Annotated in this window: 398 protein-coding genes, 17 tRNA genes, 6 rRNA genes, 1 other RNA gene and 2 pseudogenes (2 of these 424 cut by a window edge); 267 read left to right on the top strand and 157 right to left on the bottom strand. The window is 41.5% G+C overall.

Translation table 11 applies throughout. The features are described 5' to 3' along the window. The 10 genes in view from rapZ to OCV27_RS13170 are tightly spaced (at most 51 nt apart) and all read right to left on the bottom strand, a layout consistent with a single transcriptional unit that may run on beyond the window. On the bottom strand, positions 1-54 hold the beginning of the coding sequence (rapZ, locus tag OCV27_RS13215) for an RNase adapter RapZ (RefSeq protein ID WP_125319959.1). The gene continues 810 nt to the left of window position 1, outside the view; the window shows 54 of its 864 coding nt (coding positions 1-54); it begins with the start codon at positions 52-54; its stop codon lies beyond the left edge, outside the window. Next, positions 54-500 carry a PTS IIA-like nitrogen regulatory protein PtsN gene (gene ptsN / locus OCV27_RS13210; RefSeq protein ID WP_125319958.1) on the bottom strand — a complete coding sequence of 149 codons (447 nt, stop codon included), beginning with the start codon at positions 498-500 and terminating at the stop codon, positions 54-56. The genes rapZ and ptsN overlap by 1 nt, the downstream gene beginning before the upstream one ends. 5 nt (positions 501-505) lie before the next feature. After that, positions 506-793, bottom strand: coding sequence for a ribosome hibernation promoting factor (gene hpf, locus OCV27_RS13205; protein ID WP_125319957.1), 288 nt, complete (start codon positions 791-793; stop codon positions 506-508). A 24-nt stretch (positions 794-817) separates the two neighbouring features. After that, positions 818-2,278, bottom strand: a complete 1,461-nt coding sequence (locus OCV27_RS13200) for an RNA polymerase factor sigma-54 (RefSeq protein WP_125319956.1) — start codon at positions 2,276-2,278, stop codon at positions 818-820. 51 nt (positions 2,279-2,329) lie between these two features. Then, positions 2,330-3,055 carry an LPS export ABC transporter ATP-binding protein gene (gene lptB / locus OCV27_RS13195; protein WP_125319955.1) on the bottom strand — a complete coding sequence of 242 codons (726 nt, stop codon included), beginning with the start codon at positions 3,053-3,055 and terminating at the stop codon, positions 2,330-2,332. 2 nt (positions 3,056-3,057) lie between these two features. Next, entirely contained in the window at positions 3,058-3,555 is a 498-nt protein-coding gene (gene lptA / locus OCV27_RS13190) for a lipopolysaccharide transport periplasmic protein LptA (protein ID WP_125319954.1), read from the bottom strand. Further along, entirely contained in the window at positions 3,536-4,099 is a 564-nt protein-coding gene (gene lptC / locus OCV27_RS13185; protein ID WP_125319953.1) for an LPS export ABC transporter periplasmic protein LptC, read from the bottom strand. The genes lptA and lptC overlap by 20 nt, the downstream gene beginning before the upstream one ends. Continuing rightward, positions 4,096-4,653 (bottom strand): 3-deoxy-manno-octulosonate-8-phosphatase KdsC, encoded by a 558-nt coding sequence (gene kdsC / locus OCV27_RS13180; RefSeq protein WP_125319952.1) that lies wholly within the window; start codon positions 4,651-4,653, stop codon positions 4,096-4,098. The genes lptC and kdsC overlap by 4 nt, the downstream gene beginning before the upstream one ends. Further along, on the bottom strand, positions 4,653-5,618 hold the full coding sequence (locus OCV27_RS13175; protein ID WP_125319951.1) for a KpsF/GutQ family sugar-phosphate isomerase: 966 nt from the start codon (positions 5,616-5,618) through the stop codon (positions 4,653-4,655). Before OCV27_RS13175 ends, kdsC begins: the two co-directional genes overlap by 1 nt. A 26-nt stretch (positions 5,619-5,644) precedes the next feature. Beyond that, positions 5,645-6,616, bottom strand: a complete 972-nt coding sequence (locus OCV27_RS13170) for a calcium/sodium antiporter (protein ID WP_125319950.1) — start codon at positions 6,614-6,616, stop codon at positions 5,645-5,647. Positions 6,617-6,851: 235 nt separating this feature from the next. Here OCV27_RS13170 and mlaF point away from each other — a divergent pair, with 235 nt between their 5' ends. The 8 genes from mlaF to OCV27_RS13130 all read left to right on the top strand — a co-directional run bounded on the left by mlaF (position 6,852) and on the right by OCV27_RS13130 (position 12,278). Continuing rightward, positions 6,852-7,655 carry a phospholipid ABC transporter ATP-binding protein MlaF gene (gene mlaF / locus OCV27_RS13165; protein WP_125319949.1) on the top strand — a complete coding sequence of 268 codons (804 nt, stop codon included), beginning with the start codon at positions 6,852-6,854 and terminating at the stop codon, positions 7,653-7,655. Next, entirely contained in the window at positions 7,645-8,436 is a 792-nt protein-coding gene (gene mlaE, locus OCV27_RS13160) for a lipid asymmetry maintenance ABC transporter permease subunit MlaE (RefSeq protein ID WP_125319948.1), read from the top strand. The genes mlaF and mlaE overlap by 11 nt, the downstream gene beginning before the upstream one ends. Positions 8,437-8,438: 2 nt before the next feature. Continuing rightward, entirely contained in the window at positions 8,439-8,933 is a 495-nt protein-coding gene (mlaD, locus tag OCV27_RS13155) for an outer membrane lipid asymmetry maintenance protein MlaD (RefSeq protein ID WP_125319947.1), read from the top strand. Between the two features lie 2 nt (positions 8,934-8,935). Then, entirely contained in the window at positions 8,936-9,577 is a 642-nt protein-coding gene (gene mlaC, locus OCV27_RS13150; RefSeq protein WP_125319946.1) for a phospholipid-binding protein MlaC, read from the top strand. Continuing rightward, positions 9,574-9,882 carry an STAS domain-containing protein gene (locus tag OCV27_RS13145; RefSeq protein ID WP_125319945.1) on the top strand — a complete coding sequence of 103 codons (309 nt, stop codon included), beginning with the start codon at positions 9,574-9,576 and terminating at the stop codon, positions 9,880-9,882. Before mlaC ends, OCV27_RS13145 begins: the two co-directional genes overlap by 4 nt. A gap of 13 nt (positions 9,883-9,895) precedes the next feature. Further along, positions 9,896-10,150 (top strand): BolA family iron metabolism protein IbaG, encoded by a 255-nt coding sequence (gene ibaG, locus OCV27_RS13140; RefSeq protein ID WP_125319944.1) that lies wholly within the window; start codon positions 9,896-9,898, stop codon positions 10,148-10,150. A 9-nt stretch (positions 10,151-10,159) separates the two neighbouring features. Continuing rightward, the gene (murA, locus tag OCV27_RS13135; RefSeq protein WP_125319962.1) at positions 10,160-11,425 is read left to right on the top strand and encodes a UDP-N-acetylglucosamine 1-carboxyvinyltransferase; all 1,266 of its coding nucleotides are present in this window, start codon (positions 10,160-10,162) and stop codon (positions 11,423-11,425) included. Between the two features lie 112 nt (positions 11,426-11,537). Continuing rightward, positions 11,538-12,278, top strand: a complete 741-nt coding sequence (locus OCV27_RS13130; RefSeq protein WP_125319943.1) for a 1-acylglycerol-3-phosphate O-acyltransferase — start codon at positions 11,538-11,540, stop codon at positions 12,276-12,278. A 65-nt stretch (positions 12,279-12,343) separates the two neighbouring features. Here the strand turns inward: OCV27_RS13130 and arcA are convergent, their stop codons facing one another. Further along, complete coding sequence (gene arcA / locus OCV27_RS13125) at positions 12,344-13,564, bottom strand: arginine deiminase (protein WP_125319942.1); 1,221 nt, start codon at positions 13,562-13,564, stop codon at positions 12,344-12,346. 564 nt (positions 13,565-14,128) lie between these two features. On the opposite strand from arcA, the gene rraB reads away from it, so the two are divergent. Continuing rightward, positions 14,129-14,539, top strand: a complete 411-nt coding sequence (gene rraB / locus OCV27_RS13120; protein ID WP_125319941.1) for a ribonuclease E inhibitor RraB — start codon at positions 14,129-14,131, stop codon at positions 14,537-14,539. A 142-nt stretch (positions 14,540-14,681) separates the two neighbouring features. Further along, positions 14,682-15,482, top strand: a complete 801-nt coding sequence (locus OCV27_RS13115) for a glycosyl hydrolase 2 galactose-binding domain-containing protein (protein WP_125319940.1) — start codon at positions 14,682-14,684, stop codon at positions 15,480-15,482. A 2-nt stretch (positions 15,483-15,484) separates the two neighbouring features. Here the strand turns inward: OCV27_RS13115 and OCV27_RS13110 are convergent, their stop codons facing one another. From OCV27_RS13110 to argR, 5 genes are all read right to left on the bottom strand, one after another. Continuing rightward, a complete protein-coding gene (locus tag OCV27_RS13110) occupies positions 15,485-15,877 on the bottom strand; it encodes a DUF2061 domain-containing protein (protein WP_125319939.1) in 393 nt (130 codons plus the stop codon). A 144-nt stretch (positions 15,878-16,021) separates the two neighbouring features. Further along, on the bottom strand, positions 16,022-16,459 hold the full coding sequence (locus OCV27_RS13105) for a universal stress protein (protein ID WP_125319938.1): 438 nt from the start codon (positions 16,457-16,459) through the stop codon (positions 16,022-16,024). An 86-nt stretch (positions 16,460-16,545) separates the two neighbouring features. Further along, entirely contained in the window at positions 16,546-19,134 is a 2,589-nt protein-coding gene (locus OCV27_RS13100; protein WP_125319937.1) for a TRAP transporter permease, read from the bottom strand. 201 nt (positions 19,135-19,335) lie between these two features. Further along, entirely contained in the window at positions 19,336-20,304 is a 969-nt protein-coding gene (locus OCV27_RS13095) for a TAXI family TRAP transporter solute-binding subunit (protein ID WP_125319936.1), read from the bottom strand. Positions 20,305-20,636: 332 nt separating this feature from the next. Beyond that, positions 20,637-21,107 (bottom strand): transcriptional regulator ArgR, encoded by a 471-nt coding sequence (gene argR, locus OCV27_RS13090; protein ID WP_125319934.1) that lies wholly within the window; start codon positions 21,105-21,107, stop codon positions 20,637-20,639. A gap of 329 nt (positions 21,108-21,436) precedes the next feature. Here argR and mdh point away from each other — a divergent pair, with 329 nt between their 5' ends. Next, positions 21,437-22,369 (top strand): malate dehydrogenase, encoded by a 933-nt coding sequence (gene mdh / locus OCV27_RS13085; protein WP_125319933.1) that lies wholly within the window; start codon positions 21,437-21,439, stop codon positions 22,367-22,369. A gap of 58 nt (positions 22,370-22,427) precedes the next feature. Here the strand turns inward: mdh and OCV27_RS13080 are convergent, their stop codons facing one another. The 6 genes from OCV27_RS13080 to OCV27_RS13055 all read right to left on the bottom strand — a co-directional run bounded on the left by OCV27_RS13080 (position 22,428) and on the right by OCV27_RS13055 (position 27,480). Beyond that, positions 22,428-22,817 carry a RidA family protein gene (locus tag OCV27_RS13080; protein WP_125319932.1) on the bottom strand — a complete coding sequence of 130 codons (390 nt, stop codon included), beginning with the start codon at positions 22,815-22,817 and terminating at the stop codon, positions 22,428-22,430. A 129-nt stretch (positions 22,818-22,946) separates the two neighbouring features. Beyond that, complete coding sequence (pyrI, locus tag OCV27_RS13075) at positions 22,947-23,408, bottom strand: aspartate carbamoyltransferase regulatory subunit (RefSeq protein WP_125319931.1); 462 nt, start codon at positions 23,406-23,408, stop codon at positions 22,947-22,949. 14 nt (positions 23,409-23,422) lie between these two features. Beyond that, positions 23,423-24,352, bottom strand: coding sequence for an aspartate carbamoyltransferase (gene pyrB / locus OCV27_RS13070; protein WP_125319930.1), 930 nt, complete (start codon positions 24,350-24,352; stop codon positions 23,423-23,425). A 246-nt stretch (positions 24,353-24,598) separates the two neighbouring features. Further along, on the bottom strand, positions 24,599-25,603 hold the full coding sequence (gene argF / locus OCV27_RS13065; protein ID WP_125319929.1) for an ornithine carbamoyltransferase: 1,005 nt from the start codon (positions 25,601-25,603) through the stop codon (positions 24,599-24,601). Positions 25,604-25,709: 106 nt separating this feature from the next. Next, positions 25,710-27,086: a PhoH family protein gene (locus OCV27_RS13060; RefSeq protein ID WP_125319928.1), complete on the bottom strand. Its 1,377-nt coding sequence runs from the start codon at positions 27,084-27,086 to the stop codon at positions 25,710-25,712. Positions 27,087-27,357: 271 nt separating this feature from the next. Then, positions 27,358-27,480, bottom strand: coding sequence for a hypothetical protein (locus OCV27_RS13055; RefSeq protein ID WP_281272826.1), 123 nt, complete (start codon positions 27,478-27,480; stop codon positions 27,358-27,360). Between the two features lie 77 nt (positions 27,481-27,557). Here OCV27_RS13055 and rapA point away from each other — a divergent pair, with 77 nt between their 5' ends. Further along, positions 27,558-30,467: an RNA polymerase-associated protein RapA gene (rapA, locus tag OCV27_RS13050; RefSeq protein WP_125319927.1), complete on the top strand. Its 2,910-nt coding sequence runs from the start codon at positions 27,558-27,560 to the stop codon at positions 30,465-30,467. Between the two features lie 86 nt (positions 30,468-30,553). Here rapA and OCV27_RS13045 read toward each other — a convergent pair whose 3' ends face one another. Then, positions 30,554-31,825: an NRAMP family divalent metal transporter gene (locus OCV27_RS13045; protein WP_125319926.1), complete on the bottom strand. Its 1,272-nt coding sequence runs from the start codon at positions 31,823-31,825 to the stop codon at positions 30,554-30,556. Positions 31,826-32,003: 178 nt separating this feature from the next. On the opposite strand from OCV27_RS13045, the gene OCV27_RS13040 reads away from it, so the two are divergent. From OCV27_RS13040 to OCV27_RS13025, 4 genes are all read left to right on the top strand, one after another. Then, entirely contained in the window at positions 32,004-32,741 is a 738-nt protein-coding gene (locus OCV27_RS13040; RefSeq protein ID WP_125319925.1) for a pseudouridine synthase, read from the top strand. Between the two features lie 35 nt (positions 32,742-32,776). Continuing rightward, positions 32,777-33,754: a D-2-hydroxyacid dehydrogenase gene (locus OCV27_RS13035; RefSeq protein WP_125319924.1), complete on the top strand. Its 978-nt coding sequence runs from the start codon at positions 32,777-32,779 to the stop codon at positions 33,752-33,754. Positions 33,755-33,927: 173 nt separating this feature from the next. Beyond that, positions 33,928-35,100 (top strand): YjgN family protein, encoded by a 1,173-nt coding sequence (locus tag OCV27_RS13030; RefSeq protein WP_125319923.1) that lies wholly within the window; start codon positions 33,928-33,930, stop codon positions 35,098-35,100. Further along, the gene (locus OCV27_RS13025) at positions 35,100-36,095 is read left to right on the top strand and encodes a M48 family metallopeptidase (RefSeq protein ID WP_125319922.1); all 996 of its coding nucleotides are present in this window, start codon (positions 35,100-35,102) and stop codon (positions 36,093-36,095) included. The genes OCV27_RS13030 and OCV27_RS13025 overlap by 1 nt, the downstream gene beginning before the upstream one ends. Before the next feature lie 57 nt (positions 36,096-36,152). On the opposite strand, the gene OCV27_RS13020 is transcribed toward OCV27_RS13025, so the two are convergent. The 3 genes from OCV27_RS13020 to pepA all read right to left on the bottom strand — a co-directional run bounded on the left by OCV27_RS13020 (position 36,153) and on the right by pepA (position 41,240). Continuing rightward, complete coding sequence (locus OCV27_RS13020; RefSeq protein ID WP_125319921.1) at positions 36,153-39,011, bottom strand: valine--tRNA ligase; 2,859 nt, start codon at positions 39,009-39,011, stop codon at positions 36,153-36,155. Between the two features lie 215 nt (positions 39,012-39,226). Then, positions 39,227-39,679, bottom strand: a complete 453-nt coding sequence (locus tag OCV27_RS13015; protein WP_125319920.1) for a DNA polymerase III subunit chi — start codon at positions 39,677-39,679, stop codon at positions 39,227-39,229. A gap of 52 nt (positions 39,680-39,731) precedes the next feature. Beyond that, positions 39,732-41,240, bottom strand: coding sequence for a leucyl aminopeptidase (pepA, locus tag OCV27_RS13010; protein WP_125319919.1), 1,509 nt, complete (start codon positions 41,238-41,240; stop codon positions 39,732-39,734). A 191-nt stretch (positions 41,241-41,431) separates the two neighbouring features. Between pepA and lptF the strand changes: the two genes are divergently transcribed. Continuing rightward, positions 41,432-42,535, top strand: a complete 1,104-nt coding sequence (lptF, locus tag OCV27_RS13005) for an LPS export ABC transporter permease LptF (RefSeq protein ID WP_125319918.1) — start codon at positions 41,432-41,434, stop codon at positions 42,533-42,535. Positions 42,536-42,538: 3 nt separating this feature from the next. After that, a complete protein-coding gene (gene lptG, locus OCV27_RS13000) occupies positions 42,539-43,609 on the top strand; it encodes an LPS export ABC transporter permease LptG (RefSeq protein ID WP_125319917.1) in 1,071 nt (356 codons plus the stop codon). A gap of 53 nt (positions 43,610-43,662) precedes the next feature. Here lptG and mutS read toward each other — a convergent pair whose 3' ends face one another. Beyond that, positions 43,663-46,224, bottom strand: coding sequence for a DNA mismatch repair protein MutS (gene mutS, locus OCV27_RS12995; RefSeq protein ID WP_125319916.1), 2,562 nt, complete (start codon positions 46,222-46,224; stop codon positions 43,663-43,665). Positions 46,225-46,307: 83 nt separating this feature from the next. On the opposite strand from mutS, the gene OCV27_RS12990 reads away from it, so the two are divergent. From OCV27_RS12990 to luxS, 19 genes are all read left to right on the top strand, one after another. Further along, positions 46,308-46,790, top strand: a complete 483-nt coding sequence (locus OCV27_RS12990; RefSeq protein WP_125319915.1) for a CinA family protein — start codon at positions 46,308-46,310, stop codon at positions 46,788-46,790. Positions 46,791-46,980: 190 nt separating this feature from the next. Next, positions 46,981-48,027, top strand: coding sequence for a recombinase RecA (recA, locus tag OCV27_RS12985; protein WP_125319914.1), 1,047 nt, complete (start codon positions 46,981-46,983; stop codon positions 48,025-48,027). 72 nt (positions 48,028-48,099) lie between these two features. Beyond that, positions 48,100-48,564: a recombination regulator RecX gene (recX, locus tag OCV27_RS12980; protein ID WP_125319913.1), complete on the top strand. Its 465-nt coding sequence runs from the start codon at positions 48,100-48,102 to the stop codon at positions 48,562-48,564. 223 nt (positions 48,565-48,787) lie between these two features. Continuing rightward, a complete protein-coding gene (alaS, locus tag OCV27_RS12975) occupies positions 48,788-51,370 on the top strand; it encodes an alanine--tRNA ligase (RefSeq protein WP_125319912.1) in 2,583 nt (860 codons plus the stop codon). A 179-nt stretch (positions 51,371-51,549) separates the two neighbouring features. After that, the gene (locus OCV27_RS12970; RefSeq protein WP_125319911.1) at positions 51,550-52,713 is read left to right on the top strand and encodes an aspartate kinase; all 1,164 of its coding nucleotides are present in this window, start codon (positions 51,550-51,552) and stop codon (positions 52,711-52,713) included. Between the two features lie 116 nt (positions 52,714-52,829). Continuing rightward, positions 52,830-53,027 (top strand): carbon storage regulator CsrA, encoded by a 198-nt coding sequence (gene csrA / locus OCV27_RS12965; protein ID WP_125319910.1) that lies wholly within the window; start codon positions 52,830-52,832, stop codon positions 53,025-53,027. A 183-nt stretch (positions 53,028-53,210) separates the two neighbouring features. Continuing rightward, positions 53,211-53,303: transfer RNA gene (locus OCV27_RS12960), tRNA-Ser, on the top strand. 40 nt (positions 53,304-53,343) lie between these two features. After that, positions 53,344-53,420, top strand: a tRNA-Arg gene (locus OCV27_RS12955). Positions 53,421-53,442: 22 nt separating this feature from the next. Then, positions 53,443-53,535, top strand: a tRNA-Ser gene (locus tag OCV27_RS12950). 77 nt (positions 53,536-53,612) lie between these two features. Then, positions 53,613-53,689, top strand: a tRNA-Arg gene (locus tag OCV27_RS12945). Positions 53,690-53,728: 39 nt separating this feature from the next. Then, positions 53,729-53,805 (top strand) — tRNA-Arg (locus OCV27_RS12940). Between the two features lie 53 nt (positions 53,806-53,858). Next, positions 53,859-53,935 (top strand) — tRNA-Arg (locus OCV27_RS12935). Between the two features lie 39 nt (positions 53,936-53,974). Next, positions 53,975-54,051, top strand: a tRNA-Arg gene (locus OCV27_RS12930). A gap of 53 nt (positions 54,052-54,104) precedes the next feature. Continuing rightward, positions 54,105-54,181 (top strand) — tRNA-Arg (locus OCV27_RS12925). A 237-nt stretch (positions 54,182-54,418) separates the two neighbouring features. Then, positions 54,419-55,369 (top strand): NADP-dependent oxidoreductase, encoded by a 951-nt coding sequence (locus tag OCV27_RS12920; RefSeq protein ID WP_125319909.1) that lies wholly within the window; start codon positions 54,419-54,421, stop codon positions 55,367-55,369. Then, positions 55,363-55,824, top strand: coding sequence for a YqaA family protein (locus OCV27_RS12915; protein ID WP_125319908.1), 462 nt, complete (start codon positions 55,363-55,365; stop codon positions 55,822-55,824). The genes OCV27_RS12920 and OCV27_RS12915 overlap by 7 nt, the downstream gene beginning before the upstream one ends. Positions 55,825-55,833: 9 nt before the next feature. Beyond that, positions 55,834-58,683, top strand: a complete 2,850-nt coding sequence (locus OCV27_RS12910; RefSeq protein ID WP_125319907.1) for a M16 family metallopeptidase — start codon at positions 55,834-55,836, stop codon at positions 58,681-58,683. 99 nt (positions 58,684-58,782) lie between these two features. Then, the gene (gene gshA, locus OCV27_RS12905) at positions 58,783-60,351 is read left to right on the top strand and encodes a glutamate--cysteine ligase (protein ID WP_125319961.1); all 1,569 of its coding nucleotides are present in this window, start codon (positions 58,783-58,785) and stop codon (positions 60,349-60,351) included. 390 nt (positions 60,352-60,741) lie between these two features. Then, a complete protein-coding gene (gene luxS, locus OCV27_RS12900; RefSeq protein WP_125319906.1) occupies positions 60,742-61,260 on the top strand; it encodes an S-ribosylhomocysteine lyase in 519 nt (172 codons plus the stop codon). 38 nt (positions 61,261-61,298) lie between these two features. Here the strand turns inward: luxS and OCV27_RS12895 are convergent, their stop codons facing one another. Next, positions 61,299-61,739, bottom strand: a complete 441-nt coding sequence (locus tag OCV27_RS12895) for an RDD family protein (RefSeq protein ID WP_420919489.1) — start codon at positions 61,737-61,739, stop codon at positions 61,299-61,301. A 228-nt stretch (positions 61,740-61,967) separates the two neighbouring features. On the opposite strand from OCV27_RS12895, the gene OCV27_RS12890 reads away from it, so the two are divergent. From OCV27_RS12890 to OCV27_RS12835, 12 genes are all read left to right on the top strand, one after another. Beyond that, positions 61,968-62,052 (top strand) — tRNA-Leu (locus OCV27_RS12890). Between the two features lie 790 nt (positions 62,053-62,842). Beyond that, positions 62,843-64,400 (top strand): 16S ribosomal RNA (locus tag OCV27_RS12885). Between the two features lie 65 nt (positions 64,401-64,465). Continuing rightward, a tRNA-Ile gene (locus OCV27_RS12880) sits at positions 64,466-64,542 on the top strand. A 42-nt stretch (positions 64,543-64,584) separates the two neighbouring features. Next, positions 64,585-64,660: transfer RNA gene (locus tag OCV27_RS12875), tRNA-Ala, on the top strand. A 324-nt stretch (positions 64,661-64,984) separates the two neighbouring features. After that, positions 64,985-67,874: ribosomal RNA gene (locus OCV27_RS12870) — 23S ribosomal RNA — on the top strand. A gap of 127 nt (positions 67,875-68,001) precedes the next feature. Then, positions 68,002-68,117 (top strand): 5S ribosomal RNA (gene rrf, locus OCV27_RS12865). 435 nt (positions 68,118-68,552) lie between these two features. After that, a 16S ribosomal RNA gene (locus tag OCV27_RS12860) occupies positions 68,553-70,110 on the top strand. A gap of 65 nt (positions 70,111-70,175) precedes the next feature. After that, a tRNA-Ile gene (locus OCV27_RS12855) sits at positions 70,176-70,252 on the top strand. A gap of 42 nt (positions 70,253-70,294) precedes the next feature. Further along, positions 70,295-70,370 (top strand) — tRNA-Ala (locus OCV27_RS12850). 324 nt (positions 70,371-70,694) lie between these two features. After that, a 23S ribosomal RNA gene (locus tag OCV27_RS12845) occupies positions 70,695-73,584 on the top strand. 127 nt (positions 73,585-73,711) lie between these two features. Further along, positions 73,712-73,827, top strand: a 5S ribosomal RNA gene (gene rrf / locus OCV27_RS12840). The 16S, 23S and 5S rRNA genes sit together here with 5 tRNA genes alongside, the layout of an rRNA operon. Positions 73,828-73,858: 31 nt before the next feature. Next, positions 73,859-73,935 (top strand) — tRNA-Asp (locus OCV27_RS12835). Positions 73,936-74,012: 77 nt separating this feature from the next. On the opposite strand, the gene apaH is transcribed toward OCV27_RS12835, so the two are convergent. The 6 genes from apaH to lptD all read right to left on the bottom strand — a co-directional run bounded on the left by apaH (position 74,013) and on the right by lptD (position 80,826). After that, entirely contained in the window at positions 74,013-74,828 is an 816-nt protein-coding gene (gene apaH / locus OCV27_RS12830; protein ID WP_125319730.1) for a bis(5'-nucleosyl)-tetraphosphatase (symmetrical) ApaH, read from the bottom strand. A gap of 19 nt (positions 74,829-74,847) precedes the next feature. Next, complete coding sequence (gene apaG / locus OCV27_RS12825; protein ID WP_125319729.1) at positions 74,848-75,225, bottom strand: Co2+/Mg2+ efflux protein ApaG; 378 nt, start codon at positions 75,223-75,225, stop codon at positions 74,848-74,850. 71 nt (positions 75,226-75,296) lie between these two features. Beyond that, the gene (rsmA, locus tag OCV27_RS12820) at positions 75,297-76,103 is read right to left on the bottom strand and encodes a 16S rRNA (adenine(1518)-N(6)/adenine(1519)-N(6))-dimethyltransferase RsmA (protein WP_125319728.1); all 807 of its coding nucleotides are present in this window, start codon (positions 76,101-76,103) and stop codon (positions 75,297-75,299) included. A 12-nt stretch (positions 76,104-76,115) separates the two neighbouring features. Next, a complete protein-coding gene (gene pdxA, locus OCV27_RS12815) occupies positions 76,116-77,108 on the bottom strand; it encodes a 4-hydroxythreonine-4-phosphate dehydrogenase PdxA (protein ID WP_125319727.1) in 993 nt (330 codons plus the stop codon). Then, positions 77,098-78,393 carry a peptidylprolyl isomerase SurA gene (gene surA, locus OCV27_RS12810; protein WP_125319726.1) on the bottom strand — a complete coding sequence of 432 codons (1,296 nt, stop codon included), beginning with the start codon at positions 78,391-78,393 and terminating at the stop codon, positions 77,098-77,100. The genes pdxA and surA overlap by 11 nt, the downstream gene beginning before the upstream one ends. Positions 78,394-78,444: 51 nt before the next feature. Beyond that, positions 78,445-80,826: an LPS assembly protein LptD gene (lptD, locus tag OCV27_RS12805; RefSeq protein WP_125319725.1), complete on the bottom strand. Its 2,382-nt coding sequence runs from the start codon at positions 80,824-80,826 to the stop codon at positions 78,445-78,447. Between the two features lie 148 nt (positions 80,827-80,974). Here lptD and djlA point away from each other — a divergent pair, with 148 nt between their 5' ends. After that, positions 80,975-81,832 carry a co-chaperone DjlA gene (djlA, locus tag OCV27_RS12800; RefSeq protein WP_125319724.1) on the top strand — a complete coding sequence of 286 codons (858 nt, stop codon included), beginning with the start codon at positions 80,975-80,977 and terminating at the stop codon, positions 81,830-81,832. Between the two features lie 73 nt (positions 81,833-81,905). Here the strand turns inward: djlA and OCV27_RS12795 are convergent. The 5 genes from OCV27_RS12795 to rpsU all read right to left on the bottom strand — a co-directional run bounded on the left by OCV27_RS12795 (position 81,906) and on the right by rpsU (position 86,608). Further along, a tRNA-Ile gene (locus tag OCV27_RS12795) sits at positions 81,906-81,981 on the bottom strand. Positions 81,982-82,122: 141 nt separating this feature from the next. After that, positions 82,123-83,973 carry an RNA polymerase sigma factor RpoD gene (gene rpoD / locus OCV27_RS12790; protein WP_125319723.1) on the bottom strand — a complete coding sequence of 617 codons (1,851 nt, stop codon included), beginning with the start codon at positions 83,971-83,973 and terminating at the stop codon, positions 82,123-82,125. A 97-nt stretch (positions 83,974-84,070) separates the two neighbouring features. Continuing rightward, the gene (gene dnaG, locus OCV27_RS12785; protein ID WP_125319722.1) at positions 84,071-85,828 is read right to left on the bottom strand and encodes a DNA primase; all 1,758 of its coding nucleotides are present in this window, start codon (positions 85,826-85,828) and stop codon (positions 84,071-84,073) included. Positions 85,829-85,921: 93 nt separating this feature from the next. Continuing rightward, entirely contained in the window at positions 85,922-86,365 is a 444-nt protein-coding gene (locus OCV27_RS12780) for a GatB/YqeY domain-containing protein (RefSeq protein WP_125319721.1), read from the bottom strand. A 27-nt stretch (positions 86,366-86,392) separates the two neighbouring features. After that, positions 86,393-86,608, bottom strand: coding sequence for a 30S ribosomal protein S21 (gene rpsU, locus OCV27_RS12775; RefSeq protein ID WP_001145625.1), 216 nt, complete (start codon positions 86,606-86,608; stop codon positions 86,393-86,395). Between the two features lie 228 nt (positions 86,609-86,836). Here rpsU and tsaD point away from each other — a divergent pair, with 228 nt between their 5' ends. Then, the gene (tsaD, locus tag OCV27_RS12770) at positions 86,837-87,853 is read left to right on the top strand and encodes a tRNA (adenosine(37)-N6)-threonylcarbamoyltransferase complex transferase subunit TsaD (protein WP_125319720.1); all 1,017 of its coding nucleotides are present in this window, start codon (positions 86,837-86,839) and stop codon (positions 87,851-87,853) included. A 25-nt stretch (positions 87,854-87,878) separates the two neighbouring features. Here the strand turns inward: tsaD and plsY are convergent, their stop codons facing one another. Then, entirely contained in the window at positions 87,879-88,475 is a 597-nt protein-coding gene (gene plsY, locus OCV27_RS12765; RefSeq protein ID WP_125319719.1) for a glycerol-3-phosphate 1-O-acyltransferase PlsY, read from the bottom strand. 159 nt (positions 88,476-88,634) lie between these two features. Between plsY and folB the strand changes: the two genes are divergently transcribed. The 11 genes from folB (at position 88,635) to rpoS (ending at position 96,279) form a co-directional block, all read left to right on the top strand. Further along, positions 88,635-88,988 carry a dihydroneopterin aldolase gene (gene folB / locus OCV27_RS12760; RefSeq protein WP_125319718.1) on the top strand — a complete coding sequence of 118 codons (354 nt, stop codon included), beginning with the start codon at positions 88,635-88,637 and terminating at the stop codon, positions 88,986-88,988. Further along, positions 88,985-89,482 carry a 2-amino-4-hydroxy-6-hydroxymethyldihydropteridine diphosphokinase gene (gene folK / locus OCV27_RS12755; RefSeq protein ID WP_125319717.1) on the top strand — a complete coding sequence of 166 codons (498 nt, stop codon included), beginning with the start codon at positions 88,985-88,987 and terminating at the stop codon, positions 89,480-89,482. The genes folB and folK (OCV27_RS12755) overlap by 4 nt, the downstream gene beginning before the upstream one ends. A 7-nt stretch (positions 89,483-89,489) precedes the next feature. Next, positions 89,490-90,293 carry an undecaprenyl-diphosphate phosphatase gene (locus OCV27_RS12750; protein ID WP_125319716.1) on the top strand — a complete coding sequence of 268 codons (804 nt, stop codon included), beginning with the start codon at positions 89,490-89,492 and terminating at the stop codon, positions 90,291-90,293. Between the two features lie 90 nt (positions 90,294-90,383). Continuing rightward, positions 90,384-90,662 (top strand): cell division protein FtsB, encoded by a 279-nt coding sequence (ftsB, locus tag OCV27_RS12745; RefSeq protein WP_125319736.1) that lies wholly within the window; start codon positions 90,384-90,386, stop codon positions 90,660-90,662. A 2-nt stretch (positions 90,663-90,664) separates the two neighbouring features. Beyond that, on the top strand, positions 90,665-91,375 hold the full coding sequence (gene ispD / locus OCV27_RS12740) for a 2-C-methyl-D-erythritol 4-phosphate cytidylyltransferase (protein ID WP_125319715.1): 711 nt from the start codon (positions 90,665-90,667) through the stop codon (positions 91,373-91,375). After that, on the top strand, positions 91,372-91,848 hold the full coding sequence (gene ispF, locus OCV27_RS12735) for a 2-C-methyl-D-erythritol 2,4-cyclodiphosphate synthase (protein WP_125319714.1): 477 nt from the start codon (positions 91,372-91,374) through the stop codon (positions 91,846-91,848). The genes ispD and ispF overlap by 4 nt, the downstream gene beginning before the upstream one ends. Before the next feature lie 30 nt (positions 91,849-91,878). Beyond that, positions 91,879-92,925 (top strand): tRNA pseudouridine(13) synthase TruD, encoded by a 1,047-nt coding sequence (truD, locus tag OCV27_RS12730; protein ID WP_125319735.1) that lies wholly within the window; start codon positions 91,879-91,881, stop codon positions 92,923-92,925. Continuing rightward, positions 92,922-93,686 carry a 5'/3'-nucleotidase SurE gene (gene surE, locus OCV27_RS12725; RefSeq protein ID WP_125319713.1) on the top strand — a complete coding sequence of 255 codons (765 nt, stop codon included), beginning with the start codon at positions 92,922-92,924 and terminating at the stop codon, positions 93,684-93,686. Before truD ends, surE begins: the two co-directional genes overlap by 4 nt. Beyond that, on the top strand, positions 93,683-94,309 hold the full coding sequence (locus tag OCV27_RS12720) for a protein-L-isoaspartate(D-aspartate) O-methyltransferase (protein WP_125319712.1): 627 nt from the start codon (positions 93,683-93,685) through the stop codon (positions 94,307-94,309). Before surE ends, OCV27_RS12720 begins: the two co-directional genes overlap by 4 nt. 2 nt (positions 94,310-94,311) lie before the next feature. Further along, positions 94,312-95,229: a peptidoglycan DD-metalloendopeptidase family protein gene (locus OCV27_RS12715; RefSeq protein WP_125319711.1), complete on the top strand. Its 918-nt coding sequence runs from the start codon at positions 94,312-94,314 to the stop codon at positions 95,227-95,229. Between the two features lie 66 nt (positions 95,230-95,295). Further along, on the top strand, positions 95,296-96,279 hold the full coding sequence (rpoS, locus tag OCV27_RS12710; protein WP_125319710.1) for an RNA polymerase sigma factor RpoS: 984 nt from the start codon (positions 95,296-95,298) through the stop codon (positions 96,277-96,279). A gap of 53 nt (positions 96,280-96,332) precedes the next feature. Here rpoS and OCV27_RS12705 read toward each other — a convergent pair whose 3' ends face one another. Together OCV27_RS12705 and OCV27_RS12700 are read right to left on the bottom strand one after the other, a co-directional pair. Beyond that, the gene (locus tag OCV27_RS12705; RefSeq protein ID WP_125319709.1) at positions 96,333-97,601 is read right to left on the bottom strand and encodes an HlyC/CorC family transporter; all 1,269 of its coding nucleotides are present in this window, start codon (positions 97,599-97,601) and stop codon (positions 96,333-96,335) included. Between the two features lie 122 nt (positions 97,602-97,723). After that, entirely contained in the window at positions 97,724-98,518 is a 795-nt protein-coding gene (locus OCV27_RS12700) for a cytochrome C assembly family protein (RefSeq protein ID WP_125319708.1), read from the bottom strand. 210 nt (positions 98,519-98,728) lie between these two features. On the opposite strand from OCV27_RS12700, the gene ffh reads away from it, so the two are divergent. From ffh to rplS, 5 genes are all read left to right on the top strand, one after another. Next, positions 98,729-100,099 carry a signal recognition particle protein gene (gene ffh / locus OCV27_RS12695; protein WP_125319707.1) on the top strand — a complete coding sequence of 457 codons (1,371 nt, stop codon included), beginning with the start codon at positions 98,729-98,731 and terminating at the stop codon, positions 100,097-100,099. Positions 100,100-100,325: 226 nt separating this feature from the next. Next, positions 100,326-100,574, top strand: coding sequence for a 30S ribosomal protein S16 (rpsP, locus tag OCV27_RS12690; RefSeq protein ID WP_125319706.1), 249 nt, complete (start codon positions 100,326-100,328; stop codon positions 100,572-100,574). Positions 100,575-100,596: 22 nt separating this feature from the next. Then, positions 100,597-101,145 (top strand): ribosome maturation factor RimM, encoded by a 549-nt coding sequence (gene rimM / locus OCV27_RS12685; protein WP_125319705.1) that lies wholly within the window; start codon positions 100,597-100,599, stop codon positions 101,143-101,145. Between the two features lie 45 nt (positions 101,146-101,190). Continuing rightward, positions 101,191-101,931, top strand: coding sequence for a tRNA (guanosine(37)-N1)-methyltransferase TrmD (gene trmD / locus OCV27_RS12680; RefSeq protein ID WP_125319704.1), 741 nt, complete (start codon positions 101,191-101,193; stop codon positions 101,929-101,931). A 43-nt stretch (positions 101,932-101,974) separates the two neighbouring features. Beyond that, on the top strand, positions 101,975-102,328 hold the full coding sequence (gene rplS, locus OCV27_RS12675) for a 50S ribosomal protein L19 (RefSeq protein ID WP_045977783.1): 354 nt from the start codon (positions 101,975-101,977) through the stop codon (positions 102,326-102,328). 87 nt (positions 102,329-102,415) lie between these two features. On the opposite strand, the gene yacG is transcribed toward rplS, so the two are convergent. From yacG to nadC, 8 genes are all read right to left on the bottom strand, one after another. Then, positions 102,416-102,610, bottom strand: coding sequence for a DNA gyrase inhibitor YacG (gene yacG / locus OCV27_RS12670; protein ID WP_125319703.1), 195 nt, complete (start codon positions 102,608-102,610; stop codon positions 102,416-102,418). Between the two features lie 33 nt (positions 102,611-102,643). Beyond that, complete coding sequence (gene zapD, locus OCV27_RS12665; protein ID WP_125319702.1) at positions 102,644-103,384, bottom strand: cell division protein ZapD; 741 nt, start codon at positions 103,382-103,384, stop codon at positions 102,644-102,646. Positions 103,385-103,411: 27 nt separating this feature from the next. Then, positions 103,412-104,026 carry a dephospho-CoA kinase gene (gene coaE, locus OCV27_RS12660; RefSeq protein WP_125319701.1) on the bottom strand — a complete coding sequence of 205 codons (615 nt, stop codon included), beginning with the start codon at positions 104,024-104,026 and terminating at the stop codon, positions 103,412-103,414. A 1-nt stretch (position 104,027) separates the two neighbouring features. After that, positions 104,028-104,897, bottom strand: a complete 870-nt coding sequence (locus OCV27_RS12655; RefSeq protein ID WP_125319700.1) for a prepilin peptidase — start codon at positions 104,895-104,897, stop codon at positions 104,028-104,030. Between the two features lie 49 nt (positions 104,898-104,946). Next, the gene (locus OCV27_RS12650) at positions 104,947-106,164 is read right to left on the bottom strand and encodes a type II secretion system F family protein (protein ID WP_125319699.1); all 1,218 of its coding nucleotides are present in this window, start codon (positions 106,162-106,164) and stop codon (positions 104,947-104,949) included. 13 nt (positions 106,165-106,177) lie between these two features. Beyond that, on the bottom strand, positions 106,178-107,842 hold the full coding sequence (locus OCV27_RS12645; protein WP_125319698.1) for an ATPase, T2SS/T4P/T4SS family: 1,665 nt from the start codon (positions 107,840-107,842) through the stop codon (positions 106,178-106,180). Beyond that, entirely contained in the window at positions 107,839-108,270 is a 432-nt protein-coding gene (locus OCV27_RS12640; RefSeq protein ID WP_125319697.1) for a pilin, read from the bottom strand. The genes OCV27_RS12645 and OCV27_RS12640 overlap by 4 nt, the downstream gene beginning before the upstream one ends. A gap of 213 nt (positions 108,271-108,483) precedes the next feature. Beyond that, complete coding sequence (gene nadC, locus OCV27_RS12635; RefSeq protein ID WP_125319696.1) at positions 108,484-109,371, bottom strand: carboxylating nicotinate-nucleotide diphosphorylase; 888 nt, start codon at positions 109,369-109,371, stop codon at positions 108,484-108,486. A gap of 132 nt (positions 109,372-109,503) precedes the next feature. Here nadC and ampD point away from each other — a divergent pair, with 132 nt between their 5' ends. Then, a complete protein-coding gene (gene ampD, locus OCV27_RS12630) occupies positions 109,504-110,049 on the top strand; it encodes a 1,6-anhydro-N-acetylmuramyl-L-alanine amidase AmpD (RefSeq protein WP_125319695.1) in 546 nt (181 codons plus the stop codon). Between the two features lie 94 nt (positions 110,050-110,143). Here the strand turns inward: ampD and fldB are convergent, their stop codons facing one another. Further along, entirely contained in the window at positions 110,144-110,665 is a 522-nt protein-coding gene (fldB, locus tag OCV27_RS12625) for a flavodoxin FldB (protein WP_125319694.1), read from the bottom strand. 205 nt (positions 110,666-110,870) lie between these two features. Between fldB and xerD the strand changes: the two genes are divergently transcribed. From xerD to lpdA, 7 genes are all read left to right on the top strand, one after another. Further along, on the top strand, positions 110,871-111,725 hold the full coding sequence (xerD, locus tag OCV27_RS12620; protein WP_245986645.1) for a site-specific tyrosine recombinase XerD: 855 nt from the start codon (positions 110,871-110,873) through the stop codon (positions 111,723-111,725). A gap of 37 nt (positions 111,726-111,762) precedes the next feature. Continuing rightward, on the top strand, positions 111,763-112,515 hold the full coding sequence (locus OCV27_RS12615; RefSeq protein WP_125319692.1) for a thioredoxin fold domain-containing protein: 753 nt from the start codon (positions 111,763-111,765) through the stop codon (positions 112,513-112,515). Between the two features lie 137 nt (positions 112,516-112,652). After that, entirely contained in the window at positions 112,653-114,389 is a 1,737-nt protein-coding gene (gene recJ / locus OCV27_RS12610; RefSeq protein WP_125319691.1) for a single-stranded-DNA-specific exonuclease RecJ, read from the top strand. A gap of 392 nt (positions 114,390-114,781) precedes the next feature. Beyond that, positions 114,782-115,549: a pyruvate dehydrogenase complex transcriptional repressor PdhR gene (gene pdhR / locus OCV27_RS12605; RefSeq protein WP_125319690.1), complete on the top strand. Its 768-nt coding sequence runs from the start codon at positions 114,782-114,784 to the stop codon at positions 115,547-115,549. 48 nt (positions 115,550-115,597) lie between these two features. Beyond that, entirely contained in the window at positions 115,598-118,267 is a 2,670-nt protein-coding gene (aceE, locus tag OCV27_RS12600; protein WP_125319689.1) for a pyruvate dehydrogenase (acetyl-transferring), homodimeric type, read from the top strand. Between the two features lie 19 nt (positions 118,268-118,286). Then, entirely contained in the window at positions 118,287-120,164 is a 1,878-nt protein-coding gene (gene aceF / locus OCV27_RS12595; RefSeq protein ID WP_125319688.1) for a pyruvate dehydrogenase complex dihydrolipoyllysine-residue acetyltransferase, read from the top strand. A 250-nt stretch (positions 120,165-120,414) separates the two neighbouring features. Continuing rightward, positions 120,415-121,842, top strand: coding sequence for a dihydrolipoyl dehydrogenase (lpdA, locus tag OCV27_RS12590; protein ID WP_125319687.1), 1,428 nt, complete (start codon positions 120,415-120,417; stop codon positions 121,840-121,842). A gap of 122 nt (positions 121,843-121,964) precedes the next feature. Here the strand turns inward: lpdA and OCV27_RS12585 are convergent, their stop codons facing one another. Beyond that, positions 121,965-122,570, bottom strand: coding sequence for a LuxR/HapR/OpaR family quorum-sensing transcriptional regulator (locus tag OCV27_RS12585; protein ID WP_125319686.1), 606 nt, complete (start codon positions 122,568-122,570; stop codon positions 121,965-121,967). Between the two features lie 304 nt (positions 122,571-122,874). On the opposite strand from OCV27_RS12585, the gene hpt reads away from it, so the two are divergent. Continuing rightward, positions 122,875-123,405, top strand: a complete 531-nt coding sequence (hpt, locus tag OCV27_RS12580; protein WP_125319685.1) for a hypoxanthine phosphoribosyltransferase — start codon at positions 122,875-122,877, stop codon at positions 123,403-123,405. A gap of 100 nt (positions 123,406-123,505) precedes the next feature. On the opposite strand, the gene can is transcribed toward hpt, so the two are convergent. After that, positions 123,506-124,165 carry a carbonate dehydratase gene (can, locus tag OCV27_RS12575; protein ID WP_125319684.1) on the bottom strand — a complete coding sequence of 220 codons (660 nt, stop codon included), beginning with the start codon at positions 124,163-124,165 and terminating at the stop codon, positions 123,506-123,508. 348 nt (positions 124,166-124,513) lie between these two features. On the opposite strand from can, the gene OCV27_RS12570 reads away from it, so the two are divergent. Further along, entirely contained in the window at positions 124,514-125,428 is a 915-nt protein-coding gene (locus OCV27_RS12570) for an ABC transporter ATP-binding protein (protein WP_125319734.1), read from the top strand. A gap of 1 nt (position 125,429) precedes the next feature. Then, entirely contained in the window at positions 125,430-126,200 is a 771-nt protein-coding gene (locus OCV27_RS12565) for an ABC transporter permease (protein WP_125319683.1), read from the top strand. Positions 126,201-126,268: 68 nt separating this feature from the next. Here OCV27_RS12565 and panC read toward each other — a convergent pair whose 3' ends face one another. From panC to sfsA, 7 genes are all read right to left on the bottom strand, one after another. Further along, positions 126,269-127,171 carry a pantoate--beta-alanine ligase gene (gene panC, locus OCV27_RS12560; protein ID WP_125319733.1) on the bottom strand — a complete coding sequence of 301 codons (903 nt, stop codon included), beginning with the start codon at positions 127,169-127,171 and terminating at the stop codon, positions 126,269-126,271. Positions 127,172-127,182: 11 nt separating this feature from the next. Beyond that, positions 127,183-127,977: a 3-methyl-2-oxobutanoate hydroxymethyltransferase gene (panB, locus tag OCV27_RS12555; RefSeq protein WP_125319682.1), complete on the bottom strand. Its 795-nt coding sequence runs from the start codon at positions 127,975-127,977 to the stop codon at positions 127,183-127,185. 22 nt (positions 127,978-127,999) lie between these two features. Further along, on the bottom strand, positions 128,000-128,485 hold the full coding sequence (gene folK / locus OCV27_RS12550) for a 2-amino-4-hydroxy-6-hydroxymethyldihydropteridine diphosphokinase (protein ID WP_125319681.1): 486 nt from the start codon (positions 128,483-128,485) through the stop codon (positions 128,000-128,002). Next, complete coding sequence (gene pcnB, locus OCV27_RS12545; protein ID WP_125319680.1) at positions 128,482-129,852, bottom strand: polynucleotide adenylyltransferase PcnB; 1,371 nt, start codon at positions 129,850-129,852, stop codon at positions 128,482-128,484. Before pcnB ends, folK (OCV27_RS12550) begins: the two co-directional genes overlap by 4 nt. A gap of 113 nt (positions 129,853-129,965) precedes the next feature. Then, positions 129,966-130,856 carry a tRNA glutamyl-Q(34) synthetase GluQRS gene (gene gluQRS, locus OCV27_RS12540; protein ID WP_125319679.1) on the bottom strand — a complete coding sequence of 297 codons (891 nt, stop codon included), beginning with the start codon at positions 130,854-130,856 and terminating at the stop codon, positions 129,966-129,968. A gap of 70 nt (positions 130,857-130,926) precedes the next feature. Beyond that, positions 130,927-131,373, bottom strand: a complete 447-nt coding sequence (dksA, locus tag OCV27_RS12535; protein WP_125319678.1) for an RNA polymerase-binding protein DksA — start codon at positions 131,371-131,373, stop codon at positions 130,927-130,929. A gap of 138 nt (positions 131,374-131,511) precedes the next feature. Next, complete coding sequence (sfsA, locus tag OCV27_RS12530) at positions 131,512-132,225, bottom strand: DNA/RNA nuclease SfsA (RefSeq protein ID WP_125319677.1); 714 nt, start codon at positions 132,223-132,225, stop codon at positions 131,512-131,514. An 81-nt stretch (positions 132,226-132,306) separates the two neighbouring features. Between sfsA and hrpB the strand changes: the two genes are divergently transcribed. From hrpB to OCV27_RS12505, 5 genes are all read left to right on the top strand, one after another. Then, complete coding sequence (hrpB, locus tag OCV27_RS12525; protein WP_245986642.1) at positions 132,307-134,739, top strand: ATP-dependent helicase HrpB; 2,433 nt, start codon at positions 132,307-132,309, stop codon at positions 134,737-134,739. Further along, entirely contained in the window at positions 134,736-137,096 is a 2,361-nt protein-coding gene (mrcB, locus tag OCV27_RS12520; protein WP_125319675.1) for a penicillin-binding protein 1B, read from the top strand. The genes hrpB and mrcB overlap by 4 nt, the downstream gene beginning before the upstream one ends. Positions 137,097-137,201: 105 nt before the next feature. Continuing rightward, entirely contained in the window at positions 137,202-139,439 is a 2,238-nt protein-coding gene (locus tag OCV27_RS12515; protein WP_125319732.1) for a patatin-like phospholipase family protein, read from the top strand. A 296-nt stretch (positions 139,440-139,735) separates the two neighbouring features. Further along, entirely contained in the window at positions 139,736-142,333 is a 2,598-nt protein-coding gene (gene acnB, locus OCV27_RS12510; RefSeq protein ID WP_125319674.1) for a bifunctional aconitate hydratase 2/2-methylisocitrate dehydratase, read from the top strand. A gap of 110 nt (positions 142,334-142,443) precedes the next feature. Beyond that, positions 142,444-142,815, top strand: a complete 372-nt coding sequence (locus OCV27_RS12505; RefSeq protein WP_125319731.1) for a YacL family protein — start codon at positions 142,444-142,446, stop codon at positions 142,813-142,815. Between the two features lie 168 nt (positions 142,816-142,983). Here OCV27_RS12505 and OCV27_RS12500 read toward each other — a convergent pair whose 3' ends face one another. The 3 genes from OCV27_RS12500 to OCV27_RS12490 form a co-directional block, all read right to left on the bottom strand. After that, a complete protein-coding gene (locus OCV27_RS12500) occupies positions 142,984-143,151 on the bottom strand; it encodes a hypothetical protein (protein ID WP_337969078.1) in 168 nt (55 codons plus the stop codon). 125 nt (positions 143,152-143,276) lie between these two features. After that, entirely contained in the window at positions 143,277-143,510 is a 234-nt protein-coding gene (locus OCV27_RS12495) for a hypothetical protein (RefSeq protein WP_337969077.1), read from the bottom strand. Positions 143,511-143,648: 138 nt separating this feature from the next. Continuing rightward, positions 143,649-143,933 carry a hypothetical protein gene (locus OCV27_RS12490; protein WP_125323501.1) on the bottom strand — a complete coding sequence of 95 codons (285 nt, stop codon included), beginning with the start codon at positions 143,931-143,933 and terminating at the stop codon, positions 143,649-143,651. 342 nt (positions 143,934-144,275) lie between these two features. Here OCV27_RS12490 and OCV27_RS12485 point away from each other — a divergent pair, with 342 nt between their 5' ends. From OCV27_RS12485 to OCV27_RS12455, 7 genes are all read left to right on the top strand, one after another. Beyond that, positions 144,276-145,508, top strand: coding sequence for an HlyD family secretion protein (locus tag OCV27_RS12485; RefSeq protein ID WP_337969076.1), 1,233 nt, complete (start codon positions 144,276-144,278; stop codon positions 145,506-145,508). Further along, positions 145,505-147,604, top strand: a complete 2,100-nt coding sequence (locus OCV27_RS12480; protein WP_337969075.1) for a peptidase domain-containing ABC transporter — start codon at positions 145,505-145,507, stop codon at positions 147,602-147,604. Before OCV27_RS12485 ends, OCV27_RS12480 begins: the two co-directional genes overlap by 4 nt. Before the next feature lie 265 nt (positions 147,605-147,869). Further along, positions 147,870-148,208, top strand: a complete 339-nt coding sequence (locus OCV27_RS12475) for a P-II family nitrogen regulator (protein WP_125321394.1) — start codon at positions 147,870-147,872, stop codon at positions 148,206-148,208. Positions 148,209-148,233: 25 nt separating this feature from the next. Beyond that, positions 148,234-149,463 (top strand): ammonium transporter, encoded by a 1,230-nt coding sequence (locus OCV27_RS12470; protein ID WP_125321396.1) that lies wholly within the window; start codon positions 148,234-148,236, stop codon positions 149,461-149,463. A gap of 143 nt (positions 149,464-149,606) precedes the next feature. Continuing rightward, positions 149,607-150,626 carry a Fe(3+) ABC transporter substrate-binding protein gene (locus tag OCV27_RS12465; protein WP_125321397.1) on the top strand — a complete coding sequence of 340 codons (1,020 nt, stop codon included), beginning with the start codon at positions 149,607-149,609 and terminating at the stop codon, positions 150,624-150,626. A 138-nt stretch (positions 150,627-150,764) separates the two neighbouring features. After that, positions 150,765-152,390: an ABC transporter permease gene (locus OCV27_RS12460; protein ID WP_125321399.1), complete on the top strand. Its 1,626-nt coding sequence runs from the start codon at positions 150,765-150,767 to the stop codon at positions 152,388-152,390. Further along, positions 152,390-153,421: an ABC transporter ATP-binding protein gene (locus OCV27_RS12455; RefSeq protein ID WP_125321401.1), complete on the top strand. Its 1,032-nt coding sequence runs from the start codon at positions 152,390-152,392 to the stop codon at positions 153,419-153,421. Before OCV27_RS12460 ends, OCV27_RS12455 begins: the two co-directional genes overlap by 1 nt. Positions 153,422-153,516: 95 nt before the next feature. On the opposite strand, the gene OCV27_RS12450 is transcribed toward OCV27_RS12455, so the two are convergent. The 12 genes from OCV27_RS12450 to hemL all read right to left on the bottom strand — a co-directional run bounded on the left by OCV27_RS12450 (position 153,517) and on the right by hemL (position 171,909). Continuing rightward, positions 153,517-155,448 carry a beta-N-acetylhexosaminidase gene (locus tag OCV27_RS12450; RefSeq protein ID WP_125321403.1) on the bottom strand — a complete coding sequence of 644 codons (1,932 nt, stop codon included), beginning with the start codon at positions 155,446-155,448 and terminating at the stop codon, positions 153,517-153,519. Next, positions 155,432-156,334 carry a glucosamine kinase nucleotide-binding domain-containing protein gene (locus OCV27_RS12445; RefSeq protein WP_125321405.1) on the bottom strand — a complete coding sequence of 301 codons (903 nt, stop codon included), beginning with the start codon at positions 156,332-156,334 and terminating at the stop codon, positions 155,432-155,434. The genes OCV27_RS12450 and OCV27_RS12445 overlap by 17 nt, the downstream gene beginning before the upstream one ends. A gap of 1 nt (position 156,335) precedes the next feature. Then, positions 156,336-158,060 (bottom strand): glycoside hydrolase family 9 protein, encoded by a 1,725-nt coding sequence (locus tag OCV27_RS12440; RefSeq protein ID WP_125321407.1) that lies wholly within the window; start codon positions 158,058-158,060, stop codon positions 156,336-156,338. Positions 158,061-158,105: 45 nt separating this feature from the next. Next, positions 158,106-159,101, bottom strand: a complete 996-nt coding sequence (locus tag OCV27_RS12435) for an ABC transporter ATP-binding protein (protein WP_125321409.1) — start codon at positions 159,099-159,101, stop codon at positions 158,106-158,108. A 33-nt stretch (positions 159,102-159,134) separates the two neighbouring features. Beyond that, positions 159,135-160,118 carry an ABC transporter ATP-binding protein gene (locus OCV27_RS12430; protein WP_125321411.1) on the bottom strand — a complete coding sequence of 328 codons (984 nt, stop codon included), beginning with the start codon at positions 160,116-160,118 and terminating at the stop codon, positions 159,135-159,137. Between the two features lie 2 nt (positions 160,119-160,120). Then, positions 160,121-161,146, bottom strand: a complete 1,026-nt coding sequence (locus OCV27_RS12425; RefSeq protein ID WP_125321438.1) for an ABC transporter permease — start codon at positions 161,144-161,146, stop codon at positions 160,121-160,123. 2 nt (positions 161,147-161,148) lie between these two features. Beyond that, complete coding sequence (locus OCV27_RS12420; protein ID WP_125321412.1) at positions 161,149-162,135, bottom strand: ABC transporter permease; 987 nt, start codon at positions 162,133-162,135, stop codon at positions 161,149-161,151. Positions 162,136-162,296: 161 nt separating this feature from the next. After that, positions 162,297-163,976: an ABC transporter substrate-binding protein gene (locus tag OCV27_RS12415; RefSeq protein ID WP_125321414.1), complete on the bottom strand. Its 1,680-nt coding sequence runs from the start codon at positions 163,974-163,976 to the stop codon at positions 162,297-162,299. A gap of 585 nt (positions 163,977-164,561) precedes the next feature. Next, positions 164,562-167,948 carry a response regulator gene (locus tag OCV27_RS12410; protein ID WP_125321416.1) on the bottom strand — a complete coding sequence of 1,129 codons (3,387 nt, stop codon included), beginning with the start codon at positions 167,946-167,948 and terminating at the stop codon, positions 164,562-164,564. A gap of 194 nt (positions 167,949-168,142) precedes the next feature. Beyond that, on the bottom strand, positions 168,143-169,165 hold the full coding sequence (gene rsmC / locus OCV27_RS12405) for a 16S rRNA (guanine(1207)-N(2))-methyltransferase RsmC (protein ID WP_125321418.1): 1,023 nt from the start codon (positions 169,163-169,165) through the stop codon (positions 168,143-168,145). A 75-nt stretch (positions 169,166-169,240) separates the two neighbouring features. Then, entirely contained in the window at positions 169,241-170,326 is a 1,086-nt protein-coding gene (locus OCV27_RS12400; protein WP_125321420.1) for an AI-2E family transporter, read from the bottom strand. 287 nt (positions 170,327-170,613) lie between these two features. After that, the gene (hemL, locus tag OCV27_RS12395) at positions 170,614-171,909 is read right to left on the bottom strand and encodes a glutamate-1-semialdehyde 2,1-aminomutase (RefSeq protein WP_125321422.1); all 1,296 of its coding nucleotides are present in this window, start codon (positions 171,907-171,909) and stop codon (positions 170,614-170,616) included. Between the two features lie 255 nt (positions 171,910-172,164). Between hemL and erpA the strand changes: the two genes are divergently transcribed. The 3 genes from erpA to OCV27_RS12380 all read left to right on the top strand — a co-directional run bounded on the left by erpA (position 172,165) and on the right by OCV27_RS12380 (position 176,985). After that, entirely contained in the window at positions 172,165-172,506 is a 342-nt protein-coding gene (gene erpA, locus OCV27_RS12390; RefSeq protein WP_125321440.1) for an iron-sulfur cluster insertion protein ErpA, read from the top strand. Positions 172,507-172,776: 270 nt separating this feature from the next. Further along, positions 172,777-173,859 carry an efflux RND transporter periplasmic adaptor subunit gene (locus tag OCV27_RS12385; protein WP_125321424.1) on the top strand — a complete coding sequence of 361 codons (1,083 nt, stop codon included), beginning with the start codon at positions 172,777-172,779 and terminating at the stop codon, positions 173,857-173,859. Between the two features lie 9 nt (positions 173,860-173,868). After that, positions 173,869-176,985, top strand: coding sequence for an efflux RND transporter permease subunit (locus OCV27_RS12380; protein ID WP_125321426.1), 3,117 nt, complete (start codon positions 173,869-173,871; stop codon positions 176,983-176,985). A 28-nt stretch (positions 176,986-177,013) separates the two neighbouring features. Here OCV27_RS12380 and OCV27_RS12375 read toward each other — a convergent pair whose 3' ends face one another. Further along, positions 177,014-178,300 carry a peptidoglycan DD-metalloendopeptidase family protein gene (locus tag OCV27_RS12375; RefSeq protein ID WP_125321428.1) on the bottom strand — a complete coding sequence of 429 codons (1,287 nt, stop codon included), beginning with the start codon at positions 178,298-178,300 and terminating at the stop codon, positions 177,014-177,016. Positions 178,301-178,429: 129 nt separating this feature from the next. On the opposite strand from OCV27_RS12375, the gene tyrS reads away from it, so the two are divergent. Continuing rightward, positions 178,430-179,617, top strand: coding sequence for a tyrosine--tRNA ligase (tyrS, locus tag OCV27_RS12370; protein WP_125321430.1), 1,188 nt, complete (start codon positions 178,430-178,432; stop codon positions 179,615-179,617). Positions 179,618-179,995: 378 nt separating this feature from the next. After that, on the top strand, positions 179,996-180,841 hold the full coding sequence (locus OCV27_RS12365) for a magnesium transporter (RefSeq protein ID WP_125321432.1): 846 nt from the start codon (positions 179,996-179,998) through the stop codon (positions 180,839-180,841). Here the strand turns inward: OCV27_RS12365 and dacB are convergent. Continuing rightward, positions 180,820-182,268, bottom strand: coding sequence for a serine-type D-Ala-D-Ala carboxypeptidase (dacB, locus tag OCV27_RS12360; RefSeq protein ID WP_125321434.1), 1,449 nt, complete (start codon positions 182,266-182,268; stop codon positions 180,820-180,822). The two genes, OCV27_RS12365 and dacB, sit on opposite strands and share 22 nt — an antisense overlap. A 101-nt stretch (positions 182,269-182,369) precedes the next feature. Further along, positions 182,370-183,422 carry a porin gene (locus OCV27_RS12355; protein WP_125321436.1) on the bottom strand — a complete coding sequence of 351 codons (1,053 nt, stop codon included), beginning with the start codon at positions 183,420-183,422 and terminating at the stop codon, positions 182,370-182,372. 525 nt (positions 183,423-183,947) lie between these two features. Here OCV27_RS12355 and greA point away from each other — a divergent pair. Continuing rightward, positions 183,948-184,421: a transcription elongation factor GreA gene (gene greA / locus OCV27_RS12350; protein ID WP_125323083.1), complete on the top strand. Its 474-nt coding sequence runs from the start codon at positions 183,948-183,950 to the stop codon at positions 184,419-184,421. 127 nt (positions 184,422-184,548) lie between these two features. On the opposite strand, the gene yhbY is transcribed toward greA, so the two are convergent. Continuing rightward, on the bottom strand, positions 184,549-184,845 hold the full coding sequence (yhbY, locus tag OCV27_RS12345) for a ribosome assembly RNA-binding protein YhbY (protein ID WP_125323084.1): 297 nt from the start codon (positions 184,843-184,845) through the stop codon (positions 184,549-184,551). Between the two features lie 112 nt (positions 184,846-184,957). On the opposite strand from yhbY, the gene rlmE reads away from it, so the two are divergent. The 6 genes from rlmE (at position 184,958) to rimI (ending at position 190,846) form a co-directional block, all read left to right on the top strand. Beyond that, entirely contained in the window at positions 184,958-185,587 is a 630-nt protein-coding gene (rlmE, locus tag OCV27_RS12340; RefSeq protein WP_125323085.1) for a 23S rRNA (uridine(2552)-2'-O)-methyltransferase RlmE, read from the top strand. Positions 185,588-185,694: 107 nt separating this feature from the next. Further along, positions 185,695-187,647 (top strand): ATP-dependent zinc metalloprotease FtsH, encoded by a 1,953-nt coding sequence (gene ftsH / locus OCV27_RS12335; protein ID WP_171359813.1) that lies wholly within the window; start codon positions 185,695-185,697, stop codon positions 187,645-187,647. A gap of 50 nt (positions 187,648-187,697) precedes the next feature. Continuing rightward, positions 187,698-188,528 (top strand): dihydropteroate synthase, encoded by an 831-nt coding sequence (gene folP, locus OCV27_RS12330; RefSeq protein ID WP_125323087.1) that lies wholly within the window; start codon positions 187,698-187,700, stop codon positions 188,526-188,528. Positions 188,529-188,552: 24 nt separating this feature from the next. Beyond that, on the top strand, positions 188,553-189,893 hold the full coding sequence (gene glmM, locus OCV27_RS12325) for a phosphoglucosamine mutase (RefSeq protein WP_125323088.1): 1,341 nt from the start codon (positions 188,553-188,555) through the stop codon (positions 189,891-189,893). A 56-nt stretch (positions 189,894-189,949) separates the two neighbouring features. Further along, positions 189,950-190,390: a DNA polymerase III subunit psi gene (locus OCV27_RS12320; protein ID WP_245986849.1), complete on the top strand. Its 441-nt coding sequence runs from the start codon at positions 189,950-189,952 to the stop codon at positions 190,388-190,390. A 6-nt stretch (positions 190,391-190,396) separates the two neighbouring features. After that, positions 190,397-190,846 carry a ribosomal protein S18-alanine N-acetyltransferase gene (gene rimI / locus OCV27_RS12315; RefSeq protein WP_125323089.1) on the top strand — a complete coding sequence of 150 codons (450 nt, stop codon included), beginning with the start codon at positions 190,397-190,399 and terminating at the stop codon, positions 190,844-190,846. Between the two features lie 11 nt (positions 190,847-190,857). On the opposite strand, the gene OCV27_RS12310 is transcribed toward rimI, so the two are convergent. After that, on the bottom strand, positions 190,858-192,909 hold the full coding sequence (locus OCV27_RS12310) for a putative bifunctional diguanylate cyclase/phosphodiesterase (RefSeq protein WP_125323090.1): 2,052 nt from the start codon (positions 192,907-192,909) through the stop codon (positions 190,858-190,860). A 210-nt stretch (positions 192,910-193,119) separates the two neighbouring features. Here OCV27_RS12310 and prfC point away from each other — a divergent pair, with 210 nt between their 5' ends. Next, complete coding sequence (gene prfC / locus OCV27_RS12305; protein ID WP_125323091.1) at positions 193,120-194,709, top strand: peptide chain release factor 3; 1,590 nt, start codon at positions 193,120-193,122, stop codon at positions 194,707-194,709. A 76-nt stretch (positions 194,710-194,785) separates the two neighbouring features. Here the strand turns inward: prfC and srmB are convergent, their stop codons facing one another. Both srmB and OCV27_RS12295 read right to left on the bottom strand, forming a co-directional pair. Further along, complete coding sequence (gene srmB, locus OCV27_RS12300) at positions 194,786-196,018, bottom strand: ATP-dependent RNA helicase SrmB (RefSeq protein ID WP_125322548.1); 1,233 nt, start codon at positions 196,016-196,018, stop codon at positions 194,786-194,788. A gap of 90 nt (positions 196,019-196,108) precedes the next feature. Then, the gene (locus tag OCV27_RS12295; RefSeq protein WP_125322547.1) at positions 196,109-196,822 is read right to left on the bottom strand and encodes a tRNA1(Val) (adenine(37)-N6)-methyltransferase; all 714 of its coding nucleotides are present in this window, start codon (positions 196,820-196,822) and stop codon (positions 196,109-196,111) included. Positions 196,823-197,118: 296 nt separating this feature from the next. Here OCV27_RS12295 and brnQ point away from each other — a divergent pair, with 296 nt between their 5' ends. The 12 genes from brnQ to truB all read left to right on the top strand — a co-directional run bounded on the left by brnQ (position 197,119) and on the right by truB (position 209,233). Continuing rightward, complete coding sequence (brnQ, locus tag OCV27_RS12290; RefSeq protein WP_125322546.1) at positions 197,119-198,432, top strand: branched-chain amino acid transport system II carrier protein; 1,314 nt, start codon at positions 197,119-197,121, stop codon at positions 198,430-198,432. A 161-nt stretch (positions 198,433-198,593) separates the two neighbouring features. After that, positions 198,594-199,692 (top strand): peptide chain release factor 2 gene (prfB, locus tag OCV27_RS12285; protein ID WP_125322545.1). Its coding sequence is split into 2 segments (ribosomal slippage): positions 198,594-198,668 and positions 198,670-199,692, totalling 1,098 coding nucleotides; the frame shifts between segments, so codons are not numbered across the junction. Between the two features lie 41 nt (positions 199,693-199,733). After that, a complete protein-coding gene (lysS, locus tag OCV27_RS12280) occupies positions 199,734-201,254 on the top strand; it encodes a lysine--tRNA ligase (RefSeq protein ID WP_125322544.1) in 1,521 nt (506 codons plus the stop codon). A gap of 328 nt (positions 201,255-201,582) precedes the next feature. Then, positions 201,583-202,086, top strand: a complete 504-nt coding sequence (locus OCV27_RS12275; RefSeq protein ID WP_125322543.1) for a GNAT family N-acetyltransferase — start codon at positions 201,583-201,585, stop codon at positions 202,084-202,086. A gap of 213 nt (positions 202,087-202,299) precedes the next feature. Then, positions 202,300-202,635 (top strand): preprotein translocase subunit SecG, encoded by a 336-nt coding sequence (gene secG, locus OCV27_RS12270; protein ID WP_125322542.1) that lies wholly within the window; start codon positions 202,300-202,302, stop codon positions 202,633-202,635. A 31-nt stretch (positions 202,636-202,666) separates the two neighbouring features. Further along, positions 202,667-202,750: transfer RNA gene (locus OCV27_RS12265), tRNA-Leu, on the top strand. A 54-nt stretch (positions 202,751-202,804) separates the two neighbouring features. Then, positions 202,805-202,881: transfer RNA gene (locus OCV27_RS12260), tRNA-Met, on the top strand. Positions 202,882-203,089: 208 nt separating this feature from the next. After that, positions 203,090-203,545 (top strand): ribosome maturation factor RimP, encoded by a 456-nt coding sequence (gene rimP / locus OCV27_RS12255; RefSeq protein ID WP_125322541.1) that lies wholly within the window; start codon positions 203,090-203,092, stop codon positions 203,543-203,545. Positions 203,546-203,569: 24 nt separating this feature from the next. Then, the gene (nusA, locus tag OCV27_RS12250; protein WP_125322540.1) at positions 203,570-205,057 is read left to right on the top strand and encodes a transcription termination factor NusA; all 1,488 of its coding nucleotides are present in this window, start codon (positions 203,570-203,572) and stop codon (positions 205,055-205,057) included. A gap of 21 nt (positions 205,058-205,078) precedes the next feature. Continuing rightward, positions 205,079-207,769: a translation initiation factor IF-2 gene (gene infB, locus OCV27_RS12245; RefSeq protein ID WP_125322539.1), complete on the top strand. Its 2,691-nt coding sequence runs from the start codon at positions 205,079-205,081 to the stop codon at positions 207,767-207,769. Between the two features lie 103 nt (positions 207,770-207,872). Then, positions 207,873-208,286: a 30S ribosome-binding factor RbfA gene (gene rbfA, locus OCV27_RS12240; protein WP_125322538.1), complete on the top strand. Its 414-nt coding sequence runs from the start codon at positions 207,873-207,875 to the stop codon at positions 208,284-208,286. Further along, positions 208,286-209,233, top strand: a complete 948-nt coding sequence (truB, locus tag OCV27_RS12235) for a tRNA pseudouridine(55) synthase TruB (protein ID WP_125322537.1) — start codon at positions 208,286-208,288, stop codon at positions 209,231-209,233. The genes rbfA and truB overlap by 1 nt, the downstream gene beginning before the upstream one ends. Positions 209,234-209,295: 62 nt before the next feature. Here the strand turns inward: truB and OCV27_RS12230 are convergent, their stop codons facing one another. The 3 genes from OCV27_RS12230 to gltB all read right to left on the bottom strand — a co-directional run bounded on the left by OCV27_RS12230 (position 209,296) and on the right by gltB (position 215,729). Further along, the gene (locus tag OCV27_RS12230; RefSeq protein WP_125322536.1) at positions 209,296-209,724 is read right to left on the bottom strand and encodes a DUF1499 domain-containing protein; all 429 of its coding nucleotides are present in this window, start codon (positions 209,722-209,724) and stop codon (positions 209,296-209,298) included. A 108-nt stretch (positions 209,725-209,832) separates the two neighbouring features. Next, complete coding sequence (locus tag OCV27_RS12225; protein WP_125322535.1) at positions 209,833-211,245, bottom strand: FAD-dependent oxidoreductase; 1,413 nt, start codon at positions 211,243-211,245, stop codon at positions 209,833-209,835. Positions 211,246-211,265: 20 nt separating this feature from the next. Further along, positions 211,266-215,729 carry a glutamate synthase large subunit gene (gltB, locus tag OCV27_RS12220; protein ID WP_125322534.1) on the bottom strand — a complete coding sequence of 1,488 codons (4,464 nt, stop codon included), beginning with the start codon at positions 215,727-215,729 and terminating at the stop codon, positions 211,266-211,268. Positions 215,730-216,257: 528 nt separating this feature from the next. On the opposite strand from gltB, the gene OCV27_RS12215 reads away from it, so the two are divergent. Beyond that, positions 216,258-218,006 carry a sensor domain-containing diguanylate cyclase gene (locus OCV27_RS12215; protein ID WP_125323137.1) on the top strand — a complete coding sequence of 583 codons (1,749 nt, stop codon included), beginning with the start codon at positions 216,258-216,260 and terminating at the stop codon, positions 218,004-218,006. A gap of 80 nt (positions 218,007-218,086) precedes the next feature. Next, positions 218,087-220,426 carry an aerobic respiration two-component sensor histidine kinase ArcB gene (arcB, locus tag OCV27_RS12210; RefSeq protein ID WP_125323136.1) on the top strand — a complete coding sequence of 780 codons (2,340 nt, stop codon included), beginning with the start codon at positions 218,087-218,089 and terminating at the stop codon, positions 220,424-220,426. A 263-nt stretch (positions 220,427-220,689) separates the two neighbouring features. On the opposite strand, the gene OCV27_RS12205 is transcribed toward arcB, so the two are convergent. Continuing rightward, entirely contained in the window at positions 220,690-221,205 is a 516-nt protein-coding gene (locus OCV27_RS12205; protein ID WP_125323135.1) for a hypothetical protein, read from the bottom strand. Positions 221,206-221,371: 166 nt separating this feature from the next. After that, a complete protein-coding gene (locus OCV27_RS12200; RefSeq protein ID WP_245986856.1) occupies positions 221,372-222,379 on the bottom strand; it encodes a YdcF family protein in 1,008 nt (335 codons plus the stop codon). 681 nt (positions 222,380-223,060) lie between these two features. Here OCV27_RS12200 and OCV27_RS12195 point away from each other — a divergent pair. The 4 genes and pseudogenes from OCV27_RS12195 to OCV27_RS12180 all read left to right on the top strand — a co-directional run bounded on the left by OCV27_RS12195 (position 223,061) and on the right by OCV27_RS12180 (position 227,725). Next, the gene (locus tag OCV27_RS12195; RefSeq protein ID WP_221740627.1) at positions 223,061-224,950 is read left to right on the top strand and encodes a T3SS effector OspC family protein; all 1,890 of its coding nucleotides are present in this window, start codon (positions 223,061-223,063) and stop codon (positions 224,948-224,950) included. A gap of 303 nt (positions 224,951-225,253) precedes the next feature. Then, positions 225,254-225,541 carry a transposase gene (locus OCV27_RS12190; protein ID WP_125323134.1) on the top strand — a complete coding sequence of 96 codons (288 nt, stop codon included), beginning with the start codon at positions 225,254-225,256 and terminating at the stop codon, positions 225,539-225,541. A 150-nt stretch (positions 225,542-225,691) separates the two neighbouring features. Continuing rightward, positions 225,692-225,769, top strand: a pseudogene (locus OCV27_RS20880) (hypothetical protein); the annotation flags it as partial. 756 nt (positions 225,770-226,525) lie between these two features. Beyond that, the gene (locus OCV27_RS12180) at positions 226,526-227,725 is read left to right on the top strand and encodes a hypothetical protein (RefSeq protein WP_125320112.1); all 1,200 of its coding nucleotides are present in this window, start codon (positions 226,526-226,528) and stop codon (positions 227,723-227,725) included. Between the two features lie 146 nt (positions 227,726-227,871). Here OCV27_RS12180 and tolC read toward each other — a convergent pair whose 3' ends face one another. Next, a complete protein-coding gene (gene tolC, locus OCV27_RS12175; protein ID WP_125320111.1) occupies positions 227,872-229,227 on the bottom strand; it encodes an outer membrane channel protein TolC in 1,356 nt (451 codons plus the stop codon). Positions 229,228-229,460: 233 nt separating this feature from the next. Here tolC and nudF point away from each other — a divergent pair, with 233 nt between their 5' ends. The 6 genes from nudF (at position 229,461) to parC (ending at position 236,321) form a co-directional block, all read left to right on the top strand. After that, the gene (gene nudF, locus OCV27_RS12170; protein WP_125320110.1) at positions 229,461-230,090 is read left to right on the top strand and encodes an ADP-ribose diphosphatase; all 630 of its coding nucleotides are present in this window, start codon (positions 229,461-229,463) and stop codon (positions 230,088-230,090) included. Further along, positions 230,078-230,518 carry a DUF1249 family protein gene (locus OCV27_RS12165; protein WP_125320109.1) on the top strand — a complete coding sequence of 147 codons (441 nt, stop codon included), beginning with the start codon at positions 230,078-230,080 and terminating at the stop codon, positions 230,516-230,518. Before nudF ends, OCV27_RS12165 begins: the two co-directional genes overlap by 13 nt. A 9-nt stretch (positions 230,519-230,527) precedes the next feature. After that, positions 230,528-231,346: a 3',5'-cyclic-AMP phosphodiesterase gene (gene cpdA / locus OCV27_RS12160; RefSeq protein ID WP_125320108.1), complete on the top strand. Its 819-nt coding sequence runs from the start codon at positions 230,528-230,530 to the stop codon at positions 231,344-231,346. A gap of 28 nt (positions 231,347-231,374) precedes the next feature. Further along, positions 231,375-231,956: an esterase YqiA gene (gene yqiA / locus OCV27_RS12155; RefSeq protein ID WP_125320107.1), complete on the top strand. Its 582-nt coding sequence runs from the start codon at positions 231,375-231,377 to the stop codon at positions 231,954-231,956. 213 nt (positions 231,957-232,169) lie between these two features. After that, positions 232,170-234,050, top strand: coding sequence for a DNA topoisomerase IV subunit B (parE, locus tag OCV27_RS12150; RefSeq protein ID WP_125320106.1), 1,881 nt, complete (start codon positions 232,170-232,172; stop codon positions 234,048-234,050). 3 nt (positions 234,051-234,053) lie between these two features. Further along, complete coding sequence (parC, locus tag OCV27_RS12145; RefSeq protein ID WP_125320105.1) at positions 234,054-236,321, top strand: DNA topoisomerase IV subunit A; 2,268 nt, start codon at positions 234,054-234,056, stop codon at positions 236,319-236,321. 38 nt (positions 236,322-236,359) lie between these two features. Here parC and degS read toward each other — a convergent pair whose 3' ends face one another. The 3 genes from degS to zapG all read right to left on the bottom strand — a co-directional run bounded on the left by degS (position 236,360) and on the right by zapG (position 239,481). Next, positions 236,360-237,427, bottom strand: coding sequence for an outer membrane-stress sensor serine endopeptidase DegS (degS, locus tag OCV27_RS12140; RefSeq protein ID WP_125320104.1), 1,068 nt, complete (start codon positions 237,425-237,427; stop codon positions 236,360-236,362). 114 nt (positions 237,428-237,541) lie between these two features. Beyond that, entirely contained in the window at positions 237,542-238,909 is a 1,368-nt protein-coding gene (locus OCV27_RS12135; protein WP_125320103.1) for a DegQ family serine endoprotease, read from the bottom strand. A 116-nt stretch (positions 238,910-239,025) separates the two neighbouring features. Continuing rightward, on the bottom strand, positions 239,026-239,481 hold the full coding sequence (gene zapG / locus OCV27_RS12130) for a Z-ring associated protein ZapG (RefSeq protein WP_125320102.1): 456 nt from the start codon (positions 239,479-239,481) through the stop codon (positions 239,026-239,028). A 151-nt stretch (positions 239,482-239,632) separates the two neighbouring features. On the opposite strand from zapG, the gene zapE reads away from it, so the two are divergent. The 8 genes from zapE (at position 239,633) to sspB (ending at position 245,955) form a co-directional block, all read left to right on the top strand. Then, positions 239,633-240,736, top strand: a complete 1,104-nt coding sequence (gene zapE / locus OCV27_RS12125; RefSeq protein WP_125320101.1) for a cell division protein ZapE — start codon at positions 239,633-239,635, stop codon at positions 240,734-240,736. Between the two features lie 230 nt (positions 240,737-240,966). Beyond that, entirely contained in the window at positions 240,967-241,395 is a 429-nt protein-coding gene (rplM, locus tag OCV27_RS12120) for a 50S ribosomal protein L13 (RefSeq protein ID WP_125320100.1), read from the top strand. A 15-nt stretch (positions 241,396-241,410) separates the two neighbouring features. Beyond that, entirely contained in the window at positions 241,411-241,803 is a 393-nt protein-coding gene (gene rpsI, locus OCV27_RS12115) for a 30S ribosomal protein S9 (protein ID WP_114785086.1), read from the top strand. 320 nt (positions 241,804-242,123) lie between these two features. After that, positions 242,124-242,717, top strand: a complete 594-nt coding sequence (gene petA, locus OCV27_RS12110) for a ubiquinol-cytochrome c reductase iron-sulfur subunit (RefSeq protein ID WP_125320099.1) — start codon at positions 242,124-242,126, stop codon at positions 242,715-242,717. Next, positions 242,717-243,982: a cytochrome b gene (locus OCV27_RS12105; protein WP_125320113.1), complete on the top strand. Its 1,266-nt coding sequence runs from the start codon at positions 242,717-242,719 to the stop codon at positions 243,980-243,982. The genes petA and OCV27_RS12105 overlap by 1 nt, the downstream gene beginning before the upstream one ends. Then, a complete protein-coding gene (locus tag OCV27_RS12100; protein ID WP_125320098.1) occupies positions 243,979-244,716 on the top strand; it encodes a cytochrome c1 in 738 nt (245 codons plus the stop codon). The genes OCV27_RS12105 and OCV27_RS12100 overlap by 4 nt, the downstream gene beginning before the upstream one ends. A 96-nt stretch (positions 244,717-244,812) precedes the next feature. Beyond that, positions 244,813-245,448 (top strand): stringent starvation protein SspA, encoded by a 636-nt coding sequence (gene sspA, locus OCV27_RS12095; protein WP_125320097.1) that lies wholly within the window; start codon positions 244,813-244,815, stop codon positions 245,446-245,448. Positions 245,449-245,460: 12 nt separating this feature from the next. Continuing rightward, positions 245,461-245,955, top strand: coding sequence for a ClpXP protease specificity-enhancing factor (gene sspB / locus OCV27_RS12090; protein ID WP_125320096.1), 495 nt, complete (start codon positions 245,461-245,463; stop codon positions 245,953-245,955). Between the two features lie 54 nt (positions 245,956-246,009). Here sspB and OCV27_RS12085 read toward each other — a convergent pair whose 3' ends face one another. The 4 genes from OCV27_RS12085 to OCV27_RS12070 are packed head-to-tail and all read right to left on the bottom strand — an operon-like array spanning position 246,010 to position 249,343. After that, complete coding sequence (locus OCV27_RS12085) at positions 246,010-246,579, bottom strand: BON domain-containing protein (protein ID WP_125320095.1); 570 nt, start codon at positions 246,577-246,579, stop codon at positions 246,010-246,012. Positions 246,580-246,582: 3 nt separating this feature from the next. Next, complete coding sequence (locus OCV27_RS12080) at positions 246,583-247,173, bottom strand: phosphoheptose isomerase (RefSeq protein WP_125320094.1); 591 nt, start codon at positions 247,171-247,173, stop codon at positions 246,583-246,585. 3 nt (positions 247,174-247,176) lie between these two features. Next, positions 247,177-247,545, bottom strand: coding sequence for a YraN family protein (locus OCV27_RS12075; protein ID WP_125320093.1), 369 nt, complete (start codon positions 247,543-247,545; stop codon positions 247,177-247,179). Continuing rightward, positions 247,529-249,343 (bottom strand): penicillin-binding protein activator, encoded by a 1,815-nt coding sequence (locus tag OCV27_RS12070; RefSeq protein WP_125320092.1) that lies wholly within the window; start codon positions 249,341-249,343, stop codon positions 247,529-247,531. The genes OCV27_RS12075 and OCV27_RS12070 overlap by 17 nt, the downstream gene beginning before the upstream one ends. A gap of 63 nt (positions 249,344-249,406) precedes the next feature. Here OCV27_RS12070 and rsmI point away from each other — a divergent pair, with 63 nt between their 5' ends. The 21 genes from rsmI to carB all read left to right on the top strand — a co-directional run bounded on the left by rsmI (position 249,407) and on the right by carB (position 276,902). Then, on the top strand, positions 249,407-250,270 hold the full coding sequence (gene rsmI, locus OCV27_RS12065; RefSeq protein WP_125320091.1) for a 16S rRNA (cytidine(1402)-2'-O)-methyltransferase: 864 nt from the start codon (positions 249,407-249,409) through the stop codon (positions 250,268-250,270). A 125-nt stretch (positions 250,271-250,395) separates the two neighbouring features. Then, positions 250,396-250,790: RNase P RNA component class A (gene rnpB, locus OCV27_RS12060), an RNA gene on the top strand. Between the two features lie 184 nt (positions 250,791-250,974). Continuing rightward, a complete protein-coding gene (gene rsmH / locus OCV27_RS12055) occupies positions 250,975-251,925 on the top strand; it encodes a 16S rRNA (cytosine(1402)-N(4))-methyltransferase RsmH (protein ID WP_125320090.1) in 951 nt (316 codons plus the stop codon). A gap of 6 nt (positions 251,926-251,931) precedes the next feature. Further along, on the top strand, positions 251,932-252,249 hold the full coding sequence (gene ftsL, locus OCV27_RS12050; RefSeq protein WP_125320089.1) for a cell division protein FtsL: 318 nt from the start codon (positions 251,932-251,934) through the stop codon (positions 252,247-252,249). Beyond that, entirely contained in the window at positions 252,246-253,991 is a 1,746-nt protein-coding gene (locus OCV27_RS12045) for a penicillin-binding transpeptidase domain-containing protein (protein ID WP_125320088.1), read from the top strand. Before ftsL ends, OCV27_RS12045 begins: the two co-directional genes overlap by 4 nt. A gap of 12 nt (positions 253,992-254,003) precedes the next feature. After that, entirely contained in the window at positions 254,004-255,488 is a 1,485-nt protein-coding gene (gene murE / locus OCV27_RS12040) for a UDP-N-acetylmuramoyl-L-alanyl-D-glutamate--2,6-diaminopimelate ligase (RefSeq protein ID WP_125320087.1), read from the top strand. Then, positions 255,485-256,843, top strand: a complete 1,359-nt coding sequence (locus OCV27_RS12035; RefSeq protein WP_125320086.1) for a UDP-N-acetylmuramoyl-tripeptide--D-alanyl-D-alanine ligase — start codon at positions 255,485-255,487, stop codon at positions 256,841-256,843. The genes murE and OCV27_RS12035 overlap by 4 nt, the downstream gene beginning before the upstream one ends. Then, positions 256,840-257,922 (top strand): phospho-N-acetylmuramoyl-pentapeptide-transferase, encoded by a 1,083-nt coding sequence (gene mraY / locus OCV27_RS12030; RefSeq protein WP_125320085.1) that lies wholly within the window; start codon positions 256,840-256,842, stop codon positions 257,920-257,922. Before OCV27_RS12035 ends, mraY begins: the two co-directional genes overlap by 4 nt. Before the next feature lie 11 nt (positions 257,923-257,933). After that, positions 257,934-259,259 (top strand): UDP-N-acetylmuramoyl-L-alanine--D-glutamate ligase, encoded by a 1,326-nt coding sequence (gene murD, locus OCV27_RS12025; protein WP_125320084.1) that lies wholly within the window; start codon positions 257,934-257,936, stop codon positions 259,257-259,259. Positions 259,260-259,273: 14 nt separating this feature from the next. Further along, positions 259,274-260,473: a cell division protein FtsW gene (gene ftsW / locus OCV27_RS12020; protein WP_125320083.1), complete on the top strand. Its 1,200-nt coding sequence runs from the start codon at positions 259,274-259,276 to the stop codon at positions 260,471-260,473. Beyond that, on the top strand, positions 260,460-261,521 hold the full coding sequence (gene murG, locus OCV27_RS12015) for an undecaprenyldiphospho-muramoylpentapeptide beta-N-acetylglucosaminyltransferase (protein ID WP_125320082.1): 1,062 nt from the start codon (positions 260,460-260,462) through the stop codon (positions 261,519-261,521). Before ftsW ends, murG begins: the two co-directional genes overlap by 14 nt. Positions 261,522-261,533: 12 nt before the next feature. Further along, entirely contained in the window at positions 261,534-262,997 is a 1,464-nt protein-coding gene (murC, locus tag OCV27_RS12010) for a UDP-N-acetylmuramate--L-alanine ligase (RefSeq protein WP_125320081.1), read from the top strand. A gap of 158 nt (positions 262,998-263,155) precedes the next feature. Beyond that, the gene (locus tag OCV27_RS12005) at positions 263,156-263,959 is read left to right on the top strand and encodes a cell division protein FtsQ/DivIB (RefSeq protein ID WP_125320080.1); all 804 of its coding nucleotides are present in this window, start codon (positions 263,156-263,158) and stop codon (positions 263,957-263,959) included. Next, positions 263,943-265,205 carry a cell division protein FtsA gene (gene ftsA / locus OCV27_RS12000; protein WP_125320079.1) on the top strand — a complete coding sequence of 421 codons (1,263 nt, stop codon included), beginning with the start codon at positions 263,943-263,945 and terminating at the stop codon, positions 265,203-265,205. Before OCV27_RS12005 ends, ftsA begins: the two co-directional genes overlap by 17 nt. A 30-nt stretch (positions 265,206-265,235) precedes the next feature. Further along, positions 265,236-266,471 (top strand): cell division protein FtsZ, encoded by a 1,236-nt coding sequence (gene ftsZ / locus OCV27_RS11995; protein ID WP_125320078.1) that lies wholly within the window; start codon positions 265,236-265,238, stop codon positions 266,469-266,471. 98 nt (positions 266,472-266,569) lie between these two features. Continuing rightward, positions 266,570-267,487, top strand: coding sequence for a UDP-3-O-acyl-N-acetylglucosamine deacetylase (gene lpxC, locus OCV27_RS11990; protein ID WP_125320077.1), 918 nt, complete (start codon positions 266,570-266,572; stop codon positions 267,485-267,487). Positions 267,488-267,889: 402 nt separating this feature from the next. Next, positions 267,890-270,613, top strand: coding sequence for a preprotein translocase subunit SecA (gene secA, locus OCV27_RS11985; protein WP_125320076.1), 2,724 nt, complete (start codon positions 267,890-267,892; stop codon positions 270,611-270,613). A gap of 63 nt (positions 270,614-270,676) precedes the next feature. After that, complete coding sequence (gene mutT, locus OCV27_RS11980) at positions 270,677-271,075, top strand: 8-oxo-dGTP diphosphatase MutT (protein ID WP_125320075.1); 399 nt, start codon at positions 270,677-270,679, stop codon at positions 271,073-271,075. Between the two features lie 148 nt (positions 271,076-271,223). Beyond that, positions 271,224-272,033, top strand: coding sequence for a 4-hydroxy-tetrahydrodipicolinate reductase (gene dapB, locus OCV27_RS11975; protein ID WP_125320074.1), 810 nt, complete (start codon positions 271,224-271,226; stop codon positions 272,031-272,033). A 482-nt stretch (positions 272,034-272,515) separates the two neighbouring features. Further along, a complete protein-coding gene (carA, locus tag OCV27_RS11970) occupies positions 272,516-273,655 on the top strand; it encodes a glutamine-hydrolyzing carbamoyl-phosphate synthase small subunit (protein WP_125320073.1) in 1,140 nt (379 codons plus the stop codon). A 16-nt stretch (positions 273,656-273,671) separates the two neighbouring features. Next, positions 273,672-276,902, top strand: a complete 3,231-nt coding sequence (gene carB, locus OCV27_RS11965) for a carbamoyl-phosphate synthase large subunit (RefSeq protein WP_125320072.1) — start codon at positions 273,672-273,674, stop codon at positions 276,900-276,902. A gap of 111 nt (positions 276,903-277,013) precedes the next feature. Here the strand turns inward: carB and OCV27_RS11960 are convergent, their stop codons facing one another. Further along, positions 277,014-277,712, bottom strand: coding sequence for a hypothetical protein (locus OCV27_RS11960; RefSeq protein WP_125320071.1), 699 nt, complete (start codon positions 277,710-277,712; stop codon positions 277,014-277,016). 348 nt (positions 277,713-278,060) lie between these two features. Between OCV27_RS11960 and OCV27_RS11955 the strand changes: the two genes are divergently transcribed. From OCV27_RS11955 to OCV27_RS20875, 6 genes and pseudogenes are all read left to right on the top strand, one after another. Then, positions 278,061-279,017: an MBL fold metallo-hydrolase gene (locus OCV27_RS11955; protein ID WP_125320070.1), complete on the top strand. Its 957-nt coding sequence runs from the start codon at positions 278,061-278,063 to the stop codon at positions 279,015-279,017. Beyond that, on the top strand, positions 279,007-279,321 hold the full coding sequence (locus tag OCV27_RS11950; protein WP_125320069.1) for a hypothetical protein: 315 nt from the start codon (positions 279,007-279,009) through the stop codon (positions 279,319-279,321). Before OCV27_RS11955 ends, OCV27_RS11950 begins: the two co-directional genes overlap by 11 nt. Continuing rightward, positions 279,309-280,175 (top strand): MbnB/TglH/ChrH family RiPP precursor modification enzyme, encoded by an 867-nt coding sequence (locus OCV27_RS11945; protein ID WP_125320068.1) that lies wholly within the window; start codon positions 279,309-279,311, stop codon positions 280,173-280,175. The genes OCV27_RS11950 and OCV27_RS11945 overlap by 13 nt, the downstream gene beginning before the upstream one ends. After that, positions 280,168-280,893: an HvfC/BufC family peptide modification chaperone gene (locus tag OCV27_RS11940; protein ID WP_125320067.1), complete on the top strand. Its 726-nt coding sequence runs from the start codon at positions 280,168-280,170 to the stop codon at positions 280,891-280,893. The genes OCV27_RS11945 and OCV27_RS11940 overlap by 8 nt, the downstream gene beginning before the upstream one ends. Positions 280,894-280,895: 2 nt before the next feature. After that, entirely contained in the window at positions 280,896-281,495 is a 600-nt protein-coding gene (locus OCV27_RS11935) for an HvfX family Cu-binding RiPP maturation protein (protein ID WP_125320066.1), read from the top strand. A 60-nt stretch (positions 281,496-281,555) separates the two neighbouring features. Continuing rightward, a pseudogene (locus tag OCV27_RS20875) lies at positions 281,556-281,828 on the top strand (cytochrome ubiquinol oxidase subunit I); the annotation flags it as partial. Here the strand turns inward: OCV27_RS20875 and OCV27_RS11925 are convergent. The 4 genes from OCV27_RS11925 to OCV27_RS11910 all read right to left on the bottom strand — a co-directional run bounded on the left by OCV27_RS11925 (position 281,822) and on the right by OCV27_RS11910 (position 285,420). Beyond that, the gene (locus OCV27_RS11925; protein ID WP_125320065.1) at positions 281,822-282,028 is read right to left on the bottom strand and encodes a hypothetical protein; all 207 of its coding nucleotides are present in this window, start codon (positions 282,026-282,028) and stop codon (positions 281,822-281,824) included. The pseudogene OCV27_RS20875 and the gene OCV27_RS11925 sit on opposite strands and share 7 nt — an antisense overlap. A gap of 237 nt (positions 282,029-282,265) precedes the next feature. Then, positions 282,266-283,042, bottom strand: coding sequence for a DEAD/DEAH box helicase (locus tag OCV27_RS11920; RefSeq protein ID WP_221740606.1), 777 nt, complete (start codon positions 283,040-283,042; stop codon positions 282,266-282,268). 33 nt (positions 283,043-283,075) lie between these two features. Beyond that, positions 283,076-283,714, bottom strand: coding sequence for a UvrD-helicase domain-containing protein (locus OCV27_RS11915; RefSeq protein ID WP_221740605.1), 639 nt, complete (start codon positions 283,712-283,714; stop codon positions 283,076-283,078). Further along, complete coding sequence (locus OCV27_RS11910; RefSeq protein WP_125320064.1) at positions 283,711-285,420, bottom strand: ATP-dependent nuclease; 1,710 nt, start codon at positions 285,418-285,420, stop codon at positions 283,711-283,713. The genes OCV27_RS11915 and OCV27_RS11910 overlap by 4 nt, the downstream gene beginning before the upstream one ends. A gap of 683 nt (positions 285,421-286,103) precedes the next feature. Between OCV27_RS11910 and OCV27_RS11905 the strand changes: the two genes are divergently transcribed. The 3 genes from OCV27_RS11905 (at position 286,104) to OCV27_RS11895 (ending at position 289,267) form a co-directional block, all read left to right on the top strand. Further along, a complete protein-coding gene (locus OCV27_RS11905; RefSeq protein WP_125320063.1) occupies positions 286,104-287,597 on the top strand; it encodes a BspA family leucine-rich repeat surface protein in 1,494 nt (497 codons plus the stop codon). Positions 287,598-288,187: 590 nt separating this feature from the next. Further along, the gene (locus OCV27_RS11900) at positions 288,188-288,346 is read left to right on the top strand and encodes a hypothetical protein (protein WP_185759736.1); all 159 of its coding nucleotides are present in this window, start codon (positions 288,188-288,190) and stop codon (positions 288,344-288,346) included. Between the two features lie 141 nt (positions 288,347-288,487). Then, entirely contained in the window at positions 288,488-289,267 is a 780-nt protein-coding gene (locus OCV27_RS11895) for a TSUP family transporter (protein ID WP_125323440.1), read from the top strand. Here the strand turns inward: OCV27_RS11895 and OCV27_RS11890 are convergent. The 5 genes from OCV27_RS11890 to grcA form a co-directional block, all read right to left on the bottom strand. Then, positions 289,218-290,063, bottom strand: coding sequence for a LysR family transcriptional regulator (locus OCV27_RS11890; protein WP_125323439.1), 846 nt, complete (start codon positions 290,061-290,063; stop codon positions 289,218-289,220). The genes OCV27_RS11895 and OCV27_RS11890 overlap by 50 nt on opposite strands. Positions 290,064-290,186: 123 nt before the next feature. Next, entirely contained in the window at positions 290,187-291,323 is a 1,137-nt protein-coding gene (locus OCV27_RS11885; RefSeq protein ID WP_337969074.1) for an RCC1 domain-containing protein, read from the bottom strand. Positions 291,324-291,697: 374 nt separating this feature from the next. Then, the gene (locus OCV27_RS11880) at positions 291,698-292,096 is read right to left on the bottom strand and encodes a hypothetical protein (RefSeq protein ID WP_125322276.1); all 399 of its coding nucleotides are present in this window, start codon (positions 292,094-292,096) and stop codon (positions 291,698-291,700) included. Positions 292,097-292,380: 284 nt separating this feature from the next. Next, positions 292,381-293,889 carry a diguanylate cyclase gene (locus OCV27_RS11875; protein WP_245986778.1) on the bottom strand — a complete coding sequence of 503 codons (1,509 nt, stop codon included), beginning with the start codon at positions 293,887-293,889 and terminating at the stop codon, positions 292,381-292,383. Between the two features lie 205 nt (positions 293,890-294,094). Continuing rightward, positions 294,095-294,472, bottom strand: coding sequence for an autonomous glycyl radical cofactor GrcA (gene grcA, locus OCV27_RS11870; RefSeq protein WP_125322278.1), 378 nt, complete (start codon positions 294,470-294,472; stop codon positions 294,095-294,097). An 808-nt stretch (positions 294,473-295,280) separates the two neighbouring features. On the opposite strand from grcA, the gene ung reads away from it, so the two are divergent. Together ung and OCV27_RS11860 are read left to right on the top strand one after the other, a co-directional pair. After that, positions 295,281-295,967: a uracil-DNA glycosylase gene (gene ung / locus OCV27_RS11865; RefSeq protein ID WP_125322279.1), complete on the top strand. Its 687-nt coding sequence runs from the start codon at positions 295,281-295,283 to the stop codon at positions 295,965-295,967. 100 nt (positions 295,968-296,067) lie between these two features. Further along, positions 296,068-296,619, top strand: a complete 552-nt coding sequence (locus OCV27_RS11860) for a hemerythrin domain-containing protein (protein ID WP_125322280.1) — start codon at positions 296,068-296,070, stop codon at positions 296,617-296,619. A gap of 40 nt (positions 296,620-296,659) precedes the next feature. Here the strand turns inward: OCV27_RS11860 and OCV27_RS11855 are convergent, their stop codons facing one another. After that, positions 296,660-296,848 carry a DUF3545 family protein gene (locus OCV27_RS11855; RefSeq protein WP_125322281.1) on the bottom strand — a complete coding sequence of 63 codons (189 nt, stop codon included), beginning with the start codon at positions 296,846-296,848 and terminating at the stop codon, positions 296,660-296,662. A gap of 702 nt (positions 296,849-297,550) precedes the next feature. Between OCV27_RS11855 and OCV27_RS11850 the strand changes: the two genes are divergently transcribed. From OCV27_RS11850 to OCV27_RS11830, 5 genes are all read left to right on the top strand, one after another. Beyond that, a complete protein-coding gene (locus tag OCV27_RS11850; RefSeq protein WP_125322282.1) occupies positions 297,551-298,984 on the top strand; it encodes an alanine/glycine:cation symporter family protein in 1,434 nt (477 codons plus the stop codon). Between the two features lie 98 nt (positions 298,985-299,082). After that, the gene (gene yaaA, locus OCV27_RS11845; RefSeq protein ID WP_125322283.1) at positions 299,083-299,856 is read left to right on the top strand and encodes a peroxide stress protein YaaA; all 774 of its coding nucleotides are present in this window, start codon (positions 299,083-299,085) and stop codon (positions 299,854-299,856) included. A gap of 12 nt (positions 299,857-299,868) precedes the next feature. Then, positions 299,869-300,018 carry a hypothetical protein gene (locus OCV27_RS11840; RefSeq protein ID WP_337969073.1) on the top strand — a complete coding sequence of 50 codons (150 nt, stop codon included), beginning with the start codon at positions 299,869-299,871 and terminating at the stop codon, positions 300,016-300,018. Beyond that, a complete protein-coding gene (locus tag OCV27_RS11835; RefSeq protein WP_125322284.1) occupies positions 300,018-300,791 on the top strand; it encodes a TatD family hydrolase in 774 nt (257 codons plus the stop codon). Before OCV27_RS11840 ends, OCV27_RS11835 begins: the two co-directional genes overlap by 1 nt. Before the next feature lie 202 nt (positions 300,792-300,993). Continuing rightward, complete coding sequence (locus OCV27_RS11830) at positions 300,994-302,259, top strand: NupC/NupG family nucleoside CNT transporter (protein WP_125322285.1); 1,266 nt, start codon at positions 300,994-300,996, stop codon at positions 302,257-302,259. 95 nt (positions 302,260-302,354) lie between these two features. Here OCV27_RS11830 and aroQ read toward each other — a convergent pair whose 3' ends face one another. Further along, the gene (aroQ, locus tag OCV27_RS11825; protein WP_125322286.1) at positions 302,355-302,909 is read right to left on the bottom strand and encodes a gamma subclass chorismate mutase AroQ; all 555 of its coding nucleotides are present in this window, start codon (positions 302,907-302,909) and stop codon (positions 302,355-302,357) included. Between the two features lie 257 nt (positions 302,910-303,166). On the opposite strand from aroQ, the gene deoC reads away from it, so the two are divergent. Both deoC and deoA read left to right on the top strand, forming a co-directional pair. Continuing rightward, on the top strand, positions 303,167-303,943 hold the full coding sequence (deoC, locus tag OCV27_RS11820) for a deoxyribose-phosphate aldolase (protein ID WP_125322287.1): 777 nt from the start codon (positions 303,167-303,169) through the stop codon (positions 303,941-303,943). Positions 303,944-304,025: 82 nt separating this feature from the next. Beyond that, on the top strand, positions 304,026-305,354 hold the full coding sequence (gene deoA, locus OCV27_RS11815) for a thymidine phosphorylase (RefSeq protein ID WP_125322299.1): 1,329 nt from the start codon (positions 304,026-304,028) through the stop codon (positions 305,352-305,354). Between the two features lie 93 nt (positions 305,355-305,447). On the opposite strand, the gene OCV27_RS11810 is transcribed toward deoA, so the two are convergent. Further along, positions 305,448-306,053 carry a YtjB family periplasmic protein gene (locus OCV27_RS11810; RefSeq protein ID WP_125322288.1) on the bottom strand — a complete coding sequence of 202 codons (606 nt, stop codon included), beginning with the start codon at positions 306,051-306,053 and terminating at the stop codon, positions 305,448-305,450. 103 nt (positions 306,054-306,156) lie between these two features. Here OCV27_RS11810 and serB point away from each other — a divergent pair, with 103 nt between their 5' ends. Next, positions 306,157-307,137: a phosphoserine phosphatase gene (serB, locus tag OCV27_RS11805; RefSeq protein ID WP_125322289.1), complete on the top strand. Its 981-nt coding sequence runs from the start codon at positions 306,157-306,159 to the stop codon at positions 307,135-307,137. Between the two features lie 84 nt (positions 307,138-307,221). Here the strand turns inward: serB and OCV27_RS11800 are convergent, their stop codons facing one another. Next, a complete protein-coding gene (locus tag OCV27_RS11800) occupies positions 307,222-309,567 on the bottom strand; it encodes a PilZ domain-containing protein (RefSeq protein WP_125322290.1) in 2,346 nt (781 codons plus the stop codon). 134 nt (positions 309,568-309,701) lie between these two features. Between OCV27_RS11800 and radA the strand changes: the two genes are divergently transcribed. Beyond that, complete coding sequence (gene radA, locus OCV27_RS11795; protein ID WP_125322291.1) at positions 309,702-311,081, top strand: DNA repair protein RadA; 1,380 nt, start codon at positions 309,702-309,704, stop codon at positions 311,079-311,081. Between the two features lie 47 nt (positions 311,082-311,128). Here radA and csdA read toward each other — a convergent pair whose 3' ends face one another. The 4 genes from csdA to OCV27_RS11775 form a co-directional block, all read right to left on the bottom strand. Next, positions 311,129-312,340: a cysteine desulfurase CsdA gene (gene csdA / locus OCV27_RS11790; protein WP_125322292.1), complete on the bottom strand. Its 1,212-nt coding sequence runs from the start codon at positions 312,338-312,340 to the stop codon at positions 311,129-311,131. Next, the gene (locus OCV27_RS11785; RefSeq protein WP_125322293.1) at positions 312,337-312,942 is read right to left on the bottom strand and encodes a DJ-1 family glyoxalase III; all 606 of its coding nucleotides are present in this window, start codon (positions 312,940-312,942) and stop codon (positions 312,337-312,339) included. The genes csdA and OCV27_RS11785 overlap by 4 nt, the downstream gene beginning before the upstream one ends. After that, positions 312,935-313,819: a 2-dehydropantoate 2-reductase gene (gene panE, locus OCV27_RS11780; RefSeq protein WP_125322300.1), complete on the bottom strand. Its 885-nt coding sequence runs from the start codon at positions 313,817-313,819 to the stop codon at positions 312,935-312,937. The genes OCV27_RS11785 and panE overlap by 8 nt, the downstream gene beginning before the upstream one ends. Positions 313,820-313,931: 112 nt before the next feature. Then, positions 313,932-314,756 carry a nucleoside-specific channel-forming Tsx family protein gene (locus tag OCV27_RS11775; protein ID WP_125322294.1) on the bottom strand — a complete coding sequence of 275 codons (825 nt, stop codon included), beginning with the start codon at positions 314,754-314,756 and terminating at the stop codon, positions 313,932-313,934. A gap of 334 nt (positions 314,757-315,090) precedes the next feature. On the opposite strand from OCV27_RS11775, the gene OCV27_RS11770 reads away from it, so the two are divergent. From OCV27_RS11770 to OCV27_RS11760, 3 genes are all read left to right on the top strand, one after another. Further along, entirely contained in the window at positions 315,091-315,660 is a 570-nt protein-coding gene (locus OCV27_RS11770) for an LON peptidase substrate-binding domain-containing protein (protein ID WP_125322295.1), read from the top strand. 137 nt (positions 315,661-315,797) lie between these two features. Then, positions 315,798-316,382, top strand: a complete 585-nt coding sequence (locus OCV27_RS11765) for a sigma-70 family RNA polymerase sigma factor (protein ID WP_125322296.1) — start codon at positions 315,798-315,800, stop codon at positions 316,380-316,382. Further along, positions 316,379-317,041 carry a ChrR family anti-sigma-E factor gene (locus OCV27_RS11760; protein ID WP_125322297.1) on the top strand — a complete coding sequence of 221 codons (663 nt, stop codon included), beginning with the start codon at positions 316,379-316,381 and terminating at the stop codon, positions 317,039-317,041. Before OCV27_RS11765 ends, OCV27_RS11760 begins: the two co-directional genes overlap by 4 nt. A 51-nt stretch (positions 317,042-317,092) precedes the next feature. On the opposite strand, the gene OCV27_RS11755 is transcribed toward OCV27_RS11760, so the two are convergent. From OCV27_RS11755 to OCV27_RS11740, 4 genes are all read right to left on the bottom strand, one after another. Then, positions 317,093-318,475 (bottom strand): AmpG family muropeptide MFS transporter, encoded by a 1,383-nt coding sequence (locus OCV27_RS11755; protein WP_125322298.1) that lies wholly within the window; start codon positions 318,473-318,475, stop codon positions 317,093-317,095. A 252-nt stretch (positions 318,476-318,727) separates the two neighbouring features. Further along, entirely contained in the window at positions 318,728-319,285 is a 558-nt protein-coding gene (locus tag OCV27_RS11750; RefSeq protein WP_125321836.1) for a peptidylprolyl isomerase, read from the bottom strand. Beyond that, entirely contained in the window at positions 319,285-319,854 is a 570-nt protein-coding gene (locus OCV27_RS11745; protein ID WP_125321838.1) for a YajG family lipoprotein, read from the bottom strand. The genes OCV27_RS11750 and OCV27_RS11745 overlap by 1 nt, the downstream gene beginning before the upstream one ends. 48 nt (positions 319,855-319,902) lie before the next feature. Continuing rightward, positions 319,903-321,033 (bottom strand): methyltransferase, encoded by a 1,131-nt coding sequence (locus tag OCV27_RS11740; RefSeq protein WP_125321840.1) that lies wholly within the window; start codon positions 321,031-321,033, stop codon positions 319,903-319,905. Positions 321,034-321,167: 134 nt separating this feature from the next. On the opposite strand from OCV27_RS11740, the gene bolA reads away from it, so the two are divergent. The 10 genes from bolA (at position 321,168) to dinB (ending at position 330,414) form a co-directional block, all read left to right on the top strand. Continuing rightward, the gene (bolA, locus tag OCV27_RS11735) at positions 321,168-321,476 is read left to right on the top strand and encodes a transcriptional regulator BolA (RefSeq protein WP_125321842.1); all 309 of its coding nucleotides are present in this window, start codon (positions 321,168-321,170) and stop codon (positions 321,474-321,476) included. A gap of 440 nt (positions 321,477-321,916) precedes the next feature. Beyond that, a complete protein-coding gene (locus OCV27_RS11730) occupies positions 321,917-323,257 on the top strand; it encodes a Na(+)-translocating NADH-quinone reductase subunit A (protein ID WP_125321844.1) in 1,341 nt (446 codons plus the stop codon). A gap of 5 nt (positions 323,258-323,262) precedes the next feature. Further along, the gene (locus OCV27_RS11725; RefSeq protein ID WP_125321845.1) at positions 323,263-324,507 is read left to right on the top strand and encodes an NADH:ubiquinone reductase (Na(+)-transporting) subunit B; all 1,245 of its coding nucleotides are present in this window, start codon (positions 323,263-323,265) and stop codon (positions 324,505-324,507) included. Further along, on the top strand, positions 324,497-325,267 hold the full coding sequence (locus tag OCV27_RS11720) for a Na(+)-translocating NADH-quinone reductase subunit C (RefSeq protein ID WP_125321847.1): 771 nt from the start codon (positions 324,497-324,499) through the stop codon (positions 325,265-325,267). The genes OCV27_RS11725 and OCV27_RS11720 overlap by 11 nt, the downstream gene beginning before the upstream one ends. Then, the gene (locus OCV27_RS11715; protein ID WP_125321849.1) at positions 325,267-325,899 is read left to right on the top strand and encodes an NADH:ubiquinone reductase (Na(+)-transporting) subunit D; all 633 of its coding nucleotides are present in this window, start codon (positions 325,267-325,269) and stop codon (positions 325,897-325,899) included. The genes OCV27_RS11720 and OCV27_RS11715 overlap by 1 nt, the downstream gene beginning before the upstream one ends. A gap of 7 nt (positions 325,900-325,906) precedes the next feature. After that, the gene (gene nqrE, locus OCV27_RS11710; RefSeq protein WP_114785191.1) at positions 325,907-326,503 is read left to right on the top strand and encodes an NADH:ubiquinone reductase (Na(+)-transporting) subunit E; all 597 of its coding nucleotides are present in this window, start codon (positions 325,907-325,909) and stop codon (positions 326,501-326,503) included. A 33-nt stretch (positions 326,504-326,536) separates the two neighbouring features. Continuing rightward, the gene (gene nqrF / locus OCV27_RS11705; RefSeq protein ID WP_125321851.1) at positions 326,537-327,760 is read left to right on the top strand and encodes an NADH:ubiquinone reductase (Na(+)-transporting) subunit F; all 1,224 of its coding nucleotides are present in this window, start codon (positions 326,537-326,539) and stop codon (positions 327,758-327,760) included. A gap of 141 nt (positions 327,761-327,901) precedes the next feature. After that, positions 327,902-328,906, top strand: coding sequence for an FAD:protein FMN transferase (locus OCV27_RS11700; RefSeq protein WP_125321853.1), 1,005 nt, complete (start codon positions 327,902-327,904; stop codon positions 328,904-328,906). Between the two features lie 20 nt (positions 328,907-328,926). After that, entirely contained in the window at positions 328,927-329,160 is a 234-nt protein-coding gene (gene nqrM, locus OCV27_RS11695) for a (Na+)-NQR maturation NqrM (protein ID WP_125321854.1), read from the top strand. Positions 329,161-329,346: 186 nt separating this feature from the next. Further along, positions 329,347-330,414, top strand: coding sequence for a DNA polymerase IV (dinB, locus tag OCV27_RS11690; RefSeq protein WP_125321855.1), 1,068 nt, complete (start codon positions 329,347-329,349; stop codon positions 330,412-330,414). Here the strand turns inward: dinB and OCV27_RS11685 are convergent. Continuing rightward, positions 330,393-332,348: a RecQ family ATP-dependent DNA helicase gene (locus tag OCV27_RS11685; RefSeq protein ID WP_125321857.1), complete on the bottom strand. Its 1,956-nt coding sequence runs from the start codon at positions 332,346-332,348 to the stop codon at positions 330,393-330,395. The two genes, dinB and OCV27_RS11685, sit on opposite strands and share 22 nt — an antisense overlap. Positions 332,349-332,423: 75 nt before the next feature. Here OCV27_RS11685 and OCV27_RS11680 point away from each other — a divergent pair, with 75 nt between their 5' ends. The 3 genes from OCV27_RS11680 (at position 332,424) to OCV27_RS11670 (ending at position 335,323) form a co-directional block, all read left to right on the top strand. Further along, positions 332,424-332,900, top strand: a complete 477-nt coding sequence (locus OCV27_RS11680; protein WP_125321859.1) for a GreA/GreB family elongation factor — start codon at positions 332,424-332,426, stop codon at positions 332,898-332,900. A gap of 57 nt (positions 332,901-332,957) precedes the next feature. Further along, positions 332,958-333,704: a YggN family protein gene (locus OCV27_RS11675; RefSeq protein WP_125321861.1), complete on the top strand. Its 747-nt coding sequence runs from the start codon at positions 332,958-332,960 to the stop codon at positions 333,702-333,704. A gap of 251 nt (positions 333,705-333,955) precedes the next feature. After that, complete coding sequence (locus OCV27_RS11670; RefSeq protein ID WP_125321862.1) at positions 333,956-335,323, top strand: sodium-dependent transporter; 1,368 nt, start codon at positions 333,956-333,958, stop codon at positions 335,321-335,323. A 56-nt stretch (positions 335,324-335,379) separates the two neighbouring features. Here OCV27_RS11670 and OCV27_RS11665 read toward each other — a convergent pair whose 3' ends face one another. Then, positions 335,380-336,852, bottom strand: a complete 1,473-nt coding sequence (locus tag OCV27_RS11665; protein ID WP_125321864.1) for an aminoacyl-histidine dipeptidase — start codon at positions 336,850-336,852, stop codon at positions 335,380-335,382. A 422-nt stretch (positions 336,853-337,274) separates the two neighbouring features. Here OCV27_RS11665 and OCV27_RS11660 point away from each other — a divergent pair, with 422 nt between their 5' ends. The 14 genes from OCV27_RS11660 (at position 337,275) to pgpA (ending at position 349,927) form a co-directional block, all read left to right on the top strand. After that, complete coding sequence (locus OCV27_RS11660) at positions 337,275-338,564, top strand: NCS2 family permease (protein ID WP_125321866.1); 1,290 nt, start codon at positions 337,275-337,277, stop codon at positions 338,562-338,564. A 70-nt stretch (positions 338,565-338,634) separates the two neighbouring features. Continuing rightward, positions 338,635-339,099 carry a xanthine phosphoribosyltransferase gene (gpt, locus tag OCV27_RS11655; protein ID WP_125321868.1) on the top strand — a complete coding sequence of 155 codons (465 nt, stop codon included), beginning with the start codon at positions 338,635-338,637 and terminating at the stop codon, positions 339,097-339,099. Between the two features lie 227 nt (positions 339,100-339,326). Next, entirely contained in the window at positions 339,327-340,574 is a 1,248-nt protein-coding gene (gene frsA / locus OCV27_RS11650; RefSeq protein WP_125321869.1) for an esterase FrsA, read from the top strand. Between the two features lie 107 nt (positions 340,575-340,681). Next, the gene (crl, locus tag OCV27_RS11645) at positions 340,682-341,071 is read left to right on the top strand and encodes a sigma factor-binding protein Crl (protein WP_125321870.1); all 390 of its coding nucleotides are present in this window, start codon (positions 340,682-340,684) and stop codon (positions 341,069-341,071) included. Positions 341,072-341,260: 189 nt separating this feature from the next. Further along, a complete protein-coding gene (gene proB, locus OCV27_RS11640) occupies positions 341,261-342,394 on the top strand; it encodes a glutamate 5-kinase (RefSeq protein ID WP_125321871.1) in 1,134 nt (377 codons plus the stop codon). Between the two features lie 28 nt (positions 342,395-342,422). Beyond that, entirely contained in the window at positions 342,423-343,658 is a 1,236-nt protein-coding gene (locus OCV27_RS11635) for a glutamate-5-semialdehyde dehydrogenase (protein WP_420919488.1), read from the top strand. A 225-nt stretch (positions 343,659-343,883) separates the two neighbouring features. Further along, complete coding sequence (gene nrdR, locus OCV27_RS11630) at positions 343,884-344,333, top strand: transcriptional regulator NrdR (protein WP_125321875.1); 450 nt, start codon at positions 343,884-343,886, stop codon at positions 344,331-344,333. A 14-nt stretch (positions 344,334-344,347) separates the two neighbouring features. Continuing rightward, complete coding sequence (ribD, locus tag OCV27_RS11625; RefSeq protein WP_125321877.1) at positions 344,348-345,448, top strand: bifunctional diaminohydroxyphosphoribosylaminopyrimidine deaminase/5-amino-6-(5-phosphoribosylamino)uracil reductase RibD; 1,101 nt, start codon at positions 344,348-344,350, stop codon at positions 345,446-345,448. A 2-nt stretch (positions 345,449-345,450) separates the two neighbouring features. Continuing rightward, complete coding sequence (locus tag OCV27_RS11620; protein ID WP_125321879.1) at positions 345,451-346,101, top strand: riboflavin synthase; 651 nt, start codon at positions 345,451-345,453, stop codon at positions 346,099-346,101. Between the two features lie 67 nt (positions 346,102-346,168). Further along, positions 346,169-347,278 carry a bifunctional 3,4-dihydroxy-2-butanone-4-phosphate synthase/GTP cyclohydrolase II gene (gene ribBA / locus OCV27_RS11615; protein ID WP_125321881.1) on the top strand — a complete coding sequence of 370 codons (1,110 nt, stop codon included), beginning with the start codon at positions 346,169-346,171 and terminating at the stop codon, positions 347,276-347,278. Between the two features lie 162 nt (positions 347,279-347,440). Continuing rightward, on the top strand, positions 347,441-347,911 hold the full coding sequence (gene ribH / locus OCV27_RS11610) for a 6,7-dimethyl-8-ribityllumazine synthase (RefSeq protein WP_125321883.1): 471 nt from the start codon (positions 347,441-347,443) through the stop codon (positions 347,909-347,911). After that, positions 347,911-348,387: a transcription antitermination factor NusB gene (gene nusB / locus OCV27_RS11605; RefSeq protein WP_125321885.1), complete on the top strand. Its 477-nt coding sequence runs from the start codon at positions 347,911-347,913 to the stop codon at positions 348,385-348,387. Before ribH ends, nusB begins: the two co-directional genes overlap by 1 nt. A gap of 56 nt (positions 348,388-348,443) precedes the next feature. Beyond that, positions 348,444-349,415, top strand: a complete 972-nt coding sequence (thiL, locus tag OCV27_RS11600; protein ID WP_337969427.1) for a thiamine-phosphate kinase — start codon at positions 348,444-348,446, stop codon at positions 349,413-349,415. Between the two features lie 8 nt (positions 349,416-349,423). Continuing rightward, on the top strand, positions 349,424-349,927 hold the full coding sequence (gene pgpA, locus OCV27_RS11595; protein WP_125320519.1) for a phosphatidylglycerophosphatase A: 504 nt from the start codon (positions 349,424-349,426) through the stop codon (positions 349,925-349,927). Between the two features lie 91 nt (positions 349,928-350,018). Here pgpA and OCV27_RS11590 read toward each other — a convergent pair whose 3' ends face one another. From OCV27_RS11590 to map, 3 genes are all read right to left on the bottom strand, one after another. Continuing rightward, a complete protein-coding gene (locus tag OCV27_RS11590; RefSeq protein WP_125320520.1) occupies positions 350,019-350,402 on the bottom strand; it encodes a DUF3461 family protein in 384 nt (127 codons plus the stop codon). A gap of 128 nt (positions 350,403-350,530) precedes the next feature. Next, on the bottom strand, positions 350,531-353,152 hold the full coding sequence (glnD, locus tag OCV27_RS11585; RefSeq protein WP_125320521.1) for a bifunctional uridylyltransferase/uridylyl-removing protein GlnD: 2,622 nt from the start codon (positions 353,150-353,152) through the stop codon (positions 350,531-350,533). Between the two features lie 98 nt (positions 353,153-353,250). Next, positions 353,251-354,129 carry a type I methionyl aminopeptidase gene (map, locus tag OCV27_RS11580; protein ID WP_125320522.1) on the bottom strand — a complete coding sequence of 293 codons (879 nt, stop codon included), beginning with the start codon at positions 354,127-354,129 and terminating at the stop codon, positions 353,251-353,253. Positions 354,130-354,479: 350 nt separating this feature from the next. On the opposite strand from map, the gene rpsB reads away from it, so the two are divergent. The 21 genes from rpsB to OCV27_RS11475 all read left to right on the top strand — a co-directional run bounded on the left by rpsB (position 354,480) and on the right by OCV27_RS11475 (position 377,158). Next, positions 354,480-355,208: a 30S ribosomal protein S2 gene (gene rpsB, locus OCV27_RS11575; protein WP_125320523.1), complete on the top strand. Its 729-nt coding sequence runs from the start codon at positions 354,480-354,482 to the stop codon at positions 355,206-355,208. A 132-nt stretch (positions 355,209-355,340) separates the two neighbouring features. Beyond that, positions 355,341-356,183 carry a translation elongation factor Ts gene (gene tsf, locus OCV27_RS11570; protein ID WP_125320524.1) on the top strand — a complete coding sequence of 281 codons (843 nt, stop codon included), beginning with the start codon at positions 355,341-355,343 and terminating at the stop codon, positions 356,181-356,183. Positions 356,184-356,365: 182 nt separating this feature from the next. Then, positions 356,366-357,097 (top strand): UMP kinase, encoded by a 732-nt coding sequence (gene pyrH / locus OCV27_RS11565; RefSeq protein WP_125320525.1) that lies wholly within the window; start codon positions 356,366-356,368, stop codon positions 357,095-357,097. Between the two features lie 102 nt (positions 357,098-357,199). Then, positions 357,200-357,757 carry a ribosome recycling factor gene (gene frr, locus OCV27_RS11560; RefSeq protein ID WP_125320526.1) on the top strand — a complete coding sequence of 186 codons (558 nt, stop codon included), beginning with the start codon at positions 357,200-357,202 and terminating at the stop codon, positions 357,755-357,757. 96 nt (positions 357,758-357,853) lie between these two features. Continuing rightward, on the top strand, positions 357,854-358,609 hold the full coding sequence (locus tag OCV27_RS11555) for an isoprenyl transferase (RefSeq protein ID WP_125320527.1): 756 nt from the start codon (positions 357,854-357,856) through the stop codon (positions 358,607-358,609). Between the two features lie 10 nt (positions 358,610-358,619). Then, positions 358,620-359,462 (top strand): phosphatidate cytidylyltransferase, encoded by an 843-nt coding sequence (locus tag OCV27_RS11550; RefSeq protein ID WP_125320528.1) that lies wholly within the window; start codon positions 358,620-358,622, stop codon positions 359,460-359,462. A 49-nt stretch (positions 359,463-359,511) separates the two neighbouring features. After that, positions 359,512-360,720: a 1-deoxy-D-xylulose-5-phosphate reductoisomerase gene (gene ispC, locus OCV27_RS11545; protein ID WP_125320529.1), complete on the top strand. Its 1,209-nt coding sequence runs from the start codon at positions 359,512-359,514 to the stop codon at positions 360,718-360,720. Next, positions 360,717-362,075: a sigma E protease regulator RseP gene (rseP, locus tag OCV27_RS11540; protein WP_125320530.1), complete on the top strand. Its 1,359-nt coding sequence runs from the start codon at positions 360,717-360,719 to the stop codon at positions 362,073-362,075. The genes ispC and rseP overlap by 4 nt, the downstream gene beginning before the upstream one ends. A gap of 38 nt (positions 362,076-362,113) precedes the next feature. After that, positions 362,114-364,516, top strand: a complete 2,403-nt coding sequence (bamA, locus tag OCV27_RS11535) for an outer membrane protein assembly factor BamA (RefSeq protein WP_125320531.1) — start codon at positions 362,114-362,116, stop codon at positions 364,514-364,516. Positions 364,517-364,542: 26 nt separating this feature from the next. Beyond that, a complete protein-coding gene (locus OCV27_RS11530; protein ID WP_185759754.1) occupies positions 364,543-365,043 on the top strand; it encodes an OmpH/Skp family outer membrane protein in 501 nt (166 codons plus the stop codon). Between the two features lie 6 nt (positions 365,044-365,049). Then, positions 365,050-366,075 (top strand): UDP-3-O-(3-hydroxymyristoyl)glucosamine N-acyltransferase, encoded by a 1,026-nt coding sequence (gene lpxD / locus OCV27_RS11525; protein ID WP_125320533.1) that lies wholly within the window; start codon positions 365,050-365,052, stop codon positions 366,073-366,075. 150 nt (positions 366,076-366,225) lie between these two features. Beyond that, entirely contained in the window at positions 366,226-366,678 is a 453-nt protein-coding gene (gene fabZ, locus OCV27_RS11520; protein ID WP_125320534.1) for a 3-hydroxyacyl-ACP dehydratase FabZ, read from the top strand. A 1-nt stretch (position 366,679) separates the two neighbouring features. After that, a complete protein-coding gene (gene lpxA / locus OCV27_RS11515) occupies positions 366,680-367,468 on the top strand; it encodes an acyl-ACP--UDP-N-acetylglucosamine O-acyltransferase (protein ID WP_125320535.1) in 789 nt (262 codons plus the stop codon). A gap of 85 nt (positions 367,469-367,553) precedes the next feature. Further along, positions 367,554-368,702 carry a lipid-A-disaccharide synthase gene (gene lpxB / locus OCV27_RS11510; RefSeq protein WP_125320536.1) on the top strand — a complete coding sequence of 383 codons (1,149 nt, stop codon included), beginning with the start codon at positions 367,554-367,556 and terminating at the stop codon, positions 368,700-368,702. Continuing rightward, on the top strand, positions 368,695-369,312 hold the full coding sequence (gene rnhB, locus OCV27_RS11505) for a ribonuclease HII (protein WP_125320537.1): 618 nt from the start codon (positions 368,695-368,697) through the stop codon (positions 369,310-369,312). The genes lpxB and rnhB overlap by 8 nt, the downstream gene beginning before the upstream one ends. 100 nt (positions 369,313-369,412) lie before the next feature. Further along, positions 369,413-372,892 (top strand): DNA polymerase III subunit alpha, encoded by a 3,480-nt coding sequence (gene dnaE / locus OCV27_RS11500; protein ID WP_125320538.1) that lies wholly within the window; start codon positions 369,413-369,415, stop codon positions 372,890-372,892. A gap of 37 nt (positions 372,893-372,929) precedes the next feature. Further along, the gene (gene accA, locus OCV27_RS11495) at positions 372,930-373,889 is read left to right on the top strand and encodes an acetyl-CoA carboxylase carboxyl transferase subunit alpha (protein WP_125320539.1); all 960 of its coding nucleotides are present in this window, start codon (positions 372,930-372,932) and stop codon (positions 373,887-373,889) included. Between the two features lie 154 nt (positions 373,890-374,043). After that, complete coding sequence (gene tilS / locus OCV27_RS11490; RefSeq protein ID WP_125320540.1) at positions 374,044-375,363, top strand: tRNA lysidine(34) synthetase TilS; 1,320 nt, start codon at positions 374,044-374,046, stop codon at positions 375,361-375,363. A 61-nt stretch (positions 375,364-375,424) separates the two neighbouring features. Then, complete coding sequence (locus OCV27_RS11485; RefSeq protein WP_420919487.1) at positions 375,425-375,730, top strand: c-type cytochrome; 306 nt, start codon at positions 375,425-375,427, stop codon at positions 375,728-375,730. A 177-nt stretch (positions 375,731-375,907) separates the two neighbouring features. Continuing rightward, the gene (gene glnB, locus OCV27_RS11480; protein ID WP_171362027.1) at positions 375,908-376,246 is read left to right on the top strand and encodes a nitrogen regulatory protein P-II; all 339 of its coding nucleotides are present in this window, start codon (positions 375,908-375,910) and stop codon (positions 376,244-376,246) included. Positions 376,247-376,285: 39 nt separating this feature from the next. After that, positions 376,286-377,158: an endonuclease/exonuclease/phosphatase family protein gene (locus OCV27_RS11475; RefSeq protein ID WP_125320543.1), complete on the top strand. Its 873-nt coding sequence runs from the start codon at positions 376,286-376,288 to the stop codon at positions 377,156-377,158. Positions 377,159-377,185: 27 nt separating this feature from the next. Here the strand turns inward: OCV27_RS11475 and OCV27_RS11470 are convergent, their stop codons facing one another. Both OCV27_RS11470 and gloB read right to left on the bottom strand, forming a co-directional pair. Next, positions 377,186-378,742, bottom strand: coding sequence for a LysM peptidoglycan-binding domain-containing protein (locus tag OCV27_RS11470; protein WP_125320544.1), 1,557 nt, complete (start codon positions 378,740-378,742; stop codon positions 377,186-377,188). 70 nt (positions 378,743-378,812) lie between these two features. Beyond that, the gene (gloB, locus tag OCV27_RS11465) at positions 378,813-379,574 is read right to left on the bottom strand and encodes a hydroxyacylglutathione hydrolase (RefSeq protein ID WP_125320545.1); all 762 of its coding nucleotides are present in this window, start codon (positions 379,572-379,574) and stop codon (positions 378,813-378,815) included. A gap of 39 nt (positions 379,575-379,613) precedes the next feature. Here gloB and OCV27_RS11460 point away from each other — a divergent pair, with 39 nt between their 5' ends. Continuing rightward, complete coding sequence (locus OCV27_RS11460; RefSeq protein ID WP_125320546.1) at positions 379,614-380,342, top strand: class I SAM-dependent methyltransferase; 729 nt, start codon at positions 379,614-379,616, stop codon at positions 380,340-380,342. 6 nt (positions 380,343-380,348) lie between these two features. Here the strand turns inward: OCV27_RS11460 and rnhA are convergent, their stop codons facing one another. Further along, the gene (rnhA, locus tag OCV27_RS11455; RefSeq protein ID WP_125320547.1) at positions 380,349-380,813 is read right to left on the bottom strand and encodes a ribonuclease HI; all 465 of its coding nucleotides are present in this window, start codon (positions 380,811-380,813) and stop codon (positions 380,349-380,351) included. A 56-nt stretch (positions 380,814-380,869) separates the two neighbouring features. Here rnhA and dnaQ point away from each other — a divergent pair, with 56 nt between their 5' ends. Beyond that, entirely contained in the window at positions 380,870-381,613 is a 744-nt protein-coding gene (gene dnaQ / locus OCV27_RS11450; protein WP_125320548.1) for a DNA polymerase III subunit epsilon, read from the top strand. Between the two features lie 8 nt (positions 381,614-381,621). Beyond that, entirely contained in the window at positions 381,622-382,875 is a 1,254-nt protein-coding gene (locus tag OCV27_RS11445; protein ID WP_125320549.1) for a TIGR03503 family protein, read from the top strand. A gap of 98 nt (positions 382,876-382,973) precedes the next feature. Here the strand turns inward: OCV27_RS11445 and fadE are convergent, their stop codons facing one another. Beyond that, positions 382,974-385,424: an acyl-CoA dehydrogenase FadE gene (gene fadE, locus OCV27_RS11440; RefSeq protein WP_125320550.1), complete on the bottom strand. Its 2,451-nt coding sequence runs from the start codon at positions 385,422-385,424 to the stop codon at positions 382,974-382,976. A gap of 306 nt (positions 385,425-385,730) precedes the next feature. On the opposite strand from fadE, the gene lpcA reads away from it, so the two are divergent. Further along, the gene (gene lpcA, locus OCV27_RS11435) at positions 385,731-386,309 is read left to right on the top strand and encodes a D-sedoheptulose 7-phosphate isomerase (protein ID WP_125320551.1); all 579 of its coding nucleotides are present in this window, start codon (positions 385,731-385,733) and stop codon (positions 386,307-386,309) included. An 88-nt stretch (positions 386,310-386,397) separates the two neighbouring features. After that, positions 386,398-387,243, top strand: a complete 846-nt coding sequence (locus OCV27_RS11430) for a class II glutamine amidotransferase (protein ID WP_125320552.1) — start codon at positions 386,398-386,400, stop codon at positions 387,241-387,243. A 77-nt stretch (positions 387,244-387,320) separates the two neighbouring features. Here OCV27_RS11430 and OCV27_RS11425 read toward each other — a convergent pair whose 3' ends face one another. Then, positions 387,321-389,036 (bottom strand): proline--tRNA ligase, encoded by a 1,716-nt coding sequence (locus OCV27_RS11425; RefSeq protein ID WP_125320553.1) that lies wholly within the window; start codon positions 389,034-389,036, stop codon positions 387,321-387,323. Positions 389,037-389,145: 109 nt separating this feature from the next. Continuing rightward, positions 389,146-389,841, bottom strand: a complete 696-nt coding sequence (tsaA, locus tag OCV27_RS11420) for a tRNA (N6-threonylcarbamoyladenosine(37)-N6)-methyltransferase TrmO (protein WP_125320554.1) — start codon at positions 389,839-389,841, stop codon at positions 389,146-389,148. A 114-nt stretch (positions 389,842-389,955) separates the two neighbouring features. Between tsaA and OCV27_RS11415 the strand changes: the two genes are divergently transcribed. From OCV27_RS11415 to OCV27_RS11400, 4 genes are all read left to right on the top strand, one after another. After that, positions 389,956-390,216, top strand: a complete 261-nt coding sequence (locus OCV27_RS11415) for a type B 50S ribosomal protein L31 (RefSeq protein ID WP_125320555.1) — start codon at positions 389,956-389,958, stop codon at positions 390,214-390,216. After that, complete coding sequence (ykgO, locus tag OCV27_RS11410) at positions 390,217-390,342, top strand: type B 50S ribosomal protein L36 (protein ID WP_125320556.1); 126 nt, start codon at positions 390,217-390,219, stop codon at positions 390,340-390,342. Positions 390,343-390,557: 215 nt separating this feature from the next. Then, on the top strand, positions 390,558-392,144 hold the full coding sequence (locus OCV27_RS11405; protein ID WP_125320557.1) for an AbgT family transporter: 1,587 nt from the start codon (positions 390,558-390,560) through the stop codon (positions 392,142-392,144). A gap of 994 nt (positions 392,145-393,138) precedes the next feature. Then, the gene (locus OCV27_RS11400) at positions 393,139-393,498 is read left to right on the top strand and encodes a helix-turn-helix transcriptional regulator (RefSeq protein ID WP_185759753.1); all 360 of its coding nucleotides are present in this window, start codon (positions 393,139-393,141) and stop codon (positions 393,496-393,498) included. A gap of 7 nt (positions 393,499-393,505) precedes the next feature. Here OCV27_RS11400 and OCV27_RS11395 read toward each other — a convergent pair whose 3' ends face one another. Then, entirely contained in the window at positions 393,506-393,961 is a 456-nt protein-coding gene (locus OCV27_RS11395) for a hypothetical protein (RefSeq protein WP_125320559.1), read from the bottom strand. Positions 393,962-394,480: 519 nt separating this feature from the next. Between OCV27_RS11395 and OCV27_RS11390 the strand changes: the two genes are divergently transcribed. Beyond that, the gene (locus OCV27_RS11390; protein WP_337969072.1) at positions 394,481-395,665 is read left to right on the top strand and encodes a hypothetical protein; all 1,185 of its coding nucleotides are present in this window, start codon (positions 394,481-394,483) and stop codon (positions 395,663-395,665) included. A gap of 525 nt (positions 395,666-396,190) precedes the next feature. Next, a complete protein-coding gene (locus OCV27_RS11385; RefSeq protein WP_125323432.1) occupies positions 396,191-396,436 on the top strand; it encodes a hypothetical protein in 246 nt (81 codons plus the stop codon). 99 nt (positions 396,437-396,535) lie between these two features. Here OCV27_RS11385 and OCV27_RS11380 read toward each other — a convergent pair whose 3' ends face one another. Continuing rightward, a complete protein-coding gene (locus OCV27_RS11380) occupies positions 396,536-397,987 on the bottom strand; it encodes a trypsin-like serine peptidase (RefSeq protein ID WP_337969071.1) in 1,452 nt (483 codons plus the stop codon). A 449-nt stretch (positions 397,988-398,436) separates the two neighbouring features. Continuing rightward, positions 398,437-398,628 (bottom strand): hypothetical protein, encoded by a 192-nt coding sequence (locus tag OCV27_RS11375; protein WP_337969070.1) that lies wholly within the window; start codon positions 398,626-398,628, stop codon positions 398,437-398,439. A gap of 335 nt (positions 398,629-398,963) precedes the next feature. On the opposite strand from OCV27_RS11375, the gene OCV27_RS11370 reads away from it, so the two are divergent. The 3 genes from OCV27_RS11370 to OCV27_RS11360 all read left to right on the top strand — a co-directional run bounded on the left by OCV27_RS11370 (position 398,964) and on the right by OCV27_RS11360 (position 401,677). Further along, positions 398,964-399,701 carry a metallophosphoesterase family protein gene (locus tag OCV27_RS11370; protein WP_125320661.1) on the top strand — a complete coding sequence of 246 codons (738 nt, stop codon included), beginning with the start codon at positions 398,964-398,966 and terminating at the stop codon, positions 399,699-399,701. 146 nt (positions 399,702-399,847) lie between these two features. Next, positions 399,848-400,747, top strand: a complete 900-nt coding sequence (locus OCV27_RS11365; protein WP_125320662.1) for a LysR family transcriptional regulator — start codon at positions 399,848-399,850, stop codon at positions 400,745-400,747. A 210-nt stretch (positions 400,748-400,957) separates the two neighbouring features. Further along, entirely contained in the window at positions 400,958-401,677 is a 720-nt protein-coding gene (locus OCV27_RS11360) for an SDR family oxidoreductase (protein ID WP_125320663.1), read from the top strand. A gap of 61 nt (positions 401,678-401,738) precedes the next feature. Here the strand turns inward: OCV27_RS11360 and OCV27_RS11355 are convergent, their stop codons facing one another. Beyond that, complete coding sequence (locus OCV27_RS11355) at positions 401,739-402,353, bottom strand: GNAT family N-acetyltransferase (RefSeq protein ID WP_125320664.1); 615 nt, start codon at positions 402,351-402,353, stop codon at positions 401,739-401,741. A 138-nt stretch (positions 402,354-402,491) separates the two neighbouring features. Beyond that, the gene (locus tag OCV27_RS11350; RefSeq protein ID WP_125320665.1) at positions 402,492-403,361 is read right to left on the bottom strand and encodes a Vmh family MBL fold metallo-hydrolase; all 870 of its coding nucleotides are present in this window, start codon (positions 403,359-403,361) and stop codon (positions 402,492-402,494) included. Between the two features lie 167 nt (positions 403,362-403,528). On the opposite strand from OCV27_RS11350, the gene OCV27_RS11345 reads away from it, so the two are divergent. Beyond that, complete coding sequence (locus tag OCV27_RS11345) at positions 403,529-404,422, top strand: LysR family transcriptional regulator (RefSeq protein WP_125320666.1); 894 nt, start codon at positions 403,529-403,531, stop codon at positions 404,420-404,422. 164 nt (positions 404,423-404,586) lie between these two features. Here OCV27_RS11345 and OCV27_RS11340 read toward each other — a convergent pair whose 3' ends face one another. From OCV27_RS11340 to OCV27_RS11325, 4 genes are all read right to left on the bottom strand, one after another. Beyond that, the gene (locus OCV27_RS11340) at positions 404,587-407,145 is read right to left on the bottom strand and encodes a dermonecrotic toxin domain-containing protein (RefSeq protein WP_125320667.1); all 2,559 of its coding nucleotides are present in this window, start codon (positions 407,143-407,145) and stop codon (positions 404,587-404,589) included. 405 nt (positions 407,146-407,550) lie between these two features. Beyond that, entirely contained in the window at positions 407,551-408,552 is a 1,002-nt protein-coding gene (rluF, locus tag OCV27_RS11335) for a 23S rRNA pseudouridine(2604) synthase RluF (protein ID WP_125320696.1), read from the bottom strand. 372 nt (positions 408,553-408,924) lie between these two features. After that, a complete protein-coding gene (locus OCV27_RS11330; RefSeq protein WP_125320668.1) occupies positions 408,925-409,065 on the bottom strand; it encodes a DUF3149 domain-containing protein in 141 nt (46 codons plus the stop codon). Positions 409,066-409,229: 164 nt separating this feature from the next. Beyond that, complete coding sequence (locus tag OCV27_RS11325) at positions 409,230-410,099, bottom strand: TraB/GumN family protein (RefSeq protein WP_125320669.1); 870 nt, start codon at positions 410,097-410,099, stop codon at positions 409,230-409,232. Between the two features lie 372 nt (positions 410,100-410,471). Here OCV27_RS11325 and OCV27_RS11320 point away from each other — a divergent pair, with 372 nt between their 5' ends. Beyond that, positions 410,472-413,129, top strand: a complete 2,658-nt coding sequence (locus OCV27_RS11320) for a beta-N-acetylhexosaminidase (protein WP_125320670.1) — start codon at positions 410,472-410,474, stop codon at positions 413,127-413,129. Between the two features lie 41 nt (positions 413,130-413,170). On the opposite strand, the gene OCV27_RS11315 is transcribed toward OCV27_RS11320, so the two are convergent. From OCV27_RS11315 to nagA, 5 genes are all read right to left on the bottom strand, one after another. Then, positions 413,171-414,559 carry a peptide MFS transporter gene (locus tag OCV27_RS11315; RefSeq protein ID WP_125320671.1) on the bottom strand — a complete coding sequence of 463 codons (1,389 nt, stop codon included), beginning with the start codon at positions 414,557-414,559 and terminating at the stop codon, positions 413,171-413,173. A 362-nt stretch (positions 414,560-414,921) separates the two neighbouring features. Next, complete coding sequence (asnB, locus tag OCV27_RS11310; RefSeq protein ID WP_125320672.1) at positions 414,922-416,586, bottom strand: asparagine synthase B; 1,665 nt, start codon at positions 416,584-416,586, stop codon at positions 414,922-414,924. Between the two features lie 231 nt (positions 416,587-416,817). Continuing rightward, positions 416,818-418,404, bottom strand: a complete 1,587-nt coding sequence (locus OCV27_RS11305) for a cation:proton antiporter family protein (protein ID WP_125320673.1) — start codon at positions 418,402-418,404, stop codon at positions 416,818-416,820. A gap of 78 nt (positions 418,405-418,482) precedes the next feature. Next, a complete protein-coding gene (gene nagC, locus OCV27_RS11300) occupies positions 418,483-419,697 on the bottom strand; it encodes a DNA-binding transcriptional regulator NagC (RefSeq protein ID WP_125320674.1) in 1,215 nt (404 codons plus the stop codon). Further along, a complete protein-coding gene (gene nagA, locus OCV27_RS11295) occupies positions 419,694-420,836 on the bottom strand; it encodes an N-acetylglucosamine-6-phosphate deacetylase (RefSeq protein ID WP_125320675.1) in 1,143 nt (380 codons plus the stop codon). The genes nagC and nagA overlap by 4 nt, the downstream gene beginning before the upstream one ends. A gap of 476 nt (positions 420,837-421,312) precedes the next feature. On the opposite strand from nagA, the gene nagE reads away from it, so the two are divergent. Beyond that, positions 421,313-422,800, top strand: coding sequence for an N-acetylglucosamine-specific PTS transporter subunit IIBC (gene nagE, locus OCV27_RS11290; protein WP_125320676.1), 1,488 nt, complete (start codon positions 421,313-421,315; stop codon positions 422,798-422,800). Positions 422,801-423,054: 254 nt separating this feature from the next. Then, positions 423,055-424,725: a glutamine--tRNA ligase gene (glnS, locus tag OCV27_RS11285; protein WP_125320677.1), complete on the top strand. Its 1,671-nt coding sequence runs from the start codon at positions 423,055-423,057 to the stop codon at positions 424,723-424,725. Between the two features lie 141 nt (positions 424,726-424,866). On the opposite strand, the gene fcrX is transcribed toward glnS, so the two are convergent. Further along, positions 424,867-425,313 carry a ferric iron uptake transcriptional regulator FcrX gene (gene fcrX / locus OCV27_RS11280; RefSeq protein WP_125320678.1) on the bottom strand — a complete coding sequence of 149 codons (447 nt, stop codon included), beginning with the start codon at positions 425,311-425,313 and terminating at the stop codon, positions 424,867-424,869. Between the two features lie 193 nt (positions 425,314-425,506). Between fcrX and OCV27_RS11275 the strand changes: the two genes are divergently transcribed. Then, positions 425,507-426,013: a DUF4442 domain-containing protein gene (locus OCV27_RS11275; protein ID WP_125320679.1), complete on the top strand. Its 507-nt coding sequence runs from the start codon at positions 425,507-425,509 to the stop codon at positions 426,011-426,013. Between the two features lie 38 nt (positions 426,014-426,051). Here the strand turns inward: OCV27_RS11275 and fldA are convergent, their stop codons facing one another. The 3 genes from fldA to OCV27_RS11260 all read right to left on the bottom strand — a co-directional run bounded on the left by fldA (position 426,052) and on the right by OCV27_RS11260 (position 427,713). Continuing rightward, complete coding sequence (gene fldA, locus OCV27_RS11270) at positions 426,052-426,585, bottom strand: flavodoxin FldA (protein WP_125320680.1); 534 nt, start codon at positions 426,583-426,585, stop codon at positions 426,052-426,054. A gap of 47 nt (positions 426,586-426,632) precedes the next feature. Further along, a complete protein-coding gene (locus OCV27_RS11265) occupies positions 426,633-426,854 on the bottom strand; it encodes a DUF2788 domain-containing protein (protein WP_114786627.1) in 222 nt (73 codons plus the stop codon). Between the two features lie 94 nt (positions 426,855-426,948). Next, positions 426,949-427,713 (bottom strand): alpha/beta fold hydrolase, encoded by a 765-nt coding sequence (locus OCV27_RS11260; RefSeq protein WP_125320681.1) that lies wholly within the window; start codon positions 427,711-427,713, stop codon positions 426,949-426,951. Positions 427,714-427,855: 142 nt separating this feature from the next. On the opposite strand from OCV27_RS11260, the gene seqA reads away from it, so the two are divergent. Next, positions 427,856-428,398 (top strand): replication initiation negative regulator SeqA, encoded by a 543-nt coding sequence (gene seqA, locus OCV27_RS11255; RefSeq protein ID WP_125320682.1) that lies wholly within the window; start codon positions 427,856-427,858, stop codon positions 428,396-428,398. A gap of 86 nt (positions 428,399-428,484) precedes the next feature. Beyond that, positions 428,485-430,131 carry a phosphoglucomutase (alpha-D-glucose-1,6-bisphosphate-dependent) gene (gene pgm, locus OCV27_RS11250; protein WP_125320683.1) on the top strand — a complete coding sequence of 549 codons (1,647 nt, stop codon included), beginning with the start codon at positions 428,485-428,487 and terminating at the stop codon, positions 430,129-430,131. A 110-nt stretch (positions 430,132-430,241) separates the two neighbouring features. On the opposite strand, the gene OCV27_RS11245 is transcribed toward pgm, so the two are convergent. Next, complete coding sequence (locus OCV27_RS11245; protein WP_125320684.1) at positions 430,242-430,994, bottom strand: DUF1853 family protein; 753 nt, start codon at positions 430,992-430,994, stop codon at positions 430,242-430,244. Positions 430,995-431,114: 120 nt separating this feature from the next. On the opposite strand from OCV27_RS11245, the gene OCV27_RS11240 reads away from it, so the two are divergent. Further along, on the top strand, positions 431,115-431,873 hold the full coding sequence (locus OCV27_RS11240) for a Nif3-like dinuclear metal center hexameric protein (protein WP_125320685.1): 759 nt from the start codon (positions 431,115-431,117) through the stop codon (positions 431,871-431,873). 63 nt (positions 431,874-431,936) lie between these two features. Here the strand turns inward: OCV27_RS11240 and OCV27_RS11235 are convergent, their stop codons facing one another. Further along, positions 431,937-433,226, bottom strand: a complete 1,290-nt coding sequence (locus OCV27_RS11235; protein ID WP_125320686.1) for a citrate synthase — start codon at positions 433,224-433,226, stop codon at positions 431,937-431,939. Positions 433,227-433,621: 395 nt separating this feature from the next. Here OCV27_RS11235 and sdhC point away from each other — a divergent pair, with 395 nt between their 5' ends. From sdhC to sucD, 8 genes are all read left to right on the top strand, one after another. Then, positions 433,622-434,014: a succinate dehydrogenase cytochrome b556 subunit gene (gene sdhC / locus OCV27_RS11230; protein WP_125320687.1), complete on the top strand. Its 393-nt coding sequence runs from the start codon at positions 433,622-433,624 to the stop codon at positions 434,012-434,014. Then, entirely contained in the window at positions 434,008-434,352 is a 345-nt protein-coding gene (gene sdhD / locus OCV27_RS11225; RefSeq protein ID WP_125320688.1) for a succinate dehydrogenase, hydrophobic membrane anchor protein, read from the top strand. The genes sdhC and sdhD overlap by 7 nt, the downstream gene beginning before the upstream one ends. After that, entirely contained in the window at positions 434,353-436,119 is a 1,767-nt protein-coding gene (gene sdhA / locus OCV27_RS11220; protein ID WP_125320689.1) for a succinate dehydrogenase flavoprotein subunit, read from the top strand. Positions 436,120-436,133: 14 nt separating this feature from the next. Next, positions 436,134-436,844, top strand: coding sequence for a succinate dehydrogenase iron-sulfur subunit (locus tag OCV27_RS11215; RefSeq protein ID WP_125320690.1), 711 nt, complete (start codon positions 436,134-436,136; stop codon positions 436,842-436,844). Between the two features lie 94 nt (positions 436,845-436,938). Continuing rightward, positions 436,939-439,764 carry a 2-oxoglutarate dehydrogenase E1 component gene (gene sucA / locus OCV27_RS11210; RefSeq protein WP_125320691.1) on the top strand — a complete coding sequence of 942 codons (2,826 nt, stop codon included), beginning with the start codon at positions 436,939-436,941 and terminating at the stop codon, positions 439,762-439,764. Between the two features lie 28 nt (positions 439,765-439,792). Next, the gene (gene odhB / locus OCV27_RS11205; RefSeq protein ID WP_125320692.1) at positions 439,793-441,001 is read left to right on the top strand and encodes a 2-oxoglutarate dehydrogenase complex dihydrolipoyllysine-residue succinyltransferase; all 1,209 of its coding nucleotides are present in this window, start codon (positions 439,793-439,795) and stop codon (positions 440,999-441,001) included. Positions 441,002-441,190: 189 nt separating this feature from the next. Next, positions 441,191-442,357: an ADP-forming succinate--CoA ligase subunit beta gene (gene sucC, locus OCV27_RS11200; protein WP_125320693.1), complete on the top strand. Its 1,167-nt coding sequence runs from the start codon at positions 441,191-441,193 to the stop codon at positions 442,355-442,357. Beyond that, complete coding sequence (gene sucD / locus OCV27_RS11195; protein WP_125320694.1) at positions 442,357-443,229, top strand: succinate--CoA ligase subunit alpha; 873 nt, start codon at positions 442,357-442,359, stop codon at positions 443,227-443,229. The genes sucC and sucD overlap by 1 nt, the downstream gene beginning before the upstream one ends. Before the next feature lie 97 nt (positions 443,230-443,326). On the opposite strand, the gene OCV27_RS11190 is transcribed toward sucD, so the two are convergent. Further along, the gene (locus OCV27_RS11190; protein WP_125320695.1) at positions 443,327-443,614 is read right to left on the bottom strand and encodes a hypothetical protein; all 288 of its coding nucleotides are present in this window, start codon (positions 443,612-443,614) and stop codon (positions 443,327-443,329) included. Between the two features lie 524 nt (positions 443,615-444,138). Here OCV27_RS11190 and OCV27_RS11185 point away from each other — a divergent pair. Further along, a complete protein-coding gene (locus OCV27_RS11185) occupies positions 444,139-444,636 on the top strand; it encodes a GNAT family N-acetyltransferase (protein ID WP_125322192.1) in 498 nt (165 codons plus the stop codon). On the opposite strand, the gene OCV27_RS11180 is transcribed toward OCV27_RS11185, so the two are convergent. Together OCV27_RS11180 and OCV27_RS11175 are read right to left on the bottom strand one after the other, a co-directional pair. Beyond that, positions 444,605-444,904, bottom strand: coding sequence for a DUF3301 domain-containing protein (locus OCV27_RS11180; protein ID WP_125322191.1), 300 nt, complete (start codon positions 444,902-444,904; stop codon positions 444,605-444,607). The two genes, OCV27_RS11185 and OCV27_RS11180, sit on opposite strands and share 32 nt — an antisense overlap. Before the next feature lie 3 nt (positions 444,905-444,907). Further along, positions 444,908-445,945: a DUF3549 family protein gene (locus OCV27_RS11175; RefSeq protein ID WP_125322190.1), complete on the bottom strand. Its 1,038-nt coding sequence runs from the start codon at positions 445,943-445,945 to the stop codon at positions 444,908-444,910. A gap of 76 nt (positions 445,946-446,021) precedes the next feature. Between OCV27_RS11175 and OCV27_RS11170 the strand changes: the two genes are divergently transcribed. Together OCV27_RS11170 and truC are read left to right on the top strand one after the other, a co-directional pair. After that, on the top strand, positions 446,022-446,336 hold the full coding sequence (locus tag OCV27_RS11170; protein WP_125322189.1) for a YqcC family protein: 315 nt from the start codon (positions 446,022-446,024) through the stop codon (positions 446,334-446,336). Beyond that, on the top strand, positions 446,336-447,064 hold the full coding sequence (truC, locus tag OCV27_RS11165) for a tRNA pseudouridine(65) synthase TruC (RefSeq protein WP_125322188.1): 729 nt from the start codon (positions 446,336-446,338) through the stop codon (positions 447,062-447,064). The genes OCV27_RS11170 and truC overlap by 1 nt, the downstream gene beginning before the upstream one ends. Positions 447,065-447,108: 44 nt before the next feature. On the opposite strand, the gene dxs is transcribed toward truC, so the two are convergent. The 3 genes from dxs to xseB are packed head-to-tail and all read right to left on the bottom strand — an operon-like array spanning position 447,109 to position 450,145. Continuing rightward, entirely contained in the window at positions 447,109-448,974 is a 1,866-nt protein-coding gene (gene dxs, locus OCV27_RS11160; protein WP_125322187.1) for a 1-deoxy-D-xylulose-5-phosphate synthase, read from the bottom strand. 18 nt (positions 448,975-448,992) lie between these two features. Beyond that, entirely contained in the window at positions 448,993-449,877 is an 885-nt protein-coding gene (gene ispA / locus OCV27_RS11155; RefSeq protein ID WP_125322186.1) for a (2E,6E)-farnesyl diphosphate synthase, read from the bottom strand. A 22-nt stretch (positions 449,878-449,899) separates the two neighbouring features. Beyond that, positions 449,900-450,145 carry an exodeoxyribonuclease VII small subunit gene (gene xseB, locus OCV27_RS11150; RefSeq protein ID WP_125322185.1) on the bottom strand — a complete coding sequence of 82 codons (246 nt, stop codon included), beginning with the start codon at positions 450,143-450,145 and terminating at the stop codon, positions 449,900-449,902. 264 nt (positions 450,146-450,409) lie between these two features. Between xseB and pomA the strand changes: the two genes are divergently transcribed. From pomA to rlmM, 7 genes are all read left to right on the top strand, one after another. Beyond that, positions 450,410-451,174 carry a flagellar motor protein PomA gene (gene pomA / locus OCV27_RS11145; protein WP_125322184.1) on the top strand — a complete coding sequence of 255 codons (765 nt, stop codon included), beginning with the start codon at positions 450,410-450,412 and terminating at the stop codon, positions 451,172-451,174. A gap of 11 nt (positions 451,175-451,185) precedes the next feature. Further along, complete coding sequence (locus OCV27_RS11140; protein ID WP_125322183.1) at positions 451,186-452,136, top strand: flagellar motor protein MotB; 951 nt, start codon at positions 451,186-451,188, stop codon at positions 452,134-452,136. Between the two features lie 147 nt (positions 452,137-452,283). Then, positions 452,284-453,732: a tRNA uracil 4-sulfurtransferase ThiI gene (thiI, locus tag OCV27_RS11135; protein WP_125322182.1), complete on the top strand. Its 1,449-nt coding sequence runs from the start codon at positions 452,284-452,286 to the stop codon at positions 453,730-453,732. Positions 453,733-454,129: 397 nt separating this feature from the next. After that, positions 454,130-455,038 (top strand): transcriptional regulator GcvA, encoded by a 909-nt coding sequence (locus tag OCV27_RS11130; protein ID WP_125322181.1) that lies wholly within the window; start codon positions 454,130-454,132, stop codon positions 455,036-455,038. Further along, positions 455,031-455,654 (top strand): alpha/beta fold hydrolase, encoded by a 624-nt coding sequence (locus OCV27_RS11125; protein WP_125322180.1) that lies wholly within the window; start codon positions 455,031-455,033, stop codon positions 455,652-455,654. Before OCV27_RS11130 ends, OCV27_RS11125 begins: the two co-directional genes overlap by 8 nt. Beyond that, positions 455,644-456,042, top strand: coding sequence for a DUF423 domain-containing protein (locus OCV27_RS11120; protein ID WP_125322179.1), 399 nt, complete (start codon positions 455,644-455,646; stop codon positions 456,040-456,042). The genes OCV27_RS11125 and OCV27_RS11120 overlap by 11 nt, the downstream gene beginning before the upstream one ends. Next, the gene (rlmM, locus tag OCV27_RS11115) at positions 456,039-457,130 is read left to right on the top strand and encodes a 23S rRNA (cytidine(2498)-2'-O)-methyltransferase RlmM (protein ID WP_125322178.1); all 1,092 of its coding nucleotides are present in this window, start codon (positions 456,039-456,041) and stop codon (positions 457,128-457,130) included. Before OCV27_RS11120 ends, rlmM begins: the two co-directional genes overlap by 4 nt. A 113-nt stretch (positions 457,131-457,243) precedes the next feature. Here rlmM and xni read toward each other — a convergent pair whose 3' ends face one another. The 3 genes from xni to OCV27_RS11100 all read right to left on the bottom strand — a co-directional run. After that, positions 457,244-458,023, bottom strand: a complete 780-nt coding sequence (gene xni, locus OCV27_RS11110; RefSeq protein ID WP_125322177.1) for a flap endonuclease Xni — start codon at positions 458,021-458,023, stop codon at positions 457,244-457,246. A gap of 133 nt (positions 458,024-458,156) precedes the next feature. Then, entirely contained in the window at positions 458,157-459,521 is a 1,365-nt protein-coding gene (gene ppnN, locus OCV27_RS11105; RefSeq protein WP_125322176.1) for a nucleotide 5'-monophosphate nucleosidase PpnN, read from the bottom strand. Positions 459,522-459,733: 212 nt separating this feature from the next. After that, positions 459,734-461,373, bottom strand: the 3' portion of a protein-coding gene (locus tag OCV27_RS11100) for a tetratricopeptide repeat protein (RefSeq protein WP_125322175.1). The gene runs 631 nt beyond the window's last position; only the last 1,640 of its 2,271 coding nucleotides appear in the window; its start codon lies beyond the right edge, outside the window — the gene reads right to left on this strand; its stop codon occupies positions 459,734-459,736.

Raw genomic sequence — 461,373 nt, 5'->3', positions numbered from 1 at the left:
AAGTGCGACAGTTTTGCCTGCTCCAGAGTGTCCGCTCACAATGATAAGACGCATTACTGATTAACCATAATATTGTAAAGTTCTTGATCTGACTTAGCTTTACGTAATTGTTTGAGAATTTGCTTATCGCTTAATCGTTCTGCCATATTTGAAAGTGTTTTTAAATGCTCTTTGCATTGTGCATCTGGCACCAATAGAGCAAAAAGAAGATCAACAGGTCGATTGTCTATTGAGTCAAACTCAATAGGAGACTTACATTGCAAAAGAACGGCTACCGCTTTGTCTGTCGACTGCATACGAGCATGTGGAATGGCAATTCCATTACCAATACCTGTACTACCGACTTTCTCTCGGCTGAGCATGCACTCAAAAAGGTCAGTAGGATTTTGCCCTGTACGCAACGCGACAATTTCACTGATCATTTCAAGAGCACGTTTCTTACTAGTACATTGGACTGCACTTTTCGTACAGTCCAATGAGAGGATTTCACTTAATTGCATAGTATTTAGTGGTTATTTAACTTTTTTTTGTGTTTGTTTAATTGTCTAATCAATTTATCAACCAAAGAATCTATTGCAGCATATATGCTTTCTTCATCAGCAGATGCATGGATCTCGCCTTGGTTGACATGAAGGGTAGCTTCTGCGATCTGGCGAAGTTTTTCAACTTTTAAAACAACATGTACGTTATTTATATGGTCAAAAAATCGCTCAAGTTTTTGAAACTTTTCATTTACGTAGTCTTGCATTGAATCGGTGAGCTCAATGTGGTGGCCATTTATATTGATTTGCATAGACTTTCCTTCTCGGTTAGAGGCCTAAAGTAGGCGTTTGCGCTGACTCGAAGGGGCAATGCCTAGGGATTCTCTGTACTTCGCTATAGTTCGTCTAGCGACTTGAATTCCTTGGTCAGCAAGTAGAGCTGCAATCTTACTGTCACTGAGTGGTTTGGCACTATTTTCAGCAGCAACCAGCTTTTTAATTAAAGCTCTGATCGCAGTGGATGAACATTCTCCGCCATTATCCGTACTTACATGGCTGGAAAAGAAATATTTTAATTCAAAAATACCTCGTGGAGTATGCATATACTTTTGAGTCGTAACTCTTGAAATAGTAGATTCGTGCATATCGACATCTAGTGCAACATCATTGAGTACCATTGGTTTCATTGCTTCCTCGCCATACTCAAAGAAATCACGTTGATGTTCAACGATACATTTCGCTACCTTCAGCAAAGTTTCATTCCGACTTTCTAGACTTTTTATTAGCCACTTGGCTTCCTGAAGGTTGGATCGAATGTATTGACTGTCTGAACTACTGCCTTTTCCAAGTGCAGCATACTGTTGGTTAACTTTCAATCTTGGCATTGAATCTGGGTTTATAGTGACCCGCCATTTTCCATGTTCCTTGAATACAGATACATCCGGAACCACATATTCTGCATGTTCAGCAGAAATACGACTTCCAGGGCGAGGGTCTAGTTGCTTAATTAACCCCAAAGCTTCTTTTAAATCAGACTCTTTTAATCTTGCTTCTTTTATGATCACCTTATAATCACGATTACCTAGCTGATCTATATAATCAGAAAGTACAATCTTGGCTTCTATTAGCCATGGGGTGTCTTCAGGGAAAGCAGCGAGTTGTAAAAGTAGACAGTCTTGCAAGTTTTTTGATGCGACACCTAATGGATCAAATTGCTGAACACGCTTGCGAACGGCTTCAATTTCTTCTAGTTCAATATCTTCATTATTAAAGCTTTCGAGAATGTCTTGAGTTGAAATCGTTAAATAGCCGTAGTCATCTATAGCATCAATGATCGCTATGGCAATAGTTCGGTCTGTGTCACTAAATGGCGTTAAATCTAGTTGCCAAGTGAGGTAGTCATGCAAGGACTGGGTTGTTTCACCTTGATAAACGGGGATGTCATCGTCTATTGCAAGACCCGTACTCCCTGTGTTGGCGCTGTATACATCTTCCCAAGTGGTATCTATTTCAAGCTCGTTACTTATTTCTGATGTTTCGATAAGATCAGAGCTATCTTTTACCTCAGGTTCTGTGGCTTCGGTATTGGCTTCCTTCTCCTCATTTACAGACTTTTCTTCAATATTTGAGCTTTCTTCACCACTTTCTTCAACTTCTAAAAGTGGGTTCGAATCTAAAGCTTCTTGAATCTCCTGTTGAAGATCTAAGGTTGACAATTGCAGCAAGCGAATAGCTTGTTGCAATTGTGGGGTCATAGCTAATTGTTGTCCTAGCTTGAGTTGTAATGAGGGTTTCATTCAGTATTAATTGCCTTAGATGCTATAGAATCTTACCGTTCTTCATTTTAATCATAGACGGAATTGTTCACCGAGATAAACTTGTTTTACTTGTTCATTGTTGAGTACCTGATCAGGGGTACCTTCAGCAATTAAATGCCCTTGGCTGACTATATACGCTTTTTCACATACATCTAATGTTTCTCGTACGTTATGATCTGTGATTAGAACGCCCAGCCCACGATCACGTAAATGCTCAATGATTTTTTTAATATCAATGACGGATATCGGGTCGACGCCAGCAAAAGGCTCATCCAACAAAATAAACTGAGGGTTAGCTGCTAGCGCTCGAGCGATTTCTACACGGCGACGTTCTCCTCCAGATAATGCCATACCAGCACTGTGTCTAATGTGCTGAATGTGGAATTCTTCCAACAGATCTTCTAGTTTGTCTTGGCGCTGTTCGCGAGTAAGTTCTTCGCGTGTTTCCAAAACCGCCATAATATTATGTTCGACAGAAAGCTTTCTGAAAATAGAGGCTTCTTGTGGTAAGTAACCGATTCCCATACGAGAGCGGCTATGCATAGGGAGAATGCTAATATCTTCATCATCAATAGTGATTGAACCTTCATCACGAGCGACAAGTCCGACTATCATGTAAAAAGATGTGGTTTTACCTGCACCATTGGGACCTAACAGGCCGACAATTTGTCCTGAAGTAACCTCTAAACTAACATCAGTGACAACTTTTCGGTTGCCATAAGTTTTTGCTAAGTGCTCTGCTTTGAGTTTTGCCATAGTTACTCTTGGATCGTTTGTGGCTGAAGGATTGTTTTCACACGTTCGCCAGTTTGGTTGCCATCTGCGATAAGTTTTTGAGAAGAAATCTTGTAGCGAATTTTTTTGCTATGAATTTCACTGTCATCTTGAGAAAGCATTGCTTTTTCTATCATTATTAACTCATCTCTAACGACTTTGTAGTAAAGCTCTTTTGCTTCGCCATAGAGTGTTTTACCATCATCGGTGAGCTGGGAGAAAGTGGCGAGATCGCCGTATCCCTCAATCTCTTGAATTGAGCCATCTTTGGAATTTCTGGTGACGATAACTTTATCAGCGGTGATGTTGATACTGCCTTGCTTAAGTGTGACGTCTCCAATGAAAGTAGCTTTATGACTTTGCATATCAAGCTGCTGAGTCGCAGAGTCGATATATGCTGGCTGATCAAGGTCGGTAGACAGCGCTAGCGCTGGCCCGGAAATCAGTAAAAAAGAAATTAGACTAAGGTGTGACAGTTTCATATCTACTTTTTACATTATTATATAGGGTTGCGTTGTTCTCGGCAAAATTGCCTTTCATAGCTTGACCTACGGTTTCAAATTGTGGGCCAATCAGAGTCACTTGGTTGTCTGCCCAAAAATCACGATTATCTAACTGAATACTGAGCATATCCGTAGACATAGTATCGAAACCAGATTCGGGTAGTAAGTTTTTTGCTAGGACATTCTCATAGAGAGTCAGTACATGGTCTTTATCAAGAACCCCGCGCTCAGCGGTCACCTGCCACTCTTGTGTCGAACCTTCTTTGTACACTTTTAATACAGGGTGATCAAAAATAGTATCACCGCTTTTGGAGAAGTGATCGAGTTTAACAGAAGTAATGACATAACTGCGAATTCCTTGTTCGTTATAAGATGTATTTATTAAATCTTCGCCACTAAACATAGGTAACTCAGTGCTTGGCTCAACTTGAATATCATAACCCTGACTTCTCTCTACTAGGTAGTATGTTGACCAAGAGATAACAAATGCCAGTATCAGGTAACCGATACGGGAGAAACTCATATACTTAAACCTTTGTAGACATCAAGCTCATTACGGGACTGTAAAATAAGGTCACAAACCTCTCGAACTGCGCCGTGACCACCTGGTGTGTGAGTCACATAGTTTGCACGCTGAGCTAGTAGTGGATGTCCGTCTGCAACACATACTTTTAATGCAACCTTTTCCATCACAGGCCAATCAATGAGATCATCACCGATATAACCAGTATGTTCTGGTGCAATATTTAATTTGCCACATATATCATTGTATGCTGTTAATTTGTCTTCCTGACCTTGGTATAATAATGAGATACCAAGAGCATTCATACGGTTTTCTACAATGCGTGATTTTCGTCCGGTGATAATCGCGAATTCAACCCCTGATTTCATTAGGGATTTAACACCATAACCATCTCTTGTATGAAAGGTTTTTAGTTCTTCCCCATTATTACCCATGTAAATGAGCCCGTCAGAAAATACACCATCTACATCGCATATCAATAGTTTAATCTTTTGGGCAACATTAAATGTATTTTGTTCCACTGGTTTATATAGAGTTTTAATCATTGTTGACATTATATCACCCCAGCCTTTAATAAATCATGCATGTTTAATGCGCCCACGACCTTATCCTTGTCACATAAAATAAGGCCATTGATGGATTTATTTTGCATCAAATTTAATCCTTCAGCGGCAAGAATATCGGGATTAGCTGTAGTCGGGTTAGTTGTCATAACATCACCGATTTGGGCACTATGTATATCAATACGCTTATCAAGTATCCGACGGAGATCGCCATCAGTGAAAATACCCACAAGCCTTTGATCTTTATCTACAACGGCGGCCATTCCTAGGCCTTTCTGGCTAATCACTAGTAAAGCATCTCTGATAAGTGTTTGAGGATTCACTAGAGGCAGAGCATCACCAGTATGCATAACGTCAGCAAGCTTAAGCAGCAGTTTGCGACCTAAAGATCCTCCTGGGTGAGATAAAGCAAAATCTTCAGCTGTAAATCCACGCGCTTGAAGTAAAGCGACCGCTAAAGCATCTCCCATAACTAAAGTTGCTGTTGTGCTTGCAGTAGGAGCTAGACCCAAAGGGCAAGCTTCTTTAGGGACTGTTATTTGTAAATGATAATCTGATAGTTTGGCCATGTTTGAGGATGGCTTACCTGTCATGCTGATGATTTTAATGTTAAGCCGTTTGAGTACCGGGAATAAAGCTAGGATTTCCGGAGACTCCCCAGAGTTTGAAATTGCAAGGAGAATGTCACCAGCTTTAATCATGCCGAGATCGCCATGAGCTGCCTCACCAGGGTGAACAAAAAATGCAGAGGTACCTGTACTAGCTAGAGTTGCGGCAATCTTTTTTCCAATATGACCTGATTTACCCATGCCCATGACAGCTATCTTGCCGCCATGATTAGAGATAATCAGTTCACAGGCATGAATAAAATCTTGGTTTACATATTGGTCTAGCTGCTCAAGGGCCTCTATTTCGGTTCTCAAGACTGCAATAGCAGCCGAGCGAAAATCAAACATGTCAAACTCCCAGCGAATAAAGAAAATTAAGCGGTCATGTTAAGGATTAAATATCCTTGGTATGAAATAAAGCAGAAAAACAGTACAGCACCTTCAATGCGGTTTACACTTCGCGACTTACCCAGCGCCATTGCAACCAATAGAAGAGAAACCCCTAACATTATCCAAAAGTCTCTTCCCATTGCATATTGGCTAATAATGGATGGATTCAAAATGCCAGGAATTCCCATTACTGCGAGAATGTTGAAAACATTTGAACCAATGATATTACCAACAGCCATATCGTCTTCACCCTTCATTACTCCAGCCAATGATGCTGCAAGTTCCGGTAAACTTGTTCCTACGGCAATAATGGTTAGCCCGATAACAAGATCGCTCATGCCAAAATATTGTGCAATATAGACTGCATTTTTAACTAAGGTATCTGCAGCGATAGGCAAGATGATTAACCCAATGATTACCCACATAGCTGCTTTGCTATTACTGACACCTTTGGGAACTTCTGATTCTTGTTCTTCAAGTAATGGATCGGGTTGGCCACTTTTTTGCTCTTTTCGGCTAATACGCAACATAGCTATAATAAATGCGGCAAATAGAACAAAAAGTAGTACACCTTCGTAGAACCCTAAATGGCTGTCCCATAACACAACACCAGCAAGTATCGTGACCCCAATCATAAGAGGTAATTCTCTGCGTAAAACTGCGGAGCTAATAGAAAGCGGTTTCACCATTGCCGTAATGCCGAGAATTAATGCTATATTGGCGATATTTGACCCCAATACGTTACCGACTGCTGTATCTGTTTTTCCGCTTAATGCGGCGGTTGCTGAAACCATCATTTCTGGGGCTGAAGACCCCATGGCTAGGATAGTCATACCAATCACTAAAGGTGAAATACCGATATTTCGTGCTAGTGCGGCTGCGCCAAATACGAGTTTATCAGCACTCCAAACTAAAAAGATTAACCCAACAACCAGAAACGCAATCGCTTCAAACATGATGATCCTTAACTTAGTGGACAAAGGGGCAAGTTTAACTCTCAATTTTGACGGTTTAGGCTAAAAAAGGGAAGTAATTAATTGTTCACCAATTAAATTGGCAGCCTTTATCAGCTATGGTAATGAAAATGAACTTATTTAGTAAAATGTTGACCATAATAAATCGAACAGTGCTTCAAATTTTCACACAATGTGCTTATGATTGCCGACTCAAAGCGCTAAGTCAGGGTATACCATGTCTTCTTTAGATCTTGTGACCATTAAAAACTTAACTTTTTCACGTGGCAAAAGGCTGATATTTGACGATGTCAGTTTGCATGTTCCTCGCGGTAAAGTGACCGCAATTATGGGACCGTCAGGAATAGGTAAAACTACCTTATTGCGTCTGATTGGTGGCCAACTATACCCAGAACAGGGAGAAGTATGGTTTGATGGCGAGAATATTCCAGCTCTAAATCGTAAACGATTGTATAAAGAACGTAAGAAAATGAGTATGTTGTTCCAATCTGGAGCATTGTTTACCGATCTAAACGTCTTTGATAACGTTGCTTTCCCACTGCGTGAGCATACTAGCTTAAATGAAGAACTGATACGCACCTTAGTACTATTGAAACTTGAAGCTGTTGGTTTACGAGGTGCTGCGCAATTAATGCCGAGTGAATTATCTGGTGGTATGGCGCGAAGAGCAGCGCTGGCACGTGCAATCGCACTTGATCCAGAACTTATTATGTTTGATGAGCCTTTTGTCGGGCAAGACCCGATTACAATGGGAGTCTTGGTTGAACTAATACGTAATTTAAACCAAGCGTTGGGTGTGACCTCCATCGTTGTCTCTCACGATGTTCCTGAGGTGATGAGTATTGCAGATTGGGTCTATATTTTAGCGAATGGGAAAATTATTGCTAATGGAACTCCTGATGAATTGCGAGCTAACCCTGATCCGCAAGTTCAACAATTTCTTCTAGGGGATGCGGATGGGCCAGTACCGTTTCGCTACCCAGCACAACCTCTCGCTAAGGAGCTTTTTGATGGTATCTGACTTGGCAAATTTTATTGCCTCTACTGGTCGCAACGTATTAAACACATGTGAGTCTATTGGGCGCGCGAGTTTAATGCTCTTCGGAGCCCTTGCATCAAGACCTCGTCCAATTAAAAACCTCCCTTTATTGATGAAACAATTGTACAGCGTTGGTGTTCAGTCCTTAATTATTATTGTCTTGTCTGGCCTATTTATTGGCATGGTATTGAGCCTTCAAGGATACATTATTCTTGTTGATTTTGGTGCAGAAGGAGCCCTTGGCCAAATGGTCGCTTTGTCATTATTGCGTGAGTTGGGCCCAGTCGTAACCGCTTTACTCTTTGCTGGAAGAGCAGGTTCAGCTTTAACAGCTGAAATTGGTTTAATGAAGGCAACAGAGCAGTTATCGAGTATGGAAATGATGGCTGTTGACCCATTAAAACGAGTAATAGCACCACGTTTTTGGGCAGGAGTGGTATCTATGCCTATGCTAGTGATGATTTTTATGGCAGTTGGTATTTGGGGAGGCCAACTGGTAGGTGTTGACTGGAAAGGTATCGATCACGGTAGCTTTTGGTCTGCGATGCAATCATCTGTGGAGCTTGGACAAGATATAGGTAATAGCCTGATTAAAAGTCTGGTATTTGCTATCACTGTGACTTGGATAGCGTTATTTAATGGGTATGATGCAATTCCAACTTCGGAAGGCATAAGTCGAGCCACGACACGTACCGTCGTACACTCTTCATTGGCAGTACTTGGTTTAGACTTTGTACTGACTGCATTGATGTTTGGGAACTAAGTATGCAACAAACTAGAAAGATTGAATTATGGGTTGGCACATTTGTTATTGCTGGAATTTGCGCGATTTTGGTGATGATTTTTCAAGTGGCTGACGTAAAGGGATTGGGTTCGAATAATACTTACGCTTTAAAAGCAGAGTTCGATAATATAGGAAGCCTAAAAGTACGTTCACCGGTTAAAGTCGGAGGTGTGGTAGTAGGGCGCGTTACTGATATTGGCTTGAATAAGGAGAACCTTCTTCCTGTCGTGACCATTGCAATCAACGCAGAGTATGATGAGTTTCCTGATACTTCGAGTGTCAAGATATTAACGTCAGGTTTAATTGGAGAGCAATACATAGGCTTAACTCCTGGGTTTGTTTTTGATGATGAGCAGATGTTAGTTGATGGTAATTACATTGAAGATACCAAGTCAGCATTGGTATTAGAAGACTTAATTGGTCAAGTTTTGTATAGCGTTGGTGGTGGCGATTCGGGTAAAAAAGAAGAGGAATAATAATGTTTAAGAAGTTAGTAATGGCTGTAGCTATTTTTGCTATGGCGCTGACAGCTTCTGCAGCTGAAGTCGATAAAACACAGCCCTATCAGATGATGAAACAGGTGTCTGAGCAGGCCTTTGATCGATTAAAATTAGAGCAGGATAAAATCCAAAAGAATCCCGATTATCTAAAAGTGATCGTTGAAGAAGAACTGATGCCCTATATCAATGAAAAATATGCGGCATTAAAATTATTAGGCCCAAACTTGAAGGGGGCAAAAAGAGAGGATGTAGGTAAGTTTATCGTCTCATTTCGTGCCTACTTAGTTAGCTCTTATGCTCAGGTTCTAACTCAATACACTAATCAGGAAATAAATTTTGGCCCAGAATCTAAAATAGACCCAAGTAAGACGATTACGGGTGTTAAAGTTGACATTATTGATTCTCCAAGGCCAAACATTAAGCTTGAGTTTAAATTGAGAAAAGATAAAAAAACCGGTGAATGGCAGGCATTCGATATTATTGCTGAGGGTATAAGTTTACTCTCTAGTAAACAGTCAGAATGGAGTAGTCAATTGCGTCAAGACGGCATTTTAGTTGTTGCGAAAGATCTTGAAGATTTGGCTGCGCGACCTATTCGCTTTGAGAGTAAAGAAAAATGAACTCAGATCAGTGGCTAAGGATATCTGATGATGAATATCAGGTGTTAGGAGTTTTAGATAGAGAATCAGTACCTGAACTTTGGGGGGCTTTGTCTCAGTGGAATCCCAGTAATTCGGTTATTGAGCTGAGCTTAGAGAAAGTAGAGCGAGTGGACTCCGCAGGCATGGTGATGTTAATTCATTTAATAGAACATGCAAAAATAAAAAACTGTCATATAATGCTTAGTTTCGTGCCTAAACAACTGCTAACTTTATTTCAGTTGAGTAATGTCGAAGAGTGTATAAACGGGCATATAAAGAATTAAATAGGGGTAAGTGGTGGATAGTGCCAAAGTACAGCAAATTTTAGAGCAAGCACTGAGTTTGGAAGAACTTCACGTGAAGGGAGAAGGCAGCCACTATGAAGTGGTTGCTGTTGATGCGTGTTTCGATGGAATGAGTCGTGTGAAAAAACAGCAATTAATTTATGCTCCGCTAATGGAATATATCCAAAGAAATGATATCCACGCCCTTTCTATCAAAGCCTATTCTCCTGAGGAATGGGCTCGTGATAAGAAGTTGATGTCACTATAAGGGTCAATGATGGATAAGTTTCGAGTATTAGGATCCAAGCAACCACTGAGTGGTGAAGTGACAATCTCAGGTGCAAAAAATGCTGCATTGCCGATTTTATTCGCTTCCATTTTGGCACAAGAGCCAGTTGAAGTAGCAAACGTTCCTCACCTACGCGATATTGACACTACAATGGCGCTGCTAAAGCGTTTGGGCGCTAAGGTTGAGCGTAATGGGTCTGTACATGTGGATCCTAGTAATATCAATGAGTTCTGTGCTCCTTATGAGCTGGTCAAAACGATGCGCGCGTCGATTTGGGCCTTGGGACCTTTAGTTGCACGCTTTGGCCAGGGGCAAGTCTCTTTGCCAGGAGGCTGTGCGATTGGTGCGAGACCTGTTGATCTTCATATTCATGGCCTTGAACAGTTGGGTGCCACAATTGTATTGGAAGACGGATATGTTAAGGCAAGTGTAGACGGTCGATTGAAAGGCGCTCATATTGTAATGGATAAAGTCAGTGTTGGCGCAACGATTACAATTATGTGCGCGGCAACGTTAGCAGAAGGTATCACTGTGCTCGACAACGCAGCGCGTGAACCTGAAATTGTCGATACTGCGGATTTTCTCAATAAGCTTGGGGCTAAAATTTCTGGTTCAGGTACAGACACTATTACTATTGAAGGCGTTGAATCTCTTGGTGGTGGTCAACATGCTGTTGTCTCGGATAGGATAGAAACAGGCACATTTCTTGTGGCAGCTGCGGTATCTGGTGGCAAAGTAGTGTGCCGTAATACCAAAGCACATTTGCTCGAAGCTGTACTTGCAAAGCTTGAAGAAGCAGGAGCTCAAGTTGAAACAGGAGACGATTGGGTTTCTGTTGATATGCGTGAGCGTGAGTTAAAGGCTGTTACAGTACGCACAGCGCCACACCCTGGCTTTCCAACTGATATGCAGGCTCAATTTACTCTGCTGAATATGATGGCTCAAGGTGGTGGAGTGATTACAGAAACTATCTTTGAAAACCGTTTCATGCATGTGCCTGAGTTGATGCGAATGGGTGCTAAAGCTGAAATTGAGGGAAATACCGTCATTTGTGGTGATGTTGCAGAGTTAAGTGGTGCTCAAGTAATGGCTACTGACTTACGCGCTTCAGCGAGCTTAGTCATTGCTGGTTGTATTGCTCAGGGTGAAACGATTGTTGATCGTATTTATCATATCGATCGTGGTTACGATAAGATAGAAGATAAGTTATCTCTCCTTGGTGCAAACATAGAACGCTTTAGCGACTCATACTGATTACAGTTCGAATAGCTAAGCCGAAACGGGAGTTTCGGCTTTTTTATGAAGATAAGATCAGTTAAAGTCATGGGCAAATATTACTGACTATTTTGTTGTTGGAGAACAACTAATGATTGCTCTATTACGTGTATTAGCCATCGCGATTTTTGCCATTTTTATGTTTGTATTTGGATGTGGATATTGTTTGCTTAGTCCAAGAAATCCGAAACACGTTTTTACTTTTGGGCGTCTATTTAGCAAGATGTCTCGTGTATTCGGTATTACATTAGAGTTGCGAATACCTAATGATGCGTATCATAGCGGGCAGAATGTCTATATCGCTAACCATCAAAATAATTGGGATTTGTTTACTATTTCTTCAGCGGTGACGCCTAAAGTGGTGACTGTAGGGAAGAAAAGCTTAGCTTGGATGCCTTTGTTTGGGCAGTTGTACTGGTTAACAGGTAACATACTGATTGACAGAGCAAACCGTTCAAAAGCCAAAAGTACTATAGATCAAGTAGTTGATAATATGAATATGAGTGAAGTCTCTGTATGGATGTTTCCTGAAGGTACTCGATCTCGTGGACGGGGTCTATTATCTTTCAAAACAGGCGCGTTTCATGCGGCTGTTGGTGCTAAGGTTCCTGTAATTCCTATTGTGTGTAGCTCAACATACGGCCTTAAACTAAATCGCTGGAACAACGGCCATGTTATTGTTGAAATGTTATCCCCTATAAGTTCAGATGATTTCAATAAAGGGAATATCCGAGAATATGCCAATCTTTGCCATCAGCAGATGAAAGACAAGTTACAAGCGCTAGATGAAGAAGTTGTTATTCTTAATCACAAAGCAGGTGTAAAAGATTGATGGTGTGTATTTAGGTTAAAAAAGGGGGGAAGCATAGCTTCCCCCCTTTTTTAATCAGAGTTCACTTAGATATTATCTCGCTCAATAGGGCAGCTCATGCAACGAGCACCACCCCGTCCACGACCAAGCTCGTTACCGGGAATAGTTAACACTTTAATGCCTGCTTTGTCATACTTTTCATTAGTGTAAACGTTACGCTCATAGCCAATAACTACACCGGGTTTTACAGTCAAGACATTGTTAGCATCATTCCATTGCTCACGTTCTGCTTCGTAGTTATCACCACCGGTTGTAATGATCTTAAGATAATCGACAGCTAACGCTTGCTCAATAGCGTGGGTATAGCTAGGGACCTGCTCCACTGTCATTTCATTATTACCTTTTGGAGTGAGCTTCCAAGTGTCTAGATCTTTGCGCATAATTTCAGGGTACACAGAGAAGGTATCAATATCTATGTGTGTCATAACCGTATCTAAGTGCATACAAGATCGATGTTTAGGCAGATCAATAGCAATGACTTGTTTCGCTTGGCCATTACGGAATAGATTTGCAGCCAAGTTCTCAACCCCTTGAGGTGTTGTGCGTTCAGACATGCCTACCAATACAGCGCCTTTGCCGATGACAAGTACATCACCTCCTTCTATATTGGCATTATCATAGTGCAGATCTTCATCACCAAAATATTTAATGAAATCCTGTCCTGCGAATACAGGGTGCCAGCGATAAATGGCTCTTAAATGATTTGTTTCACGTTGTCTTGCTGGTTTCATCATAGGGTTTAGGGAAACCCCCCCATAAATCCAACATGAGGTATCACGGGTGAATAGATGATTAGGCAGTGGCTCAATTACAAAATCTAGCGGGCGATGCATTTTAGGTAGCATTGACGAGGAATGAATTGGCAATTCTGAATATGCCAAACCACCGAGTAACACAGTTGCTAGATGTTCGTTGTCCATATCAGATAGGTAATGGCGGAGATCTCTGGCAAAAGTAGGGCCGTAACGAAAATCAGAAATCTGAGTATCCAACAACCACTCTTTTGCATCTTTAACTGATAGGGTTTCTACTAACAAGTCGTGAAGAAGTAAAACCTCAACACCCTGATTGGTAAGAGTTTTTGCAAACTGGTCATGCTCTTCTCCCGCAGCTTCTACGGCAAGAACATCGTCAAACAGTAGTTCATGGCAGTTTGAAGGTGTAAGGTGGGTTAATGCCCGTTCTGGACGAGCTAACATCACACGCCTCAACTGGCCCACTTCTGAACCTACGTATAACTTACTCATTTTGCATCCTTACAATAATTTTCATCTTCTATTTATGACAAGCTTGTTATAAAGATGCAAGTGTATTTATCGGAGTCAATAACTGGTTTTGTGTTTTTTTTTGGTTTTTGATGCTTATCATCTTGGTTTTTGCGGATTATTTATCCAATCTAAGTTATGTGAGTATGAGTTGTTATAATGCGTCACTATTCGTTATTCTTTAGTGTGATGGCTGACAAATTAAAAATGATTTAAGCATAGCTATTCAGGGTTTGAGTGACAATTGTCTATAAGGTACATTTATATTCAGTTATGGTGATAATGGACATATGCACTAATAAAAAATAAAAACTCAGTCGAGGTGATTATATCGATTAGTACGTGGTGGCAGATAATTCTGAATATCTCGGATGATAAAAAAATGTTAATTCTGCCTTTTTACGAGCCTTTTCTGTTCATATCTTAGTTTTTATCACCAATCTAGTCGCCAGTACAAGGTTATTGCGGGTAGTAATTTGGCTGGATCCATGCGATATTCCTGTGCATTAAATTAAGATCAATATTGTCACTATCTGGAGCCGACTTATGTCTCATGAAGACGAATATCTATCAGTTGAAGAATTAATTGAGATTCAAAAGGAGGAAACTCGCGATATCATTCAAGCTTTACTTGAGGATGGAAGCGAGCCAGATGCATTGTATGCCATTGAACATCATCTATTCGCCGAAAGTTTTGAGACGTTAGAAAAAGCGGTTGTTGAAGCCTTCAAAATGGGCTTTGAGGTTCTAGAAGCTGAAGAAACTGAAGATGAAGATGGTAATAAGCTGCTTTGTTGTGACGCGACTATGGAGTCAGCACTCAATGCAGAAGCAATTGATAGCCAAGTAGAAAAGTTGATTCACCTAGCTGAAAAATATGACATTATTTATGATGGGTGGGGGACCTACTATGAGGGTGAAGATGCAATATATCCCGAAGAGGATGGTGAGGAGTAATCCTTTTAGGAAGCTATAGTGATAACCAGCGTAAGTGCTGGTTTTCCATATATGATTTTACGAGATCTCAAGTCTTTTCCAATACACAATTTTCTTATAATTTCGGCTGTTTTTTTGTAAATAAGATGAGTTTTAAGAGCGCATGCAATTATCACTTGCCGGCTTATGGCAACTTTCTCCACTGACAGACCTCTCTATACTTCAAGATGATATACGCTTTCCAGCGCCGCTCAGTGACAAGCTGCCCAGTTCTCTTTCTGAAGAGCAAATTGTAGAGCAGGAGTGGCACTTGATGCATGACATTGAGGTGAATGAAGTCATGATGGCGTATCCATCGGTTGATTTGGTGCTCGGAGGTATTGACTATCATGCTGAAGTTCGACTCAATGGCATTGCCCTATTTGATTGCGATGGATCTCAAGCTGAGTATAAAAAAGATATTCGACCTCACATGCAACTTGGTCGTAACCGATTTGAAATATTGTTGATTAAAGAAGATGATGATCTGTTATTCGAAGAGGATAAACTGGATATTTGTTCGCTTGGCGAGAAAGCATACCAAAAATTTGATTCAAGGGTTGGGATCTGGAAAGAGCCATACCTGCAATTTATTCGACATGTGCGCCTTGAACATGTAGTGACAGAACAGATCTGGCACCATGGTGGTGGTTGTGAGTTTATGGTTGTTTTACATTACAAAACCTATTCACCAGGTCTACTATCAGCCTTGGTTAAATTTAATGGAATGACATATCAATTACCGATCGATGTGCGAAATAACCATGTTAGTGCGCTATTTCAGGTCGAAGCCCCGATCTACTTTAACGCCCACCATCCCGATCCAAACGATCTTTACCCTCTGGAAGTAACACTGGATGGTCAGACGAAAAAGCTTTCAATTGGACTTAGTGACGATCTATGTGTGACTCACTTCCCTATCTAGATTTAAGCTTGTACGGTTTGTTTAGAACCTAAAAGGTTTTGTCTTCGTTGCCATACACGCTCATGGAAATAGTAGGCAAGAGTATTAATACTTGGTTCGATAGCAGCCATTAAACCACCAACTAACCAACTACCTGACAGTATATAAACAACACTAAACGCGACACTGAAATGGACAATAGCGAAGCTAGAGGTTTTTAGCCCTGTTGCATTGCCATACCTTTTTAAATAAGGAACAACTTGCCAAACGCGTTCGTGGAAATAGAAAGCCACAGTATTGACCATGGGTTCTATCATCGCAATCAGACTGCCGATAAGTATATCACCAGTTAATATATACGCGACACTAAAGGCGACGGTGAAATGAATTGAGGCAAAAGTTAATGTCTTTTTCATGAGATGATCCAGTCATTGGTTTCGATAGGATCATTATTGATAATTATTCGCATTATTTAAAATTGATTAAAACTATTTAATCAATTGTTATTAACTATTAAAAAGGCGCAAATAGTGCGCCAGATATTAATTTTGACAATATATTTAGCCTTGTGGTTTAACCACGAGAACGTTAATTGGTGAGTTCTCAACAACTTTGCTGGCTACTGAACCTAACATCACTTTATCTAACTTAGATCGCTTATGACTTGGCATTACTATCAATTCGGCGCGAACTTTTTTGGCGCAGTCTAGGATGGAAGTATAAGGTTTACCTTCAATTACATGTGTTTGGTATGCAATGTGTGCTGGTATATGTTTTTGGGCAAATGATTGAAGTTGTTTTTCAACATCTTGTTTCATTTTTGCTGCAGCATCTTTTGGGAAGTAGGTGGCGACCATAGACATATGAATACCTGGCAATACATTAAGCAGATGAAGCTCTGCTTTAGAATGTTCCGCATGCCAAAGCGCAATTTCGAGCGCCTTATCTGAAAAACCACCATCGTTTAAATCGACAGGAACAAGTATATGTTTGTACATAGGGTGCTCTCTCATATAAACCGAGCAAACAATTAGCTTGCTCGGTGTAAGTGTAATCTCACTTATTATGATGAAGTGAAGTACGTTTAACTCGTTTTTAGATCAAGAGCTTCATTTCGCACTCGCCGTTTTTGGTTTAATCCCAAACCGATAAGCAGCAGCAGAGCTGGGATAAATACCCACTCTTTCATAGGGCGATCTGCTGCTGTGATGACAGAACGAACTTCCCAGTCAAAGTCTATTCCTGCGGCTTCCGCTGGGCTGCCAAATTCAACCATATCTATTAAGACTCGATCATTGACTTGTTTTAATAGTAGCCCCATAGAGCTAATACGGTCATCTGCCGATTTAGCTTGCTCATCAAAAGGTAGGCGTACTGTTTTGGTGATGAAATTACCCTCAAGGTTTTCTCCTGCGACCGAAAGTTCGAGATCTTGTCCAACAGGAAGACTTTTAGCAATTATCTCGATGTCAGTACCAGGATGAATCTCCTTAGATGGATAAATTTGGTCCCACCAATAACCTGGGCGGAAGAAGGTGAAAGTGAGTAGTAGTAATAATAGAGTTTCCCACCATTTATTCTTAGTAAACCACCAGCCTTGGGTTGCTGCGGAGAAGACAAGCATGGCTGCAATAGATGACATGATAGTCAATAATAAATGCCACCATGTATCAATACCAATCAGAAGTAATTGAGTATTGAAAATAAACATAAATGGTAAAATGGCGGTACGGATATCGTAAGTGAACCCTTGGATACCTGTCTTGATTGGGTCAGATTTTGCGATGGCGGCGGCGGCAAAGGCAGCGAGTCCAACAGGTGGAGTATCATCCGCTAAAATACCGAAATAAAACACAAATAGGTGTACAGCAATAAGTGGAATAATTAAGCCACTTTGAGCCCCTAATGTGACGATAACTGGTGCCATAAGGGTTGATACGACTATGTAGTTTGCAGTGGTGGGCAGTCCCATACCTAGGATTAAGCTTATTACTGCAGTGAAAAGTAACATCAGAATGATATTTCCACCAGATATGAACTCGACAAAATCTGTCATAACTAAGCCAATACCTGTTAACGTAACAACGCCTACTACGATACCAGCGGCAGCAGTGGCAACGCTGATGCCAATCATGTTGCGAGCTCCTGAGACCAGACTCTCTAACAAATCTTTAAATCCAGCGCTAGCTTCAGTTACAACATTACCTTGCTTCGATATGAATGACATAAGAGGGCGTTGAGTTATGATAATAAAGATCATAAATACGGTTGCCCAAAATGCTGATAGACCTGGTGAGAAACGTTCTACTGTTAGGCACCAAACTAATACAACAATCGGTAATATGTAGTGAAGGCCTGATTTTATAGTTGGAACTGGATCGGGTACTTCGGTGAGTTCTGCATTAATATCGAGATTGCCTTCCTTGGAGTGTTTCGCCGAAACGCTAATTAGCATAACGTATGATAGGAGCAATGCGAATATGACGATTGGGGTTGCGGCATCTCCAAATACATCTTTAGTCCATCCCACCCCGTAATAAACCGCAGCGCTGAGGATACAGAGACCCAAAATTGTACCAGTAAAAGATAATAGACTTTGAACGATAGTTGGAGTGTGTCGGCGCGGAAGACCTTTCATACCTGCTTTACATGCTTCTAAGTGCACAATATATATAAGTGCAATATATGAGATTAATGCAGGTAGGATAGCGGCTTTGATAACTTCAACGTAGGAGATACCGATATACTCTACCATAAGAAATGCCGCTGCCCCCATAATTGGAGGAGTAAGCTGTCCGTTAGTAGAAGCGGCAACTTCGACAGCTCCTGCTTTTGTACCTGGAAAGCCCACTCGTTTCATTAGCGGGATGGTGAATGTACCGGTTGTTACGACATTCGCTATCGAAGATCCTGAGACTATGCCAGATAAACCTGAAGCAACAACCGCAGCTTTTGCAGGTCCACCTCTCATATGTCCAAGTAAAGAGAAAGCGACTTTAATAAAATAGGCACCCGCACCCGCACGTTCTAACATGGCGCCAAATAGTACGAATAGAAATACAAATGATGAGGATACACCGAGTGCTACACCAAATACCCCTTCGGTCGTTAGCCACAAATGAGACATAGCCTTATTTAGACTTGCCCCTTTATGTGCAATAACGTCTGGCATATGAGGTCCGCCAAAGGTATAAAACAAAAAGACTGCTGCAACGACCATAAGGGGAGGTCCAAGAGCTCGGCGAGTAGCTTCAAGTAGTAAAACCATTCCAATCACAGCGACAACAATGTCCAATGTAGTTGGAGCTCCAGAACGTTCAGCAAGTTGAGTATAAAAAATATAGATATATCCAGCAGAGAAACTGCTGGTTAAAGCCAGAAGCCAGTCTATAGCAGGAATTTTGTTTCGAGGGGAGCTCCTCATCGCTGGATAGGCAGTAAAGGCTAAGAATATCGCGAACATCAAATGTATTGAGCGTGCTTCAGTGTCATTGAGTACACCAAAGTTAAAGATGAAGGGTAGCGGAGATGCGTACCAGAGTTGGAATAATGACCAACATAAAGGTGTCAACCATAGAATGCGCGCCGAAATTCCTTCAGGATATCGTGCTCCAGTGTCAGCTTGAGCTACCATTTCTTGCACATCTTTAGTCGGAGAAGTGGTCTTCGACATGTACTTAATCCTTATTATATAGCCTGTCTTTTTATGATTATTAGGGGTTTATTGGGTATTTATCTAAGTGTAATAACCAATATTGGTTTAGGTAATAATAAAGAGGAGCTTCAAAAAAAATGAAACTCCTCTTTATGAGGCAAGTGCCAATGCATAAAATGTCGTTGCCCAAAACACTAGCCTTTCAGGTAAATAAAGTTGTTACTTCAGTAAACCAACTTCTTTGTAGTATTTTACGGCACCTGGATGAAGAGGGATTGAGAGACCAGCTTTAACCATCTCCTCTTTTTTCAGGTTTGCAAAAGCAGGGTGTAAACGCTTGAACGTATCAAAGTTTTCAAATACTGATTTTGCAACATTATATGCAACGTCATCAGATACGTCTGAAGTTGTCACCATAGTTGCTGCAACGCCAAAACTATTTACATCTTGATCTGTTCCACGATACATGCCAGCAGGTACTGTACTAAAGGCATAATATGGATTATCAGTAACAATTTTATCGATCTTAGGACCTGTTACAGAAATAAGTTTTGCATCACAAGAAGTAGTAGCCTCTTTGATTGAACCATTCGGGTGTCCGACGACGTAAACGAACGCATCAATTTTGTTGTCACACAGAGCTTGTGAACGTTCAGAACCTTTCAATTCAGAAGCAAGCTTAAAGCTATCTTTGGTCCAACCCATAGCTTCCATCACTACGCCCATAGTTGCTCGGTCACCAGAACCAGGGTTACCTATATTGACGCGCTTGCCTTTTAGATCGGAGATATTTTCAATTTTAGAATCCGAACGTGCAATGATGTTAAAAGGTTCAGTGTGTAAAGAGAACACTGCACGTAATTTCTTATATGGGCCTTGTTCAGAGAACTTACTTGTTCCATTGTACCCATGATATTGCCAGTCAGATTGAACGATACCAAAGTCAAGTTCACCTGCTCGGATTGTATTGACGTTGTATATGGATCCGCCAGTAGATTCAACAGAACAGCGAATGTTGTGCTCTTTACGACCTTTGTTAACTAGCTTACAAATTGCACCACCTGTTGGATAATAAACTCCTGTTACAGAACCAGTACCAATAGTAATAAACTCTTGAGCGTTAACTGCGCCAGCTCCTATCACTGCTGCTGCAATTGCACCAACTTTAACTAATTTGTTAAATGCCATGAATTTCCCTTCTTTTATACATTATTTGTCCTGCGGTAGGTTTATATACCGTGGAAGTTTTCTAGTCACGAAAACAGCACCTTTTCCAATCCGTATGTTGAAAAAGTGGCTGAATAATACCAAAAAACTTGTATACATTTATACAATTGTTAAAAAATATGATGTGTTTATATTTTTATCACCCGATGTATCTGGTTTGGTTGATTGTGATTTTTATTTTACAATCAATCTCTTATTATTATTAGCGGCTAAATATAGATTTTTCCAATATGTGATTTAAGTCACTCAGATGATACTCCGCTGCAACTCATAGGCACATGTTATATCTATTGTTAGCCTGTATATTCGAATAATTCGCAAACGGAGCTAAATAGTTGTTCAGTGGTGATATTTAGTGTTGGCGTGATAAAGATAGTGTCGTCACCAGCGACGACGCCAAGAATACCTTCAGACTTACCTAGTGAGTCTAGAAGGCGAGCAATCAGTTGAGCAGCGCCCGGTCCGGTATGAATGACGACCAGTGCTGCATTATGGTCAATATCCAGAACAAGTTCACGTAGCGAGCTGGATACTGTTGGAACACCTAATTCTGCGGGCAAACAATAAACCATTTCCATTTTTGCATTACGTGTACGTACTGCACCAAACTTGGTTAGCATACGGGAAACTTTGGACTGGTTTATATTTTCAAAACCTTCATTTTTAAGGGCTTCAACAATATCACCTTGTGAACCAAAACGTTCTTCCTTGAGTAGCGCTTTGAAGGCTCGCACGAGATTATCTTGTTTTTCAGAATGGCGCATGATTTTTCCAGCCGTAGTTATTATTGTCATTAATTGCATATTCTCGCATAGATATTCATAATTCACCAATGTTACACCTAAAATCTGTCTTACATATCACTGTAAACTTGAGAGTTATACTGTGTTTCTATTTGAACTCCATCTTGTTATTTATGTCTCATATATCAGCCATAAATGCTTGTACCAAGCAGGTTATAACTGAGTTGCGCAAGGTCGCAAAGCTGAGGTTAATTGATTGTAATCAGTATTTGGTTGCTATAGTTTTGGACAGCATTTATTTCAAAGCATCTCAATACTTATAAAGAGATCCCATCCCAAGGAGAACTACGATGAAAGTAGCCGTTATTGGTGCCGCTGGTGGCATCGGTCAAGCCTTAGCCCTTTTACTGAAAAACAATCTTCCAGCAGGCTCAGATCTTGCCCTGTATGATATCGCTCCGGTAACGCCTGGTGTTGCAGCTGATCTAAGTCATATCCCTACTCCGGTCTCCATCAAGGGATATGCTGGTGAAGATCCAACTCCAGCACTTGAAGGTGCTGATGTTGTTCTTATCTCTGCCGGTGTTGCCCGTAAACCAGGTATGGATCGTGCTGACTTGTTTAACGTAAATGCAGGTATTGTTAAAGCGCTTGCTGAGAAAATTGCTAAAGTATGTCCTAAAGCTTTGGTTGGTATTATCACTAACCCAGTTAACACTACTGTACCAATTGCTGCGGAAGTGCTCAAGAAAGCAGGTGTTTATGATAAACGCCGCTTGTTCGGTGTAACAACATTAGACGTCATTCGTTCAGAAACATTTGTTGCTGAGTTAAAAGGCAAGTCACCAAGTGAAGTTAATGTTCCTGTAATTGGTGGTCACTCTGGTGTGACTATTTTGCCCCTTCTTTCTCAGGTGAAGGGTATTGAGTTTACATCTGAAGAAGTTAAAGCATTAACTAAACGTATTCAGAATGCTGGCACAGAGGTAGTTGAAGCCAAAGCTGGTGGTGGTTCTGCGACGCTTTCCATGGGTCAAGCTGCTTGTCGATTTGGTCTTTCACTCGTTAAAGCTATTCAGGGTGAAGAAGTTATTGATTATGCTTATGTTGAGGGTAATGGTGAGCATGCGCCATTTTTTGCGCAACCAGTTAAACTAGGCAAAAATGGTGTGGAAGAAGTACTTAGTTACGGTGAACTAAGTGCGTTTGAAAAAGATGCACTTGATGGAATGCTTGATACACTTAATGGTGATATTAAAATTGGCGTTGACTTCGCACAGTAAGTAAGCGCAATTTTAACCGTAAAGGCCGACAAATCGTCGGCTTTTTTGTATTTATAGCTTACTGACGAATTGCAATCGCTTCAATTTCAATACCTACATCTTTTGGTAGGCGAGCAACTTCAACGCACGATCGCGCTGGATAGTTAGCGACATTATGGTCATCGAAGAATTTACCGTATACTTCATTTACTGTGCCGAAGTCATTAAGATCTTTAACAAATACAGTCATTTTCACTATGTTAGAAACTGATAAGCCTGAAGCTTGTACAACCGCTTTAACGTTGTTTAAAGATTGGAGAGCTTGTTCGGCAATACTAGCAGAAACTTCACCATTTTCAGGGTTTATAGGTATTTGGCCAGAAGTTAGCACCATATTGCCTAAATCTACACCTTGGATATATGGGCCAATAGCAGCTGGAGCAGAATCTGTATGAAGTACTTTAGTCATTATTATATTCCATCTGTGGAGGGTTGAATCTAGTTAGATAAACTTAGTTTGCCGTGAAAGCATCGCGGCGTAAAGAAAAATCCCTGCCAGAGAAAACAGGGATGTGAAGTAATTACTAAGACAAATAGATTAACGTTCAGTAACTATCTCTCGAGAAAATACCTTCTCGCAATATTTGCACTTTAGGCGGATTGCATCTTTCTTTTCAAATACTTTGAAGCTGCTTTCTACAGGCTCATCATGAGTAATGCAGTTACTATTAGGGCATTCAAATACGTTATTGATTTGTTCGGGTAAATCGAGTGCTAATTTCTTAACCACCTTATAGTTTTCAATTTGGTTAACAGTGGCGTGGGGAGCGTAAAGGGCCAACTTATTGGCTTGGTCTTCACTAATAAACACATTTTCGATCTTAAGTAGGTCTTTGTGACCAAGTGCTGACGAAGGTAAGTTTAATCCTATGGTGACTCGCTGCTCTGACTTATGCATTGAGAAAAGTTTGAGGACCTTGATACCAATCTGAGCTGGTATGTGGTCGATAACCGTGCCATTTTTAATTGCTTCAACCTGCAATTGAGTTTCTTTAGCCATGATAGTTCTCCCGATTACAGTCGTTGGTTAAGTACAAGAGCAAGCAAAGCTTCGCGAGCATAAACTCCGTTTTCCGCTTGCTCAAAATAATAGGCATGAGGGGTTTTATCAACATCTACTGTGATTTCATCTACACGTGGTAGAGGGTGGAGAACTTTTAGGTTGCTGCGTGCTCCTTCCAATAACTCAGCTGTAAGAATATAAGCTGATTTAATATGCGCGTACTCGGATTCATCAAAGCGCTCTTTTTGCACTCGAGTCATATACAAAATATCCAGCTCAGGAATAACACTCTCCATATCTGTATGCATGCTATATTGAATCCCAGCTTCATCCAGTTCATCGCAAATATAATCGGGCATTGCCAATGCTTCAGGCGCAATAAAGTAGAATCGAACATGGCTGAATTTTGCTAGAGCTTGAGTAAGAGAGTGAACGGTACGGCCATATTTCAGATCGCCGACAAAGGCAACACTGAGACTGTCTAACCTACCTTGAGTCTCGGCAATCGAGAATAAATCAAGCAGAGTTTGAGTTGGGTGTTGATTTGCACCGTCACCGGCATTAATCACGGGTACGCCATTTGAAAACTCAGAGGCTAAGCGGGCAGCTCCTTCTTGAGGGTGACGCATTACAAAAGCATCAACATAAGAGGAAATAATTTGCACAGAATCCGAAAGGGTTTCGCCTTTTTTGGCTAGCGATGTATTACCACCATTATCAAAACCAATAACACTGCCGCCTATGCGCTGTATGGCACTCTCAAACGAAAGACGAGTTCGGGTCGATGGCTCAAAGAAGCAGCTTGCGACAACTTTGTTTTTGATAAGTGCCGGGTTTGGCTCTGCTTTGAGTTGACCTGCGGTTTTGACAATCAGTTCCAGTTCTTCACGAGAAAGTTCTGGTATGGAGATAATGTGCTTGTTGTAAAGCGTATTGGTCATAATCATCGTCCCATCTACATGTTAGGCAATAAAAAAGCCTCCCTATAGGGAGGCTTTAAAAATCGGCGGAAATAGCAAAAAACCGGACCAGTAAGTATTTTGGCTTACCCTAAGTAAATTACTTTGTTGAGCACCTTTACGTGGCATTTGGTTACTACCTCCAGATAAATTGCAGAGCATTATACGCTGAAGATAGGCCAGCGCAAGCGTTTACGTCTAAGCCTAAATGTGCAAATATTGTCGATACTAGTCTCCTAGTGTGGCGACCATCACAGCTTTAATGGTGTGCATACGGTTTTCAGCCTCATCAAAGACTATCGAATGTCGAGACTCAAATACTTCCTCGGTGACTTCGAGCCCACTCATACCATATTTTTCAGCTACTTCCTTGCCTATAATGGTCTCGTCGTTGTGAAAAGCAGGTAAACAGTGCATGAACTTTACATTAGGATTGTCCGCTTTTTCTATGGTGTTCATATTGACCTGATAAGGTCTCAGTTGCGCTACCCTTTCGTCCCAAGATTCTGAGGCTTCTCCCATCGACAGCCAAACATCCGTGTAGAGAAAGTCACAGCCTTTCACACCTTGCTCGATATTTTCGGTAAGGGTAATATTCGCCCCAGTTTGTTTAGCGATATGTTGACTGGTTTCTACTAGTTCCTTTTTCGGCCAATAAGCTTTGGGAGCAATGAGCCTAATATCCATGCCCATTTTAGCCGCACCAACAAGTAAAGAGTTACCCATGTTATTACGCGCATCCCCTAAATAAGCGAATGTGATGTCATGTAATTGCTTTCCTTGGCTATGTTCTAACATTGTCAGTAAATCAGCCAGAATTTGAGTTGGATGAAATTCATTTGTTAGGCCATTCCATACTGGTATGCCTGAATATTGTCCTAACTCTTCAACAATGCTTTGTTCAAACCCGCGATACTCGATGCCGTCATACATTCTACCCAGCACTCTAGCAGTGTCTTTCATCGACTCTTTATGACCAATTTGAGATCCTGAAGGCCCTATATAAGAGACTTGGGCACCTTGATCAAAGGCTGCGACTTCAAAAGCGCAGCGGGTGCGAGTGGACGCTTTTTCAAAGATCAAAGCGATATTTTTTCCTGTGAGTTTTTTTTGCTCGGTACCTGCATACTTAGCTTGTTTAAGATCAGAGGCTAAACCGATTAAGAATTGGATTTCTTTAGAAGAGAAATCGAGCAGTTTGAGAAAATTCCTGTTGCGTAAATTAAAAGCCATAGTAACCCCAGATTTAAAATTTCTACCAAGGCCTTTTATAACTAAATATGTAGTGATTGTGAATATTTATTTTTGCGGGATACATGAAGTATCCCGCGATAAAAGATTATAAATTTTCTTCAGCAAACTCAGCTAAGCGACTTCGCACCACGCCATTGAGGTGAACATTGGCACTTCCTTCGAAGCTTTTGAAGCGTTCGACCATATAGGTTAGCCCCGATGTAACAGGGGTTAGGTAATGAGAATCAATTTGCGCTAAGTTACCAGAGCAGACGATTTTGGTTCCTTCACCACAACGGGTAATAATGGTTTTAATTTGGGAAGCGGTTAAATTTTGACATTCATCAAGCAATACAAAAGCGTTCTGAATTGATCGACCACGCATAAAGTTGATTGATTTAAACTGAATGTTGGCTTTATCACAGATGTACTTCATTGACCCCTCTGTGCAGTGATCATGCTTGTGCAGAGCTTCGAGAGTATCAGTCACAGCAGCAAGCCAAGGGAGCATTTTTTCTTCTTCTGAGCCAGGTAAAAAACCAATAGATTCACCAATGTCTGGCGTATTTCGAGTAACTATAATCTTATCGAACATGCCTTTTTCTATGGTTTGTTCCAGTGCTGATGCAAGAGCAAGAAGTGTTTTACCGCTGCCTGCTGCGCCTGTCATAATGACTAGATCAATCTCAGGATCAAGAAGTGCATCAAGTGCCATTCCTTGATAAATATTTTTCGGGGTAATATCCCAAGCGCGTCGATTCATCATTCGCTCTCGGCTTAAATCTTTAAGAGTGATCTTATTGGGTTTGATGTCTTCAACTCGCCCTGCAAAATCACTACCTTCATCGATAACGTATTGATTAATGTATGTGGGTTCGAACGGTTCACGGTCGAGTATATGATAAGTATGACCTGCGTAATTTTTGCTTTCAACTTGGTCAATGTTACTCCAAAACTCTCCTTCTATCTGTTGGAACCCTTTTGTTAAGTATTGGACGTCATCAATCAATTGGTCAGTACGGTAATCTTCAACAAAGCGAACGCCTGCACCTTTAGCACGCAAGCGCATGTTAATATCTTTGGTGAGTAAAATAACTTCACGTGGCGCTCGTTTATTTTGTAAATACAACACACCATTGAGGATACGATTGTCACCCGCCTTATCGGCAAAAGCTTTAACAGTTTCTTGTAGCTCAAAATCTGCAAGAATTGAGATATGTCCTGTGTATTCTTTATCGCGGTTGATAGGAATCCCTTCGGAAATTTCGTCGGGTGTGGCATCTTTAAACATGGCTTCCATTGCCCTGATAGCCACTCTTGCATCGCGAGCAACGTCGCGTTTGCTGTCTTTTATTCGGTCAAGTTCTTCGAGGACAGTCATAGGTATGACGACGTCGTGCTCTTGAAATGAATAAATAGCTAAAGGTTCGTGAAGAAGGATGTTGGTGTCTAGGACAAAAAGTTTCCGATCCGTGTCACCCATAAGCGCTCCTTGCCGAGATACGGCTGATTTGCCAATCACAATTACTTGTTTCTTGGCTTACTTGCGTTGGCTTGTAGCATGACGCAGGTCACTTGGAGATCGCTGTCGGATAGCGTTTATGCTACAAACCCGTGTTGATCGTCATATGAAATAATGCATCTCTTGTGCCAGTCGAAAAAATGACGCCAAAACTTGCACTTTCATTTTTGAGTATAAGTCAGATATCCGACTCTCCCTGTTAGAACTGCCATTCTTTTCTTACAGTTTGATGTCATGCAAAAGATGAAGAAAAAATTGTTGTTTTTTGAGGTGTTTGTGCGTGACCAGTATCACAGCTTAGAGTAATATTAGCGGCCTTTTTTGCGTGATAGTTGGCGATAAATTCTCCTGCCATCAAACTGTCACCTTGTGCAAGAATAACTAAGATATTTTGACCCGTTTTTTGAATTCAACAGGTGAGGTAGTCAATTCATGACATTTGCTTTGGGCCAGCGCTGGATAAGCGATACAGAAAGCGATTTAGGTTTAGGAACTGTGGTTGCATTGGATAATCGTACAGTAACACTTATGTTTGCAGCTTCTGAAGAAAACCGAGTTTACGCTCGTAGTGATGCGCCTGTTACCCGTGTAACATTCAACACTGGTGATCTCGTAGATAGTCAAGAAGGATGGTCACTTAAGGTTGAGCAGGTCATTGAAGAGCAAGGCTTATATGCTTACATAGGGACTCGTGAAGACACAGGTGAGCAAGAAGTGACTTTGCGTGAGATCATGCTTAGTAATCAAATTCGTTTTAATAAACCACAAGACAAATTGTTTGCAGGCCAAATTGATCGCATGGATAACTTTGTACTGCGCTATAGAGCTCTTGTGAACCAATATGAGCAGCATAAGAGCCCGATGCGTGGTTTGTGTGGTATGCGTGCTGGTTTGATTCCACATCAGTTGTATATTGCCCATGAGGTTGGTCGCCGACATGCGCCACGTGTTCTTCTCGCTGATGAAGTGGGTTTAGGTAAAACGATTGAAGCGGGAATGATTATCCACCAGCAGGTGTTAGCAGGCCGTGCTGAACGTATTTTGATTGTTGTACCGGAGACATTACAGCATCAGTGGTTGGTTGAGATGATGCGCCGCTTCAATTTACATTTCTCTATTTTTGATGAAGATCGTTGTATTGAAGCGCTTACTGATGCTGATAACCCATTTGATACGCAGCAATATGTTCTTTGCTCTTTGGATTTTCTGCGCAAAAGTCGCAAGCGCTTTGAGCAAGCCTTAGAGGGAGGGTGGGACTTATTGGTTGTAGATGAAGCTCATCACCTTGAATGGAACTCTGAGAATCCTAGCCGCGAATATCAAATTGTAGAGGGCTTGGCTGAAAATACACCTGGGGTATTACTTCTGACTGCAACTCCTGAGCAGCTGGGCCGTGAAAGTCATTTTGCTCGACTGCGTTTACTCGATTCTGACCGATTTTTTGATTACCAATCATTTGTCGAAGAGGAAGAGCAATATGCGCCAGTTGCTGATTCAGTCAGCGCTTTGTTTTCTGGTCAATCTCTATCCAATGAGGCTAAAAATCAGATCACTGATCTGCTGACAGAGCAAGATGTTGAACCTTTGTTCCGTATTATTGAAAGTGATACCGAAGAAGCCTCAGCCGTGAGTGCTCGTCAAGAATTGATTGATAATCTTATGGATCGCCATGGTACAGGTAGAGTGTTGTTCCGTAATACTCGCGCGGCCATTAAAGGTTTCCCAGTTCGTAATGTCAATTTATTGCCGATGCTGATACCTTCTCAATACACCACGTCGATGCGTGTATCAGGCTTGATCGGTGGAAAGATAAGCCAAGAAGCAAGAGCCTTAAAGAATCTATACCCTGAAGAAATCTTTCAAGAATTTGAAGGTGATGAAGCCAGCTGGTGGCAGTTTGATCCGCGAGTGAATTGGCTGATCGATAAAATTAAGCAAAAGCGTAGTGAAAAAATACTCGTTATCGCTTCGCGTTCCACGACGGCTTTGCAATTAGAGCAAGCGCTACGCGAGCGAGAAGGTATTCGGGCAACGGTGTTTCATGAAGGTATGTCTATCCTTGAGCGAGACAAAGCAGCAGCCTATTTTGCTCAGGAAGAAGGCGGCGCTCAGGTACTTATTTGTAGTGAAATCGGTTCTGAAGGACGCAACTTTCAGTTTGCCAATCAGTTAGTGATGTTCGATTTACCATTCAACCCAGACTTGCTTGAGCAGCGTATTGGCCGCTTAGACCGTATTGGACAAAACCGAGATATTGATATCCACGTCCCTTATTTAGAGCAAACATCCCAGGCTATTTTGGCTCGTTGGTTTGATGAAGGCTTAAATGCTTTTGCTGATACCTGCCCAACTGGGCGAGCGGTTTATGATGAGTTCTCTGGTCGTTTAATTGAAATGTTAGCCACAGGCGATACTACAGAGCTCGATGAGGTGATTAGCCAGTCTGCTGATATGAATCAGACTTTGAAGTCTCAACTTGAGCAGGGTCGAGATCGTTTACTAGAAATGCACTCAAACGGTGGTGATAAAGCGCTAGAAATTGTCGATAAGATAGCAGCCACAGATGGTGATACCAATCTGGTTACTTTTGCCTTAAGTCTGTTTGATACCATAGGTCTTAATCAGGATGATAAAGGTGAAAACGCTATAGTTGTCACGCCATCTGAGCATATGATGGTACCAAGCTACCCTGGTCTTCCTTATGAAGGTGCGACGATTACTTTTGATCGTGATACGGCTTTATCTCGTGAGGATATGAATTTCATCAGTTGGGAGCACCCGATGATTCAAGGGGGCATAGATCTTCTTATGAGCGAAGGGGTGGGGGCGGCTGCGGTTTCTTTATTGAAAAATAAGGCACTGCCTGTCGGTACTATGTTACTTGAGCTGATTTATAAGGTGGATGCACAGGCACCAAAGCGCAGTGGTATCAGCCGCTTTTTGCCCGCAACACCGATTCGCTTGATGCTGGATGGCAAAGGCTGTGATTTGTCTGAGCAGGTTGAGTTTGAAAGCTTTAATCGCCAGCTGAGCCCTGTTGGACGTCATATGGCCGCTAAATTAGTTTCATCGGTTCAGCCTCAAATACACCAAATGATCACCGCTGGTGAATCATTTATTATCGATAAGGTGACGGCTGTACGTGAGCAGGCGCAACTAGATATGAAAGTCAGTTTGAATGCAGAATTAGAGCGTTTACAAGCACTAAAAGCCGTCAACCCAAACATTCGAGACGAAGAGCTGACGACAATTGAAGAGCAAATCAAGCAGTTAGAGGTTTATATTACTAAGGCTCAATTTCAGCTTGATTCACTGCGTTTGATCGTTGTATCTCATAACTAAATAAGGTCAGTACTATACCCTGCCGATGAAAAATAAAGGCCTGATTAATCAGGCCTTTATTTTTTGTGGTATGGGTTAATTGTAATTTATACCAATGATCGCCACCATAAAAAGACGGCTAAAAAGCTAAACAAATAGATAAGGCCTGCAATTGATAGCCACTTCATAGGTTTACTTAACGCTAGATATTTGGGTAATTCAGTTTGTGACACAAGTAGAAAGTTAAGCAAGGCAAAAAATGGTGCAGTAATAAAGGCAATAGCCATAGCAAAGTCGAGCATGGTCATTAGACTTGACGCCCAAAAGACAATAATCGAAAGTGCAGCTATTGAAATCACTATCATCCATATTTGCGTTACTTTAGGGTTTATTTTGGTTTGGTCTTGCAATAGGCGCTGTGATTCAGAAATAGCGCGACTGTAACCATCAATAACGGTAATAGTGCTACCAAAGATACAAAGAAAGGCTACAGTTGCAATAAGATAGCGAGACCACTCACCAATCGTAGAGGTGTATAAACTGACTAGTTGATGAGAAAACCCTAAACCTGACTTTGAAAATTCCAAATCACTGCCATGCAGAACCAGTGCTCCAAGTGCGAGAAATACAATTGCTAGGAGTGCTGTACCTATATAGCCGATATTAAAATCAAATAGAGCCGATTGAGCAGTAACTTCACTTTGTTTTTGCTGGCTTTTTAACCACATTGAGGTCACGGTTGATATTTCCATAGGGGCTGGCATCCAACCCATCATAACTATAATAAAGCCAATACCAGCCATTGACCATGGTGATGGCGATTCAAACGAGGAGGGGACCTCTATTGGGTTGTTAGTCGCAATCATTACAGCTGTTAAGGTTGAAACAATAAGCACAACCATTATGGATTTAGAAACAGTATTTAGAGCTTTATAGTGGCCAGCGATTAAAATACCAATACAAAACGCTAATATAATTGAGCATAATGTAGTAATTGATACTTTAAATGGAATAAAATATTCCAATAGGCTAGCACTAAATAGAAGCAACGCTCCTGTAGTGATTACTCCACAGATTATATTCATACTAGCAAACAGCCAAAGATAAGCATGACCAAGTTTTGCATAGCCTTCTACCAAGCTTTCACCTGTACCGACAGTATATTGTACACTGGCGCGAAAAAAAGGGTATTTTAAAAGGTTTACTAATAAGATTAAGGCGACAAGTTGCCAACCATAGATGGCTCCAGCTTTAGTCGAAGCGACCAAATGAGAGCCACCCACAGCAGCGGTTGCCATCATAATGCCTGGGCCCAGTGAGCGAGAGAGTTGTGACAGAGATAATTTGCTTTCATTCTCTGTTGTGGAGATAGTATCCATATGATTCCTTGGGTATAACCTTGTGTTGCTTAAATAAATTGGCGTACGAATATCACATTTTATTGGTACGTTAAAACTCATTTACATTGAAAAAATTAAATAAGACCTTAATATGTTTGATTCATCACATAGATGCTTGCTTATGGTGTTTTATTTATTATTAAAATAAGGGGTATTTATGGCGATGCAGTACTATTGTCCGCCGACAGAACCTTGGATAGATTCTATATTTGAAGACCAAGATATCATCATAGTGAACAAGCCTTCAGGTCTTTTGTCTGTGCCGGGACGAGACAAAGGGCATTATGATAGTATGTGGAGCCGCTTGAGAGATCTCTATCCAGATATCCAATCTGTCCACCGCCTTGACATGTCAACTTCTGGTTTGATGCTTTTTGCTAAGAACAAACCGACCGAGTCGGCGCTAAAAAAGCAATTCCAGTTTCGCCTTACCCACAAAGTATATTACGCGCGAGTTTGGGGTGAAATGGAAAAAAAACAGGGAAGGATAGACTTACCGCTTATATGCGACTGGCCAAATAGACCAAAACAAAAAGTGTGCTTTGAGCAGGGTAAAGCCTCACAAACTGAGTTTGAAGTGGTGAAGCGTGAAAAAGGCACCACGATTGTGCGTTTATTGCCTATTACTGGGCGCTCACATCAATTACGTGTTCACATGCAAGCATTAGGTTATCCTATTGTCGGTGATGAGTTTTATGCGCAAGGTGATGCGTTCGAGAGTTTTGAACGTTTGGGTTTGCATGCCGCTGAGCTGAGCTTTTATCATCCAGCTGACGCAAAGCTGCGATGTATTTTTGTCCCTTGTGATTTTTACCCGCAGGCGACGCCAGTGATTCAAACCTATTTTGACCCTGTCGACAATTTACCAGACTATAAAACCTTGCCACGCCCGTAGCGTACTTTTAGTCAAAAGCCTTTAAAGGAGAGCTTATGTTACAGCCTGCTGAGTCTGCACTAAGCATTGTATTTTTAGACCGCGCTTCTATCCCCGCGCAAATTGAATATCCACCACTTCCATTCGAGCATCAATGGACTGATTACGATCAAACAACCAAAGGGCAAGTGGTTGAGCGTCTTAAAGGTGCCGCTATTGCTATCACTAATAAGGTTGTGCTTGATAGAGAGAGTTTAAGCCAACTACCTGACTTAAAACTTATAGTGGTCGCCGCTACTGGTTTTAATAATATTGATGTGAGCTTTTGTAAGGAGCGAGGGATTGCGGTAACAAATGTGCAGGGATATTCGACCCCTTCTGTTCCTGAACATGTGATTGCCATGATGTTTGCGCTAAAGCGTAATTTAAAGGGGTACCATAATGATATCGCGGCAGGGGAATGGCAGCGTACTGAACATTTTTGCTTCTTTACTCATCCAATTAGTGATGTGACAGGTAGCACGCTTGGCGTGATTGGTAGTGGTGCAATTGGTCAAGCTACGGCAGGGATGGCTAAAGCCTTGGGGATGAATGTCGTATTTGCTGAACGAAAAGGCGTAAAAAATTGCCGAGCAGGTTATTTGCCTTTACAGCACGTTATTGAAATGTCAGATGTATTGACGCTACATTGTCCTTTGAATGAACAAACGCATCATATTATTGGGCGTGAAGAGTTGCTGGCAATGAAAAAGACCTGCGTGTTAATTAATACCGGAAGAGGTGGCTTAGTTGATGAAGAGACTTTAGTTGATGCTTTGAAACAAGGACAGATTGCAGGGGCTGGAGTCGATGTGTTTAGTCAAGAGCCTGCCGATATATCTAATCCGCTCATTGCGAATATGGATCTTGCTAATTTATTGCTCACACCACATGTCGCTTGGGGTAGTGAATCATCCTTTCCCAAAATTGCCGAGACATTAGCTAGCAACATTGTGGCTTTTGTACAGGGTCGGCAGCAAAACCGAATTGTTTAGTCGTTATCTGTGGTGCTGATAATTAAATGTAAAATTGTTGAACTTATCTGGTTTTTATTTGCGATGCATATCAACTGGTAGTAGTTTCATTGGGTGAATGAATAAAATCAATAAGGAAAATGTAAGAAATTGTGCGGCTAATCTTTTAGTCAACAATTTTGGATACATAACAAATGGAAAAACATATTACTAACTCTGTCGAGTTTAAGGGTGAGGGTAGGGAGTTTTTTGGTATTTGGATTGTAAATATCTTGCTCTCAATCATTACATTGGGCGTTTATTCTGCTTGGGCTAAAGTGCGAACCAAACGTTATTTTTATGGTAATACTCATCTTGCTGGGGATAGTTTTGAATATCATGCTCAGCCAATGCAAATTTTAAAAGGCCGCTTGGTTGCCTTAGTGGCATTATTTGTCTGGGGTATTGCTAACTCATTTTCTCCTATTGCTAGCCTTGTATTAATTCTGCTTTTTTATATATCCCTGCCTTGGCTGTTATGGAGTAATGCTCGTTTTGATGCAGCCATGACAAGTTACCGCAATGTTCATTTTTCTTTTAACGCCTCACTGAAAGAGGCGTATAAAGTAATCGTTGGCCGTGAAATAGGGGCATTGATTATCGTTAGCCTCTATTTTGCCATTATGGTTGCGGTCGCTAGTGTTTCAATGCTGGTGGCTGGTGTATTAGGGTTAGGTTTATTTATTTTGTTAGCCGTGGTTTATGCATGGATTGTTGCTGGCGCGCAGAAGTATTTTTCTAATGGTTTTCAATTTGGTGAGTGGAAGTTTAGCGCAAAGATTGAAACAAGATTTTTTATTAAAACGTATCTTAAAGCGATGGCTTTCGCTCTTGTCACCACAATGCTTCTTATTCTTGCAATTTTTTCAACATTATTGTCAGGCGCAGATTTTGCCGCGATCCAAAGTGGTGATTTTAGTTCCTTGATGAGTGAGTCACCATTTATGGTATTTGTTGTGAGCTATGTAGGGCTAATTGTCATAACTATTGCGCTGACTGCATACACAACAACACGTGTTCGTAACTATGTATTCTTTCAATTAATCGCTAAGACGCAGCAAAATGATAGCGTTCAATATCAGTTTAACTCAAGCATGACCGTTCGTGGTTATACTTGGCTGGTCATCTCTAACTTCTTGCTTCAGGTTGTTACTTTAGGTATTGCAAGGCCTTGGGTGATGGTAAGAACAACGCGTTATATCGCAGATAATACAGCAGTGTTTGGCGATATGAGCTTGTTGAAGGTCAGCGATCAATCTGCCAATATGAAATCGGCTATTTCGGATGAAATGGCTCAGACATTCGATGTTGGTATGGGTATTGGCTAATGCTGTTTGAAGGAGTGGCGTTTGCCCCGCGCAGTTCAGAGCGTCACTCTGCTCAGCTTGATGTTTCTCAGACCAATCATTTAAGCTTGAAAATCAGTGGGGATATCGTCAGCTGTGATCTAGAGCTCGCCGATATAAGTGCTCCGCTGGGCAAGCTTCCAGTGAAATTTACCTTTCCTAATGGGTGGGTTTTTACGGTAGAAAGAAGCGAGGATGTGGATCAGTGGTTAGCGTCCAATCAGAAAAGCAGTTTAGTTGACAAGATGGAGTCGAATTGGATTGCTTGGCTGCTATCGGCAATCATGTGTATTTGTTTAGTGTTGAGTTTTTATTTTTATGTCTTGCCATGGACAAGTGATAAAGTTGCCAAAGCCATCCCTGAACATATCGCGCTGGCTCTGGGCGATAAAATTCTAGAAAGCTTAGATAGTAGTTGGGAAGAAAGTGAAATAAGCTCTGAAGAGCAACATGAGATTCGCTTACGCATTACTCAGCATCTTGCCCAGCTAGAAACGCTGCCTTATCCAATTGAAGTGGAATTTCGAGCGTTAGAAATGGGGGCGAATGCGTTTGCTTTGCCAGGCGGGAAAGTAGTCTTACTCGATGAGATTGTCGAACTTGCCCAAAATAAGCAGCAACTCGATAGTATTATTTTGCATGAAATTGGCCATGTTTATCATCGCCATATGCTAAAAAAACTTGTCCATTCAAGTCTTTTGTCTGTTGGCGTGGCTTTGTTAACTGGGGAAGGTTCAGGAGTGGTCGATAACTTGGCAGGTTTGGGTGTGTTTTTCCTGTCTAATGGTCATTCTCGAGAAGCTGAACTAGAAGCGGATGTCTTTTCAAAACAAGCTATGCAGAGTTTGTACGGTACGAGCCAGCCTTTGGCTGAGATGTTTGAGTTACTTCATGAGCAAAATCGCCCGGACATACCTGAATGGATGAGTACTCATCCTGACTTTGAGCAGCGAATCCAAGCTGTACATGAACAATAAAAATAAAAAAGGCAGCGCACTTCACTCGCTGCCTTTTCTTTAACTGCTATTTGGTACTTAAAGTGCCGCGATAGTGGTTTTCTGCTCTTCTAGTTTTACTAGCATTTCTTTATAACCTGCTAGTTTTTCCCGTTCTTTGGCAACCACAGCTTCAGGCGCTTTAGCAACAAAGCCTTGATTACCTAGCTTACCTTCAAGACGTTTGATTTCGCCGAAAGTTTTCTTTATTTCACCATCTAAGCGCGTCAGCTCTGCATCTTTGTTGATAAGTCCGGCCATAGGGATCATCAACTCAGACTTAGCCACAAGTGCAGTAGCGCAGGCTGATGTTTCTTCGCCAGATTCAAGAATACGTATCGATTCAAGCTTCGCTAGAGACATGAGCACTTGTTTATTTGCTTCAAGACGTGCGGCGTCTTTACCGTCTGCAGCTTTCAGCATCACCTCAAGTGGTTTGCCTGGGTTGATGTCGTATTCAGCTCGCAAGTTACGGATGCTGGTGATAAAAGACTTCACCCACTCAATATCATCAAGTGCTTCTTGGTTGAAGTTTGCTTGGTTATATTGAGGCAGGGGCTGTAGCATTATAGTTTCACCGTCCACGCCTTTAACTAGCGGTTTCACGCTCTGCCAAATGGATTCCGTTATGTATGGAATTACTGGATGTGCAAGGCGAAGCGTTTTCTCTAACACTGTGATTAACGTACGACGTGTGCCACGCTGTAAAGCTTGATTACCTTTCCAAAGTACAGGTTTTGTTAGCTCTAAATACCAGTCACAGAATTGATTCCAGATGAATTCATAAATAGTATTTGCCGCCATATCAAGACGGAAGTTATCAAGGTGGCCATTAAAATCAGCCGCAGCCAGCTCAAATTGAGATTCGATCCACTTGTCTGCCAGTGAGTATTCAATTTCCTCTGAACCGAAACCACAATCTTGTTCTTCAGTATTCATCAGTACGTAACGACTTGCGTTCCATAACTTATTACAGAAGTTTCGGTAGCCCTCTAAACGCTTCATATCCCAGTTAATATCACGACCAGTAGAAGCCATAGCTGCTAAAGTGAAACGCAGCGCATCAGTGCCATAAGGTTCTATGCCATTTTCAAAGGTTTTACGTGTGTTTTTCTCAATTTTCGCTGCAAGTTGCGGCTGCATCATATTACCGGTGCGTTTCTCAACGAGAGACTCAAGGTCGATGCCGTCAATCATATCGATTGGATCAAGAACGTTCCCCTTTGACTTAGACATCTTGTCACCGTTTTCATCACGGATAAGACCTGTCATGTAAACTGTCTTAAAGGGTACTTGCGGTTTGCCGTTGTCATCTTTAACGAAGTGTAGCGTCATCATTATCATGCGAGCTACCCAAAAGAATATGATGTCAAAGCCAGAGACGAGTACATCTGAAGGGTGGAACCGTTTTAGTGCATCGGTATTTTCTGGCCAGCCCTGAGTACCAAATGTCCAAAGAGCGGAAGAGAACCATGTATCTAGTACGTCATCGTCTTGGCGAAGAACGATAACTGGTGCTAGATTGTGTTGCTCACGCACTTCCTCTTCTGTACGGCCTACATATACGTTACCGTTGTTGTCGTACCATGCAGGGATGCGATGTCCCCACCACAGCTGACGTGAGATACACCAGTCTTGAACATCACGCATCCAAGCGAAATACATATTTTCGTACTGCTTAGGAACGAATTGAATATCGCCATTTTCCACAGCTTCAACCGCAGGTTTAGCTAGAGGAGCAGTGCGAACATACCATTGGTCAGTTAGAAGTGGTTCGATTACCACACCGCCGCGATCACCGTAAGGAACAGTGAGATCGTGATCTTTAATTTCTTCCAGAAGGTCTAAATCATTGAACTCTGCAACGATCGCTTTACGTGCTGCGAAACGCTCCATGTTATGGTATTTAGCAGGTAGTTCGCTTGAGTATGCATCGCTGACTTCACCATTAGTGTTAAACACTTCAGCTGCATCACGGATGTTCGCATCAAAGGTTAGAATGTTGATCATTGGTAGTTGGTGGCGTTTACCAACTTCATAATCGTTGAAGTCGTGCGCAGGGGTTATCTTCACGCAGCCCGTGCCTTTCTCCATATCAGCGTGTTCGTCGCCTACAATAGGGATAGGACGGTCAACGATAGGAAGAAGGATCTCTTTACCGATAAGATCTTTGTAACGAGGATCTTCTGGGTTAACGGCAACACCAGTATCACCAAGTACGGTTTCTGGGCGAGTTGTCGCGACAACAATGTAATCTTTACCTTCTGCGGTTCTAACCCCATTTGCGAGAGGGTAACGGAAATGCCACATGTGGCCTTTTTTATCTTTGCTTTCAACTTCAAGATCAGAGATTGCAGTATGCAACTTAGGATCCCAGTTGACTAAACGCTTGCCACGATAGATAAGATCGTCTTCATAAAGGCGAACGAACACCTCTTGAACTGCATTAGATAGTCCGTCATCCATAGTGAAGCGCTCACGCTCCCAATCGACAGAAGCGCCTAAGCGACGAAGCTGCTTGGTAATGGTACCGCCAGACTCGCCTTTCCATTGCCAAATCTTATCGATAAAAGCATCACGGCCGTAATCATGCTTGGTTTTGCCTTCTTCTACAGCAATTTTACGCTCTACAACCATTTGCGTCGCAATACCAGCATGGTCGGTACCGACCTGCCAAAGCGTATTTTTGCCCCTCATGCGTTCAGCACGGATGAGAGTATCCATGATGGTGTCTTGGAATGCATGACCCATATGCAGGCTGCCAGTGACATTCGGTGGCGGGATCATTATGCTGTAGGAGTCTTTTGTTGTGTCACCGTGTGGCTTGAAGTAGCCTTGTTCTTCCCAAGCTTGATATAAAGCTTGTTCAATTGAAGTTGGGTTATATGTCTTTTCCATAGTGCTCATATTTCCTCGTCATCGATGGACTTGTCGCGGTATCTATAACATCGGCAAACCAAATCAAACATCACTTGGATATTCATCGGGTTTGGATCAAGTATCATTCTGCGCTAGGCCCAGGCATTCGAAGGTTGGTTCTGGTTAAATTTAATTGGTATCAATCTTTATAAGTGAGAGATCTCGGATAAGATCGCCTTAACTATAAGGATTGACTATGTTTTATGGTCTATTTCGATCGTTTGCAATTGATATCCAGCTTGACGATAGATTTTATACCTTTCTCGCGCGAGTTGCTTGGCTTTTTCTTCGCAAGCAACGAAGTCTACCACCTCTGCAAACTTGTTCGCAAAGGTTGTCTTATTATTAGCCAAATTTATCACCAGTTGGCGGTTCCATGAAGGATTGACATCTTGATATCCGATCTCGATATGAGTGCCGTATTTTGGCCCTTCTCCCACTAAGTTATGAGCTAGAAACTGCTCGGTATCGACTTGCCAAAAATATTCTGCTAGCAATTCTGCTTCATGCTTATTCTCACAATTGAGGTATATCTTGGCTCCTTGCCGAGAAAAATGACTGGCAAGGAAAATAAGGTATCGGAGAAAACCAGGTCGCTTAGCTTGGGGCGAGTTAGGTTCAATAATGTAAAAAGTTGCCTGAGGCATAATATGTTACCGAATTAAAAAAGGGCCTTGCGGCCCTTTTCGTGTTTGGAAATTACTCTTCCGTTTCTTGGCCGCTTCGGTTTAATACAAACTGGACGAGCATTGAAACAGGACGACCTGTTGCTCCCTTGGTTGCACCAGATTTCCAAGCAGTACCTGCAATGTCGATATGAGCCCAGTGATATTTCTTAGTAAATTTGGATAAGAAACATCCAGCTGTTATGGTGCCACCAGGACGGCCACCTATGTTGGCCATATCGGCAAACGGACTTTTCAGCTGCTCGTGATATTCATCGGTCATTGGTAGACGCCATGCTCTATCGCTGGCTTGTTCGGATGCATTTACCAATTCATGCGATAGAGGGTTATGGTTAGATAAAACACCACTAATATGGTGCCCAAGAGCAATTACGCACGCTCCCGTAAGGGTGGCAACATCAACAACACAATCAGGGTCAAAACGCTCAACGTAAGTTAATGCATCGCACAGTACTAGCCGACCTTCCGCATCAGTGTTAAGTACTTCTACCGTTTGACCTGACATTGTAGTTAAGATGTCGCCTGGGCGATAAGCGTTGCTACCGGGCATATTCTCACAGCCTGCAAGAACACCGATAACATTAATTGGCAAGTTGAGTTTGGCTAGTGACTTCATAGTACCGAAGACTGAAGCTGCGCCACACATATCGTATTTCATTTCATCCATTCCTTCGCCTGGTTTGAGTGAAATACCACCAGAATCAAAGGTTAGCCCTTTACCTACTAGAACGATGGGCTTGGTATCTGGATCGGAGCTGCCTTTATATTCCATAATGGACATCATCGATTCATTTTTTGAGCCTCGGCCAACCGCTAGGTAAGAGGTCATGCCCAGTTTTTCCATCTCTTGTTCACCAATAATTTTAGTGGTGACTGTCTGGTAGTCATCTGCAAGACGTCGAGCCTGAGAGGCTAGGTAAGCAGGGTTGGCAATATTGGGTGGCATGTTGCCAAGATCTTTTGCAGCCTTTACTCCTGAAGCGATAGCTAAACCATGGGTGATCGCTTTTTCACCTAGATTGAGCTCTCGTCGAGTCGGGACATTGAATACAAGTTTGCGTAATGGACGGCGAGTTTCCGGTTTGATACTTTTGAACTGATCAAATGTGTATAAGCTATCTTTTGTTGCTTCAACAGCTTGACGCACTTTCCAATATGTATCACGTCCTTTAACATGTAGCTCGGTTAGGAAGCAGACCGCTTCCATTGAACCAGTTTCGTTTAAAGTGTTAATGGTTTTTTGAATAATTTCTTTATACTGGCGTTCTCCCAGTTCACGTTCTTTACCACAGCCGACAAGTAAAACGCGCTCGGACAGCACTCCAGGCACTTGATGCAGTAACAACATCTGCCCTGGTTTTCCTTCCAGATCACCACGACGAAGTAGTGAACTGATATAGCCGTCGCTGATTTTATCTAGCTGTTCAGCAACTGGAGAGAGACGGCGTGGTTCGAATACACCCACAACAATACAAGCACTACGTTGTTTCTCTGGGCTACCACTTTTTACACTGAACTCCATGCGTACTCCTACATCCTGAAGACAAATAGAACTAAATGTTAGATAATGGCGTCTTACTTGTGGATTCCTTGTTTGGAACGACGAGTAAATAAGCGCGTTAACAGTTAGCCAAAATTTCAAATAATAAAAGGTTCAACGGGAAATTATAGTGATTCAATTAAAAAAACAAGTTTTGTATAGGTAATTTCAACGTGATTATTGTTAGATATTTGATCCGCGAGACACTCAAGAGCCAACTGGCGATCTTTTTTATCTTGTTTTTGGTGTTTTTAAGCCAAAAACTGATCAAAGTTTTGGCTGATGCCTCAGATGGTGATATCCCCGCTTCATTGGTGATGAATTATGTTGGCTTGAGTATGCCATCAATGGGGCTATTAATGCTGCCTCTAAGTTTGTTTCTTGGTATTTTGCTGACCTTTGGGCGTTTATATGCGGAAAGTGAAATCACCGTTATGAATGCAACGGGGATTGGCAATAAATTTCTCATTAGGGCAGCACTTTACCTAGCGGTGATTACTGGTCTAATTGCTGGCGCGAACGCATTTGTTTTTTCACCAATGAGCCAAGAAAAACTCATTCAGCTTGAAGAGCAAGTGGCAGCTGAAAATAATGTTGATATGCTTCAAAAAGGACAATTCCAAGGTACGCCTGATGGATCCTCTGTCGTCTTTATTGATGATATTGAAGACAAAAAGCTTAAACATGTTTTTGTTGCCCAGATGCGCCCGCGCGGTTCAATTTTGCCTAGTGTCTCATTTTCACAATCAGGCGAAGTTAAAGAGCTCAGTGATGGTCGGCAAGTAATTCGTATGTTTGATGGTGTCCGCTACGAAGGCGTACCGACCCGTCTGGATTATATGGTCACAGATTTTAAACAATATGAAGGCTTAATTGGCCAGCGTGACGTTAAGCCTAAAGGCCGTAATTGGGAAGCAATTCCGACTCTGCTACTTATTTCTAACCCTGACCCACGCGCTCAGGCTGAATTGCAATGGCGGATCTCTCTTGTTGTATGCATACCGCTGTTAACTATGTTGGTGGTGCCATTATCCGCGGTTAATCCCCGCCAAGGTCGCTTTGCTAAAATGGGCCCTGCGATACTGATTTATTTGGCTTATTTCTTATCAATCAGTGCCACCAAATCAGCATTGGAAGATGGTTCTATTCCTGCTTTTATTGGTATGTGGCCGATCAATGCTGCATTACTACTGACTGCAATAGGGATCAACTCACTGGAGAGCATTCCAGTGAGGCGGATTAAAGATAAACTAAGACAACGAAATAAGGCCGTATAAGCTGTGTTTAAAATCCTCGATCTTTATATTGGTAAGACTATTATTGCCACTACATCGTTAGTACTGGCAACCTTTGTTGGCCTGTCTTCGATTATTAAATACGTAGAGCAGTTACGTAAGGTTGGACAAGGTAGTTATGATTTACTGCAAGCGTTGCTTTACGTTGTCTTGAGCATTCCTCGTGATATTGAAATGTTTTTTCCTATGGCGGCTTTACTAGGGGCTTTAATTGGGCTTGGGATGTTGGCCTCAAGCTCTGAATTGGTTGTTATGCAGGCCTCTGGTTATTCCAAACTCGATATTGGTTTATCGGTGCTTAAAACAGCAGTGCCTTTGATGGTATTAGTCACTTTACTTGGTCAGTGGGGGGCTCCTCAGGCTCAAAAGATGGCCCGAGATCTACGGGCATTTAGTACTTCTGGTGGTGCCATTATGTCGGTACGTACAGGAGTTTGGGCCCGTGATGCCAATGATTTTATTTTCATCGGTAAAATCGATGACGATAAATTGTACGGCCTAAATATGTGGCGATTTAATAGCGATAAGCAATTGGAAAGTGTGGTTTATGCAGCGCAAGTAGATTACTTGTCTGAGAATACTTGGTTAATGAAAGATGTTCAGTTAACAGAAATGGTTGATGAAATCGAAATATCTAAAACCAATTTACCTGACTATCGATGGACGACGTCACTAGCGCCAGACAAACTTGCAGTTGTAACTGTAAAACCAGAAGAGCTCTCTTTAGGTGGTCTATTTGATTATGTTTATTACCTTAAGGCGTCTGAGCAGGACTCTTCACGATATGAATTAGCACTGTGGCGAAAAGTAACGCAGCCTTTTTCTATTGCTGTCATGATGCTGATGGCGCTGTCATTTATTTTTGGCCCATTACGAAGTGTGACCATGGGAGCTCGGATTTTATCTGGAGTCGTAGCTGGTTTTACTTTTTATATTTCTAGCGAATTTTTCGGTCCATTGAGTTTGGTATATAACATTCCTCCAGCGTTTGGTGCTGTGATGCCGAGTATGGTATTTTTGACTGTAGCTTTAGTATTACTTCGAAGAAAACTTTAGTTTACGCGCTATTCAAAGAGAGGGCTGCAAATCGCAGCCCTTTTTTACATTTGTTATAATAGCTTTTTTAATCGATACAAAGCTTCTAAAGCTTGACGTGGTGTTAGATCATCAGGGTCGATCTTGGCAAGAGTTTCTTCAACTTCACTTGGCTCTGGAATTAGGCTAAGTTGGTTTTTTGTGTCTACTGAATGCTTGTTTTTTTTGTTTTCAGCTGAACTCAGCTGTTCCAATTGAGTCAGTTTGATTCGTGCATGTTTTATGACGCTTTTGGGTACACCGGCAAGCGCCGCTACTGCTAAACCATAAGATTTACTCGCGGCACCTTCTTGGACTGTATGCATGAAAGCAATGTTGTCGCCATGTTCTACTGCATCTAAGTGCACGTTAGCTAGGTGAGGTGTTTGATTTGGCAATTCAGTTAACTCGAAATAGTGAGTGGCAAATAGAGTCATAGAACCTAGCTGTTTTGCTAACCATTCTGCACTGGACCAAGCGAGAGATAAGCCATCGTAGGTGCTTGTTCCTCGACCGATCTCATCCATAAGAACCAAACTCTTGGTTGTAGCATTGTGGAGGATATTCGCTGTTTCTGTCATTTCAACCATAAAAGTAGAGCGCCCTGAAGCCAGGTCATCTGATGCACCAATACGGGTAAATATACGATCAATAGAACCAATTTTAGCTGACTCTGCAGGGACATATGAACCAATATGAGCCATTAATGCAATCAGTGCTGTTTGGCGCATATAGGTAGATTTACCGCCCATATTTGGCCCTGTTATAATCAACATCTTTCGCTCAGAGTTGAGTTTTATTGGATTGGCGATAAACGGCTCGTCTAGTACTTGCTCGACAACCGGGTGACGGCCAGATTGGATTTCGATGCCTGTTTCTTCCGTCAGTATCGGACGACAATAATCTAGGTTGTCTGCTCGTTCAGCAAGGTTTTGCAGTACATCAATCTGAGAAATAGCAGAAGCTAGGTTTTGTAATTTCTCTAAATGGGGCAGTAGTAGGTCAAACAGCTCTTCCCATAATTTTTTTTCTAGTGACAGCGCCTTGGACTTGGAATTTAGAACTTTGTCTTCGTGTTCTTTGAGTTCAGGAATAATATAACGCTCTGCATTTTTTAACGTTTGGCGACGAACATAATGAGGAGGAGCCAAGTGACTTTGTCCTCGACTGACTTGGATGAAGAAGCCGTGAACATTGTTATAACCGACTTTTAAACTATCGATACCGTGGCGCTCTCTTTCATCCTTTTCAAGTTTTTCAAGATACTCAGCAGCACCTTCTGCTAATTTACGCCACTCATCGAGTTCATCGTTATAGCCTTCTGCAAGAACACCCCCATCTCTAATTACGACAGGTGGATTGTCTTTTATCGCACGTTCTAGTAGTTCACAGATGGTCTGCTGCGGTGCTGCATAATTGGTAAGGTCAGTCAGGTATGGGTGAGCCAAACTTCCCATTGTGTCAGCCAAGCCTGGTAGCTGCTGCATCGCATGGCGCAGCCGTGCTAGATCTCGAGGGCGTGCACTGCGTAAAGCAAGGCGAGCTATAATACGTTCGATATCGCCAATTTGTTTGAGTATTGGGTGGAGCTCTGAAAATAAAACTAATTCTTTGAGTTCGCTAATAGCATCGAGGCGATGATTTAAGGTTTTAATATCTCGCATTGGTTGATGCAACCAGCGTTTTAGCATACGGCTTCCCATCGCTGTCGCACTATGATCCAACACCTCTGCTAAGGTATTTTCTGTCCCACCGGAAAGGTTTTGAGTAATTTCTAAATTGCGTCGCGTTGCTGCATCAAGAATAACTGAGTGATTTTGTTGATCGTAAGTGAGAGAGCGAATATGAGGCAGAGCAGTGCGTTGTGTATCTTTTACGTATTGAATCAAGCACCCAGCGGCGCATAATCCAAGCGTTGACTTCTCTACCCCAAAACCAATTAAATCTCTTGTGCCAAACTGTTGGTTGAGTTGTTGTTTTGCGGTATCTAACTCAAATTCCCAAATTGGGCGACGGCGATTGCCATTGCGTGAGGCCATAAGGTCAATAGGGGAAAAGTCCTCAGGAAAGAGTAGTTCTCTTGGTGAGGTACGCTGTAATTCTGCTGCCATTTCTTCTTCTGTTTGCGGTTCCATTAATTGAAAACGCCCAGAAGTGACATCTAATGTTGCATAACCAAATTTACCGTCTTGGTGATATATAGCAGCGATAAGGTTATCAATTCTTTCAGAAAGCAGTGCTTCATCAGTGACAGTGCCTGGCGTAACGATACGTACTACTTTACGCTCGACGGGGCCTTTACTGGTGGCTGGATCGCCAATCTGCTCGCAGATAGCAACAGATTCGCCAAGTTGGACCAGTTTCGCTAAATAGCCCTCAACTGCATGAAATGGCACTCCCGCCATTGGGATAGGCTCGCCAGCAGAAGCTCCACGCTTTGTCAGTGAGATATCTAACAATTGAGACGCACGTTTAGCATCATCATAAAAAAGTTCGTAGAAATCCCCCATCCGATAAAATAATAATATATCCGGATTTTCAGCTTTGAGCTTATGGTACTGCTGCATCATGGGAGTGTGTTTTTGTTCAGCTTTCACGGGTAATTTCTTTCGTTTATGTTTATTGCGGCTTAGGATACGTGAATCATGATTTGACGAAAAGTCACAATGAGGTTTTAGATATGGAATCACAGCAAATCTTATCTACCAAACTGGGAAGGTGCTTAAATTATCACCAGATTGTTATTACAACGGCAGAGTCGTGTACTGGTGGCGGTATTTCTGCGGCTATCACTGATATTCCTGGTAGCTCTGCTTGGTTTGATCGTGCTTTTATCACTTATAGCAACGAAGCCAAAATTGAAATGCTAGGGGTTTCTCCAGAAACTATTAACTCCCATGGTGCGGTTAGTGAGATGACTGTAATTGAAATGGTTAAGGGCGCTCTCAAATATTCTAATGCAAATCTAGGTGTGTCAATAAGCGGCGTGGCAGGGCCGGATGGTGGTAGTGCTGAAAAGCCTGTTGGCACAGTATGTTTTGCGTGGGCGGATGATAAGGGTTGGCTTAAAGTGGAGACCCATTATTTTTCAGGCAAGCGTGCAGAAGTACGCCAGCAAGCGGTGAGTCTTGCTTTGCAAGTATTGTATGAAAAAGTGAAGTGAAAAGTTGGTTAGAAAATTAACCTCACAAAAATTAATAAGATGTAGCTGATATACAAAAAAAACATCGACAGCTATGGACACTGTATGAATCAACAGTATAATGATTTATAGTGATAGCCCAGAATAGCTCTGAGGCAAAAATAAGCATTCAAATACCATCAGTGCGTTGATGAGTTAAGTGGAGAAAGTGATGGACGATAACAAACAGAAGGCGCTCGCTGCAGCACTTGGTCAGATTGAAAAGCAATTCGGTAAAGGCTCTATTATGCGTCTTGGTGATAACCGTACTATGGATGTTGAAACTATTTCCACGGGCTCACTTTCTCTTGATATTGCATTAGGTGCTGGTGGCTTACCAATGGGGCGTATTGTTGAAGTTTATGGCCCTGAATCATCGGGTAAAACGACGTTAACACTTGAGTTGATTGCTGCTGCGCAGCGTGAAGGTAAAACGTGTGCTTTTATTGATGCTGAGCATGCACTCGATCCTGTTTATGCGAAAAAACTGGGTGTTGATATTGATGCTTTGTTAGTATCTCAACCCGACACTGGTGAGCAAGCGCTTGAGATTTGTGATGCTTTGGCTCGTTCTGGTGCAATTGATGTGATGGTAATTGACTCGGTTGCAGCATTGACGCCAAAGGCCGAAATTGAAGGTGAGATGGGCGACAGCCATATGGGTCTACAGGCTCGTATGCTATCCCAGGCAATGCGTAAGTTGACGGGTAACCTTAAACAGTCAAATTGTATGTGTATCTTTATCAACCAAATTCGGATGAAGATAGGCGTTATGTTTGGTAATCCAGAAACCACAACAGGTGGTAATGCACTTAAATTTTATGCTTCGGTTCGTCTAGATATTCGCCGCACAGGTTCGATTAAAGATGGTGATGAGGTTGTTGGTAACGAAACTCGCATCAAAGTGGTTAAGAACAAGATTGCGGCACCCTTTAAACAAGCGGAAACTCAAATCATGTATGGCCAAGGCTTTAACCGTGAAGGTGAATTGATAGATCTCGGTGTGAAGCACAAATTGATTGAAAAAGCTGGTGCTTGGTATAGCTACAATGGTGATAAGATTGGCCAAGGTAAGGCTAATGCAGCAAAATATTTGCGTGAGAATACACAAGCTGCCCAAACGATTGATGCGACGTTACGTAGTATGCTGCTTTCTCCTGCAGAGCTTCAAGCTGATGATGTTGAATTAGATAAAATGCCAGAAAAAGAAGAGTTGTAAGTCATCTGATTAAATACGATAAGCCCTGTCAGTTGTGTGCAGGGCTTTGTTATATCTGGCCCTAGGGTATTTATGTTTAAAAGAGCTTTGGTACCTTTATCTGCTAATGAAGCGGCTATCCAACTTTTGAGCCGAAGAGATCATGGTGAATACGAGCTTTATCAAAAGCTTATTTATAAAGGCTATGATGAAAATTCTGTTTATGAAGCAATAAAATTTTGCCTCGATCATAACTACCTTGACGATCTTCGTTATGCTAAAAGCCAAATACGGCAGCATGTATATAAAGGTCATGGTGAGCGGCGTATTCGTCAGGAATTGCAGCAGAAGAGAGTCGTAGATTCTGTGGTAGATCAAGCAATGGAGGAAGAACCACAAGACTGGTTTGTGTTAGCCAAACAAGTAGCGGAAAAGAAATACAAAGGTCAAAAAGCAACAGACCCCAAAGAGTACGCTAAGCAAGTACGCTTTTTACAATATCGAGGCTATAGCTTTGAACAGATAGATCATGCTTTAAATGCCTACCAAGGTGATTAAAAACACTTTTCAGTTGTTTTATGAAGGCATAACGTACCTATTTTTCCTAGTCAAGAGAGCTTCTTTAGGATAAGACTAAGTTTATTGAAAGATAACCGAATCCCCAATAAATACCCTACTCCCCAAAAATAGTGCTCGAAAGATCAACAGGGCCTAGTCGTGGCGCTTGCCATGATCTACAATAGCGCAAAATTCTAACTCGACTATTTCTAGGAAGCGCTGCATGTACATGAGCACTGACGAGGTTCGTAATGCGTTCCTCAAGTTCTTTGAAAGCAAGGGACATCAAATCGTAGACAGTTCATCTTTGGTCCCACATAACGATCCTACTCTGTTATTTACTAATGCAGGGATGAACCAATTTAAAGATTGCTTTTTAGGTGCAGAGAAACGTGCCTATACTCGCGCAACTACGGCTCAGCGTTGTGTACGTGCTGGTGGTAAACACAATGATCTAGAAAACGTTGGTTTTACTGCTCGCCACCATACTTTCTTCGAAATGCTCGGAAATTTCAGCTTTGGTGATTACTTCAAAGAAGATGCCATTACTTATGCATGGGAATTTTTGACTGAAACATTGCAGCTACCTAAAGAGCGTCTTTTAGTCACAATCTATGAGACAGATGATGAGGCGTTCGAAATTTGGAACAAAAAAGTTGGCATACCGGCTGATCGCATCGTGCGTATTGGTGATAAAATAGGCGGTAAACAGTACGAATCCGATAACTTCTGGACAATGGGTGATACAGGTCCTTGTGGTCCATGTACTGAAATCTTCTACGATCACGGTGAGCATATTTGGGGTGGTCGCCCAGGTACCCCTGAAGAGGATGGCGATCGCTTTATCGAGATCTGGAATAATGTCTTTATGCAGTTTAATCGTCATGCTGATGGCACGATGGACCCGCTGCCTAAGCCCGCAGTAGATACTGGTATGGGGATCGAGCGTATTTCTGCAATTATGCAGGGAGTTCACTCAAATTACGAAATTGATGTTTTTCAGAAGCTTATTAAAGCTGCAGCACAAACGATAGGACATCAAGACCTATCGAACCAGTCATTGAGAGTTATCGCAGACCATATTCGTTCATGTTCATTTTTGATTGTTGATGGTGTGATGCCTTCAAACGAAGGTCGTGGTTACGTTTTACGCCGTATCATACGCCGTGCTGTGCGTCATGGTAACAAGCTTGGTGCTAAAGGGGTGTTTTTCCATAAGCTTGTCGGAGTTCTTGCTGAAATAATGGGTTCGGCAGGTGAAGAGCTTAAGAAGCAACAATCAATTGTGGAGAAAGTACTGCGCATCGAGGAAGAGAATTTTGGTCGTACTCTAGAACGCGGGATCACAATTCTTCACGAAGCACTGGATAACTTAGGTGGTAAGGTGCTTGACGGTGAAACAGTATTCAAACTTTATGATACTTACGGTTTCCCTGCTGATCTTACCAATGATGTTGCACGTGAGCGTGATTTTACTATCGATGAGCAAGGCTTTGAGCAAGCAATGGAAGCACAGCGTCAGCGTGCTCGTGAAGCTGGCCAGTTTGGTACTGACTACAACGCTACAATTAAAACCCAAACACAATCTGAGTTCTGTGGTTATAACGCTACGCAAGGTAATAGCGATGTTGTGGAAATATTTGTTAAAGGTGAGTCGGCTGAATCACTATCTGCTGGTGATAAAGCAATACTAATTCTTGATGAAACGCCTTTCTACGCAGAGTCAGGTGGTCAATGTGGTGATACTGGAGTAATTAAAACACAGTATGGTGTTTTTAAAGTAGAAGATACACAAAAGTTGGGTATTGCAATCGCTCACCACGGTGTGTTGGCAGAAGGTGTTTTGGCAAAAGACGACAAAGTTCAAGCCTTAGTTAATGTTGAGCGCCGTGCTGCGATTTCTTTAAACCACTCTGCGACCCATTTGTTGCATGCAGCCCTTCGCCAAATATTGGGAGAGCACGTAACTCAGAAAGGCTCTCTTGTTAAGCCAGAGAATCTACGCTTTGATTTTTCACACTTAGAAGCAGTGACGCCATCTGAGTTGAGAGAGGTTGAGCGTTTAGTTAATGCTCAAGTTCGGCGTAATCATGTCATCGAAACCCAAATCATGGATATAGAGTCGGCCAAGCAGAAAGGTGCAATGGCCTTATTTGGTGAAAAATATGATGATGAAGTTCGTGTTCTGTCTATGGGTGAATTCTCTACAGAACTTTGTGGAGGAATTCACGCATCGAATACGGGTGATATTGGTCTATTTAAGATCGCTTCAGAAGGTGGTATTGCCGCAGGTATTCGCCGTATTGAGGCGGTAACAGGTGAAACAGCACTTGACGTGATTGAAGCCCAACAAGCCAAGTATGAAGAAAAGTTAGCTGAATCTGCGCAAAAAGCAAAAGGCCTAGAAAAAGAAGTTTTGAAGTTAAAAGACAAAATGGCGGCAACAGAGAGTGCCAACATCATGGGGAAAGCTCAGGAAATCAATGGTATTAAAGTATTGATTGCTGGCATGGAAGGCGCTGATAGCAAAAACTTACGTACCATGGTTGATGGTATTAAAAACCAAATGGGAAGTGGTGTCGTCATGCTAGCCAATGTTAATGATGGTAAAATTGGCTTGATAGCAGGGGTTACTAAAGACCTAGTCGATAAAGTAAAGGCGGGAGACCTGGTGAAAATGGTTGCTGAGCAAGTTGGCGGCAAAGGCGGCGGACGTCCTGATATGGCTCAGGCTGGTGGAACTGATGTGGCTGCGTTACCTGAGGCGATGAAAACAATTAAGCCTTGGTTAGAAGAACGTTTATAAATTGGTTGCGCTCAGCAGTTTTGGTTGGGCGTGATTTTTTAATCTCACGAGTGGTCTCTTGAGCTGCATATTTATAACTGTTCTCAATCCCTTTATTTCTGCTGTAATGAGCACAAGCGGGCTATATAGTAGAAGTATCTGGTATGGATGAGGCCATGATCTTAGCAAGGTAAAAACTAGTGATATATCCACTTGTAGTGCAAAAGTTTGGTGGAACTTCTGTCGGCTCAATTGAAAAAATTCAAAGAGTTACCGAGCATATCATTAAGGCAAAAAATTCTGGCAATCAGGTAGTTGTAGTGGTTTCTGCTATGTCAGGAGAGACTAACCGGCTGATGGGTTTGGCCAAACAAATAGATAGTGTGCCAACTGCTCGAGAGCTTGATGTTCTGCTCTCTTCTGGTGAACACGTATCGATGGCACTATTAGCAATGGCCTTAAATAAGCAAGGTTATTCGGCTCGTTCATTAACTGGTGGACAAGCAAAAATTGTTACCAACTACCAGCATAATGATGCAACGATTATAAGCATTGACACCTCGGTAATTAAGGCGCTATTGGCACAAGACCTAATAGTTATAGTGGCGGGGTTTCAAGGTGTTAATAAAAATGGCGATATTACTACCTTGGGCCGAGGTGGGTCGGATACTAGTGCAGTTAATTTAGCTGGGGAGTTGCAAGCCAGTGAGTGTCAAATTTTTACTGATGTAGACGGCATTTATACTTGTGACCCTCACGTAGTCCCAGACGCCAAAAAGATTGAGGTCATTGATTTTGCGTCAATGGAGATAATGGCCCGTAAAGGAGCAAAAGTGCTTCATTTGCCTTCGGTACAATATGCTTGGAAACATAATGTACCACTGCGGGTTTTATCGACATTCAGTTCTTCTGTAGGCAGCTTAGTGAAAGGTAACGAGCCTAGGCTGCCAGTCTGTGGGATTGCTATGCAGCGTGATATGCATTGTATTAAAATATCCCATGCTGCCTACTCTAGTCTTGCAAGGCAGTGTCAGATATTGGGAATCCAGATTTGGGGTGTGATCGAGCGTAAAGATTGGATAGGTGTAGTTATAAAGCACGAAGCTTGTACCAAACTAGAATTGACCTTTGGTGATAAAATCACTAATAGTGAAGAGGTTAGCCTGCTGACATTAGTTGGTCAGCATGATAACAGTATGGTCGAATCGTCTCGCGTTTTGTTGATTGAACACAGTATTGAACCTATACATTACGATCTTAACCGACAATCGTTGACATGGGTATTGTCTCCAGAAAGCATCGACAAAGCAGCGAACATATTGCATCATGCATACTTTATCTCAGCGCAAGCGATTAACTGCTAATCGAAACAAATGTATTTAGGTTAATCGAGTCTGAGAATAAAGTTTACGAAAATATATCTTTTGTTGGATAATAGCCCCGTAGCAAGAAAAATCTGAGATTACTCAAGGAGCAAAGAATGCTAATTTTAACTCGCCGCGTTGGCGAAACTCTCATGATCGGCGATGAAGTCACAGTCACTGTACTGGGCGTAAAAGGTAACCAGGTTCGTATTGGCGTTAACGCGCCTAAAGAAGTGTCTGTTCACCGTGAAGAAATTTACATGCGCATTCAGGCTGAAAAAGGTAACAGTAATACTACTTCAGGAAATTACTAGTGAGACAAAGAGGCTGACGTATGTTGGCCTTTTTTATGCTATTAACAATATGCATTTTAAGTAAAAAGAGTGAATTAGCATCGCTTTGATTAAATAGCCGACGTTTGGACAATCTTTTACGATTTTTGCCAAGAAAATGTTTGACATATTTTTGGTAAATCGTAATATGTGCCTCCGCAAGATGGTGAGGTGGCCGAGAGGCTGAAGGCGCTCCCCTGCTAAGGGAGTATGTGGTTTGTAGCCGCATCGAGGGTTCGAATCCCTCCCTCACCGCCATTCTTGCTTAGCTCTTATTGAGTTGGATGAAAATTATTGCGCGCTCGTAGCTCAGCTGGATAGAGTACCTGGCTACGAACCAGGCGGTCGAAGGTTCGAATCCTTCCGAGCGCGCCATTTCCTTTTTAGGGAATGAATAGGTGAGGTGGCCGAGAGGCTGAAGGCGCTCCCCTGCTAAGGGAGTATGCGGTTTGTAGCCGCATCGAGGGTTCGAATCCCTCCCTCACCGCCATTAATTGGCCTAGTGCCAATTTTTTGTTTTAAGTAAATAATAACGTGATATACTTCACGAATCCCTTTGGGAACTGCGCGCTCGTAGCTCAGCTGGATAGAGTACCTGGCTACGAACCAGGCGGTCGAAGGTTCGAATCCTTCCGAGCGCGCCATCATTACAGTCTGATAATACTATTTTTGTCAGACTTAGTGCGTCCTTAGCTCAGCTGGATAGAGTACCTGGCTACGAACCAGGCGGTCGGAGGTTCGAATCCTCCAGGACGCGCCACTTAGTTCAAGGGACTTTAGTTCCTGATGTTGTTATACAATATCAAATACAGTGCGCTCGTAGCTCAGCTGGATAGAGTACCTGGCTACGAACCAGGCGGTCGAAGGTTCGAATCCTTCCGAGCGCGCCATCATTACAGTCTGATAATACTATTTTTTTCAGATTTCGTGCGTCCTTAGCTCAGCTGGATAGAGTACCTGGCTACGAACCAGGCGGTCGGAGGTTCGAATCCTCCAGGACGCGCCACTTAGTTTAAGGGACTTTAGTTCCTGATGTTGTTATACAATATCTAATACAGCGCGCTCGTAGCTCAGCTGGATAGAGTACCTGGCTACGAACCAGGCGGTCGAAGGTTCGAATCCTTCCGAGCGCGCCATATTACAACCCTGCTGAGATCAGCAGGTTTTTTTATTTCCCTTCCTAATTATGATGATTCCTAAGATTTCAGGACATTAGGCTTGTTTAAGAGGCTACTCCTCAGCTCATTTATAGCCAATTAACGTAAAATTATCGGTTAATTTTAGTTTTGGCAGTTAACTCGTTAGCAATAAATGGTATATATTCAAAGGGATGCTTTTGCATCCTTTTTTCTTGCCGTTAGGGAAATGAATAAATGGAAAACAAACAAATCGCGATTGCTAAATTTGGTGGCCCAGAAGTATTAACATTGCAGACGAATACCGTACCTAATCCACAGCAAGGTGAAGTATTAGTTAAAGTTGCTTTTGCAGGTGTTAATCCTATCGATGTAAAAACACGTTCTGGTTTAGGATGGGCTGCGTCACAGCATAAAGATCATCTACCTTGGGTGCCCGGTTATGATGTTGCTGGTGAAGTTGTCATGTGTGGTGAGCAAGTAGAGCGATTTGAAGTTGGGGATAAAGTTGCAGGATTTATTGGTTTTCCACTGCAAGGTGGAGGATATAGCCAATATATTTGTGTACCAGCAACTGAGTTGAGTCTGGTTCCTGAGGCTATTACGTTAGAAGCGGCAGCCGCATTACCTTTGTCAGGGCAAACCGCAGTTCAGGCACTAGATAAAGCGGGAGTGCATGAAGGACAAAGAGTATTGATTCTAGCAGGTGCTGGAGGCGTTGGTCATCTTGCTATCCAAGTTGCTATTGCTGCTAAAGCTGAGGTATTCACAACCTGCAGCGCCACTAATCTTGATTATATGGCGACTCTTGGAGCTCATGCTGTTAACTATGAGTTTTCTCCTGTTTCTGAGCGTGTTGAAGAAGCTGATGTGTTAATTGATCTTGTTGGTGGTGATGCGGCACTTGATGCTTTAAATTGTTTAAGAGATGGAGCGAAAGTTGTTACTGTTCCCACCTTAACGGCCGAGCTAATTTGTGAGAAAGCCAAGCTGCTTGGTTTTGATGCAACGGGTATGCTTGTTGAGCCTGACTCTGAACAATTAGATGCTTTACTGTACATGGTGAGTGTTGGGTTATTGAAAACAGAGATCCAGCACATTTATCCGATGAGTGAAGTGGATAAGGCTCATAAACAATTAGAAACGGGACATACTAGAGGCAAGGTTTTACTTGATATGCAGTGCTAGAGGCGTTTAACGCCGCCTTTGAAAGTATTGCACTTTGGTTTTCAGACTCAGCACTTTGGGTTTTATTCTTTACAGGCTTGTTAAGCGCGACAATCTTGCCTGGAGGATCCGAGGCTGGGCTTGTTGCCACTCTTACCCTTAATCAATACTCTGTCTTTACCATCCTTTCTGTGGCCACTATAGGTAATACTTTAGGTGGCTTAACAAACTATTGGTTGGGTTTATTACTACCTAACCGAACTCAAAATGAAAAATATGGTCTTAAAGCACTGCAGTGGTTGAGTAAATATGGCTACTGGTCGCTTTTATTTAGTTGGTTGCCTGTAATTGGTGACCCTCTTTGTCTCGCTGCGGGTTGGTTACGAATGCGTTTTTGGCCTTGCCTAGGGTTAATACTTGTTGGTAAAGCATTACGATACGGTCTTATTGCAGCTTTGTTTTATGGTTTTTTCTGAGGAGATGTCATGAGAAAAATCTGGTTAGGTGTCTTTTCTCTTTTTGCTCTTTATGGCTGCTCAAGCGGTCCATTTTCTTCTAGCTCTATTCTTCCTTCAGGTGTTACTTTTGTTGAAGAAGTTCCTGCTACGCCGGGTAAGGCGACTATCCCTTATTCCAAATATCAACTCGATAATGGATTAACGGTTATTTTATCTCCCGATGATTCCGATCCTTTGGTTCATGTTGATGTTACCTATCATGTAGGATCTGCTCGTGAAGAGGCTGGGAAATCAGGTTTTGCCCACTTTTTTGAGCACATGATGTTTCAAGGGAGTGAGCATGTTGGAGACCAAGAGCACTTTAAACTGATCACCGAAGCGGGAGGATCGTTAAATGGTACAACTAACCGCGATAGAACGAATTACTTTGAAACGGTGCCTTCCAATCAGCTAGAAAAAGTACTCTGGCTTGAGTCGGATAGGATGGGCTTTTTACTTGATGCAGTATCACAGCGTAAATTTGAAATTCAGCGTGACACAGTAAAAAATGAGCGAGCGCAAAATTACGATAATCGTCCCTATGGCTTGATGTGGGAAAAAATGGGCGAAGCGCTCTACCCTGAAGGTCATCCATATTCGTGGCAGACTATTGGGTATATTGAAGATCTTGATCGAGTCGATGTTAATGATCTCAAGGCTTTTTTCCTCCGTTGGTATGGGCCTAATAATGCCGTTCTGACAATTGGAGGAGATATTGATGTTAAACAAACGTTAGCTTGGGTTAATAAGTACTTTGGTTCAATACCAAGAGGCCCTGAAGTTGAGCGTGCAACCAAGCAACCAGCAACGCTCAGTGAAGACAAATATATTACGCTACAAGATCGTGTGCAGCAGCCCATGGTTCTCGTCGGTTGGCCAACAACTTACGAGGGTGAGAAAACGGAAACGGCATTAAATGCTTTGGCTAATGTATTAGGCCAAGGGGCGAATAGTCTACTTTATCAAGATTTAGTGAAAACACAAAAAGCAGTTGATGCGGGTGCCTTCCAAGATTGTTCTGAACTCTCGTGTACTTTCTATGTTTACGCAATGGCTCCTTCAGGTGAAAGTGGAAAATTGAAACCACTTTACCAATCACTGATGCAAACTTTAAAGCAATTTGAAGAAAAGGGGGTAAGCCAGCAGCGCTTGGACCAAATCACCGGTATGGCAGAAGCTGATGCAGTTTTTGCTTTGCAAAGTGTTAAAGGTAAAGTATCCCAGTTGGCTTCTAATCAGACTTTCTTTAAACAACCTGATAGATTGCAAACTCAGCTTAAACAAATTCGTGAGGTATCACCAGAGTCTGTAATGAATGCTTTTCATAGCTATGTGAATGGGCATCCCAAAGTGACTTTGAGTGTAGTCCCGAAAGGTAAGTTGGACTATGCAGTTTCGACTGCTACTTTTGAAACGCCGAAAAGAACATTGCCAGAATACGTTAAAATCAACGACAAAGATCTTAGCTATCGTCGACCGATAGACAATTTTGATCGTTCTATAATGCCAGAAGTTGCAAAAGCTGTTAAAGCTCATATGCCTTCACTCTACCATATCTATTTTGATAATGGTGCTGAGCTCTTAGGTACGCAAAGTAGCGAAACACCAACAGTTGAAATAGATATCAGTTTTCCTGCTGGAGAGCGCTATGTTAAACCTGGAAAAGAAGGTTTAGCTAACTTAACAGCAACCATGATGGAGGAGGGAACGCTGGAGTCTACAACTGAGGAGTTGCAAGCGAGATTAGATAAATTGGGTAGCACGGTATCAATCAGTGCAGCAAACTATACCACTAGTATCTCAATCTCAAGCTTAGAGCAAAACTTGCATCAAACTTTGAAAATAGTACAGGAAATTTTATTCACCCCGGCTTTCAAATCATCAGACTTTGAGCGTAATAAACAGCAGATGTTGGAAGGGATTGTTTATCAGCACCAGAAACCGAGTTGGTTAGCCTCGCAAGCTACTAGACAGGTACTATTCTCTGGGTCAATATATCAGCGTCCTAATGATGGTACCAAGGACTCTATTGCTGTTCTTACTCTTGATGACGTAAAAGATTTTTACCAAAAGCATTATACCCCCCAAGGCGCTCAGATTGTGGTAGTAGGTGATATTAATAAGCGTCAAGTTAAGAAAGAGCTATCGTTTATTGAAAACTGGCAGGGTGAAGAGGCTCCTTTGCTCCATCCACAAATGGTGGAACAGCTCGGAAAGCAGAAAATTTATTTAGTCGACAAGCCAGGTTCGCCACAGAGCATTGTGCGTTTTGTACGCCAAGGTTTACCTTTTGATGCAACTGGAGAGGTCTACCTTACTCAATTAGCGAACTTTAATCTGGCGGGCAATTTTAATAGCCGTATAAATCAAAACTTGAGAGAAGATAAAGGTTATACCTATGGAGCGAGTGGCTATTTTGCCGCGAATCGTGAAGTAGGTGCGATCGTTTTTTCTGCTCAAGTTCGCGCAAATGCTACTGCGGCTTCTATTAGAGAAATACAAAAGGAGTTGAGTCAGTATAGTCAGCAGGGAATCACAGATGAAGAAATGAAATTTCTTCGTTTAGCCGTTGGCCAACAGGATGCTTTGAAGTATGAAACGCCATCACAGAAAGCACAGTTGCTAAATAGTATCCTCTTCTACAGCTTGGAAGAAGATTATCTTAAGCAGCGTAATGTCATTGTGGAGACTGTAAATAAAAATACTTTAGATCAGATGGCAGCTAAATGGTTTACTCCCAACGATTACCAAATCATAGTGGTTGGTGATATCAAAATTCTAAAGCCTCAGTTAGAAAGTTTACAAATCCCAGTAGAAGAACTTGAAATCGTTCGTTAGAGCACACATAACTATACCATGACAGAGAGACGGACTTTCTCCGTCTCTACATACAAACGGTCCATAGTGTTTGGATCAGGACTAGAAGTGAACTTCATTGTGACTGATTTTGCTACGCGACTTGAGCAAATAGCGCTCAAACCTGAGATATTTAAATCCCTTTCGCGTGGTGTGGAGAGAGAAACATTGCGCTACCAAAAGGATGGTAAGCTAGCGACAACACCGCACCCCCAAGAGCTAGGTTCTGCTTATGCGAATAATTGGATAACGACAGATTTTTCAGAGTCTTTGTTGGAGTTCATCACCCCTGTATCCACTGATGTCAATACACTCATCCAGCAGCTAGAGGATATCCACCATTTCACTCAATCTAAATTGGGCGAAGAACGAATGTGGCCACTTTCAATGCCGTGTTATGTCAGCCAGCAAGATGATATCCATCTTGCTCAATATGGTGACTCTAATTCTGGGAAAATGAAAACCCTATATCGTGAAGGCCTTAAACGCCGTTACGGAAGTTTAATGCAAATTATTTCTGGTGTGCATTTTAACTTCTCTTTTCCAGAATCTTTTTGGGATGCGCTATATGGTGAGCAAAATGATGCAGAGCGCTGTGGTGCAAAATCTGAGGCTTATTTTGGTTTAATTAGAAACTATTATAGATTTGGGTGGCTGATTCCATTCTTTTTTGGTGCTTCTCCTGCGTTATGTTCTTCCTTTGTTCAAGGTAGAGAGACTAAATTTTCTTTTGAAAATATTGGTCAAACACTTTACCTCCCGAATGCAACCTCACTAAGGATGAGCGACCTCGGTTATACTAATAGCTCGCAAAGTTCGTTGAAAATAGGCTTCAACAGCTTAAATGAATATTTAGATGGTCTTAATACGGCTATTCGAACACCATCCTCTGAATTTGCAGATATTGGTGTGAAGGTTGATGGTGAGTATCGGCAACTTAATAGTAATGTTTTACAGATTGAGAATGAGCTTTATGCCCCAATAAGGCCTAAAAGGGTAGCAAAAAATGGCGAAAAGCCTTCGGAAGCATTATCTCGTGGTGGGGTTGAATATATAGAAGTACGTGCACTAGATGTTAACCCTTATAGTTCTATAGGGATAGATCAGGATCAGATTCGTTTTCTCGACCTTTTCCTCACTTGGTCAGCGCTTTCTGACTCTGAACCTATGGACTTTTGTGAACAGGCATGCTGGCGGGAGAATTGGAATAAAGTGGTTGAATCAGGCCGCCAGATAGGTTTGGAATTACAAATAGGTTGTAAAGGTGAAGCCTTATCTTTACAGAGTTGGGCACATCGTGTTTTTGATGAACTTTTGCTTATTGCACAACAAATGGATGCAGCACACGGGGGAAAGGCCTATCGTTCTGTATGCCATAAGCTTCGCACTTGGATAGATAACCCAGAGCTGACGATTTCTGGGCAGCTTCTTGCTGATACGAAGAAGTTTGGTGGCCTAGGTAAAGTTGGTTGTGAGTTTGGTCAGCAATATAGTGAGCAACATGTTAAACATAATTTTAAAATATACAGCAAGGGAATTATGGAGCAAGAAGTTCAGCGATCTCAAGAGCAACAACGTCAAGTTGAGAATTCAGATACACTCAACTTTGACGATTTTTTACAAGGTTATTTTGCTTACTTGAATTCGTAAATTATTCAACTCTTTGAGGTTGAATATATAACAGTATTAGCAATGGTAATTTCTAGACTCTAATGTTGTTATTTTCAACTGAACCTAAATGAATTTTTTTGTAATGCCACTCAAGGGCCCTTGAGTGGCATTTTTTGTCCGGAATAAGTGGTCATATTATTTCTTCATTAAAATTGAATCAGTAAAGCTCATAAAACATACATATCGAGAGTTTAATTGAGTTAATCATCTATTATTTACCTTGTCTATATGCATGCTTGTCATTAATTCGCTTCGCTATGATATAAAGAAATTGAATTGTTGCATATGAAGGGTTATTTTTTGAAGTAAAAAGGCAAATAAAGTGATATATCACGGCTTTTGAGTTATCACAAATAGGAGACAATTATAATGCCATTGCTAGATAGTTTTACTGTTGATCATACTCGAATGAATGCACCTTCGGTTAGAGTTGCAAAAATGATGAGTACACCAAGGGGGGATACAATTACTGTGTTTGATTTACGTTTTACAGCTCCTAATAAAGCGATTCTTTCTGAAAAAGGTATCCATACACTAGAGCATTTGTATGCGGGGTTTATGCGCAATCATCTCAATGGAAATAAAATTGAGATAATTGATATTTCTCCAATGGGATGTAGAACCGGATTTTACATGAGCTTAGTTGGTACGCCTTCAGAAGAATTTGTTGCCAAGGGGTGGGAATCAGCCATGTATGATGTACTGAAAGTCGAAAGCCAAAACCAAATTCCAGAATTAAATGAGTATCAATGCGGTACTGCTGCAATGCATTCTTTAGCCGAGGCGAAGCAAATTGCTCAAGGTATTATTGATGAGGGTATAGAGGTAAATAAGAATGATGAACTAGCCCTGCCGGAATCAATGCTAAAAGAGTTAGCAGTAGGTTAGATAATCTATAAGGGGAAGGCGCTGTCCTCCCCTTTATGTCATCGAGCTTTACTCAAAACAATAACTTGCGTTTTTGCCCAGATATCGTGAAAACCACGTTTTTGAGGATCGATTGGGACTGTCAGGTTTGCTAGTCCAAAACCTGAAGTAGCGATACGAATTAATGCTTGAGTTACAGATATAGTACTTCCATTCTGATTTCGAATCTGTAGTTTCCAAGCTCTCATTCCCAATGTTTGTCCAGCCCTTGTCCAAAAAAAAACAAAGAAATATATCCAGATTGCAGCAAGATAAAGGGTATAGATTGGCCCCCAAATTGGATGGTTAGTAAGATAATCGCTTACGTCCGTATATGGATCAGCAGTAAATAAGCCAATTGCTGTTAACGCGTGTAATATGGCAATAATGAGGCCAGCAGCCATCATTTCAATCGCAATTACAATTAAGCCATCATAGAGTAACGCACCTAGGCGGCGCATTAGTCCAGCTGGCTGTGAGGCTTCAATTGTTGACATTATGTTCTTTACCCAAGTTTACTAGATGCTCAGGATATCTTTTCAGAACAAGACTGAAAAGATATTTTCCATATAGCTTGGTAAATTGTGGTGATTTTATCAGCAAACGATAGAGAATTCAGTTTTTTGCTCTTGCACCATGCCAATGCTTACGTATAATGCCAACCATTAAAGGGCAAATAGCCTTAAGATGCCGGTGTGGTGAAATTGGTATACACGACGGATTCAAAATCCGTTGCCTTCGGGCGTGGCGGTTCAAGTCCGCCCACCGGTACCATAGAAAACAACAAAGCCTCGACGAAAGTCGGGGCTTTGTTGTTTTCTATGCCGTAAAATATTTATTGATCAAAAAATTGTGAATACTTATTTATGGTTAGATCTTCTTACTTTATGACTATTACTTTATGAGGAGTGGCTGTATTTACTCGTTTCATAAGTAGGTGTTGGTCAGTCTGGCCTTAAAGAGATATAAATAATGTTTTTGCGAAAACTTCGACTATCCATTATACAAGTGTAGGGGCTTGAGAGTGTTTTTTAATCACCTAATTGTTGTTGAAAGAAAAAGTGCATTTTCTACTTGCCTTATCGATTAGTATCCCTATAATGCGCATCCACTGACACGGCATGAGCTACGGCGATTTTAGCCAGTGTCGGTGAGGTAGAAATCAGCAAAAAAAATTAATTTAAAAAAGTGTTTGACTCTTTAAATTATATCGCTAGAATTCACCTCCGCTTTGAGAAGTTAATACATCAAAGCGCTGCTCTTTAACAATATAAACCTATCAATCTGTGTGGGCACTCGTTGATGATAATCCAAAAATGATTCTATTGAATCACTTTAGGTATCAATGAACTGAGTGACCAATACAAATAACGACTTTCTCTTGTAGAAAGGCATTATTTGGCACAGTCAATTCATTATCGTTCTGTTCCTATTTATTTAAGAAGAGAACGATAATAGCTTTAGAATTACATGTTTCTGTTTATTTTCGAATAAGCGGTAAATATTAGTTTTGAAGTCAGTATTCATTGAGCCCAATCCTATTTAGTTAGGAAATCAAAACTTTAAATTGAAGAGTTTGATCATGGCTCAGATTGAACGCTGGCGGCAGGCCTAACACATGCAAGTCGAGCGGAAACGAGAAGTAGCTTGCTACTTCGGCGTCGAGCGGCGGACGGGTGAGTAATGCCTGGGAAATTGCCTTGATGTGGGGGATAACCATTGGAAACGATGGCTAATACCGCATAATGCTTTTGTTTGTAATGAACGGGAGCCAAAGAGGGGGACCTTCGGGCCTCTTGCGTCAAGATATGCCCAGGTGGGATTAGCTAGTTGGTGAGGTAATGGCTCACCAAGGCGACGATCCCTAGCTGGTCTGAGAGGATGATCAGCCACACTGGAACTGAGACACGGTCCAGACTCCTACGGGAGGCAGCAGTGGGGAATATTGCACAATGGGCGCAAGCCTGATGCAGCCATGCCGCGTGTATGAAGAAGGCCTTCGGGTTGTAAAGTACTTTCAGCAGTGAGGAAGGTGGATGTGTTAATAGCGCATTCATTTGACGTTAGCTGCAGAAGAAGCACCGGCTAACTCCGTGCCAGCAGCCGCGGTAATACGGAGGGTGCGAGCGTTAATCGGAATTACTGGGCGTAAAGCGCATGCAGGTGGATGATTAAGTCAGATGTGAAAGCCCGGGGCTCAACCTCGGAATAGCATTTGAAACTGGTCATCTAGAGTACTGTAGAGGGGGGTAGAATTTCAGGTGTAGCGGTGAAATGCGTAGAGATCTGAAGGAATACCAGTGGCGAAGGCGGCCCCCTGGACAGATACTGACACTCAGATGCGAAAGCGTGGGGAGCAAACAGGATTAGATACCCTGGTAGTCCACGCCGTAAACGATGTCTACTTGGAGGTTGTGGCCTTGAGCCGTGGCTTTCGGAGCTAACGCGTTAAGTAGACCGCCTGGGGAGTACGGTCGCAAGATTAAAACTCAAATGAATTGACGGGGGCCCGCACAAGCGGTGGAGCATGTGGTTTAATTCGATGCAACGCGAAGAACCTTACCTACTCTTGACATCCAGAGAAGCCAGCGGAGACGCAGGTGTGCCTTCGGGAGCTCTGAGACAGGTGCTGCATGGCTGTCGTCAGCTCGTGTTGTGAAATGTTGGGTTAAGTCCCGCAACGAGCGCAACCCTTATCCTTGTTTGCCAGCGAGTAATGTCGGGAACTCCAGGGAGACTGCCGGTGATAAACCGGAGGAAGGTGGGGACGACGTCAAGTCATCATGGCCCTTACGAGTAGGGCTACACACGTGCTACAATGGCGCATACAGAGGGCGGCCAACTTGCAAAAGTGAGCGAATCCCAAAAAGTGCGTCGTAGTCCGGATTGGAGTCTGCAACTCGACTCCATGAAGTCGGAATCGCTAGTAATCGTGGATCAGAATGCCACGGTGAATACGTTCCCGGGCCTTGTACACACCGCCCGTCACACCATGGGAGTGGGCTGCAAAAGAAGTAGGTAGTTTAACCTTCGGGAGAACGCTTACCACTTTGTGGTTCATGACTGGGGTGAAGTCGTAACAAGGTAGCGCTAGGGGAACCTGGCGCTGGATCACCTCCTTATACGATGATTATTTTTGATGAGTACCCACACAGATTGATGGTTTATAGATTTTAAAGACGATACTGGGTCTGTAGCTCAGGTGGTTAGAGCGTTCGCCTGATAAGCGAGAGGTCGGTGGTTCAAGTCCACTCAGACCCACCAATCTTCATCCCAGAAGAGTTGGCATACAGTATCACACCTGATGGGGCTATAGCTCAGCTGGGAGAGCGCCTGCCTTGCACGCAGGAGGTCAGCAGTTCGATCCTGCTTAGCTCCACCATCTTTAAATGCATTTGCAATAGTGCACTTAAACATGGTTCTTAATTAGAATCTTGCTCTTTAACAATTTGGAAAGCTGACGAACAATAACCGTGATTGGTTGTTGTTCAAATAAAAGTTCTCAAATCCTAATGATTCTTTTTAACGAAAGAATGATTGGGTACCAACACACATTCAAGTGTTCTTGGAAACACCACAATTCGTTGTGGCGTTTATATTTGAGTCCGGCAAAATCGAACGCTGTCTCGCTCATTCAAATAATGAGACAGCAACTTTGGTTGTTTAATTAACAACACCAACTGAGCAAGACTCTTTGGGGTTGTATGGTTAAGTGACTAAGCGTACACGGTGGATGCCTTGGCAGTCAGAGGCGATGAAAGACGTAGTAACTTGCGATAAGCCCAGATTAGGTAGTAACAACCGTTTGAGTCTGGGATGTCTGAATGGGGAAACCCACGTGCATAAGCACGTATCATTAACTGAATACATAGGTTAATGAGGCAAACCGGGGGAACTGAAACATCTAAGTACCCCGAGGAAAAGAAATCAACCGAGATTCCGAAAGTAGCGGCGAGCGAAATTGGATTAGCCCTTAAGCTTTACACGCGTTAGACGAACAGCCTGGAAAGGCCGACAATAAAGGGTGATAGTCCCGTAGTCGACGACGTGTGTTCAGTGAAATCGAGTAGGACGGGACACGTGATATCCTGTCTGAATATGGGGGGACCATCCTCCAAGGCTAAATACTACTGACTGACCGATAGTGAACCAGTACCGTGAGGGAAAGGCGAAAAGAACCCCTGTGAGGGGAGTGAAATAGAACCTGAAACCGTGTACGTACAAGCAGTAGGAGCACCTTCGTGGTGTGACTGCGTACCTTTTGTATAATGGGTCAGCGACTTATATTCAGTAGCAAGGTTAACCATCTAGGGGAGCCGTAGAGAAATCGAGTCTTAACTGGGCGTCGAGTTGCTGGATATAGACCCGAAACCAGGTGATCTAGCCATGGGCAGGTTGAAGGTTGAGTAACATCAACTGGAGGACCGAACCGACTAATGTTGAAAAATTAGCGGATGACTTGTGGCTAGGGGTGAAAGGCCAATCAAACCTGGAGATAGCTGGTTCTCCCCGAAATCTATTTAGGTAGAGCCTCGGACGAATACTACTGGGGGTAGAGCACTGTTAAGGCTAGGGGGTCATCCCGACTTACCAACCCTTTGCAAACTCCGAATACCAGTAAGTACTATCCGGGAGACACACGGCGGGTGCTAACGTCCGTCGTGGAGAGGGAAACAACCCAGACCGCCAGCTAAGGTCCCAAAGTATAGCTAAGTGGGAAACGATGTGGGAAGGCTTAGACAGCTAGGATGTTGGCTTAGAAGCAGCCATCATTTAAAGAAAGCGTAATAGCTCACTAGTCGAGTCGGCCTGCGCGGAAGATGTAACGGGGCTAAGCTATACACCGAAGCTGCGGCAATACAGTTTACTGTATTGGGTAGGGGAGCGTTCTGTAAGCCGTTGAAGGTGTGCTGTAAGGCATGCTGGAGGTATCAGAAGTGCGAATGCTGACATGAGTAACGATAAAGGGGGTGAAAAACCCCCTCGCCGGAAGACCAAGGGTTCCTGTCCAACGTTAATCGGGGCAGGGTAAGTCGACCCCTAAGGCGAGGCCGAAAGGCGTAGTCGATGGGAAACGGGTTAATATTCCCGTACTTCTTACAATTGCGATGGGGGGACGGAGAAGGCTAGGTGAGCCTGGCGACGGTTGTCCAGGTTCAAGTGCGTAGGCTTGAGAGTTAGGTAAATCCGGCTCTCTCCAAAGCTGAGACACGACGTCGAGCACCTACGGGTGTGAAGTCATTGATGCCATGCTTCCAGGAAAAGCCTCTAAGCTTCAGATTGTAAGAAATCGTACCCCAAACCGACACAGGTGGTCGGGTAGAGAATACCAAGGCGCTTGAGAGAACTCGGGTGAAGGAACTAGGCAAAATGGTACCGTAACTTCGGGAGAAGGTACGCTCTTGTCGGTGAAGTCCCTTGCGGATGGAGCTAACGGGAGTCGCAGATACCAGGTGGCTGCAACTGTTTATTAAAAACACAGCACTGTGCAAAATCGTAAGATGACGTATACGGTGTGACGCCTGCCCGGTGCCGGAAGGTTAATTGATGGGGTTAGACTTAGGTCGAAGCTCTTGATCGAAGCCCCGGTAAACGGCGGCCGTAACTATAACGGTCCTAAGGTAGCGAAATTCCTTGTCGGGTAAGTTCCGACCTGCACGAATGGCGTAATGATGGCCACGCTGTCTCCACCCGAGACTCAGTGAAATTGAAATCGCTGTGAAGATGCAGTGTACCCGCGGCTAGACGGAAAGACCCCGTGAACCTTTACTACAGCTTGGCACTGAACATTGAGCCTACATGTGTAGGATAGGTGGGAGGCTTTGATATGTGCACGCCAGTGTGCATGGAGCCATCCTTGAAATACCACCCTTGTATGTTTGATGTTCTAACTTAGACCCATTATCTGGGTCAAGGACAGTGCCTGGTGGGTAGTTTGACTGGGGCGGTCTCCTCCCAAAGAGTAACGGAGGAGCACGAAGGTGGGCTAAACACGGTTGGACATCGTGTGGTTAGTGCAATGGCATAAGCCCGCTTGACTGCGAGAATGACAATTCGAGCAGGTGCGAAAGCAGGTCATAGTGATCCGGTGGTTCTGTATGGAAGGGCCATCGCTCAACGGATAAAAGGTACTCCGGGGATAACAGGCTGATACCGCCCAAGAGTTCATATCGACGGCGGTGTTTGGCACCTCGATGTCGGCTCATCACATCCTGGGGCTGAAGTCGGTCCCAAGGGTATGGCTGTTCGCCATTTAAAGTGGTACGCGAGCTGGGTTTAGAACGTCGTGAGACAGTTCGGTCCCTATCTGCCGTGGGCGTTGGAAGATTGAAGGGGGCTGCTCCTAGTACGAGAGGACCGGAGTGGACGAACCTCTGGTGTTCGGGTTGTCATGCCAATGGCATTGCCCGGTAGCTAAGTTCGGAATCGATAACCGCTGAAAGCATCTAAGCGGGAAGCGAGCCCTAAGATGAGTCTTCCCTGACCCCTTGAGGGTCCTAAAGGGTTGTTCAAGACTAGAACGTTGATAGGCAGGGTGTGTAAGCGTTGTGAGGCGTTGAGCTAACCTGTACTAATTGCCCGTGAGGCTTAACCATACAACACCCAAAGGGTTTTGTTGTGGACTCAAAGTAGAACATTGAATGTGTAGAGAACGCTCTTTAAAGAGTAAGCAGCTTTCCAGATTTTGACCGGTTGCGAGTGCGCAGCGGGTCACCTAATTTGCTTGGCGACCATAGCGTTGTGGACCCACCTGAACCCATGCCGAACTCAGAAGTGAAACACAATAGCGCCGATGGTAGTGTGGGGTCTCCCCATGTGAGAGTAGGACATCGCCAGGCTTTTATTTCGACTTGTCTTTATAGACGAGTCACCATAAAGCTTTTAAAACTAAGAGTTTTATGTTGACTTCAATAGTCAGTCGCGTATTATACGCGTCCTGCTTATGACCCAAAAGGAACTAAGCAACGCTCTTTAACAAACTAAACCTATCAATCTGTGTGGGCACTCGTTGATGATAATCCAAAAATGATTCTATTGAATCACTTTAGGTATCAATGAACTGAGTGACCAATACAAATAACGACTTTCTCTTGTAGAAAGGCATTATTTGGCACAGTCAATTCATTATCGTTCTGTTCCTATTTATTTAAGAAGAGAACGATAATAGCTTTAGAATTACATGTTTCTGTTTATTTTCGAATAAGCGGTAAATATTAGTTTTGAAGTCAGTATTCATTGAGCCCAATCCTATTTAGTTAGGAAATCAAAACTTTAAATTGAAGAGTTTGATCATGGCTCAGATTGAACGCTGGCGGCAGGCCTAACACATGCAAGTCGAGCGGAAACGAGAAGTAGCTTGCTACTTCGGCGTCGAGCGGCGGACGGGTGAGTAATGCCTGGGAAATTGCCTTGATGTGGGGGATAACCATTGGAAACGATGGCTAATACCGCATAATGCTTTTGTTTGTAATGAACGGGAGCCAAAGAGGGGGACCTTCGGGCCTCTTGCGTCAAGATATGCCCAGGTGGGATTAGCTAGTTGGTGAGGTAATGGCTCACCAAGGCGACGATCCCTAGCTGGTCTGAGAGGATGATCAGCCACACTGGAACTGAGACACGGTCCAGACTCCTACGGGAGGCAGCAGTGGGGAATATTGCACAATGGGCGCAAGCCTGATGCAGCCATGCCGCGTGTATGAAGAAGGCCTTCGGGTTGTAAAGTACTTTCAGCAGTGAGGAAGGTGGATGTGTTAATAGCGCATTCATTTGACGTTAGCTGCAGAAGAAGCACCGGCTAACTCCGTGCCAGCAGCCGCGGTAATACGGAGGGTGCGAGCGTTAATCGGAATTACTGGGCGTAAAGCGCATGCAGGTGGATGATTAAGTCAGATGTGAAAGCCCGGGGCTCAACCTCGGAATAGCATTTGAAACTGGTCATCTAGAGTACTGTAGAGGGGGGTAGAATTTCAGGTGTAGCGGTGAAATGCGTAGAGATCTGAAGGAATACCAGTGGCGAAGGCGGCCCCCTGGACAGATACTGACACTCAGATGCGAAAGCGTGGGGAGCAAACAGGATTAGATACCCTGGTAGTCCACGCCGTAAACGATGTCTACTTGGAGGTTGTGGCCTTGAGCCGTGGCTTTCGGAGCTAACGCGTTAAGTAGACCGCCTGGGGAGTACGGTCGCAAGATTAAAACTCAAATGAATTGACGGGGGCCCGCACAAGCGGTGGAGCATGTGGTTTAATTCGATGCAACGCGAAGAACCTTACCTACTCTTGACATCCAGAGAAGCCAGCGGAGACGCAGGTGTGCCTTCGGGAGCTCTGAGACAGGTGCTGCATGGCTGTCGTCAGCTCGTGTTGTGAAATGTTGGGTTAAGTCCCGCAACGAGCGCAACCCTTATCCTTGTTTGCCAGCGAGTAATGTCGGGAACTCCAGGGAGACTGCCGGTGATAAACCGGAGGAAGGTGGGGACGACGTCAAGTCATCATGGCCCTTACGAGTAGGGCTACACACGTGCTACAATGGCGCATACAGAGGGCGGCCAACTTGCAAAAGTGAGCGAATCCCAAAAAGTGCGTCGTAGTCCGGATTGGAGTCTGCAACTCGACTCCATGAAGTCGGAATCGCTAGTAATCGTGGATCAGAATGCCACGGTGAATACGTTCCCGGGCCTTGTACACACCGCCCGTCACACCATGGGAGTGGGCTGCAAAAGAAGTAGGTAGTTTAACCTTCGGGAGAACGCTTACCACTTTGTGGTTCATGACTGGGGTGAAGTCGTAACAAGGTAGCGCTAGGGGAACCTGGCGCTGGATCACCTCCTTATACGATGATTATTTTTGATGAGTACCCACACAGATTGATGGTTTATAGATTTTAAAGACGATACTGGGTCTGTAGCTCAGGTGGTTAGAGCGTTCGCCTGATAAGCGAGAGGTCGGTGGTTCAAGTCCACTCAGACCCACCAATCTTCATCCCAGAAGAGTTGGCATACAGTATCACACCTGATGGGGCTATAGCTCAGCTGGGAGAGCGCCTGCCTTGCACGCAGGAGGTCAGCAGTTCGATCCTGCTTAGCTCCACCATCTTTAAATGCATTTGCAATAGTGCACTTAAACATGGTTCTTAATTAGAATCTTGCTCTTTAACAATTTGGAAAGCTGACGAACAATAACCGTGATTGGTTGTTGTTCAAATAAAAGTTCTCAAATCCTAATGATTCTTTTTAACGAAAGAATGATTGGGTACCAACACACATTCAAGTGTTCTTGGAAACACCACAATTCGTTGTGGCGTTTATATTTGAGTCCGGCAAAATCGAACGCTGTCTCGCTCATTCAAATAATGAGACAGCAACTTTGGTTGTTTAATTAACAACACCAACTGAGCAAGACTCTTTGGGGTTGTATGGTTAAGTGACTAAGCGTACACGGTGGATGCCTTGGCAGTCAGAGGCGATGAAAGACGTAGTAACTTGCGATAAGCCCAGATTAGGTAGTAACAACCGTTTGAGTCTGGGATGTCTGAATGGGGAAACCCACGTGCATAAGCACGTATCATTAACTGAATACATAGGTTAATGAGGCAAACCGGGGGAACTGAAACATCTAAGTACCCCGAGGAAAAGAAATCAACCGAGATTCCGAAAGTAGCGGCGAGCGAAATTGGATTAGCCCTTAAGCTTTACACGCGTTAGACGAACAGCCTGGAAAGGCCGACAATAAAGGGTGATAGTCCCGTAGTCGACGACGTGTGTTCAGTGAAATCGAGTAGGACGGGACACGTGATATCCTGTCTGAATATGGGGGGACCATCCTCCAAGGCTAAATACTACTGACTGACCGATAGTGAACCAGTACCGTGAGGGAAAGGCGAAAAGAACCCCTGTGAGGGGAGTGAAATAGAACCTGAAACCGTGTACGTACAAGCAGTAGGAGCACCTTCGTGGTGTGACTGCGTACCTTTTGTATAATGGGTCAGCGACTTATATTCAGTAGCAAGGTTAACCATCTAGGGGAGCCGTAGAGAAATCGAGTCTTAACTGGGCGTCGAGTTGCTGGATATAGACCCGAAACCAGGTGATCTAGCCATGGGCAGGTTGAAGGTTGAGTAACATCAACTGGAGGACCGAACCGACTAATGTTGAAAAATTAGCGGATGACTTGTGGCTAGGGGTGAAAGGCCAATCAAACCTGGAGATAGCTGGTTCTCCCCGAAATCTATTTAGGTAGAGCCTCGGACGAATACTACTGGGGGTAGAGCACTGTTAAGGCTAGGGGGTCATCCCGACTTACCAACCCTTTGCAAACTCCGAATACCAGTAAGTACTATCCGGGAGACACACGGCGGGTGCTAACGTCCGTCGTGGAGAGGGAAACAACCCAGACCGCCAGCTAAGGTCCCAAAGTATAGCTAAGTGGGAAACGATGTGGGAAGGCTTAGACAGCTAGGATGTTGGCTTAGAAGCAGCCATCATTTAAAGAAAGCGTAATAGCTCACTAGTCGAGTCGGCCTGCGCGGAAGATGTAACGGGGCTAAGCTATACACCGAAGCTGCGGCAATACAGTTTACTGTATTGGGTAGGGGAGCGTTCTGTAAGCCGTTGAAGGTGTGCTGTAAGGCATGCTGGAGGTATCAGAAGTGCGAATGCTGACATGAGTAACGATAAAGGGGGTGAAAAACCCCCTCGCCGGAAGACCAAGGGTTCCTGTCCAACGTTAATCGGGGCAGGGTAAGTCGACCCCTAAGGCGAGGCCGAAAGGCGTAGTCGATGGGAAACGGGTTAATATTCCCGTACTTCTTACAATTGCGATGGGGGGACGGAGAAGGCTAGGTGAGCCTGGCGACGGTTGTCCAGGTTCAAGTGCGTAGGCTTGAGAGTTAGGTAAATCCGGCTCTCTCCAAAGCTGAGACACGACGTCGAGCACCTACGGGTGTGAAGTCATTGATGCCATGCTTCCAGGAAAAGCCTCTAAGCTTCAGATTGTAAGAAATCGTACCCCAAACCGACACAGGTGGTCGGGTAGAGAATACCAAGGCGCTTGAGAGAACTCGGGTGAAGGAACTAGGCAAAATGGTACCGTAACTTCGGGAGAAGGTACGCTCTTGTCGGTGAAGTCCCTTGCGGATGGAGCTAACGGGAGTCGCAGATACCAGGTGGCTGCAACTGTTTATTAAAAACACAGCACTGTGCAAAATCGTAAGATGACGTATACGGTGTGACGCCTGCCCGGTGCCGGAAGGTTAATTGATGGGGTTAGACTTAGGTCGAAGCTCTTGATCGAAGCCCCGGTAAACGGCGGCCGTAACTATAACGGTCCTAAGGTAGCGAAATTCCTTGTCGGGTAAGTTCCGACCTGCACGAATGGCGTAATGATGGCCACGCTGTCTCCACCCGAGACTCAGTGAAATTGAAATCGCTGTGAAGATGCAGTGTACCCGCGGCTAGACGGAAAGACCCCGTGAACCTTTACTACAGCTTGGCACTGAACATTGAGCCTACATGTGTAGGATAGGTGGGAGGCTTTGATATGTGCACGCCAGTGTGCATGGAGCCATCCTTGAAATACCACCCTTGTATGTTTGATGTTCTAACTTAGACCCATTATCTGGGTCAAGGACAGTGCCTGGTGGGTAGTTTGACTGGGGCGGTCTCCTCCCAAAGAGTAACGGAGGAGCACGAAGGTGGGCTAAACACGGTTGGACATCGTGTGGTTAGTGCAATGGCATAAGCCCGCTTGACTGCGAGAATGACAATTCGAGCAGGTGCGAAAGCAGGTCATAGTGATCCGGTGGTTCTGTATGGAAGGGCCATCGCTCAACGGATAAAAGGTACTCCGGGGATAACAGGCTGATACCGCCCAAGAGTTCATATCGACGGCGGTGTTTGGCACCTCGATGTCGGCTCATCACATCCTGGGGCTGAAGTCGGTCCCAAGGGTATGGCTGTTCGCCATTTAAAGTGGTACGCGAGCTGGGTTTAGAACGTCGTGAGACAGTTCGGTCCCTATCTGCCGTGGGCGTTGGAAGATTGAAGGGGGCTGCTCCTAGTACGAGAGGACCGGAGTGGACGAACCTCTGGTGTTCGGGTTGTCATGCCAATGGCATTGCCCGGTAGCTAAGTTCGGAATCGATAACCGCTGAAAGCATCTAAGCGGGAAGCGAGCCCTAAGATGAGTCTTCCCTGACCCCTTGAGGGTCCTAAAGGGTTGTTCAAGACTAGAACGTTGATAGGCAGGGTGTGTAAGCGTTGTGAGGCGTTGAGCTAACCTGTACTAATTGCCCGTGAGGCTTAACCATACAACACCCAAAGGGTTTTGTTGTGGACTCAAAGTAGAACATTGAATGTGTAGAGAACGCTCTTTAAAGAGTAAGCAGCTTTCCAGATTTTGACCGGTTGCGAGTGCGCAGCAGGTCACCTAATTTGCTTGGCGACCATAGCGTTGTGGACCCACCTGAACCCATGCCGAACTCAGAAGTGAAACACAATAGCGCCGATGGTAGTGTGGGGTCTCCCCATGTGAGAGTAGGACATCGCCAGGCTTCAAATTTAGACATACAGTCTAACCAGTGCGGAGCGGTAGTTCAGTTGGTTAGAATACCGGCCTGTCACGCCGGGGGTCGCGGGTTCGAGTCCCGTCCGCTCCGCCAATTCTTCTCAACCCCAGCAGCAATGCTGGGGTTTTTTGTTTATTTAAAGTTCTAGGCAGAATACAAGTATATGTTTATTAGTCTTTAAGTGATATGTTCGGCTGAGAAAAGTACTTCCTATCCTCCCATCTAATCATGGTTAGACGACCTCCCCATACGCAGCCAGTATCAAGACCAATAACTCGCTTGCCCTTATAACCTTCAAGTGCTGCCCAGTGACCAAATAAAATAGTTTTTTTAATTTTTTTGTGGAATTTGAGTTCAAACCAAGGTTTTAAAGTACTTTCATCCATTTCAATTGGAGGGTGCTTACATTCCATATCTAAGCTGCCATCGGGAAAGCAATATCTCATTCTAGTGAAAGCATTTATGATATAGCGATATCGTTCAATACCCTTAAGATCATTGCACCATGTGCTTGGTTGGTTATCGTACATATTTTCAACCAGCCAAGGCCACTGATTACTTTTAAGGATTGTTTCAACCTCACGAGCACAACTTCTGGCTTTTGATAACGACCATTGAGGAGTTATGCCTGCATGACAGACAACAAACTCATCATGTTCTGCTAGTAGTGGTTGATGACGCAGCCATTCTAATAGCTCGTTGCACTCACAAGACTCGATAATAGCAGTAGTTTTGTCTTTTTTCTTAGGGGCATGGACTTCTAAAAAAACACCAAGAAGGTGTAAATCATGGTTGCCGAGTACGACTCTTGCGCTACTGCCTAAGCTTTTTATAAACTTTAATGTTTCTAGTGATTTAGGGCCGCGAGCAACGAGATCTCCCGCGACCCAGAGGATATCTGAATCTGGGTTAAATTTGGCCTGTTTGAGCAATAACTTTAATTCATCGAAACAGCCTTGAATATCACCGACAATGTAATTGGACACAACAAATCCTACGTTGTAGTTAATTTAAAATGTTAGGTAATGCGAGACGAAATGGTTCGATTTCGGTGATGAATTCCTTACCTTTTTCATCCAGTAAAATATACTGACCTTGCATAACTCCAACTGGAGTTTCAATAGCGGTTCCACTGCTATAAGTGTATTCGTCTGTTCCGGAGATAAATGGTTGCTGGCCGACTACACCATCACCTTCAATTGTCATCTGTTTCCCATTAGCATCGGTAATTAACCAGCGACGACTGATGAGTTGTACTGTTTGGTTACTTAAGTTTTTGATAGTGATGACGTAAGCGAAGACGTAGTGTTTTTCATCAGGTTGGGACTGGTCTGATATATATTTGGTATGAACTTGGACTTTAATACAAGGGGTTGATTCCATAAGGGACTCCTGCGTATAAGTCAAAAATTAGAGTTGTCTATTTATATATTACAACTCTAATTATATGTGGATTATTTGGAATTTGCGTCCAGCCAGTTAGCCAAATCGACAAATTGCTCCAGGGTTAAATTTTCTGGTCGCATACTTGGATTAATACCAAGTTGCTCTAAAACTTCTGCACTGGCTAGAGACTTAAAACAGTTTCGTACTGTTTTACGTCTTTGGTTAAAGCCTTCTCTACAAACCCTTTCTAACCAATTTAGATTAGTGGCGGGATAGGGAAGTGTCTCGTATGGCGAAAGACGAACGACAGCCGAATCAACTTTTGGTGGCGGGATAAATGCTGTTGGCGGGACTTCCAAGACAGGAACAATCTTACAATAGTACTGAGCCATCACAGTCAGGCGGCCATATGCCTTTGTCCCTGGTCCTGCTGCTAATCGGTTAACAACTTCTTTTTGCAACATGAAATGCATATCTTGAATATCTTTATGGTATTCAAACAGGTGGAACATAAGAGGTGTGGAAATATTGTAAGGCAAATTGCCAAATATACGTAGCCTATTATTTGGTTTTACCAGTTGTGTGAAGTCAAATCGCATCGCGTCGCCTTCATAAATGGTAAGTTTTTTTGAGAGTTCTGGATGACGTCTTAGCCGTTCAGCAAGATCGCGATCAAGTTCGATCACTGTAAAACTATCGACTTCGCGGCCAACAGGCTCAGTAATAGCACCTAACCCTGGGCCTATTTCAACCAGATTTTGGCCTGGTTGAGGGTTGATTGCAGAGACGATTCCATCAATGATGTACGGATCGTTTAAGAAGTTTTGACCAAAGCGTTTTCTGGCTTTGTGTCCTAAATGGACATCATTTCTCATATTTTTCTCAAGTTAACTAATTTTATTTTCGACAAGCTCTATTGCTTGAGCCAGTGCTGCTGTAAAACTTCCTGTATCAGCATGCCCTGTCCCTGCTAAGTCTAATGCTGTACCGTGATCAACGGATGTTCTGATAAAAGGTAAACCTAACGTGATATTCACTGAGTTACCAAATCCTTTATATTTTAACACGGGAAGCACTTGATCATGGTACATTCCTAGTATTGCATCTGCTTTAGCAAGGTATTTTGGGTTAAATATAGTATCAGCTGGCAGCGGCCCTATAAGCTCAATACCGTTTTCTAGACGAAGTTGCTCAAGTGTAGGCGTAATGGTTTCGATTTCTTCTTTACCTAAGCAGCCATCTTCACCAGCATGAGGGTTTAATCCACAGACATATATTTTAGGTGATGAGATCGCAAATTTTTTGATCAAATCTTTGTGTAGAATGCAGATGATATTTTTCAGCCTATCGACAGTAATGGCTTGCGAGACATCAGCTAGCGCAATATGAGTTGTTGCTAATGCAACTTTTAGCCCTTCTGTTGCGAGCATCATAACTACTAAAGGTGTGTTTGAAAGCTCGGCAAAATACTCCGTATGGCCACTGAAGGTTACCCCAGATTTATTCAGGATGCTTTTATGCACCGGTCCAGTAACTAAAGCATCAAATTCACCGCTTAAACATCCTAAACCTGCACGTTTTAAGGTGTTGAGAACATACTGACTATTATTAGTATCTAAACAGCCAGGTACTACAGTTGAGTCTAGCGGCAGATGCTCGATTATCATAGTTCCCGCTTGCTGCGGTAGTGCTTGTGCCGATGAGTCATAGTCAATCAGTTTTATTTCAACATTAAGCTGGTTCGCACGCTGCTTAAGCATATTTTTATCAGCACATATGACTACCTGATGCGGCCAGTCCTTTTTAGCGAGAGATACGGCGAGATCAGGCCCAATTCCTGCTGGCTCTCCAGTAGTGACTATGATTCGCCTAATCGTCATCTTGAGCATCCTTAATGACTTCCACGAAAGCACTAGCTCTTATTTCCTGTAACCAGGCACTAGCTTCTTCATTGAATTTACGATTAAAAATAATACGATATGCTTTATTTTTCAGAGCTGAGTCAGTGCGGTCTACTTCTCTTTTGTCCATCACCTCAACAATGTGCCAACCGTGAACAGTTTTAAAAGGTTCACTGATTTGGCCAAGGCGGAGAGTGTCTATTTGATGCTTGAATTCAGGTACGTAGATATCTGATGTTTGATAGCCTAACTCTCCTTGTTGAGCGGCCGAGCCAGGATCTTGGCTGTATTGTTGTGCCATTTCTCCAAATGTTGCTTCGCCAGACTCAATTCGATGAGTGATTTCAAGCAATTCTTTCTTGACCCCATCATCACTGAGAATGACGGTTGGCTTGATAAGGATATGCCGCGCCTGTATTTCAGTAACGGCTACTGTCTCTAAACCTTTTACATCTTCAATCTTCAATATGTGGAAGCCAATACCACTGCGAAATGGGCCAATGATACTGCCTTTATTTTGTAGTTTGATTTGATCGGCAAATATAGTGGGCATTTCTTCTTTACGCATCCAGTCCCAACTTCCGCCTTGTAGCGCTTTAGGACCTTTTGAATAGGCGTAGGCCATGGTGCTGAAATCTGCTCCTTCGTTAAGCTCTTTAACAATTTGATTCGCTTTCTCTTCAATCTCTGCCTTATTTTGACCTTCCTCGACTCGTAGTTGAATATGGCCCACTTTATATTGCACAGTTGCGTTAGTTTCCTTAGCTAAAATATTGGCTAAGTTGTCTACCTCCGCTGGTAGTATATTGATACGGCGACGAACTAAAGCATTACGAGCTTCATTAGCTGCTATTTCTTTGCGAATTTGTTCTCTAAACTGAGCGTAACTTAGGCCTTCTTCCGCTATTGATGCGTTTAGCTGCTTGGTGGTTTGTTGGTTATTTTTAGCAATTTCTTCGATAGCTTCGTTTAGACGGTTATCATCAATACGTACGCCAATTCTTTCTGCTTCCTGCTGCTGTATTGTGTCGACAATCAACTTTTCTGTTACTTGTTCGCGTAACGTATTATCATCTGGCAGTGTTTGTTGGTTTTCTTTCGCATTGGCACGAATTGTTTTCATTGATGTTTCGATATCACTTTGTAGCACTACACCACTGTTAACAATGATAGCAACTTTATCTAATTCAGTTGGTTTTGCTTGGGCTACTGAGCATTGAGTGACGATTAAAAGCCCAAGCCAGATTTTCTTCCAAAGTTTCATTGAATTACCTGTAAATAGTCTTGCCTGCGTCTCTGACTGTAGGCTTTATAATTAGTTGTTTAAGAAAAATGGTCTACCGTAGCTAAGAGAGTTATTAGCTCCTGTAGTTCCCGTAGCGCCTGAGTCGGAACCTATATTTGTACCAAACCCGATAATACCAAAGCTAACACTAAAGTTGTTTTCATAAGTTGGCGTAGAATTTGGGTAACTTGAGAAATCAGGTGCCCAACTCTTTAGCTGATTACTATAATTAAAGCCAATATACCAACAGTCTGATCGATAGTTTATCCCTGCCAACCACTCAAGTGAATTTTCAGTGGTAAGATCATAGAAATATTGCCCACTAGCGCTCCATTTCCGAGTTAGCTGATAGCTAGCAAGCAACCCAGCTTGGGATATGCCATTTTCTGTAATAGAGTTTAAATCGTTAATATTACCAAGAGTATTTTCTATATATTCACGGGTTACGTAGCGATAGTTTCCTTGGATGTAACCTTTGCCAAAACGATACTCAAGAGTGCTATTACCGAGTTGGAGTTCACTGGTATCAATATCATACTGTAGGCCACCATGGTAAAACAGGTAATCATCATAGTTAAAATCCATCTCAATTGCCCAAGCTGAGTAATTAGATTTGTTTTTTTCGTCAGTTAAGGTTGAATTTTTGGTGTCCTTATCGAGGTAGAAAATCTGGCCAAAGGAAATATTCAACCTTTCTTTATATTGATTGTCAAAAAATCGAGTGGAGGCTCCATAACTAAACTGATTAGCCGCTGCTATGCGATCTACACCACTGTATTTACGGCTACGAAAAAGTCCGTAGTAGTCGGTTTGTAACAAGGTCGTGTCATACAGGTAAATATCGCTTTGATCTTTTTCAGGAACATAGAGATACTGGACTTGGGGCTCTAGCGTCTGCGTGTAGTTATCGAAAACAACACTATCACGTTCGAGTGTAATACCAGCATGGCTCCGGAACTCAGGAATCACACGAGAAGTCGACTCTTTTAAATTGTACCCCTCGCTGGATAGCTCAGCTAGATTCAAACTCTTTAGATCTTGTTGATAATAAGTACCAAGTAATCGTGCTTCTGTTGTCCAAGTGCCCCAGGATGTACCAAGGGGTACCTTCAAACCAGGTTCTACATGAAGCCGGGTGGCGGATGGTTTTTCTGGATCATCGGTATCAAATTGAGAAATATGACTTGTTAGGTCAAAATCAAGGTATCGCATTACTTCTGGTGCGTAATAATTAAACTCAAGCTGCGGTAAAAGTCGGTACGGTGTGTTGCTGCTTTCGGTTAAAAGTTGGAAATCACGAGTAAGGATAGAGGCATCCCAGTTTGATGAGCGATATGTCGCAACGGCTTCTTGGAGCAATTGCCCGTCAGACTGATTGCCTATGGATGATCCATTGTCGGTAAAATATCTGATATCACTGACTTTTGAATAATCGGTTTCAAACTTCCAGTTTTCTTGATAAATGCCCGAATGCTGCCATTGCATTGCCCAGCGATCTCCTTGCTCTGGATATTTTTTATCGTCTGGTAAATACTCTGACTTAATTGTACTGTAACCCAAATCAGACAAATAACGGAATTCACTATTAAGCTGTGTACCACGATTTTGCATAGACTTAATTGTCGTTTTTAAATCGTAATTCGGTGCTAGGTTCCAATAAATGGGTACTTCCATTTCGAAGCCATCGCTAGAACCATAAGAAACAGTGGGGTAGAGAAAGCCTGTTTTACGAGTATCTCCTATTGGCACAGTCAGAAAGGGTAGATAAAATACGGGAATATTTTGAATCTCAAAGCGTGGATTGTAAAAAGTGGCTTCTTCTTCGTTCTGATCAATGTCTATGCTTGATGCTCTCATACGCCAAGAGCTATCTCCTTCAGGACATGATGTGATTGTGCCATCTTCAACTTCGTATATTGCTTTGCCAGTTTTGGCAACATATACCGCTTCTCCTCGACCGGGTTCACATAAGAACTTATAGTTGGTATTCTCTAGTGTCACTTTTTCAGTATTAAGTTCATGCACGGCTTTATCTGAGATGGTCTTTAGTTGGCCATCACTAAATATGACGTTACCTTCTGCTACAACGATATTATCTTTTTGATGGACAGTCGCACTATCCGCTTTCATGCGTTTTTTACCTTGGATTACGGTAACATTGCCCGAGTAAGTCGCTTTATCACCATTTATCGCTTCTAGATGGTCCGCGTCAATATTGACAGGTTGTTGTTTCGCGTTTTCAGGCTCTACCTCATTGACCAAACATTGGTCAATGAGGTCTAATGTCTGACATTGGCCAATAAATGGCATTTCTCGTGAAGAGTCCACTGTGGACTCTTCAGCCTTAGCCAGAGGCATAATAAGAGCGGCGCTAATTGAAGTGGCTAACAAGGTGCGAGGAAAACGTGACATCGAGTTTGACTATCCTGTTGAACTTGATATATCCGGTGAATAGATGACCGAATGTAAAATAAAACGGTCCTTATAATAAAGGAATTTACAGCTTACGGCACTATCAGACTGCTTTATGAAGAAAAAATTCAGAGATTGAGAGCAAACAATGCATATTTTTGGCAAAATACTGGGCACTTTTTTTGGTTTTCTCGTAGGAGGACCATTTGGTGCTATCTTTGGTTTATTTTTAGGCCACCAATTCGATAAGGCTCGTCGTTTGAAGTTGGCAGGTTTTAATTCAGGTTTTGGCTCTGGCCCTAGTCAAGGTGAGAGGCAGGCAGAATTTTTTAAAGCAGCATATGCCGTAATGGGACATGTGGCTAAAGCTAAAGGGCAGGTGACGCGAGAAGAAATTCAGTTAGCGACTACTATGATGGAACGTATGAATCTTCATGGTGAGTTGCGCAGGGCGGCACAAGAGGCATTCCGGGAAGGTAAAGAGCGAGACTTTCCTCTAGAAACTGTTTTAGAGCGCGTGCGGATCTCTGCAGGAGAACGATTTGATTTAATGCAGTTCTTTTTAGAATTGCAGATATCAGCAGCATTTGCTGATGGAGATCTCCACCCTAGTGAGCGTGATGTTCTACATAAAGTTGCTCGTGGACTAGGCTTTTCTTCCGAGCAACTTGAGCAACGTTTAAAGATGCAAGAGGCTGCTTTTCGGTTTCAGCATGGAGGGGCATTTGGAGGTCATTCGAAAGGTGGACAGTCTCATCGTTCAAATGATGGTTGGCAGCAGGCTTCTACGGCTAATCAACTCAGTGATGCATATAAACTTTTAGGCATAGATAGCAATGCGGATGCAAAAACAGTTAAGCGTGCTCATCGAAAATTAATGAATGAGCACCATCCTGATAAATTGATGGCAAAAGGGCTTCCACCTGAGATGATGAATGTTGCTAAAGAAAAGGCTCAGGAAATTCAAAGTGCATATGATTTGATAAAAAAAGCAAAAGGCTTTTAATCGAAAAGCAATTAGTAGAAATCTAGCGTATTAAAAAAGCCTGATGAGAATTCTCATCAGGCTTTTTTGTATTTGGTGGCCCCTCGCAGATTTGAACTGCGGACCAATCGATTATGAGTCGACTGCTCTAACCACTGAGCTAAGGGGCCTTTGTAGGTCAACGATTATAGGGGATGATGATAGGGCTGTCTAGATACAATATAGGGTAAACTAGCCTATATTTTATCCACTTAAACCATTTGGTTACAAAAAAGGCGAGTCAATGCTCGCCTTTTAATCAGGGTGTTTAATTATTCATCTAAGAAACTGCGTAGCGTTTCTGAACGACTTGGGTGACGAAGCTTACGTAATGCTTTAGCTTCAATTTGACGGATACGCTCACGAGTCACATCGAATTGTTTTCCAACTTCTTCAAGAGTGTGGTCAGTATTCATATCGATACCAAATCGCATACGAAGTACTTTAGCTTCACGTGGCGTAAGGCCAGCCAAAACGTCTTTGGTGGCAACTTTCAAGCTCGTAGAAGTAGCTGAATCTAATGGGAGCTCTAAAGTAGTATCTTCGATAAAGTCGCCTAAATGCGAATCTTCATCATCTCCAATAGGGGTTTCCATTGAGATAGGCTCTTTCGCAATTTTTAGAACCTTACGTATTTTATCTTCCGGCATTTGCATGCGTTCTGCCAACTCTTCTGGGAGTGGCTCTCTACCCATTTCCTGTAACATTTGGCGAGAGATACGATTTAGCTTGTTGATCGTCTCAATCATGTGTACTGGAATACGTATGGTGCGAGCTTGATCCGCAATGGAACGAGTGATTGCTTGTCGAATCCACCAGGTTGCGTAAGTCGAAAACTTGTAACCACGGCGGTATTCAAACTTATCGACAGCTTTCATCAAGCCGATATTACCTTCTTGGATAAGATCCAAGAATTGTAAGCCACGGTTAGTGTATTTTTTAGCGATGGAAATAACGAGACGTAAGTTAGCCTCAACCATTTCTTTCTTCGCTCGACGAGCTTTTGCTTCACCGATTGACATCCGACGACTGATGTCTTTTATATTTTGAACCGTTAAAGAAGTTTCTTCCTCAATCATCTTAAGTTTCATGATTGAACGGCGAATATCGTCTTCACTACGCTGAATTTTTTCTGCGTAGGGTTTATCAGAAGAAAGAATTTCATCTAACCAAGCTTCGCTGGACTCATTGCCAGTAAAGAGTGTGATAAAAGACTTCTTCGGCATTTTCCCGTACTCAACAGACGCTTTCATGATTAAGCGCTCTTGAGTGCGTACACGTTCCATAGAGGTCCGTAACTCGTCCACTAAGTAGTCAAACTGCTTTGGTGTAAGACGGAATTCTTTAAACACATCTATAACGAGTTCATGAGCGATTTGAGCTTTAGGGCTTTCATTACCATACTCATTACAAGCTAGCTGATAGTTTTGGAATGTATTGCGCAGCGAGGTGAACTTTTCGAGTGCGAGTTCAGGATCAATACCTGTTTCTTCTTCCTCTTCCTCTTCGTCACTGTCTTTTTCATCATCTTCATCATCTTCGTCTTCTAAGTCCGACTCAGCGAGTTCTGAACCTATGTGCGTTGCAGTTGGTGCTGTTGTTTCATCAGCATCAGGGTCGACGAATCCAGTAATAAGATCAGTAAGACGCAATTCTTCAGCTTGAACTTTATCGAATTGCTCAAGAATATAAGGAATAGTTCCTGGATACTCTGCTACGGCATTTTGAACTTGGTTAATACCATCTTCAATACGCTTGGCAATATCGATCTCGCCTTCACGAGTCAGTAGTTCTACTGTTCCCATCTCACGCATGTACATGCGAACTGGGTCTGTGGTACGGCCAATTTCATTTTCTACGCTAGATAATGCTGCTGCGGCTGCTTCGGCGGCATCTTCATCAGTAATCGTATCATCATCATTTAGGGCTAGATCATCGGCATCAGGAGCGGTTTCCACGACTCTAATGCCCATGTCGTTAATCATCTGGATGATATCTTCAACCTGCTCAGAATCTACGATTTCTGCAGGCAGGTGATCATTTACTTCTGCGTAGGTCAGATAGCCTTGTTCCTTGCCTTTAATGACAAGTTGTTTTAGCTGTGACTGCGGATTTTGATCCATAGACGGTATCCAACTTAGTATCTGGTGAAGGAATTAGTATGCGAGTGCAAACCACAAATAGTAGCACATTAATTTATTGCTGACTAATCGAATAGGGTTACGCTTTTAAATCTAGCATTAATGCTAGTAGCTCCCTTTTTTCTTCGGTTGATAAACCGACACTTCTTTCTTTTGCCTGCAAATCTTCAATTTGCTTTTCGACACATTGGGCCAATATTTTGTCCAATGAATCTAAAAATATATCTTGTTCATTATCTTCATCAAGCGGAATTTCCCACCCAGCTAAACGAGATAGAAGAGCTTCATGGCTCGTATTTCGCCAGTATTCAATTAGCTGGCCTGTGTTTATATTGGGGTGCTGATGACAATATTCAAGCACCTCAATAAATAATCTTAAACCGGGGACAGATAGATCGTGAACAGCAGTGAGATCTGGCACCATTTGAGCATAGCTCGGATTTTGAATAAGCAAAGCAATAACCTCACGCATCGGAGTTCGCTTTATCTCTTTGTGGGGCAAAGGTGTATGTTCGCTGCGTTTTATTCGAGATAAGCGTCTTTGGTTATCAAACCCAGTTATTTCGTCTAGTCGTTTTTCTAATAACTCTTGAAAGTAGGGATCAGGAATCTTGCTTATTAACGCGCTGGAATAGGCTCTAAGCGCCGACTTACCTTCATTGCTACCTAAGTTAATCTTGTGAATTTCAACTAAATTTTCAAATAGATAATGAGAGAGGGGTATAGCATCATACATTTGATTCTCAAATGCTTTTTGGCCATTTTTTCGAACATAACTATCTGGGTCTTCACCATCGGGAAGAAAGAGAAATTTTAGTGTGTTGCCAGTTTTCAAATATTGTAATGCATTTTCTAATGCACGCCACGCAGCTTCTTTACCCGCACGATCACCATCATAGCAACATACTACGGTATTTGTTTGTCGAAACAATAGTTGAATATGATCCCCTGTTGTAGAGGTACCAAGTGAGGCGACCGAGTAGTCTATACCATATTGGGCAAGAGCTACAACATCCATATAGCCTTCGACAACCAAAATTTGCGCTGGTTCTCGATACGCTTGCATGACTTCATAAAGCCCGTATAGTTCTTTACCTTTATGGAAGATAGGTGTTTCTGGTGAATTTAGGTATTTTGGAGTACCGTCACCAATGACACGGCCCCCAAATCCAATTACTCTTCCTCTTCTGTCATGTATAGGGAACATTACTCGGCCGCGAAAACGGTCGTAGCGGCTACCTTTATCATTCTCTATTAGCATTCCACCTGAGACGAGCATCGCTTGAGTTTGTGGTGTTTGACCAAAGTTTTTTCGCACAAGATCCCATTCGTCAGCCACATAACCTATGCCGAATTTCTTTACAATTTCTCCTGAAAGCCCTCGTTCTTTGAGGTAGTCGATAGCGGTTTTACTACTGGATAGCTTCAACTGGTCACGGTAAAATTGTGAAATTCCTACCATTAAATCGTAAAGATTACGTTTTTGCTCACTATTTTTTTGTGGCACATTGACGTTAAATTTTCCGCTTTGCTGCTGTTCTCTGGGAACCTCTAAGCCAAGGTAGGAGGCAAGCTCATCAATAGCCTCTGGAAATTCTAACCTTTCATATTCCATCATAAAATCGATAGCGTTGCCATGAGCGCCGCAACCGAAGCAATGATAAAACTGCTTTTCCTGACTAACACTAAATGAGGGTGTTTTTTCGTTATGAAATGGACAGCATGCGCCGTAGTTTTTGCCTTTTTTCTTAAGTTTTACACGAGTGTCAATGATGTCGACAATGTCCAGTCGAGCGAGTAAATCATCAATGAAATTTCTTGGAATGTGTCCTGCCATAAAACCCTAAACGCGAAAAAGAATAGTAGGCTAGATACAAACAAGCCGTGCTTTCCATAGGTTAGCACGGCTTGTTGTAATATGTGTTGGGGGTTAGCCTAGCTTAGTGCGTACTAAACCGCTTACCTTACCCATATCTGCGCGCCCTTGAATTTTAGGCTTAAGCACGCCCATCACTTTACCCATGTCTTGCATGCCCGCAGCACCTAAGTCGGCAATTGCACTTTCGATTAGTACAGAGACTTCTTCATCGCTTAGCGGTTGAGGCATAAAGTCCTCGAGTACAGTAATTTCAGCTTGCTCTACATCAGCAAGATCTTGTCGGCCTGCGGATTCAAACTGTGCGGCAGAGTCGCGACGTTGTTTAACCATTTTTGTCAAAACAGCGATAATTTCGTCGTCGCCCAGAGTGATCTGTTCGTCAACTTCACGTTGTTTAATTGCAGAAAGAGCTAAACGAATAGCACCAAGGCGTAATTTTTCCTTGGCTTTCATCGCTAATTTTTGCTCATCTTTGAGAATGTCAATTAGAGCCATAACTAAATTCCTTTTTGGACTTAGTTATTAGTAAAGACGAACGCGACGAGCGTTTTCGCGAGCTAGCTTCTTAGCATGACGCTTTTGAGCTGCTGCTTTAGCGCGTTTACGAACTGTCGTTGGCTTTTCGTAGTGCTCACGGCGGCGCACTTCAGAAAGAATACCTGCTTTTTCGCAAGAGCGTTTGAAACGACGTAATGCAACGTCGAACGGTTCGTTTTCACGTACTTTAACTACTGGCATATGCCTTTCACCTCAGGGGTTATTCATTAATGCTGATTTTAAAGTACCTAGCTTCAGCGCTGGGTCTATAATCAGCTTGATCAAAATGGTGCGGAATTTTAATCCGATCGTATAGGCTTTGTAAAGTCCTTTGTCGTCTAACCAGTATACAAAATTTGTTTGCCACGCTAAGCCAAGGTAAGATTGCGCCAATTTAAAATCACAGAAATAAGGTATCTAGGTTAAACCATGCGTATTATTGGCATTGAAACCTCATGTGATGAAACAGGCATCGCGATTTATGATGATCAGAAAGGCCTTCTTTCGCATCAATTATACAGCCAAGTAAAGCTCCATGCCGATTATGGTGGCGTGGTACCTGAGCTAGCCTCACGAGATCATGTAAAGAAGACAATTCCGCTGATAAAGTCAGCAATGGCAGAAGCTGGCTTGATACCTCAGGATATTGGTGGCGTAGCTTATACTGCTGGACCAGGTTTGGTGGGCGCATTACTTGTTGGCGCTACCATAGGGAGGAGCCTTGCTTATGCATGGGGAGTCCCTGCAGTGCCAGTACACCATATGGAAGGTCACTTGCTTGCACCTATGCTTGAAGATAATCCTCCACCTTTTCCATTTGTTGCCATATTGGTTTCTGGTGGCCACTCCATGATGGTAGAGGTGAGAGGGATCGGTAAATATAACATTCTGGGTGAGTCGATTGATGATGCCGCTGGTGAGGCGTTTGATAAAACTGCCAAGTTAATGGGACTTGACTATCCCGGAGGCCCACTGCTTTCGAAGTTAGCTGAAAAAGGTACTTCTGGTCGTTTTAAGTTTCCTCGCCCAATGACAGACCGCCCTGGTTTGGATATGAGTTTTTCTGGGTTGAAAACATTTACGGCCAACACTATTGCGGCGAATAATAGCGATGAACAAACGCGTGCAGATATTGCTTTGGCGTTTGAAGAGGCAGTTTGTGCGACGTTAACCATAAAGTGTAAGCGAGCTTTAGAGCAAACTGGGCTGAAACGAATTGTGATTGCTGGTGGCGTGAGTGCCAACCGCCGATTACGTTCCGACTTAGAGCAGTTAGCAAATAAAATAGGTGGTGAGGTGTACTATCCACGTACTGAGTTTTGTACCGATAATGGTGCCATGATTGCTTATGCTGGTATGCAGCGGTTAAAAAATGGCGAGGTGACGGATTTATCTGTACATGCTATTCCCCGTTGGCCGATTGATCAACTTGAACCAATTACATAATTTGATTGGGAGTTATTCTATGTAGCTATATAGATTTTTTTTCACTGACTTTTGGTTCAGTTCCGTCTAACAAGCGCTTAATGTTTTGGTGGTGGCGGAAAATAATCAAGCAAGCCAGCATAGCTACAGGTAGGGTGTAGTGGGGTTTAATCATCCATGTATATAGTGGGGCAAGTAGTACAGTGACAATTGCGGCCAGAGAAGAGTAGCGAAATAACGCAATGACTAACAGCCAAGTTACTATGAGCATCGATGATAGAATTAGCCCTATTGGAGCAATAGCTCCTAAGGCAGTCGCTACACCTTTTCCACCTTGAAAATGAAAGAACACGGGATACATATGCCCTAGGCACGCAGAAATGGCTACTATACCTAGGACAATAGGATCAAGGTTTAAAAAATAGCTGCTCCAAACTGGAATAGTTCCTTTTAGCATGTCGCATAAAAGTACGGTTAGAGCGGCTTTTTTTCCTCCGAACCTTAATACATTTGTGGCTCCTGGGTTTTGGGAACCAACATCACGTGGGTCAGGGAGCCTGAGCAATCGACAAGTTAGAATCGCGCTCGAAATCGAACCCAATAGATAAGCGAAGATGAACATGATAAGAGCGATAGTGGTCATAGTGCCGTTACTCATTATAAAGAGGTGTTAGCTGAGCAAGTAATTGATATCATATAGTGCTTATAGTCCCCAGACTACCAAGATAATGGTATTTGGAACAAAAATAGTACGACTTTTTATTTGATTTGGGTATCCGACCTCTAAATAGGAATCAAACGCATGGATAAAGTGTTTATCGAGCAGTTAGAAGTTATTACAACAATTGGCGTCTATGATTGGGAGCAAAGCATTAAGCAAAAGCTGATTTTTGATATTGAAATGGCTCACAACAATCAGGTTGCAGGTAAAAGTGATAATGTAATTGATGCTCTTGATTATGCTAAGGTAACTTCAGTGGTGCATTCTCATATAGAATCTGGTCGCTTTTTACTTGTAGAGCGTGTTGCAGAAGAAGTCGCCGAGCTTATTATCAACCAATTTAGTGTGCCTTGGGTGAAGATTCGTTTAACTAAACCTGGGGCCATAGCGCAGGCTTCAGGGGTGGGAGTCGTTATTGAGCGAGGCCAACGATGACAAAAGTGTTTATTGGTGTTGGCTCTAATATAGAACGGCACAAGCATATAGAAGCGGCCATCCGTGAGTTGAATGAAATCGGCCAAGATGTACGTTTGTCAACGATTTATGAGTGTGAAGCTGTTGGGTTTGATGGAGATGCTTTTTATAACCTTGTTGTTGAGATGATAACCCCCTTGACTTTGGTCGATTTTTCGCAGCAATTGCGTAATATTGAGCTTAAATGGGGGCGTGAACATTATTCTGAAAAGCTTCAGTCACGTACCATTGATTTAGATATTATCCTATTTGGTCAGCTTGTTTCCAAGCAGGGGCCAGAATTACCGCGCAGTGATATCTATAAGTACGGATTTGTTATTGAGCCGCTCCGTGAATTGTGCGCGGAACTCAAGGTCCCTAATGATGGTCGAACCATAAATCAGATATGGTCGGAACTCTCCTATCCAGAAACCTTAGTGAAAATAGACCTTTGGTTTGATTATTACTCAAATTGAGAACCTAATGAGTTATTTTGAAGCTTTTATTCTTGCCTTGATACAGGGCTTTACTGAATTTTTACCTATTTCTAGTTCGGCTCACTTAATTTTACCTTCCGCGATACTAGGCTGGGAAGATCAGGGATTGGCATTTGATGTTGCTGTTCATGTGGGAACTCTTGCAGCAGTTATTATTTACTTTCGTAATGAGGTTGTAACATTATTATCTGCTTTTTTAGCTTCTATTTTCAAAGGCGAACGTAGCAAAGAAGCTAAACTTGCATGGATGATTGTGATAGCGACAATTCCAGCATGCTTCTTCGGCTTATTGATGAAAGATGTTATAGAGCTTTATTTACGTAGTGCCTGGGTGATAGCCTCAACAACAATTATTTTTGGTTTATTACTTTGGTATGTTGATAAGCATTCGAGTCATGCTAAAGATGAATATCAGGTTGATCGAAAGAAGGCTGTATTTATAGGCATTGCTCAAGCAATAGCAATGATACCTGGTACATCTAGATCTGGAATAACCATTACAGCGGCACTTTATTTAGGGTTTACTCGTGAAGCGGCAGCTCGATTCTCTTTCTTGATGTCGATACCGATCATTTTGCTTGCTGGCGGATACCTAGGTTTGAAACTTGTGAGTAGCGAGGCGGCAGTTGATCTAAGCATGTTACTGACAGGTATTATTACTTCTTTCATTAGTGCCTACTTATGTATCCATATCTTCCTTAAGCTAATTTCTCGAATGGGAATGACGCCATTTGTGATCTATCGATTAATTCTAGGTCTAGGGTTATTTGGTTTTTTGTTGATACGTTGAGTACGCTGATTGCTTATAGCATTGTGTCGCGTGATAGGCGGCATTATGCTATATATGATTTTCCAATTATTGTCATTGTTAGAACTATTTATGCGAATTTTTGCCCTTATTTTATTACTTTTATTAGGCTGGTTGCAGTATACATTATGGATGGGAAAAAACGGTATTTCTGAATTTAAATCTGTACAAGCAGAAATTGAAGTTCAGCATCAAGTTAATGGCAACTTACAAAATAGAAATAGTGAAATGTTTGCTGAAATAGATGACCTACGCCAAGGACTAGATGCAATAGAAGAGCGTGCTCGTCATGAGTTGGGTATGGTCAAAGATGGTGAAACCTTCTATCGAATCGTTGAAGAGAACAACTGATTATGATTCAAACCTCTCCTACCATTATTGCGATTGTTCCGGCTGCGGGTTTGGGGCGTCGTATGAAAACTGAGCGTCCAAAACAATATCTTTTAATACATGACAAAACTGTGCTCGAGCATACTGTGAATAAGTTGTTGCGACACCCGAAAATTGCCAAAGTGATCGTGGTACTTAGTGATAAAGATCCTTACTACCCTCATCTATCAATTGCTGATAATAAATACGTCATATCTGTACTAGGAGGGAAGGAGCGCTTTGAATCGGTATTATCTGGCCTTACCTACGTGCGTGAAAATGAGAAAGCTGACTGGGTTATGGTTCATGATGCTGCAAGGCCTTGTGTCAACGATCGTGATATAGATAAGTTGATCAAGGTGTCACTAAATCATCAGGTTGGAGGCCTTCTTGCTTCACCTGTTAGAGATACGATGAAAAGGGCAAATTCGCTTGGTAATATTGAATATACGGTCGATAGAGAAAACTTATGGCATGCACTGACTCCACAAATGTTTCGAACAGAACAATTAAACACAGCTTTGAATAAAGCACTGTCTGAGGGCGTTAATGTAACGGATGAGGCTTCAGCTATGGAATGGATTGGGTTATCGCCCGCACTAGTGCAAGGCTCAGCAGAAAATATAAAAATTACTCAGCCTGAAGATTTAGCTCTTGCTGAATTTTATCTCAACCAAACAAGGGATAACTCATGATTCGTATTGGCCATGGTTTTGATGTGCATAAATTTGGCGGCAATGGGCCCATTATTATTGGTGGCGTGTCCGTACCATATGAATATGGGTTGGTTGCTCATTCTGATGGTGATGTAGCTCTGCATGCATTATGTGATGCTTTATTAGGCGCAATAGCAGCAGGCGATATAGGTCGACATTTTCCTGACACTGATGATAAATGGAAAGGGGCTGATAGCCGGAGCTTACTGCGCGATGTCTATCAAAAGGTTAAGGAAATGGGCTATGCGTTGGGTAATGCAGATGTAACAATTATTGCTCAGACACCTAAGCTGGCGGGCTACATTGATGGTATGTGTGAAGTTATTGCCCAAGATCTTGAAACCGATATTAGTAATGTGAATGTAAAAGCGACAACAACTGAGCAACTAGGTTTCACCGGACGCAAAGAAGGCATTGCGACTGAAGCCGTCGTTCTGCTTTTAAAGCAATAATAAATGACTTCTCCTATTCGTGGTAATTTTATGATTGATATTTTATCTTCTCTTGCCTATTTGAATGGCAGCCCCAAATCGACAGGAAAATTAAAAGCTGAACCGATACATTTTCAGGTTAAGGAAGATTTGGGGTTTGATTTTTCCGGTGAGGGTGAGCATCTAATGGTTCGTGTCCGAAAAACAGGAGAAAACACGAGTTTTGTCGCCAATGAATTGGCTAAGGCATGTGACGTTAAATCAAAAGATGTCAGTTGGGCAGGTTTAAAAGATCGCCATGCTGTCACTGAGCAATGGCTAAGTGTTCATTTACCAAAAGGTGGCACACCAGATTTGAGCTCCTTTCTTGCTCAGCATGCAAGTATAGAAATTATTGAAACTAGACGTCACAACAAGAAGCTTCGCCCTGGTGATTTAGTTGGAAACCATTTTAATATAACGCTAACAGAAGTAAGTGATGTTGAAGATGTTACCCGCCGTTTGCAATCTATTCATCAGCATGGCGCACCTAATTATTTTGGTAGTCAGCGTTTTGGTAATCAAGGAAATAATCTTGATGAAGCTAGACGTTGGGGAAGGGAAAATGTACGCACTCGTAATCAGAATAAACGAAGTCTATATTTGTCTGCGGCGAGGTCATGGATCTTTAACGCTATAGTATCAAATCGTATTAAGCAAGGCTTGTTTACTCAGGTAATTGAAGGTGATTGTATTCAAACTAAAGAGGGTATGGTTTTAGCTGAGACTCAGCAACTGCTTGCCTTAAATGAGAGAATACTAAGCGGTGATGCGGCTATTACAGCTGCAATGGCTGGTGATAATGATTTACCAACTCAATCGGAAACTCTTATGATTGAGCAGCCACAGTTAGATGCTGAGCCTGACTTGATGGCCCTAATACGAGGCAATCGTATGCGACACGAACGACGCAATATAGTGCTTAAACCACAAAACTTAACTTGGAGTATTGAGAAAGATTCAGTTAAGTTAGACTTTTCTCTAGAAGCTGGTTGTTTTGCAACATCTTTGATTCGAGAGTTGATTCAAGAGCAGGAAGTGGAGCGCAACTACCAATGACAGGTAAAGTCTTAAAAATATTGATCAGCAATGACGATGGAGTACATGCTGAAGGTATACATGCTTTGGCCCAAGTATTAGGTGATTTAGCTGAAGTTACTATCGTTGCTCCCGATAGAAACCGCTCGGGTGCTTCTAACTCTCTGACATTAGAACAGCCACTGCGAGTAAAGGCGTTATCTGAGCGTATGTACTCCGTTCAGGGAACGCCAACAGATTGTGTCCATTTTGCATTAAATGAATTAATGAAAGATACTCTACCTGACTTAGTTTTGACTGGTATTAACCACGGGGCCAACCTTGGTGATGATGTATTGTATTCAGGTACAGTTGCCGCGGCGATGGAAGGACATTTCTTGGGGGTTCAGTCAATAGCGTTTTCTTTGGCGGGGAAGGTTAATTTTTCTGCTGCTGCTCAAATTGCAAAACAAATTGTCGTGCAGCATTTGAAAGCACCGATCCCGACCAATAAGCTTATCAATGTAAATGTTCCAGATATACCAATGGATGACTTGAAGGGGTTTTGCGCGACTCGCTTAGGTGCTCGTCACCACGCTGAATCTATGATTAAACAACAAGATCCGCGTGGATGTGATATTTATTGGCTAGGGCCGCCTGGCAAAGAACAAGATGCTGGAGAGGGAACGGATTTTTACGCCATTGAACAGGGTTTTGTTTCTGTTACTCCAATTCAGGTCGATCTTACAGCGCATGAGTCTTTACCAACCATGGAAAATTGGTTACAGGAAAAATATCGATGACAAACCCTCATGCCGATAGATTGATTGATTTTCTGGTTACTAGTGGTATCCAAGATCAAAGAGTGATTGATGCAATATACTCAATCCCACGTGAGCAATTTGTTTCTCAGGCAATGGAGCATCAGGCTTATGATAACAATGCTCTGCCAATTGGGCAGGGACAAAGCATTTCTCAGCCTTATATCGTTGCTAAAATGACTGAATTACTGGAATTAACACCAGAAAGTAAAGTTTTAGAAGTCGGAACCGGCTCAGGTTACCAGACTGCCGTGTTGGCTCAATTGGTTGAACATGTCTATTCAGTAGAGCGAATCAAATTATTACAGTGGGAAGCTAAGCGCCGGCTCAAGTATTTAGATATATATAATGTATCAACAAAACATGGTGACGGTTGGCAAGGGTGGGTCATTAAAGGGCCATTTAACGCTATTATTGTAACAGCCGCCGCTGTATCTGTTCCACCAGTGTTATTAGAGCAGTTAGCAGAAGGTGGAGTTTTAGTTATTCCTGTCGGTGAAGATGATCAGCAGCTGTTTAAAATTACCCGTTGTGGGAATGAGTATGTGTCTCGGGTAGTAGAAGATGTGCGGTTTGTGCCCTTGATAGCAGGTGAACTTGCTTAACTATGATCCGTAAGCCTAACCCTATTCTTTTTTTTATTTCAGTTGTTAGCACAATGCTTTTTGGGTGTTCTGCTCACTTCCCAGCACCAGTTTCAGGCTTAAATAAGGACTATAGCTCCATCAGTCGTGGTAGTTATAGGGGAAGTTATTACCAAGTTGACGAAGGGGATACGCTTTACTTTATTGCATACGTCACAGATAGAGATGTAAGTGATATTATTCGTTACAATGATTTAAAAAAGCCTTATACCATTTTTCCTGGCCAAAAACTTAAACTTTGGCAGCCAGCTTATAAGCCTCCCGCATATGGTGGGGCGGGCGTTTCAGCAGTATCAGCACCTATCGTCACTGCGTCAACTTCGTTATCTAGTACTAACCCAAGTAAAAGCTCTAATCAAATAGTTAGCAGTAAAAAAGAACAAAATAAGCCAACAGTCTCCTCAAAAACTGCTGTGAATGAGGTTGATCAATACAATTCAAAAGAGTATGTTGGAGCTAAAAGTAAAATAAATGTTAACAAACCCGTCAGTTATGCGAATCCAAACAGTGAGAAAGTTTCTAGATGGTTATGGCCAGCCAAAGGGAGGGTAATTACAAATTTCTCAGCTGGAGACCAAGGGAATAAAGGCATTGACATTGCAGGACAGCGAGGTCAGCCAATTTCGTCGACAGCTAATGGAACCGTTGTATATTCGGGTAATGCGCTACGAGGTTATGGGAATCTTGTGATCATCAAACACAATGATAACTACCTTAGTGCTTATGCGCATAATGAACGGTTGCTCGTACACGAAGGACAAAGTGTAAAAGCAGGGCAGAAAATCGCAACGATGGGCAGTTCTGGAGCAAAGAGTGTTCGTCTACACTTTGAAATTCGTTATCAAGGTAAGTCAGTGAATCCTAAACGCTACTTACCCTAATACTTTATAGGTATATAGCGACATTAGAAGTAGTAATGTCTTGCTAGCTCGCCAGGGGGAGGCACTATGAGTATAAGCAATGCAGCAACGAAAGTCGAAGAACTAGAGCTTGAAGTAGAAATGGAATCAACTCAAGCTAATGAAGAAAAAACTACAAATAGCACCCAAGCGGAGGAAACTAAAGAAGAGTTTGAGGTATCCACCAAAAGCTTGGACGCGACCCAGCTTTATTTAGGAGAAATTGGTTTTTCACCACTACTTACTGCAGAAGAAGAAGTGTTATATGCACGGCGAGCTCTTAGAGGAGATGAAGCTGCACGCAAGCGTATGATTGAAAGTAACCTGCGCTTGGTGGTTAAAATCTCACGCCGATACAGTAATCGTGGCCTAGCATTACTTGATCTTATCGAAGAAGGTAATCTTGGTTTAATACGTGCTGTTGAAAAATTTGATCCTGAAAGAGGTTTTAGGTTCTCAACTTACGCGACTTGGTGGATAAGACAGACTATCGAGCGTGCTCTTATGAATCAAACTCGTACTATCCGCTTACCCATTCATGTTGTTAAAGAACTCAATATATATCTTCGTACTGCTAGGGAGCTATCTCAAAAACTTGATCACGAACCGACGGCAGAAGAGATTGCTTTACAGCTTGATAAGCCAGTTGATGATGTTAGCAAAATGCTACGTCTCAATGAGCGTATCAGCTCAGTAGATACCCCAATTGGCGGTGATGGTGAGAAAGCACTTCTTGATATTATCCCTGATGTTAATAACTCAGACCCCGAAGTTTCCACTCAGGACGATGATATTAAATCTTCATTGATTGACTGGCTTGATGAGCTTAATCCAAAGCAGAAAGAAGTTCTTGCTCGTCGTTTTGGTTTGCTAGGTTATGAACCCTCAACGTTAGAGGAGGTTGGGCGTGAGATTAACCTAACTCGAGAGCGAGTACGCCAGATACAGGTTGAAGGCCTACGTCGTCTGCGGGAAATCCTTATTAAACAAGGACTGAATATGGAGAGCTTATTCAGTATTAATGAGGAATAATTGGACTCGTAACGAAAAAAGCCTTGGATATACCAAGGCTTTTTTGTATTAGGTTACTTGTCTTTACTGGGGAACACTTTAACCAATTTTATCCTGTTTTCTTCTAAATCAACAATTTCCATTGGATGCCCAGAGACTTGAACGCTAATATGACTTTCTGGGATATCTTCTAAATGTTCAAGTATCAACCCGTTTAAAGTCCTTGGGCCATCGGTAGGTAACTTCCACATCAGCCCTTTGTTGATATCTCGGATGTTGGCACTACCTTCAATAAGAAAACTACCATCTCCCTGTGGGGTTATTTCATCAGATAGGCTGGGAGTTATTGAGGTGGTAAACTCACCGACAATTTCCTCTAAAATATCTTCAAGGGTAATTAGGCCGATTATATCCCCATATTCATTAACAATAAGGCCAATGCGTTCCTTGTTACGTTGAAACTTCAGTAGCTGGATATTGAGTGGTGTTCCTTCAGGAATGAAATATACTTCGTCCGCGGCACGTAGTAGTGTTTCCTTATTAAATTCATTCTTTTCAAGCATGAGGCGATAAGACTCCCGCAGCCTCAGCATGCCGACGACCTCATCAATTTGGTCACGGTACAAAACTACGCGGCCATGTGGCGAGTGAGTTAGCTGCCTTACAATAGATTTCCAGTCATCATTGATATCTATTCCAGTTACTTCATTTCTGGGAATCATAATGTCGTTAACAGTTACATGCTCTAGATCGAGTATTGAAATCAACATATCCTGATGTCGTCTAGGAATAAGACTTCCAGCTTCATTGACGACGGTACGTAGTTCTTCAGAGCTTAGGTGATCATCACCACCATGATTTGCTCGAATTCCTAATAGGCGAATAAAACCATTAGTGATAAAGTTGACCAATACGACTAGTGGGGATAATAGCTTCATTAAAATAGCTAACAGAATACTGCTTGCATAAGAAACTCGTTCTGGATATAGAGCTGCAAGAGTTTTAGGTGTGACTTCTGCAAAGACGAGAATTACCATAGTCAGTGCGCCGGTTGCGATAGCTACACCAATATCTCCATACAAACGCATACCCAATATAGTTGCAATAGCAGAAGCTAGAATATTAACTAGGTTGTTACCGATTAGAATTAAACCAATAAGACGATCAGGGCGATCTAGTAACTTTTCTACGCGTTTTGCGCCTTTGTGACCATTGTTGGCTAAATGTTTGAGTCGATACCTATTCAAGGTCATCATGCCAGTTTCTGAGCCCGAAAAATATCCTGAAATAATAATAAGACACGCGAGTAGGGCAAATAAAACACCCGTTGATATGTCGTCCAAAACTGATTTTTTCCTTTTGAAGTTTGATTAATTTATGACCCAAGCTAAGCGCGAAGTCAATCTCAGGTTGCAGGTAAAGTATTGTAAAATAAAGGTGCAGTCTTCGCACCTTTAAATATCAACTAGTTAAGTATGATTTCTCGAACAAATCGGCTACCGAAGTATGCCAAAGTTAATAGGGTTGCTCCAGCGACTGCAAACCAAGTGACTTTGCGACCTCGCCATCCTTTACGGTAATGACCCCAGAGCAGTATTGAGTATACGATCCAAGCGATAAAAGAAAGGATACCTTTATGTGCCTTGCCTTGAGCAAACATATCTTCAACAAAAATAAACCCAGTTAATAGGGTTCCTGTGAGTAATAGATTGCCAGTAAGAATAATTTTAAATAGCTGCCTTTCGACCATAAGTAGTGGCGGTAAGTTAGGGTTGATACTTAATGCTTTTTTTGATTTTAGTTTATGATCTAGCCAAGCTAGTTGGAGTGCGTAAAGTGCGCCAATGGTTAAAGTTGAATACGAAAATAGTGCTAAGGAAATATGAATAAGTAGTTTAGGATCTTGTTCTAAATGGGTAATAAAAGTACTGGGTAAGAATGCTGCCGCAGAGAGGTTAATCGCTGCAAAACAGTACACAACTGGAAGCAGAAACCATAAACGTGTTTTCAGCATGGCGAAACTTAATACCAAAGAAATAATGAAACTTATTAATGAGGCGACATTGAGAATGCTGAGGTTTTGTCCTGAACCTTCAATGATGAGGTCACCTAACAACCAGCCATGGAAGGCCAGAGCTAAGAATGCACTGACTGTGACAGTTTTGGTGCGAATGCCGACCTGATGTACTAGGCCAGGAACTATGGTTGCAATTGCTAAAACATAGAGTATTGCAGCAGCAACGGCGATTATGTTGTCCATGCTTCCCTGTTGTCTGGTTAATTTTTGACAACAAATTATACCTTGCATCAAAAGCTTGGGCTATGACTTATATAGTCGATTTGCGTGTTGTGAGAGATCAAAAGTTATTACAGCAGTGCAAAGCAGTGCCTGGCTAAGGTATACTGGCGGTAATTTTGTCGCCAATTTATAGGCGGCGGCACTTAGAGTCGCTCAGATAAAGAGACTAAGATGTTTGATAATTTAACGGATAGATTATCCAAAACCCTGAAGAATATCAGTGGTAAAGGTCGTTTGACCGAAGACAATATTAAAGACACGTTACGTGAAGTGCGTATGGCTTTGCTGGAAGCAGATGTTGCACTTCCGGTTGTGCGTGATTTTGTAAAGCGTGTGAAAGAAGGCGCGGTTGGCGTTGAGGTTTCAAAATCTTTAACTCCAGGTCAAGAGTTCATTAAGATTGTTCAGTCTGAACTTGAAGCCGTAATGGGAGAATCAAATGAGTCTCTAAACCTTGCAGCTCAGCCACCAGCAGTCATTTTGATGGCCGGTCTTCAAGGGGCAGGTAAAACCACCTCTGTTGGCAAACTTTCTAAGCTTTTAACAGAAAGAGATAAGAAAAAAGTACTGGTTGTTTCTGCTGACGTATATCGCCCAGCAGCGATCAAGCAATTGGAAACGTTGGCCTTAGATGTTGGTGTCGATTTTTTCCCTTCCTCGGCCGATCAAAAACCACTTGATATCGCCAATGCTGCTATAGAGCACGCCAAGAAAAAGTTTTATGACGTTTTGCTTGTCGATACAGCTGGTCGTTTAGCTGTTGATGAGTTGATGATGACTGAGATTCAGGAGCTTCATACTGCTATAAACCCAGTTGAGACTCTTTTTGTTGTTGATGCTATGACAGGTCAAGATGCGGCCAATACTGCAAAAGCATTTGGTGATGCACTACCACTGACTGGCGTTATTCTGACCAAGGTTGACGGTGATGCTCGTGGTGGTGCAGCCCTGTCAGTACTGCAGGTGACTGGCAAGCCTATAAAGTTTTTAGGCGTTGGTGAGAAAACCGATGCTCTAGAACCATTTCACCCAGAACGGATCGCTTCACGAATTCTTGGTATGGGAGATATGCTTTCTCTTATCGAAGATTTGCAGCGTAATGTTGATACTGAAAAAGCTGAAAAATTAGCTAAAAAGTTTAAAGAGAAAAAAGGTTTCGACCTTGAAGACTTCCGTGAACAGCTTGGTCAGATGCAGAATATGGGGGGCATGATGGGCATGTTAGACAAGTTACCAGGTATGTCACAGTTGCCCAATGACGTCAAAGATAAAGTTGACGACAAAATGTTTAAGCAGATGGAAGCAATTATTAACTCGATGACGATGAAAGAGCGCCAACGCCCTGAATTAATCAAAGGTTCGCGCAAAAAACGCATTGCGGCTGGTTCAGGTACTCAGGTCCAAGATGTAAACCGTTTGCTTAAACAATTTACCCAAATGCAAAAAATGATGAAGAAAATGCAGAAAGGCGGTATGAAAGGCATGATGCGTAATATGCAAGGTATGATGGGAGGCGGCGGTATTAACCCATTTGGCCGTTAGTCTTTTACTAATTAAAAATTCAAGTAGTTAGCTAGATCACAAAAGAACGTCCTTTTATCGTTAGATAAAGTCATCGTCTGGTTGGTGAAAAAATAGCTAAATACCTTGCATTGCTGCGGAATAAGAGTAAAATTCCGGAGCTTTATTTTGGCACGAGACCCCAAGCTGTTTTTATATAAGCAGCCCCTGGGGTTAATTTTATTTTTGAGAAAGCAAAGAGGACGACATGGTAACCATTCGTTTGGCACGTCACGGCGCGAAGAAGCGTCCATTTTATCAAATCGTAGTAGCGGACAGCCGTAATGCTGCAACTGGCCGTTTTATCGAAAAAGTGGGTTTCTTTAACCCAACGGCTAAGGGTCAAGAAGAAGGTCTACGTTTAGACCTAGAGCGTGTTAACCATTGGGTTGGTCAAGGCGCATCTCTATCTGACCGCGTAGCTAAGCTAGTTAAAGATGCTCAAAAAGCAGCTTAATTTTAAAAGAAGTAATTAGCTTATGTCGATGAAAGGTAAAGAAACAATGAGCAGCGACAAAATTGTAGTAGGTAAGTTTGGTGCTTCTTACGGCATTCGTGGCTGGCTTAAGGTTTTTTCCTATACAGACAATGCCGAAAGCATATTTGATTACTCACCATGGTTTATAAACCAAAAAGGTGAATGGGTTGAGCACAAAGTAGAAAGCTGGAAGCGCCATAACAAAAGTTTGGTTGTTAAAGTGGATGGTCTAAATGTACGTGAAGACGCGCAATTATTGACTAACTTTGAAATTGCGATAGACCCTGCGGTGTTACCAGAATTGCCAGAAGATGAGTTCTACTGGCGTGATCTTATTGGAATGCAGGTGGTGACTAACAAAGGTTACGACTTGGGTATTGTCTCTGACATGCTCGAAACAGGCTCCAATGATGTTTTGGTAGTGAAAGCAAATCTGAAAGATGCTTTTGGGCAAAAGGAACGACTAATTCCGTTCCTTGAAGAGCAAGTGATCACGTTAATTGATCGCCAAGCTCAACGGATCGAAGTTGACTGGGATCCTGGATTCTAACTCCAAGTAACGGAGCGATTGAACCAAGTTTATATTGGTGAAAACATGTGGGTCGGCATAATTAGCCTTTTTCCTGAAATGTTCCGCAGCGTTACTAAATATGGGGTAACAGGTCAAGCGGTAAAAAAAGGTCTCTTGTCAGTTGAGACATGGAATCCTCGTGATTTCACTTATGACAAGCATCGCACTGTTGATGATAGACCTTACGGTGGTGGCCCTGGTATGTTAATGATGGTTCAGCCTTTGCGCGATGCTATTCATACTGCTAAGAAAGCTTCACCGGGGACGACGAAAGTTATCTACCTATCTCCCCAAGGTCGAAAACTCGATCAGCAAGGGGTGGAAGAGCTGGCAAAAAATGAGAATTTACTTCTCATTTGTGGCCGCTATGAAGGGGTAGATGAGCGTATCATCCAATCAGAAGTTGACCAAGAATGGTCTATCGGAGATTTTGTGATGACGGGGGGAGAAATACCAGCCATGACGCTAATTGACTCGGTCTCTCGGTTTATTCCGGGAGTGTTAGGGGATTTTGCGTCGGCAGAAGAAGATTCTTTTGCTAATGGTTTGTTAGATTGCCCTCATTATACGCGACCTGAGGTGTTAGATGGTAATCCAGTACCACAAGTACTGACATCTGGTAACCATAAAGGCATTCGTCGTTGGCGACAAAAACAGTCGCTGGGCCGTACTTGGCTGAGAAGACCAGAGCTCTTGGAAAACCTAGCTCTGACTGACGAACAGGAACAATTACTGGCTGAGTTCATTAAAGAACATAAGGCTTAGTAACCTATTAAATTTAGTATCAGTTTATTCTAGGAATAGTAAAATGAGTAACATCATCAAGGCTCTTGAAGAAGAGCAAATGAAAAAAGACCTACCTAACTTTGCACCTGGTGACACAGTTGTAGTTCAAGTTAAGGTAAAAGAAGGTGATCGTGAGCGTTTACAGGCTTTTGAAGGCGTTGTAATCGGTATCCGTAACCGTGGTTTACATTCTGCATTCACTGTACGTAAGATTTCTAACGGTGAAGGTGTAGAGCGTACGTTTCAAACTCACTCTCCAATGGTTGATAGCATTGAAGTTAAACGCCGTGGTGCAGTACGTCGTGCCAAGTTGTACTACCTACGTGAGCGTTCTGGTAAGTCTGCTCGTATTAAAGAGAAACTTGCTAAGAAGTAATGCTTTAACTAGCGTTCTCATAGTATTAGCGGAGACCAATTGGTCTCCGCTTTTTTATAAATCGTAGTGTAACCTATCGAGCATCAATTAGTATGGCTCTTCTGACCAACTATCTGTATCGGACATATCCGGCGCTCCTGGGATCGAATTTTCTTCGTCAGCCCAGCCTCCAAAGTCTATCATTTGGCACTGCTTACTACAGAATGGGCGATGAGGGCTGCTTTCACCCCACCTAACATCGGTGCCACATTTTGGGCAAGCAACGGTAAAAACTCTGGACATGGTGACCCTCTTTGCAAAAGTATTTATCTAAGATTAGCTACAGACGGCTAGTTTGAAGTCAATATTATCGCAGGAAGCTTGACCAGAAGCAAAAAAGATAAACTTGATAGCAAAGCGATTTTTGTGACCTGAAATCATTGGGTATACACCGTACCCCATTGGAATTTCCAAGCGAAGGATGTTGGCATCCTCAGCGTCGCTTTGATAAAAGCCCGAAAGGGCTTCTTGTTGTTGGAAGTGCCCCGTTTCTCGCGTTAGGCGTAACCAGAGTTTAAGTGCATCGGTTAAAGGCTGTAGATTTTCGATCCATTGATTGCTGTCTTCAGTTTTTTGTCTGATGGGTAGATGAAGCCAGTGATGAAGAGCCGGTAAGTCGAAACAGCATGATCCTCCAGGTAAGTTGAATCTTTGCCTAATAGTACTGAGGAAACGATCTTCTTTTAGACTTTGACCGAAGCGTTCAGCTGCCATGAGTTTGCTATGTACATCATCGACCTCGGTTAGGATATTATTGAGCATTTTCTGATCAACGCCCTCGACATGTAGCCATGAACGATATGACAGGCGTTGTTTTTCTATATCTTTAGCTAATTCACTTTTTAGCTGTATTTGTTCAAAAATTTCAAGTAAGTCAAATAGAGAGCGGAAAAATAGCAGATGCTGCATGTCATCACTAAATTGGGATGATATACTCAATTGATTGAGTAGTGCTTCAACGCGCAAATATATGCGAGTTTTCTCATTCAATGGATGTTCAAAATAGTGCGTTGTCATTCCATGCAGCCTTTGATTATTCTTCCTCTATTCTGACCGATCTACCCTACTTATTTCTAGGTACTTTTGATGTAATTCTGTGATTTGAGGCAAAAGTTCCTTGTTTGTTGCATCGTTTTTTATCACATCATCAGCAACTGCCAGTCTTTGTGAACGACTTGCTTGAGCCGCAATGACTGATTTCGCTTGTTCAAGCCCTACCTTGTCTCTTTCCATTGTTCTATGCAACTGTGTTTGTTCATTCACATCGACTACCAAGACTCTATTAGTCAAGCTTTGTAGATTATTTTCCACCATCAATGGGATCACCAGTAATGCATATTGTGAAGAAATGTTTGCAATATCTAATTGCATCTTTTCTCTAATCATAGGGTGAAGTAACCCATTGAGCCATTTCTTATTCTCTTCACAAGTAAAGACTATATTTCTTAGTTTAGCTCGATTTAGTGTTCCGTCACTCAATAAGATACTAGACCCAAAATGAGACTTTATAGTTTCCAGCCCGACAGAGCCTTTTTCAACTACTTGTCTGGCTATTATATCGGCATCAATAATCTCAATACCAAAGTGAGAATTAAACAGGTCTGCAACTGTAGTTTTTCCACTGGCAATACCACCAGTGAGGCCTACAACAAAAGGCATATTAGACTCCAATAACTTGAGTGAAGTACCAGCTTAAAATCTGTTCTCCCCAGAGTGCGCTTATCCATCCCGCAATAGCAAGGTACGGTCCAAAAGGAAATGCTTTATCAATTCCTTGTTTTTTCAAGCGTAGTTGAATGATTCCAAAAACTAACCCAACTAAAGAAGAAAGTAAGACGATAATGGGCAAATATTGCCAACCAAGCCAAGCCCCTAAAGCTGCTAATAACTTAAAATCACCGTAGCCCATTCCTTCTTTGCCTGTCAAAAGTTTGAACCCCCAGTAGACAGTCCACAAACATAGGTACCCACTAATGGCACCTATAACAGCATCTTGCAAAGAAACTGGGCTTACCCCAATTAGAGAAATATATATACCTGACCATACAAGCGGAAGAGTTAGTTGGTCCGGTAAGAGCATAGTGTCTAAATCGATAAAAGTTGCAGCGATTAGGACAAAAGTAAAGCACAGTAATGCAACAGCAAAGTAGCTGAACTCAAATTGATATGCGACGGTAAAGCTTAATAGGGCAGATAGCAGCTCGACAAGTGGGTATCGTACGCTGATTTTGGCTTGGCAATGATTACATTTACCTCTTAACATCAGCCAGCTAATGAGAGGGATATTATCAATGTTTCTAATTTTAGTTTTGCAACTTGGGCATTGAGAACGTGGCTTGCTAAGGCTAAAGTTTTCTACTGGAGGTGATATTTGATACTCAGGGAAACATTCCGCGCATTCTTTATGCCATTCTTGTTCCATAATCTTAGGTAGTCGATGAATGACGACATTGAGGAAGCTTCCGATGATCAGACCAAATATGGTTGCAAGGGTTGGAAATAACCACGGGTAATAAAAAAAGAGATTCATATATAATTCAGCCGATTTAGAATGTAGGCAGTGGTTTAAGAGGATTATATTAGCTCATTACACTCACTAAGTTAAAGATAGGTAGGTACATAGCGATCACTAAACTGGCGACAACTGTGCCGAGTATTACGATCATAATAGGTTCAAATGCTTGACTCATGTGCTCAATAGCCTTTTCAATTTCAGTCTCATATTCATCGGCAACACGGTTGAGCATATCAGCAAGTCGTCCAGACTCTTCACCGAGCATGACCATTTGCAGCATAAATTCAGGGAAAATCCCACTATGGCGCATAGCAAAATTAAGGGCTAGGCCAGAGTTTACTTCTTGAATTAGTTCATGAACCTTCTGTTGGTAGTAAGCGTTTTTGAATATTCGCGCTGAAGTATGTAAACAAGGTGTGATGGAAATTCCAGACTCAAAACAGGTTGCTAGCGTTCGACTAAACAAAGTAAAACCTGCTTGGCTGTATAGCTTACCAAATAAAGGAATTTTCAGTTTTAAACGATCCAGACTATGTCTAAAGCGATTTGAATGACAGTAACCAAGTCGAATAGTGAAGGTTATAAAAATAGTTATAGCTCCAGTGTAAATACCGTAATCTAGGGTTAATCTCGATAGTTTAATTACTTGTTGAGTAAACCAAGGTAATGGTGAATTATAGCTAGTAAACATGCGCTCAAGTTCGGGTATAACTTGTGTAAGCATTAGAATAGTAACCAGTATAGCTGTCGCTAAAACCAAGCTTGGGTAAATGGCAGCTCCTATCATTTTTGAGCGTAGATATTCAGCTCTTTCTCTATAATTGGCCGCTCGTTCAAGAGCTTCAGCAAGTCGTCCAGTGTTTTCACCCGCATTCACAATAGCCAGAAATATGGAGTCAAAATGTTCAGAGGACTGCTGTAGAGTTTGAGTCACTGATAACCCTGCTTCGAGCTTCTGGCGTAGTAGCCAAGTGAGTGATTTAACTCCCGCTCTCTGGGAGTTATTTGCGATAAGTTTGAGCGAGGTTGCAATCGGTAATCCTGAAGCTGTCATGCTTGCCCACTGACGTGTAAGGCGGGTGATTTCTTTTGTACTAACTCGTTCTCGAACTTGTTTGTAGGCTGCGAGCGGACGTTTCTTGATTAATCTTACTTGAATATTTCGTTCGTTGAGTTGCTCCATGATTTGTGCTTGACATACAGCCAGTATTTTTCCATTTATTGTTCTCCCACTTGAATCTATTCCATACCACAGGTATGTATTTAATTTGTGATTTGACATCTTTTTATTCTTTTCATCGTACCAATACTCGTTGCAGTTCTGCGTGACTGGTGACACCTTCACAAACTTTTTGTATACCTAACTGGTTAAGTGTTTTCATCCCTTGTTTTTTAGCAAGTTTATCAAGCTGTGCTTGAGTATCTTGCTTGAGTATCGATTGGGTTAACTCTGGGGTAATACTTAACATTTCGTAGATACCTATTCTCCCAAGATATCCCTGATTACAAGCATTGCATCCATTAGCCGATGCTTGATAATAAACGGTCCCTTTTACTTGGGGGATATTTGCAGGCACTGTGTCTGCACATTTACAGAGAGGGCAAAGTCGACGGACTAATCTTTGGGCAATGACAAGGCTGAGTGAAGCCGCGATGTTATAAGATTCAATGCCTATATTTTTTAAGCGTACAATAGCTTCAGTGCTTGAGTTAGTGTGTAGAGTTGCCAGAACAAGATGACCGGTTTGAGCAGCCTTTGTAGCAATGTCTGCGGTTTCTTTATCACGTATTTCTCCCACCATAATTACATCTGGATCTTGACGGAGAAAGGCTCGCAGTGCTTGAGCAAACCCAAATCCAATTTGAGGCTGAATCTGGACTTGGTTGATACCAGGTAAGCTGATTTCCACAGGATCTTCTGCTGTTGAAATATTGATACTCCCTTTGTTTAGTAAAGTTAACCCACTGTATAAAGATAGCGTTTTACCACTTCCGGTTGGGCCTGTGATAAGTATCAGACCTTGAGGCTTGTGGAGTGCTTGGGTAAACACTTGACGTTGATATGAGTCGTACCCCAGAAAGGTAAGATCTAGGTTTGTTACTTGATTGTTTTGTAGTCTTAATACTATCTTCTCGCCCCACATAGTGGGCAAAGTTGAAATGCGGATGTGGATAATATTCGACTCTGTTAAGTTGAAAGTGATACGGCCGTCTTGAGGTTGTCGGCGCTCAGATATATCGAGCTGCGCTAAGATTTTGAGCCTAGATACTAACCTTTGATAAATTTGATGAGGAGGTTGGTGTGCTTCTATCAATAACCCGTCGCAGCGAAATCGGATTCTAAACCAGCCATCGTAGGGTTCAAAGTGAATGTCTGAAACTTTCTTACGTACGGCTTCCAATATTATTTGATGTATATAACGGCTAATAAGAGAATTATCTTGCTCAATACCTTCTTCTTTAGATCTAACATCATCGACTAAATGCTCTAGTTCGTTACTGCTTATATGTTTTGTATTGTATTGTTGATTAGCACTCTCTGAGCCATACAGTGAGTGTATAGCATGGGTTAATTGACTAACTTCGACGAGCACGCATTTTATATTTAAGCCTGTCATGAAGTTAAACTCTTGCTCTGTAATTGAGTTTGAGGGGTCTGCAACCGCAATCAGCAATTGACAGTGTGTAATTTCCAACGGTAAAGCCAAGTGCTGGTGGATTAAATGGCTAACCCCTAGTTGCTCACAACATGATTGATAGTCAAAACTGTCCAGTGAGACCACGGGGAGATTAAATAATTTACTAAGAGTTTCAGCTAGTGTTATAGGCGTAACATTATCAAGTCGAGTTAGAGCAGAGCAAGCGTCAATTTGTTCTGCTTTCATTGTCGCAAGAGTAGCTTCAACTTGCTGAGCATTAATAAAATTTGCATTGCACAGTAATTGAGGAAGCTGGCTCATTTGGCATGTCTCGGACACCAGCTTTGATTATCGATACCGGTGCAATTAACCTTCCAAGTAAGGCCAGTTGTCGATATTTGGCTGGTTAAAGAGATGACTGAATCAGAGGGTAGTGAGCCTTTTGAACTTATAGTTACGGCTTTGATGATATTCTCTTCATCAGTTGATAGGGACTCAATAGAATAGCTGTTGAAGTCTTGTTTGGCTGGAACTCCGTTTTGGCCGGAAGTGCAATGAATTGATGAACCTGTTGTCGATATACAAATGCCAACGGCTACCTTCAAAGCTGACATTGTGCTTAATATTTCACTTGCATGTGCACGTTTTGTGTAGCTTTGGTAGGTTGGAATAGCAAATGATGACAAGATACCTATGATAGCGACAACTATCATTAGCTCTATAAGTGTAAAGCCTGGTGTCTGTTTCATTGCTGGTGTCACCGCTAATCGTTTGCTGAAATGAGTCACGCCGATTATATGGAGACAAAGCAATACTCGCTTCGAAAATAGATAAGATAAGTGAGAATGGTTAATGGAATTAATCAACTATGCACAGTATTTTTGCATAATGACTCAAGGTAGAGCTATTTTTATGTGTCTTATATGAGACATTGAGAGAGTGTTTCTCTCCCAATATTATCACTATTTGAAGCGCATCGATAAGTCGAGTGCTTTGATATGCTTGGTTAACGCCCCAACAGAAATATAATCGACACCGGTTTTCGCATATTCTCGCAGAGTCTCTAGAGTAACGTTACCCGAATTCTCCAATGCGGCGCGACCTGCGTTAATTCTGACAGCCTCACGCATCATATCAGTGGTGAAATTGTCCAGCATAATAATGTTAGCACCAGCATTAATGGCTTCCGTCAGCTCCTGCAAACTTTCCGTTTCGACTTCAATAGGCTTGTCTGGGTGAAGTTGCTTTGCTGCATGAATGGTTTGGCTAATCCCACCATTAGCAATAATGTGATTCTCTTTGATGAGATAAGCATCGAAGACACCAATACGATGATTAAAGCCTCCCCCACAGGTGACGGCATACTTTAAAGCACTGCGTAAGCCGGGAATCGTTTTTCGGGTATCGAGAAGGCGACAGCCAGTTCCTTCCAGCTGTTTGGCGTATTGGGCTGTAACAGTGGCGCAACCTGACAATGTTTGTATAAAGTTCATTGCGTTACGTTCGCCAGTTAATAAAGCCCGAGATGGTCCAGAAAGATGGCAAAGGACTTGGTTTGGTTCGACTGGGTCCCCGTCTTTGACATGCCAGTCGATATTGACCTCACCACCTAGCTGTTTGAAAACTTCATCTGCCCAAGCGCGACCGCAAAATATACCGTGCTCACGAGTAATAATAGTTGCTTCATTGTGAGCGCTTTCTGGGATTAAACTTGCAGTAATATCAGCGGTAGGATCAAGCGTGCCGCCCAAGTCCTCTTTGATTGCTTTGATTACCGAGTGAGAAATTTCTGTTGGTAATTGTTGTTTTAAATACTCAAGTCGTTCGTTGCTGTTATGGGGATGCGTCATCACAAATTTAATAGGCAGTTGTACATGAGTCGGGCATGATACGATGACTGGAAAGGAAATTCAGCCATTATTCTGGTATTTAATGTCCAAAATTATAAAATCAAGAACTTAACAACAGTAAAGGTGATGAAAATGATCGATGAAAAAGGTTGGTATCAAAAAGCGCGACATGTCCCATCCCCATTTTTTGATCATAGACCGGATCCTCTAGATATTTCTTTATTGGTGATTCACAATATTAGCCTGCCGCCCGGACAGTTTGATGGACCTTTCATTGAACAGTTATTTACTGGTCAGCTTGAACCTACAGCTCACCCTTTTTTTGAAGTTATTTATCAAAGTAGGGTTTCCGCTCATTGTGTAATTAGGCGAGATGGTGAAGTAGTTCAGTTTGTGCCATTTACAGCTAGAGCTTGGCATGCCGGTGTATCAAGCTTTGCTGGGCGAGAAAAATGCAACGATTATTCGATTGGTATTGAGCTGGAAGGCAGTGATTTCATCGCGTATACCGATGAGCAATATCAGGCACTGACAATCATAACTCAAGTTATACAAACATGTTTCCCTAAAATTACCTTGCCCAGAATTACCGGGCATCAATATATTGCGCCAATGCGTAAAACTGATCCCGGGCTGGTATTTGATTGGACAAGGTATCGAAGTGGGTTAAGCGGCTAAACTATCGCGTATGATTATGGTGAAAAATAATTGATTAAACTTCTCGCTTAGATGAGCAGGTTGATGTTTTGCCACCAACCTAATGAGGCTTATTTTAAAGAGTCTCTTGGTATTCGACTAACACCTGTTCAACCCATGTTGCAATGCGTTCATCACTGAGTTCATACTGGGAGTCTTCATCCAAAGCTAGGCCAACAAACTGTTTTTTATCTTCAGTGAGGGCTTTAGAAGCATCAAATTGGTAGCTCTCATCATTTGGCCAATAGCCAATAATACTAGCACCTGTTTTTTGTAGTTGATCATGCAGCATACCCATCGCATCTAGATACCATTCACCATAGCCTTCTTGATCGCCAAGCCCATATAATGCGATGGTTTTATCATTTAGCGATAAGGTTGAAATATCATTCCAAATTTCATCCCAGTCTTCTTGAATTTCTCCAAAGTCCCAAGTAGAGATGCCTAGAATGAGTAAGTCGTAATTTTCCGCCTCAGTTAGAGGTGTTTGTTTGACATTAAAAATATCAACCAGATTTTTTCCTAGAATAGCTCGCATTTTTTCTGCGGCCATTTCGGTATAGCAGGTGGTTGAACCGTAAAACAGACCAATTTTCATTACTTTCTTTTTCACTCATTCTAATTAATAGTGAATTTTAACCATAAAATGGCGAGCTTTGCAGCGAATATGCAGAATAAAAAGCAATTTTTATAGCTTTATTATCTCATGACACTTACATTGAGCGCATATCTTACAGTTGAGGATTAATGTGTCAGATAAGATTTCTTTTGAGCAGGGGATTATTGAACAGTTTCTTGATGCGATGTGGATGGAAAGAGGATTGTCTGAAAACACCTTGATGTCTTATCGTAATGATTTGTCGAAGCTGATTCAGTGGATGAGCGATAACAATTATCGTCTTGATTTCATAAGTTTATCTGGGCTGCAGAATTATCAGAGCTGGTTAATGGATCAAGATTATAAACAGACCTCCCGCGCAAGAATGTTGTCAGCTATACGACGCTTATTTCAATATCTTCATAGAGAAAAAGTACGAGCCGATGATCCTAGTGCACTTTTGGTCAGTCCTAAGTTACCCAAGCGACTCCCTAAAGATCTGAGTGAGGAGCAAGTTGAGGCATTATTAAATGCTCCAGACACCAATGATGCGCTGGAATTAAGAGATAAAGCGATGCTTGAATTGCTCTATGCGACTGGACTTCGAGTAACAGAGCTTGTCAGTTTGACAATGGAAAATATAAGTCTTAGACAAGGTGTTGTGCGCGTGACTGGTAAGGGAGGAAAAGAGCGCTTGGTTCCTATGGGAGAAAATGCTGTTGAATGGATTGAAACTTTTATCCAGCAAGGACGGTCTGAGTTGCTAGGAGAAACAACTTCTGATGTAGTATTTCCGAGCAAAAGAGCACGTCAAATGACGCGCCAGACGTTTTGGCATCGCATCAAGCATTATGCCATTATGGCTGGAATTGAGACAGAACTGTTGTCGCCACATGTGTTGCGTCATGCATTTGCCACCCATTTGCTCAACTATGGAGCAGATCTTAGAGTTGTACAAATGCTATTAGGGCACAGTGACTTATCGACAACACAAATTTATACTCACGTGGCAACAGAGCGATTAAAGCAGTTACACAGTGAGCATCATCCAAGAGCATAGGGGATGCCCTTTGCCAGTAAATAATAAGGTGAATTCAATGAGCGTATTACGCCGAATGACTCTACTTACCCTTCCTTTACTAATGACCGCACAAACGGTTTCATCAGCAGAGGTAAAAGTAGATAAAGCTCAACTTGAAAAGCGTTTTTCTAAATTAGGTTTAGAAATTAATAAAGTAGTACCAGCCGATATTAAAGGTTTGGTTGAGGTTCAAACCAGTGGTGGGGTTCTTTTTGCTTCGCCAGACGGTGAATATTTTTTAGCTGGGAGCTTATATAAGCTTGATAAAGATGGCCAGTATGAAGATGTATTAGCCAAGCGACAGGCACCAATTAATGCGGCTAAAATTAACAAATTCCAAGACAGCATGATTGAATTCAAAGCTAAAGATGAGAAATATGTTGTTACAGTATTTACCGATATAACCTGTGGCTATTGTGTACGCCTACACAATCAAATTAAAGACTATAACAATCTTGGTATCACTATTCGCTATATGGCCTATCCGCGTCAAGGGGGAGCAGGTTCAGTTGCCGATAAAATGGCGACTATTTGGGGAGCAAAAGACCCGCAAAAATCGATGGATATCGCAAAGCAAAAAAGTGAATTCCCAGACAAGAGCAAAGACTTTGCTAAATTCCAAGATATTATCAAAAAACACTATAACTTGGGTCGAGAGCTGGGCATAAGTGGCACTCCTGCGATCTTTTTGCCAGGCGGTGAAATGGTGGGTGGTTATCTGCCACCAGATCAAATGCTAAAACGTTTGCAACAGACTCAAAAGTCGTAAAAATATCAGTTTTGACTCGTTAGAGTTATTGAAAAGTAGCGGTAGCCACCTGATCTCAATCCTTATGTTGCTGGTGGTTGTCCGCTTTGTGTATTTTCCATTCTAATGCCTCCTAAAGTACAAGTTTGATTTTATTTATGATCGAGATTCAACGTCGTCCAGAAGCAAATCTGAGTTTACTTGAGGCTGATATTACGCCTCTTCTTAAACGTATCTATATTTCTCGTGGGGTTACTTGCTCCCAGCAGTTAGAAACTACAGCTCGTTATCTGCATTCATTTACAAAATTGCATGGGATTGATACGGCGGTAAAACTTTTATACCAAGCTATATCAGCTAATAAACGAATTATCGTGGTTGGTGACTTTGATGCAGATGGGGCAACCAGCTCGGCTTTATCCGTGATAGCGCTGAGAATGCTTGGATCAGCAAATGTTGATTATTTGGTACCAAATCGTTTCGAAGACGGTTATGGGTTGAGTCCTGAAGTAGTGGATCAGGCTATTGAGCTTGGTGCAGAAGTTATCATGACGGTTGATAATGGAGTGTCTTCTATTGAAGGAGTACGCTATGCCAAATCACGAGGTTTAACGGTATTGGTCACAGATCATCATTTACCGGGCAATGAACTCCCTATTGCTGATGCTATGGTTAATCCGAATCTCGAGGCTTGTCGCTTTCCATCTAAAGCGTTAGCCGGTGTTGGCGTTGCATTTTACTTGATGATGGCGCTTTGTGTTTTCTTGCGTGATTTAGGCTGGTTTTCTCAGCAAGGTATAACAGAGCCGAAACTGATGGGGTTACTTGATTTAGTGGCACTTGGAACCGTTGCTGATGTTGTTCCGCTCGATGAAAACAATCGAATTTTGGTTTATCAAGGATTACAGCGTATTCGAGCAGGTAAATCTAGGCCAGGAATTCTGGCTCTAATTGAAGTCGCAAAACGAGATCCTCGTAGGTTGGTTGCCGCTGATTTTGGGTTTGGATTAGGTCCGCGCATTAATGCTGCTGGCCGCTTGGATGATATGTCATTTGGTGTTGAGCTGTTGCTGACTGATAATATTCATGCTGCGCGTCGAATGGCGAATGAGTTGGATGGGTTGAATCAAACTCGAAAAGAGATTGAAGAGGGAATGAAGCAAGAGGCGATGGCATTTTGTGAGCGTTTACAATTTGGTGATAATCACATGCCTCATGGATTAGTATTATTTCAGCGTGATTGGCATCAAGGGGTGATTGGTATTTTGGCATCCCGAATTAAGGAAAAGTTTCACCGTCCGGTCATTGCTTTTGCCGATGGTGGCGATGGTATGTTAAAAGGTTCATGCCGTTCAATACCAGGTTTGCACATGCGTGATGCTTTAGACCATATTGATACCCAAAACCCAGGTCTAATTATTAAGTTTGGTGGGCATGCAATGGCTGCTGGTTTAACGGTTTTAGAACAAGACTTTGAGCGATTTTCTCAGCTTTTTGACGCTGCTGTTAAGGCAGAGCTCGATGACGCGACTCTTAAAGGTATTATTCTCTCCGACGGTGAACTTAAGCCAGAAGAGTTTTCTATGCATACTGCAGAGTTACTTCGTGCTGCTGGGCCTTGGGGGCAAGCATTTCCTGAACCTGTCTTTGACGGTGAATTCAAGCTACTCCACCAAAAGCTGGTGGGTGAAAAGCATCTAAAACTTATGTTAGAGCCTTTATATAAAGGTCATCCAACTAATATTATGTTGGACGGTATAGCTTTTAATGTTGATTTGCGGCGCTGGCCTGATGCCTCAGTAAAAACAGTTCGCTTGGCTTTTAAACTTGATATAAATGAATTTCGAGGTAATCAATCATTACAACTCATGATTGATTACCTCGAAGCCAAATGATCAACAACAGAATTGTAATAGGTGGCCCCCTTCCTCTATGCCTATGAAAGCCTGTAGGCAATCCATGGACTGGCTTTTTCTCTGCATTACTTAACACTTAGTTATCAGCTTTGAGCAGGTAGTTTGGCTTTTTGGTTGAAACTTAGTGCCAATTGTTGGTTCTAATCTTGAGCTAGGTGGGACTTCAAAGTTTAATTGTTTATGTATTGTAATTGGTCTGACCAATTGAGTTGCTGTTTTAATCAGCTATTGTTATCAGAGTGTTGATGGTTATCTTGTTCAATGATATGGGTCAACTTTTGACTGGAACTTGCGTTTTAATTATGTTAGTTTCTTCGCCAATATGAAATTGGTATTACCAATTGACTGCAAAAAATAGAAGAACAACAACTATGGCTTATCAAAGGATTCGTCAGCCAAAACTTTCTGATGTTATAGAACAAGAATTAGAAAGGCTGATTGTGGAAGGAACCTTATCTCCGGGGCAGCAGTTGCCACCAGAGCGAGAACTGGCAAAACAGTTTGATGTTTCTCGACCCTCAATCCGAGAAGCCATTCAGCGACTAGAAGCCAAACATCTTCTTACGCGTCGTCAGGGTGGTGGTACATTTGTTAGTGAGAAAATTTGGACGAGTTTCTCCGATCCTCTGCTAAATTTATTGTCTAGCCACTCGGAAACACAGTTGGATTTGCTTGAAACGCGTCATGCGATGGAAGGTATTTCCGCTTATTTTGCAGCAGTTCGTGGTACCGAACAGGACTTTGCCCGTATTCAAGCATGCTTGAACAATATTAGTGAAGAGCAAACGAAGAAGAACGTTGAGGCTGAAGCCACTGCAGTTATGCAGTTTTTGATAGCCTTAACTGAAGCTGCCCATAACGTGGTTTTATTGCACATTGTGCGCAGTTTAGCACCACTATTGGAGCAAAATGTCCTGCAGAATCTCAAACTCTTACATCGTCGTGATGAAGTGGTTGAAAAAGTAAGTAAACACCGAGCTAATATTGTAGATGCGATTGTTTCAGGTCAGCCTGAAAAGGCACGTGAAATGTCACATTCTCATTTAGCTTATATTGAAGAAACATTGTTGGATTTGAGCCGCGAAGAATCTCGCAGAGAGCGCTCTTTACGTCGAATACAACAGGGTAACGACTCGTAATAGCGTTACTTAAATATATAGATCCAACCAACAGAAGGATAGATCGCCATGTCTGATATGAAGCATGACGTAGACGCACTGGAAACTCAAGATTGGCTAAAAGCTCTTGAATCCGTTGTTCGTGAAGAAGGTGTAGAACGTGCCCAGTTTCTATTAGAAACAGTTCTAGAAAAAGCACGTTTAGATGGTGTTGATATGCCTACGGGGATCAACACTAACTACATTAACACTATTCCAGCCGCACAAGAGCCAGCATACCCGGGCGACACCACGCTTGAACGTCGTATTCGTTCAATCATTCGCTGGAACGCAATCATGATCGTATTGCGTGCCTCTAAGAAAGACCTAGACCTAGGTGGTCATATGGCTTCTTATCAGTCTGCAGCGTCATTCTACGAAGTATGTTTCAACCATTTCTTCCGTGCTCCAAATGACACGGATGGTGGCGATCTGGTTTACTACCAAGGTCATATTTCTCCAGGTATTTACTCGCGCGCATTTGTTGAAGGCCGTCTGACTGAAGAGCAGTTAGATAACTTCCGTCAAGAAGTAGACGGGAAAGGTATACCATCATACCCGCACCCTAAACTCATGCCTGAGTTCTGGCAGTTCCCAACAGTATCGATGGGCCTTGGTCCTATCACTGCTATTTATCAAGCGCGCTTCCTCAAGTATCTTGAAGGACGTGGTCTGAAAGATACTTCAGCGCAACGTGTATATGCGTTCCTCGGTGACGGTGAGATGGATGAACCAGAATCACGCGGTTCTCTCTCGTTCGCTGCACGTGAAAAACTAGACAATCTGTGTTTTCTCATCAACTGTAACCTACAGCGCTTAGACGGCCCTGTTATGGGTAACGGTAGCATCATTCAAGAACTAGAAGGTCTATTCAAAGGCGCTGGTTGGAATGTTGTTAAAGTTATTTGGGGTAGTAACTGGGATTCCCTACTGGCTAAAGACACGTCAGGTAAGCTACTTCAGCTAATGAATGAAACGGTAGACGGTGATTACCAAACCTTTAAGTCTAAAGATGGCGCGTACGTACGTGAACACTTCTTTGGAAAATACCCAGAAACAGCAGCACTTGTTGCTGATATGACGGATGATCAAATCTTCGCTCTTAAGCGTGGTGGTCATGAGTCATCTAAGCTGTTTGCTGCATACAAAAATGCTGCGGATACAAAAGGCCGTCCAACCGTTATTTTAGCGAAGACGGTTAAAGGCTACGGTATGGGTGAAGCGGCTGAAGGTAAAAACATCGCACACCAAGTTAAGAAAATGGATATGACTCACGTATTGCACCTACGTGATCGTTTAGGGCTTCAAGACATCCTTACGGATGACGCAGTGCAAGCGCTACCGTATCTAAAACTAGAAGAAGGCTCAGCGGAATACGAATACCTTCATGCTCGTCGTAAAGAACTGAAAGGTTATACGCCAAAGCGTTTACCTAAATTTACTCAAGATCTTCAAGTGCCTGAACTTGAAGAGTTTGCTCCTCTGCTTAGTGAGCAAAAGCGTGAAATATCGACCACAATGGCCTATGTGCGCACGTTAAACATTCTGTTAAAGAATAAAGGCATTGGCAAAAACGTTGTGCCTATTATATGTGATGAAGCACGTACCTTTGGTATGGAAGGCTTGTTCCGTCAAATTGGTATTTATAACCCACATGGCCAAGAATACACACCGGAAGACAAAGGCATTGTTTCTTACTATAAAGAAGCGACGTCTGGTCAAGTACTCCAAGAAGGTATCAATGAACTAGGGTCTATGGCTTCTTGGGTCGCTGCTGCAACATCATACAGCACCAATGACCTGCCCATGATCCCATTTTACATTTACTACTCAATGTTTGGTTTCCAACGTGTAGGTGATATGGCTTGGATGGCGGGTGATCAACAGTCACGTGGTTTCCTATTAGGTGCTACAGCAGGCCGTACAACCCTAAACGGTGAAGGCTTACAGCACGAGGATGGGCACTCGCACATCATGGCGAATACAATTCCTAATTGTATTTCCTACGATCCGACTTTTGCCTATGAAGTCGCCGTCATCATGCAGGATGGTATTCGTCGCATGTATGGTTCAGAGCAAGAAAATGTGTTCTATTACCTAACACTGATGAACGAAAACTACGCAATGCCAGCAATGCCTGAAGGCGCGGAAGAAGGTATTCGTAAGGGTATCTACAAACTTGAAAGCTACTCAGGTAAGCGCGGAAAAGGTAAAGTTCAGCTCATGAGCTCTGGTACTATCATGAACGAAGTACGCAAGGCTGCTCAAATCTTAAGTGATGAGTATGGTGTTGCTTCTGATGTTTACTCAGTCACTTCATTCAACGAAATTACTCGTGATGGTCAAGCCGTAGAGCGCTTTAACATGTTGCATCCAGAAGCAAAAGCTCAGGTGTCATACATTACGCAATTGATGGGTAAAGAGCCTGCAATCGCAGCCACTGACTACATGAAAAATTACGCAGAGCAAGTTCGTGCATTTATGCCTTCTGAATCATTTAAAGTGCTTGGCACGGATGGTTTTGGTCGTTCAGATAGCCGTGAAAACCTACGTCGTCACTTTGAAGTGAATGCAGGTTATGTGGTGGTTGCAGCACTAACAGAACTCGAAAGGCTTGGTAAAGTTGATAAATCAGTGATCACTAAAGCGATTAAAAAATTCGATATCGACACTGAGAAAACTAACCCGTTGTACGCTTAATTGGAAAGGTAGATAAGAAATGGCAATCGAAATTAATGTACCAGATATCGGTGCGGATGAGGTTGAAGTTACTGAAATTCTTGTAAGCGTCGGTGACAAGGTTGAAGTAGAGCAGTCTCTGATAACAGTTGAAGGCGATAAAGCTTCTATGGAAGTGCCTGCATCGACAGCGGGTATCGTTAAAGAAATCAAAGTTGCAGAAGGCGATTCTGTTTCTACTGGTTCTCTTATTATGATCTTCGAAGCTGAAGGTGCTGTAGCGGCGCCTATTGCTCCAGTAGTTGAAGCGGCGGCAGCTGTTCCTGCAGCAGCCGAGCTTAAAGAAGTTCATGTCCCAGATATAGGCGGTGATGAAGTTGAAGTCACTGAAATCATGGTTGCTATCGGTGATTCTGTAGAAGAAGAACAATCCCTTCTTACAGTTGAAGGCGACAAAGCTTCAATGGAAGTACCTGCACCATTCTCTGGTGTGGTTAAAGAAATTAAAATCGCTTCTGGTGACTCAGTATCTACTGGCTCTCTAGTCATGGTATTTGAAGTGGCTGGTTCTGGTGCCCCAGTTGCAGCAGCTCCTACTTCAGTAGCGGCACCAGTTGCAGCAGCTCCAGCAACCTCAGCTGAGAAAGACGTGAACGTTCCTGATATCGGTGGCGACGAAGTCGAGGTGACTGAAATTATGGTAGCGGTTGGTGATACAGTAGAAGAAGAGCAATCTTTAATTACTGTTGAAGGTGATAAAGCTTCTATGGAAGTACCTGCACCATTCGCTGGTACAGTAAAAGAAATCAAGATTACCGCTGGCGACAAAGTGTCAACGGGCTCTTTAATCATGACGTTCGTTGTTGAAGGCGCGGCTCCTGCTTCTGTTGCAGCTCCCGTACAAGCAGCAGCTCCGGCGGCGGCACCTGCTCCTATAGCAGAAGCGGCAGCCCCAGCAGCAACTGGTGATTTCCAAGAGAACGGAGACTACGCACACGCTTCTCCAGTGGTTCGTCGTCTTGCTCGTGAATTTGGCGTTAACCTTTCTAAGGTTAAAGGTACTGGTCGTAAGAGCCGTATCCTTAAAGAAGATGTTCAGTCTTACGTTAAAGATGCTCTTAAGCGTCTTGAATCTGGTGCCGCGGCATCTGGTAAAGGCGGCGACGGTTCTGCACTTGGTCTACTACCATGGCCAAAAGTTGACTTTAGCAAGTTCGGTGAAACTGAAGTTCAGAAGCTTTCTAAGATTAAGAAGATTTCTGGCGCTAACCTGCACCGTAACTGGGTAATGATCCCCCATGTTACACAGTGGGACAACGCAGACATCACTGAGCTAGAAGCATTCCGTAAAGAACAGAATGCAATCGAAGCGAAGAAAGACACTGGAATGAAGATCACGCCACTTGTGTTCATCATGAAGGCGGTTGCTAAAGCGCTAGAAGCATTCCCATCGTTTAACTCTTCTCTTTCTGAAGATGGCGAAAGCATCATTCTTAAAAAGTACGTAAACGTGGGTATTGCTGTAGATACGCCAAACGGTCTTGTTGTTCCTGTCTTCAAAGATGTGAACAAAAAAGGCATTTACGATCTATCTGAAGAGCTAATGGTTGTTTCTAAGAAAGCACGTTCTGGCAAGCTAACAGCGGCAGACATGCAAGGCGGTTGTTTCACCATCTCTAGCCTTGGCGGAATTGGTGGTACAGCATTTACACCTATAGTGAATGCACCAGAGGTGGGTATCCTTGGGGTATCTAAATCTGAAATGAAGCCGGTATGGAACGGTAAGGACTTTGAACCGCGTCTACAATTACCTTTGTCTCTGTCATATGACCATCGTGTTATCGATGGTGCTGAAGGTGCACGTTTCATCACCTATTTGAATGCATGTTTGTCAGACATTCGTCGTTTGGTTCTTTAACCAAATTTAGTAACTTAGAGGCGGCGATTTAAGCCGCCTCTGTTGATATAAATGCTTGGCAATTGAGTAAAAGGAAAATTTTCCTTGCTGAATTGCTGACTAGCTCACAGGCTAAATGGAATTGCTTTTCACACCATTAACATCTCTGTAAACTGTTGGCGGTCTGAAATAATTGTTTAAACTAACCACTCTTAAACATAAGAATCAATACCCACTCACCTGTTAGGGATAATGACTACAAGAGGTCAAAATGAGCAAAGAAATTAAAGCCCAAGTTGTTGTACTTGGTTCTGGTCCTGCTGGTTACTCCGCTGCATTTCGTTGTGCAGACTTAGGTCTTGAAACCGTACTTATCGAACGTTACAGCACTCTTGGTGGCGTATGTCTTAACGTAGGCTGTATCCCATCCAAAGCACTTCTTCACGTTTCTAAAGTGATTGAAGAAGCTAAAGCGATGTCGGATCATGGCGTTGTATTTGGTGAGCCACAAACAGACATCAATAAAATTCGCATTTGGAAAGAAAAAGTTGTTAATCAGCTAACTGGTGGTCTTAGTGGCATGGCTAAGATGCGTAATGTGACTGTTGTCAGTGGTTACGGTAAATTTACTGGACCTAACTCAATTCAGGTTGAAGGTGAAGGCGAATCTACGCTAGTCAACTTTGATAATGCGATTATTGCGGCTGGTTCTCGTCCTATCAAGCTACCATTTATTCCGCATGAAGATCCTCGCATTTGGGACTCGACTGATGCACTAGAATTAAAAGAAGTTCCAGAAAAATTATTAATTATGGGTGGTGGTATTATCGGTCTAGAAATGGGCACCGTATACCAATCTCTTGGTTCAAAAGTAGATGTTGTAGAGATGTTCGACCAAGTCATCCCTGCTGCAGATAAAGATATCGTTAAAGTTTACACCAAACGTGTTAAGAATAAGTTCAGCTTAATGCTTGAAACAAAAGTAACAGCGGTTGAAGCGAAAGACGATGGTATTTATGTGTCGATGGAAGGCAAGAAAGCACCGGCTGATGCAGAGCGATATGATGCTGTTCTAGTTGCTATTGGTCGTGTACCTAATGGTCAACTATTCGACGCTGAAAAGGCTGGAGTTGCAGTCGATGAGCGTGGCTTCATCAATGTTGATAAGCAGTTACGCACAAACGTTCCTCATATTTTTGCTATTGGTGATATTGTCGGTCAACCAATGCTTGCCCATAAGGGTGTGCATGAGGGGCACGTTGCAGCAGAAGTTATTGCTGGCAAGAAACATTACTTCGATCCTAAGGTTATTCCTTCTATTGCTTACACCGAGCCAGAAGTTGCATGGGTTGGTAAAACTGAAAAAGAAGCAAAGGAAGAGGGTATCAAGTACGAAGTAGCGACTTTCCCTTGGGCGGCATCTGGCCGTGCAATCGCCTCCGATTGTGCTGACGGTATGACCAAGCTGATTTTTGATAAAGAAACTAATCGCGTGATTGGTGGTGCTATTGTTGGTACAAATGGTGGTGAACTACTTGGTGAGATTGGTCTAGCTATTGAAATGGGCTGTGATGCTGAAGACATGGCATTGACCATCCACGCTCACCCAACTCTACATGAGTCAGTTGGTCTAGCTGCTGAAGTCTTCGAAGGTTCTATTACCGATTTACCGAATAAGAAAGCAGTGAAAAAGAAATAATATTTTTCCTATATCTAAATAAAAAACCGCTAATAAGTCAGCGGTTTTTTTATGTTTTAAAATCAGGGAAGCATAAAAAGCCGCCTATCATTCGATACGCGGCTTTCATTTCATTCAGTGCTTTATTTGTAGATACAAAGCATGTCTAGATAGCTTTGTGTTAAACGGTTAACTGAATCATCATCTTGAGTACGATTTGCTTGTACAAATAATGAGTAGCAGATGCCATGGAATAGCGTTGCTAAATCTGCTGGGTCATGAATATCACAGACTTCGCCTCGTTCAATTGCTTTGATAAACATGTTTTGAACCAGAAGTTGGTTAGTACGGTTTGTTGTTACAAATAATGGCCATACTTCATCGCGGGTTGATGCACTCCACTCGAACCAGACTTTAAGCCAATGACAGTCATTGACGACTAAGTCAACCATTGCTGAAGTTAGGTTGCGAAGGTTTTCTTTAGCATGAATGTCGAGGTCAATGTTATCAGAGAGGAAGTTAGAGAACTGACGTACAACGTAGTTTAATACATCGTCTACCAAATCTTCTCTGGTAGGGAAGTAATTAAATACTGTTGCAACAGAAACTTGTGCAATCTCTGCAATGTCAGCGTGACCACCGCGGCCAATACCACGACGAGCGAACACCTCTAATGCGATTTCCATTAGTTGTTGTTTACGTTTTTGTGGAGATAGACGCGTACGCGGTCTTTTAGCTATAGAATCCATAGTTATATTTCCTTGCCAATTGAGTTGTATATATGGGCTTATGCCCTAATTAGAATATTATTATTGCTTTCGCAGGTATGAGTGTAATGGTGCATATCAATTAGGTCAACGATTTCAGTTTATTTAATAATTATTTTTATTAATACCGTGCTTTAGATCATGTAGTTGCATATATTTATTGCAGCCTTTAATCAGGCAAACGTTTTACCTGTGGCGTAGTGATGATAAAATATGTACATAAACCTTGGGTTGGTAGCTAATTCCTTGCCTGATGAATTGTCATTAAATGAAAAATGAGATTGATATGAAGCATACAGTAGAAGTAATGATTTCTGAACAAGAGGTTCAAGCTCGAGTAAGTGAATTAGGTCGAGAGATTACAACCTATTTCCAAGGTAGCGAAAATTTAGTATTAGTTGGTTTGCTGCGAGGATCATTTGTCTTTATGGCTGATTTGGCGAGAAAGATTGAATTAACTCATCAAGTCGATTTTATGACTGCGTCTAGTTATGGAAATAGTATGGAAAGTTCTCGTGATGTTAGAATTTTGAAAGATCTTGATGATGATATCAAAGGTAAAGATGTGTTGATCATCGAAGATATTATCGATACGGGGAACACCCTTAACAAAATACGCGAGATATTATCTTTACGCGAGCCTAAGTCGATTTCTATTTGTACTCTTTTGGATAAACCTTCACGCCGTGAAGTTGAAGTGCCTGTAGATTGGATAGGTTTCGCTATTCCTGATGAGTTTGTCGTTGGCGTCGGTATTGATTATGCGCAAAATTACCGTCACTTACCTTACATTGGCAAGGTTGTACCACAAGAGTAAATCTAGCGGTTGTTTGGATGGCATTAAAAGCCCTTTTTACATGACATGCCCAATTTTACAAGGTCACTTCATATATTCGGGCTTTTTATCGCTCATCATTTTAGCCAAGTACTGGCGAAGATAAAATTTTATTCAGAGCTTCTTGATGGCTTGACTCCAGAGAGTTATGGCTAGAGCAGCGCACACCTAAGTCTTGTAACTTACCATTACCAATACCATAGACAACACCATGAACTTCAATCTCTTGACCACGTTCCCAAGCATTCTGCAAAATAGTTGAGTTGCCCAAATTATAGACTTGTTCAGCGACATTAATTTCACACAGTTTGTCACCCCATTGATCTCGTGGTAGAGATTCAATTTGGGTTTTGTATTTGTGGTAATTGTCACGAATATGTAATAGCCAATTATTGATTAGGCCCAGTTGAGGGTTTTCAATTGCGGCATTTACGCCACCGCACCCATAGTGCCCACAGACAATAATGTGTTTTACTTTCAGCACTTCAACAGCATACTGTACTACTGACAGACAATTTAGGTCAGTATGGATCACCTGGTTTGCAACATTTCGATGTACAAATAGTTCACCGGAATATAGGCCAGTGAGGCGTTCTGCTGGAACTCGGCTATCTGCGCAGCCAATCCATAGAAAATCAGGGTTTTGGCCCTCTTTCAGTTTTGCAAAGTACTCTGGTCGTTCAGCCTTAATGGATTCAGACCATTTTGAGTTGTTTTCAAAAAGCTGTTTTATTTCCGGCATTTTACAATTATTCCTTAACGAACATTACCCCACTATACACAATCTTAGACCCTCCTTCTCGTCAAATTGTCACGAGACTCTACTCATCTGATGTCCCAGTCAGAGCAAATATTAAAAGTTGTAATGGAGAGTATTATAGAATCTCTTTTTTTATAAAAAGTTCAATATTCTATATTTCCAGATTGACCGAAATATTTATTGTGTAAGTTTGAATTCAAAGATAAACTCATTTTTAGTCGTGGTGTTGTTCGGTGAGTTAGGTTGCCTTTGTTGCAATCAACGTACTTTTTGCTTCAAGCGATCCTTAACTGCGACATGCAATTAGCCTTATTAATGACAGTGGATACTATGTACGCATTAGAAATAGAACAGCTTCACAAAACATACTCAGGTGGATTTGAGGCTTTGAAAGGTATCAGCCTTAATGTTACCCAAGGAGATTTTTATGCTCTTCTTGGACCCAATGGTGCCGGTAAATCAACGACTATAGGAGTGATCTCATCTCTGGTTAACAAGACCTCAGGAAGAGTGAAAGTGTTTGGTTATGACATGGATCAAAGCCTTGAATTGGCTAAGCAACATCTTGGTTTGGTTCCGCAGGAGTTTAATTTTAATCCGTTTGAGACGGTAGAACAGATTATCCTTCAGCAAGCGGGTTATTATGGAGTGCCACGAGAGCTTGCGAAGGAAAGAGCTCAAAAATATCTAACCCAACTTGAGTTGTGGGACAAGCGAAGTGAACGAGCTAGAAACCTATCGGGGGGAATGAAAAGGCGGCTAATGATAGCTAGGGCCTTAGTTCATGAGCCTAAATTATTGATTTTAGACGAGCCGACTGCTGGCGTTGATATTGAACTACGTCGTTCTATGTGGGAATTTCTTAAGCAGATAAATCAGCAAGGTATCACGATTATTCTTACCACCCACTATCTCGAAGAGGCTGAGATGTTGTGTCGAAATATTGGCATTATTAGCAAAGGTGAGTTGATCGAAAATACGACAATGAAAGCTTTGCTTAATAAACTTCATGTGGAAACTTTTATTCTCGATTTAGAAGAAGGAGTTGAGATACCTCAGTTAGATGGCGTAACTAGCCAGAATATCAAGAATGGTTCCCTAGAAATTGAAATTGAAAAGAGTCAGGGCCTAAATACAATTTTTAGTCAGCTAACCTCTCAGGGAATTAAGGTGTTATCGATGCGAAATAAAGCCAATCGATTGGAAGAGCTTTTTGTCAATATTGTTCGTCAAGGGGGGCAGTAATATGTACCGTCTATACTGGACTGCTTTTTGTAGTCTTATGAGTAAAGAGATACATAGATTTACTCGTATTTGGGTTCAAACTTTGGTTCCGCCCGCTATTACAATGACTTTATACTTTATTATCTTTGGCAATTTAATTGGGTCGAGAATTGGTGAAATGGGTGGGTTTACTTACATGGAGTATATCGTCCCAGGTCTGATTATGATGTCAGTTATCACCAATTCATATTCTAATGTAGCTTCCTCATTTTTTAGTGCTAAATTTCAGAAGAATATTGAAGAGTTATTGGTCGCTCCCGTGCCTAATTACGTGATTATTATTGGTTTTGTTATGGGAGGTGTTACTCGTGGGCTATTGGTTGGCTTAATTGTAACCTTAGTTTCCCTCTTGTTTGTTGATCTTCAGATTGATCATTGGGGGGTGATTATTATGACAGTGTTCATGACTTCAGTTGTATTTGCTCTTGGGGGGTTGATCAATGCGGTTTATGCAAAAACATTTGATGACATTTCTATAATACCGACTTTTGTTTTGACTCCGCTTACTTACCTTGGTGGGGTGTTTTATTCGATTAGTTTACTACCTGAATTTTGGCAATGGGTATCAAAAATTAATCCGATTGTTTATATGGTCAATGGGTTTCGTTACGGTTTTTTAGGCATTTCTGACGTAGGTATTGTGACATCATTTGGTGTTTTGACGATATTTGTTGTGGTGCTTTATGCGATTGCACATTATTTGGTGTCGAAAGGAATTGGTCTGAGAAGTTAGAGCAAAAGATAAAATGGCTAACCTGAATAAGATCAAGGCTTGATTTTATTCAGGTTAGCCTAGTCTAGCTATTGAGGTTTTTCCATAGATTGCTCTGAACTTGGCTCTTCTTTTGTTTCAGCTATAAGATCCACAACTTGGTTATCGATAAGGCGAGCTTGGCCCAAAAATGCTGACATCAAGATCACTGCCTGAGTTGATTCTGTTGTCACTCCCGACAAGTTTTTGGAATCACGAATAAAAATTTCGTCTGGTTGTAGCCCAGCAGCCCGAAGTTGATCATTAGCATCTTCAATGATCGAGGCGTAATCATCGCGTCCGCCACGTATCGCGCTACTGATCCAGCGCATAGTGCGGGCTAAAACTGGTGCACGCTGACGTTCATCCATAGTTAACAAATTATTACGCGAACTCATGGCAAGGCCATCCATTTCGCGAACTGTCGGAACGCTGATTACCGTGATGTCCATGGCTAAGTCTACGGTCATTTTTTGAATAATAGTTAGCTGTTGGAAGTCTTTTTCACCAAAAAGGGCTACGTCAGGTTGAACAATATTGAATAGCTTTGTCACTACGGTTGCTACTCCACGAAAGTGACCTGGGCGAGATATACCCTCAAGGATATTGGATAAACCAGGTACATCAATGAAAGATTGTTTGTCTGTTCCGTTAGGATAGATAACTTCTGGGTCAGGAGTAAAGACCAGTTCAATACCTTCAGTACTCAACTTGTTGAGATCTTCTTCAAGTGTTCTTGGATAATTATTGAGATCATCACTGCGATCAAACTGCATCGGATTAACGAAAATACTGGCGACAACAATGTCAGCATGTTCACGGGCTTTGCGCATCAATGTTAGATGTCCTTCATGCAGGTTGCCCATTGTTGGTACAAAAGCGATGCTTCGACCATCACGTTTGTATTGCTTAATTTGCTCACGTAATGTGGCAATCTCGGCAAAAGTTTGCATCATTTAACTCCTTACGCAATTGTGTGGGCATTGCCAGGGAACACGCCACTTTCAACTTCGTCTTTGTACATGGCGATGGCTTGGCGCATATCCCCTGTTTCAGCAAGGAAGTTTTTTGAAAATTTAGGCATGTAGTTAACCGATATTCCGAACATATCGTGCATGACGAGTATTTGACCATCTGTAGCATTGCCTGCACCGATGCCGATAACGGGTACGTCACATATATCGGTGATACGCGCTGCTAGCTCTCTAGGAATACATTCTAACAATATAACTTGAGCTCCAGCTTCCTGTAGAGCAATTGCATCACGAACGATACGTTCAGCTTTGTCTTGGTCACGTCCTTGAACTTTAAAACCACCAAAAATGTGTACCGATTGCGGAGTTAAACCTAGATGAACACAAACAGGTACCGCACGCTCTGTTAATACTCTTACTGTTTCGACTAGCCAATCACCACCCTCAATTTTTACCATGTTTGCCCCTGCGCGCATTAGCTTGGCTGCATTCTCACAGGCTTGCTCAGGTGTGGCGTAAGTCATAAAGGGCATATCGGCCATCAAAAGACAATTTGGACTACCAGCACGTACACAACGAGTATGATAGGCCACGTCCTCAATTGTGACTGGCAAGGTATCAGGAGTACCTTGCAGAACCATTCCTAATGAGTCTCCAACAAGAAGGACGGGCATTTCTTCACTCTCAAATAACTGAGCAAAGCTAGCATCATAGGCAGTAGAAGTGGCAAATTTACGACCTTCCTGTTTCCATTTTATTAGGTCAGATATGGTGACTTTTTTCATGATTTTACCTTTAAGGAGTTGGCTATGATTGCCAAATACGCAGACCATTTTTTGAGACAATAGAGACTAAATCTTCTAGTCTGGTCCCACATGGGAGAGTTACACATGGTGCAATTTCAACAAGTGGGAAAAGCACGAATTCACGTTCCTTCATCCCGTAATGGGGAATGGTTAAACGCTCGGAATTAATCACCTCATTGCCGTAAAGAATGATATCTAAATCTAGGGTACGAGGGCCCCAACGATCGTCTTTACGAACTCGGCCTTGTTCTAGCTCAATAGCTTGAGTGCAGTTGAGTAGTTCAATGGGCGTTAATTCTGTTTGAATTTCGACAACAGCATTAATGTAATCTGGTTGGTTTTGTGGCCCCATCGGCGTGCTAGTATATAGCATGGAGCTTCGTTTGAACTCAGACTTTGGTAATTGCTTGAGTGCATTAATTGCACTTTTTGCTTGAGCTACTGGGTCAGATAGATTGCTACCAATAGCGATATAAACCGTGCTCATGAGGGTGAAGCCTTGTTCTTTTTGTTGCGAGATGGCTTGCGGCGACGTTTCTTACCTTGTTCTGGTGTATCTGAGTCTAAATCAGAGACCATCGCTTGTTTCATATCACGTCCCGCATTCTGGAATGTTTGCCACCATTGTGCCAGTTGCTGAGTTTCACCTGCTTCGATTTCTCCTCTCATATCAAGGAAGTCGAAGCCTGCTCGAAACTTGTTAAGTTCCATTAAGCGAAAAGCACGTTTCCCAGTTCTACGGGGCATTCGGAGCTGTAATTGCCAAATTTCTCGGATAGTTGCAGTATGGCGACGAGGTATGGCAATGGTACGAACTTGTTCATCAAGAATATAATTACTTGCCTCCATAATCGCGTCGTAATCCGAAAGCTTACGTTTTGCCATTAACATTTCAGCACGCGCTAAAAGGGGATACCACAACATGGCAGCAAACATGAATGCTGGGTTTATGCGTTTGCCTTCTTCAATTCGTATGTCTGTGGAATCTAAAACCAAGTCAAGCATTTGCTCAGCTTTTGAAGAGTAGTCCTGAGTAAAGTCCTCAGCAATAATAGGAAATAATTGTTGGAATAGATTGTATTCACGCATCAGGTGATAGGTTTCCAAACCAAAACCTGATTGCAACATTTTTAAAGACTCTTCATACAATCGTGCCGATGGTATGTCTTGTAAAAGTTGAGACATTTCTTCGATGGGGGCTGCTGTATCTTCTTCAATATCGAAGTCTAATTTAACTGCAAAGCGAACAGCACGAAGCATGCGAACAGGGTCTTCACGATAACGCGTTTCAGGATCGCCAATCAAGCGAACTAACCGCTCTTCAAGATCGCCATGCCCGCCAGCATAATCATGAATGGCATAATCACCAATGTTGTAGTACATGGCATTTATTGTGAAATCGCGCCGCTCCGCATCTTCATCTATGGTCCCATATACGTTATCGCGCAGTAGCATCCCTTCTTTGGATTGTTGAGAAATATTTTTACTGCTCTCTTGATGGTGACCTCTAAAAGTGGCTACTTCGATAATATCGCGACCAAACATGATATGTGCAAGCCTAAAACGACGGCCGATGAGACGACAATTCTTAAATAACTGACGAATTTGCTCAGGTGTTGCATTTGTCGCTATATCAAAATCTTTTGGTCTTTGGTCGAGCAATAAGTCTCGTACGCCGCCACCAACAAGGTAAGCTTCAAAGCCTGCTCCATGAAGTCGGTATAACACCTTCAATGCATTGTCACTGATATGTTTACGAGAAATGTTATGTTCTTGGCGTGTAATGACGTCCAGAGATAGTTCTGGATATACATCGCTTTTGCTTGGTGTTTGATTGTTTTTATTCATGTGCATTAATTACTCGTATTTCTGGCGGCTCTCATCACCAGTACTCGAGTGTGCCTATTTTGGGCCTGGCTTATGGTTCCGTTTACGTCGTTAGGGCTAATTTCGCGGCTAATAATAGCCTACAGTGAGCTATTTGAGAATCGCGGTGTTACTTCAGTTGTATCTGGTACTTTTTCAATACTCCAGTTTGCAATGCCCCAATCAATGATCTCACTTACACTGCACTGCTCAATTTCTTTATTTATTTCAAAACCTAAAAAACGCATTGCACTTATTAAAGCAGGTTTTGGGTGGTCAGGATTGAGCGAAGGAGCGTGGTTCTGTTTGGACAGTTTTTGACCGTGATTATCTAAGGCTAAAGGGAGATGAATATAGTCAATGGGCTGCTGATTCAGAATGTGGTACAAACTGATTTGTCTACCAGTGGGCTCAATTAAATCTGCACCACGCACTACCTCAGTAATTCCCTGAGCGATATCATCAATAACAACTGCTAGGTTATAGGCAAACAAACCGTCTCTTCGTTTAACAATAAAGTCTTCGTGAGCAAGTTGAGAAGGAATATTTAATTGGCCATGTTTCCTATCTATAAATAACTCAACCGGATGCGTCATGACTAAGCGAATTGCGCAATTATTAATATCATTTATTGTGCGATGACGGCAAGTACCATCATAATATCCACCCATGATTTTCACTTGTTTACGAGTGCATTGGCAGTAATACGCTTGTTTTGATGCAAGCCAATATTCTAGCTGTGCTTGATAAAGAGAATGACGCTGGCTTTGATAGATGACTTCTCCATCCCAGTATAGGTGGTAGGCTTCCAAAGTACGCAAAATTAAATCTGCGGCTCCAAAGACTTCTCTTGGAGGGTCGAGATCTTCTATACGTACCAGCCATTTTCCTTGCTGAGATTTTGCCTGAAAGTAACTGCCTAAAGCTGCGACCAGCGAGCCAAAATGCAGGGGCCCTGAAGGAGAAGGGGCAAAACGGCCAATATAAGTCATCTTGAAATTCTAGTTTATCAAATCAAAAAGAGAGCCAATGCTCCCTCTGTAGTTAGTGTTGTGTTCACACTTAACCTTGCATCTGCTTTTCTTTGATTTCCGCCAGCGTTTTACAATCGATACATAGATCAGCTGTAGGACGAGCTTCTAAACGACGAATACCAATTTCAACCCCACAAGACTCACAGAAACCAAAATCATCTTCTTCAATTTTATTGAGTGTTTTTTCAATTTTTTTAATAAGACGGCGCTCTCGATCTCTATTGCGAAGTTCTAAGCTAAATTCTTCTTCTTGAGATGCACGATCAACAGGATCAGGGAAATTTGCTGCTTCGTCCTGCATATGGTGCACAGTGCGATCAACTTCTTCCCTGAGCTGGTTACGCCATGCTGTCAAAATTTTTGTGAAATGAGCCAGTTGATCTGATGACATGTATTCTTCACCAGCTTTCTCTGTATATGGCTCAACCCCTGCAATGGCTAGGATGCCTAGCGCTTTTTTTTTCGATTCTGACATGCAGCATCTCCTACTTACACCTAATCCACTGCCTAGCAGTTGGATTTTAAGGCGGCTATCTATAGCAAAAAGAACAAAGTGAGGCAAACTCTGTAGAGTAAACTTGCTGTCAATGTGAAGATGACACCATTTTTTCTCTTAACCGATGAAACTGATAGATTCTATTAGCTTCATCTCAGTGTTTGATAGTTGTGCGGTATAGCACAGTACTTCTACGCCTTGTTCTTGCGCACTCTTCAATAATTTTGAATATTGTGGGTCTATATGGTGTGCAGGAGAGACTTTTTCAATACCAGAATGCAAAACTGTGAATAAAAGTACTGCTCTGTATCCATTTTGGACCATTTTTGTGAGCTCTCTCAGGTGCTTCTGTCCACGAGTGGTTACTGCATCGGGAAAGTATCCCTGACCTTGATGTAACTCATCAAGTAAAGTCACGCTTTTCACTTCTATATAGCAGTTAGGTCGCTGTGATGACATGAGCAGTATATCAATTCGGCTATTTTCATCGCCATATTGAACTTCAGTTTTAATTTGCTCGTATCCTATCAATTCATTGATTGTACCTGATTCGATAGCTTCTACAGCGAGTTGATTTGATCGGGCAGTGTTAACACAAATTGTGTCTCCATTTTCAGTTTTGGTCAGTTCCCAACTGTGTGGATACTTGCGTTTGGGGTTGTTTGATGTTGAATACCAAATGGTATTATCAGGTGTTGCGCAGCCAGTCATTGCACCAGTATTAGCACAGTGGATGGTTATTTCTGAACCATCGGATAAGCGGATGTCTGCAAGAAAACGTTTATAGCGTTTAATCAAAGTAGCGGGCTGCAATTGAGGTTCAAACTTCATTTGAGGCTGGATTTATGTACAATATTTACATTATTACACCATAAGGTTTTTCAATTGTCACAGCTTCCCATAGAGAGCGTGATGTCAGAGTTACTATCTGGTATTCGAACTCACTCCCAAGTGATCCTTAAGGCAGCGCCTGGTGCAGGCAAATCAACCTATTTCCCATTACGGTTATTGGCTGAGAATTTAGTTGATGGAAAGATAATCATGCTAGAGCCAAGACGCTTAGCTGCACGTAACATTGCTTATTATCTTGCGCAACAGCTAGGGGAAAGGCTTGGTCAACGCGTTGGTTATCGAATGAAAGGGGAATCTAAAGTTAGTGCGAACACCAAACTAGAGATAGTCACTGAAGGGATTTTAACCCGCATGATCCAAACTGATCCCGAGCTCACCAATGTATCTTTACTGATTTTTGATGAGTTTCACGAACGTAGTATTCATGCTGATACAGCTTTGGCGCTTTCTCTTGAGGTTCAGGAAGTATTACGAGGTGATTTAAAGTTAGTCATTATGTCAGCGACCTTGGACCAAGATGCTCTTGGGCAATTGATGCCAGACTCGATATATATTGAGTCCCAAGGTCGACATTATCCGGTTGAGTATCGCTATCATCCTTTAAAACCGAACCAAGGCTATGAGCAAGCTATGGTGGCACAGATTTATTCCTTGTTAAGCACAGAGGTGGGATCATTATTAGCGTTTTTGCCCGGTATCGCTGCGATTAAGTATGTTGCTCAGAGCTTAACAGGTCTAGCGGAAAATATAGATATTTGCCCTTTGTATGGGCAATTGAATGTTCAGCAGCAGCAAGCCGCTATTCAAGCTTCTACCAAAGGTCGACGTAAAGTTGTGTTGGCCACCAATATTGCCGAAACCTCCTTGACGATAGAAGGTGTACGTATTGTGATAGATTCTGGTTTGCAGCGAACGGCGAAGTTTGATGTTAAAAATGGAGTCACTAAGCTTGAGCAAATTCGTATTGCTCAATCATCGGCGGAGCAAAGGGCAGGACGAGCGGGGCGGCTAGAAGCAGGTATTTGTGTCAGGCTGTATTCTGAGAGCCAAATGAAACAGCAGCCAGAGGTTCCTTCCGCAGAAATTATTTCTTCAGACTTATTGAGTTTAACGTTTGAGTTAGTGCAATGGGGGACGACTGAACCAACGGACTTAAAGTGGCTTGATGTTCCTCCAAAGGGGGCTATTGAACAATCAAAACAGTTACTCATTCGGCTTGGTTTATTGGATAGCAAATATCAGCTAACCGCACAAGGCAAGTTGGCTTGTGAACTTGGGGTAGAACCAAGAATTGCAGCAATGTTGACCTATTCAAAAGTACAAGCATGGCAAGATACGGCACCAGCAGTCGCTGCATTGTTGGAAACGCCAGAGCGTGATTGTGTGAATTTTTTACATTCGGTCGACCGTTTTAAGCGAGGGGTACATGCTCAGCAGAACGTTGTTTATCAGCGAGGTTTAGCCTTAGCGTGCAAACTTTCGTGCAACTTTTCACATTCTTTTATCGATGAATCTCTAGTTGCTGTTATGTTAGCCACTGCATTTCCAGACCGAATAGCACAATTGCGGAAAGGGCAAGTTGGTAAGTTTTTGCTTTCTAACAGCCATGGAGCAGAGATGAGTAATTACGAAGGACTAGCGACATCAGAATATATAGTTATTGCTGATCTCATGCGTAGTCATTCTGGTTCTTCTAGGATTTTTTTAGCGGTAGAACTTCAATTGATGGTACTTGAGAAATGGTGTCATCAATTCTTCCTGATTCATGAAAGTATTGATTGGGATGATGCCAAAGGGCGCTTGAAAGCTGAGTCGCAAAAATGTATTGGCAGCTTGATCATCGAGAGGATTACTTTACCGAGTCCTGAAGCAAAAAAAATCACCCAAGCTTTACTCAACTATGTAAGACGCAAAGGGTTAGGTGTATTAAACTGGTCGGAGAAAAGTAAGCAAACGCTGGAACGGATTCGTTGCGCTGCAGATTGGTTACCAGATTATACATGGCCGGACATGACTGAAGAGGAGCTACTAGAAAATCTTGAGCAATGGCTTGAGCCATATTTAATTGGAGTTACTTCACTAAAAGCAATGCAAACAATCGATATTGAACCAGCGTTAATGTCCTATCTTTCTTGGCCACTAAATCAGAAAATAGATCAATGGTTACCTGTGTATTACGTCTTACCAACAGGGACGAAAAAAAAGATTCGCTATCAGCATGGCCAAGAAGCTGTGCTGTCTGTTCGCATGCAGGAAATGTTTGGTGAGCAAGTATCACCACAAATAGCGCAGGGGAATAAAACTTTACTGGTGGAACTGCTGTCTCCTGCACAGCGTCCGTTACAAGTAACACGTGATTTGGCAAGCTTTTGGGCCGGATCCTATAAAGAAGTGCAAAAAGAGATGAAAGGGCGTTACCCCAAGCATGTATGGCCAGATGATCCTGCCAATCACGTGGCTACGACAAAAACTAAGCGGCAACTAAACTCATGAGCAAGAAATCAACTCCCAATAATAACAAAGCAAAAACCGGTAACAAGTCACCACGTAAACCATCATCGGCAAAGCGTAAGCGCTCAAAGGAAAATCAACGCAGTTGGTTAAAGATGCTTTGGAGTGTTTCTTGGAAAGTATGCTTAGCGGGCTTGGTTTTAATCGTATTTGTTGGCGTATACCTTGATAGTGTGGTTAAGCAGCGTTTTGAGGGGCAATTATTTGATTTACCAACTGTGGTTTATGCACGGATTCTAAATCTTGCTCCGGGTGATAGTATTTCAATACAAGAAGTACGTAATGAGTTAGATGTGCTCAATTATCGTAAAGTTCGCCACCCTCGTTACCCTGGAGAGTATTCTTCTTCTTCCACCAAGATTGAATTATTTCGCCGTCCGTTTGAGTTTACTAATGGGCCAGAACCCGATCGCCATGTCATGTTATATTTTGATACCGCAGGCTTGAAGCAGATTAAATCATTAGAGAAGTCAGCTGATCTTGGCTACTTACGTATTGAACCTAAAATGCTGGGAATGTTAGAAAAAGATCATGATGAACAGCGCTTGTTCCTAAGGAGAGATCAGTTTCCAGAAATTATGGTTGATGCTTTGTTGGTGACGGAAGATAGGGATTTTTATCAGCATGATGGAGTATCACCATTAGCGATTGCACGTGCTATGGTGGCGAACCTTAAAGCGGGAAGAACGGTTCAGGGTGGAAGTACCCTGACTCAGCAGTTAGCGAAGAACATTTTCCTTTCTCGCGATAGGACATTGTGGCGTAAGTTACGTGAAGCTTATATGGCCCTAATTATTGATTATAGGTACAGCAAAGATCGTATCTTAGAAGGATACCTCAATGAGGTTTACTTAGGTCAAAGCCGTGGTGAAGCGATTCATGGTTTTGGTTTGGCCTCTAGGTTGTATTTTGGTCAACCGATTCAAGAACTCAGAATTGATCAGCTTGCTCTGTTAGTGGGTATGGTAAAAGGGCCTTCATATTACAACCCAATACGCTATCCAGAGAGAGCTAAAGAGCGTAGAGATCTTGTGTTACGCCTGATGATGCAGCAAGGGGTGTTGAGTGCAAGTCAGTATGAAATAGCCGCTAGCCGTCCACTGGATATACAAGATAACCCTCGTATTGCTAGCCGTCAGCCTGCTTATTTTCAACAACTTAAAATAGAACTAAAACAAAAAGTGGGGAGCGTATTTAAGTCTGATGTTGGACTAAGGGTCTTTACTTCCCTAGATCCTGTATCACAACAGGAACTAGAGCAGGCAATCGCGAGAAAAATCCCACAGTTGAGTCAAGTAGCTGGTAAATCTCTAGAAGGTGCTGCGATTGCAGTTGACCGTCATACTGGTGAAATACGCGCTATGGTTGGAGGAAAACGCACTGGTTATGATGGTTTTAATCGTGCTTTAAATGCCAGTCGTCAAATTGGGTCACTAGTTAAGCCTGCTGTGTATTTAACAGCTTTAGAACAACCCCAAAAGTACAATCTTGCGACTACTTTGCATGATAAGCCTATTAGCCTAAAAGGCTCTAAAGGTAGTGTTTGGTCGCCACGTAACTATGATCGAAAATTCAGAGGTGATGTACCTTTGTATTTGGCACTCGCCAAGTCACTCAATGTGCCTACTGTTGAATTAGGCATGCAGTTAGGTATTTCGAATGTTATCGATACACTTGCCAAACTTGGTGTCGATCGTAATGAAGTTAGGCCTGTCCCTTCGATGTTCCTCGGTTCTTTCACGTTGACACCTTTTCAGGTGGCGCAGATGTATCAAACATTGACCAACTCTGGTAAGCGCTCTCAGTTATCCGCACTGCGCTCTGTGGTAGACAAGGAAGGTAATGTGCTATTCCAATCTTTACCTAAAACTTCACAAACCATTGATCAGCAAGCTGCTTGGCTGACGACTTATGCGATGAAACGCGGTGTGTTGGAGGGAACGGGTCGATATCTTAATAGTCAGTTTGGTTGGGCAGCATTGGCAGGAAAAACAGGCACCAGTAACGATACTCGTGATAGTTGGTTTGTTGGTATCGATGGTCGTGAAGTGACGACTGTCTGGCTTGGCCGCGATGATAACCAGCCGACCAAGTTGACAGGTTCTAGCGGCGCACTGAGAGTGTATGCGGAATACCTAAAGCATCGTATTCCTGAAACCTTATCTTTACCTTGGCCGCAAGGAATAAGCACTCTTGGTTTTACTTATACTGATAACGGAAGCCTCCAACTAGATTGTGATAATGCATTTAAACTTCCTATGTGGGACGTTGACAATCGATTGAAGCAACAGTGTGAAAATCAGCCTACACAATGGATTAAAAAGTTATTCAGCTGGTAATTCTCAATTAATTAAGTTTTACATCTGTGTTACCCAAAAAGGAGTTGGAGAGTGAAGAAGGTATTGTGCTTTTTACTTATCAGTGTACTGTCGCTGCCAAGTGCTATGTCGGCAATACCTCAACAGTCTGATGAAGTTAAACGACCCCAAATTGCACTGGTCCTTGCTGGAGGAGGAGCCAAGGGAGCGGCTCATATTGGCGTGCTAAAGGCTCTAGAAGAACTCAAAATTCCAGTGGACTATATTACTGGAACCAGTATGGGGGCATACGTTGGTGGCTTATATTCAACGGGGATGAGCGCTGACGAAATCGAGAGCTTTATTACGACAGTGGATTGGAACAGTGGTTATCGTGATAGAGTCGATCGTAGTCAGCGTCGTGTGCGTGATAAAGAGTATGAGGACAGGTATCAACTTACGACAGATTTAGGTTTACGTTGGGGGGAAGTTCATGCCGCTCGAGGTATAGTTCAGGGGCAAGGGATGCTGAAAATTTTACGTGAGACATCCGGTAATCTACCACCGTTTACGTCTTTCGATGATCTCGCCATACCTTATCGCTCTGTTGCAACCGATATTATTGAATTGAAGCCTGTTGTTATTGGGGATGGGTATTTAGTTGATGCCATGATGGCGAGTATGTCTGTGCCAGGGGCATTGCCTCCTTATGAGCTTAATGGCCAATTGTTAGTGGATGGTGGCGTAACCAATAATATGCCCGTTGATGTAGCCAGAGCATTGGGAGCTGATGTTGTCATCGCTGTTGATATCAGTACGGATTACAGAGAAGAAGAGGAGTTTACAACCTTATTTACTGTTGCCGATCAGTTGTCAAATTATCTAGTGCGGAGTACAACAAATCGTCAGGCTAAAACATTGACAGATAGGGATGTTTTCCTTAAGCCTCAAGTTGGAGATATGGAAACAACGGCATTTGAAAAAATGCCGTTTGCTTTTCAGCAAGGTTATCAAGCTGCAATCACCAATAAGCTAAAGCTTGCACAATATAGCGTGTCATCATCCGAGTATCAGGACTACATTGACCATAAAGAAGATGCTAGGCGAAAACTTCGCTATGGCGATGAAATAATAGTCGAACAAATTGTTATCCATAATCACAGTCATTACAGTGAAGAGGCGCTGAAAAAATACCTTAAACTCGATCAAGGTAGACGCTACCCAACAGCTGAAATCGAAAATAGTGTTCAAAACCTATACGCATTGGATCGATTCGAGCTTATCACTTACCGCTATGAGGAAATTGATAATCAAAATACTTTGGTGCTCAATATTCGAGAAAAATCATGGGGGCCAAACTATGTCAACTTTCGCTTTTTTCTAGAGGATGATTTCGAAACTGACAGTCAATATTCTATTGGAGTCTCAACCAATTTTACGGATTTAAATTCTTTGGGAGCAGAATTTAGGCTCAATATCGAAATGGGCTCTGACAAACTTGTCTTGGGAGAATTGTATAGCCCACTTTTGTTTAACACAGACTTCTTCACCACTGTTATTGGTTCTTATAGTAGCGAAAAAGTCAACCTACCTAAAGGCGGTATGGAGGATACGTCTCTGAGCGCTACTCGTGACTACATTCCAATGGACTTTAATGAATGGGGAGCAGAATGGGCACTTGGTTATCAAAACACTCTTTGGAATCGGATTAAGTTTGGTGTTAGATACACCGACGGTACAGGAGAGCTCGCTTCACTCCCTTCTCTTGGTAATGTGTCATACAAGAGGGTTGGAGGTTTTATTAATTATCGTATCGACACGTTAGATAACTACAGTTTGCCTAGTAAGGGTTGGTATTTAGATCTGGATTATTTAGTGTCACATGATGATAGTATCGGAGTGACGGGCAGTATATTCGAAGGACACAATGAAGATACCGCTTTCGAGTACGGGGCCAAGGCAATCTATGCCCACAGCTTTTATCGCCATACCTTGGTCGCCAATCTTGATGTTGGGGTAGCGGAAAGTAAAAACTCGGCACTCCTTATTAATCCTAAAGAACTTGGCGGCTTTTTAAACTTATCTGGAATTCCTCGCAACAGCCTCATTGGTCAGAATAAAATTTTTGGTAGTTTAATATATCGATATCGTTGGTTTGATAATGACTTCGGCCTTTTTTCGTCGCCTTTTTATCTAGGATTATCAATAGAATATGGAGGTGTTTGGTCAGATCCCAGCATCAATGCTGATACAGCACCCTTGTATGGTGCAGGGTCTATATTTGCCGGTATTGACTCCCCAGTTGGGCCAATTATGTTAGGTTACGGCAGAACAGAACAGAGCTATGATTCTTTCTATCTTATTATTGGAACCAGTTTTAAATAAATATCCCATAATTAGTAATATGAATGATTAATTGTTAGGGTGTGCGAACATGGAAACAAAGTAAAGAAAATCATGGGACTTTAGTTATAACTTGCTATGTTGGTCAAGATGATGAGATTTTAATTTATCGTTAATTTTGCTATCCTAGCGCCCAAAGTTTGGTCTCTTTAATACAAGTTAATACAAGTTTTAGATAATAGTGTTATTAGTGAGAACCAAGTTTCCAAGGATGTTCACTTCGTTACTTTTGAATAATAGTAATAATAACGAAGGAACCGCAATGAGAGGAAAAAGTCGTGCTTGAAGCCTACCGTAAACACGTCGCAGAGCGTGCTGATGAAGGAGTTGTTCCGAAACCACTAGACGCTGAACAAGTTGCTGGTCTTGTTGAACTACTGAAAAATCCCCCTCAAGGTGAAGAAGCCGTACTTCTTGACTTGCTTGAGAATCGTATCCCTCCTGGTGTGGATGAGGCGGCTTATGTTAAAGCCGGTTTTCTCACAGCGGTGACTAAAGGTGAAGTTAAATCCCCTCTAGTGAGTCGTGAAAAAGCCGCTCAGTTATTGGGAACAATGCAAGGTGGTTATAACATAGCACCCCTTGTAGATCTGATTGAAGATGAAGCTCTGGCTCCGATTGCAGTGAGAGCTTTATCGCACACATTATTGATGTTTGATGCTTTTTATGACGTAGAAGAAAAAGCGAAAGCAGGTAATGCACATGCTAAGAAAATTATGCAGTCTTGGGCAGATGCTGAATGGTTTTTATCCAAACCAGAGCTTGAGAAAAAAATCACTCTAACAGTTTTTAAGGTGACAGGCGAAACTAATACGGATGACCTTTCACCAGCTCCAGATGCTTGGTCACGACCAGATATTCCTGTTCATGCTCTAGCCATGTTGAAAAATGAGCGTGATGGTATAACACCAGATAAGCTAGGCAGTATCGGCCCAATAGCTCAGATTGAAACACTGAAGAAAAAGGGCCATCAGCTGGTGTATGTTGGAGATGTAGTCGGAACAGGCTCATCACGTAAATCGGCAACCAATTCAGTGTTGTGGTTTATGGGGGATGATATTCCTAATGTGCCGAACAAGCGTGCTGGTGGGTATGTTCTTGGTGGGAAAATAGCACCTATCTTCTTCAATACCATGGAAGATGCAGGAGCTTTGCCTATTGAAGTTGACGTCTCTAACCTTAACATGGGCGATGTGATTGATGTTTATCCATATGAAGGTAAAGTGTGTAATCATACTACTGGTGATACTTTAGCTGAGTTTGGTCTGAAAACTGATGTAATTATCGATGAAGTCCGTGCTGGCGGTCGTATTCCGCTTATCATTGGACGTGGTTTGACAGACAAGGCGCGTCAATCGCTTGGCCTTGAAGCTTCAGATATTTTCCGTAAACCTGGTACTGTTGCTGACTCGGGTAAAGGGTATTCTCTGGCTCAAAAAATGGTTGGTAAGGCGTGTGGCGTTGAAGGAATTCGCCCAGGTACATACTGTGAGCCTAAGATGACCACTGTGGGCTCTCAAGATACCACAGGACCTATGACGCGAGATGAATTGAAAGATTTAGCCTGTTTAGGTTTTTCTACTGATTTGGTAATGCAATCCTTCTGCCATACTTCTGCGTATCCAAAGCCTGTTGATGTCAATACTCATCACACATTGCCTGATTTCATTATGAACCGTGGTGGTGTATCTCTGCGTCCTGGTGATGGTGTTATTCACTCTTGGCTCAACAGAATGCTTCTTCCTGATACTGTGGGGACCGGTGGTGACTCGCATACTCGCTTCCCACTCGGTATTTCTTTCCCAGCTGGCTCAGGTTTGGTCGCATTTGCCGCCGCTACAGGTGTTATGCCATTGGATATGCCTGAATCGATTTTAGTTCGCTTTAAGGGCGAGATGCAGCCTGGAATTACACTTCGGGATCTTGTTCATGCCATTCCATACTACGGGATTAAGCAAGGCTTACTTACGGTTGAAAAAGCAGGTAAGATCAATGAATTCTCAGGTCGAGTATTAGAAATTGAAGGGGTTGAACATCTAACTGTCGAGCAAGCATTTGAGTTATCGGATGCATCAGCTGAACGTTCTGCTGCCGGCTGTACAGTCAAGCTCTCTCAGAAGTCGATTGAAGAGTACCTAAACTCGAATATTGTCATGCTGAAATGGATGATTTCTGAAGGTTATGGCGATCGCCGTACTATAGAGCGCCGTATAACCGCGATGGAAGAATGGGTTGCTAATCCTGAGCTTATGGAAGCGGATACTGATGCGGAATATGCGCACGTAATTGACATTGATTTAGCTGAAATCACAGAGCCGATACTTTGTGCGCCGAATGATCCAGATGATGCTCGTCTATTATCTGATGTTCAAAATACCAAGATTGATGAGGTATTCATCGGTTCATGTATGACTAATATTGGTCACTTCCGTGCTGCTGGTAAATTATTGGAGCAGTTTGGTGGTCAGTTAGATACTCGCCTATGGGTTGCTCCACCAACAAAAATGGACAGAGATCAGCTCACATCAGAGGGGTACTACGGAATTTATGGCCGTGCAGGGGTGCGTATTGAAACTCCTGGGTGCTCTCTGTGTATGGGCAACCAAGCGAGAGTTGCGGACAAAGCGACAGTGATGTCAACGTCTACACGTAACTTCCCTAACCGTCTTGGTAATGGGGCCAATGTCTACTTATCTTCTGCTGAGTTGGCAGCGGTTGGAGCTATTCTCGGAAAAATCCCAACCAAGGATGAGTACCTAGAATATGCCAAGCAAATTGATGCCACGGCAGCTGATACATATCGCTACTTAAACTTCCACAAGATGGAAGAATACACTAAGAAAGCAGATACAGTCATCTTCCAAGAACCGGTTTAATTACCCAAAGCAATATTGCTATTGAGCGCCTGTAACTAACAGGCGCTTTTTTTTGAGCTTTGTAAGCGACCTCTATATACTCCGCGTTACTCTTGTATAAGGCCGATATGATGGAATTTGAATTTATCCGCAACACACTAATGGGGAAATACTATGTTAAGCCGAGTATGGGTCATGAAATCCTTGGCCGCTGGCTTGAAGAAGAAATTGGCAAAGACAAGCAAAAAATACAGCAGATTGAGCAATTATTACAGGCAGTAGAACAATCGCCACTGTTAGAACACAGGTTTATGGGGTGTGAAATATCGCTGACTATTCAAGGTGATGAAGTGGTAGCAGAAGAAAACGTGTTGGGACATGGTGAAGTCATACTGGAAGATAGTGAGCTGAATTATTACGATAGCGAAAGTACAGCCTCTTGCGGTTTAGACGACTTTATGTCTTTGTTTAAGCAGTGGAAAGCGTTTTTGCAGCAGAAATAAATATAAATGCTTGCGTTTTTACCATGGATAAAAAGGGCATATTATATTAATGAGTCCTTTATTTTTTTGTTTACCTTTACGTTAAATATCAAGTTGTCTTTGACGGTAAACGTCCTGTGAGAGACTCTGCAATAGAATAATAACTTTTGGGATTTATCGTTTTATCATTTATTTTTTCATTATCTCTATATTTAAAACTTCACAAAGTTGACTTTTACTTAATAATAAGCTGTCTTGAGAGGAGTTTTCTTTTGACTTGGAGTCTACGCCACATAAAAGAAATTCTAAACCTCCGCCAGAAACTTCGGATAAGATATCCAATTTTATATTTTTCATCTCATAATACCATATGTAATATTTTTTTAATAAAACACTAAAAGGAAAGTGTCTCTTCCAAATCTATAGCGAATATTTTATTTATCCTTAAAATTAGCTCTAAGATCTAGTTTGATATTTAATAATTAGTAAGTATAAAACTTACCATCATGCATAGCTTTTATCTCAGTCGGAGTCTGATATTCTGACTTCAGATGTACTCCTACCATTATAGGTTCCTGTTGCATGTTGTTACTTTTAGTATTTTTTGAGCTTGAAAAAGCTCCTACAACCTTTGAAAAAAGCGAGAATTTTGATTTTATATTGTCAGGACCACCGCCAGAAACTTCAGATAATATGTCTAATTTTAAATTTTTCATATAATGCCATATTCAATATGCGTGAAATAAAAATAACATTTTAAACTTAAGTGTTATTTTTCTAATACACTAGCCTCTAATTTATTCGAAAAACCGAGCTCAAAGAGCTCGGCTAGAGATAACATTCGACCAGAATTATCAGAAAAGATTACCTTTTGCTGCACCTAGTATGGATCCTGAGAATCCTATATCTGATACTGGGTTAGGAATACTTCCTGGATTTCCTAACTTACTTGTTACGCTGCTAAGAGCATCAGTAGGAATAGCACTAGTAGGAAGTTTGTCAGTTATATTATTAGCTGCATCATTAAATTTATTTGATACAGCTTTAGCTGCAAAATATCTAGAGACAGAATTAATTAAGCCGTCAAAGCAGCCGCCACCAGAAACTTCAGATAAAGTATCTAATTTTAAATCTTTCATTTTATAACTCCTAATTAAATTTAAATAAAGATTATGTAAGAATGACTTTTACATATATAAATCAAACCGATACCGAGGCTATTACAAAAAAAGACACTTTAACAATTGAGAGTTTTTATGATTAATATGTCAATATAATTTTTTTTTATTTTTTTGATAATGGTAAGAAGACTAATTTTAGTTTATTTATAAGTGAATGATTATTGTGAAAATGTTGTGTCTTTGTTTCTAATACAGGCTATTGGGTGTTTTTATAATTTGGTAATTAATTATAAGTATTATCTATTTGTGATATGTTTTTTTTGATGTTAAAGATATAAAAAATAGATATTTATTATTCCTATGCTTTTTAGAAAAGAAGCTCTCGATTATCAAAAAAACACCAATATTGGTGATGTTTTTCTGAAGCATCCTAGAGCCTATAAAATACTTGCTTTTTGTTTATTTCTAATTTTTGTTGGTATGCTTTTATTTATTACCTTTGGGAAAATAAATAAAAAGGCAAAAGTTCATGGCTACTTAGAGCCGTCTTCAGGGATCATGCGCTATACAGCGCCACTGCAAGGGCAAATTCAACAAATTTTAGTTGAAGAGCAGCAATGGGTGGAAAAAGGTACACCTCTGCTGGAAATTGTTAATGAGCACGCCCTAAACCATGATAATGAACTGCATCATGGGCGTTTGCTTGAACTCAATACAAGGCTCGGTTCTATTGACGCTCTATTGAGTCTCTCTGACCAAGAGTTTCATGAAAAGCAGCACCAATTACAAGCCGAATCAAACGCAATTACTGAGCAGCTCTCTCGACTATATAACACAAAAAAAGTGGTCGAAAAGCAATTCACTATTGCCAAGCGCAAGCTAAATAATATGAGTGAGTTACTGTCGAAAAACTTGGTGGCAAGATCCGATGTTGAGCAGCAAGAGTCTCAAGTGCTCGATGTTCAAGGTAACATTAACCGTTTGTTGCTCACAGAGTCAGAGCTTACCGCTAGGAAGCAATCTTTGGACATGCAAGCAGCTAATTTACCGACTGAGTACCAACAACGACATCAACAGCTGAAAGCTGAACGTAGTCGCCTTAACCATGAGAAAATCGAGTTTGAAAGTCTGCAACGATACTGGTTAGTGGCAACGCAATCTGGGACAGTGACTCGAGTGCACCATAAATTAGGCGAGCAAATAAATGCACATGAACCACTTGTGCACCTGCTTCCTAAAGAGAGCCAATTGGAGGCCGTACTACTTGTTCCATCAGAATCAATTGGCTTTATTCGAGTTGGCCAAATGGCAAAAGTTAAATTGGATGCATTTCCTTATCAACGGTTTGGTTTTCAACAGTCGACCATAACTAAAGTATCGAACCACGTCCTGCTTCCCCAAGATTTAAATGCTCTAGTCGCCACTGAATCTCCTGTCTACCGTGTGACTGCCGAACTTTCAGAGGCTCGTCCTCGATTGCATGGTAAAGATGTCGTACTAAAGCCAGGTATGATCTTTTCAGCAGATATCATCCTTGACCGTCAACCCATATGGTATTGGTTGTTTGAGCCTTTATTGAGTATCAAAAAATGACCACTGAAAACATAGAATTTAACCCCAAAAAGCATATTCAACCCCTACTACAATCGGAAGCGGCTGAGTGTGGTCTTGCTTGTTTAGGAATGATTTTAAATTACTATCATGGTGATACCGATATCGTCAGCTTGAGGCAACAATTTAGCTTGTCGATGAAGGGTTGTACTATGGCAGATATTTTATCCATGGCTGAACATGTGGGGATGGTAGGACGAGGCTTAAGGGCTGATTTGGATGAACTCTCGGAATTGCAAACCCCCTGCATTCTTCATTGGGAAATGGCACATTTTGTGGTGCTCGAAAAAGTTGGTAAAGATAGCATCACTATTCTTGACCCTGCCTGTGGCCGAGTGACACTGAATATGCAGCAAGTTAGTGACCGCTTTACAGGTGTTGCTCTAGAGTTGGTGCCTACTCGCTCTTTTAAACCACCAAAAATCAAACAAACTATCCAATTGCGTGATTTTTGGAAAAGTATGGTTGGTGCTCGCGGGTTTATTTTTAGTTTGCTTGGTTTAGCCCTAATTCTTCAATTATTAGGGCTAATATCCCCCTACGGAATGCAGATAATAACTGATAGCATTATAGCTACCAATGATTTAAATATGCTTAATGTGGTAATTATTGGTTTAGCGTTAATCGTATTGTTCCAACTATTTACCGGATGGTTAAGAGATTTTGTTACTCAACGATTTGGACATCAGCTTAGTTTTCAGATGCAAGCAAACATGCTCAATCATCTGCTACGCTTACCAATGAGTTTTTTTGAAAATCGACATCTTGGAGATATTCTATCAAAAATTCAATCTCTTACGCCTATTCAGACTTTGTTGGCCTTTACTATTCCCGAACAGATGTTAAATGTTCTGTTTGGCATAGTGACCAGTGTAGTATTGCTAATATACTCTCCGATGCTATTTATAGTGATTGTTACAGCGCTATTGATATATGTTGCGATACGCTGTCTTTTTTATCCTAAACAACGTCAATTATCGATGGAGAGCCTTGTTGCTGAAGCTAAGAAGGAATCCAATTTAATGGAAACCTTGCGCTCTATGCAAGCAATCAAACTCTATGGAAAAGAAGTTCAACGACAAGGTTTGTGGCAAAATTTGGCTATAAAAACCATCAATATAGCGATAAAAAATGAGCGTTTAAATTTTTGGCAATCCAAGGCCAATGAATTAATTTTTGGAGCTGAACGTTTAGTCATTTTGTATGTGGGAGCTTCATTGGTAATTAACGGGCAATTCACACTCGGTATGTTTATGGCATTTGTGTCCTATCGAGAGATGTTTGTTACACACGTTACTAGCTTTATTGACTTTATATTTGAGTATCGAATGATCAGTGTTCACTTAGAACGTGCTTCAGAAGTACTGCTCACTGAAAAAGAAATTACAAATAAAGATAATGTATTTTACTCGGATACCTCGTCACCAAACATTACAGGAAACATTGAACTTAAAAATATCCAATTTCAACATTCCGATTTCTCTGATCCTGTTTTTGATAATCTCTCTCTTACTATTAATGCGGGCGAGTCAGTGGCTATTATTGGGCCAAGTGGTGTAGGAAAAACGACATTACTAAAATTGATGATAGGGTTACTCGCACCTCAAAAAGGTGAGATCTTAATCGATGGGAAAAACCTCATAGATTACGGTCTCACCAACTTACGTACCCAAATAGCCACTGTTATGCAAGACGAGCAATTATTTATGGGTACGTTAGCTGAAAATATTCACTTTTTTTCTGAAAAACCAGATATGGAGTTTGTTGAACAATGTGCGTATTTTTCTGGCTTGCATCAAGATATTGTTGATATGCCCATGGGTTACAATACCTTAGTAGGAGAAATGGGGTCAACATTAAGTGGTGGCCAGAAGCAGCGTTTAGTTTTGGCTCGTGCGCTTTATAAACGCCCTGTGATGATGTTTTTGGATGAAGCTACCAGTCATTTAGATGTGAAACTGGAAAAAGAAATCAACAAAACCATTTCAAACATGAAGATTACTCGGGTCATCATTGCTCATCGCCCAGAAACGATTGCTAGTGCAGATAGAGTGATAGATTTAAGCCTAACCCATTAAAAATTAAATCTTTCGATAATTTTAATACTAAGCATGGGAAATGAGCCCAAGAAATTATAAAAATAATAGAAAAATATTATACACACCTGCTAGATAGTCTGATTTATCATTTGCTTCAAAGTAGTGAAAATGGCGCACCAATGTGGTGCGCCATTTGTGTTTCTAAGCCTACATAAAAAATCAAGTCTTTATATATCAATTGCTTAATAAGTTGGCACGCAGCTTGGATTAATGGATGTAATTATGTCAGCCTCGAGAGGGTAAGATGAAAATCATTAATGCGATCATAAAGCCATTTAAATTGGATGATGTGAGAGAAGCTTTAGCAGATGTGGGTATAGAAGGAATGACAGTATCAGAGGTAAAAGGCTTTGGGCGGCAAAAGGGTCATACCGAGCTTTACCGCGGCGCTGAATATCAAGTCGACTTCTTGCCTAAGGTTAAGCTTGAAATTGCGACTCATGCAGAGAATATCGATTGCGTTGTTGAGGCCATATCTCAAGCTGCACACACTGGCAAAATAGGTGACGGAAAAATATTTGTTTACGACTTAAGCCAAGCAGTACGAATACGTACTGGTGAAATGGATGCGGAAGCGCTTTGAGAATTCAAGGAATGGAGAAGATACAATGGAACTCACATCTACGGTAACTGAGCTACGTTATGCACTAGATACTTTTTTCTTTCTAATTTCGGGCGCGCTTGTCATGTGGATGGCGGCTGGATTCGCTATGTTAGAAGCAGGTCTAGTGCGCTCAAAAAATACTACTGAGATATTAACTAAGAATGTATGCCTTTATGCAATTGCTTGTACCACGTATCTCGTTGTTGGGTATAACATTATGTATGTTGATAATACTGAGGGAGGTTGGTTGCCATCCATTGGAGCTCTAATCGGATCGCAAACTGCTGGTGCTGACCACTCTTTAGAGTCGGACTTTTTCTTCCAAGTCGTGTTTGTTGCCACGGCGATGTCTGTTGTCTCTGGCGCGGTTGCTGAAAGGATGAAGCTGTGGTCATTTCTGATTTTTTCGGCGGTACTAACCTCATTTATTTATCCAATGGAAGGGTATTGGACATGGGGAGGTGGTTTCCTATCACAAGCTGGATTTAGTGATTTTGCTGGTTCAGGTATTGTGCATATGGCTGGAGCTGCTGCTGCTCTTGCTGGGGTGTTACTGCTGGGAGCACGGCGTGGAAAATATGGCAAAAATGGTGAGATTTATCCTATTCTAGGCTCGAATATGCCACTCGCAACCCTAGGTACTTTTATTTTATGGTTTGGGTGGTTTGGGTTTAACGGTGGATCTCAGCTGATGGTATCGGATTTCTCTAATGCGACAGCGGTTGGAAAAATTTTCCTAAACACCAATGCAGCGGCAGCAGCAGGAGCATTTTCGGCATTGTTAGTTTGTAAAACAACATGGGGAAAAGCGGATCTTACTATGGTTCTAAACGGTGCTTTAGCTGGTTTGGTTGCCATTACTGCAGATCCTTTGTCTCCATCACCAATGTATTCAGTTGCTATTGGTGCTGTTTCCGGTGTTTTGGTGGTATTTAGCATCATTGCATTGGATAAACTTAAGATAGATGATCCCGTCGGAGCTATATCGGTACATGGCATATGTGGATTTTTTGGTTTGATGATTGTGCCATTGAGTAATGGTGAAGCAAGTTTTGGTATACAGTTATTTGGTGCTGTAACTATTTTTACTTGGGTATTTGTGAGTAGTTTGGCTATATGGTCGATACTCAAAGTAACACTTGGCATTCGCGTCTCTGAAGAGGAAGAGCTTGAGGGTATGGATTTGCATGATTGTGGCGTTGGGGCCTATCCAGAGTTTGTGAGCTTAAAATAAGTCATAACATGTTACAAATAAAATACTCAAAAACCTGCCACTAATGGCAGGTTTTCTGGTTTCAATGATTGAGTTCTAAATCGTGATACATATAATAACGCAACTGATAAACGTTATCATTACGAAATTAAAGGACTGAACCAATGAACAAAGTGCTGACTCTTTCGGCTTTGGCGTGTGTAACTATAGCACCGACAGTAATAGCTGGTGAAACTGAAGAAGTGAACGTCTACTCATATCGTCAACCTTTCCTAGTTGAGCCTATGTTCAACGAGTTCACTAAAGAAACGGGCGTAAAAGTGAACGTTAAGTTTGCTAAAAAAGGGTTAGCGGAAAAGTTGACTCAAGAAGGTGAGTATAGTCCAGCGGATGTGATTTTAACGGTAGATATTAGCCGTTTGGCCGAACTAACAGAGAAAGGTTTGGTTCAGTCTGTGAATAGTGACGTGCTTGAGAAGAACATTCCAGCGCAATACCAAGATGAAGATAATGAGTGGTTTGCACTAACCACAAGAACTCGTAGTGTTTATTCTTCACGTGATCGTATTGGTAAACTTGGTGATGACTTTACGTATGAAGATCTAGCTAAGCCTGAATTTAAAGGAAAAATTTGTACTCGTAGTGGTAAACACCCTTACAATATTTCATTAGTTTCATCGATGATTGCTCATCAAGGTGAAACTGAAACTAAGAAGTGGCTAGAGGGTGTCAAAGCGAACCTAGCGCGCAAGCCTCAGGGTAATGATCGTGCTCAGGTTAAAGCGATTAAAGAAGGTCTTTGTGATGTATCTTTAGGTAACAGTTACTATCTAGGTAAAATGTATAATGATAAAGAACAGAAAGCTTGGGCAGATGCTGTCTACATTAACTTCCCTGATCAAAAAAGCACTGGTACACATGTGAATATTTCTGGCATGGCAATGGCTAAGTATTCACCGAACAAAGACAATGCTCTAAAACTTATGGAGTTTTTATCTGGTGACAAAGCCCAGAGCATGTACGCTGAAGTTAACTACGAATATCCCGTTAAAAATGGGGTTAAGCGTTCCGAGCTTGTTGCGTCTTGGGGGGACTTCAAAGCGGATAGTATCCCTCTGGATGAAATCGCTGATCATCATGCTGCCGCTATCAAACTGCTAGATGAAGTGAAGTTTGATCTGTAAATATGTAACGTTTCTTTTGTTCAGCCTAAAATGATTCTTTACCCGAGTAACTTGAGGTTACTATTATATAAGGGTATAAAATACCTTTGAGCGTGTTAAAGGTGCGTTGTCTATATACGCATCTATGATTGTTGGGCGATGAAAGAGAAAATATATTTGTGGAAAACCAGTAGTGGGATGCTAGCTCTACTACTGGTTTTGCCGATCTTGGCGATATTTATGACCGCTATTGGTGAGACAGACGAACTCTTCTCTCACCTTATGTCTACAGTGATGCCAACGTATACTCTTAACACTGTTGTTTTGGCTGCAGGGACTATGTTTCTGTCAGCTATTTTTGGGATCCCCTCAGCTTGGATAATGGCGATGTGTCGTATACCGAGTGAGAGTATTTTACAGTGGGCTTTGGTTTTACCTTTGGCGATGCCAAGCTATATTGTTGGTTACATTTTCACCGATTGGCTCGATTTTGCAGGGCCAGTCCAAATATTTCTTCGTAATACTATGGGATGGGGAATAGGGGACTATTGGTTTCCTGATATTAGGACCCTGCCAGGTGCGACTTTTGTTCTGGCATTAGTATTATACCCTTATGTTTATTTACTATGTCGTGCTTCTTTTATGGAGCAAAATGTCTCTTTATTGCAATCGGCTCGATTACTCAAATGTTCGCCTTGGGAAAGTTTTCGTCGAATATCATTACCACTCGCTAGACCTTCAATTGCAGTTGGCTTATCGCTGGTTGCGATGGAAACCATTGGTGATTTTGGTACCGTAAGCTACTTTGCGGTTAATACACTAACAACAGCTGTCTACGACACTTGGCTAGGATATTCAAGCCTTACTGCTGCTGCAAAGATTTCAGCAATTATGTTGATATTCGTTATTTTACTGCTCAGTACTGAACGTTATAGTCGACGGAGGCAAAAGCTATTCCAAAATCAATTTAACAGTAGTGAAGATTTTCGTTATCAATTGCAAGGTTGGAAAAAATGGTTGGCATTGACTTGGTGTTGGGGCTTGGTGGCTGTAGCGTTCTTCTTACCTCTTTTACAATTGATTGTTTACGCCTATCAATATTTTTACCAAAGTTGGACCCCAGAGTTTCGCGAATATGCCCTTAATAGCTTGTACGTGTCATTTTCGGCAGCTCTTATTGGTGTTGCTGTTGCAGTGGTCGTTAACTTTTATCATCGTTTGGTCAATAACGGTAAAAGCTTGGCAGTTATGCGCCTATCATCCATGGGATATGCTGTTCCAGGAACGGTTTTGGCGATTGGCGTTATGGTGCCTGTTTTATTTATGGATCATATTGTGAATGATACGGCTAAAATAATGAACTTAGGACAGCCTGGGCTCATCTTCTCAGGATCTATGTTTGCCTTGATTTTTGCACTAACAGTGCGGTTCTCTGCTGTTGCGATCGGTAGTATTGAAAGCAGCCTTAATAGGGTGCCCCCTTCACTTGATATGGCATCACGCACTATGGGCTGCAATTCTAATCAGATGCTGTGGCGTGTCCATTTTCCTCTCATTCGCCGTGGAGCTTTGATTGCTGGTTTATTGGTATTTATCGAATCGATGAAAGAGCTCAATGCAGCCTTATTACTTCGACCTTTCAATTTTGAAACACTGGCAACTTATGTTTATAACTTTGCCTCCGATGAGCAACTAGAGTTGGCCGCATTACCTGCGGTATTATTGGTCTTAGTTGGATTGATTCCACTTGTTTTGGTTAACCGTTCGCTGGAGCATACACATTGATGGGCAGTGCATTATCTATCACTAATTTAACCTGTAAATATGATCTTCAGACGACGGTTCTGGAGTCCTTATTCTTGGATGTAAAGCATGGCGAGATAGTTTGTTTGCTTGGCGCAAGTGGCTGTGGAAAAACGACTTTGCTTAAGGCTATTGCAGGCCTACTGCCACTTAGCTCAGGTTCTATGAGTCTCAATGGGATCCTTATCGATGATGGTCGTTGTTGGCAGCCACCGGAACAGCGTAACATTGGTATGATATTCCAAGACTACGCTTTATTTCCTCACTTAACGGTCGAAGAGAATGTGGCCTTTGGCTTAAAGACTTTTGGCAAGCAAGCTAGGTTAGCTAAAGTATCAGAAATGTTGGAATTGGTTCACCTCACCGGATATGAAAAACGATATCCTCATCAGCTCTCAGGTGGGCAGCAACAACGTGTCGCAATTGCTCGCTCATTAGCTTATAAGCCAGATTTACTATTACTCGATGAGCCATTCTCGAATATTGACACTCAGGTTCGTCATGAATTGATCGGTGAGATCCGCAAGATCTTTAAGCAACAGGGAGTTACCGCTATCTTTGTGACACATAGCAGAGAAGAAGCGTTTGCCTTTGCCGATAAAATGGCTGTTATGAATCATGGGGTTATCGAACAGTATGGAACGGCAAGCGAACTGTATTATCAGCCGTTGAGTAAATTTGTTGCAGATTTTCTGGGTGGTGGAAGTTATCTGTTAGCAAAGCGTATTTCTGAACGTGAATTTGAAACTGAACTGGGTCTCGTTGAGGCTAAGGCACAGCAAGATATTCGTATAGATGCTCACTGTGAATTGTTATTGCGTCCACAACATGTCCAGATTAGTGCTACCGAGCAAAGTAGTGTTACGGTTCTTGAGCAACAGTTTATGGGTGACCATTGCCGCTATGTGATTGATGCTAGTGGCAGCCAGTTATTAGCTAGCTCATCTGAGCCTCTATCAATTGGCCAACCTGTTTCTGTCAAAGTTGAAACACAAGGTGTACTTGCATTCTAGCTTTTTTCGTTAGGCTGCGATAAAGGATTTAATTTGAGCAGCCTAACTATTTGTCCTCACTGAGCAGTGGTTTGTACCATAGTTTGGAATAGTTTTCAGTCATAGTAAGCGAGTGAAGCTTGTTTCCATGGATAACGATAATTAATATGTTGTTTATCCATTAACCAAAAATGTTGCTTTAGTCTTGCCTGATAATTTGGCCAATTACGCTGTTGCTTAAATGTCCAGCAAGTTTCAGCAATAGCTGTCAGCCTAGGAAACAACATGTAATCTATTTTTGTTTGGTCGCTTATATTTTCACACCATAATGCGCACTGAATACCGAGAATGTGTTTATAGATTGGACTATCTTCAGGAATTTCAGCTACAGGCTCATATTGGTAGGCTTTATCTAAGGTAAGAACTCCTGCCCAGTTAGTTCCCGGTTCGTGAGGGGAAAAGTCTTGTACCATATCGAGATAAGTGGCTTGGGCTGGCTGAAGGACAACGTCAATGCCTTGTTTTGCACAATCTAGCGCGGCTTTTTCATTTTGCCATGAAAAAATAATCGTATCTTTACTGACTTTGTTACCCTGTTTGATCTCTTCCCAGCCGAGCATACGTTTGCCAAGACTGGTTAACTTTTTCTCGGCATAATGGAGAATATGTCCCTGAAGTTCAGAGATATTCTCATAACCACTGTGGGTCATTAAAGCCTGACAATTATAATTTTTCTCCCATACCCCTTCAGGTACTTCATCTGATCCAACATGGATCCAAGGTGAGGGAAATAGAATAGCAACTTCCTCTAATACCCTATCGATAAATTGATAGGTCCCGCTTAGGTTGGGAGAAAGAACATTATCGGTATAGTTTTGGATGCTACGATATTGTGAGGAGTCGCTTGGATCTATCAGCAAATGGGGGAGCGACTTTATTGCTGCACGGCAGTGGCCCGGTATATCAATTTCTGGGATGACGCTAATCCCACGAGCCTCGGCATAGGTAATGACTTCACGTACTTGTTGTTGTGTATAGTAACCACCATAGGTTGAAGTTAGATGACCTAGCTGAGGCTCTAACTCAGAGCCTTGACCGCGCTTAGATCCTATTTTTGTTAGTTGTGGAAAAGCTTTGATCTCCAGTCTCCATCCCTCATCATCAGTCAAATGCCAGTGAAATTGGTTAAATTTGTAATAGGCTAGGTGATTAATCAATCTTTTGATGGTTTCAATAGAATGAAAATGTCGAGCGCAGTCGAGCATAACACCGCGATAAGTAAATCGCGGTTGATCGAAAATTTTGACCCAAGGAACGACTAAGTTGTCATCTACTTTTTTAATTAACTGTATTAAGGTGGCGCAGGCATGGATAAATCCGCAGGGTGTACTTGCTTCTAGTACTATACCATTGCTATCTACTAGTAAGTGATAGTGCGACTCTCTTAGGTTTGGGTGATATGCAAAGGTAATATCATTTTGATTCTTAATTTTTTTTTGATGTCTGAAAGTATCATTGAGTTCTTTTTTTAACCAAGCTGCTGCTTTTTCTGCCAAAGAAGTTTTAACGGTCATATGTTCTGAGTTAGGTAGGGCTATATTACCATCTAGATATATGATTTTATTTGGCTTAGGGATTAATCCGCTGTCTGTTTTTTTAGGAGGTGTCAATTGAGACTGACAGGAATGAGTCGAGGCGAGAGTGATAGGTTCCACCACAACGGGTAGTTTTAGCTTATCTTTGAGGTCGACAATTAAGGCCTCTTTAATTCCATGAGAATAGAAACGTAATGGCAATGAATCAATATTAAACTGACAGTAATAGTATGCATTATTGGCTATTGTGCAGCTATCTGTAACGATCTCGCAAAAACTTCCTACCTGTTTTATATGGCCATTAATGAAGCTCGCGGGCTGGATAAAGCGTTCAAAAATAAACTGTAAAGACCAGTTGCTAAGAGTGGAACCTGATAGATTGTATAAAGTTAGACCCAATAGGCTGCTACTTTGATCTTCAGAGAGTACACTAAGTTCAAGACGGTAATCCATGATTTCTCCTAGAATACAAATTATGTTGTGGCTGTTCAGCAAACATCAAGGCTCCTTCCAACGCATCAGAAAGCGGTTCAGAAAGCCATTGATGTATGTCTGGGGCAAGCCAGTCGCCTATGCGTTCGGCAATGCTGCCCATCAGACAAATCTGTGTCGCCCCTTTTTTAACAAGTGCTTGAATTAACATTTCAATATCACTTGCAGTCTGTTTAAGTAGCGACATTGCCAGTGGATCACCTTGAGCCGCATGTCTAAATATTAAAGGAGAAAATTGGCCATAATCACGCGGAAGTGCTTGTTTAGACCAAATGACGATTTCGCTAATATCGTGATTAAAGTGTTCGATAATGTCATGAAAAAGCGGGGTTTTGTCGCGCATGTTGTCAGAGGCGAGTATCACTTGTTGAATTAACCTTAATCCCATAATTGCGCCCCCACCTTGATCTGAGATCGGAAACTCATGCCCACCAACTACATGCTGCTTTGTCCCAGATAAATAAAGACCGCACGATCCAGTCCCAGCAATAACAATGGCACCACTATGTCCATTGTGTGCACCTAGGCAAGCACCATAAGCATCAGTGTTGAGTACAGCAGAAGCAAAAGGGTGTGGTTGAGACATAAATTCATACCAAGCGGCTTTATGTTCTGCTCCAGCAAGCGCTAGGCCTAAATGCATGAGTGGTAATTGAGTATCATCAAGTCCAGCGTTATTGGCTGCGTTTGTTACCGCTTCAATCACTGAATTAAGTGCAAGCCCTACGCCCAATAAAATGTTGGCACTGCCGCTTTTCGCTTCTCCAACTAATTTTCCGTGATGATTTTTTATCCTAGCGCGGCAACAGGTTCCTCCGCCATCAACACCAACATAATAATGACTCATATTAGCTTCCTTCTATGTGGCGGAAATGATTTGCTTGGGCAATGATCGCCAGTAAGTACCATGCGCTATGAGGTAGCCATTGTTCTCCCCATCGCCAGTTATGTAACATATCGTTTTGATGAGTTGGAGGGGTAAATGCTATGCCTTGCGGGGTGTCTACTCCGGCGGTAATACCGTTGCAAATACCACCTTTCGCATTATAAAAACCAAGTTGAGGTAGGTAGTTAGGGTTATTGTGTCCATGGCCATCGAGCATGCACATGTCATAGGGATTAAGGCCTAGTATCCAATCAATCGAATGCTGAGCGTATAATGCTAATTTTGTTTTTAGCTCAATATCTTCGATAAAAGGCTGAGCAAAGTAAGCCATCACAGCCAATGAAGCGAGACGTGCATTCTCTCCTTGCCACCAGTAGCCGGTCTCATTATTTTGTGCCATAAAGAAGGTATCTCTTTTGTCTTGATGTAGTTCTTTGACATATTGGCGTGGGTAGCCGAATGGGTTGGATACCTTGTGAGTGATTGAAAGCTCGAAGTAACATGATTGGATCAGAGTTCTTATAATAGGCTCTTTTAGATGATGCTGCGTCTCAACATTCAGATATTCGCTTAAGGCGATAGCGGGAAGGCCTGCCTCTACTGGGTGGTAATAAGGACGCGAACCATCTTTATTAGCTGACCAGAAGTGATGAATGTTTTTATCTGAGCACTGGCGTTTTGCCAGTTGAATTGCCCAAGTTCGACTCTCTTCTAAGTAGCAGAGTTGATTGGTTGTTTTATACAATTCCACACTGGCAATGAGCGCGCAGTACTCGTCAATAATATTTTCTTGTCTATCATTGAGGTAATAGTGGTTATACTCTTTTAGGTGTTCATAACCTAATATTGCCGCGTTGAGATAGTCACGAGAGTTATAGTCACTTTCCCTTTTAAGTCGTGCGATTGCAGCGAGTGCAGCAATCGTAATGCCTCCACCTTGGCGAAATCCTGCTTGATAATCTTCAGATTTATGCCCTTGTTGAGTCGAATATGAGCATATTTCTCTTTTATGTGGTTCTTTTGACCATTGGTCGAAAATGGTAGTATAAAAGTAGCCGCTGCTATGTTGCATTCTCATCAAGAAATCAGCACCAAATAAGGCCTCATCGGTCATTCTTTCATCCATAAAATCTTGGTTTTTTTTAGTTTTTTGGCGAAGTTCAATCCCTTTGGCTAAATTCCATACAATCATTGGTGTCTGCTGCGGATTGAGATAATTAGCGTAAGAAAGGTGGCTTAAATATTTGCTAACATCTCCTGATGCGTCATACCAGCCGCCATGCACATCAATGTGTATTTTGCTATTGAATAAGCGAATATGCCGATCATGTTGTTCGTAAATACCGCTGCAACGTTGAGATTTGAAGTAATGAACTACGTCTGAAAGAGTGGATTGACATAGTAGGTCGCTTGATATTTGAAACGGTGAGGATCGGCAGTGATCTAAACGCAAATAATAATGACCTGGAGTTTGATATGATGAAAAGTCAATATGGCAAAAGTATCCTTGGTGCCATTCTGCTACGCGAACTTTCTCTCCTAATACGAAACAATCGATACAGTTTTCAGTATTGGCATTGATCAATTCAACACTAGAGTTTGAACTAATAGTAACGTCACCAAGCATCAAAATAGCCTGCTTAGATCCTAGCCTTTCATAGCCGATATGGTTTGTAAGTATCTGCATTAAAACCTCTGACTTTTTATTCATATTCCTTTAAAGATACTGATACTATTTTTGGTACAAATAACAGCGCACAAAATGATTGTCTGACAGTTGTGTGACTGCTGGCAGTGCTTCTTTGCATTGGCTGGTGGAATGTTGGCACCTATCAGAAAAAGGGCAGCCCACAGAGTTTGGAGTCCAAAGAGGGATTTCCCCTTTATTGCCTTTTAATTTTTCATGAATGGATTTACTGGGATCTGGTACGGCTGAAATAAGTAGTTGTGTATAGGGATGCTGAGGGTGATGGATTATTTCTTCTGTGTCTCCCCACTCAACCATATGACCGACGTACATGACCGCGAGATCTTCTGCAATATAACGTGCTGTTGCTATGTCGTGGGTGATGTAGAGTAGTGACATTGCTTTCTCAAACTTCATCTCTTCCATCAGATTCAGCACACCAGCACGGATGGAGACATCGAGCATAGAGGTGGGTTCATCGGCCAAAATAACCTCTGCTCCCACCGCAATATTACGTGCTAAGTTAACTCGTTGGCGTTGACCTCCAGAAAGTTGGTGAGGGAACTTTTCTGCGGTTTCCTTAGCTGGAATGAGCCCAACTTGTTCTAACAGTGCGTATACTCGATCTTTAAGTTCTTGTTTATTAATGGGTGTTACTTTTTTATGTATTAGCAGAGGGCGTGCTATATGATGGAAAATATTGTGAGTGGGGTTAAGTGAACCAAATGGATCTTGCCAAACCATTTGGACCCCTTTTCGAAAGTTCATTAATTGTGAACGGGAACGAATAGACTCAAGATCTTTTCCTTTGTATTGGATTGAACCTGAGTTTGGAGCATACATTTTGGCAATCATTTTAGCCGTTGTCGATTTTCCAGAGCCTGACTCGCCTACTACTGAAAGGCCACGGCTTTTGTACATTTTGAAAGATACTCCATTAATAGCGCGCATGATTGGCTGTTGTAAGGCAGTGCTATTAATTGGAAAATCCTTGATAAGATTTTTTCCTTCTATTAATAGTTGTCCATATTCTTTGTTCATTATCATCTCCAATTGTTATTTAATAGTTTCAAACTAACATTTGAATTGGGCTATAGGGTCACCGTAGAGGTGGCAATTTGAGAAATGATTTGGTTCTATTAGTTTAAGTGAGTTACTTTTTTTGGTGCAAATGTCATGAACTTGTTGACAACGTGCTTGGAAACGACAGCCCATAGGTATATCTAACAGGTTTAATGGACTGCCCGGTATTCCTGTAAGTTTGGTTTTGGGGCCTGTTAATGAAGGAAAGGAATGTCCTAATCCTTCAGTGTAAGGGTGGTAAGGTTTTTGGAGAATTTTTTCTGATGGCGCGATTTCCACCAACTCACCCGAATACATAATGCCAATTCGATTAGAAAACTCGACCATGAGTGACAGATCGTGGGTGATAAATAGAATCGCAAAGCCAAATTCTTCTTTCAGGGCATAGATTTTTTGCAGTATTTCCCTTTGAACCACGACATCTAAGGCCGTGGTTGGTTCGTCCATAATGATCATTTTTGGGTTGAGTGCGAGTGCAATTGCAATCACGAGACGTTGACGCATACCACCGGAAAATTGATGTGGGTAATCGTTTAAGCGGCTAGGGTGGATATCAACAATTTCAAGCAACTCTTCAGCCCTTTTGCAGGCTTGAGTTCGAGTCATATTGGTGTGATACATAATGACATCGCAAAATTGGTCTTCCATTGTTAAGACTGGGTTTAAGGCATTCATTGCACTTTGGAAGACCATAGACATTTCGCTCCAGCGAAAAGCCCGCATACGACTGTCGCTATAGCTGAGAATATTTTCACCATTGAAGAGTATTTTTCCTGCAGTGATAAAAGCAGGTGGTTTGTGTAGGCGCATCAGTGAGAAGGCCACGGTGGATTTACCACAGCCAGATTCTCCAGCCAAGCCAAATACTTCTCCAGGAGCAATATCAAAACTGACGTTACTACAAGCACGCACGTCACCTGCGTCTGTAATGTAGTCTACACAAAGATGGCGGATGGAAATGAGTGGGCTAGTCATAGTTATTTATCTCCGCTCCATAGCGCATTGTGTGGTTCAAATTTAGACAGTTGCTCCTTTTGATTTTGCTGGGATAACTTCTTCCAGCGTTTCAACCCTTTGTGGGATCGCAACTGTGGATTAGCAATTTCGTCAACAGCAAAATTAAGTAGGGCTAAACCAGTGACAAGAAGGATTAATGCAGCGCAGGGTACGAATAGTTCCCACCAAGCACCAATTAGCATCGATGAAGACGTTTGTACGTTGTAAAGCATAATGCCCCAACTGACGGTGTTTGGGTCACCCAAGCCGAGAAAAGATATCGTGGCTTCCATCATAATTGCGTACATAACAGAACCAATAAAACTTGCCCCGATAATTGGAATTAGATTCGGCAATATTTCGACGAAGATAATTCGCCATGATGATTCGCCCAAAACCTGTGCGGCTTTTACAAATTCTTTTTCACGCAGGGCCAGAGCTTGCGAGCGAATGACTCGGGCTCCCCATGCCCAAGCAGTTAAGCCAATGATGAGAGCAATAGTTAGTGGACCTGCTTCACCGATAAATGCCGCGAGAACGAACAAAAGAGGGTATTGAGGGATGACCAACATGATATTCATTGCGGCGGTTAATAAATCGTCAATGCGCCCACCGAAATATCCTGCTGATATGCCAATAACGGTGGCAAAAAAACAGACACTAATGCCTGCTCCAAATCCAACACCCAAGGAAACTCGTGCACCGTGAACAAATTGAGACCATACATCTCGCCCCATACGTGTTGTTCCTAGAATATGGTCTGTTTTCTTAGACATGATCAATGTGCGTTTATCTGTTGCAAGATTTTTAGCAACCCAACCATCTGGGTAAAGTTGGGCGAATTTTACTATACCAGATGGGTACTCGTGGGGATTTCCGGTTCGCTTGTTTGGAGCATGCTTGCTAAGTAAAGGGGCCGCTAGAGCTATAAATAGAAAGATACTGATAATAAGGCTACCGAACAAAGCCAAAGGATTGCCCCAGATAAGTTTGATGAATTTTTTTATCATCAATGATCTCCTTGACGTAGGCGAGGATCGAGAGTGACATATAAGATGTCCGCCAATAAATTAAAAAACAGCATAAACAAAGTCATAATAAGTAGCTGCCCTTGTAAAACTTGATAATCACGGGCTTTTATTGCGTTAAAAAGAACAGAACCTAGCCCAGGATAATTAAAAATGATCTCTATGATCAGCTGTCCACCAATAGCCATACCAAGAGCCATAGATAAAGCGGTTACACTTGGAAGTAGTGCATTACGTGCAGCGTAATTAAATAGGATTCTATGTTCACTGAGGCCCTTGCCTTTTGCCATAGTGATGTAGTCTTCGGCAAGTAAGTTGATCATATTGTTGCGCATATTAACCAAGAAACCTCCAACCTGAATAATTGAAGCGCAGAACAGGGGGAGTAATGCGTGGTATGCGACGTCTTTTAAGAATTCCCAGCTTGTCCAGTCTGGAGTATTTCCTGCGGTATATGCATAACTGGTAGGAAACCACTTCAAATTAATAGCAAAGACAAACATGGCAATCATGGCTATGACCACTTGAGGTACGGCTTGGATGATTAGCATCCCAGGTGTAATAAATGCATCGTATTTACTGCCGCGTTTCCATGCAGCATAGACTCCTAGAATTGACCCTAAAGAGAAAGAGAGGATAACGGCACTTCCTGCGAGAAAAAGTGACCAGCCGAATGCACTGCCAAGCAACTCACTCACCGGTAATGGGTAAAACTGAATAGAAGTACCTAATTCCCAACTGAGAATGTTTTTCATATAGGCTATGTATTGAATAAATAATCCGCCGTCGACAAAACCTAGAAGCTCTTTCATAGCTGCAATTCGTTCAGGTGTAACTTGAACCGAGACATTGGCAAACATCATGGTCACTGGGTCACCAGGCATAGCTCGTGGAATAATAAAGTTGAGGGTAGCTGCAACCAAAAGTGCGATACAATAAAATGATAATCGCCTTAAAAAATAACCCATTGCTTATTTCCTTGTTTGGCTAAGCTCATGTCAGTTTTCTTGTCATTGATTAATATCAAGATGCAGGTTGTCCTGACAACATACGCCATATACCTATAACTTAATAAGATTATGGAAACGAAAGCAGCGACTAGAGCTTAAGGCGCTGCATAGACTTATCCCTACTGTACCGGTTTTAAATCCAGCACATGAAGCAGACGTTCAGGAATACCGGCCCAAATGTTAGGGCGTCCTTTGGGGTTGTCCTCGTTCCACCAGCCAGTAAAACGAGTGGTATTGTATTGGTACATGTACGCACCAGATAAAACAGGAATGGTAACTTGTTCTGTGGCAATGATGTTTTGTATGCCATGAGCGATATCCAATTGTTCATTTTTGTTGGCAGTTTTGTAGAAGCTGTTGAGTAAGCTATCTAGCTTATCGTTTTGGTAAAAGTGCATGGCGAAACGTGGCATGCCTTCACCAGATTGAAGTGCTGAATTATAGGCACTATTCCAATAGGTATATGGGTCTGCACCATGAAAATAGTTGGTATAGGCTACATCATATGTACCCTCAAGCATGGCTTGGTTGTAGACAGAGAAATCAGGAGTACGTGCTTTGGCTTTAATGCCTACCTCTGCTAGTTGCTCAACAGCTAGTTGAACTGTGTTATTAAAGTCAGTCCAGCCGTTAGGAGATTGGATCAAAAGTTCGAAGGGCTTACCAGATGAAGCCTCGATAAAACCATCTTGATTGGTATCTTTAAATCCTGCTTGCAGTAAAAGCTCTTTAGCACCTTTGACATTATATGTGTTGTAAGCTTTGTACTTATTATGAATGCTCTCGTCAGACCAAGATTCAAAAGCATATCCGAGCCCAGAGGCGAAATCATTGATTGTCCCACCTCCGTAGAAGGCAATATCTATTATGGTTTGTCGGTCCAGTGCCATAGAGAATGCCCGGCGAAAATCTATGTTGGTTAGAGCTTCATGTTTTGCTGGGTCTGGGTTTTTGAAGTTAATGACAAAAGCCTGTGTCCCTGAAGGTGGATACCAGTAGTGATGTTTAGGGTTAGAAGCGGCATAGGTACGATCAATATCTGGGATAAATGATGAGGTCCAGTCAAGTTCACTGTTGACAACTTTACCTAAGAACTGATCATTGTTAGCTATCTGCGGAACCCTAAGACAATCGACTTCGAGGTTATCAGAATCCCAATAATTTGGGTTACGGCATTGAATGTAGAGTTGGGAAGTAAAAGTATCTATCTCTGTGAAGGGGCCTGAACCAATGGGGTTTTGATTGGTAAAGGTTGCTGGGTCTTTGACACCTTTCCAGATATGTTCTGGGACTATGGGTACTTTTACTATTTCATAAGGAGCGTTAGAGTTAGCTTCTGTAAGCTGGAATCTAACTTGATAGTTGTTAACTTTTTTGACTGCAACAACCCGAGAGTTGATGCCACTTTGATCAAGTTCAGGTGTGTTTTTTACTAGGTTAAACGAATACACTACATCGTTAGCATCGAACGTTTGCCCATCAGACCACTTTATGCCCTGTCGTAAGTCGAATGTTACGCTGGTCAGATCTTCTGACATTGAATATCTGCTCGCTAAACGGAATATGGGGGTGTTTTCATGCATTTCATTAAATACAACTAGCGGCTCATAGATAAAGTCCCAAGTTGTATGTAAATGAGTGGCTCCCAAATATGGATTGAAGTTACGCACGAACGTGGAGAATTCTTTGGGGTGAATGGTTAGCTCACTGCGCTCAGTTGCCACAGCAACGGAACTGAGCCCTGTTGTTGTGGTAATCAGGGCTGTTGCTAGCACTGTTGTCGTTATATTGGCAAGCATAGCTGTTCCTTACTCTTTTTACTTACAAGTCACGTATGAAATTAAGTGTTATCAATGTTCAGCATTCTCTAGAATCTACCTCAATATTATTCACTTTGAAAATTCATTTGATTAATAAGAGTGGCCTGTAGGCACTAGGTCAATTAAGCAAACACCCTTGGATTAAATAAGGCAATTCTATTTCTCGTTAAAAGCGTTAAAATAGGCTTTCTTATCGTTAACAACGTTAAATAGAACTCGCCATTTTTTCGACTGTGAGATCATTAGGCATGATGTTAACTGAGTTTTTAGTAGGAAAAATAATTTTATGTTAGTGCTCACTAACTATTTTAGTCTTTGTAAAGTTAAGTATTAGAGATACACTTTGGTTTGTGAGATCATTGTCACTAGTGTCTTTCTTAGTGATCTTTTTGCTTAAAAGAGATTCTGCCGTCTTATTGTGATTATGTTCTCAAAGTAATAACTTTGTTTCATTTTATCTGACGTTATTGAAAATTACGCTTACTGAGTAAGGGCTTAAACTGTGATTACTAGTGCATTTTAAATAATATTAACAACGGATAAAGGTGCCAGAATAATCGCGCCTTAGTTAGTGAGCAAATGTTGAAGTTTGTCATGTAAGTTTTCTATATGACTTCGCTCAGGAGTCATTTCTTTACAATGTTCAAGAATGTACTCTAGTGAATTTAACACGGTCCGCCAACGAGGTGTTTTGGGTAATGTTTCTAGCCGTAGGTACTTATCTAGTGTGCGAGTCTGTAATGTACTGCGATCTAGGTATACGCGCCACAAACCACTTTGTTCGGCGAAGTCAAATTTGCTTTGGCCAGTTACTCTTTCCCAGTATGCTAACCCACTATTCATAGAGTCTACGAGTATGTCGCGCATCATTTCTTGTTTCGATTTCTCACTATTAGTGCCTCTTTCCACTAGATGAGTAAATTCGCCTCCAAGCTCTTTAAGTTCGAGAAATTTGGCCTTATCGCCTTCAAAAGCGTAGCTAGATAGCGCTTCGACTGCTGTTTCTAAATGATTCAATCGAGTTGTGTTTACGCTTCCTCCTACATCAAAAATATACATGGATTTAAATCCTGAATTTTTTGGAAGACTAACAATATCAGCAGAGAGAGATTGGCGAACTTCGTCTACATATACATCTATAGGTCCGCAATAGTGAGCTTTTTTAACTTCAAGAAATTTTCGAGATATGAGTTCATCCGCATTTGAGCGTTTTAGTTGCTCTGCTGTACGCCTAAACAAAAGTGAAGCTGCTTCGTTAGTAAAGCGGATTTTATTATCCTCTCTAAGGCATATAATAGCTTCCGGTGCTGACTCTAGTTGTTCGAGCAAGCGACCTTGTGTTTCGAGCAAACTGGCTTCAACCTTGGCACGCTGTTTTATCTCACCTTTTAATTGTTGATTTTCAACTCGACGTTGCTCTGCTTTACTTGCAGTTAAATGTGCTTTAATTCGAGCGGCAAGCTCCTGCTTGTTGAAGGGCTTGGATAAATAATCATTAGTGCCGGCCTCAAAGCCTCTAACTCGGTCATCTGGTTGATTCAAAGCGGTTAACATTATGACTGGTAACTGAGCATGGTCATACTGTTTACGGATAGCTTCACAAACTTGGTAGCCGCTCATTCCTGGCATCATGATATCAAGTAGCATTAGTTCTGGTTTTTCATCCCGAATAGCCTCTATAGCCTCTTCACCATTTTGGGCTGTTCGTATTCTATATCCTTCTAAGCGTAAAAAACTGTCTAAAATACGTAAATTCACTGGCTCATCATCAACCACTAAAAGTAGGGGGGCTTGCGAGTCTTCAAGTAACGTGGAATGCTCAAAGGGTTCGATCTTAATAACTTCGGGAGCTTGAAAGTGAATACTTTGGGTATGGTGAGTGTCTTCTATTTGTTGTGATGTTGGTATTGGCAAGGTAAAGCTAAAGGTTGTCCCTACCATGGGTTGACTACTCACATACAAATGACCATTCATTAAGTCGATCAATTGACGACAAATAGATAGGCCAAGCCCAGCTCCTTGCTGATAGCGCCCATTATCACTGTTTGCTTGAGTCAGTGGTTCAAATATATGCTCTAACTGGTTTGCTGGAATACCTTGTCCAGTGTCTACGACTTGGACACGAATATTGTCATCTACTTGGCAAGCTGAGATGACAATTTTACCTTCATTGGTATATTTGATGGCGTTGCCAATCAGGTTATAGAGTACTTGTTCGAGGCGCTGTGGATCGGCACATGCCCATAGCTGTTCTTCTGGTATTTGATTAATCACTCGGATTTGTTTAGTACCGATAAGATGTGAAGATAGTTCTAAAACTAAACGAGCTGCACCGGAAATATCAACGGCCCTAGCTTCAATATCTAGCTTTCCATAACGCATTTTGTGGTAATCGAGTAAATCATCAACCAGAGTCGCCAGTCGCTGACCGCTATTGACAATAATATTAAGTTGGTATTTGTGATCTGCTGTTACTGGACCGTTGGCTCCAGAGATAAGTGCTTCCGCAATACCTACCATACCATGTAGTGGAGTTCTTAATTCATGTGATGTTGTTGCTAAAAACTCATCTTTAAGTCTGTTAGCAAGTTGTAGCTCTTCATTTTGTTTTTGGATTAGCTGAAGGTTTTTTTCTAATTCTTTGTTTTGTTCTTCAATCAACAATATTTTGTCGCGTATTGAACGTTGCATACGTTTGAAACTGACTGCAAGTCGACCTATTTCATCTTTTCTTTGTGTATTAACAATATCAGCATCAAGATTTCCTGCTGATACTTTTTCTGCTGTCCACGTCAGTTTGAGTAAAGGGGCAGTGATAAATTGAGAAAGGTAGTGGGAGGCAAGAATCACTAACACTATGGCACAAAGCATGGCCAAGATAAAAATGGTTTCAAGTTGATGGATACGGGAGAATGCTACTTTTTCAGGAACTTCAACGATAATTGCCCAATTTACGTCATTAAAAGAAATGGGGCTATAGGCTGCAATAACACCGTCACCTGACTTATTGATGTATGTATCAACTTTGGTTTGTCCATTAAATGCCTGTTCAACAACTTGATAACTATTGTCGATATCTTGCTGCTGTATAGAAAGCGTTCTAGACAAGTGATCTTCACCGACGAGCAAGGTTCTCATCTCGGAAATATCTTTTGTATCAGATATAAGTTTAGTAATTTCGTTATTAGGGAGGCGGAACATGGCATAGCTATGGAGGTAGCCTTGTTGGATAATTGGGGCGCCTATCCAAGCAACTTGTTTGTCGTTGTCGTTTTTGAAGTCGGAGACGATAACAGGCGTGTATTCCTCATTTGTTTGACGTTCTTTAGTCACTTCAGCCTTTAGTTTATGAAAGGTCTCTCCTAGATGAGAGTCTTTGTAGCGTCCTGTAAGTAGGTTGGTACCAAAGTTATCATGTTTAAAAGTTGAATAGGTGACGTTTCCTTCTAAATCTACCAGTAGAATATCGTCAAAATCAGAGCGTTTTAGAAGTTCGACATAAGCTCTATGATAGCGCTTATGCAGTAAGCGATATCGTTCAGTACCATTATACAGGCTAGATTGAGGAAGGATTGAAGTCTTGATTTGATCGCCAGAACCTAAGACATAGCGTTGCTGAGCATAGTCACGGGCTTGGTCTATATCTATACCCAAGCTACGGAAGGCATTGACCAAACCATAAAAGCGCCCACCACTGGCATAGGCTAATTCAGAGCGAACGAACCCCATCACTTCTGATTGTTTAGCTGCCATATAGTCTACGAGCTGTTGTTGCTTATTGTCACGAACAGAGACTAAATGTGAAGTACTTTGTTCTTGGAGATCTTTGCTATGAGAATTCAAAAAAAACAGAGCAACAACAGTAAGAGGAGTGATACTTAGTATCATAAAAGCTAGCATTAGAGTGTGCTTTAAGCGTTTAAATCTTTGTTTTTTATATAACTTAAACATAAGCTTAACTTAACTTTCCATAGTGAAGGCTGGCATTTTAATGCTCATGAAAAAACGTAAATTATTTAGAATGACAAAATTAACGAGTTTTTTTACTTTGGCAAGTAAGTTTAATGCAAAGCGTGGAATTAAACGGATTTTTTTACGGGGAAATGAAATTAAGCTCAATATTTGACTAGTATTGAGCTCAAAAGTTACTTCTTAGCGTGGTAAATAGCAAACTTATTGGTCTTATTTATCGTCTCACAATTACCAAAAGCTTGCTGGATAATTGGTGGGTATTTAAGAAAACTGTTTGCCACAATGAATAATTGACCATTGGTTTTCTGATATTCAGGAGCTTTAGCTAATAAAGCTTCAGTCGCATTGTAATCGGTCTCTAAGCCAGAATGAAAAGGAGGATTACTGATAACAAATTGATAATCATTGCTGGTGTCAGAGTAGATATCTGAAGCAAACACTTTTCCTTTGAGACCATTTGCTGCCAACGTTGAGATACTTGACTCAACCGCTAATGCATTAATATCACACATTTCTAACTCGATAGTAGGGTTCAAGGTTGCTAGTACACTGCCTATTACACCTGCACCACAGCCAAAGTCGAGTACTTTTCCACTAAGCGTAGGTAGAGTATCGAGTAATAGTTGACTACCCATATCAAATTGTCCGTGACTAAAAACACCCGGCAAACTTCTTACTACAAGCTTCTGCTCTCTATATTCAACGGTATATTCCTTGAACCATTCTTGTATGCAAAAGCTTGCTAGTGGCTCAATACATTTTCCCAAATAGAAGGAGCAACGTCTGGCAGAGTCGACTTTTTTGATTGGGCCAAAAGGCTTAAATATCTTCTCAACGCTTTTTATGCCTGAGCGATTTTCTCCAACGACGACGACTTCAGTGTGCGCTCCTAACTTACTTAGCAGCATAGTAAGCAAAAATTCAGCTTCGGCTTTGGCTTTCGGCCAGTAGAGCAAGATCATATCGGCTTGAGTTGGCTTATCGAACTCAGCACCAAACATTGTGGAGATTTTTTCGCAAGATTTAAGCTGACGATAATAGCTGTAGTTAGTGGTAAAAACAGTGACGGATTGGCAGTGGTTGGTTAATTCAATTGGGAATTGATCTTCTAATTCTCCAGCAACGAGAACATGCTTGCCTGAGAAATAGGTAAGTTGTCGCTGAGCAATTTGGCTTGGTGCAATATAGACAGACATAATGGGCTCTAGAAAAAAAAGATGGGAGATTTTCGCATAATCTCCCATAATCTTGAAGTTTGCTGTTAAGTGTTTTTAGTTTTGATCTTGCTCGTCGAGAAAAACTTGGAACTCTTCTTCATATATATTAAACAGCACCATGGTGATAGCAAAAATTAGAGGGCCATAGATGAGTCCAATTAGGCCAAATAGATGTAACCCCCCAAGTAAGGAGAAAAAAATCATTAGGGTATTCATACCTGCACTGCCTTGCATTAAAAGTGGCCTTAGTATGTTATCGATTGAGCCTACAACGGCAATGCTCCAAATTGTCAGAAAAATGCCCCAGGTTGTATCACCAGTTAAAAATAGGTAGATAGCTGCGGGTATCCAAATAAGAGCGGTACCGACTACGGGAATAAAAGAAGCAAATCCCATCATCGTTCCCCAAAAAAGTCCTTGAAAGCCCGCCAACCACATCCCGAGCCCACCAGCAAAACCTTGGGCAATAGCTGTCATAAAAGAGCCCATAACGGCAGATTTAGATACTTTCTCTACTTCATCAAGCAGTTTATCTTCTTGGCTTCTAGATAGAGGGAGGATATGACGAAGTGCCGAAATAATTATGTCGTGGTCGCGAAGCAAAAAGAATAATACAAACAACATTAAAAAGAAGTTGAGCAGAAAACTGGTGGCATCACCGAGGATTTTGGCACTAAAACCAACTAAGTTGGAACCAAATGATGTTGCAAATTGTGCAACTTTCTGGCCGATTTCTTGTGGTTTAATCTCATCAAAAGGAAGATATGTATTGATAATAGAGAGTACTTTTACCACGGAAGGATGATCAAACAAGGTTTGTATGCCTCCTTGTGTCACCCATTGGTATACATTTTGTGAAAATGTTGATCCTTGTTGTACTATTGCAGCAAAAACGAATAATAGAGGTAGTACTATGATGACAGTAAGTAATGTGCAAGAGAGCAGCGAAGCTAGATTTCTATGATTTGTTAAGCGCTTTTCAATCCTGTCATGAACGGGAAACATCAGAAGTGATATGATGAAAGCCATTACAATAGAGTTTATATAGGGTTCAACTAGCAAGAAACAGGCGAAGCTAGCGGCTAGCAGAGCAATAATGATTACCCATTGACTCGATGTGATTTTAAGTTTTCCTGACACGTTTGCTATCCAAATATTCACTATGATGTAGGTATAATGGCTATAAAAAGCTGAGTCTTCAACGTAAAATCAAAATGTTATCTGTAGAGGCGTTGTTTATGGGATGTTGTAATGAAGAAAAGCCTTGTGATGACAGCAGAGCCAAGCGAAACGTCCCCTGGTTTTGGTTAATAGTCGCTTTACTGAGCATGTTGGCTGCGGTTTATTGGAACTAGCATTTGTTAGGAACTACCAGCCTTTTATTTCAAAAATCATAAAAGGTTGGCAGATCCTAATTGAATAGAAAACTATCTGGCTTCTTTGGCTAAAATAGCAAAGCATCGATCCGCAGCTTCTAGTGTTGCTTCAATTTCTTTACTTCCATGAGCTAAAGACGTAAAGCTTGCTTCGAATGCTGAAGGAGCAAGATAAATACCGTGCTCAAGCATGAGATGGAAGAAGCGCTTAAATTGCTCAACATCACATTTAGCTACATCTTGATAGCTAGTAATCTGATTTTGTTCTGTGAAGAAAAAACCAAACATACCTCCAACTTGATTGACCACAAGTGGAATGCCATGCTGCTCAGCCAGAGCTTTGAAACCTATAGCTAGTTGGCGGGTTTTGGTTTCAAGGGCTTTTTCGTTGCCTTCTTCTTTTAGTAAGTTTAGGCATGCATAACCAGCTGCCATTGCAATCGGGTTACCAGATAGAGTGCCTGCTTGATAGACAGGACCAGTTGGTGCTATGTGTTGCATAACCTCTTTTTTCCCACCAAATGCTCCAACTGGCATTCCCCCACCGATAACTTTACCAAGTGTTGTAATGTCAGGAGTGATTTTGTAGTAACCTTGAGCTCCGCCTAAAGCCACTCTAAATCCAGTCATTACTTCATCAAATATCAATAGAGCACCTTCTTGGTCACATAACTCACGCAGTCCTTGATGGAATCCTTCAACTGGAGGAATACAGTTCATGTTACCAGCCACAGGTTCAACAATAATGCAGGCTATTTCCCCTTTGTTGGCTGCAAAGAGTTCACTCACTGAATTTAAATCATTGAAGCTAGCAGTTAAAGTATGTTTTGCAAAGTCTGCGGGGACGCCTGGTGAGCTTGGCTGTCCGAGAGTTAAAGCGCCTGAACCTGCTTTGACGAGTAGGCTGTCAGCATGGCCGTGATAACAACCTTCAAACTTGATAATTTTATCTCGGCCTGTATAGCCACGAGCTAGGCGAATCGCACTCATTGTTGCTTCCGTACCTGAGCTTACCATACGTACTTGTTCCATTGATGGAACTAATTTAGAGACTAATTCGGCCATTTGGATTTCCATTTCTGTTGGAGCTCCAAAACTTAGGCCTTTTTGAGCGGCCTCAATCACCGCCTCACGTATTACTGCATGGTTGTGGCCAAGGATCATTGGGCCCCAAGAGCCTACATAATCGATATAGGCTTTGCCATCAGCATCGAAAATTAACGAGCCGTCAGCACGCTCTATAAAAATGGGTGCTCCGCCAACACCGTTAAAAGCACGTACAGGGGAATTGACACCACCAGGAATGATTTTCTGTGCTTTTTCGTAAAGCTCCGCTGATTTGGTCATGGATACATCCTCATGTTGATTACTTTGGACCAATTTTGGTGTGTATTGTACCTGTCCATTGCACTTCATGAAACATTTTGCACTATGGTATGGGTGTTTTTTCAGCACTAAGGCCGTGATTTGACGAAAATAAATCGACTTAGGTGGTGAATACTTGAACGGATAACTCAGGTATTAGATAATAAGAGGATTAAAAAATAATAATCTATCCGATACTACCAATGGTTATTGGATTGAAATGTGAGAGAGGTCGTCGTGAGTGAAGTCAATATTCCACTAACTTTTTCAGATGCTGCCGCCAAACGTGTCGGAGTATTAATTGCTGAAGAAGAAAATCCTAACCTCAAGTTGCGAGTGTATATTACAGGCGGAGGTTGCAGCGGTTTTCAATATGGTTTCACATTCGATGAGAATGTGAATGAGGGCGATACGACAATCGTCAATACCGGCGTTACTTTAGTCGTTGACCCTATGAGTTTACAGTATCTAGTCGGGGGAGAGGTGGATTATACTGAGGGGCTAGAAGGCTCACGTTTCTTCGTTAGCAACCCAAATGCGACGACGACCTGTGGTTGTGGTGCTTCATTTAGCGTGTGAAGCCTTATTTTTATATACGCCGCGCTCAGCCGCGGCTTTTTAGTTTCTAACGATCTAATTTTCTTCTTGGCTGTGAGCCAGAAAACTAAGAGTAAAAAGCTTTCTATTTTTAGCTTTCTATACAATGCAAAAATTCAAAGGCAAATCGTTTCTGATAGCTAATAACTGAGACCTTGGCTAAATTACTGACTAAGGTTATTTTATTTTTTAGTGGTTCATTTATATCCTGAGCTAATTGTATCTGTTGCATATTATCAGCAAAGGATTGTTATGAGCGGATTGTCACTTTTCCACTTTCTTTCAGCAAGACCCTACATTATCTCATTAACTATTATTTTTGTTCTATCTGTTTGGTTGGGGCTCGGTAGTCTTAAAGCTAAAGAAGATTTGATATCTACGAATCAAGATGAAAATCCGAAGGCAAAGGTAGTATTCCAAACATTTACAGCTCATCCAACTCAAAAGTCGATTGATTTATATGGGAGAACTGCGCCTGATAAGCAAGCCAAGCTTGGTGCAGAAATTGCCGGGAAAATAGTTGCGCTCGCTGTAAGAAAAGGCGAGACAGTGACCAAAGGACAAGCAATTGCACGAATTGATAAACGGGATCTGGACATTCAGGTAGAACGGGCTGAAGCCTTGCTTAAAGTAAGGGAAAAAGAACACAAGGCAGTACAGTCACTGAAAAACAAAGGATTGCAAGGGGAAGTTGCTTTCAGTAAAGCACAGGCAGATTTAATAGAAGCTAGAGCTGGTTTAAGGAATGCAAAAATTGCTCTTAGAAATACAGCAGTAATAGCTCCTTTTAATGGTGTGGTTGAGCGCTTGTATATAGAGCTGGGTGATTTTGTTGGCGTTGGTGATCCGGTTGCCACCTTAATTGATCTCAGCCAAATTGTGATTGAAGCTGACGTTAGTGAGCGGCATATTCAAGATTTGGTTATCCAACAAACTGCATCGGTCACCTTTATTGATGGCCAGAGAACTGAAGGGAAAATACGCTATATTTCGCGATTTTCCTCCGCTACGACCAACACTTTTCCGATAGAGATCCTCCTACCAAACCCGCAGCAAAGAATTCCAGCGGGTGTTAGTGCACAAGTTGAACTGAATTTAAAGCAACAGTTGGCAGTGAAAGTGACGCCGGCAATGCTGGCTTTAGATGAATCTGGCAATCTAGGTGTAAAAACTCTGGATGAAGACTTAGTTGAGTTTATTCCGGTTCAGCTAGTAAAAGCAGAGCAAGACGGTGTTTGGCTAACAGGGTTGGGTGAAAAAGTGCGCATCATCACCATAGGACAAGGATTTGTGCGTAATGGCGATAAAGTAATTGCTATCGAGGCTAAAAAATAGAGGGACTCTATGTATACCTTAATTGATGCAGCGTTATCTAGAGTAAGAACCATGCTGGTTCTGTTAGTCTTTGTTTTAATTGCTGGCGTTTCGACTTATTTCACTGTACCCAAAGAATCTAGCCCAGATATTACTATCCCTATTATCTATGTCTCCGTTGGGCACCAAGGTATTTCCCCCGATGATGCAGAACGCTTACTAGCTCGCCCTATTGAGCAAAAGCTTCGTTCGATTGAGGGAGTAAAAGAGATGACTTCTACCGCATCAGAGGGACACGCCTCAGTGATGCTTGAGTTTAGTGTAGGGGTAGACCTGAATAAAGCGATGGCAGATGTACGTGAAGCCGTCGATTTGGCTAAGCCTAAACTTCCTGAAGATAGTGATGAGCCTATAGTAAATGAAGTCACTTTTGCATCACAAGAACCAGCACTAACAGTGGTTCTATATGGAGCGGTACCAGAGAGAACCACTGTGAAGGTTGCTCGTCAGTTGAGAGATAAACTTGAAAGTTTTCGCCAAATTCTTGAAGTTGATATTGCGGGAGATAGGGAAGATATCGTTGAGATAATAGTTGATCCCTTGCTTATGGAAAGTTATGGCCTTGATCAGTCTGATATTTACAATCTAATTACTTTGAACAATCGAGTGGTTGCGGCTGGCTTTGTTGATACAGGATATGGACGATTTGCAGTCAAGGTACCTTCAGTTTTTGATTCGATTAAAGATGTGCTTGAATTGCCAGTAAAAGTAGACGGTAAACAAGTAGTTACTTTTGGGGATGTAGCGACAGTTCGGCGAGCATTTAGAGACCCAGAAAGTTACGCTCGTTTAGATGGCCAATCTGCTGTTGTTTTGGATGTAAAGAAGCGAGCAGGTGAAAATATTATTGAAACAGTGGCTTTGATCAAGCAAATATTGATTGAGGCACAAAAACTACAAGCTTGGCCTAATAATCTGCAAGTTAAATACACTTGGGATCAATCTAAAGATGTCAAAATGATGCTTAACGACTTACAGAACAACATCTTATCAGCGATCATTCTCGTTGTAGTCGTTATTATTGCTATTCTTGGCGTGCGTACCGCACTTTTAGTTGGGATTTCTATTCCTGGCTCTTTCCTTACTGGTCTATTGGTTCTTGCTGTATTTGGTCTAACAATCAATATTGTTGTGTTGTTTTCATTAATCATGGCTGTTGGTATGTTGGTAGATGGTGCAATCGTTGTTACCGAATTTGCGGATAGACGCATGCAAGAAGGAATGATGCGTAGAGATGCTTATAGAGAGGCTGCCAAACGCATGGCTTGGCCTATTACGGCGTCAACTGCCACTACATTGGCCGCTTTTGCACCATTACTTTTTTGGCCTAATATCACTGGGGAGTTTATGCAATATCTGCCGCTGACATTAATTGCTACTTTGTCCGCATCATTAGCCATGGCACTATTGTTTGTACCTGTAATGGGCAGTTTATTTGGAAAGCCACAACAGGTGACAAAAAAGCAAGGTGAGATAATGCTTGCTCTTGATCATGGTGACTTTTCTAAAGCAACAGGCTTAACCAAGCGATATTATCAGATTTTGGATAGAACACTTCATCACCCACTTAAAATTTTTTTCAGTGCAATTGTACTAGCAATTCTTGTTGGTTGGGTTTATGCAAAATCGGGTTTGGGTGCAGAGTTCTTTCCCGAAGTGGACCCTCCATTTTTTACTGTTAAAGTTCGTTCACATGGTGATCTGTCGCTTAATGAAAAAGATTTTATCATGCGTGATATAGAGTCTGTAATGCTTGAACATGATGAGTTTGAAAGTGTTTATACCAAGACAGGAGGTGATGATGAGATAGGTCAAATTCAAATTACTCCTGTTGAGTGGCAATATCGCCGTAAGATTAAAACAATTATTGAGCAATTAAAACAATCAACGGACCAGTATGCAGGGATTGAGATTGAATATAAATTCCCAGATGCAGGTCCTCCTGTCGAGCATGATTTAGTTATAGAACTTTCCTCTCAGGTCCATGATGAACTTGATATTGGGGCTAAAACCGTTCGCCAGTGGGTGGGTACCTACCCAGCTTTTACCAATATTAGTGATACTTCTAGTAAAGGTGGTATAGATTGGCAGATAGATATCCGTCGTGATGATGCTTCCCGGTTTCTTGCTGATGCAACCTTGGTAGGCAATACTGTTCAGTTTGTAACCAATGGCCTTAAGCTTGGCGATTATCTGCCAGATGATGCTACAGAAGAGGTGGATATCTTAGTGCGGTATCCTGAAGAGAAAAGAGATATAGGCCGTTTTGATCAGTTGAGAGTGAAGACGGCTGCTGGCATGGTACCAATTACTAATTTTGCTAGCATTATCCCTAGCACCAAACAAGATACAATTCGACGGGTGGATGGTAATAGAGTGATTAATATCTTTGCTGATATTAAAGAAGGTTATAATTTAACACTAGAGCTACCTAAGATAGGCTTAGCGTTGAAAGAGTTAGAATTACCCAGTGGAGTTGAATTCAAAATACGTGGCCAGAATGAAGAGCAGGAAAATTCGTCGGCTTTTTTACAGAAAGCATTTTTGATTGCATTAGTTGCAATGGCGCTAATTTTACTGACTCAGTTCAATAGCTTTTATCAGGCATTTTTAATTCTTAGCGCAGTGCTATTTTCTACTGTTGGTGTTCTTATTGGCCTAATTATTTTCCAGAAACCTTTTGGTGTGATTATGTCTGGGATTGGTGTGATTGCGTTAGCTGGTATAGTGGTTAATAACAACATTGTATTAATTGATACTTACAACCAGTTAGTGAAGCGTGGTGTGGAAAAGCGTGATGCGATTTTGCGTACTGGTGTTCAGCGCTTGAGACCTGTTTTACTGACAACGGTAACTACAATTTTAGGTTTATTGCCTATGGTTTTAGAGATGAATATTGACTTGATTAATCAAAAAGTTGAATTTGGTGCACCCAGTACACAATGGTGGTCACAGCTTGCGACTGCTGTAGCTGGCGGTTTAGCGTTCGCAACATTACTGACGCTAATTCTAACACCTTGTCTTTTGATGCTCGGCCGTGAGCATGCCATTGAAGTCGATACGAAGGTTAAGAGTGCCCGAACTTAAACGATTAAGTTCGGGAGATACAATGAGTTTATCGGGTGGCGAGTAACTTACCGTAACGGTCTAGCTTATCTAATCTAAGTTTCGCATTGGCAATAAAGGTTAGCTTATCTTTTCCTCTCAATGATTTCGCTTGAGGCAGTTTCACAGTTCTCGGGTTTTTGTGGACGCCATTGACTAAAAACTCGTAATGAAGATGTGGCCCCGTTACTCTTCCAGTTCCTCCAAGAGTACCTATTGTTTGACCTTGTTTTACACGTTGGCCTGTTTTTACCTTGCGTTTTGTTAAGTGTAGGTATTTAGTAATGTAAGTATTACTGTGCCTAATGAATACGTAATTACCGTTGAACTGGTTATAACTGGATTTTTGGACGATGCCATCACCAGCCGCCCAGATGGGGGTACCTACAGGAGCTGCATAATCGGTTCCACGGTGTGCACGAACCTTGCCAGTCACGGGGTGACGACGACGAGGGTTAAAGTTCGATGAAACACGACGAAAATCTACAGGTGAACGGAGGAAGGCTTTTCGCATCGCCCTACCACTTTCATCATAGTAATTGTTATCTTTGTCATTCAAGATGGCTTTAAATGTATCACCTTGATTGGTGAAAATTGCCGCAATGATTTTTCCTTGACCTACTACTTCGCCTTCAACTATACGGTCTTGATAGAGAATCTCAAAATGATCCCCTTTTCGGATATCGAGGGCAAAGTCAATATCCCAGCCAAAAATACCAGCTAGCTCCATAATTTGATTGGCCGTTAAACCTGCACTGACCGCAGCATTCCAAAAATTTGAAGTAATATCGGCTTCAGCATAGTTGTATTGATAGTGTACTTCCTTTTTCTCTAGTTTAGAGTTAAACCCTGTTTCAGTCCGAGTGATCAAAAAAGTTTCGTAGGCACTGATTTTATGGGAGATTTGTACTAATTGGTTATTAATGTCAAAACCAAATAAAAACGTATCACCTGGGCGAATACGGGTTAGTTGTTTTTTTATGTCTTTATTTGATGTTGTAAGCTGATATAAAAGTCGAGGCGAAAGGCCAGCTCTTTGAAAGAGTAAAGCCATAGTGTCGCCAGAACCAATGGTATGTTTTTCCCAGCGTAACCCAGCCCTTGTGTTGGCTGAGCTTGATGCTATTAATGAGCTGATATCTATATCAACTGGGTAGTATTCACCGAGCTGATAGAGTTTTTTCTCCGAGCTCAGATCTCGAGGTGAAGGGAGCAGCAGTACAATAATGATTAATGCACTAAATAAAGTAATAAAAGCTCTGTGTATTGATGGGATCTGATTGAAAATAGACAGCATGTTATGTTCGTTTTAAAAAAATTAGCCAATATAGTTACCTGTTTAGTCTAACTGGTTTCAAAAATCCTCGCTATTCAAGTAATATGGTAAATTACTAAATTTTTGCCAAATCTGTGGGAGTGAACAAGAATGGCGAGTATTGAAGCTGCATTAGCCGAGATTAAACGCGGCGCTGAAGAGCTAATTCCTGAAGAAGAGCTGATAGAAAAGCTAAAAGAGAATCGTCCCCTACGAATTAAGTTGGGCGCAGATCCTACGGCACCAGATATTCATCTTGGTCATACGGTTATTTTCAATAAGTTACGCTTGTTTCAAGAGCTTGGCCATGACGTTACTTTCCTTATCGGAGATTTCACCGCTATGGTGGGTGACCCGACGGGTAAGAATACTACACGCCCTCCATTAAGTCGTGAGGATGTCATCCGCAACGCTGAAACATATAAAGAGCAGGTTTTTAAAATTCTAGACCCAACCAAGACTAAGATTCAGTTTAATTCTGAGTGGTTATCTGAACTTGGTGCTGAAGGTATGATTCGTCTTGCTGCGAATCAAACTGTTGCTCGTATGCTTGAGCGTGATGATTTCAAAAAGCGTTATGCTGGTGGTCAACCTATTGCTATCCACGAATTTATGTATCCTCTACTTCAAGGCTGGGATTCGGTTGCAATGGAAACTGATGTAGAGCTCGGTGGTACAGATCAGAAATTTAATTTGTTGATGGGGCGTGAGCTACAAAAAGCGAATGGACAGAAGCCTCAGACTGTATTGATGATGCCTTTACTTGTTGGTCTTGACGGCGAAAAGAAGATGTCTAAATCTGCCAACAACTATATTGGCATAAATGATGCGCCAAGTGAGATGTTCGGTAAGATCATGTCTATATCGGATGATTTGATGTGGAGCTACTATGACTTGCTTTCTTTTCGTCCATTAGAGCAAATCGCTCAGTTCAAAGCCAGTATTGCAGAAGGAGAGAATCCGCGTAATTTAAAGGTTCTACTTGCTAAAGAAATTATTGCACGTTTTCATAGTGAAACTGATGCGGATGCAGCAGAGCAGGAGTTCGTCAATCGATTTTCTAAGAACCAGATCCCAGATGAAATGCCAGAATTTGTATTTGATGCAGGGTTGCCTGTTAGTAATCTACTAAAAGAAGCTGGGTTATGTGCGTCGACTTCCGAAGCAATGAGAATGGTAAAACAAGGTGCAGCAAAAATAGATAGTGAAAAAATTGGCGACGCTAAGTTTTTGCCACAGTTAGGTACTTATGTTTTCCAAGTCGGTAAGCGTAAGTTTGCACGAATCACGATAAAATAGTCATCATCCTTGTAAAGAGAGTGCCGTTCTGGCGCTTTTTTTACACGGAATATGGTAAGTATTGGAATTATTTCCACAGAATTAAATGCAATAAATACGACTCTTTGTTATCATTACCCTGCTGTCATCTTGGCAGTTTATTTGGAGTTTTTTATGAACAATATCGACCATCCTCCTAGTATGGAGGGAGAAAAATAAGCTAGCATCGGTGTTGATTATTAATGTCTCTACCATGCGGTAGGGGATCTCCTTTCTAAAGTAAACCTCAAGTTTTTCTCCTTTCTTTCTAGAATCTAAGTTGCTACCAGTCTGTGATAACTACTTTCAAGATTGTTATAACTTGATGGTCGTTACCTATTGCTAATCGGGAGATTCGCCATGAAGGTAATGAGCAATACATATATTGAAAATACTGCCTGTTTTTCTAAGCAAGAAATTGGATCTGTTCGCAATGCTTTTTTGCAATACGAACAAGATAAGCAGGTGCATTTATTAACTGTAATGCGTATTGAAGAAGCCGTCGCTATTTTGCAGCACTGCTCTGTAGGGTACGTACAGCAGCTAATTACTATGCTTGAAAACGACGGGCACGATAAATTGGCACGTCATTATGCACACCAGTTAGGTTTTATTCACTCGGAAGTTGAGACTTCTAATAGCTATTTAAAAACATCGGTACTAAATCATGTTAAGCAGCGCATTGGCTGGATTGTATCACTAGCATTGCTAGGTATTGTCTCTGGGCTTATTATTGCCCAATATGAAGACACCTTGAGCCAGCTCGTTTTATTGGCTGTTTATATGCCTGTAATTGCTGCAGCCGGAGGTAATACAGGAAGTCAGGCTGCTACTTTAGTTATTAGAGCTTTAGCGACAGGAGAGCTTAGGAAGCGCCAATGGCTAGCTGTTTTTTGGAAAGAAGGCCGAATAGCTGTTTTTTTGGCACTCGCGATTGCGATCGTGATTATTGTCCGAGTTATGTTGTTCAGTGGTAATGCCTCAACGGGAGGTTTTGCACTGAGTTCAATTGCTATAGCGATTGCTGTCGCACTATTTATTCAAGTTACTTTATCGACAACTCTGGGAGGATTGTTACCAATTTTAGCCAGAGTCTGCAAACTGGACCCAGCGGTTCTAGTGAGTCCAGTATTAGCATCGATTGTTGATATATCAGGTATGTGGATTTTTTTTAATGTCGTGAATCACTTTTTAGGAATTGCCTGACTGAAACTAACAACATCTCGGTAGAACATTTCCTCAAATTGGGTAATTGGAGCGATAGTTGGAGGACTGTCGTTTTTTTTCTTTTCAGGGAAATAATCTGCAATGTATTGCACAAACAATGTGGACGGTTTTCCTGAATGATTTAGCCCAAAACCAGCCATATTGTGGCTACCATACAATGAACCACTTTTGGCTACAATTTGACCTTTTATAGGTTCCTTTCGCATGCTGCGCCTATATTTGAGTGTTCCTGACTCTCCTGATGTTGGCATTAAACTAATTAGCTGTAGTTGTTCGTCATTGAGCCATATATGACGTAAAATCTTTGCCATAGTAAGGCTAGAAAATCGATTATTACGAGAGAGTCCAGATCCGTCTGCCATAGGGATATCGCGTAAATCTATTCCGGTATGTGCGAAAATGATTTGCTTGATAGCTTGCGTACCATTATTAAAACTACCGGGCTGAATATAGAACTTTGCGCCTAAGGTTTTGGTTAGGTTATCCGCAATCAGGTTGTCAGACTCTTTGAGCATAGTAGTCAGAAGATTGATTAGTGGTAAGGAGTGATGGGTTGCTAGGTTTGAAGTTGTTTGGCTTGACGTTGCTTGGAATCCCCCCGTTGCAGTGCCTATCTTAACTGAACCAGAAAATGGAATCTCTATTTGACTCAGCATATTACTGAGCATGCGTTGGGTGTAGAGTTCAGGGTCTTGGACGGCAAATTTTAATGGCAAAGGCTTGGAGCGCTTAATCAAACAGCCTTGTAATTGATAGTGATTATTAGGAGAAGTGACCAATTCGAGACTGCATTGTGTACTTTCTTGGTGATCTTTGGTGACGCTTGATGCCTGAGTTGTAACGTATACAGGAAAGTGTTCAGGTACATAGACTCTGGTTTGCCCATCATCCTGTGTGTATATTGAAGCTTGGACACAATTACCATCGAGAGTAATGGCTGTCGCTGGGGCACTATAGCAAACACCAAGTATATCCCACGGCCAACCGACGGCTCGGTCATAACCAGTAAAGGCACTATTATCAAGCCATATATTTCCGTCTATTTGTTCTAACCCATTACGTTTTGCAATTAAAAACAGTTGCTTTAAGTCCTCTGTGGTTAGTGTTGGGTCTCCGGAAAAATGGACAACAATGTCTTTATTTATTTTCTCAAGCCGCGTTTCATAACGAAAGTTGTCTCCGAGCTCAAGCTTTGCTGCTAAAGCTGTCACCAGTTTTAGTGTGCTGGCTGGTGGGAAAAAGATGTCGTTATTTTGTGTATCAAATAAAATATCTTGCTGGTTGAGAGATTCAATGATAAGGCTGGCTCGGCTTCCTTGAGGTAATTGTTCTGCTGGCATATAAGCAAAAATTGGTAATGAAAGAAAACAAACAAAAAATATTAAAAACAATTTGGAAAGATGCATAGAGTAAAGCCACATGACCTAAAGATGAAAAGCCAGTATAGCCAGTAAAAAATACGCCCGCTATAAGCGGGCGTAATAAGACTGTATTATTTGACGTAAAGTTAGAAGTCGTAGCGTAGACCAAGTGCTAGCTCATCTTCAGCATCTGCTTTGGTGATGTTTTTCGTAGTATCTTCATCAAGCAGGTTGAAGTTATATGAGATATAACCACGGAAGTTTGGCTTGAAGTAATATGTTGCATCGATAGCGACATTATCTTTTTCGTCTTTAGACGTGCCTGATGTATCACTTTCAAGGTAGTTGTAGGTAGTGGTAAAGACGGTCTGGCCCATAGTATAAGCAGCTGCAAATTCGTAACCAGTCAGATCCGTTGTATCAGTTTGGCCTTTTATTTGGTCTTCACCATCAACGAAATTACCTGCGAAGTAAAAGTCATTGATAGTATAGGAAGCGGCTAGCATATATTGGTTACGCTCAGTTTTATTATATTGAGCAGAGTTAGCTGAATCTTTTACAAATTCTGTACCATCTGCGTAGCCAGCACCCAGTTTAATGCCTGTCTCACCGATTGCATAGATTGCAGATAGAGAGTAGCCGTCCGCATCGTTATCAGTGTAACCACCATTAGTGGTATCTTCTTTGCTGTCAGCAAAACGGTAGCTACTTTTTAGACCTAGGTTCTCAAATTGACCTTTGTAAGAAACCATATTGTCTGAACGATCTGCGATAGCAATTTTGTAAGCCGCTGAGTTACCGTGATAAGCCATGATATCGGTAAAGTCAGTGATTACTCCTAAAGCGCCTTCATTTTTACCATAAGTGACTTCACCAAATGTACCACCAATGCCACCGTATAGATAACGATTAGTCAGATCTGAATCTCCACTGTCTGTAGACTTACCGTCTTCATTAGTTGTAAATTCACCTTCATAAAAACCAACGCCGTATAGGCTCTCTGTGATTTGGGCTTTACCTAAGAAGTTCAGACGTACGCGTGAGTTATCTTCTGCCTTGCCATCTTTTAGTGCTAAACGTGCTTCGGCACGACCGCCTAGTTCGATAGAGTTACCATCTTGGTTGTAAATTTCTGCTGCATTTGCACCAGTAGTAACTGCGGCAGCTGAAACTGCTAGAGCGATTAGAGTTTTGTTCATCTTATTGGTCCTAATTTACTGTCCATACATAGTTTTTAGAAGGGAGTGTATTATTTTTACCCTTTCCATTTTTCTTCCATTCTATGGTTTTGAGTGCATAGCCTAATGACAACCCATGCACGCAACTAGAGCCATAGAGTTTTTGCTGGTTGTTGTTGTAACGCCAAAGTTCCATGAAGAGTTAGTAAAAAGATATAAATACAATTTTTTAACGCTGGTTTGTTCTGGGTAAAAAAAGATCAAGATATTGTTTTAAAAGATTAATTTTGTTTTTATTTGCGTGATTTTACATTTGTATAATTTAGTTTTTTTTACCAAGAGATGGGTGGTGTAAGTAGGTTTAAACTGTGGATTTAGTTAATGAAATTCCTTTATTTATAACTTAGCTAACGCTAGAGATGAATTCAGGTGATTTAGTCGCTAACTTTGTTTACACTAGAGGAAATTGTCCAGTAATTCGCTACCCATCAACTTGATTGGGTGGTTTCGTTTTGTCCAAAGATAGCTTTGGCAATGAGGTAAAACATGGAAAAAGTCCCAATGACAGTACGCGGTGAACAGATGCTGCGTGAAGAATTAGACCGCTTACTCAAGCTTCGTCCTCAAATTTCTGAAGCTATTGCAGAAGCGCGTGAATTAGGCGATCTCAAAGAAAATGCGGAATATCATGCTGCTCGTGAAGAACAGGGAATTTGTGAGGCTCAGATTAGAGATATTGAGTACAAGTTATCTGTAGCTCAAGTGATTGATGTTTCAAGAATGGATAACACAGGCAAGGTTATTTTTGGCTCGACAGTAACCGTAATAGACTGTGATACCGAAGATGAAAAAACGTACCAGATTGTTGGTGATGATGAGGCGAATATCAAAGCTGGGCGTATTTCGGTTAGCTCGCCTATTGCCAGAGGATTGATAGGTAAAATGGAAGGTGACGAAGTAGTTATTTCTACCCCTGGCGGCGATCGTGACTTTGAAATTGGCAGTGTTCAGTATGTTTAAATAAGAATACATACTAGGTAGTACCAAGAGAATTGGTGATCTGGAAGCTATTTTCCCATATACAAATTCAAAAGGTCGCATAACGCGACCTTTTTCTTTTTGGTAGCTGTACTGTATTTAACACCAGTTATTTACGAGGTAACTCTATCTTACGTTCTTCACTTGGCCTATATAGTACAAGGGTTTTACCAATTACCTGCACTTTTTCTCCACCTGTTTCACGTATGATGGCTTCAACGATTAGATTTTTTGTTTCGCGATCTTCACTCGCTATTTTAACTTTGATCAGTTCATGGTGGTTAAGAGCGATTTCAATTTCCGCCAGAACAGCTTCAGTAAGTCCATTTGCGCCCATAAGCACTACAGGTTTTAAACTGTGTGCTAGGCCTTTAAGGTGCTGCTTTTGTTTGGTGCTTAAGTTCATTACGCGGCCAATTTTCTTTATTACAAGGGTTGAAAAATACCATTTTAACGCCATCTAACCCTGAAGACTATAATTTATTGGGCATAGTGGCCCCTTATCAATTAGGATTTGGATGAGTAAACAGAAACATTCAGCGAGTTCTGGTCGTTGGCTGAAAGAGCACTTTGATGACAAGTTTGCAAATGAAGCTCGTAAGAAAGGCTACCGATCCCGAGCTTATTTCAAGATGGAAGAGGTTCAATCTAAAGATAAACTTCTCAAATCAGGGATGACAGTGGTTGATTTAGGTGCTGCTCCAGGTGGTTGGTCTCAATATGCTGCTAAGATAGTAGGTGATGAAGGCAAGATCATTGCTTGTGACTTGCTGCCGATGGATCCCATTGCTGGTGTAAGTTTCCTCCAAGGGGATTTTCGTGAAGATTCGGTACTAGAAGCTTTGTTGGATAAAATTAAACCATCTATGGTGAATGTAGTTATGTCCGATATGGCGCCTAATATTGCGGGTAATAACTCTGTTGATCAACCAAGAGCTATGTATTTGGTTGAGTTGGCTCTAGATATGTGTCGACAAGTTCTAGCGCCCAATGGTAGTTTTGTTGTGAAAGTTTTTCAGGGCGAAGGTTTCGATCAATACGTTAAAGATGTTCGCGATATGTTTAAAATCGTGAAAATCCGCAAACCTGATTCTTCTAGGGCTCGTTCCCGAGAAGTGTTTATTGTAGCCACTGGTTACAAAGGTTAACTATTTGCTTTATCAAGCAGAGGTTAACACTGTAGCTACAGTTTACAAACTGTAGTACCCTACCTTTAATTACAATTATTTATCGCGAGGCTTACACCTTGAGTGATATGGCAAAAAATTTAATTCTATGGCTTGTAATCGCAGTCGTACTAATGTCCGTTTTCCAGAGTTTTGGCCCTGGAGACAGTAGTGGTAGAGCAGTTGATTACACCACGTTTGTAAAAGAAGTTGGTCAAGGCCAAATTCAGGATGCAACTTTCAAAGGCGAAGAAATCACTTTCACTCGCCGTGGTGGTGGTTCACGTTATGTGACCTACATGCCTGTATATGATCAGAAGCTTCTGGATGACATGATTAACCAGAATGTGAAAGTGCAAGGTACACCTCCAGAAGAGCAAGGTATACTTAGCACTATCTTTATTTCTTGGTTCCCAATGCTCTTACTTATCGGAGTGTGGATATTCTTTATGCGCCAAATGCAAGGTGGCGGTGGTAAAGGTGCCATGTCTTTTGGTAAGAGCAAAGCTCGCATGATGAGTGAAGAGCAGATCAAGACTACATTTGGAGATGTAGCTGGATGTGATGAAGCTAAAGAAGATGTGAAAGAGTTGGTTGATTACTTGCGAGACCCGAGTCGATTCCAGAAGCTAGGAGGTAAAATTCCTACAGGCGTATTGATGGTTGGCCCTCCTGGTACGGGTAAAACTCTTCTCGCCAAAGCTATTGCTGGTGAGGCGAAAGTCCCATTTTTTACTATTTCCGGTTCTGACTTTGTTGAGATGTTTGTTGGTGTAGGCGCCTCGCGTGTGCGTGACATGTTCGAACAGGCTAAGAAGGCTGCGCCTTGCATCATCTTTATCGATGAGATTGATGCAGTTGGCCGTCAACGAGGTGCTGGTGTCGGCGGTGGTCATGATGAGCGAGAGCAGACACTGAATCAAATGTTGGTCGAAATGGATGGGTTTGAAGGTAATGAAGGTGTTATCGTCATTGCAGCCACAAACCGACCTGATGTTTTAGACCCTGCCTTGCTTCGCCCTGGTCGATTTGATCGTCAAGTTGTTGTTGGGTTACCAGATGTCCGTGGTCGTGAGCAAATTCTTAAAGTTCATATGCGCAAAGTGCCTTTGGCTGGAGATGTCGAGCCGTCTCTTATTGCGCGTGGTACACCCGGTTTCTCTGGTGCTGATCTTGCTAACTTAGTCAATGAAGCAGCACTATTTTCGGCCCGTGGTAATAAACGCAATGTTTCTATGGTTGAGTTTGAGCTAGCAAAAGACAAAATCATGATGGGTGCTGAGCGCCGTTCTATGGTGATGTCGGAAGAGACTAAAGAGTCAACCGCTTATCACGAGGCAGGTCATGCAATTGTTGGCCGTTTAGTACCAGAACATGACCCCGTATACAAAGTGTCTATTATTCCTCGTGGCCGAGCACTTGGTGTGACTATGTATCTACCGGAACAAGATCGCGTTAGCATGTCTCGCCAGCATCTAGAGTCAATGGTATCAAGCCTTTATGGTGGCCGGTTGGCCGAGGAGCTTATCTATGGAGCCGATAAAGTTTCCACAGGTGCTTCGAATGATATCGAACGTGCGACAGACATTGCTCGTAAGATGGTAACTCAGTGGGGCTTCTCGGAAAAACTTGGTCCATTGCTTTACGCAGAAGAAGAGGGCGAAGTATTCCTTGGACGCAGTGTTACTCAGACTAAACATATGTCAGAAGATACTGCTAAACTCATCGACAATGAAATACGTAAAATCATCGATCGAAATTATGCTCGAGCTAAACAGATTCTTGAAGATAACATGGATATTATGCATACCATGAAAAATGCCTTGATGAAGTATGAAACCATTGATGCAGGTCAGATTGATGATTTAATGGAGCGTAAGTCTGATATTCGAGAACCTGCTGGGTGGGGTGACAACGCAGATAAGTCGGCGAATAAAGATGAAAATCAGAGTGAATCTAAGCCAGATTTAACTGAAGAAGAGGTGGTGTCTTCAACTGAAGTTGTTGAAGAGCAAGCTCCTGAAAAAAAAGACACTGAATAAATTTATGTAGATAAGAAAACCCCGGGATTACTCGGGGTTTTGTATTTTTTATGATAATTACAACCAATAATAAATCCCTAGATTTATCCACACCACAAGTGATGGGTATTCTTAATGTTACGCCTGATTCTTTTTCTGATGGCGGGAAATTCAACTCGCTTGATCTTGCAATATTACAAGCAAAAAAAATGGTTGAGAGTGGCGTGAGCATCATTGATGTTGGTGGTGAATCAACGCGTCCAGGTGCACCAGATGTCAGCTTAGAAGATGAACTAGCGCGGGTAATTCCCGTGATTAAAGCTATTCGAGCACAATTTGATGTTTGGATATCTATCGATACTAGCAAAGCAGAAGTTATGCGCCAAGCTGTAGAGGCTGGAGCAGACATGATTAATGATGTCCGAGCCTTACAAGAGCCAGGTGCGTTAGAGGTAGCTGCAGTATCTGGAGTGCCAATTTGTTTGATGCACATGCAAGGTCAACCACGTACGATGCAAGCAAATCCTCAATACCAAGACTTACTCACAGATGTAGGTAATTTTCTCCAGGAACGTATTGCAGCTTGTGAAGCCAAGGGTATTGATAGGAATCAACTGATTCTTGATCCTGGCTTTGGCTTTGGCAAAACGTTAGAGCATAACTATCATATATTGGCTAATCTTGAACGTTTTCATGAATTCGGTTTACCGATACTTGCGGGGATGTCTCGTAAATCTATGTTATTTAAATTACTAGATAAAGCCCCGGCTGATTGTGTTGCTGCTAGCGTAACTTGTGCAACTGTGGCGGCGATGAAAGGTACACAAATTATTAGAGTGCATGACTTCGAGCAAACACTTGATGCGATGAAAGTCGTTTCAATGGTGAAAAAACAACATTGATCAAAAATTTCGTAAGGAACAAATATGTCTGATAAAAGACGCTATTTTGGTACCGATGGCGTTCGTGGCCATGTAGGGCAGTATCCTATTACCCCTGATTTTGTTTTGAAGTTAGGTTGGGCTGCAGGGCGTGTATTAGCCAAGCAGGGAACCAAAAAAGTTATCATTGGTAAAGACACTCGAATCTCTGGTTATATGCTGGAATCGGCACTTGAGGCTGGCCTTGCTGCTGCTGGGTTAAACGCAACCTTGACTGGGCCTATGCCAACTCCCGCTGTAGCATATTTAACACAAACGTTTCGTGCAGAAGCAGGGATTGTAATTTCAGCTTCCCACAACCCATATTATGACAATGGGATTAAATTTTTCTCTTCTGAAGGGACTAAGCTCCCAGATAGTATTGAGCTTGCTATTGAAGCTGAATTGGATAGAGAGATAGAGTGTGTAGAATCATCTCTATTAGGTAAAGCTAGCCGTCTTAATGATGCCGCAGGTCGTTACATTGAATTTTGTAAAAGTACTTTCCCCTCTGAGTTTAGCCTGGCTGGATTAAAAATTGTCGTCGACTGTGCTCATGGGGCAACTTATCACATCGCGCCCTCAGTATTTGGTGAATTAGGTGCTGAAATTATAGCCATGGGTGTTGAGCCTAATGGTACAAATATCAATCACCAAGTTGGAGCGACGGATGTCACTGCCTTACAGAAAAAAGTCATCGAAGAGCAAGCCGATTTGGGCTTGGCGTTTGATGGCGATGGTGATCGTATCATTATGGTCGATCATTTAGGTAATAAAGTGGATGGAGACCAAATCGCTTATATTATTGCTCGAGATGCGATGCAGCGTGGAGACCTAAAAGGTGGAGTTGTTGGCACATTGATGACTAATTTAGGCATGGAAATTGGCCTTAAAGAACTTGGAATTCCTTTTGTTCGTGCAGCTGTGGGCGACAGGTATGTAATGGAACAGCTTTTGGATAAAGGTTGGAAAATTGGTGCTGAAAACTCCGGTCATATTATCCTGCTCGATAAGGTGACAACAGGCGATGCGATTGTTGCCTCTTTACAAGTTTTAGCTTCAGTTGTTGGTAATAAAACACCTCTTCATCTACTGACACAAGGAATGAAATTATACCCTCAAGTCCTAGAAAATGTACGTTTTACTGGCGACTCTAATCCATTAGAATCTATCGAAGTCAAATCGTCGGTAGAGGCGGTAGAGGCAGAACTTGGCAATAAAGGTAGAGTTTTATTACGAAAATCAGGAACCGAACCTTTGATCCGTGTAATGGTCGAAGGTGAGGATGCAGCTATTGTTCAAACGTCGGCACTTAAAATTGCTGATGCAGTAAAAGCTAGCTTCTAAGTCCTTATAGCCCTTTAAATTAAGGGCTATAGCCTTTTCGTTACTGGTATTATTTTATGCTAGAATATCCTCATTCTTCTCATCGATGTAACGAGTTCATGTCGAGTATAGAGCATACTTATCTGCACGAAATGGGCATTCAGGTCTATGATTTGCAAAATATTGATAAATTAGTAGGTTATCAGGCCGTGCCTATTCATTTGCCAGCTAAATGTAAACTCGTTTTGCTGTCGCCGACTTATCCAACAGGTGAAGATGCTGAGCTATTTGAGAGAGTGTTACATAGTATGGAACTCACTTTAGCGGATGCTTTACATATCTTTCCACAATATACCAATCTTGTTTCCAGCCAGAATCAAGACTGGGTATGGTTTTCAGGATGCCAAGTTGATTCAAGAATAAAGGGTAAGGTTTTACACTCCCCCGATTTGTCTTGTGTTAAAGGTGATCAGCAACAACGGCGAGCCTTGTGGCAACAAATTTGTGAAAAACTATAGCTTTTTATGTCTTTAAATATTTCTTCGCTTAAACAGGCACACCTCTCAGAGGTTTTCTATATTGAAACACAAGCCCATACTCACCCATGGTCTGTAAATCTCATTGAAGATATTAATGGAAGAGGTGCTTGTCACTATGTCTTGTTGAAAGATGATAGGGTGGTTGGGTACTTTTATGCTCAGAATATCCTAGGAGAGGTTACCTTACTTAATATTGCAGTTGATCCCGAGCACCACGGGCATGGCTATGGTAAGGCATTGTTAGAGGCTTTTCTTGATATGTGTGTAAGCATCAGTGCTGAAAGTGCATGGTTAGAAGTTAGAGAAAGCAACCAAAGAGCCTATACACTATATGAGGTTGCTGGTTTTAATGAGGTGGATAGAAGAAAAGGCTATTACCCCACCAAAGATAGAGGAAAAGAAGACGCCATAATAATGAGTTATCTTTTTCTTTAGCTCTTTAGCAATTATTTTTGTATTACTTTAACTGTTTCAGAGCCTTCTACCGGGTAGAAATTTGCTTCAAAACGTGAAGGCAACTCTGAAGCAGGAAGTGGTTTATCAAATAGATAACCTTGGAACTGGTCACAGCCTAACTTTCTTAAAATATTGAGTTCTGCAGCTTCTTCTACACCTTCTGCGATGACTTCTAGATTCAACCTTTCGGCCATCATTATGATGGCATCGACAATAGCTTGATCGCTTTCGTCCAAATGAACTTGAGTAACAAAAGATCGGTCTATTTTAAGTACATCTGCCGACAAATGCTTTAAATATCTTAGTGATGAGTATCCTGTACCAAAATCGTCAATAGAAATCTTGAGGTTAAACTCCTTCAGTTTGCTCATTTTCTCTATAGCGTCTTCAACATTTTCCAGCAATAGGTTCTCGGTAATTTCTAATTCAATATGATCGCCATTTATACCAGCTTGCGCTAGTGCATCATGAATATACTCAACAAAGCTATGCTGAGAAAACTGAAGTGGACTGATATTAATAGCTAATCGTTTGAAGGTATCAGGAAGAACTCCTTGCTTTTGCCATGCTGCGTATTGATGCAATGCTTGTTCAATAATCCAGTTGCCTATTTGCAATATTTGCCCGGTTTCCTCTGCAATGGGCATAAATACCCCGGGTGGTAATAAACCTTTTTCAGGGTGATTCCAGCGGATTAAAGCTTCCACACCAACAATTTGTTGGTTCCCACTAACTTGCGGTTGATAGTAAAGTTCAAGTTGATCTTTATTGATGGCTTCATGTAAGCCTTTTTCTATTTCAAGAAATGATTCCACCTGAGCTTGCATTTCAGGTTCGTAGAACATGTATTTGTTTCTTCCAGCGACTTTAGCACGGTACAAAGCAGTATCAGCCTGACGTAAAACGTCGATATTGGTACTATTAACTGAGGGGAATACAGAGATCCCAACACTGGTTGTACAGTAGAGTAAATGGTCGTCAATGGAATAAGGATTCGAGATCAAGGCAAGTAGTTGTTGCGCTGTATCTTGAGCTTGATCTGGGTGAATTGAAGGCATAAGAATAGCGAATTCATCTCCACCAATACGAGCTGCAGTATAATCATCAGCAAGCCAAGCTTCCACTCGTTTAGAAATGGCCTTAATCAAGTGATCTCCGATGGTATGGCCCAAAGAGTCATTTATGGTTTTAAAACGATCTAAGTCTAAATAGAAAAGTACTCCAGCGGTGTTTTCTTGCTTCGCTTTTTCTATTACCTCTTCAAGAGTTTGCAGCAATAAACTTCGGTTAGCTAAACCTGTTAGTGAGTCATAATAGGCCAATTGGTTCAATTTGACTTCTGCTGCTGCCCTGTCTTTCCATAAATTATGGAAAGTGGTTGCCAACTGTCCAAGTTCATCATCTCGATGAAGGTTTGGCATAGATATTTCAGTTTTCTTATTTTGCAGGGATTTTACCCACTCTATGAGAGTGACAAGAGGCTTTGATAATTTTTGATAGAAAAACAGTAGTAATATCGTGGTAAGTAAAACATTTCTGAACAAGTCGAATAAAAGTATCTGACTTGTTTTGGCGATAAAGTTTTTTGCAATATTGGCCCCATTAACTGAAAAACGCAGCATACCGACAACAACATGCGAGTTTGGTTGATGTAGCTCTGTCTGGTACACCGGCGTGTTAGGGGTGAGATAATGAGAAAGTGCTTCGGTGAAAGAACTCTCCATTGCTATGTTTCGGTCCTGCTCGGTCAGGACATCACCAAAATCATCGACAATGGCGACTTGGTAGATTGCGCTATCCATTAGCAAACTTGAGGCTACTTGCTCAGCCAGTAGCTGGTTTAAATGATATGCAGCTTGGCTGGCGTTAGAGTAATTCTGCAACAGTTTAAACTGATAGTGTTCTTCTATCCGTTTATGCTCTTGATGGAGATCCACCAAAATTTGATACAAGCTAAAAATGATTCCCAGTATCACTGACACTAGAAACACGGTTTTTGCTTGTCGGAATGCTAATGAATTTATTTTCTTGCTAGCAGGCATAATCTTAACTGGTTCCTTCTACTCCTTTAGTTATAGACCAAATTTATTGATATTTTAATTTGTAATGGATTTGAAGCAGATTTATTTGTCTTTGTTGCTCCCAAAGCCAATATAAGCGAGAATACGCAGCAAAATAGAATTGATCAGCTAGTTTAAAAATCATGACTCATTCTGACAGTAACTAGCGCCCATACTTAAGAAGATCCTTTGATGTCAAATACAGCATTTACGGGCGAAGTTTCTAAACGTAGAACATTCGCTATTATCTCTCACCCCGATGCGGGTAAGACCACCATTACTGAAAAAGTATTACTTTTTGGGCGTGCGATTCAAACTGCCGGGACGGTCAAAGGGAGAGGCTCAGCCCAGCACGCAAAGTCTGACTGGATGGAGATGGAAAAAGAGCGCGGCATCTCGGTGACAACATCGGTGATGCAGTTTCCATACAACGAATGCTTGGTGAACCTGCTCGACACTCCAGGGCACGAAGATTTTTCGGAAGATACTTATCGGACCCTTACTGCAGTCGATTCATGCCTTATGGTAATTGATTCAGCAAAGGGTGTCGAAGATCGTACTCGTAAGCTAATGGAAGTTACTCGACTGCGTGATACCCCTATAGTTACATTCATGAATAAGCTTGATCGTGATATACGTGATCCAATGGAGCTATTGGATGAGGTCGAAAGTGAGTTGAGAATTGCTTGTGCTCCTATTACTTGGCCAATAGGGTGCGGTAAAGAGTTTAAAGGTATTTACCATATTAAACGGGATGAGACGATTCTCTACGCCACGGGGCATGGGCATACCATTCAAGATAGGCGAGTTATTAAAGGTCTGGATAATCCAGAATTGAACCATGCGGTTGGAGATGAGTTAGCTCAACAGCTGCGTGAAGAACTTGAACTTGTTATTGGTGCCTGCCCTGAATTTGATCAAGAGCTTTTTCTTGCTGGAGAACTTACCCCAGTCTATTTTGGTACAGCATTGGGTAACTTTGGTGTTGATCATATGCTGGATGGTTTAACTGAGTGGGCACCTGCACCTATGTCTCGCCAAGCAAATGAACGTAAAGTTGAAGCATGCGAAGACAATTTCTCTGGCTTTGTGTTTAAAATTCAGGCAAATATGGACCCTAAGCACCGCGATCGAATTGCTTTTATGCGTGTTGTTTCAGGAACCTATAAACAAGGTATGAAGATGAACCATGTTCGTCTTGGGAAACAAATCAATATTTCTGATGCCGTTACTTTTATGGCTGGTGATCGCTCAAGAGCAGAAAATGCCTATGCAGGTGATATTATAGGGTTACATAATCATGGAACTATCCAGATTGGTGACACTTTCACTCAGGGTGAAGCATTAAAATTTGCAGGGATCCCGAACTTTGCGCCAGAGCTATTTCGTCGTATCCGACTTAAAGATCCACTCAAACAGAAACAGTTATTAAAAGGTCTGGTGCAGCTGTCTGAAGAAGGGGCAGTACAGGTTTTTCGTCCACTGCAAAATAACGACCTAATAGTCGGAGCTGTTGGTGTTCTTCAGTTTGATGTCGTGGTTGCACGATTAAAAGCTGAATATAACGTAGAAGCTATCTATGAGGGTGTTAACGTTGCAACTGCACGTTGGGTAGAGTGTGATGATGTTAAAACCTTAGATGAATTTCAGCGAAAAAATCAAGTAAATCTAGCACTTGATGGGGGAGATAACTTGACATATATCGCACCGACTATGGTTAACCTCAATTTAGCAAAAGAGCGTTTCCCTGATGTGGAATTTCGTGCGACTCGTGAGCACTGATCACTGCCATATTTTCAAACTATGAAAATGTAAAAGGTATGTACCATGGTGCCTACCTTTTACATATCTGTTGCTTTTATTTTTTATTTTTAGAGGGTTTATTTTTAGTTTTGATTTGAGATTTTTTCTTGTCGTCTTTTTTCTTTTTCTTAAACACAGGCTTTTTGTGTTTTGGTCGAAGTTCTTTAATAAATCTTTCTTTAATCTCTTCTTTCACGTAACGAGCGACACGTTCCATCATAGATTGGTCATGGGCTTCAATGATTGAGATGGCATTACCTTTTTTACCCGCGCGTGCAGTTCGGCCAATACGGTGTAGGTAGACATCAGCACTACGTGGCATATCATAATTGATGACATGGCTGATATCTGGTAGATCAATACCACGAGCGGCAACATCTGTGGCAATCAGTATGTTGACTGTACCATCACGAAAACGTGATATCGCATTATTACGACGATCTTGGGGCATTTCACCTTGAATCCAAGCGCATTGGATATTGTCTTTTTCAAGTTCTGAACGAAGATCTGCCAATCGTTCACGAGTTTTGACAAAGATAATAGTTCGCTCTGCTTGCTCAGTCAGAATATTTTTTAGAAGTGCGAGTTTGTGTGTTAGGTCATCCGCACGATGATACCATTGAGCTATTTTCTTCCGTTCACGACGTGAAGGGTCTGCATCAATTTTGGCAGGCTCCTTGAGCAAATCCGCAGTGAAGCCTTCTACGCCTTTACCTTCTAAAGTGGCAGAAAATAGTAAAGTCTGTTTACGCCAACGGCACTCGGAAGATAGGCGATCGACTATTGGCGCAAAACCCATATCGAGCATGCGGTCGGCCTCATCTAAGATAAGCCATTCGATAGCTCGACAATCAAAGCGCTCTGCTTCAATGTATTCCATTAATCTGCCAGGGGTCGCAACGACGATGTCTTGCGTTGTAGAAAGGATATTGGCATGCTCTTGGTATTGAACCCCACCAGTAATAGTGAAAATATTCAAGTTAGCATGTTTTGCCATACAACGAGCTTGTTCGGCAACTTGCATTGCTAATTCACGTGTAGGGGTGAGAATTAAAATACGTGCAGGGCCTGGTTTACGGCGGGGGAAATCATGCAGGTATTGTAATGCTGGAAGTACAAAAGCCGCGGTTTTACCCGTGCCAGTTGGTGCTGACGCTAGAATATCCTTGCCATCTAAAGCTTGTGGAATAGATTCAGCTTGAATCTGAGTTGGGCGATCAAAGCCCATTTCTTCTATTGCGATGAGCAGGTTTGGATCGAGATCTAGTTCAGCAAAATTTTTGATCACTCTGGTATCTCCACAAACTGGTAAGTGAGAACAATAAAGTCGAAGGAAAGTATTATAGAGACTTCGGTGATAAGGATCACACCTTAATTTCTACATCTTGAGATAAAACGCCTGAGTAAGGGTAATAAACTCGTCAGTATAAAGCTTATTTTTCCGAATGATTAGTTGCTGAGTTTCTGATTTTACATCTGTTTGCGTCAGTTGTATGAGTAGGCGATGAGTCGGCTTTTTATTTGTAGGGCGAACTTCACATAGTTTGGCTAAATGCCAGCCAAGTTTCTGTGCTTGGCTAATGAAGCTTCTCCCTTCAATTTCAGGAAGAATAAACCATGCATGGCCTTCTTTAGTGATTAGGTTGAGACATTGTTTTAGCAAAGCTTGATGGCTGAGAGTTAAAGTGTGTCTAGCAATGGCACGTTCTTTTGTTTTAGCCACTTCGCCATTGTTAAAATAAGGGGGATTACAGATAATTGCGTCATATTTATGTTGAAATGGAAAAGTTAATACGTTACCTGACAGCAGGTTTAAACGAGTATGCCAAGGAGACTGTAGGAAGTTGTTCTTTGCCGCTAAAAGAGCTTGCCTATCAATTTCAATTGCATCAATGTAACAGTCATTATTTTTCTGAGCACACATTAAAGCGAGCAATCCAGTTCCTGTACCTATGTCTAAGATCCTTGCTGATATACCTATCTCACACCAAGCACCAAGTAATACACTATCTGTACTCACGGGCATTCCTGAGAGTCCTCTAGTTACCTTAAATTGCTTGAATGCAAAGTCTTTAGTTTGAGTATTTTTCATTTTCTTCTATTCACAACTACATACTGAATGATTGTTTCTTATTTGTGTTTTTTTTGTTTGTTATTTGTTATATTTACTCGTGTTATCTAACGATATTATTGTCTTATTTTTATTTCTAAATTAGTCAATAATGCTATTGATAACCCTTATTTATAAATTTATATGGTGTTCTTGTCCCTAGGCTTGCAGATAAGAGTGTGTTTCGTCATTATTCGCGTCCAAATTTATAGACTGGGTAACCTGTTTGGATAGCTCAGCATACACAACATCAATCACAAATAGTTAAAGGGTCTCTTGTGAATCAGACTTTAAAATTAACAGATATTATTGCTTTAGGCTTTATGCTTTTCGCGTTCTTTTTAGGTGCCGGTAATATAATATTTCCGCCACAGGCAGGCCAGTTAGCAGGTGAAAATATGATGCCGGCTATGATAGGCTTTCTCGTAACTGCAGTGGGTCTCCCTCTTATTACAATTGTTGCTATTGCAGTCTCCGGTGGCTCGTGGGAGTGTCTTACTCAAGACTTACCTAAACGTGCTGCTATGCTGATGGCCGTATTAATCTTTATTATCATTGGCCCAGCTTTCGCAGCGCCGAGAACGGGGCTTGTTGCTTATGAAATGGCAGTTAAGCCATTTTTTGTAGAGGCCACTGAGGTACATTTGGCTCTGTTCTCTATGCTATTTTTTGCCGTCGCGATGTTTTTTGCTTGGTCGCAGGGAAAATTGATCGATGTTATCGGTAAAATATTAACCCCAGTATTGTTTATTGGCTTGATTATTTTAGCACTGGCAGTGTTCGTTGACCCACAAGGTTCTATGTTATTTGCTCAAGGTGAATATCTAAGTCATCCGTTGCAAAAAGGTTTTCTTGACGGTTACAACACCATGGATACCTTTGGTTCACTCATGTTCGGTGTTTTGATTGTTGATGCTCTACGCCAGAAGGGGATCACAGAACAAAAAGCGACAGCTAGATACCTTATCAGTGCTGCATGTATTGCGGCTGCTGGCTTAGCTTTTGTTTATATATCTCTTTTCTATTTAGGCGCTACTAGCTCTGCGATAGCATCAGGTGCGGATAATGGCGGCGTTATCCTGAGCCTGTATATCCAATCTCTATTTGGTCCTTACGGCCAAGTTGTGTTGTCAGTTATTGTGTTACTTGCTTGTTTGACAACCGCGATAGGTCTTATTTCAGCGTGTTCAGACTACTTTAGCTCTTTGACTCCTGTATCATATGAAAGGTGGGTCATAATAATTGGTGTTGCTTGTGCTGTGGTTGCGAATGTCGGTTTGTCTCAATTAATCACATTATCTGTACCTGTGCTCTATGCTCTTTACCCAGTGGCCATTGCGCTTGTTGGACTCACATTTGTTCGCAAGCTTCTGCCTAATCCAAAACTTGCGTATCGAACCGTACTGGCTGTATCACTTCTTTTTGCTTTGGTTGACGCAGCTAAAGTTGCTGGGGTGGATGTGTCTGCATTTAATGTTTTACCTATGTTTGATCTTGGTATGGGATGGTTACTGCCAACTCTCGTCACTATGGTATGCATGTTCTTTATTGGTAAGTCAGAGCAGCCGACTATAAATAAAGAGGCGGCGTAACTCCCTAGTCTTTTAAGCTTAAAATCCTCCTGCTTGGCTTAACTTTGTAGGGGGATTTTTTGTGTACGGACTCGCGTTTCACTTTCAAAAAACCCTGTATCTTCATCACACTTTTCAGTACAATCTTTCGGTTAAATTCTACTCATAAATGTTGAGCAAACATGTTTGAAATCAATCCAATTAAAAACCGCCTTAAGGACGTGTCTGAGCGCACGAATGTCCTGAGGGGGTACCTTTGACTATGACGCTAAGCAAGAGCGCCTTGAAGAAGTCAACGCAGAACTAGAGCAACCTGATGTCTGGAATGAACCTGAGCGTGCGCAGGCATTAGGAAAAGAAAGAGCGTCTCTTGAGGCGGTTGTGGAAACAATAGATCAGCTTGTTCAAGGTGTTGAAGATGTTGACGGCCTACTCGAGCTCGCTGTAGAAGAAGAAGATCAAGAAACTTTTGACGAGATTGAACCAGAATTGGCTGAACTAGAGGGTAAGCTTGAAAAGCTTGAGTTTCGCCGTATGTTCGCCGGTGATCATGATGCTGCCGATTGCTATATTGATTTACAGTCAGGCTCTGGCGGCACAGAGGCGCAAGACTGGACATCTATGATGCTGCGCATGTATTTGCGTTGGGCTGAAGCGAAAGGATTTAAGACTGAAGTTATAGAGGTATCAGACGGTGAAGTCGCGGGCCTTAAAGGTGCTACCGTTAAGGTTTCAGGCGAATACGCCTACGGATGGTTGAGAACTGAAACAGGTGTTCATCGTTTGGTCCGTAAATCACCATTTGATTCAAGTGGGCGACGTCATACGTCGTTTGCTTCTGCTTTTATTTACCCTGAAATTGACGATAATATTAAGATTGATATTAATCCATCCGATCTTCGCATTGATGTTTATCGCGCATCGGGTGCAGGTGGCCAGCACGTAAACACCACTGAGTCAGCAGTACGTATTACGCACGTTCCAACCAATACGGTTGTTCAATGTCAAAATGATCGCTCTCAGCATAAGAATAAAGATCAGGCTATGAAGCAGCTTCGTGCCAAATTATTTGAACTAGAAATTCAAAAGCAAAATACTGAAAAACAAGCTAATGAAGATGCGAAATCAGATATTGGCTGGGGCAGTCAGATCCGCTCATATGTTCTAGACGACTCGCGTATTAAAGATCTGCGTACTGGCGTTGAAAACCGTAATACTCAAGCGGTTCTCGATGGTGATTTAGACAAATTTATCGAAGCTAGCCTGAAATCAGGTCTGTAAGCTTTTTACCGACATTCAAGCGAAACAGGATACATCGAACAATGACTGATGCTGTTCAAAACGAAAACCTACAAGAAGAAAATAAGCTGATTGCTGAGCGCCGAGCTAAATTGGATCAAATCCGTAAAGAGTGCAAGGCGAATGGACACCCTAATGATTTTCGCCGTGATGCACTAGCGGGCGATCTACAAAAACAGTTCGGTGAAAAAGCTAAAGAAGAGCTAGAAGAGCTGAATCATGTTGTGGCAATTACCGGCCGTATCATGGCTAAGCGAGGCCCTTTTTTGGTGATTCAAGAAACCTCTGGCCGTATCCAAGCTTATGCTGCAAAAGATGTGCAGAAAGATCTGAAAACTAAATATCAAGGTCTAGATATTGGCGATATTATCGGTGTTAAAGGCGCATTGCATAAATCAGGCAAGGGTGACCTTTACGTTAATATGGAAGAGTATGAATTGCTTACCAAGGCGCTTCGGCCTCTTCCTGAAAAATTCCACGGACTTACTGACCAAGAAATGCGTTACCGTCAGCGTTATGTGGATTTGATTGTTAACGAAGATTCTCGTCAAGCGTTTATTATTCGCTCTAAGCTGGTTTCATCTATCCGTAACTTCATGAGTGCGAAAGGCTATTTAGAAGTAGAAACACCTATGATGCATGCTATCCCTGGTGGTGCTACGGCTCGTCCTTTTATCACACACCACAATGCTCTGGATATTGATATGTATCTACGTGTTGCGCCAGAGCTATACCTCAAACGCTTGGTCGTTGGTGGTTTTGATCGCGTTTTTGAGATCAACAGAAACTTCCGTAATGAAGGACTATCACCACGGCATAATCCAGAGTTCACTATGATGGAATTCTATCAAGCGTATTCTGACTATAAAGATCTCATGGATCTTACTGAAGAAATGTTGAGTACCGTAGCAATGGATGTTTTAGGATCAACCTCTATGCCTTATGGTGATGAAACAGTAAAGTTTGGTGGCACATACGCACGTATGAGTATGTTTGAAGCAATAAAGCGCTACAATCCAGATCATGCTGAGATCCAAGCGTTAACGGATGAGAATCTACAAAATCGTGAAAAAATGGTTTCTATCGCGAAATCTGTACATGTTGAAGTGGAGTCATTTTGGACATGCGGCCAATTGCTGGAAGAGATTTTTGGTGAAACCGCTGAACCACAGTTAATTCAGCCTACTTTCATTACAGGCTATCCAGCAGATATCTCACCACTTGCTCGTCGTAGTGATGATAACCCATTTTTTACTGATCGCTTTGAGTTCTTTATCGGTGGGCGTGAAGTGGCAAATGGTTTCTCGGAACTTAATGATGCTGAAGATCAAGATGCACGTTTTAAGGCTCAGGTTGATGCAAAAGATGCTGGCGATGATGAGGCTATGTACTACGATGCAGATTATATTGCTGCTCTAGAACATGGTTTGCCACCAACAGCTGGCCAGGGTATTGGTATTGACCGTCTAGCAATGTTGTTTACTAATACGCATACTATTCGCGATGTCATTTTGTTTCCAGCTATGCGTCCTCAATCTCAGTAGAGATGTTGGAAGCTGACTAAAGTTAGTTGTTTACAAGGCTGATATTGTATCGGCCTTTTTTAGACCTAGTGTGCCGTAACCTTTAACTCCATACTCTCTAGTTTGATATATTCGGTCAAATTATTGGGTGTTTGTGCCAAAAAAACCTAAATAATTTTATTTTTCAATTTAATTGCTTTATTTATTATTAATTACCGTGTTAAAAGTGGTTTGGTAGTTAATGTGAAGGTGTGAAAAGTGCATAAACCGTTGCAAACTTTTTTGAATCATCTGGCGGATTGCGTTTATTAAGAGGTACAATTACTCATAGTGTAAAGTGAGGTGGTTAATGCTTATTAGAACAGAAGCTCCGGCAGATATTCTTGCCGTTGATAGGTTACTTAAATCTACTTTTGAGACAGAATCTGAAGCAAATTTAGTGATGAGGCTAAGAGAAAATGGTTGCAGAACTCTATCATTAGTTGCTAGCGATGATGAGGGACAAATTATAGGTTATGTGATGTTTAGTCCTGTTAGGCTCAATGGTGATGATTTAAATTGGCAAGGCCTTGCTCCATTAGCTGTGCACGCTGATTACCGACGGCAAGGCTTGGCAACTGAGCTTATAAAAGAAGGCTTAACATCACTTAAAGAATTTGGTTATCCTGCGTGCGTTGTGCTCGGCGACCCTAATTATTATTCACGTTTTGGGTTTGAGGCGTGTGAAAAGTCCGGTTTTTCATGTCAGTGGGAAGTGCCCACTGGTGCATTTCAAGTGTTAGAGCTGGCCGAAAATGAGTTTGTTAATCGTGGTGGTCTTATCGAATACAGCTCTGAGTTTTCAGCGCTTTAAGCTAATAGCTAGGATGAATAAATTGGAAGTGTCCACTTTTGCCCTTTTTTTGAGCGCTTAATAGCTCTAAAGCCATTTTTTTTTAAATTCTACTTGTCAGCGTAATAACCTTTCGTTAGTATTGCTCGGCCTTCGATAAGGGGGTCGCTAGCCTTGTTCTGAAAGTAATTTCGAGCGGCGCTGGCTCAACAATTTGGAACATAGGTGGAAACAATGTTTACAGTTCTACTTGTGATTTACCTGTTGGCAGCGGTTGGTGTGATCGGACTAGTGCTGATTCAACAAGGTAAAGGCGCAGATATGGGAGCCTCATTCGGTGCTGGCGCATCAAACACAGTGTTTGGCGCAGGCGGCTCAGGAAATTTTCTAACCCGAATGACTGCAGTTTTTGCAACAGTTTTTTTTGTACTCAGCTTAGTGTTAGGTAACATGTCAACTCATAAAACTGAATCTCAGTGGGTTGACCCGACTCAAGGTCAAGTTATTCAACAAGCTGATGATGCAGCGAGTGAAGTTCCAGCCCCAACAGGCAATGAAATTCCTCAATAAGCTACTTTCTAGCTAAAGAATAGAATTAGCTGCCGAGATGGTGAAATTGGTAGACACGCTAGCATGAGGTGCTAGTGCCTTAGGTGTGAGGGTTCGAGTCCCTCTCTCGGCACCATGTTTACAAACTTGTAAAACACCTTGGAGAGCGTATAATGCTTGACAAGTCGGACGCGGGGTGGAGCAGCTTGGTAGCTCGTCGGGCTCATAACCCGAAGGTCGTCGGTTCAAATCCGGCCCCCGCAACCAATCCTTATGGGATAAGCAAGTTTGCACAGTGGCTTTATGCAACTGTGAGTTAGGTAAGTCTGATTATCTAACGTATAAGGGTCCAGCATCAAAAAACCCCGACTTTCGGGGTTTTTTGTTATCTAAATATCTCTATTTGAGATAGTTAGAAGTTGCTTGGAATTTAAATTGGGCCCTGAGCCCTTTTTTTGTTTCTGGAGTGGTTTAAATGACTGGTTTAGAAAGACAACTTACTGAAATGCTTGAAGCTCCGGTTGTAGCATTAGGCTATGAGTTAGTTGGATTAGAATTTATTCGCGCAGGCGAACATTCGACGTTACGTATCTTTATTGATCATGAAGATGGAATTACAGTTGATGGTTGTGCAGAAGTTAGCCGTCAGGTAAGTGCAGTAATGGACGTTGAAGATCCGATCACAGTGGCTTACAACCTTGAAGTGTCTTCTCCAGGTTTAGAAAGGCCACTTTTCAAAGCAGAACACTATGAACAATTTATTGGTCACGAGGTCAGCATTGTTTTGAAAATGTCTGTAGGTAATCGTCGTAAATGGAAAGGCATTATCCATTCTATTGAAGGTGAAACAGTCACAGTTAATATTGACGGCAATGAAGAAGAGTTTGCTTTGAGCAATATTTCAAAAGCTAACCTCATCCCTAAATTTTAATTGAAGTCTTAGAGGCTATTTAAAATGAGTAAAGAAATTTTAGCGGTAGCAGAAGCGGTATCGAATGAGAAAGGGGTACCTCGTGAACGTATTTTTGAAGCCCTAGAAGTCGCTTTGGCGACATCTACTAAAAAAAAGCACAGTATTGAAATTGATGTACGAGTTGCTATTGATCGTAGAACTGGTGAGTTTGACACTTTCCGCCGCTGGTTGGTGGTCGAGGAAGTAGAAAGCCCAACGAAAGAGATTTCTTTGGAAGCTGCGCAGTATGATGACGAATCAATGGAATTGGGCGATTTCATGGAAGATGAAATCGAATCAGTTACATTTGATCGTATTACTACGCAAACAGCGAAACAAGTAATCGTACAGAAAGTGCGTGAAGCTGAGCGTGCGCAAATCGTAGAGCAGTTTATTGATAATGAAGGTGAACTGGTAACAGGGGTAGTGAAAAAGGTAAACCGAGACACTATCATCCTAGATTTAGGTAATAATGCTGAAGCCGTGATCCTACGAGATGATCAACTTCCTCGTGAAAACAACCGTCCGGGTGACCGCGTTCGTGGCCTTTTATATCGTGTAGCCCCAGATGCTCGTGGGTTCCAACTATTCATCACGCGCTCTAAACCAGAAATGCTAATTGAGCTTTTCCGGGTGGAAGTGCCTGAAATAGCAGAAGAAATTATTGAGATGAAAGCGGCTGCTCGTGATCCTGGTTCTCGAGCAAAGATCGCAGTTAAGACGAATGATAAACGTATTGATCCCGTTGGCGCCTGTGTTGGTATGCGTGGTGCGCGTGTTCAAGCAGTATCGGGGGAGTTAGGCGGTGAGCGTATTGATATTGTGCTTTGGGACGATAATCCAGCGCAATTGGTTATCAATGCAATGGCCCCTGCTGATGTAGCTTCTATCATCGTTGATGAAGATGCTCATGCTATGGATATTGCAGTCGAAGCAGATAATCTTGCACAAGCCATTGGTCGTAATGGCCAAAATGTACGCTTGGCATCTCAGCTTACAGGCTGGGAATTGAACGTTATGACAGTAGAAGACTTACACAAGAAACATACTGAAGAGTCTCAAACGTCTATTGAAAACTTCATGAAGTATCTAGATATTGAAGAAGACTTCGCACAAATGCTAGTGGAAGAGGGTTTCTCTTCGCTTGAAGAAATCGCCTATGTACCAGTTAATGAGTTACTTGAAGTTAATGGTTTAGATGAAGACTTAGTTGAAGAACTACGAAATCGCGCTAAAGATGCTTTAACCACACTAGCCTTGGCTCAAGAAGAGTCTTTTGATGGTCTTGAACCTGCCGAAGACTTATTAGCTTTAGATGGTTTGGAGAGAGAACTGGCTTTTAAACTTGCAGCTAAAGGTGTTATCACACTTGAAGATCTTGCTGATCAGGGTATTGATGATTTGGAAGGGATTGAAGACCTTGCCGAAGAGCGTGCTGGTGAGCTTATTATGGCAGCACGTAATATTTGTTGGTTCGGTGAAGATGAATAAATTCAGCAAGGAGAAAGTGTTATGACACAAATTACTGTTAAGGCTCTTAGTGACGAAATTGGTACGCCAGTTGACCGCTTATTAGAGCAACTTGCTGATGCTGGTATGGCAAAAGCAAGTGCAGACCAGGTGAGCGAAGAAGAGAAGCAAACACTTCTGACACACCTTAAAAAAGAGCACGGTGACACCTCTGGTGAAGCTGAGCCTACTCGTTTGACTCTACAGAGAAAAACTCGCAGCACACTAAGTGTGAATGCTGGTGGTGGAAAGAGTAAAGATGTTCAAATTGAAGTTCGCAAGAAACGAACTTATGTGAAGCGCAGTATTATCGAAGACGACGCTAATCGTGAAGCTGAGGAAGCAGCAAATCGTGAAGCCGAAGAGCTTGCTAAGCGTGAGGCTGAAGAAGTAGCAAAACGTGAAGCTGCAGAGAAAGTACAGCGTGAGGCTGAAGAAAAAGCGAAACGAGAAGCGGATGCAAAACGTGAAGCTGGAGAAAAAGCTAAACGCGTACAAGCTGATAAGGCTAAGAAAGACATGAATGCAAAAAGTGCAGAATTGACCGTGCAAGTGAAAAATGAAGCAGACGACCTAAAACGTCGTCAAGAAGAAGAAGCTCAGCGTAAAGCTGAACAAGAGGCGGCAAAACTGGTCGAAGATGCTCGTAAACTAGCTGAAGAAAATGAAGTTCGTTGGAGTGAAGAAGAGCAGAAGAAAAAGGAGCTAGAAAACTCTGATTACCATGTGACAACTTCAACATATGCCCGTGAAGCAGAAGATGCTGCTGATCGTCGTGAAGAAGGTGGTCGCCGTAAGAAGAAGAAAGCTTCTGGAGCCAAAACTGAAGAACAAAACCGCAATGCTCGCAACCAACGTGGTGGCAGAGGCCGTAGCAAAGGTAAGCTAGCCAAGCCTGCTTCGATGCAACAGGGCTTTGATAAGACAGCAACGGTTGCTAAAGCCGATGTTGTGATTGGGGAAACTATCGTAGTTTCTGAACTGGCTAATAAAATGTCAGTCAAAGGCACCGAAGTCATCAAAGTGATGATGAAAATGGGTGCAATGGCAACAATTAATCAAGTTATCGATCAAGAAACTGCTCAGCTGATTGCCGAAGAAATGGGCCATAAAGTTACCCTGCGTAAGGAGAACGAACTAGAAGAAGCCGTACTATCTGATCGTGATAACAACTCTGAATCTGTTCCTCGCGCACCGGTTGTTACTATTATGGGTCACGTAGACCATGGTAAGACATCTACACTTGATTACATCCGTAAAGCTCATGTTGCGTCAGGTGAAGCAGGTGGTATTACTCAGCATATTGGTGCCTACCACGTTGAAACTGACAACGGTATGATTACCTTCCTTGATACTCCTGGACACGCGGCGTTTACTGCAATGCGTGCACGTGGTGCACAAGCGACTGATATTGTTGTACTTGTAGTGGCTGCTGATGATGGTGTTATGCCACAAACAATTGAGGCGATTCAACATGCGAAAGCAGCTGAAGTACCGCTAATTGTTGCTGTAAACAAGATCGATAAAGAAGATGCTAACCCAGATAACGTGAAAAACGAGCTGGCCCAATATAATGTTATTCCTGAGGAGTGGGGTGGTGAGAACATGTTTGTTCACATTTCTGCTAAGCAAGGTACCAACATTGAAGGCCTGCTAGAGACGATCCTTCTTCAATCTGAAGTTCTTGAACTAGCAGCAGTTGAGGAAGGCATGGCATCTGGTGTGGTTGTTGAATCTCGTCTAGATAAAGGACGCGGTCCAGTTGCAACTGTATTGGTACAGTCTGGTACTTTGAACAAAGGCGATATCGTTCTATGTGGTCAAGAATACGGCCGTGTACGTGCAATGCGCGATGAGAACGGTCAAGAAGTGACAACCGCTGGTCCTTCTATCCCTGTAGAGATTTTAGGTCTTTCTGGAGTTCCAGCTTCTGGTGATGAAGCAACTGTAGTTCGCGATGAGCGTAAAGCACGTGAAGTGGCGAACTACCGTCAAGGTAAATTCCGTGAAGTGAAACTTGCTCGTCAGCAAAAAGCGAAACTAGAGAATATGTTCTCGAATATGACAGCTGGTGAAGTCGCTGAATTGAATGTTGTGCTTAAAGCTGATGTTCAGGGTTCTGTAGAGGCAATCTCAGATTCGCTAGTGAAACTTTCTACCGATGAAGTTAAAGTGAATATTGTTGGTTCTGGTGTTGGTGGTATTACTGAGACTGACGCAGTATTAGCTGCAGCTTCTAATGCAATTCTGCTTGGTTTTAACGTACGTGCAGATGCAACTGCTCGCCGTACTGTTGAGAATGAAAACCTAGATCTGCGTTACTACTCAATTATTTACCAATTGATTGATGAAGTGAAACAGGCTATGGGCGGAATGTTAGCACCTGAATTCAAGCAAGAGATTATTGGTCTTGCTGAAGTTCGAGATGTATTTAAGTCACCTAAGCTTGGCGCTATTGCGGGCTGTATGGTCACTGAAGGATTAATTAAGCGTAATAATCCAATTCGTGTTCTTCGTGATAACATTGTTATCTACGAGGGTGAGCTTGAATCACTTCGTCGCTTTAAAGATGATGTTCAAGAAGTTAAGAGTGGTTACGAATGTGGTATCGGCGTTAAGAACTACAATGATGTACGCGTTGGTGACCAAATCGAAGTATTCGAAATCATTGAAATAAAACGTACTCTTGATTAATTGACTAAACCAGCTTTGAAAAATAAGTGGTAATTGGTTGTTGAATACGCCATGGGGGGCTGGTTATGACCATCCCCCCATTCTTTCTAATAAGAGCAAAGATATGTCAAAAGAATTTAGTCGGACGCAGCGCGTTGCACAACAGCTGCAAAAAGAATTAGCAATGCTTCTACAAAGGGAAGTTCGTGATTCACGTTTAGGCATGGTGACTATTTCCGATGTGGAAGTATCACGTGACCTAGCTTATGCAAAAGTATTTGTGACCTTCTTGTGTGTAGGTGAACAAACTCCAGAGTCATGCCTTATGGCATTACGTGAGCATGAAGTGCACATTCGCATGATGCTGGGTAAGCGTATTCGTCTGCGTTTAACTCCAGAAATTCGTTTCCATTACGATAATACTCTTGTTGAGGGTATGCGGATGTCGAATCTAGTGAGTGAGGTTATTAGCGAAGATAAACGTAAGCAGCAAGACGCTGGCCGTGAAGATAGCAATCCAGAAGAGGGCAGTGCTTAATGGCTCGTCGTCGTAAAGGTCGTCCAATTAATGGTGTTGTCCTTTTGGATAAACCTACAGGTATTTCATCTAATGATGCATTGCAAAAAGTAAAGCGTATTTACTTTGCAGAAAAAGCAGGTCATACCGGTGCTCTGGATCCCCTAGCGACAGGTATGTTGCCAATCTGCCTTGGTGAAGCAACGAAGTTCTCTCAGTTTTTGTTAGATTCTGATAAACGTTATCGAGTGATAGCGAAACTAGGTGAGCGTACAAATACCTCTGATTCTGATGGCGAAATTGTTGAGACACGCTCAGTTAATGTACCTCTCGAAAAATTAGAAGCTTGTATTGATAGGTTTCGTGGCGAATCTGACCAAGTCCCTTCTATGTTTTCCGCCTTGAAATATCAAGGTAAACCACTTTACGAATATGCTCGTAAAGGTATTGAAGTACCTCGTGAAGCTCGCAAGATAAAGGTATATGAAATTATCCTTCATCGCTTTGAAGGCTGCGAAGTTGAGATGGAAATACACTGCTCAAAAGGGACGTATATCCGCACCATCGTTGACGATCTTGGTGAAATGCTTGGTTGTGGAGCTCACGTTACCATGCTCCGCCGCACTGGTGTTGCTAACTATCCTTATGAAAAAATGGTCACAATAGAGCAATTGAGTGAGATTTTAGAGCAAGCACAGCACGATGACGTTGCTCCCAAAGAACTTCTTGACCCTCTATTATTGCCTATGGATACTGCTGTTGAAGATTTACCAGAGGTGAATCTAAATGCTGAGCTGACCGATTTGGTCCAACATGGTATGCCAGTTCAAGTCTTTGGGGCGCCTGATGGGACAGCACTGCGAATGACATCCGGTGGTCAGCGGACTTTTATTGGAATAGCAGAGTTAAACGATGACGGCAAGGTCGCACCTAAGAGATTGGTGGTTTTTCGTAATGAAGCTGAGTAACTGAAATCAGATAGATAAAAACCGAAGTCTATGCTTCGGCTTTTGCCTGAAATCAGTGCTATTTAAAAAATTATATTGTTCTCTTTAAGTAATGCTCTTAATTGGTTTGCACGTTTTCGATTAACACCAAAGTCTGAATATCCGATACGAGATTCCGATCTTACTATTAAAGTTTCACCCTCAATTCTCAGTTCGAGATCGTCTGTAAAGCGCATAATTCTTGATGTGCATTCAATCCGTAGATAACCGTCTTGCTTAGCAGCAAGCTTTGCTCCGGATAATTGCAGAGCAGTTTGTTCAATTGTGTTTAAATTAGCGTTTTTTGTCAGAATATAGGGTTTTAGGTTATGTGTATCCCTATCGTCTTGCGTGGAGACGCAATTAGGTTTATCCCCACAAGGCGATAAAGTGCGATCTGTCATGGTTTGAACTCCTTGGCTGCAAGCGGTTAATATTAGTAGCGATACACTTAAAAGAGTGCTTTTTGTCATTCACCGTATCCTTAATAGCTGTCGATTAATTACTGAGAGCTTAACTTACCCTATAAAAAAGGGCTGACGTTAAAACGTCAACCCTCTTGATTCGTTTGTGCTAGCTGGTTAGATTTCGAGATAATCAAGGATACCTTCAGCAGCCTTACGCCCCTCGTCAATTGCTGTGACGACTAAATCTGAACCTCTTACCACATCACCGCCAGCAAAAATCTTTTCATTGGTAGTCTGGTATTGGAATGTTTGAACTTCAGGAGCTTTGATGCGACCCCATTGGTCGAGATCAACACCGAAAGGTGTCAGCCATTTCATCTGGTGCGGCTGGAAACCAAACGCCATTATAATCGCATCTGCTGGCAATATATGCTCAGATCCTTGAACTGGTTCAGGTTTTCTACGACCTAAACTATCTGGTTTGCCTAACTCAGTTTTTATAACCTTTACACCCGAAACTCTACCTGAAGCGTCGACTTCGATTGCTAGTGGTTGGAGGTTAAACTGGAATTTGACACCTTCTTCTTTGGCGTTTTTAACCTCACGTCGTGAGCCTGGCATGCTCTCTTCATCACGTCTATAAGCGCAAGTAACACTTGAAGCTCCATGACGAATTGATGTCCGTACACAATCCATTGCGGTATCACCTCCTCCTAGTACGACGACCTTTTTATTGGCCATATTGATAAAAGGCTGAGTGCTATCGAGTTCCATAACGTTATAGGCATTGGATATGAGGAAAGGCAGAGCGTCATAGACGCCGTTGGCATCTTCATGTTCTAGATTTGCTTGCATGTATTTGTAAGTACCTACACCTAGAAACACAGCATCAAAATCATCAAGCAACTGCTGCATTTTTATATCTTGGCCTACTTCAATGTTTAGACGAAATTCCACACCCATATCGGTAAAAATTCGGCGGCGATTCTCCATGACACCTTTTTCTAGTTTAAAAGAAGGAATGCCAAAGGTGAGTAGGCCACCGATTTCTGGATAGCGATCAAATACCACAGGCTTAACACCATTACGCACAAGTATGTCTGCTGCAGCGAGTCCGGCAGGGCCAGCTCCAATAATAGCGACTTTTTTATCTGTCCACTCCACTTCAGACATGTCCGGTTTCCAGCCCATTTCAAATGCTTTGTCTGTAATGTATTTTTCGATATTACCTATGGTGACAGCTCCAAAGTCATCATTCAAAGTACACGACCCTTCACACAGCCTATCTTGTGGACAAACACGGCCACATACTTCTGGTAAGCTGTTGGTTTGGTGTGAAAGCTCAGCAGCTTCTATAATTCGGCCTTCATTGGCAAGTTTTAGCCATTGGGGGATGTAATTATGTACTGGACACTTCCACTCGCAGTAGGGGTTGCCACAATCTAAACATCTATCTGCCTGTGCGGTTGCTTGTTGTTTTGTAAAAGGTTCATATATTTCAACGAACTCGATTTGACGTACTTTAATTTGCTTTTTGGCAGGATCTACACGGTTTACGTCAATGAATTGATATACGTTTTGGCTCATGATTCAGACATCCTCCTTGATTATTGTGCTTGAACGCGCAGTTCTGCTGCGCTGCGACTTTGGTGCCCAAGTAGAGAGCGAAGATCAGCAGCTTTGGGTTTTATAAGGTAGAACTTTGGAATCCATTCATCAAAGTTTGCTAGAATGTCTTCAGCATGTACTGAGCCTGTTTCTTCTAAGTGCTCGGCAATTAAGCCACGTAGATGCTCTTGATGGATATATAGATCTGAAAGTACAAGTGCTTCAACTGACTCATTGTTTACGCGGCCCTGAAAGTCTTGGTTTTGATCCAGCACATATGCGAACCCACCTGTCATTCCAGCCCCGAAGTTCACTCCAGTTGAACCAAGAATTGCCACAATACCTCCAGTCATGTATTCACATGCGTTATCGCCAGCACCTTCAACGACAGCTATAGTGCCTGAATTACGTACACCGAATCGTTCACCCGCTGTACCTGAGGCAAACAATTTGCCACCAGTCGCACCGTATAAACAAGTGTTACCAATAATGCTTGCTTCATTACATCGAAATGCAGTACCCAGGTGTGGCTTGATGACCAACTTCCCTCCAGCCATACCTTTACCCACATAGTCATTAGCATCGCCTGTGAGATATTGTTCAACGCCACCGGCATTCCAAACACCAAAAGATTGTCCGGCTGTACCATCTAGATACAGCTTAATAGGGGATGTTGCCATCCCTTGGTTGCCATAACGCTTAGCAATCTCTCCTGAGATTCGTGCACCAATAGAGCGGTCAGTATTGATTACGTTATAGAAAAAACTGGCAGGTTTGCACTCTTCAATCGCGGTTAGTGCATCGTCGAGGATTTTCTGATTGAGTTCACCTGTATCAAAAGGTGTATTAGGTTTAGCCCAAAATAAAGGGTGTTTTTCTGGTGAAATAGGCTTTTCAAGAATATGGGTTAAATCTAGCTTAGACTGTTTTGCTGTGATTCCTTCTACGGCTTCTAGGAACTCAGTATGGCCGATAAGGTCGGTCAATTTTTCGACACCTAATTCAGCTAACAATGTTCGCACTTCATCAGCAAGGCCGATAAAATAGTTCATTACCTGTTCTGGTAGACCTTTGAAATATTCTTTGCGTAATGTTTCGTCTTGAGTTGCAACACCAGTTGCACAGTTATTAAGATGACATATTCGTAGGAACTTACAACCCATGGCTACCATAGGCGCGGTGCCAAAACCAAAGCTTTCAGCGCCTAATATGGCTGCTTTTACCACATCTAAACCTGTTTTAAGACCACCATCGACTTGCAGACGAATTTTGTGTCGCAGTCCATTTGCTACTAGTGCTTGTTGGGTTTCAGCTAAGCCTAGCTCCCAAGGGCAACCAGCATATTTCACTGAAGTGAGTGGACTAGCAGCAGTCCCTCCATCATAGCCTGATATAGTGATAAGATCGGCATAAGCTTTAGCCACCCCTGTTGCTATGGTCCCTACACCAGGTTCACTAACCAGTTTTACAGAAACTAAGGCTTTTGGATTGACTTGTTTAAGGTCGAAGATCAGTTGGGCAAGATCTTCAATAGAATAAATATCATGATGTGGGGGAGGCGAGATAAGCGTCACTCCTTGCACAGAATAGCGAAGCTTGGCTATTTCTGCTGTCACTTTATGACCTGGAAGTTGCCCGCCTTCACCTGGTTTTGCCCCTTGAGCTACTTTTATTTGAAGTACATCGGCATTGGTTAAGTAGTGAGGGGTAACACCAAATCGTCCAGAGGCAACTTGCTTAATACGAGAATTACGCTCAGTACCAAAGCGACGCGGATCTTCACCACCTTCTCCTGAGTTTGAATAACCACCTAGGCGGTTCATTGCCGTTGCCAGTGCTTCATGAGCTTCGGGGCTTAAAGCGCCTATAGACATAGCTGCGGAGTCAAAGCGCTTGAAAAGCTCTGTATTTGTTTCAATGCTTTCAAGTGTAAGTGGTGTTCCTGATTTTTTTAATCTCATTAGATCGCGAAGCATTGCAATTGGTCGCTGATTTACTTGCTGAGCAAAACTCTTGTAGTCAAGTATTTCGCCTGACTTTACTGCTTGCTGTAAAGTACTAACGACATCTGGGTTATAAGCATGGTATTCCCCACCATGAACGTATTTAAGTAAGCCACCTTGCTCTATCGCTTTGCGTTTAGCCCACGCTTTTTGGGATAAATTGAACAAATCTTGTTGGAAGTCTTCAAAGCTTGCGCCTTGAATACGTGTTGAGACGCCATCGAAACAGAGATCGACAATATCACTATTGATACCAACAGCTTCAAATAATTGAGAGCAACGATATGAAGCAATAGTCGAAATTCCCATTTTCGACATGATTTTGTAAAGACCTTTGTTGATACCATATTGGTAGTTTTGCATCACATCCCGATAGCTTTTTTCCAATACGCCATCATCGATCAATTTGCCTAAGGTTTCATAAGCTAGGTATGGGTATATCGCAGTTGCGCCAAAACCTAAAAGAACGGCAAACTGATGTGGGTCTCGAGCTGTTGCTGTTTCAACTAGAATATTTGCATCACAACGGAGATTTTCTTTTATCAGATGATTTTGAACAGCACCCACTGCCATAGCCGCAGGGATAGGTACCTTTCCTTTGACTAAGTTGCGATCAGACAATATAACTAAAACTGTACCATTACGAACTACGTCAATGGCTTGCTCACATAAGTCATGTATTGCTTGCCTGAGATCTTTGGTATTTGGATTGTAATTGATATCAATGACAGTATTGCGATAGTGAGCATCGGCAAGTTTAAGTAATTGTTGCATGTCTGAGTAGAGTAAGACAGGGGAATCAAATGTAACTCTGTGGGCATGGCCATCAGTTTCACAGAATACATTCATTTCTTGACCCACGCTGCTGGCGAGTGACATGACGTGCTTTTCACGGAGCGGATCTATTGGGGGATTTGTAACCTGAGCAAATTTTTGCCGAAAGTAGTCGGTCACAAGTCGTTCTTTTGAAGATAGTACAGCCATAGGTGTATCATCGCCCATCGACCCAACGGCTTCTTGACCTATATCTCCTAATACTCTGAGTACTTGATCGACTTCTTCATTGGTCATTGCGAACTGCTTCTGATATGTCTTTAGAAGAGCACTATCAAAATTACGTTTACCTACCTGTTGTTCGGGCAATTGAGAAAATGGGGTGAGCTTGTGGACGTTATTATCCATCCATTCTTTATATGGATGACGACCTTTGAGATCATTGTCAATATCGCTTGATTGCCATAATTTACCGCGCCGAGTATCGATAACGAACAATTCTCCTGGACCGACTCGACCTTTCTCGGCAACTTCATCAGGAGCATAGTCCCAGATGCCGACTTCTGATGCTAGAGTGATAAGTTTATCTTTGGTAATGACATAGCGTGCAGGCCGTAAACCATTACGGTCGAGGTTGCAGGCTGCATAGCGACCATCAGATAATACAATTCCAGCGGGGCCATCCCAAGGTTCCATATGTTTCGAGTTAAAATCGTAAAATGCCCGCAAATCTGGGTCCATATCTGGATGATTTTGCCATGCAGGTGGAACTAGCATTCTCATTGCTCGAAATACATCCATCCCACCTGCTAAAAATAGGTCGAGCATATTATCTAGACTTGATGAGTCTGATCCGGTTTCATTAACAAATGGCGCTGCGCTTTGCAGATCTGGAAGCAGTGGAGAGTTAAATTTATATGCACGTGCACGAGCCCACTGACGATTCCCATCTATGGTATTAATTTCACCATTATGGGCAAGATAGCGGAAAGGTTGAGCAAGAGGCCATCGTGGTTGAGTGTTGGTTGAAAAACGTTGGTGGAATAAGCAAATGGCTGACTCCATACGTAAATCAGCAAGGTCGAGGTAGAAGCGTGGTAAATCTGCTGGCATACAAAGGCCTTTATAGACCAAAACCTGAGTAGATAAACTGCATATATAGAAATCGTTATCTTGAACTATTTGTTTTTCAATACGACGACGAGCTATGTATAGACGACGTTCAATGTCGCGTTCACGCCACCCTGCTGGGGCTGAAATAAATACCTGTTGAATATTAGGTAACGAATTTAGAGCGATAGGTCCGAGCACATCAGTGTTAGTAGGGACAACCCGCCATCCAGCGACAGTCAATGTTTCTTGAGCCAGTTCTTTATTGATAATGTCTTTAGCTGATTTGGCTTGAGAAGGGTTTTGATTGAAGAAAACCATGCCAATAGCGTATTGCTTACCTAACTTAAAACCATTTTCTTCAGCGATGAGACGTAGGTAAGTATCAGGTTTTTGAAGTAGTAAACCACAGCCATCGCCAGTTTTTCCATCTGCAGCGATACCACCTCGGTGAGTCATACGATCGAGTGCTGAAATTGCTGTACGAACCAATTTGTGACTAGGTTGCCCTTCCATGTGTGCGATCAAACCAAATCCACAGTTGTCTTTTTCAAGGCTTGGGTCATATAAAGCCATTGCAATTCTCCCTTTGCTTCTCTGTCTACCAGACAGTGTTACCAACATGATGATAATTGGTATTGATGGTTACTTATGCATTATATTGATTTTTATTTACATAAATATGCTATAAAAACTTCTTATTAGTTTTCGCAACAAGATGAATTCATTTTCATCGATTCCCACAACCTAAATCTTATGATGTAAAAGGTCAAGTTTTTGATGAGATGCAACCTCAATGGCCTATTTACTAGTTAATTCCATTTAAAGTTCAAATATTTCAATGACTTATTCTTTTAATTGTTACAATTTTGCAACAATTAAGTTCAGTTGGAAATAAAAACATCAGCACAATGCACTGGTTTAAACACAAAGTTTGGCAGGATTGAGTAGTTATTCGCCTTTTCGTTAGAGTTATTCATTATTATTTTTCACAAGACGAAGCTGTTTACGAAAAAAGTGTTATTCAATACAGAAAAACCAGCAGTCAGCTGATATTTTTTGTAATCTTAATACTAAGTCGCATCTAAATGCAGAGAAGTACGAATGGAGCAGGTGTTTTACTGGTTATGGGATACGTCTCATGGGCATGGTCTCGACCTCGTGGTGATTCTATTCTTCCTTTTGCTGTCAATTGCGCTCTATTCGCGATTACAGAAACATATAGACCTTCTGGTGCAAGATGCCCCGTCGGCCCTTATCTTAGTAGAAGCCAAATCAGGCAAACTACTGCTTTCTAATAAGAATGCAATGCAGCTATTGGCTATTCGCCGTGTTGGGAAATCATTCCTGTTTCCTGATTCTGTCTCTCGTGATTTTTTAATGTCAACAGTCGGGCTTTTTGCTGGGGAGGGGTTCAAGTGTTTTCCTATAGAGTGGAAGGTATCAAAAAATAACCATATTAAAGTTGAGATTAGCGGACGTAGGACGGTTTATCGTGGCCGTATTGTCTGGTTGTTATACCTTTCGTCCCATCAAGCTTCACATACTGAAATGGTGAGAGAAATAGAGTCATTGTCTGTGGTACGCAGTGCTTTGGATAATCTTACTGAGTTAGTTTTTATCAAGAATAATGAGGGTGAACTGATATCAACGAATAAAGCATTTGAGCGTTTTTGGGGAGAACGACGCCAAGAAGGTTGTGCTGATATTAAGGGAGTTGTTAAAGGTCGAGCTAACAAACGCCGCTGGACGATTGATATTGAAGGGCGTAGCTGTTTGTTGGAAACATATCAAAATATCTTGATTTCTTCGTCGGGTGAAAAGTTAGGAACTATAGGTATTAGCCATGACGTGACGGACTGGCACAACATACAAAAAAACTTACGTGATGAAATGGATCGACGTCGAGATACTGAGGTGGCGTTGGCGCAACGTGATACCATTTTACAAAATATACTTGAGTCTAGCCCTGACGCCATTGGGATCTTTAATGAAAATATGGTTTATCAAGCGTGTAATAAACCTTTTGTTAAGGCTTTAGGAATCTCAGATATTAATGAACTAATTGGCAAACGTCTCCAAGAATTAATTCCTCATGAGGTATATACTCGTTTATCAGAAACCGACCAGAAAGTGTTATATGAGGGTAGATCACTGCGCTATATCGATCAGTTGGTCGATAGTAAGGGTAATTTTACCTGGTACGATGTGGTGAAATCCCCTTTTCGCGACCCAGCTTCTGGTACGAATGGAGTATTGATAATGGCGAGGGATGTTTCAGAGCGTTATTTAGCCGCTCAAAAACTTGAAGAAGCCAATCAGGAGTTGGCACGTTTGAGCCTTGTCGATAGCTTAACCCAAATAGGTAACCGACGTTATTTTGATGAGCAACTTGCGACTTTATGGCCTTTACATGCACGAGCGCATAAGCCTTTAACTATTATGCTGTGTGATATAGATTATTTTAAAGGTTTTAATGATCATTATGGACACCAAGCTGGTGATGATGCGTTAGTCAAGGTAGCTGAAAGCTTCAGATCAGTTTTAAACCGTAGTAGTGATTGTGTGGCACGTTATGGTGGGGAGGAATTTGCATTTATTCTGCCTAATTCTACAGCTAAGGGGGCATATCAAGTTGCGGAGGTTATTCATCAAAAGGTTAGGCAACTAAAACTTGAGCATAAGGCCTCAAAAGTTTGCTCGACATTAACTGTCAGTATAGGCATTGCAAGTCTAACACCTGAACCATCTGATAGCAGCGAAGATACGGTTGCACTTGCTGATAATGCTTTGTATCAAGCTAAAGCCAATGGTAGAAACCAGACTTGTATTCATCACACATCCAATAATTAGAAGGTGGTGGGAGTTAGAACTCTTAGCCGTGCGATACGAAAAAAGGTAATATTTCACAACCTTATCGTACGGAGCGCCCAATGAAACTTATAAAAAACCTCGCTCAATATTATGTCGATCTTCTCGTTAAGCTCGGTATTTTACGTTTTTCTCTTCTTCTTGCTCTAGCGATCGTAGCTTTGGCTGTGGTAGTTCAAGTTGGTATCACGCTAGTTCTTAGTGGTCGTGTGGACGATATCGACATAGTACGATCGGTATTTTTTGGTCTTTTGATCACTCCTTGGGCGGTCTACTTCTTATCTGTTGTTGTGGATCAGCTTGAAGAAGCTAGGCAACGCTTATCTAAGTTGGTCTCCAAACTCAGAGATATGCGTTCACGGGATCAGGATTTAAACCACAAGCTTCATCAAAACATATCTAAGCTGAACTTGGAAATCGAGGAGAGGATTAAGGCTGAAGAAGCACGAGAAGAAGCGATGAAAGATCTTGAAAACGAGGTCTATCAGCGTGAAAGAACCCAGCTTGAATTAGCTGAAAGAACAGCACTTCTGCGCTCTTTCATCGATGCTTCACCTGATCTTATCTATTACCGTAATGCAGATGGTTTATTTTCTGGTTGTAATAGGGCGATGGAGGAATTGACTGGAAAAAAAGAAAATCAATTAGTGGGTCTGACGCCGTGGGATGTATATCGTAAAGAAGTGGCCCAGCAAATTGTCGATACAGATCAAAAAGTTTTTTCGGATAATAAGGCTCTAACATACGAACAATGGTTGGAATACCCTGATGGGCAAAAAAGCTTTTTTGAATTACGTAAGGTTCCTTTTTATAGCAAAGATGGGCGTCACTTAGGGTTAGTTGGCTTTGGGCGTGATATCACTGAACGTAAGCGACATGAAGAGTCGTTAGAAAAGGCCAGCCGAGATAAGACAACCTTTATCTCAACGATTAGCCATGAGCTACGTACTCCATTAAACGGTATCGTTGGGCTAAGTCGTATGTTGCTTGATACTCAACTCACGGATGAACAGCGTCACCAAATGAAAACTATCAATGTTAGTGCGATTACTTTGGGGAATATATTTAACGATATTATTGATATGGATAAGTTTGATCGCAGAAAACTTGAGCTATTTCCTGCCAGTTTAAACTTTGAAGAGTTTATCGCTGAACTGGAGAGTATTTCTGCTTTAATGGCGTCCCAAAAAAATCTACGTTTTGATTTAGAGCGCTTAAGTGAATTGCCAGCTTCTATTGAAGTTGATGCCACTCGACTTCGACAAGTGCTTTGGAACCTTATTAGCAACGCAATGAAATTCACTAAAGAAGGTGGGGTTGTACTGACGGTGGAGGCTGAAGTTCAAAACAATTTGGCTCATATCACCATCGAAGTGGAGGATAGCGGCATCGGGATCCCAGAGTCTGAATTAGATAAAATTTTTGCTATGTATTATCAAGTTAAGTCGAGCAAAAATAACCTCCATGCAGTGGGAACTGGTATTGGTTTGGCGGTTTCTAAGCAGTTAATAAGGATGATGGGAGGAGATATTGAGGTCAGCAGTGAAGAGGGTTTTGGTAGTACTTTTACGGTAACAATTTGTGTCCCTATTTCGACGACTGAAAAAATATTAGAGTGCTCACAACAAGAACAGCAAGAATTAAATATATTTATGGTCGAGGATATTGAACTCAATATCACGGTTGCTCGTTCACTTTTTGAAAGTATGGGTCATGAGGTTACTGTGGCGATGACAGGCCAAGATGCGATTGAAATGTTTGATCCGGAGATTTATGACCTTGTTTTTCTAGATATTCAACTCCCTGATATGACAGGGTTTGATGTCGCTAGGTTTTATCGCCAAACTTATAAAGAACTCCCGCCTTTAATTGCTTTAACAGCTAATGTACTTAAAAATAAAAGTGAATATATAGAAAACGGAATGGATGAAGCGATAAGTAAGCCCTTATCTGTTAAGGCGGTACAGGAGATCATGACTCAATTTACTTCTGGTGAATATCACGCGTATTCAGAGCCTCTGGAATCTGTAATTGTGGGAGAGAATAGTGATCTTTATCATCGAATCTTAGATCTTGAAATGCTTGAATCTTATGTCGCTATAGTCGGACCTCGACCTGTACTGGATAGTATTACCATGTTTGAAAATATGATGCCTGAGTATATTAAAGTACTTGATTCCAATATGGTTGCAAAAGATCAGCAAGGAATTGTAGATGAAGCTCATAAGATTAAAGGTGCAGCAGGATCAATTGGTCTTAAACATATCCAAATGGTCGCCCAAAAAGCACAATCTCCAGAACGCCCTGCTTGGTGGGAAAATGTTGATGATTGGGTTGAGGAAATAAAGAATGAATACCAAAACGATCTCTTGATACTAAAAGAGTGGCTTAAACAAAGGTAAAGTACAACTAAGTGGTGGTTTTAGGCTCTACCACATTTGCTGATAAGTCACGACTAACTCGTACGACAGAATCGCTTGGTGATCACAGACAGCCCGTTGGTATCGTGACTTATAACTGGACAAAAGTTTGTCAGTGGTTTTGCTAAATTAGAATATAGCGGATTAGCTGAAGTATTGAAAAGTAGCGCCCACATAAAAGGCCGACCGTCAGGGAGATCCAGCGCAACGAAGTTGAGCTATTTTTGATGTGTTTGTTAGAGATTTTATACGACATTATCTGTATAGTTTTTAACATAATCTACAACGTTAAGGATAGCCTTCCAATTTTTCCCTTTTAAACTACCGTAATAGTACATATAAGGGTTTAATAACCTTTGGTCATAACCCTGACGTTGCACTTCAACATCATACTTTATAGTTTTAGCATGAATTATCTTATTGCAAGCTTCTCTAAGATTCAGATCTACAACATCATTAGGGTTGTTTAGGTTTTTTATTAGCTTTCCACAAGTAGTGTCATAATTATTAAGATCGCCATCTCTATCATCGATAACTCTTGCAATCACGGCAGAACTTAAAAGGATTCGAGTTGCCTCAATTTCGAAGAAATGATCAAGCGCATACATAGCGTGATTTAGATAAGGATCATCCGCGCACATTTCAGAAAGACGGCGGCTCGCAATAAATTGATTAAGTAACCTATACAAGTCTAGCCTTGTAATTTCAATATCAGGCCCATAACTCGAATCAAATATATTAGGATTTTCCCACTCAGCCATGACTATATCTCTAACTCTGCATTAAGGTTGACCGTAAGGGGCGAACCATACATTGCCTTTTGTCACCCATTAATTTTTCTATATCGAATCTACCCGATCATCTTTGTTCGAACTTCGACACGTAACCCAAAATGGGGCAATTATTAGATAATTTATCGAGTGATAATTACTGAGCTGTAAAGCACTTACTGAAGCGCTCAGTCAATTCATCCACTTTATCATTATAAAGTGGATGCTTGATAAGCATCCCTTGCAAGATTGCACAGGGTTGTCCTTCTATATTCTCAGCCTTAAAGAGTTGCTCTTTCTTATTAAAACGTTCATTAGTCAGGAGCCCCATAAACTGTGAGTTTGATACTGATTTCATTTCTCCGGTAACAAGTTGTTTCAAGATTTTTAGCCTATCAGGATTTGTAACACCTTCAGGTAAAAGCGGTGACAAATATACTTCTAAACGGTAGTTATCAGGGAAAATGTACTTGAAAGTGTTTAGCGAACGCATAGCGTGGAAGTTGTTCGTGATCACCAACCAGTCCGTGATATCTTTGAGTGATTCATTTTCAGTAATAGTAAAGTATGAAAATTCTGCGTTACCAACGGTATCTAGAGATAACGACTCTTTGTACAAGCGGTCACTATTCAGTCCCTTACGAATAAGGTAATTATACATGTAGTCAGCTTCTACAACGCCTTCTTCGCGCCCTTTTCCTGATAGAATAATTGGTAGTGACTTGTCGTCTATTGCCATTTTATAAGCATCATCTAGGCGTCTTTCCAAAATGCCCTTACCCGGTGTTGAGCCAAGCACAATGATACCCTTTGGCGTGAAGTTGGCAGACTTTGGGAATGTTTTTCCAGTGTTCCTAAGGACAGTATTAAAAGCCTCATTAGCAATTACCGCTTTGTTTTTATCCAAGTTATTGATAACACTAGTTGTATCTACTGAATTTGAAAATTTCTGTATTGCTAGTTGTTCGTCATTAAGACTATTGTATAGCTCGAAAACCTTATCAAATTGACCTTCAGTGATTTTTTTGTCGATATTTCCCGGGGAGACTTCGATAGACTTCAACTCCCTTATACGCTGGTCTAGAGTAGTGTCGTGTGTGATAGTATGAGCATTGGCACCGATAGAGAAAACAATTAGAACGACTAGTGGAAGTTTCTTAAACATTTGAGTCCTTTTTGATAATTTAGGTTTTATTCGTTGTTATTACTTTTCGATTTGGATTACTTTGATCTAACACTTTCTATACGGCGACTGTCCGTATTTTATGATCAAATAGTGCCTTCTTTCTCTTTAGGCTTCAAGGATAAATCAATAGGATAGCAACAGATAAGATCGCCCTGTGACTTATAATTTTGACGCAGCTAGATTCAGATAACTTTTAGTAGGGCAAAACTCATGAACAGGACGTGAATGAGTAAAAGACCTAACAAAAAAGGTGGCAAAAACATGTTAGTACACAAAAGTACACCTTTGTGCTCACCAAGCGATTCTGTCGTATCGTAACTACCAAGCCACTTTGTCGTTCGCTTAATTACCGAGGGAAATTAACGGTCTCTATTTTTACCCAATCCTTTGACTAGTGCTACGAATTAGTTAGGGGTGTGTAGGATAATCGTTATGGATACTCAATCTCAGTTTACCGTGGATATCATCACTAAAGTTGCTCTCGGTAAAATCTCCATACTTTAGGTGTGTGTCCCCGCTGCATTACTGCAACTTATAATGATATTACTATCAAACTCAGGGTAATACCTGATAGGCCTTAAACAGGCTTTCATTACAATTAACTCCATTTTTAGCATTTCTTAAAAATTCACAACAATATCAATAGTGGACGAACAAAAAATGAAAATAAATTTTAATCCCATCTACATGCTGGTTGTTTTTTATGCAATCTCTTTCACATCATTAGCTGCAAATGATGATAAGAGCCCAACAAGAGAAACAAGGGATGTTGTTATTATCAACCCTTATACAGATGGTGGAGATGATCGAGATTTAGCGAATAGTATTGCCAATACCGTACTAAAAGAGGGAGGACGAGCATCAATTGTTCCCGTCCTTGCTGATTATGGCTCAATTCATCCTGTAGAGAAACATCGTAATGTTTATCACGGCACTAACAAACATGATATAAGTGATCTTGAAGAACCAGCATTCATTATTGCACCTGCTTGGATATTAGATACTGCGGCTTTAGAATATGCAGTTAATGAGGTATCGAACCAATTTGGGTTTAATAAAATGGATGCGTTTATTATAGAAGAAATGGAACTATTGACAGCTCCAAATCAAAAATCAAGTCAGATAGAGAGTACACTTTATGAATTGGGTTTTACCCGAGTACATTCCTATTATAATCTAGGATTTGGGAAAGATTTTATTGGTTATTTATCCATGAAAAATGATGTTATTTCTGCACAAAAATCTCCGGATGCGATGCCTAAGAGTAGTGATTTAGAGCACAGAAGTGCGGATACAATAAAAGCATTTTTTAAGAAAACAATAGCAGCTCAGAGCTATTCTGAAATGTTTTCTAAAGGTGCTAATTTCAAAAAATTGGACATAGATCTGGCAGAGCCATCAGGACGAAAATCTTCATTACATTCACTGCAACATCTTAATAGTGTATCTAAACACTATTTAGCAAAAATAATAGAAAAAGTCCATGATTTAACCTCAGACGAAAGGGCTTTGCTAAGTAAAGTGGTAAATACAAAAATCCATTTTAGACATCAAAGTAACTCAAATTTAGTAGATGCTGATGGAACACTTAACATCAAGTCGTTGAATAAGTTGCAATCTAATGGAATTAGTACTGCAAGCAATACGTATTCTGATGATATAAGATGTCTAAGCAATCAGGATTTTGTTTTTTTTGGCGTTGAATTTTCTGATGATGAGGCTCAACTTCCTCTCAATACCCGCCATACAACTGTAGATTTTGGAGGCAATGCTTATATAGTTGATGGGCAATTTCCTCATGGGTATCTGACATTGACTGATCATTTTGATAATACTGTACCACCTGCATATACGCACGAACATCAGGAATTCATAGCACAGTTTTCTAGGGTAAACAGAGAAATTTTTCGTAAAGTTCATGGAGATAAAGGTAGAATAGATATTCCTATCTTTAGTTCTAAAGATATGAAACTTGGGCTGGGGCTACACCTCATAGATTTCCTTAGAAACAGCGAGGATACAGAGTTTAAAGAATTTGCTCTGGATGAAAACTTGGACGCTAAAAACTTAGACAGAATTCTAAATTTTGTATTTCAACCAGAGTTTCATGTCCCGAGAATGGTTAGCACCGATCATTTTACAGAAGTAAAGTTACGAGATATAAGTTTGAAGGAAGCGGTTAAAGCATCTAATTTTGAAGCTATTTCGGTATATTTGAAAAACAAGGATGATGCATATGAAGTTATGGAACATGCTATAACATACGCTAAAAAAGATGTTGTTGATTTGTTATTCTCAAAATTCAGTTTTACTAGACAGGATGTAATGAAAATGTCAACTTTTTATGATATTCAGTACAATCTGAGCAATTATTCTGCGGATGAGAAAATTTTGAAAGAATTTTTGGAACGTGGGTTAGTGGATCCGAACCATGTATTCATAAAAGTTAATTCTGGTGATACAATGTTAGATAATGCATTTAAATACGATAAAAAAGAAATGATTGCCATATTACTTGAATATGGTGCTGTTCGTGGATCGAATAACTAGGGCGTGTTGATCTTTGCAATACGTTTTATATTCAGAAATACATAGATAGCAGTTCTGAAGTAATGGTCTCCCCTCACTCAGCGGTATCACTCATTATATGTCAAGATAAAAAGTGATTGTTTTTGTCTAAATGTGAGCGGGAGAGCATAATAGATAATTGTAAAGTTATTGGATCAAGTTTCGTCTAAATAAGCCTGGCTTTCGTCACTTGAATGGCAAAGTGGAACGCTCGCAGAAAACTGATCTGCTTTAATCCAACAGGACACTTTGATAAAGGAATATAATCCTACTATTGAGGTGACTATGACAAAACGAAAAAACAGAAGTTATACCGATGAATTTCGGCGAGAAGCGGTGGCGTTGATCACTGAACAAGGCTACAGCGTTTCAAAGGCAGCGGCATCTTTGGGTGTCACAGACAAGCTTCTTTACAACTGGAAAGCGAAATTTGAATCTGAAAAATCCGGCTCAGCGCTCTCTGCTGACGAACGAGCAGATTTAATGCGATTACGTAAAGAAAACAAAGAGTTAAGGATGGAAAAGGACATCCTAAAAAAGGCCAGCGCCCTGTTGCTAAAGGAAACCAAATAGCCTTTGAGACGATTAAACGACTGACTTCTGATTATCCTGTTACTCGTTTATGTAACAGCTTGAATGTGAGTCGCTCAGCCTATTATGCGTGGTTGAAAAGGCCACCTCAGCGAATAACACAAGAGCAGTTACATCTATATCGTAGAGCGAATGATATTCAAAGAAAGTCGACGTAGTTTGGGTTATCGAGATCTGCGAAAACGGTTATGCAATGAGGGCTTTAAAGTCAGTGACTATGGCACACAAAAGCTGATGAACCAACTGGGCCTTGTCGTCACACAACGTGTGGCGTACAATGTGACCACAAAAAAGTGTCCTGAAAAAGTTGCGCAGAACAGATCAGACAAACATCGGTTCCCGATACACACTCAACTTTTTACCCAAATATCAAGCTCACCTAAGCGGAGAAGAGCCGTTTTAGTAGGGTAAACGCACGCCCCCTAAAGGGTGTTGAGCATTTGATCTAAGTGACCTTTGGGGCAAAAACATGTTAGTACACAAAAGTACACCTTTGTGCTCACCAAGCGATTCTGTCGTATCGTAACTACCAAGCCACTTTGTCGTTCGCTTAATTACCGCGGGAAATTAACGGTCTCTATTTTTACCCAATCCTTTGACTAGTGCTACGAATTAGTTAGGGGTGTGTAGGATAATCGTTATGGATACTCAATCTCAGTTTACCGTGGATATCATCACTAAAGTTGCTCTCGGTAAAATCTCCATACTTTAGGTGTGTGTCCTCGCTGCATTTCCCGATGGATTACTGCATCCTCGCTTACTGCAACTTCTAATGATATTACTATCAAACTCAGGGTAATGCCTGATAGGACTTTTACAGGCTCTTATTTATAATCAAGGTTATTTTGAGCATCCTCTTTTCTTATGAAATTAGCCAAAACAGCTTCCCGAAAAAGTACAACTTTTTTAATGAAATTTTTTAATTTTAATATTAGTAATAAGTTTAGGTAGATACCGGAAATGAATATGAAATCCATATGGATAATGTTGTTGTCACTTTTTTTATACTCATGTGGGGGAGGAGATGGCGCTAAAGAAACCGCTAGCCCCGCTAGCCCCGCTAGCCCGTCCATAGGGCTAACCTACCACTCTTCAAATCAGGGACGCGCCCTTATCAATGTCGATGGACTAAGTGAAACGATATTTACGATTGAAAACTCCAGTTCGGCTCAGTTAACCATCACCACAGAAATGTCAGATTTGGTAGCAGGATTTTCAGTGACCAATAACCAATGTCAGGGAGCGGTTCTAGCTACTTCAGATACATGCCAACTTACGGTCCAATACCTAAGAGATGACAACTCCAAGGGAAGTATAAAAGTTAGTGGCATAGCTCAAAATGGTAATGACCATTACCGGTCAACTATACTCTTTCCTGTATTTGGTATTGTTGATCCATTTAATAGTAATATGGAAGAATATACTGGCCACATTGATCCCAACAGTAATTTTTGTAGCTTAATTGACCCTACATTGGTAGATTGTCATTTATATAAACTAGGTCAGGTGACATCTCCAGCACCAGATGCTTGGAGTACAGGAGCTGCCTCCTATCCATTAGCATTTAACGCGCCACTGATACAGACATATTTTCCCGATCAATTTCTCTTTATGACTCCTTTGGTTGTAAAGCATTCCTGCTCAGCAGCAGAGTTTTATTTTGTCGCCCAGTATGGCTCCACTGCCTCAGGCGCTATCGACACCAACAACAGACAAGATAATGTCTTCATCAAATTTCATCCGCTTATGGCGAATGGAGTCACAAGTGGAGTCGCAGGTCATGCCGTCAACTTCTCTGGTAGGTTAAATCTATCCACAAGCTCAGGTGATAATTTCGTAGAAAATATCACTCAGTCAGCTCATGATAGTGTTTGGTCTGGGGCAAATAACGTGGCAGGGTTGCAGCAATTGCTCAATACTAATAATAACACTTACGTTACATCATCCTACAAAGATTCCAATAGTGGTAAAACAGTATACACTGTGAATAGTCTTATCAATAAAGGCGACTTGCAAGCGTTGCTGATGTATTTGCAAACCAACCCCAACCCACATGAAATTGATACCCCTGCCGATGCCCCTGACTTGCAAGAGCCTACTTTTCAGGCAAGTGTACGTCAGTACCGTGAAATAGTCGCTCAACATTGTCTGACAGGATTCAATTGAATAAGGCATATAGAGGAGCCCTAAAGAATTTCTGGGCATAGGTGTAGTAGTGTAATCTGGTCGCTCTAATTACATCGCTGTTTCGGTAATCTAAATAATGCGAAGGAGGAATTAAATTCCGTCCTTCGCTGCATATTTTGAATAGATTAGCTTTGCGCTTTTTTACTATTTGCCTGCTTTAGGCCAGTGTTGATATCAAGAATATCTTGCTCACTTAGAGTTCCGACTGCTTCACGTAATTGAAGCACACTCAAAATATATTCGTAGCGAGCATTAGATAGATTCTTATTGGCATCGTATAGGTTACGAGTTGAATCAAGGACATCGACAATGGTACGAGTACCTACATCAAAACCAGCTTCTGTTGCTTCCAAAGCAGATTTAGCCGAAACGACGGTCTGTTCATAAGCACGTAGCGCACCAATGGATGCATTAATATTGTTGTTAAAAGCTCTAACATCTTTAACGACGCTTCGATAGGATGCTTCAAGGTCTTGGCTTGCTGCCACAAAATCAAATTCAGCTTGTTTGGTTAATGAAGAGGTTGCACCACCGCTGTAGATAGGCACAGAGAGGTTTAGACCGATATTGAAGTTATCTGAGTCAAAATCTTGAGCTGCTGGGCCACTATTTTCTTGCTCGGTAAGCGTATAACCGCCATCTAAAGTCAGTGATGGGAGATGCCCAGAGCTTTGCAATGAAATGTTGTCTTTAGCAATATCTTTGGTGATTCGTGATGATAACAGGGTTAGGTTTTTCTGTTGCGCTTCTTCTAACAGGCTGTCGACCGATGCTTGAGTTTTACTTGCTGAAAAGCGTTTAATATCAAGTACATTAAGATCTGAGTGCTCTATGCCTGTTATTTCACGAAGGCCTTCATAGCTGTTGATGAGTTCATTTTCGGCTAATACTTCATCTGCTAGAACTGAGTCGTATTGAGCTTGTGCATCATGAACGTCAGTGATGGCTGATAAACCTACTTCAAAGCGCTGCTTGGTTTGTTCTAGTTGACGGCCAACAGCCGCTTTCTCAGCCTGAACAAACTCTAAGTTGTCTTGTGCTCTCAATACATCAAAGTAGGCAGTTGACACTCGCAGTATGAGTGACTGCTGGGCGGCTGCATATGCTGCATCGGCTTTACGAGCGGTTTTCTCTGCCGCGTCTAGAGTTATCCAGCTTGAGCGTTTGTAAAGCTCTTGGGAGAAGCCTAGGCTTGCATTCCAAATATCAGAATCATTGTTCCTATCATTCATTCCTTGATTGGGAATTGTTTTTTCTCCGCGATTAAATCCATATGACGCAGTGAGGTTAATTTGAGGAAGTAAAGTTGCACGACTCGAATTAATTGCTTCAAAAGCAGAATCTTTTGAAGCCCTTGCACTTAATAGAGTAGGATCGTTTGTTTTTGCTTGATTATAAATTTCCGTTAATGTATCTGCGAAAACGTTGGCGCTTAGGCTGCCCAGTGCTGCACTGATAACAAGTGGAAGCAGTTTTCTCATCGGTTTTATTCCTGCCAAAATATGAAAAAGGTAACTCATTAGGATTCTACCTCATGTTTGATGCAAATTTACGCAAATTTTTGTAAATTTTTACACTTAATTGTCTAAAAACACTCTCTTGAGGGAGGTTTAAATTAACTCAAGATGTAAAATTTGTATAAAAAGTTGAACTACGACCTTGGAATTTAAGCTTTTGTCTGAGTAAACTATAAAATTAACTTATGAGGTACCCAATGTCACAGCATGATGACCAACAGCATGAATTTACTTGCCAAGATGTAGAGATACTCTCAAAAGAAACGGTATTCTCAGGTTTTTTCAATATGATTAAATATCGTTTTAGGCATAAGTTGTTCAAAGGTGGCTGGAGTGAGATTTTAGAAAGAGAAATGTTCGAGCGAGGTAATGCTGCTGCTGTTCTTCCTTATGACCCTGTGACAGATAAGGTGGTTTTAATTGAGCAAATTCGCGTGGGAGCGCTAACTCATACGCATCCATGGCAATTAGAAATTGTTGCTGGGATTATCGATAAAGGAGAGACTGCAGAATGTGTTGCTCGCCGTGAATCGATGGAAGAAGCCAATATTTCTATTAGCGATGTTATGAATGTAACATCATATTATCCTTCATCAGGAGGCTGTTCTGAGAGGTTGGATATTTTTGTTGGCAAGGTTGATGCTTCAAACGCAAGTGGCGTTCATGGTTTAGACTATGAAGGAGAAGACATCAAAGTTCATGTGGTAAGTAGGGAGACGGCTTACCAATGGGTGGTTGATGGTAAGTTTGAAAATGGTGCTTCGATCATTGCTTTACAATGGTTGCAGCTTAATTACCAATCTGTAAGAGAACAATGGCAAAATTAGCTGTAAAAAATTCGTATCATGTAGATTTGGCAGATCTGATGCGAACCTATGAAACCAATTATGCCAAATTAAATGCTTTGCTACCCAGCATGGCACAGGTTGGTGACGTACGCTGTTATCAAGCAGCCCATATGACATATCAAATTCAAGTGGCAGAAGTCACAAAGTACACAACTTTGGTCGATATCTGTCAAAGTGATGATATTCCAGTATTTCCTTTGCCAAAAATGTCTGTCAGGCTCTATCATGACGCTCGTGTGGCAGAGGTTTGTGAGTGTGCACATTTAAAGCGAGTCCGAGCTCGCTACGACTACCCTAATGACAAGATGGTTCAACAAGATGAAAAATTACAGAGGAACCGTTTTTTGGGGGATTGGTTATCTTTTTGTTTAAGGCATGGTATTAGTCGCACGCCACTCAATATTTAGGTTTTTATTTTGAAAGTAACGTCTAGCTCTGTTGATGGTAGTATCAAGCTGCTACAGATTACAGACACCCATTTGTTTGAAGCTAATGATGGTAGCCTTCTGAGTGTTAATACGGCTGACAGTTTTGATGCTGTTGTGAATGCGATCGTCAAACAAAACTCAAACTACGAAGCTATTTTAGCAACTGGTGATATTTCACAAGATCATAGTGCCGCGTCTTATCAGCGTTTTGAAAAAGGTGTCTCCAAATTAAATAAGGTGTGTTTTTGGTTGCCTGGTAATCATGATTACAGACCTAGCATGGATTCTGTGCTTTCCTCCTCGCGAATTCAGTACGTTGAACACCTTCTTCTTGGTGAGCATTGGCAAATGATTGTACTCGATTCTCAGGTCGAAGGAGTTCCCCATGGGCGGCTAAGTGATGAACAACTTGCATTACTTGTCGACAAGCTCAGTTGTTACTCTCAGCGTCATACTTTGATTTTACTACACCACCACCCATTGCTAATTGGCAGTGCATGGTTGGATCAGCATGCTCTTAAAGATTCAGAAAGGTTTTGGGGTATTGTTGAGTCACATAGCAATGTGAAAGCAGTACTATGTGGTCACGTACATCAAGATGTGGATACATATCGGAATCGAGTTAGAGTTATGGCGACGCCATCGACATGTGTACAATTTAAACCTCGTTCTGATGATTTTGCAGTGGATAACCATTCTCCTGGATGGCGTGAGCTATTGTTGTGTCCAAGTGGCAATCTCACTACAGAGGTAAAACGCTTAGCCGTTGGGAGCTTTATGCCTGACTTTACTTCTTCTGGTTACTAAATACTTACGTATTATCCCAAGGATTATTATGCGACCTTCCTTGCTTATTTATATTCATGGATTTAATAGTTCTCCGTTGTCTGAAAAAGCACAATTGATGACAGAGTACTGTTCACATCAAAGACCTGATATTAAGGTCGTGGTCCCGCAGCTGCCGTGTTTCCCCCAGCAAGCTGCCGATTGTTTACTAGACATTGTTGAGCAGTATAAAAGTGATTATCGCATCGGGCTTATTGGCAGTTCTCTTGGGGGATATATGTCGATATGGCTCAATGCTCGATTTAGTTTTAAAGCTGTTGTTGTTAACCCAGCCGTTAGACCTTATGATTTACTAGAAGATTATTTAGGTGAGCAAGAAAACCCGTATACAGGTCAGCGTTATGTATTATCTCAAACTCATATCGATGAATTAAAATCTTTAGATGTTCCTATCATTCAATACCCAGAAGATTTTTGGCTTTTGCAACAAACTCATGATGAGGTACTTGATTACCATCAAGCTATTGAGAGGTTGTCAGGGGCTAGACAGACTGTAGAAGAGGGTGGAGATCACAGTTTTGTAGGCTTTGAACGCTATCTTAAACAAATCATCGAATTCCTTCAGCTATAGTATCTATTGAGGGAAAAGTCATAAATTTAGTAGTTAGTTAGTTATCTCACTTGACATAGTTCTCTCTCTTCCAGACTATGTTTCTCCTGTACTGAGCTGGATATAAAGCGATGAGAGTTTGGTCGCTTATACTGTCTAAACGTATACGAGTAGACAGTAAAAGCTTATCAGCTCAGTTATTCATTTCATTTTCTATAAACGATATTCCGTATTATGACTGAACAATATAATGCTGGGGCCATTGAGGTTCTTAATGGTTTGGAACCAGTACGACGCCGACCTGGGATGTATACGGATACAGCGCGTCCTAATCATTTAGGGCAAGAAGTTATCGATAATAGTGTCGATGAAGCGCTAGCCGGTTATGCTTCAAAGGTCCAAGTGATTTTGCATGCTGACCAGTCTCTTGAGGTCATAGATGATGGCCGTGGCATGCCTGTTGATATACATCCAGAGGAAAAAGTTTCTGGTGTTGAGCTTATCTTATGTAAACTCCACGCTGGTGGTAAATTTTCAAACAAAAGCTATCAATTCTCTGGCGGCTTGCATGGCGTTGGTATTTCAGTGGTAAATGCCCTGTCAAAACGTATTGAAGTTACTGTGAAGCGCGATGGACAAGTGTATGAAATTGCATTTGAAAATGGTGATAAAGTTTCTGATCTTACGGTGACTGGCACATGTGGACGACGTAATAAAGGAACCAGTGTTCACTTTTGGCCTAATACTAAGTATTTCGATTCAGCCAATTTTTCTGTTGCTCGTTTGGTTAACAACCTTCGTGCTAAAGCCGTACTATGCCCCGGGCTTGAAATTATTTTCACGGATAAAGTCAATGGTAATGATTATCAATGGCTATATGAAGATGGTTTGAAAGATTATCTTGCTGAGGGAGTCAAAGGGTATACTGTATTACCTGAGTCACCCTATACTGGTGAGTTTTCTGCAGAAACTGAAGCAGCAAACTGGGCATTACTCTGGCAGCCGGAAGGTGGAGAAATGATCACCGAAAGCTATGTTAACTTGATTCCCACCGCACAAGGCGGTACTCATGTTAATGGCTTGAGGCAGGGGTTGCTTGATGCAATGAGAGAGTTTTGTGAGTTCCGTAACCTTCTCCCGCGAGGTGTCAAACTAACGGGTGACGATGTTTTTGAACGTTGCTCCTACGTACTTTCAGTTAAGATGCAAGATCCTCAGTTTGCTGGACAAACCAAAGAACGCCTTTCATCTCGCCAGACTGCAGCATTTGTTTCCGGTGTTGTAAAAGATGCGTTTAGCCTTTGGTTAAATGAAAAACCGCAATTGGCTGAACAGCTGGCAGAAATTTGTATTGCTAACGCACATCGTCGTATGCGAGCCAGTAAAAAAGTAGTGCGTAAAAAAGTAGCATCAGGGCCTGCTTTACCAGGAAAATTGACTGACTGTTCTTTGCAGGATTTAAGTCGCACTGAAATTTTCTTTGTTGAGGGTGATTCAGCTGGTGGCTCAGCTAAGCAAGCGCGTGATCGAGAGTTTCAGGCAATTATGCCATTGCGAGGAAAGATCCTGAATACTTGGGAAGTTTCAGCTGATCAAGTTCTTGCGTCACAAGAAGTCCATGATATTTCTGTTGCTTTAGGTATTGATCCTGATACTGATAATCTTGATGGCTTACGCTATGGTAAAATCTGTATTTTAGCGGATGCGGATTCAGATGGCTTGCATATCGCAACCTTGTTGTGTGCTTTGTTTACTCGTCATTTTCGAGCTTTAGTCGAAGCTGGACATATTTATGTGGCGATGCCGCCGCTGTATCGAATTGATTGTGGTAAAGAGGTGTTCTACGCACTGGATGATGATGAAAAAGAAGGTGTATTGGAACGCCTATCAAAAAAGAAAGCCAAGATAAATGTCCAACGATTTAAAGGGCTTGGTGAGATGAACCCACTACAGTTACGTGAAACCACGATGGATCCCAATACTCGTCGCCTTGTTCAATTAACTATTGATGATTCAGAAGCGACGATAGAAATGATGGATATGCTACTTGGCAAGAAACGTGCTGATGATCGCCGTTCTTGGTTACAAAACAATGGTGACTTGGCAGAGGTTTAACGGATGTCTACAGATATTACTTTTGATGGCATTGAACAACTGCCAATGCGCAAGTTCACCGAGGACGCCTACCTCAACTATTCCATGTATGTCATCATGGATCGTGCTTTACCCTATATTGGTGACGGCTTAAAACCAGTTCAGAGACGTATAATTTATGCAATGTCAGAGCTAGGTCTCTCGGCTGCTGCTAAATACAAAAAGTCAGCTCGTACCGTCGGAGATGTGCTGGGTAAATATCACCCCCATGGCGATTCAGCATGCTATGAAGCTATGGTTTTGATGGCTCAACCGTTTTCTTACCGTTATCCATTGGTTGATGGGCAGGGAAACTGGGGGGCTCCAGATGATCCTAAATCGTTCGCAGCAATGCGTTACACCGAAGCAAAGCTATCTAAGTTTGCAGAAGTATTACTTGGTGAGCTAGGGCAAGGAACGGTTGAGTGGCAACCAAATTTTGATGGTACGATGAAAGAACCGCAGATGTTGCCTGCTCGTTTACCGCATATCTTACTAAATGGTGTTACGGGGATTGCAGTTGGTATGGCAACTGATATCCCACCGCATAATGTACGTGAGGTTGCTGATGCGACGATTCATCTGATAGATAATCCTAATTCAGAGCTGTCAGACTTGATGCGCTTTGTTCAAGGGCCAGATTATCCTACTGAAGCAGAAATCATCTCACCTAAAGCGGATTTAGAGAAGATTTATCGTACGGGCCGTGGCAGCATTAAAATGCGTGCAGTTTGGCATAAGGATGGCGGTGAGATTGTTATTACTTCCTTGCCGCATCAAGTGTCTGGCGCTAAATTGCTTGAGCAAATTGCCAACCAGATGAGAGCCAAGAAACTGCCAATGGTTGAAGATCTGCGTGACGAATCGGATCATGAAAATCCGACTCGGATTGTCATTGTACCTCGCTCCAACCGAACTGACTGCGACCAGCTCATGGATCACTTGTTTGTCTCTACTGATCTTGAGAAAAACTTCCGTGTTAATATAAACATGATTGGATTGGACAACCGTCCTCAAGTCAAAGGATTGGTCAAAATTCTTTCCGAGTGGATTGAATACCGGCGTACTACTGTACGACGTCGTCTGCAGTATCGTCTTGATAAAGTGCTTGCTCGCTTGCATATCCTTGAAGGTTTATTAGTTGCTTACCTTAATATTGATGAGGTGATAGAGATCATCCGTGTTGAAGATGATCCTAAAGCTGTACTTATGACAAGGTTTGGTATTACTGATATTCAAGCTGATGCAATTCTGGATATTAAACTTCGCCACCTTGCTAAATTGGAAGAGATGAAGATCCTTGGTGAACAGGCAGAGCTTGAGAAAGAACGTGATAAGCTTGAGCAATTACTTGGTTCAGAGCGACGCTTAAACACCCTGATAAAGAAAGAGATCAAAGCTGATGCTGAGAAATATGGTGATAATCGACGTTCTCCACTTGTTGAGCGCTCAGAGGCAAAAGCACTCACTGAACGCGACCTTGTTCCAAGTGAAGCTATTACAGTCGTCTTATCAGATAAAGGGTGGATTCGCCATGCTAAAGGTCATGACGTTGACCCTGAAGGGCTAAATTACAAATCTGGCGATAAATATCTTACGCATGCGCGTGGAAAAAGTAATCAGCAATCGGTATTTCTAGGCAGTGATGGTCGGAGTTATTCTCTAGAATCACACTCTCTTCCTTCTGCTCGTAGTCAAGGTGAACCTATTACAGGTCGACTTAACATCAACGCAGGAACAAATATTCGCCATGTTGTAATGGGAGAAGAAAACCAACTCTGGTTGGTTGGCTCAGATGCAGGTTATGGTTTTGTTTGTAAAGGCAATGATTTACTATCGAAAAACCGCAGTGGTAAAGCCTTAGTTACCCTACCGCAAAACTCAGAGGTTATGACTCCTGATAGTATTAGTGATTTAGATTATGATGAAATTCTCGCGATTACTAATCAGGGGCGGATGTTATTATTCCCAATCAAAGATTTACCACAGTTAGGTAAAGGAAAGGGAAATAAAATTATTAATATTCCAGCGGCTAAAGCAAAAGAGCGTGAAGAATTTGTTTCTCACCTGATGGCACTACCCAAAGGGGCATCAATAACACTGTATGCAGGTAAGCGTAAGCTTGGGTTAAAGCCTGCCGATTTAGATAATTTTCGCGGTGAACGTGGTCGTAGAGGGAGTCTATTACCAAGAGGCTTACAAAGAGTAACGTCTATCGAGGTTGAGATCTCTGAACCACAAGAAAGTGAATAGTTTTAAAATCCCATGAAAACATGGGATTTTAAAATGGCTTAGATTTCTCTGGTATCTTCTGCAATTGTTACTTTTAACGTTTGTTCTTCACCTTTCCTTAAGATGAGAACATCAACTGTTGTTCCGGGTCTCAACTCAGTAACTATATCCATGACACTTTGGCGGCCATTAATTTTGTGGCCGTCAATTTTAAGAATTATATCTTGAGGCTCAAATCCTGCATCCTCACCTGGTCCATTGGGATCAACACCAAGTACTACGATTCCACCCATATGCTCATTGCCGAGTAGGCGAGAAGTAACAGAAGTAATATCTTGTCCATCAATTCCTATGTAGCCTCTAATCACCCGACCATCAGCGATGATTTTTTGCATGATTTTATTTGCCAAAGTGTAGGGGATAGCAAAAGAAATGCCGTATGTTTCAAGCTCTGTAGCTTGTTGGAAAGAAGCGGTATTGATACCAACTAGCTCTCCTCGAGAATTGACTAAAGCGCCACCAGAATTGCCATCATTAATCGCAGCATCTGTTTGAATAAATGCTTGACGTCCTCCGGTACTTATTGAAGAGCGCCCTGTTGCTGAAATGATACCAAAAGTGGTTGTCTGACCTAAGTTATATGGGTTACCAATTGCCAGTACGACATCACCAACTTTGGGAGAATAGTCAGGGTTGAGTGGTATTACAGGAAGGTTATTTCCCTCCACACGCAATATGGCGATATCGGTACGTTGGTCGGTACCGACGAGTTGTGCAAAAGCTACTCGCCCATCTTGAAGTGCCACCACGACCTGATCAGCTTGGGCAACTACATGATAATTGGTAATAATATAGCCTTTTCGACTGACTATAACACCTGAACCTAGGCTTTGAGTCTGTAACTTTGAACGGTCACCTTCAGCATACTTTCTACTGTAGATATTAACGACGGCAGGGGCTGTTTTTCGAACCGCGCTATTAAAAGAGAGCTCCTGAGTTGATGTAATATTATTTGGATCACCAAAATCATCAGAAAGAACATTGGTTCTGAGTGATGGAATCGCTAGCAGCAGTAATAATGCTGTTACGAGTCCTAACCCAATTGAACGCAGCAGGAATTGCAGCATAGCCTCGCAACCACCCTATAATTGAGACAAGTGGCGAAAGAATAGCATTAGATGAGATAATAATAAAAGGATGGTAAGAAATCCTACCATCCTCTGACATGGGCAGGGTCTTATTTAGCGTACTACGAGATAAATAGTGCGCTCTCCACGCTGGATATTAAGAGCAAGTACACTCGTTTGTTTCTCAAGTACTTTTCTGAAATCAGCTAAGTTCTTAACACGTTTTCGATTGACTCCGATGATGATGTCGCCTTTCTGTAATTGATAAGCTTCAGCTTTAGAGCCTTTTTCTACAGAAGCAACTCTCACCCCTTGGACGGAATCACTTGAGGTTGTATTGGTCAACTCAGCGCCAGCTAATCCTTCATGAAGCTTATCTGCTGATGCCTTCATGTTTTGCTGTTCGCCTAATATAACTTCATAATCTTTTTTCTCGCTATCACGAACAATACCCAGAGTTACTTTTTTGCCAGCTCCTAGAGTCGCGACTTTTGCTCGTAACTCACTGAATGAGTTTATGTCTTTACCGTTAACCGAAATAATAACATCTCCAGCTTTCAACCCCGCTTTATCTGCTGCGCTGTCTGGCACAATTTGGCTGACAAAAGCGCCTTTGCTGGACTCGTAGCCTAATGCATCAGCAAGTTCAGATGTGATTTCCCCACCTTGTACGCCCAGCATGCCACGTTTGACCTCACCAAATTCGAGAATTTGATCTGTGAGATTAGTCATCATGTTAGAAGGGATAGCAAAACCGATACCGACATTGCCGCCATTTGGCCCTAGAATTGCGGTGTTAATGCCAATTAGTTCACCTTTAAGGTTGACTAAGGCTCCACCTGAGTTGCCACTATTAATAGCGGCATCAGTTTGGATGAAGTTTTCGAAGTTTTCAATATTTAGTCCGCTACGCCCTAAGGCTGAAACGATACCTGAGGTAACTGTCTGACCTAAACCAAAGGGATTACCAATGGCAACGGCAAAGTCGCCAACACGTAAAGCATCAGAATCTGCAATCTTAATTTGGGTTAAATTTTGCGCTTTTTCAATTTTCAACAGCGCGACGTCAGACATTTTGTCCCCACCGACGAGTTCAGCGTCATACTCTCGGCCATCATAGAGTTTGACGCGAATTTTTTCAGCTCCATTTATAACGTGATAGTTGGTCACAACGTAGGCTTTGTCGGCGTTAATGATTACACCTGAACCTAAGCCACGAAACGGGCGCTCTTGCAATTGTTCTGTTGGGAACTCTGGTCCAAAAAAGAAACGAAACTGCTCTGGAATACGTTGCTTAGCAACTTGAGTACCTTCAACAGAAATGCTGACGACAGCTGGGGTTACTTCTTCTAGCATTGGTGCAAGACTGGGTAGCTGCTGACCAGAAATAGCAAGGGGAAGCGCAGCTGTTGCTTGTATGGGGGTGATGATTGAACTCAAGCTTAGGGAAAGAACGGATAAAGCAAGCAAAGGTTTTTTCATCTGATAACTCCTAGTTTAGTTAAGGCCTGTGATTTAATATTTGTGTAAAAAATAAGAAATCAAACGACGCTTACGGAAATTATGACTCAAAAACCTTTACAAAGTTCATCACAGATTTATGAAGCTTCGGCTGCTATTGCTTGATCAGTGTTTAGTTGCTGCTTTTTTTCTTCTTTGAGTAGTCCGGTTGACCCAGATGCATAGTCTTTGGGTGCTTCACTCATAGCCGATGTCTTTCCATTCGATTCCTCTACTGGAACGTCTATTTGTTCAGCCACTTTCTTACTAAATGGGTTATCCTGTTCAGGAAGGTTAGGCAGCAGTTCAGCAGACGTTTTAGCCATATGCTGGTAGAGTTTAGTATATTCTTTGCCTAAAGAATCCAGCATGTCAGCAGCTTGAGCAAAGTGGTCCGAGAGGTCTTGTTTTTGCTGCTCAAGCTCGAACTTTGCACTTTCTAGATCTTTTTGGATGGCTTTTTGTTTTTTATATCCCGGGGTTGTAATGCGCGAGATGATGATTCCTAAAACCGCACCAATAAGCAAACCTACGAGGGCGTAAATCCAAAGCATATTCGCTCCTTATCATTGTTATTTAACATGTTTTTTACCGATCGGTTACACATGCTTAGTGACATGTTACTATGAGAGGCCAAGACGATAAAGAAAAATGCGTGTGCACTGCATAGCAGCTTGTATTCTTTTAAAGCATTTGAGTGAAACAATGACTCCATTAGAGATCTATATTAAAGACATAAAACAACATGGCTTTCAACAAGATGAAGCGCAGCTTGAAGCCGTACAAGCTTTGGATAAGCTTTATCATGAGCTAGTGCAGTATTTGAACACGCCGGTAGCAACAATTTCCGGGTGGAGACGTTTTTTTAGTAAAAAAACATCCCAAGCTGCTACACCTAAAGGATTGTATTTTTGGGGGGGCGTTGGACGTGGTAAAACCTATTTAATGGACACATTTTTTGAAGCTTTACCTTGTGAAAAAAAAATGCGTGTTCACTTCCATCGCTTTATGTATCGGGTTCATGATGAGTTGAATTCGATAGGGGATGTGAATGATCCATTGGAGTTAGTGGCTGATAGGTTTAAAGCCGAAGCAGAGATTATTTGTTTTGATGAGTTTTTTGTTTCAGATATCACTGATGCGATGATACTTGGTACTCTATTTCAGGCATTATTTCGACGTGGTGTTGTACTGGTTGCAACGTCTAATATCCCACCTCACGATTTGTATCGGAACGGTTTGCAAAGAGCACGTTTTCTTCCTGCCATTGAATTAATACAGACAAATTGTTTGATATTAAATGTTGATAGTGGAATTGATTATCGCCTTAGGACCTTAAAGCAAGCTGAAATTTATCATTTTCCTCTCGATCGGCAAGCTAAGACTAACCTTTGTCATTATTTTGAGCAGCTAGTTGGTGAAAATAAGCAAGGTGAAATTTGCATTGAAATTAATCACCGCCAGATAGACATAGTTAACTCCTATGAGGGGGTTCTTCATGCAACCTTTAAGCAGCTTTGCCAGTCTGCAAGAAGCCAAAATGACTATATTGAGCTTTCACGATTGTATAATACTGTGCTGTTGGCAGATGTTAAACAAATGGGTCAATTAACCGATGATGCAGCTCGCCGCTTTATAGCACTAGTGGATGAATTTTATGAACGTAATGTTAAATTGATCATTTCAGCAGAAGTACCATTAGAGGATTTATATACTCAAGGCCAGTTGGAGTTTGAGTTTCAACGATGCCAGTCTCGATTGATAGAAATGCAAAGTCATGATTATCTAGCCAAAGAGCATTTAGCATAGATATTTGGTGTTTTTCTTTAATGGGGGAAAAAAAGTCAACTTTTTTGCTGAAAAGAGATGATTTTTTCAACTGACTTCTCTATAATCCTGCGACCCACCGTTACTGCCGACCAAATCCTATGGGGTTAGGGTCGAGAGTGCCAACCACTCGAAGGGGTGATGACTGGGCTCTTAGTCAGTGGGAGCTATGCTCCTTAAGTGTAAATTTTAATTAACGGGTTATTATTAGCATGAAAACTTTCGTTGCTAAACCAGAAACTGTAAAACGTGACTGGTACGTTGTAGACGCTGAAGGTAAAACTCTTGGCCGTCTAGCAAGTGAAATTGCATCTCGCCTACGTGGCAAACATAAAGCTGAATACACTCCACACGTTGACACAGGTGATTACATCATCGTTGTTAATGCGGAGAAAGTTACTGTAACTGGTAACAAGGCTAAAGGTAAGATTTACCATCGTCACACTGAATTCCCTGGCGGCCTAAAATCAATCAGCTTTGAGAAGCTTATTGTTCGTAAGCCAGAGATGGCGCTTGAGCTAGCAGTTAAAGGTATGCTACCACGTGGTCCTCTAGGCCGTGCTATGTACCGTAAGCTGAAAGTTTATGCTGGTGCTGAGCACAACCATGTTGCTCAACAACCACAAGTACTAGACATCTAATCGGGGATTTCGAAAATGGCAGAGAATCAATACTACGGCACTGGCCGTCGCAAAAGCTCAGCTGCACGTGTTTTTATAAAACCAGGCAGCGGTAACATCGTAATCAACAAGCGTGGTCTTGATGAGTACTTCGGTCGTCCAACTTCTCGTATGGTTGTTAAGCAGCCTCTAGAGCTAGTTGAGCTAACTGAAAAACTGGATCTATACGTTACTGTAAAAGGTGGTGGTATTTCTGGTCAAGCAGGTGCTATCCGTCACGGTATCACTCGCGCTCTAATGGAATACGATGAGTCTCTACGTCCTACTCTACGTGCTGCGGGTTATGTTACTCGTGATGCTCGTTGCGTTGAGCGTAAGAAAGTTGGTCTACGTAAAGCACGTCGTCGTCCACAGTTCTCCAAGCGTTAATCTTTATTCAAAGATTAACACCGGTGAATACACCGGAACTTGGTCCCAAAAGCCTGACTCTAAGTCAGGCTTTTTGTTTTCTAGCAATAAATACCTTTCCTTATCTTCTCCTTAATAACTTATTTTCTGCTAATCTTTCATTTGTGAGTAAACGGGCTATTTACTTGACGCTTGTTGCAAAAAGGTACCTTTATCTTGTCAAAAAGTAGGGTTTTAATTATCATTTGCCGTCAAATACATACAACTAGATTTGTATTTTTTAGCCATGCTCTGTGATAGGAATAATAATAATCCAAAGGAGCAACTGGGAGAATGTTTGGATGAGCAATGCGCCTTTAAATAACGGTCGCAGACGGTTCTTGACCGCTACAACTGCAGTTGTAGGGGGTCTCGGAGCCGCTGCTGTCGCCGTTCCTTTTATTAAATCTTGGAACCCCAGTGAGAAAGCAAAAGCTGCGGGTGCACCTGTCGAAGTTGAAATCGGTAAGCTTGAAGAAGGGCAGATGGTTCGTGTTGAATGGCGAGGTAAGCCAGTATGGGTTGTCCGTAGGGCGCAGCCTGTGGTTGATGGATTAAAAAACATCGATGGTCAACTTCGTGACCCTGCTTCTGGTGAAGAACAGCAACCGGCTTATGCTCAAAATGCTTACCGTTCAATTAAGCCTGAGTATTTTGTCGCTGTAGGGATTTGTACTCATTTGGGTTGTTCGCCAACTTATTTACCTGATACTTTTAGCGAACAAGTCCAAGGTGTTAAATCTGGTTTCTTTTGTCCTTGTCATGGTTCCAAATTTGATATGGCTGGGCGCGTTTTTCAGGGGGTGCCTGCACCACTAAATCTTGTTGTTCCCAAGCATATGTATCTAACGGATACCAGGATTATCATCGGTGTTGATGAAGAAGGAGAAGCATGATGCAATCTCTACTTGATTGGGTAGAAAAACGTCTACCCGCAATGAATGCTTACAAGAAGCACCTTTCAGAATACCCAATGCCAAAAAACTTCAACTTTTGGTATTTATTTGGTTCACTAGCGATGCTGGTCTTGGTCAACCAACTCTTGACGGGTGTTTGGTTAACGATGAATTATGAGCCGTCAGGTGATGGTGCCTTTGCTTCAATAGAATATATCATGCGTGATGTAGATTATGGCTGGCTGCTTCGTTATATGCACTCTACGGGAGCTTCCGCTTTTTTTGTTGTTATATATCTGCATATGTTCCGCGGTTTGATCTATGGCTCCTACCAGAAGCCTAGAGAGCTATTGTGGATTTTTGGTATGTTGATTTTCCTAGTGCTGATGGCTGAAGCTTTTATGGGATATTTGCTTCCTTGGGGGCAAATGTCGTATTGGGGAGCGCAGGTTATTATTTCTTTATTTGGCGCGATTCCAGTCATTGGTGATGATCTGACACTTTGGATCCGCGGTGATTATGTTATTTCGGGAGCAACACTTAACCGTTTCTTTGCGCTGCATGTGATTGCCTTACCTATTGTTTTGCTGTTGCTCATCGTGCTCCATGTTCTAGCATTGCATGAAGTAGGATCGAATAACCCAGACGGAATTGAGACAAAATTGCCCAAAGGCAGTATGGGTGAGGGTTACGAAACGCAATTTACATTCCACAAAGATTATACCAAAAAGTATGACATTATCGATTCGATACCTTTCCACCCTTATGGAACGGTGAAAGACTTGATTGGGGTCGCAGGATTTTTGTTCTTATTCTGTTACGTATTATTCTTCAATCCAGAAATGGGCGGGTATTTCCTTGAACCGCCTAACTTTGAAGCTGCAAATCCTCTAAAGACACCTGAGCATATTGCACCCGTATGGTACTTTACTCCCTTTTATGCAATTTTGCGTGCCGTTCCTGATAAACTTATTGGTGTTATTGCTATGGGCGCATCAATAGTTGTTCTATTTGTTCTTCCATGGCTAGATCGCTGTAAAGTCCGCTCTTATCGTTACCGTAGTAAGTTTCATTTGTTTAACATCATCCAATTTACGATCAGCTTTGTTGCTTTGGGTGTCCTTGGTGCGCTTCCTGCTACGCCAACGTATACCTTGCTAGCTCAGATTTTCAGCTTAGCTTACTTCATGTTCTTCGTGTTGTTGTACTTTTACAGTAAAAACGAAGCGACTAAGCCACTACCAGAAAGGGTGACCTTCAAATGAAAAAATGGATTGTAACTTTATTTGCAATGCTGCCTTCTCTGGTGATAGCAGCAGGAGTGAACGTACCACTAGACAAAGCAAACAATGATCTTAGTGATCAAGCTTCATTACAAAATGGTGCTAAATTGTTTATGAATTATTGCTTTGGCTGTCATTCATCTCAATACCAGCGTTACGAGCGTGTTGCTCGTGATATAGGTATTCCATTAGATTTACTCAAAGAAAACCTGATTTTTGATCCAAATATTAAAGTTGGTGAATTGATGGAGAATGCTATTCCAGACGAAGCAGCAGCTAAATGGTTTGGGGCTGCACCTCCAGACCTTACTTTAGTCGCTCGTGTTCGTGGTGTTGATTGGTTATATACTTATCTTCGTTCATTCTATGAAGACTCTTCTAGACCATTTGGTGTCAACAATGTCGTTTTTCCAAGTGTTGGTATGCCGCATGTACTTGAAGAGCTTCAGGGGATACCTAAGCCTATTTACGAAACTAAAGTTATCAATGGCCAAGAACACAAAGTTGTGGTTGGTGCTGAAAGTGATGGGACGGGTGAATTAAATCAAGAAGAGTACGATGATGCTGTTCGAGACTTAGTAAACTTTCTTGAGTATTCAGGAGACCCAGTTAAATTGGAGCGCCATGCGTTAGGTTGGTGGGTGATGGCATTCCTAGTGATTTTTACCATTGTCGTTGTGTTGCTCAAGAAAGAATATTGGCGTGATGTCCATTAATTGTGCTATTATGCGGTGCTAATTCCGAGTTTTATTGTTGATAATGGAGGCTAAGCCTCCATTATTTTTATGTCTGTATTTGTGCTGGAGGGCTCCATGGCTGTAGCTGCCAATAAACGTTCTGTGATGACTCTATTTTCAAGTGCATCTGATATGTATAGCCATCAGGTCCGCATCGTCCTAGCTGAGAAAGGTGTAAGTGTTGAAGTTGAATTAGTCGATGATGCAAACCTTCCTGCTGAATTGATTGAACTGAACCCTTATAAATCAGTACCTACTCTAGTTGATCGTGAGTTGGCTCTATATGATTCAAAAATCATTATGGAATACCTCGATGAGCGCTTTCCTCATCCACCATTGATGCCTGTTTATCCTGTTGCGAGAGGAAACAGCCGTCTGATGATTTATCGTATTGAGAAAAACTGGTACTCACTCGCAGAGAAAATTACTAAAGGCAACTCTGAAGAAGCAGAAGCTGCACGTAATAAATTGCGTAATGACTTGCTTACTCTAGGTCCAGTATTTGCTGAATTTGAATACTTTATGAGTGAAGAGTTTAGCTTAATTGATTGTTACTTAGCTCCGCTATTATGGCGTTTGCCACAGCTAGGCATTGATTTAGTAGGTCCAGGTTCGAAAGAACTAAAAGTTTACATGAACCGTGTTTTTGAACGTGATTCATTTTTGGCTTCCTTAACTGAAGCTGAGCGTGAAATGCGTCTGAGTCGCTAATTTGGAAGCGAAATGGACATAGCAAACATGACACCACGTCGACCATATATGCTGAGAGCATTTTATGACTGGTTGGTAGATAATGATTTAACACCTCACTTAGTTGTAGCAGCAACGTTACCAGGTGTTCATGTGCCAGTTGAATTTGTGCAAGATGGACAAATAATCTTAAACATAGCTCCTCGTGCTGTAGGTGACTTAGAGCTCGGCAATGAAGCGATAACGTTTAACGCCCGTTTTTCTGGCCTCCCACATAGCGTTATTGTCCCACTTTATGCCGTTCAAGCTATATATGCGCGTGAAAATGGAGCGGGTACAATGTTTGAGCCAGAAGACGCCTATATCGATGACGTTGATGAGTTTGACGAAGAATTACCATCGATAGAGGAGCATGATGGTGAAAACCCTGGGCTATCATTAGCCACTGAGCTCTCAGAAGATGGGCCAACACCTGATGATGAACCACCTAGACCTAAAGGTCGTCCAAGTCTAAGGGTTGTTAAGTAACAAAAAAGCTAAGTAACAAAAAGAAGCAGTGTAAGCTGCTTTTTTTTGTTTTTATTAGTTATCGATTTGAAAAGCTTTAATAACCTGCTCCACCCCTGAAACCTTTCTTGCAATATCAATGGCAATGTCGGCTTGCTCTGGTGTAAGGTAGCCAAATAAAAATACTTCTTTATCTTCGGTAATGACTTTGACCTTGACGCCATTGAGTCTTTTGTCGGTAAGTACCGCAGATTTGACTTTGGTTGTTATCCAACTGTCATGGCTAATCTGGCCGATAGAAAGTGGTTTCTTGACCCGAATCTGATTATGTATTTTCTTTACACCTTTTATATTATTGACTTTAGATAGAAAATTATTCAGAAGTTCGGAATTGCTTGCTTGGCCTATCAACACCACAGTCCCATCATAAGAACTGGCTGAAATTCTCACCTCATGTTGAAAAGGGGATTTATTGGTAATTCCTGCGACTTCAAATTCGATATTATTATCATCCCAAATTTCTTGTGTTGTACGGGTGTCGGTTACTATATTCGCAGTTGTTGCTGCGCCAGCAACAAATAGACCTGCGCACCCCGTAGTGCCTATGAGTATGCAGCTAACTAATAGTATGTATAAACTTTTCATGGGTTATTCATCGTGAACTGGAAATAAAACCTGATCAATAAGATCGCATAAGCAGTGCAGTGTCACCATATGCACCTCATGAATTCTTGCCGTTCTGTGAGATGGAATCCTAATTTCAACGTCATCATCCCCTAATAATCCTGCCATTTCACCACCATCTTTACCGGTAAAAGCAATGATGGTCATATCTCGTGTAACGGCTGCTTCCATTGCTTTGATAATGTTTTTGCTGTTACCGCTGGTGGAAATTGCTAAAAGAATGTCACCTGCTTGGCCAAATGCACGAACTTGTTTTGAGAAGATTTCTTCATAGTGGTAGTCGTTTGCAACTGCGGTCAATGTCGTGTTATCAGCCGTTAATGCCATAGCTGGTAAGCTAGGGCGTTCAGTTTCAAAGCGATTGAGTAGGCACGAAACGAACTGCTGAGCATTAGAAGAGGATCCCCCATTGCCGCAACATAAAATTTTGTTGCCATTTAACAAGCTAGAGACCATTGCCTGTGCTGCATGGGTTATAGCATCTGGTAGCGCTTCTGCGGCTGCAATTTGAATCTGAATACTTTCTGTAAAGCTATCTTTAATGCTGTCTAGCATTGATTATCCTTGAGTTATTGCGTTTTTTATCCATTCGATTTGCTGGCCATGTTGGTGAATGGCCATAATATCAAAACGAAAGTCAGTATTATGAACGGATTTATTATGCTTCATCAACCATACATTGGCAGCTTTGACGAGTTTAAGCATTTTGCTTTTAGTCACTGTTTCTGCTGCGTGGCCAAAGTATTGTCTTGAACGATAGCGCACTTCGACAAATACAATAGTAGCGCTTTCCTGCATTATAAGATCGAGTTCGCCTCCTTTGAAATGAAAGTTTTTCTCGATTGGTGAAAGCCCTTGGCGGATCAAATATTGCTCCGCCAAAATCTCATAATGTTCGCCACTTTGACGTTTAGTCAGTATGACCATATTCGGTCCAACTAATTTCACGCTGTACGACACAGTTTTGGTTGAGACTGAGTGTTCCTGTATTACCTTGCAATGAGTAACCTTCAACCACTTTCATTTGCGGTAGCTGCTCCATCAATAAGTAAGCGTCCATTCCCAGAGCTTGGAGGCGTTTTTCTGTATTGGAATCTTTGGGCCATAATTGTTCCAATTGAGCTTCAAGCAATTCATTGGGCTGAATTAGTAATGGTATATCGCTATACATTACCCCTGTTAAGTCTTCGTATTGTTGTCGACCACTATTACTACGCGAATTTGAAAACAACTTGGGTGGTACAGCATCAGGATTGACGGCTACTTCGATAAAGGGTTTGATTAAAGTCAACTCTGAACTCCCTGCAACAATATAGACAGCATCGATATCTCGTCTACTTCGTGGTTGTGTTTTAAGAGGAATGTTAAGTAATGATTCCATTTGTGCGATGTGTTGCTGACTTTCCTGTAAACCAAATACTTTATTTATATCTTTCTGAAGTTGGTGCTTATCTCCAAATAGATTTACTGCCACTTGATTGTTGCTGTGCTTTTTCCATTCTTGTTCAAATGCATTTACTACACGTGTACCTAAGTTTCCTTGTGGAGCGAGAATTAGTGGGTAACGATAACCTTGAGAATATAAGTGTTTTGCTGCTTGGGATACCTCTTGTTCTGGTGAAAGTGCGAGGTAGCAAGTATTATTACCAGGTTCTAAGTTGTCAGGAATATTTAGAGCAAGCGTAGGAAGAGGGCTAGAGAAAGTCGATTGGGCTTGTGTTAGCTTATCAATATTACTTTTGATAAGTGGGCCCACAATGAAATCAATGTGTTTTTCGACTAATGTTTGTTCAAGTTGTTCAACTGTGATGCTATTGGTATCTACGATGGTTAAGCTCGCATTTTCATCACGTTGGTTATCATTCATCATTTCTAAGATAAAGCCATCACGAATCAACTGCGCTTGTTTGGAATACTTTCCAGAGAGTGGGAGTAATAGTGCAGTATTGACTGGTTTTGTTACTTCAAGGTTAAGAATATCAATAATTCCTTGTGGAGTATTTCTCGCCGCTGGATGATTTGGGTTTTCCTTAAGCCATTTTTCGAGAGTGTTCTTTAGCTGAGCTAGGTTGGTTGATAGAGTTTTAGTATAGATAGACAACTGAAGCCATCCATCTAAGACCTCTTCATCACGTTTAGTAGAGTATTCCGTAATTTGATATTGATTATATTGATTTAAATTATCCCAAATACTTTGAGAAATACTGCTCTGTTGTGAAGGCTGAACATAATTGGCCGATGCCACAAGTTCGCGAGCTGCTGCAAAATAGTTGCCTTGTTGATTGAAAAGTTTGGCTCTGATTTGGTGGTACGATTTCCATTGAGTGTCTGCTAGTTTCCATGATAGGACAAAATTTAACTTGTTCCTTGCTTCATCATATTTACCTTGCTTAATCAATATCTTAGATCGTGATAGTTGCCATTCTGCTTGTTGCATGTGGGAAAGGTTTTGCCGAGCTAAACGTTGTAGTAATAAATCACTTTGAGTCACATCATTTGATTTGATAGATGATTTTAAGGCCATGATTAACCAATCATTTTGAATGTCACCTTGGCTACTATCTGCTCGCATTAAATAAGTACGTGTTGACTGATTAGGTGAAAGTGTAATATCTACGTTTGTCTGTTTAGACGGCCCTGTAGAACAGGCTGACAAAATGACAGCGAGGGCTACAGGAGTCAGTATGCGTGTTACACTGAGTCTCTTGTGGTTTTTCATGGCCATGAGTTATTAGCTATTTCCGTACAAAATTTTATCTATATTAATCGTTGAAGTGATGGTAAACAAATGACAGATAAAAAAACCTTACTAAATGAGGTTCCAGCTCTCTACATTGTCCCGACGCCAATTGGCAATTTAGGTGATATCACTCAACGGGCACTTGATGTTTTAACTAATGTTGATCTTATTGCTGCAGAGGATACCCGTCATACCGGTAAATTATTATCGCACTTTGGTATTTCGACGAAAACCTTTGCATTGCATGATCATAATGAGCAGCAAAAAGCGCAAGTTTTAGTTGAGAAAGTGTTAGCTGGGTACTCTATTGCACTTGTTTCTGATGCAGGTACTCCATTAATTAGTGATCCAGGGTATCACGTAGTCACAAAATGTCGTCAGGCTGGCGTTAAAGTTGTGCCACTTCCAGGGCCATGTGCTGTAGTGACAGCCTTAAGTGCATCTGGTTTGCCCTCGGACCGTTTTAGTTTTGAAGGTTTTTTGCCAGCGAAGAGCAAAGGGCGCAAGGATAAATTTCTCGAAATTTTAACAGTTGAACGCACCTGTGTTTTCTATGAATCCCCACATAGGATTCTTGATTCTTTACGTGATATGTTAGAGATTATTGGCCCTGAGCGAGAGGTTGTATTGGCTCGTGAACTGACAAAAACATTTGAAACGATCCAGGGTTTACCACTTGCTAAATTAGTTGAATGGGTAGCTGTAGATGAAAATCAGCAAAGGGGTGAAATGGTACTACTTATCCATGGATACCGTGTTGTTGCTGATGACTCATTACCAGAGGAAGCGACACGAGCGCTTACTATTTTAACTAAGGAGTTACCACTTAAGAAAGCAGCGGCTCTGACAGCAGAGATATATAATTTAAAGAAAAATGCGCTCTACAAATGGGGTTTAGAGCATCTTGATTAGAGGTCCATCAGTATTTAGATGTTTTTGACCTCTGTACGTTGGTTTTTTCATCAATCAATAGTTTGATTTTATCATATTTGTGATCTCGCTAGACACTGGATGCCAATGCCGATACAATCTGCCTCGGAGTCGACTCGGTAGTCGCTGCTTCATTGATGTCCCTTATCCATGTGGTGAGGGAGACTGATGGAGGGGAGGAAAGTCCGGGCTCCGTAGAGCAGGGTGCCAGGTAACGCCTGGGAGGCGCAAGCCTACGACAAGTGCAGCAGAGAGAAGACCGCCGATGGCTCGTTTGAGCACAGGTAAGGGTGAAAGGGTGCGGTAAGAGCGCACCGGATGGCTGGTAACAGTTCGTTGCAAGGTAAACTCCACCCGGAGCAAGACCAAATAGGCTTCCACATTGCGTTGCTCGCGTAAGGAAGCGGGTAGGTTGCTTGAGCCAGTGAGCGATTGCTGGCCTAGACGAATGGCTACCACCGCGAAAGCGGAACAGAACCCGGCTTATATGTCGGCTCCACCTATTCGAAACCCATCATAGCGCTAGTGTTATGATGGGTTTTTTGCTTTTTATTGACGAACTTACTGCTACAAGCACTAAACTTAGCGCAATATCACGTGTCCGATTCTGCATAGGTGGCGATCCACCGTTAAATCAGTACACTGGATAGTTTTAGCGTCGGTGCAAGAGCGAGATATATACTACAATGACTGAAAAATTTAAGCACATTTCTGTATTACTGCATGAGTCTATCGATGGCTTAGCGATTAAGCCCGATGGTACTTACATCGATGGAACTTTTGGGCGTGGTGGCCACAGTCGTTATATCCTAAGTCAATTAGGAGAAAATGGGCGTTTGTTCAGTATTGATCGCGATCCTCAGGCTATTGCTGAGGCTAAGACTATCGACGATGCTAGGTTTAATATTATTCATGGTCCTTTCTCAGGCATGGCTGAATATGCGCAGCAGAGAGATTTAGTTGGAAAAGTGGATGGAGTCTTACTGGATCTTGGAGTTTCTTCTCCACAATTAGATGATGCTGAGCGTGGCTTTAGTTTTATGAAAGATGGCCCATTGGATATGAGAATGGACCCAACATCTGGTATACCGGTGTCTCAATGGTTATTGGAAGCGGATCTTGATGATATTACTTGGGTTATTCGTGAGTTTGGTGAGGACAAGCACGCACGGCGTATTGCTAAAGCAATAGTTAACTATCGAGAAAATGAAGAAAACGAACAGCTTACACGTACGAGTCAATTAGCAAAATTGATTTCAAATGCGGCTCCAAAAAGTTTTAAAGAAAAAAAACACCCTGCGACACGTACATTCCAAGCTCTTCGAATCTACATCAATAGTGAACTAGAAGAGATTGATACTGCCTTAAAAGCGGCTGCAAGTATTCTAGCACCCAAGGGTCGCTTATCAGTGATAAGCTTCCACTCCTTGGAAGATAGAATGGTCAAACGCTTTATCCGTAAAGAAAGTAAAGGGCCAGAAGTTCCTCATGGCATACCAATGACAGAAGAACAAATTAGTGCATTAGGTAGTGCGAACCTAATTCCGATGAGTAAAGCGATTAAACCTTCGAAACAAGAAGTTGAACTCAATACGCGATCACGCAGTTCTGTACTTCGCATTGCAGAGAAGCTGTAGATAATCATGAGTAGGCATGTTCCAAATCTGGCTAAACTTATTGCGTTGGACCTTGTTACTATCGGGCGGATCCCCTTATTGGTTCTTACTTTGATTTTTGCTTCAGCAATGGCCGTTGTATTCACTACCCATCATACCCGCCAAGCCATTACAGAAAAGGACTTGGCTCTACAAGAACGTGAACGATTGGATAATGAGTGGCGTAATTTATTGCTTGAAGAGACGGCTTTAGCTGAGCATAGCCGCGTTCAAGAAATTGCAAAAGATGAATTGCATATGAAACGTCCAGATGCAGATAAAGAGGTTGTTATTGATTTACCATGAGCAAAAGTAAAGTACCTTCTGCCACTAAGAATACTTCTAACAAAAAGTCTGCGCTTTCTGAACCACCGAGTCTAATACGTTGGCGTTTTTATTTAGTGTTGCTTGTTATGTTTGGAGCATTTTCAGCGCTCATCGCTCGAATTGCCTATATTCAAATTATTGAGCCAGATAACCTTATTCAGCAAGGTGACTTACGTTCAGTTCGAGCTAAAAAAATCCATTCTGCACGGGGTATTATTTCTGATCGTAATGGTGAGCCGCTTGCTGTTAGTGTTCCCGTTGAAGCTGTTTGGGCTGATCCTGTCACTATTTTTAAGCGTGAAGGTTTTGCTAATATGGACCGATGGTATGCATTGGCTGATGTTTTAGGCCTTGACCGTAAGGAAATGATCGGAAAAATACATAAGAATAAATCTCGCCGTTTTATCTATCTTCAGCGCCAAGTAAGCCCAGCGATGGCCAACTATATCAGAGAATTAAAACTTGCAGGAGTTGGACTTAAAGCCGAGTCCCGTCGATATTATCCAACAGGTGAAGTAAGTGCCCATTTGGTCGGAGTAACGGGTATTGATGGGCATGGTTTGGAAGGTACTGAGCGTAGTTATGATAAGTGGCTTACTGGAGAAGCGGGTAAACGTATTATTCGTAAAGATAGGTATGGTCGAGTGGTTGAGAATATTTCTCTTGAAGAGCGAGAGCAAGGTAAGCATCTTGAATTGACCATTGATCAAAGAATTCAAGCTATTGCGTACCGCTCGATTAAACAGGCGGTTGCGGATTATCGAGCCACATCGGCCACTGCTGTGATACTAGATGTTAAGACCGGTGCGGTATTAGCAATGGTTAACGCACCCTCATACAATCCTAACAATCGCTCTGAACTCCAGTCTGCAAAGATGCGCAACCGTGCAATTACCGATGCCTTTGAACCAGGTTCAACAATTAAACCTTTTGTTGTTCTAGCAGCACTTGAAAATGGTATAGCTACTAAAGATACTGTCATTGATACAGGTAACGGCATTATGCCAATCGGTGGTCAGAAGGTGCGTGATGTTTCTAAAGTAGGTAAAGCTGATTTACGCACTATATTGAAAAAATCCAGTAATGTTGGGGTAGCCAAGTTAGCCTTGGATATGCCTCTTGAATCATTACTTGAAATGTATAGCTCGGTCGGTTTTGGCGAACTGTCTGGGCTTAATCTTGTAGGAGAAACGCAGGGGATTTTCCCCAACCGACGTCGCTGGTCTAAATTTGAAATTGCCACTTTAGCATTCGGTTATGGGTTGACTATTACTCCTCTTCAGTTGGCTCATGCTTACGCAACCTTAGGTAATTTTGGAAAATACCAACCCATTCATATTATCCAGAGCAACCAACAAGATTTATCACGCCAGGTAATCGATAAAAATAATGCTCATCTCGTACTCGATATGCTAGAAACGGTAACCCAGCCAGGTGGTACTGCAACAAAAGCAGCTGTTCCAGGATATCGAGTGGCTGCAAAAACGGGAACTTCACGTAAAGCAATTGCTGGTGGTTATGGAGATGAGTACTTTGCCTATACTGCAGGCATTGCTCCTGTCAGTAACCCCAAAATTGCCGTTGTGGTTGTCGTTAATGAGCCTCAAGGTGATAATTATTATGGTGGTTCGGTAGCCGGGCCTGTATTTGCCGAGATCTTAAAGAGCACCTTACAAATTCTTAACGTCGCTCCTGACGAGAATAGATTTAAGAAAGATTAATAGAGAAACGAGATGGCTAAATCACTTACTCTTATTGAGCTACTTGCGCCTTGGTTAGATATTTCTGCTGAGAAAAAATTGGATTTTATTGTTGAAAAGCTTGAGTTGGATAGTCGACAGCTCGAACCAGGGTCTACTTTTGTTGCGCTTAAAGGGCATGCTGTTGATGGTCGGCAGTTTATCGATTCAGCAATTATTCATGGGGCAAATGCGATTATTGCGCAAGCTGAAGACCCAAATCATCATGGTAATATAGAGTGGCGAGGAAATGTGCCAGTGGTTTATATGGATGGCTTGAATCAATATCTCTCTCATATGGCCAATCAGTTGATGCCGCTTAAGAATAATCGTTTGATCGCGGTAACAGGTACCAATGGTAAAACTACTATCACTCAACTGATAGTTCAGTGGCTGGACCTTTTAGGTAAAAAATCAGCAGTACTTGGAACTACGGGGAATGGATTTCTTGAAGCTCTAAAGCCCGCCATCAATACTACTGGGAATGCTTTGGAAATTCAGCATACTTTGTCTGATTTAGAACGTCAAGGTGCTAATTACATAGCAATGGAAGTGTCGTCCCATGGCTTGGTACAAGGCCGGGTTAAGGCGCAAAGTTTTGCTGTGGGTGTGTTTTCTAATTTAAGCCGTGATCATCTGGACTATCATGGCACTATGGAACAATACGCTCTGGCTAAACGTTCACTATTTACTGATCATAATTGCACTCATGCTGTGATCAATATTGATGATCCTGTTGGCGCATCTTGGGCTCAGGAAATGGAAGATTGCATCCCAGTTTCTTTATCGCCAATTAAAAGTGGTCAAGGAATATTTGCAACTAAATTAGTGTATTCAGAGGCTGGAATTGAGTTGTCATTTTCAGGCCAGTTTGGCGATGGTTGCTTCACAGTGCCTTTAATTGGTGAATTTAATGCCTGTAACGTGTTGGTTGCTTTAGCAACCATACTATCTCTCGGGTTTGATAAGAAGATGTTACTTGATACTGCCAGTCAGTTGACATCGGTTTTGGGTCGTATGGAGTTATTTCAATCTGTAGGCAAAGCTAAAGTCGTAGTGGATTACGCTCATACTCCTGATGCATTGGAGAAAGCACTTTTAGCACTTAAGATTCACTGTCGTGGAAAACTATGGGTGATTTTTGGTTGCGGCGGTGATCGAGATAAAGGAAAACGCCCTATGATGGCATCTATCGGTGAGTTACTCGCAGATAACATTATTTTAACCGATGATAACCCCCGTAGTGAGTCACCTGTTGAAATTGTGAAAGATATGTTGGCTGGGATGACATTTGCCACAAAAGCGATGGTGGAACATGATCGCTATCAAGCTTTAGCTCATGCACTGCAGCATAGTCATGCTGACGATATAATCTTATTAGCAGGTAAAGGCCATGAAGATTACCAGATTGTCGGCAACAAAAAGCTTCATTATTCTGACCGAGACTCTGCCTTACAACTTTTGGAGCTAACCTTATGATCCCTTTGACTCTGACACAATTAGTTGAAGTAATTGATGCTGAGCTGATAGGTGATGATGCTGTGATTCAACATATATCAACAGATACCAGAACTATCGAGACCGACTCTCTGTTTGTAGCTTTGATCGGTGAGCGATTTGACGCCCATGATTTTGTGCAGCAGGCAGTATCATCTGGTGCCATAGCTCTGTTAGTCAGTCGTTGTGTTGATGTTCAAGTCCCTCAATTATTGGTAAGCGATACCAAAACCGCATTGGGTAAATTAGGCCAATTTGTTCATCAAGTATGTCAGACTCCGACGGTTGCTATCACGGGGAGCTGTGGTAAAACAACAGTTAAGGAAATGGTGGCGAGCATTATGTCTCAGCAGGGGCGAGTACTTTATACCACCGGTAATTTCAATAATGATATTGGAGTGCCGCTGACTTTATTGCGATCTCAACCAGAAGATGACTGTGCTGTCATCGAGCTGGGTGCTAACCATATCGGTGAAATTGCTTATACTACACAATTGGTAAGACCAGATGTCGCTCTGGTCAATAATGTAGAAGCCGCTCACTTAGAGGGTTTTGGCTCTATGGAGGGGGTTAAGAAAGCGAAAGGAGAAATCTATCAGGGACTTAAGTCTGGTGCAGTAGCTATCGTTAACTTAGATAGCCATGGCGGTAAGTTGTGGCAAAGTATATTGTCTGACAAAACAGTGAAGACATTCTCACTCTCTGATAACAGTGCACAATATAAAGCACGTAACCTAACTATAAACATCAATGGTATGACTTCTTTTACCATTGATACTCCCAAAACTAGCTTTGATGTGTCTTTAGGAATTATTGGCCAGCATAATGTCGCAAATGCACTTGCTGCAACTGCGCTTTCAGTAGAGTTGGGTGCATCATCGGAAATGATTGTTTTGGGTTTGGAAGCTTTATCTAAAGTAAAAGGAAGAGTTGAAAGTATCGAGCTTAGTGAGAATATTAAGCTGATTGATGATAGCTATAATGCTAGTGTTCCAGCTATGAAAGCGGCTGCAGATTTATTGAGTGGCTTTGATGGCATAAGGTGGCTTATTTTGGGCAATATGGCTGAGTTGGGTAAGGAAAGCCTTGCACTTCACCGCCAAGTCGGTAAACATGCGGCCCCATTTAAATTTGAATATGTGCTTACTTATGGATCAGATAGCATAGCGATTAGTGATGTATGCTACGGTAAGCATTTTGATGATCATGGAAGCATGATTGAGTTTATTAAGCAGCACATTGTCCAGCATAGTGGCCCCCAAACATTATTGGTTAAAGGGGCAAATAGTGCTGGAATGAGTAAAGTTGTCGCTGCGATGAAGGAGATGTATACATGATTATTTGGCTTGCAGAGCTTCTACAGCCATACTTTTCATTCTTCCGCCTATTTGAATATTTGTCTTTTCGAGCCATTGTGAGTGTTTTGACCGCTTTGGGTTTATCTCTATGGATGGGCCCTCGCCTTATTAAGCGGTTGCAGGTGCTTCAAATTGGTCAAGTAGTTCGAGATGAAGGGCCTGAATCTCATTTTAGCAAACGTGGCACCCCAACTATGGGGGGGCTAATGATTTTAACGGCAATTATTACGACAGTACTTGTTTGGGCTGATTTGTCCAATCCGTATGTTTGGGCTGTGTTGGCCGTTCTAGCGGGTTATGGTGTTGTAGGTTTTGTTGATGACTACCGTAAAGTTGTGAACAAAGATACCGATGGTCTTATTGCTCGCTGGAAATATTTTTGGCAGTCTGCAATAGCTTTAGTTGTTTCGTTTGCTTTGTATGCTTATGGCAAGGATACGACAGCAACTCAGTTAGTCGTACCTTTCTTCAAGGATGTTATGCCTCAGCTTGGCCTTTTCTATATAGTGCTGAGCTATTTTGTGATTGTCGGCACTAGTAATGCGGTTAACCTTACCGATGGTTTGGATGGGTTAGCAATTATGCCTACAGTACTTGTTTCTGCAGGTTTTGCCGCGATTGCTTGGGCAACAGGTAACGTTAACTTTGCGAACTATTTACATATTCCTTATGTACCTCTGGCATCTGAACTGGTGGTTGTTTGTACCGCAATGGTGGGTGCTGGCTTAGGATTTTTATGGTTTAACACTTATCCTGCACAAGTTTTCATGGGGGATGTAGGTTCACTCGCTCTTGGTGGGGCTCTTGGAACTATAGCAGTACTCGTACGTCAAGAGTTTGTACTCGTCATTATGGGAGGCGTATTTGTCATGGAGACCTTATCCGTGATTCTCCAAGTCGGTTCTTATAAATTAAGAGGCCAGCGCATTTTTCGGATGGCTCCAATTCACCATCACTATGAATTAAAAGGTTGGCCAGAACCTCGCGTCATTGTGCGTTTTTGGATCATCTCAATAGTATTAGTACTCGTTGGTTTAGCGACACTGAAAATACGTTAAGGAAGTAGAGTTTGACTTTTGAACCTTGGCAAAATATTGATAGTGTTGTTGTTGTAGGGCTTGGAATTACCGGTCTCTCTGTGGTGAAGCATTTATCAAAGCTACCCTATGGCTTGACGGTTCGAGTCATCGATACGCGCATACAGCCACCAGGTGTGGAGGCATTGCCTAAAGGGGTAGATTTACATTGCGGTGGCTGGCCAGATGACTGGTTGGTAGATGTGGATCTTATAGTGGTTAACCCCGGAATTGCATTAACTACCCTAGAGATTCAACGAGCAATTAAGATGGGGATACCCGTAGTTGGGGATATTGAACTTTTTGCTTGGCAAGTAGATAAACCAGTTCTCGCCATCACAGGATCAAATGGTAAGAGTACCGTCACTGATCTAGCTGGTGTGGTATCAAACGCCTCCGGTGTTAAGACCGCTATTGGAGGGAATATAGGTGTTCCTGCGCTTGATTTACTTAACCAAGATGCTGACCTCTATATTTTAGAGCTTTCAAGCTTTCAGCTAGAAACTACGTCTAGCCTTTCATTGGTTGCTGCGGCTTTTCTGAATCTATCAGAAGATCATATGGATCGATATTCTGATATGGAGGCTTATCGACAGGCCAAGCTTCGAATTTTCAAACATGCTCAGGCTGGTATAGTTAATGCCGATGATTTAGCGACATACCCTGACAAAAAAGAGCTACGGTTAATTGAGTTTAGTCTGGTGAAAAAAACAGAGTTCTATGTTAAATCGATAGATGGAAAAGAATTCTTATACCATGGTGAGCGTCAACTTCTGGCAGCGGATCAATTGAGTTTAGTTGGTAGGCATAATGTAGCAAATGCACTTGTGGTATTGGCATTGCTAGGTGAAGCTGGTGTGAATGTGACTGCTGGACGTGATGCACTAAAAAATTATACAGGGCTGACCCATAGATGTCAGGTTATCTCCCATAACAACGGTGTGAAGTGGGTTAATGATTCCAAAGCGACAAATGTAGCGAGCACCTTAGCTGCTTTATCAGGATTGTCTCTTTCCGGTAAGTTATACCTATTAGTTGGTGGGGATGGCAAAGATGCTGATTTTTCGGAGCTCCAGTTTGTATTACAAGCTTTGGATGTTCAGCTGTGCTGTTTTGGACAAGATGGACGCCGTTTTATGCACCTTACGCAAGATTCAAAGTATTTTGCCACACTAGAAGACATCGTTCAGTGGGCTAGTCATAGAGTGGAGAGCGGCGATATGGTGATGTTATCACCTGCTTGTGCAAGCTTCGATCAATTTAATAATTTTATGGCACGTGGTGAGGTATTTACTGCGCTAGTCAAACAGTACGCATAGTTTAAGTCATCAGAATGCAAATACGAGATCTGTTAGCAAATAGTAGACGTTGGATGACAATTTCTTCTCCTGAAGTTTTGTTTGACCGTCAGTTGTTGTGGATTGCTTTGGGGCTTATGCTAACTGGCTTAGTTATGGTGACCTCAGCTTCATTTCCAATTAGTTCGCGCCTTACGGACCAACCTTTTCATTTTATGTTTCGTCATGCAATATTTCTTCTATTAGCTTTGTCTACAGCAAGTATCATACTTCAAGTACCACTACGTAAATGGTCACAGTACGGTACCTTATTACTTGGATTATCGTTTTTTCTTCTGGTCGTTGTTTTGCTTGCTGGTAAATCGGTTAATGGTGCGTCTCGCTGGATACCTCTAGGTTTATTTAACTTGCAGCCCGCAGAAGTGGCCAAGTTGTCGTTATTTATCTTTATGTCTGGTTACCTGGTTCGTAAACATCAAGAAGTCAGATCAAGCTTCTTTGGTGGTTTTATTAAACCTATTATCATTTTTGGTACTTTAGCTAGCTTACTCTTACTTCAACCTGACTTAGGAACAGTGATTGTGATGTTGGTGACTTTGTTTGGAATGCTGTTTATTGCGGGTGCTAAATTAAGTCAATTCTTGGCACTAATGATGGTTGGCATTTTGTCAGTGGTAGCTTTGATACTGCTTGAACCATATCGAGTGAGACGCGTTACCTCTTTTCTAGATCCATGGGAAGACCCATTTGGCAGTGGTTACCAGTTAACTCAATCTTTAATGGCATTTGGTCGAGGTGAATGGCTAGGGCAGGGCTTAGGGAATTCGATTCAAAAGCTTGAGTATTTGCCTGAGGCTCATACTGACTTTGTCTTTGCTGTACTTGCAGAAGAGTTAGGTTTTATTGGTGTCGTTTTGGTTCTTATTCTGATCTTTAGTCTAGTGGTAAAAGCTATTTTGATTGGGCGAAAAGCGTTTGATAATGATTTACTGTTTGGTGGTTACTTAGCATTTGGAATAGGAATTTGGTTTGCTTTTCAAACCTTAGTAAATGTAGGTGCTGCGGCGGGTATGGTTCCAACTAAAGGTTTGACCTTGCCCTTGATTAGTTATGGTGGCTCTAGCCTGGTTATTATGACGGTCGCTGTGAGTATATTATTAAGAATCGATTTTGAATGTCGTGTGAGCGTCCTAAGTCAATTACCTAAAAAGAAACAAGACGATGAAAAAAAATAAACGATTAATGGTAATGGCTGGGGGAACGGGAGGGCATGTTTTTCCTGGTTTAGCCGTTGCTAAAAAGCTTCAACAGCATGGTTGGGATATTCGCTGGCTTGGAACGGCTGATCGAATGGAGGCTGAGCTGGTTCCCAAACATGGGATTGAGATCGATTTCATTGAAGTCAAAGGGTTACGTGGCCAAGGCATATTACGTTTAATGCAAGCACCTTTTCAGATTATTAATGCTACTTTCCAAGCAAGAAGGCACATTAAATCTTGGCAGCCTGATGTTGTACTTGGAATGGGAGGGTATGTCAGTGGGCCAGGTGGTATTGCAGCTAAAATATTAGGTGTGCCTGTTGTGTTACACGAACAAAATGCGGTAGCTGGGCTAACTAACCAGTGTTTATCTCGGATCGCATCTAAGGTGTTTCAAGCTTTTCCTGGTGCTTTCCCAAATGCAGAAGTTGTGGGAAATCCAGTACGTGAAGATGTTGTTGCTCTAAGTTCTCCAGAACAGAGGATGGGTGAGCGTCAAGGTAATATCCGCATCTTGGTAATGGGAGGAAGCCAAGGCGCACAAATTCTTAATCGCACTATGCCAGAAGTCATGGCAAGATTAGGTACGGGATACGAGATACGTCATCAGGCAGGAAAAAACCGCCAGGCGGAAGTGGAAACTTCATACCAGCAATACCAAATTGCACATTCCGATGTCGCAGAATTTATTGATGATGTCGCTGATGCATACGCATGGGCTGATATACTTATTTGTCGTTCTGGTGCTTTGACTGTCTCTGAAGTTGCAGCCGCAGGGGTAGGAGCGGTATTTATTCCCTTTATGCATAAAGATAGACAACAGGCTTTAAATGCAGATCATTTGGTAGAGTGTGGTGCGGCTAAGATGATAGAGCAACCAGAGCTGACAGTTGATAAACTCACTCAGCAAATACAACAATTTGATCGCCGACGACTGCTTGAAATGGCAAACCGAGCACGTTCAGCTGCTAGGTTAGATGCAGATAACAAAGTGGCTGAAGCCATTATTGCGCTAACAAATTAACGAGAAATATCCATGACAATTCAACATACTCAAAACTTAGCGCACATTCGTGCCATGGTACCGGAAATGCGTCGTGTAAAATGTATTCATTTTATTGGTATCGGTGGTGCAGGAATGAGTGGTATTGCAGAAGTTTTGCTTAATGAGGGCTACCAGATCTCAGGTTCTGATCTTGCGGATAATCAAGTAACTGAACGTTTAGCCCAGAAAGGGGCGAGGATCTTTATTGGCCATAGCGACTCCAATATCAACAAAGCCAGTGTGGTGGTCGTATCGACGGCTGTCAGTGAAGAAAACCCTGAGATTTTAGCTGCGCGCGCGGCTAGAATTCCAATAGTACGTCGAGCTGAAATGCTCGCAGAACTTATGCGTTTTAGACATGGAATTGCAGTGGCGGGAACACACGGTAAGACAACAACAACAGCTTTAGTGACCCAGATTTATTCAGAAGCTGGTTTAGACCCAACTTTTGTTAACGGTGGCTTAGTTAAAAGTGTTGGCGCCAATGCACGCTTGGGTTCAAGCCGTATCTTGATTGCGGAAGCTGATGAGAGTGATGCTTCTTTTCTGTATTTACAACCTATGGTTAGTATTGTTACCAATATTGAGTCTGACCATATGGATACTTATGGTGGTGATTTCGAGACACTTAAACAAACTTTTATCGATTTCTTACATAATTTGCCTTTTTATGGGCAGGCTATTGTTTGTATCGACGATCCTGTAGTAAGAGAGTTAATCCCAAGTATTAGTCGCCAAGTGATTACCTATGGCTTCGATGAACAGGCCGATGTTCGTATTGAAAATTATTGCCAGTATGGCCAACAAGGTAAATTCACTGTAGCGCGTAATGGGCGTACAAACATAGAGATCACTCTGAATATTCCTGGGCGGCACAATGCTCTTAATGCCGCTGCGGCAATTGCAGTCGCGACTGAGGATGATATTAACGATGACGCGATTTTACGTGCTATGGCTTCAACGCAAGGGACTGGACGGCGGTTTGAGCACTTAGGTGAATTTGAGACGGGTAATGGTCATGTTATGTTAGTTGACGATTATGGTCATCATCCAACAGAAGTGGATGTGACTATCCATGCTGCTCGCAATGGTTGGAAGGAAAAACGTCTGGTGATGATCTTCCAGCCACATCGTTATAGCCGCACACGGGATCTATATGATGATTTCGCCAATGTGCTCGATCAAGTTGATGTTCTACTTATGCTCGATGTGTACTCTGCAGGTGAAAAGCCGATAGCAGGAGCTGATGGCCGATCATTGTGTCGGACTATTCGTAGTCGCGGAAAGCTGGACCCTATTTTTGTTTCTGAGATCAGTGCATTACCATCAGTTTTAGCAAATATTTTGCAAGATGGTGACTTGGTGCTAACGCAAGGTGCAGGAGATATTGGCAAGGTAGCAAAGCAATTGGCCATGTATGAATTAAGCTTAGAAAAAATGCGTACTAATGATTGAAAAAGTGAAATTTCTAATATTTGAGACGAAAAATAGAATTAAAGTGTGATTTCTCAATTTCAATGTTTGATACTTTACATGACACCAGTATAATCCAAAGGTTAATATAAGTACTTTGCCTTGGTATGAAAATAGGTAAGGAATAAGGTCGCGATTGAATGGCAACGGACTTAGACGAAAGTGCGCATATAGAGGGCCGTCGCCTAACCGAGCACCCGATATTAAGAAAGCATAGTATTGGTGGGCTGTTTTTATTACTTGTATTGCTGTTGATTAGTTCAATTTTGTATTCCACAGTATCTTGGATGTGGGACGATAAGCGACTACCACTATCGAATATAATATTGGAAGGGCAGTTGAAATATGTAACATCGCTAGATGTCCAGCGCGCATTTGCTACTTTGCCGCATGTTGGTACGTTTATGTCACAAGATGTTAAAGTTTTGCAAGATACGGTTGAAGCTATACCCTGGGTCGCTCATGCTTCTATTAGAAAACAGTGGCCTGACACAGTGAAAGTGTTTTTGACGGAATATATAGCAGTTGCTGTCTGGAATGGTACTGAGTTGCTTAATTATCAAGGTAATATCTTCAATGGTGATATTGATAGATTGAGTGAACAACGTGTAAAACTATACGGGCCTTTAGGAAGTAACCAAGAAGTGTTAGAGGTATGGCGAGAGGTAAGTCCCAAATTTGCTGTATTAGACCTTAAGATATCTTCTTTGCTGTTAAATGAGCGTCGGGCTTGGCAGATTATTCTTGATAATGGTATTAGGCTTGAATTAGGTAAAGAATATTTATATGAGAGGGTCGAGCGATTCCTCTCGTTATACAAAAACTTAGGTAGCGATTCACAGAGAGTCAGCTATATTGACCTCAGGTATGATACAGGAGCTTCTGTAGGTTGGTTTCCTGGACAAGAGTTAGAGCAAGAGAGCACAGATGACAAAGACCGCTGATGACAACATTATTGTTGGTCTTGATATAGGCACAGCAACCGTATCGGCTCTGGTTGGAGAAGTTCTGCCTGATGGTCAAATAAATATCATTGGTGCCGGTAGCAGCCCCTCCCGCGGGATGGATAAAGGTGGAGTTAACGATTTAGAGTCCGTCGTTAAGTCCGTCCAGCGCGCTGTTGACCAGGCCGAACTAATGGCTGAATGCCAGATTAGTAATGTTTTTATTTCTATATCTGGTCGGCATATTGCCAGTCGAATAGAAAAAGGCATGGGGACCATTTCAGATGAAGAGGTTTCCCAAGAAGATATGGATCGCGCTATCCATACTGCTAAATCTATCAAAATAGGTGACGAGCAACGCATTCTGCATGTAATTCCTCAAGAATTTACCATTGATTACCAAGAAGGGATAAAAAATCCGCTAGGGTTATCAGGAGTGCGGATGGAAGTCAGTGTTCACCTGATCTCATGCCATAATGATATGGCAAGAAATATTATTAAGGCTGTTGAGCGTTGCGGACTAAGAGTTGAACACTTAGTGTATTCTGGTTTAGCTGCCAGTACCGCAGTTATCACTGAAGATGAACGTGAGTTAGGCGTTTGTGTTGTTGATATTGGTGCAGGCACTATGGACGTCTCTATATGGACTGGTGGTGCTTTGAGGCATACAGAAGTATTTTCTTATGCGGGTAATGCGGTCACTAGTGATATTGCATTTGCATTTGGTACACCTGTTAGTGATGCTGAAGAAATAAAAGTAAAATATGGTTGTGCACTCAGTGAACTAGTCAGTAAAGATGATACCGTTAATGTACCTAGCGTTGGAGGACGACCTTCGCGTAGTTTGCAAAGACAAACTTTATCTGAAGTGGTTGAGCCCCGTTATACTGAACTGATGGGCCTAGTAAATCAGACTATCGATACAGTTCAGGATGCGTTGCGAGAAGAAGGAATTAAACATCATCTTGCAGCAGGTGTAGTTCTGACGGGTGGAGCTGCACAAATTCAAGGATTAGTGGAATGCGCTGAACGCGTATTCCGTAATCAAGTAAGAGTAGGAAAGCCTCTCGAAGTGAGTGGGCTGACAGATTATGTAAAAGAGCCGTATCATTCAACGGCTGTGGGTTTACTTCATTATGCAAGAGATAGCCAAATTAATGAGGATACAGAGTATACTGAGCCAAAACGCCAGTCTGTAACAACATTATTTGGGCGCTTGCGTAACTGGATACAAAGAGAATTTTAACCTGAGTAGCAGGATAAACGGAGATAACACATGTTTGAACCGATGATGGAAATGTCTGATGACGCGGTAATCAAAGTCGTTGGGGTTGGTGGCGGCGGCGGTAATGCTGTTGAACACATGGTACGTGAATCCATCGAAGGCGTGGAATTCATTAGCATCAATACAGATGCGCAAGCGCTTCGTAAAACAAGCGTGAATAGCGTTATCCAGATTGGTGGTGATATGACAAAAGGTCTTGGAGCTGGAGCTAACCCTCAAGTTGGGCGTGACGCTGCTCTCGAAGATCGCGATAGAATTAAAGAAGAGCTCGAAGGTGCCGATATGGTATTTATCGCAGCTGGTATGGGTGGTGGAACAGGAACAGGTGCTGCTCCAGTAATTGCAGAAGTTGCAAAAGAACTGGGTATATTGACGGTAGCCGTTGTGACTAAACCATTTAGCTTCGAAGGTAAGAAGCGCTTAGCATTTGCAGAGCAAGGAATTGAAGAGTTATCGAAACAAGTTGATTCTTTAATTACGATTCCTAATGAAAAACTGCTTAAAGTGCTAGGGCGTGGGATTACTTTATTAGAAGCTTTTGCCAGCGCGAATGACGTACTTAAGAATGCAGTACAAGGTATTGCGGAACTTATTACTCGTCCAGGTATGATTAACGTTGACTTTGCGGATGTTCGCACTGTGATGTCAGAAATGGGTCATGCCATGATGGGAAGCGGTGTTGCCAAAGGTGAAGATCGTGCTGAGGAAGCGGCTGAGATGGCAATCTCAAGTCCTCTGCTTGAAGATATAGATCTTGCTGGTGCTCGTGGTGTTCTGGTAAATATTACAGCTGGTCTTGATATGCGTCTGGATGAATTTGAAACGGTTGGTAATACAGTCAAGGCATTTGCTTCAGATAATGCTACAGTTGTTATTGGTACTTCGTTAGACCCTGATATGGCTGATGAGATTCGTGTGACTGTTGTTGCTACTGGTATCGGTACTGAAAAGAAGCCTGATATCACCTTAGTTGCTGGAGGAAAAACAAAAGTTTCTCCTGTCGCTCAGCCACAAACTCAACCAGTTGCGCCTGCTCAACAACAAGCTGTCAATAAAGCAGAAGAGAACCCGGCATCAACTTTGCAGGAGAAAACACAAGCAACTCCTCAGCCGACAAGTTCTGCTCCTTCAAGCTCAGGTGCTGGCCAACAAAGTGCAGCTCCAAAAGCCGATAAGGATACTGGGTATCTGGATATTCCAGCATTTTTACGTCGTCAGGCTGACTAAACTAGACATAATTTGACACTGTTCAAAATTATGGTACGATCCACGGTCGATGTTGCTTATTGACCGTGTTTTGTAGCAATTTGTACTGAGGCAAGCAGATGATCAGACAACGTACTCTGAAAGAAATAGTGAAAACAACGGGAGTGGGTCTCCACTCTGGACGTAAAGTCACGTTGACTCTTCGCCCAGCGGCTGCAAACACAGGCGTTATATACCGTCGAACAGATGTTAATCCACCTGTCGATTTTCCCGTTGATGCTCAATCCGTTCGTGACACTATGTTATGTACCGCATTAGTTAATGATGAAGGTATACGTATATCTACGGTTGAACACTTGAATGCCGCGCTTGCTGGTATGGGAATTGATAATATTATCGTTGAAGTCGATGCACCTGAAGTTCCTATTATGGATGGTAGCGCAAGCCCATTCGTATTTTTGCTCCAACAAGCTGGTCTTGAAGAGCAAAATGTAGCTAAACGCTTTATCCGTATAAAAAAACCAGTACGCTTTGAAGACGGTGATAAATGGGCCGAATTTGTACCGTATAACGGTTTTCGTATGGATTTTGAAATCGAGTTTAACCATCCTGCTATTGAATCCGATGAACAACATCTATTGTTTGACTTTTCATCGCAAGGGTTTGTGAAAGATATTTCTCGAGCACGAACTTTTGGTTTTATGCATGATATAGAATACTTACAGTCACAAAACCTATGTCTGGGCGGTAGTTTTGACTGTGCGATAGTGCTGGACGAGTATCGTATTTTGAATGAAGAAGGTCTTCGTTTTGATAACGAATTCGTCACTCACAAGGTTCTTGACGCTATTGGTGATCTATATATGTGTGGTCACCCAATTATTGGTGAATTCCGTGCTTTTAAATCAGGCCACGGACTAAACAACCAGCTTTTACGTTCTGTTCTAGCAGACCAAGAAGCATGGGAGTGGGTAACCTTTGAAGAAGAATCCACATCTCCTGTTGCATTTGCTAATGTGAATGCACTCATTGTGTAGAAGTAAACTCTTTCTAAAAACCAGGCAATTGCCTGGTTTTTTTATTTTAGTATGTTTTTGTGGCAAAAAAATGCCCTCTTATTGATAAGTAATAACTAGAACATTTACACCTATGATCTGACTCTAATGAGCTTTACTTAATGATTTGAGATTCATAAAGCGTATAAACATCCGCCATATAACCAGTAAAAATAAAGAATGCTTCAAACAAATAACCTTGTTATTGGTTCTTGGTGGTAAAATTCCTTAAACTAAGCGCCACTTACGCCTTGAAATCTAACGTTCTCACCGCAATATCTGGGTAAAGTGATTTATCTCAGTATTCTTAGTTTAAAACTGTTAGAAACTGAAGGCATAGAATATAGATCGGGCCCGATCTAAGTAAAGAGAGATGCATAGCAAATGATAACTAAGCTACTGACAAAGGTAATTGGCAGTCGCAACGACCGCACGTTACGTCGCCTTAGAAAAATTGTAAAAGAAATAAATAACTATGAACCTGGGCTTGAAGCGCTTTCAGATGAAGAATTGAAAGCAAAAACCGTTGAGTTCCGCCAGCGTCTTGAACAAGGTGAAACACTAGATGGCTTACTTCCTGAGGCTTTTGCTACAGTACGTGAAGCTTCCAAGCGCGTATATGGTATGCGCCATTTCGATGTTCAGCTGATCGGTGGAATGGTGCTCAATGCTGGTCAAATATCAGAGATGCGTACAGGTGAAGGTAAAACACTGACAGCAACTCTTCCTGCTTATCTTAACGCCCTTGCCGGAAAAGGCGTTCACGTTGTTACCGTTAACGACTATCTTGCTGCGCGTGATGCTGAGACAAACCGTCCTTTGTTTGAGTTTTTAGGTATGACGGTTGGTGTGAATGTACCTAACATGCCTCCACAAGAGAAAAAGCAGGCTTACTTAGCCGATATACTTTACGGTACTAACAATGAGTTTGGATTCGATTATTTGCGTGACAATATGGCGTTTCGCTCTGAAGACCGAGTTCAGCGTGAACGATTTTTTGCGGTTGTCGATGAAGTGGATTCCATCTTAATAGATGAAGCACGTACACCTTTAATTATTTCAGGGCCAGCTGAAGATAGCTCTGATTTATATACGCGTATCAACACATTAATCCCTAACCTACAAAAACAAGATCAGGAAGACTCTGAAGAATATCGCGGTGATGGGCATTACACTGTTGACGAAAAATCAAAGCAGGTGCATTTGACGGAAACAGGTCAAGAGCATGTTGAAGAATTGATGATAACAAACGGTCTGATGGAAGAAGGAGATACTCTTTACTCCCCAACTAATATCAGTTTACTTCATCATGTCAATGCGGCGTTGCGGGCTCATGTCTTGTTTGAGAAAAACGTCGACTATATCGTCAATGAAGACGGCGAAGTAGTAATTGTTGATGAGCATACTGGCCGTACAATGCCTGGACGTCGTTGGTCTGAAGGGCTTCATCAAGCGGTGGAGGCTAAAGAAGGTGTCAAGATCCAGAATGAAAATCAGACCTTAGCTTCCATTACATTCCAGAATTTCTTCCGTCTATATGAAAAACTTTCTGGTATGACGGGAACCGCAGATACAGAAGCTTTTGAGTTCCAGTCTATTTATGGTCTAGATACTGTTGTTATACCGACTAATAAACCTATGGTTCGTAATGATATGCCTGATGTGGTATATCGCACAGAGGCGGAAAAGTTTGCCGCTATCATTGAAGATATTAAGCAGCGAGTAGAAGAAGGTCAGCCTTCATTAGTTGGTACAGTATCAATTGAAAAATCAGAGCTTTTATCTAATGCGCTGAAAAAAGCCAAGATTAAACATAATGTACTGAATGCCAAATTCCATGAGCGAGAAGCGGAAATTGTTGCACAAGCGGGTACGCCAGGTGCGGTTACCATTGCTACCAATATGGCTGGTCGTGGTACAGATATCGTGTTGGGTGGAAGCTGGCAGGCAAAAATAGATGTCTTAGATAATCCAACTCAAGAGCAAATTGAAGTTATCAAGGCTGATTGGAAAGAAATTCACGATAAAGTTCTCGATGCTGGTGGTCTACATATTATTGGTACTGAGCGTCATGAATCTCGCCGTATTGATAATCAACTACGAGGTCGCTCTGGTCGTCAAGGTGATGCTGGCTCTTCACGCTTTTACCTTTCTATGGAAGATTCGCTACTGCGTATTTTTACTTCTGACCGTATGGCCAGCCTTATCCAAAGTGGTATGGAAGAAGGGGAAGCGATTGAATCTAAAATGTTATCACGCTCGATTGAAAAAGCGCAGCGTAAAGTCGAAGGTCGAAACTTCGATATCCGTAAACAGCTTCTTGAGTACGACGATGTTGCCAATGATCAACGTAAAGTTGTTTACGAGTTGCGTGATGAACTAATGAATGTTGACGATATCAGTGAAATGATTGAACAGAATCGAGCTGATGTTGTTAGTGCTGTCATTGATGAATATATTCCACCTCAGTCTTTGGAAGATATGTGGGATGTCGAAGGACTACAAGATCGTTTGAAAAATGATTTTGATCTCAATGCACCAGTAAAACAGTGGCTTGAAGATGATGACAAGCTTTATGAAGAAGCCTTGCGAGAAAAGATACTAGAGACATCCACGACAGTCTATAAAGAAAAAGAGATAGTAGTTGGTGAGCAGGTTCTACGTAACTTTGAAAAGTCAGTCATGCTACAGACGCTTGATACCCTCTGGAAAGAGCACCTTGCCGCTATGGATCATTTACGCCAAGGCATTCATTTACGTGGTTATGCTCAGAAAAACCCGAAACAGGAATATAAGCGTGAGTCATTTGAGTTATTTGAAGGTTTACTCGATGCACTAAAAACTGATGTTATTACCATCTTGTCTAAAGTGCGTGTTCAGCAACAAGAAGAAGTTGAACGTATGGAGGCGCAGCGCTTAGCGCAAGCTGAAGAAGCAGCAAGACGTACTCAAGCGCAACATGTTTCGGCAACTAATCAATTTTCTGATCAAGATGAAGACTCTCATCAGCCAATGGTTCGCGAGGAGCGAAAAGTTGGTCGTAATGAGCCTTGCCCATGTGGTAGTGGGAAAAAGTATAAACAATGCCATGGTCAGCTTAGTGGTTAATCTGATCTAGATAATAAAATATTAAGAGTCGCATTAGCGGCTCTTTTTTTGAGGAAAGTAGTTGTGAAGCGTATCCATATTGTTGCAGCGATCATCTTAAATACTGAAAAGAAAGAAGTCTTTATTACTAAGCGACCTGAAGATAAGCATAAAGGGGGCTTTTGGGAGTTCCCTGGTGGAAAAGTCGAGGATAATGAAACTACTGCACAAGCGATTATACGAGAGCTAGATGAAGAAGTAGGTATTCAGGTGACAAAGCAGAGCTTATTTGAACATCTTGAATACGATTATCCTGATAAGTCGCTTGAGTTTGATTTTATTCTGGTGACTGATTTTGAAAACCAACCTTTTGGCAAGGAAGGACAGCAAGGAAAGTGGATAGCAATTACTGAACTCGGTGGTTATGAATTTCCTGAAGCAAATAGGTCTATCGTAGATAGAGTGGTTAGCGAATATACCTAAACAGTTAAATTAACAGCAAAGTATAGAATCAAATAGGATCTTACTTGGGGTTAAGTAGGAAAATTTCATTATCGAACATATAGCCAGCCACCTTTAATGTTGGTAATTTTAACTCAGTAGCATAAAAACGAAAATAATGGAGAAGTGAATGGTACGTATTGCAATTGCGGGAGCAGCTGGACGCATGGGTCGCAACCTAGTTAAAGCTACTCACCAAAATCCACTTGCCCAAGTTGGTACAGGTTCTGAAAGACCTGAGTCATCTCTTGTTGGTGTAGATATTGGTGAACTTTGTGGGGAAGGAAAGTTTAATGTAGTACTGACAGATGAGCTGAATAAACAGATTGATCAGTTTGATGTCATCATCGACTTTACTGCTCCAGCAAGTACCTTGGCAAACCTTGAGCTTTGTCGTCAGCATGGTAAAAGTATTGTGATAGGTACAACAGGTTTTACAGAACATGAACGTGAATTGATTGAAAAGACGGCGGCAAAAATACCTGTTGTTATGGCATCAAATTATTCGGTTGGCGTAAACCTGGTGTTCAAATTGCTTGAAAAGGCGGCGAAAGTTATGGGTGACTATTGTGATATCGAGGTTGTAGAAGCTCACCATCGCTACAAGGTCGATGCGCCTTCAGGTACAGCTATCAGCATGGGAGAAGCGATTGCTGGAGCCATGGGCAATAAATTGAGTGATGTTGCTGTCTATGCCCGAGAAGGGATTACAGGTGAGCGTACTAAAGATGAAATCGGGTTTGCTACTATTCGTGCAGGAGACATTGTAGGGGAACACACTGCAATGTTTGCTGATATTGGTGAACGGGTTGAGATCACTCACAAAGCGACAGATCGTATGACCTTTGCTAATGGTGCCGTTAAGGCTGCGGTATGGTTAAAAGATAAACCGGCAGGCTTATACTCTATGACGGATGTACTTGGTCTGAATGATTTATAAATAAATAATTATGCGCCAAGCCGACTTGGCGCTTTTTTTATGCCCTCTATTTTTACCGCTCAAAAAACTTTTATCTTAAAGACCTTTTCTTTGTTTTTTTTCTTTTATTTTGCCTTGTTAATGCAGATATTTTATTAAGTAGCTCAAAATACCCTTTAACTGGTGTTTGTTTATCGTTTGCGTGGCGATAGTAATCTAGGGGTGGGTTTTTGTTATTCAATATGTAGCTATTTTTTTTTATTTAGGATAATAATGGCTAAATCTAAAGGTTAAACCTAATGTTTTGGCTGTTATAAGTGGTTATTTGTTTTAAGTGCTCTAAAGTTTGAAGTAATTTTTATGCTCCTGTTGACACAATTCATTAGTCTCATTAGAATGCTGCCAATTTGTCTATATAACCTTAAAGCGCTTATGTTAGGAGTTAAGGAAGACGAATTTGCAGTTTAATTTATTATTTTTGCATTTTTATTCTGGAGGTTGTCTTGAGTAAATCAGCACTGTTAGTCCTAGAAGATGGGACAGTGTTCCACGGAGCTTCTATTGGAGCAGATGGTTCATCTGTTGGTGAAGTCGTTTTTAATACCTCGATGACGGGGTACCAAGAAATTCTCACTGATCCTTCCTATTCACAGCAAATTGTTACTCTTACTTACCCTCACATAGGCAATACCGGAATCAACTCCGAAGACGAAGAATCATCTTCCATACATGCACAAGGCCTTGTGATTCGCGACCTACCTCTTACTGCTTCCAACTTCCGTAGTGAACAGACCCTTTCTGATTACCTTAAGTCACAAAACATCATTGGTATTGCTGATATCGATACACGTAAATTGACTCGTATTCTACGCGAGAAAGGTGCACAAAATGGTTGTATTGTTGCGGGTACCAACCTAGACGAAGCTTTAGCTTTGGCGAAAGCAAAAGAATTCCCTGGCTTAAAAGGAATGGACCTTGCGAAAGAAGTTACTACAAAAGAAGCGTATCAATGGCAACAAGGTTCGTGGACGCTCGAAGGTGGCCTTCCAGAAGCGCAAGAAAGCAACGAATTGCGATATCATGTTGTTGCCTATGACTTTGGAGCAAAGCGAAATATCTTGCGCATGCTCGTTGACCGAGGTTGCCGCCTAACGGTTGTCCCTGCAGAAACGAGTGCTGAAGAAGTGTTAGCGCTTAATCCTGATGGGGTATTTTTATCAAATGGCCCTGGCGATCCTGAGCCTTGTATTTACGCCATTGAAGCGACAAAAGTATTCTTAGATAAAGGTTTACCAATCTTTGGTATTTGTTTAGGCCACCAAATATTGGCGATTGCATCAGGCGCTAAAACAGTCAAAATGAAGTTTGGTCACCACGGTGCTAACCATCCAGTTAAAGATCTTGACCGAAATGTCGTCATGATTTCTTCACAAAACCATGGTTTTGCTGCCGATGAAGCTAGCTTACCAGAGAATCTGTGTGCTACACACGTATCACTATTTGATGGTTCTCTTCAAGGTATTCACCGTATAGATAAGCCAGCATTTAGTTTTCAAGGTCACCCAGAAGCAAGCCCAGGTCCACACGACGCAGCACCGCTTTTTGATCACTTTATCGAACTTATCAAACAACACAGCGCTTAATTTGGAGTAGTAGAGAATGCCAAAACGTACTGATCTAAAAAGTATTCTAATTCTTGGTGCAGGCCCGATTGTTATCGGTCAGGCATGTGAGTTTGACTACTCTGGCGCTCAAGCTTGTAAAGCGCTTCGTGAAGAGGGTTATCGAGTTATTCTTGTCAACTCTAATCCAGCCACAATCATGACTGACCCTGAAATGGCAGATGCCACTTACATTGAACCCATTCAGTGGGAAGTGGTACGCAAGATCATCGAAAAAGAACGTCCAGACGCAGTACTTCCCACCATGGGTGGCCAAACGGCGCTTAACTGCGCGCTTGATTTAGAAAAGCATGGGGTACTAGCAGAGTTTTGTGTAGAAATGATAGGCGCAACGGCAGATGCTATTGATAAAGCTGAAGACCGTTCTCGCTTTGATAAAGCGATGAAGTCTATTGGTCTTGATTGTCCTCGGGCTGATACTGCCAAGAACATGGAAGAAGCTTATGGTGTCCTGGATATGGTGGGCTTTCCATGTATTATTCGTCCCTCATTTACTATGGGAGGAACAGGCGGTGGTATTGCGTATAATAAAGAAGAATTCGAAGAAATCTGTCGCCGAGGTCTAGATCTTTCCCCAACTAATGAGCTTCTTATTGATGAATCTTTGATAGGTTGGAAAGAGTATGAGATGGAAGTGGTTCGCGATAAAGCGGATAACTGTATCATTGTATGTGCTATTGAGAACTTCGACCCAATGGGTATTCATACTGGTGATTCTATTACAGTGGCTCCAGCGCAGACTCTGACGGATAAAGAATATCAGTTAATGCGTAATGCCTCGCTTGCAGTATTGCGTGAAATTGGTGTTGAAACAGGCGGCTCAAACGTACAGTTTGGAATCAATCCGAAAGATGGCCGTATGGTTATTATCGAGATGAACCCGCGAGTGTCTCGTTCTTCTGCTCTTGCATCAAAAGCGACAGGTTTCCCAATTGCTAAAATTGCCGCTAAGTTAGCGGTAGGTTTTACTCTTGATGAGCTACAAAATGATATTACAGGTGGTGCGACACCAGCATCGTTTGAGCCTACCATTGATTACGTTGTGACTAAAATTCCTCGCTTTAACTTCGAGAAATTTGCCGGTGCAAATGACCGTCTTACTACTCAGATGAAATCAGTGGGTGAGGTGATGGCTATAGGCCGTAACCAACAAGAATCGCTGCAAAAAGCATTACGTGGCCTTGAAATTGGTGTGAATGGCTTTGATGAAATGGTGGACCTAGATGCACCAGATGCTCTCACTAAAATTCGTCATGAGTTAAAAGAAGCCGGCGCTGAGCGTATTTGGTATATTGCAGATGCATTCCGTGCTGGTATGTCAGTCGATGGTGTCTTCAACCTAACTCAAATTGATCGCTGGTTCTTGGTACAAATTGAAGATCTTATTAATCTAGAAAATGAGGTCAAAACAGGTGGCTTTGCTGGTTTATCGCAAGATGTTTTGCGTAAGATGAAGCGGAAAGGTTTCTCTGATGCGCGCCTGTCTTCAATCCTTGGTGTATCTGAGAATGAAATCCGTCGTCTACGTGACCAGTATGACATTCACCCAGTCTACAAGCGTGTCGATACTTGTGCGGCTGAGTTTTCTTCTGATACCGCTTACATGTACTCATCTTACGATGAAGAGTGTGAAGCGCAGCCTACAGATAAAGACAAGATCATGGTTCTGGGCGGTGGTCCAAACCGGATCGGGCAAGGTATCGAGTTTGATTATTGCTGTGTACATGCTTCACTTGCTCTACGTGAAGACGGTTATGAAACTATTATGGTTAACTGTAACCCTGAAACCGTCTCAACTGACTATGACACTTCCGATCGCCTTTACTTTGAACCCGTGACTTTAGAAGACGTGTTGTCTATTGTTCGAGTTGAAAAGCCAAAAGGAGTCATCGTTCAATATGGTGGGCAAACACCTTTGAAGCTAGCTCGTGCACTTGAAGCTGCTGGTGTTCCTATCATAGGGACAAGCCCGGATGCGATTGACCGCGCTGAAGATCGTGAACGCTTCCAGGCGGCTGTTGACCGCCTAGGGTTGTTACAGCCAGAGAACGCTACAGTAACAGCCCTTGATCAAGCAGTAGAGAAATCCAGGGAAATAGGCTTTCCACTGGTAGTTCGTCCTTCATACGTATTGGGCGGCCGTGCGATGGAAATCGTTTACGATGAGCAAGATTTACGTCGCTACTTTAACGAAGCCGTTAGTGTATCAAATGAATCTCCAGTGTTGCTGGATCGATTCTTAGATGATGCAACTGAAGTCGATATTGATGCTATCTGCGATGGTGAGCGTGTGGTTATCGGCGGTATCATGGAGCATATCGAGCAAGCGGGTGTTCACTCTGGTGACTCAGCATGTTCTCTTCCTGCTTACACATTAAGCCAGGAAATCCAAGATAAGATGCGTGAGCAAGTAGAAAAGCTAGCCTTTGAGCTAGGTGTACGCGGCTTGATGAATACGCAATTTGCGGTTAAAGGTAACGACGTTTATCTGATTGAAGTTAACCCGCGTGCTGCTCGTACTGTTCCTTTTGTATCAAAAGCAACTGGCGCACCTCTTGCGAAAATCGCAGCTCGAGTTATGGCAGGTCAATCACTTGAATCACAAGGTTTTCTCAAAGAGATTATTCCGCCATATTACTCAGTAAAAGAAGTTGTATTGCCATTTAATAAGTTCCCAGGTGTTGATCCACTATTAGGCCCAGAAATGCGCTCTACAGGTGAGGTGATGGGCGTTGGTGCAACTTTTGCAGAAGCTTACGCAAAAGCAGAACTCGGTTGTGACAAAGTCTATCCAGAAGGTGGCCGCGCACTCCTGTCTGTTCGCGAAGGTGACAAGCAACGAGTAGTCGACCTTGCATCTAAGCTAACCAAACTTGGTTACCAGCTAGACGCCACACATGGTACAGCGATTATTCTTGGTGAAGCGGGGATCAATCCTCGTCTTGTTAACAAGGTACACGAAGGTCGTCCACACATCCTAGACCGCATCAAGAACAACGAGTATACCTATATCGTGAATACGACTGCAGGTCGTCAGTCGATTGAAGACTCTAAAGTATTGCGCCGTGGCGCTCTAGCAGAAAAGGTGAACTACACGACAACACTCAATGCGGCATTTGCCACTTGTATGTCACATGCTGCTGATGCGTGCGCTACTGTAACTTCGGTACAAGAGCTTCATGCGAAGATTGCTGAAAACGAAGCTTAGTGAAAGCTAAGATAAATAGAAAAAGCCCATTTTAATAGTGGGCTTTTTTGCAGGTAAGGAAACAAAAGAGGACTAAGTTTCATTACCGCAACCTAAATTAAAAAGTGGTATTTATTTTAAAATACATGTGGTTCTCATAAGCGCATCATCAAACGTTTGGTAGACTAGACCATTATCCATATGGGCAGAGATATGCCCTTGATAACCCATGCTTCCCCATTCATCTTGGTTTCTAAATAGTTTATAAGAAATATCTTGATCAGGTGTGTACCAGTCTGATTTATTTAAAGAAAAACTTCCCCACTCAGCAAATAAGTAACCGAACATTCTGGCGGTAGGAACCAGAGCAATCTCTTCAATTTTGGGTAGGCTACCACCCATATTATTGCAATATTGCTCAGATTGAGAAAAGGTTCTGAGCAGATCATCGGGTGTAGAGAAAAAACTCGGATTAAAAGAATAAGTGAAACTTGAGCCTACAGAGTCAGAGATGAGCAATTTGATTTTGCCTTTATCTTTGATAGTAAGGATATCCTCTTCAATATCCACATTACCTTCTGTTACTTCGATAGAGTAGGGCGCAACGCCTCTAATCATATTAAGCTTCATGGTTGCACCATAAAAAGCGGTTTTCGGCAAGCCAGAAGTCGCGCCATTCAGAGCAAGCTCTTTTTTCATTGGAGTGCCATAGCTCATCGTAATGGATTCAATAGATGGTGTGTTTTCATCTTTCGGTTGATAAAGCGAATTACTGGCAAAGCAAACTTGACTTGAGGCAAGTAGGGAGAGAACTAACGCTGTTTTCTTCATGGTAGTATTATCCTTTATGTTATTGGTTATATTGATTTTATAACTAGGATAATATGGATTTACTTCCGCTCTTCCACAGGTGGAGAGCAAACCTTTGGCCCCATTCCAAGTAAACAGTTTCATATCAAGATACAGTTAACATCTTTGTATATTAATTTTGAGTGATTTAATGTTCAGTTTATCTTAACTAAAATTAAATATATCTAGATATATTTAACTTTAAATATTAGATATCGTAGTTGAGTACTTTGACGGACATCAAAAACAAGCCGTTTTTCCTGCCCTCATCACTGCTTTGGATAATCATCCAAAAAAGATAAATAAAACTGTTACTCACAGGTATTTGATATGAAACAGCCTTTAAAAGTATTAATACTGGCTATGGGGTTATCTCTTGGTTCAGTCAATAGCTATGCCCTCTCTCTCGAACCATTAGAGAAAGATTTTACTCTACAACTTCTTGGATCTGGTGGACCTATTTCTGATGATCTCCGCGCTTCTTCGGGGGAACTTATTTGGTGGAAAGGAAAGTCACGAGTAATGATAGATGCAGGTGGCGGTGTCTATCTCAGATTTGGTCAGGCGGGCGGAAAACTAGAAGAACTCGATTTTCTCGGTTTGAGCCATTTTCACACCGATCACGTTGCTGATGTTCCAGCATTACTTAAAGGTGGTTATTTTTTTGATCGCCAAGATCCTTTAGATATCGCTGGCCCTGAGGCAGGTTCTGCTTTTCCTAGTATGACAGGGTATATGAAAGCGCTTTTCGATGGTGATAAGGGTGCTTATGCCTATCTCAATGGCCTTTTCGATGGTAGCGACGGCTTATTTCCGGTCACTATTACAGACGTGCCATACACCTCTTCGCAAGGTACTCAGGTTTATCAGCAAGATGGATTAACGATTTATGCACTTGGTATTCCGCATGGTGATGTGCCTTGTTTAGCCTACCGTATTGAAAGTGAAGATGGTGTGATGGTGATTTCGGCTGACCAAAATGGCAGTAATCCAGATTTCGTAGAGTTTGCACAAGGTGCTGACATTCTTCTTATGCCGTTGGCAATACACGAAGATGCGGATGAAGTGTCAGCATTTTTGCATGCTAAGCCTTCAATTGTCGGCAAAATAGCTGCACAGGTGAACCCTAAACTATTAGTCCTCAATCATTGGATGGGCTTAGGCCTTAAGCTCAAGCCTGAGTCGATTAATATTGTGAAGCAGTACTACAAAGGTCAGGTCATTGCTGGGCATGACTTATCAAGCTACCCCATGAGCGCGGCTAAGGAGATGTCTAATGAACAATAAACTCGCTCTTTCTATCGCAATGACATCCGTTATTACTTTGAACTCAAATATGGTTTTTGCCGACGCCTCAGTTGAAGCGCCAGTTGAAGCACAATCTAAGTCAGAGCATGGCGGAAAGTGTGCTGCTGGTAAATGTGGCACAGAAAAACGTTTTGAAAAGCAAGAATTGAAAAGTAATCCGCAAGGCAGGTTAGTGCGAGCTCGTGATGGCCAATGTGGTGTGACGGGAGAGGGAATTCAACCTTCTGCAGAAACTATTAAGTTAACTCAGAGTAAAATAACAGGTGGCTTATGCGGACAATAGTTAATACGTCAAAAGGGCTTGGGCTACGTAGCGAACATATTGATTTGCTATGTCAGTTGCCTGAGCACCCTGATATAGATTTCCTTGAACTGGCACCAGAAAACTGGATGAATATTGGCGGTGTAAAGCGCGAAAAATTACAAGATATCGCCCAAACATACCCTTTGGTTGCACATGGACTCAGCTTGTCTATCGGTGATTGTCAGCCTTTAAATAAACCTTTTATAAAAGATGTCGCTCGTTTTCTCGATGAATTTAATATCGATATCTACAGTGAGCACCTGAGTTTTTCAAAAGATAGCCAAGGGTACTTATATGAGTTGCTGCCAGTGCCTAGGCACAAAGACAATATTGCCTATTTAGCTGAGCGCATTCAACGTGTTCAAGATCTGATTCAACGGCCACTTGCACTGGAAAATATCTCTTACTACCACAGTTATGGCAACGAGATCCCAGAGGGTGAATTTATTGCTGAACTATGTGATCGCAGTGGCTGTGAGTTACTACTTGATATCAACAATGTGTTCGTGAATAGCCAAAACCACAGTTATTGCCCTTACAAAATGTTGAATGCGCTACCCAGTGAAGCCATTCGGTATTACCACATTGCTGGGCATCTTAAAGAAAATGATGGCTTTTTGCTTGATACGCATGGAACCCCTGTTTCTAAACAAGTATTAGATCTGGCTCGTTACACCTATTGTGTCCATGGTAGTAAACCTTTGCTATTGGAACGCGATCAAAACATGCCACCTCTGTTGGTATTGGTAGAAGAACTGCGTAGTACCCACGGTGAAATACTTGAATTTGGCCAAACGCTAGAAGGTCTTTGTAAGGAGTTGATCAATGCTTAACCCTCCTAACCAAATGCAAACGCAAACTGAATCGCTTTCAGCAATGATTCGTTTTCCTAATGAGAAAAATATATTGTGTCGATACAGCGAATTTATTCGCGATAATGTTTTGAGCGTAGTGAATGCCACATTTCCACTGTTTTATGCCCAATTTTCTCGCCAGAAGCTTGATGGTATGGTCGATGGGTTTGTGACTAAACATGGCGCTTTTGAGGCTGAATTCCACCAAATAGCGACAGAGTTTGTTCATTTTTTGCAGAAAGACAAAAGTAACAGTACTAACTTTGTCTCATCACAACAACTGGCATTACTCGAGTATGAATGGGTTACTTTTTGCGTGGAGATTGACTCAATAAGCGGCAAGATGTCCTATTTTACGCCCAAAGAAGTAGTGGAAGACGACTGCCTGCAAGTAAACCCAACCTTAAAACTCACTCAAGTTCCTTTTTTACTTCATCAAGATTCGGTGACTTTTTTAACCTCCGATAGTCATTTCGTGTTTTATGGCGTATTTCGTAACCAAGATCATCATGTTGTCTCTCAAAGGTTGAGAGACGTAGATGTTGCTTTGATTCAAATGCTCATAGATCAGCCTGATTTGACTTCAGCTCAACTGCAGCAAACCGTCAATCAGAATGATGTCAGCTTTAGTGTAATTGAGTGGGTGCAACATTTTGGTGAATTAGGACTTCTTAAGGTCCAATTTATAGGAGAATAATTATGATTAAGTCAGCTCTTAACTGGTTCGACGGCTTTGTGGAGAAATGCCAAAAGTATGATTTTTTGGCTTTGCTTTCTATCCGCCTGTTTCTTATTCCTGTCATTTTTGTCGGGGCGCGCTCTAAGGTGCTTGGGTTCTCGGGTACCGTTGCTTGGTTTGGTGCTTCAGCTGCTGATGGTGGCTTGAATCTTCCTTTCCCTGAACTGCTTGCATTTCTTGCTGCTGCGACTGAGGTTCTAGGGTGTATTTGTATTGCACTCGGTTTGTTTACTAGAGTGATGGCAATTCCGATGATATTCATGATGAGCGTTGCCAGTGCTATGGTGCATTGGAAACATGGCTGGGATGCAATTGCTACCGGTAGTATGGAAGCTACAGTGCGCTTGAATGGTTTTATAGAGTGGCTGGCGAGCAACTTTCCCGGTCGATACAACTACATTACAGAACTTGGTGATCCTGTGATGCTAAATAATGGAATGGAGTTTGCCGCAACCTATTTTGTTATGTTGATGGTACTGTTTTTCTACGGCGGTGGCCGATATGTGAGCCTAGACTACTGGCTACGCAAGCCATTTAACTCAACTCCCGCTAAAGCATAATCCCCCATCGACTAGACCTTTTTATCTAACCCGCTGTTTGAGCAGCGGGAAGGAGTTTCTATGTTCGCAGATGCTGTTCACTTGTATTGATTTCACTTCGCAAGTACCGCTCTTTATCATTTAACGATTGGTTTGTCTTTCCTTCTGGCAGTTATGGAGTCTTTGTATGTTATGACGGGTAAAACTGCCTACAAGGATATAACGATATTTTGGGGCAAGTTTGGACAGGAGTTTGCCAGTGCTTTTGCTAATTTAGCGATCTATGGATTACTTCAACTATATAAAACTTTGAGTAGCAAAGGCACAACAAGAGATGTTCACTACGGTCATTTCCCCTTCTGATTGATTTCTTTTCTAGAGAAATACCCACCAAACATAGTAAGAATGATTCCCAAAATGGTGACGGATACACCGTTAACTAGAACGAACGCATAAGAATGGTCATTGATAATGTAACCTCGAATCCCATAGAAGCAGAGAAATGCACCGAAACAACAACAGATCACACCAACGAAGGCAGTAACTTTTTCCATGTATAACACTCGAAGTTTTTTGTAAAGGAATCATATAAATGCAGTAGCTTTTACTTGCTTAATATTAGCCGATAATCACTTGGTTGCACACAAGACCTGAGAATAAAACATAACTGCCGTAAAATTGGACAGAAGTTTGCCAGCGACTTTCCTAAATTAGCAATTCATGAATAACTAAAGGTATGGAAAATCTGGACAAAGCAGATTTTTGGCAATTATCTTTGGTTAATACTATGTTCACTCTAATTTTTTCTTTGTTTTGTGGTTTGGATGATTTGGGTTTAACACTTCAAACCCAATAGATTCAAGGCTTTTAACAATGTCATCGTGCTTGTATTTGTTGCCAAGTAAATCCATGTCTACTGCAACAACAAGCTCTGACTCAGCCCTCGTTAATGCAACGTAAACTATATTCCAAGTCTTGTTGAACTTGGTTACAGCATCCTGCATTAAGCATTTGAAAATCGCTGGTGTTAAGACTAATACACAGACTTTAGACTCTAAGCCCTTAGTGCGCTGGATGCTGCTTATTGTGTACTTAGCCGAGTTGCCCTTGGATGAACTATATTGCTCAGCAGTTCGACAAAGGTTTTTAAACAACTCTTTTTCATACGGGATTTCGAGCTTGGCAAGAAATTTACGTATGGAACTGTTGTTGTCATTTTTGGACAGCAAAGATGCAAAGAAACGCTGTAATGAATATATGACCACCCCTTCTTCGTATTCGGGGAATTTTACTGTAAGTAGCTCTTCTACCTCAGGGTCAAACTCGGGTAGTGATCCTACTTGTTTAGTTGAGTAGTTACCTTCTTTTCTGAAGATGCTAACTAAACTCCCACTCTCAATGTGATGGCTAAGTACAGCGTCATAATGGTCATCTTCTGTAGTGATGTATGTGAGGCGTCCTTCAACTTCAGACAAGCTCATCTGCTCTTGCCCTTTGGGGTAGAAGGTATTTGATAGATCAAGAATCCTCTGTGGAACCCTACGAGAAGTCGTGATATTCGGCAGCACTTTTACTTTTTTGTTGGCTTTGTTTTTTGCTAACTAACCTTTGAAATCTTTTGGATAATCAATCGCTTGCTTGGGATCGCCTACCATGTAAATATCAGCAGAGTTCTCGCCGATTTTTTGAAAAGCTTTAAGAGCGGTTTCGTCTAGATCCTGAGCTTCATCAAGGAAAATCTTGTCAATCGCACTGCTTAGGAGTTTATGAACTTTCCTAACTTTAGATTTCTTCCTCTGGCTGTTGTGTTTTGAATAGTTTTCATCGACAACTCTCCATGCCGCAGAATATGTTTCATCGACATGTATTACCCCAATTTTCTTTAGCCTTGAAATGGTGCTCTTGGCTTCTCTTTGTTTTTTCTCAGCAGACTTTCCAGCAGGAAAGTTTGAGAACGTTTTGCATTGTGAAGAGGTAGTGTGTACTTCATTTAAAACAAAAGGAGAGTAAGGGTAAATGACCTCATTCAACAGAAACGTGTGAACTGTGCAAACTACGATATTGTCTGGCAAGTATCCTAATTGTCTGATAATCGCCTGAGTAATGTTCTGCGTGGCATTGTTGGTATAAGTAATCGCTAAGATTTTCTTATGCGATGTTGAGTCGTAGTGCGCAATGATCTTCTCAGCCAGACTATGAGTCTTACCTGCGCCAGCGCCAGCTATCTGAATTTCAATCATTTCATGAAATCCAAGGCTTCTTGAATGTGTTTGGGTAACGAGATCGGATCTTTGTTCTCTTCATCTAAGATGGAGTCAGCTATCCTGAGCATCCTTTCAGCTTTACTTTTCTTCAGGTACTCAGCCATATCACCAGAGGTTTTGCACTCCTTCTTGAAAAGTGTGTTTAGGCGGCCAAGGTTTCCATCAGCCTCCGCAAGATCATCTTCGAGCGTATATTTGGTAGTGGTTCTTACTCGAATATTGTCGTTATCAGTATCGTACTTTTGATGCTTATCTTTGGTTGAGTCATTGTCATCATAATCTCGAATTATGCTTAACTTCTTCTTAGTATTGCCTTTGTTGACTTGTAGCCAAACGTCCATGAAAGTTGTAAAGCCCGTTTGCTCAATAGAAATAACTTCAAGACTGCTAACATTTTCGTTATTGCGATAGAGGATAGCGTTAATCAGCATCTCTTCCGTAGTGCCTTCAACGAGAACAGTCTTATTGCTCAGCAGTAGTTTTAGAATGTCGAAGTTTGGTCGCTTACGAAGGTAGTTAGTAAGATGTTTCTTACTATCAATTAGGTGGATCGCATTATTTCCAGATAGGACGATCACGTTGGTTAGCTCAAGTTTATTGATGACCAGTGGACTATGGGAGCTAATTAGCGTTTGTAGAGACGAGCCGCCTTTTTGTGTGCTTTTGTATATAAAGTCAGTTGCGAAGCGGAGGTTGTTGACGCTGAGGTGTGCTTCAGGTTCTTCGATACAGCATAGGTTGAGTGCATTCTTGTTGCCGCTAAAGAACTCAAATAATAGGTAGATGTACACGAGGTTACGATATCCAAGACCACGCTGATACAGATAGCTTTCACCCGACTTCAGAGTAATGTTGGATAGGATGCTTTTTAAATTAGGCAGGTTCGGGATACATTCAAGCTTATCAACAATTTCGTCGAAGAAGTTCTCGAAGTCTGGATCAGGTGTAACGATTTTTGTGAATGTCTCGGTGTTTTCGATTGCATCGAAAAAAGAAGTGTATGCGCTGTTAATCTTGGCTTTGTCGGAATCTTCGAGAGCGGAAATCAACATCTTGGTCAGGATGTCGTTTGATTTCTGAGTGTTACTTTCGGCAAAGTCATCACGCTCAGCGTTGATCGAGTTGATGCCTATAAGTCTTAAATCAGAATAGCTAACCCTTAACCCATTGTTGCTTTGTGTTATGTCGTAATCGTACAGCTCAATTGGCAGGTTGAACCAGCGTGTATCTTTTATGTCCCCGATACCGTCAAGTAGCTCCTTGGCAGCCTTAACAAATTGCTCTGTATCTTTGGGCTTGAAGTCGTAACGAATCTTGTAGCTATCGTCGGCTTCTTCTCCGATTATCCACTTGCCAATAACGCCTTCTTCAATAATGTTCTTTGGCTCAGTAAACTCGACCTCAACTCGAACCTTAGGAATCAGAAGCTTGATCTCATCATCGTCCTTACCGTTGATGATCGCTTGGTAAAACTCTTTAATTGCTTCGCGGTTGATATCCGATACCGAGAGCCGTTTCTTATTGAAGCTAATGTCGTTGTTGTTAAGTGGCAAGGCAAGAGCATCGAATAGGTTAGTTTTACCTGCTTCGTTTTCACCAATAATTACGCTTAGTGGTGAAAATTTGATCTCGAAGTTTTTGAAGGCTCGATAGTTTTCAATTTCGACTGTACGAATGTACATTTATCTTCCATGTAGTAATTGTTTGTTATCATTTTCATAAAGTTAACATCAAACAATGTAGGCTGAAACAAACTTAGACGAAAAAATAGCCCTTCATCAAAGCCATTGTGAACTTCAAAATTTCCTAGTAACTTGAATCTCACTCCGTTCAGATGTATCAGTGATCTATTCTAAGTCATCCGTTGGGTGCGGTATATGCCTATGTAGGTGCACAAAAAAGCATTACACCAAGTAAGTCAAACTTGATTGTTGTGAAGTGGGCAGCTAATGGCTCTAGCTCATTTTGGGGCAGATATGGCTCAGGCAGAGAGCTGCGGTCTTGAGTGTTTCAGTGATTTTGATAATTTAACGCAGTATCACTATGTTCAAACGGAACTCTGTCCAAGCGAAGGCTATTTAAAATCGGGCTTTTTGACGATAACTCAGGGTTTCACCTTATTTCGTGATGTTTATATTTTCAATACGCTAAAGACCCTTACTGATGATAATAAAATTTAATGAATTTATTTACTTATCGTTACTAACTTATTCTATCCCTATAGATAGATTGTAACTTAACCTAATAGAAGATGATTGCTGAAAGTTTACCAAAAAGTCGTAACAAGCAGATAAGGCTTAGCTTTGTACACTTACCTGAGTGTAAAGTCTATTGATAAGCGGGAATGCATCATATGTAAAAGACCATGAAAGACTTATTCTCATTCTCCCTCCTAATATCAGGAATATTTTCCAGCCAAAACATTTATGCTACTACAGATACCGTTCGTTGTATCAATGAAGATATTGGATCCACATTTACTCAAGGTGATAAAACTTATCTAGTTGTAGATAACCACCTTATTCAGGATAGCAATTTACTTGATCAATTAGAAATAGAAGAGTTGTCCTTCTGTACATCACAAGTTACTGATATGAAAGAGGTGTTTTTTGATAGAAGCTCATTTAATGCCGATATTCATGATTGGGATACTTCTAATGTGACGAATATGTATGGCATGTTTGAAAGAGCGACCGCCTTTAACCAAGACATAGGGGATTGGGATACTTCCAGTGTGACAAGTATGTACGGAATGTTTATTGGAGCAACTGCATTTAACCAAGATATAGGGAATTGGGATACTTCTAATGTGACCAATATGAATTCAATGTTTTGGTCCGCCACAAACTTTAACCAAGATATAGGGAATTGGGATATTTCTAATGTGATTGATATGCGTTCAATGTTTGAAGGAGCTACTTCCTTTATCCAGAGTAATATAGACAGTTGGGATACCTCTAATATCATGAATATGAGCGAAATCCAAAGAAGTGTACTAGGCGAAGAAAACAAAAAGCTTAGCGACGAAAGAGGTTCACCTAGAGCGTTTGCTGTAGAGGTTGCACGTTTGGATGCACCAACAGAAGCATATGAACGGTTTGGCGATAAAATACCACCTATTTTTGAAAAAAACACACCAGTATCAGTGGTGGTTGCAACTTATGCAAATAGTATTAACTGGTTGGTCATGGGACCAATGCAGGTCGATGGGCAGAAATTTAGAGATGAAGTATATGTGTGTGCATCCAAAGCAAATTCTCTCTCTGTAAGAGGCTGTGGTAAATACTATCGAGGAACAAATAGCACGCATACTAAAAGGCTTCATTCTGATGCTTTTGAGTCCATGTATAACCATAATCACTATCCTCAAGGGGGAATGAATGGCAATAACTTTGAATCAACGTCATTGCCACCCGATGTTACTCCAGCGGAATTCAAAAAGCACCTCACAGAATTTTTATATTTTGATAAGGAGATTCATGACGGCATTCCACGATTCTTATCTTCTTGTAAAGTAGATGAAGCTAGTGAGCAATTCGAGTGTGCGTATTATAATCCTGATCTCGTTGATAACTCAGGTGCTAGGTCATACGACGGAGAAGATATTAAAGAGCTAGTACTTAATCAACACATAGAACAACCATGTAAATCATCTGAACATCAGGACAATACACGTGGTATTGCTAGTGAACGCGCCGATGACAGACAACCAATAGAGTATTCGACGAAGGAATATCAATACGTATTGGATTTCAGAAAGAAAGGAAAGGAGCATATGCATATGATTGAGCATGCTGAGAAGAAAAAAGCTGTCTTAAAAGAATTGACAAGCTTGAGTAACTCAGGGGAAGGCAACTAGCCTTACCTGTGTGCAATGCAGTCAAGGTGTGATCAACTTAAGCGTTTAAATTTCGATTCACAGGGTACTTAATCTGAACATATATACCGTCAATTATGGCGGTATATATTACGTTAGTATTTTCTTCATTCTTACTATCAATATAAGTTACTAACTTGGTTTAATGTATAACTCAAAAAATTCCGCTTAATAAGTAATAGGGATACCTATTAAGCGGGACAATTCATGTTGAATATATAAAAAGATAATGGGAAAATTTATTGTGCCACTACAATTCTGCCTAGTAAACCAGAAGCTAATCATTAGATATGCTTGGCTAATCTAGGGTTAAAAATGTAGGCGGGTATTGCTCTAGGTGTGTTGCAGTGGAGTCATATAATTAGAAGTCTAGGCATGAGGAAAACTAAGACAAATTTCAGGATTTGAAATCAGGTTCAACCCACACTGACAAACTTTGGGGCATTTTCTTGTTAGAAAGTGCCTTGTGCTGATTTTGTCAGTTTTTTTACTTTGGCAACCTTAGAACGACTACATTTAAGCAGAGCCTCAACCTATGACCACCTTTTTTCTTCACTTTTAATAGTAAAGCGATGTTTTCTCTAGCTGAAAAACTTGAACGAGAAAATGACCAACAAGCAATTGATCTGCTTTCAAATTTATCCCATGTCGTTGAGGACATGTTCAGATTTCACCGCTTATATAAAGCTCAATCAAAGTACGATCTCACCTTGGGTGATGGGTATGAGTAAGATGTCATTTATTTATTATCAATAAAATTTGCTTTCTATAAATGATGAAAAAAAGGAATAGGTCAATATCTAAGCTTTCCTTATGTGAGATAAAAATAGAGTGATATGTTTATTGTCATTAGTGATTAACAAGCTTTCGATATGGACATCTCATTTGAAATATTAACCTTACTTTTTTTTGTTGCTACTGCGGCTGGTTTTATTGATGCCATGGCGGGTGGGGGAGGGTTGTTGACCTTACCTGCTCTTCTGGCCGCTGGCGTTCCCCCGACTCAGGCTCTGGCCACAAATAAGCTGCAAAGCTCATTTGGCAGCTTTTCAGCCAGTTGGTACTTTGTCCGCAATGGCTTAGTGAGCCTAAAAGAAATGCGCCTTGCCATTGCGTGCACTTTTATTGGTGCGGCAATAGGTGCACAGGCAGTGCAATATATCGATGCTAATATTTTGACCAGTCTAATACCGATATTTTTGCTGGCAATTTCACTGTATTTTTTACTTATGCCTAAGAGTAAACCTCACTCAGGAAAAGCAAAATTATCTGAGGCGATGTTTGCTCTGTGTGTTGGCGGTGGTGTTGGATTTTATGATGGTTTTTTTGGCCCTGGTACAGGATCTATCTTTACCGTGTGCTTTGTGATTATTGGCCAATTTTCTCTGGTGGCTGCTACTGCACGTACTAAGGTGCTTAACTTTACCTCTAATATTGCCGCGCTGCTGTTTTTTATTATGGCTGGCCTACCGATTTGGCAGCTGGGTTTAACTATGGCTGTTGGCGGTTTTATGGGAGCACGTCTCGGTGCGAAAGTAGTGGTAACAAAAGGGCAAAAATGGATTCGACCTTTAGTTATTACTATGTCGATGGCGATGGCAATTAAACTGCTTTGGCAACAGCATCACCAATGGTTAATATCAATGCTTTAACTCTGGGTGATTGATAGACACTTTGCCTGACACAGATATGAATTGGGCGAATCAGATGTGCTAATTCGGCAAAACGAAAACAGTATTTTTCTGAGATGCTTAAGGCTTTGATGATCGAGTTAGGGATAAGAGCAGGTGCCGTCCCCCCAAGTGCGAGTTGAGCAGCAGCTGTGTAAGCGTCCATTTCCATAATTGGCGTAATATTAAACTTGTCGAGTGTCTGACGTTGGTAGCTATTGGCTGGGTTGGTTAGATCATTAGTAATGACTTTATCTGGTAATTGGGTTAACGGTTTATGGTACACAATAGCAAAAGGTTCATCTGCTAAATGGAATGTGAGCAAGCCATGATGGGCTGGTATTAGGCCAGCGCAGAGGCCCAAAGTGGCTTTGCCTGATTGAACGTGTTCGATAATTCTTGGAGTATGATTTGTGGTAATCCTGAGGAAAGAGTCGTCTCTTAAGTAGTCAGCTATAGTTTTACCAAGATATCCTGCAATCAATGATTTGGAGCTATCAAGAGTTATCCATGAGGTATCTTGCAGTGTTTGCTGTTCATAGATAAGACCACGAAGTTCGTTAAATGAGGGGCCTATACTCTTAATCAAAGCTTGGCCATCGGGCGTAAGTTTGATTGAACGGCCGCAAGGCTCAATCAATTTCTTATCCAATTTCTTTTCCAAATTAGCGATACGTTTACTGACCGCAGATTGGCTTATGTACAGTAGGCTACCAGTGCGGCTCATGGTTTTTGCTTTGCTAAGCACCAGTAAAGTTTCAATACCTTCAAGTAACATGAATAACGTTGAAAAATAGGAATGGATAACCCAATTTAGCTTAAGTTATTCTGACTTGGTAGTTAAATTTTTTCATCACCATTGTCTTACAAAAAGAATTAAGTAAGACAATGGCGTATATACCTAGATGACAGTTTGAGGTGTTGCTTTGGTCTCTCGATGACCCAGCCCTAGCTGCCCTATGATATTGTCTCCCCAGCACTTGAGAGTATCATCTTCTAAGATCGCGCAGGTGTGCCTATCACCGAGCGATATGTGTTTGGCGCTTTGACCAAGAGTGACTGTCGTCGGGGTGGTTTGGGTTTGGTAGTTGCCAATTCCCAGTTGCCCATGTTGATTGGAACCCCAGCATTGCAGTGTTCCGCTTTGTAGTATTGCGCAAGCATGTTGTTTACCGAGTGCAAGTGTTTGAACATTTTCAGCGAACGTTAAGCTTGTTGGTCTGGCTTTATTTCTTCGATGTCCTATCCCAAGTTGGCCTGATTGATTATTACCCCAGCACTTGACTTGATGATTATCAAGCAGAGAACAAGCAAACTGGTGACCCACGTTAACAGAACTTGCTGGGCGAGTTAATTGGACGGTTTGTGGCATTAAATAAGATTGATTATCTTTGGTTTGATTAGTTGGAAAGCCAATGCCTAATTGACCAAAATAGTTGTTTCCCCAACATTTTACTTGACCTAACTCTGTTTGAAAACAGGTGAAATTATCACCTACTTGGATGCTTGTTAGTGGTGATTGTTCTATTACAGCAGTGGGAAAGAGTTCAGGTCGAGTTCTGCCAGTACCGAGTTGGCCGAAGAAATTGTCGCCCCAACATTGCGCAGTATTATCACTTTGTATTAAGCAAGCATGATTGCTGCCCATTGAAAGGAATTTTGCTGAATATTGAAGTGATAGTGCTCTTGGAGCGATGAATCGATAAAGCCCTTGCCCAAGTAAATAGCGGCTATTGTTTCCCCAACAAGTTGTTTCTCCGAGTGTTGATAGAGAACAAGAGTGATTGGCAGCAAGGCTGATTTGTTTTTTTTCACCAGATAAATTGACAGCAGTTGGTCTGATTATAGAATGAACATTGGATAGGCCTACCCCTAACTGTCCTGAGTAATTATTACCCCAGCAGTAGATAGCATCACTTTCTGATACAGCGCAAGTGTGACTACTTCCTAGTGATATTTTTTTCCAGTAATTTGGTGTTTGTGCATGTGCGTTGGATATAAATAAAAAAAATAAGATCAAGATCGAAAAAAAATTCACTTTATAAATTATCCTTTGTATTTTAAATAATTAATTATTACCGATTAAATAGGCCGTTGGTTTTTTATTTAGGTGGAAAATAGGCTGGATTTAAAACAGCCTATTAATCATAATGGTTTAATGAATAAGCATCCTATTAAAGCTTATCGCAAAAGCATAAATTCACACTACATATTGGAATTTCACCTGGAGGGCAGCTAATGCTTGCCATAGAGCTCGCTGATGAAAATAAAGCAATGGTGAATAATAGAATAGATTTTTTAAGCATGATTACCTCATTGTTTAATGGTTGTATGGTGAGAAATATAATGAGTTAAATCTTGTTGATAAGCAATGATTTAATATATTGAATCATTGCTTAAGTTATATTTCAATCAAACTCTAAGTTGGAAATTCGCATCTATTTGACCTTGTAAATAATACGTCTTATAGCCATTAATAAAGTAGCTAGAGCCATTCGACCGAATGACTTCAAAGATTTCCCAGCGTGATGTTCCGCTATCTGCAGGCTGTGAAGTATAACCAGAAGGGCAGTTAAATGATTTTTGTTGCCAAACTTCTTCACTCACTCTAAATACTTTGAAATAGTGGCCACTTGCTTCAGTTATTCTTCCCCATTTCCCTGGTATTGTCATATAATTATCATTTTCGTCTAAGAGCCATTCCCAATCACTTGCATCAGGTAGGCCACAATATACATAAGTTGTTGTATTTGCATATACTGTTTGACTGGCTAGTAGTAGGGTAGAAAAAATAAATGCTGACAATTTCATATGATAAAACTTCCTTGTTATTAAAATGTTACAACAAGGTAGGTTATTTGTTCTGTGAGAGTAAATGATCTAAGTAACTGAAGTATGATTTATATCCCAAATACATATTGATATTTTTCTGAAACATTAACCCTGCCACGTAAGTTGGTACGTTTAAGTAATTTAATTAATATCTGTAGGGTTATTGTTATCTAATAGAAAGCATATGTTTAAGAGCTGATTATATATTTAAATTTACTGTCTATTTATTTAAATATAACTGATTTTAAATGATGGTAATAAGGCTAAGTTTTTGCTTGAATTTGATACCAAGAACTAGACCTGTTTCTACCATCATTTTTGGATGCGTAGAGTGCTTCATCTGCTCTTGCAATAACCTGCTCAACATTTGTATCATTAGAAGATGATTCTGCAACGCCTAAGCTGACAGTTATGGGCCGAGCTAATGAAAAGGCATTAGACTCGATTGCTTTTCTTACCGCTTCTGCCACTTTAAGGGCACTTTCTTCAGGTGTTTCTGGAAGTAAGATTATGAATTCTTCACCTCCCCATCTTGCTAAGATATCTGTGTGTCTGACTTTCTTAGAAACGAGTTCACTGAGTTCCTTCAGGCAATCATCTCCTGCATTGTGTCCCAGTTCATCATTTATTTTCTTAAAATGATCTATATCGAAGATAATTATACTCAGTGTGGAATCAAAGTTCTTCGATTTCTCATGTTCAAAGTGTAAATGCTCAGTGAATTTGTTGCGATTTGCAAGCTTGGTCAAAAAGTCTGTACTGGACAGGTAAGTCAGCTCTTTTTTGTGGGTAAATTCAGAATAAATATTCCAGATATAAAATAGTGACACAACTACGATTAAGATTAAGTAAGTCGCGTAGTTATGGAGTAAAGTGCTCAATAAATTATCTCGTGAGCTACTGATCAAATAGGCAACATGTTCATTTTTGAAGTTTTTTATCGAAAGAAAGCTAATAATATAGTCTTGATCTTGTAAAGATATAGCTTGTGAAAAGCTCTCTTTTTTGTCAAATAAAGGCTTGAGCTGACTGCTGTAATTTTTAGCTTGGTCGATCAGGCTTCTGTGTTTCACGTTACGTAAATGTTTTTCAAATACCGCTTTATCGTAGTAATACCCATCAGCGAGAATGCTGGGTATATAGTGATTTTTCATGTCCTTAAACAATTTTGAATCGACTGCATTTTGACTGATAATAAATTGGAAGTCGTCTCGAGGGTATAAATCAACCAGAAGGTCTACAATGCTTCCCATTGATAGAGATACTTCTACACTACCTAGAGCTTGTTGCCCTTTTGACACTGGATAGACGAATCGGTAACCATTAAAAATGCGTCCTTCTTCAAAGCCTTCAACTATTTTTTGTTGTGTATTGGCTAGCCTGACAGACTCACGAATAGAAAATAGATTGTCGCCATATTTTTCAGGTTTATGTACTCGAAGAAAGCTATCACCATTAGGTAAATGGAAGTGGAGTTGCCTAAAGTTATGTGCTCTAAGAAGCTGATAATTAGATTTAAGTAATTGGTATAGTTTTATTCTTGCTTCGTCTCGCTTGTCGTTTTTCCCCTCGACTGCTATCGATAATAGCTTGATTACCTCATCATTGTTAGTAATCTGCTGGTAGACATAGTGAGAAAACTTATTATATACGCCAATACTAGAACGTACTTTAGACTCCATAATGACAGAATAGTTGACAAGAATTCGGCGTTTTTGTTCTCTATATTCTCCAACCAAAATAGCAAACGATACGAGTACAAGTGTAATCAAAATTCCTAAATGGACACATAGCTTAAATCCGAGGGTGGGTCTTAAGGTCGATCGCATTTTTAAACTAGTCCCCCCTAGAATAGGTTTCGAAAAATCCGCTAATGATAGCTTAGTATATTTTGAGGTAATCGAAGGTTAAACTGAGAAGACGAAGACAACTAAGTATCAAAAAGGCGTATCGCTACGCCTTACAATTAGGCACCTACTAAAGCGATTCTGTAAATGTACGAGCAATTACATCACGTTGCTGCTCCGTTGTCAGAGAATTAAAACGAACAGCATAGCCTGAAACTCGGATAGTAAGTTGGGGGTATTTTTCAGGATTTTCTACAGCATCTTCTAGTGTTTCACGTTTTAGTACGTTGATGTTTAGGTGCTGGCCTCCTTCGATACGCGGTGCAGTTTCAATCGCGACTTCTCTGCTCTCATACTCACCGAGTTCACTGGTTGCTATAATTTGATCTGTGGTGAATCCATGTTCTGCCGCTACACATCGAGCTTCACCTTTATCACTATCGAGCAACCATATTGAGTTAAGTAACGTGTTATTGGCTGCTTTAGTAATTTGTATACCTTGAATCATGCCTATCTCCTAGTCGATATTAATAGCTAGTGGTGTTTTTTTTCAAAAACTTATGTTCTGGATACTATATAACCTATTTATAGGCACTTGATTTTGATTTTTATCAATTGAAGTTAACTATTTTTAATTACTTGAAATATAGTGATTTGATTGAGATTAGCCTTATGTATGTTGATTGTTTTTTGCTTTAGTTATGTTTCTAGTATGTTGATATTTCCCAGAATTATTGTTGTAAGTTTACTACAATGTTGGTTTTCAATGAGAAGTGACGATCATCAATTTCTGGTTGAGGTATAGCTGAAAAGTTGAAAACGATAAGAGGGTTTATTTTTTATTCTAATCCTTGTCATTCTGAGAATCATTTATAGAAGGGTCTAAATTGAATCAAAAATCAGTACGATTACTGGATATGTTTGTCAGAGTTAGATCGTTATAGATACCCAATAGGTTTTACGCTTCAAGTGATATGAATTTTTGTTTAACTTGTGGAATAAAAACTAAATTTAGTTTTATTAATGCGAATACTTGGTTGGCTGTAAATTATCATAGGATGAATGACTTTTTGAATGTTGGCATTAAATTTTCATAGCATAACTAGGCTTTAACTCTACTGAGGACATGATTATGCCATACACATCATTTTATACTCGTGCTCGAGTTTCTCGTTTTCCTATGCCAAACCGCCATGTGGTAGGGCAAGGGCATTATAGGACTCCGCAAAAACACTGACGTACTATCTCTAATTGCTTTGTTCCTTTGACACTTTTTGCGACAATCATTGCAGCAAGAACCGGAAAAGGAACAACACATGAGCCAGTCATTGGTATGGCATGATGTAATTGGAGCTGAAAAACAGCAGGATTACTTCCAGCAAACATTAAGCTTTGTTGAATCTGAGCGAGCATTGGGAAAGGTCGTTTTTCCTGCGGAAAAAGATGTCTTTAATGCTTTTCGTGCTACTGAATTTGGTAATATAAAGGTAGTCATTCTTGGGCAGGATCCTTATCACGGTCCCAAGCAAGCACATGGTTTATGTTTTTCTGTTCTCCCAGGGATTAAACCACCCCCTTCACTTACCAATATGTATAAAGAGTTGTCTCAGGATATTGAGGGTTTTGAGAGTCCTCCTCATGGATATCTACAGAGCTGGGCCGAGCAAGGTGTGCTTTTGTTAAATACAGTACTGACTGTTGAGCAAGGTAAGGCTCATTCACATGCTAAAACAGGTTGGGAAACATTTACAGATAGAGTGATTGAGGCGGTTAATAGGCAACAGTCTGGTGTTGTATTTTTATTATGGGGTTCACACGCCCAGAAGAAAGGACGATTTATAGATCGAGAGCGACATCATGTCCTAGTAGCACCACATCCATCTCCTCTTTCAGCCCATCGAGGTTTTTTCGGTTGTCGGCACTTTTCTCAAGCTAATCAAATTCTTCACTCGATAGGAAAGTCAGCAATTGACTGGCGTTTGCCAATATCAGTCACAATATGAAGCTAAGCTTACTTTTTGTGTTTATTCTTGGAACGACATCAAACTTATCATGGTGGTTTCCTTATACACTTATAAAAAATAAGTTTTAAGGAGACTTATCATGATGATGGAAAGGATCCGTAGAGAGCATAGCTATATGGTCCGGCTTTTGGCTGTATTAAAACAGAACATTGCTCAACTACAGGCTGAAAAGTTTATTAATTATAGCTTGGTTAAAGAAGTTGTGGACTATTTGGCGAATCATTCAGAACGTGTACATCATCCTAAAGAAGATATTCTCTATAACTATTATATGGAACATTATGGGCATAAACAGGAACTAGAGAATTTGGAACACGAGCATGAGGTATTATCGGACAAAACTCATACTTTTCTTAATACGGTCGAAATGATCCTTCAGGATGCTGTTGTACCACAAGATATGTTTGTTAAGCAGCTCGAGGAGTTCATCTTAGCGCAAAAACGTCATTTAGAGATAGAAGAGCGTTTCATCCTGCCATTAATTGAAAAAAGCTTTAATCTCCATGACTGGCAAGAGGTTGAGAAACTGTGGAGTGTTGGTGAGAGTGATCCTGTGTTTGGTGATACTATCGCAGAAGAATACCAGCAAATTGCTAACCGCGTTCGCCAAGGTGAGCAGGACTGTGTTTGAGCTAAAGTAAAAAGAGGCATATTAATGCCTCTTTTTAATGTCAATAATCGAAATCGAGTTGATCAAAATTATCGAAGCCGATATCCATATCTTTTAATTCACGTTGTAGTCTCTGCTTGTCCTTAATTGCCTCAATTTCTCGCCATTTACGTTTAACTGGCTTAGAGCGTGTCGCTCTAGTTTTTGGAAAATCCATTTCCATAATTTCTTCAAAGTTTAAGCCTTCCATAAGCCACCTCTTTAAATGATTTCTCTTTGAAGGGTACCGTTTAAATACCACTCTGTTTGAAGCGTAACCTTGATTGGTTTCTCATTTGTTACGATTTAATTAACTTTTTATGCTTTTTTTATTTGGCTTCACAGAAAAATGATGAAAATTTGTTGTTTTTTTATGCAATCAGACCCCTTTTTGTATGCAAATTACAACAAACTAAATGTTAAATGTGTGTTTAATAAATGGTCGATTACAATTAGTATGCATTGTGGCTCATTACTAGTGGTTGAGCATGATGGTTGTCTTGAAAGTAAGTAGTAGAAAGATGAGGGTGAGTCCTTGATGTTAAAGGAGCGACGATCATTTAAAGAGTAGTATTAGGTTGTAGAGTTATCTATTGTTTATTGTTGTTAAATTTTAATGCTAATGTTTTTAAATTGTGTTTTTTGTGTTCTTTTTTGTGTTAGCTAATGGTGATTTTATAGTTAAATATACCATTCATGTGAGCCTTGTTACCTATTGATTTTTGACGTTTGAGATTGCATTATCCGCCAGTCAAAAAATACGTTGTTACGTAAAATGGAAGCATGAGGCGCGTTTTACATATCTGGGTTGCACGATAAACAAATAATAATACTAAGCAGAGTTGACACTTGGTTGGCAACTGGATGGAAGGCAAGGAAGCAGAGAACAGCGAACACTCAATATGAGGATCTTATGACAGATTTAATTAATTTGATGAATGACCTGCTTTGGGGCTCGATTCTGGTTTATCTACTGGTTGGCGTCGGTGTGTACTTTACATTCAGACTTGGCTTTATCCAGTTTAGACATTTTGGCCATATGTTTTCGGTTCTAAAGAACAGCCGTAAAACTGATAGTGCAGGTATCTCATCATTTCAAGCATTGTGTACTAGCCTTGCTGCGCGTGTAGGCACGGGTAATATGGCGGGTGTTGCTGTTGCGTTAACAGCGGGTGGCCCAGGTGCAATTTTTTGGATGTGGCTTATTGCTATGCTTGGGATGGCAACATCATTTGCAGAAAGTACATTAGCCCAGCTATACAAAACCAAAGATGATGATGGTAACTACCGTGGTGGCCCAGCGTATTATATGGAAAAAGGCCTTGGTATGCGCTGGATGGGAGTGCTCTTTTCCATTTTCCTAATTATCGCTTTTGGTTTGGTATTTAATGCTGTTCAAGCAAACTCTATTGCAGGTGCGATGAACACCGCTTTCGGTTGGGATGAAACATACGTCGGTATTGCAGTTGTTGTACTTTCAGCAGTGATCATTTTTGGTGGTATAAAACGAATCGCGCGTGTTGCTGAGATGATAGTTCCTGCAATGGCACTTCTATACTTGCTTCTTGCCCTATTTGTCGTATTCACCAACATTGAAAAGTTGCCTGCTGTTCTGAGCTTGATTTTTAAGAGTGCTTTTGGTCTACAAGAAGCCGCTGCTGGTGGGTTAGGCTATGCTATTGCTCAAGCAATGATCAATGGTATTAAACGTGGTCTATTCTCGAATGAGGCAGGTATGGGTTCTGCTCCAAATGCAGCTGCGTCAGCGACACCTTATCCCCCGCATCCTGCATCTCAAGGTTACGTACAAATGCTGGGTGTGTTTATGGATACTATTGTCATTTGCTCGGCGACAGTGGCGATTATTCTTATGTCTGGTGAGTATGTACCTCATGGTGAGATTACCGGTATTGAGTTGACTCAGGCCGCACTTAGCTCTCAGGTTGGTCCTTGGGGTGGGGTTTTTGTTGCAGTAGCGATTTTCTTCTTTGCCTTTACTTCTATTATTGCCAACTATTCGTATGCTGAAACTAACTTAATATTCCTTAAACATAACCATAGAGCAGGTTTGAGCATCTTCCGCATTGTTGTTCTAAGCATGGTGATGTTCGGTGCTATAGCTTCTTTACCAGTTGTTTGGTCATTAGCTGATGTTTCCATGGGTATGATGGCTATCGTTAACCTAGTGGCAATTCTGTTGCTATCTGGTATCGTGATCAAGTTAGCTAAAGACTATAATCGCCAGCTTAAAGCAGGTAAGGTTCCAACTTTTGACTGTAATGATTTCCCAGAGCTGAAATCACAGCTAGAAGACGGTATTTGGGATAACAACAAAAAAGAATCATAGACGCTAGCTATACTAATGATACAAAAAGCCATGCAGACATTGCATGGCTTTTTTTGTACCCTATAGATAATCACAACAGCCAGGATAGAGTAAAAGTCATGTTAATCGTCGTATCACCTGCAAAAACTTTAGATTATGATTCACCATTGGCGACAGAGAAACATTCTCAGCCTGAATTGGTTGGGTATTCAAAACAATTGATCGACGTATGCCGCAAGCTTACTCCTGCTGACGTGGCTAGTTTAATGAAAGTTAGTGACAAGATTGCAGATTTGAATGTTGGGCGTTTCCAAGAATGGAGTGATAAGTTCACAATAGATAATTCTCGTCAGGCTATTTTGGCTTTCAAAGGGGATGTATATACTGGACTAGATGCTCAAACCTTAACTGATGACGATTTTGACTATGCGCAAAAACATTTGCGGATGTTGTCTGGACTATATGGGCTTCTTAAGCCTCTCGATTTAATGCAGCCTTATCGGTTAGAAATGGGCACTAAACTCGGCAATGATAAAGGAAGTAACTTGTATCAATTCTGGGGGAATGTAATTACAGACAAGTTAAACCATGCCATCTCAGAGCAGGGCGATAATGTGCTGATAAACTTAGCTTCTAATGAATACTTTAAGGCGGTAAAACCCAAGCTACTTACTGCCCAAGTCGTGACGCCAATCTTTAAAGATTGCAAAAATGGCCAATATAAGGTCATCAGTTTCTACGCCAAAAAAGCACGAGGTATGATGGCGAGATATATTATTGAAAACCGTATCGATAGTGTGGCAGACCTGACTAAATTTGCAGTGGCAGGATATTATTTTGTTGAACAAGAATCTTCACCAACTGACTTGGTTTTTAAACGAAATGAGCAATAAAGGTCGTTGACTATGTATACTTGGTTAAAAAAATGGATTGAACGTTATGGCTTATGGTGTACTTCACTTGGATTTGTTGGAGAAAGCAGCTGTTGGTGTGTTCATTACCATAATAATTTGATTGAGCAAGTATCAGATTCTATTCACAAGGCGCAATTATAATGCGCCTTTTTGATACTCACTGCCATTTTGATTTTGATATTTTTGCTGGTGATTTTGCTTCGCAGCTTCAATTGGCCAAAAAGCAGTGTGTTGAACGAATCATGCTGCCTTCAGTTGGTCCTTCAAATTGGGAAAGATTGCTAGCATTGTCATCTGAATATGCTGGTCTATATATCGCAATGGGGATACATCCTTACTTTCTTAAAAGTAACAGCATGCAGGATTTACCAAGTCTATATAAGCTGTTTGATAGTCCTATTGAGACATGTCACGCTATTGGTGAGTGTGGTTTAGATGGGCTAATCGACATCGATTATAAGGTACAAAGAAAAGTGTTTGGTGCTCAGATAGAGTTAGCAAATAACTTGAAATTCCCCTTGATACTTCACAGTAGAAAAACACATAACGAAGTTCTTCAACAGTTAAAAAAATACAAGTTTCCTTTTGGAGGCGTGTTACATGGCTTTTCTGGTAGCTATCAACAGGCCATGCAGTTTGTTGAACTAGGTTTTTATATTGGTATTGGTGGGGTGATAACCTATCCTCGTGCTCGAAAAACCCGTCAGACAGCCATTGATTTGCCTCTTGAATGTATTGTGCTGGAGACTGATTCACCGGACATGCCGTTATATGGTGAGCAAGGAAAGCCTAATCATCCTTCCATGCTGGTTCAAATTTTGTCTTGCTTAGCAAATCTTCGAGGTATCGACGAAAAGCTTATTGCTCATTCGATGTGGAAGAATGGAAATCTAGCTTTCAAAATATGTGAATAGTTTCCGACGAAAGATTGCCAGTGTGATTTGTTAACCTATTATTGGTGATCTGAGTCACATAAATGAGTGGACGCATGATGAATCTTATTAGAAACTGTGAAGACCGCATTACCTTAACTGTGGACGGATGAGTATAATTGCCCCGCTTTATAACTCCATATTGCAACACGCCAATAAACAACATATAAGGAAGTCATAAACTATGAGCCTGTTTATGAGCCTAGTCGGTATGATAGTGCTACTCGCAATTGCTGTAGCTTTATCTAGTAACCGTAAAGCTATTAATTTAAGAACGGTGGGTGGCGCATTCGCTATTCAATTTGCACTGGGTGCATTTATTCTATATATCCCGTGGGGGCAGGAGTTGCTTAAAAGTTTCTCTGACGGTGTTTCTGATGTTATTGCCTACGGTAACCAAGGTACAGAGTTTATCTTTGGTGGCCTAGTGTCAGGCAAGATGTTTGAAATCTTCGGTGGTGGCGGTTTTGTTTTCGCTTTCCGCGTACTCCCTACACTAATTTTCTTTTCGGCATTCATTTCTGTTTTGTACTACGTCGGTATTATGCAGTGGGTGATTAAGATTCTTGGAGGTGCTCTTCAAAAGATATTGGGGACTTCTCGATCAGAATCTATGTCTGCGGCTGCAAACATTTTCGTCGGTCAAACCGAAGCTCCTTTAGTCGTTCGCCCTTTTATCCCTAAAATGACTCAATCTGAGTTATTTGCAGTTATGTGTGGTGGTTTAGCCTCTGTTGCTGGTGGTGTACTTGCTGGCTATGCGTCTATGGGTGTTCCTATTGAGTACCTAGTGGCAGCATCGTTTATGGCAGCTCCTGGTGGTTTACTGTTTGCTAAAATAATCATGCCTGAGACGGACAAGCCAAATGATAACTTGGATGCCGAAATTGATGGTGAAAAAGATAAGCCAGCGAACATTATTGATGCCGCAGCAGGTGGTGCAGCCGTGGGTTTGCAGTTAGCACTCAACGTCGGTGCTATGCTACTTGCTTTCGTTGGTCTTATCGCACTGGCTAATGGAATTCTGGGTGGTGTTGGTGGTTGGTTTGGTATGCCTGAACTGACACTAGAGCTGATCCTAGGTTATGTTTTTTCTCCACTTGCATTCTTAGTTGGTGTGCCATGGGAAGAAGCAGTGATAGCCGGTTCATTTATTGGTCAAAAAGTAGTGGTGAATGAATTTGTTGCTTATTCCAATTTTGCTCCTTTCTTAGGTGACGCCGCGGAAATCGTTTTGTCTGAGAAGACAAAGGCAATTATCTCATTTGCACTGTGTGGTTTTGCTAACCTATCCTCGATTGCCATTCTTTTAGGTGGCCTTGGTGGGCTTGCGCCTCAACGTCGTTCAGAAATTGCTCGTATGGGTATGAAAGCTGTAGCGGCTGGCACACTATCAAACTTAATGGCTGCGACAATAGCAGGTTTCTGCCTAACTTTATCTGGTATGTAACCTTTACATCTAATTGATGTTAAAAACCCCGCTCATTTCGTTAGCGGGGTTTTTTTATACTATTGATCTTAAATGAAAAAATAAAAAACCTAAGCTTAATTTGAGGTAGTCTTGAGCTGCACGTTTTGTAAAGCCTTAAAGATCATTTTTTTGTCGCTATCTTTTAAATAGGGGACTGTAACTATCGTATCAAATGTTTGATACTGATCGTCAGTAAATTTACCTCCAGCTTTTAGAAAATTAGAAATTGAAGCATTTAACTCATTTCCAAGTTTGATCAGAGCTGGGCGTACTTCAGTTTTTAAATCTCGATTTTTCTGGGGTATACCAGCTGGTTGTGTAAGCATATCAGCACGATAACGATATTGAATGGCTTTAGCCGCTGCTATTAAGCTGGCGGTAAGCTCTGTGGTTGATGTACCATCTAAGTCATGTTTTTCACTGGCGGCTTTTGATTTCTCTATTACAACAGCTTCTCTTTTTATATCTTCAATAGCGAGATTGTTTTTTATCTTATATATTGCAACATCTTGCATATATGACATTCGTAGATTAATTTTCTCAAATACGGCTTTAGATGCTTCTTGAGCATGAGAGAATATAGGTAACGCGAGAAGGGTAGCTAATAAGAAACCATGTATTTTCTGCATTTTCTTTTCCTATGGGTAATCAATGGTAATGATTGATTCTTCTAACATGAATTTATTTTGTAGTCATATTTTTCTTACTCATTATTAGTTTAGATCTTCTGAGATTCCTCTTATTTATCCCCAAAAAATAGGCATAAATTTAAGTTAAATGATTTTTGAGATACAAACCGTTTGCGTTTTATCGCTGGCTACCGTTCTATATTAAACCTAGGTATTGTGATTTTGTGTGGGTATATGAATATTGATCGGAGATAGAAATGAGCGATTTAAAAGCTGCAGCGTTACGTGCGCTTAAACTTATGGATCTGACTACGTTGAATGATGATGATACGGATGCCAAGGTTATTACCTTGTGTCATGATGCTAAATCAGTAGTAGGTAATACTGCGGCCATCTGTATTTATCCACGTTTCATACCAATCGCTAAAAAGACACTTAGAGAGCAAGGTACACCTAACATCAAAATTGCGACGGTAACTAATTTTCCTCATGGCAATGATGATATTGATATTGCCGTTGCTGAAACGAAAGCTGCTGTGGCTTACGGTGCTGATGAAGTTGACGTTGTATTCCCATACCGAGCTCTTATAGCCGGCAATGAAGAAGTAGGCTTCGAGCTTATAAGGCAGTGTAAACAAGTCTGTGGAGATATTTTACTCAAAGTAATTATTGAAACAGGTGAGCTACAACAAGAAACGCTTATCAAGAAAGCATCTGAGATAGCGATCAAAGCTGGTGCTGATTTTATCAAAACTTCAACCGGTAAAGTGCCAGTTAACGCTACGCCCGAGTACGCTCGTATGATGCTTGAAGTTATTCGCGATATGAATGTCGCTTCAAGTGTTGGTTTTAAACCTGCTGGAGGAGTGCGCACTGCTGAAGATGCCGCAGATTATTTAGCAATGGCTGATGAGATATTGGGTAGTCAGTGGGTAGATACTCGTCACTACAGGTTTGGAGCATCTAGTCTTTTGACCAGCCTTCTGAATACATTAGAAGTGACAGATAAAACGGCTGATCCTGCAGCTTATTAGTTTTTCTATTTCTTGGTGGTGAATGTCTACTCACCACCATGCCTATATTACTATCAACCACCAGTTTGTGTGGGAGAATCTAATGTATTTACCTCAAGAAATCATACGTCGAAAGCGTGATGGTGAAGTGCTTACCTCTGATGAGATTAAATTTTTTATTCAAGGTATTGCCACTAATAGCGTTTCTGAAGGTCAGATAGCGGCTTTTGCGATGGCAATTTTTTTTAATGAAATGACGATGCCTGAACGTATTGCGTTGACTTGTGCCATGCGTGATTCAGGAATGGTTATTGATTGGAGTCAACAGGATCTTCCTGGGCCTATTGTAGATAAGCATTCAACGGGTGGCGTAGGAGATGTGACCTCATTAATGTTAGGGCCTATGGTTGCAGCATGTGGTGGCTTTGTCCCTATGATTTCAGGTAGGGGGCTCGGCCATACTGGGGGGACGCTTGACAAACTTGAGTCTATTCCAGGGTATAATATTATGCCATGTAATGCGGTTTTTTCTGATGTTACCAGACAAGCTGGAGTCGCTATTATTGGCCAAACCTGTAACTTAGCGCCTGCTGATAAACGTCTTTACGCAACTCGAGATATCACTGCAACCGTTGATAATATCTCTCTTATCACTGCTTCTATTTTATCGAAAAAACTAGCAGCTGGATTAGAATCTCTGGTCATGGATGTTAAAGTCGGTTCCGGTGCCTTTATGCCAACTTATGAAGAGTCTGAGCATTTGGCTAAATCTATCGTGGGGGTTGCTAATGGCGCAGGCACCAAAACAACTGCAATTTTAACTGATATGAATCAAGTATTGGCATCTTCAGCAGGTAACGCACTTGAAGTACAAGAAGCGGTTAAGTTTTTGACTGGGGAATATCAAAATCCTCGCCTTCTTGAAGTGACCTTGGCTCTAGGAGCAGAAATGTTAGTGCTGGGGAGATTGGCTGATAACACTGAACATGCACGCTTGAAGTTAACTGAAGTCTTGAATAATGGTAAAGCAGCTGAATGCTTTAGTCGTATGGTTGCTGGTTTAGGTGGGCCAATAGACTTTGTCGACAATTACTACAATTACTTAGAAAAATCACCTATTGCTGAACCAGTATTTGCCGAGCAAGATGGTGTGGTGACGGCGATGAATACTCGCGTGATAGGTTTGGCTGTTGTTGCTATGGGAGGCGGGCGTCGATCTGCTACCGATACTGTTGATTATGCGGTAGGATTTGACCACTTTATTCGCTTGGGTGAGCGAGCATCTTCTGATAGGCCGCTAGCCGTTATCCATGCTCGAAATGAAGAGCAGTGGAAAGAGGCTGCAGCCTCACTCCAGCAAGCCATCACAATCGGGAGTGAGTATTCACCAACTCCAGAAATTTATCGTCAAGTTCGTGCTGAAGACCTTTAATGAAATGCTCTTGATTCGACTATTCTGGTGGTCAACCATTAAGTGCTCTGGTGTACAATAAGGTTGGTACCATATATCAACCTTATTGCTTGTTTATCCAAGTTCCTTTAACAGTAGATTTTCACTTTTACCCTTTGGTTTTCTACGTACAACCATAGTCAAAAGCAATCCAGTAATAAAACTCATTCCGACCATAGTGTACATATAGCGATCACTTTTTCTGTAGTAATGATCGGAGAAAGCCGTCACTTTTCCAGTTTCGAAGGTAAGACGTACAAAGCCTATCACGACATTATCGTATATAACTGGCTCAACAAGTTGTTGCTTGCCTATGCGAGCTGTTTCGAGTGGTGTGTCTAAACCAAGAATTTCTCGTACACTTTTACTTTTATCGCTTGAAGCTAATCGAACGCCTTGAGCGTCGTAAATAGTAGCATCAAATACCAAGTCGTCTATGGCGAGTTGATTGGTTAATTTTAATAAGCGTTCTTGATCTTGGCTCGCGATCATATCTCCTGCGGCCAAAGAGGCTTGTGATACCAAAACCTTAATTAGAGTGTCTAATTGATTTTTTTGGATCTCTTGATTAGCCTGAGTAATTTTGACGCTATTGATGCCAATAACCATTAGCATCACGATCAAAGAAAAGATAGCGAGTACTCTCAGTGCCATGCGGAATGAAAACAGGGAAGATTCCATATTCACCTAAACAGAAGATAAGTTTACTATAAAGAATATTGATACTTGCGCAGGTAAATTGCAATAGGTTAAGTTGTGGTTAAGTTTTTTAGGAATAATTCACATGGAAACGTTTAAGACTCTTTCTATTCAAAAACAGACTCATTTATACAGTAGGTTGTCAGCAGCCAGATTAACGAGCCACTTAGATAAGGTGAAGGCAAATTGGATTATCTTTGGTGAGCACTTACGGGACGAGCATTTCGAACGAATCAACTTTTACACCGGATACAATAATAATATTGTTGATGTATGGAAAGTGGGTCATTACCAAGTTGCCTTAATGGAAGGTGATTTTTTTTCAGAGCATGAAGAAATTCTTCAATCGTTAGAGCTTGATTATGCAGCTCTTAACGATTTACCAGATTTATCTACACCGGGGCTGATAGTGTTGGATATGGATTCTACAGCTATAAAAATCGAATGCATTGATGAAATTGCGAAACTGGCGGGGGTTGGGGATGAAGTCTCTGAACTAACTGAAAGAGCAATGCAAGGTGAGCTTGATTTTGAACAAAGTCTTCGTAAGAGAGTTGCAGCTCTTGCTGGTGCTGATGTATCAGTACTTACTAAAGTCCGAGATGAGTTGACTTTGATGCCTGATCTTTCCAGTTTAATTTATACACTCCATCAATTTGGCTGGAAGACGGCAATTGCCTCTGGGGGCTTTACCTATTTCTCTGATCACCTCAAAAACACATTAAACTTACATTATGCTCGTTCTAATCAGTTGGAAATTATTGATGGCAAGCTGACAGGGTGTGTGCTTGGAGAGGTTGTATCTGCACAGACTAAAGCCGATATCTTACATGAATTAGCGGAATTGTATGCAATAGAAGATCACAATACGGTTGCTGTGGGAGATGGGGCCAATGATTTGCTGATGATGGAAGCAGCAAGTTTAGGAATTGCCTATAATGCTAAGCCCAAAGTGGAGCAGTTAGCACAAACTGCGGTACGTTATTCAGGGCTTGGAGGCGTACTATGTATTTTATCTGCAGCGTTAGCTAAACAAAAAAAGATCAGTTTTAAAGCTAAACCATAGTCCCCTATATTCTTTATTCTTTGTGAGGTGGTTTATAGTAATCGAATTACTTTTTCACGAAACCAACTCACAAGGAAGAGCATTCTATTCATTCGGCAGCTCTAAACGAAGTGTTACTTCTTCGGTGATATCTATAATTTCATTATAACCTACGATACCGCTGATTTCTTTTTCTAGCGTTCGCGCATGATGCATATTGATTGGAGCTAGCTCGGTTATGTCTTCTTGAAGCAATGCACTCATAGGTTCAAACACGGGAGCGCAACATATACGGATAGCATAGAAATTACCAAGAGATTGAGCGTTTTTAATAAAATCAATACGCTCTTTTATTGACTCAAACTCGCCGATGAGTTTTGATTCGTAGGAGTGAATACGGTTACCAAAAAGAGTAATAGCGAGATAAATTTCATGAAATTGTGGTTGAGCATCATCTATGTGTTTCATCGGTTGGGCTAGTAGGGTATTTGTGTGCCCTTTGTATATAGGCTCAAGAGAAAACTTATCTTCTTTGCCAAGTTTCGCCAGTAAAACCAGGTAAGGAGGCAGTGGGAAATTGACTCCAATGATCCTAGGTTTTAGGGTTCTGGTCGGCTTCTCTACAAAAATAGGAGCACTTATCACTTTGTCTAACAAAATATCATGTAGACCCTCGAGTAACTCATTACTTGGAAGAACTTCTGTTATTGAATTTAACTTGTCTTGGTTGTGTTCAATTAAACTACCGAAAAACGCTATATTTTTCATTGTATGACTATCTTCGAGGATAACGAGTTGTAGACGTTTCCCTCCCGGAGATATTCTGATGACTTTATATGGTACTTTACTTAGAGCTGAGTTCTTATCGTGTTTGTCCAATTCAGTAAAGTTCACAGAACAGGTTTCTCCTGCTTTAAGTGTACTAGGGGATGTTAAAGCGATACTTATACCGCGTTTAGAAATATCTAGTGTGACTCCCGCGTGTGTTTGATTATTGACATCGGTTAATATCAAAGGAGAGCGGAATTGAAAACGTGGCTCTTTACGGCGAGATTTTGCATCATAGTAAATACAAATAGGGTTGTTAGTTGGATTACGTGCATGACGAAAACTATTAATGGAACTACTTGGCAGTTTAGGTTTGGGAGTGAGTAAGTAATCGTCATTGCTCATTTCAGTTGAGATCTCTTGAAGAATACCACAATGAGTTAGAGTACTGGCATCAAGGGTGAGTTCAGAGGAATGTTTGGCTAATTCTGCACATTCCTCTTTTGACAGCTCAAACATATGAATACGTAACACTCTCCAACTATCTTTTTTTGCACCCACATGACAGAAAAGTTGTCGTACCTCAGATTTAGCTTCTGGGAGCATCATAGAAAAGAATAGGGTTTTATCTTGATGAACATGAGTGAAAGAGTAAAAAATATGACTCTTATCTTGTGCTTCAGAGCGAATGAGATACTTAAGGCGTTGTGGGTTAAACAAGCTAGTTAATGCCTGTTGATTTCTCTCATCATGCCAATATTGCCAAATTGGTTGATTGTTTTCGGTCATCAAAGCGAGTTTAAGTTCAGAGCCACTAAAGAACAAAGGTAAATTACAGGTATGTTTGAGAAAAGTGTGCTCATAGCCTCTTGAGCGGGCTCGAATGACTTTATCTTGGGTGTCGTGCCGATTACGCTGGTTATCACTGTTGAGTTTACTTTCAATTAACTGTTCTACTACATTTGATTCTTCTAGTTTGAGCAAACGAAGAAATTTGACTGAATCGTTATCGTAAGACTCGTCAACACCAACAATTCGGTATTGTATTGGAGCCTTCAATTCTTCCAACTCTGATTCTTTAATCAATTCAACAAATCGAACTGAGATAGTTTCACCCGACTTATAGTCAAATGCAGAAGGGACTTTAAATTTTGCTCCAGATGGTGAAAGATCTATAGTTGTGGCATGAACTAGATCATTATTAACCTTAAATTCAATTTGAGAGGAGATTTTAAGACGGTTTTCTCGCCGCTTTAGGTCATAGCCAAGCTTAATCGTTTCTACATCGAAGATACTACTCTTTTCTGCGGTTTCATCTCCGTGCAGTTGTCCTCTTTTTTTCATCACGCGGAAGTTATTGTGTGTGTTACTTAAAGCTTCCCAAACACCTTCTGTGTAACCACCGAACTTGCGAACATTTTTTTGGTAGGTATTGAAAGCGACATCATCAAGCCAGTGTTTAATGCCATCCAGTTCATATTCTCGACATTCACCATTAACTCTGCCTCTTAGGTCGACAACTTTGGAGCATGGTACCATTACTCGATTGAGTTCCATTTTGACTAAAAGTTTGACGGACGGGGGCTCCCCTTCGGTTATTTGGCTAAGAAGGAAGTCAAAATCATCTGAGTGGTAAGCAGGAATCAATCGTTCTGCTAACGATAATATTTCAGTTTGCTCCATCGGTTCTTGTTTGACTGCCTCTCGTATGAAATATCTACCTTGATATATAAAACTTTAGTGTTATGTTACAACGAATCAAGGTCTATTGATGATGAATGATAACGTGATCGTTATAAATTTGGGTCTGGAGTGTTATGGCAAAGGTAAAAAGAGCTTACGTATGTAATGATTGTGGGGCAGATTTTCCTAGATGGCAGGGGCAATGTAATGCATGTGGTGCTTGGAATACAATTAGTGAAATTAGGCTAGCTGCATCACCTAATACTAATAGCTATGAACGGTTAGCAGGTTATGCAGGGAATTCAGGCGAAACTCAGGTTCAGATACTCTCTGAGATTAATTTACAAGAAGTACCACGCTTTAGTAGTGGTTTTAAAGAGCTTGACCGAGTGCTTGGAGGTGGTGTTGTTCCTGGTGCTGCAATTTTAATCGGTGGAAATCCTGGCGCGGGAAAATCTACCTTACTTTTACAAACTATGTGTTACTTAGCTTCTCAAATGCCAACGTTATATGTTACTGGGGAGGAATCCTTACAACAGGTCGCCATGCGTGCTTCACGTTTAGGACTACCCAAAGATAACTTGAAAATGTTGTCAGAGACTAATGTCGATCGAATTTGCCAGGTTGCAGAAAAGGAGCAGCCTAAACTTTTGGTTATAGACTCGATTCAGGTAATGCATGTTAGTGATGTGCAGTCTTCTCCTGGTAGTGTTGCTCAAGTACGTGAATCTGCAACGGCTTTAACTCGCTATGCAAAACAAAATAACGTCGCTGTATTTATTGTCGGACATGTAACGAAGGATGGTACACTGGCCGGTCCTAAGGTGCTAGAACATATTATTGACTGCTCAGTGTTGCTTGATGGCGGAACTGATAGTCGTTTCAGAACGCTTCGCAGCCATAAAAACCGTTTTGGTGCTGTGAATGAGTTAGGCGTTTTTGCTATGACTGGTCAGGGGCTAAAAGAAGTCAGTAATCCTTCAGCAATCTTTCTTTCTAGAGGTGAAGAAGAGTCATCTGGTAGTTCAGTTATGGTGGTGTGGGAAGGTACGCGTCCACTGCTTGTAGAAATACAAGCTTTGGTTGATTATTCCCAGTTAGCAAATCCGCGGCGTGTTGCTGTTGGTCTTGAACAAAATCGATTGTCTCTTTTACTTGCTGTATTGCATAAACATGGTGGTTTGCAGATGTCAGATCAGGATGTGTTTGTTAATGTTGTTGGTGGTGTTAAGGTCACTGAAACAAGCGCTGACTTGGCATTAGTGATGGCACTATTATCTAGCTTTAGAGACCGAGCTTTACCCCAAGATGTAGTGGTTTTTGGTGAGGTGGGGCTAGCTGGTGAAATACGCCCAGTACCTAGTGGTCAGGAACGATTGAATGAGGCATTTAAGCACGGCTTTAAGAAAGCTATTGTTCCAGCGGCCAACATGCCTAAAGGTGGCATTGCTGGGATGCAAATCCACGCAGTAAAAAAATTGTCAGATGCGATAGCTGCATTTGAAGAGTTATAAATTATCAGGGTTGAATTTGTTCAACCCTGAGTCCAGCTTTCATTTTCTTAGAGCATATCAACCGCTTTTTCGACACTTGCTATGAGTTGGTCAACGTCTTGTAGGGTATTATATATAGCAAAAGAAGCGCGCAATGTACCTTTTATCCCTAATGCATCCATTAAAGGATGAGCACAGTGATGACCTGCTCGTATTGCCACGCCTTGTTGGTCAAGTAAAGTTGCTACATCTTGATGATGGACGCCATCAATAACAAATGAAATCACGCTTGCTTTAGGCTGATATCCGATAACGTTGACACCTTCAATATTGGTCAGCTTGTGATAGGCTTGCTGGGTTATATCCTGAATATGTTTTTCAGCCTCCTGTATAGGCAAGGCTAAATACCAATCAATAGCAGTTGCTAGTGCAATTGCTCCTGCAACATTTGGTGTGCCAGCCTCGAATTTGCCAGGCAGTTCACTGTAAGTCGTGCCCATGAAAGACACTTGTTCGACCATCTTGCCGCCACCATGCCATGGTGGCATGGTTTCAAGTAACTCTAACCTTCCATAAAGAACACCAATACCAGTAGGAGCGTAGATCTTATGGCCTGAGAAAACATAAAAATCAGCACCAAGCTTTTGTACATCAATGGGCTCATGAACAATGCCCTGTGCACCGTCAATGACGACTTTAGCGTCCACTTTTTTAGCTTTGGCTATGACGTCTTCAATTGGAAGTCTGGTTCCTGTGACATTAGTGATATGAGCGAGTGCGACGATTTTTGTTTTACTAGAGAGTAAAGAGCTAAAAGCTTCCATATCCAAATGACAGCTTTGCGTCATTGGGATTTTTACCACTTTCGCCCCAGTTTGTTCTGCCACTATCTGCCATGGAACGATATTGGCGTGGTGTTCCATTTCACTGACTAAAATTTCATCATTAGGTTTGAGTGTATTTCGGGCATAAGTTTGAGCGATAAGGTTGAGAGCTTCAGTTGCCCCTCGAGTCCAAATGATTTCTTTCTCATTTTTAGCACCGATAAACTTGGCTAAAGTTTGACGTGCAGATTCAAAGTAATTGGTTGCGGTAGACGTTAAACTATGACTTCCTCGATGAACATTAGCATTTTGAGAGCGATAGTAGTGTGCAATGGTATCAATCACGCATTCGGGTTTCTGTGTGGTTGCTGCGCTATCAAGGTAAACAAGTGCTTGCTCATTAACTTTTTGTGTAAGAGCTGGAAATTGTGCGCGGATAGCATTTACATCTATCATAACTCAACGCCACCTAATTTCTGATAGTGAAGAGTTGGTAAAGTGATCATAGGCTCAGCGACGGCCCATGCATGTTTTTTACCAGATAGGTTGATAATAATTTCCATTGCGAACTCAAGAGCTGTTCCGGGACCTTGACTCGTGAGCAAATTATGATTGACATCATAGGTGACTCGTTTAGCTCGCCACTTATCTTGACCAATATGTGATTCAAAACTTGGGTGACAAGTCATAAGAGCATCTGGATAAAGGTTATGATGGGCCAGTACTAACGCTGGGGCCGCGCAGATAGCGGCAACCAATTTACCTTCATACATTTGTTGGCGAACGATTTCGATTAGCAGTGTGCTATCGCGAAAGACTTCAGAGCCTCCTACGCCACCAGATAAAATAATAGCGTCAAACTCGTTGTCAGCAATATCAACCAGTTTACAATCAGCGGTTAGTGTTACTCCGCGCGACGCTTTCATCGCCAACTGACCTTCGAAATCAGCACTTGCAACAACGACTTGATAGCCCGCTCGTACCATCATATCAATGACAGTGATGGCTTCCATCTCTTCCGTACCCGGAGCTATGGGTACCAGTACTTTTTTAGTCATGGTTTTGTTCAATCTGCTTAATTTGTTGAAAGAGCTTTTCGTTGATTGGCACAAGGATGTTATGCGCTTTTGCTCTTTGTAAAAGGTAACCTGTAATAAAGTCTATCTCGCTTGGACGCTTATGGTAAATATCTTGATGCATAGACGAGTGATTTTTAGACGTTGCCTCAATCACCTGATTGACCTTATTTATTAGACTATCGCTAGTTATAAGTATACCTTCAGCGTTTAAAACTTGGCTTATTTCTTCTGCCAACGAAGTGATTATTTTTTGATAATTTGGGCAAGACAACTGTCCATTTTTGACTTGATTGATCGCAGTCAGTGGGTTGATGCTGCAATTTATCGCCAGCTTATGCCAAATTGGATTGAGGATATCAGAGTGCCATGTTGCCTTGGGTAGCGCATGCTCAAATACGGGTTGTAAAAAATCACAACGTTTACCAGCATCGTTGTACCCGCCTAATTGAGTATGGCCTTTACCTGTATGTTGTACTTGAAAAGGCTTTGGGCGAAACGCCCCATGTGTGGTTATAGCAATCACAAGTGGGTTATTCGGTAATAAAGTGTTGATAGTCTCTGCTGTCCCCATACCATTATGCATTAAGACTACAATGGTTTCTTTGGGGATGTTAAGTGCCATTGATTTAATAGCTGATTGTACCTGAGGCGCCTTAACTGTAACCAGTAAAACATCTGCTGATGCAAGCTTGTCTCGATAATTATTCTTAAATTCAATGGCAGAATGATTATCTAATTGAAGAGAAATCGATGGGTTTTGCTGCCGAGACCAAAGTGAGACCGAATGGCCAGCAATATTCAAATTATATGCCCATAAAGAGCCAATAGCTCCTGGGCCAACAATAACGATATTCATCTTAATAACTAGAGATGCGAGTTTACCAAGAGAATACGATGATACAAATATATTGCCAACCAAAAATGGCACTCAAGAGTGCCATTTTAAAAATTTTAGCTCGTAAGTCGGTTTAGAACTTATAAGTGACCGATACGTAATGACCAATACCGGAAGACTCATTCTCTGGGAAATTACCGTTTGCATCAGGCCAAGGACGATTGGTACCATCTTCGAAGCCATATACATCTTTAAACAGTTTTAAACCATAACCTACAGCAAAGCGGTCTGAGTGCCAGTAGATACCATTAAACATTGCTGTCCCCGTGCTAGATTGAGAATATTCCTCTTTCATGTCGAACTGGAAATCTAGGTAACCTTGGTACGAAATAAATGAACCATTATCAAAGTGATAAAAAGGCTTAAACCAGTTAGTAGAGAGCTGATAGCCGTTCCAATCTTTTCGTGAGTTATCGTAGTTAGCGTAAAGGTTCAAGCCTATTTTTCCTAGCCATGGAGCTATAACATCAGAACCCACACCAATTTTGTATTGTGCTTCTGTAGTACCACCATAAAAGATGTTTTCTGTCGCAATATACAACTCTTGTACAGGACCAAAAGATAGATCTTTGCCAGTAGCAGCGTCAAGCGACATACGTGGTGAAAATTTCATAAATAGCTTGTCAGAGCCTGATTTATCACTATCAGAGTCACCTGTAATGTTGAAATAATCAATATACCCGTAGAGGTCAAAAATTCCTGAACGACCGCCAAACTCCATTTCTAGGTAGTCATGGGTAGAATCAGAACCAGGACCCTTTTCATTAAAGGCTCCCATCAGGTTAAATTGAAGCCATTTGTAATCGTTTTTGTGGATATCACCGTCTGAGTAGTCGGCTGCCATAGCAGTACTAGACATTGCAGCAACAACACCAAGAGCTAAAAGTGATTTACGCATAGTGGGACTCTCTATGTATATTTGGTATGAAAATGTAGTTATGGTGCCGAAATGTACAATCTTCGTTGTATTTTGGCTGGCTGCATAATAGCGATAAAAGCATCACTTATCAGTGATGAAAAATAACATATTGCCCTTTTTTGTTGATATAAGTCACACTTTTAATCATTAAACCTCATTTTATGGAACTTGCATTTTTTTGATGAAGTAGCTGAAGATATCGTTTGCTTGCCGATTTTTTGGTTGATATCAGCATATCTTTCAAGTTCACTGTATTTGATCGAATTTCATGCAGCGACGTAAACCAATATAAATGGGTAAATGGTGTTTGATAGTGAAGGAAATAATGCTCTTTCCCCTAGGTTCAATGCTGTTGCCTAGTGGGAAAATGAAACTTCGAATCTTTGAGCCAAGATATAAAAGGCTTATAAAGCAAGCTTGTCAATCGGGTGGCACGTTTGGTGTTTGTCTTTTGGATACCAATGCACCATCCGCTGAGCCCGTTCTTTCGTCAGTAGGAACGTTGGCTAAAATTGTAGATTTTGAGGTGCTTGAAGGTGGTTTGTTAGGAGTTACTGTTGTAGGGACTAAGCGATTTAGGATTGGTTCGGTTAGGTCTGAATATGATGGTTTGAGACAAGCAAAAGTGGAATGGCTAAGCGCATGGTCTTATTCAAAAATAGAGGTGCAACATCAGCATTTGAGCGATCACCTTCAGGATGTTTACCGCCATTTTCCTCAGTTTTCTGAGCTTCACCCTCAATGTTTCTTTGATGATGCAAGCTGGGTGTGTCAGCGGTGGTTGGAGTTACTTCCAGTTAAACAAAGAGACGTTGATTTTTTACTGCTACAGAGAGATTGCCGAGAGGCGATAGAGTTTCTTTCTCTGTCAATAGACAGCTAAACTTGAAATAGCAAAAAGATGACCCGTAGTTTGATCGTAATTATTATGGCGTATTGATGACGAATAATGTGGTTTTAAAATGATCGCTTTACGTTTTTGGTTCGTATGATGTTAAAGCCCGCACAAGGAAACCCGATATGGTATCCAAGGACACTAAGTCGTTTGTTAAGCAAGATTGGTGTGAATACATGGAGAGAGTGAAAGAGCAGGATAAAGATGCGTTTTCTCTAGTATTTACACATTTTGCACCGCGGCTCAAACAGTTTGTATTTAAGCATATGGGAAACGAGCAAGTTGCTTTAGAACTTGTGCAAGAAACATTGGCGACAGTTTGGCGTAAAAGTCAGCTATTTGATGGTAGTAAAAGCTCGTTGTCGACCTGGATTTACACGATCGCGAGAAACTTATGCTTTGATACTCTTAGAAAACAACGTGGAAAAGAGCTACACATTTATTCTGAGGACATTTGGCCAGATGATTTTTGTCCGCCAGATCGTGTTGAAGATTACGCTCCTGAGCATGAAATGCTCAAAGAGCAGGTAGTTAAGTTCTTAAGTATTTTGCCCGAAGCTCAACGAAAAGTTGTGCAAGCAGTTTATCTGGAAGAGCTTCCCCATCAGCAAGTTGCGGAGATGTACGACATACCTGTGGGCACAGTGAAATCTAGACTTAGACTAGCGGTTGAAAAATTACGTCACTCTATGGAGGTAGAACGGTTATGAGCTATCATCCTGATTTTAAAATTCTTAAAGCATACGCGGCAGGTGAGCTCAATTCAGTTGATGGATTTGCCGTTGCTACTCATTTAGAAAACTGCCAAAGCTGCAAAGCAAAAGTTCTAAGCCACGAACAACATTTTGGAGAAGAATTGAGCTTGCTTCAAGGAGAACAAGACCTAAGTTTTGACTCCATGTTTACTAATATTATTGCATCTGAGCCTGATGTGATGCCGATAAAGCGTTTTAGGAAGCCTATATCGGTTGAGATTCACGGTAAACAGTTTTCCTTGCCGCTCTCACTGTCTAGATTTGAAGATAAAATAGGAGAGTGGCGAAGCTACGGAGGTAAGGTCTTCAGTGCGCCTATTGATGTGTGTGATACGGTGCGAATCAATTTATTATACATTGCAGAAGGGGTGAAAATTCCTCAACATACTCACAAAGGAATTGAATCAACTTTAATTTTGCATGGTGGATTTAGTGACGAAGAAGGGCATTACGAAGCCGGAGACTACTTGGTTAAAGATGCTTCGGATAAACACAGTCCTTTTACTAAAGCTGATGAAGATTGTTTGTGTCTTACCGTGTTAACCGAGCCAATGGTATTCACTCAAGGAGTTGCGCGGATATTCAACTTATTTGGTAAGGGGATGTACCCGTAAGTGGAGAGAAATAAAAAGGCTTGGTATTTTGAACTACCAAGCCTGTTTTATTTATTTGTCCAGACTCTGATTCACTTTCACATCTTTTTGTTGAGCCTTGTTTAATAAATCGGTGAAGTAATGCCGGAGTGAATACAGCATAATTAAGCTCGGAATCACCATCAAACAAGTAATAATAAAGAACATGGACCAATCGTTTAGGTAGTCGACCAGTTCGCCGCTAAACGATGCTAGCGTTGTACGCCCCAAATTACCTAATGACGCAAGTAAGGCATATTGAGTTGCGGAAAAAGCTTGCCCTGTAAGGACTGTTAGGAAAGATACAAATGCGACAGTTGAAAATGCAGTTGTGAAGTTGTCGACTAAGATAGTTGCCAAGAAAATGTGTTCATTTGGTCCTACAGAGGCTATCCAAGCAAACATTAGGTTACTGACCGACATTGTAATGCCGCCTATCATTAATCCACGTACTATTCCAAAACGAACGTTAAACATGCTACCTACTAAAGTGAAGACAATAGTTGCTCCCCAACCGATTAATTTAGAGTAGTAGCCTATTTGTTCATTGCTAAATCCAATCTCTTTATAGAAAGGAATGGACATGCGTCCAAGGAAAGCCTCTCCTATTTTGAATAGGAAAACAAATAGCAGCAGAGTTACGGCTACTCTGGTCCCATTACTTCTGAAAAAATCAAGGAAGGGTTCGATAACGGTAACTGTTAACCATGAAAAAGCTTTTGAACCCATCACTTCAGAGTGACGTTGCTCTGCTTGTTCCTGTAATTTTTCACGGTTGGTCTTTGGTTCAGTAACGAGAAGAGTGAAAACCATAAGAATAGCCACGAACATTGTCATACCATAGTAAACGCCATTCCAACCAATAGAGTCGGCGTTTATAAAGGCTAAGTATCCGGGGAGAGAGTATCCTGTCCACCATCCAATAATTGCCATTGCCGAGGCTTGTGGCAATTTAGAAGAATCTGATTTAGGGAAAGTGTCAATTCGAAAGGCATCGATAGCAATATCCTGAGTAGCTGAAGCAATTGCAATACCAAGAGCGAGCATGGACGTGAAGAGTAAGTTTTCTGCTGGATTGACTCCTGCGATCATTAAGGTGCAACTCAAGACTATAGATTGGCAGAAGAAAATCCAACTTCTTCTCTGTCCTAACAATGTATGCAGCAGTGGAAGTTTGACCCGATCAACCAGTGGCGCCCAAAGAAAATTGATCGCATAGACGACAAATACGCTGCCAAAATAACCAATGGCTGCTCGTGTAAGGCCAGCATCTTTGAGCCAACCGGACATATTAGAACCGATAAGAACCCATGGAAAGCCGCTAGAGCAGCCGAGCATGAAGACCCAAAGTAATCGTTTATCTAAGTAGCTACGGAGAGTTGCTAGCCATGAGTTTGAACAGGAATTGGTTGACATGAACTCATCCTAATAGAGTGTATTCTTAAGTAATAGAAAAATAGTAATAGAAAACTCTAGCCTATCAGGTTGGAGCTATAGGTTTAGGGCTTTGAAGCGGTCTAAGTATCTTTGGTGATAATAATGGTTGTCTCGAATACGTCAAGATAAATTACTTGTCTTTTTTTAATAAATAAAACCCCGTAATAAATATTTTTAATAAATAGAAAGGTAGTAACAAAATGCTCCGACCGGTCAGGTCAGAGCTAAATTTTAGGGTATTAAAGTCGCTTTAGTGATGATGATGGCTGTTTCAGGCACATTTTGAAAATTGCTTTTTGTGGTTGTGGGGACCTCACTCATTTTCTTCACGGTTTCAAATCCCCTAGTGACTTTGCCAAATACAGCATAGCCTGCAGATGAGTTTTGTTCATCGTTGCGAAAATTCAGGTATTCATTATTGTTATAATTGATAAAAAATTGTCGAGTGGCAGAATTTGGGTTGCGAGTTCTGGCCATGGCAATAGTTGCCACCTCATTCTTTAGTCCGTTTGATGCCTCATTTTTAATCGGGCTGTATGTAGGCACAGCTTTCATGTCCTTGTCTAGCCCACCACCTTGAGCCATAAACCCAGGGATAACCCGGTGAAATTGTGTGCCTACATAGCTGCCGTCTTCGACATATTTTTTAAAATTAGCGACAGTAATAGGTGCCTTTTGTTCATCTAGTTCAACGGTAAATGCTCCCAAGGTTGTTTCAAAAACGACTTTAGGGCCAGCAAAGGCTAAACTACTGAAAAGTGCAAGTGAAGCGATTATTACTTTCCACATTAGAAGCGCTCCTGCATGTAGTTTGTAAGTTCTCTATCGTTGGCGACTTCTTTAAGTACTATATTAGTAACGTCATTGAGCACCATGCCAATCTCATCTTCTGAGGCACTGAGAACGCCATTTCGTTTGGCAGTACCAGTATAAGTTTTTACTAGTTTACCTTTGGGAGTTTCCGCGGTAATTTCTAACACGACTTTACCGTCCATCTGGTTTTCCATTACAGAGTGCTTGACGGAAACTAATGCTTCTTGTATTTCAATGCGAACCGAATTTTCACTATTTACGGTACTGCGAAAACCCTGGGATTGAAACTGTTCCAGCAAGGCATTTTCAATACTAATTCGGATATTTTGCTTGGAGTGTATGGGCTCAATATTTGAACGACCACTATCTATTAGTGCAACATATTGAGCTGAACGAACATCTTTACTTGTTAGTGTGAAGCTTGCGTCTTGAACAAGGTTATTATTGCTCAGAACTGGCTGAGGTATAAAGTTTAGTTGCTCTTGCTGAGGAGATGAACATGCAGCAAGTAAAGCCACTGACGCGGTCAGAAACAGTTTTCTCATTATGACTTCCTTTAATCGTCGCTCTAAATTTAGAGACATGGTAGTGAACTATTTAGTTGCCTGTAAAATAACAAATTTATTATTTGAGGCGATAAGTTTGATCTTAGATTTTCCAAACAACTTGGATAACTTCACATCGTAGCCGAGGTGACGGTTACCGATAACTAATAATTTCCCCTCATTGCAAAGAACATGCTTTGCATCACAGAACATTTGCCATGCAATGTGATCGGTAATAGCCTGTTGTTGATGAAAGGGAGGATTACACAAAACCAGCTCCGCGCTATTATCTCTGAATCCATCAAGACAATTATTGGTGACACACTTGAAATTTCTTTTTATCCCTAGGGAATTGAGTAAATTATTTTTTGCGCAGCTTGTTGCCATAAAACTTTCGTCTACGCATGTGAGCTGCACATTTGGATTATCAAGCCCTAGCTTAACTGACAGTACACCGTTTCCACATCCAAGATCTATTACCCGCTCAGTTGTTAATCCTTTTGGTAAGTAATCAAGTATAAATTGCGCCCCTTGATCAAGCTTTTCTCCAGAGTAAACATTAGGTAGGTTCTTGACTTCAAAACCATATTGCTCAACCCCCCACTGGGTGACAGGATCTATAGCCAGAGCATTAGGACTGTCAGCTTTAGAAAAAACTAAGCGATGTTTTTTCCAGGCCAGTGATGTATGGGTGCTGCCGAGGTATTTCTCGAACAACTTTAGCGTTGAGGTGTGGATATCTTTCGCCTTATTCACGGCAATGATAGGTACTGTCTTATCAAGGGCGTGTCTTAATTGACTTAACTGCCATATGAGGTGGCGATTGTTTCTTGGGATTTGGATGAGTACGTAATCTACATTGTCTGGAATATTAGTTATGGTATTAGACAGGGTGATACCTTCACACTGGTTGCCTTCGATATTTTTAATAGTACCTTGGTGAGCAATATATGAATCACTCATCATGGTTACACGATGTTTGTGCGTAAGCCAACAGCTCAATGCGCCAAAACTATCATTGAGAATCAAGATGTGTTTACCTGGTTCAACGTTCAATTCTTCCATATAGCTAATGAGGTACTCGTCTCCAGCATCCCATGCTTGAAGTGTCTCATTATTCCTTTTCGGGAATCTGTGCAGGGTTAAGGTACGGTCAAAAAGCGCAAGTTCAGTTTTCATATTTGTAAAGATATGGGAATTGATAAGATAAATTGTCGCAGAAGCAGAGTAAGCTGGAAACTAAAACCTTTAGCTTTGTGTATAAGAAGGTTATCATTTCTCTCTAGAGTGGTTCATATTTTCACGGTGATACAATGATACAAGAAGTGATAGAAACTAAACTATCAGACTACTTCATACCTATACACCTTGAGGTGTTAAATGAAAGCTACATGCACAATGTCCCTGAAGGTGCAGAAAGTCATTTTAAGGTAGTGATTGTCAGTGATAAATTTGAAGGGCAGAGGCTGCTTGGTCGTCATCGCCTAGTTAATCAAGTTTTGGCAAACGAGTTAGCTAATCATATTCATGCGCTATCAATTCACACCTATACCTTAGAAGAATGGAAAAAACAAAATCAAATTGCTCCAGATAGCCCAATGTGTTTGGGCGGATCCAAGTAGTATAGTGCATAAAAATAAGTATAGCGGTAACGAGTAATTCCCTGATTATAAAGTAACCAAGTTTTTAACAGGAAATATACAAATATATATCATGATCGCTTTTACTGATAAGTGTTTCATAATACGAATAAAATAAGACATTATTCAGCCTGTAGTTATCGCAATTTGTGCAGTGGTTCAAAGTTGTGAACAATACTTAACCTTTTAAACTCAAATCCTTCGAAATATATATCTGATTCCTTTCTTTGGTCATAGCGTATACTTCTAAAAAGATGCTAGACTACCGCACCTGATAAATCTCGACTAAATTTGTAACGAGGTTTTAAATAGGATGTTGCGATTTTGGTGTTTTGAACTGCGCCAAAACCGGACACTAATGTCGTGTCTAAAAGTTACGCAATCAATGAATCTTTTTCCCGATAAAAGTAGTGCAAGTGCGTATGATTACAATAAAGAAGGGTTTGGACCTGCCTATTGCAGGAACACCTACCCAGGTGATTAATGATGGTAAGACCATCAAGAAAGTCGCCTTGCTTGGCGAAGAGTATGTTGGCATGCGTCCTACCATGCATGTTCGCGTAGGCGATGAAGTGAAAAAAGCACAAGTTCTTTTTGAAGATAAGAAGAACTCTGGAGTGAAATTTACTTCACCAGCAAGTGGTAAAGTGATCGAGGTTAACCGTGGAGCTAGACGTGTCCTTCAATCCGTAGTGATCGAAGTGGCAGGTGAGGAACAGGTAACATTCGATAAGTTTGAAGCCGGACGATTAGCAGGTCTTGACCGTGATATGGTTAAAACTCAGCTAATTGACTCTGGTCTTTGGACTGCTTTACGTACTCGTCCGTTCAGCAAGGTTCCGGCCATTGAATCTTCTACACAGGCAATTTTTGTCACTGCGATGGATACCAATCCATTGGCAGTTCAGCCTGAATTGGTCATTAATGAACAGCAGGAAGCATTTGTTGCAGGTCTGGATGTACTTTCAACTTTGACTGATGGCAAAGTTTACGTTTGTAAAGCTGGTACCAGTCTTCCTCGCTCCTCTTCAACAAATGTTGAAGAGCATGTTTTTGACGGCCCTCATCCAGCAGGACTCGCCGGCACTCACATGCATTTCCTATATCCAGTTAATGCCGAGAATGTAGCTTGGAGTATTAACTACCAAGACGTAATAGCGTTTGGTAAGTTATTTCTAACTGGTGAACTTTATACTGAGCGTGTGATTTCTCTTGCTGGCCCAGTAGTTAATAACCCTCGCTTAATTCGTACCATTCAGGGAGCAAATGTTGCCGAACTGACTGATGGTGAGTTGATGCCAGGTGAAGTTCGCATTATTACTGGCTCTGTTCTATCAGGAGCGCAGGCTTCGGGTCCACATGCTTATCTTGGCCGTTACCATATACAAATCTCGGTACTGCGTGAAGGTCGAGACAAAGAGCTGTTAGGCTGGGCTGCGCCAGGTAAGAACAAATTCTCGGTAACACGAGCCTATTTAGGCCATATTTTCAAAGGTCAGCTGTTTAATATGACAACTACGACCAATGGTAGTGACCGCTCAATGGTGCCAATTGGCAACTATGAACGTATTATGCCACTGGATATGGAGCCGACTTTGCTACTTCGCGATCTATGTGCAGGTGATACAGACAGTGCTCAGGCATTGGGTGCACTAGAACTAGATGAAGAAGATCTAGCATTGTGTACCTTTGTTTGTCCGGGTAAGTATGAGTACGGAGCATTGCTTCGTGAATGCCTAGACACGATCGAAAAGGAAGGGTGATTTTCATGGCTCTTAAAAAGTATCTTGAAGACATTGAACATCATTTTGAGCCTGGTGGTAAACATGAGAAATGGTTTGCACTGTACGAAGCTGTTGCGACGGTATTCTACACGCCAGGTTTAATTACTAAGAAGAGTTCGCATGTTCGTGATAGCGTTGATCTTAAGCGTATCATGATTATGGTTTGGTTGGCGGTATTTCCTGCAATGTTCTGGGGAATGTATAACGCTGGTGGACAAGCTATTGTTGCACTTAACCATATGTACGCTGGTGATCAATTTGCTTCGATTGTTGCTGGGAATTGGCATTACTGGCTAACCGAAATGTTTGGTGGTTCGCTTGCGGCCGATGCTGGTTTGGGCAGTAAATTACTGTTGGGAGCGACATACTTCTTACCTATCTATGCGACTGTCTTTATTGTTGGTGGTTTCTGGGAAGTACTGTTCTGTATGGTACGTAAGCATGAGGTTAACGAAGGTTTCTTCGTCACTTCTATCTTATTCGCATTAATTGTTCCACCGACCCTTCCTCTTTGGCAGGCAGCCTTGGGCATCACGTTTGGTGTTGTGGTCGCTAAAGAGATTTTTGGTGGCACAGGGCGTAATTTCTTGAACCCTGCGCTTGCTGGTCGTGCGTTCCTATTCTTTGCTTACCCTGCTCAAATCTCAGGCGATGTGGTATGGACAGCAGCTGATGGTTTCTCTGGTGCGACGGCTCTGAGCCAATGGGCACAAGGTGGTAATGGTGCACTAGTCAATACGGTAACAGGTACACCAATCACTTGGTTAGATGCTTTTATCGGTAACATTCCAGGTTCTATCGGTGAAGTATCGACTCTAGCTCTGATGATCGGCGCTGCAATGATCGTTTATATGAGAATTGCGTCATGGCGTATTATTGCTGGTGTGATGATAGGTATGGTTGCGGCTGCAACAATATTTAATCTAGTTGGTTCAGATACTAACCCAATGTTTAATATGCCATGGCATTGGCATCTAGTTTTAGGTGGTTTTGCATTCGGTATGTTCTTTATGGCTACCGACCCTGTATCTGCTTCATTTACCAATAAAGCGAAATGGTGGTATGGGGCACTGATTGGTGTGATGTGTATATTAATTCGTGTTGTGAACCCGGCTTATCCAGAAGGTATGATGCTGGCGATTCTATTTGCGAACTTATTTGCACCTTTGTTCGACCATGTGGTTATTGAAAAGAACATCAAGCGGAGACAAGCACGCTATGGCAAGTAATAACGACAGCATTAAAAAGACGCTGGGGGTTGTTATTGGGTTGAGCCTTGTTTGTTCAATCATAGTATCAACTGCAGCCGTGGGTTTACGTGAGAAGCAAAAAGCTAATGCTGCTTTGGATAAGCAAACGAAAATTATTCAAGTTGCTGGTATTGATACTGACGGTAAAAAAGTACCAGAATTATTTGCAGAGTACATAGAGCCACGTTTAGTTGACTTCAAAACGGGTGATTTTGTCGAAGGCGATGCTGCGACATATGATCAACGTAAAGCAGCTAAAGACCCAGCACAGTCAATAAAGTTACCTCCTGAAGAAGATCAAGCTAAGATCATTCGACGTGCCAATGTTGGTACTATTTACTTAGTAAAGCAGGACGATAACGTGTCTAAGGTTATTTTACCAGTTCACGGTAACGGTCTATGGTCAATGATGTACGCGTTTGTTGCTGTAGAAACTGATGGCAACACAGTCTCAGGTATTACTTACTATGAGCAGGGCGAGACCCCAGGGCTTGGTGGTGAAGTTGAGAATCCGTCATGGACAGCTCAATGGATTGGCAAAAAATTGTATAATGACAATCATAAGCCTGCTATCAAAGTTGTGAAAGGTGGTGCGCCAGCGGGCTCAGAGCATGGTGTTGATGGTTTGTCTGGTGCTACATTGACCAGTAATGGCGTTCAACACACATTTGACTTCTGGTTAGGTGATATGGGCTTTGGCCCGTTCCTAGCAAAAGTTCGTGACGGAGGTCTGAACTAATGTCTAGTGTACAAAACGTTAAAAAGAGTATTTTAGCGCCAGTATTGGATAACAACCCAATCGCGCTTCAAGTTCTTGGTGTATGTTCTGCACTTGCAGTAACAACGAAACTTGAAACAGCATTCGTTATGACAATCGCAGTAACCTTTGTAACCGCGATGTCTAACTTTTTTGTTTCTCTTATCCGTAACCATATTCCTAACAGTGTGCGTATCATTGTCCAAATGGCAATCATCGCCTCTCTTGTTATTGTGGTAGACCAAGTACTAAAGGCTTATCTATACGATATCTCTAAGCAGTTATCAGTATTTGTTGGCTTGATTATTACCAACTGTATTGTAATGGGCCGCGCTGAGGCATTTGCAATGAAGTCTGCCCCAATACCTTCCTTTATTGATGGTATTGGTAACGGTCTAGGCTACGGTTTTGTTCTTATTACTGTAGGTTTTTTCCGTGAGCTATTTGGCTCTGGCAAACTTTTTGGTATCGAAGTACTGCCTTTAGTGAGCAATGGTGGTTGGTATCAGCCAAATGGTCTGATGCTACTAGCACCGTCTGCATTCTTCTTAATTGGCTTCCTGATCTGGGCAATTCGTATTCTCAAACCAGAACAAGTAGAAGCGAAGGAGTAAGAACGTCATGGAACATTACATTAGTCTGTTAGTTAAATCGATTTTTATCGAAAACATGGCTTTGTCGTTCTTCTTGGGTATGTGTACGTTTCTTGCCGTATCTAAGAAAGTAAAGACCTCTTTCGGCCTAGGTGTCGCTGTTGTTGTGGTATTGACTATTGCAGTACCTGTTAACAATCTCGTATACAACCTAGTACTGAAAGAGAATGCCTTGGTTGCTGGGGTAGACCTTAGCTTCCTAAATTTCATCACCTTTATCGGTGTTATTGCAGCTTTAGTACAGATTCTAGAAATGGTTTTGGATCGTTTCTTCCCGCCTCTGTATAACGCGCTTGGCATCTTCCTACCATTGATCACTGTTAACTGTGCAATCTTTGGTGGCGTGTCTTTCATGGTACAACGTGACTATAACTTCGCAGAATCTGTAGTTTATGGTTTCGGATCAGGTGTGGGCTGGATGTTAGCGATTGTCGCTCTTGCAGGTATCCGAGAGAAGATGAAGTACTCAGACGTACCTCCAGGCTTACGTGGCTTAGGAATTACGTTTATCTCAGTAGGTCTTATGGCGCTAGGCTTTATGTCTTTCTCTGGTGTTCAACTGTAAGTCGGGTAGACCGCAACAATTAAGGAATAGTCAATGGACATTATTCTTGGTGTAGTGATGTTTACTCTGATTGTGCTGGCGTTAGTACTAGTGATTTTGTTCGCTAAGTCTAAGCTTGTACCAACAGGTGACATTACAATTTCTGTTAACGATGACCCTTCTCTGGCGATCGTTACACAACCAGGCGGTAAGCTTCTGAGTGCTCTAGCTGGTGCTGGTGTATTCGTTTCTTCTGCTTGTGGTGGCGGTGGCTCATGTGGTCAGTGTCGTGTCAAAATTAAATCAGGTGGTGGTGACATTTTACCTACTGAGCTTGACCATATTTCAAAAGGTGAAGCCCGTGAAGGTGAACGTTTAGCCTGTCAGGTAGCAATGAAAACTGACATGGATATTGAGCTTCCTGAAGAAATATTTGGTGTTAAGAAGTGGGAATGCTCTGTTATATCTAATGATAACAAAGCGACCTTCATCAAAGAACTAAAGCTACAGATCCCTGATGGTGAATCAGTGCCTTTCCGCGCTGGTGGTTATATTCAGATTGAAGCGCCTGTTCATCACATCAAATACGCAGATTTCGATGTTCCAGATGAATATCGTGAAGACTGGGACAAATTTAATTTGTTCCGTTATGAGTCTAAAGTTAACGATGAGACAATTCGTGCTTACTCTATGGCTAACTATCCGGAAGAAGAAGGCATTATCATGCTGAACGTCCGTATAGCTACGCCTCCGCCGAACAATCCAGAAGTTGCGCCAGGCATTATGTCTTCGTACATCTGGTCACTGAAAGGTGGTGATAAGTGTACTATTTCAGGCCCATTTGGTGAGTTCTTTGCCAAAGATACTGAAAATGAAATGGTATTCGTTGGTGGTGGTGCTGGCATGGCTCCGATGCGTTCTCATATATTTGACCAGCTTAAGCGCCTCAACTCTTCACGTAAAATGTCTTTCTGGTATGGTGCTCGTTCTAAACGAGAAATGTTCTATGTAGAAGACTTTGATGGGTTGCAAGCAGAGAACGATAATTTCGTTTGGCACTGTGCTTTATCTGATCCTATGCCTGAAGATAATTGGGATGGCCATACTGGCTTTATCCACAATGTATTGTATGAAAACTATCTTAAGGACCACGACGCGCCTGAAGATTGTGAGTACTACATGTGTGGTCCACCAATGATGAATGCTGCTGTTATCGGTATGCTAAAAGATCTTGGTGTTGAAGATGAAAATATCTTACTCGATGACTTTGGTGGTTAATACATTAAGTCTATGATAAATATGGCTGACCTTGTAAGGTCAGCCATTGTTTTTTCTACGGTTAAAACTTTAAGTGGTGATAGAAGATGAACTCACTGAAGGTTCATGTGCTATTCCCATTTACTCAAAGGAGTCAAACAAGTGAAAAAATGGCTTGTTGTATTTGCTTCTCTCTTCGTTATTGCTGGTTGCGAAAAACCAATTGACCAAATTTATCTCAGTGGCCCCACTATGGGGACAACGTACAATATCAAGTATATTGTCTCCCAGGAACAGCCCTCTCCAGATGTGTTACAGAAAGAGATAGATCGTTTACTTGAGCAAGTTAATGATCAGATGTCGACTTACCGTAGCGATTCTGAATTGAGTCGTTTTAATCAAAATAAGAGCTCACAGCCTTTTGAAGTATCACCACAAACCGTAACTGTGGTGAAAGAAGCTATTCGTCTTAATGGTCTAACATTAGGGGCTTTGGATGTGACAGTCGGGCCTTTAGTTAACTTATGGGGTTTTGGGCCTGAAGCTCGTCCAGAAGTGGTGCCGAGTGATAGTGAGCTTGAAAAACGCAGAGCGGTAACAGGTATTCAACACTTAAGTGTTAATGGTAATGCGCTCTCAAAGGATATTCCCAATCTATATATTGACCTTTCCACGATAGCGAAAGGTTGGGGTGTTGATGTTGTTGCCGATTATATACAGTCACAAGGGATTGAGAATTATATGGTCGAAGTTGGAGGCGAAATGCGCCTTAAAGGCTTAAATCGAGAAGGTGTAAAATGGCGAATTGCGATTGAAAAACCAACGGTAGATGAGCGCGCAATACAGGAAATTATTGAGCCAGGTGATATGGCAATTGCAACATCAGGTGACTATCGAAATTATTTTGAAAGAGATGGGATAAGATATTCCCATATTATTAATCCTGCGACTGGGAAGCCCATCAATCACAAAGTCGTTTCAGTTACAGTACTCGATAAGTCTTCTATGACGGCTGATGGTCTCGCTACTGGCTTGATGGTTCTGGGCGAGGAGCAGGGTATGAAGATAGCCAATGAGAACAATATTCCTGTGTTTATGATTGTAAAATCGAGTGATGGGTATATAGAACTGGCATCGGAAGCGTATAAGCCATATATTAATAAATAATAGTTAGTGAGTATGTTGTTATGAATACATTTCTGATCACCTTTGGTGTTTTTATTGCCTTTATCGCCGCTATGTCTGTTGGCTATATCTTTCAAAAGAAAGTGGTAAAAGGCAGCTGTGGCGGGCTAGGGGCTGTCGGTGTAGATAAGGTATGTAATTGTCCCGAGCCTTGCGATGCACGTAAAAAGCGTGAAGCAAGAGAAGCGCTCAGAGCTGAAAAGCTTGCTGCGTGGGAAAAAGACCGCATTGCATAGCATTTTTAGGCCCGACTTAATGTCGGGCTTTATCATCTACATAAAATCCATTTAGATTTTCCCAAGTAATAGCTGAGTTTCCTACTTAACCTAAAGCGATTATCTGAAAGCAAAACTGCAATTTATCCTTGGCGTTAAAGCGAATAACTACTATACTGGTTTTTTATACAGTATTCGTTATTGTTTATGGATCAAACTAGGGTGAGAAAAATTATCCATATTGATATGGATTGCTTTTATGCTGCGGTTGAGATGCGTGATAATCCAAGCTATCGTGACCGACCTTTAGCCGTCGGGGGGCGTGAAAAGCAAAGGGGGGTAATAAGTACCTGTAATTATGAAGCGCGAAAATACGGTGTTAGAAGCGCAATGCCAACAGGGAAAGCACTTAAGTTATGCCCGAGCCTTATCGTAGTGCCTGGTCGTATTCAATTGTACAAGCAAATCTCACAGCATATTAGAGGTATTTTTTCTCGTTATACGTCTCTTATTGAGCCTTTGTCTTTAGATGAAGCGTACTTAGATGTGACTGACTGCCAACTGCATCAAGGTTCTGCAACTTTAATAGCACAAGCTATTCGAAATGATATTTTTCAGGAGTTAAACCTTACTGCATCAGCAGGCGTTGCACCAATAAAATTCCTAGCCAAGGTTGCTTCAGATTTAAATAAGCCAAATGGTCAATATGTGATTTCACCAAGTTATTTACAGCTAGAAATAGACAAGCTTCCACTAGAAAAAATCCCTGGAGTTGGTCGAGTAAGTTTGGGCAAATTGCACAAAGCAGGCTTGTTTACGTGTTTGGATGTTAAAAAAAGTGATTATCGTAGCTTGCTTTTAGATTTTGGTCGCCTCGGTGCTGCGTTATGGAGTAAAAGTCATGGTATTGATAATCGTCCTGTAGTGGTCGAGCGTGAGCGAAAATCTGTAGGAGTTGAAAGTACATTTAGTCAAAACATTATGACTTTTGAGCAGTGTTGGCATGTGATTGAGAATAAATTATTTCCTCAACTTGAAATTAGGCTGGCAAAAGTATCCCAAGAAAAATCAATATTAAAACAAAGTGTTAAGGTTAAGTTTGCAGATTTCCAGCAGACAACTATTGAGCATATTCACCCAGAGTTAGATCTAGGCTATTTTAAAGTACTACTTCGGGACATTCTTAAGCGACAAAAGGGCAGAGAGATTCGCTTGTTAGGCTTGAGTGTTATGCTCAAACCGGAAGAAGACAATCAGCAATTAAGCTTTTTCTGAACATCATTTTGTGAGGCTATCATATTAAGCACTTGTTGATATGGATAGTTACTAAGCTCACCAAACCCGACCATCTTCTTCGCTTTTATTTTTGTAAACCATGGAATGGTAATACCACAAAGAAATTTTGCTTTGATGGCATCTGATAATGATGTCGAGACTTTTTCGAGTTCCTGTAGCCACCTGCCGATATCTTCTAAACCGTTACTCATATTAGTTTTCTCGGGCCAAGCTTTAGTTTCTCCTCGACAGACACTGCAATGACCGCATTGTTTAGGGGCGCTTAGATCAGAGAAATAGCTTGCCAGAGCATGATTTAGACACTGATTGGATTTAAATAGATGCAATAGATTATGAATACGATCTATGTCGCTGTGCTCTTTGTTTTTGAATAAGGCTGATAGTTGATTAGCAATTTGCTCTGGAGAGGTTTTGATTTCATTAACTCGGTAAACTTCAGTCATTAGTTTACTTTCTAGTTCTATCCAACCTTGCTGGTGAAAGTAATCGAGGGCGGAAATAGCTCTATTACGTTCACCTTGGTAGTTATGCCAAAGTTCGTCAAAGTCAACCTGACACCATATTTTAGCTTTTGAAGTACTATCAAATAGCGCTTGAGTAAATACGCGTCTTTCACCATTAAATTGCGTTATTATTTCACTTTGTGGTACCAGAAATTTAAATCGATATTCTGCGAAGTAGGTATATTGAGCACTGATAATCTCTTGCAATTCCATATAGACTAGCAAGGTTTTGAGTGGTAGTTGTCGAATGTTGCTTTGGTTTGAAAGGCGTGAAATGACGACTTCCCATTGAGGTATTGATGAAGTAGCTTGCTGTATCACGTCGAGGATTTCAGTATATTCAGGTGTATCGCCAAAAATATAGTTTTCTAGTGTACAAACTCCTTCTTCATTTGCCAGTAATAGGCATTGCGAGGGATGTCCATCTCGACCAGCACGGCCGATTTCCTGAGCATAATTTTCAATCGACTTCGGTAAATCAAAATGAATCACTCGGCGAATATCTGATTTATCCACCCCCATCCCAAAAGCAATGGTTGCAACGATGCAGTTGGTTTGACCTGACATAAACTTGTGTTGGATATTTTCTCGTTGATGACTTTTTAGGCCAGCATGATATGCCATGGCATCAATTCCCTCAGAGATCAACAGCTTGGAAATTATCTCAGCGGTATTTTGTTGGGTAACGTAAACAATAGTAGTTAGCTTAGGCTTTTGATTAATAATTGAAAGTAATGCAGACTTTTTTTCTTCTACTGAGCATGGAAGGATTGAAATATCTAGATTGTGGCGATAAAACCCAGTGATAGTAATATCATCCTTATCAATATTAAACTTATGGCCCATATCGTTTAACACAGCTTGTGTTGCTGTTGCGGTTAAGAGCAATACCTGAGGTATAGAAAGTTGCTGCTGTATTTGGGGGAGCTTTAAATAATCAGGACGAAAGTTATGCCCCCACTCTGAAATACAATGTGCTTCGTCGACCACCAATAATGAGATGCTTTGTTGTGACAAAAATTGGCGAAAGCGCTCGTTTTTCAGTCTTTCAACGGAGACCATTAAAATCCTAGCCTCTCCATTTTGCACATTGTTCATTGTTGTTTGAATTTCTTCCTTACTTTGACCTGAATGGAGTGAAGCGGCTTCTATTCCTTTATGGTGTAAAAATGACAATTGATCTTTCATAAGGGCTAATAATGGCGAGATCACTAGCGTGAGATGAGGAAGGCACAAAGCCGAAAGCTGATAGCATAGTGATTTCCCTGAACCCGTTGGAAAGATAGCCGCACATGATTTCCCGCTCAATACTTTGTCTATGACTTGGTATTGTCCTTCTCTTAACTGCTCAAAACCAAAGCACTGTTGTAACTTTTGGTAGATGATTTGTTGGTTATTTGAAGTCTGCATTTTTGCTATCAGTATGACTTGGGCTCATGAGATAGTATTCTAGAGAGAATATTGGCTGAGGAACATGGTTTTAGTATGAATAAGTTTGAGCTACTGCAAGCAATATTACTAGAGATGGAAAATTCTTTGTCTATAGCACATAGTGCGACGCAAAGAGCGATTGAATCGGCAACCGATGAACAAACGGTTCCTGAACATAAATACGATACTTTAGCTTTAGAAGCTTCTTACTTAGCTCATGGTCAAGCTATGCGGGTTGAAGAGTGTGAGCGTGAGCTTAGCCAGATGAAACAATTGCAGTTACCTCAAAAGAGTGAAGTTGTGACACTTGGGAGTTTGGTTGGCCTTTTGGATGACAATGATGAGCCTAAGTGGTTTTTTGTAGCACCTTGTGCGGGAGGTTTAAAAGTAGATTATCAGCAGCAACGAGTGATGCTAGTGACATTAAATTCTCCCCTTGGGCAGGCGCTAAAAGGTAAATCTATCGGTGATGAAGCTGAATATAATGTGGGTCAAGCAAGTTTTAGTTATCAAATCGATACAATAATTTGACGCAAGAAGGCAAATTGTTTGGTACGGTTTGGAAGTATTCAACAAAGCGAGATAAAAATGAAACAAGTGTTTTTGACGATACCTCTGCTGATAATGGTGAGCCAAGTCAATGCTGCTCAATGTAAAGTCGACTTAAAAAGCGATATTAAGCTAAATGGCGAGAGGCTAGAGATTCATCAGGAAAGTGGTAATACAGCAGTGGTTGATTCGGATAACAGACTCTTGATTGAAGGGAAGGAAGTGGTCCTAGAGCCTGAACAAAAACAGGCAATCTCAGACTATCGTGCTCATTTGAATGACTACCTTCCGCGCGCGAAACAAATTGCTCGTGATGGACTCACGCTTGCAAACGATATCATAGATGATGTAGGTAGAAGTTTTGATGCGCCAGATGCGTTTGAAAGTGTTAAAGCATCGATGCAAGAGTTCTACGCCGACATTGAACAAAGGTACTACAAAGAAGGAGATTTAATTCTACCAGCAGATAGTTTTTCGTCTTTAAGCGAAACTTGGTCTCAAGACTTTGAAAATGCAAAAAAACTTTTTAATCAAGAATTTATATCGAGTGCTTTCACGGCGATGTCTGAGAAAATGAAAGCTGAAGATGGGATCAACCTGACTCAAATGGCTGAAACTATGAGTGAGCTTAAGGAGCGGATAGCGACTCGACTCAAAAAGCATGCTGGAGAAGTAGAGAAGCAAAGCCAAGAGTTTTGTGACTCTTTGGATGATCTTGCCCAGGAAGAAAAAGAACTGCATCAGATAATCCCACAGCTTCAAGATTATCAGGTATTTACTATTTAACTTGCTCCTGAAACTATGAGTTAGATATTTTTGATAGAGCGCTTTAGGCGCTCTTTATGTATACACCATTCTTTTTCTATTTAATTAGATACTTATTGATAGAGTAATTATTTTTGTAAAGAACTATTTACGTTCTGTGATGTGTTTTTTTCTGAGTAAGTAATGATTAGTACCTTATATCTCTGGAGTGTAATGAAAGATTGTAATATCGTACTAGCCAACTAGTTTATAGATGCGGTACTTAAGGTCGTATGACACCCACAGACAACTTCGAATCTCGGGAGCACTTTGGCTCTCGTTTAGGCTTTATTTTAGCGGCAGCAGGCGCTGCTGTTGGGTTAGGTAATATATGGGGTTTTCCTACTCAGGCAGCAAGTAATGGGGGAGGGGCCTTCTTACTCGTCTACCTAATCATGATTTTGACCGTTGCTTTTCCGATGCTTGTTGTTGAGATGGCTATTGGCCGTCATGGGCAAGCTAACCCAGTCGATAGTATGCGTTCCCTAACGTCTAACCAAACAATGAAAAAGTTTGGTGCTATGGTTGGCTGGATTGGTTTGAGTGTACCCAGTTTGGTGCTCGCCTTTTACAGTATTGTTGGAGGCTGGCTTATATGTTTTCTCTTAGGTGCTATCACTGAAGTTGCAGGTATAGAATTGGCAACAGAGTGGCTGCAAGGTTTTAGTGTCGAGCGCAATTTATTTGGTACTTTGGTTTTTTATGTGCTGACAATCTTGATAGTTCAAGGTGGCGTAAAGCAAGGTATTGAAAAATGGTCAACTCGTCTTATGCCTGCACTATTTATTCTTTTTGGGTTGTTGTTCGTTTATATCATGACTCAAACTGGTGCAACAGAAGGGTTGCAGCATTATCTGGTCCCCGATTTTAATAAGATAATGGATGGTAAATTGATCTTGGCTGCTATGGGGCAAGGCTTCTTCTCCTTGACAATTGGTGGCTGTTCTATGCTTATTTATGGTTCTTATCTCAGTAAGAAAGAAAATCTACCCAAGATGGCGATGCACGTTACGCTTGTTGATACCTTGGTGGCATTCATCGCTGGATTAGTGGTGATGCCTGCTATGTTTGTTGCTATGCATAAAGGTGTCCAGATCTATGCCGAAGATGGTGCCCTACTGAGCTCGGATACACTAGTATTTACTGTTCTTCCTTTGATGTTTGATAGCTTAGGTTTGTTGGGGCAGTTATTTGCGATAGTGTTCTTTACTTTATTGATAATTGCGGCGTTAACATCCTCTATTTCGATGTTAGAATGCCCAGTTGCTTTAGTTGGCGAGAGATTTAAAACCAAGCGCAGTACGACTAGTTGGGTTCTAGGTGGTCTGATTGCGTTATTTAGTACAGTAATAGTATTCAATTTTGGCAGTTTGTTTGGATTAGTTGCAACAGCAGCAACCCAATACCTTCAGCCTGTTGCTGCACTTTTGTTTTGTGTATTTGGTGGTTGGGTTTGGAATCGTCACTCCAAAATCAAAGAATTAGAACAGGGTTGCCCAGAATTTACTTTAGGTTGGTTTGGAAGATTTTGGCCACTCTATGTTAAGTTTGTTTGCCCTATTTTAGTTATAACCGTTATTTGGGCTTCGTTTAGCTCATAACGAATTGCAAACAAGACCTTTTTATAAGGTCTTGTTTGCTTTGGAAGGGAAAGAGGCTAGTTTTTTTCTGGAATAGCTTCAAGCAAAGCTACCATTTGCTCCCAATATAGCGCGACTGTATCTATTTTTACTTTCTCATCTGGAGAGTGGGGGAATTTTATGGTCGGGCCAAATGAGACCATATCCATATTTGGATAAGGATTTTTAAATAAGCCACATTCGAGACCTGCGTGGATAACCATAATGTTTGGTTTATGGCCATAGATGCCTTGATACATTTCGCGAAAAATGGACATAATCTCCGAGTCTGCGTCTGGCTTCCAACCAGGATAAGCTCCAGAAAATTTAATGCTAGCATTGGCAAGCTCTGCAATTGAGGTAAGCATGCTTTCTACTTGACTACGACCAGAGTCGATTAAAGAGCGAACAAGGCAAAGTATCTTAATCGTGTTGACTTCAGTACTGATAACCCCCACATTGAGTGACGTTTCGACCACACCTTCTATCTCATCACTCATACGGATAACCCCATTAGGGCATGCATTAAGTGCTGCAATAAAGCGCTGTTGGTCGGCTACGGAGATCATTTTTTCTGTCGGTTCTATTTCTTGATTAAGAGAAATGATGCTGGTTTCCGTTTTTCCTAATTCTTGTTGTATTTGGTCAGTATATGCATTGAATAAGTCTGCCAATTTAGATTCATTTTCAGCAGGTATAGCGACGGTAACGAAAGCCTCACGAGGGATAGCATTGCGAAGGCTCCCTCCACGAAATTCAATCAAACGTAGATCTAACTCTTGAGCGTGACCGGCAAGAAAGCGAGCAACGAGTTTGTTGGCGTTGCTTCGACCGGTATGTATATCACAGCCAGAGTGCCCACCCTTTAGACCTTTCATAGTAAGCTGACGAGTAGTGTAGCCATTGGGAATCGCTTCGCGTTGAATGTCGAAAGCTATTTCACCATCAACACCACCAGCGCAACCCATGTATACTTCACCTTCTTGTTCGGAATCAGTATTGAGTAAGATCTCTCCTTCTAGCCAACCAGCTTCCAGCCCAAAAGCACCTGTCATACCTGCTTCTTCATCGATAGTCAGCAAGACTTCTAATGGTCCATGCTTGATATCATTAGAAGCGAGTACAGATAAACATGACGCCATACCCATGCCGTTATCTGCACCAAGCGTTGTGCCTTTCGCTGTCACCCACTCGCCATCAATGTAAGGCTGGATTGGATCCTTAGTGAAATCATGGACGGTGTCCTCATTTTTCTGCGGGACCATATCAATATGGGCTTGTAGTACGACCCCTTTCTTATTTTCCATACCAGGTGTTGCAGGTTTTTTGATAAATACATTACCCACGGTATCTCTTCGAACGGCCAAGTTCTGCTCTTTGGCCCAGCCTATTATGTACTGAGCTAGTGCTTCCTCATGTTTAGAAGGATGTGGGATGGAGCAAATTTTGTCGAAAAACTGCCATACAAGGCTAGGTGATAAGTTGCTTATTTCAGAATGGAATTCAGACACAGATGACTCCTTAACTGTGGTGAGGAAAGTTTTGGCAAATGACTTTAAAACCTCACCATGGTGCAAGGCTTGTTTAGCCGACGAACTCTAACTCCTGAGAATATCACCACCCGATGTTGTGTAGTAGTAAAAGTGAGCAAAAAATTGTTTTTCTGTCACATAAGTGTCACGTTGGCGAGGTTTGATAATTATTGTTTATGTAAGAGTTGTTTTAGCTAATTATTATGTAATTTAATTACACGAGGTTGAGTTTTAAGGTATTTTTGTCTTGATAAACAAGATGTAATGTTATTTGAGTTGTAGTTCTAAAAATAGAATACTCCATTGGAACTCAAATCTATCTGGAATTTGAAAATGTTAGACTCTATAATCCCGCCAATCGATTACGCAACCGTTTACTTTTTCACCTTTGGAACTCGATTATGTTCGAAAAAATCTTTAAACTCAGCGAGCACGGCACGAACGTAAAAACTGAGATCATTGCCGGTCTAACGACTTTCCTGACCATGGCATACATCATTTTTGTTAACCCTGCAATTTTAGCCGATGCAGGTATGGATCATGGTGCAGTATTTGTAGCAACGTGTTTAGCGGCTGCAATTGGTTGTTTTATAATGGGTTTTTTCGCAAACTATCCTATTGCACAAGCGCCGGGTATGGGACTGAATGCTTTCTTTACGTATGCTGTTGTTCTTGGCATGGGTTATACGTGGCAAGTCGCTTTAGCTGCGGTATTTGTTTCTGGTCTGCTCTTCATTCTATTGAGTGTGTTTAAAATTCGTGAGTGGATAATACATTCTATTCCTCTGTCTTTACGCACTGGTATCTCGGCAGGTATTGGGCTTTTTCTTGCTTTTATCGCATTAAAAAATGCAGGAATTGTGGTTGATAACCCAGCTACCTTAGTGTCCTTAGGAGCGATTACATCCTTACCTGCAGTACTAGCAGCAGTGGGTTTTTTCTTGACAATTGCTTTAGTTAATCGAGGTGTAAAAGGTGCCGTCATGATTGCTATTTTGGTTGTTACTGGCTTAGGCTTAGCTTTTGGTGATATACAATGGGCAGGCATTATGTCGGCTCCACCGAGTATTGCGCCAACTTTCTTACAACTCGATTTTTCTGCTGTGTTTGAAGTTGGGATGATTTCGGTCGTTTTTGCTTTCTTATTTGTTGATTTGTTTGATACCGCGGGAACCTTGGTTGGTGTTACACAGAAAGCAGGTTTAATGGATAAAGATGGCAAAATTCCTCGCTTGAGCAAAGCTTTATTAGCTGATTCAACGGCTACATCTGTAGGCGCATTACTCGGTACATCAAATACCACATCGTATATTGAGAGTGTATCTGGCGTTGCTGCTGGTGGGCGAACGGGTTTAACGGCTGTTGTCGTTGGTATTTTGTTTCTACTTGCTTTATTCTTTTCACCTTTGGCGGGTATGATTCCAGCTTATGCGACGGCTGGTGCATTGTTTTATGTGGCTATTTTGATGTTATCAGGTTTAGCTAGCATTGACTGGCGAGATTTGACAGAAGCTGCCCCCGTTGTTGTTACCTGTCTTCTTATGCCTTTGACTTTCTCAATTGCTGAAGGCATTTCTTTAGGTTTTATTGCTTATGCTGCAATTAAGTTATGTAGTGGTAAAGGTCGAGATGTTTCCCTTAGCGTTTGGGTTATGTCGATAATCTTTATCCTCAAATATATGTTGGCATAGCGGTTTTAATACAGATTATCCCACTATTAGTTAGCGGTAGGATAATCTGTCAAATAATTGGGTTATTACAATGACTAAGAAGTTCATTATTACGTGGGATCAAATGCATGCCTACTGCCGAGAACTCGCTGAAAAGCAAATGCCTGCTGAACAGTGGAAAGGAATATGGGCAGTGAGTCGAGGTGGCCTTGTCCCCGGTGCTATTCTAGCACGCGAACTTGGTATTCGTTATGTCGACACCATTTGTATCTCTAGTTACGATCATGATCATCAGCGTGACATGAGTGTACTCAAAGCACCGGAGGGAGATGGTGAGGGTTTTCTAATTATTGAAGATCTAGTTGATAGTGGAGATACTGCACGTAAGCTACGGGAACTTTACCCAAGAGCTAAGCTTATTGCCGTTTGTGCCAAGCCATCTGGTGCCCTTCTTCTTGATGATTACGTTGTTGATATTGAACAAAAAACTTGGATTGAGCAACCTTGGGATATGTCAATCCAGTATGTCGAACCAATTAATCGCAAGCAGAAGTAATTTGCTGTAGTGCAACTAAAATTGCTTTTCTCGTTGAGAACAGTTGTCTAAATCAATGATTGAATGAAGTGGTCCTTAGAGGATCACTTTTGTTTTCAGCTGCATTTAGCCATAGTGCTAATACATGCGTAGCTAAGTGTTAGCTTGTACATTAAATGATAATTCAAAGCTGATTTTTAACGCCACTCAAGTATACAATGTAGGAAACTTTATGATTAGGCCATGTTATGTCTGAAGAAGTGAGTAAAAACCTCTCAGAAACACTGTTCACCAATCACAAGCAAGCCAGAGAAACGTCTTCGCTTACTCACTACATGCCAAGCAGTCAGAAAATATTGGATGATAAGCGTGAGAGGGATGGTTCTAAATGGTATCGGAATATGCAGCGAATGCAGTGGACATGGCAAGGTGTCGATCCAATAGAAGCTGAAGCTGTTTTAGCTAAAATAGCTTTTTCCAAGCATTCGAGGAGCCATGATGAATGGCTCGATACTGTGATGGGATATCATAGCGGGAACTGGACTTACGAGTGGACTAAATTGGGTATGTTGCATACCAAACGTTCTAATGAACTTGAGGGTGAAGACGCTGCTGATGAGTTATTTAATGCGTCTTTGTGTTTTAGTATTGCAGGTTATCCTCATCTTAATAATGACAACTTAGCATCTCAAGCTCAGGTTCTTGCTAGCAATGCTTATTCAGAAGCTGCCAAAAAAACACAATATATAGTTAAAAAATTAGAAATTCCATTTCAAAATAAACGTATTATTGCTCATTTACATTTAACTAGTACAGACAAACCGCAGCCTGTTGTCATGGTCAGTGCTGGATTGGATAGCCTACAAACGGATCTTTGGAAGCTTTTTCGAAATCACCTAGCGGCAAAAAATATTGCGATGTTGACTGTTGATATGCCTTCAATAGGACATAACAATCATTGGTCATTGACTGAAGATACCTCTCGCTTACATCAAGTTGTTCTTAATGAACTGTTTCATATTCCATGGGTGGATCATCATAGAGTGGGTTTGTTAGGTTTTCGTTTTGGAGGCAATGCGATGGTGAGGCTTTCATTTGTTGAGCAAGACAAACTGAAAGCTTGTGTCAGTCTGGGAGCTCCAATTCATGATGTTCTTTCCTCGCCAGAGAAATTGAAAAAAATGCCTAAGATGTACCTTGATGTTCTGGCTTCTCGTCTCGGTAAAAATGCAGTGGATATTAATAGTTTAGCAGGACAACTCATGGCTTGGTCGCTTAAAGTTCAGGGCATACTGTCGAGTCGCAAAACCAAAGTTCCTATTTTAGCGATGAGTTTAGAAAATGATCCTGTCTCTCCCCATAGTGATAATCAGTTAGTTGCATTATTTAGCGACTATGGAAAAGCAAAGAAAATCAGCGCAAAAACAATTACACAGGGGTATGAGCAATCCCTCGATTTGGCGATCAAATGGTTGGAGGATGAGTTAATTAGATGACAAAATACATAAATTAGTCAACACTTATATATGGGCGATGCCCAAACAAAGTGGTCCTGATTTTTGCTCATCATAATTACAACAGATATTGAATATGGAGATTCATTATGTCTGAACAGCCAAAAAATCCAACCCATTACCGTTTACTATCTACGCTAAAAGCAATTGGCCCTTATCTAAGAGAGGCACAATGTGAACAAGGTAAATATTTGTTCGATTGTCTTTCTGTGTGCGTTAATGACAAGAAATCACCAGAAGAACGAGAGTTTTGGGGGTGGTGGTTAGAACTAGAGCAAGAGGGGGAAGCATTCGAGGCAAAATATTGCATTGGTTTATATGATGCCCAAGGAGACTGGATGGACGAGAAGCTACCTAAAAAAGCAATTGCGGAAGTCTACCGTACTCAAGAAGGTTTTCATAAAAAGCTTATCGATACTCTTGCTACTCAATTTGGTATGACTCTTGACTTTCATAAAGAATCTACTGAATTTGTTTAAATAAATCTTTTAATATGTTTTTAGATTAAAAAAGGCGCTAAGTAGCGCCTTTTCTGCTTGTTAATTTCTGCTTTGATTGTTACAACACTATGTTCAGAACAACTAGCAGTGATCAATCAACTTGATTGCTTAGCTAGGGACAACAGACCCTAGTGAATAGACTATTTTAATTTTCATAGCAGATAGACAATGAATCAAAAATGCGCACATGTTGCGAGTCGTCAAACCGTTGTTATTAAATTAGGTACCAGTGTATTAACTGGTGGTACATCGGCGCTAGATAGATCTCACATGGTAGAGTTAGCAAGGCAATGTTCAGAATTAAAAAAGCAAGGTCACTCTGTCGTAATGGTTTCTTCAGGGGCTATAGCTGCTGGGCGAGAACACTTAGATTATCCCACACTAGCTAACTCCATGGCGAACAAGCAGCTTCTTGCCGCAGTCGGTCAAAGTCAACTTATCCAAACTTGGGAAGCATTGTTTGGTATTTATGGCATCAAAATTGGTCAAATGCTGTTAACTCGTGCTGATTTGGAAGACCGTGAACGCTTTCTAAATGCTCGAGATACTATTAACGCTTTGGTTAGTAATGATATTGTTCCTATCGTAAACGAAAATGATGCCGTTGCGACAAGTGAAATCAAAGTCGGAGATAATGATAATCTTTCCGCTCTTGTTGGCATTTTATGTAGTGCTGACAAGCTTTTATTGCTCACAGATCAAAAGGGGTTGTTTACAGCAGACCCACGTAAAGATTCTAATGCTGAGTTGATTAAAGAAGTAAAAACAATTGATGATACGCTACGAAAGATAGCGGGTGATAGCGGGACTACCTTGGGTACTGGCGGAATGGCAACCAAGCTGCAAGCCGCCGATATTGCTCGCCGTGCTGGGATTGAGGTGATTATTGCTGCCGGTAGTGCACCTAATGTGGTGTTTGACTCTCTTAGTGTTGAGCCGCAAGGCACCCGTTTTCTGCCTATTGAAGAGGCTTTGGAAAGTCGTAAACGCTGGATTTTAGCCGGGCCAGCTGCGTCAGGTGATATTGTAATTGACGACGGAGCAATGAAAGCCGTTTTGTCTCGAGGTAGCAGCCTATTAGCCAAAGGTGTGATTGGAGTGATCGGTGAATTTTCTCGCGGAGAGGTGGTTAGAATTATCGACCAGAAGGGAGTGTTAATCGCTCGCGGTATTTCGAGTTATTCTAGTCAGGATATGACTAGGATCATCGGCAAACACAGTAAAGATATTTTAGGCATTTTGGGCTACGACTATGGTAGTGAAGTATTGCACCGAGATGATATGGTCGTTATTCAAGAATAATGAGGTAATAAGAGTGGAACTGATTTCTATAGGTGAAGCTGCAAAGCAAGCTGCATTTCAACTAGTCAACGCATCAACAACACAAAAGAATCAAGCTTTGGCTTTTATTGCTGATGAACTAGAAGACAATTGTGAAGATATTCTAGCAGCAAATGCAAAAGATATTGAGCTTGGTAGAGAGTCGGGGATGACAGATGCATTGCTAGATCGTCTGTTACTCACTGAAGCTCGGTTAATTGCAATGGCAAATGATGTCAGAAATGTTATCAAACTCGATGACCCTGTTGGAAGTGAAATTGACAGTAAAGTATTGGAAAACGGTATGTCTTTGGCTCGCCGGCGTGTACCGCTGGGGGTTGTTGGTGTTATTTATGAAGCACGTCCGAATGTTACTATTGATATTGCTTCCTTATGCCTGAAAACAGGTAATGCGAGTATTCTCCGTGGTGGGAAAGAAACGTTTTTTTCCAATATGCAGCTGGTTAAAGTCATTCAATCAGCTCTTGAAAGGGCTAAGCTACCAGCGGCTTCGGTTCAATATATTGAAAAACCAGATAGAGAGTTAGTGTCTCAGCTTTTGAAACTTGATGATTATGTTGACATGATTATTCCACGAGGTGGTGCTGGTCTACATAAAATGTGCAAAGAAAATAGCTCTATTCCTGTCATTATTGGTGGTTTTGGCATCAGTCATATTTTTGTTGATGATAGTGCTGATTTGGAAAAATCATTAAATGTGGTCGAAAATGCCAAGATTCAGCGCCCATCTGCATGCAATGCCTTAGATACATTGTTAGTTCACCGTAGTGTTGCTGCTGAGTTTTTTTCCAATTTAAAACAACGAATACAGAGTAAAGTAACTTTTGTTGCTGAGCCTCAAGCAAAGGTATTGCTCGACGGTGCTGAAAATATCCGCAACAGTACTGAAGGCGATTTTGATACTGAATGGTTGAATTATACCTTAGGCGTGAAAGTCGTTGACGATCTTACTGAAGCGATTGAGCATATGAGGGTTCATAATGCTAGTCATTCAGATGCTATTATGACTAATAGCCTAGAAAATGCTGAGCGATTTATTAACTCAGTGGATTCAGCTGCAGTCTATGTCAACGCATCGACTCGTTTTACAGATGGCGCTCAATTTGGTTTGGGGGCGGAGGTTGCGGTATCAACACAAAAACTACATGCACGTGGTCCAATGGGTCTTGAAGAACTCACTAGTTATAAATGGGTAGGAAAGGCAGATTACTTAGTTCGTAGCTAAATCTTTGTTGTGTGAATATTGAACAAGTTTGCCAAGGGTTAGCAAGAAGCATTAGCTTATTCTAATGATTTAGTCATCTTTGAGATGAAAAAAGGGGCGATATCGCCCCTTTTGCTTTTCTTCGCTTTAGCAAATCCGTTACACTAGTAGCGATATATTAAAGTAGCTTTGTTGATGTATTTCGGTCGTCAACCAAAGGCTATTTCAGTATATTATGGAGGTGATATGCATTGTCCTTTTTGCGCAGAGAATGATACCAAAGTGATCGATTCTCGTTTGGTGGCGGATGGTCACCAAGTTCGTCGTCGCAGGCAGTGTTTGGCCTGTAATGAGCGCTTTACCACTTTCGAAACTGCGGAATTGGTTATGCCTCGGGTGATTAAATCAAATGGAAACCGTGAACCATTCGATGAAGATAAAATGGTCGGTGGGCTTCAGCGTGCGCTAGAAAAGCGTCCTGTGAGTGCAGATTCAGTCGAACTCTCTATTAGTATGATCAAGTCACAGCTCCGAGCAACTGGTGAGCGAGAAGTACCAAGCGAAATGATTGGTAATTTGGTGATGGATCAACTTAAAGAACTCGATAAGGTTGCTTATATTCGTTTTGCTTCCGTTTACCGAAGTTTCGAAGATATTCGAGAGTTTGGTGAAGAGATAGCTCGTTTAGAAGATTAACGGTTAGCATTACCATGTCTGAATTCTCTTCTCTAGATTTTCAAATGATGTCGCGTGCAATTACTTTGGCAAAAGGCGGCATTTATACGACACCACCAAATCCGAATGTTGGGTGTGTCATTACGCTTAATGATCATATTATTGGTGAGGGGTTTCACTATCGTGCGGGTGAGCCACATGCTGAGGTAAATGCATTGGTAATGGCTGGAAATAAAGCCGCTGGCGCAACTGTGTATGTCACTCTTGAGCCTTGTTCTCACTATGGTAGGACCCCTCCGTGCGCAGCTGCTTTGATCCAAGCAAAAGTAGCAAAAGTTATCTGTGCAATGGAAGACCCTAACCCCAAAGTAGCCGGCATTAAGATGCTTCGTGAAGCCGGTATAGAAGTACAAGTTGGTCTTTTGGAAAGTGATGCACAAGCATTGAATCCAGCTTTTATTAAAAGGATGAAAACAGGACTTCCATTTGTACAACTGAAAATGGCGGCGAGTCTTGATGGACAAACAGCCTTGTCTAACGGTCAAAGTCAGTGGATTACTTCAACTCAGGCTCGAAGTGATGTACAAAGATATCGAGCTCAGTCTGATGCAATTCTATCAACTAGCAAAACTGTGATTGACGATAATGCATCGTTAAATGTTCGCTGGGTAGAATTACCAGAATCAGTGAGAAATGAGCTTTCTGAGTGTGAGGTACGTCAACCTAAACGTGTCATTTTGGACCGGCAAAATAATCTCACACCTGAGCTTAAATTGTTCTCGACAGAAGGTATGAGAATAGTGGTTTCTGACCAAGGAGATATTCAGCCTCAATTGACTAACTCAGGCCTAATTGATTTAAAAACAACCTTTGCTGATTTAGCGTCAAACTTTGGTATTAATCATCTTTGGGTAGAGGCTGGTTCGACTCTCGCCAGTAGCCTAATCAAACAAGGTTTGGTTGATGAATTGGTACTGTATTTGTCCCCTAAAATAATGGGTAGTGATGGTCGAGGTTTGCTTGGCGCGCTTGGTTTACAGTCGATGGAGGATGTTGTTGAGTTGGATATTCAAAATATTAGGCAGATCGGCCCAGACATTCGCATTATTGCCCACGTAAAAACAAAGAATAAATAATTATGTTTACAGGAATTATTGAAGCTGTTGGGACACTGACAGCAATTACCCCTAAAGGTGAAGACATCAGTGTTACTGTTGAGGTTGGTAAGCTCGATATGTCGGATGTCAAACTTGGTGATAGTATTGCTACAAATGGTGTTTGTCTCACTGTTATCAATTGTAACGCTACGAGTTATAGTGCCGATTTGTCACTTGAGACGCTTAATAAAACAGGCTTTACTGACTACCAAGTTGGTAGTAAGGTCAATTTAGAAAAAGCGATGTTACCGACAACTCGATTTGGTGGCCATATCGTCTCAGGGCATGTCGATGGGGTGGGAGAAATTGTTGAACGTAATCAAGTGGGACGAGCAATAGAGTTTTGGGTATCTATGCCCTCAGAATTGTGTAAATACCTTGCTGAAAAAGGTTCAGTAACCGTTGATGGCATTAGTTTGACTGTCAATGCGTTGCGTAAAGATGCTTTCAAGCTAACGATTGTGCCACATACTGGAGAAGAAACGACAATTGCTGACTTTCATGTTGGGCGTAAAGTGAACCTTGAAGTTGACGTGTTAGCTCGTTATATGGAACGTCTTTTGAACAGTCAATCTTCACAGCCAGAGTCACGATTAACTATGGAATTCCTTCAGCAACATGGTTTTGCGTGATTAAACACTACACGCTGCTCTAAAAAAATATAATATTGTTAACTGCATCAATAACAGGAATCAAGCAATGCCAATTAGTACGCCGCAAGAGATCATAGAAGACATTCGTTTAGGAAAAATGGTTATTTTGATGGATGATGAAGATCGTGAAAATGAAGGCGATCTAATCATGGCAGCGGAACATGTGACCTCTGAAGCAATTAACTTTATGGCGACCTATGGGCGAGGCCTTATTTGTCTGACTATGACAAAAGAGCGTTGCGAAAGCTTAGGTCTTCCCCCTATGGTGCAAGATAACAATGCGCAGTACACCACGAATTTTACTGTTTCAATAGAAGCGGCCCAGGGAGTGACAACCGGCATTTCTGCTGCTGATAGGGCTAAAACTGTACAAGCCGCGGTTGCCATCGATGCAAAAGCGGCTGATCTGGTTCAGCCTGGGCATATTTTCCCCCTTGCCGCGCAGGAAGGAGGGGTTTTGACTCGTGCAGGTCACACGGAGGCAGGTTGTGATCTTGCAAGATTAGCGGGGCTTGAGCCTGCTGGAGTTATAGTAGAAATTCTCAATGAAGATGGCACTATGGCTCGTCGTCCTGACTTAGAAGTATTTGCCGAAAAGCATGGTATAAAACTTGGTACAATTGCTGACCTTATCGAGCATCGCAATAACACCGAGACGACGATTGAGCGTGTAGCTAAATGCCTATTACCAACTGAATATGGTGAGTTTGAATTGCTTACCTATAGAGATACTATTGATAACCAAGTCCACTATGCCTTGTGTAAAGGTGATATTTCTAATCAAACACCTTTAGTACGAGTTCATTTACAAGATACTTTTACAGATTTGTTGCGTAGTGATAGAAATGCAGAACGTAGTTGGACTTTAGATAAAGCGATGAAGCGTATTGGTGAAGATGGAGGTGTGTTGGTTATTCTTGGTAATGAAGAATCGACAGAGCTTCTTATCCATCGTATGAAAATGTTTGAAGCTCAGGATAAAGGACATGCGCCTACATTAGTTAAAAAGCAGGGAACCTCACGACGTGTAGGGGTTGGTTCGCAGATCCTAGCTGATATTGGTGTCCATGACATGCGTCTTCTATCCTCAACGAATAAAAAGTATCACGCGTTGGGTGGATTTGGTCTGAATGTGGTTGAGTATGTTTGTGAATAATATCACGATTGAATAACTTCTTAGCTAAAATAACCATTCAGGTACATCTTTTGAGAGCTGCCCTGCTTACTTAGGAATGGCAAATTTCCATTAGATATTGATCACAGGTTTGTGCTAGAATCCGGCGATTCTCACTTGATGAACATAGTTAAAGGAAAGCTTATGAAAGTGATTGAGGGTGGCTTCCCAGCGCCAAATGCAAAAATTGCTATCGTTATTTCTCGTTTCAACAGTTTTATTAACGAAAGTCTATTATCTGGTGCAATCGATACTTTAAAGCGTCACGGGCAAATTGGTGATGATAACATTACAGTTGTTCGCTGCCCTGGTGCAATTGAGCTTCCTTTAGTTGCCCAACGTGTAGCAAAAACGGGTAAGTTTGATGCAATTGTATCACTAGGTACAGTAATCCGCGGCGGTACACCTCATTTTGATTATGTTTGCAGTGAGTGTAACAAGGGTTTGGCTCAAGTGTCGTTGGAATTTAGCCTTCCAGTTGCATTTGGAGTTCTAACTGTTGATACAATTGACCAAGCAATTGAGCGCGCGGGAACCAAGGCTGGTAATAAAGGTGCAGAGGCCGCACTAAGCGCACTTGAAATGATTAACGTTCTATCTGAAATAGATTCCTAATGGGGGCCAGTGTGAAACCAGCCGCACGTCGTAATGCACGTCGATTCGCTCTGCAAGCGATCTACTCATGGCAAATTACTAAAGAAAATGTTGCCACTATTGAAGAGCAGTTTTTATCTGGCGGCAAATATGATGAAGAAGAACATCATGCTGCTGAGCCTGCATTGATTGCACCAGATACTGATGTTGTATACTTCCGTGACCTTCTAACAGGTGTTGTGTTAAGTCACATGGAACTGGATAGTAAGATCCGTCCCTATACTGCTCGTCCGATGCAAGATTTGGATATGATGGAGCTGGCCTTGCTCCGCCTTGCAATGTATGAAATGACTCGCCGTGAAGATGTACCATACAAAGTCGTTATTAATGAAGCTATAGAATTGGCAAAAGTCTTTGCTGCGGAAGAAAGTCATAAGTTTGTGAATGGCGTTTTGGATAAAGCCGCACCACATGTACGTAAAAAACAGTCAAAATAATTAAAAAAGGTCAGCAAATGCTGACCTTTTTTATATCGCACGTTACATTGAATATTATGTTTGGTGAATTTAATCTAATTGATAAATATTTTGTAGGTCGACAATCACCACGTAAAGATGTGTTGTTGGCGGCAGGGGACGATTGTGCTTTAGTTAAGGCACCTAATGGCATGTCTTTAGCTATTAGTACCGATACTCTAGTAGCGGGTACCCATTTCCTTGAAGATGCTAATCCAGCTTGGATAGCACATAAAGCATTGGCGGCTAATATTAGTGATTTGGCTGCAATGGGGGCAACACCTGCATGGGTTTCTTTTGCTTTAACGCTTCCTGAGTTAGATGAATCTTGGTTAGCGCCTTTTTGTGATTCCTTTTTTGAGCTTGCGAACTATTTTGGCATCCAGTTAATTGGTGGCGATACTACCAAAGGGCCATTAAGTCTGACATTCACCGTGCAGGGATTTGTTGATCCCGATAAGGCGTTGAGGCGAGATGGTGCTCAAGTGGGTGACTGGATATATGTAACAGGGGAGCTGGGTGATAGTAAGGCTGGATTGGATGTCATTCTTAAAACAGAGTTACGTAATAAGCCATTTGCCGAGCAGCTTGAGAAGTCTCACTACTTGTCAACTCCACGTATTTTAGCTGGCCAAGCTTTGCTTGGCATTGCAAGCTCTGCCATTGATATTTCTGATGGGCTTGTTGCTGATCTAAAGCATGTTCTTAAACGCTCGGGTGTTGGTGCTCATCTGGAAATTACCCAGTTACCAGTTTCTAACCAACTTATTCAATTTATGGGCAGTATAGATAAAGCCCAACATTACGCACTCACCAGTGGTGAGGAATATGAATTGTGTTTTACCGTACCTGAGCAACATAAAGGTATGATTGATATCGCACTTGCACATTGTGGCTGTAAAGTTAGCTGCATCGGTCAAATACGCCCTAAAGATTTTTTTGAATTGTCTAATAAAGGAAAAACTGTGGACTGGGCTCTGCAGGGTTTCGACCATTTTCAACAAGATTAATTAGTAATATGACAAATCCGTTAGTATTTATTTCGCTTAAAAACCCTTGGCACCTTCTGGCAACAGGTTTCGGCAGTGGTTTATCACCCATTATGCCAGGAACTGTGGGAACACTGGCTGCTATCCCGTTTTATCTTTTGTTAGCTCAATTACCTTTGCCCGCCTATATCTTTACCCTTGTGGTAGCGGCATTGGTCGGAAACAAAATATGCCAAGTAACTTCAAATGATATGGGTGTCCACGATCATGGTGCTATTGTGTGGGATGAATTTGTGGGCTTTTGGATCACAATGCTTGTTGTCCCTTTATTTCATCTTTCTACAACAGATTGGAAATGGTTATTAACGGGATTTGTGCTTTTCAGGTTTTTCGATATGGTTAAGCCTTGGCCGATTAGCTGGTTGGATAAGCATGTCCATGGTGGTTTTGGTATCATGCTTGATGATATTGTGGCTGGTGTTATGGCGTTCGCCTCTCTTTATTTAGTCGGAAAATATGCTGGTTGGGTATGAGCAAAGTTAGAGCTTGTATTTGGTTACTTTAGATAACTGAAGATATCGAGTTTACTAATTATTAATAGGAGCTTTTTGCTCCTATTTTGCTTTATTTGAGTTTCTCAAGATCGGCTTCAATTTCTGCTATCTTACTTGATACGACTTTTTCAAGATGGCGTAGATCGGAAAGGATTTTTTCTTTAGTATCGACTTTAGCTAGCTTTTCAGGCTTAGTAAGTGTGTTTAACTCGTCAATAATAAGCGTTAGATTGCGATTGATTTCAGTGATTTCCCTGTACTTATTGCTGCCTCCATCCACCAAGACATTTTTTACCTGACGCGGATATTTGAATTTAACACTTTTTGCAAACAGCTCACCTTTTTGTTTGCGAAAGTAGATTTTTAATACGTCTTTATGAGCTTCTTGTCTGAGGGAATAACGTTCAATTTGTTTAGGCTCTTGAATCCCTAAAGCTTTGAGGTGTGGGAACATAGGCGACCTCTTATGTTTAAATCTGAGTTAATGATTTACATGACAACTAGTTCCACTAATGTAGCAGTGGAATCTGGTTGGAGGTAGTTGATTTCCGGGCCACCTTTGTAACTTGTGGACGAGATCGCTTATGGGGCTAACTTGGCAATATTCTCTATGAGTCGCTCATTAAGCTGTAATTCTTCCTCGTCAGTCAGTTTAATACCATGTGCATTTGTAATGATAAATAAGTCTTCTGCACGTTCACCTATCGTAGTGATCTTAGCTGCATGGAGATGCAAATTTAAGTCGGAAAATGTCGCCCCAACAACGGCTAATAGACCGGGAGTATCGAGAGCAACAAATTCTAGAAAGGTGCGCTTTTTACCTTTTGCAGGCAGGAATTCAATTCGAGTTTTGACTTTGAAGTGTTGCAGGTTTCTATGGGGCCTACGGGTCTTTATTTTAGTTGTACGCCCATCTCTAAGAACTCGAACCAAATGTTTAATAACGGCATTATGGCGGTTTTCATCGATAGTATTGCCGTGTTGATCGAGTACCATAAAGGTATCGAGTACATAACCATCCTTACTTGTCATTACCTGAGCATCATGTACGTTGAAATTTCTCCTGTCTAATTCAGCGACAATGGTTGCGAAAAGTGCATGCTGATCACGGTTATAGACAAAGACTTCTGTGCCACCACGAGTTGCCTTTTTTGAAATTAAAATCAAAGGTTGGCTATGATCGCTGTGGCGAAGCAGGTGCGAGCAATGCCAAGCAATTTGTTTATGTGAATGACGTAAAAAATAATCGGCCTTGAATCTTTGCCACAGTACTTCTATCTCTCTAGAGTTAAAACCTTCCTTGCGTAGCTGAGCTGAGGCGAGTTGTTGGTTGTGACGAATCCTTTCTCGTACATCAACAGGATTTTCTAATCCTCTGCGCAACGCTCTTTGAGTCGAATAAAATAACTCGGCCAATAATGTACGTTTCCAACTATTCCATAAACTTGGGTTAGTTGCGCAGATATCTGCGACGGTTAAGCAAACTAAATATTCTAAGTATTCTTCATCTCGAACTTGTTTCGCGAATTCGCTGATCACATCAGGATCGTAAATATCACGTCTTTGAGCTGTCACTGACATTAATAAATGGTATCTGACTAGCCAAGAAACCAGTTTAGCTTCTGGGTTGGATAAGCCGTGCTCTATACAGAATTCGTAAGCTTCATCTGCACCAAGGATAGAATGGTTGCCACCACGGCCTTTGGCAATATCATGAAATATGGCAGCGATGATCAGCAGTTCCTTTTTTTGTATACGAGGAAATACTTCACAACAAATGGGGTGCTTGGAGTGATTTTCTGGTTGGTTAAAGGTATTAATATGTTTAAGAAGGCGAATACTATGCTCATCAACGGTATACACATGGAATAAGTCAAACTGCATCTGACCAACAATTTGACTCCATTGAGGCAAATAGGTTGCGAGCACACCAAGTTTATGCATTAAAGTGAATGCTCTGGTAAGTGAGTTAGGGTGGCGACAAATCTCGATAAATTTTTTACGTGCTATTGGAATAGTGTGAAGGAATTTATTTAATCGACGTCGAGCGGTTCTCAATTGTCGAAGCGTTGCTGGAGCGACACTTTCGATCGTTGAATCATTAGCAATATGCAAAAACATATCAAGAATCGTTTCTGGGCGAGATTGAAATAATGCTGGCTTACGCGCCTCTATTAAAGGTCCTCGCCTTTGAAAGTCTCTACTTAGAATGACTGGTGCACTCTCAATACCATTCTCTAAAATGGCTTGGTCAAAAAGCTTAAGTAACATCTTGTTGAGTTCAGCGACACGTCTGAGTGTACGATAGAACTCTTTCATCATCATCTCAATGCCACTATTAGCTTCACCAACAAAGCCAAGACATTCTGCGACTTGCACTTGATGGGCGAAAGTCAGCCTATTGTCGTATCTTTTTAGTTGTAAGTGGAGAGCAAAACGAACGCGCCAAAGATAATCTTGGCACTCTAGCAATTCACGGTATTCGGCATCGGTTAGGAAGCCATACTCGCTCATTTCAAGCAAAGATGTGGCACCAAAATGCCGCCTTGCAATCCAACTTAAGGTATGAATATCACGTAAGCCGCCTGGTGTTGATTTGATGTCTGGCTCTAAATTGTAGGTAGTGTCATGGTACCTTGAATGACGGTCTCGCTGTTCTTGGACCTTAGCTTTATAGAAAATGTCACTAGGCCAAAATGATTCGGAGTGGATTGCTTGATTTAGTTTGTTGAAGGTTTCTTCACAGCCGCACAATAGTCGAGCTTCTTGTAAATTGGTTGCAACAGTTAAGTCTTCTCGCCCAATAGATGAACATTCTTCAATGGTTCTTACTGCATGCCCAATTTCGAGTTTAAGATCCCATAATAGAGTGATAAAGCTACTGATTTTTCCATTCAGATCCTCTGGCAGGGATTGCTCGGAGACTATCAATATATCAATATCCGAAAGAGGATGTAATTCACCTCTGCCATAGCCACCGACGGCGACTAAGCTGACATGATAGTGTTGAGTAAAACCAAAATGTTGCCAGAGTCTATTGAGAAGTAAATCCATATATTTTGCACGACCAAACACAAGTTCAGTGATTGAGTGGTGATTGATGAATTCGTTTTTTTGGTGATCAGCAAATTTCTTAAGTTGAGACTTAAGTTCAGAGATTGATATTTGGTTGTCCAGCAAACTTAAAGGTGATTGATAACACATATGGCAAATCCGTGCAAAGCATCCATAGTGTAACAATCTACCAAAATGCCGAGAATAAAAAAATATCCTCGAGGAAGTGAGGATATTTTACGGTGAAACTAAGCATTATCCATAATGCGTGGGATGGTATCATCTGGGCGTAATGTGAGAACTTCACAACCCGTATCTGTGACTAGTATAGTGTGTTCATACTGGGCTGATTTTTTACCGTCTCCTGTATACACAGTCCAGTCATCCTCGGCATCAACGGTAACGCCAAACTTTCCGCTGTTGATCATCGGTTCAATAGTAAAGCACATTCCTTCTTCCAGAATGCGGCGGTCGTTGTTTTTATAATGGACAATTTGTGGTTCTTCGTGGAACTCGTTGCCAATACCATGGCCACAGAAATCTTTCACAATAGAAAACTTATTGCGAGGATTTCTCTTATTATTTTCCTTGATGTATTTTTCAATCGCAGTGCCTATATCACCTACAGTAGCTCCAGGTTTTACTTTGCGCATACCAACGTATAAAGCTTCTTGAGTTACCAAGCAAAGGCGTTTGTCTGCAGGCGAAACGTCACCAACGAGGAACATTTTTGATGTATCACCATGATAGCCTTGCGGGCGTACACTGAGGTCTGCATTTTCATCGGTTGGAATTATCACGGTGATATCAACGTTTATGATATCTCCATTTTTAAGTATAGCTGGCTTTGGTTGACCATTGCTTCCTACTTCATCTTTTGACGCAGGGATGCCATGACAGACAATATGATTAATGGATGTACAAATGGACTTGGGGAATCCGTGGTAATCAAGAGGCGCTGAATAAGCCCCTTTTTCAATCCCGTAATCATGACAAATCTGATTAAGTTTGTCAGTTGTTACGCCTTCCTTAATATGAGGTTCGATCATTTCAAGGATCTCGGCGGCTAACGCACCCGCTATGCGCATACGTTCAATTTCTGCTGAGGTTTTTATCTTGATTGACATAGGTTTTCTCTAATTTAATCAATGGCACTCATTAGCGCGAATGGATGCATTCTATCAGGAAGCAAAGCCAATGAGAATGATTCTTCATGGATTAAGAAATGGGCTTAGCACCATGAAACGTTTTAGTTAATCTGGGTGAATGTTTTTTTACTAGCCAGTACAGGTGAAAATATGGTATAAAACGCGCCGGAAATGCTGTCTGTTCTCTCCTTTTTGGCGAAGCTGATGACTTTCCAATAAACATATATCTTTAAATCACACACAATTCGTCACATATTCCGGGGTGCTGATCGTTAGTTCAGTCGGAGTTATGGGGATTGTGGAGGCCTAACCCCATAGAGGAATTTAAAATGGCAACTGTATCAATGCGCGATATGTTAAAAGCTGGTGTTCACTTTGGTCACCAGACTCGTTACTGGAACCCAAAAATGAAGCCATTCATCTTTGGTGCTCGTAACCGTGTTCATATCATCAACCTAGAAAAAACTGTACCAATGTTCAACGACGCGCTATCTGAATTAGCTAAAGTCGGTGAGAAAAAAGGTAAGGTTTTATTTGTAGGTACTAAACGCGCTGCATCTGAAGCTGTTAAAGAAGCTGCTATTGCAAGCAACCAGTTTTATGTTAACAACCGCTGGCTTGGTGGTATGCTAACAAACTACAAAACTGTACGTCAGTCTATCAAGCGTCTGAAAGAGCTAGAAAGTCAATCTCAAGACGGTACTTTTGACAAGTTGACTAAGAAAGAAGCTCTAATGCGCACTCGTGAAATGGAGAAGCTAGAGAAGTCTCTTGGCGGTATCAAAGACATGGGCGGCCTACCTGATGCTCTATTCGTAATCGATGCAGATCACGAGCACATTGCAGTTAAAGAAGCAAATAACCTAGGTATCCCAGTTTACGCTGTGGTTGATACTAACTCTAACCCAGACGGTATAGATTTCATTATTCCTGGTAACGATGATGCTATCCGTGCGGTACAGCTATACCTAAATGCTGCTGCTTCTTCAGTAACTGAAGGCCGTAACAAAGACGTAGTTGGCGCTGCTGAAAAAGACGGTTTCGTAGAAGCTGAATAATAGCGGCTCTGAGCCAAACTTAACGTATGTCTAATCTAAAGATTACATAGGTTAAGTTATAGTTATCAGCAGGGGCCCACGATTTAGGCCCCTGTTTTTTACCAAATCCAGATTAAACTGAGGAATAGAGGAATGGCTGTAACTGCTGCTCTAGTTAAAGAACTGCGCGACCGCACTGGCGCAGGCATGATGGAATGTAAGAAAGCGCTTGTAGAAACTGACGGCGATGTCGAATTAGCAATTGAAAATATGCGTAAGTCAGGCGCTGCTAAAGCTGCTAAGAAAGCAGGTAACATAGCGGCTGAAGGTGCTATCATCATTAAAGAAGATAATGGTGCGGCTGTACTTCTTGAGGTTAACTGTCAGACTGACTTTGTAGCGAAAGACGCAAACTTTACAGCGTTTGCACAAGAAGTTGCACTTCACGCGCTATCTACAAAAGCGAGCGTAGAAGAGCTACAAGCAAAATTCGAAGAAACTCGTATTGCTCTTGTGACTAAAATTGGTGAAAACATCAACATTCGTCGTGTTCAATACGTTGAAGGTGCTGCAATTGCTTCTTACCGTCATGGTGAGAAAATCGGTGTAGTTGTTGCTGGTGAAGGCGATACTGAAACACTTAAGCATGTTGCTATGCACGTAGCTGCTTCTCGTCCTGAGTACGTGAACCCAGAAGATGTTCCTGCTGACGTAGTAGAGAAAGAAAAAGCAGTTCAAGTAGAAATTGCTATAAATGAAGGCAAACCAGCTGAAATCGCAGAAAAGATGGTAGTTGGTCGCATGAAGAAATTTACTGGTGAGATATCTCTGACTGGTCAAGCTTTCGTTATGGAACCTAAGAAATCTGTAGGTGAAATCCTTAAAGAACGCGGAGCTTCGGTTACTAACTTTGTTCGCTTAGAAGTGGGTGAAGGTATCGAGAAAGCTGAAGGTATGAGCTTTGCCGAAGAAGTAGCTGCGGCTCAAAAAGGTTAATCCTTAGAAATACGCAAAAGTTTAGACCGTAGCTTAGGCTGCGGTCTTTTTATGAATAGCATTTGTACCGTTAGCCGTGATGAATAGTTAAGTAAGTCTAAGATTGTGATGTATTTTTGGGCTATAGCTTTCTTTGCTATTCATGACTGTTAATTAATAACTCTCTTTTGAAGGTAAACTCCATGACTACGAACCCTAAACCTGCATATCAACGTATTTTGTTAAAATTGAGCGGGGAAGCTCTTCAAGGTGAAGAAGGTTTTGGTATTGACCCTGCGGTTCTTGATCGCATGGCTCAAGAAGTAAAAGAGCTGGTGGAACTGGGTGTACAAGTTGGTGTGGTCATCGGAGGGGGGAACCTTTTCCGAGGTGCGGGACTTGCAGAAGCTGGCATGAACCGAGTTGTTGGTGATCACATGGGTATGTTGGCCACGGTGATGAATGGTCTTGCGATGCGTGATGCTTTGCATCGTGCTTATGTAAATGCGCGTGTTATGTCTGCTATTCCTCTAAAAGGTGTATGTGATGATTACAACTGGGCAGATGCTATTCGTGAACTGCGCCAGGGAAGAGTGGTAATTTTCTCGGCAGGTACGGGGAATCCATTTTTTACTACTGATTCTGCAGCCTGTTTACGTGGCATTGAAATTGAAGCAGATGTGGTTTTAAAAGCGACAAAAGTAGATGGTGTATTTACCGCTGATCCAGTAGCTAATCCAGATGCAGAGTTGTATGATAAGCTGGAATATTCACAAGTTCTTGATCAAGAACTAAAAGTGATGGATTTAGCAGCATTTACGTTAGCGCGTGATCATAAAATGCCTATTCGCGTATTCAATATGAACAAGCCTGGCGCACTTCGTAGAGTGGTCATGGGTGAAGCTGAAGGTACCCTAATTAGTACGGCTGAATAACTTATTCAACCCTAGTGTGAGAGTTTCATATTAGGGTATTACCTTTTGAAGAATCCTAATTAGGCTTTCTTCTAAAAAAGAATGACACATTAAGGTGATATTGTGATTAATAAAATTAAACAAGACGCTCAAGAGCGCATGGAAAAAAGTGTAGAAGCGCTGAAAAGTAATCTTTTGAAAGTACGTACAGGCCGTGCTCATCCTAGTTTACTTTCTGGCATTTCTGTTGACTACTATGGTGCGCCAACGCCATTGAATCAAGTTGCTAACGTTGTTGCCGAAGATGCGCGAACTCTAGCAATCACAGTATTTGACAGAGAGCTAGCTCCTAAAGTAGAAAAAGCTATTATGATGTCAGACCTTGGCCTCAACCCAATGTCGGCAGGAACTATTATTCGTGTGCCACTCCCACCACTAACAGAAGAACGTCGTAAAGACTTGGTTAAAATTGTACGTGGTGAAGCAGAAGGTGGTCGTGTTGCTATTCGCAATATTCGTCGAGATGCTAATGGCGAACTTAAATCATTGCTAAAAGATAAAGAAATATCTGAAGATGAAGATCACAAGGCACAAGATGAGATTCAAAAAATTACTGATGTAGCAGTGAAGAAAATAGATGAAGTTCTTGCCTCAAAAGAAAAAGAGCTGATGGAAGTTTAATTACATTCATACTCTCAATATAGAGAACGCTGTGCTCGCAGTACAGCGTTTTTTTGTGCTACTCTTTAGCTCCTGCTGATAACCTTAAACCCTTGTATGCAAAACACTCAACTTTCATCAGAATTACTCCCTAGACACATCGCCATCATTATGGACGGCAATGGTCGCTGGGCAAAAGAGCAAGGTAAACCTCGCGTATTTGGCCATAAAAATGGAGTATCTGCGGTAAGAAAAACTATTTCCACATCGGCTAAGTTAGGTATAAAAGCTATTACTTTGTTTGCCTTTAGTAGCGAAAACTGGCGTCGCCCTGAAGAGGAAGTTGGCGTATTAATGGAGTTGTTCATTACGGTTTTATCTACAGAAGTTAAAAATTTACATAAGAACAACTTACGTTTGCGTGTCATCGGTGATAAAAGTCGCTTTAGCCAACGATTACAAAATAAAATATCCCAAGCGGAATCTTTAACTGAAGCGAACAGTGGTATGGTGATTAATATTGCAGCTAACTATGGTGGTAGGTGGGATATCGTTGAAGCTACTAAAATCATTGCATCTAAAGTGGTCAATGGAGAAGTTGATGCTGATGATGTTAATGAAGATCTGATAACTTCACACTTAACTATGGCTGATTTGCCTGAGGTTGATTTGTTAATCCGAACGAGTGGTGAATGTCGTATTAGTAACTTTATGCTTTGGCAGATGGCTTACGCTGAAATGTATTTTACCCCTACCTATTGGCCCGAGTTTGATGAAAATAGCTTAATTGAGGCTGTTACATGGTTTGTTAATCGGGAAAGACGTTTTGGCTGCACCGGTGAACAGGTTAAAGAACTGATCGAAAGCGATTAAGGGTTTAAGTTTGAAACAACGAATTATTACAGCGCTCATTCTTGCTCCTGCTGTTATTCTTGGTATTTTCAAGCTGCCGTTAGCATTATTTATGCTAGCAGTAGCTATGGTGACATTTTTAGGTTATTGGGAATGGACCCAGCTTGTTGAGTCTAAAACGCGGCTGTTGGCATTGATACCCAGTGTGGCTATTAGTGCTGTAACCTTGGCTGTTATTCCTTTCGATGCAAGAAGCCTAAATTTAATCACGGATGCTCATATATTGGTGCTTTTGGTCGGAAGTCTTTGGTGGGTTATATCGAGCTGTTTAGTGCTTTCCTTTCCTCGTTCAGCAAAGCTTTGGCAACATTGCAATTGGTTGAGGCACTTATTTGGCGTTCTGACCCTTTTACCTTTTTTCTGGAGTGTTTTGCTACTCAGAGCTGAAGGTATTTACGAGGATAGCTATTATGGGGCCAAGCTGGTGTTATTCGTATGCTTTATTGTTTGGGCTGCTGACAGCGGTGCTTATTTTTGTGGTAAGAGCTTTGGTAAGCGCAAAATGGCTCCTCATGTTAGTCCCAATAAAACAATTGAGGGTTTAATCGGGGGAATGGTTACTGCCATCCTTGTCGGTTGGGGTACAGCGGTTTGGTTTGATATTGAGTTCAGTAACTCTTTTTCTATGGTAATTATTACTCTAGTTACTGTTGTCATCTCTGTTATGGGGGATCTCGTTGAAAGCATGTTTAAACGTGTTTCAGGTATCAAAGATAGCGGTAATATCCTTCCTGGACATGGCGGTATCTTAGATCGTGTTGACAGCCTAACGGCCGCTTTCCCAGTGTTTACACTGCTCTATTTCATTTTCTAATTATAGAGGTAGGTTTCGGCCTACTTTGTCGATTTTACAGGTTTTTCTTATGCGTAAGCTGACAATCTTAGGTGCAACGGGCTCAATAGGCGATAGCACTTTTAAAGTGATTGAACATAACCTGTCTCAGTATTCAATTGTTGCACTGGCTGCAGGCACTAACGTAAATAAAATGCGTCAATTGTGCCAAAAGTGGCGGCCCAAATATGCCGTTATGGCCTGTGAAGATGCAGCAAAAGTGCTTAAAACCCAACTCCAGCAGCTTAAATTGCCGACTGAAGTTTTGGCTGGACATGAAGCAATTACTCATGTCGCTTCTTTTGATGAGGTGGATACGGTTATGTCGGCCATTGTTGGTGCTGCAGGTCTCATACCTACAATGGCTGCGGTTAAAGCGGGTAAGCGAGTTTTACTGGCCAATAAAGAAGCTTTGGTTATGTCTGGGCAGATTTTTATCGATGCGGTTAAAAAATACGGTGCTGAACTCATGCCGGTTGATAGTGAACATAACGCAATTTTTCAATGTTTACCTGAAGCTATCCAAACCAACCTTGGTGATTGTGATCTAACGGAGCAAGGAATCCAGCACATCATATTAACAGGCTCCGGAGGTCCTTTTCGTTACACTGATATTAAGATGCTGTCACAAGCCACCCCAGAGCAGGCGATTGCTCACCCGAATTGGTCTATGGGACCCAAAATTTCAGTGGATTCAGCAAATATGATGAATAAAGGCTTAGAATACATTGAAGCTAAGTGGTTATTTAATGCTCATCGAGATCAGCTTAAGGTATTGATTCACCCGCAGTCTGTTATCCACTCTATGGTCCAGTATAAAGATGGCTCCTTGCTAGCTCAAATGGGAAACCCTGATATGGCGACGCCTATTTCTTATGCTCTTTCCTACCCAGAGCGAGTTTCGGCAGGAGTGACACCACTCGATTTTACTAAAATTGGGCAGCTTACCTTTGTTGAACCTGATTATAAAAGGTACCCTTGCTTGAAGTTAGCTATCGAATCCTGCTATGAAGGGCAACATGCAACAACCGCTCTTAACGCAGCCAATGAAGTGGCAGTAGAATATTTTCTATCTCGCCAAATGAAATTTACTGATATCGCTATCGTTAATGAGCGCGTTGTTAGTCATATTTGTAGCAAGAACAGCCAGTCAGGTTGTAATAACTTGGAAAGTATCTTAGAGCTGGATAAAATGGCGCGAGCATTGGCTATCGAAACTATTGAAGAGTTGGCATCATGACAGATATTTTATGGAATTTCGCATCATTTATAATTGCTTTAGGTATCTTAGTAGCGGTACATGAGTATGGTCATTTCTGGGTTGCTCGGTGTTGCGGTGTAAAGGTAGAAAAATTTTCTATTGGTTTTGGTAAGTCAATTTGGAGTAAGACAGGGCAAGATGGGACTGAATACAGTTTGTCCATCATTCCATTGGGCGGTTACGTTAAAATGCTTGATAGCCGAGTTGATGAGGTTCCTTTGGAGCAAAAAGAGCAAGCGTTCGATTCACAACCTTTATGGAAGAGAACATCGATAGTTGCTGCTGGTCCTGTATTTAATTTTCTTTTTGCTTTGTTTGCTTACTGGCTAGTGTTTTTAATTGGTATTCCTGCGGTAAAGCCTGTGATTGGTCAAATTGAACCTCACTCGATAGCGGCGCGAGCTGGTCTTGAACCGAATACGGAACTTAAGTTGGTATCTGGCGTCCAAACACCGGATTGGGAATCAGTAAACATGGGATTGATTTCTCATATTGGCGATAAGCAGATGACGTTGACAGTTGCCCCAGCAAACGAGTTTGGCACTGAGGAGACTAAGACGTTAGATTTGACTAACTGGAGTTTTGACCCAGAGGTCGAGTCAGCTATGTCATCACTAGGCTTTAAGCCTTTTACTCCCGACATTTCAACCATTCTAGCTTCAGTAACAGCAGGTGGTGCTGGTGAAGCCGCGGGATTGATGGCTGGTGATAAATTATTATCGGCAAATAATAGAGCCTTGGAAGATTGGGATCAGGTTGTTGAGCTGGTGCAAAATCGACCCGAGCAGATGATTGATTTAACCGTCGAGCGAAATGGTGAAGCGATAAATCTGACGTTGGTTCCTGAGAGCCGGGAATTATCTAATCAGCGAGTTATTGGTTTTGCTGGAATAGCTCCTCAAGTCGCAGAATGGCCGGAAAACTATCGCTTCGATCTGAAATTTGGTGTATTCGAATCAGTCGGTAAAGCAATGGAAAAAACGGGGCAGGTAATTGGATTAACTGTCAGTATGCTTAAAAAATTAATTATTGGTGATGTAGGCTTAAATAACCTTAGCGGTCCAATTTCCATCGCCAAAGGTGCAGGTACGACAGCTGATTATGGTTTGGTGTACTTTCTTGGGTTCTTAGCATTAATTAGTGTTAATTTAGGCATCATTAATCTTGTCCCCCTACCTATGTTAGATGGTGGGCACTTAATGTTTTTTGCAGTTGAAGCTGTCACTAGGCGTCCAGTTCCAGAACGTGTTCAAGATATGGGCTACCGTATTGGCGGAGCTATTATTTTCTCTCTCATGGCAGTGGCAATATTTAATGACTTTGCTCGTTTGTAATTGGGCAAAGGTTGTAGTAAGGAATAACTAAAACAAATATGGCGATGAATAAAATTCTGTTTGTAACGCTATTGGCAACGAGTGTCGCTGCGAACGGAGCCGAAGACTTTGTTGTAGAAGATATCCAAATTGATGGATTACAGCGTGTTGCACTTGGTGCGGCTTTATTAAAAATGCCAGTGCGAGTTGGAGATACGATTGATAGTCAAGATGTGTCTGAAATTATTAAGGCATTGTATGCATCAGGTAACTTTGAAGATATTAAGGTGCTACGTGAAGGCAATCAGTTACTTGTTCAGGTTAAGGAACGTCCAACGATTTCTAGCATTTCATTTTCTGGTAATAAGGCGATAAAAGAAGAGCAGTTACAGCAGAACCTTGACGCTTCAGGAATTAGGGTTGGTGAAGCCCTTGACCGGACGACATTATCAAATATTGAAAAGGGTTTAGAAGATTTCTATTACAGTGTCGGAAAATATAATGCGACAGTAAAAGCAGTAGTGACTCCTTTGCCTCGTAATCGATCTGATTTGAAGTTTGTATTTTCGGAAGGTGTGTCGGCAAAAATTCAACAGATTAACTTTCTTGGTAATAAGGCATTCAGTGACGAAGAATTATTGAATCGCTTTAACCTCAATGTTGATGTTGCTTGGTGGAACTTTCTATCAGACGACAAATATCAAAAGCAGGTATTGGCTGGTGATTTAGAAGCCTTAAAGTCATATTACTTGGATCGCGGTTACCTTAAATTTAAGCTTGATTCAACACAAGTTGCGATTTCTCCTGACAAAAAAGGTGTTTATATCACTTTAGCTGTTAATGAAGGACTGCCTTACACAGTTAAAGATGTGAAATTTCGCGGTGAATTAATTGGTAAAGAAGCTGAGTTTGAAGCTTTAGTGCCTTTTGCAACTGGCGACGTTTATAATGGTTCAAAGGTTACGAGCTTAGAAGAGGGAGTCAAGCGTCTCCTCGGTGAGGCTGGTTATGCTTATCCACAAGTTCGAACTAGTCCAGAATTTGATGATGAAACTCAACAGGTTTCTTTAGTCGTTAATGTTGAAGCGGGTAAGCGAATTTACGTTCGTGATGTACGTTTTGTGGGTAATAACGCAACCAAAGATGAAGTTTTGCGCCGAGAGATGCGCCAAATGGAAGGTAGTTGGTTGAACTCAAAGTCTATTGAAACGGGTAAGAAGCGCCTTAATCGTCTAGGTTATTTTGAAACTGTAGACGTGCAAACGGTGAGAGTCCCTGGTAGTGATGATCAGGTTGATCTTGTTTACAATGTCAAAGAAGCCAATTCAGGCAGTGTTAATTTTGGTATTGGTTATGGAACTGAGTCTGGTGTGAGTTTCCAAGTGGGATTGCAGCAAGACAACTTTTTAGGTTCAGGTAATCGAGTTGGTATCAATGCCATGATGAATGATTACCAGAAAAATATCAGTCTTGATTATCGTGATCCTTATTGGAATTTAGACGGTGTGAGTCTAGGTGGTAAGATATTCTATAACACCTTTGAAGCTTCAGATGCTGGTATTATCGATTATACCAATGAAAGCTACGGTACTAGTTTGACATGGGGTTTTCCAGTCAATGAATTGAATAACATTGCGTTTGGTATTGGTTACACTCACAATAAAATTGGTAATGTGCCAACTTATGATCAAGCTCAGCTATTTGCTAAAAGTATCGGCCAACCAGAAGGTGATATTCTTACCAACGATTTTGATCTGAATATGTCTTGGACTCGAAATGATCTTAACCGTGGTTTTTTCCCTACCGCTGGTAACTATCAACGCGCTTCTGGAAAAGTCACAGTACCTGGTTCTGATGCGCAATATTTTAAACTTGACTATGAAGTTCGCCAGTACTTCCCACTGACTAAGAAACACGAGTTTACTTTTTTAATGCGTGGTAAGCTTGGGTACGGTAATGGTTATGGACAAACTGATGGGAATGATAATTTATTTCCATTCTATGAAAACTATTATGCGGGTGGTTTTACTTCTTTGCGAGGCTTTGGTTCACGCTCAGCGGGCCCTAAAGCTGTTTACACTAACACTGCTGGTTCATGCGGAAACAACGGCTGTATAGATGTAACAGATGACTCTGTAGGTGGTAACGCTATTGCAACCGCGAGTATGGAATTAATCGTGCCGACACCATTTGCGTCTGATGAAGCTCGAAGTCAAATTCGCACTAGCCTATTTGTCGATGCTGCAAGTGTTTGGGATACGGAGTTTAATTATCGCGAAGGGTCTAGCGACCCTATGTATAACGATTATTCAGATCCTACTAACTATCGAGCTGCTTATGGAGTTGCTTTACAGTGGATGTCTCCAATGGGGCCACTAGTATTCTCCGTAGCTAAACCCATTGAAATTTATGAAGGTGATGATGAAGAATTCTTCACTTTCACCATCGGAAGAACCTTCTAAATACAGAGGAATAAAAAGTGAGTAAAATGATTAAAGCGGCTGGCCTTAGCCTATTGTTAATGACGTCTTCTTTTTTTGCTAATGCGGCAGGTAGTACGCAAAAAATTGGTTATATTAATACAGCTCAAGTATTTCAGGCTCTTCCACAGCGTGAAGTTGTACTTCAGAAAATGCAGAAAGAGTTTAAAGACAAAGCTGATGAGCTTAAGTCGATTCAGGCTGAAGCAAAAACAAAAATCGAGAAGCTCAAACGAGATGGTGAGCTACTTGGTCCTGAAGAAGTAGAAAAGCTTCGAGTTGATATCGCTCAATTAGACAGTAAATACAAGATTAAAGGGCAAGCTTTAGAAAAAGCATCAGCCCGTCGTGAAGCTGAAGAGAAACAGAAATTATTTAAAGTTATTCAAGATGCAGTAAAGAAAGTAGCAGAAAAGGAAGGTTACGATATCGTTGTTGATATCCAAACTATGCAATACGGTAAACCTGAGTATAATATCTCTGATAAAGTTATCAAAACTCTTAAGTGATTTACTATGGCAACACTTACTTTAGCCAAATTGGCAACTATTACAGGGGGAGAACTATATGGTAATGAGCAAGCGCTTGTTACTATGGTGTCCCCAATGGACAAAGCACAGGAAGGGCATGTTACCTTCTTGTCAAATGCTAAATATGCAAAATATTTACCTGACTGCCAAGCGACAGTGATTATGGTAAAGGAGGCGCAACGAGAGTTGTGCACGGGTAATGTTCTTGTCGTTAAGGATCCATATGTTGCTTTTGCTAAGGTAGCACAAGCTCTAGATACAACACCTGAACCAGCTAGCGGTATTGATTTATCCGCTGTCATCTCCGATGATGCAGAAATCGCTGCGGGCGTATCTATTGGGGCTAATGCGGTAGTAGAAAGTGGAGTGCGATTGGCTGAAAATGTTGTGATTGGAGCCGGCTGCTATATTGGTAAAAATGCGCAAATTGGTGCAAATACCAAGTTGTGGTCAAATGTGAGTATCTACCACAATGTTGCTATAGGCTCTGAGTGCCTTATTCAAGCAAATGTGGTTATTGGCTCTGACGGTTTTGGTTATGCAAACGAAAAAGGTGAATGGCTCAAGATCCCACAATTGGGTACGGTTCTTATTGGTAATCGAGTCGAAATTGGAGCTTGTACTACTATAGACCGTGGTGCGCTTGAAGATACTGTTATTGAAGACAATGTCATCATTGACAATATGATACAAATAGCACATAACGTACACATCGGATATGGCACAGCGATGGCTGGTGGTACAGTTGTGGCTGGCAGTACTACAATTGGTAAATATTGTATTATCGGTGGAGCTAGTGTCATAAACGGCCATATTGAAATTGTAGACGGTGTCACTATCACCGGTATGGGCATGGTGATGCGAAGTATCGATGAAAAAGGCATGTATTCTTCAGGTATCCCTTTACAGCCTAATAAAGAGTGGCGTAAAACTGCAGCGCGTGTACATCGTATTGATGATATGAATAAGCGCCTTAAAGCGGTTGAGAAGCAATTGGAAGACGATGCTTAACTCATTTCAATTAAAGACTCGCGTTTGCGAGTCTTTTTCCGACTGATAGTATTGAGATTATATCTGCGCTAAAACGCATACTTAGTATATAAATGTGACTCGGGTACAATGCCTACCAGCTAATTTAGCATTCAATATAGGAACATGACTTTGACTACTGAAAACAAAACGATGAACATCACTGAAATCCAAGAATTGTTACCTCATCGTTATCCTTTTTTACTAATTGACCGTGTGGTTGACTTTCAAGAAGAAAAATATCTGAAGGCGATTAAAAATGTTTCAGTGAATGAGCCTCAGTTTACAGGTCATTTTCCACAATTCCCTGTATTTCCAGGTGTATTAATTTTGGAAGCAATGGCTCAAGCTACAGGCCTATTAGCGTTTAAATCTTTTGGTGCTCCTGCTGAGAATGAACTGTATTATTTTGCCAGTGTTGATGGGGCAAAATTTCGCAAGCCTGTCACGCCAGGTGATCAACTTGTAATTGAAGTAGAGTTTATTAAAGAGCGCCGTGGTATTGCTGCTTTCCACGGAAAAGCAACAGTTGATGGTGATGTGGTCTGTTCAGCAGAGTTAAAGTGCGCACGTCGAGAATTTTAATATGATTCATGAAACTGCTAAGGTTCACCCATCCGCAGTCATTGAGGGGGACGTTACCCTTGCTGCCAATGTTACTGTTGGGCCATTCACCTATATTTCTGGCAAGGTTGAAGTTGGTGAAGGAACCGAGATAATGTCTCATGTGGTCATAAAAGGCCACACCACACTTGGTAAGGAAAATCGTGTTTTTCCTCATGCTGTCATTGGTGAAGAGAACCAAGATAAAAAGTATGGTGGTGAAGCTACTACAGTGGTTATCGGTGATCGTAACGTCATCCGTGAGGCGGTTCAAATCCATCGCGGAACTGTTCAAGACAAAGCATCAACTGTTATTGGTGATGATAATCTTTTATGTGTTAATGCCCATATTGCTCACGATGTTATCGTAGGTAATAATACTCATATTGGCAATAATGCCATTTTAGGTGGGCATGTTACGCTTGAAGATTTCGCTGGCGTTATGGCACTTTCTGCAATACATCCTTTTTGTAAAGTCGGCGCATACAGTTATATAGGTGGATGCTCAGCTGTTGTTAAAGATGTTCCACCCTATGTGCTCGCCCAGGGAAATCATGCTACACCATTTGGTTTGAACCTTATTGGTTTGCAAAGGCATGGGTTTGAAAAAGCTGAATTACGAGCGTTGCGTAATGCCTATAAAGAGTTTTATCGATCAGGGAAAACTCAAGTTGAAGCTAAACAAGCTTTAGTTGAAATAGCGAAAGATTGGCCTTCAATACAGCACTTTATTGATTTTGTGGATAGCTCTGAGCGTGGCGTTATTCGTTAAGAGAGTTCAGCGTGTTTAGAAAAAGATCGCACAGGCTTGTTGCGATCTTTTTTACGTTTATGGCATTAAGAAAGGTAATTCAGTAATGGAAAAACCACTGCGTATTGGCATTGTTGCCGGAGAGCTTTCAGGAGATACGTTGGGCGAAGGCTTGATCAAGGCGATTAAGAAAGACCACCCCAATGCTGAATTTGTTGGTATTGGTGGGCCAAAGATGATGTCACAAGGTTGTGAATCCTTATTTGACATGGAAGAGCTTGCGGTGATGGGCTTAGTTGAAGTACTTGGACGACTACCACGGTTGATTAAGGTAAAAACTGAGCTGGTGCGTTATTTTACTAAGAATCCACCTGATGTGTTTGTCGGTATCGATGCTCCTGACTTTAATCTACGACTGGAACTTGATTTAAAAAATGCGGGTATCAAAACTGTTCATTATGTTAGCCCTTCAGTTTGGGCTTGGCGTCAAAAACGCATTTTTAAAATTGAAGCAGCCACTAATTTAGTGTTGGCATTTTTACCATTTGAAAAAGACTTTTACGATAAGTACCAAGTTCCATGTAAATTTATCGGACATACTTTGGCTGATGCCATCCCGCTTGAATCACCAAAGGCACCAGCTCGTGAACTTCTGAAGCTTGAACAAGATAAAAAGTGGCTTGCCGTGTTACCTGGAAGCAGGGGTAATGAACTTAAGATGCTTGCTGAGCCTTTTATTGAGACTTGTAAACGACTGCACAAAAAACATCCCGAGTTAGGTTTTGTTGTGGCTTTAGTCAATGAAAAGCGTCGAGAGCAATTTGAGCAAGCATGGCACAATCTTGCTCCTGAGCTGGAATTTAGACTGGTCAACGACACCGCTCGTAATGTGATTACGGCGTCAGATGCTGTAATGCTTGCTTCTGGAACTGTTGCACTTGAATGTATGTTACTTAAACGGCCTATGGTTGTTGGATACCGTGTTAATGGTTTTACCGCCTTTCTTGCCAGGTGTATGATTAAAACTAAATATGTTTCCTTGCCTAATATTCTTGCAGATGAAGAACTAGTGACAGAGTTACTTCAAGAAGCCTGTACTCCAGAAGCCCTTGAGGCAGAGGTGGAGAAATTATTCACTGTTCATGGTGAAAAAATGATAGAAAAATTTGCTCAAATGCATGATTGGATCCGTAAGGATGCAGATACCCAAGCGGCTGATGCGGTATTAAAATTAGTAGGTTGTAATAATGATTGAGAAAAATAAAAATCTATCTCAATTTGAATATCCTGCTGGTTACCAAGTTATTGCTGGTGTTGACGAAGTAGGTCGAGGGCCTTTAGTTGGTGATGTAGTTACTGCAGCTGTTATCCTTGACCCGAATCAACCTATTGGGGGTTTAAATGATTCAAAAAAATTGACAGAAAAGAAACGCTTGGCACTTTTCCCTGAAATTTTGGATAAATCTTTGTCTTGGGCTGTTGGGCGTTGCTCCCATGATGAAATAGACCAGTATAATATTCTCAACGCAACTATGATTGCGATGCAAAGAGCGATAGAAAGTTTGAATGTTATACCTGATTTAGCTTTGATTGATGGAAACCGTGTACCACAGCTGGTTATGGATGCTCAAGCTGTTGTGAAAGGTGATATGCGTGTTGCTGAAATTAGTGCCGCATCAATTATTGCCAAGGTAATTCGTGATCAGGAAATGGAAGAACTCGATAAGCTTCACCCTGAGTTTGGTTTTGCAAAACATAAGGGGTATCCGACTAAGGCGCATTTTGAGGCTATTGAGAAATATGGTGTCATCGAACAGCACCGTAGAAGTTTTAAACCAGTAAAGAAAGCCTTGGGTTTGGTTTAGATCTTACCAATACCCTAGTTGGCTAGGGTATATCTAAAACGTTATATCACGTAAAATACCCTTGCACACCCATATTCGCAGCATAATTTTTGGAATATTCATGTCAGATCCTAAATTTATTCACCTCAGAGTCCATAGTGATTTTTCCATGATTGATGGCCTTTCTAAGGTTCCTCCTTTGGTTAAAGAAGTTGCAAAAATGGGAATGCCAGCTGTGGCACTGACAGATTTTACCAATTTATGCGGCTTGGTGAAGTTTTACACAACCGCTCATGGGTGTGGCGTTAAACCGATAATTGGTGCTGATTTTGTTATGCAATCAGCGCAATTTGGAGAAGAGCTAACTCGGTTAACTATTCTAGCATCTGATAATCAAGGTTATAAAAACCTAACTCTTCTTATATCCAAAGCCTATCTACGCGGACATGTTCAGCACCAAGTTGTGATTGATAAAGACTGGTTGGTGGAGTTCTCTTCAGGGCTGATAATTTTATCAGGTGGGGTCAGTGGTGAGATTGGTAAAGCTTTATTAAAAGGAAATAGAAGGGTTGCTCAGCACTGCGCTGATTTTTATCGTCAGCATTTTCCTGAACGCTTTTTTCTTGAGTTAACCCGTACGGGCCGAGCAGATGAAGAGACTTATCTGCATTTTGCTCTTGATTTTGCTGAGCTTGTGCAACTTCCTGTGGTCGCAACTAATGATGTCGTGATTTTAAATGAATCGACCTTTGAAGCTCATGAAATTCGTGTTGCTATTCACGACGGTTACACACTAGATGATCCGCGGCGGCCTAAGAACTATAGTGCTCAGCAATACTTGCGCAGTGAAAAAGAAATGTGCGATCTTTTTGCCGATATTCCAGAAGCGTTAGAAAATAGTGTTGAAATTGCCAAGCGCTGTAATGTAACTGTGCGTTTAGGGGAGTATTTCTTACCTGCTTTCCCAACAGATGGCATGGCAGAAACAGAGTTTCTGGTTAAGAAATCACAAAAGGGTTTAGAAGAGCGGCTAGAGTTTCTTTTTCCTGATGAGAATGTGCGATTAAAACGTCGCCCTGAATATGATGAACGGCTAAAAATAGAGCTTGAAGTAATTAATAATATGGGTTTCCCAGGTTACTTCTTGATCGTTATGGAGTTCATTCAATGGTCTAAAGACAATGATATCCCTGTTGGACCAGGCCGAGGATCTGGTGCTGGATCTTTAGTTGCTTACGCACTTAAAATTACCGATCTTGATCCCTTAGCATATGATTTATTATTTGAGCGTTTTCTAAACCCAGAACGTATCTCCATGCCCGACTTTGATGTCGACTTTTGTATGGATAAACGCGATCAAGTTATTGATCACGTAGCTGAAATGTATGGCAGGGATGCGGTATCTCAGATTATCACTTTTGGTACTATGGCTGCAAAAGCTGTTATTCGTGACGTTGGGCGTGTATTGGGACACCCATTTGGTTTTGTTGATCGCATTTCAAAAATGGTACCTCCAGACCCAGGAATGACACTGGAAAAGGCGTTTAAAGCTGAACCTGCATTGGCCGAGCTTTATGAAGCCGACGAGGAGGTGAAAGAACTTATTGATATGTGCCGTATCCTCGAAGGTTGTACACGTAATGCTGGTAAGCATGCGGGAGGGGTTGTTATCTCCCCTACAACCATTACAGATTTTGCTCCTATTTATGCAGATGCAGAAGGCCACTTTCCAGTTACTCAATTTGATAAAAATGATGTAGAAACTGCAGGTTTAGTAAAGTTTGATTTCCTTGGTTTACGTACGCTTACCATTATTGATTGGGCACTTGGTTTAATTAACCCTAGGCGTGAAAAGCAAGGCGAGAGACCAATTCGAATTGAGTCCATTCCTCTTGATGATGATGCGTCTTTTCAGCTACTGCAAAATGCTGAAACTACAGCGGTATTCCAGCTTGAATCTCGCGGAATGAAAGAGCTGATTAAACGCCTTAAGCCAGACTGTTTTGAAGATATTATCGCCTTAGTGGCTTTGTTTCGACCCGGACCGCTTCAATCGGGAATGGTGGACAACTTCATTGACAGAAAGCATGGTCGAGAGGCTATCTCTTATCCAGATGAAACTTGGCAGCACGAATCACTTAAAGAAACACTGGATCCGACGTATGGCATTATCTTATACCAAGAACAAGTCATGCAGATTGCTCAGATATTAGCAGGGTATACTTTAGGCGGAGCTGATATGCTGCGCCGTGCTATGGGTAAGAAAAAGCCTGAAGAAATGGCTAAGCAACGTGCTGTATTTGAAGATGGTGCCCTTAAAAATGGCGTAGATGGCGAACTTGCGATGAAAATCTTCGATTTAGTGGAGAAATTTGCAGGTTATGGGTTTAATAAGTCTCACTCAGCAGCTTATGCTTTGGTTTCTTATCAAACACTTTGGTTGAAAAAGCACTATCCAGCAGAGTTTATGGCTGCTGTGATGACGGCTGATATGGATAATACCGAGAAAGTGGTTGGCCTGGTCGATGAATGCATACGAATGAAGCTTAAAGTGTTGCCGCCAGATATTAATTCGGGACTGTATCGGTTTAATGTAGATGAAGATGGTGCGATTGTTTACGGCATTGGAGCAATTAAAGGAGTTGGAGAAGGACCAATCGAAGTCATTCTTGAAGCTCGTAATAAAGGTGGTTACTTTAAAGATCTATTTGATTTTTGTGCCAGAATAGATCTTAAAAAAGTCAATAAGCGTGTTATCGAAAAGCTAATTTATGCTGGCGCACTTGATAGGCTTGGGCCGCATCGCGCAGCCATGATGGCATCATTAGACGATGCTGTAAAAGCAGCAAGCCAATATCATCAGGCAGAAGCTTTTGGACAGAGTGATTTGTTTGGTGTGCTTACCCAGGCCCCTGAAGAAGTTGAGCACAAATACACCAAGGTGCCAGCTTGGCCAGAAAAAATTTGGCTAGAGGGAGAACGTGATACACTAGGACTCTATTTAACCGGGCATCCAGTTAACGCTTACATAAAGGAACTAGGTAAGTATACCAGTTGTCGATTGAAAGACGCGACGCCTACCAGGCGAGATCAAAGTGTCACAATTGCTGGTTTAGTCATAGCAGCCAGAGTCATGACGACAAAACGTGGTAGTCGTATTGGTCTTATGACTCTCGATGATCGAAGTGGCCGTATGGAAGTTATGCTGTTTTCTGATGCGCTTGAACGTTACGCTGAGCTGCTTGAGCAAGACAGAATTTTGGTTGTTTCAGGACAGGTCAGCTTTGATGATTTCAATGGTGGTCTTAAAATGACAGCGCGTGAGATCATGGATCTTGGTGCAGCGCGTGAAAAATATGCACGAGGACTGTCGATATTTATGGAAGAGTCTCAAATCGACGAGCAATTTTTTGAGCGCTTTAGTAACATATTAGAGCCTTATAAGGCAGGAAGTGTTCCTGTCGATATATATTACCAACGCAGCGATGCAAGAGCTTGCTTGACGTTAGGTACGGAATGGCGCGTGACGCCAAGTGATGAATTAATAGACAATTTGAAACAGCTGCTTGGTAAAAACCAAGTAGAACTCGAATTTAACTAAGTTCGGCAAACCATGCCGAATGAGAAAGGATCTATAGATGAGCCTGAACTTTTTAGAATTTGAAAAGCCTATTGCTGAATTAGAAGCCAAGATTGAAGCACTTAGAAGTGTTTCTCGCCATGGTGGAGGTACTGGTGTTGATCTGGAAAAAGAGATAGAGCAGTTAGAAAAGAAAAGCTTAGAGCTCAAAAAGAAAACTTTCAGTGATCTTGGTGCATGGGAAACTGCTCAGTTAGCTCGTCACCCTTTACGTCCGTATACGCTGAATTATATTGAGCATGTATTTACTGAATTTGAAGAGTTGGCTGGCGATCGTGCTTATGCTGATGATAAAGCTATCGTCGGTGGTATGGCGCGTTTAGATGGTCGTCCAGTAATGATTATTGGTCACCAAAAAGGCCGTGAAACTAAAGAGAAAGTGAAACGTAATTTTGGAATGCCAAAGCCAGAAGGGTATCGTAAAGCACTTCGTTTAATGGAAACGGCGGAACGCTTCAATATGCCTATCATTACTTTTATTGATACTGCTGGTGCTTACCCAGGTGTAGGAGCAGAAGAGCGCGGACAGTCTGAAGCCATTGCGAAAAACTTGAAAGTTATGTCTGGTCTTAAAGTTCCTGTAATTTGTAATATCGTGGGTGAAGGTGGTTCAGGTGGTGCACTGGCTATTGGTGTGGGTGACTACGTAAATATGCTGCAGTATTCTACTTATTCTGTTATTTCACCTGAAGGTTGTGCCTCAATCTTATGGAGAGATTCAGATAAAGCTCCTCAAGCTGCTGAAGCTATGGGTCTTATCGCTCCACGCTTGAAAGAACTTGAACTGATTGATGAAATTATTGAAGAGCCATTGGGTGGTGCGCATCGAGACCATGTCAAAATGGCTGCAAACATGAAGGCGACTTTGCTGAGACAATTGAACGAACTACAGCAATTTGATAACAATTCGCTACTTGAGCGTCGTTACCAACGTCTAATGAGTTACGGTTATTGTTAACTCTGTGTTTGAAAGAAAAGGCTGAACTTGGGTTCGGCCTTTTTTATTGGGGATGTTAAACTAGAGTATATTGACTTGTTGAGCTGAAATTTTCAGTAAAAGGTCTACGTGCTTTACTAGCGGTCATGACTTTTTGCAATAAAACAGTTTTTTTATGGACTTATATCAGAATTTTTCGTCGGTGATTCAACAATGCGCGCAGCCAAGCAGTCGCCTGGTCATTGCTCTGAGTGGCGGGGTTGACTCTAGAGTGTTACTTGCGTTAGCGGCTAAGTATCAAAATGAATTTCACCAGACTTGTCTGGCAGTGCACGTTCACCATGGCTTGAGTATTAATGCAGATCAATGGGCTGAGCAATGTCGCCAGTGGTGCCTTGAAGAAGGCATTACTTTTCACTTGGAGCAAGTCAGGCTAGAGCAAAGAGGCAAAAGTGTAGAAGAAAGTGCACGAGAAGCTCGCTACCAGGCGCTAGAGTCACACTTGAGCTGTGGAGATCTGCTGTTAACTGGTCAGCATAGAGATGATCAAGCGGAAACGTTCCTACTGGCGTTAAAGCGCGGTAGTGGCCCTAAGGGGTTGTCCTCGATGGCCAAATACCTTTCCTATGGTAATGCTAAGTTAGTTCGTCCTATGTTAGATGCGAGCAGAGCGGATATAGAGCATTATGCACACCAATATAACCTACTCTGGGTAGAGGATGAAAGTAATCAAGATACTCGCTTTGAACGCAACTTTCTCCGCCACCAAATTCTCCCCATTTTAAATGAACGTTGGCCTTATTTCACTCAATCTGTACAACGCAGTACGGAGCTTTGTGCTGAACAAGAAGCATTGCTGGATGAGCTTTTATATGAGCATTTAAACAATGCTTTGTATCAAGATGGAAGTATAGAGATTTCTCTATTATCAAGCATGTCACCACTAATGCGAAGTCGAATTTTAAGAATGTGGTTTGGCAGCCAGCAAGCTAAGATGCCAAATCGTGATGTGCTGATTAAAATTTGGACTGAGGTTGCACTGAGTCGAGATGATGCCAATCCGATTATATCTTTACCAGATGGACAGGTTCGTCGTTTTGATGGTCGACTTTATTTAGTTAAACAATGGCGAGATTTATCATATTGGCAGCATGACATCCAATTTGATGTTGTATTAGCCTTACCCGAAAATTTAGGGGCATTGAAGTTACAACATAGCGATACTGGAGCATTATCTAAAGTAGCGCTTTCTAGTGCTCCTCTTAGAGTTATTTTTCAGCCACAAGGTTTAAGTGCGACACCTTCAGAACGTGGCCATAGTCGAAAACTAAAAAAACTATTTCAAGAATATGGCATACCGAGTTGGATGAGGCGTAGGGTGCCGATTCTTATGTGTGGTGATCAAGTGGTTGCTGTCGCTGGAGTCTTTATTGATTCTGACTTTGTTGGCCGAGATTGTGAACTTGTTTGGGATAAATCCGTACCAGATGTGTAAATATTGTTTACATAAAATCACATGAAAATAGTGAATATAATAAGGAAGCGCAATGAATAAAATGGTAACTGGAATCTTTATTGGAGTGAGTTTAATCACTGGATCAGCCATTGCTGCTGGTGATATCGCTGCTGGTAAAACTAAGTCGGCAGTCTGTGCTGCTTGTCATGGCGCGGATGGAATTGCTGTTATCCCCGGCTATCCAAATCTTAAAGGACAGAATGAGCAGTATATTATTTCATCAATTAATGCATATAAAGCTAAGCAGCGTAATGGTGGCTTAGCGGTAGTGATGCAGGCTCAAGCGGCCATGTTAAGTGATGCTGATATAGCTAACATAGCGGCGTATTACTCAAGTTTAAAGTAGACTGACCTAAACTAATTATTGGTCCGAGTAATAAGGGTTATTCACTTTTTATTTGTGTACGCCTGTATTTTAGGTAAGAAAACATATAATAAGGTGAGTAGACTTGAGTTACTTGGGCTTTTTATTGTTTGTTGACCATGGGATAATGTAACCGCTTTTGAAGATTAAGGGATGAGCATGAAAAAAATAGAAGCCATTATTAAACCGTTTAAATTGGATGATGTTCGAGAAGCTCTCGCAGAAGTTGGTATAACAGGCATGACAGTCTCAGAAGTGAAGGGGTTTGGTCGTCAAAAAGGACATACAGAATTATATCGTGGTGCCGAATACATGGTCGACTTTTTGCCTAAAGTAAAACTTGAGATCGTGGTGACTGATGATGTTGCCGAACAATGTGTTGATACTATAATCGACACGGCTCAAACGGGTAAAATTGGTGACGGCAAAATTTTCATCACTGACATCGAACGTATAGTGCGCATACGGACCGGTGAAGAGGATGAAGAGGCTATTTAGAACTTATTTTCTGGCGGGTTATCGCTGGTGGAGAGTTGAATGAAAAGTAAGTGGCTTCTATATGGTCTATTGACCGTAGTGTTGGGTGGGTTTATAGGATTCAATACGGTCTTTTTTCTACCCAATCAGCCACAAATTGCCTTAATATCACCGTCAGGTGAAGCATTTTCTCCACATTGCGTCGAGAATTTATCGGAAAGTACACTTGACGATAGAGGCCAATTGAATTTATTAGTATGGAATATTTATAAGCAAAATAAAGACAATTGGCAGCAAAGTTTACAATTTTATACCCAAAATAAGCAATTAGTACTGTTACAAGAATCTAGTTTTACCTCGGAGCTAAAAAGTTGGCTAAAATCGCAACAGTGGAATGCTTATCAAGTTGATGCATTTGAGATTTTTAATACCAGTGTCGGGGTGCTTAACTTATCGAAAGCTGTACCACAAAAAGCTTGTGCTTTTACCGAGTTAGAGCCTTGGCTTCGTTTACCCAAGTCAGCACTTTATACTAATTATCATCTTTCAAATGGCGAGCTAATAGCTGTGATTAATATCCATGCTGTGAATTTTACCTATGGAACTCGCGAGTATAAAAGGCAACTTGAAACACTGACAGATCTAATTGAACCGCATCGTGGTCCTGTTATTGTCGCTGGTGACTTTAACAGTTGGAGTGAGACACGTGTTGCTGTTGTCGAGCAAGCTCTTAATAAGTTAGGCCTCAAGGAAGTCGACTATTTTCCAGATAATCGCAGTCAGTTTGTTACTGGGTATGCTCTGGATCATGTATTTTATCGAGGGTTAAATTTGCTAAGAGCAGAAGCATCATCATCAGATGCTTCTGATCATAACCCTATCGAAGTTTTTTTTGAGTTAATAAACTCTGATACGCCTCAATCTTCACCATAAGTCCAATTCTCATCATGAGTCAAAAGTTTAAACACTGACTTTGGTGACATCTACGTATAATTTGAGCTTTTGACCTGGCTGTAAGTACTTCTGTTTACTTAGTCTATTCCATTTAACAATATCATTCGACTTGACCCTAAACTTATTAGCGATGGCGCTGATAGTGTCGCCATTCTTAACACTGTAAAAGACGGTTCGAATCACAGCTCCATCTGAAGTATTCTTCCAGATCACTAAGTTTTGTCCCACGCGTAAGGTGTCTTTGGGACCGATACTGTTCCATTTAGCAAGAGACTGATGAGAAATTTTATTTGCACGAGCGATACTCCATAGGCTATCTCCAGAGCGTACAATATGAGTGAGCTTGTATTGTCCTCGTGATTTTTCTTGAGCTCTGGCTAATCTATTACTCGCACTTAGTGTGTAGGCATTGTCATCTTTGGTGGATGTGGGAACCATTAAAAATTGCCCGATTTTGATCGAATCATTGGTTAAGTCGTTAGATTTTTTAATTACGAGAGTTGTCGTATTATATTGATTGGCAATCTCACTAAGGCTATCCCCTGATTTTACTTTATATCGCACTAATCTCATGCCTTTTCCGCGATTTTCGGCGATGTTCTTTTTAAATATTTCGATAGTATTTACTGGCAGAAGTAATTGGTGTGGGCCTGTAGGGGCTGTAGCCCATTGATTATAGGCAGGGTTTAAACTTTGTACTTGTTTGACACTGATACCGGCATAGCGAGCAGCAATAGCTAGATCAAGCTGTTCTTGGGGATCAAAGATCTCGACCATAGGTCTGTTGGCGATTGGCGGGATATCAATGTCATATTTGTCTTGATTGGCGATGATGTCTGCTAGAGCCAATAATTTTGGAACATACCCGCTAGTTTCTTCTGGTAGGTCAAGCGAAAAAAAATCGATAGGCTTGCCTAACCTTTGGTTTTTTCTAATCGCACTAGATACTCGTCCACCACCACTGTTGTAAGCTGCAATAGCATGATCCCAGTTACCATCGAAACGAGCGTTGAGTGCGGTGAGATAATCTAAAGCTGCGTCTGTTGAAGCTGCAACATCTCGGCGTCCATCATACCAATAATTTTGTTTTAGGCCGTAATACTTCCCTGTGTCTGGTACAAACTGCCACAAACCTGCGGCGCTTCCATGAGAATAAGCAAAAGCGTCAAATGAGCTTTCTACTATCGGCAGCAGTGCGAGTTCCAGTGGCAGATCTCGTTGCTCGATTTTTTGGGTGATTAGGTATAAAAAAGGTTGTGCTCGTTCAGAGACAGTTTTTAGGTGGCCAGGGTGTTTTAAATACCAAGTACGGTAGTAGTTGACCATTTTGTCGTCTGGGATAGAGAAGGTGAGCTGCATGGCAATACGTTGCCATAGATCCTCTTGGGATTGAGGTGATACAACAGTCTTACCCTCATTATTCAAATTTCTTGTAGCGTGGTTTGAGGTTAGCTCAGACAGAGTTTCGGTATTTTTAGAAGGTGATTCTTTGTTCTCTGTTTGCTGGGTAAGCTGACATCCAGTCAGTAGTAGAGCTAATATCCAGCTGTGTTTTACTTGCATTTCACAACCCTTTTTCTTTTTGGCTGCTGATAATACTTGTCTAAATACGATGGTGACAAGTTACAACACCTCAAAATTCGTTCTTCCATTCACGTAATGCAGTAAAAATAGCCAGTGAACTACTTGTATGAGGCGTTCGATTAGCCACCGAGCGAATGATACTAGGTTGATCGGTTCTGACAAATGGATTGATTTGTTTTTCTTTGCCAATCGTGGTTGGTAGTGTGGGTTTATTTTGAGCTCTAAGACGATTGACTTCATCACGGTATTGATGGAGTGCTTGGTTGTCAGGTTCAACTGCTAAAGCAAATGCGATATTGCCAGCCGTGTATTCATGAGCGCAGTAGACCTCGGTTTCTTCTGGTAATGCCATCAGTTTGTCTAATGAGCTATGCATCTGTGTCATCGTGCCTTCAAATACTCTGCCGCATCCAGCTGAGAACATCACATCACCACAAAAAAGCTTACCATCCCCTACATAACCAATATGCCCTTTGGTGTGGCCTTCTAAACCTAGCACCAAGAAAATTTCACCAAATAGTTCGATTTGTTCACCTACTTCGACCGCATGAGTCAAGGTTGGTACGGGTTCATTAATTGGTCCTACGACGTCAATATCTGGGAAGCGTCTTACAAGTTCTGGTACACCGCCAATATGATCATTGTGGTGATGGGTAATTAGAATCGCATCTAAAGTTAGATTATTTTCCTTTAGGTATTTTATTACCGGACTTGCATCTCCAGGGTCAACAACAGCACAACGCTGATCGCTATTTTTAATCAGCCAGATGTAATTATCATTGAATGCGGGTATGCTTTTGATATCTAACATGGTTGTTTCTCCGATTACCAAGAGTAAAGCAGGTTAAGTATGAAGCCAGCACGAAGTTTTAAGAAGCTTGAAAAGCCTCATTCATGGTCTCAGCTTAAGAATGGCCAGTGGGTCAGTGAGTCAATACAAACCCGTATCGATGAATGGTGCCCAAAATTATTTGGTTATCATATGCTTAAGTTGGGTGGCCTCAGCTGCGAGTTAACCAGCTTTAATTGTAATATTCAACATCAAGTTCGTCTCGATATTCAAAACCCTTTGCATAATGTGATTGCCGATAGCTTCAACTTACCTTTTCTTGAAAAAAGCTTTGATGTAGTTGTATTAGCGCATCAACTTGATTACTGCAATGATCCTCACCGAATGCTACGAGAAGTTGACCGGGTAATGATTGATGATGGTTACGTCATAATTACGGGCTTTAACCCGATAAGCCTTACAGGGTTATCTAGTCTAATGCCTTGGCGAAAAAATAATTTACCTTGGAGTGGACGCATGTTTACTCCCAGTAGAATTAGAGATTGGCTCAATATTCTTAACTACCAAGTCATAGATTGTGATCAATATGCTTTATTTCCAATGGAAAGCTACCGCACTATGTGGACTTGGCTAGAAAATAGTTTAGGCGATTGGGCTAATCCAGTAGGCAGTCTCTATTTTATTGTGGCACGCAAAAGAAGTTATCCGCTTAAACTAATTAAACCTCACTGGAAGCTCAAACGTAAACTGACGCCAGTTGGGATAAACTACAAAATATCCAATAAGTAATACGGTTTAGCTCGCTTGGTAGCCAGTATCTTCTTCCGTTGGATTTTCAGCCGCTGACCGAGCTAATTCATCACACATTTCATTTTCTCTGTGCCCAGCATGACCTTTTACCCAGCGCCAGTCTATTTGGTGGCGTGTGCTTTCTTTATCGAGAGCTTTCCAAAGGTCTGAATTCTTAACAGGTTTCTTGTCAGAGGTTTTCCAGTCACGTTTTTTCCAGTTATGAATCCATTGGGTGATACCTTGGCGTACATATTGGCTATCGGTTGTCAGCACGACATCACAGGGTTCTTTGAGCGTTTGCAGGGCAACTATGGTCGCCATCATTTCCATACGGTTATTGGTAGTGAGGGTATAACCATTGCTGAGTGTTTTTTCTACTTGTTTGTAGCGCATTACAATACCATAGCCACCTGGACCTGGATTGCCTAAGCAAGATCCATCTGTAAAAATTTCCACCAGTTTCGTCATGATTTGATACTATTGGGTTAAGCGTAGAATTTGTATAGTCTGACACAAAATTTGTTATGAATACCAGCAACAATTCCAATCACAATCGCATTGTCGTTCTCGATACCGAAACCACGGGTATGAATCGAGAAGGTGGCCCCCATTATCAAGGTCACCGTATTATTGAAATCGGAGCCGTTGAGATAATCAACCGCAAGCTCACAGGGCGTCATTTCCATGTATATCTTAAGCCTGATCGCGCTATTCAGCCAGATGCGATAGAAGTGCATGGTATCACGGATGAATTTCTTGTTGATAAGCCCGAATACCGTGATGTACACGAGGAATTCTTAGAATTCATTCGCGGGGCAGAGTTAGTCGCACACAATGCGTCTTTCGATACGGGTTTTATGGATCACGAATTTTCAATGTTAGATCCCAGCATTGGCAAAACACATGATTATTGTCGAGTGACAGATACACTTGCGATGGCGAAGAAAATCTTCCCAGGTAAGCGTAATAACCTCGATATATTATGTGACCGATATGGTATAGACAACTCGCACCGTACGCTCCATGGCGCCTTGCTTGATGCTGAAATTTTGTCTGATGTATACTTATTAATGACAGGTGGTCAGACATCGTTGCAGTTTAGCTCAAGTTACTCAGCAGAAGGGGAGTTGGGAGGGGAGTCAATAAAACGAGTGTCTAGTGGACGAAAATCGCTAAAGGTTATCGCTGCAACGGCCGATGAATTAAAAGCACATAATGAACGATTAGACATAGTGGAGACAAGCGGTAGCTGCCTCTGGCGTCAGTAGGAGAAGAAATGTTGAAGGTTTTGTTGGTCTTACTTGGCTTATTAGTCAGTATATTTGCTGGTGCAGAGGAATCTTCAATGTCTTTACTTGATAATCGTTTTCGAGTTGATTCTACTATTGAACAGATTACTTTTGTAATTTACAGAGCTGAGCGTTCTAAGCCCGTAGTCCTCGTACGTCCGGATGGTAAAAAGTATTACGCTTTTCGAAAACCAGAAAATGTGCGTTGGTACCAAGAGCCTTCAATGGACATTATTTCTATTAATAACCCAATGGCAGGTCCATGGCAGGCAATTGGTAAGATCACACCCAAAAATAAAATCATTTTGATTTCACACCTAGAGCTCATCACGGATAAAATGCCTACTCGACTGTTTCAGGGGGAGCAAATTAAATTTTCTGCGCAGCTGAAGTCAGATGATCAACCCTTAGTCATGAGAGATTTTCTTGATCGAGTCAATCTTCTGGTGACTTTCACCAAATATATTGAAAATGAAGCTTCACTGATCAAAGAGGCAAGACCGATAGCTTATAAAATCGGTGATTTCTCTGATGACGGTATGGGCCTAGATGAAGTCGCTGGCGATGGGGTGTTTACTGTTTCACTTAATATATCCCCAGTCCCAGGTAAATACCGCGTTCGTATTACCTCAGGTAATGGCGTTTTTCTCCGGGCACAAGAACAGGAAGTGTTAGTTTACCCAACGCCAATACAAACTACCTTTATCCAAAGCCGCGTAGAAGGAAAAGAGCACACAGTGGCAGTGGCTGGTGAGCAGGGTATGATTGAACCTGGTAGTATTGCCGCTCAAATAGAGCACAAATCGCCTGATGGCTCAGAACTGGTTATCGCCGAGAGTGCTAAGGAAGACGCCGAGAGAGTTTTATTACCTATCCCATATAATGGTGATATTGGAAACTACTCTTGGTCCGGGCGAGCATTTGCTACCGAATTAGCCTCTGGACGACCTCTTATGTTCCCAGTTAAAAATCAGACTTATAGCGTTTTAGAAGAGGTTGATATTGCAGAAACTCGCCGGCTTCAGGAAGAAGAACGGATGAAACAGCAGAAACTAATGGAAGAAATGCGGCTGCTTGAACTTCGTGAGGAAAAACGCACTAAGACAATGATTATGATTTCTGTTGCCAATATTGTGATTATTTTTATTGGTTTGGCAATGTGGTTTGGGATAGGTAAGTTAAAGTTAAGACCTAAGAAAGAAGAGATTCCTGAAATGCAATTAGAGATGCCTAAGAAATAGTGAGTGGCACTATGCTTGTTTTAAGTATGGAACCAATAAGGTTTAATTTAAGTGAGAAACTAATAAGGGCTGCAGATGCAGCCCTTATATATTGCTTGTTAAGCAACTTCATCCATCAGAGGAAATACCTCACTTGGCATGGCTGCCAAGTCCTTTGGGTCAAAGTCATCCACACTGATGACGTATAAACGATGCTGCTCTGCATTACGCAATAATTGAGCGTCATCAGAATCAATAATGCCTTTTTCTAAACCCATATCAGCGATAAGATCCAAGCGTAAGAATGGACGCCTCTCATCCAGTGCTTTACACACTTTGTTGAAAATTGGCTCAGCTTGCAAAATAACGTGTAATGCTTGTTCAACCTTACCAGCTGGATTGAATTCGCTCGCTTGGAAGTATTGGTTACGACCCAGGCGCTCACGTGTAGCTGAAGGTGTTTGAAGTATTTGTGCTACTTCACTATCCAATTGATCACTTGGTGCTTTTCTGACTAGACCAAAGGGAAGAGTGATGACCCTTAAAGCCTTACCTAACCATTTATTGGGAAAGTTAACCAATAGCTCGTCAATCGCTGCTTCAGCTTGTTTGAGGCTATCTTGAAGCCCCCAATGCAATAGTGGTAAGTCTTCAGCAATTCGACCATCATTCTCAAAACGTTTTAGAGTGGCAGAGCTAAGATAAAGCTGGCTCAATATATCCCCTAAACGAGCTGAAAGGCGTTCTTTACGTTTTAGAGAACCACCCAAAACAGCCATTGAGATGTCTGATAGGAATGCAATATTCGCACTGTAGCGATTGAGCTGTTGATAGTAACGACTGGTTGAATCTTTGACAGGAGACGCAGAAAAGCGACCATCAGTCAGCCCTAACCAGAAACTGCGAACAAGGTTGCTAAGAGTAAAGCTAACGTGACCTGCTAAGGCTGAGTCAAACTTATCTAGAGCATCCGAATCCTCGGAATAAGCGGCATCCATTTCCTCAAGTACATATGGGTGGCAGCGAATGGCGCCTTGGCCATAAATAATCATTGAACGAGTGAGAATGTTCGCACCTTCAACTGTGACTGCAATAGGAGCTCCTTGATAGCTCCGAGCGAGAAAGTTCGAGGGGCCCAAACAGATCCCTTTACCACCCAAAATGTCCATTGCATCGATAATGCTTTGTTGGCCACGGTGGGTACAGTGGTATTTAACTATCGCGGATATGACCGATGGTTTCTCTCCGAGATCAATACCTGCGACAGTAAGATTACTTGCAGCATCCATTACATAAGCATTGCCACCTAAGCGTGCTAGTGGTTCTTCTACACCTTCCATCTGGCCTATTGGCTGTTTGAACTGGCGACGAATTCGAGCGTAGGCACCTGTTGCAAGTGCTGCTGTTTTGATTCCTCCGGTTGAATTAGAGGGTAATGTGATTCCTCGTCCAACGGATAAGCACTCGACGAGCATACGCCAACCTTGCCCTGCCATCTTTGGACCACCAATGATGAAATCTAATGGAACAAACAAGTCTTCGCCACGAGTAGGGCCATTTTGGAAAGGTACATTGAGTGGAAAATGCCTGCTACCTATCTCAACACCTTTGAGGTTGGTAGGGATAAGGGCACATGTAATCCCCATTTCCTGTTGATCACCTAATAAGCCTTCTGGATCGCGTAATTTAAATGCTAGGCCAAGAACTGTAGCGATAGGCGCTAATGTGATATAGCGTTTGTTCCAAGTCAGGCGCATTCCTACGACTTCTTTTCCTTCCCAGTCACCTTTACAGACGACACCAAAATCTGGAATCGAACCAGCATCGGATCCTGCTTCAGGGCTAGTTAGAGCAAAACACGGGATCTCTTTTCCTTCAGCCAGTCTAGGCAGGTAGTAGTCTTTTTGGTCTTTTGTCCCATAATGTTGCAGGAGTTCGCCTGGGCCAAGTGAATTTGGTACACCCACGGTGGAAGACAATACAGAGGATACCCCTGTGAGTTTCTGTAGAACCAAAGACTGCGCATAGGCCGAAAATTCTAAGCCACCATATTTTTTCTTTATGATCATTGCGAAAAATTGGTTGTCTTTCAGGTATTGCCAAACCTGTGGTGGTAAATCAGCTAATTCATGGGTGACTTGATAGTCGTTTACCATGGCACAGACTTCATTGACTGGCCCATCTAGAAAGGCTTGCTCCTCAGCAGTTAACTGGGGCGCTTGGATATCATGTAACTGTTGCCAATTTGGTTTGCCTTTGAATAGCTCTGCTTCCCACCATACCGTTCCAGCATCTAAAGCTTCTTTCTCTGTTTGCGACATTTCAGGCAGTACTTTTCTAAACACAGTGAGTGCTTTTTTACTGATGAGGGATTGTCGTATTGAGGGGATAGTTAGAACGGCAGCCGCTACTATGAATAGAATCCAGCTAACTGAACCTGCAGTGCCAAGGGCAGAAAGTACTAATAAGGTTGCAGTAAGAGCAACCATAGATTTAACCAAGGTTGTTCGGTGATACAGACAGACTGCAAGTACAGCAGAAAATCCAAGTATAGAGATCAAAGTGTCCATAGTTTATGTTCCTTGTTCAGCGTGTTGTATTTATTTATACGCTGTAATTCCAGTAGAGGTCCAACCAGTTTATTGTAATAAAAGTATTAAATAAATGTAAAACAAAAAAGTACCTAAAAATGATCTTGATAGAGTAAAAAACCTAAAAGTGAAGAGACAAACGGTTTTTTGGGGCTAGAAACACAATAAAAACGCAATTGTTTACTAGCAGCTATCGACAGAGAGGATTGTTTGAGTAAACTCTGATTATGACGATGACGACAGATAACGTCGGCTTTTAAAGACTCAATAATTAGAGAACAACCTATGTATCAGGATCTGATTAAAAACGAATTAACTGAAGCTGCTGAAGTATTAAATGCATTTCTTAGTGATGATACTAATATCGCACAAATTGAAGCGGCAGCTAAGATGCTTGCTGAGTCATTTAAGCAAGGTGGTAAGGTATTATCTTGTGGTAACGGAGGCTCGCATTGTGATGCTATGCATTTTGCTGAAGAACTCACTGGGCGTTACCGTGAAAATCGGCCAGGATTTCCTGGTATCGCGATTTCAGATCCCAGCCATTTATCTTGTGTCAGCAATGACTTTGGCTATGATCATGTGTTTTCTCGTTATGTTGAAGCAGTTGGTTCTAAGGGTGATGTGCTGTTTGGGCTATCCACTTCTGGCAATTCAGGTAACATTCTTAAAGCCATTGAAGCTTCTAAAGCTAAAGGAATGAAAACGATCGCACTTACTGGTAAAGACGGTGGAAAAATGGCGGGTCTAGCGGATATTGAAATTCGTGTGCCGCATTTTGGTTATGCTGATCGCATTCAGGAAGTTCATATCAAGATCATCCATATAGTGATTCAGCTAATTGAAAAAGAGATGGAACAATAACTCTTCTATATGGTTAAGGGTTAATCAAGCTTATACAATACCAGTGTTTAGCGCTGGTATTGTTGTTTTATAAGGAGCTTTTTGAGCTATGTGTGAACTGCTCGGAATGAGCGCCAATGTGCCAACCGATATCTGTTTTAGTTTTACTGGATTGATGCAACGTGGTGGAAACACGGGTCCGCACCGTGATGGTTGGGGAATTACGTTTTACGAAGGTAAAGGCTTTCGTAATTTCAAAGATCCAAATCCAAGTTGTGATTCAAAAATTGCAGAATTGGTTCAGAACTACCCGATTAAAAGCTGCGCTGTTATTAGCCATATTCGCCAGGCAAATCGTGGTGCGGTTAATCTTGAAAATACACACCCGTTTACTCGTGAATTATGGGGCCGCTATTGGACATTTGCGCATAATGGCCAACTAAGTGAATACCATGATTTAGTCACGGGGCGGCACCGCCCTGTTGGCCAGACGGATAGCGAATTGTCTTTTTGCTGGCTATTAAAGCAAATGGAGGATAATTACCCTGAACCACCACAAAATATGGCAGGTGTGTTTAAGTTGATTGCGAAATGCTGTGATCAGCTGCGTGAGAAAGGGGTATTTAATATGTTGCTGTCAGATGGTGAATATGTAATGACTTACTGTACTAACCATTTGTATTGGATCACTCGCCGGGCTCCATTTGGTAAAGCTTCTCTTATTGATGAAGATATTGAAATCAATTTTCAGGAAGAAACGACGCCAAACGATGTAGTGACGGTTATCGCAACACAGCCATTGACCGACAATGAAGAATGGCACCGTATGAAGCCGGGAGAGTTTGGGTTATTTCATTGCGGAGAATTAACTGACGGTAATACGGATGAATTGCAAGATGTCCCTTTTGCGCCTAAAAAAGTGAAAAACCAAGCCCCTAAAGAACCATTAGAGTAATTGGTATAAGCATACCGTTAAAATGAGAAAGGCTGATGTATTAATATCAGCCTTTTGCTTAGCAGTTTGTCTATTGGTTAAACCAATTGCTCTTTTAGATGGGCAATGATTTCAGCGATAGCAATCGATGTTTTATCACCAGTACGGCGATTTTTATATTCGAAGTTACCTTCCTTCATACTGCGATCGCCGATCACTACAGTGTGAGGTATGCCGATAAGTTCTATATCAGAGAACATAACACCTGGGCGCTCTTTACGGTCGTCGAATAGAACTTCAATACCCATCGCGGACAATTCTGTGTACAGTTTCTCAGCTGCTGCTTTGACTTCTTCAGATTTGTGCATGTTCATTGGAACAATCGCGACTTGGAAAGGGGCCAGTGCATCGGGCCAAATAATGCCATATTTATCGTGGTTTTGTTCGATAGCAGAAGCAACAATACGTGATACGCCAATACCGTAGCAGCCCATTTCTAGAATGGCATTCTTACCATCTGGACCCAGAACTCCACAGTTCATTGCTTGAGAGTATGTGTTGCCTAACTGGAATATATGGCCTACTTCGATACCACGTTTAAGCATCAGCGTTCCTTTGCCGCAAGGACTCGGATCGCCTTCTACTACGTTACGTAGATCTTCAACTTGGTCTAGCTCTACATCACGACCCCAGTTGATGCCAAAATAGTGCTTATCATCAATGTTAGCGCCAGCGCCAAAATCGCTCATTACAGCAACGGTGCGATCAACGATAAATGGTAGGCTCAGATCGACGGGGCCTAGAGAGCCTGGTCCCGCACCGACAAGCGCACGAATTTCTTCTTCGGTCGCCATTTCTAATGGAGCAGCCACTTGCGGAAGGTTTTCTGCTTTGACTTCGTTTAACTCGTGATCGCCGCGAATGATGAGTGCGATTATATCGGCACCCACTTCTTCTGATGCTTTGACGAACAGAGTTTTCACTGTTTTTTCAATGGGTAGGTCATATTGATCTACAAGCTCGGCAATCGTTTTTGCGTTTGGCGTATCAACCATCGTCATATCTTGGCTAGGAGCCGCGCGCTCACCAACAGGAGCAGCTGCTTCAGCTTTTTCAATGTTTGCTGCGTAGTCAGACTCGGTCGAGAATGCGATGAGATCTTCACCGCTTTCTGCTAGTACGTGGAACTCTTGCGAACCGCTACCACCGATAGCGCCAGAGTCGGCGAGTACAGGGCGGTATTCAAGCCCCATACGATCGAACGCCTTGCAGTAAGCATCGTGCATCGCTTGGTAAGATTTTTCTAACCCTTCTTTATCGATGTCGAAGCTATACGCATCCATCATGCAGAATTCACGAGCGCGCATAATACCAAAGCGAGGGCGACGCTCGTCACGGAATTTCGTCTGAATTTGATACAAATTAAGAGGTAGCTGTTTGTATGAACTCACTTCGTTACGTACAAGGGTAGTGATCACTTCTTCAGCGGTTGGGCTTAGAACAAACGGACGTGTATGACGGTCAGTAAAGCGAAGCAGCTCAGGGCCCATTTTCTCACTGCGGCCTGTCTCTTCCCAAAGTTCAAACGGTTGAACCACGGGCATCAAAGTTTCGACTGCACCTGCATTGTCGATTTCTTGACGAACGATGTTTTCGACTTTACGCAGTACGCGTAGACCAGTAGGTAGCCAGGTGTATAAACCTGAGGCCAGCTTACGGATCATACCTGCACGTAGCATGAGCTGGTGGCTCACAACTTCTGCGTCGTTTGGAGTCTCCTTCAAAGTAGAAAGAAGATAATTACTGGTACGCATTAATTTTATCCGTTTGTTAAAGTTAGTGTCTCCAACCAAAATGGGTCGGAGTATTTTATTTCCATCAGGGAAATAGTCAGCCGTTTATAATATCAGCCAAAAGCCTTTGTCAAAAGCACTCAATGTCAGTAACGGTAATTAAGTCATTTTTGACGATAAATTTTACGTTTAAATCGAATAAATTGACGGCATATTCTTTAGTGTCAGGCTTGTTTTTTTTATAAGCTGGCCTTGGATCTTGCGCCAGAACTTGTTCGATGACTGTTTTAACGGTACTGGCATCACTGCGTTGTTTTATTATGTGAAGCGCTTCTGATGAGAAGTTAATAGGCAAAGTTATGGGTTCTTCTTCAGCGTAGCCACCATTGGCACAAGCAATAGAGTCTGAGTAGGGAATATAGGGTTTGATATCGAGAATCGGCGTATTATTAACTAAGTCGACGTTACCTAGCTCGATATAGATTTGTTCCCCCATTTTAGTGATGCCTTTCATTTCAACCGCTGACATACCTATACCATTGGGCCTAAAAGTAGAACGAGACGCAAACACCCCCACACGCTCATTACCACCTAATCTTGGTGGTCTAACAGTAGGTTTCCATCCGGCTTCTAAATTTTGATCAAATAGAAATAGCAGCCAAAGATGTGAAAACTGCTCTAGGCTTCTCACGGCTTCAGGATTATTGGCTTCTCCCAATAATTTGACTCGAGAGGATGCAGCTGAAACCAAATTAGGTTGGCGAGGCACTGCAAACTTTTCTTTATAGGGACTTTCAATAAAACCGATTGGTTTTACAGAATACATATTTTTCTCTCAGGGCAAGGGGGGCAATAAAAGTACCACAAAAAGACTAGCAATACTTGTTGATAGTCGTTATCATTTGTTATGTTATAACATATCGAATATGGACGAGTATTTATGCAAGATAACATTCACCCTGAATACAGAACCGTGGTATTTCATGATACCAGTATTGATGAATATTTTTTAATTGGGTCGACATTAAACACCGATCGTACGATCGAGTGGCAAGATGGTAACACCTACCCCTATTTTACCATTGAGGTTTCATCTAAATCACATCCTTTTTACACTGGTAAACAGCGTGTTATACATCAGGAAGGGCGAGTGGCTAACTTTAAGCGTCGCTTTGGACAATTTGCGAAAGGAGACGAGTAAATGAAAGTACTAAAATCTCTCAAGAGTGCTAAAAATCGCCATCCGGATTGCCAAATTGTGAAGAGAAAAGGGAGGCTGTATGTGATTTGCAAAGCTAACCCACGCTTTAAAGCGGTTCAGCGCTGAGTAACCCAAGTTAGTGGTGTAACTGATTGTATTGATTATTGTCGATTGCATGGGGTATATCACTAACTTTAGGGTTTTATTCCCTGAGATATCATGATCAGACTAACGCTTTGTTACATTTACGACTTTTAATTGATTTCTTTGTTGAGTAACCTTCACAAACTTTGTTGGCAAATTGTTACAAAGTGCAGTAACTACTTACAAGGAGGGAACAGATGACGTCATCTGCTTCAGTTACACCTAACTCACCTAAAAAGCCGATATTCACGCGCTTTTTAGATATGGTTGAGTACTTAGGCAATCTACTGCCTCACCCCATCACATTGTTTGTGATCCTTTGCGCTACGGTATTGGTCACATCAGGCATTGCTGGATATTTTGAACTTTCTGTTATTGACCCAAGGCCTGAAGGTGTAAAAGGGCGAGCCGCTGACGGCATGATTCACGCAGTGAGTCTGCTCAATGCTGATGGCCTTGAGTTAATTGTAACCAACTTAGTGAAAAACTTTGTTGGCTTTGCGCCGCTTGGAACCGTTCTAGTTGCGCTATTGGGCGTTGCGGTTGCCGAATACTCAGGGCTGCTTTCGGCTGTGATGCGTGGGATGGTCATGGGCGCTTCAAAGCGCATGGTCACCATCACCGTTGTCTTTGCGGGCATTATCTCTAATACGGCTTCAGAGCTTGGCTATGTAGTGCTTATTCCTCTTGCAGCCATGCTATTTCATTCTTTGGGTCGCCACCCTCTAGCTGGCCTTGCCGCTGCTTTTGCTGGTGTCTCTGGCGGCTATTCGGCTAACTTGCTGATTGGCACGGTTGATCCATTGCTTTCAGGGATCACGGAAACGGCTGCACAGCTGATTGACTCAAGCTATACGGTTGGGCCCGAGGTCAACTGGTATTTCATGTTTGTATCAACCTTCTTTATCGCCGGCATGGGCGCTTTTGTCACTGAAAAAATAGTTGAGCCTAAGCTTGGCAAGTACAGCGAAGATGAAGCCGCAGAAGATTTGTCCAATGACTCTATGGGCAAATTGAATGAGATTGAGAAAAAAGGCATGAAACTAGCTGGCATGAGCGTGCTTGTTGTATGTGCATTGCTGGCTTGGACCATAGTGCCAACCGATGGCATTTTACGCTCCGATGCAGGCACAGTAGCTGGTTCACCATTTTTGAAAAGTATTGTCGCCTTTATCTTTGTCTTTTTTGCGATTCCAGGGCTGGTTTACGGTAAAGTTGTCGGCACAATGAAAACTGACCGCGACGTGATTGATGCCATGTCAAAGTCGATGTCCTCAATGGGTATGTACATTGTACTGGTGTTTTTCGCCGCCCAGTTTGTCGCCTTTTTCAAGTGGACTAACTTTGGCCAAGTGTTTGCTGTTTCGGGGGCGAGCTTTTTACAAGAGATTGGCTTAACAGGGCCTATGTTGTTCTTTGCCTTTATTTTGATGTGCGGCTTTATTAACTTGATGATTGGCTCAGCTTCAGCTCAGTGGGCAGTCACTGCACCTATTTTTGTGCCTATGTTGATGCTAGTTGGCTACGCGCCAGAAACGATTCAAGCGGCATATCGAATTGGTGATTCGGCGACTAATATTATCACGCCTATGATGAGCTACTTCGCCCTTATTCTGGCTGTAGCGACGCGTTATATGAAAAACCTTGGCATTGGCACCCTAATCGCCACTATGCTGCCTTACTCACTGTGTTTTATCGTCGGCTGGAGCCTACTCTTCTACCTATGGGTATTTGTGTTTGGCCTACCTGTTGGCCCGGGCGCGGCAACCTACTACACGCCGTAACCATATAAAGTCCAAACCTTTAATCGATTTAGCCCCTAAACGCTTTGGCGTTTAGGGGCTTTTATGTACTTGAGGACTTGTACACTTGAAATTTTTAGTAAGGGCGCTTTTTCTCAATAAAGGATTTAGCCCATATTACTCAGTGGAAGATAGTACCATTGAATTAGTGTTTCTTTTGTTAACAAAATTTTTCCTGAGTCCAGTTGGCTGAGTCATTATAAACTTCTTTTAGTTTTCGGGTACTAAAGCTTATGTATTGTTAATATCTTCTTTAGTATTATCAAGTTAGATGATGTTAATAACATTCTGATTTTTATAATAATTAATAGATACAGTGCTTTTTGAGATACATTATGGAAACCATCATCTAACAAGGCAGCTGAGCTACGGACAAATTAGCTAAAAAGCTTGCCTCACAAAAGAATTGTGAGGCATTTACCTAGTAAGGTTATAGATAATAGTACAATTTGGCTTGGAGCTTACCCGGTACTATTTTAGGAACAGCCCGAAGTAGTAAGAACTTAGGGTAAGTTAAAGCTGTTTATACAAAAACCCTAAATTTAGGGTTGATTGGTACATATCCACAAACCGAATAATTAAGTTGTTAACTCAATGAAATAAAAGTCGAATTCAGAACTATCGCTCAGAAAAGATTCAGCAATAAAATCTGATTGTGAGTCACTGAAAGAAAAATTAAATATTGACCTATACAGCTTATATATTGAAAGCAATAGAAATGTATCGGTGATTTCAAATTTGCCTTCAGATGTAAAGAAAATATATAGAAAGGAGAACTTATACCTTATCGACCCTATGTTGAATAACGATAAGGAAGGGGTGTTTATGACTAAAAATAATAGAGACCCTCAAGAAGTGGAGTTTAACGAAAAAATTAGAAAAATGATTCAATATCAATAACTTATATGCTAGATCTTCGATTATTGCTTCGATGAAGGTTTCGTTTGTTCTGGGGAGTTTTTGTCAGGAAGGTAGTTTGTATTTCAATGAGGTTAAAGATAAAGCTGTGATTAAATTTTCAAAGTACATGCTTAAGAAGTACATTCATGAAATCTCGGTAGAAATGGAAGAAGTAAAGTTGTCCCCACTTATTTTTAATCCAGAGACAATCGCAGGACAGCTCTTTAATGATAGCCCTATTGAAAAGCCTAATTATGGAGAACTGTCATGCTTATCTCTAGCAAAAGATGGGATAGACGTGACAGAAATATCTAAGATTACTGGATATAAAGTATCTACCGTACATAGTAACCTTAAAAATGCGCGCCTAAAGTTAGGGGCAAAAAAAACCATCGATGCAGCGATAAAAGCTATCAATCTTGGTTGGATAGCTTAGCTAAGTGCTAAGTGCTAAGTGCTAAGTCTATATCAGCTAACTCGGGATATTGACTAAATTCACGTATTATAGTTTTCGTCGAGTTTATCACTTTGTCTCTCAATTCACTAAAATGAAGTTGATTATCGTGCGGTTTCCATGGGACGGTGACAATACATGAGATAGACTGGTTTCTATGACTCAATGAAAAGGAAAAAAGGTTGTAGTATCCGTGGCCTGCCATTTTTTTAATGTAGTTTGAGGTATATTCCCCCAATTCATTTGGATAACAAACTCGGCCAGGGTTTTGCTCAGTGAAATCAAACGTGTCATCAATTTTATCGTATTGATTTTGGTAATAGATGTCTTTGTAAGCGCAAGGCATATTGGAGATAATCTGGCTTTGTTCCCCATTGGTAAGTTTTAGCGAAAGATATAAGTCTTCCACCTTTATTTTGTTGTTAATTTTTGTAGTGATACTCATAATTATCTTAAATTCAGTCTCTTACAGGAAGAGCAAGTAATGGCTAGCACTCTTTGAGTCAATAGAAGAGTGTTGCCCGGTAAAGTTCTATTGGTGTATGTCCTAAATTTAACTTTACCTTGGTCAGCGTGTAGCTGTTAGAGTCATGGCTGGTAGCTCGCTCAGTTTTTTGGCTGGGATGTTTTTGCCCCATTTTATGTTGCGTGTCGAAGTTTGAGTAAAAGTCATTGGGTAGATTTGGTATAGAAAAACTAATGTTTATAAAGGCAAGCTTGACCCCATTACATTGTGCATCTCCACTTTATGTTTAATCTAGAACCAAATATCTGTACGAAATTTAACCTACAATTGACGCTATATATCCCCATTGATATGCAGTTAGTTTAATTGTGCTTTTTCGTCAAATTCAGGGTAAGACCTGATAACACACTTACATACTCTGATTTAAAATTACGAAGGCCTTTGATGTTTACTTATGATAATCATCAGAAACTAAAATTAATAGGATACTATTGAAAGATGAAAATAAATTTAATATTAACTAATATATTATTTTTTATCATTTCTTCGCAAACATTTGCTGGATGTGATGAAGACACACTTAATAAAAAAAGAGATGTAGTGGTAATCAACCCATATAGTTCTAATACTGATGATACTCTTTCAGATAATACCGGTATTTGCACTCATAGTAGTCTTGGTAATGTATTCATTGCTCCTACCCAAGTGCAAAAAGGAGAATTAACTGACATTAATATTGGTTTATATCACAGTTGTCAAGAACACAAAATCAGTGATCTATATGAACCATTAATTATTGTTGCTCCCTCTAGTCAGTTAAAAACATCGGAATTAAAATCAGTTATAGATAAGATGTCGAATCAATATGGGTTTGTAAAATACAATACAATATTCATAGAAGAAACTGACTCACTTACACAACCAACTCAAGAATCATTTAACCTAAATAAAGTATTAAATGAATTAGCCATTAGTTACACTCATACCTATAATTTGTTATTTTCCGAAAAATCCCCAATTCAAGATAAGATGATTGAAAAAGGTATAGATAGCATAAAGTTTAATAGATCAAGCTCTAATCTAAATATTGAATCCTCAGAGATTTTTAGTTTGGATAGTGAATCAGTCCTGCGACTAAAAGAGGCACTTTATGATATAAATAAAGGAGAATTTATTTCTTTCAGTGGTGTGGTAAATAAAGAGAGTGGTAAAATAAATTTACTTCCTAATATTCCAAGAGATAAAAAGCATAATATATTTGTATTAAACTCTTTGAAGCATAAAGTTATGGGTGGTTATGAACCGGTGAAATTCCCAACCAACCCTCAATCTCTTATTAGAAAAGATTTAATTGATGTGCATAAAGGACAATTTAATTTTCCAGCCTACAAAGATGGAGTAAATAGAATACCAGAGCATATAAAACATTTGTATAGCATATTACATCCAAATAATTTCGATGAACAGATAGGTATTCAAGAAGCAAAATCGCATTTGGGCTTCACTTTAAATCTTGTATATAACCAAGAGAGAGAGAAGGTTCTATTACTAGATGGTAAGTCCCAATCACTCAATGGATTAGAATTATCTCTAGATCAGGAGTGGGATAAGCAACCCAAAGAAGGGAGTGAGCTTCCCCCTCTACAAGCAGCAAAAATTATTAATGCTTGCTTAACCTGGTAAATGTAAATGATGTTATTGATTACATCAAGAGCCTAAAAAATCATTAATATTCTAATGAGGGTTATATTTTTGTTCAAATCTATAACCCTCAGTAATACCAAATAAGTATTACGATATTTACTTCTAACTATTTACTACCCTCCGCTAAGGGAGAATGCATGGGCATTTTTTAAATATAAGTGTAATGAAAACTAGAAAGCGTATATTTTTAAAATACATCGCTGTTGTTTTTAATATTTTAAACATAAATAACTATTATTCTTCACGTAACTATTTACCCGCAAGGTCTTGACAGCAAAGTTATGTGACAGAGTTAACTTGATCCCACATCTAACTTGAGTGATCTTTTTGTGGTGGCAATCTGGAGGTATTAATAAGAAAACATTACCTCCACAGAACAAATTCTCGGGGTCAGGTCTTTCATTTTGCCCTAGCCAAATTTATCCGAATGCCTGACATTCATCTGAAATCGTAACGTGGAATTGTCCAATTTCTTGGTGAATGTGTCAGAGTGGCGTGCAGGGTATGCTAAGCCAATCAAACTCTTGGTATCATGCTTTTATTTATGATAGCGGAAGAAAGATCAATGATCATATGTCAGAGAATATTTTGTTGGAAAAAACGTCTCCACAATGTTGGAGCGGAAAGGTTAATGATTTTTTCAATGATGAAAAAACCATGGTGACTTTATGTAAGAAAAATGAATTGGTTGTTTGGGAGACCGAACTATCCGCTCTTTATGTACCCGAATTTGAGAACTTTATTCGCTAAAGTCCTTTTGATGTGTGCGCTGAATTTACCGTTTTTATGGAGTAATGATTAGAGTGCCACTCACCCTAGTAATAGGGTGAGTGAAGGATTACTGGGGGATTAATCGTTGATAGCATTTTGGACGATTTGATGTTTAGTTTCTTCATCAAGTTCACCCCTTGTAAAACCATCGAGAGTAAAGCTGCCGTCTGGTGAGACAGAAATGCTCTTCGATCCTGCTATAACCACGTCAGTATTGTCCATTTTTATCAGATCTAGAATCTCTTTCTGCCTGATAGTTATTTCAAGACCGAAATCTGATTGTGAGCTCATACCACCACAAATAATAACTTTACCACCATTTTGCAGAGACTCTTTCGCTTCTGACAGAATATGTTTGGCATTTTCTTCATAGTTTAGTGGGGCATAAACGTTACTGCCGTTAAGGTGCATTAGAGTTCTTTTTGTATAATTGATGCCATCAAATCCAGTAAGAATTGCTATCGCTGAGCAGTCCATCAGACTCTCGGTAGTCAGCATAGTCACAGTGTCTTCGTTGACAGTAACTGATTGTCCCATCGAAACCTCAACTGAATCAGAACTTCCCCAATCTTCTTGATACATTTGAAGTCCTTTCTCTCTTTTCCCAGAGAAAGGCGTTGTATTTGTTCTTGTAACCTTAAAGGTATTCGTAGTATCAGCACTCGGTACTACGACAGGGTTAATATTGATAACTTCTGTCTTACTTAAATGCAGAGTACCCGATGCCCATTCTGATGCTTTAACATTATAAGTGCATGTTTCAAAAGGCGAAAACTCTCGATCAAAACATGTTCCACCTGTTAAACTGATATTACCTGTGGTGTATGCACCATTTGTTGCCCCACCTTGGTGTAAGGATTGTATTTTGATACTGAGATTACCGCTGCCAGTTTTAACTGTGGGGTAGTGCCAACCGTTAATTTCTTTTAATAACCAATCCTTTACACTATATAGCCTAGTCGCGATCATAGAAGAGTCATCATCCACAGATCTATGGATAGCAACTATTTTTCCTTCCTCGTTAAGCCAAGGGCCGCCAGAATCTCCCCCCTGAGTTATGCCGTTTCCAATAAATGTGGAACGATACCAATTGTTAGCTTTACTGAATGATGAATTTATCATTGTTTTGGCGCTGTTAAGCTCTGTTCCACCAGCAAACCCCAAGATAGTCACATAGTCATTATCATTAACAGGATCAGTATTGAGGTTCGCGATAAACCGAATATTTTCTGTTTGAACAGTTTCAGGCAGTGTCCAAACTGATACATCGGGTGCGAATTCGTCATCTAAACTAGTTGGGTGATTGCTAGATGTGGCACTTAATAATTTGCTATCGGCAAGATATACCGAATTTTTTTGAGGCTCACAGTGACTCGCTGTTATGAGTTTGTTCCCGGCAATAACTGTACCCGTACAATTAAAAGTAGCTATATCAGAATATGAGCTACTCCAGTTTAAAAACGCACCATTTTCAATTGCATAAGATGCAGAAGAAAAGATCAATGCTGTATAGAGAGAAATATTTTTCATATGGATACCATTGTTTAAATTGAAAAATATGACACCTAAAGGAATGATGATTGTCAGAAAGCAGTACACTTAACGTGTAAACTTTCTTACTTTTTTTGCACAAAAAACATTTAAATACAAATGGTTACAAATTTTCATTGGATTTTTCTCATTGAATGGGGTAGAGCCTCAGCTTAAGATACACTATTCAATAACTGAAAATTTGGGTGAGTGCTGTGTCTCGGTACCATTCGTAAAAAGTGATAGAGTCATATCTTTAATGCCGATCAGTTAGTCACTTTATTGAATATTTAGTCACATATTATTCAATGTCTAGCTAGGAATGCAAAGTACCTATAAAACTAGCAAAATACAGATACAACAAGGGCCCAAGAATGATAGTCCTTTTGGTGTGTGTCCCAAATTTACCTTACGAAAAGCCCGTCTATTGTGGGTGCGCCCAAATAAGATTATTGAGGTAGGAGTTTATTTGCCGCTTTGGTATTGGAAGGTTTAACAGGTCTCACTAGAAGTTCACTTAATCCCTTAATTGTACTAGCGTGAATACCTCCAAGATTAAAACCTATGCTCATTAACTCTGTGTTAGCATTAAAGCGAGCACCAGAAACTGTAGATAGTATATCCAATTTTAAAACTTTCATTTTTAACCTATAAATAATTATTCTTTAATAAATTGATTTAATATTAATTAAAAAAACATTTTAGAAATTAATTTTTTATGAGGATTATAACTTTTTATTATTATTTTTGAGACCTAGAATGTAGTGACGCAAATTTATTGTGCCACAACACAGGGTAAAGTCATGCAGGGGATTATTAATATAAGGAAGTGTGAGTTAGATATCTATCACAAAGGAGTATATGAGAAATGGGCAATTATAATCGGTTTATCATGCTATTATCAGCCGCAATAAAGAAAGCCCTGCGCGAGTTAGTGGCGGTTTTTTAGTCGCTTATTAAATAGAGAACCTTAGAAATGAAAACCATAGTTCAAATTAGTGATTGTCATTTTAATCTAAATAAAGTTAACGCTAAGCAAGCGTTGGCGCATACATTAAACTTTATCAATCGTTTAAACTTTGACTATCTATTTATAACTGGGGATATTTGCGAAAGCCCATCTATACCGCAGTATGAAGTCTTTGCGCGTTTAATTTCTGAGCACATTAGTACGTCCAATATATATGCAATCGCGGGTAATCACGACTGCATAGACATGATGAAATCTGCTTTCAAAGACACATCGATAAAAGTGGCTGAACAGGTATCTATAGAGAGGTTTAATGTCATGTTTATTGACTCTAGCAAAAAGGCGAAAAAGGCAATGATGCTAGGGGCAGGTCGAGTCGCCAGTGAAGACATTAAAAGAATTGACAATGCCAACCAAGAGACAGTGATAGTTATACATCACCCCATTTTTGAAAATGACTGTGATTGGTTTAATGCAATCGGGTTAGAAAACCAAAAAGAAGTCGCAACCTCTGTTTTAAATAATGAAAACATTCAACATATTATATGCGGCCATGGGCATTCCTTTATCAAAACTAAGCGACTACACACCACTCAAATTATGAGTCCCTCCACATCCTATGGGTTTGATCATGACAGTAAAGTCTTTTTAAAAAACGAAAATATTGGAGCGGTTATGATCAAAGTGGGTGAAACTATCACATCCCAAGAGATAACAATCCCCTCGCGGATTGAATGCCAATAGAGTGACATGCCTGCCGCTTGTTTATCGCAGAGTCCTGGCTAAGAGATAACGCTTTAGCGGATAAGATAGTGGAATACATTGTTGATGTATGGAGATATAATCTTACTATTATTGCTATAGGGCAACAATAATCCGCGGTGATCTTAATGCTAAACAATATCAACTTATCCGATGTCCGAACCTTTGTGCTTATTGCCAAATTGGGCAACTTCACCAAGGCTGCCGAGGCGCTGTCTGTTTCTCGCTCTCATGTCTCTCGGCAGATAAGTGCGCTAGAGAAACAAATTAAAGTAACACTACTCACGCGAACCACCCGCAGCTTAAAATTAACCCATGCGGGGGAGAGCTTTTACCTTCAATGCGAAAAAGCGTTAAACGAGATCGATCAAGCCTTGATTGCCGCGGTTGATGATACCGAAGAGGTGCGTGGTTTAATTCGAGTTAATTGTGTCGGTGGGTATATTGGTGAAAGCATTATCTCCGATTATGTGGCCATGTTCATGGCTCAGTACCCTCAAATACAAGTATACCTAGATTTTAGTAGCCATAGGGTTGACTTGATCCAAGATGATTTTGATATTGCTTTTCGTATGGGAGAGCTGGAAGACTCAGGGTTTATTGCAAAAAAACTAATGGGTGTTGAGATTACCACATTAGCCAGCCCTAGTTATATCGAGCAATATGGTAGCCCCAAGCACCCTAGAGACTTAACTCAGCACCGCTGCCTTATAGGCTCAATTACACGCTGGAGTTTTCAATCAACACAAGACAGCCAAGAGCATTATGATGTCACCATTGATGGGCAACTGGTCAGTAAAAACGGTCATGCGCTGATAAATTCTGCGCTTATCGGCAATGGCATCATTCGTGTACCTCTAATGTATTGTGAGAAAGCCGTGAATGAGGGTGAACTTGTTCGTGTTCTGCCGCAATGGCAAATTCCATTGGTACCATTCTCCGCCGTTTATCATAGAGATAAATATCAACCAATCCGTCTGCGCACCTTTATCGATTTTATCAAGCAATGCTTTGAGCGTGACTATTAATATTTCAACTTACCCTTTTGTTTAAGTGATCAGAACACTGCTTTTATCTCTACCAGTACTGGTTTTCTCTTTATCTATGCACTTGGTTATTGTTGCTGTTTGGCAATAGTAATTTGATTTAAGTGCTATATATCAACACCAATGTTTTTCTTAACATACATCCATCGCAACGACAGATGTTGCCAATTGGATAAATCATTGGAGAGAAACATGAAAAAATTAATCGTTATCACAGGTGCAAGTTCAGGTATTGGTGAAGCTATCGCACGTCGTCTAAGTGATGTGGGGCATCCTTTGTTATTGCTTGCTCGTCGTGTAGATCGTCTTCAGGCATTAGATTTACCTAATACCCTATGCGAAAAAGTCGATGTGACTGATAAGTCATCATTTGAGGCTGCCATCGCTAAAGCGGAAGCGCAGTTTGGCCCGACCGATTGCATTGTCAATAATGCAGGGGTGATGCTGCTAAGCCCGCTTGATGTCCAAGACTCGGCTGAATGGAAAGCTATGTTTGATGTTAATGTAATGGGGTTTATGAATGGGATGCAGGCCGTATTGGCTCCTATGAAAGCTCGCCAAACGGGCACCATTATTAATATCAGTTCGATTGCGGGCCGAAAATCATTTGCCAATCATGCAGCGTACTGCGGCACCAAGTTTGCTGTTCATGCCATCTCTGAAAATGTGCGTGAAGAAGTGGCAGATTTTAATGTGCGAGTGACAACTATCGCCCCTGGTGCGGTCGAAACTGAGTTACTGTCGCACACCACCTCAAGCGATATTATTGATGGCTACGAAGATTGGAAAGGGTCAATGGGCGGAGCACTTTCTCCAGATGATGTTGCCCGCTCTGTTGAGTATGCTTACCAGCAGCCTCAAGGTGTATGCATCCGCGAAATCGTGGTTTGTGCGACTCGCCAGCAGGCTTAATCTCACAACAAACCTCAATTAAACAAAAGGGCTTTGGCCCTTTTTGTTTTCAGCGAAGGTATTAGACGTTTTTGGTATAAATAAAGCGAGTAACATCAGGGTTAAAGGCACTTTCTTCTTGTTTGACACAGTCATAGCCATTGGTGTCGTAATACTGATAAGTACAAAGGTTGTCAGAAACAAGTCGGTACTTATTCACCCCCAATTGTCGTAAAAACGCTTCGTATTGCTCAATAAGTTGTGAACCAATTTTTTGCCGACGAAATTTTTTATCGATACAAATCAAGAGCAGTTCTGAATTACCATCATCCTCTTGTATTTTGTGGTGGTACGATGTGAGTTTATCTTGTCGCTCAGCCAGTATCCGTTGACCCTGGGGGGTATTCTTTAGTGCCATATTTGCTTTTTGTAGCCTTGGTGCTGGATCAAAGCTTATAGCCACTTGGTTTGTTTGCGCAGAGGTAGCGATGATCACGCCACAAATTTCACTTTTGCATTCTGCCACCATGATCATATTGGCTTTATAAAAGTCTTGCGCCAGATTTAGAATAGCAAGACTGTGGAACTCAGATTTACAGGTTGCTTTGGTGAGTGCACGGAGATCCATATTGTTAACATAGAGTTCAACGACATTATCAAAGTCAGTTGCTTTAGCGGTTCTAAAATGAATATTCATAGCAAGATCGTTCCGAAGAAATATTACCTTGACGATAGTCGACAAGGCAATATTTTAGTTGTAAGTGAGAGGATGTTGAATGTAGTTTACTCATGGCGTGGAGCGAGCTAGTCAACAGTGATTGGTAGCGTTCTTAAATTAGTGCCATTCAACCTCTCCACTAAGCACTTGCGCTCCAAGTGTTAGATCACTTTCAGTGGCTTGCAGTTCTGGGTATTTATCTTTCATTGTTTTGATGATTTCTTTTGAGGTTAGGTTATGTTTATCCTCTAACACACTTTCAATGTGGCCCAAGTAATCAATCGTAAATTGAACCCCGTCGATACCCTTAGGCATTTCCCCTAAGTAGTGGCCAGGAATGACAACTTGTGGTTCGAGCTTCTTCATACGCTCAAGTGATTGTACCCATTGCTCGCGTGCTTTCTTCTTTTGTGTGTCAGCCATCCAAACATGCACACCGCTGTAAACAGAGACACCACCAAAGACTGTTTTTTCAGATGGGACCCAAAGATAAGCCTGATGAGAATTTATCTCTTTTACTTCAATGGTTTTACCATCAAGAGTCAAAGACGTTTTATCAAGTACACTTGGTACAATTACTTTAGAAGGTGAATGCTCTCCTAAAATGGGGCCCCAATACTCTAACTTTGCTTCTTTGGTCTTGTTAATATGGTCGACCACTGTTCTGCTTGCGACAACCTCTACATTTGGAAATGCAGCAACAATAGGTTCTAAACCAAAGTAATAATCTGGGTCACCTGCGCTGATGTAAATCATAGACAGTGTTTTGCCTGATTCTTTCACTAGTTCAACCAGCTTTTGTCCATCAGTAGTACTGAATTGCGCATCAAACAAAATGGCTTCTTTGTCACCTGAAACTAACACGGAGCTTGCTGGGAATATTGCCTCTGAACCGGGGTTATAGTGAGTGATATTGAGTTTTTCTGCTGACATAGCACTTACTGAAAATAATGTGGTTGCTAATAGTGATGCTGTGCGTTTTTTCATCTTTTTTTCCTTATCATCGGTGACCCCATGCCACCCTCAGTTGAAGTGATAACGATGTTATTCGATTAAAATTAGATGAAATAGATACCAAATCGACTTTCACTGTTGCGATTTTCGAACATATAATCAAGGCTGTGTTGTTGGATTTCGTTCATCAGGAAGGGAGTATGGACAGACTAGAGGCGATGAGAGTCTTCGTTGCAATAGTAGAGCGTGGTAGCTTAAGTGCGGTCGCTGAGCATTTAGACATGTCTCGAAGCAAAGTGACTCGGTACTTAGGAGAGTTAGAAAAATGGATGGATACTCGATTACTGCATAGAACCACGCGTAGCTTGAGTTTAACCAGTACTGGAAAAGAAACGTTGAATGTTGCTAGGGAACTGCTCGCTCTTGAAGACTCTTTAAATGGGATCAGAAATCAAAACTCACTGAACTTGAAAGGGCAGTTACGCATTACAGCAAGCTATTCGATTGTAGAGAGTTGTTTGATTGATGTGATTAGCCAATTCGTTGAGTGTTGGCCTGAGGTTTCCATTGATATACTCTCTACAGATAAGACTGTAAATCTTGTTGATTCGCGAATCGACTTGGCGATCAGAATTACCAATGACCTCTCACAAAACGCAGTTGCTAAACACCTTGGAGAGTGTCGCTCTGTGATATGTGCAGCACCTTCTTATATCGAGCGGAAAGGCACACCAAGTAGCGCACAAGATCTTGTTTATCATAATTGTTTGTCATTCAGTTATTTTGGCCGCACAGCATGGACGTTTGATGGGCCAAATGGTAGTGAGTCGATTGCTATTCAAGGAAATGTGAGTGCCAATACCTCTGAAGCTTTGTTAGCTGCAACACTCAAAGGTTGTGGTATAAGTTTACAGCCTACGCCGAGCGTAAAGCCATTAATTGATGACGGTAAATTGGTTGAATTGTTATCTGATTGGCAACCTCAAACACTAGGCGTTTATGCAATATACGAAACACGCAAACAGATAACACCGCTTTTAAGAGCGTTTATCGACCATTTGTCGGAGACGATGGGAGAATCACCAGTTTGGTAGGTGTGAAGACATCCATTGAGATCACTGGAAGTGTAAGCGAAGATACGCACGTAAGTATGCAGAGTCAGAATAGTGATTATTTAGATGATGAAAAATAACTTGGGCGCCAGCGTAATTACTGGCGCTTTTGTGTGGTGCAGTCTTATCGTTAGAGTTGTTTAGCCCTAGTGGACTGTGTCTGAGGAGGCTAAATGCGCCTCGTCTTGGTGCCAGAATAAATCCTTTCTACTTGCATAACGTTCTCTGAACGACATTTCTGGGCTTAATGGGTATTTGAGTGTTGCTTTCATTTGCTCAAATGCCCGTTGCGCGACTTCAGGTAATGCTGTTGCATGTGGGTTAATGAGCAACTCAGCCGTCCTTAGTTGTTGATCTTCGAGTAGGGTACTGTACGAGGTTTCTGCACCGGTAAATGGACCCATGGCAAACATGATGTCCTCAGGTGGAATATTGAGAGTTGCGACTTCACTGAGAGACTTGTCTCTCAATAGAGTATCTACCGATTTACCTCCATGGTTGAGTTCAATCGCATACACGTAGCCTCGTTGATTGTGTAGCGCATAGTTTACCGCTATACCTTGATCAGTTGTGGTCGATATTACACCGCGAATACCACGAGTATGATGCGCAAGTTGTGTATACTCGATGCGCTCAATTTTACGGTTAAAGCCAGAGTGGAAGATTTCGTCAGGCAGACGTGTGTCACCTCGATATACTAGCGCTCCTTTAAGCTCGGTATCGTACGTTTGGTAGAATGGAAGATTACGAATTTCACGTTGCGCGGCTACATTTACTTCGTGCAGTTTATTCACATCGGTTAAGTAGGCTTGTGGATCAACTTTACTTTCTAGTTCATAGAAATCACGCAGTGCGTCATCGTTTCTGCCGCCCATATCAGCATAACCAGAGCCACCTATACCAGGACGTTCAGGTAAATCCTCGGGCAAAAGGAGTTCTGGTAAGTCACTTCTCTCACTGCCATTGCTTGATGCGACATCTACATCAGGGGTGACCTCGTTACTAAGATCATCGCCACCACCTCGCAGACCAAGGTTTTCAAGGAACTGTATGTCACCCGTTTCTGGGTTTACTGTGCGCACTACGCGTTTTCCTTCAAGCAAACGGCCACTGGCTGGATCCACTTCTCGATAATAACTAAAGCCATCTGAACGTAGTAAAGCGCCTCGACTTTTGTTGGTGATCCTCACACCTAGTAGCTCTTCGCCAGTTTGGGGATGAACCACTATTTTTGGCATGGAAGTAAAGTCATTTAGCTGCTGTGCTGGAAAGCCTGGGTTCATGACTATGGTATTTGGTAGGGCTTCTGTTGCTATTTCTGTCGCTTGTGCAAGAGAGCGTCCATATTGTGCGAGTGCTGGTAATATTGTGGTTGCACCGATAATAGCGGCGTTAATGGATGACATTTTGGTTCCTTCAAGGCGCTCTTTTAAAGTATCACCGAAGATGGCTTTGTCGATACTTAAACCAAACTGACTTGTACTTAAGGCAATATTAAGAGGGATACCGACTTCAGGTGCTATCACATCCACCACAGGAAGTAGGGTCATGACACTGTAAGCCACCGAAAGAATGTAATCGCGCTGCGCTTCTTGGTTAGATTTGATCATGGTGTCGCCATCACTAACTAGGCGAGCTTTCATCTGTTCTGTCATTCGAGCAAATACATTACCGTGGACTGGGTGACGTTTCATCATCATGTAGCCTTCTGACCACGATCCTGTTGCGAACCCATTTATGGCCACATCAACACCAGAATATGAAGAACCATTTTGCCTTAGATAAAGGCTAAAGTGTTTTTCCATATCTTTTCGGGCAGCTGAGCTTTTCAGGCTTTTGAATAGGTGCTTTTTGAGTTGACGTTCACTTCTATAAGCAAAGAAAGCTTGAGTTGCTCCAGGAATGTACATCAAGCCACCTTGGCCATTTTTCGCTTCGATTAACAAAATATCAGTTGAGTCATAGCCGTATACATCAAATCGATACACATCCACGTCTCTTATTTTGGTTGGATTGAGCAAAGAGATCGCTAACTGGTATTGAGCTTGATCAAGTAGGCCGTGTTGATACTGTTTGTAGGCTGAGAAAGCGTAGCTATCTCGCATAAGCTGGGTATAGCGAGTGGTGTTATTAGCCCAGAATGTTTTAAGTGCTTGTGTATATGAGCCCTGAATGTCTAAGTCGTAATAGGCTATGTCCCAAAGCTTGGAAGAAAGTAGACGAACTTCATTTCTTTCATCAAACGCTTGGCCACTGGCATCTTGAGTGTAAATGCCTGTATCTACATTTATTGTGTCCGGAAAGGTATCTCTGTATTGGCTAAACGCGTTCAGCATAACAGCTTGAGTTACTGTGTAGGTTTGTTTTGGATGTTCGTAGTGAGCCCAGCCGTTATAGGTCCGGTGGCTACTTTGTGCACCATCAAATCGGTGATAAAAAACGGCATCAGGGTCAATGTTATGGTAGCCATGTTTAGCGAGTGCCTGTTTGACTTTTTGCGATGTGACGAGCAGTGGATCTGGTATGGATTGAGTTATGTTTGCGTAATCTTTAGCAAAGTGGAGCTGCCAAGCTTTATCAAATGGTTGTAGTAAGTCTGAGGTGACGTTTCTACGTTCAATCGAATTTTCATTCGCAAAAACCATGGTGTTTGGCAGAGTGAAGGCCATAGAAACAGCCAAAGTAGCAATAAGTTTTTTATGCATGTTATGCCTTTTTAAAGTTGAATTTTTATATATATGCTCACTTGTGTATATTTTTATTGTTATGAAATTTATAATGATAAAATACATTGTAATTACTAATGTATTTATTACTTAAGTGTAAGTAAATGTTATCATTTTTAATGAAATGGTGGTTATGAATACTTGGTCCTATGCACGGACAGGTTGCCGAGAAGGGGAGTGTTAAAAGGCGCTGATGCTTTATGGATAGCGATTGAACAAGATTAATTTTTAATTTTTTGAGGCATGACTTTTGGGCGTTACTCCTAACGAGATTTGTCCATAGTTTTTAAGTTACTCTTGCACTAAAAAGCTATTCAGTGAAATCCTGAACAGCTTTATTAATTTCAGTTGGTGGTATTGGATCTATAGACGACTCAGGCACTGCTACTTTTTTAAGCTCAATGTCCCTTGTTTTCTAGGCTGTGTTTTTTGGCCTGATTTAGCTTTGGGATTGTCACGTTTTGGCTTAGTATCCGAGGATTCAAAGTGTGACTTTTTGGTATTGGGGCCACGGCGAAACTGCTCGGCATCATTGCCTTTAAAGGTGCGTGTTTTTTGGTTGCGTCTTGCTTTTGAGTCTTTGTTTTCGTCGCGACTATCAAACAGCTTGGCATCGGTTGCCCTGCGTATTTTTTTTCCTTGTGTATCGGTTTTTGATGCGTCTTCTGTGCCGCTGGAGTGCTCACACATGGCCAAGATTTCTTCTAATTCACCATCGGTTAGGTAGCGCCATTGGCCGTTCGGGATGCCATCGAGAGTGATATTCATAATGCGTACACGGCGCAGTTTAAACACTTCATAATCCAATGCTTCACACATTCGACGAATCTGACGGTTTAGACCTTGTGTTAAAACAATACGAAAGGAGAACTTTGTCTCTTTGGTGACTTGGCAAGGTAAGGTGGTGGTGTCGAGGATATTAACGCCAGAGCTCATATTTTTAATGAATTGCTCAGTGATGGGTTTGTTCACTCGTACTACATATTCTTTCTCGTGATTATTACCAGCGCGAAGAATTTTGTTGACGATATCACCATCATTGGTCAAAAAGATCAAGCCATCTGAGGGTTTATCCAAGCGTCCGATAGGAAAGATACGTTTTTTATGGCCAATAAAATCGACGATATTGCCTGCAATATCTTTCTCGGTTGTACAGGTAATCCCAGTAGGTTTATTTAAAGCGATATATACGGGACGTTCTGTGGCTGCACTTATGAGTTTTCCATCGACACAAACATCGTCACCATGCAGTACTTTTGTACCCATTTCCGGTATCTGACCGTTAATGGTCACCCGACCATGTTCTATTAGGCGGTCAGCCTCTCTGCGAGAGCAAAAACCCGTTTCACTAATAAATTTATTTAGGCGCTTTGGATCTGATGTCATCATATTCTCTCTTAACGTTTCACAACGGCATGTGTTAGGGATTTAAAATCGTTTTTATGTTTATTTTGGGAATTCTAACACTATTGTTTTATTAGAGTAAGAAGTGTTTTATTAGAGTAAGAAGTGTTTTATTAGAGTAAGAAGTGTTTTATTAGAGTAAGAGCTGTTTATTTGAGTGGGGTAACGTCTCATTATAGTCAGAAGTAGGGGGTAACTGTAAGATTCGACGCACAGTAGAACCGTCAATAGATATTGCGATCCTAGCTTACGAGCTTGAATGTTTTCACAGTACAATAAATAAAAAACCGAAGCAGAAAGTGAGTCTACTTCGGTGCATAGCAACAACCTATTTTAAAATAGGGCTAGGCGATTCTAGTGAGGAGATTTGTCATGCATTACTTTGTAAACGAAGTAACCAGCATAGAACAGCATCAAGCCTAAAGCTCCGAAGATGACTAACATCGAAGATAGTCCAACTGCATTACCAAATAGGAGATTTAGCCATAAATCCATGTTGCCTCCAACATTGAAGTAGTGATGACAGGTAATACGATAAGGTAGAATGACAACCAAGGTACTGATCTGGATCAATGATATTAGATTAGTTGCGTAAATTGCTGCTTATAGGAAGGTTTTATCTATAAGAAAAAATATCCTTGTAAGAGGTCAGTCAATTATTAATATCCAAACTCACAATTGGCTGCATGACTTTTTGACTTTTGAGTCACTTTAAACCCTTTAGCTTTTAGCAATGTAAGCAGATTATTTTCACCAATGAGATGTAATGTGCCAACGACAACCAAGTAAGTTGCTTTACTTTTCTTAGACCAATTTGGCTTGGCAAGCTGCTCAGCCCAGTTTAGATTTCTTTGGCTAATAAACGCGTTTTCCAACTCTGGTGACATTTCAGTCAGTGTTGAAAATTGATTGAGTTTTTGTAAGTCACCTGCTTTCCAGCTTGCGATTAAACATTTGGTTAAGTCCTCTGATCGATCAAATTCGTCTAAAGCACTTAACAATAATTCTTTACCTGAGTCTTTTTGACCAGTCAGCAAATCGATTTGAAATTGAAGAGACTCAAGACTAAATACTGGAATGTTCTGAGCTGTCGCTTTGTACATTAGGTGAGTATCTATCCCGTGAGATGCTTGATAGCCAAGATATTCAAACTGCTTCATCTGTAGTGCCAAAGCCGTTGCCCATGGAGGGCTTTCTAGGAGCTGTTTAGCATCGATATTAAAAAGGCTGGCTAGGCCGCGCAGAGTTTCTTGCTGCTTAGTATCGAGAACATTTTTAGTAACCATTGTTATCTCAGGATAACTGACATCCTGCATTTTTCTGATATCAGCTTCCACAATCAGCCCTGAACTTGAACTTAATGCATCTGTGATGGCTTTCGGCAAGGGATACATGCTTTTGTCTCCAACATGCACCGAGCCAAAGATAATGTAGCGCATATTTCCTTTCTCTACTTGCCAAAATAGCGGCTCAGCAATGGATGATAGTGGGAAAGTGATGAGAAAAATCGATAACCATACTTTTTGCATTTAGCCGTTTACCTTACGGAAAAATTGTTGAAATGAATTGCTTTTAACGTGATTTAACGATAGCAATTTGAGTATAAAATCACATTTTTATACTTTGTTATATAGTTTAGCTTAATCTTATGCTGCTCGTCCTGTGATCATCCTCCTAGTTCTAAGGGGTAGGGCAGGAAATAGTGTGATACATTTCATGTAAATATTGTTACTTTGTTAGTGGCAAAATCAACGATTATTTTATCCTATTGTTTAAAAAGATATTTTTATTATTAATAAAATTAAGTTTCGAGCAAGATCACTTTCATGGCTTGATAATTTTACCCTGAGAAACATCTCGGAATATGCTGAAAAAAGCGGTTAATTAGGGGTAGTATTAAGATGGTTAGAAAAGGTCTGCTGGCAACATCGATCATTGCGACATTAGTAGGATGTAGTACTTTGCAATCACCACAGCAAAGTGCAGTGAATTTATTAGCAGAGAATCTTGATATTGACTATCAAGTGCTGACAAACCATGGTGCAAGCCAAGGATTAGAATGTCAAAAACTGGGAGCAGAATGGGCTTCCTGTAATCAAGTCAATATGACTTTGGTTAACAAAGGGCAAGCTATTGATTCAAAAAATTGGTCAATTTATTTCCACAGCATTCGCTTAATTCTTGCAGTTGATAGTGAGCAATTTATTGTTTCTCATGTCACTGGCGATCTGCACAAATTAGAGCCTACCGACAAGTTTGATGGTTTCTCTGCGGGTGAAGAGGTGGTTCTCCCTTTAATTGGTGAATATTGGCAGTTATTTGAAACTGACTTTATGCCACGAGCATTTGTTACCTCTCCTGGTGCCGAACCTAGAGTTATTGCATCTCTTGATACTGAAAATACAGGTTCTTTTGTATCAGGCCTAGCAGGGAATAATTTAAAACGTACGCCTGATGATGAAAATGTTTTTGCTAATGCGACTTCGCGGTTTGAGAAAAATCAGGATTTAGCCAAACAAGATGTATCAGCAGCCTTGATTCCAACCCCCATGCATATTGAACAAGGTCAAGGTGAGCTTGATATTACTCAGGGAATTGCCTTGCCGTCTGAAGCGTTTTCACCCGAGCAATATCAGGCACTTGAAACACGTGGTGATTTTCTTGGAGTAAGCCTTGAGGGGCTTCTAGCGGTTAATTTGGTTATTGATCCAAATTTGTTCTCTGGTGATTTTATTAAATCCGGCGCTTATCACCTGCAAATCACTACAAGCGGCATCAAGATTAATGCTTTTGATCAAGCTGGTGCTTTTTACGCTGTTCAATCCATTTTTGCACTTATAGATGGTCAAAATCCTGATTCATTGCCTGCTGTCTCAATCAAGGATGCGCCTCGCTTTGAATATCGAGGTGTGATGGTTGATGTGGCGCGTAATTTTCATTCCAAACAGGCTATCCTCGCAACTCTTGAACAAATGTCAGCGTATAAAATGAATAAGCTACATCTCCACCTGACCGATGATGAAGGGTGGCGCATAGAAATTCCCGGCTTACCAGAGCTAACTGATATTGGCGGTCAGCGCTGTTTTGATGAGAAAGAACAGAGCTGTCTAATACCTCAATTAGGCTCGGGACCAGAGGCAAATAACTTTGGTAGCGGCTATTTTAGCCGTACTGACTTTGTAGAGATCTTGAAATACGCCAATGCTCGTCATATTGAGGTGATTCCTGAAATTGATATGCCAGCGCATGCTCGAGCGGCGGTAGTGTCAATGGAGGCGAGGTACCAGCGTTTGATGCAAGCGAATAAAGTCGAGGAGGCGAACGAGTATCGCTTGATTGATCCTGAAGATACTTCAAATGTTACCACAGTTCAGTTCTACGATAAGCAGAGCTTTATTAACCCCTGCTTGCCTTCATCTACTCGCTTTGTTGACAAGGTTATGTCTGAAGTAGCGGAGATGTATAAAGAGGCTGGTGCACCATTAACAACATGGCACTTTGGCGGTGATGAAGCGAAAAATATTAAATTGGGAGCGGGTTTTCAAGACATAAATGCCACAAAAAAAGTGGTTTGGAAAGGAAACATAGCTCTTTCCAAACAAGATAAGCCATTTGCACAGTCTCCTCAATGTCAGAATTTAGTGGCTAGTGGCGTAGTGAGTGATTATGCACACTTACCAAGTTACTTCGCCGAACAGGTGGCTAAAATTGTCAAAGATAAACAAATAACCAATTTTCAAGCATGGCAAGATGGCCTTAAATACAGTGAGGGTGCAAAAGTTTTTGTCACTGAAAATACGCGCGTGAATTTCTGGGATGTGCTTTACTGGGGAGGAACCAAGTCTGTGTATGAATGGGCGAGCAAAGGCTACGATGTCATTGTTTCAAGTCCTGATTATGTCTACATGGATATGCCATATGAAGTCGACCCTAAAGAGCGTGGATACTACTGGGCAACTCGAGCAACTGATACAAGAAAAATGTTCAGTTTTGCTCCAGAAAATATGCCGCAGAATGCCGAAACATCACTGGATCGAGATGGCAAAGGTTTTTCTGGAAGCACTGATATTGCCGCTGGACCATTTTATGGTTTATCTGCCCAGTTATGGTCTGAGACCGTTCGAAATGATGAACAATATCAATATATGGTCTTTCCTAGAGTGCTTGCTGCTGCCGAACGAGCTTGGCATAAAGGTACTTGGGAAAATGAAGTCAAAGTTGGCGTCGAGTATTCCCAAGGCACAAATCTAGTGAATAAAAGGCAGTTAAATAATGATTATAATCGCTTTGCCAATATTCTAGGTCAGCGCGAATTGGCGAAACTAGAAAAGTCAGGGATTGAGTATCGCCTTCCTATACCAGGTGGAAAAATTGAGACAGGTACGCTAATGATGAATACTTCTTTTCCTGGAGTAGATTTACAGTACTCATTAGATGGAGAAAACTGGCAGGTTTATCAAGAAAATGCTCGACCTGAAGTGCAAGGAGATGTCTATATTCGTTCTGTTTCAGCCAGTGGAAAGAAATCAAGTCGAATTACTAAAGTAAACTCTAACTAAAATGAAAAACGCCCGATTTATCGGGCGTTTTTGACTAAGAATTACACCGCTAGGCTTTGCTGCTCTTCAACTTGTTCTGCGTTACTAGTTGGCGCTTCCGCTCCATGCATCCAGCGAACTAAAGTATTGGAAAATAGTAACAGGATAACACCTGATATAATGGCCGTTACAGCAATGCCACTGAAGATTGCCATTGCGCCAAGTTCACCTACATGGGAGCCTACGTAACCAGCCACATAGTTAGCAATTGCAGTACAGCCAAACCATGCCCCCATCATCAACGAAGCTAAACGCAGTGGTGCTAGCTTAGTCACTAATGACAGACCAATTGGTGACAGGCAAAGTTCACCTAAAGTATGAAAGAAGAAAGCACCCACTAGCCAAAGCATTGACGTTTTGACGCTAGTATCGCCATCTTGCTGCATAACGGCGCCAATCATGCACAGAAAACCTAAAGCTAAAAAGAACATGGCAAGCGCAAATTTCACCGGAGAATTCGGCTCTCGTTTACCCAATTTTACCCATAAAATAGCGAGTATCGGTGCTAGGGTTATGATGAAAAATGGGTTGAGGGATTGAAACCATGCTGCCGGAATTTCAAAGCTACCTATCATACGATCTGTATATTGCTGAGTGTAAATATTCATCAAGCCACCAGCTTGCTCAAAGCCAGCCCAAAAGACAATAGTGAAGACACTCATGACCAAAATGACTTTGATGCGATCAAACTCTTCTTTTGTGAGAGCTTCTTTTCTGTGAGATTTTTGACGAGCAAGTTCGCGTATTGCTGATGGTTCACGGCCTATATCGCCAAGCCAAGATTGGGCTAAGCTGATTTGCATCACAAGGCTAATCAGCATACCGATTCCGGCAACAACAAAGCCTGACTTCCAGCCAAACTCGCCAGTCACAGAGCCTACAATAATACCTGCTAGTAATGCTCCTATATTGATGCCCATATAGAAAATAGTAAAGGCGCCATCACGGCGGTTATCACCTTCTTGGTAGAGATCGCCCACCATGGTTGAGATGTTTGGTTTAAACAGGCCATTACCTGCAATCAATAGAGCGAGACCAAGATAGAAACTGTGTAAAGTGCTCATACCTATCATGTCAGCGGGTAGTGCAAGTGTAAATTGCCCTGCAGCCATAAGGGTGCCGCCTATCAATATCGACCTACGTTGCCCTAAGTAGTTATCTGCAAGCCAGCCACCAATTAAAGGGGTGATATAGACAAGACCGGTATAAATACCATACAAATCTAGCGCATCTTTGGTTGACCAGCCCAAACCGCCATTTATTGTTTTATCAGTGAGGTATAGAACCAAAATGGCACGCATACCATAGTAAGAGAAACGTTCCCAAAGCTCGGTACCAAATAATAGAAATAAGCCTCGCGGATGGCCGAGGATCTGTCGATGATTTGCCATAAATTTTACTAATCTAGTCCATTAAAGAATTTAATATGCTAGTACATATATTAATTAGTTAAAATAACTGTAATATAGTGATTTATCAGCTTTATTTATGGTTATGACATAACCTTTTGAAAAATAGGTGTAAAGAGGTTTAACAATAAGGCAGGATTTTTTAATAGAACTAAGTTTTCATAACTGATGTGTATATTTTTACATTTAGCTGTCATGTGTCGGATGTTTTTTTGTTAAATACTTCAATGCTGACTTATGAGTCATTAGATCCTTTGTGATTTTTGAAGCTACGCTAATGGAGTGGCTAGCCGAAAAGAGTTGAGCCTTATAAAGGCTCAACAAGTTTTAATAACAATCCAAGTTTAGTAAGAATCATTATGAACTGCTTGAACTGCTCGTCCTGACGGGTCTACGCAGTTCTGGAAAGATTCATCCCATTCGATCGCTTTGGCTGAGGAGCAAGCGACGGAAGGCCCTCCTGGTACACATTGTGCTGCAGAAGGAAGAGGAAATAGCTCTTCAAATATTTCACGATAAACATACCCTTCTTTAGTGGTTGGCGTGTTGTAAGGGAAGCGAAAACTAGCGGTTTCCATTTGTTGGTCAGTAATTTTGCTTTCTGCGACTTCTTTTAGAGCATCGATCCAGCCATAGCCTACACCATCAGAGAATTGTTCTTTTTGTCGCCATGCGATCGAGTTTGGTAAGTAGTGCTCAAAGCATTCACGTAATATGTGCTTTTCCATTTTTCCGTTGCCACACATCTTATCCTCAGGATTTAGGCGCATTGCTACGTCAATAAACTCTTTATCAAGGAATGGAACTCTGCCTTCGACTCCCCAAGCTGCTAAAGACTTGTTAGCTCTGGCACAATCAAACATGTTGAGTGCTAGAAGCTTACGTACTGTCTCTTCATGAAATTCTCTTGCATCAGGGGCTTTGTGAAAATAAAGGTAGCCGCCAAAAATTTCATCTGCACCTTCACCAGACAGGACCATCTTGATGCCCATTGCTTTTATTTTACGCCCCATAAGGAACATGGGAGTTGAAGCGCGAATGGTTGTTACATCATAAGTCTCGATGTGATAGATGACATCACGGATGGCATCAAGGCCTTCTTGGATGGTGTAGGTCATTTCATGGTGTACGGTACCAATTTTTTCAGCGACTTCTCTCGCTGCTTTTAGGTCAGGGGCGCCTTCTAAGCCCACTGCGAATGAATGAAGTTGAGGCCACCAAGCTTCAGATTGTTCATCATCTTCAATTCGCATCGCTGCAAAACGTTTAGCCACCGCAGAGGTAATAGAAGAGTCAAGTCCACCAGAGAGCAATACACCATATGGTACATCCGTCATTAGTTGACGTTTTATCGCTGCTTCAAGCGCTGCCGTCAGGTCTTTTTTGCTGGTTGAGTTACCTTGAACTGCGGCATATTCATTCCAGTCACGAATATAGTAACGTTGTGGCTCTGAATCTTTGGAGCTGTAGTAACAGCCAGGAGGGAACTCACTGATGGTTTTACACATCGGAGTCAGTGCTTTCATTTCAGATGCTATATAGTAGTTGCCATGTTCGTCATGACCTTGATAAAGGGGAATGATGCCAATGTGGTCACGGCCAACTAGATATTGATCTTTCTCTTCGTCATAGAGTACGAATGCAAAAATGCCGTTTAATTCTTCGAGTAGGGCCTCGCCCATATCTTGGTATAGCGCTAAGATGACTTCACAGTCTGAATCGGTTTGAAAATCATATTTTCCTTGGTAACGAGCTCGCAATTCTTTATGGTTGTAGATCTCACCATTGACCGCCAAAATGTGTTTTTTATCTGAACTGTACAATGGTTGCGCACCACTATTCAAACCAACAATAGCCAGGCGCTCATGCGCAAGAATAGCCTTGTCTGAAGAATAAATACCAGACCAATCTGGGCCGCGATGGCGGAGCTTTTTAGACATTTCAAGTGCGATTGGACGCAGTGTGTGAGCATCGCTTTTTATGTCGAGAATACCGAAGATAGAGCACATATGACTTCCTTTATAAACCTTTTTTAATCTGTTAACTAAAATCTGCCATCTTGATTAAAAAAATCAATAAAATTTAGCTAAAAAAATAATATAAATGGGTTGTCATTAGATTTCATTCATTTTAAGTGCTGTTTTGATGTTTTTTTTTTAATGTCAGTATGATTTGCAAACAAAAGTCATACTAACAAGGTGAAAGGCAGCGAATTGACTGCTGCCATAAGAGAGAGGGCTCTACAGTGGTGTAAATTGGGGTTTTAGTTGCTCGCAAACGTGGCGAGCGAAACCTGTACCCGCCTCATTATAAATATTATATGCAGCATCTACCCCTTCTTCTATTAAGCTATCGGTTTGATCTGGGTGAGCTGCGATGGCGGCTATCTGGCCACTAAAGTTTCTTTGTTGTAATTGTTCTAGGGCTATCTGATTACCCTGGTGGTGAGGCATTGCAAGTAATACTAATTTGACATTGGCAGTGTCTAAAATCCTCTCCCAAAAATCAGGGTCTGTAGCATCACCAGAAATGACATTACGTCCTTCTGATTGATGTTCATCTGCTGCCTCTTCCCGAACTTCAATACCCAAACTTATTTTGCCATAACGGCTAACTAATTCATCATAGGCTCCAGTACCAATTCTCCCCATGCCTAGTATTAATACTTGAGCATTACCTGGATTAATAAGCTTATCACGGTTATGAAGCCTCTCTGCTGCATGTTCTTTTAGCCAATGCCCTGAACGTCGATATAACTCATGGCCTTTACGATTGAGTGGTGATGCGATAATAAAAGAAATAGATACAGCAAGGGCTAAAGCGACGAACAGATCATTGCTAAGCCAGCCAAGTTTAAACGCAAGTCCACTAACAATTAGCCCAAATTCACTGAAGTTAAACAAACTGAGTGAGGCAAGGAGTGAGGTTCGTACTCTAAACTTAAAGGTGTTAAGAATAGTAAAATACAACAACCCTTTAAGCGGCAATAAGGTTAAAAATAGCAAGGCTAATGCTAACCCTGTCATTGTTGGCTGAACGGATAATCCGATGTTGAGAAAAAAGCACACTAACAAGAGTTCTTTCAAGTTAAATAGCGCTTTAGATAACTCTGAAGCCTTGCTATGACCTGCCAGTAGCATACCCAATATTAGGGCTCCAAGATCTGGCTTCATGCCGACTAATTTGAATAATCCTGCGCCAACGACTAATGAGAAGAAAATCCCAAATAGTACCAGCATTTCTCCATGACCAACCCAATCTAGCACTTTGTAGAATAATGGACGCATCAGTGGTAGAGCAAATACAATAATCGCGTACCAATGGGGAGTTTTGCCTGTAGAAACGGTAAGAAAGATAACCGCAAAAATATCCTGCATGACAAGAATGCCGATGGCGATGGTGCCATAGGTTGAATTCATGTCACCTTTCTCTTGTAACGTTTTGACTGCAAAAACAGTACTGGAAAAAGAGAGAGCAAAACTTAGCAACAGAAGCTGCTCTAATGACATGCTGGTCAGCGAGCTTATTCCCAAAAACTTCAAACACATTAGAGCTGCGCAAAAAACCACTGTCGAAACTAGGTTATGGATGGAAGCTCCAGCCCAAATTTCTTTAGATAAGAGGGTTTTAACGTCTAGTTTCAATCCTATAGTAAATAGCAGTATTGTGACCCCAAGATCAGCAAACGTTACTATGGTCTCATTGCTTTCAAACCCGAACCCATGCAGAGCAAAACCTGTCAGTAGAAAACCAACTAATGGAGGTAGATGGCATTTAAGACTAATGAACCCAGCGAGAAAAACAGCTGAGAGTAAAATGAGTTCCATATGATCTGACTCTTGTGTGATTAAAAACGGATTACCTATGTAACCCGTAAGTCTAACCGATCATGAAAGATATGGCGCTCAATCTTCTAGCAATTTTTGTAGCAAAGCACCATTGAGCATGGCACGTTTTATCATCGAAAAAGCACCTAACGTTGGTTTTGCATCAATTTCAGATGCCACTATTGGAAGGTTCTTATGGAAAGTTGTTAGAGATTGGTTTTGAACATTACGTCTAATCGCGGGGAAAATAATATCTTCACAATGTGTTATGTCGCCTGCGATGACGATTTTTTGAGGGTTAAAAAGGTTAATTGTGATAGCAATAGCTTTTCCTAGCTGATTGCCAACTCGGATTAGACTTTGTTTAGCAAGCTCGTCACCCATATTTGCGTGTTCACAAATATCTTGTATGGTTAAACCCTCTACGCCACTCAAGGTAGATTCATACCCTTGCTTGATGAGTTTTTTAACACGTTCAAGAATGGCCGGATTGGCTGCAACGGTTTCTAGACAACCAAAGTTTCCACACTGGCATTGTTCACCGAGAGGATCAATTTGAATGTGTCCAATCTCACCAACATTGCGGTTGAAGCCAAGAAAAACCTGTCCATTAACAATGATCCCTGAACCTGTGCCACGATGGACGCTCACCAGTATAGAATCTTGACAATCTTGGCTTGCACCAAAATAGTGTTCGGCTAAAGCCATACCCCGAACATCATTACCAACGAAGCATTGGATATGAAAACTATGCTCTATAAGTTCAGCGAGAGCTAGGTTCTCGATAGTGATATTGGGCATGTACTCGACCACACCTGTTTCAGGATTGACGAGACCGGGTAGTATGATACCAATAGCAATAAGTTGGTTTATAATGGCTTGATGAGATTGAATAAAATGCTTGAGATATGTGGTGAGTCCTTCGACTAAGTCGGCTTGAGTGGTATAAAAAAACTCTTGATATTCAGATAGTAACTCTTCACCACCTAAGTTATAGAGACTGAACTGAATGTAGTCCCTTCCTAAGCGAATGGCGACTGAATGAAAAGGTGCAACTTCTGTGGTGAGAGAAATTGCCCGTCTACCACCTGTAGAAGCTTGTTGCGCGACCTCTTTTATTAAACCGCGCTCTAATAACTGTCGGGTGATTTTTGTAACGCTTGCTGGTGCTAACTGGCTGATATCTGCTACTTGAATTCGCGATATAGGCCCTTGTTGATCGATAAGTCGATAAACGGCTGCACTATTTAGCTGCTTTACTAAGTCTACATTACCTATTTGTCCGCCATTCATTCTAAATTTTGCTCATATTGTCCGTTAACAACAGTCGCTTGAACATTGAAGTCACGATCAAAAATGGTCAAGTTTGCAACCAGACCTTGTTTTATCAGGCCTAATTGTTCATCGACACCTATTGCTCTCGCAGGATATAAAGTCGCCATACGTAGTGCTTCGTCCAAAGCGATACCGACATGCTCTACTGTATTTTGAACCGCTTCAATCATGGTTAATGCAGAGCCGCCGAGTGTGCCATTTTCATCAACACACTTACCATTGCGGTAATATACTTTCTTACCAACAAAAATAAAGTAATCCATGTTTGCGCCTGCAGGAGCTGTGGCATCTGTCACTAATACCAATTTTTCCCCTTTGATTTTGTGAGCAATTCTAATGTTTGCATAATCGACATGGAAGCCATCAGCAATAATGCCAGCATATACTTGAGGAGTATCATAGACGGCACCTACCACGCCAGGTTCACGCCCCTCCATAGGTGTCATGGCGTTAAATAAGTGAGTAGCAAAACTAATACCAGATTCAAAGCTTTTTCGCGCTTGTGAATAGGTCGCATCTGAATGGCCAATTGATACTGTGATACCTGCCTGTGTGAGACGCTGAATATGCTCGGACGAATTATGCTCTGGGGCGAGCGTCACTTTGGTTATAACATCAGAATTTTCACAGATTAAATCAATCATCTTATTGTCTGAAGGGCGGATGTAATCGGCGTTATGTATGCCTTTCTTTTTTGCATTAAGATAAGGCCCCTCAAGATGCAGTCCAAGAGAGTGATTCTGATATTTAGCGTGATAGTCTCGAGTTGCTTGAATCGCATCAGCCATATCTTGATCAGACGATGTGATTAGAGTGGGTAGGTAGCTAGTGCAGCCTGACTTTAAATTGGCACGGTGCATGATTTCAAGTGTTTCAGAACTGATAGCATCATTAAACATGACACCACCACACCCATTTAATTGAAGGTCGATAAAACCAGGGCTTAGGTTAGCTCCATTAAGATCAATCGCCTTTATGCCTTGAGGAAGTTCGGTGACTGGGCAAATAGCCTTAATCAAATGATCTTTAATCACTACCGCGTGACCAATGAGAATATCGTTACCGGTATATATTTTACAATTAGTTAGCGCATACATAGCTAGCGAATCCTGGTAAATTTGTTTTTATGCATAGGTCAATGTTATTTGTGCTGAGATGCATAAGTTTGCTACTTTATTTTTGTGTTGTAATTAGATGAAACGGATGGTGAGCTAGGGATTGTAACCAATAGTAGATGAACGTCTATTTTTATATGAAATCTAGTTATATTAATGCTGTGTCAAGCTTTTATAAAATCCAGATTAATCGTTCTACTTGGTATCTATGGGTATCCCAAATACATTGAAAACCGTATTTATAGACATCCCCACCATCATTTTTTGAATTGTAAAATAAGTTTTATGATCTTGCTAGCAAAAACCTTACTTTGGCTCAAATTCTGGTGATAGTTGTCACAATTGATAAGGTTTAAATTTGCAGGGCGAATTTAAACGCATAAACTGGAGAGACTAAATTGAGCGACTAAAAAAAGTTGTCTGAAACGAAATACGAAATCCTATAGGGGGAACTGACGGTGAATGTTCTTGGATATTTTCAAAAAGTAGGTAAGGCGTTGATGGTGCCTGTCGCGACGCTTCCTGCAGCAGCAATATTGATGGGTATTGGGTACTGGATAGATCCCACCGGTTGGGGAGCCAATAGTGCGGTGGCGGCTTTTTGTATCAAGGCGGGTGCAGCCATTATTGATAATATGTCAGTACTTTTTGCTGTCGGTGTTGCCTATGGTATGTCTAAAGATAAAGATGGCGCGGCTGCTTTATCTGGTTTTGTTGGTTTCCTTGTAGTTACAACTTTACTTTCTCCCGGCTCAGTGTCTCAAATCCAAGGTATTGATTTAAATACTGTGCCTGCCGCATTTAGCAAAATCAATAACCAGTTTGTCGGTATTTTGGTGGGCATTGTATCGGCAGAGCTCTACAATCGATTTTCACATGTTGAACTTCACAAAGCGCTGGCATTTTTCTCCGGTAAACGTTTGATTCCGATTTTAACTTCGTTTGCGGGTATCTTTATCGCCTTTATTTTGATGTATATTTGGCCAACGGTTTACGGTGGCTTGGTAAGCTTCGGTGAGTCGATTCAAGGAATGGGAGAGCTAGGTGCTGGGATATATGCGTTTTTTAACAGACTTTTGATTCCTGTCGGTCTTCACCATGCGTTGAATTCGGTTTTCTGGTTTGATGTTGCAGGAATCAACGATATTCCTAATTTCCTTGGTGGTGCTAAATCCATTGCTGAAGGCACTGGTATTGTGGGTGTCACTGGCATGTATCAAGCAGGTTTCTTCCCAATCATGATGTTTGGCTTGCCTGGTGCTGCGCTTGCCATTTACCACACATCAAAATCAAAGAACAAAGAAAAAGTAGCGTCGATAATGATTGCTGCTGGTTTTGCTTCTTTTTTCACCGGTGTGACTGAGCCGCTGGAATTTTCTTTCATGTTCCTAGCTCCTATGCTGTACGTACTTCATGCGGTATTAACTGGGATTTCGGTTTATATTGCGGCATCAATGCATTGGATTGCTGGCTTTGGTTTCTCGGCTGGACTTGTCGATATGGTGCTTTCTTCACGTAACCCACTTGCGGTCAACTGGTACATGCTAATTGTTCAAGGTCTAGCATTCTTTGGTATCTACTATGTTGTTTTTCGAACTGTTATTGTGAAGTTCAACCTTAAAACGCCTGGCCGTGAAGATGAAGATTTATCTGAGCAAGTTGCAGCAGGCAGTTCATCTGACCTAGCGAAGCAATACCTTAAAGCACTTGGAGGTCATCAAAACCTGACAGCTATCGATGCTTGTATAACTCGTTTACGTTTAACCATCATAGATACTAGTGTTATTAATGAATCGACACTAAAAAATCTTGGTGCAATGGGGGTCGTTAAATTGGGCTCTAATAATGTTCAAGTTATCTTGGGTCCGTTGGCTGAGATTGTTGCTGGTGAAATGAAGAAAATCCCTAAGGATGAAGATCTCTCTGGAGTTGTCATCCCGACTTAAATAATAATGCATATTCTAAAGCCTCCTATGGGAGGCTTTGTTGTTTTTAGTGCACAGCTTTTATTTACAACCAAACTATTAGGTCGTTTTAAGTACTATTGGTAAAAATGAACCAATATTTGCTAATTAGTAATAGGTTGTAGTTGTGTAATGGTCGAGAATTGTGGATTATTAGATGTTATACGCTTAGAGCATATATTCTGCTTCAAGCTGATTATTATCTGAACAATACTACAACCATTGAGGTACTATAGATGAGTGAAGCCGAGGCTCGTCCATCGAACTTTATCCGCCAAATTATAGATAAGGATTTAGCGGATGGTAAACATACTAGCGTGCATACTCGTTTTCCGCCGGAACCGAATGGTTACCTGCACATAGGTCATGCTAAGTCAATTTGCTTAAACTTCGGTATTGCTCAAGACTACCAGGGTAAATGTAATCTTCGCTTTGATGATACTAACCCAGAAAAAGAAGACGTTGAGTATGTTGAATCTATTAAAAATGATGTGAGCTGGTTAGGCTTTGAGTGGGATGATGAAATATGTTATTCATCAAACTACTTCGATAAGCTTTATGGGTTTGCAGTTGAATTAATTGAGAAAGGCTTAGCGTATGTTGAAGAACTAAGCCCTGAACAGATCCGTGAGCACCGTGGTACCTTGACAGAAGCAGGTAAACACAGCCCATATCGAGATCGCAGCATAGAAGAAAACGTAGCGCTATTTGAAAAAATGCGTGCCGGGGAGTTTGCAGAAGGTTCAGCGTGCCTACGTGCCAAAATTGATATGGCCTCATCATTTATGGTGTTGAGAGATCCTGTACTTTATCGAGTTCGTTTTGCCAAGCATCATCAAACGGGTGACAAGTGGTGTATCTATCCAATGTACGATTTCACACATTGTATTTCAGATGCTCTGGAAGGTATTACTCACTCCCTATGTACATTGGAATTTCAAGATAACCGTCGCCTGTATGATTGGGTATTAGAGAATATCACTATTGATAGCCAACCCCATCAATATGAGTTTAGTCGTCTAAATTTAGAGTATACGGTGATGTCTAAGCGTAAGCTTAATCAGCTAGTCACTGATAAACTGGTTAGCGGTTGGGATGACCCACGCATGCCGACTATTTCAGGTCTGCGCCGTCGTGGATTTACACCAGGTGCTATACGTGAATTTTGTAAGCGTATCGGTGTAACTAAGCAAGATAATATGATTGAAATGGGTTCACTTGAATCTTGTATTCGTGATGATCTTAATGAAAATGCCCCACGAGCAATGGCTGTGCTTGATCCGGTTAAAGTGATTATCGAGAACTTCGAGGAAGGGAAAGTTGAATCACTTACGGTTGCCAATCATCCAAACAAACCTGAAATGGGGGAGCGTAAAGTTCCATTTTCTCGTGAGTTGTGGATTGAACGAGAGGACTTTCGTGAAGAAGCTAACAAGAAATACAAGCGTCTCGTTTTAGGTAAAGAAGTGCGTCTACGAGGTTCGTATGTGGTTAAAGCTGAGCGTATCGAAAAAGATGCACAAGATAACATCACGACCATTTTTTGTTCTTATGATGCGGATACTCTAGGCAAGAATCCTGACGATGGTCGCAAAGTCAAAGGCGTGATTCACTGGGTTTCAGCCAATAAATGTGTTCCGGCTGAAATTCGTCTATATGATCGTTTGTTTACCGTCGATAATCCTGCTGCTGCCGATAATTTTACAGGGGTTATCAACCCTGAATCACTAGTTGTGATGAATGGTTATATTGAGCCGAGTTTAGTTGATGCTGAAGCAGAAAAAGGCATTCAGTTTGAACGTATGGGGTACTTCTGTGCTGATGCAAAAGATTCTAAACCTAGTGCTTTAGTGTTCAATCGCACTGTCGGGTTGCGAGATACTTGGGCTAAAATTGAAGCTAAGTAACCTATTAAAGTAAATATTAAACGTAGAGCCCACTAAGTGTGGGCTTTTTTATATTAGTACCATGGTTAAATCGAAGTGATTAGGTTTCAACTAACTATAAAAAGTCTATATCTCTAGACAAATTTGCATGGGAAAGTCTGATTACTTCTTTTTATGGGCACTTGGGTTGTCTTTGCAATTGCCTGTGTTGCACTTTCCGTACAAATACAAACTATGGTTGGTTAAAGTGACATTGTACTCAGAAGCAATTTTCTTTTGTCGTTCTTCGATTATGTCATCAGCAAATTCAATCACTTCACCGCAATCTAGACAAACTAGATGATCGTGATGATGTTGCGTTGACAGTTCAAATACCGACTTTCCACCTTCGAAGTGGTGACGAGTTACGATACCCGCATCATCAAACTGGTTGAGAACACGATAAACAGTCGCCAAGCCAATCTCTTCACCAATATCTATCAGCTTTTTATACAGTTCTTCCGCACTGATGTGTTGGCATTCAGGTTGCTGTAGTACTTCCAAGATTTTTAACCTTGGTAAAGTGACTTTAAGACCAGCATCCTTTAGAGCCTGGTTGTTGTCCGACATAAATTTTCCCGTTGATTAACCGCTGAAATGAGCAGAATTCACTATTGTTACCATTATAGGGCAGTAGCTGTTAACAATAAACCACGAACTTCAAAGGGTTACTATTATTATTTTCATAAACTAGTTTGACATCACTGATGTTGCTCATTATACCAGATACAATTGGTCAATATGAATGTAACGGAAGTCGAATATGGATAAATCAATGGCCAAATTTTATAGGCCTAGGCTAGTTAAATTTGCTTTGAATATGTGGCCGCCATTTTGGGGGGCTGGTATACAAATTTTATCTATTAGTGACGATTTTCGTCAGGTTAGAGTAAAGCTTAAACTACGCTGGTGGAACAAAAATGCCAATCGTACTCAGTATGGAGGGAGTATATTTTCGTTAACGGATCCAATTTATTCCTTGATGTTAATGGGTATTCTGGGAGATGGATATTTTGTTTGGGATAAACAAGCGAGTATCAACTTTATTAAACCAGGTCATAGTGATTTATATGCCGAATTTGTAGTTACACAAGAGATGCAAGACAGTATTTTTCGGGAAACTGTGAATGGTGATAAATGTTTTCCAGAGTTTATTACTTATGTGAAGGACCGTGAGGGAAACGTTATATCAGAAATACAGCGTAAGTTGTATGTTCGTAAGAAACCAGAGCATCGAAATCAAACGGCGACAGAAAAAAAAGTAGCATAAAAAGACCTCCATAATAGAAGGTCTTTTTATTTGAAAGTTTAGCCTTCAAGTTCAGCTAGGCACATTTCTTCATGAATCTGCTTACACCAATTCGTCACACGTTCGTTGGTCAATTCTGGCTGACGATCTTCGTCGATACATAGGCCAATAAACAGGTTTTCATCACCTTCAACAAGGCCTTTTGACGCTTCAAATTCATAGCTTTCGGCAGAAGTATGTCCCAGAATAGTTCCACCTTTAACTTCAACGATATCACGGACAGTGCCCATTGCATCACAAAAGTATTCAGCGTAATCTTCTTGGTCACCACAACCAAAAATCGCAACAAGCTTGGTCGAGAAATCGATTTGTTCAAGTTCAGGGAAAAAATCATCCCAATCACATTGCGCTTCACCATAATACCAAGTTGGAATACCTAATAGAAGAAGATCGAAGTTATTGATGTCTTCTTTACTACTTTTTGCGATATCTTGTACGTGAACCAGTTGTTTACCTAGTTGTTTTTGAATCATCTTTGCAACAGCTTCAGTGTTACCTGTGTCGCTACCAAAGAAGATACCTACACTTGCCATAGATTCGTTACCTTTACCATTTTGTGTTGTGGCTTAATCAGAGGGGCTTAACCTAGCCCAGTGCCTTCCCAGCTCAATTGAATGAGGCCTTTCGCGATAAAACCGGCACAACCAAGAAAGAGCACAAGCCAAACAATACGACGACCAAACGGGGGGACATTCCCAGCTTTGAGAACATCTTTTATTGCCATACCGATTAAGAAAAAGATAGACGCAAAAAGTAAATCGAGTCCAATTGACTCTAGTATGTTCATATAGTCGTATAGCATGGAGTCCCTTTATGCCAGATTACTTGTGCCGAACTATACCATTGTTAAAAAGTAAAGTTAACGGGTATGGGGCAACGAAGCCCCCATTCTGTACTTAACGAATAAACTTATTAATTGCACGTAACACTTCTTGCGGTTTCTCTGCATGGAGCCAATGACCAGTATTAGCAATAATATGTGCTTTCGCGTTTGAAAATTGTTCCTGTATATCAGCTTGGTATTCAGTGGAAAGATAGTTTGAGTTTCCACCTTTTATAAATAAAGTTGGTGTGCTGATTTTTTCAATTTGTGTCCAGCCAAGAATCTCCCAGTAGTTGTCCCATAAGCTTGTTACGTTAAAGCGCCACTGAAAATATTGACCATTGTTATACAATGATTTTCCTAAAAACTGCCTGACACCTTCTAATTCTATATGTTGCGTTAAAACTTGCAAAGCTTGTTGACGAGATGTCGGCTTTTGCTCGACTACGGCCTTGAGGCCAGCAAAGACATTATCGTGACGTCTCTCTGGGTAACTCACTGGTGCCATATCAAGTACAATTAACTTGTCTACATCATGCTGGGCAAGTTCTGCTAATTTCATACCAACCTTCCCTCCCATGGAGTGCCCGATCAAGATGTAACGTTTTAATTCAAGATGTTCGAGAGTATTAAATACATCTTGTGCCATAAGTTGGTAGTTGTGTTCGGAAGACTGAAAAGAGGTTCCATGGTTGCGCAAGTCTAGACTCACAATCTGATAATTTTGGCGTAACTCTCTGCTGAGCAAGCCCAAATTATCTAGGTTACCAAAGAGACCATGTAGTAGGACAATAGTGTGACCTTTACCTTCGATTTTATAGTTAAGCAGTTGTGACATTTTTTTATATTCGTGATTGATTTAACGTAGTAACTCATTAGGTCGTTAATCTGCTTTGTATAACAGAACTGAAACTCGCATCTTGAGGGTAGTTGGGTATATAATCCCAACAGAGTTTAAACATAGAGATTGTGAAAAGCGAATGAAAACAATTGAGGTTGATGAGGATCTATACCGTTACATTGCAGGTCAAACCCAACACATTGGTGAAAGTGCTTCAGATATCTTACGACGTCTTTTGGATGTTGATGCTAAGAATCAGCAACCAACACCGATGAAAGCAGCGGTGCAGGCGAAAGGCATTGTGGTGAGCCGTGATGCAGTAAAACAAGAGAAAATTGATAGCGTCAGAGCCATGCGATCTTTACTTATTTCAGATGAGTTTGCAGGCCTTAAAAAGGCGATTGATCGATTTATGCTAGTACTTTCAACATTGAATCGTATTGATCCTCAAAGGTTTTCTGAAGCAACTTTGGTTAAAGGACGTAAGCGTGTTTACTTTGCAAATAATGAGCAAACACTACTAGAAAGTGGCAATACTACTAAGCCTAAAGCAATCCCTGGTTCACCTTTTTGGGTGATTACAAACAGCAACACGAGCCGCAAGCGTCAAATGGTTGATCAGTTGATGGCTAGAATGCAATTTCCTACAGACTTAATAGAAAAAGTCACGAATTCAATCTAATAATTCAGATTTTAACCTCATAATATTCATTGCTTTGAGTATTGTGAGGTTTTTTATTTCAAGGTTTTTAATAAAGGATGTCAACAATGGCGATGCACCCTCGTGCTGGACGAAAAGCCCAGCAACAAGATCTGCATAATATTCCTGAACTTGTCTCGGATTACTATCTTCTTCTACCTGAGCCTGACAACTCTGCTCATAAAGTTCAATTTGGTACCTCTGGACATCGAGGTACCGCCGGTAAATGTACTTTTAATGAAACTCACATTTTGGCTATCGTACAAGCGATAGTTGAAGTTCGAGCTACGAATGGTACCACTGGCCCCATGTTTGTCGGTAAGGATACACATGCGCTTTCTGTACCTGCTTTTTTAAGTGTTGTTGAAGTTCTGGTAGCAAATAATATCAAGGTAATCGTGCAGCAAGATAATGGCTATGTTCCAACGCCAAGTATTTCGCATGCTATTTTAACTCATAACCTCAATAATTCTGCTAAAGCTGATGGTATAGTTATTACCCCATCTCATAACCCACCGCAGGATGGTGGTATTAAATACAACCCATCGCATGGGGGGCCTGCGGAAGGTGAGTTGACACAAACCATTGAAGAACATGCAAACGCTTTAATTTCTGGCAAACTAGATGGTGTGAAAAGAATCTCTATCGAGAAAGCGAAGGCATCTGAACTGTTTATTGAAAGTGATTTAGTTACGCCTTATGTATCTGACTTGAAAAATGTCATCAACATGGAAGCGATTCAGAAAGCCAAGCTAAAAATAGGTATCGATCCTCTCGGAGGTAGTGGTATTGAATACTGGCGCCAAATTGCGATTGATTACTCATTAGATCTTACCTTGGTGAATGAAGCAGTTGATCCTTCTTTTCAGTTTATGTGTTTAGATAAAGATGGCGTCATCAGAATGGACTGCTCTTCTCCTTACGCGATGGCTGGGTTGCTGGAACATAAAGATAGTTTTGACTTAGCATTTGGTAATGACCCAGACTATGACCGTCACGGAATTGTTACCCCGAATGGTTTAATGAACCCAAATCACTTCCTTGCGGTATGTATTGACTACCTTTATCGTCATCGTCAAGGTTGGGGTCAGACAGTAGCTGTTGGTAAAACGTTAGTGTCTAGTGCGTTGATCGATCGTGTTGTTGCAGATCTTGGTCGTGATTTATGCGAAGTACCCGTTGGCTTTAAATGGTTTGTCGATGGCTTATACCAAGGGACATTGGGCTTTGGTGGCGAGGAAAGCGCGGGCGCTTCATTCTTACGTATGGATGGTACGCCATGGTCAACAGACAAAGATGGTATTATTCTTTGCTTGCTCGCAGCTGAAATTACTGCTGTGACAGGTATGAATCCTCAAGAATATTACCAAAATCTTACCGTCAAACATGGTACCTCTCATTATAACCGTCTTCAAGCCACGGCAAATGGCCCTCAAAAAGAAGTACTAGCAAAATTGTCACCAGATATGGTTACCGCCCAGAATCTTGCTGGAGATAAAATTACAGCTCGTTTAACTCATGCTCCGGGGAATGGTGCAGCGATTGGTGGCCTTAAAGTGACGACACAAAATGGTTGGTTTGCTGCTCGTCCGTCGGGTACGGAAGATATTTATAAAATATACTGCGAGAGTTTTAAAGGGGCTGAGCACTTAAAGCAAATTGAGTCTGAAGCTCAAGAAATTGTCAATCAGGTCTTTGTAAACGCAGGTTTGTGAGCTCAAAGGTCAACATCCCCCAAATAAGGAAAGGGTTGGTACTCAATGACCAGCCCTTTTTTATTTTCAAGTTTTCCTGAAGTTGTTTGTTATAGACTGACGTTTTTATATTATCCATATGGCCAACTATCAGGGACCACAAACCAAAATATCTTTTGCTGGGTTTGAGCGTGGATAAAGCGTCCACTGGTTTTTTTTAGTGGTTGTTCGAACTGCTCTAGGCCGGTTGCCCAGTACTGTTTATCTAATTCGAATAAAGGCTCATTAATCAGTTCCCATTGATGTTCATAGCACCAGTATCCTGAAATTTGAGATGGATCTATTTCGTAACCTAAACAGTGTGTTGGAGTAAACTCTGAGGAAAAGGGATTGATGTAAAGCCGTCCTTGCAGCAGTAGATGTTTAGATAAATCATTCATTTCAGGCTGTTGAGCTAAAAATTCTTTGGAGTTGCTCATTTTTAACTGATGAGAAAGCATCCTATCCAACTTTTTGTCCAATTGGTCATGTGCATTAGGACCAAACCAGGTGCCCTGATGAAGCAAATAAAATTTAATCGCTACTTCCCAGTGTTCTCGTTTATTTGTTTGGCTGTTTTTTAGGATAAGATCAATCGCTCCTATGGTTTGGCCATTACTGTCATTCAACTGGAGTTCCTCCAGCTCTATGGTGTAGAGGTCACTGTTTTCAAAAACTTTACTGCACAGGTGCTGGTATAAAAAACCCAACCTAGGGTTACCTTCGTAGGCAATATCTACAGGAGTCTTGGAAGAAAATGACAGCAGAGATTCAAAAGGAGGAGTTAATTTAAATAATGATGGAGTATTGGCTATCCAATTGTAAAAAAGCATCAGTTTACTCATATCTAGCATCTAGTTCCTTAAAACAAAGTTTATTGGTATCGCAACCAGAATAGTTTGTAACTAGCATCCTAAATGTTGTTGCCATACACTGTGTGCAAAGGCCTAGTTCTGGAAGTTACAATGGAAAATATTCAATTAGAGCGAATTATAAACGAAAAACTGTCCCCACACCTGATAAAAGACTACGCACCTAATGGGTTGCAAGTCGAGGGAAAACTCAATATTCAAACCATAGTAACAGGAGTAACAGCTTCTCAAGCTTTGATTGAAAAGGCGATAGAAAAAAATGCAGATGCTCTGCTTGTCCACCACGGTTATTTTTGGAAAGGAGAGCCTGAACCCATTCGTGGTATGAAAGGAAATCGAATCCGTACTTTGATAAAAAATGATATTAACTTATATGGGTATCATTTACCGTTAGATATACACCCCAAATTGGGCAATAACGCAGAATTAGCGAGGCTGCTTGATATTGATGTTGAAGGTGGATTGGAAGGGCACTCTCAGTCAGTTGCTATGTTTGGTCGTTTGAAACAGGCTGAAACTGGGGCTGCGTTTGCAGAAAAAATTAATAAAGTACTAAATCGCAGACCACTTCACATAGCACCGGAAAATGCCAATAAGATAATTGAAGCAGTAGGTTGGTGTACTGGCGGCGGTCAAGATTTTATTGAGTTGGCAGTTCAACATGGTTTAGATGCTTTTATTTCTGGAGAGATTTCAGAGCGGACGACCTATACAGCAAGAGAGATGGATATCCACTATTTTGCGGCAGGTCATCATGCGACTGAACGTTACGGGATAAAAGCTTTGGGTGAGTGGCTAGCCAGTGAGCATGGTTTGGATGTAGAGTTTGTTGATATTGATAATCCAGTGTAAATATTAATCGAATTAAAAAGGGCTGATTTATGTCAGCCCTTTGTATTTCAGAGGTTATCTTAATTAGTCTCTATCATGCAGAGGCTTGAAGTTACGCTGAGTTTTACCAGTGTATAACTGTCTTGGGCGGCCTATACGATTGAGAGGGTCGCTATGCATTTCATTCCAGTGTGCAATCCAGCCTATTGTTCTCGATAGTGCAAAAATTACTGTGAACATAGAAACAGGGATGCCAATGGCTTTGAGAATAATGCCAGAGTAGAAATCCACATTTGGGTATAGCTTCTTAGACACGAAGTACTCGTCAGACAATGCAATACGTTCAAGTTCCATCGCCACATCGAGTAATGGATCATCAATGTTAAGTTCTTTAAGAACGTCATGACAAGTTTCGCGCATAACAGTAGCTCGAGGATCGTAATTTTTGTAAACACGATGTCCAAAGCCCATTAGTCGGAAAGGATCATCTTTATCCTTAGCACGATCGATATACTCAGGGATTTTGTCGACGCTACCAATCTCTTCAAGCATCTTGAGACATGCTTCATTCGCTCCACCGTGAGCCGGTCCCCAAAGCGATGCGATACCTGCGGCAATACACGCAAATGGGTTTGCACCGGAAGAGCCAGCTAAACGTACAGTTGAAGTTGAAGCATTTTGTTCGTGATCTGCGTGCAGAGTGAAGATTTTATCCATAGCTCTTGCCACGACAGGATTAACATCATATTCCTCACATGGGTTAGCAAACATCATGTGTAGGTAGTTTTCTGCGTAAGTCAGATCATTGCGTGGATAAATGAAAGGTTGTCCGATGGAGTATTTGTAACACATGGCAGCGAGCGTAGGCATTTTCGACAGTAGACGATAAGCCGTAATCTCTCGGTGGGTGTCGTTATTGATATCCATTGAGTCGTGGTAGAAGGCTGCTAACGCACCCACTACACCACACATAACCGCCATTGGGTGAGCGTCGCGTCGGAATCCGTGGAAAAAGCTCGCAATTTGCTCATGCACCATAGTATGTCGTGTGACAGTGACTTTAAATTGTTCGTATTGTTCGCGTGTCGGGGCTTCACCATAAAGAAGAATATAACACACCTCTAAGTAATCAGCGTTGTTTGCAAGCTGATCAATAGGGTAACCACGGTGCAAAAGAATACCTTTGCCACCGTCAATATAGGTGATTTGAGATTCACAGGATGCAGTGGCAAGAAAACCTGGGTCAAACGTAAAATAGCCATTTGCTCCAAGTGTACGAACATCAATTACAGGGGTACCAAGGGCACCTTTCATAATTGGAAGTTCGATAGGCGCTTGACCTTCAATATGAAGGGTCGCTTTCTTATCCGCCATAACAATCTCCTTTGTTAATTATTTAATCCGTCCAGGATGTTTGTGTAACATTTTTGTACGTGTGTTCGTTATCAAAGTCAATTATTCTGCTCTGACTTGTGCACTTGTTATGATTTTTTATAACTATAAGGTTAAAAATCTGTTCTATGTAGCAAAAATTGTTACGTCAATTGTGCTAAAATATGGTCAGCCGTATATTGGCGCCGTAAATTTTGATTAAAACCTTAAAAATTAAGGTTTGGAACAGATGTGAGGTGATGTTCCATACCTTGTTGTTAGCACTTTACTACAATTTCATCCCGTTTTTTGGGCATGCTATCTGTTGAATAAATGTTAAGTTTTATAGGTTTGCATTGAAATTTCGTTCATAACAATAAATGCTTCAATGGAGCTGAGTGAGCAAGCCCGTGAAAGAAAGAAAGTCAAGACCTGTTAATTTAGATTTGCAGACTATAAACTTTCCGATCACAGCAATCGCATCCATTTTACACCGAGTTTCGGGAGTAATTACGTTTGTCGCGATCGGGATACTTCTTTGGTTACTATCCATTTCCCTGTCTTCCCCAATAGGTTACGCACATGCTGTCGAAATTGTCGATGGTTTCGTTGTGAAATTTATTTTATGGGGTATTTTGACGGCTTTGTCCTACCATATAGCAGGTGGTATTCGTCATTTGCTAATGGATTTAGGTCATTTTGAAGAGCTGGAATCTGGCGCAATGAGTGCCAAGGTTGCATTTGCAGCAACAGCCGTTCTGTCAGTGTTGGCGGGGATTTTAGTATGGTAAAACACATTTCATCTTTTGGTCGTAACGGTGTACATGATTTCTTGCTGATCCGTGCATCTGCGATCATTATGACTCTCTACACGATATATCTGGTGAGCTTTTGTGCTTTCTCAGATATTTCTTACGTCTCTTGGACACAGTTCTTTGGTGGAACTTTAACAAAAGTGTTCACAATGCTTGCGTTGGTCTCAATTCTTATCCACGCTTGGATAGGGCTTTGGCAAGTTCTTACAGACTACATTAAGTGCACAAAACTTCGTGGTTTCTTACAGCTAGGTGTCATCGCTGTATTATTTGGGTACTTTTTTTCGGGTCTATTTATTTTGTGGGGTGCGTAAGTGTCTATTCCAGTTCGTGAATTTGATGCCGTAGTGATCGGCGCTGGTGGTGCAGGTATGCGTGCTGCACTACAAATTTCAGAGCAAGGCTTAACTTGTGCCTTGTTATCCAAAGTATTTCCTACTCGCTCTCATACTGTTTCTGCTCAAGGTGGAATTACAGTAGCGCTTGGTAACTCACATAAAGATGATTGGCAGTGGCACATGTACGATACCGTTAAAGGTTCGGACTATATTGGTGACCAAAATGCGATTGAATATATGTGTAAAAATGGACCTGAATCAGTTATTGAATTAGAAAAAATGGGTTTGCCATTTTCTCGGTTTGATGACGGTACAATTTATCAGCGTCCTTTTGGTGGACAATCGAAAGAGTTTGGTGGTGAACAAGCCGCCCGAACGGCCGCAGCAGCGGATCGTACTGGCCATGCTTTATTACATACTCTTTACCAGCAAAATGTTAAACACAAAACCACTATTTTCTCTGAATGGTACGCGTTAGATTTGGTCAAGAACCAAGACGGCGCCGTTATGGGTTGTACTGCAATCTGTATGGAAAGTGGTGAAATTTGCTACTTTAAGTCTAAAGCAACGATTTTGGCAACCGGAGGGGCTGGTCGAATCTATGCCTCTACTACCAATGCTTACATCAACACTGGTGATGGTGTTGGCATGGCGTTGCGTGCTGGTGTTCCAATGCAAGATATGGAAATGTGGCAATTCCATCCAACCGGTATTGCCGGAGCTGGTGTTTTGGTAACTGAAGGCTGTCGTGGTGAAGGTGGTTACCTCTTGAACAAAGATGGTGAGCGCTTTATGGAGAGATATGCTCCTAACGCGAAAGATTTGGCAGGTCGAGATGTTGTTGCGCGCTCAATGATGATTGAAATCCGTGAGGGTCGTGGTTGTGATGGTCCATGGGGACCACATCTTAAACTCAAGCTTGATCACCTTGGTCAAGATGTACTTGAATCTCGTTTACCAGGCATTTGTGAACTGTCGCGTACATTCGCACACGTTGATCCAGTTAAGGAACCTATTCCTGTCATACCAACCTGTCATTATATGATGGGCGGTGTGCCAACTCAGGTTTCTGGCCAAGCAATCAAACAATCTTCGGATGGCCGTGATATTGAAGTTCAAGGCTTATATGCTTGTGGTGAAATTGCATCGGTTTCTGTTCATGGTGCTAACCGTCTTGGTGGTAACTCCTTGCTTGATTTAGTTGTCTTTGGTCGAGCTACAGGGCTTCATCTAGGTGAAACTCTAGCGGCGCAATCTGAGGCTCGTCCTGCGACTGAGTCTGATATTGAAGCCTCACTAGCTCGTACAATGCGCTGGGAAAACAGCACTGATGGTGAAGATCCTGTTCAAATCCGCAAAGACTTACAAACATGTATGCAAAATAGCTTCTCAGTATTCCGTGAAGGTGATGCGATGGCAGCAGGTTTAGAAGAGCTAAAAGTAATTCGTGAACGACTGAAAAATGCTCACCTTGCGGATAAGTCTTCAGAGTTTAACACTCAAAGAATTGAGTGCCTTGAACTGGATAACTTAATGGAAACGGCTTTCTCAACAGCAGTTGCAGCAAACTACCGCACCGAGAGCCGAGGAGCCCATGCACGGTTCGATTACCCAGAACGCGATGATGAAAACTGGTTGTGCCATTCAATCTACAATCCTGAAACGGAAGCAATGGCTAGACGTGACGTCAATATGACACCAGTTCATCGTGATGCATTTCCACCAAAAGTTCGTACATACTAAGGGAGGATGGAATTATGAAACTGAACTTCTCTTTGTATCGCTACAATCCAGATGTAGACAAAAAGCCTTACATGAAAGATTACGTTCTTGAAGTTGATGAAGGCTCTGACATGATGGTGTTGGATGCTTTAATTCTGCTTAAAGAGCAAGACCCAACAATTGCGTTTCGACGCTCTTGCCGTGAAGGTGTTTGTGGTTCTGATGGTCTAAACATGAACGGTAAGAATGGCTTGGCCTGTATCACGCCATTATCTGCGTTGACAGGGAAAACCATTGTCATTCGTCCTTTACCGGGGCTACCGGTAGTTCGTGATTTGATTGTCGACATGACTCAATTTTATGACAATTATGCCAAGGTAAAACCTTTCTTGATTGATGATGATGTATTACCGCCATCGCGTGAAAATCTGCAGTCTCCGGATGAGCGCGCTCATTTGGATGGATTGTACGAGTGTATCATGTGTGCGTGTTGTACAACGTCGTGTCCATCATTCTGGTGGAATCCAGATAAGTTCATTGGTCCTGCTGGTTTGTTAGCTGCATATCGTTGGTTGATTGATAGCCGCGATACAGCAACCGATGAACGCTTGTCAAATCTTGACGATGCTTTTAGCGTTTTCCGTTGTCATAGCATCATGAATTGTGTAAGTGTTTGCCCTAAGGGGCTTAACCCAACGAAAGCTATTGGTCATATCAAGACCATGCTGGTAAATCGTTCGGTTTAAATTAATAACAAAAATTGCCAGTTACCTAGGTAGCTGGCTATCTATAGCTCGGCATAGACCGAAACAAACGTGAAACTACTGGTTAAGGGAAAATATGCACAACGGCGTGATGAAGGCGTGGCTCGAGTCTTCACACTTGGCTGGCGCCAATGCAACTTATGTAGAAGACCTCTACGAACTGTATCTAAGTGATCCCGATTTGGTAAGTGAGGAGTGGACGCGCGTATTTGATGGCTTGCCTAAGCCATCTGAAGAGGTTAAAGAACAACCTCACTCGCGTGTTCGTGACTACTTCCGGCGTCTCGCTCAAGAAACAAAGCATTACAATGTCCAAGTTAGTGACCCAGATGTCGACGCAAAACAAGTAAAAGTTCTTCAGCTTATCAACGCATACCGCTTTCGCGGTCATGAAGCAGCAGAGCTTGACCCACTCGGTTTATGGCAACGCCCTGCGGTGGTAGAGCTAGACCCTACATACCACAACCTTACTGAAGATGACTTTGAAGAGTCATTCAATGTCGGTTCTTTCGCAATAGGTCAAGAGACCATGTTGCTAAAAGATATTCACTCGGCGCTGAATAAAATCTATTGTGGTTCCATAGGTGCAGAGTATATGCACATGACAAACACTGAACAAAAGCGCTGGATTCAACAGCGACTCGAATCAGTAGTTGGTCAACCTTCTTTCTCAAAACAAGAGAAGCAAGAGTTTTTGGAAGAATTGACGGCAGCAGAAGGTTTGGAGCGTTACTTAGGCGCTAAATTCCCTGGAGCCAAACGTTTCTCCCTTGAAGGTGGCGATGCTCTTATTCCAATGATGAAAGAACTCATTAGGCATGCAGGTAAAAATAGCATGCGTGAGATTGTTATTGGTATGGCGCACCGTGGCCGATTGAACATGCTAGTAAATGTTCTCGGTAAAAAGCCACAAGATTTGTTTGACGAATTTGCTGGTAAACATGACGAAACTTGGGGTACTGGTGATGTTAAATACCACCAAGGTTTTTCTGCTGATTTTTCAACCCCAGGCAGTGATGTGCACTTAGTGCTAGCATTTAACCCTTCTCACCTTGAAATTGTTAACCCAGTTGTTATTGGTTCTGTTCGTGCTCGTCAGGATAGGCTTGGTGATACTGATGGTAGTACGGTACTTCCGATTACAATTCATGGGGACTCAGCGATTGCGGGTCAAGGAGTGGTGGCAGAAACATTCAATATGTCTCAGTCGCGTGGTTTTCGCGTTGGGGGCACAGTTCGCATTGTGGTGAATAACCAAGTTGGTTTCACTACATCTAATCCAAATGATACTCGCTCAACCATGTATTGTACGGATATTGCGAAAATGGTCCAAGCACCGATTTTCCATGTTAATGCCGATGATCCAGAAGCGGTTGCATTCGTTACACGTATTGCTTTGGACTACCGTAATGAGTTTAAGAGCGATGTTGTGATTGACTTGGTATGTTACCGCCGGCACGGTCACAATGAGGCGGATGAGCCGAATGCGACTCAGCCGTTAATGTATCAGAAGATTAAAAAACACCCTACGCCACGTAAACTCTATGCTGATGTGTTGATAGAACGTGGAGAGTTTGGCATTGATACAGCAACACAATTGGTCAATGAATATCGCGATGCATTAGATCGTGGTGAAGTGGTTGTCAAAGAGTGGCGTCCGATGGCGTTGCATTCAGTCGACTGGGAACCGTATATTGGCCATGATTGGGATGTTGCGTGGGAAAATACTTACAGCAAAGAGCGCCTTATTGAGTTAGGGCATCGGATTTGCCACTACCCTGAAAGCCATAGACTTCAAAGCCGAGTTAACAAGCTTTATAACGATCGTATGGCAATGATGAGTGGTGAAAAAGCATTTGACTGGGGTATGGCGGAAACCTTGGCTTATGCGACCTTGGTCGATGATGGAAAACGAATTCGTATTTCTGGTCAGGATTCCGGGCGTGGTACTTTCTTCCACCGCCACTCGGTGCTTCATAACCAGACTGATGCCAGCACCTTTATTCCATTGGCTAATATTCATGATAAGCAAGGGCCTTTTGAAGTCTACGATTCCGTATTGTCTGAAGAAGCCGTCCTAGCGTTTGAATATGGCTACGCCACGGCAGAACCAAGTGGTTTGACTATTTGGGAGGCTCAGTTTGGTGATTTTGCAAACGGTGCTCAAGTGGTTATTGATCAGTTCATTTCTTCGGGAGAGCAAAAGTGGGCACGTTTATGTGGCTTAACCATGTTGCTTCCTCATGGTTACGAAGGACAAGGTCCAGAGCATTCGTCAGCTCGCCTTGAGCGTTACCTGCAATTGTGTGCTGAACAAAACATGCAAGTTGTTGTGCCATCAACGCCTGCTCAGGTATATCACATGATTAGGCGTCAAGTTGTAAGGCCTATGCGCAGGCCTCTTATTGTCATGTCGCCAAAATCGCTACTTAGGCACCCACTGTGTACATCAACTTTAGATGAGTTGGCAGAAGGGACATTCCAGCCAGCAATTGCTGAGATAGACAAACTAGAGCCTAATAACGTGAAGCGAGTTGTATTCTGTTCAGGCAAGGTTTACTTCGATTTACTCGAACAGCGTCGCAGTAATGAGCAGGAAGATGTTGCTATTGTGCGTATTGAACAGCTTTATCCTTTCCCAATAAAAGAGGTTAAGGCAGCTATTGAGCATTATACCAACGTGGAAGATTATGTTTGGTGCCAGGAAGAGCCTCAAAATCAGGGCGCTTGGTATAGTAGTCAACATAACTTCCGTCTTGCTATTCCTGCTGGAGCAGACCTTAAGTACGCTGGCCGACCGGCATCTGCTTCACCAGCAGTGGGTTATATGTCAGTGCATTTAAAACAACAGAAAGCGCTTGTTGAAGCTGCGCTTACCGTCAATACAACAACTTCGAACTAAGAACTAGAAGTGAAAGGAAGAAACAGATATGACAATTGAAATTCTGGTTCCAGATTTACCTGAATCTGTTGCAGATGCGACAGTAGCAACATGGCACAAGAAACCAGGCGATGCGATAGAGCGTGATGAGATACTGGTTGATATCGAAACGGACAAAGTTGTTTTGGAAGTGCCTGCTCCTGAAGCTGGTGTTCTAGAAGCGATAATAGAAGAAGAAGGTGCGACAGTACTTTCTAAGCAACTAATAGCTAAGCTTAACCCTGGTGCAGTTGCTGGCGAACCTACACAAGACAAGGCTGAGGAAGCAGAATCATCCCCAGATAAACGTCATACAGCTTCTCTTACTGAGGAAAGCAATGACGCCCTTAGTCCAGCAGTACGTCGTTTACTTGCAGAACATAGCTTAGAAGCAAGCCAAGTCAAAGGTACAGGTGTTGGCGGGCGTATTACCCGTGAAGATATAGAAGCCCACATTGCTAACGCTAAGTCGGCACCTAAATCGGGTTCAACATCTCCAGTTGAAGCACCTGCAGCCGCTCGTAGCCAAAAGCGTGTACCAATGACGCGTTTGCGTAAGACGGTTGCAAATCGTCTGCTGGAAGCGAAAAACAGCACAGCTATGCTGACCACTTTTAACGAAGTGAATATGAAGCCGATTATGGACCTTCGTAAGCAATACAAAGACCAATTTGAAGAGCGTCATGGTATTCGTCTTGGCTTTATGTCTTTCTATGTAAAAGCTGTGACTGAGGCTCTAAAGCGGTATCCTGAAGTTAACGCGTCAATTGATGGTGAAGATATTGTTTACCACAACTATTTTGATATCAGTATGGCAGTATCTACTCCCCGAGGTTTGGTTACTCCAGTTCTAAAAGATTGCGACACATTAGGTTTTTCTGATATTGAAAAAGGCATCAAAGATCTCGCTATCAAAGGTCGCGATGGTAAACTGACTGTTGATGATTTAATCGGTGGCAACTTTACCATTACTAACGGTGGTGTGTTTGGTTCATTAATGTCTACACCTATTATCAATCCACCTCAATCTGCGATATTGGGCATGCACAAAATCCAAGACCGCCCAATGGCTGTGAATGGAAAAGTAGAAATCCTGCCTATGATGTACCTAGCACTTTCTTACGATCATCGTTTGATAGATGGCCGTGAGTCTGTTGGTTTCTTGGTGACAATCAAAGAGCTCTTGGAAGATCCCACACGTCTACTTCTTGACGTGTGATTGACTTTTGCGCCTGATTAATCAGGTGACAATAGTGTTTAAGGCGGAACATACTCAAGGTTCCGCCTTCATTTGAAGCGCTACAATAATTAGCGATTTACTTGAGAAGACCCTACAGACGTTTTATTCATCAGATTAAGACGTCATGGACATAATAACCCCTCAAGGGAAAATAAGCGGAATAACAAAATGAATTTGCATGAATATCAAGCCAAACAGCTGTTCGCAGAATTCGGTTTGCCTGTACCAGAAGGCTTCGCCTGTGATACACCTCAAGAAGCATTTGATGCTGCCGGTCGTATCTCAACAGAAAAGAAAGTCGTTAAATGTCAGGTTCACGCTGGTGGCCGCGGTAAAGCGGGCGGCGTTGAGCTACATGACACTAAAGAAGGCGTTAAAGAGTTTGCACAAAAGTGGCTAGGTAAAAACCTAGTGACTTACCAAACAGACGCTAATGGTCAGCCAGTCACTAAAATTCTTGTTGAAGAAGCATCTAACATTGCTAACGAACTTTATCTAGGTGCTGTTGTTGACCGTGCAACTCGAAAAATTGTATTTATGGCTTCAACTGAAGGTGGTGTGGATATTGAGAAGATAGCTGAAGAAACTCCAGAGTTGATTCATCAATCAGCGATCGACCCTCTTGTTGGTCCACAAGCATACCAAGGTCGTGAGCTTGCATTTAAACTAGGTCTAGTTGGTGATCAAATCAAACAGTTCGTTAAGATTTTTATGGGTCTTGGTGAAATGTTCTCTCAGTACGATCTAGCTCTATTAGAAATCAACCCGCTTGTCATTACTGGTGAAGGCAATCTTCTTTGTCTTGACGGCAAGATCAACATTGACTCAAACGCAATGTATCGTCAGCCAAAGCTTCGTGAAATGCATGATCCTTCACAGGAAGATGAGCGTGAAGCACACGCAGCTCAGTGGGAACTGAACTACGTAGCACTAGATGGCAACGTTGGCTGTATGGTTAACGGTGCAGGCCTTGCGATGGGCACGATGGATATTGTAAATCTGCACGGTGGCAAGCCAGCTAACTTCCTAGATGTTGGTGGTGGCGCAACTAAAGAACGTGTTGCAGAAGCATTTAAAATCATTTTGTCTGATGACAATGTGAAAGCTGTTCTTGTTAACATTTTCGGCGGTATTGTTCGTTGTGACATGATTGCAGAAGGTATTATCGGTGCAGTGAAAGAGGTCGGTGTAAGTGTACCTGTTGTTGTTCGTTTAGAAGGTACTAACGCAGATCTAGGTCGTAAAGTTCTTGCGAATTCTGATGTTGATATCATTGCAGCTGAGTCTCTCACAGATGCTGCTCAGAAAGTTGTTGCTGCTGCGGAGGCTAAATAATGTCTGTATTAATTAACAAAGACACTAAAGTAATCTGTCAGGGTTTCACTGGCGGTCAAGGTACATTCCACTCAGAGCAAGCTATCGCATACGGTACGCAAATGGTTGGCGGTGTTTCTCCTGGTAAAGGTGGTCAAACTCACCTTGATCTTCCTGTATTTAATACAGTGCGTGAAGCAGTAGAAGCGACTGGTGCAACAGCAACCGTTATTTACGTTCCTGCACCTTTCTGTAAAGATGCGATTCTAGAAGCAATTGATGCTGGTATTGAACTAATTGTCACCATTACCGAAGGTATCCCTACAACGGATATGATTGACGTAAAAGTGAAGTTAGAAGAAACAGGCGTTCGTATGATTGGACCTAACTGCCCAGGTCTTATTACTCCTGATGAGTGTAAGATTGGTATTATGCCTGGTCACATTCATAAGAAGGGTAAAGTAGGTATAGTTTCTCGTTCTGGTACTTTAACGTACGAAGCGGTTAAACAAACCACAGATGAAGGCTTTGGTCAGTCAACATGTGTTGGTATTGGTGGTGACCCAATTCCAGGTTCAAACTTTATTGATATCCTTAAGTTATTCCAAGAAGACCCAGAAACTGAAGCCATTGTTATGATTGGTGAGATCGGTGGTACAGCGGAAGAAGAAGCAGCTGCGTTTATTAAAGAAAACGTCACTAAGCCTGTTGTTTCTTATATTGCTGGTGTTACTGCTCCTCCTGGGAAGCGTATGGGTCATGCTGGTGCGATCATCTCTGGTGGTAAAGGTACAGCAGAAGATAAGTTTGCTGCACTAGAAGCTGCTGGTGTTAAAACTGTAAAATCACTAGCCGATATCGGTCAAGGTCTACGTGAAGTTACGGGTTGGTAATCCTACCCATTAAATAACGGAAAAGCTTGGCATATTGCCAAGCTTTTTTCTTAAAACTTATACATGTCCATTTAGGACATATATTCTGATAGCAATACTAAGTATTACTCAACTTCTGCTCTAACTTTTCTAATCTTTGCGTTAAGTCTGTAACTTGTTTCTCTAGCTGCGCTACCTTTTCTCTATCGCTATGATTTTTAGTGGTCACTTCAACTTTAGGAATAAGGTTAGAATGCCTCCAGCTTTTAATTACTGTGATTAATGCAGGTATGGGAACGGCTGTATTTAAGCGCGATTTCACGAGTGCAACGGTCAGCTCTTTACCCTCAAAGCTTAGCTGCTGTAAGACTCTTTCTAGCTCGTTACTGACATCCTGAGTAAGCATATGACCTCCTTAATTTGATTAGTTGTAATAATACTGATTCTTATAGATGAACGCGAATAGAAGATACTGGTTTAGCGTGTGAGAGATCTCTTATAGTCCTTGTGAGATAAAATTTAGTTTTATCATTAGTATAAACTTAATTTTAGCGTATCTATTTGTATTATAAGAATTATTTTTTTTATGATAAAAGCAGTATTAATATAAAGGTCTTTTTTTACATTGTTTAGATTACGGTTTACGATAAAGTATATCTGTCGCTAGGGTACTGATACTTAAAAGTAAAAAATAAATTACATCTGGGTAATAAATACTGCCTAGTGGCTAGGCTGAAATTAAGTATGTGAAGCTCTAGGTGCGCAAGTACCAAGGTTTCATTTAACTTAAATATAATTAAAGCTAACAGCGTCAAAAATAAAAGTTTATAACAATAAATAATTTAGTTGGTATTACCCTCAGATTTTTCTACTGAGAAATAAAAGTGCCCCCTGTATGTGGGGGGTACTCTGTCAAAAAAGGGGGAAGCTATGATTATTGCAACTCACCGAACTTTGCTTGTTCCCTACAATGAATCATTACAGTCCGAATTCTTAATGTTGAATTATTGCACCATGAATCGGATGCAAATGGATGATTATCATACAGTATCTTCAGCGAAGCCACTTTTCCTACGTATTCTTCATGATCCTAATATATATGCCTTAGCTGTGCTAGATAACCATTCGCGTGATTACATTGGTCATGTATGTATTTATCATTTAGATGAGAGGCCTGAACTGGGTTTCCTATTTGATAAAGCTTATTGGGGCCAAGGAATAGGTAGTGAGGTTTTAAAAGCCTTTTTACCTAAAGCCTTACATGATCTCAATTTACATCAAGTGACCACAACAGTTGAATCTAACCATATACCATCAATTCGTATTGTAGAGAAACTCGGTTTTAAGCGATTAAAAGATAGTGCTTACCCTAATCCTGCATGTCTCCAATATATTTTTACATCCTGTGAGGTGGAAGCTGCACTCTAATCAATTGAAAGCCGCGCATTATGATTTCACCTTGGTAGCAATCATCGCCAAGAGAAGAAAATTCAAATTGATAAATAGAGTGCCAATACCAAGTACCATCAGGCATTTTGGCTTTATGCCCTTTCAAAGCGACACTGAGTAGCTGTAACTCAAGCTGTTTGCACTTATTGGTTGCTATGGTTTTTGCCAATTCGGCTTGACGCCTCTGTTGCCAAAATACAAGTGCTATACAGCATAAGGCTAAAATTGCCAAAAGATCGCCGATCATACTCTAACCTTTTGTTGCTTGCTGGAGCTGAGTGAGTGCCTTTGCTAACTCCTGAGATGGTGTAGAGTGGAGTAGAGGCAGTAACACCATTCTCAATTCAGGTAGCATGACGAGATCTGAAAACAATTGGTTAAATAGAGACTGATTGCCAGTTTGTGCCAACCTGAGTAAAAAATTCTCAGCCAGATCTGGATTGGTCAGTAGATGCCAATTTCGTCCTGCAATCCCAATTAGAATTTCTTGATGGCTTAGACGCGGCGATGCTAAAACTCTTTCAACCACTGGGTTTGAATACTGATGCTCTGCGCCAGAAAGTGCTCTAATTAATGCACCAATCAGGAAGATATCTGGGTTGCCATCATCCATTTTTTCAAAAGTTAATTCTTGCAGCCGCTCTGCGAGTTTGTCGGGTAAATGAGTATGCTCAAGTGCTCCTAAAAGTGCGTAAAGTGGTTCGCTTGGTAATTGCTTTATCGCTTTACGTAAATGGACACTGTTTTGCTCTTTACTCAAACGAGCACAGATATCAGTTACACCTTGCAGACCTATCGTTTGCCATTTATCCCAGCCTAACCCACCTGAAAAGTAGTGTTGTGCGTGCTCGTAATACTGGCTGCAAGGAAGAGAAAGTTGGGCTCGAATCTGGCTATGAAACACCGCCATTTTGTCTTCAGCAGGCTTAAACGTATACGGATTACTTGCCAATTTTTGTTGTTGTTCTGGTGTAATATCTTTATTAAGACGTGTTCCCATAGCTTCGATCACGTATTTAAGGAAGTTACCTACATCAGCTTGCTTTAATAGCCCTCGTTCATCTAGCTCAAACTTTAAGAACCAAATCCAAGGCTGTTTGCTTTCATTCCAGTAGCAAATAGCAAGATGAGCTTTGCGTTGCAATGGGTAAGGATAGGGCTGAAGGCCTTGCTCAACATTAGAAAAAATTTTATTGTCAATCTGGCTAATACGACGACCAAGGTCATAAACTTGATATTGGCAATCACTATTGATGAGAAGCTGGCTGAGAGTATGAATGGTGTCCATCGCTGAATAGTCCTAACTTAATGTTCTATATAGATGGTATTCTTGGGCTTAATTTCAAGGTCAACACATAGGTTTTATGGCAGATAAGCAACAATTAACTATTCTTTTGCAGCAACTGACTCAGTTCTTAAAAACGTTGCAGCTATGGCAGGTGGATAGGCCTTGTGAATACTTACTACAAAGTACCCAGCCATTCTCAGTGGATACCTTAGAGCCTCAAGAGTGGTTACAGTGGGTATTTATCCCTAAAATGGAAGAGTTAATCGCACGACAAATGCCTTTACCTAAAGGTTTTTGTCTAACACCATACTTTGAAGAGTGTTGGAAAAAGCATCAAGGGTATCATTGTTTAATTGGTTTAATTAATGCCATAGATGAGTCTTGTGCCTAATGTTAGATATCATTTTTCATGACGAGTACTTTGTTGCAGTCAATAAACCAGCAGGAATGCTTGTGCACCGCAGCTGGCTTGATAAGCATGAAACTCAATTTGTTATGCAAACCTTGCGTGACCAAATTGGTCAGCATGTTTTTCCGCTTCACCGCCTAGATAGGCCAACATCGGGTGTATTGATGTTTGCTTTATCGAGTGAGGTCGCCTCTCAGGTTATGCCAATGTTTGCAAATCATGAGATGAATAAAACCTACCATGCAATCGTACGTGGCTGGATAGAAGGGTCTGGACGTTTAGATTATGACTTGAAAGTAGAACTCGACAAAATAGCAGATAAGCATTCGAGTAAAGAAAAAGAGGCGCAACAAGCGATTACCGATTATCGCACGATAGCGCAAACCGAGATCCCTTTTTCAACAGGCAAGTTTGCAACCACTCGATACTGTTTAATGGAGTTAAAACCACTAACAGGTCGCAAACACCAATTGAGGAGACATATGGCCCACCTTCGTCACCCCATAGTCGGTGATACCACTCATGGTGATGGTAAACATAACAAATTATTCAGACAGGTCTATGACTCTCAGCGATTACTTTTGCATGCATCGAACATAGAGTTCATCCACCCATACACAACTGAGAAGGTATCGATCAGCGCAAAGTTAGACCAAACTTGGTTGAGAATATGCGATGAATTTGGTTGGTTTATAGCAACCAATGAATAGCTTGATAAGCCCTCGAAAGAGGGCTTTTGTCGTAACTGGGTTTACTATTTTTCAACATAAGCTTGAATCGATTGCTCAATGCCTTGTGCATCTAATCCTAGCTCGGTGTGCAATTCTTGTTGAGTTCCTTGTGCAATAAACTTGTCCGGCAAACCTAAATTCAGAACAGGTTTTATCAGCTTTTCTTGCATCATAAATTCAACCACACCAGCGCCGGCGCCACCCGCGAGAGCATTTTCTTCTAGCGTCACTATAACATCATGTTCTTTGACTAATTTCTTGATAAGCGCTTTGTCTAAAGGTTTGACGAAACGCATATCGGCAAGTGTCGCATTGAGGTTGTCTGCTGCTTGCTGGGCGTTGCCTAGTAAGGAACCAAAGTTAAGAATGGCGACTTTCTCGCCCGTTCGGATTTCTCTGCCTTTGCCTATGTCTTGCGCGGTAAACTCTTTTTCAACGTCTATGCCAGCACCAGATCCTCTAGGGTAGCGTACTGCACTTGGGCCCTGATGTTGATGGCCGGTATATAACATTTGACGGCATTCATTTTCATCACTTGGTGTCATGATCACCATATTGGGTATACAGCGCATAAAGCTCAAGTCAAAAGCGCCTTGATGGGTTTGACCGTCAGCACCAACTAAGCCTGCTCTGTCAATGGCAAACATAACCGGCAGATTCATAATAGCGACATCATGGATGAGTTGATCGTAGCCACGTTGTAAGAATGTTGAGTATATAGCGACTATTGGATGATTGCCGCTTATTGCCATTCCGGCTGCAAGAGTCACGGCATGCTGCTCGGCAATCGCAACATCAAAATACTGCTCTGGGAATTCTTTAGAAAAGCGTACCATACCCGAACCCTCTCGCATTGCGGGGGTAATCGCCATTAACTTGGGGTCTTGCGCAGCCATATCACATAAAAAATCGCCAAAAATGTTTGAGAAAGTGGGCTGGCTACCTTTTGTTTTAGGTAGAGAAGTATGGTTAGGGTCAAACTTTGGAACCGCATGGTAGCCAATAGGATCTTTCTCTGCTTGTTCGTAACCTTTGCCTTTTTTGGTCATGATATGTAAGAACTGCGGCCCTTTAAGCTCTCGCATATTGGTTAACGTTTTAGCCAATTCGCAAACATCATGCCCATCGACAGGGCCGATATAGTTAAAACCAAGTTCTTCAAATAAGGTGCCAGGTACAACCATGCCTTTAAGGTGCTCTTCCGTTCTGCGGACAAGCTCTTTGATTGGTGGTAAACCTGAGAGTACCTTTTTTCCACCTTCTCGGATCGAGGTATACAAGCTACCAGATAGCAATTGGGCTAAATGGTTATTGAGTGCGCCGACATTTTCCGAGATTGACATCTCATTATCGTTGAGTATCACCAGCATGTCTGAGTGTACATCCCCAGCGTGGTTCATTGCTTCAAAGGCCATACCAGCAGTGATGGCCCCATCACCAATAACACTCACCACTTTGCGATTTTTTTGTTCTTTTTTCGCGCAAATTGCCATACCCAGTGCCGCACTGATGGAAGTCGAAGAGTGGCCTACAGATAGAGTGTCATACTCGCTTTCATCGCGCCATGGAAAGGGATGTAAGCCGTCTTTTTGACGTATGCTGGGCATTTTGTCTCTGCGGCCGGTAAGAATTTTATGTGGGTAAGCTTGGTGCCCGACATCCCAGACAAGTTGGTCAAATGGGGTGTTATAGACATAATGAAGTGCCACGGTTAATTCTACGGTGCCAAGCCCTGAAGCAAGGTGGCCGCTTGATTGGCTAACAGAGTTAAGTAAATAGGTACGTAATTCGTCACATAGTGTAGGTAGCGCTTCTTTTGGAAGGCTACGCAATTCATCCGGTGTATTGGCCAATGCCAGTGTTGGATATTTGGAAATATCAAGAGTCATATATAGGGCGCTTATCGTTTAGTTCTTGCGCTCGATGACATATCGGGCGAACTCTTCGAGTAATACTGTATTGTAGGGGATTGTTTCTAATGCTTGAAGGGCTTCTGTCAAAAGAGTGTGAGCTTTATTAACTGCACCGTCCAAACCAAGTAAAGCAGGGTAGGTGCTTTTTTCTAAAGCTTGATCTGAGCCTTGAGGCTTACCGAGAGTTTGGGTATCACTGATGATGTCCAAAATATCGTCTTGAACTTGAAACGCTAGGCCAATGGCATCGGCATACTTGTCTAATTGAGGTAAAATATCATTGCCTTTGCTACCAGCAGCGAGAGCTCCCAATCTAATTGCACATTTTAGTAATGCACCAGTCTTATTGTGATGAATGGTTTCTAGTTCTTCTAATGATACATGACGACCTTCGGCCGCTAAGTCTAGAGCTTGTCCTAAGCACATGCCATTAGCTCCAGAGGCTTGTGCGAGTACCTTGACCATTTTGATGCGGTTATGTTCAGCGTTAGAGCTCAATTTACCGTCACAAAGAATCGTAAATGCCATCGTTTGCAGCGCATCTCCGGTTAAAATGGCGGTAGACTCATCAAACTTAATGTGACAGGTTGGTTGCCCACGTCGCAACTCATCGTTGTCCATTGCCGGTAAATCATCATGGATAAGTGAGTACGCGTGTATACATTCAACAGCGCTGGCTGGAGTGTCGAGCTCTTCAAACTGACATCCAAGCATCTGCCCAGTAATATAAACTAAAAAGGGGCGAACCCGCTTGCCACCCAAAAGCAAACCATAGTGCATTGCTTCAATTAGGTTTTGTTCAGGGTTCGGCAATTGGCTTAGCCAATATTCTAGCTGTTGATTGTTTCTTTTTTGTAGAGAGGTTAACGCCTCATGCATAAGAGCAACTCTTTTGTGGTGATTATTCTGGCTGTGATGTTGTGAACTCTGTAAGAGGAGCATTATCATCATTGCTAAGCAAGATGCTGACTCTTTGCTCAGCGTCATTTAACTTGGTTTGTCCTTCACGAGCAAGAGTAATTCCGCGTTCAAATTTTTTAAGGGCATCTTCAAGCGCCAAATCGCCTTTTTCGAGGTGCTCAACAATCGAATCAAGTTCTTCAATAGTGGCTTCAAAGGACATGTTTCCGGGTTTCTTGCTCGCCATAACATTATCTACATTTTGAAAGATGCACGAAACTTACCTTAGCAGGTAAAAATGGTCAAATTTAACCGAGGAAAATTGATCTAAAAAGCGAGTATGGGCGACTATATTGTGCTGAAACGATCGCATCATGGGTTGAGGCTGGTTTACTATGTTACGATAAGATCTATAGTTGTGTGAGAGTAATACCAATAAAAGACTAAAGATCTGAAGGTGTTGCCGATATAATTTACCAGGGACTTGTAAAGATAGCATGAGGAGTGCTTTGTGGATTTAGCAACGCTGATAGGGCTCATTGGAGGCTTTGCTTTTGTCATCATGGCGATGATTTTAGGCGGAAGCATCATGATGTTTGTTGATGTCATCTCAGTTCTGATTGTTGTGGGTGGTTCTACCTTCGTTGTGCTGATGAAGTACACTATGGGGCAGTTTTTTGGTGCGGCTAAAATTGCAGGTAAAGCTTTCATGTTTAAGGTTGATGAACCTGAAGATTTGATTGCGAAGGTTGTTGAAATGGCAGATGCGGCACGTAAGGGTGGTTTTCTGGCACTAGAAGAAATGGAAATTACCAACAACTTTATGCAAAAAGGCATAGACCTTCTCGTTGACGGCCATGATGCGGACGTGGTGCGTGCTGCTTTGCAAAAAGATATTGTACTGACCGACGAGCGCCATGAATTTGGTACCAGTGTATTTCGTGCATTTGGTGATGTAGCACCAGCAATGGGCATGATAGGTACTTTGGTGGGGTTGGTTGCCATGCTATCAAACATGGATGACCCTAAATCGATAGGTCCCGCGATGGCCGTTGCACTTCTCACTACGCTCTATGGGGCGATACTTTCCAACATGGTGTTCTTTCCTATTGCCGATAAATTATCACTACGTCGAGAGCAAGAAAAGTTAAACCGTCGTTTGATCATGGATGGTGTACTTGCTATTCAAGATGGGCAAAATCCACGAGTTATAGATGGCTATCTGAAAAATTATCTTAATGAAGGTAAGCGCGTCCTTGATGTAGATGCTGAGTAAAGGAAGTCGTTATGGAAGAAGAAGAGTGCAAATGCCCCCCTCCAGGATTACCGCTTTGGATGGGAACGTTTGCAGACTTGATGTCATTACTTATGTGCTTCTTCGTACTTTTGTTGTCCTTTTCAGAAATGGACGTATTGAAGTTTAAGCAGATAGCGGGTTCGATGAAATTTGCCTTCGGTGTGCAAAACCGACTTGAAGTGAAAGATATTCCTAAAGGTACCAGCATTATTGCACAAGAGTTTCGTCCTGGGCGTCCTGAGCCGACTCCTATTGATGTCATAATGCAGCAGACAATCGACATTACCCAGCAAACTCTAGAGTTTCAAGAAGGAGAGTCAGACAGAGCTGGGGGGACTCAGAAAGATGAGGGTAAACAGACGGGCGGTAAATCACCGGATACGTCTACTCAAGAGAGCCAGAATGCCGAATCGGAAAGCCAGCAGCAACAATCTGCCGAGATGTCGCAGGAACTGGAAACTCTGATGGAAAGCATAAAGAAAGCCTTGGAGCGTGAAATTGATGAAGGCGCGATAGAAATAGACAACCTTGGCCAACAGATTGATATTCGAATTAGAGAAAAAGGTGCTTTCCCTCAAGGTTCTGCTTTCCTTCAACCTAAATTTCGTCCCTTGGTACGTCAGATAGCCGATTTAGTGAAAGATGTTCCGGGTATTATAAGGGTTTCTGGTCATACAGATAATCAGCCTCTAGATTCTGAACTTTATCGTTCAAATTGGGATCTCTCGGCTCAAAGAGCGGTATCAGTCGCTCAAGAGATGGATAAGGTACGCGGCTTTTCTCATCAACGTCTACAAGTCCGCGGTATGGCTGATACTAAACCATTAGGGCCGAATGACACAGAAGCTCAACGTTCACGCAATCGCCGTGTCGAAATAAGTATCATGCAAGGAGAGCCTGTTTACAGTGATGAGGTGCCTTCTTTGCCTGGCTCTAACTAAAATGGAATGGCGAGATAAAGGCTCGCCTTTTTTATGGTCTTCAGTTCATGTATAATCTTGCGCCCTTGGAGTGCAGAGTTCGTAGAAAATTATGGAGCGATCTGAAAATACTCCAATTTGCGAAACCGTTGAGTTGTGAAGTGAACTATGAAATTTATCGTCAAGCCCCATCCTGAAATTTTTGTCAAAAGTGAATCGGTGCGTAAGCGCTTCACAAAGATTCTTGAGTGTAATATTCGCAATATTATTAAGACTCGCACTGAATCTGTCGCGGTGTTTAATCGACGTGATCATATTGAAGTGACTTCAGAGTCAGATCGTTATTATGATGAGACGGTTAAAGTTTTGACTCGTACACCAGGTATCCACCACGTCCTAGAAGTTAAACAATCTGATTTTAGTGATTTGCATGACATCTTTGAACAGGTGTTAGACATGAATCGTTCAAATATTGAAGGTAAAACTTTCGTTGTACGTGCTAAGCGTCGAGGTAAGCACGATTTCACGTCGATTGAACTAGAGCGTTATGTTGGTGGTGGGCTGAATCAGGCGGTTGAAAGTGCAAGTGTTAAGCTTCGTAACCCTGATGTTAATATAAAAGTTGAGGTTTCCGGAGATAAGCTAAATCAAGTGATTGCCCGTTATAAAGGTCTGGGTGGTTTTCCTTTAGGCACTCAGGAAGATGTCTTGAGCTTGATTTCTGGTGGGTTTGACTCTGGAGTGTCGAGCTATCTTCATATTAAGCGTGGCTCTAAAGTTCATTATTGCTTTTTTAATTTGGGCGGACCTGCGCATGAGATTGGGGTTAAGCAAGTCTCACATTACTTATGGAATAAATACGGCTCCTCAGCCAAGGTACGTTTTATTTCTGTAGACTTTGAGCCTGTTGTAGCTGAAATTTTAGAGAAGGTTGATGATGGGCAAATGGGGGTTATCCTCAAACGCATGTTCATGCGCGCTGCGGGTATGATTGCTGAAAAATTTGATATTCAAGCGTTAGTGACTGGGGAGGCTCTTGGTCAAGTATCTAGCCAAACACTGACCAATCTTCGTCATATAGACACCGTGACAGATACCCTCATTTTACGTCCACTGATTAATTGGGATAAAGAAGATATTATTGATCTTGCCCGCAATATAGGTACTGAAGATTTTGCTAAAACCATGCCAGAATATTGTGGGGTTATTTCTAAGAAACCGACAGTTAAAGCTATAAAAGCCAAGTTGGAAGCAGAAGAAGAAAAATTTGATTTTGATATTTTAAATTCAGTCATACGTGATGCTCGCCAGATGGATATTCGTGATATAGCGAAAGAAACTTTAGCGGCGGCACCTGAGGTAGAGCTAGTTCAGGCTGTGGAGCAACATGCTACAGTACTTGATATCCGTAGTCCTGAAGAAGAAGAGAATAATCCACTGGAGATCGAAGGAGTAGAGGTGTTGCATTTGCCTTTCTATAAGCTGGGTACCCAGTTTGGAGATATGGATCAAAGCAAAACGTATTTACTCTATTGTGATCGCGGTGTTATGAGCCGATTACAGGCCTTGTATCTTCAAGAGCAGGGCTTTACCAATGTTAAGGTCTATCGTCCTTAATTCCTTGCTCAAAGCACTGATGGTTAATCGCATTAGTGCTTTTACTTAGCCCTTCATAGACTTTCTTGGCTGACTATTATTTTCTCGGCGACCAGATAAAAAAACACCGCCCTATGGCGGTGTTAAACAATTTGACAGACAGGTCAAAAATAAATACAGGAAGTATATGTTTCGACTCTAGTCAGAGAGGCGAAACTTGGTAGAAATCTACCTAACTCGAAATACGAGTTTGCAAACACAACATCGCAACAATATGCCAATTCATTCCAGCAGAGAGGAATAAAGCCGTTCTGGCTCATGCTGCACGGAGAAATATAGAATTTCTCTGGCCGTGAGGCAATGGACATTTTATAATGTTTCAGATTAAAAAAACTAATCCCACCTGGAGACGACTATCATGTCGAGAAGATTGCCCCCCTTAAACTCTCTTAAAGTATTTGAGGCTGCAGCTCGTCACTTGAGCTTTACTAGATCAGCGGAAGAGTTATTTGTGACTCAGGCAGCTGTGAGCCATCAAATTAAGGCATTAGAAGAGTTCTTAGGCCTAAAATTATTTAGGCGACGTAATCGCTCTTTGCTACTTACAGAGGAAGGGCAAGGTTATTTTCTCGACATCAAAGATATTTTTACTTCGCTTGCCGAAGCAACAGATAAAGTGCTTGAACGCAGTGAGAAGGGCGCGTTAACCATTAGTTTGCCTCCAAGCTTTGCCATTCAGTGGTTAGTGCCACGTTTGGCTGATTTTAATCAACAAGAACCAGATATTGATGTTCGTATTAAAGCAGTTGATATGGATGAAGGCTCTCTGACTGATGATGTAGATGTTGCGATTTATTATGGGCGTGGTAATTGGCCTGGCCTTCGCGCCGATAAATTGTATCAAGAATTTCTTATCCCTCTTTGCTCTCCGTCTTTATTGCTGAGCAATAAACCATTAACAAGGTTAAGTGATCTTAAACTACATACTTTGCTACACGATACTTCCCGTAAAGACTGGAAGCTGTTTGTCAAAGAGCATGGTATCGAAGATATCAATGTCAATCATGGTCCTATTTTTAGTCATTCTACTATGGTGCTTCAAGCTGCTGCTCACGGTCAGGGGGTCGCATTAGGAAATAATGTACTTGCACAGCCAGAAATGGAAGCAGGCCGATTAATTGCGCCTTTGGATCAGGTTTTGGTCTCTAAGAATGCGTTTTATGTGGTTTGTCATGAAAAGCAGGCAGACATGGGGAGAATCGCAACCTTTAGGGATTGGATGTTAGCCAAGGCACAAAGTGAGCAGGAGGAACTGCTGGATGAATGATGTTTTGATTGATGGTGATAAAGGTAAGCCACTGTTTATTTTTGCTCATGGCGCAGGCGCTGACATGAAGCATGACTTTATGGTCACCGTTGCTAAAGGATTGGCGGAAAGGGGTATTCAGGTAATACGATTTAATTTTCCTTATATGATAAAGCGTTGTGAGGATGGTAAGCGTCGTCCACCAGATAGAGCTCCCAAGTTATTGGATTCGTATCGGGATATAATCAAAATATTTGCTGATAAGCCGATAGTTATTGGTGGAAAGTCGATGGGAGGGCGAATGGCAAGTCTGCTATCACAAGAAAGTAAGGTTGCAGGGATAGCTTGTCTTGGTTTTCCGTTTCATCCACCAGGTAAACCTGAAAATTATAAAGGGGAGCAATTAGCCACGCTTGAGAAAGCTTGCCTTATTTTACAAGGAGAGAGGGATACGTTTGGCAGGCGCGAAGAATTCGATGACTTTGAGCTGTCAAGTAAAGTGAGAGTTGAGTTTATACCTGATGGCGATCATAGCTTTAAACCTAGGAAAAGCTCAGGGCAAACAGAGGCGGATAATATTACGTTAGCTACTCAAATTTTAGCGGATTTCATTTTGGAGGTATACGGTGAAGGCTAAAGTTACGCTTGCGTTAGGTGGGACGTTTGCGGGCTTAGGAGTTGCACTAGGTGCATTTGCCGCTCACAGTCTACAAAAAATTTTATCCCCCCAACTGCTTAATGTGTTCCAAACTGGGGTTCAATATCAATTTATCCATGCCCTAGCTATTATCGTTTGCGGAGCCCTGTTAGCGACACGGTTAACTGATAAATCACAAAAATATTTCGCCCTCGCAGCAAATTGCTTTATCATCGGCATCTTTTGTTTTAGTGGCAGCCTTTACGCTATAGCATTGACTGGAGTGAAATGGCTTGGGCCTATCACCCCGTTTGGCGGTTTAGCCTTTATGCTGGGGTGGGGGTTGTTTGTATTTGCAGCGCTACAGATTAAAGAGGTGGATCAGTGAAACACTTAATGTTCTATTGCCGTTCTGGTTTTGAAAAAGAGTGTGCTGGAGAAATTCAGGATCGTGCTACACAGCTTGAAATATTTGGCTTCCCTCGTTTAAAAAGTAATACAGGCTATGTACTTTTTGAATGTTATCAACAAGGTGATGTAGAACGGTTAGTGAAAGAGCTTGATTTTAAAGCTTTAATTTTTGCTCGTCAGATGTTTGCTGTGGCAGCTGAGATCAAGGATCTTCCACGTGAAGATCGCATATCACCTATTCTGGAAAGCTTGAGTGAAATGGAAGTATTTCCTCGATGTGGTGACATACGCATTGAAACGCCAGATACCAATGAAGCAAAAGAACTACTTAAGTTTTGCCGAAAATTCACTGTACCTGTGCGCCAGGCAATGCGTGGTAAAGGAATATTATTTCCTAAAGATAACCCTAAAAAACCAGTATTACATATCTGCTTTGTTGCACCTGGACATTGTTTTGTAGGATATTCTCTGTCGACTAATAATTCGCCGTTCTTTATGGGGATCCCACGCCTTAAATTTCCATCAGATGCACCAAGTCGTTCAACATTAAAGCTAGAAGAAGCTTTTCATGTTTTCATTCCTCGCGAAGAATGGGATGAACGCCTTGCTCCGGGGATGTGGGGGGTTGATTTAGGGGCTTGCCCTGGAGGCTGGACTTATCAATTGGTTAAGCGTTCAATGTTTGTTCATGCGGTGGACAATGGAATGATGGCTGATAGTTTGATGGATACAGGTCAAGTTAAGCATCATCAGGAAGACGGTTTCAAATTTGAACCAGCACGTAAAAATGTCACATGGTTGATATGTGATATGGTTGAAAAGCCTTCTCGAGTAGCCCAGCTTATGGGTGAGTGGTTAATTTCTGGTTGGGCAAAAGAAGCAATTTTTAACCTTAAGTTACCGATGAAAGGTCGTTATGATGAAGTTTTAGAGGACATAGAAAATCTAAAACTGTTCCTAATTGAGAACAAGGTTAAGTTTCAGTTGCAAGCTAAGCATCTTTACCATGATCGTGAAGAAATCACGGTACACTTACGCTGTCTTTCAAACATTTCACCGTACTAATACACTGGATTATTCGGCAGATTGGTTAAAGTTTTATAGCATAGCTGTTAAAGCTTGAGAGTATAGTCGTTAAAGCTTGAAAATATAGTCGTTAAAGCCTGAGAATATAGTGGTCAGTCAACCTTGGGGCCACTATAGCGTATCTCTTGCAAATTAAATCCCAGAGCAACATCTGTTTTTAACGCTGAAACTTGCTTACATCGACGTGCTGTATCAATGTGTTCCGTGAGCTTTTTTCGGTACTTGGGGACGAGCTCTTCAGAGGTATAAGCTTGCTCAATATCAGTATATTTTGTCAGTATCTCTTTCGCCGCTTTAGGGCCAATTCCAGGCACACCTGTTACTTGGCTTGAGCTTATTCCCGTTAATCCCCAGTAATCGGCAAGTTGTGATGATTTGACCCCAAATTCTTTTGCTATAAATGGTTCATCAAGCCAACGATGTTGAAAGTAATCACGAATTTGGAGCTTTGCTGACAGTAGCTGGCAGTAACCTTTATCTGTGGAAATGATAGTGACTTTTTGATTACGATTTGCGACCTTAACGGCTAATGTAGCAATGAGATCGTCAGCTTCATCACCCGATGAAAGCAAAGAATCAATACCTAGTTTCCACCAAGCTTCTTGAATTGTATCAAGGCCATCAAAGAGTGTTTTAGGCATAGGCTTACGGTTGCTTTTATAGTCGCTAAGCAGCTCTGCACGCCATCCTCTTTCCTGAAGGTGGTGATCAAACACGGCAATGATATGGGTTGGTTGAGACTCATTGATGATTTTACTGAGAGTTCGAGTTGTCGTAGTTATGGTTCTTGCAATATCATCAGGGTCGGGCTGGGCTGAATGGACACGTCGAATAAGGTTGAGTGCATCGATGATAACAAGGTGGATAGACATAGAAATCAAAATTAAGGGTTTAGAAGGCTCTTATTGTAAAGCATGAGATATAGATTGCTAGCGTCTGTTTACCCCAATAGGATAAACAGACACTAAATACCGACTCAGTATGAGATGAATATACAGGAGTTAGCTAGTCTATCGTTTTGATCTGATAGCATGGTTCATAGGCACTACCACCGGGCAGCTTCATACGATCCTGCTCCACAAAGTCCCTTAGTAACTTGTCCATTTTCTTCATTAAGGCGGCATCACCATCAAGAGCAAATGGGCCATGACGTTCAATTTCACGAATTCCTTCAGCCTTTACATTACCCGCGACTATGCCAGAAAAAGCTTGGCGTAGGGCTGCGGAAAGGTTTTCTGGGCGCTGGTTTAAATGCAGATCCAAACTAGCCATATTGTCATGGGTAGGATCAAATGGCAGTTGGAACTCAGGTTCTATTTTGAGTGACCAGTTAAAGCTATATGCGTCCCCTGTGTCTTTTCTATGTTGACGTACATCAGCCATTGTATTTTTCATTATCCTAGCCACTTTTTCTGGGTCATCAACTACTATCTCATAATGGCGTTGTGCGTCTTTGCCAAGAGTGTTACCGATAAACTTATCGATTGAGCGGAAGTAATCTTCACTTTCTTTTGGCCCAGTAAGTACAATCGGAAGTGGCTGCTCAGCATTATCTGGATGCATCATAATACCTAGTATGTAAAGAAGTTCCTCTGCGGTACCAGCTCCTCCGGGGAAAATGACAATACCATGGGCCATACGTACGAAGGCTTCCAGCCTTTTTTCGATATCTGGCATAATTACCAGCTCATTGACTATCGGGTTTGGTGGCTCAGCAGCAATAATGGATGGCTCGGTAAGGCCGAGATAACGTTGGTCATAGTAGCGTTGTTTAGCATGGCCAATTGCTGCTCCTTTCATTGGGCCTTCCATTGCACCCGGCCCACAACCAGTGCAAATATTGAGTTCCCGAAGCCCCAGCTCGTGCCCGACTTCACGAGTATACTGGTATTCATTGGCATTAATCGAATGGCCTCCCCAACATACGATCAGGTTTGGTTCAATTCCAGGAGTTAAAGCACCTGCATTACGCAAAATACCAAATACTAGATTGGTGATGTGGCTTGCATTTGTTAAGTTGAGCCGTTGGTTGTCAGCAAGGTGCATATTGACATACACAATGTCACGTAGCACAGAGAATAGGTGTTCTTGTATGCCTTTTATGATGTTGCCATCAACGAATGCGTGCTCAGGCGCGTTATTTAACTCAAGCTTGATACCACGTTCACGGCGAACAACATTGACGTCGAATGACTTGTATCTATCGAGTAGTTCTTTTGAGTTATCTGTGTGGCTACCTGAGTTGAGTACTGCGAGAGTACAATTTCGGTAGAGCTGGTACAGATCACTAGCGGCAGTCTTTTTAAGACGCTCAACTTCAAGTTGAGAAAGCAGATCCATGCTACCTGCGGGACTGATATGAGTGATCATAGCGACCTCCTTGATGAGAGATTAATTTCCCTGCAATACTTCTTAGTGTGAATTCGGTTTGTTGAGAAAGTATTTAATCTTGTATGCGAAATACAAGAGACTTATCTAAGCTTAGCATGCTTTAAGGATAAAGAAAGCCTAACTGATTGATATATATACATCAATCAGAAAGGGAATTGATAGGCAGAGCTGTGTTATTTAAGAAGCCACTTTTATCCGCTTTTTAAAAGCTTTTTAATACTTTCTTCATTTTGATAAGAGGAATGCACTTTGATTAATCCTTGGCTAATAGAATGCTTGCAAGCTTTGCGGATATTGCCCGTCGCTAAACTTGCAGCGGGCGCATTTTTAATTGCTTTTAGGTATACCCACTGACTGGTGTTCTCTTCTAAGCTTAGCGTGCGAGCGACGCTGGTTGACATGAGCAGGATATCGAGCAGCTCTTTGTCATTTATCGCGGTGTATGCACGGGGTAAAAATGGGTAATCAGCCATTCCGATACGAATGGTATTATCGAGCCCATACTTTTTAGTAAATTCGTTGACCCAAGTTTGTATTTTGTCGAATACTTGTTCGGGTTTTGTGGTATTGCCATTATCAGGTTCAATGTATAGCAAGTTGGCGTCAGAGAAATGGTATACCCGAGCGGGGTGGTCGATTTTCTCTTTCAGGTACTGACCAAAATCTTTTTCAATTTTTAGCCCTTCTGTATAGCCACGTTGTAGAGACATATTACGTAGAAATGGAACATCTATCATTACAAAGTGTAATCGGTCACTGAGTGGCTCATGAATAAGATCTCCTACGTGCCATTTTTCAAACTTGTGGCTACTTGCCTCTAATGATGCGGGTAATTTTACGCTCAGCATACGAAGGTTCTTTAGACCTGAACGAGAGTGAGCATAAAGTTCATTATTGAGGTCATCGATCTCTTCCTTTTGGATGGTAATGATGTGTCCACGGCGTAATAAGAATACAAAAAGCAGTGCGCAAGTCACAAATAGGGTTAAAGTTATTTTCTGAAATTTGTGGTATTCACTGCGGACTTTTTTAAGCTGTTCCTTTTGTCCCACCAGATGAAGTGTTTGCTCGACAACATCTTTTTGCTGCCTAAAGTCGTCCTCATTGATAAGATTTAGTTCTTGCTGTTCAATAGTTGCTAAGGCGTTGTATTTCTGAAGATAGCGCAGAGCTTGCTGATAGTTTTCGAGCAGTTCATTACCTACATTAAGCATTTGGTAGGCATTTTTTTCTAAGCCAATATTCTTTATTTTAAGTGCAATATTGAGCGCCTTATTGGCTTTATCTACGACTTCTTCTGGTCGTCCTTGGTGTGAAGCTAATCCGGCTTCAAGCAGTAAAGCTTTCGCTTGTAGTTTGGGTATATCAATGTAATTTAGCAACTCTTGAGCACGGACTAAATATTGATCCGCAAGTGGGAAGTTGACTAATTGTAAATAAGTTGAAGCGAGCGCAAGACGAATATCTATTACGTTTTCAATATTATTTTGCAGACGTTCATGATCGATGGCATTGAAATAATGCACGAGCGCGAGATTATATTTACCCTGATCAAAATAGATGTCACCCATACGTTTAAGAATGGGAGGTAATATGGGAGAAATTTCATAATTATCATAAAAGTCTGCCGCTTGAGAGAAGTGATCGGCAGCTTTGTCGAGTACTCTTCGTTCATAAAAGAGTTGACCAATTAAGCGGTTTGATTCTGCTAATTGCAAGCTTGAGGTATTTTCAATCGCACTCCAGTAACTAATGAGCAGCTCAGATAATGCTTTATTGTATATTTTATGGTTAAGAAAATGTTTACCAAGTGATATGTGATAGGCGGTGA

The organism is Vibrio pectenicida (assembly GCA_024347015.1).
In the GTDB taxonomy this organism is placed as follows: domain Bacteria; phylum Pseudomonadota; class Gammaproteobacteria; order Enterobacterales; family Vibrionaceae; genus Vibrio; species Vibrio pectenicida.
The sequence above is the reverse complement of the archived record's forward strand: the minus strand, read 5'-3'. Positions and strand labels throughout refer to the sequence as shown.

Coding starts and splice junctions, on each gene's coding strand:
- OCV27_RS11385 (WP_125323432.1), top strand. CDS start 396,191: ATGCTAAGCCAATCAAACTCTTGGTATCATGCTTTTATTTATGATAGC.
- OCV27_RS11910 (WP_125320064.1), bottom strand. CDS start 285,420: ATGTACATTCGTACAGTCGAAATTGAAAACTATCGAGCCTTCAAAAAC.
- parC (WP_125320105.1), top strand. CDS start 234,054: ATGTCTACAGATATTACTTTTGATGGCATTGAACAACTGCCAATGCGC.
- OCV27_RS11720 (WP_125321847.1), top strand. CDS start 324,497: ATGGCAAGTAATAACGACAGCATTAAAAAGACGCTGGGGGTTGTTATT.
- luxS (WP_125319906.1), top strand. CDS start 60,742: ATGCCATTGCTAGATAGTTTTACTGTTGATCATACTCGAATGAATGCA.
- OCV27_RS11235 (WP_125320686.1), bottom strand. CDS start 433,226: ATGGCGGATAAGAAAGCGACCCTTCATATTGAAGGTCAAGCGCCTATC.
- OCV27_RS11950 (WP_125320069.1), top strand. CDS start 279,007: ATGAACAATAAACTCGCTCTTTCTATCGCAATGACATCCGTTATTACT.
- OCV27_RS11755 (WP_125322298.1), bottom strand. CDS start 318,475: ATGTCAACCAATTCCTGTTCAAACTCATGGCTAGCAACTCTCCGTAGC.
- OCV27_RS12715 (WP_125319711.1), top strand. CDS start 94,312: ATGATCCGTAAGCCTAACCCTATTCTTTTTTTTATTTCAGTTGTTAGC.
- OCV27_RS12920 (WP_125319909.1), top strand. CDS start 54,419: ATGGAAAACAAACAAATCGCGATTGCTAAATTTGGTGGCCCAGAAGTA.
- serB (WP_125322289.1), top strand. CDS start 306,157: ATGGAAACGTTTAAGACTCTTTCTATTCAAAAACAGACTCATTTATAC.
- fldB (WP_125319694.1), bottom strand. CDS start 110,665: ATGAAAATTGGTCTGTTTTACGGTTCAACCACCTGCTATACCGAAATG.
- ffh (WP_125319707.1), top strand. CDS start 98,729: ATGTTTGATAATTTAACGGATAGATTATCCAAAACCCTGAAGAATATC.
- OCV27_RS11340 (WP_125320667.1), bottom strand. CDS start 407,145: ATGCATAAAAAACTTATTGCTACTTTGGCTGTTTCTATGGCCTTCACT.
- OCV27_RS11730 (WP_125321844.1), top strand. CDS start 321,917: ATGATTACAATAAAGAAGGGTTTGGACCTGCCTATTGCAGGAACACCT.
- infB (WP_125322539.1), top strand. CDS start 205,079: ATGACACAAATTACTGTTAAGGCTCTTAGTGACGAAATTGGTACGCCA.
- yaaA (WP_125322283.1), top strand. CDS start 299,083: ATGTTAATCGTCGTATCACCTGCAAAAACTTTAGATTATGATTCACCA.
- glnB (WP_171362027.1), top strand. CDS start 375,908: ATGAAAAAAATAGAAGCCATTATTAAACCGTTTAAATTGGATGATGTT.
- OCV27_RS11380 (WP_337969071.1), bottom strand. CDS start 397,987: ATGAAAAATATTTCTCTCTATACAGCATTGATCTTTTCTTCTGCATCT.
- apaG (WP_125319729.1), bottom strand. CDS start 75,225: ATGGAATCAACCCCTTGTATTAAAGTCCAAGTTCATACCAAATATATA.
- OCV27_RS12135 (WP_125320103.1), bottom strand. CDS start 238,909: ATGAAAAAACCTTTGCTTGCTTTATCCGTTCTTTCCCTAAGCTTGAGT.
- ftsH (WP_171359813.1), top strand. CDS start 185,695: ATGGCAAAAAATTTAATTCTATGGCTTGTAATCGCAGTCGTACTAATG.
- tsaA (WP_125320554.1), bottom strand. CDS start 389,841: ATGTATTCTGTAAAACCAATCGGTTTTATTGAAAGTCCCTATAAAGAA.
- OCV27_RS12045 (WP_125320088.1), top strand. CDS start 252,246: ATGAGCAAAAGTAAAGTACCTTCTGCCACTAAGAATACTTCTAACAAA.
- nrdR (WP_125321875.1), top strand. CDS start 343,884: ATGCATTGTCCTTTTTGCGCAGAGAATGATACCAAAGTGATCGATTCT.
- OCV27_RS12075 (WP_125320093.1), bottom strand. CDS start 247,545: ATGGTCATACTGACTAAACGTCAAAGTGGCGAACATTATGAGATTTTG.
- rnhB (WP_125320537.1), top strand. CDS start 368,695: ATGATTGAGAAAAATAAAAATCTATCTCAATTTGAATATCCTGCTGGT.
- rimI (WP_125323089.1), top strand. CDS start 190,397: ATGTCTTTAAATATTTCTTCGCTTAAACAGGCACACCTCTCAGAGGTT.
- OCV27_RS12475 (WP_125321394.1), top strand. CDS start 147,870: ATGAAAATCATTAATGCGATCATAAAGCCATTTAAATTGGATGATGTG.
- tilS (WP_125320540.1), top strand. CDS start 374,044: ATGGACTTATATCAGAATTTTTCGTCGGTGATTCAACAATGCGCGCAG.
- gpt (WP_125321868.1), top strand. CDS start 338,635: ATGACTAAGAAGTTCATTATTACGTGGGATCAAATGCATGCCTACTGC.
- OCV27_RS11475 (WP_125320543.1), top strand. CDS start 376,286: ATGAAAAGTAAGTGGCTTCTATATGGTCTATTGACCGTAGTGTTGGGT.
- nadC (WP_125319696.1), bottom strand. CDS start 109,371: ATGACGCATCCCCATAACAGCAACGAACGACTTGAGTATTTAAAACAA.
- OCV27_RS11715 (WP_125321849.1), top strand. CDS start 325,267: ATGTCTAGTGTACAAAACGTTAAAAAGAGTATTTTAGCGCCAGTATTG.
- OCV27_RS12655 (WP_125319700.1), bottom strand. CDS start 104,897: ATGAATCTCTTTTTTTATTACCCGTGGTTATTTCCAACCCTTGCAACC.
- OCV27_RS11265 (WP_114786627.1), bottom strand. CDS start 426,854: ATGCTATACGACTATATGAACATACTAGAGTCAATTGGACTCGATTTA.
- OCV27_RS12380 (WP_125321426.1), top strand. CDS start 173,869: ATGTATACCTTAATTGATGCAGCGTTATCTAGAGTAAGAACCATGCTG.
- xseB (WP_125322185.1), bottom strand. CDS start 450,145: ATGGCGAGCAAGAAACCCGGAAACATGTCCTTTGAAGCCACTATTGAA.
- rnhA (WP_125320547.1), bottom strand. CDS start 380,813: ATGACGAAACTGGTGGAAATTTTTACAGATGGATCTTGCTTAGGCAAT.
- OCV27_RS11215 (WP_125320690.1), top strand. CDS start 436,134: ATGAAACTGAACTTCTCTTTGTATCGCTACAATCCAGATGTAGACAAA.
- dnaQ (WP_125320548.1), top strand. CDS start 380,870: ATGAATACCAGCAACAATTCCAATCACAATCGCATTGTCGTTCTCGAT.
- OCV27_RS13130 (WP_125319943.1), top strand. CDS start 11,538: ATGATTGCTCTATTACGTGTATTAGCCATCGCGATTTTTGCCATTTTT.
- ykgO (WP_125320556.1), top strand. CDS start 390,217: ATGAAAGTACTAAAATCTCTCAAGAGTGCTAAAAATCGCCATCCGGAT.
- OCV27_RS13105 (WP_125319938.1), bottom strand. CDS start 16,459: ATGTACAAACATATACTTGTTCCTGTCGATTTAAACGATGGTGGTTTT.
- OCV27_RS12215 (WP_125323137.1), top strand. CDS start 216,258: ATGGAGCAGGTGTTTTACTGGTTATGGGATACGTCTCATGGGCATGGT.
- hpt (WP_125319685.1), top strand. CDS start 122,875: ATGAAGCATACAGTAGAAGTAATGATTTCTGAACAAGAGGTTCAAGCT.
- rplS (WP_045977783.1), top strand. CDS start 101,975: ATGAGTAACATCATCAAGGCTCTTGAAGAAGAGCAAATGAAAAAAGAC.
- OCV27_RS11685 (WP_125321857.1), bottom strand. CDS start 332,348: ATGCAGACTTCAAATAACCAACAAATCATCTACCAAAAGTTACAACAG.
- OCV27_RS12470 (WP_125321396.1), top strand. CDS start 148,234: ATGGAACTCACATCTACGGTAACTGAGCTACGTTATGCACTAGATACT.
- sucD (WP_125320694.1), top strand. CDS start 442,357: ATGTCTGTATTAATTAACAAAGACACTAAAGTAATCTGTCAGGGTTTC.
- pdhR (WP_125319690.1), top strand. CDS start 114,782: ATGGCTTATCAAAGGATTCGTCAGCCAAAACTTTCTGATGTTATAGAA.
- sdhD (WP_125320688.1), top strand. CDS start 434,008: ATGGTAAAACACATTTCATCTTTTGGTCGTAACGGTGTACATGATTTC.
- OCV27_RS11840 (WP_337969073.1), top strand. CDS start 299,869: ATGTATACTTGGTTAAAAAAATGGATTGAACGTTATGGCTTATGGTGT.
- OCV27_RS12700 (WP_125319708.1), bottom strand. CDS start 98,518: ATGGACAACATAATCGCCGTTGCTGCTGCAATACTCTATGTTTTAGCA.
- OCV27_RS13080 (WP_125319932.1), bottom strand. CDS start 22,817: ATGACTAAAGTACTTCATACAGATTCTGCTCCAGCTGCTATTGGCCCA.
- nagC (WP_125320674.1), bottom strand. CDS start 419,697: ATGAATGGCGGACAAATAGGTAATGTAGACTTAGTAAAGCAGCTAAAT.
- nagA (WP_125320675.1), bottom strand. CDS start 420,836: ATGTATGCGCTAACTAATTGTAAAATATATACCGGTAACGATATTCTC.
- lptB (WP_125319955.1), bottom strand. CDS start 3,055: ATGGCAAAACTCAAAGCAGAGCACTTAGCAAAAACTTATGGCAACCGA.
- OCV27_RS13115 (WP_125319940.1), top strand. CDS start 14,682: ATGCAATTATCACTTGCCGGCTTATGGCAACTTTCTCCACTGACAGAC.
- OCV27_RS12490 (WP_125323501.1), bottom strand. CDS start 143,933: ATGAAAGATTTAAAATTAGATACTTTATCTGAAGTTTCTGGTGGCGGC.
- aceE (WP_125319689.1), top strand. CDS start 115,598: ATGTCTGATATGAAGCATGACGTAGACGCACTGGAAACTCAAGATTGG.
- OCV27_RS13045 (WP_125319926.1), bottom strand. CDS start 31,825: ATGGATACTATCTCCACAACAGAGAATGAAAGCAAATTATCTCTGTCA.
- OCV27_RS12085 (WP_125320095.1), bottom strand. CDS start 246,579: ATGAAAAGTTTATACATACTATTAGTTAGCTGCATACTCATAGGCACT.
- nusA (WP_125322540.1), top strand. CDS start 203,570: ATGAGTAAAGAAATTTTAGCGGTAGCAGAAGCGGTATCGAATGAGAAA.
- glnS (WP_125320677.1), top strand. CDS start 423,055: ATGAGTGAAGCCGAGGCTCGTCCATCGAACTTTATCCGCCAAATTATA.
- arcB (WP_125323136.1), top strand. CDS start 218,087: ATGAAACTTATAAAAAACCTCGCTCAATATTATGTCGATCTTCTCGTT.
- OCV27_RS12070 (WP_125320092.1), bottom strand. CDS start 249,343: ATGGCCATGAAAAACCACAAGAGACTCAGTGTAACACGCATACTGACT.
- xerD (WP_245986645.1), top strand. CDS start 110,871: ATGTGGATGGAAAGAGGATTGTCTGAAAACACCTTGATGTCTTATCGT.
- OCV27_RS12180 (WP_125320112.1), top strand. CDS start 226,526: ATGAAATCCATATGGATAATGTTGTTGTCACTTTTTTTATACTCATGT.
- OCV27_RS11590 (WP_125320520.1), bottom strand. CDS start 350,402: ATGTTCCCACACCTCAAAGCTTTAGGGATTCAAGAGCCTAAACAAATT.
- OCV27_RS13015 (WP_125319920.1), bottom strand. CDS start 39,679: ATGCCTCAGGCAACTTTTTACATTATTGAACCTAACTCGCCCCAAGCT.
- dksA (WP_125319678.1), bottom strand. CDS start 131,373: ATGTCAGAATCGAAAAAAAAAGCGCTAGGCATCCTAGCCATTGCAGGG.
- dnaE (WP_125320538.1), top strand. CDS start 369,413: ATGTCAGATCCTAAATTTATTCACCTCAGAGTCCATAGTGATTTTTCC.
- OCV27_RS11925 (WP_125320065.1), bottom strand. CDS start 282,028: ATGGAAAAAGTTACTGCCTTCGTTGGTGTGATCTGTTGTTGTTTCGGT.
- OCV27_RS12505 (WP_125319731.1), top strand. CDS start 142,444: ATGGAATTTGAATTTATCCGCAACACACTAATGGGGAAATACTATGTT.
- csrA (WP_125319910.1), top strand. CDS start 52,830: ATGCTAATTTTAACTCGCCGCGTTGGCGAAACTCTCATGATCGGCGAT.
- rpsP (WP_125319706.1), top strand. CDS start 100,326: ATGGTAACCATTCGTTTGGCACGTCACGGCGCGAAGAAGCGTCCATTT.
- mlaE (WP_125319948.1), top strand. CDS start 7,645: ATGGTATCTGACTTGGCAAATTTTATTGCCTCTACTGGTCGCAACGTA.
- yqiA (WP_125320107.1), top strand. CDS start 231,375: ATGCGACCTTCCTTGCTTATTTATATTCATGGATTTAATAGTTCTCCG.
- sucC (WP_125320693.1), top strand. CDS start 441,191: ATGAATTTGCATGAATATCAAGCCAAACAGCTGTTCGCAGAATTCGGT.
- hemL (WP_125321422.1), bottom strand. CDS start 171,909: ATGACCAAATCAGCGGAGCTTTACGAAAAAGCACAGAAAATCATTCCT.
- OCV27_RS11660 (WP_125321866.1), top strand. CDS start 337,275: ATGTTCGAAAAAATCTTTAAACTCAGCGAGCACGGCACGAACGTAAAA.
- lpxD (WP_125320533.1), top strand. CDS start 365,050: ATGGCAACACTTACTTTAGCCAAATTGGCAACTATTACAGGGGGAGAA.
- OCV27_RS11390 (WP_337969072.1), top strand. CDS start 394,481: ATGAAAATAAATTTAATATTAACTAATATATTATTTTTTATCATTTCT.
- dacB (WP_125321434.1), bottom strand. CDS start 182,268: ATGCATCTTTCCAAATTGTTTTTAATATTTTTTGTTTGTTTTCTTTCA.
- lpxA (WP_125320535.1), top strand. CDS start 366,680: ATGATTCATGAAACTGCTAAGGTTCACCCATCCGCAGTCATTGAGGGG.
- OCV27_RS12990 (WP_125319915.1), top strand. CDS start 46,308: ATGGAATCACAGCAAATCTTATCTACCAAACTGGGAAGGTGCTTAAAT.
- mraY (WP_125320085.1), top strand. CDS start 256,840: ATGATTATTTGGCTTGCAGAGCTTCTACAGCCATACTTTTCATTCTTC.
- nusB (WP_125321885.1), top strand. CDS start 347,911: ATGGGGGCCAGTGTGAAACCAGCCGCACGTCGTAATGCACGTCGATTC.
- OCV27_RS11485 (WP_420919487.1), top strand. CDS start 375,425: ATGGTAACTGGAATCTTTATTGGAGTGAGTTTAATCACTGGATCAGCC.
- mrcB (WP_125319675.1), top strand. CDS start 134,736: ATGAGCAAGAAATCAACTCCCAATAATAACAAAGCAAAAACCGGTAAC.
- fadE (WP_125320550.1), bottom strand. CDS start 385,424: ATGGACACTTTGATCTCTATACTTGGATTTTCTGCTGTACTTGCAGTC.
- OCV27_RS11740 (WP_125321840.1), bottom strand. CDS start 321,033: ATGAAAACTGAACTTGCGCTTTTTGACCGTACCTTAACCCTGCACAGA.
- OCV27_RS11960 (WP_125320071.1), bottom strand. CDS start 277,712: ATGAAGAAAACAGCGTTAGTTCTCTCCCTACTTGCCTCAAGTCAAGTT.
- OCV27_RS11905 (WP_125320063.1), top strand. CDS start 286,104: ATGAAAGACTTATTCTCATTCTCCCTCCTAATATCAGGAATATTTTCC.
- OCV27_RS11180 (WP_125322191.1), bottom strand. CDS start 444,904: ATGATCGGCGATCTTTTGGCAATTTTAGCCTTATGCTGTATAGCACTT.
- OCV27_RS11900 (WP_185759736.1), top strand. CDS start 288,188: ATGTTTTCTCTAGCTGAAAAACTTGAACGAGAAAATGACCAACAAGCA.
- truC (WP_125322188.1), top strand. CDS start 446,336: ATGTTAGATATCATTTTTCATGACGAGTACTTTGTTGCAGTCAATAAA.
- OCV27_RS12455 (WP_125321401.1), top strand. CDS start 152,390: ATGGGCAGTGCATTATCTATCACTAATTTAACCTGTAAATATGATCTT.
- OCV27_RS12295 (WP_125322547.1), bottom strand. CDS start 196,822: ATGAAAAATACTCAAACTAAAGACTTTGCATTCAAGCAATTTAAGGTA.
- sucA (WP_125320691.1), top strand. CDS start 436,939: ATGCACAACGGCGTGATGAAGGCGTGGCTCGAGTCTTCACACTTGGCT.
- lptA (WP_125319954.1), bottom strand. CDS start 3,555: ATGAAACTGTCACACCTTAGTCTAATTTCTTTTTTACTGATTTCCGGG.
- pcnB (WP_125319680.1), bottom strand. CDS start 129,852: ATGCACATGAATAAAAACAATCAAACACCAAGCAAAAGCGATGTATAT.
- OCV27_RS13040 (WP_125319925.1), top strand. CDS start 32,004: ATGGCGATGCAGTACTATTGTCCGCCGACAGAACCTTGGATAGATTCT.
- argF (WP_125319929.1), bottom strand. CDS start 25,603: ATGGCTTTTAATTTACGCAACAGGAATTTTCTCAAACTGCTCGATTTC.
- ispD (WP_125319715.1), top strand. CDS start 90,665: ATGATTCAAACCTCTCCTACCATTATTGCGATTGTTCCGGCTGCGGGT.
- OCV27_RS11620 (WP_125321879.1), top strand. CDS start 345,451: ATGTTTACAGGAATTATTGAAGCTGTTGGGACACTGACAGCAATTACC.
- OCV27_RS11140 (WP_125322183.1), top strand. CDS start 451,186: ATGGAAGAAGAAGAGTGCAAATGCCCCCCTCCAGGATTACCGCTTTGG.
- carB (WP_125320072.1), top strand. CDS start 273,672: ATGCCAAAACGTACTGATCTAAAAAGTATTCTAATTCTTGGTGCAGGC.
- pdxA (WP_125319727.1), bottom strand. CDS start 77,108: ATGACGATTAGGCGAATCATAGTCACTACTGGAGAGCCAGCAGGAATT.
- OCV27_RS11275 (WP_125320679.1), top strand. CDS start 425,507: ATGGATAAATCAATGGCCAAATTTTATAGGCCTAGGCTAGTTAAATTT.
- odhB (WP_125320692.1), top strand. CDS start 439,793: ATGACAATTGAAATTCTGGTTCCAGATTTACCTGAATCTGTTGCAGAT.
- bamA (WP_125320531.1), top strand. CDS start 362,114: ATGGCGATGAATAAAATTCTGTTTGTAACGCTATTGGCAACGAGTGTC.
- OCV27_RS13175 (WP_125319951.1), bottom strand. CDS start 5,618: ATGTTTGATTTTCGCTCGGCTGCTATTGCAGTCTTGAGAACCGAAATA.
- glmM (WP_125323088.1), top strand. CDS start 188,553: ATGTCTGATAAAAGACGCTATTTTGGTACCGATGGCGTTCGTGGCCAT.
- OCV27_RS12445 (WP_125321405.1), bottom strand. CDS start 156,334: ATGAGTCATTATTATGTTGGTGTTGATGGCGGAGGAACCTGTTGCCGC.
- surA (WP_125319726.1), bottom strand. CDS start 78,393: ATGAAACTTTGGAAGAAAATCTGGCTTGGGCTTTTAATCGTCACTCAA.
- rpsB (WP_125320523.1), top strand. CDS start 354,480: ATGGCAACTGTATCAATGCGCGATATGTTAAAAGCTGGTGTTCACTTT.
- OCV27_RS11360 (WP_125320663.1), top strand. CDS start 400,958: ATGAAAAAATTAATCGTTATCACAGGTGCAAGTTCAGGTATTGGTGAA.
- OCV27_RS11810 (WP_125322288.1), bottom strand. CDS start 306,053: ATGGAATCTTCCCTGTTTTCATTCCGCATGGCACTGAGAGTACTCGCT.
- map (WP_125320522.1), bottom strand. CDS start 354,129: ATGTCAATCAAGATAAAAACCTCAGCAGAAATTGAACGTATGCGCATA.
- OCV27_RS12275 (WP_125322543.1), top strand. CDS start 201,583: ATGCTTATTAGAACAGAAGCTCCGGCAGATATTCTTGCCGTTGATAGG.
- OCV27_RS12195 (WP_221740627.1), top strand. CDS start 223,061: ATGAAAATAAATTTTAATCCCATCTACATGCTGGTTGTTTTTTATGCA.
- OCV27_RS12450 (WP_125321403.1), bottom strand. CDS start 155,448: ATGGATTACCGTCTTGAACTTAGTGTACTCTCTGAAGATCAAAGTAGC.
- rsmC (WP_125321418.1), bottom strand. CDS start 169,165: ATGTCTGTCTATATTGCACCAAGCCAAATTGCTCAGCGACAACTTACC.
- OCV27_RS12205 (WP_125323135.1), bottom strand. CDS start 221,205: ATGGCTGAGTGGGAAAATCCTAATATATTTGATTCGAGTTATGGGCCT.
- tsaD (WP_125319720.1), top strand. CDS start 86,837: ATGCGTATTATTGGCATTGAAACCTCATGTGATGAAACAGGCATCGCG.
- OCV27_RS11800 (WP_125322290.1), bottom strand. CDS start 309,567: ATGGAGCAAACTGAAATATTATCGTTAGCAGAACGATTGATTCCTGCT.
- OCV27_RS11240 (WP_125320685.1), top strand. CDS start 431,115: ATGGAAAATATTCAATTAGAGCGAATTATAAACGAAAAACTGTCCCCA.
- ftsZ (WP_125320078.1), top strand. CDS start 265,236: ATGTTTGAACCGATGATGGAAATGTCTGATGACGCGGTAATCAAAGTC.
- OCV27_RS12310 (WP_125323090.1), bottom strand. CDS start 192,909: ATGCCTGCTAGCAAGAAAATAAATTCATTAGCATTCCGACAAGCAAAA.
- panC (WP_125319733.1), bottom strand. CDS start 127,171: ATGCAAACTTTTGCCGAGATTGCCACATTACGTGAGCAAATTAAGCAA.
- lpcA (WP_125320551.1), top strand. CDS start 385,731: ATGTATCAGGATCTGATTAAAAACGAATTAACTGAAGCTGCTGAAGTA.
- plsY (WP_125319719.1), bottom strand. CDS start 88,475: ATGACCACTATCGCTCTTATCATGTTCATCTTCGCTTATCTATTGGGT.
- OCV27_RS11405 (WP_125320557.1), top strand. CDS start 390,558: ATGACGTCATCTGCTTCAGTTACACCTAACTCACCTAAAAAGCCGATA.
- OCV27_RS12565 (WP_125319683.1), top strand. CDS start 125,430: ATGTACCGTCTATACTGGACTGCTTTTTGTAGTCTTATGAGTAAAGAG.
- OCV27_RS11860 (WP_125322280.1), top strand. CDS start 296,068: ATGATGATGGAAAGGATCCGTAGAGAGCATAGCTATATGGTCCGGCTT.
- OCV27_RS12200 (WP_245986856.1), bottom strand. CDS start 222,379: ATGTTTAAGAAACTTCCACTAGTCGTTCTAATTGTTTTCTCTATCGGT.
- fcrX (WP_125320678.1), bottom strand. CDS start 425,313: ATGTCGGACAACAACCAGGCTCTAAAGGATGCTGGTCTTAAAGTCACT.
- gloB (WP_125320545.1), bottom strand. CDS start 379,574: ATGTTAGATATCAAAAGCATACCCGCATTCAATGATAATTACATCTGG.
- djlA (WP_125319724.1), top strand. CDS start 80,975: ATGCATATTTTTGGCAAAATACTGGGCACTTTTTTTGGTTTTCTCGTA.
- nqrE (WP_114785191.1), top strand. CDS start 325,907: ATGGAACATTACATTAGTCTGTTAGTTAAATCGATTTTTATCGAAAAC.
- OCV27_RS11175 (WP_125322190.1), bottom strand. CDS start 445,945: ATGGACACCATTCATACTCTCAGCCAGCTTCTCATCAATAGTGATTGC.
- ribD (WP_125321877.1), top strand. CDS start 344,348: ATGTCTGAATTCTCTTCTCTAGATTTTCAAATGATGTCGCGTGCAATT.
- OCV27_RS12105 (WP_125320113.1), top strand. CDS start 242,717: ATGCAATCTCTACTTGATTGGGTAGAAAAACGTCTACCCGCAATGAAT.
- surE (WP_125319713.1), top strand. CDS start 92,922: ATGACAGGTAAAGTCTTAAAAATATTGATCAGCAATGACGATGGAGTA.
- OCV27_RS12460 (WP_125321399.1), top strand. CDS start 150,765: ATGAAAGAGAAAATATATTTGTGGAAAACCAGTAGTGGGATGCTAGCT.
- OCV27_RS11460 (WP_125320546.1), top strand. CDS start 379,614: ATGAAGCCAGCACGAAGTTTTAAGAAGCTTGAAAAGCCTCATTCATGG.
- folB (WP_125319718.1), top strand. CDS start 88,635: ATGGATAAAGTGTTTATCGAGCAGTTAGAAGTTATTACAACAATTGGC.
- sfsA (WP_125319677.1), bottom strand. CDS start 132,225: ATGAAGTTTGAACCTCAATTGCAGCCCGCTACTTTGATTAAACGCTAT.
- OCV27_RS11745 (WP_125321838.1), bottom strand. CDS start 319,854: ATGAGAAAACTGTTTCTGACCGCGTCAGTGGCTTTACTTGCTGCATGT.
- OCV27_RS11425 (WP_125320553.1), bottom strand. CDS start 389,036: ATGCGTACCAGTAATTATCTTCTTTCTACTTTGAAGGAGACTCCAAAC.
- hpf (WP_125319957.1), bottom strand. CDS start 793: ATGCAAATCAATATAAATGGCCACCACATTGAGCTCACCGATTCAATG.
- OCV27_RS11880 (WP_125322276.1), bottom strand. CDS start 292,096: ATGAAATTGTCAGCATTTATTTTTTCTACCCTACTACTAGCCAGTCAA.
- OCV27_RS13095 (WP_125319936.1), bottom strand. CDS start 20,304: ATGGCATTTAACAAATTAGTTAAAGTTGGTGCAATTGCAGCAGCAGTG.
- murE (WP_125320087.1), top strand. CDS start 254,004: ATGGCTAAATCACTTACTCTTATTGAGCTACTTGCGCCTTGGTTAGAT.
- OCV27_RS12440 (WP_125321407.1), bottom strand. CDS start 158,060: ATGCAGATACTTACAAACCATATCGGCTATGAAAGGCTAGGATCTAAG.
- OCV27_RS11330 (WP_125320668.1), bottom strand. CDS start 409,065: ATGGATTTATGGCTAAATCTCCTATTTGGTAATGCAGTTGGACTATCT.
- OCV27_RS12485 (WP_337969076.1), top strand. CDS start 144,276: ATGCTTTTTAGAAAAGAAGCTCTCGATTATCAAAAAAACACCAATATT.
- rraB (WP_125319941.1), top strand. CDS start 14,129: ATGTCTCATGAAGACGAATATCTATCAGTTGAAGAATTAATTGAGATT.
- OCV27_RS11305 (WP_125320673.1), bottom strand. CDS start 418,404: ATGGAACTCATTTTACTCTCAGCTGTTTTTCTCGCTGGGTTCATTAGT.
- OCV27_RS12190 (WP_125323134.1), top strand. CDS start 225,254: ATGACAAAACGAAAAAACAGAAGTTATACCGATGAATTTCGGCGAGAA.
- OCV27_RS11530 (WP_185759754.1), top strand. CDS start 364,543: ATGATTAAAGCGGCTGGCCTTAGCCTATTGTTAATGACGTCTTCTTTT.
- truB (WP_125322537.1), top strand. CDS start 208,286: ATGGCTCGTCGTCGTAAAGGTCGTCCAATTAATGGTGTTGTCCTTTTG.
- pgm (WP_125320683.1), top strand. CDS start 428,485: ATGGCGATGCACCCTCGTGCTGGACGAAAAGCCCAGCAACAAGATCTG.
- OCV27_RS11725 (WP_125321845.1), top strand. CDS start 323,263: ATGGCTCTTAAAAAGTATCTTGAAGACATTGAACATCATTTTGAGCCT.
- ispA (WP_125322186.1), bottom strand. CDS start 449,877: ATGCATGAGGCGTTAACCTCTCTACAAAAAAGAAACAATCAACAGCTA.
- folK (WP_125319717.1), top strand. CDS start 88,985: ATGACAAAAGTGTTTATTGGTGTTGGCTCTAATATAGAACGGCACAAG.
- secG (WP_125322542.1), top strand. CDS start 202,300: ATGTTTACAGTTCTACTTGTGATTTACCTGTTGGCAGCGGTTGGTGTG.
- pyrH (WP_125320525.1), top strand. CDS start 356,366: ATGACTACGAACCCTAAACCTGCATATCAACGTATTTTGTTAAAATTG.
- asnB (WP_125320672.1), bottom strand. CDS start 416,586: ATGTGCTCTATCTTCGGTATTCTCGACATAAAAAGCGATGCTCACACA.
- rlmE (WP_125323085.1), top strand. CDS start 184,958: ATGAGTAAACAGAAACATTCAGCGAGTTCTGGTCGTTGGCTGAAAGAG.
- OCV27_RS11430 (WP_125320552.1), top strand. CDS start 386,398: ATGTGTGAACTGCTCGGAATGAGCGCCAATGTGCCAACCGATATCTGT.
- rapA (WP_125319927.1), top strand. CDS start 27,558: ATGACATTTGCTTTGGGCCAGCGCTGGATAAGCGATACAGAAAGCGAT.
- OCV27_RS12585 (WP_125319686.1), bottom strand. CDS start 122,570: ATGGATTCTATAGCTAAAAGACCGCGTACGCGTCTATCTCCACAAAAA.
- dapB (WP_125320074.1), top strand. CDS start 271,224: ATGGTACGTATTGCAATTGCGGGAGCAGCTGGACGCATGGGTCGCAAC.
- mlaC (WP_125319946.1), top strand. CDS start 8,936: ATGTTTAAGAAGTTAGTAATGGCTGTAGCTATTTTTGCTATGGCGCTG.
- rseP (WP_125320530.1), top strand. CDS start 360,717: ATGACAGATATTTTATGGAATTTCGCATCATTTATAATTGCTTTAGGT.
- ribH (WP_125321883.1), top strand. CDS start 347,441: ATGAAAGTGATTGAGGGTGGCTTCCCAGCGCCAAATGCAAAAATTGCT.
- OCV27_RS11895 (WP_125323440.1), top strand. CDS start 288,488: ATGGACATCTCATTTGAAATATTAACCTTACTTTTTTTTGTTGCTACT.
- OCV27_RS11190 (WP_125320695.1), bottom strand. CDS start 443,614: ATGCTTACTCAGGATGTCAGTAACGAGCTAGAAAGAGTCTTACAGCAG.
- OCV27_RS11760 (WP_125322297.1), top strand. CDS start 316,379: ATGAGCTATCATCCTGATTTTAAAATTCTTAAAGCATACGCGGCAGGT.
- OCV27_RS12230 (WP_125322536.1), bottom strand. CDS start 209,724: ATGACAAAAAGCACTCTTTTAAGTGTATCGCTACTAATATTAACCGCT.
- OCV27_RS11785 (WP_125322293.1), bottom strand. CDS start 312,942: ATGACTAAAAAAGTACTGGTACCCATAGCTCCGGGTACGGAAGAGATG.
- OCV27_RS13020 (WP_125319921.1), bottom strand. CDS start 39,011: ATGGAAAAGACATATAACCCAACTTCAATTGAACAAGCTTTATATCAA.
- rpsI (WP_114785086.1), top strand. CDS start 241,411: ATGGCAGAGAATCAATACTACGGCACTGGCCGTCGCAAAAGCTCAGCT.
- panB (WP_125319682.1), bottom strand. CDS start 127,977: ATGAAAAAAGTCACCATATCTGACCTAATAAAATGGAAACAGGAAGGT.
- OCV27_RS11670 (WP_125321862.1), top strand. CDS start 333,956: ATGACACCCACAGACAACTTCGAATCTCGGGAGCACTTTGGCTCTCGT.
- pgpA (WP_125320519.1), top strand. CDS start 349,424: ATGACAAATCCGTTAGTATTTATTTCGCTTAAAAACCCTTGGCACCTT.
- can (WP_125319684.1), bottom strand. CDS start 124,165: ATGCCGGAAATAAAACAGCTTTTTGAAAACAACTCAAAATGGTCTGAA.
- OCV27_RS12385 (WP_125321424.1), top strand. CDS start 172,777: ATGAGCGGATTGTCACTTTTCCACTTTCTTTCAGCAAGACCCTACATT.
- gluQRS (WP_125319679.1), bottom strand. CDS start 130,856: ATGACTTATATTGGCCGTTTTGCCCCTTCTCCTTCAGGGCCCCTGCAT.
- panE (WP_125322300.1), bottom strand. CDS start 313,819: ATGAATATCGTTATTGTTGGCCCAGGAGCTATTGGCTCTTTATGGGCA.
- rsmI (WP_125320091.1), top strand. CDS start 249,407: ATGACAGATAAAAAAACCTTACTAAATGAGGTTCCAGCTCTCTACATT.
- OCV27_RS12910 (WP_125319907.1), top strand. CDS start 55,834: ATGAGAAAAATCTGGTTAGGTGTCTTTTCTCTTTTTGCTCTTTATGGC.
- OCV27_RS11130 (WP_125322181.1), top strand. CDS start 454,130: ATGTCGAGAAGATTGCCCCCCTTAAACTCTCTTAAAGTATTTGAGGCT.
- OCV27_RS11415 (WP_125320555.1), top strand. CDS start 389,956: ATGCAAGATAACATTCACCCTGAATACAGAACCGTGGTATTTCATGAT.
- OCV27_RS12650 (WP_125319699.1), bottom strand. CDS start 106,164: ATGTCAAATCACAAATTAAATACATACCTGTGGTATGGAATAGATTCA.
- tyrS (WP_125321430.1), top strand. CDS start 178,430: ATGGCGAGTATTGAAGCTGCATTAGCCGAGATTAAACGCGGCGCTGAA.
- OCV27_RS11855 (WP_125322281.1), bottom strand. CDS start 296,848: ATGGAAGGCTTAAACTTTGAAGAAATTATGGAAATGGATTTTCCAAAA.
- OCV27_RS11315 (WP_125320671.1), bottom strand. CDS start 414,559: ATGGCAAATCATCGACAGATCCTCGGCCATCCGCGAGGCTTATTTCTA.
- OCV27_RS11675 (WP_125321861.1), top strand. CDS start 332,958: ATGAAACAAGTGTTTTTGACGATACCTCTGCTGATAATGGTGAGCCAA.
- OCV27_RS11935 (WP_125320066.1), top strand. CDS start 280,896: ATGATTAAGTCAGCTCTTAACTGGTTCGACGGCTTTGTGGAGAAATGC.
- ftsB (WP_125319736.1), top strand. CDS start 90,384: ATGCGAATTTTTGCCCTTATTTTATTACTTTTATTAGGCTGGTTGCAG.
- sspA (WP_125320097.1), top strand. CDS start 244,813: ATGGCTGTAGCTGCCAATAAACGTTCTGTGATGACTCTATTTTCAAGT.
- alaS (WP_125319912.1), top strand. CDS start 48,788: ATGTACATGAGCACTGACGAGGTTCGTAATGCGTTCCTCAAGTTCTTT.
- OCV27_RS12515 (WP_125319732.1), top strand. CDS start 137,202: ATGTCGGCAATACCTCAACAGTCTGATGAAGTTAAACGACCCCAAATT.
- rsmA (WP_125319728.1), bottom strand. CDS start 76,103: ATGAGAAATGATGTCCATTTAGGACACAAAGCCAGAAAACGCTTTGGT.
- murG (WP_125320082.1), top strand. CDS start 260,460: ATGAAAAAAAATAAACGATTAATGGTAATGGCTGGGGGAACGGGAGGG.
- rplM (WP_125320100.1), top strand. CDS start 240,967: ATGAAAACTTTCGTTGCTAAACCAGAAACTGTAAAACGTGACTGGTAC.
- OCV27_RS11680 (WP_125321859.1), top strand. CDS start 332,424: ATGAATAAGTTTGAGCTACTGCAAGCAATATTACTAGAGATGGAAAAT.
- folP (WP_125323087.1), top strand. CDS start 187,698: ATGATAATTACAACCAATAATAAATCCCTAGATTTATCCACACCACAA.
- OCV27_RS12410 (WP_125321416.1), bottom strand. CDS start 167,948: ATGTTTAAGTTATATAAAAAACAAAGATTTAAACGCTTAAAGCACACT.
- dnaG (WP_125319722.1), bottom strand. CDS start 85,828: ATGGCAGGACACATTCCAAGAAATTTCATTGATGATTTACTCGCTCGA.
- OCV27_RS11370 (WP_125320661.1), top strand. CDS start 398,964: ATGAAAACCATAGTTCAAATTAGTGATTGTCATTTTAATCTAAATAAA.
- OCV27_RS12720 (WP_125319712.1), top strand. CDS start 93,683: ATGACAAACCCTCATGCCGATAGATTGATTGATTTTCTGGTTACTAGT.
- coaE (WP_125319701.1), bottom strand. CDS start 104,026: ATGCCTTTTGTTGTAGGCCTCACTGGTGGTATTGCCAGTGGAAAAACT.
- trmD (WP_125319704.1), top strand. CDS start 101,191: ATGTGGGTCGGCATAATTAGCCTTTTTCCTGAAATGTTCCGCAGCGTT.
- nqrM (WP_125321854.1), top strand. CDS start 328,927: ATGAATACATTTCTGATCACCTTTGGTGTTTTTATTGCCTTTATCGCC.
- OCV27_RS13170 (WP_125319950.1), bottom strand. CDS start 6,616: ATGTTTGAAGCGATTGCGTTTCTGGTTGTTGGGTTAATCTTTTTAGTT.
- ispF (WP_125319714.1), top strand. CDS start 91,372: ATGATTCGTATTGGCCATGGTTTTGATGTGCATAAATTTGGCGGCAAT.
- OCV27_RS13145 (WP_125319945.1), top strand. CDS start 9,574: ATGAACTCAGATCAGTGGCTAAGGATATCTGATGATGAATATCAGGTG.
- pyrB (WP_125319930.1), bottom strand. CDS start 24,352: ATGACCAATACGCTTTACAACAAGCACATTATCTCCATACCAGAACTT.
- bolA (WP_125321842.1), top strand. CDS start 321,168: ATGATACAAGAAGTGATAGAAACTAAACTATCAGACTACTTCATACCT.
- rpsU (WP_001145625.1), bottom strand. CDS start 86,608: ATGCCAGTAGTTAAAGTACGTGAAAACGAACCGTTCGACGTTGCATTA.
- recJ (WP_125319691.1), top strand. CDS start 112,653: ATGATCGAGATTCAACGTCGTCCAGAAGCAAATCTGAGTTTACTTGAG.
- arcA (WP_125319942.1), bottom strand. CDS start 13,564: ATGAGTAAGTTATACGTAGGTTCAGAAGTGGGCCAGTTGAGGCGTGTG.
- OCV27_RS11375 (WP_337969070.1), bottom strand. CDS start 398,628: ATGAAAGTTTTAAAATTGGATATACTATCTACAGTTTCTGGTGCTCGC.
- OCV27_RS11945 (WP_125320068.1), top strand. CDS start 279,309: ATGCGGACAATAGTTAATACGTCAAAAGGGCTTGGGCTACGTAGCGAA.
- pyrI (WP_125319931.1), bottom strand. CDS start 23,408: ATGGCTAAAGAAACTCAATTGCAGGTTGAAGCAATTAAAAATGGCACG.
- degS (WP_125320104.1), bottom strand. CDS start 237,427: ATGCTGCAATTCCTGCTGCGTTCAATTGGGTTAGGACTCGTAACAGCA.
- deoC (WP_125322287.1), top strand. CDS start 303,167: ATGAGCGATTTAAAAGCTGCAGCGTTACGTGCGCTTAAACTTATGGAT.
- kdsC (WP_125319952.1), bottom strand. CDS start 4,653: ATGTCAACAATGATTAAAACTCTATATAAACCAGTGGAACAAAATACA.
- sspB (WP_125320096.1), top strand. CDS start 245,461: ATGGACATAGCAAACATGACACCACGTCGACCATATATGCTGAGAGCA.
- radA (WP_125322291.1), top strand. CDS start 309,702: ATGGCAAAGGTAAAAAGAGCTTACGTATGTAATGATTGTGGGGCAGAT.
- secA (WP_125320076.1), top strand. CDS start 267,890: ATGATAACTAAGCTACTGACAAAGGTAATTGGCAGTCGCAACGACCGC.
- rsmH (WP_125320090.1), top strand. CDS start 250,975: ATGACTGAAAAATTTAAGCACATTTCTGTATTACTGCATGAGTCTATC.
- lptC (WP_125319953.1), bottom strand. CDS start 4,099: ATGAGTTTCTCCCGTATCGGTTACCTGATACTGGCATTTGTTATCTCT.
- OCV27_RS11245 (WP_125320684.1), bottom strand. CDS start 430,994: ATGAGTAAACTGATGCTTTTTTACAATTGGATAGCCAATACTCCATCA.
- OCV27_RS12165 (WP_125320109.1), top strand. CDS start 230,078: ATGGCAAAATTAGCTGTAAAAAATTCGTATCATGTAGATTTGGCAGAT.
- OCV27_RS12500 (WP_337969078.1), bottom strand. CDS start 143,151: ATGAAAAATATAAAATTGGATATCTTATCCGAAGTTTCTGGCGGAGGT.
- zapD (WP_125319702.1), bottom strand. CDS start 103,384: ATGACAACGCACTATTTTGAACATCCATTGAATGAGAAAACTCGCATA.
- OCV27_RS11445 (WP_125320549.1), top strand. CDS start 381,622: ATGTTGAAGGTTTTGTTGGTCTTACTTGGCTTATTAGTCAGTATATTT.
- lpxC (WP_125320077.1), top strand. CDS start 266,570: ATGATCAGACAACGTACTCTGAAAGAAATAGTGAAAACAACGGGAGTG.
- OCV27_RS13025 (WP_125319922.1), top strand. CDS start 35,100: ATGCTGTTTGAAGGAGTGGCGTTTGCCCCGCGCAGTTCAGAGCGTCAC.
- OCV27_RS12415 (WP_125321414.1), bottom strand. CDS start 163,976: ATGCTTGCCAATATAACGACAACAGTGCTAGCAACAGCCCTGATTACC.
- OCV27_RS13100 (WP_125319937.1), bottom strand. CDS start 19,134: ATGTCGAAGACCACTTCTCCGACTAAAGATGTGCAAGAAATGGTAGCT.
- OCV27_RS11915 (WP_221740605.1), bottom strand. CDS start 283,714: ATGATTGAAATTCAGATAGCTGGCGCTGGCGCAGGTAAGACTCATAGT.
- ispC (WP_125320529.1), top strand. CDS start 359,512: ATGCGTAAGCTGACAATCTTAGGTGCAACGGGCTCAATAGGCGATAGC.
- accA (WP_125320539.1), top strand. CDS start 372,930: ATGAGCCTGAACTTTTTAGAATTTGAAAAGCCTATTGCTGAATTAGAA.
- rpoD (WP_125319723.1), bottom strand. CDS start 83,973: ATGGATCAAAATCCGCAGTCACAGCTAAAACAACTTGTCATTAAAGGC.
- OCV27_RS12480 (WP_337969075.1), top strand. CDS start 145,505: ATGACCACTGAAAACATAGAATTTAACCCCAAAAAGCATATTCAACCC.
- OCV27_RS11395 (WP_125320559.1), bottom strand. CDS start 393,961: ATGAGTATCACTACAAAAATTAACAACAAAATAAAGGTGGAAGACTTA.
- dxs (WP_125322187.1), bottom strand. CDS start 448,974: ATGACTCTTGATATTTCCAAATATCCAACACTGGCATTGGCCAATACA.
- nudF (WP_125320110.1), top strand. CDS start 229,461: ATGTCACAGCATGATGACCAACAGCATGAATTTACTTGCCAAGATGTA.
- gltB (WP_125322534.1), bottom strand. CDS start 215,729: ATGGCTTTATATGACCCAAGCCTTGAAAAAGACAACTGTGGATTTGGT.
- petA (WP_125320099.1), top strand. CDS start 242,124: ATGAGCAATGCGCCTTTAAATAACGGTCGCAGACGGTTCTTGACCGCT.
- pepA (WP_125319919.1), bottom strand. CDS start 41,240: ATGGAGTTCAGTGTAAAAAGTGGTAGCCCAGAGAAACAACGTAGTGCT.
- xni (WP_125322177.1), bottom strand. CDS start 458,023: ATGTCTATCCACCTTGTTATCATCGATGCACTCAACCTTATTCGACGT.
- thiI (WP_125322182.1), top strand. CDS start 452,284: ATGAAATTTATCGTCAAGCCCCATCCTGAAATTTTTGTCAAAAGTGAA.
- OCV27_RS11850 (WP_125322282.1), top strand. CDS start 297,551: ATGACAGATTTAATTAATTTGATGAATGACCTGCTTTGGGGCTCGATT.
- crl (WP_125321870.1), top strand. CDS start 340,682: ATGTCTGAACAGCCAAAAAATCCAACCCATTACCGTTTACTATCTACG.
- OCV27_RS12355 (WP_125321436.1), bottom strand. CDS start 183,422: ATGAACAAAACTCTAATCGCTCTAGCAGTTTCAGCTGCCGCAGTTACT.
- argR (WP_125319934.1), bottom strand. CDS start 21,107: ATGCGCCATTCTGAAAAACAAGATAATCTCGTGCGAGCCTTCAAAGCG.
- zapE (WP_125320101.1), top strand. CDS start 239,633: ATGACTCCATTAGAGATCTATATTAAAGACATAAAACAACATGGCTTT.
- OCV27_RS12430 (WP_125321411.1), bottom strand. CDS start 160,118: ATGACTAGCCCACTCATTTCCATCCGCCATCTTTGTGTAGACTACATT.
- deoA (WP_125322299.1), top strand. CDS start 304,026: ATGTATTTACCTCAAGAAATCATACGTCGAAAGCGTGATGGTGAAGTG.
- truD (WP_125319735.1), top strand. CDS start 91,879: ATGATTGATATTTTATCTTCTCTTGCCTATTTGAATGGCAGCCCCAAA.
- OCV27_RS13055 (WP_281272826.1), bottom strand. CDS start 27,480: ATGGCAGGAGAATTTATCGCCAACTATCACGCAAAAAAGGCCGCTAAT.
- mlaF (WP_125319949.1), top strand. CDS start 6,852: ATGTCTTCTTTAGATCTTGTGACCATTAAAAACTTAACTTTTTCACGT.
- OCV27_RS11125 (WP_125322180.1), top strand. CDS start 455,031: ATGAATGATGTTTTGATTGATGGTGATAAAGGTAAGCCACTGTTTATT.
- seqA (WP_125320682.1), top strand. CDS start 427,856: ATGAAAACAATTGAGGTTGATGAGGATCTATACCGTTACATTGCAGGT.
- OCV27_RS11775 (WP_125322294.1), bottom strand. CDS start 314,756: ATGCGTAAATCACTTTTAGCTCTTGGTGTTGTTGCTGCAATGTCTAGT.
- OCV27_RS12035 (WP_125320086.1), top strand. CDS start 255,485: ATGATCCCTTTGACTCTGACACAATTAGTTGAAGTAATTGATGCTGAG.
- yhbY (WP_125323084.1), bottom strand. CDS start 184,845: ATGAACTTAAGCACCAAACAAAAGCAGCACCTTAAAGGCCTAGCACAC.
- OCV27_RS12640 (WP_125319697.1), bottom strand. CDS start 108,270: ATGAAACAGACACCAGGCTTTACACTTATAGAGCTAATGATAGTTGTC.
- OCV27_RS12365 (WP_125321432.1), top strand. CDS start 179,996: ATGAAGGTAATGAGCAATACATATATTGAAAATACTGCCTGTTTTTCT.
- ftsW (WP_125320083.1), top strand. CDS start 259,274: ATGCAAATACGAGATCTGTTAGCAAATAGTAGACGTTGGATGACAATT.
- tsf (WP_125320524.1), top strand. CDS start 355,341: ATGGCTGTAACTGCTGCTCTAGTTAAAGAACTGCGCGACCGCACTGGC.
- ppnN (WP_125322176.1), bottom strand. CDS start 459,521: ATGATCACTCATATCAGTCCCGCAGGTAGCATGGATCTGCTTTCTCAA.
- zapG (WP_125320102.1), bottom strand. CDS start 239,481: ATGCTTTGGATTTACGCCCTCGTAGGTTTGCTTATTGGTGCGGTTTTA.
- OCV27_RS11955 (WP_125320070.1), top strand. CDS start 278,061: ATGAAACAGCCTTTAAAAGTATTAATACTGGCTATGGGGTTATCTCTT.
- OCV27_RS11835 (WP_125322284.1), top strand. CDS start 300,018: ATGCGCCTTTTTGATACTCACTGCCATTTTGATTTTGATATTTTTGCT.
- parE (WP_125320106.1), top strand. CDS start 232,170: ATGACTGAACAATATAATGCTGGGGCCATTGAGGTTCTTAATGGTTTG.
- glnD (WP_125320521.1), bottom strand. CDS start 353,152: ATGTGTTATCAATCACCTTTAAGTTTGCTGGACAACCAAATATCAATC.
- lptD (WP_125319725.1), bottom strand. CDS start 80,826: ATGTCACGTTTTCCTCGCACCTTGTTAGCCACTTCAATTAGCGCCGCT.
- OCV27_RS11830 (WP_125322285.1), top strand. CDS start 300,994: ATGAGCCTGTTTATGAGCCTAGTCGGTATGATAGTGCTACTCGCAATT.
- OCV27_RS11325 (WP_125320669.1), bottom strand. CDS start 410,099: ATGCAAAAAGTATGGTTATCGATTTTTCTCATCACTTTCCCACTATCA.
- frsA (WP_125321869.1), top strand. CDS start 339,327: ATGTCTGAAGAAGTGAGTAAAAACCTCTCAGAAACACTGTTCACCAAT.
- ribBA (WP_125321881.1), top strand. CDS start 346,169: ATGCCAATTAGTACGCCGCAAGAGATCATAGAAGACATTCGTTTAGGA.
- fldA (WP_125320680.1), bottom strand. CDS start 426,585: ATGGCAAGTGTAGGTATCTTCTTTGGTAGCGACACAGGTAACACTGAA.
- hrpB (WP_245986642.1), top strand. CDS start 132,307: ATGTCAGAGTTACTATCTGGTATTCGAACTCACTCCCAAGTGATCCTT.
- greA (WP_125323083.1), top strand. CDS start 183,948: ATGGAAAAAGTCCCAATGACAGTACGCGGTGAACAGATGCTGCGTGAA.
- OCV27_RS13200 (WP_125319956.1), bottom strand. CDS start 2,278: ATGAAACCCTCATTACAACTCAAGCTAGGACAACAATTAGCTATGACC.
- rluF (WP_125320696.1), bottom strand. CDS start 408,552: ATGACATCAGATCCAAAGCGCCTAAATAAATTTATTAGTGAAACGGGT.
- OCV27_RS12645 (WP_125319698.1), bottom strand. CDS start 107,842: ATGAGCCAGCTTCCTCAATTACTGTGCAATGCAAATTTTATTAATGCT.
- OCV27_RS11345 (WP_125320666.1), top strand. CDS start 403,529: ATGGACAGACTAGAGGCGATGAGAGTCTTCGTTGCAATAGTAGAGCGT.
- proB (WP_125321871.1), top strand. CDS start 341,261: ATGAATCAAAAATGCGCACATGTTGCGAGTCGTCAAACCGTTGTTATT.
- OCV27_RS11350 (WP_125320665.1), bottom strand. CDS start 403,361: ATGAAAAAACGCACAGCATCACTATTAGCAACCACATTATTTTCAGTA.
- lpdA (WP_125319687.1), top strand. CDS start 120,415: ATGAGCAAAGAAATTAAAGCCCAAGTTGTTGTACTTGGTTCTGGTCCT.
- OCV27_RS11890 (WP_125323439.1), bottom strand. CDS start 290,063: ATGTTACTTGAAGGTATTGAAACTTTACTGGTGCTTAGCAAAGCAAAA.
- OCV27_RS13110 (WP_125319939.1), bottom strand. CDS start 15,877: ATGAAAAAGACATTAACTTTTGCCTCAATTCATTTCACCGTCGCCTTT.
- OCV27_RS11355 (WP_125320664.1), bottom strand. CDS start 402,353: ATGAATATTCATTTTAGAACCGCTAAAGCAACTGACTTTGATAATGTC.
- murC (WP_125320081.1), top strand. CDS start 261,534: ATGACAATTCAACATACTCAAAACTTAGCGCACATTCGTGCCATGGTA.
- ampD (WP_125319695.1), top strand. CDS start 109,504: ATGATCGATGAAAAAGGTTGGTATCAAAAAGCGCGACATGTCCCATCC.
- rimP (WP_125322541.1), top strand. CDS start 203,090: ATGACTGGTTTAGAAAGACAACTTACTGAAATGCTTGAAGCTCCGGTT.
- dinB (WP_125321855.1), top strand. CDS start 329,347: ATGGATCAAACTAGGGTGAGAAAAATTATCCATATTGATATGGATTGC.
- OCV27_RS12320 (WP_245986849.1), top strand. CDS start 189,950: ATGCTAGAATATCCTCATTCTTCTCATCGATGTAACGAGTTCATGTCG.
- OCV27_RS12465 (WP_125321397.1), top strand. CDS start 149,607: ATGAACAAAGTGCTGACTCTTTCGGCTTTGGCGTGTGTAACTATAGCA.
- OCV27_RS12005 (WP_125320080.1), top strand. CDS start 263,156: ATGGCAACGGACTTAGACGAAAGTGCGCATATAGAGGGCCGTCGCCTA.
- OCV27_RS12225 (WP_125322535.1), bottom strand. CDS start 211,245: ATGAGCCAAAACGTATATCAATTCATTGACGTAAACCGTGTAGATCCT.
- grcA (WP_125322278.1), bottom strand. CDS start 294,472: ATGATTCAAGGTATACAAATTACTAAAGCAGCCAATAACACGTTACTT.
- OCV27_RS11765 (WP_125322296.1), top strand. CDS start 315,798: ATGGTATCCAAGGACACTAAGTCGTTTGTTAAGCAAGATTGGTGTGAA.
- nqrF (WP_125321851.1), top strand. CDS start 326,537: ATGGACATTATTCTTGGTGTAGTGATGTTTACTCTGATTGTGCTGGCG.
- ftsA (WP_125320079.1), top strand. CDS start 263,943: ATGACAAAGACCGCTGATGACAACATTATTGTTGGTCTTGATATAGGC.
- OCV27_RS12080 (WP_125320094.1), bottom strand. CDS start 247,173: ATGCTAGACAGCATTAAAGATAGCTTTACAGAAAGTATTCAGATTCAA.
- OCV27_RS11555 (WP_125320527.1), top strand. CDS start 357,854: ATGCAAAACACTCAACTTTCATCAGAATTACTCCCTAGACACATCGCC.
- rpoS (WP_125319710.1), top strand. CDS start 95,296: ATGAGTATAAGCAATGCAGCAACGAAAGTCGAAGAACTAGAGCTTGAA.
- lysS (WP_125322544.1), top strand. CDS start 199,734: ATGACTGATGCTGTTCAAAACGAAAACCTACAAGAAGAAAATAAGCTG.
- OCV27_RS12435 (WP_125321409.1), bottom strand. CDS start 159,101: ATGAACAAAGAATATGGACAACTATTAATAGAAGGAAAAAATCTTATC.
- ftsL (WP_125320089.1), top strand. CDS start 251,932: ATGAGTAGGCATGTTCCAAATCTGGCTAAACTTATTGCGTTGGACCTT.
- yacG (WP_125319703.1), bottom strand. CDS start 102,610: ATGTCCAGAGTTTTTACCGTTGCTTGCCCAAAATGTGGCACCGATGTT.
- OCV27_RS12570 (WP_125319734.1), top strand. CDS start 124,514: ATGTACGCATTAGAAATAGAACAGCTTCACAAAACATACTCAGGTGGA.
- OCV27_RS12780 (WP_125319721.1), bottom strand. CDS start 86,365: ATGGCTCTAATTGACATTCTCAAAGATGAGCAAAAATTAGCGATGAAA.
- OCV27_RS12895 (WP_420919489.1), bottom strand. CDS start 61,739: ATGCGCCGCCTAGGTGCGTTACTCTATGATGGCTTAATTGTAATTGCG.
- OCV27_RS11260 (WP_125320681.1), bottom strand. CDS start 427,713: ATGTCACAACTGCTTAACTATAAAATCGAAGGTAAAGGTCACACTATT.
- recA (WP_125319914.1), top strand. CDS start 46,981: ATGGACGATAACAAACAGAAGGCGCTCGCTGCAGCACTTGGTCAGATT.
- OCV27_RS12420 (WP_125321412.1), bottom strand. CDS start 162,135: ATGGGTTATTTTTTAAGGCGATTATCATTTTATTGTATCGCACTTTTG.
- OCV27_RS11365 (WP_125320662.1), top strand. CDS start 399,848: ATGCTAAACAATATCAACTTATCCGATGTCCGAACCTTTGTGCTTATT.
- OCV27_RS12750 (WP_125319716.1), top strand. CDS start 89,490: ATGAGTTATTTTGAAGCTTTTATTCTTGCCTTGATACAGGGCTTTACT.
- aceF (WP_125319688.1), top strand. CDS start 118,287: ATGGCAATCGAAATTAATGTACCAGATATCGGTGCGGATGAGGTTGAA.
- rbfA (WP_125322538.1), top strand. CDS start 207,873: ATGTCAAAAGAATTTAGTCGGACGCAGCGCGTTGCACAACAGCTGCAA.
- murA (WP_125319962.1), top strand. CDS start 10,160: ATGGATAAGTTTCGAGTATTAGGATCCAAGCAACCACTGAGTGGTGAA.
- OCV27_RS11320 (WP_125320670.1), top strand. CDS start 410,472: ATGGTTAGAAAAGGTCTGCTGGCAACATCGATCATTGCGACATTAGTA.
- OCV27_RS11170 (WP_125322189.1), top strand. CDS start 446,022: ATGGCAGATAAGCAACAATTAACTATTCTTTTGCAGCAACTGACTCAG.
- recX (WP_125319913.1), top strand. CDS start 48,100: ATGTTTAAAAGAGCTTTGGTACCTTTATCTGCTAATGAAGCGGCTATC.
- rimM (WP_125319705.1), top strand. CDS start 100,597: ATGTCGATGAAAGGTAAAGAAACAATGAGCAGCGACAAAATTGTAGTA.
- OCV27_RS13030 (WP_125319923.1), top strand. CDS start 33,928: ATGGAAAAACATATTACTAACTCTGTCGAGTTTAAGGGTGAGGGTAGG.
- OCV27_RS11750 (WP_125321836.1), bottom strand. CDS start 319,285: ATGTGGAAAGTAATAATCGCTTCACTTGCACTTTTCAGTAGTTTAGCC.
- OCV27_RS13060 (WP_125319928.1), bottom strand. CDS start 27,086: ATGGGTGACACGGATCGGAAACTTTTTGTCCTAGACACCAACATCCTT.
- OCV27_RS11185 (WP_125322192.1), top strand. CDS start 444,139: ATGATTATTGCAACTCACCGAACTTTGCTTGTTCCCTACAATGAATCA.
- mdh (WP_125319933.1), top strand. CDS start 21,437: ATGAAAGTAGCCGTTATTGGTGCCGCTGGTGGCATCGGTCAAGCCTTA.
- tolC (WP_125320111.1), bottom strand. CDS start 229,227: ATGAGAAAACTGCTTCCACTTGTTATCAGTGCAGCACTGGGCAGCCTA.
- ung (WP_125322279.1), top strand. CDS start 295,281: ATGAGCCAGTCATTGGTATGGCATGATGTAATTGGAGCTGAAAAACAG.
- OCV27_RS11940 (WP_125320067.1), top strand. CDS start 280,168: ATGCTTAACCCTCCTAACCAAATGCAAACGCAAACTGAATCGCTTTCA.
- thiL (WP_337969427.1), top strand. CDS start 348,444: ATGTTTGGTGAATTTAATCTAATTGATAAATATTTTGTAGGTCGACAA.
- lpxB (WP_125320536.1), top strand. CDS start 367,554: ATGGAAAAACCACTGCGTATTGGCATTGTTGCCGGAGAGCTTTCAGGA.
- aroQ (WP_125322286.1), bottom strand. CDS start 302,909: ATGCAGAAAATACATGGTTTCTTATTAGCTACCCTTCTCGCGTTACCT.
- ptsN (WP_125319958.1), bottom strand. CDS start 500: ATGCAATTAAGTGAAATCCTCTCATTGGACTGTACGAAAAGTGCAGTC.
- csdA (WP_125322292.1), bottom strand. CDS start 312,340: ATGATAGATGTAAATGCTATCCGCGCACAATTTCCAGCTCTTACACAA.
- OCV27_RS12375 (WP_125321428.1), bottom strand. CDS start 178,300: ATGCTGTCTATTTTCAATCAGATCCCATCAATACACAGAGCTTTTATT.
- OCV27_RS11470 (WP_125320544.1), bottom strand. CDS start 378,742: ATGCAAGTAAAACACAGCTGGATATTAGCTCTACTACTGACTGGATGT.
- OCV27_RS12615 (WP_125319692.1), top strand. CDS start 111,763: ATGAGCGTATTACGCCGAATGACTCTACTTACCCTTCCTTTACTAATG.
- OCV27_RS13035 (WP_125319924.1), top strand. CDS start 32,777: ATGTTACAGCCTGCTGAGTCTGCACTAAGCATTGTATTTTTAGACCGC.
- mlaD (WP_125319947.1), top strand. CDS start 8,439: ATGCAACAAACTAGAAAGATTGAATTATGGGTTGGCACATTTGTTATT.
- OCV27_RS12100 (WP_125320098.1), top strand. CDS start 243,979: ATGAAAAAATGGATTGTAACTTTATTTGCAATGCTGCCTTCTCTGGTG.
- folK (WP_125319681.1), bottom strand. CDS start 128,485: ATGAGCACGGTTTATATCGCTATTGGTAGCAATCTATCTGACCCAGTA.
- OCV27_RS12495 (WP_337969077.1), bottom strand. CDS start 143,510: ATGAAAAATTTAAAATTAGACATATTATCTGAAGTTTCTGGCGGTGGT.
- prfC (WP_125323091.1), top strand. CDS start 193,120: ATGTCAAATACAGCATTTACGGGCGAAGTTTCTAAACGTAGAACATTC.